Annotated in this window: 371 protein-coding genes and 5 pseudogenes (2 of these 376 only partly in view); 205 read left to right on the top strand and 171 right to left on the bottom strand. The window is 68.5% G+C overall.

The genetic code is table 11. The features are described from left to right. Positions 1 to 172 carry the 3' end of an STAS domain-containing protein gene (locus OID54_RS35800; protein ID WP_329026578.1) on the top strand. The gene continues 185 nt to the left of window position 1, outside the view, so only the last 172 of its 357 coding nucleotides appear in the window; its start codon lies beyond the left edge, outside the window; its stop codon occupies positions 170 to 172. A 150-nt stretch (positions 173 to 322) separates the two neighbouring features. On the opposite strand, the gene OID54_RS35795 is transcribed toward OID54_RS35800, so the two are convergent. Continuing rightward, entirely contained in the window at positions 323 to 919 is a 597-nt protein-coding gene (locus OID54_RS35795) for a hypothetical protein (protein ID WP_329026576.1), read from the bottom strand. 586 nt (positions 920 to 1,505) lie between these two features. Between OID54_RS35795 and OID54_RS35790 the strand changes: the two genes are divergently transcribed. The 3 genes from OID54_RS35790 to OID54_RS35780 all read left to right on the top strand — a co-directional run bounded on the left by OID54_RS35790 (position 1,506) and on the right by OID54_RS35780 (position 2,943). Then, positions 1,506 to 2,132 carry an STAS domain-containing protein gene (locus OID54_RS35790; RefSeq protein ID WP_329026575.1) on the top strand — a complete coding sequence of 209 codons (627 nt, stop codon included), beginning with the start codon at positions 1,506 to 1,508 and terminating at the stop codon, positions 2,130 to 2,132. Between the two features lie 178 nt (positions 2,133 to 2,310). Beyond that, positions 2,311 to 2,730, top strand: coding sequence for a cold-shock protein (locus tag OID54_RS35785; protein WP_329026573.1), 420 nt, complete (start codon positions 2,311 to 2,313; stop codon positions 2,728 to 2,730). 33 nt (positions 2,731 to 2,763) lie between these two features. Then, positions 2,764 to 2,943: a hypothetical protein gene (locus OID54_RS35780; protein WP_329026572.1), complete on the top strand. Its 180-nt coding sequence runs from the start codon at positions 2,764 to 2,766 to the stop codon at positions 2,941 to 2,943. Between the two features lie 41 nt (positions 2,944 to 2,984). Here the strand turns inward: OID54_RS35780 and OID54_RS35775 are convergent, their stop codons facing one another. The 5 genes from OID54_RS35775 to OID54_RS35755 form a co-directional block, all read right to left on the bottom strand. After that, positions 2,985 to 3,854: a 3-hydroxybutyryl-CoA dehydrogenase gene (locus OID54_RS35775; protein ID WP_329026570.1), complete on the bottom strand. Its 870-nt coding sequence runs from the start codon at positions 3,852 to 3,854 to the stop codon at positions 2,985 to 2,987. Beyond that, positions 3,851 to 4,843, bottom strand: a complete 993-nt coding sequence (locus OID54_RS35770; RefSeq protein WP_329026566.1) for a 3-oxoacyl-ACP synthase III family protein — start codon at positions 4,841 to 4,843, stop codon at positions 3,851 to 3,853. Before OID54_RS35770 ends, OID54_RS35775 begins: the two co-directional genes overlap by 4 nt. Beyond that, entirely contained in the window at positions 4,840 to 6,201 is a 1,362-nt protein-coding gene (ccrA, locus tag OID54_RS35765) for a crotonyl-CoA carboxylase/reductase (protein WP_329026563.1), read from the bottom strand. Before ccrA ends, OID54_RS35770 begins: the two co-directional genes overlap by 4 nt. Before the next feature lie 158 nt (positions 6,202 to 6,359). Then, complete coding sequence (locus OID54_RS35760; RefSeq protein WP_329026560.1) at positions 6,360 to 6,587, bottom strand: ferredoxin; 228 nt, start codon at positions 6,585 to 6,587, stop codon at positions 6,360 to 6,362. After that, positions 6,584 to 7,810 (bottom strand): cytochrome P450, encoded by a 1,227-nt coding sequence (locus OID54_RS35755; RefSeq protein ID WP_329026557.1) that lies wholly within the window; start codon positions 7,808 to 7,810, stop codon positions 6,584 to 6,586. The genes OID54_RS35760 and OID54_RS35755 overlap by 4 nt, the downstream gene beginning before the upstream one ends. Before the next feature lie 144 nt (positions 7,811 to 7,954). Here OID54_RS35755 and OID54_RS35750 point away from each other — a divergent pair, with 144 nt between their 5' ends. The 3 genes from OID54_RS35750 to OID54_RS35740 are packed head-to-tail and all read left to right on the top strand — an operon-like array spanning position 7,955 to position 15,821. Further along, entirely contained in the window at positions 7,955 to 8,413 is a 459-nt protein-coding gene (locus OID54_RS35750; protein ID WP_329026555.1) for a group II truncated hemoglobin, read from the top strand. Further along, positions 8,410 to 15,078, top strand: a complete 6,669-nt coding sequence (locus OID54_RS35745) for a non-ribosomal peptide synthetase (RefSeq protein ID WP_329026553.1) — start codon at positions 8,410 to 8,412, stop codon at positions 15,076 to 15,078. Before OID54_RS35750 ends, OID54_RS35745 begins: the two co-directional genes overlap by 4 nt. Next, positions 15,075 to 15,821, top strand: coding sequence for a thioesterase II family protein (locus tag OID54_RS35740; RefSeq protein ID WP_329026550.1), 747 nt, complete (start codon positions 15,075 to 15,077; stop codon positions 15,819 to 15,821). The genes OID54_RS35745 and OID54_RS35740 overlap by 4 nt, the downstream gene beginning before the upstream one ends. On the opposite strand, the gene OID54_RS35735 is transcribed toward OID54_RS35740, so the two are convergent. From OID54_RS35735 to OID54_RS35710, 6 genes are all read right to left on the bottom strand, one after another. Then, positions 15,787 to 17,010 (bottom strand): beta-ketoacyl synthase N-terminal-like domain-containing protein, encoded by a 1,224-nt coding sequence (locus tag OID54_RS35735; RefSeq protein WP_329026547.1) that lies wholly within the window; start codon positions 17,008 to 17,010, stop codon positions 15,787 to 15,789. The genes OID54_RS35740 and OID54_RS35735 overlap by 35 nt on opposite strands. Further along, positions 17,010 to 17,300, bottom strand: a complete 291-nt coding sequence (locus tag OID54_RS35730) for a phosphopantetheine-binding protein (protein ID WP_329026546.1) — start codon at positions 17,298 to 17,300, stop codon at positions 17,010 to 17,012. Before OID54_RS35730 ends, OID54_RS35735 begins: the two co-directional genes overlap by 1 nt. Beyond that, a complete protein-coding gene (locus OID54_RS35725) occupies positions 17,287 to 18,540 on the bottom strand; it encodes a hydroxymethylglutaryl-CoA synthase family protein (protein ID WP_329026544.1) in 1,254 nt (417 codons plus the stop codon). The genes OID54_RS35730 and OID54_RS35725 overlap by 14 nt, the downstream gene beginning before the upstream one ends. Beyond that, entirely contained in the window at positions 18,537 to 40,343 is a 21,807-nt protein-coding gene (locus OID54_RS35720; RefSeq protein WP_329026542.1) for an SDR family NAD(P)-dependent oxidoreductase, read from the bottom strand. The genes OID54_RS35725 and OID54_RS35720 overlap by 4 nt, the downstream gene beginning before the upstream one ends. A gap of 93 nt (positions 40,344 to 40,436) precedes the next feature. Then, positions 40,437 to 42,062: an AMP-binding protein gene (locus tag OID54_RS35715; RefSeq protein WP_329026540.1), complete on the bottom strand. Its 1,626-nt coding sequence runs from the start codon at positions 42,060 to 42,062 to the stop codon at positions 40,437 to 40,439. 4 nt (positions 42,063 to 42,066) lie between these two features. After that, on the bottom strand, positions 42,067 to 42,312 hold the full coding sequence (locus OID54_RS35710) for a phosphopantetheine-binding protein (RefSeq protein WP_329026538.1): 246 nt from the start codon (positions 42,310 to 42,312) through the stop codon (positions 42,067 to 42,069). Between the two features lie 125 nt (positions 42,313 to 42,437). Here OID54_RS35710 and OID54_RS35705 point away from each other — a divergent pair, with 125 nt between their 5' ends. After that, the gene (locus OID54_RS35705; RefSeq protein ID WP_329026537.1) at positions 42,438 to 43,739 is read left to right on the top strand and encodes an alpha/beta fold hydrolase; all 1,302 of its coding nucleotides are present in this window, start codon (positions 42,438 to 42,440) and stop codon (positions 43,737 to 43,739) included. Next, positions 43,736 to 44,485 carry a class I SAM-dependent methyltransferase gene (locus OID54_RS35700; RefSeq protein WP_329026536.1) on the top strand — a complete coding sequence of 250 codons (750 nt, stop codon included), beginning with the start codon at positions 43,736 to 43,738 and terminating at the stop codon, positions 44,483 to 44,485. Before OID54_RS35705 ends, OID54_RS35700 begins: the two co-directional genes overlap by 4 nt. 38 nt (positions 44,486 to 44,523) lie before the next feature. Here OID54_RS35700 and OID54_RS35695 read toward each other — a convergent pair whose 3' ends face one another. After that, positions 44,524 to 45,234 carry a PIG-L deacetylase family protein gene (locus OID54_RS35695; RefSeq protein ID WP_329026535.1) on the bottom strand — a complete coding sequence of 237 codons (711 nt, stop codon included), beginning with the start codon at positions 45,232 to 45,234 and terminating at the stop codon, positions 44,524 to 44,526. Between the two features lie 160 nt (positions 45,235 to 45,394). Between OID54_RS35695 and OID54_RS35690 the strand changes: the two genes are divergently transcribed. After that, positions 45,395 to 45,757, top strand: coding sequence for a VOC family protein (locus tag OID54_RS35690; RefSeq protein WP_329026533.1), 363 nt, complete (start codon positions 45,395 to 45,397; stop codon positions 45,755 to 45,757). Between the two features lie 73 nt (positions 45,758 to 45,830). On the opposite strand, the gene OID54_RS35685 is transcribed toward OID54_RS35690, so the two are convergent. From OID54_RS35685 to OID54_RS35650, 8 genes are all read right to left on the bottom strand, one after another. Next, the gene (locus tag OID54_RS35685; RefSeq protein WP_329026532.1) at positions 45,831 to 46,739 is read right to left on the bottom strand and encodes a DUF6039 family protein; all 909 of its coding nucleotides are present in this window, start codon (positions 46,737 to 46,739) and stop codon (positions 45,831 to 45,833) included. 32 nt (positions 46,740 to 46,771) lie between these two features. Continuing rightward, complete coding sequence (gene fabD, locus OID54_RS35680) at positions 46,772 to 49,075, bottom strand: ACP S-malonyltransferase (RefSeq protein ID WP_329026530.1); 2,304 nt, start codon at positions 49,073 to 49,075, stop codon at positions 46,772 to 46,774. Continuing rightward, a complete protein-coding gene (locus OID54_RS35675; RefSeq protein ID WP_329026528.1) occupies positions 49,035 to 49,895 on the bottom strand; it encodes a DUF6039 family protein in 861 nt (286 codons plus the stop codon). The genes fabD and OID54_RS35675 overlap by 41 nt, the downstream gene beginning before the upstream one ends. Before the next feature lie 89 nt (positions 49,896 to 49,984). Continuing rightward, the gene (locus OID54_RS35670; RefSeq protein ID WP_329026526.1) at positions 49,985 to 51,538 is read right to left on the bottom strand and encodes an MDR family MFS transporter; all 1,554 of its coding nucleotides are present in this window, start codon (positions 51,536 to 51,538) and stop codon (positions 49,985 to 49,987) included. A 294-nt stretch (positions 51,539 to 51,832) separates the two neighbouring features. After that, the gene (locus tag OID54_RS35665) at positions 51,833 to 57,754 is read right to left on the bottom strand and encodes a beta-ketoacyl synthase N-terminal-like domain-containing protein (protein WP_329026524.1); all 5,922 of its coding nucleotides are present in this window, start codon (positions 57,752 to 57,754) and stop codon (positions 51,833 to 51,835) included. Further along, positions 57,751 to 58,680 (bottom strand): ACP S-malonyltransferase, encoded by a 930-nt coding sequence (locus OID54_RS35660; protein WP_329026522.1) that lies wholly within the window; start codon positions 58,678 to 58,680, stop codon positions 57,751 to 57,753. The genes OID54_RS35665 and OID54_RS35660 overlap by 4 nt, the downstream gene beginning before the upstream one ends. A gap of 4 nt (positions 58,681 to 58,684) precedes the next feature. Then, positions 58,685 to 59,452, bottom strand: a complete 768-nt coding sequence (locus OID54_RS35655; RefSeq protein ID WP_329026519.1) for an enoyl-CoA hydratase-related protein — start codon at positions 59,450 to 59,452, stop codon at positions 58,685 to 58,687. Continuing rightward, positions 59,452 to 60,681: a hydroxymethylglutaryl-CoA synthase family protein gene (locus OID54_RS35650; RefSeq protein WP_329026517.1), complete on the bottom strand. Its 1,230-nt coding sequence runs from the start codon at positions 60,679 to 60,681 to the stop codon at positions 59,452 to 59,454. Before OID54_RS35650 ends, OID54_RS35655 begins: the two co-directional genes overlap by 1 nt. Positions 60,682 to 61,395: 714 nt before the next feature. On the opposite strand from OID54_RS35650, the gene OID54_RS35645 reads away from it, so the two are divergent. The 4 genes from OID54_RS35645 (at position 61,396) to OID54_RS35630 (ending at position 64,079) form a co-directional block, all read left to right on the top strand. Then, positions 61,396 to 61,800 (top strand): 4'-phosphopantetheinyl transferase family protein, encoded by a 405-nt coding sequence (locus tag OID54_RS35645; protein WP_329026515.1) that lies wholly within the window; start codon positions 61,396 to 61,398, stop codon positions 61,798 to 61,800. Positions 61,801 to 61,812: 12 nt separating this feature from the next. Continuing rightward, positions 61,813 to 62,382 carry a YdeI/OmpD-associated family protein gene (locus OID54_RS35640; RefSeq protein WP_329026513.1) on the top strand — a complete coding sequence of 190 codons (570 nt, stop codon included), beginning with the start codon at positions 61,813 to 61,815 and terminating at the stop codon, positions 62,380 to 62,382. An 85-nt stretch (positions 62,383 to 62,467) separates the two neighbouring features. Continuing rightward, positions 62,468 to 63,181 carry a Crp/Fnr family transcriptional regulator gene (locus tag OID54_RS35635; protein WP_329026510.1) on the top strand — a complete coding sequence of 238 codons (714 nt, stop codon included), beginning with the start codon at positions 62,468 to 62,470 and terminating at the stop codon, positions 63,179 to 63,181. A 199-nt stretch (positions 63,182 to 63,380) separates the two neighbouring features. Next, a complete protein-coding gene (locus OID54_RS35630; protein WP_329026508.1) occupies positions 63,381 to 64,079 on the top strand; it encodes an adenosylcobinamide amidohydrolase in 699 nt (232 codons plus the stop codon). Between the two features lie 90 nt (positions 64,080 to 64,169). On the opposite strand, the gene OID54_RS35625 is transcribed toward OID54_RS35630, so the two are convergent. From OID54_RS35625 to rpmG, 3 genes are read right to left on the bottom strand one after another with little or no spacing between them, the layout of a single operon-like run. After that, a complete protein-coding gene (locus tag OID54_RS35625; protein WP_329026507.1) occupies positions 64,170 to 65,357 on the bottom strand; it encodes a CobW family GTP-binding protein in 1,188 nt (395 codons plus the stop codon). Continuing rightward, on the bottom strand, positions 65,357 to 65,611 hold the full coding sequence (locus OID54_RS35620; protein WP_329026505.1) for a type B 50S ribosomal protein L31: 255 nt from the start codon (positions 65,609 to 65,611) through the stop codon (positions 65,357 to 65,359). Before OID54_RS35620 ends, OID54_RS35625 begins: the two co-directional genes overlap by 1 nt. 34 nt (positions 65,612 to 65,645) lie before the next feature. After that, the gene (rpmG, locus tag OID54_RS35615; RefSeq protein ID WP_329026503.1) at positions 65,646 to 65,810 is read right to left on the bottom strand and encodes a 50S ribosomal protein L33; all 165 of its coding nucleotides are present in this window, start codon (positions 65,808 to 65,810) and stop codon (positions 65,646 to 65,648) included. Between the two features lie 81 nt (positions 65,811 to 65,891). Here rpmG and rpmB point away from each other — a divergent pair, with 81 nt between their 5' ends. Both rpmB and rpsN read left to right on the top strand, forming a co-directional pair. Next, positions 65,892 to 66,128: a 50S ribosomal protein L28 gene (gene rpmB, locus OID54_RS35610; protein WP_329026501.1), complete on the top strand. Its 237-nt coding sequence runs from the start codon at positions 65,892 to 65,894 to the stop codon at positions 66,126 to 66,128. Beyond that, positions 66,128 to 66,433, top strand: a complete 306-nt coding sequence (gene rpsN / locus OID54_RS35605) for a 30S ribosomal protein S14 (protein WP_329026499.1) — start codon at positions 66,128 to 66,130, stop codon at positions 66,431 to 66,433. Before rpmB ends, rpsN begins: the two co-directional genes overlap by 1 nt. 257 nt (positions 66,434 to 66,690) lie before the next feature. Here the strand turns inward: rpsN and OID54_RS35600 are convergent, their stop codons facing one another. From OID54_RS35600 to OID54_RS35550, 11 genes are all read right to left on the bottom strand, one after another. Beyond that, positions 66,691 to 68,478 carry an ABC transporter ATP-binding protein gene (locus OID54_RS35600; RefSeq protein WP_329026497.1) on the bottom strand — a complete coding sequence of 596 codons (1,788 nt, stop codon included), beginning with the start codon at positions 68,476 to 68,478 and terminating at the stop codon, positions 66,691 to 66,693. Continuing rightward, a complete protein-coding gene (locus OID54_RS35595; protein WP_329026496.1) occupies positions 68,475 to 70,283 on the bottom strand; it encodes an ABC transporter ATP-binding protein/permease in 1,809 nt (602 codons plus the stop codon). The genes OID54_RS35600 and OID54_RS35595 overlap by 4 nt, the downstream gene beginning before the upstream one ends. Then, positions 70,280 to 71,623, bottom strand: coding sequence for a nitroreductase family protein (locus OID54_RS35590; RefSeq protein ID WP_329026494.1), 1,344 nt, complete (start codon positions 71,621 to 71,623; stop codon positions 70,280 to 70,282). The genes OID54_RS35595 and OID54_RS35590 overlap by 4 nt, the downstream gene beginning before the upstream one ends. Beyond that, complete coding sequence (locus tag OID54_RS35585; protein ID WP_329027981.1) at positions 71,620 to 72,996, bottom strand: YcaO-like family protein; 1,377 nt, start codon at positions 72,994 to 72,996, stop codon at positions 71,620 to 71,622. The genes OID54_RS35590 and OID54_RS35585 overlap by 4 nt, the downstream gene beginning before the upstream one ends. Continuing rightward, a complete protein-coding gene (locus tag OID54_RS35580; RefSeq protein WP_329027979.1) occupies positions 72,987 to 74,471 on the bottom strand; it encodes a CocE/NonD family hydrolase in 1,485 nt (494 codons plus the stop codon). Before OID54_RS35580 ends, OID54_RS35585 begins: the two co-directional genes overlap by 10 nt. Before the next feature lie 20 nt (positions 74,472 to 74,491). Then, complete coding sequence (locus OID54_RS35575; protein WP_329026492.1) at positions 74,492 to 75,334, bottom strand: hypothetical protein; 843 nt, start codon at positions 75,332 to 75,334, stop codon at positions 74,492 to 74,494. A gap of 79 nt (positions 75,335 to 75,413) precedes the next feature. Further along, entirely contained in the window at positions 75,414 to 75,560 is a 147-nt protein-coding gene (amiA, locus tag OID54_RS35570; RefSeq protein ID WP_329026490.1) for a streptamidine family RiPP, read from the bottom strand. Positions 75,561 to 75,618: 58 nt separating this feature from the next. After that, a complete protein-coding gene (locus tag OID54_RS35565) occupies positions 75,619 to 76,497 on the bottom strand; it encodes an ABC transporter ATP-binding protein (protein ID WP_329026489.1) in 879 nt (292 codons plus the stop codon). A gap of 83 nt (positions 76,498 to 76,580) precedes the next feature. After that, positions 76,581 to 77,639: a FecCD family ABC transporter permease gene (locus tag OID54_RS35560; RefSeq protein ID WP_329026487.1), complete on the bottom strand. Its 1,059-nt coding sequence runs from the start codon at positions 77,637 to 77,639 to the stop codon at positions 76,581 to 76,583. Further along, positions 77,636 to 78,583, bottom strand: coding sequence for a FecCD family ABC transporter permease (locus OID54_RS35555; protein WP_329027978.1), 948 nt, complete (start codon positions 78,581 to 78,583; stop codon positions 77,636 to 77,638). The genes OID54_RS35560 and OID54_RS35555 overlap by 4 nt, the downstream gene beginning before the upstream one ends. A 59-nt stretch (positions 78,584 to 78,642) precedes the next feature. After that, positions 78,643 to 79,629 (bottom strand): ABC transporter substrate-binding protein, encoded by a 987-nt coding sequence (locus OID54_RS35550; RefSeq protein ID WP_329026485.1) that lies wholly within the window; start codon positions 79,627 to 79,629, stop codon positions 78,643 to 78,645. A gap of 81 nt (positions 79,630 to 79,710) precedes the next feature. Between OID54_RS35550 and OID54_RS35545 the strand changes: the two genes are divergently transcribed. The 3 genes from OID54_RS35545 to OID54_RS35535 all read left to right on the top strand — a co-directional run bounded on the left by OID54_RS35545 (position 79,711) and on the right by OID54_RS35535 (position 83,052). Further along, a complete protein-coding gene (locus OID54_RS35545) occupies positions 79,711 to 80,940 on the top strand; it encodes a hypothetical protein (RefSeq protein ID WP_329026483.1) in 1,230 nt (409 codons plus the stop codon). A gap of 166 nt (positions 80,941 to 81,106) precedes the next feature. Continuing rightward, positions 81,107 to 81,952, top strand: coding sequence for a class I SAM-dependent methyltransferase (locus tag OID54_RS35540; RefSeq protein ID WP_329026481.1), 846 nt, complete (start codon positions 81,107 to 81,109; stop codon positions 81,950 to 81,952). Positions 81,953 to 82,143: 191 nt separating this feature from the next. Next, on the top strand, positions 82,144 to 83,052 hold the full coding sequence (locus OID54_RS35535) for a TIGR04222 domain-containing membrane protein (RefSeq protein ID WP_329026479.1): 909 nt from the start codon (positions 82,144 to 82,146) through the stop codon (positions 83,050 to 83,052). A gap of 176 nt (positions 83,053 to 83,228) precedes the next feature. Here OID54_RS35535 and OID54_RS35530 read toward each other — a convergent pair whose 3' ends face one another. After that, positions 83,229 to 84,233 (bottom strand): MerR family transcriptional regulator, encoded by a 1,005-nt coding sequence (locus tag OID54_RS35530; protein WP_329026478.1) that lies wholly within the window; start codon positions 84,231 to 84,233, stop codon positions 83,229 to 83,231. A gap of 6 nt (positions 84,234 to 84,239) precedes the next feature. Then, a complete protein-coding gene (locus OID54_RS35525) occupies positions 84,240 to 84,887 on the bottom strand; it encodes a HEAT repeat domain-containing protein (RefSeq protein ID WP_329026476.1) in 648 nt (215 codons plus the stop codon). Between the two features lie 300 nt (positions 84,888 to 85,187). On the opposite strand from OID54_RS35525, the gene OID54_RS35520 reads away from it, so the two are divergent. From OID54_RS35520 to OID54_RS35445, 16 genes are all read left to right on the top strand, one after another. Further along, a complete protein-coding gene (locus OID54_RS35520; RefSeq protein WP_329026474.1) occupies positions 85,188 to 88,190 on the top strand; it encodes an aminotransferase in 3,003 nt (1,000 codons plus the stop codon). Positions 88,191 to 88,314: 124 nt separating this feature from the next. Next, positions 88,315 to 89,322, top strand: a complete 1,008-nt coding sequence (locus OID54_RS35515; protein ID WP_329026472.1) for a LacI family DNA-binding transcriptional regulator — start codon at positions 88,315 to 88,317, stop codon at positions 89,320 to 89,322. Positions 89,323 to 89,515: 193 nt separating this feature from the next. Then, positions 89,516 to 91,144, top strand: a complete 1,629-nt coding sequence (locus OID54_RS35510; RefSeq protein ID WP_329026470.1) for an ABC transporter substrate-binding protein — start codon at positions 89,516 to 89,518, stop codon at positions 91,142 to 91,144. A 6-nt stretch (positions 91,145 to 91,150) separates the two neighbouring features. Continuing rightward, positions 91,151 to 92,197 carry an ABC transporter permease gene (locus OID54_RS35505; RefSeq protein ID WP_329026467.1) on the top strand — a complete coding sequence of 349 codons (1,047 nt, stop codon included), beginning with the start codon at positions 91,151 to 91,153 and terminating at the stop codon, positions 92,195 to 92,197. Continuing rightward, positions 92,194 to 93,069: an ABC transporter permease gene (locus OID54_RS35500; RefSeq protein ID WP_329026465.1), complete on the top strand. Its 876-nt coding sequence runs from the start codon at positions 92,194 to 92,196 to the stop codon at positions 93,067 to 93,069. The genes OID54_RS35505 and OID54_RS35500 overlap by 4 nt, the downstream gene beginning before the upstream one ends. 53 nt (positions 93,070 to 93,122) lie before the next feature. After that, positions 93,123 to 94,169: an ABC transporter ATP-binding protein gene (locus OID54_RS35495; RefSeq protein ID WP_329026463.1), complete on the top strand. Its 1,047-nt coding sequence runs from the start codon at positions 93,123 to 93,125 to the stop codon at positions 94,167 to 94,169. Further along, a complete protein-coding gene (locus tag OID54_RS35490; RefSeq protein ID WP_329026462.1) occupies positions 94,166 to 94,939 on the top strand; it encodes an ABC transporter ATP-binding protein in 774 nt (257 codons plus the stop codon). Before OID54_RS35495 ends, OID54_RS35490 begins: the two co-directional genes overlap by 4 nt. Further along, complete coding sequence (locus OID54_RS35485) at positions 94,936 to 96,006, top strand: P1 family peptidase (RefSeq protein ID WP_329026460.1); 1,071 nt, start codon at positions 94,936 to 94,938, stop codon at positions 96,004 to 96,006. The genes OID54_RS35490 and OID54_RS35485 overlap by 4 nt, the downstream gene beginning before the upstream one ends. Next, positions 96,003 to 97,115, top strand: coding sequence for a C45 family peptidase (locus OID54_RS35480; RefSeq protein ID WP_329026457.1), 1,113 nt, complete (start codon positions 96,003 to 96,005; stop codon positions 97,113 to 97,115). The genes OID54_RS35485 and OID54_RS35480 overlap by 4 nt, the downstream gene beginning before the upstream one ends. A 37-nt stretch (positions 97,116 to 97,152) precedes the next feature. Then, complete coding sequence (locus tag OID54_RS35475) at positions 97,153 to 98,979, top strand: MOSC domain-containing protein (RefSeq protein ID WP_329026454.1); 1,827 nt, start codon at positions 97,153 to 97,155, stop codon at positions 98,977 to 98,979. Positions 98,980 to 99,903: 924 nt separating this feature from the next. Further along, entirely contained in the window at positions 99,904 to 100,224 is a 321-nt protein-coding gene (locus OID54_RS35470; RefSeq protein ID WP_329026453.1) for a hypothetical protein, read from the top strand. Next, positions 100,221 to 100,751 (top strand): MauE/DoxX family redox-associated membrane protein, encoded by a 531-nt coding sequence (locus OID54_RS35465; protein ID WP_329026450.1) that lies wholly within the window; start codon positions 100,221 to 100,223, stop codon positions 100,749 to 100,751. The genes OID54_RS35470 and OID54_RS35465 overlap by 4 nt, the downstream gene beginning before the upstream one ends. A gap of 121 nt (positions 100,752 to 100,872) precedes the next feature. Further along, complete coding sequence (locus OID54_RS35460; protein WP_329026448.1) at positions 100,873 to 101,418, top strand: TlpA family protein disulfide reductase; 546 nt, start codon at positions 100,873 to 100,875, stop codon at positions 101,416 to 101,418. Continuing rightward, the gene (locus OID54_RS35455; RefSeq protein ID WP_329026446.1) at positions 101,415 to 103,322 is read left to right on the top strand and encodes an ABC transporter ATP-binding protein; all 1,908 of its coding nucleotides are present in this window, start codon (positions 101,415 to 101,417) and stop codon (positions 103,320 to 103,322) included. The genes OID54_RS35460 and OID54_RS35455 overlap by 4 nt, the downstream gene beginning before the upstream one ends. Next, positions 103,319 to 103,522, top strand: a complete 204-nt coding sequence (locus tag OID54_RS35450; RefSeq protein WP_329026444.1) for a hypothetical protein — start codon at positions 103,319 to 103,321, stop codon at positions 103,520 to 103,522. The genes OID54_RS35455 and OID54_RS35450 overlap by 4 nt, the downstream gene beginning before the upstream one ends. Further along, a complete protein-coding gene (locus tag OID54_RS35445; RefSeq protein WP_329026442.1) occupies positions 103,519 to 104,007 on the top strand; it encodes a S26 family signal peptidase in 489 nt (162 codons plus the stop codon). The genes OID54_RS35450 and OID54_RS35445 overlap by 4 nt, the downstream gene beginning before the upstream one ends. A 320-nt stretch (positions 104,008 to 104,327) precedes the next feature. On the opposite strand, the gene OID54_RS35440 is transcribed toward OID54_RS35445, so the two are convergent. Beyond that, positions 104,328 to 105,254: a MurR/RpiR family transcriptional regulator gene (locus tag OID54_RS35440; RefSeq protein ID WP_329026439.1), complete on the bottom strand. Its 927-nt coding sequence runs from the start codon at positions 105,252 to 105,254 to the stop codon at positions 104,328 to 104,330. A 131-nt stretch (positions 105,255 to 105,385) separates the two neighbouring features. On the opposite strand from OID54_RS35440, the gene OID54_RS35435 reads away from it, so the two are divergent. The 15 genes from OID54_RS35435 (at position 105,386) to dmpG (ending at position 121,706) form a co-directional block, all read left to right on the top strand. Next, the gene (locus OID54_RS35435) at positions 105,386 to 106,702 is read left to right on the top strand and encodes an amidohydrolase family protein (RefSeq protein WP_329026437.1); all 1,317 of its coding nucleotides are present in this window, start codon (positions 105,386 to 105,388) and stop codon (positions 106,700 to 106,702) included. Positions 106,703 to 107,001: 299 nt separating this feature from the next. Further along, positions 107,002 to 108,450: an MFS transporter gene (locus tag OID54_RS35430; RefSeq protein ID WP_329026433.1), complete on the top strand. Its 1,449-nt coding sequence runs from the start codon at positions 107,002 to 107,004 to the stop codon at positions 108,448 to 108,450. A gap of 387 nt (positions 108,451 to 108,837) precedes the next feature. Continuing rightward, positions 108,838 to 110,019 carry an FAD-dependent monooxygenase gene (locus OID54_RS35425; RefSeq protein WP_329026431.1) on the top strand — a complete coding sequence of 394 codons (1,182 nt, stop codon included), beginning with the start codon at positions 108,838 to 108,840 and terminating at the stop codon, positions 110,017 to 110,019. Between the two features lie 35 nt (positions 110,020 to 110,054). Further along, positions 110,055 to 110,888: an alpha/beta fold hydrolase gene (locus OID54_RS35420; RefSeq protein ID WP_329026428.1), complete on the top strand. Its 834-nt coding sequence runs from the start codon at positions 110,055 to 110,057 to the stop codon at positions 110,886 to 110,888. A 7-nt stretch (positions 110,889 to 110,895) separates the two neighbouring features. Beyond that, positions 110,896 to 111,795 carry an alpha/beta hydrolase gene (locus tag OID54_RS35415; RefSeq protein ID WP_329026426.1) on the top strand — a complete coding sequence of 300 codons (900 nt, stop codon included), beginning with the start codon at positions 110,896 to 110,898 and terminating at the stop codon, positions 111,793 to 111,795. 59 nt (positions 111,796 to 111,854) lie between these two features. Next, on the top strand, positions 111,855 to 113,075 hold the full coding sequence (locus OID54_RS35410) for an MFS transporter (protein WP_329026424.1): 1,221 nt from the start codon (positions 111,855 to 111,857) through the stop codon (positions 113,073 to 113,075). Between the two features lie 344 nt (positions 113,076 to 113,419). Next, positions 113,420 to 114,364 carry a LysR substrate-binding domain-containing protein gene (locus OID54_RS35405; protein ID WP_329026421.1) on the top strand — a complete coding sequence of 315 codons (945 nt, stop codon included), beginning with the start codon at positions 113,420 to 113,422 and terminating at the stop codon, positions 114,362 to 114,364. Positions 114,365 to 114,519: 155 nt separating this feature from the next. Then, positions 114,520 to 115,962: a 2-hydroxymuconic semialdehyde dehydrogenase gene (locus tag OID54_RS35400; protein ID WP_329026416.1), complete on the top strand. Its 1,443-nt coding sequence runs from the start codon at positions 114,520 to 114,522 to the stop codon at positions 115,960 to 115,962. A 9-nt stretch (positions 115,963 to 115,971) separates the two neighbouring features. After that, complete coding sequence (locus tag OID54_RS35395) at positions 115,972 to 116,805, top strand: 2-keto-4-pentenoate hydratase (RefSeq protein ID WP_329026414.1); 834 nt, start codon at positions 115,972 to 115,974, stop codon at positions 116,803 to 116,805. 1 nt (position 116,806) lies between these two features. After that, entirely contained in the window at positions 116,807 to 117,571 is a 765-nt protein-coding gene (locus tag OID54_RS35390; protein ID WP_329026411.1) for a 2-keto-4-pentenoate hydratase, read from the top strand. A 98-nt stretch (positions 117,572 to 117,669) separates the two neighbouring features. After that, positions 117,670 to 118,119: a RidA family protein gene (locus OID54_RS35385; protein ID WP_329027975.1), complete on the top strand. Its 450-nt coding sequence runs from the start codon at positions 117,670 to 117,672 to the stop codon at positions 118,117 to 118,119. A gap of 16 nt (positions 118,120 to 118,135) precedes the next feature. Further along, a complete protein-coding gene (locus OID54_RS35380) occupies positions 118,136 to 118,708 on the top strand; it encodes a 3-hydroxyanthranilate 3,4-dioxygenase (RefSeq protein WP_329026409.1) in 573 nt (190 codons plus the stop codon). Positions 118,709 to 118,730: 22 nt separating this feature from the next. Further along, a complete protein-coding gene (locus tag OID54_RS35375) occupies positions 118,731 to 119,750 on the top strand; it encodes an amidohydrolase family protein (protein ID WP_329026406.1) in 1,020 nt (339 codons plus the stop codon). After that, complete coding sequence (locus tag OID54_RS35370) at positions 119,743 to 120,675, top strand: acetaldehyde dehydrogenase (acetylating) (RefSeq protein ID WP_329026403.1); 933 nt, start codon at positions 119,743 to 119,745, stop codon at positions 120,673 to 120,675. Before OID54_RS35375 ends, OID54_RS35370 begins: the two co-directional genes overlap by 8 nt. Continuing rightward, a complete protein-coding gene (dmpG, locus tag OID54_RS35365) occupies positions 120,672 to 121,706 on the top strand; it encodes a 4-hydroxy-2-oxovalerate aldolase (RefSeq protein WP_329026401.1) in 1,035 nt (344 codons plus the stop codon). Before OID54_RS35370 ends, dmpG begins: the two co-directional genes overlap by 4 nt. Before the next feature lie 114 nt (positions 121,707 to 121,820). Here the strand turns inward: dmpG and OID54_RS35360 are convergent, their stop codons facing one another. Then, on the bottom strand, positions 121,821 to 123,818 hold the full coding sequence (locus OID54_RS35360) for a WD40 repeat domain-containing serine/threonine protein kinase (protein WP_329026399.1): 1,998 nt from the start codon (positions 123,816 to 123,818) through the stop codon (positions 121,821 to 121,823). Between the two features lie 359 nt (positions 123,819 to 124,177). On the opposite strand from OID54_RS35360, the gene OID54_RS35355 reads away from it, so the two are divergent. Beyond that, positions 124,178 to 124,549 (top strand): cupin domain-containing protein, encoded by a 372-nt coding sequence (locus tag OID54_RS35355; RefSeq protein ID WP_329026398.1) that lies wholly within the window; start codon positions 124,178 to 124,180, stop codon positions 124,547 to 124,549. Between the two features lie 191 nt (positions 124,550 to 124,740). Here OID54_RS35355 and OID54_RS35350 read toward each other — a convergent pair whose 3' ends face one another. Both OID54_RS35350 and OID54_RS35345 read right to left on the bottom strand, forming a co-directional pair. Further along, positions 124,741 to 125,358 (bottom strand): hypothetical protein, encoded by a 618-nt coding sequence (locus tag OID54_RS35350; RefSeq protein ID WP_329026396.1) that lies wholly within the window; start codon positions 125,356 to 125,358, stop codon positions 124,741 to 124,743. A gap of 75 nt (positions 125,359 to 125,433) precedes the next feature. Then, positions 125,434 to 126,261 (bottom strand): CPBP family intramembrane glutamic endopeptidase, encoded by an 828-nt coding sequence (locus OID54_RS35345; protein WP_329026393.1) that lies wholly within the window; start codon positions 126,259 to 126,261, stop codon positions 125,434 to 125,436. 756 nt (positions 126,262 to 127,017) lie between these two features. Here OID54_RS35345 and OID54_RS35340 point away from each other — a divergent pair. Continuing rightward, positions 127,018 to 128,964 (top strand): SulP family inorganic anion transporter, encoded by a 1,947-nt coding sequence (locus OID54_RS35340; RefSeq protein WP_443055739.1) that lies wholly within the window; start codon positions 127,018 to 127,020, stop codon positions 128,962 to 128,964. 348 nt (positions 128,965 to 129,312) lie between these two features. On the opposite strand, the gene OID54_RS35335 is transcribed toward OID54_RS35340, so the two are convergent. The 4 genes from OID54_RS35335 to OID54_RS35320 all read right to left on the bottom strand — a co-directional run bounded on the left by OID54_RS35335 (position 129,313) and on the right by OID54_RS35320 (position 133,121). Continuing rightward, positions 129,313 to 130,539, bottom strand: coding sequence for a cation:proton antiporter (locus OID54_RS35335; RefSeq protein ID WP_329026390.1), 1,227 nt, complete (start codon positions 130,537 to 130,539; stop codon positions 129,313 to 129,315). Between the two features lie 6 nt (positions 130,540 to 130,545). Further along, complete coding sequence (locus OID54_RS35330; RefSeq protein WP_329026387.1) at positions 130,546 to 130,773, bottom strand: hypothetical protein; 228 nt, start codon at positions 130,771 to 130,773, stop codon at positions 130,546 to 130,548. Positions 130,774 to 131,486: 713 nt separating this feature from the next. After that, positions 131,487 to 132,146 (bottom strand): response regulator transcription factor, encoded by a 660-nt coding sequence (locus OID54_RS35325; protein WP_329027971.1) that lies wholly within the window; start codon positions 132,144 to 132,146, stop codon positions 131,487 to 131,489. A gap of 18 nt (positions 132,147 to 132,164) precedes the next feature. After that, positions 132,165 to 133,121: a sensor histidine kinase gene (locus tag OID54_RS35320; protein ID WP_329027969.1), complete on the bottom strand. Its 957-nt coding sequence runs from the start codon at positions 133,119 to 133,121 to the stop codon at positions 132,165 to 132,167. Positions 133,122 to 133,629: 508 nt separating this feature from the next. On the opposite strand from OID54_RS35320, the gene OID54_RS35315 reads away from it, so the two are divergent. Then, the gene (locus OID54_RS35315; RefSeq protein ID WP_329026385.1) at positions 133,630 to 133,911 is read left to right on the top strand and encodes a DUF3040 domain-containing protein; all 282 of its coding nucleotides are present in this window, start codon (positions 133,630 to 133,632) and stop codon (positions 133,909 to 133,911) included. A gap of 158 nt (positions 133,912 to 134,069) precedes the next feature. On the opposite strand, the gene OID54_RS35310 is transcribed toward OID54_RS35315, so the two are convergent. From OID54_RS35310 to OID54_RS35300, 3 genes are all read right to left on the bottom strand, one after another. Then, positions 134,070 to 134,819, bottom strand: coding sequence for a hypothetical protein (locus OID54_RS35310; RefSeq protein ID WP_329026382.1), 750 nt, complete (start codon positions 134,817 to 134,819; stop codon positions 134,070 to 134,072). A gap of 283 nt (positions 134,820 to 135,102) precedes the next feature. Then, positions 135,103 to 135,768 (bottom strand): maltokinase N-terminal cap-like domain-containing protein, encoded by a 666-nt coding sequence (locus OID54_RS35305; RefSeq protein ID WP_329026379.1) that lies wholly within the window; start codon positions 135,766 to 135,768, stop codon positions 135,103 to 135,105. Between the two features lie 207 nt (positions 135,769 to 135,975). Beyond that, positions 135,976 to 139,293, bottom strand: a complete 3,318-nt coding sequence (locus OID54_RS35300; RefSeq protein ID WP_329026377.1) for a S8 family peptidase — start codon at positions 139,291 to 139,293, stop codon at positions 135,976 to 135,978. 445 nt (positions 139,294 to 139,738) lie between these two features. On the opposite strand from OID54_RS35300, the gene OID54_RS35295 reads away from it, so the two are divergent. Next, complete coding sequence (locus OID54_RS35295) at positions 139,739 to 139,972, top strand: hypothetical protein (RefSeq protein WP_329026375.1); 234 nt, start codon at positions 139,739 to 139,741, stop codon at positions 139,970 to 139,972. A gap of 6 nt (positions 139,973 to 139,978) precedes the next feature. On the opposite strand, the gene OID54_RS35290 is transcribed toward OID54_RS35295, so the two are convergent. From OID54_RS35290 to OID54_RS35280, 3 genes are all read right to left on the bottom strand, one after another. Beyond that, complete coding sequence (locus tag OID54_RS35290) at positions 139,979 to 141,124, bottom strand: MFS transporter (RefSeq protein ID WP_329026373.1); 1,146 nt, start codon at positions 141,122 to 141,124, stop codon at positions 139,979 to 139,981. A 599-nt stretch (positions 141,125 to 141,723) separates the two neighbouring features. Continuing rightward, positions 141,724 to 142,470, bottom strand: a complete 747-nt coding sequence (locus OID54_RS35285; protein WP_329026371.1) for a GntR family transcriptional regulator — start codon at positions 142,468 to 142,470, stop codon at positions 141,724 to 141,726. Positions 142,471 to 142,483: 13 nt separating this feature from the next. Continuing rightward, entirely contained in the window at positions 142,484 to 143,011 is a 528-nt protein-coding gene (locus tag OID54_RS35280; protein ID WP_329026369.1) for a VOC family protein, read from the bottom strand. A 185-nt stretch (positions 143,012 to 143,196) separates the two neighbouring features. Here OID54_RS35280 and OID54_RS35275 point away from each other — a divergent pair, with 185 nt between their 5' ends. From OID54_RS35275 to OID54_RS35265, 3 genes are all read left to right on the top strand, one after another. Beyond that, positions 143,197 to 145,383 (top strand): alpha-ketoacid dehydrogenase subunit alpha/beta, encoded by a 2,187-nt coding sequence (locus OID54_RS35275; RefSeq protein WP_329026367.1) that lies wholly within the window; start codon positions 143,197 to 143,199, stop codon positions 145,381 to 145,383. Beyond that, positions 145,383 to 146,807 carry a dihydrolipoamide acetyltransferase family protein gene (locus OID54_RS35270; RefSeq protein ID WP_329026366.1) on the top strand — a complete coding sequence of 475 codons (1,425 nt, stop codon included), beginning with the start codon at positions 145,383 to 145,385 and terminating at the stop codon, positions 146,805 to 146,807. Before OID54_RS35275 ends, OID54_RS35270 begins: the two co-directional genes overlap by 1 nt. Before the next feature lie 302 nt (positions 146,808 to 147,109). Beyond that, entirely contained in the window at positions 147,110 to 147,586 is a 477-nt protein-coding gene (locus tag OID54_RS35265) for a VOC family protein (RefSeq protein ID WP_329026363.1), read from the top strand. Between the two features lie 61 nt (positions 147,587 to 147,647). Here OID54_RS35265 and OID54_RS35260 read toward each other — a convergent pair whose 3' ends face one another. Continuing rightward, on the bottom strand, positions 147,648 to 148,055 hold the full coding sequence (locus OID54_RS35260; protein WP_329026360.1) for a J-domain-containing protein: 408 nt from the start codon (positions 148,053 to 148,055) through the stop codon (positions 147,648 to 147,650). Between the two features lie 200 nt (positions 148,056 to 148,255). Here OID54_RS35260 and OID54_RS35255 point away from each other — a divergent pair, with 200 nt between their 5' ends. From OID54_RS35255 to OID54_RS35245, 3 genes are all read left to right on the top strand, one after another. Beyond that, complete coding sequence (locus OID54_RS35255) at positions 148,256 to 149,212, top strand: immunity 49 family protein (RefSeq protein ID WP_329026358.1); 957 nt, start codon at positions 148,256 to 148,258, stop codon at positions 149,210 to 149,212. A gap of 326 nt (positions 149,213 to 149,538) precedes the next feature. Continuing rightward, positions 149,539 to 149,928: a hypothetical protein gene (locus tag OID54_RS35250; RefSeq protein ID WP_329026356.1), complete on the top strand. Its 390-nt coding sequence runs from the start codon at positions 149,539 to 149,541 to the stop codon at positions 149,926 to 149,928. 26 nt (positions 149,929 to 149,954) lie between these two features. Next, positions 149,955 to 151,226 carry a hypothetical protein gene (locus tag OID54_RS35245; protein ID WP_329026354.1) on the top strand — a complete coding sequence of 424 codons (1,272 nt, stop codon included), beginning with the start codon at positions 149,955 to 149,957 and terminating at the stop codon, positions 151,224 to 151,226. A gap of 160 nt (positions 151,227 to 151,386) precedes the next feature. On the opposite strand, the gene OID54_RS35240 is transcribed toward OID54_RS35245, so the two are convergent. Beyond that, the gene (locus OID54_RS35240) at positions 151,387 to 152,259 is read right to left on the bottom strand and encodes an alpha/beta hydrolase (protein WP_443055738.1); all 873 of its coding nucleotides are present in this window, start codon (positions 152,257 to 152,259) and stop codon (positions 151,387 to 151,389) included. A gap of 376 nt (positions 152,260 to 152,635) precedes the next feature. On the opposite strand from OID54_RS35240, the gene OID54_RS35235 reads away from it, so the two are divergent. After that, entirely contained in the window at positions 152,636 to 154,567 is a 1,932-nt protein-coding gene (locus OID54_RS35235) for an NAD(P)-binding protein (RefSeq protein ID WP_329026352.1), read from the top strand. 303 nt (positions 154,568 to 154,870) lie between these two features. Here OID54_RS35235 and OID54_RS35230 read toward each other — a convergent pair whose 3' ends face one another. Further along, positions 154,871 to 157,198, bottom strand: a complete 2,328-nt coding sequence (locus tag OID54_RS35230) for a cell envelope integrity protein TolA (RefSeq protein WP_329026350.1) — start codon at positions 157,196 to 157,198, stop codon at positions 154,871 to 154,873. Between the two features lie 686 nt (positions 157,199 to 157,884). Here OID54_RS35230 and OID54_RS35225 point away from each other — a divergent pair. Together OID54_RS35225 and OID54_RS35220 are read left to right on the top strand one after the other, a co-directional pair. Further along, positions 157,885 to 158,985 (top strand): winged helix DNA-binding domain-containing protein, encoded by a 1,101-nt coding sequence (locus OID54_RS35225; RefSeq protein WP_329026347.1) that lies wholly within the window; start codon positions 157,885 to 157,887, stop codon positions 158,983 to 158,985. A 243-nt stretch (positions 158,986 to 159,228) separates the two neighbouring features. Next, complete coding sequence (locus OID54_RS35220) at positions 159,229 to 160,281, top strand: alpha/beta hydrolase (RefSeq protein WP_329026346.1); 1,053 nt, start codon at positions 159,229 to 159,231, stop codon at positions 160,279 to 160,281. A 124-nt stretch (positions 160,282 to 160,405) separates the two neighbouring features. Here OID54_RS35220 and OID54_RS35215 read toward each other — a convergent pair whose 3' ends face one another. The 3 genes from OID54_RS35215 to OID54_RS35205 form a co-directional block, all read right to left on the bottom strand. Next, the gene (locus OID54_RS35215; RefSeq protein ID WP_329026344.1) at positions 160,406 to 161,167 is read right to left on the bottom strand and encodes an SDR family NAD(P)-dependent oxidoreductase; all 762 of its coding nucleotides are present in this window, start codon (positions 161,165 to 161,167) and stop codon (positions 160,406 to 160,408) included. A gap of 223 nt (positions 161,168 to 161,390) precedes the next feature. Next, positions 161,391 to 162,473: an FAD-dependent oxidoreductase gene (locus OID54_RS35210; RefSeq protein WP_329026342.1), complete on the bottom strand. Its 1,083-nt coding sequence runs from the start codon at positions 162,471 to 162,473 to the stop codon at positions 161,391 to 161,393. Positions 162,474 to 163,010: 537 nt separating this feature from the next. Further along, on the bottom strand, positions 163,011 to 163,835 hold the full coding sequence (locus OID54_RS35205) for a LuxR C-terminal-related transcriptional regulator (protein WP_329026340.1): 825 nt from the start codon (positions 163,833 to 163,835) through the stop codon (positions 163,011 to 163,013). A gap of 599 nt (positions 163,836 to 164,434) precedes the next feature. Between OID54_RS35205 and OID54_RS35200 the strand changes: the two genes are divergently transcribed. The 4 genes and pseudogenes from OID54_RS35200 (at position 164,435) to OID54_RS35185 (ending at position 170,080) form a co-directional block, all read left to right on the top strand. Continuing rightward, positions 164,435 to 165,445: a helix-turn-helix domain-containing protein gene (locus tag OID54_RS35200; protein ID WP_443055822.1), complete on the top strand. Its 1,011-nt coding sequence runs from the start codon at positions 164,435 to 164,437 to the stop codon at positions 165,443 to 165,445. 182 nt (positions 165,446 to 165,627) lie between these two features. After that, a complete protein-coding gene (locus OID54_RS35195; RefSeq protein WP_329026338.1) occupies positions 165,628 to 167,361 on the top strand; it encodes an FG-GAP repeat domain-containing protein in 1,734 nt (577 codons plus the stop codon). A gap of 134 nt (positions 167,362 to 167,495) precedes the next feature. Beyond that, positions 167,496 to 169,159, top strand: a pseudogene (locus OID54_RS35190) (IS1182 family transposase). Between the two features lie 423 nt (positions 169,160 to 169,582). Then, positions 169,583 to 170,080, top strand: a complete 498-nt coding sequence (locus OID54_RS35185; protein WP_329026337.1) for a hypothetical protein — start codon at positions 169,583 to 169,585, stop codon at positions 170,078 to 170,080. Positions 170,081 to 170,195: 115 nt separating this feature from the next. Here OID54_RS35185 and OID54_RS35180 read toward each other — a convergent pair whose 3' ends face one another. Next, positions 170,196 to 171,140, bottom strand: coding sequence for a DUF3048 domain-containing protein (locus OID54_RS35180; RefSeq protein ID WP_329026334.1), 945 nt, complete (start codon positions 171,138 to 171,140; stop codon positions 170,196 to 170,198). A gap of 382 nt (positions 171,141 to 171,522) precedes the next feature. On the opposite strand from OID54_RS35180, the gene OID54_RS35175 reads away from it, so the two are divergent. Then, the gene (locus tag OID54_RS35175; RefSeq protein WP_329026331.1) at positions 171,523 to 172,332 is read left to right on the top strand and encodes a phosphotransferase; all 810 of its coding nucleotides are present in this window, start codon (positions 171,523 to 171,525) and stop codon (positions 172,330 to 172,332) included. Between the two features lie 46 nt (positions 172,333 to 172,378). Here OID54_RS35175 and OID54_RS35170 read toward each other — a convergent pair whose 3' ends face one another. Next, positions 172,379 to 173,110 carry a hypothetical protein gene (locus tag OID54_RS35170; protein ID WP_329026328.1) on the bottom strand — a complete coding sequence of 244 codons (732 nt, stop codon included), beginning with the start codon at positions 173,108 to 173,110 and terminating at the stop codon, positions 172,379 to 172,381. 419 nt (positions 173,111 to 173,529) lie between these two features. On the opposite strand from OID54_RS35170, the gene OID54_RS35165 reads away from it, so the two are divergent. Beyond that, complete coding sequence (locus OID54_RS35165) at positions 173,530 to 174,531, top strand: sporulation protein (RefSeq protein WP_329026325.1); 1,002 nt, start codon at positions 173,530 to 173,532, stop codon at positions 174,529 to 174,531. 120 nt (positions 174,532 to 174,651) lie between these two features. Here the strand turns inward: OID54_RS35165 and OID54_RS35160 are convergent, their stop codons facing one another. After that, the gene (locus OID54_RS35160) at positions 174,652 to 175,038 is read right to left on the bottom strand and encodes an ArsR/SmtB family transcription factor (RefSeq protein ID WP_329026322.1); all 387 of its coding nucleotides are present in this window, start codon (positions 175,036 to 175,038) and stop codon (positions 174,652 to 174,654) included. 96 nt (positions 175,039 to 175,134) lie between these two features. On the opposite strand from OID54_RS35160, the gene OID54_RS35155 reads away from it, so the two are divergent. The 3 genes from OID54_RS35155 to OID54_RS35145 all read left to right on the top strand — a co-directional run bounded on the left by OID54_RS35155 (position 175,135) and on the right by OID54_RS35145 (position 179,201). After that, positions 175,135 to 177,117: a heavy metal translocating P-type ATPase gene (locus OID54_RS35155; protein WP_329026319.1), complete on the top strand. Its 1,983-nt coding sequence runs from the start codon at positions 175,135 to 175,137 to the stop codon at positions 177,115 to 177,117. Between the two features lie 249 nt (positions 177,118 to 177,366). Continuing rightward, positions 177,367 to 177,717, top strand: a complete 351-nt coding sequence (locus OID54_RS35150; RefSeq protein ID WP_329026317.1) for an ArsR/SmtB family transcription factor — start codon at positions 177,367 to 177,369, stop codon at positions 177,715 to 177,717. A gap of 107 nt (positions 177,718 to 177,824) precedes the next feature. After that, positions 177,825 to 179,201 carry an MFS transporter gene (locus OID54_RS35145; protein WP_329026315.1) on the top strand — a complete coding sequence of 459 codons (1,377 nt, stop codon included), beginning with the start codon at positions 177,825 to 177,827 and terminating at the stop codon, positions 179,199 to 179,201. Positions 179,202 to 179,245: 44 nt separating this feature from the next. Here OID54_RS35145 and OID54_RS35140 read toward each other — a convergent pair whose 3' ends face one another. The 3 genes from OID54_RS35140 to OID54_RS35130 all read right to left on the bottom strand — a co-directional run bounded on the left by OID54_RS35140 (position 179,246) and on the right by OID54_RS35130 (position 181,783). Then, positions 179,246 to 180,175, bottom strand: a complete 930-nt coding sequence (locus tag OID54_RS35140; protein ID WP_329026313.1) for a M56 family metallopeptidase — start codon at positions 180,173 to 180,175, stop codon at positions 179,246 to 179,248. Positions 180,176 to 180,179: 4 nt separating this feature from the next. Further along, on the bottom strand, positions 180,180 to 180,584 hold the full coding sequence (locus tag OID54_RS35135; RefSeq protein WP_329026310.1) for a BlaI/MecI/CopY family transcriptional regulator: 405 nt from the start codon (positions 180,582 to 180,584) through the stop codon (positions 180,180 to 180,182). A 338-nt stretch (positions 180,585 to 180,922) separates the two neighbouring features. Then, on the bottom strand, positions 180,923 to 181,783 hold the full coding sequence (locus OID54_RS35130) for an enoyl-CoA hydratase/isomerase family protein (RefSeq protein WP_329026309.1): 861 nt from the start codon (positions 181,781 to 181,783) through the stop codon (positions 180,923 to 180,925). 731 nt (positions 181,784 to 182,514) lie between these two features. Between OID54_RS35130 and OID54_RS35125 the strand changes: the two genes are divergently transcribed. Next, positions 182,515 to 182,724 carry a hypothetical protein gene (locus tag OID54_RS35125; RefSeq protein WP_329026307.1) on the top strand — a complete coding sequence of 70 codons (210 nt, stop codon included), beginning with the start codon at positions 182,515 to 182,517 and terminating at the stop codon, positions 182,722 to 182,724. Positions 182,725 to 182,783: 59 nt separating this feature from the next. On the opposite strand, the gene OID54_RS35120 is transcribed toward OID54_RS35125, so the two are convergent. After that, complete coding sequence (locus OID54_RS35120) at positions 182,784 to 183,458, bottom strand: TetR/AcrR family transcriptional regulator (protein ID WP_329026305.1); 675 nt, start codon at positions 183,456 to 183,458, stop codon at positions 182,784 to 182,786. A 95-nt stretch (positions 183,459 to 183,553) separates the two neighbouring features. Here OID54_RS35120 and OID54_RS35115 point away from each other — a divergent pair, with 95 nt between their 5' ends. Both OID54_RS35115 and OID54_RS35110 read left to right on the top strand, forming a co-directional pair. Further along, positions 183,554 to 184,258, top strand: a complete 705-nt coding sequence (locus OID54_RS35115) for an NAD(P)-dependent oxidoreductase (protein WP_329026302.1) — start codon at positions 183,554 to 183,556, stop codon at positions 184,256 to 184,258. A 41-nt stretch (positions 184,259 to 184,299) separates the two neighbouring features. Next, positions 184,300 to 184,887, top strand: a complete 588-nt coding sequence (locus tag OID54_RS35110) for a GNAT family N-acetyltransferase (protein ID WP_329026300.1) — start codon at positions 184,300 to 184,302, stop codon at positions 184,885 to 184,887. Between the two features lie 23 nt (positions 184,888 to 184,910). Here the strand turns inward: OID54_RS35110 and OID54_RS35105 are convergent, their stop codons facing one another. Next, the gene (locus OID54_RS35105; protein ID WP_329026298.1) at positions 184,911 to 185,570 is read right to left on the bottom strand and encodes an HAD family hydrolase; all 660 of its coding nucleotides are present in this window, start codon (positions 185,568 to 185,570) and stop codon (positions 184,911 to 184,913) included. Positions 185,571 to 186,257: 687 nt separating this feature from the next. Here OID54_RS35105 and OID54_RS35100 point away from each other — a divergent pair. The 4 genes from OID54_RS35100 to OID54_RS35085 all read left to right on the top strand — a co-directional run bounded on the left by OID54_RS35100 (position 186,258) and on the right by OID54_RS35085 (position 191,012). Beyond that, positions 186,258 to 188,270 (top strand): ABC transporter ATP-binding protein, encoded by a 2,013-nt coding sequence (locus OID54_RS35100; protein ID WP_329026296.1) that lies wholly within the window; start codon positions 186,258 to 186,260, stop codon positions 188,268 to 188,270. 200 nt (positions 188,271 to 188,470) lie between these two features. After that, positions 188,471 to 188,980, top strand: a complete 510-nt coding sequence (locus tag OID54_RS35095; protein ID WP_329026295.1) for a class I SAM-dependent methyltransferase — start codon at positions 188,471 to 188,473, stop codon at positions 188,978 to 188,980. A 260-nt stretch (positions 188,981 to 189,240) separates the two neighbouring features. Then, positions 189,241 to 189,729 carry a MarR family winged helix-turn-helix transcriptional regulator gene (locus tag OID54_RS35090; protein WP_329026293.1) on the top strand — a complete coding sequence of 163 codons (489 nt, stop codon included), beginning with the start codon at positions 189,241 to 189,243 and terminating at the stop codon, positions 189,727 to 189,729. Beyond that, positions 189,726 to 191,012 carry an MFS transporter gene (locus OID54_RS35085; protein ID WP_329026291.1) on the top strand — a complete coding sequence of 429 codons (1,287 nt, stop codon included), beginning with the start codon at positions 189,726 to 189,728 and terminating at the stop codon, positions 191,010 to 191,012. Before OID54_RS35090 ends, OID54_RS35085 begins: the two co-directional genes overlap by 4 nt. An 85-nt stretch (positions 191,013 to 191,097) precedes the next feature. Here OID54_RS35085 and OID54_RS35080 read toward each other — a convergent pair whose 3' ends face one another. Next, a complete protein-coding gene (locus tag OID54_RS35080) occupies positions 191,098 to 191,565 on the bottom strand; it encodes an SRPBCC family protein (protein ID WP_329026289.1) in 468 nt (155 codons plus the stop codon). A 489-nt stretch (positions 191,566 to 192,054) separates the two neighbouring features. Between OID54_RS35080 and OID54_RS35075 the strand changes: the two genes are divergently transcribed. After that, positions 192,055 to 192,315 (top strand): hypothetical protein, encoded by a 261-nt coding sequence (locus tag OID54_RS35075; protein ID WP_329026288.1) that lies wholly within the window; start codon positions 192,055 to 192,057, stop codon positions 192,313 to 192,315. Between the two features lie 12 nt (positions 192,316 to 192,327). Here the strand turns inward: OID54_RS35075 and prpB are convergent, their stop codons facing one another. From prpB to OID54_RS35060, 3 genes are read right to left on the bottom strand one after another with little or no spacing between them, the layout of a single operon-like run. Continuing rightward, entirely contained in the window at positions 192,328 to 193,230 is a 903-nt protein-coding gene (prpB, locus tag OID54_RS35070; protein WP_329026286.1) for a methylisocitrate lyase, read from the bottom strand. Positions 193,231 to 193,240: 10 nt separating this feature from the next. After that, positions 193,241 to 194,758: an MmgE/PrpD family protein gene (locus OID54_RS35065; protein WP_329026283.1), complete on the bottom strand. Its 1,518-nt coding sequence runs from the start codon at positions 194,756 to 194,758 to the stop codon at positions 193,241 to 193,243. Next, on the bottom strand, positions 194,755 to 195,477 hold the full coding sequence (locus OID54_RS35060) for a GntR family transcriptional regulator (protein WP_329026280.1): 723 nt from the start codon (positions 195,475 to 195,477) through the stop codon (positions 194,755 to 194,757). Before OID54_RS35060 ends, OID54_RS35065 begins: the two co-directional genes overlap by 4 nt. A gap of 137 nt (positions 195,478 to 195,614) precedes the next feature. On the opposite strand from OID54_RS35060, the gene OID54_RS35055 reads away from it, so the two are divergent. From OID54_RS35055 to OID54_RS35040, 4 genes are all read left to right on the top strand, one after another. Beyond that, on the top strand, positions 195,615 to 196,622 hold the full coding sequence (locus OID54_RS35055) for a Bug family tripartite tricarboxylate transporter substrate binding protein (RefSeq protein ID WP_329026278.1): 1,008 nt from the start codon (positions 195,615 to 195,617) through the stop codon (positions 196,620 to 196,622). 68 nt (positions 196,623 to 196,690) lie between these two features. Further along, positions 196,691 to 197,227 (top strand): tripartite tricarboxylate transporter TctB family protein, encoded by a 537-nt coding sequence (locus OID54_RS35050; protein ID WP_329026276.1) that lies wholly within the window; start codon positions 196,691 to 196,693, stop codon positions 197,225 to 197,227. Then, positions 197,227 to 198,777 (top strand): tripartite tricarboxylate transporter permease, encoded by a 1,551-nt coding sequence (locus OID54_RS35045; RefSeq protein ID WP_329026275.1) that lies wholly within the window; start codon positions 197,227 to 197,229, stop codon positions 198,775 to 198,777. The genes OID54_RS35050 and OID54_RS35045 overlap by 1 nt, the downstream gene beginning before the upstream one ends. After that, entirely contained in the window at positions 198,774 to 199,934 is a 1,161-nt protein-coding gene (locus OID54_RS35040; RefSeq protein WP_329026272.1) for an MFS transporter, read from the top strand. The genes OID54_RS35045 and OID54_RS35040 overlap by 4 nt, the downstream gene beginning before the upstream one ends. Positions 199,935 to 200,014: 80 nt before the next feature. Here OID54_RS35040 and OID54_RS35035 read toward each other — a convergent pair whose 3' ends face one another. Next, positions 200,015 to 200,422: a RidA family protein gene (locus tag OID54_RS35035; RefSeq protein WP_329026270.1), complete on the bottom strand. Its 408-nt coding sequence runs from the start codon at positions 200,420 to 200,422 to the stop codon at positions 200,015 to 200,017. A gap of 135 nt (positions 200,423 to 200,557) precedes the next feature. Here OID54_RS35035 and OID54_RS35030 point away from each other — a divergent pair, with 135 nt between their 5' ends. Next, a complete protein-coding gene (locus OID54_RS35030) occupies positions 200,558 to 200,941 on the top strand; it encodes a winged helix-turn-helix transcriptional regulator (RefSeq protein ID WP_329026268.1) in 384 nt (127 codons plus the stop codon). Between the two features lie 73 nt (positions 200,942 to 201,014). Here OID54_RS35030 and OID54_RS35025 read toward each other — a convergent pair whose 3' ends face one another. The 3 genes from OID54_RS35025 to OID54_RS35015 form a co-directional block, all read right to left on the bottom strand. Continuing rightward, positions 201,015 to 201,641, bottom strand: coding sequence for a MarC family protein (locus OID54_RS35025; RefSeq protein ID WP_329026267.1), 627 nt, complete (start codon positions 201,639 to 201,641; stop codon positions 201,015 to 201,017). A gap of 162 nt (positions 201,642 to 201,803) precedes the next feature. Next, on the bottom strand, positions 201,804 to 202,673 hold the full coding sequence (locus OID54_RS35020) for a class I SAM-dependent methyltransferase (protein WP_329026264.1): 870 nt from the start codon (positions 202,671 to 202,673) through the stop codon (positions 201,804 to 201,806). Between the two features lie 204 nt (positions 202,674 to 202,877). Then, positions 202,878 to 203,447 carry an XRE family transcriptional regulator gene (locus OID54_RS35015; RefSeq protein ID WP_329026262.1) on the bottom strand — a complete coding sequence of 190 codons (570 nt, stop codon included), beginning with the start codon at positions 203,445 to 203,447 and terminating at the stop codon, positions 202,878 to 202,880. Positions 203,448 to 203,577: 130 nt separating this feature from the next. Here OID54_RS35015 and OID54_RS35010 point away from each other — a divergent pair, with 130 nt between their 5' ends. Next, positions 203,578 to 204,591, top strand: a complete 1,014-nt coding sequence (locus OID54_RS35010; protein WP_329026261.1) for an NAD(P)/FAD-dependent oxidoreductase — start codon at positions 203,578 to 203,580, stop codon at positions 204,589 to 204,591. 169 nt (positions 204,592 to 204,760) lie between these two features. Here OID54_RS35010 and OID54_RS35005 read toward each other — a convergent pair whose 3' ends face one another. Next, positions 204,761 to 205,414: a TetR/AcrR family transcriptional regulator gene (locus tag OID54_RS35005; RefSeq protein WP_329026259.1), complete on the bottom strand. Its 654-nt coding sequence runs from the start codon at positions 205,412 to 205,414 to the stop codon at positions 204,761 to 204,763. 336 nt (positions 205,415 to 205,750) lie between these two features. Between OID54_RS35005 and OID54_RS35000 the strand changes: the two genes are divergently transcribed. After that, positions 205,751 to 206,383 (top strand): SRPBCC family protein, encoded by a 633-nt coding sequence (locus tag OID54_RS35000; RefSeq protein WP_329026256.1) that lies wholly within the window; start codon positions 205,751 to 205,753, stop codon positions 206,381 to 206,383. 141 nt (positions 206,384 to 206,524) lie between these two features. On the opposite strand, the gene OID54_RS34995 is transcribed toward OID54_RS35000, so the two are convergent. Then, positions 206,525 to 207,073, bottom strand: a complete 549-nt coding sequence (locus OID54_RS34995) for a tellurite resistance TerB family protein (protein ID WP_329026254.1) — start codon at positions 207,071 to 207,073, stop codon at positions 206,525 to 206,527. A gap of 212 nt (positions 207,074 to 207,285) precedes the next feature. Between OID54_RS34995 and OID54_RS34990 the strand changes: the two genes are divergently transcribed. Continuing rightward, entirely contained in the window at positions 207,286 to 208,218 is a 933-nt protein-coding gene (locus OID54_RS34990; RefSeq protein WP_329026253.1) for a hypothetical protein, read from the top strand. Between the two features lie 402 nt (positions 208,219 to 208,620). Continuing rightward, complete coding sequence (locus OID54_RS34985) at positions 208,621 to 211,176, top strand: DUF7507 domain-containing protein (protein WP_329026250.1); 2,556 nt, start codon at positions 208,621 to 208,623, stop codon at positions 211,174 to 211,176. 87 nt (positions 211,177 to 211,263) lie between these two features. Here OID54_RS34985 and OID54_RS34980 read toward each other — a convergent pair whose 3' ends face one another. The 3 genes from OID54_RS34980 to OID54_RS34970 form a co-directional block, all read right to left on the bottom strand. Next, a complete protein-coding gene (locus tag OID54_RS34980; protein WP_329026248.1) occupies positions 211,264 to 212,613 on the bottom strand; it encodes a glycosyltransferase in 1,350 nt (449 codons plus the stop codon). Beyond that, complete coding sequence (locus OID54_RS34975; protein ID WP_329026245.1) at positions 212,610 to 212,768, bottom strand: hypothetical protein; 159 nt, start codon at positions 212,766 to 212,768, stop codon at positions 212,610 to 212,612. The genes OID54_RS34980 and OID54_RS34975 overlap by 4 nt, the downstream gene beginning before the upstream one ends. A gap of 288 nt (positions 212,769 to 213,056) precedes the next feature. Then, on the bottom strand, positions 213,057 to 215,690 hold the full coding sequence (locus OID54_RS34970) for a DUF7507 domain-containing protein (protein ID WP_329026244.1): 2,634 nt from the start codon (positions 215,688 to 215,690) through the stop codon (positions 213,057 to 213,059). Between the two features lie 446 nt (positions 215,691 to 216,136). On the opposite strand from OID54_RS34970, the gene OID54_RS34965 reads away from it, so the two are divergent. Next, positions 216,137 to 216,850, top strand: a complete 714-nt coding sequence (locus OID54_RS34965; RefSeq protein ID WP_329026241.1) for a hypothetical protein — start codon at positions 216,137 to 216,139, stop codon at positions 216,848 to 216,850. Between the two features lie 163 nt (positions 216,851 to 217,013). On the opposite strand, the gene OID54_RS34960 is transcribed toward OID54_RS34965, so the two are convergent. From OID54_RS34960 to OID54_RS34940, 5 genes are all read right to left on the bottom strand, one after another. Then, a complete protein-coding gene (locus OID54_RS34960) occupies positions 217,014 to 217,973 on the bottom strand; it encodes a pyridoxal-phosphate dependent enzyme (RefSeq protein WP_329026239.1) in 960 nt (319 codons plus the stop codon). Positions 217,974 to 218,590: 617 nt separating this feature from the next. Continuing rightward, positions 218,591 to 220,033, bottom strand: coding sequence for an amino acid permease (locus OID54_RS34955; RefSeq protein ID WP_329026237.1), 1,443 nt, complete (start codon positions 220,031 to 220,033; stop codon positions 218,591 to 218,593). A gap of 55 nt (positions 220,034 to 220,088) precedes the next feature. Beyond that, the gene (locus OID54_RS34950) at positions 220,089 to 221,870 is read right to left on the bottom strand and encodes a hypothetical protein (protein ID WP_329026235.1); all 1,782 of its coding nucleotides are present in this window, start codon (positions 221,868 to 221,870) and stop codon (positions 220,089 to 220,091) included. Between the two features lie 71 nt (positions 221,871 to 221,941). Then, complete coding sequence (gene kynU / locus OID54_RS34945; protein WP_329026232.1) at positions 221,942 to 223,177, bottom strand: kynureninase; 1,236 nt, start codon at positions 223,175 to 223,177, stop codon at positions 221,942 to 221,944. After that, positions 223,171 to 223,473 carry a hypothetical protein gene (locus tag OID54_RS34940; protein WP_329026229.1) on the bottom strand — a complete coding sequence of 101 codons (303 nt, stop codon included), beginning with the start codon at positions 223,471 to 223,473 and terminating at the stop codon, positions 223,171 to 223,173. Before OID54_RS34940 ends, kynU begins: the two co-directional genes overlap by 7 nt. A gap of 194 nt (positions 223,474 to 223,667) precedes the next feature. On the opposite strand from OID54_RS34940, the gene OID54_RS34935 reads away from it, so the two are divergent. The 7 genes from OID54_RS34935 to OID54_RS34905 all read left to right on the top strand — a co-directional run bounded on the left by OID54_RS34935 (position 223,668) and on the right by OID54_RS34905 (position 230,673). Next, positions 223,668 to 224,618 (top strand): LysR substrate-binding domain-containing protein, encoded by a 951-nt coding sequence (locus tag OID54_RS34935; protein ID WP_329026227.1) that lies wholly within the window; start codon positions 223,668 to 223,670, stop codon positions 224,616 to 224,618. A gap of 302 nt (positions 224,619 to 224,920) precedes the next feature. Beyond that, on the top strand, positions 224,921 to 225,643 hold the full coding sequence (locus tag OID54_RS34930; RefSeq protein WP_329027963.1) for a helix-turn-helix transcriptional regulator: 723 nt from the start codon (positions 224,921 to 224,923) through the stop codon (positions 225,641 to 225,643). A gap of 243 nt (positions 225,644 to 225,886) precedes the next feature. Beyond that, positions 225,887 to 226,939, top strand: coding sequence for an iron-siderophore ABC transporter substrate-binding protein (locus OID54_RS34925; protein ID WP_329026224.1), 1,053 nt, complete (start codon positions 225,887 to 225,889; stop codon positions 226,937 to 226,939). A gap of 38 nt (positions 226,940 to 226,977) precedes the next feature. Beyond that, entirely contained in the window at positions 226,978 to 227,979 is a 1,002-nt protein-coding gene (locus tag OID54_RS34920) for a FecCD family ABC transporter permease (RefSeq protein ID WP_329027961.1), read from the top strand. A gap of 41 nt (positions 227,980 to 228,020) precedes the next feature. Then, the gene (locus tag OID54_RS34915) at positions 228,021 to 229,031 is read left to right on the top strand and encodes a FecCD family ABC transporter permease (RefSeq protein WP_329027959.1); all 1,011 of its coding nucleotides are present in this window, start codon (positions 228,021 to 228,023) and stop codon (positions 229,029 to 229,031) included. Then, positions 229,028 to 229,876, top strand: coding sequence for an ABC transporter ATP-binding protein (locus OID54_RS34910; protein WP_329026222.1), 849 nt, complete (start codon positions 229,028 to 229,030; stop codon positions 229,874 to 229,876). Before OID54_RS34915 ends, OID54_RS34910 begins: the two co-directional genes overlap by 4 nt. A 293-nt stretch (positions 229,877 to 230,169) precedes the next feature. Beyond that, the gene (locus OID54_RS34905; RefSeq protein WP_329027958.1) at positions 230,170 to 230,673 is read left to right on the top strand and encodes an MSMEG_1061 family FMN-dependent PPOX-type flavoprotein; all 504 of its coding nucleotides are present in this window, start codon (positions 230,170 to 230,172) and stop codon (positions 230,671 to 230,673) included. A 23-nt stretch (positions 230,674 to 230,696) separates the two neighbouring features. On the opposite strand, the gene OID54_RS34900 is transcribed toward OID54_RS34905, so the two are convergent. Continuing rightward, positions 230,697 to 231,392 carry a 2-phosphosulfolactate phosphatase gene (locus OID54_RS34900; RefSeq protein WP_329026220.1) on the bottom strand — a complete coding sequence of 232 codons (696 nt, stop codon included), beginning with the start codon at positions 231,390 to 231,392 and terminating at the stop codon, positions 230,697 to 230,699. Between the two features lie 7 nt (positions 231,393 to 231,399). On the opposite strand from OID54_RS34900, the gene OID54_RS34895 reads away from it, so the two are divergent. Continuing rightward, the gene (locus OID54_RS34895) at positions 231,400 to 231,615 is read left to right on the top strand and encodes a hypothetical protein (protein WP_329026218.1); all 216 of its coding nucleotides are present in this window, start codon (positions 231,400 to 231,402) and stop codon (positions 231,613 to 231,615) included. A gap of 22 nt (positions 231,616 to 231,637) precedes the next feature. On the opposite strand, the gene OID54_RS34890 is transcribed toward OID54_RS34895, so the two are convergent. Together OID54_RS34890 and OID54_RS34885 are read right to left on the bottom strand one after the other, a co-directional pair. Next, positions 231,638 to 231,928, bottom strand: a complete 291-nt coding sequence (locus OID54_RS34890; protein ID WP_329026215.1) for a hypothetical protein — start codon at positions 231,926 to 231,928, stop codon at positions 231,638 to 231,640. 70 nt (positions 231,929 to 231,998) lie between these two features. Next, positions 231,999 to 232,331 (bottom strand): hypothetical protein, encoded by a 333-nt coding sequence (locus tag OID54_RS34885; protein WP_329026212.1) that lies wholly within the window; start codon positions 232,329 to 232,331, stop codon positions 231,999 to 232,001. 334 nt (positions 232,332 to 232,665) lie between these two features. On the opposite strand from OID54_RS34885, the gene OID54_RS34880 reads away from it, so the two are divergent. The 22 genes from OID54_RS34880 (at position 232,666) to OID54_RS34775 (ending at position 263,253) form a co-directional block, all read left to right on the top strand. Next, complete coding sequence (locus OID54_RS34880) at positions 232,666 to 234,291, top strand: helix-turn-helix transcriptional regulator (protein ID WP_329026209.1); 1,626 nt, start codon at positions 232,666 to 232,668, stop codon at positions 234,289 to 234,291. Between the two features lie 1,000 nt (positions 234,292 to 235,291). Next, positions 235,292 to 236,770, top strand: coding sequence for a sugar transferase (locus OID54_RS34875; RefSeq protein WP_329026205.1), 1,479 nt, complete (start codon positions 235,292 to 235,294; stop codon positions 236,768 to 236,770). A 73-nt stretch (positions 236,771 to 236,843) separates the two neighbouring features. Beyond that, the gene (locus OID54_RS34870) at positions 236,844 to 238,169 is read left to right on the top strand and encodes a nucleotide sugar dehydrogenase (protein ID WP_329026203.1); all 1,326 of its coding nucleotides are present in this window, start codon (positions 236,844 to 236,846) and stop codon (positions 238,167 to 238,169) included. Continuing rightward, positions 238,159 to 239,427, top strand: a complete 1,269-nt coding sequence (locus OID54_RS34865) for a glycosyltransferase family 4 protein (protein ID WP_329026201.1) — start codon at positions 238,159 to 238,161, stop codon at positions 239,425 to 239,427. The genes OID54_RS34870 and OID54_RS34865 overlap by 11 nt, the downstream gene beginning before the upstream one ends. Continuing rightward, the gene (locus OID54_RS34860) at positions 239,424 to 240,821 is read left to right on the top strand and encodes a Wzz/FepE/Etk N-terminal domain-containing protein (RefSeq protein ID WP_329026199.1); all 1,398 of its coding nucleotides are present in this window, start codon (positions 239,424 to 239,426) and stop codon (positions 240,819 to 240,821) included. Before OID54_RS34865 ends, OID54_RS34860 begins: the two co-directional genes overlap by 4 nt. Beyond that, entirely contained in the window at positions 240,818 to 242,389 is a 1,572-nt protein-coding gene (locus OID54_RS34855; RefSeq protein WP_329026197.1) for a Wzz/FepE/Etk N-terminal domain-containing protein, read from the top strand. The genes OID54_RS34860 and OID54_RS34855 overlap by 4 nt, the downstream gene beginning before the upstream one ends. A gap of 2 nt (positions 242,390 to 242,391) precedes the next feature. Continuing rightward, complete coding sequence (asnB, locus tag OID54_RS34850) at positions 242,392 to 244,311, top strand: asparagine synthase (glutamine-hydrolyzing) (protein WP_329026196.1); 1,920 nt, start codon at positions 242,392 to 242,394, stop codon at positions 244,309 to 244,311. Between the two features lie 42 nt (positions 244,312 to 244,353). Beyond that, entirely contained in the window at positions 244,354 to 246,579 is a 2,226-nt protein-coding gene (locus OID54_RS34845) for a bi-domain-containing oxidoreductase (protein ID WP_329026195.1), read from the top strand. Next, on the top strand, positions 246,576 to 248,558 hold the full coding sequence (locus OID54_RS34840) for a heparinase II/III family protein (RefSeq protein WP_329026193.1): 1,983 nt from the start codon (positions 246,576 to 246,578) through the stop codon (positions 248,556 to 248,558). The genes OID54_RS34845 and OID54_RS34840 overlap by 4 nt, the downstream gene beginning before the upstream one ends. Before the next feature lie 8 nt (positions 248,559 to 248,566). Next, positions 248,567 to 250,090 (top strand): right-handed parallel beta-helix repeat-containing protein, encoded by a 1,524-nt coding sequence (locus OID54_RS34835; RefSeq protein ID WP_329026191.1) that lies wholly within the window; start codon positions 248,567 to 248,569, stop codon positions 250,088 to 250,090. Position 250,091: 1 nt separating this feature from the next. Beyond that, positions 250,092 to 251,423, top strand: coding sequence for an O-antigen ligase domain-containing protein (locus OID54_RS34830; protein ID WP_443055821.1), 1,332 nt, complete (start codon positions 250,092 to 250,094; stop codon positions 251,421 to 251,423). Between the two features lie 2 nt (positions 251,424 to 251,425). After that, positions 251,426 to 252,700, top strand: coding sequence for a glycosyltransferase (locus OID54_RS34825; protein ID WP_329026187.1), 1,275 nt, complete (start codon positions 251,426 to 251,428; stop codon positions 252,698 to 252,700). Next, complete coding sequence (locus tag OID54_RS34820; protein ID WP_329026185.1) at positions 252,697 to 253,941, top strand: class I SAM-dependent methyltransferase; 1,245 nt, start codon at positions 252,697 to 252,699, stop codon at positions 253,939 to 253,941. Before OID54_RS34825 ends, OID54_RS34820 begins: the two co-directional genes overlap by 4 nt. A 13-nt stretch (positions 253,942 to 253,954) precedes the next feature. After that, on the top strand, positions 253,955 to 254,773 hold the full coding sequence (locus OID54_RS34815; RefSeq protein ID WP_329026183.1) for a glucose-1-phosphate cytidylyltransferase: 819 nt from the start codon (positions 253,955 to 253,957) through the stop codon (positions 254,771 to 254,773). Further along, a complete protein-coding gene (locus OID54_RS34810; RefSeq protein WP_329026181.1) occupies positions 254,770 to 255,417 on the top strand; it encodes a PIG-L deacetylase family protein in 648 nt (215 codons plus the stop codon). The genes OID54_RS34815 and OID54_RS34810 overlap by 4 nt, the downstream gene beginning before the upstream one ends. Before the next feature lie 3 nt (positions 255,418 to 255,420). Continuing rightward, entirely contained in the window at positions 255,421 to 256,455 is a 1,035-nt protein-coding gene (locus tag OID54_RS34805; RefSeq protein ID WP_329026179.1) for an NAD-dependent epimerase/dehydratase family protein, read from the top strand. Next, complete coding sequence (locus OID54_RS34800; RefSeq protein ID WP_329026177.1) at positions 256,443 to 257,792, top strand: DUF4910 domain-containing protein; 1,350 nt, start codon at positions 256,443 to 256,445, stop codon at positions 257,790 to 257,792. The genes OID54_RS34805 and OID54_RS34800 overlap by 13 nt, the downstream gene beginning before the upstream one ends. After that, positions 257,789 to 259,117 carry a hypothetical protein gene (locus tag OID54_RS34795; protein WP_329026175.1) on the top strand — a complete coding sequence of 443 codons (1,329 nt, stop codon included), beginning with the start codon at positions 257,789 to 257,791 and terminating at the stop codon, positions 259,115 to 259,117. Before OID54_RS34800 ends, OID54_RS34795 begins: the two co-directional genes overlap by 4 nt. Next, entirely contained in the window at positions 259,114 to 260,070 is a 957-nt protein-coding gene (locus OID54_RS34790; RefSeq protein WP_329026173.1) for a glycosyltransferase family 2 protein, read from the top strand. The genes OID54_RS34795 and OID54_RS34790 overlap by 4 nt, the downstream gene beginning before the upstream one ends. Further along, positions 260,067 to 261,314: a polysaccharide pyruvyl transferase family protein gene (locus tag OID54_RS34785; protein ID WP_329026171.1), complete on the top strand. Its 1,248-nt coding sequence runs from the start codon at positions 260,067 to 260,069 to the stop codon at positions 261,312 to 261,314. The genes OID54_RS34790 and OID54_RS34785 overlap by 4 nt, the downstream gene beginning before the upstream one ends. Beyond that, a complete protein-coding gene (locus OID54_RS34780) occupies positions 261,311 to 261,862 on the top strand; it encodes a dTDP-4-dehydrorhamnose 3,5-epimerase family protein (protein ID WP_329026169.1) in 552 nt (183 codons plus the stop codon). The genes OID54_RS34785 and OID54_RS34780 overlap by 4 nt, the downstream gene beginning before the upstream one ends. A gap of 8 nt (positions 261,863 to 261,870) precedes the next feature. Further along, positions 261,871 to 263,253, top strand: a complete 1,383-nt coding sequence (locus tag OID54_RS34775) for a glutamate-1-semialdehyde 2,1-aminomutase (RefSeq protein ID WP_329026167.1) — start codon at positions 261,871 to 261,873, stop codon at positions 263,251 to 263,253. Between the two features lie 7 nt (positions 263,254 to 263,260). Here OID54_RS34775 and OID54_RS34770 read toward each other — a convergent pair whose 3' ends face one another. Next, on the bottom strand, positions 263,261 to 263,917 hold the full coding sequence (locus tag OID54_RS34770; protein WP_329026166.1) for a phosphatase PAP2 family protein: 657 nt from the start codon (positions 263,915 to 263,917) through the stop codon (positions 263,261 to 263,263). 543 nt (positions 263,918 to 264,460) lie between these two features. Between OID54_RS34770 and OID54_RS34765 the strand changes: the two genes are divergently transcribed. The 3 genes from OID54_RS34765 to OID54_RS34755 all read left to right on the top strand — a co-directional run bounded on the left by OID54_RS34765 (position 264,461) and on the right by OID54_RS34755 (position 267,621). After that, the gene (locus tag OID54_RS34765) at positions 264,461 to 265,177 is read left to right on the top strand and encodes a methyltransferase domain-containing protein (RefSeq protein ID WP_329027957.1); all 717 of its coding nucleotides are present in this window, start codon (positions 264,461 to 264,463) and stop codon (positions 265,175 to 265,177) included. Between the two features lie 512 nt (positions 265,178 to 265,689). Next, a complete protein-coding gene (locus OID54_RS34760) occupies positions 265,690 to 266,325 on the top strand; it encodes a tetratricopeptide repeat protein (protein WP_329026164.1) in 636 nt (211 codons plus the stop codon). A 21-nt stretch (positions 266,326 to 266,346) separates the two neighbouring features. After that, entirely contained in the window at positions 266,347 to 267,621 is a 1,275-nt protein-coding gene (locus OID54_RS34755; RefSeq protein ID WP_329026162.1) for a glycosyltransferase, read from the top strand. A gap of 27 nt (positions 267,622 to 267,648) precedes the next feature. Here OID54_RS34755 and rfbD read toward each other — a convergent pair whose 3' ends face one another. The 4 genes from rfbD to rfbA are packed head-to-tail and all read right to left on the bottom strand — an operon-like array spanning position 267,649 to position 271,124. Next, positions 267,649 to 268,584, bottom strand: a complete 936-nt coding sequence (gene rfbD, locus OID54_RS34750) for a dTDP-4-dehydrorhamnose reductase (RefSeq protein WP_329026161.1) — start codon at positions 268,582 to 268,584, stop codon at positions 267,649 to 267,651. Next, on the bottom strand, positions 268,581 to 269,555 hold the full coding sequence (gene rfbB / locus OID54_RS34745) for a dTDP-glucose 4,6-dehydratase (RefSeq protein WP_329026159.1): 975 nt from the start codon (positions 269,553 to 269,555) through the stop codon (positions 268,581 to 268,583). Before rfbB ends, rfbD begins: the two co-directional genes overlap by 4 nt. Beyond that, positions 269,540 to 270,160: a dTDP-4-dehydrorhamnose 3,5-epimerase family protein gene (locus OID54_RS34740; RefSeq protein ID WP_329026157.1), complete on the bottom strand. Its 621-nt coding sequence runs from the start codon at positions 270,158 to 270,160 to the stop codon at positions 269,540 to 269,542. The genes rfbB and OID54_RS34740 overlap by 16 nt, the downstream gene beginning before the upstream one ends. Before the next feature lie 34 nt (positions 270,161 to 270,194). Then, entirely contained in the window at positions 270,195 to 271,124 is a 930-nt protein-coding gene (gene rfbA / locus OID54_RS34735; protein WP_329026155.1) for a glucose-1-phosphate thymidylyltransferase RfbA, read from the bottom strand. A gap of 771 nt (positions 271,125 to 271,895) precedes the next feature. Here rfbA and OID54_RS34730 point away from each other — a divergent pair. Beyond that, entirely contained in the window at positions 271,896 to 273,050 is a 1,155-nt protein-coding gene (locus OID54_RS34730; RefSeq protein WP_329026153.1) for a collagen-like protein, read from the top strand. Between the two features lie 304 nt (positions 273,051 to 273,354). Then, positions 273,355 to 274,428 (top strand): PP2C family protein-serine/threonine phosphatase, encoded by a 1,074-nt coding sequence (locus OID54_RS34725; protein ID WP_329026151.1) that lies wholly within the window; start codon positions 273,355 to 273,357, stop codon positions 274,426 to 274,428. A 348-nt stretch (positions 274,429 to 274,776) separates the two neighbouring features. Here OID54_RS34725 and OID54_RS34720 read toward each other — a convergent pair whose 3' ends face one another. Continuing rightward, complete coding sequence (locus OID54_RS34720) at positions 274,777 to 278,148, bottom strand: S8 family peptidase (RefSeq protein ID WP_329026148.1); 3,372 nt, start codon at positions 278,146 to 278,148, stop codon at positions 274,777 to 274,779. 556 nt (positions 278,149 to 278,704) lie between these two features. On the opposite strand from OID54_RS34720, the gene OID54_RS34715 reads away from it, so the two are divergent. Then, positions 278,705 to 282,463, top strand: a complete 3,759-nt coding sequence (locus OID54_RS34715) for an nSTAND1 domain-containing NTPase (RefSeq protein ID WP_329026146.1) — start codon at positions 278,705 to 278,707, stop codon at positions 282,461 to 282,463. A 206-nt stretch (positions 282,464 to 282,669) separates the two neighbouring features. On the opposite strand, the gene OID54_RS34710 is transcribed toward OID54_RS34715, so the two are convergent. Further along, positions 282,670 to 282,966: a hypothetical protein gene (locus OID54_RS34710; protein WP_329026145.1), complete on the bottom strand. Its 297-nt coding sequence runs from the start codon at positions 282,964 to 282,966 to the stop codon at positions 282,670 to 282,672. 65 nt (positions 282,967 to 283,031) lie between these two features. After that, positions 283,032 to 283,451 carry a hypothetical protein gene (locus OID54_RS34705; RefSeq protein WP_329026143.1) on the bottom strand — a complete coding sequence of 140 codons (420 nt, stop codon included), beginning with the start codon at positions 283,449 to 283,451 and terminating at the stop codon, positions 283,032 to 283,034. Positions 283,452 to 284,000: 549 nt separating this feature from the next. Here OID54_RS34705 and OID54_RS34700 point away from each other — a divergent pair. The 3 genes from OID54_RS34700 to OID54_RS34690 all read left to right on the top strand — a co-directional run bounded on the left by OID54_RS34700 (position 284,001) and on the right by OID54_RS34690 (position 287,639). Continuing rightward, positions 284,001 to 285,185: an acyl-CoA dehydrogenase family protein gene (locus OID54_RS34700; protein WP_329026141.1), complete on the top strand. Its 1,185-nt coding sequence runs from the start codon at positions 284,001 to 284,003 to the stop codon at positions 285,183 to 285,185. Between the two features lie 271 nt (positions 285,186 to 285,456). Then, positions 285,457 to 286,779 (top strand): glycoside hydrolase family 18 protein, encoded by a 1,323-nt coding sequence (locus OID54_RS34695; RefSeq protein WP_329026139.1) that lies wholly within the window; start codon positions 285,457 to 285,459, stop codon positions 286,777 to 286,779. 149 nt (positions 286,780 to 286,928) lie between these two features. Beyond that, positions 286,929 to 287,639 (top strand): hypothetical protein, encoded by a 711-nt coding sequence (locus OID54_RS34690; protein WP_329026137.1) that lies wholly within the window; start codon positions 286,929 to 286,931, stop codon positions 287,637 to 287,639. 241 nt (positions 287,640 to 287,880) lie between these two features. Here the strand turns inward: OID54_RS34690 and OID54_RS34685 are convergent, their stop codons facing one another. Beyond that, positions 287,881 to 289,398 (bottom strand): glycosyl hydrolase family 18 protein, encoded by a 1,518-nt coding sequence (locus tag OID54_RS34685; protein ID WP_329026135.1) that lies wholly within the window; start codon positions 289,396 to 289,398, stop codon positions 287,881 to 287,883. Between the two features lie 741 nt (positions 289,399 to 290,139). Between OID54_RS34685 and OID54_RS34680 the strand changes: the two genes are divergently transcribed. After that, positions 290,140 to 292,629, top strand: coding sequence for a SpoIIE family protein phosphatase (locus tag OID54_RS34680; protein ID WP_329026133.1), 2,490 nt, complete (start codon positions 290,140 to 290,142; stop codon positions 292,627 to 292,629). Between the two features lie 93 nt (positions 292,630 to 292,722). On the opposite strand, the gene ssuE is transcribed toward OID54_RS34680, so the two are convergent. Together ssuE and OID54_RS34670 are read right to left on the bottom strand one after the other, a co-directional pair. Then, complete coding sequence (ssuE, locus tag OID54_RS34675) at positions 292,723 to 293,289, bottom strand: NADPH-dependent FMN reductase (protein ID WP_329026131.1); 567 nt, start codon at positions 293,287 to 293,289, stop codon at positions 292,723 to 292,725. Positions 293,290 to 293,956: 667 nt separating this feature from the next. After that, a complete protein-coding gene (locus tag OID54_RS34670; RefSeq protein WP_329027956.1) occupies positions 293,957 to 294,703 on the bottom strand; it encodes an IclR family transcriptional regulator in 747 nt (248 codons plus the stop codon). Between the two features lie 322 nt (positions 294,704 to 295,025). Here OID54_RS34670 and OID54_RS34665 point away from each other — a divergent pair, with 322 nt between their 5' ends. From OID54_RS34665 to OID54_RS34635, 7 genes are all read left to right on the top strand, one after another. Then, positions 295,026 to 295,133, top strand: coding sequence for a putative leader peptide (locus OID54_RS34665; protein ID WP_329026129.1), 108 nt, complete (start codon positions 295,026 to 295,028; stop codon positions 295,131 to 295,133). 227 nt (positions 295,134 to 295,360) lie between these two features. Next, entirely contained in the window at positions 295,361 to 296,377 is a 1,017-nt protein-coding gene (locus OID54_RS34660) for an ABC transporter substrate-binding protein (protein WP_329026128.1), read from the top strand. Positions 296,378 to 296,382: 5 nt separating this feature from the next. Continuing rightward, the gene (locus OID54_RS34655) at positions 296,383 to 297,387 is read left to right on the top strand and encodes an NrtA/SsuA/CpmA family ABC transporter substrate-binding protein (RefSeq protein ID WP_443055820.1); all 1,005 of its coding nucleotides are present in this window, start codon (positions 296,383 to 296,385) and stop codon (positions 297,385 to 297,387) included. Continuing rightward, a complete protein-coding gene (locus OID54_RS34650) occupies positions 297,384 to 298,214 on the top strand; it encodes an ABC transporter permease (protein WP_329026123.1) in 831 nt (276 codons plus the stop codon). The genes OID54_RS34655 and OID54_RS34650 overlap by 4 nt, the downstream gene beginning before the upstream one ends. Next, positions 298,211 to 299,035, top strand: a complete 825-nt coding sequence (locus OID54_RS34645) for an ABC transporter ATP-binding protein (RefSeq protein ID WP_329026121.1) — start codon at positions 298,211 to 298,213, stop codon at positions 299,033 to 299,035. Before OID54_RS34650 ends, OID54_RS34645 begins: the two co-directional genes overlap by 4 nt. Then, entirely contained in the window at positions 299,032 to 299,898 is an 867-nt protein-coding gene (locus OID54_RS34640) for an ABC transporter substrate-binding protein (RefSeq protein ID WP_329026119.1), read from the top strand. Before OID54_RS34645 ends, OID54_RS34640 begins: the two co-directional genes overlap by 4 nt. A 3-nt stretch (positions 299,899 to 299,901) precedes the next feature. Further along, positions 299,902 to 300,984: an LLM class flavin-dependent oxidoreductase gene (locus OID54_RS34635; protein WP_329026117.1), complete on the top strand. Its 1,083-nt coding sequence runs from the start codon at positions 299,902 to 299,904 to the stop codon at positions 300,982 to 300,984. A 210-nt stretch (positions 300,985 to 301,194) separates the two neighbouring features. On the opposite strand, the gene OID54_RS34630 is transcribed toward OID54_RS34635, so the two are convergent. The 12 genes from OID54_RS34630 to OID54_RS34575 all read right to left on the bottom strand — a co-directional run bounded on the left by OID54_RS34630 (position 301,195) and on the right by OID54_RS34575 (position 317,807). Further along, positions 301,195 to 302,595: an aldehyde dehydrogenase family protein gene (locus tag OID54_RS34630; RefSeq protein ID WP_329026115.1), complete on the bottom strand. Its 1,401-nt coding sequence runs from the start codon at positions 302,593 to 302,595 to the stop codon at positions 301,195 to 301,197. Next, positions 302,595 to 303,725 (bottom strand): AMP-binding protein, encoded by a 1,131-nt coding sequence (locus OID54_RS34625; RefSeq protein WP_329026114.1) that lies wholly within the window; start codon positions 303,723 to 303,725, stop codon positions 302,595 to 302,597. The genes OID54_RS34630 and OID54_RS34625 overlap by 1 nt, the downstream gene beginning before the upstream one ends. Positions 303,726 to 303,756: 31 nt before the next feature. Beyond that, positions 303,757 to 304,959: a 3-deoxy-7-phosphoheptulonate synthase gene (locus OID54_RS34620; RefSeq protein ID WP_329026112.1), complete on the bottom strand. Its 1,203-nt coding sequence runs from the start codon at positions 304,957 to 304,959 to the stop codon at positions 303,757 to 303,759. A 5-nt stretch (positions 304,960 to 304,964) separates the two neighbouring features. Beyond that, entirely contained in the window at positions 304,965 to 305,660 is a 696-nt protein-coding gene (locus tag OID54_RS34615; protein WP_329026110.1) for a hypothetical protein, read from the bottom strand. Between the two features lie 142 nt (positions 305,661 to 305,802). Next, positions 305,803 to 307,167 (bottom strand): LLM class flavin-dependent oxidoreductase, encoded by a 1,365-nt coding sequence (locus OID54_RS34610; RefSeq protein WP_329026108.1) that lies wholly within the window; start codon positions 307,165 to 307,167, stop codon positions 305,803 to 305,805. Positions 307,168 to 307,279: 112 nt separating this feature from the next. Further along, complete coding sequence (locus OID54_RS34605; RefSeq protein ID WP_329026106.1) at positions 307,280 to 308,875, bottom strand: ABC transporter substrate-binding protein; 1,596 nt, start codon at positions 308,873 to 308,875, stop codon at positions 307,280 to 307,282. Further along, positions 308,872 to 310,578: an ABC transporter ATP-binding protein gene (locus OID54_RS34600; protein ID WP_329026103.1), complete on the bottom strand. Its 1,707-nt coding sequence runs from the start codon at positions 310,576 to 310,578 to the stop codon at positions 308,872 to 308,874. The genes OID54_RS34605 and OID54_RS34600 overlap by 4 nt, the downstream gene beginning before the upstream one ends. Continuing rightward, entirely contained in the window at positions 310,575 to 311,417 is an 843-nt protein-coding gene (locus tag OID54_RS34595; protein WP_329026102.1) for an ABC transporter permease, read from the bottom strand. The genes OID54_RS34600 and OID54_RS34595 overlap by 4 nt, the downstream gene beginning before the upstream one ends. Then, entirely contained in the window at positions 311,414 to 312,439 is a 1,026-nt protein-coding gene (locus tag OID54_RS34590; protein WP_329026100.1) for an ABC transporter permease, read from the bottom strand. The genes OID54_RS34595 and OID54_RS34590 overlap by 4 nt, the downstream gene beginning before the upstream one ends. A 4-nt stretch (positions 312,440 to 312,443) precedes the next feature. Then, on the bottom strand, positions 312,444 to 313,814 hold the full coding sequence (locus OID54_RS34585) for an aspartate aminotransferase family protein (RefSeq protein ID WP_329026098.1): 1,371 nt from the start codon (positions 313,812 to 313,814) through the stop codon (positions 312,444 to 312,446). A gap of 250 nt (positions 313,815 to 314,064) precedes the next feature. Further along, positions 314,065 to 315,924, bottom strand: coding sequence for an asparagine synthase (glutamine-hydrolyzing) (gene asnB, locus OID54_RS34580; protein ID WP_329026096.1), 1,860 nt, complete (start codon positions 315,922 to 315,924; stop codon positions 314,065 to 314,067). A 959-nt stretch (positions 315,925 to 316,883) separates the two neighbouring features. Further along, on the bottom strand, positions 316,884 to 317,807 hold the full coding sequence (locus OID54_RS34575) for a LysR family transcriptional regulator (RefSeq protein WP_329026094.1): 924 nt from the start codon (positions 317,805 to 317,807) through the stop codon (positions 316,884 to 316,886). A 176-nt stretch (positions 317,808 to 317,983) separates the two neighbouring features. Between OID54_RS34575 and OID54_RS34570 the strand changes: the two genes are divergently transcribed. Beyond that, on the top strand, positions 317,984 to 319,198 hold the full coding sequence (locus OID54_RS34570) for an MFS transporter (protein WP_329027955.1): 1,215 nt from the start codon (positions 317,984 to 317,986) through the stop codon (positions 319,196 to 319,198). 142 nt (positions 319,199 to 319,340) lie between these two features. On the opposite strand, the gene OID54_RS34565 is transcribed toward OID54_RS34570, so the two are convergent. After that, the gene (locus OID54_RS34565) at positions 319,341 to 320,060 is read right to left on the bottom strand and encodes an alpha/beta hydrolase (RefSeq protein ID WP_329026092.1); all 720 of its coding nucleotides are present in this window, start codon (positions 320,058 to 320,060) and stop codon (positions 319,341 to 319,343) included. An 891-nt stretch (positions 320,061 to 320,951) separates the two neighbouring features. Between OID54_RS34565 and OID54_RS34560 the strand changes: the two genes are divergently transcribed. Continuing rightward, positions 320,952 to 321,665 (top strand): peptidase S1, encoded by a 714-nt coding sequence (locus tag OID54_RS34560; RefSeq protein WP_329026090.1) that lies wholly within the window; start codon positions 320,952 to 320,954, stop codon positions 321,663 to 321,665. A 129-nt stretch (positions 321,666 to 321,794) separates the two neighbouring features. Here OID54_RS34560 and OID54_RS34555 read toward each other — a convergent pair whose 3' ends face one another. After that, entirely contained in the window at positions 321,795 to 322,862 is a 1,068-nt protein-coding gene (locus tag OID54_RS34555; RefSeq protein ID WP_329026088.1) for a hypothetical protein, read from the bottom strand. A gap of 518 nt (positions 322,863 to 323,380) precedes the next feature. Next, entirely contained in the window at positions 323,381 to 323,608 is a 228-nt protein-coding gene (locus OID54_RS34550; protein ID WP_329026086.1) for a DUF5988 family protein, read from the bottom strand. A gap of 248 nt (positions 323,609 to 323,856) precedes the next feature. On the opposite strand from OID54_RS34550, the pseudogene OID54_RS34545 reads away from it, so the two are divergent. The 3 genes and pseudogenes from OID54_RS34545 to OID54_RS34535 all read left to right on the top strand — a co-directional run. Continuing rightward, positions 323,857 to 324,000, top strand: a pseudogene (locus OID54_RS34545) (acyltransferase domain-containing protein); the annotation flags it as partial. A gap of 91 nt (positions 324,001 to 324,091) precedes the next feature. Continuing rightward, positions 324,092 to 325,207 (top strand): BBE domain-containing protein, encoded by a 1,116-nt coding sequence (locus OID54_RS34540; protein ID WP_329026085.1) that lies wholly within the window; start codon positions 324,092 to 324,094, stop codon positions 325,205 to 325,207. Beyond that, complete coding sequence (locus tag OID54_RS34535) at positions 325,207 to 325,776, top strand: HXXEE domain-containing protein (protein WP_329026083.1); 570 nt, start codon at positions 325,207 to 325,209, stop codon at positions 325,774 to 325,776. The genes OID54_RS34540 and OID54_RS34535 overlap by 1 nt, the downstream gene beginning before the upstream one ends. Positions 325,777 to 325,991: 215 nt before the next feature. Here OID54_RS34535 and OID54_RS34530 read toward each other — a convergent pair whose 3' ends face one another. After that, positions 325,992 to 328,616 carry a tetratricopeptide repeat protein gene (locus OID54_RS34530; RefSeq protein WP_329026081.1) on the bottom strand — a complete coding sequence of 875 codons (2,625 nt, stop codon included), beginning with the start codon at positions 328,614 to 328,616 and terminating at the stop codon, positions 325,992 to 325,994. Between the two features lie 405 nt (positions 328,617 to 329,021). Between OID54_RS34530 and OID54_RS34525 the strand changes: the two genes are divergently transcribed. Next, complete coding sequence (locus tag OID54_RS34525; RefSeq protein ID WP_329026080.1) at positions 329,022 to 329,618, top strand: hypothetical protein; 597 nt, start codon at positions 329,022 to 329,024, stop codon at positions 329,616 to 329,618. 212 nt (positions 329,619 to 329,830) lie between these two features. Here OID54_RS34525 and OID54_RS34520 read toward each other — a convergent pair whose 3' ends face one another. The 3 genes from OID54_RS34520 to OID54_RS34510 form a co-directional block, all read right to left on the bottom strand. Continuing rightward, positions 329,831 to 330,349, bottom strand: coding sequence for a hypothetical protein (locus OID54_RS34520; protein WP_329026078.1), 519 nt, complete (start codon positions 330,347 to 330,349; stop codon positions 329,831 to 329,833). A gap of 235 nt (positions 330,350 to 330,584) precedes the next feature. Next, positions 330,585 to 330,746 carry a hypothetical protein gene (locus OID54_RS34515; protein WP_329026076.1) on the bottom strand — a complete coding sequence of 54 codons (162 nt, stop codon included), beginning with the start codon at positions 330,744 to 330,746 and terminating at the stop codon, positions 330,585 to 330,587. Between the two features lie 583 nt (positions 330,747 to 331,329). After that, positions 331,330 to 333,657 carry a transketolase-like TK C-terminal-containing protein gene (locus OID54_RS34510; protein ID WP_329026074.1) on the bottom strand — a complete coding sequence of 776 codons (2,328 nt, stop codon included), beginning with the start codon at positions 333,655 to 333,657 and terminating at the stop codon, positions 331,330 to 331,332. A gap of 268 nt (positions 333,658 to 333,925) precedes the next feature. Between OID54_RS34510 and OID54_RS34505 the strand changes: the two genes are divergently transcribed. Then, the gene (locus OID54_RS34505) at positions 333,926 to 334,405 is read left to right on the top strand and encodes an Lrp/AsnC family transcriptional regulator (protein WP_443055737.1); all 480 of its coding nucleotides are present in this window, start codon (positions 333,926 to 333,928) and stop codon (positions 334,403 to 334,405) included. 263 nt (positions 334,406 to 334,668) lie between these two features. On the opposite strand, the gene OID54_RS34500 is transcribed toward OID54_RS34505, so the two are convergent. After that, on the bottom strand, positions 334,669 to 335,451 hold the full coding sequence (locus tag OID54_RS34500) for an IclR family transcriptional regulator (protein ID WP_329026070.1): 783 nt from the start codon (positions 335,449 to 335,451) through the stop codon (positions 334,669 to 334,671). A 279-nt stretch (positions 335,452 to 335,730) separates the two neighbouring features. On the opposite strand from OID54_RS34500, the gene OID54_RS34495 reads away from it, so the two are divergent. From OID54_RS34495 to OID54_RS34435, 13 genes are all read left to right on the top strand, one after another. Continuing rightward, a complete protein-coding gene (locus OID54_RS34495) occupies positions 335,731 to 337,140 on the top strand; it encodes an amidohydrolase family protein (protein ID WP_329026068.1) in 1,410 nt (469 codons plus the stop codon). A 78-nt stretch (positions 337,141 to 337,218) separates the two neighbouring features. Then, the gene (locus tag OID54_RS34490) at positions 337,219 to 338,094 is read left to right on the top strand and encodes a fumarylacetoacetate hydrolase family protein (protein ID WP_329026066.1); all 876 of its coding nucleotides are present in this window, start codon (positions 337,219 to 337,221) and stop codon (positions 338,092 to 338,094) included. Positions 338,095 to 338,140: 46 nt separating this feature from the next. Beyond that, the gene (locus OID54_RS34485) at positions 338,141 to 339,214 is read left to right on the top strand and encodes a cupin domain-containing protein (RefSeq protein ID WP_329026064.1); all 1,074 of its coding nucleotides are present in this window, start codon (positions 338,141 to 338,143) and stop codon (positions 339,212 to 339,214) included. Positions 339,215 to 339,245: 31 nt separating this feature from the next. Next, entirely contained in the window at positions 339,246 to 339,731 is a 486-nt protein-coding gene (locus OID54_RS34480; RefSeq protein ID WP_329026062.1) for a nuclear transport factor 2 family protein, read from the top strand. Continuing rightward, the gene (locus tag OID54_RS34475; RefSeq protein ID WP_329026061.1) at positions 339,728 to 340,099 is read left to right on the top strand and encodes a YciI family protein; all 372 of its coding nucleotides are present in this window, start codon (positions 339,728 to 339,730) and stop codon (positions 340,097 to 340,099) included. The genes OID54_RS34480 and OID54_RS34475 overlap by 4 nt, the downstream gene beginning before the upstream one ends. Before the next feature lie 50 nt (positions 340,100 to 340,149). Next, positions 340,150 to 341,076, top strand: a complete 927-nt coding sequence (locus OID54_RS34470; RefSeq protein ID WP_329026060.1) for an NAD(P)-dependent oxidoreductase — start codon at positions 340,150 to 340,152, stop codon at positions 341,074 to 341,076. A gap of 122 nt (positions 341,077 to 341,198) precedes the next feature. Next, positions 341,199 to 342,152: a VOC family protein gene (locus OID54_RS34465; RefSeq protein WP_329026058.1), complete on the top strand. Its 954-nt coding sequence runs from the start codon at positions 341,199 to 341,201 to the stop codon at positions 342,150 to 342,152. Between the two features lie 123 nt (positions 342,153 to 342,275). After that, positions 342,276 to 343,217: a fumarylacetoacetate hydrolase family protein gene (locus tag OID54_RS34460; protein WP_329026057.1), complete on the top strand. Its 942-nt coding sequence runs from the start codon at positions 342,276 to 342,278 to the stop codon at positions 343,215 to 343,217. A gap of 619 nt (positions 343,218 to 343,836) precedes the next feature. Continuing rightward, positions 343,837 to 344,163: a PadR family transcriptional regulator gene (locus OID54_RS34455; RefSeq protein WP_329026056.1), complete on the top strand. Its 327-nt coding sequence runs from the start codon at positions 343,837 to 343,839 to the stop codon at positions 344,161 to 344,163. Beyond that, the gene (locus tag OID54_RS34450; protein WP_329026054.1) at positions 344,160 to 344,516 is read left to right on the top strand and encodes a DUF1048 domain-containing protein; all 357 of its coding nucleotides are present in this window, start codon (positions 344,160 to 344,162) and stop codon (positions 344,514 to 344,516) included. Before OID54_RS34455 ends, OID54_RS34450 begins: the two co-directional genes overlap by 4 nt. Before the next feature lies 1 nt (position 344,517). After that, positions 344,518 to 344,844 carry a DUF1048 domain-containing protein gene (locus OID54_RS34445; RefSeq protein ID WP_329026052.1) on the top strand — a complete coding sequence of 109 codons (327 nt, stop codon included), beginning with the start codon at positions 344,518 to 344,520 and terminating at the stop codon, positions 344,842 to 344,844. 317 nt (positions 344,845 to 345,161) lie between these two features. Continuing rightward, on the top strand, positions 345,162 to 346,160 hold the full coding sequence (locus tag OID54_RS34440) for an ATP-binding cassette domain-containing protein (protein WP_329027953.1): 999 nt from the start codon (positions 345,162 to 345,164) through the stop codon (positions 346,158 to 346,160). After that, positions 346,157 to 346,948, top strand: a complete 792-nt coding sequence (locus OID54_RS34435) for an ABC transporter permease (RefSeq protein WP_329026050.1) — start codon at positions 346,157 to 346,159, stop codon at positions 346,946 to 346,948. The genes OID54_RS34440 and OID54_RS34435 overlap by 4 nt, the downstream gene beginning before the upstream one ends. A gap of 162 nt (positions 346,949 to 347,110) precedes the next feature. Here the strand turns inward: OID54_RS34435 and OID54_RS34430 are convergent, their stop codons facing one another. From OID54_RS34430 to OID54_RS34415, 4 genes are all read right to left on the bottom strand, one after another. Further along, positions 347,111 to 347,902 carry a MerR family transcriptional regulator gene (locus OID54_RS34430; protein ID WP_329026048.1) on the bottom strand — a complete coding sequence of 264 codons (792 nt, stop codon included), beginning with the start codon at positions 347,900 to 347,902 and terminating at the stop codon, positions 347,111 to 347,113. A 12-nt stretch (positions 347,903 to 347,914) separates the two neighbouring features. Next, positions 347,915 to 348,865, bottom strand: a complete 951-nt coding sequence (locus OID54_RS34425) for an alpha/beta fold hydrolase (RefSeq protein ID WP_329026047.1) — start codon at positions 348,863 to 348,865, stop codon at positions 347,915 to 347,917. Positions 348,866 to 349,063: 198 nt separating this feature from the next. After that, positions 349,064 to 350,104: a vWA domain-containing protein gene (locus tag OID54_RS34420; RefSeq protein ID WP_329026045.1), complete on the bottom strand. Its 1,041-nt coding sequence runs from the start codon at positions 350,102 to 350,104 to the stop codon at positions 349,064 to 349,066. A 192-nt stretch (positions 350,105 to 350,296) separates the two neighbouring features. Then, positions 350,297 to 350,524 carry a hypothetical protein gene (locus tag OID54_RS34415; RefSeq protein ID WP_329026043.1) on the bottom strand — a complete coding sequence of 76 codons (228 nt, stop codon included), beginning with the start codon at positions 350,522 to 350,524 and terminating at the stop codon, positions 350,297 to 350,299. 1,155 nt (positions 350,525 to 351,679) lie between these two features. Here OID54_RS34415 and rph point away from each other — a divergent pair. After that, positions 351,680 to 354,274: a rifamycin-inactivating phosphotransferase gene (gene rph / locus OID54_RS34410; RefSeq protein WP_329026041.1), complete on the top strand. Its 2,595-nt coding sequence runs from the start codon at positions 351,680 to 351,682 to the stop codon at positions 354,272 to 354,274. 539 nt (positions 354,275 to 354,813) lie between these two features. Further along, positions 354,814 to 354,948: a hypothetical protein gene (locus tag OID54_RS34405; protein ID WP_329026039.1), complete on the top strand. Its 135-nt coding sequence runs from the start codon at positions 354,814 to 354,816 to the stop codon at positions 354,946 to 354,948. A 67-nt stretch (positions 354,949 to 355,015) separates the two neighbouring features. On the opposite strand, the gene OID54_RS34400 is transcribed toward OID54_RS34405, so the two are convergent. The 10 genes from OID54_RS34400 to OID54_RS34355 form a co-directional block, all read right to left on the bottom strand. Next, positions 355,016 to 356,467 (bottom strand): amidase, encoded by a 1,452-nt coding sequence (locus tag OID54_RS34400; RefSeq protein ID WP_329026036.1) that lies wholly within the window; start codon positions 356,465 to 356,467, stop codon positions 355,016 to 355,018. Between the two features lie 369 nt (positions 356,468 to 356,836). Next, the gene (locus tag OID54_RS34395; protein WP_329026034.1) at positions 356,837 to 357,043 is read right to left on the bottom strand and encodes a hypothetical protein; all 207 of its coding nucleotides are present in this window, start codon (positions 357,041 to 357,043) and stop codon (positions 356,837 to 356,839) included. Further along, a complete protein-coding gene (locus tag OID54_RS34390; protein WP_329026032.1) occupies positions 357,040 to 357,303 on the bottom strand; it encodes a hypothetical protein in 264 nt (87 codons plus the stop codon). The genes OID54_RS34395 and OID54_RS34390 overlap by 4 nt, the downstream gene beginning before the upstream one ends. 560 nt (positions 357,304 to 357,863) lie before the next feature. Then, entirely contained in the window at positions 357,864 to 360,614 is a 2,751-nt protein-coding gene (locus tag OID54_RS34385; protein ID WP_329026030.1) for a hypothetical protein, read from the bottom strand. 339 nt (positions 360,615 to 360,953) lie between these two features. Next, complete coding sequence (locus OID54_RS34380) at positions 360,954 to 361,169, bottom strand: hypothetical protein (RefSeq protein WP_329026029.1); 216 nt, start codon at positions 361,167 to 361,169, stop codon at positions 360,954 to 360,956. Positions 361,170 to 361,279: 110 nt separating this feature from the next. Beyond that, entirely contained in the window at positions 361,280 to 361,726 is a 447-nt protein-coding gene (locus OID54_RS34375) for a Haze protective factor 1 (RefSeq protein ID WP_329026028.1), read from the bottom strand. A 205-nt stretch (positions 361,727 to 361,931) separates the two neighbouring features. Continuing rightward, on the bottom strand, positions 361,932 to 362,324 hold the full coding sequence (locus tag OID54_RS34370; protein WP_329026026.1) for an STAS domain-containing protein: 393 nt from the start codon (positions 362,322 to 362,324) through the stop codon (positions 361,932 to 361,934). After that, positions 362,287 to 363,270, bottom strand: a complete 984-nt coding sequence (locus OID54_RS34365) for a cobalamin B12-binding domain-containing protein (RefSeq protein ID WP_329026024.1) — start codon at positions 363,268 to 363,270, stop codon at positions 362,287 to 362,289. The genes OID54_RS34370 and OID54_RS34365 overlap by 38 nt, the downstream gene beginning before the upstream one ends. Beyond that, entirely contained in the window at positions 363,267 to 364,949 is a 1,683-nt protein-coding gene (locus OID54_RS34360) for a PP2C family protein-serine/threonine phosphatase (RefSeq protein ID WP_329026023.1), read from the bottom strand. Before OID54_RS34360 ends, OID54_RS34365 begins: the two co-directional genes overlap by 4 nt. A 194-nt stretch (positions 364,950 to 365,143) precedes the next feature. Then, entirely contained in the window at positions 365,144 to 366,334 is a 1,191-nt protein-coding gene (locus OID54_RS34355; RefSeq protein WP_329026022.1) for a PP2C family protein-serine/threonine phosphatase, read from the bottom strand. 95 nt (positions 366,335 to 366,429) lie between these two features. Between OID54_RS34355 and OID54_RS34350 the strand changes: the two genes are divergently transcribed. After that, entirely contained in the window at positions 366,430 to 366,918 is a 489-nt protein-coding gene (locus OID54_RS34350) for a MarR family transcriptional regulator (RefSeq protein WP_329026021.1), read from the top strand. Positions 366,919 to 366,999: 81 nt separating this feature from the next. Here the strand turns inward: OID54_RS34350 and OID54_RS34345 are convergent, their stop codons facing one another. Then, a complete protein-coding gene (locus OID54_RS34345) occupies positions 367,000 to 367,218 on the bottom strand; it encodes a DUF5133 domain-containing protein (protein ID WP_329026019.1) in 219 nt (72 codons plus the stop codon). 140 nt (positions 367,219 to 367,358) lie between these two features. Beyond that, positions 367,359 to 368,600 carry a lanthionine synthetase LanC family protein gene (locus OID54_RS34340; RefSeq protein WP_329026017.1) on the bottom strand — a complete coding sequence of 414 codons (1,242 nt, stop codon included), beginning with the start codon at positions 368,598 to 368,600 and terminating at the stop codon, positions 367,359 to 367,361. A 258-nt stretch (positions 368,601 to 368,858) separates the two neighbouring features. On the opposite strand from OID54_RS34340, the gene OID54_RS34335 reads away from it, so the two are divergent. The 4 genes from OID54_RS34335 to OID54_RS34320 all read left to right on the top strand — a co-directional run bounded on the left by OID54_RS34335 (position 368,859) and on the right by OID54_RS34320 (position 371,894). Continuing rightward, positions 368,859 to 369,236 carry a DUF4259 domain-containing protein gene (locus OID54_RS34335; RefSeq protein ID WP_329026015.1) on the top strand — a complete coding sequence of 126 codons (378 nt, stop codon included), beginning with the start codon at positions 368,859 to 368,861 and terminating at the stop codon, positions 369,234 to 369,236. 642 nt (positions 369,237 to 369,878) lie between these two features. Continuing rightward, entirely contained in the window at positions 369,879 to 370,433 is a 555-nt protein-coding gene (locus OID54_RS34330) for a hypothetical protein (RefSeq protein ID WP_329026013.1), read from the top strand. A gap of 520 nt (positions 370,434 to 370,953) precedes the next feature. Further along, positions 370,954 to 371,394, top strand: a complete 441-nt coding sequence (locus OID54_RS34325; RefSeq protein ID WP_329026011.1) for a hypothetical protein — start codon at positions 370,954 to 370,956, stop codon at positions 371,392 to 371,394. A gap of 110 nt (positions 371,395 to 371,504) precedes the next feature. After that, the gene (locus OID54_RS34320) at positions 371,505 to 371,894 is read left to right on the top strand and encodes a hypothetical protein (protein ID WP_329026009.1); all 390 of its coding nucleotides are present in this window, start codon (positions 371,505 to 371,507) and stop codon (positions 371,892 to 371,894) included. Between the two features lie 253 nt (positions 371,895 to 372,147). On the opposite strand, the gene OID54_RS34315 is transcribed toward OID54_RS34320, so the two are convergent. The 16 genes and pseudogenes from OID54_RS34315 to OID54_RS34240 all read right to left on the bottom strand — a co-directional run bounded on the left by OID54_RS34315 (position 372,148) and on the right by OID54_RS34240 (position 394,224). Beyond that, positions 372,148 to 372,738, bottom strand: coding sequence for an SMI1/KNR4 family protein (locus tag OID54_RS34315; RefSeq protein WP_329026007.1), 591 nt, complete (start codon positions 372,736 to 372,738; stop codon positions 372,148 to 372,150). A 43-nt stretch (positions 372,739 to 372,781) separates the two neighbouring features. Next, positions 372,782 to 373,088: pseudogene (locus tag OID54_RS39325) on the bottom strand (transposase); the annotation flags it as partial. A gap of 105 nt (positions 373,089 to 373,193) precedes the next feature. Further along, the gene (locus OID54_RS34305; RefSeq protein ID WP_329026005.1) at positions 373,194 to 374,798 is read right to left on the bottom strand and encodes a fused response regulator/phosphatase; all 1,605 of its coding nucleotides are present in this window, start codon (positions 374,796 to 374,798) and stop codon (positions 373,194 to 373,196) included. Continuing rightward, positions 374,795 to 376,273, bottom strand: a complete 1,479-nt coding sequence (locus OID54_RS34300) for a sensor histidine kinase (RefSeq protein ID WP_329026002.1) — start codon at positions 376,271 to 376,273, stop codon at positions 374,795 to 374,797. Before OID54_RS34300 ends, OID54_RS34305 begins: the two co-directional genes overlap by 4 nt. Positions 376,274 to 376,275: 2 nt before the next feature. Continuing rightward, entirely contained in the window at positions 376,276 to 377,337 is a 1,062-nt protein-coding gene (locus OID54_RS34295) for an ATP-binding SpoIIE family protein phosphatase (RefSeq protein ID WP_329026000.1), read from the bottom strand. Further along, complete coding sequence (locus tag OID54_RS34290; RefSeq protein ID WP_329025998.1) at positions 377,325 to 377,747, bottom strand: anti-sigma regulatory factor; 423 nt, start codon at positions 377,745 to 377,747, stop codon at positions 377,325 to 377,327. Before OID54_RS34290 ends, OID54_RS34295 begins: the two co-directional genes overlap by 13 nt. Continuing rightward, positions 377,744 to 378,112 carry an STAS domain-containing protein gene (locus OID54_RS34285; RefSeq protein WP_329025996.1) on the bottom strand — a complete coding sequence of 123 codons (369 nt, stop codon included), beginning with the start codon at positions 378,110 to 378,112 and terminating at the stop codon, positions 377,744 to 377,746. Before OID54_RS34285 ends, OID54_RS34290 begins: the two co-directional genes overlap by 4 nt. After that, entirely contained in the window at positions 378,109 to 378,960 is an 852-nt protein-coding gene (locus tag OID54_RS34280; RefSeq protein WP_329025994.1) for an STAS domain-containing protein, read from the bottom strand. The genes OID54_RS34285 and OID54_RS34280 overlap by 4 nt, the downstream gene beginning before the upstream one ends. A gap of 329 nt (positions 378,961 to 379,289) precedes the next feature. Beyond that, positions 379,290 to 379,538: an alpha/beta hydrolase gene (locus tag OID54_RS34275; protein WP_329027951.1), complete on the bottom strand. Its 249-nt coding sequence runs from the start codon at positions 379,536 to 379,538 to the stop codon at positions 379,290 to 379,292. Continuing rightward, the gene (locus OID54_RS34270; protein WP_329025992.1) at positions 379,535 to 380,812 is read right to left on the bottom strand and encodes an alpha/beta fold hydrolase; all 1,278 of its coding nucleotides are present in this window, start codon (positions 380,810 to 380,812) and stop codon (positions 379,535 to 379,537) included. The genes OID54_RS34275 and OID54_RS34270 overlap by 4 nt, the downstream gene beginning before the upstream one ends. A 433-nt stretch (positions 380,813 to 381,245) precedes the next feature. Further along, on the bottom strand, positions 381,246 to 382,427 hold the full coding sequence (locus tag OID54_RS34265; protein ID WP_329025990.1) for a cytochrome P450 family protein: 1,182 nt from the start codon (positions 382,425 to 382,427) through the stop codon (positions 381,246 to 381,248). Then, a complete protein-coding gene (locus tag OID54_RS34260; protein WP_329025987.1) occupies positions 382,424 to 383,404 on the bottom strand; it encodes a methyltransferase in 981 nt (326 codons plus the stop codon). Before OID54_RS34260 ends, OID54_RS34265 begins: the two co-directional genes overlap by 4 nt. Before the next feature lie 2 nt (positions 383,405 to 383,406). Beyond that, the gene (locus OID54_RS34255; RefSeq protein ID WP_329025985.1) at positions 383,407 to 390,735 is read right to left on the bottom strand and encodes a non-ribosomal peptide synthetase; all 7,329 of its coding nucleotides are present in this window, start codon (positions 390,733 to 390,735) and stop codon (positions 383,407 to 383,409) included. Beyond that, positions 390,732 to 391,304, bottom strand: a complete 573-nt coding sequence (locus OID54_RS34250; RefSeq protein ID WP_329025983.1) for a DUF6875 domain-containing protein — start codon at positions 391,302 to 391,304, stop codon at positions 390,732 to 390,734. The genes OID54_RS34255 and OID54_RS34250 overlap by 4 nt, the downstream gene beginning before the upstream one ends. Next, positions 391,298 to 392,566, bottom strand: coding sequence for an FAD-dependent oxidoreductase (locus OID54_RS34245; protein WP_329025981.1), 1,269 nt, complete (start codon positions 392,564 to 392,566; stop codon positions 391,298 to 391,300). The genes OID54_RS34250 and OID54_RS34245 overlap by 7 nt, the downstream gene beginning before the upstream one ends. Continuing rightward, positions 392,563 to 394,224, bottom strand: coding sequence for a non-ribosomal peptide synthetase (locus tag OID54_RS34240; protein WP_329027949.1), 1,662 nt, complete (start codon positions 394,222 to 394,224; stop codon positions 392,563 to 392,565). The genes OID54_RS34245 and OID54_RS34240 overlap by 4 nt, the downstream gene beginning before the upstream one ends. 350 nt (positions 394,225 to 394,574) lie before the next feature. Between OID54_RS34240 and OID54_RS34235 the strand changes: the two genes are divergently transcribed. Continuing rightward, positions 394,575 to 395,591 (top strand): ParB/RepB/Spo0J family partition protein, encoded by a 1,017-nt coding sequence (locus tag OID54_RS34235; protein WP_329025980.1) that lies wholly within the window; start codon positions 394,575 to 394,577, stop codon positions 395,589 to 395,591. Here the strand turns inward: OID54_RS34235 and OID54_RS34230 are convergent. Further along, complete coding sequence (locus OID54_RS34230) at positions 395,499 to 396,854, bottom strand: MFS transporter (RefSeq protein ID WP_329025978.1); 1,356 nt, start codon at positions 396,852 to 396,854, stop codon at positions 395,499 to 395,501. The two genes, OID54_RS34235 and OID54_RS34230, sit on opposite strands and share 93 nt — an antisense overlap. Beyond that, positions 396,851 to 398,119: a sulfatase gene (locus tag OID54_RS34225; RefSeq protein ID WP_329025976.1), complete on the bottom strand. Its 1,269-nt coding sequence runs from the start codon at positions 398,117 to 398,119 to the stop codon at positions 396,851 to 396,853. The genes OID54_RS34230 and OID54_RS34225 overlap by 4 nt, the downstream gene beginning before the upstream one ends. A 60-nt stretch (positions 398,120 to 398,179) precedes the next feature. Here OID54_RS34225 and OID54_RS34220 point away from each other — a divergent pair, with 60 nt between their 5' ends. Genes OID54_RS34220 through OID54_RS34190 form a run of 7 tightly spaced genes read left to right on the top strand, consistent with a single transcriptional unit; the run spans position 398,180 to position 406,164 of the window. Continuing rightward, positions 398,180 to 399,844, top strand: coding sequence for a B12-binding domain-containing radical SAM protein (locus OID54_RS34220; RefSeq protein ID WP_329025973.1), 1,665 nt, complete (start codon positions 398,180 to 398,182; stop codon positions 399,842 to 399,844). 3 nt (positions 399,845 to 399,847) lie between these two features. Next, entirely contained in the window at positions 399,848 to 400,867 is a 1,020-nt protein-coding gene (locus OID54_RS34215) for a sulfotransferase family protein (RefSeq protein ID WP_329025971.1), read from the top strand. Next, the gene (locus OID54_RS34210) at positions 400,864 to 401,607 is read left to right on the top strand and encodes a class I SAM-dependent methyltransferase (RefSeq protein ID WP_329025970.1); all 744 of its coding nucleotides are present in this window, start codon (positions 400,864 to 400,866) and stop codon (positions 401,605 to 401,607) included. Before OID54_RS34215 ends, OID54_RS34210 begins: the two co-directional genes overlap by 4 nt. A gap of 2 nt (positions 401,608 to 401,609) precedes the next feature. Then, positions 401,610 to 402,062 carry a rubrerythrin family protein gene (locus tag OID54_RS34205; RefSeq protein ID WP_329025969.1) on the top strand — a complete coding sequence of 151 codons (453 nt, stop codon included), beginning with the start codon at positions 401,610 to 401,612 and terminating at the stop codon, positions 402,060 to 402,062. Beyond that, entirely contained in the window at positions 402,059 to 403,990 is a 1,932-nt protein-coding gene (locus tag OID54_RS34200) for a methyltransferase domain-containing protein (RefSeq protein ID WP_329025967.1), read from the top strand. Before OID54_RS34205 ends, OID54_RS34200 begins: the two co-directional genes overlap by 4 nt. Continuing rightward, on the top strand, positions 403,983 to 405,236 hold the full coding sequence (locus OID54_RS34195) for a sulfotransferase family protein (RefSeq protein ID WP_329025965.1): 1,254 nt from the start codon (positions 403,983 to 403,985) through the stop codon (positions 405,234 to 405,236). Before OID54_RS34200 ends, OID54_RS34195 begins: the two co-directional genes overlap by 8 nt. Next, the gene (locus tag OID54_RS34190; protein WP_329025963.1) at positions 405,217 to 406,164 is read left to right on the top strand and encodes a dimethylarginine dimethylaminohydrolase family protein; all 948 of its coding nucleotides are present in this window, start codon (positions 405,217 to 405,219) and stop codon (positions 406,162 to 406,164) included. The genes OID54_RS34195 and OID54_RS34190 overlap by 20 nt, the downstream gene beginning before the upstream one ends. 19 nt (positions 406,165 to 406,183) lie before the next feature. Here the strand turns inward: OID54_RS34190 and OID54_RS34185 are convergent, their stop codons facing one another. Further along, positions 406,184 to 406,594, bottom strand: coding sequence for a DUF6027 family protein (locus tag OID54_RS34185; protein WP_329025961.1), 411 nt, complete (start codon positions 406,592 to 406,594; stop codon positions 406,184 to 406,186). A gap of 76 nt (positions 406,595 to 406,670) precedes the next feature. Between OID54_RS34185 and OID54_RS34180 the strand changes: the two genes are divergently transcribed. Beyond that, on the top strand, positions 406,671 to 406,802 hold the full coding sequence (locus OID54_RS34180; protein ID WP_329025959.1) for a hypothetical protein: 132 nt from the start codon (positions 406,671 to 406,673) through the stop codon (positions 406,800 to 406,802). On the opposite strand, the gene OID54_RS39320 is transcribed toward OID54_RS34180, so the two are convergent. Next, positions 406,744 to 407,112, bottom strand: coding sequence for an adenylyl-sulfate kinase (locus OID54_RS39320; protein ID WP_443055819.1), 369 nt, complete (start codon positions 407,110 to 407,112; stop codon positions 406,744 to 406,746). The two genes, OID54_RS34180 and OID54_RS39320, sit on opposite strands and share 59 nt — an antisense overlap. Positions 407,113 to 407,484: 372 nt before the next feature. On the opposite strand from OID54_RS39320, the gene OID54_RS34175 reads away from it, so the two are divergent. Together OID54_RS34175 and OID54_RS34170 are read left to right on the top strand one after the other, a co-directional pair. Next, positions 407,485 to 407,703: an MbtH family protein gene (locus OID54_RS34175; RefSeq protein WP_329027947.1), complete on the top strand. Its 219-nt coding sequence runs from the start codon at positions 407,485 to 407,487 to the stop codon at positions 407,701 to 407,703. Between the two features lie 325 nt (positions 407,704 to 408,028). After that, on the top strand, positions 408,029 to 409,891 hold the full coding sequence (locus OID54_RS34170; RefSeq protein WP_329025957.1) for a KedN5 family methylcobalamin-dependent radical SAM C-methyltransferase: 1,863 nt from the start codon (positions 408,029 to 408,031) through the stop codon (positions 409,889 to 409,891). A 337-nt stretch (positions 409,892 to 410,228) separates the two neighbouring features. Here OID54_RS34170 and OID54_RS34165 read toward each other — a convergent pair whose 3' ends face one another. Further along, positions 410,229 to 411,239: a TY-Chap domain-containing protein gene (locus tag OID54_RS34165; RefSeq protein WP_329025956.1), complete on the bottom strand. Its 1,011-nt coding sequence runs from the start codon at positions 411,237 to 411,239 to the stop codon at positions 410,229 to 410,231. Between the two features lie 50 nt (positions 411,240 to 411,289). Between OID54_RS34165 and OID54_RS34160 the strand changes: the two genes are divergently transcribed. From OID54_RS34160 to OID54_RS34145, 4 genes are all read left to right on the top strand, one after another. After that, positions 411,290 to 411,535 (top strand): transposase, encoded by a 246-nt coding sequence (locus OID54_RS34160; RefSeq protein ID WP_443055731.1) that lies wholly within the window; start codon positions 411,290 to 411,292, stop codon positions 411,533 to 411,535. 377 nt (positions 411,536 to 411,912) lie between these two features. Further along, positions 411,913 to 412,179: a hypothetical protein gene (locus OID54_RS34155; protein WP_329025954.1), complete on the top strand. Its 267-nt coding sequence runs from the start codon at positions 411,913 to 411,915 to the stop codon at positions 412,177 to 412,179. A 316-nt stretch (positions 412,180 to 412,495) separates the two neighbouring features. Beyond that, a complete protein-coding gene (locus OID54_RS34150) occupies positions 412,496 to 414,145 on the top strand; it encodes a histidine decarboxylase (RefSeq protein WP_329025953.1) in 1,650 nt (549 codons plus the stop codon). 694 nt (positions 414,146 to 414,839) lie between these two features. Further along, on the top strand, positions 414,840 to 416,174 hold the full coding sequence (locus OID54_RS34145; RefSeq protein WP_329027945.1) for an NAD-dependent succinate-semialdehyde dehydrogenase: 1,335 nt from the start codon (positions 414,840 to 414,842) through the stop codon (positions 416,172 to 416,174). Between the two features lie 339 nt (positions 416,175 to 416,513). On the opposite strand, the gene OID54_RS34140 is transcribed toward OID54_RS34145, so the two are convergent. The 4 genes from OID54_RS34140 to OID54_RS34125 all read right to left on the bottom strand — a co-directional run bounded on the left by OID54_RS34140 (position 416,514) and on the right by OID54_RS34125 (position 421,533). Beyond that, on the bottom strand, positions 416,514 to 417,425 hold the full coding sequence (locus OID54_RS34140) for a YoaK family protein (RefSeq protein WP_329025951.1): 912 nt from the start codon (positions 417,423 to 417,425) through the stop codon (positions 416,514 to 416,516). Between the two features lie 129 nt (positions 417,426 to 417,554). Beyond that, complete coding sequence (locus OID54_RS34135; RefSeq protein ID WP_329025950.1) at positions 417,555 to 419,033, bottom strand: amidase; 1,479 nt, start codon at positions 419,031 to 419,033, stop codon at positions 417,555 to 417,557. Beyond that, positions 419,030 to 420,835, bottom strand: a complete 1,806-nt coding sequence (locus tag OID54_RS34130; protein ID WP_329025949.1) for an amidohydrolase — start codon at positions 420,833 to 420,835, stop codon at positions 419,030 to 419,032. Before OID54_RS34130 ends, OID54_RS34135 begins: the two co-directional genes overlap by 4 nt. A 275-nt stretch (positions 420,836 to 421,110) precedes the next feature. Then, positions 421,111 to 421,533 carry a RidA family protein gene (locus OID54_RS34125; protein ID WP_329025947.1) on the bottom strand — a complete coding sequence of 141 codons (423 nt, stop codon included), beginning with the start codon at positions 421,531 to 421,533 and terminating at the stop codon, positions 421,111 to 421,113. 182 nt (positions 421,534 to 421,715) lie between these two features. Between OID54_RS34125 and OID54_RS34120 the strand changes: the two genes are divergently transcribed. Continuing rightward, positions 421,716 to 422,513, top strand: coding sequence for a FadR/GntR family transcriptional regulator (locus OID54_RS34120; protein WP_329025946.1), 798 nt, complete (start codon positions 421,716 to 421,718; stop codon positions 422,511 to 422,513). A 46-nt stretch (positions 422,514 to 422,559) separates the two neighbouring features. Here OID54_RS34120 and OID54_RS34115 read toward each other — a convergent pair whose 3' ends face one another. From OID54_RS34115 to OID54_RS34085, 7 genes are all read right to left on the bottom strand, one after another. Beyond that, positions 422,560 to 424,296: a gamma-glutamyltransferase family protein gene (locus OID54_RS34115; protein WP_329027943.1), complete on the bottom strand. Its 1,737-nt coding sequence runs from the start codon at positions 424,294 to 424,296 to the stop codon at positions 422,560 to 422,562. A gap of 50 nt (positions 424,297 to 424,346) precedes the next feature. Then, positions 424,347 to 425,738, bottom strand: a complete 1,392-nt coding sequence (locus OID54_RS34110) for an MFS transporter (protein WP_329025944.1) — start codon at positions 425,736 to 425,738, stop codon at positions 424,347 to 424,349. A gap of 164 nt (positions 425,739 to 425,902) precedes the next feature. Then, a complete protein-coding gene (locus tag OID54_RS34105; protein ID WP_329025942.1) occupies positions 425,903 to 427,666 on the bottom strand; it encodes an amidohydrolase in 1,764 nt (587 codons plus the stop codon). Positions 427,667 to 427,668: 2 nt separating this feature from the next. Next, positions 427,669 to 429,087 (bottom strand): FAD-binding oxidoreductase, encoded by a 1,419-nt coding sequence (locus tag OID54_RS34100; RefSeq protein ID WP_329025941.1) that lies wholly within the window; start codon positions 429,085 to 429,087, stop codon positions 427,669 to 427,671. Further along, the gene (locus OID54_RS34095; RefSeq protein WP_329025939.1) at positions 429,084 to 429,932 is read right to left on the bottom strand and encodes a fumarylacetoacetate hydrolase family protein; all 849 of its coding nucleotides are present in this window, start codon (positions 429,930 to 429,932) and stop codon (positions 429,084 to 429,086) included. The genes OID54_RS34100 and OID54_RS34095 overlap by 4 nt, the downstream gene beginning before the upstream one ends. Further along, the gene (locus OID54_RS34090) at positions 429,929 to 430,495 is read right to left on the bottom strand and encodes a DoxX family protein (protein ID WP_329025937.1); all 567 of its coding nucleotides are present in this window, start codon (positions 430,493 to 430,495) and stop codon (positions 429,929 to 429,931) included. Before OID54_RS34090 ends, OID54_RS34095 begins: the two co-directional genes overlap by 4 nt. Before the next feature lie 18 nt (positions 430,496 to 430,513). Beyond that, positions 430,514 to 431,062 (bottom strand): VOC family protein, encoded by a 549-nt coding sequence (locus OID54_RS34085; protein WP_329025935.1) that lies wholly within the window; start codon positions 431,060 to 431,062, stop codon positions 430,514 to 430,516. A gap of 132 nt (positions 431,063 to 431,194) precedes the next feature. Here OID54_RS34085 and OID54_RS34080 point away from each other — a divergent pair, with 132 nt between their 5' ends. After that, a complete protein-coding gene (locus tag OID54_RS34080; protein ID WP_329025934.1) occupies positions 431,195 to 431,587 on the top strand; it encodes a RidA family protein in 393 nt (130 codons plus the stop codon). 563 nt (positions 431,588 to 432,150) lie between these two features. Here OID54_RS34080 and OID54_RS34075 read toward each other — a convergent pair. Beyond that, positions 432,151 to 433,056 (bottom strand): proline iminopeptidase-family hydrolase, encoded by a 906-nt coding sequence (locus OID54_RS34075; RefSeq protein ID WP_443055818.1) that lies wholly within the window; start codon positions 433,054 to 433,056, stop codon positions 432,151 to 432,153. A 298-nt stretch (positions 433,057 to 433,354) separates the two neighbouring features. Here OID54_RS34075 and OID54_RS34070 point away from each other — a divergent pair, with 298 nt between their 5' ends. Genes OID54_RS34070 through OID54_RS34045 form a run of 6 tightly spaced genes read left to right on the top strand, consistent with a single transcriptional unit; the run spans position 433,355 to position 439,165 of the window. Then, entirely contained in the window at positions 433,355 to 434,014 is a 660-nt protein-coding gene (locus tag OID54_RS34070) for an RraA family protein (protein WP_329025931.1), read from the top strand. After that, a complete protein-coding gene (locus OID54_RS34065; RefSeq protein WP_329025929.1) occupies positions 434,011 to 435,000 on the top strand; it encodes a carbon-nitrogen hydrolase family protein in 990 nt (329 codons plus the stop codon). The genes OID54_RS34070 and OID54_RS34065 overlap by 4 nt, the downstream gene beginning before the upstream one ends. 5 nt (positions 435,001 to 435,005) lie before the next feature. Further along, positions 435,006 to 435,935 carry a transporter substrate-binding domain-containing protein gene (locus OID54_RS34060; protein WP_329025927.1) on the top strand — a complete coding sequence of 310 codons (930 nt, stop codon included), beginning with the start codon at positions 435,006 to 435,008 and terminating at the stop codon, positions 435,933 to 435,935. A gap of 3 nt (positions 435,936 to 435,938) precedes the next feature. Further along, positions 435,939 to 436,916 carry an amino acid ABC transporter permease gene (locus OID54_RS34055; RefSeq protein ID WP_329025925.1) on the top strand — a complete coding sequence of 326 codons (978 nt, stop codon included), beginning with the start codon at positions 435,939 to 435,941 and terminating at the stop codon, positions 436,914 to 436,916. After that, the gene (locus tag OID54_RS34050) at positions 436,913 to 437,713 is read left to right on the top strand and encodes an amino acid ABC transporter ATP-binding protein (protein WP_329025923.1); all 801 of its coding nucleotides are present in this window, start codon (positions 436,913 to 436,915) and stop codon (positions 437,711 to 437,713) included. Before OID54_RS34055 ends, OID54_RS34050 begins: the two co-directional genes overlap by 4 nt. 60 nt (positions 437,714 to 437,773) lie before the next feature. Beyond that, on the top strand, positions 437,774 to 439,165 hold the full coding sequence (locus tag OID54_RS34045) for an aminotransferase class I/II-fold pyridoxal phosphate-dependent enzyme (RefSeq protein WP_329025921.1): 1,392 nt from the start codon (positions 437,774 to 437,776) through the stop codon (positions 439,163 to 439,165). A 454-nt stretch (positions 439,166 to 439,619) separates the two neighbouring features. On the opposite strand, the gene OID54_RS34040 is transcribed toward OID54_RS34045, so the two are convergent. Further along, complete coding sequence (locus OID54_RS34040) at positions 439,620 to 439,952, bottom strand: helix-turn-helix domain-containing protein (RefSeq protein WP_329025920.1); 333 nt, start codon at positions 439,950 to 439,952, stop codon at positions 439,620 to 439,622. An 865-nt stretch (positions 439,953 to 440,817) separates the two neighbouring features. Between OID54_RS34040 and OID54_RS34035 the strand changes: the two genes are divergently transcribed. After that, positions 440,818 to 441,207 carry an ATP-binding protein gene (locus OID54_RS34035; protein WP_329025919.1) on the top strand — a complete coding sequence of 130 codons (390 nt, stop codon included), beginning with the start codon at positions 440,818 to 440,820 and terminating at the stop codon, positions 441,205 to 441,207. A gap of 390 nt (positions 441,208 to 441,597) precedes the next feature. Here OID54_RS34035 and OID54_RS34030 read toward each other — a convergent pair whose 3' ends face one another. Both OID54_RS34030 and OID54_RS34025 read right to left on the bottom strand, forming a co-directional pair. Next, on the bottom strand, positions 441,598 to 441,828 hold the full coding sequence (locus OID54_RS34030; protein ID WP_329025918.1) for a hypothetical protein: 231 nt from the start codon (positions 441,826 to 441,828) through the stop codon (positions 441,598 to 441,600). A 359-nt stretch (positions 441,829 to 442,187) separates the two neighbouring features. Further along, positions 442,188 to 442,751 carry a hypothetical protein gene (locus tag OID54_RS34025; protein WP_329025916.1) on the bottom strand — a complete coding sequence of 188 codons (564 nt, stop codon included), beginning with the start codon at positions 442,749 to 442,751 and terminating at the stop codon, positions 442,188 to 442,190. 687 nt (positions 442,752 to 443,438) lie between these two features. On the opposite strand from OID54_RS34025, the gene OID54_RS34020 reads away from it, so the two are divergent. The 4 genes and pseudogenes from OID54_RS34020 to OID54_RS39315 all read left to right on the top strand — a co-directional run bounded on the left by OID54_RS34020 (position 443,439) and on the right by OID54_RS39315 (position 449,346). Further along, positions 443,439 to 444,215, top strand: coding sequence for a hypothetical protein (locus tag OID54_RS34020; RefSeq protein ID WP_443055817.1), 777 nt, complete (start codon positions 443,439 to 443,441; stop codon positions 444,213 to 444,215). Between the two features lie 9 nt (positions 444,216 to 444,224). Beyond that, positions 444,225 to 446,444 carry a bifunctional serine/threonine-protein kinase/ABC transporter substrate-binding protein gene (locus tag OID54_RS34015; protein ID WP_329025914.1) on the top strand — a complete coding sequence of 740 codons (2,220 nt, stop codon included), beginning with the start codon at positions 444,225 to 444,227 and terminating at the stop codon, positions 446,442 to 446,444. A 1-nt stretch (position 446,445) separates the two neighbouring features. Then, positions 446,446 to 448,647, top strand: a complete 2,202-nt coding sequence (locus tag OID54_RS34010) for a bifunctional serine/threonine-protein kinase/ABC transporter substrate-binding protein (protein WP_329025912.1) — start codon at positions 446,446 to 446,448, stop codon at positions 448,645 to 448,647. A gap of 90 nt (positions 448,648 to 448,737) precedes the next feature. Next, positions 448,738 to 449,346, top strand: a pseudogene (locus OID54_RS39315) (IS5 family transposase). Positions 449,347 to 449,380: 34 nt separating this feature from the next. Here the strand turns inward: OID54_RS39315 and OID54_RS34000 are convergent. Beyond that, complete coding sequence (locus tag OID54_RS34000; RefSeq protein ID WP_329025910.1) at positions 449,381 to 449,620, bottom strand: hypothetical protein; 240 nt, start codon at positions 449,618 to 449,620, stop codon at positions 449,381 to 449,383. A 332-nt stretch (positions 449,621 to 449,952) separates the two neighbouring features. On the opposite strand from OID54_RS34000, the gene OID54_RS33995 reads away from it, so the two are divergent. Continuing rightward, positions 449,953 to 450,126: a hypothetical protein gene (locus OID54_RS33995; RefSeq protein WP_329025908.1), complete on the top strand. Its 174-nt coding sequence runs from the start codon at positions 449,953 to 449,955 to the stop codon at positions 450,124 to 450,126. Between the two features lie 49 nt (positions 450,127 to 450,175). Here OID54_RS33995 and OID54_RS33990 read toward each other — a convergent pair. After that, positions 450,176 to 450,292, bottom strand: a pseudogene (locus tag OID54_RS33990) (capsule biosynthesis protein CapD); the annotation flags it as partial. 334 nt (positions 450,293 to 450,626) lie between these two features. On the opposite strand from OID54_RS33990, the gene OID54_RS33985 reads away from it, so the two are divergent. The 12 genes from OID54_RS33985 to OID54_RS33930 all read left to right on the top strand — a co-directional run. After that, a complete protein-coding gene (locus tag OID54_RS33985; RefSeq protein ID WP_329025906.1) occupies positions 450,627 to 452,648 on the top strand; it encodes an NACHT domain-containing protein in 2,022 nt (673 codons plus the stop codon). 334 nt (positions 452,649 to 452,982) lie between these two features. Continuing rightward, entirely contained in the window at positions 452,983 to 453,180 is a 198-nt protein-coding gene (locus tag OID54_RS33980; protein WP_329025904.1) for a hypothetical protein, read from the top strand. 359 nt (positions 453,181 to 453,539) lie between these two features. Beyond that, positions 453,540 to 454,751, top strand: coding sequence for an alpha/beta hydrolase family protein (locus OID54_RS33975; protein ID WP_329025903.1), 1,212 nt, complete (start codon positions 453,540 to 453,542; stop codon positions 454,749 to 454,751). Between the two features lie 1,361 nt (positions 454,752 to 456,112). Continuing rightward, entirely contained in the window at positions 456,113 to 456,277 is a 165-nt protein-coding gene (locus tag OID54_RS33970; protein ID WP_329025902.1) for a CsbD family protein, read from the top strand. Positions 456,278 to 456,927: 650 nt separating this feature from the next. After that, positions 456,928 to 457,248, top strand: a complete 321-nt coding sequence (locus OID54_RS33965) for a gas vesicle protein GvpO (RefSeq protein ID WP_329025900.1) — start codon at positions 456,928 to 456,930, stop codon at positions 457,246 to 457,248. A 30-nt stretch (positions 457,249 to 457,278) separates the two neighbouring features. Beyond that, positions 457,279 to 457,752 carry a gas vesicle protein GvpJ gene (gene gvpJ, locus OID54_RS33960; RefSeq protein ID WP_329027939.1) on the top strand — a complete coding sequence of 158 codons (474 nt, stop codon included), beginning with the start codon at positions 457,279 to 457,281 and terminating at the stop codon, positions 457,750 to 457,752. Continuing rightward, on the top strand, positions 457,749 to 458,504 hold the full coding sequence (locus OID54_RS33955) for a GvpL/GvpF family gas vesicle protein (RefSeq protein WP_329025898.1): 756 nt from the start codon (positions 457,749 to 457,751) through the stop codon (positions 458,502 to 458,504). Before gvpJ ends, OID54_RS33955 begins: the two co-directional genes overlap by 4 nt. Before the next feature lie 3 nt (positions 458,505 to 458,507). Next, the gene (locus OID54_RS33950) at positions 458,508 to 458,780 is read left to right on the top strand and encodes a gas vesicle protein GvpG (protein ID WP_329025896.1); all 273 of its coding nucleotides are present in this window, start codon (positions 458,508 to 458,510) and stop codon (positions 458,778 to 458,780) included. Further along, positions 458,773 to 459,675, top strand: a complete 903-nt coding sequence (locus OID54_RS33945) for a histone H1-like repetitive region-containing protein (protein ID WP_329025894.1) — start codon at positions 458,773 to 458,775, stop codon at positions 459,673 to 459,675. The genes OID54_RS33950 and OID54_RS33945 overlap by 8 nt, the downstream gene beginning before the upstream one ends. A 6-nt stretch (positions 459,676 to 459,681) precedes the next feature. Then, positions 459,682 to 460,722: an SRPBCC family protein gene (locus OID54_RS33940; protein WP_329025892.1), complete on the top strand. Its 1,041-nt coding sequence runs from the start codon at positions 459,682 to 459,684 to the stop codon at positions 460,720 to 460,722. Further along, entirely contained in the window at positions 460,719 to 461,075 is a 357-nt protein-coding gene (locus OID54_RS33935; RefSeq protein WP_329025890.1) for a gas vesicle protein, read from the top strand. Before OID54_RS33940 ends, OID54_RS33935 begins: the two co-directional genes overlap by 4 nt. Then, positions 461,072 to 461,373, top strand: partial view of a GvpL/GvpF family gas vesicle protein gene (locus OID54_RS33930; protein WP_329025888.1) — the start only. The gene runs 508 nt beyond the window's last position; 302 of the gene's 810 nt are visible here — the first part of the coding sequence; the start codon lies at positions 461,072 to 461,074; its stop codon lies off the right edge, out of view. Before OID54_RS33935 ends, OID54_RS33930 begins: the two co-directional genes overlap by 4 nt.

Here is a 461,373-nt window from a genome sequence, read left to right as displayed (position 1 = left end):
CGGCATCACCCTGCTGGTCAGCGCATACCAGCGGGCGCAGAACACCAACAGTCCACTGTCCCTGGCCGGGTTGAGCCCCGACCTGCTGAGGGTCTTCCGGATCGTCGGGCTCGACCAGGTCTTCACCCTGGAGCCCAGTGTGGAACACGCGATGAGCTCGCTACGCCCCTGATCGACCTGGCCGTTCCCTCCCGTCCGTCGTGTCTCTCGCGTCCTGACTCGACTGACTCGACTGACTCGACTGATCGTCCGGGGGAGCAGATCGGTGGGGGTGCGGTCGCTCGGCGGTTTCGCCTGGGCCGCCCTTCGGTGGCGGGCTGCCTCAGCCGGACGGCTTGCCGATCTGATGGTCGTAGAACACACGTGCCAGGGAGCGGATCAGCTCTCGCTGTTTGTCACAGTCGTTGATGACGTCTCCGCTGGCCATGAAGACGAGTTCCTGAGTGTTGGCTTCCTGACCGCCCTTGCGGGCGAAGCCTGCGCTCAGCCGGCCGGTTCCCGGGTCGCCCGGACAACTGGTGCGGAAGGAGGCTTGCCGCCCCACGTCAGGTAGGGCGCCGTAGCCGTCGGCCGGGCTGCCGGGCGCACCTGCCTGATAGCCGTCACGCTCGGTGTAGACGTCGAGGCGATGGCCGAGGGGATGTCTGGCGGCCGGTTCATAGCCGCAGTGCCATCCACCGTCGTGCCAGTCCCCGTGAGCCGAGAGCGAGAACGCCGGACTGCCCAGGATCGGCTCCAAGAGCTTCGGGTCGGGACAGCCCGATGTGTTCGCTTCGACCGCCGGCTTCCTTTCGCCTCCAGGGGCCTTCACCTGGTCGCCCTCTTGCTCGCCCTCTTCGCCGGAGGAGCCGCAGGCCGCCAGGGCGACGACCAGAGTCACGGCGGTGACCAGGCGGAAGGGCTGTCTGAGATGGCGCACGGAATCGTCTCTTCTCTGACGCGGAGTCGAACGTCCGCGATGATGTCAGACGTGGTGGATGACGTCAGGAGAAGTGATGATTTCGCAGACATGGTGAAGCCGCCGTTCTGGCGGCGGTCCAGGGGGGTGAGTCGGGGAGGGGCCTGGGCCCGGGCCGTGGGGTCGACCGACGGGGATGCAGGGGCCGGCCGGGACGACGCCACTTCGAGCGGGCGGACAACCATCGTGCCTGACAGTGAAATTGACACAACATCACCAACCGACGCTGAAGTCACTGTTGTCATCACCGACCACATGATCCTCATGGGTCTTCAACTGTTCCGACCAGGCCGAATGGGCAATGGAGCCGAATGGTCCACCGAGACGGGGGCACACGAGGTTATAGGCCGCCGCGGGTCATGGACCGTCCGGGTGCGGCCACCCGGCACGGACCCACCTCGGCTATCGACCATCGATCCCACCTTCTACCCTCGGGGCCACGAGCCCGGTGGATTCCGGAGACAAAACACGATGACGGCCTGACGGCCCGCACCACGGCAAACCAGCGGGCTCGCACCCCTCAAGCACTCGGCACGGAGCAGTCGTCATGATCACTCCCCCGTTACCCCCGTTCACCCACCGAACCGTCTTCATCCCCCGCACCGATCGCCAGGGCGAGGGGGATCATGCCGTCATGCACGTGGCGGGCGAGATCGACATGTACACGGGCGAGTGGTTGAAGGCTGCCCTCACTCTCTGCATCGCCTGCCGACCGGCAACGATCCATCTCGACATCACGGATGTGACCCTGCTGGACTCCGGTGGGCTCGACTCACTCACCTCCGCCCAGCAGGACGCCGCGGCGACCGGTGTCACCCTGCTGATCACCGGACAACCCGCACCCATCGTCGAGCGCCTCCTTCACCTCAAGGGGGCCCCTCCCCTGCCCGGCAACACCGAGCCCGGCACCCGGGTGCACTCGCAACCGCGCTGGGCGCGGTGGGACCGCATCCCCCATCCACCACAGCCGAAGTCCGGCCCTGCTCCGCACGCCCCCGCCGGCCAGAGCCACCGAAGACACCTCGGCGCTCCGGAAACGGCGTGTTGGGGCAAGGAGCACGGTCCGTTCGGTTCGCGGCGCCCTGGTCGGAGCACTGCTGCCGCAGCGCTGGTACTCGCCCTCGCCGCGGTCACAGGGCTGATGCTCGCCCTGTTCGCCGCCCACCGGCGTTGACCGTCGCACCGCGCCGTGTGCAGTGTGTAGCGCCGGATCGAGCCAAACCGCGACGACACCCATTGGCCACAAAGGACACTCCTGTAGCCTGCACGTGGCGTTGTAGCAGGACGCCTGAAGCGGTCAGTGCCCAGTGGTTGTGGTTGAGGTTGGGGTGTTTTCAGTGGTGACAGGAAAAGTGCTCAGTTTCGATGACGTGCGCGGCTACGGCTTCATCGCGCCGGACAACGGAACGGACGATGTCTTCATGCATGCGAACGATCTCCTGGACGACAAGTATCTGTTCCGTTCCGGGTCGCAGGTCGAGTTCGAGGTGGAAGACGGAGATCGCGGGCTCAAGGCATCGCATGTTCGTATCATCGCGTCCAGTAGCGGTGCTCCGACGCGCCAAGGGGCCGTGACAGCTCAGCGGCCGTCGGGTCACAGCAGGAGCGAGATCGAGGACGGTGACTGCGATCTGTTGTCAGCCGCCGAGTTCACCCAGGAACTCACCGAGGCGTTGCTCGTGGCTTCGCCGTCCTTGAGCGGGGAGCAGATCCTCCAAGTGCGCAAGCGCATCGTGGAGTTGGCCCGCACCCACAACTGGGTCGAGTCCTGATCCCAGCGCGGCCGGTCGGCTGACAGACAGGGAGTGGTCGAAACCGTGGTGCACGGTTTCGACCACTCCCTGTGTGCGACCACTCCTGTGTGCGACACGGACCCGTCCTATCGTGGTTCGCGGGGGATGCTCGCCCTGGACGTCGTGCACCACCGCATCCAGTACATCGAGGTATTGCACCGCCCCCCGCTGCGCCGAACCTCCACGGCGTAGCCCTCGGGCGGTATCCGTGAGCGTCGCGGAACCACCGCAGTTCACTGGGCGTGGGTGTGGAAACCGCGGCCGGTCTTCTTGCCGAGTGCACCCTCCTCGACCAGACGCAGGAGTATCGATGGAGGCGCGTACTGCGGTTCGCCGAACTCCCGGTGCAGTGCCTCCGCCACCGCCTTGACGACATCGAGCCCGATCAGGTCGGCGAGCCGGAGCGGGCCCACGGGATGGGCGCACCCCAGGGTCATCCCCTGGTCGACCACATCGGCCGTCACCCGGCCTGACTCGATCATGCGCATGGCACCGAGGAGATAGGGCACCAGGAGTCCGTTGACGACGAAACCCGCGCGGTCGGGAGCGTCGATGGGGGTCTTGCCGAGGGTGTCGACCAGAAGGTCGTGGGTCCGGGCACGGGTCCACTCGCTGGTGTGGAGGGCGCTGACCAACTCGACGAGCGGCATGACGGGCACCGGACTGAAGAAGTGGACACCGATGAACCGGTCCGGGTGGCGGGTCGCCCGGGCAAGACGGCCGATCGGAAGGGAGGAGGTGTTGGTGGCGAGGATGGCGTCGTCCTCCTTGAGGACCTCGCCGATCCGGGAGAGCAGTGTCACCTTGCGGTTCTCGTCCTCGGGGATCGCCTCGATCACGAACTCTCGATCGGCGAGCCGTTCGATGTCCGCGGTGACCTCGATGAGGTCGAGTGCGGCGTCCCGGTCCACCTCGCCGAGCCTGCCCTTGCGGACATCCTGCTCCAGGGTACGGCGGATGCGATCGAAGCCGATCGGTACCCCGACGGGGCTGGACACCACCACCCGTACATCAAGGCCGGCCCGGGCGGCGATGTGGGCGATGCCCGCGCCCATCACACCGCAACCAACCACGCCCACGCGGGCTATCGGTGCTCGATTCATGAAGGCTCCTGCCAACGCATCAGTGTCGCTCCGACCGACATGCCACCGCCGAACCCGGCCAGGAGGGTCAGGTCCCCGCCGTGGATCCGACCGGATCGGCAGGCGTCGTCCAAGGCCACCGGCACGGACGCGCTACCGATGTTTCCGTACCGTTCGAGAGTGCGATGGGTGTGGGCGCGGGTCATTGCACACCGCTCGACCAGGCGGCGCAGCAGGACCCCGTTGGGCTGGTGCGGGACGAGGTGGTCGACGTCGTGCGCCTCGATCCCGGCACGCTGCAACAGTCGGTGCAGGATCGGCGGGACGTTGTCCATCACGAAGTCACGGACCCCACGGCCGTCCATGCGGAAGTAGTGGCGGCCCTCCGCGACGGACTGCGCGGTGGTGGGCATGCGGCTGCCTCCGGCCTCGACCCGAATGAGGTGGTGCGCCGCCCCGTCGCTGACCAGTTCGGTGCCGAGGAATCCGTAGCCGTCGGGAACGGGTCCGACGACGGCTGCGCCGGCGCCGTCGCCGAGGAGGACGGCGGTGCGGTGGTCGCCGTAGTCGAGGATGCGGGAGTAGACGTCGGCGCCGATGACCAGCGCATGGCCGCGAGGGTTTGCGGCGAGCAGTCGCCGGGCCACTTCCAGGCCGTACACGAATCCGCTGCACACCACGTTGATATCGAAGCAGGCAGCGGCGTGGGCTCCGATGGCCTCTTGGACCAGGTATGCCGTGGGGGGTTGGGGTGAGTCACCGGTGGAGGTCGAGACGATCACATGGTCGAGCTGGTCTGCCGTGATCCCTGCTGCCCGGAGGGCTCGGCTGGCGGCCGTCGCAGCGAGGTCGGAGGTGGCTTCGTCTGGCGCCGCGTACCGCCGAGTGAGGATCTCGGTGCGCTCCTCGATCCACTCCGCACTCACACCGCACCACTCGGCGACCTCCTTGTTGCTGATCTCCCGCTCGGGCAGATAGGAACCGGTGCCGATGATGCCCCACGCGCTCATCGTCCGGCCCCCGTTGCCGTCGGGGCGGTCGCGTACTGACGCCAGGCGGTCAGTCGGTCCTCGCCGATGCGTGCACGGGCCGCCGGGTCGGTGATGCCCAGACCGTCACACGGTGCCAGACATCGCACCGCGACCTTGCCGATGTGTTGGTTCTCCTGCACCAGTCGAGCGGCGTCCGCGACGCTCTCCAGCGGGAACACCCGGGAGACGACGGGTACGAGTCTCCCCTGTTCAAAGAGGCGCAGGCAGGCGGACTGTTCCTGGAGATTCGCGATGTGACTGCCGATGACCCGCTTCAGATGCATCCATAGATAGCGGTTGTCGTAGGTGTGTTGGTAGCCGGTGCTGGAACCGCAGGTGACCACCGTGCCGCCGCGTCGGACGACGTGCACCGAGGTGCCGAAGGTGGCCCGGCCGACGTAGTCGAAGGCGATGCTGGGGTCCTCGCCGATCTCGGCCCGTATGCGCCGGCCCAGACGCCGTCCCAGTTCCGCGGCGTCGGCACTCGGATCCGCTGTGTCGCCCATGCCGATCTCCCGGCGGTCGATCACCACATCGCACCCCTGCTGGCGCAGGACTTCGGCCTTGGCCGCGGAGCTCACCACACCGACGGCGATGCCGCCCCCGTTGCGGACCATCTGCAACGCGTACGCCCCCAGACCACCGGTGGCACCCCAGATCAGTACGACGTCACCCTGCTTCATCCGGGCACCGTGGTCGCTGACCAGCATGCGGTAGGCCGTCCCCGCACACAGCGTGATCGTTGCCGCCTCCTCCCAGGTCAGATGCGGTGGTTTGGCGACCAGTTGGCTGGCCCGGACCACGGTGTAGTGGGCGAGACCGCCGAAGTTGGTCTCATAGCCCCAGGCCCGCAGGTGCTCGCCCATCACACCGTCGTCATGGGAACCCGGGTCCTGGTCGTCGACGTAGGCGGGGCTCACCACCACATGGTCACCGGGCCGCCAGTGCCGGACCCCGGCCCCGGCCCGCACCACGACACCCGCGGCGTCCGAACCGATCACCTGGTACGGCAGGTCGTGGCGGGTGGTGTACCCGCCCTGCCGGGCGAAGCGGCGCAGTGTGGTGAACGTCGAGATCGGCTCGAACATGGCCGACCACACCGTGTTGTAGTTGATCGAGCTGGCCATGACCGCGACGACGACCTCGTCCGGTGCCAACTCGGGCATGGGCACCGGTCCCACCCGGATGGTCCTTCGCACGTCCTTGTCGACCGCGTCGGCCAACGACTCGGCATCATCGGCCCGCAGATGACCGGCGAGGAACTCGTCGGGCAGGGGCAGACTTTCCAGTTCCTCGGGAGGCGCGCCGTTGAGCGCCGCCTTGCTGAGCAGGTCCATGGTGTTCCTCGCGATCGACGTCGAGATCCTGCCGGCTGGCGCCGACGGGCGATGCTGGAGCGGCATGCCCGCCGCACCCGACCGACGGCTGCGGCCGTCCGCACGGCGGCGGCGCGGCGGACGCCCGCCGTACTCGCCTTCGGCCGGCGACGGCCCCGTCAGCCGGTCGGGGGATCCACTCGGATGGCCGAGACCGGGCAGTAGTCGGCTGCCTCTTCGGCAGCTTCCCGCAGGTGGGCGGGCGGGCGGGGGTTCTTGAGCACCACCTTGCCGTCGTCGCCCTGGTCGAAGAGGTCGGGTGCGACCAAGGAGCAGGCCCCCGATCGACAGCAGGCCGCGTGGTCCACCCGGAGCAGCAGCGGTTCCGAATCGGCCGGAGCGCTCATGCCGGTGTCCCCGTACGCGGCTCGCCCCAGGTGACCGGCAGGTCGATGGTGCCGAAGACCAGGGTCTCGTAGCGGAAGGGCACATCGGAATCGGGCACGGCGAGCCGTAGATCGGGCAGGCGGGTCAGAAGCCGCTCGAAGGCGATCTGTAGCTCGATGCGGGCGAGGCTGTGTCCGACGCACAGGTGCGGGCCGTGGCCGAAGCTCAGATGGGGGCGGCTGCGGCGGCGCACATCGAGGACGTGCGGGTCCTCGTAGACGTCCTCGTCCCGGTTGCCCAACAGCGGTGAGACGACGATGCCTTCGCCCGCGGCCACCAGCTGGTCGCCGACCCTGACGTCCTCGGTGGCGATGCGTGTGATGCCGAACTGGAAGATGCTGAGATAGCGGAGGAGTTCCTCGACGGCGCCGCGCAGGAGCTGCGGTTCGTTGCGCACGGCCGCGAACTGTTCGGGATGCATCAGCAGTGCCGCGGTCCCGGTGGTGATCATGCTGGCGGTGGTCTCGTGCCCCGCCGCGAGCAGCAGATAGCAGGTGAGGAGCAGTTCGGGCCGGTCCACCTTGCCGGGCACCAGATAGTCGGCGACGAGCCGGCTGATCATGTCGTCGCCGGGCTCCTTCTGCTTGCGGGAGAACAGCTCGTCGAGGTAGCCGCTGAGTGCGACCTTGCTGCTCGCGATCCGTTCCGGAGCGCCGGCCCGGTGCGGATCGAACAGGGCCTCCAGATGGGTGGTGAAGAAGTCCGCGTCCTCGTAGGGCACACCGAGCAGTCGGCAGATCGAACTGGACGACACCGGAATGCCGTACGCCTCGTGCAGATTGGTCGGCGGCCCCTGGCGCACCATGTCGTCCAGGAGTTGGTCACACGCCTGCTCGATCTCCGGGCGCATGGCCGCGACCCGTTTGACGGAGAACTCTCCGGCGAGCATGGTCCGGTAGAAGGCGTGTTGGTCACCGTCCATCCTCATGAAGGAGCCCTTGAGCACGGGGCGCATCTTCTGCCGGTACAGCGTCGGGAAGCCCTCCCTGCCCATGTCCGAACTCATCCGCGGATCGTCGAGCAGGGCCCGCGCCGCGTCATAGCTCGTCACCAACCAGGCCGGGCCGGTGGGAAGTTGCACCTGCACCAACGGCGCTTGCCGCTGGAGGGCCAACAGGCCGGCCGGTGGTTCATAGGGACACGTGCGGTCGGTTATCGGGTACGTGGGCAGCTGGTCAACCACTGCGATCCTCATTTCCTGCTCGGACGGCAAGATCCGGAACCCCCGCGGGCACGGACCGAGGTTGGCACAGTGCTTCGCCGCGAGACGCTCAATCGTGAGCGGGCGTCGTGGATCGGCGCGCCTATCGTCGCCATGGACTCCCCTGTGGCGCCAACGACCCTGGAGGTCGCGGTGACGATGTACGACCACGTCGGTGGCGAGGGCCCGTTACGGCGCCTGGCCGAAGCATTCCACCGAACCGCGGTGGCCGACCCGTTGCTCGGGCGCATGTTCCGCTACACCGGTGACGCCCATGTGCACCATCTGACCGCCTACCTCGTCGAGGTCTTCGGGCACGGAAGCGCCTTCACCGATGAGATCGGTGGGTTCGAGCACGTCAAGAGAATGCACGCCGACCTACGGATCACCGACGAGCAGCAGGACCGGTTCGTGGAGCTGTTGTTGGCGGCGGCCGACGAAGCGGAACTGCCCGACGACGAGGCGTTCCGCAGCCGGTTCGAGCAGGAGGTTCGCCGGGCGGCTGCGATCACCACGCGGGCGTCCCGACTGAGCAAGGCAGAGCTGGAAACCCGGCACGGTCGGCTCGGAAGGTGGACCTGGTGACCCGGACGTATCCGACCCCGGTCGACGATGTGGTGGCCGCGATTCGTGAGGCGTGTGACGGGCGACAGCCGGGGGTGGACGATCCGGTGCTGCCGTCCGGTGCCGACTCGATGACGGCCGTACGCCTCGCGCTGGCCCTGGAGGACCGGCTCGGAGTGCCGGTTCCCCTGAGCTGGTTGCGTGCCGGACACAACGCGACCGCGCTGGCCGGCCTGGCCGCCGAGGCACGGGGTGCGACCTCGTCCGGACGGCGGCTGACGGCGCCTTCGGGTGCTACGGGCCACGACGAGCCCTTCGCCCCGACCGCATTGCAGCAGGCGTATCTGGTGGGGAGGGAAGACGACCTGGTTCCGGACGCCGTCGGCTGCCACCACTACCGGGAGTTCGGTGTGTCCGGGCTGGACGTCGATCGGTTGCAACGGGCCTGGGCCGCGGTGCAGGCCCGGCATCCGATGCTGCGCTGCGGGCTCACCACGGGCGGAGAGCTTCAGATCCGCGCCGAGCAGGGCCGTCCGCCGACCGTCCATTCCGCAGGTCAGGACCCGGGCGAGGTTCGCGCCCGACTTTCGCAACGTCGGTATTCCGCCGCTGACTGGCCCCTGCACGAGATGGAGGTCACCCCGCTCCCGCGGGACGAGTGGGTGGTGCACCTCGCCGTCGACGGGTTGATCTGCGACGGCCGGAGCCTACGGATCGTGCTGCGGGACCTGTGGCGCGTGTACGAGGGAACAGCCCTAGCACCGGACCCGGAAGCGGTGTCTTTCCGTGACTTCGCACGCGCGGTGGCCGAGGCGACCACGGGCGACCGCTATGCCGAGGACCTGCGCTACTGGGAGAGCCGGCTGACCGATCTACCGGCGGGACCTGGCACTGTGCACTCCCCCGCCCGGGAGGACTCGGACGTCGGCGGTGGACCGGAGCGAAGGCCGCTGACCGGCTCGCTCGGCCCGTCCGAGTGGGCGCGTCTGCGTGAGGTGGCGGTGGAGCGCGGAGTGACCGCGACCGCGCTGTTGCTGGGTGCGTTCTGCGACACCCTGGCCACAGCGGGGGCGGCCCTGCCGTTCAGCCTCGTCCTCACCACCAGCGATCGGGCCCGGATGCGCGGGACCGACGACACCGTGGGCACCTTCACCTCCACGATGGTGCTGCCGGTGTTCGACACCGACGTCCATGTCATGAACCGGCATCTCGCGGAGGACCTGGAGCACGGGACGGTACCCGGTGTCGCCGCGCTTCGGCGCCGCCGAGGGCGGGTACTGGAGCTGCCGGTGGTGTTCACCAGCATGCTCGACGAGCAGGAGCCCGCCGAGGGCTTCGCCGCGGCCGAGTGTCATGCGGTCGGTCGTACCGCCGGGGTCTCGCTCGACCACCAGGTGTGGGAGGCGGACGGGGCACTGCGTATTCGTTGGGATGTGGTGGAGCGTGCCTTCGCCGCACCGGGAGCGCGGGCCCTGTTCGATGCGTACCTCGGTCGGCTGCGGGCGCTGGCCGGAAGTGCCGAGCCGGCGGTGCATCCGCTCAACGACCTCCAACAGGCGTACGTCGTCGCGCGGGAGTTGGGTGCGGCCGATGCGGGCGGCTGTCGGCTCCAGCTCAGCTACGGGATCGATGATCTGGACCATGCCCGGTTGACCCGGGCTCTGGAGCGCCTGGTGTCCCGGCATCCGGTGTTGTCGGCCGAGATCGACGCGGAGCACGGCCTGCGACTGCCCCGGAGAGCTGCGGCACCACCCGTACCCGAGGTGCCCTTGACACCGCAGGTCGGCCGGGACCTCTTACGCCAACCGTTCCCTTTGGGGAAGGGGCACCTGGATGTTCGGGTGGGCCGCGCTGAACGCGGCGTGGACGTCGTGTTCCTGACCGTCGATCTCGCCCTGGTCGATGCGCGCAGCATCCACTTGGCCGGGCGGGAGTTGATGGCGCTGTACGCGGCCGACAACGACGGTATCGGCGGAGTGTTCCGCGCCGATCCGCGGGAGGTGCTCCCGGCGCAACTGGACCAGTCGGCAGCGCGCGAGCACTGGCGGCAACGGGTGACCGTGCTGCCGACGGGTCCTCGGCTGCCGGCGGTGCCCGACGACGGTACGCGCAGACGGCTCTGCGGCAGTGTCTCGCGGTGGCCCGAGGTGGTGGCCGCCGCCGCGGAGCGCGGTTGCTCTCCCGACGGTCTGCTGTTGGCCGCGTTCGCGCGGGCGATCTCCCCTGGACTCGGTGATGTGTTCGCCCTTCCGGTGGTGCGCTGGTCGGCGGGCAGCGACGCGGACCGACCCGCCGAGGTGACCGCGCTGAGTTGGGTGACGGTCACGGCAGATGGATCTCCCCTGCTCGATCTGGCCCGCCGCTATGACGCGGTACTGGGTGCGGACCGGGAAGCAGACGTGGCGAGTGGTCTGGCCGAGCTCCGTCGTTCGCGCCGCGCTGACTCCGCCATGCCCGTGGTCTACACGAGCATCTTCGACCTGACGGGGCATCCGTTGCCCGACGGCGTCACCGCCGGCGACTGGGCGACGACCACACCGGGGGTGGCACTGGACTGTGTGGCTACCCTGGACGGCGATGTGTTGGAGTTTGCCTGGGACGCGTTGGAGGAACAGCTACCGGGAGGTTGGTTCGACGGGGCGTTCCTGCGCTTCGCCGCCGAAGTGGCCGGTCTTTCGGAGCTCGCCAAGGATCCGCCGGACGACCCCCGGTTGCCGCCGGCGCGGTGGAACGACACCTCTCGACCGTTCCCGGCAGATCTGCCGGTCCAGTGCCTGATCGAGGACCAGGCACGGATCAGACCGGCCCAGGTGGCGGTGCGTTGGGCCGGGGGCGCCCTGACCTACGCGGAGCTGGAGCTGCGGGCCAACCGGCTGGCCTGGACCCTGCGCGAGGCGGGTGTGGGCCGGGGTGACGTGATCGGTGTGTCCGTGCGCCGGGGCCCGGACATGGTAGTGGCGGTCCTCGGCATCCTCAAGGCCGGCGGTGCCTATCTGCCGGTGCTGCCGTCCCTGCCGCGCGACCGTGCGGCGGTGATGCTCGGGGATGCGGCGGCCCGCCTGCTGCTGTGGGACAAGGCGTGTGCCTGGGCGACGGAGCTGCCGGGCGTACGGCCCATCGATCTGGACGAGGTGCTCGCCCGTCCGCACGAGCGGGAGTCCACCGCACCGGAACCGGTCAACGACGTCGACGACCTGGCGTACGTGATCTTCACATCGGGCAGTACCGGTCGCCCCAAGGGCGTCGCGGTCACCCATCGTCCGATGCTGAACCTGTTCGAGTGGTGTCAGCGCACCTTCGGCTTCGGCCCCGGGGACCTCGGGCTGAGCGTCACCTCACTCGGCTTCGACCTCTCCGTCTTCGACATCTTCGGACTGCTCAGCATGGGGGCGGGGCTGTACGTCGCCGACGAGGAGCAGCAGCGCGATCCACAACTGTTGCTCCGGGTGCTGTTGACCGAACCGGTGACCTTCTGGAACTCCGCGCCGACTACTCTCGCGCATCTGGCGCCGGAGTTCGCCGCCGTCTCCGATCGACGCACCGAAGACACGCTGCGGCTGGTGTTCCTCAGTGGGGACTACACCCCGTTGTGGTTGCCGGACCAACTGCGGACGGCGTTCCCCGGTGCGACGCTGGTCAGCCTGGGCGGGGCGACCGAGGCGACCGTGTGGTCGAACTACTTCGTGGTGGACCGGGTGGACCCGCAGTGGCGCAGCATCCCGTACGGGCGGCCCATCGACAACTCCCGCTACCACGTGCTGGACGACTCGCGCAGACCGGTGCCGATCGGGGTCGAGGGGGATCTGTACATCGCCGGGGCGTGCCTGGCCAGCGGTTACTACCGACAACCTGCGCTGACCGAGGAACGTTTCGTCACCGGCGACTTCCCGGGGGTGCCCGAGACGCGGATGTACGCCACCGGTGACCGGGCCCGGTACGGCCCCGACGGTGTGTTGCACTTCCTGGGACGCTGCGACGGGCAGGTCAAGGTGCGTGGATTCCGGGTGGAACTGCCGGAGATCGAACACCGGCTGCGGACACACCCCGGTGTCGAGGACGCGGTGGTCCTGCTGCGGAAGAGCAGGTCGGGCGAGGAGCGCCTGGTGGCGTACGTACTGCCGGACGGGCCGCCGCCGTGCGCGGAGGAGGTGCGGGCCCACGCCGCTGCTGCACTGCCCGACTATATGGTGCCGGGTGTGGTGGCCTTCGTCTCCGCATGGCCGGCCACGAACAACGGCAAGCTGGACAGGGACGCGCTGCCCTGGCCGATCGCCCCGACGACGGCGCCGACCGACGACACCGCCGATGCCACGAAGCTGATCGCGGCGATGTTCGGCGAGCTGCTCGATCTGCCGCCCGTGGACCCTGCCGCAGACCTGTGGGACCTGGGCGCGACCTCGTTCACGATGGTCAGGGCGAGCCGTATGCTGCGCGAGCGGTACGGCCGTGAGGTTCCGGTGGCCGTCCTGCTGGCCGAACCGACGGTCGCGGCCATCGCCCGGCATATGTCCGGCACTCCGCAGGCGCCTGCCGTCGCCCCCCATACATCCGACAGCTCGCCCACTCTCGACCCACCGCCCACCTTCGTCGCCCCACCCACGCCCAACGCCTCACCCACCTTCGACTCCCCGCCCAACGCCTCACCCACCTTCGACTCCCCGGGCCGCGGAGCCGAACCCGCGCAGGTGGACTTCTTCGCGGAGGACGAGCGGCGCCGTTTCAAGGAAGGCGACTTCGGCCAGCGGCCGAGGTCCGGGCGGACACAGCCGCTGGCGTTGACGGGCGATCGGCCGACGGAGGCACAACGACGCTGGCGCTCCAGCCGCCGCCCGGTCGTCGAACGGGCACTGGAGGGCGCCCGGCTCGGGCAGTTACTGAAGGTGTTGGCCAGGACGAGCGAGGACTCGGGCGCCGGCTCGCTCTATCCGTCCGCCGGTGACACCTGCTCCGTGCAGGTGTACGTACTGGTCCGCAAGGGCGCGGTGGACGGGCTGGAGGGCGGCGCCTACTACTACCGGCCGCGCGAACACGCCCTGGAACCCCTTGACACCGGCGTCGAGGTGCCGGTGAACGCGCATGTCTTCTACAACCGTCCCTTCGCGGCCCGGGCTGCCGCCGAGATCTATCTGATCGGCGAGTTGCAGGGCATCGAGCCCCTGTACGGTGCCCAGGCGCCGCGGTACCTCGCGCTGGAAGCCGGACACATGGCCCAGTTGTTGATGCAACAGCAGGTGCCGTCCGGGGTCGCGCTGTGTCCGGTGGGTGATCTGCGTCAGGGTGATCTCACCGAGGCGTTGGGGCTCGGGAGCTCCCACTCCTTCCAGTTGGGCTTCCTGTGCGCTCCCCTGGACGCAACGGGTGAGAACGACCCCGTTGAGCCGCTGTGGACCACGGCGAGCGCCCCGCCCCGGCAGAGCTCCACCGATATCGCGGTCGTCGGCATGGCGGGGCGGTTCCCCGGCGCCGGAAGCCCAAATGCACTGTGGCGGCTGCTCCACGAGGGGCGCTCCGCGATCGGTCCGATGACGCCCGAGCGGGTCGCGGCGCTCGGCTGGAGCGGACCCCCACCGGTCGGCGGATTCCTGGACGCACTGGGCGCGGTGGACCTGCGGCCCCTGCGCATCTCCCCGGCCGAGGCCGATGTGCTCGACCCCCAGTTGCGGATGCTACTGCCCACCGTCTGGGAGTGTCTGGAGCGTGCCGGCCACACACCGCGGTCCCTGGCCGATGGCGGCGCCCGGGTCGGTGTGTTCGTGGCGTCCATGTGGGACGACCACCTCACCACGGCGGGCGACGGCTGGGAGCGCGACGGTACGGTGGAGGTCGTCGCCACCCGGGCGACCGTGCCCAACCGGCTCTCGCACACCTTCGGTTGGCAGGGTCCGAGCATGGCGGTCGACACCTCGTGCTCGTCGTCGTTGACCGCGCTGCATCTGGCGATCAACGCACTGCGCGCCGGTGACTGCGACAGTGCCGTCGTCGCGGGCGTCAATCTGGTGACCCACCGACGCCATGTGGGACTGCTGTCCGCCCTGGGCTTGCTCGCCGATCGGGAGGCCGTGCGTCCCGGCGCCGCCTATGACGGAGCGGCACCAGGTTGGTACGTCGGCGAGGCGGTGGGGGCGCTGCTCCTGCGGCGCGCGGACACCGCGGCCCGGGACGTCGACCAGGTGCTCGGTGTGCTGGAGGAGTCGTGGTGCGGTCACGCGGGCGGCGTCGGCAGGTTCGGAGCACCGGGCCCGGCGCCGCTCATGGACTCGCTGGCCCGGTTGCTGCGGAGCGCCGACCTGGAACCGACGGCCGTGTCCTATGTGGAGAGTGCAGCGGCCGGCGCCAGTCTGGCCGATGCCGCCGAGGTCGCCGCCTTCCACGAACTGTTCGGCGACGGCTCGCGTCCGGTGCCGATGGGCACGGTCAAGCCGAACATCGGCCATGCCGAAGCGGCGGCGGGCATCGCACAGCTGATGAAGGTGATGTTGCAGCTGCGGCACGGGCGCATCGCCCCGACCCTGGTCTCCGAGCAGCCCAATCCGCTGGTCGAATGGGACGGTCGAGCGGTGTACGCGCCACGGCGGGCCATGGAGTGGGCTGCGGGCCGCGGGGTGCGTCGGGCGATCGTCAACGCCGTCGGCTCCGGTGGCTCCTACGCGCACGTCGTGGTGCGCGAGGCGGGAGGATCCCGATGAACACGCGCTGGACCGTCGGAACGCGTGAGCCGAACGCTTCCGTACGCATGATCTGCTTCGCCCACGCCGGCGGCGGCAGTGCCCTGTTCCTTCCCTGGCGCAGGATGTTGGCACCGCACATCGACGTCTGTCCGATCGTGCTGCCGGGGCGGGAGCGACGTATCCATGAACCACCGCACACCCGTATGGACGACCTGGTCGAGGAGCTCGTACCCGCCCTGGAGCCGCTGTTGGACCTGCCGTACGTGTTGTTCGGGCACAGCATGGGCGCGATGGTGGCGTACGAGGTCGCCAGGCGGTTGCGGCCGGCGCCGGCGATGGTGTACGTCTCCGGCCGACGGATCCCGGGAGTGACAGGAGTGCGCCATCTACTCGACGACGAAGAGTTCCTGGAGGTGTTGAAGGGACTCGGCGGCACCCCTTCGACGGTGCTCGACTCACAGGACCTGGCCAGGCTGTTCCTGCCCTGCCTCAGGGCTGACTACCGCTTGGTGGAGACCTACCGGCCGGCGGTCACACCGCCGCTGTCCTGCCCGCTGGTCGCCCTCACCGGCGATGCGGACCCCGAGGTCACCCCGGCGCAGATGGCGCGCTGGGGCGACCTGACCACCGACGGTTTTGGGCTGCACGTCTTTCCCGGGGACCACTTCTACCTCAAGGGCCTGCCGGAGGTGCTGCGGCGAACGCTGCTGGACACGCTGGGCTCGTTCACGAGCAGGCCCGCCATACGAGGGCGGAGTTGAATCCGCCGAAGCCGAACGCGTTGGATACCGCCCAGCGCAACGGCGTGTCGACGGCGGTGGCTCCCACCAGCCGGGGCGCGTTGTCGATGGGGTTGCGCAGCCATGGGTTGGGGTGCACGAAGCTGTCGCGCAACTGGACGGCTACGGCCGCAGCCGTCAGTGTGCCGGCTGCCGTGAGCGCATGTCCGGCCAGCCCCTTGGGTGCGTTGACCCACGGCGAGGCCGCGCCGAACACTCGCGTGATCGCCTCGGCCTCGACCTGGTCCCCGAGCGGCGAGCCCGTGCCATGGGCGCTGATCAGGTCCACATCGCCAGGAGACACACCGGCGTCGGCCAGTGCCCTGGTCATGACCTCGGCTTCCCCGTCAACCGTCGGGTCAGGCTGACTGTTCGCATCCAGTCCGGCTGCGTGACCGGCGAGTTCGACGAGGGGTCGCACTCCTCGGCGTAGGGCCGACGCAGCCGATTCCAGCACCATGGCGACGGCCGCGGGCCCATGGACGAACCCGCGGTGGGAGCCGTCGAAGGGGCCACCGGGGCCGCCGTCTGCGGTGGGCACCATGGCACCCAGATTGAGGAAGCTGCGCAGTTCGGCGGGTGACGGTTCGGCCAGTGCGCCGACGACCAGACAGATGTCCGCGACGCCCCAGACCACCAGCCGGGCGCCCTGGATCAGTGCCAGGTGACCGCTGGCAGACGCACCGCCGACGGTCATCCCCTCCCCGCGGATGCCGAATGTCTCGCTGAGCGCCCCCACCTGGTCGGTGTCCTGGAACTGCAGCGCCAGCCGGGGCGGCACCAGCATCGGATCGCGTTGGAAGCGATCTGCGGCGGCGGCGCTCTGGGTACCGTTGAGGTTGTGCCCGCCGACGACCACACTGAGCCGCCGCGGATCGAGGCCCCCGTGGTGCAGCCGGGCTTCGCGCCATGCCTGGCCAGCGACGGCCAAGGATGCGCGCACCGGCCGCGACGCACGGCGGATCGCCGCGGACGGCAGGTCCAGCGCCGCTGCCCCGTCGGCGACCACGGCATCCGACAGGGCAGCGCGGTAGGGCACGAAGTCCCCGGGCCCGGTGCGGGCGATCGCGGTACGCCCCGCCCGTAGCGCCTCGGTGAACCGGGCCACATCGGGGCCGAGCGGCGATACGACACCGAGCCCGGTGACGACCACTCGGGCGCCGGACGCCATCACCGGTACCGCTCGAAGAGGTCGACCAGGTCCGCCACCGGCATGGCCTGACGGAACTCGGTGATGGGAACGAGTACATCGAGGTCGTCCATCACATTGGTCACGACCTCGCTGCGGTCCACACTGTTGAGGCCGAGTTCGGCGAGGGTGATCCCGGGCACGAAGTCCCCCGGCTTGAGGTCCGGCAGGATCGCGGTCGCATGGTGGCGGATGGCAGCCAGTACGGCCCCGTCGAGGTGAGTCATGGTGTCCTCTCGGTCTTGGATCCGCTCATGCTCAGATCCACTCATAGCGGCGGTGGTAGTTCTCGATGCCTTGGAGCGCGAGCATCGGCGCGACCTCGGTGTGAGGGGTGTTGGGCCGCCATTCGCCGTGGGTCTCGACCTTCAGGTGCTGCCGGGGCACGAGACACGCCTGCCCCAGGGGAAGAAGGTCCCGGTACTCCGCGAAGGTGAGACGGCGACGGGCGGCCAGTCGCGCACCGATCCCTCGGGCCGACACCGCACGCCGGGCGTCCTCGCCCACCGTGCCGCTGAGGAACTCGGAGGAGCAGCCCGACCCGTAGGAGAACAGCCCGACACGAGCCCCGTCCGCCGCTACCGGGAGCCGGTCGACGAGGCTGCTCAACGCCAGGTAGAGCGAGCCGGAGAAGAGGTTGCCGACCTGTGCCGGGTAGTGGAGGCTCGGCTCCACGCGCTGGGTGAAGTCAGCCGCGACGGCCGCCGGGTCCAACCCGGTGAACTCGCGCATGGCCCGCCGATGAGCTGCCCGCACCATGCCCGCGAACGGTGTGTGGAAGGCCAGGTAGTCGAACGTCCCGTCGAAAGACACATCGGCGACCCGCCGACAGTAGTCGGCGAAACTGCGGACCGTGCACTCCAGATAGGCGACGAGCGACAGGTCCGCGTCGGCGAGTTCGATCTCCGGGCCCGGCCGGGCCGTGTCCATCGTCTCGAAGCTGTGCAGCCCGAACGCGCCGAGGTCCAACTCCAGCACCCGGGGGTGCTCGCTGAGGAGCAGGGCGACAGCGCCGCTGCCGGTCGCCAGTTCGGCGTACTCGGCGCGCTCGTCCGCCAACCCCACATCGGTGGCGATCAACAACACTCGGGCATCGGGGGACGCTCCGGACGCCAGGTAGCCGGCGGCCAGTTGTAGGGCGCCCGTCGCCGCGTAGCAGGCTTGTTTGACTTCCAGCAGTCGGCACTCGGGGCCGAGGCCGAGATAGCGGTGGACATAGGAGGAGATCGACTTGCTGTAGTCGACGCCGGACTCGGTCGCCACAAGGACGAGTTCGATGCGCGCACGTACCTCGGGATCAAGATCGTCGATCAGGCCCTTGGCCGCGTTCACCGCATGTGTGACGGGGTCTTCGAAGGGCAGGGCGACGGAACGTCCCTCCAACATCAGATTGGTGACCCTGGCCGGATCCAGATTGCGGCCGTCGGCGAGGTCGGCGGCGCTGATCCAGGCACTGCCGGCGTAGACGTCGAGCGCCTCGACGCCCACCGTCACCCGTGGTGACTCGGTCATGTTCTCTCCTCGGTGGGCCGGGGGGCCGTGGTCGTCGCGATGACCTCGCGCAGCAGCCGGTTGATCTCGTCGGCGTGGGTCACGCAGGGGAAGTGGCCGGCGTCGGGCAGTTCCGTGTAGCGGGCCCCCGGAATCGCTCCGGCGAGGCGCCGTGCCGTTTCCAACGGCACCACGGTGTCCAACCGGCCCTGGATCACCATGGCCGGCAACCGCAGCTCCGGCAGGCGGCGCAGCAGATCAGGTTCACCGACGAACAGGTCCAGATAGGACAGCCCAACGTAGGCGTCCATGCTTTCGCAGCACAGGAGGTCGGCCGCGAGCTCCGGTAGCCGAGCGTCGTCACCGGTTGCCGCCGCCACCGCGGCCAGGTCCTCCGCCACGACGACCTCCAGCCGGTTCACCTCCCCGACGCGGTTGGCGTAGCGGTAGGAGCCGCCGATGGTGGTCAGTGACGCCACGCGCTCCGGGTGGCGCAGGGCGAAGGTCTGGGCCACCAGTGAGCCCCAGGACGCCCCGACCAGATGGAGGGGCCCGTCGATGGCGAGTTCGGCCAGAGCGGCGGTGTGGAGGTCGACGATGTGATCCAGGGACATGGTCCCCCGGGTACGGGTGGCGCCCACCCCCGGGTGGTGGAGAACCACGAGGCGGTGGTCTGTTCCGAGCCCGGCGAACTGGCCGGCGAAGATGCCGGCGCCGATGTTGAAGGGATGCATGAGGAGCAGGGTCGGGCCGGTGTCGCCGTGGACGAACGCCTCGACCGTCGCGGTCTCCGACTCGACCAGTTGGCGCCGGACGGCCGGGGCGTGCCGGGTGAGGACGGCGAGGTTGTCACCCGTCCGCGCATACCCTTCGGCCACCGCCTTCCGTACATCGTCAGGAATCCGGTCCACCGGTTCAAAGCGGGTCCTGGCGAGGGCCATCGGTGAGTCGGCCTGTTGCATCGGCATCAGGTCGACCACGTCGGCGCGGTCGCCGAAGCGGTCGGCCAATCGGTCGGCGAGGGCTTCGGCGGCGGTGTCGGAAAGGCCGATGGGCAGGGCGAGCCGGATCAGACCGGCAGGGTCGTCGCCGAGGTGTGGACCACCACGGACACCGGTGCCGCGGTAGAGCCAGGCGAGCAGCGCTGGCCCGGGTTGCGTCAGCCTGCCGAACGCGGCGTCGCGCCGTGGGTCGAGCAACAGGCAGTGGGTGCCGGGTGCGCCGTGCAGGGGTGCTCCGGCCTTCGCGAGCCGTTGGTGCACCATTCGCATCTGCTGGGCCCGGCGATGGATCAGCTCGCCGACGACCGTCGTGTCTCCGAGTGCGGTGGTGAGGATCGACTGTTGTTGGAGCCCGAGTTGTCTGCCGTACGCGTCCTCGTCATCGGCCAGGCGTTCGGCCAGGTCGGTGCGGCGGGTCGCGACCATTCCCCCCGTGGCGACGGCGAAGTTCTTCGACAGGCTCACGGTCACCGCGTCGGCGCACTCCAGCAGGGAACGGACGGTCCGCCAGACATCGGCGCCGGGTTCGGTGATCGCCCATGCGTTGTCCACCACACGGGTCGCGTCCAGTACGAGCGGCACCCCATGGGTGTGCAGCAGGGCGGCCGTCTCACGGAGGGCAGTCAGGGAGATGGGAAGGCCGCCGGCGGCGTTGGTGCTCAGTTCCAGACAGACGAACGACACATCGGGGCCGTGTTCGTCGAGCAGTTCGGGGAGAGCGGCGAGCCGGGCGTCACCGCTGTGCGCCGCCCCCTCGGCGCGAGGGAGGCGGATCGCCCGCAGCCCGGCTTCGGCCAGCGCGAACTGCCAGGTCGGGAAGAGGTCGTTGTGGAGGACCACACCGCGGCGACCGGGCCATGACCGGCAGAGTCGGATCTCAGCCGAACGCCCGGACGTCGTCCAGGACACCTGTCGTTGTGGCAGCCATACGGGCAGTTCCTGTGGGGCGTTGCCCGTCTCCGCGACCCGGGCGGCCAGCGCGGCCATCCGATCGGTGACGAAGGGGTCGAGCCGTTCGAACCACGAGTCGGTGAGGAGGTCGGTCTCCACGTCCAGGTGATCAAGCAGGATCGGATTGTGTCCGGCGCGGATCAGCAGGGTGTCGCGCCCCGGGGCGTTGGGGTGGGACGGCGCATCGGTCTCACTGCTGGATTCCGCGGCGTTGGCGATCATCATGATGAGGTCGACGGCATCGGTCCGGCCGGTGACGGGCTGGCAGACGTAGAGCGGTACCTCGATCGGCCGGAACTTCTTCTTGAACCGGTAGTTGCCCTCGTCGAAGATGCCGACGGACCGCAGTTCGGCCAGTGCCTGCCGTACGTCGTCGGCCGGGTTGGGCGTGTCGACCACCTCGACACCGAAGCTCCCGCCGAAGCTGAGCACTTCGACACCCTCAGCGGCCAGCCTGCCGATGATCTCGACCAGTGAGTATTCAAGTCCGCCCAGGGGCATGTCCCGCCGATAGAACTCCACGTCCAGGAGATAGCCGTTCTCGGCCGGCAGCGCGGTCAGCACGATCGCGCTCAGCAGCCGGTCGTCCCGATGGGTCAGGAACACCCGGTGCCGGTCGGTCAGCCTGCCGCCCCGGATCTGTTCGCGTACCTCGGCGACGTACGCGTTCACCATCTGTTTGCCGTCGGACCACTGGTCGACCAGATCGGCGATCGCCTCGTCGGTCGCCGGACGGGAGCCGCTGGTGTACTCCTCGACCCGGTTGTTGCCGTCACGGCCGAACTTGCGCACCAGATAGCGCAGCTTGCTCCGCTGACCGCCGGCGAGCGAGAAGGACCCGATGTCGTCGAGCCTCTGTACGACGCCGAACGCCGTCGCCAGCATCGGGGTGCCGGCCAGTTCGGTGAGCGGCTCGGTGGACAGCAGATTGAGCCGCAGTCCCTTGCGGGTGCAGTGGTCCAGTAGCTCACCGGCCGCGGCGGCGAAGCGCTCCGGCGCTCCCGTGTACCTCCACACCAGTACGGAGTCCCCGCGGCGACCGATCGCCAAGTAGCCGTCACGGGTGGACGGGAAGAACAGCAGGGGGGCGATGCTCAGCCCGGCAAGACCGGACTCCAGGCCGTAGCGGCGTTCGACGTCCTGTTCCAGTCGGAGCAGCTCCGGGTACTGGGGCAGATCGACGCGTGATACGAGGACGGCGCCGGGTCCTGACGGATGGGCCTCGACAGTGTCAGTCGGTGCAGCCGGCTGCGCGGCGGTTCTCGGCGCCACCACGGGCGGGTGCGCTTCGTCGGCGAGGCGGGCGACGGCGGGGGCGCCGAAGCGCTCCACCAGATGTGCGGTGAGGGCGGGGCAATCGGGGTGGTCGAACAGCAGGGTCTTGGGCAGTGTGCCGAGCGTGGTTTCCAAGGAACGCACCGCTCGCAGCATGTCCAGCGAGCTGAGACCGCCCTCGGTGAAGCGGCCGTCGGGACCGAGTTCGGCTTGGGCGGCTCGCTCGACGGCCGCGCGCACAACAGCGGCCAAGTCGACGTCCTTCTCCCCTTCCCTTGCCTCTGCCTCCTCCTGCTCCTGCTCCTGCTCCTGCTCCTGCTCCTGCTCCTGCTCCTGCTCCTGCTCCTGCTCCTGCTCCTGCTCCTGCAACGGTCCGTTCGTGGTGGTGGAGACGGCCGCGGTGTCCATATATCCGGCCAGTTCGGCGAGCGTGTCGTGCTCATAGAGTTCGCTCGCCGGCACGGTGAGGCCGTACGAGGTGTGCAGCCAGCGGACCAGTTCGACCCGCATGATCGAATCAAGACCGAGCCCGGTGAGGGAGTCCCGGTCACCGATCACTTCTGCGGGCAGACCGAGCGCGATCCCCACCCGTTCACGGAGCACCGCCGCGCTGACCGCACCCGCCGTCGATCCGACCTCGGGCGTGCCTGGCTCGGCGTTCTCCGCCGCAGGCGTAGGCGACTTCCTGCTCGGGCCCATCGGCAGCACCACGGTCGAGGTTTCCGCCATGCGCAGGGGGATGGGTTCCGCAATAGCCTTGCGGCGTACGGGGGTCAGCCGGACCGGACCACGGGCCGTTGCTCTCAGTGGTGCGGTCTGCACGGGCCCGGGTTGCGGCACCGTGGATTCGGGCGCGGCATCGTCACTGCGGTTCGCGTCACTGCGGTTCGTGAGGCGTGGGAACCAGTGGGCCGTTCCGGTGAACTCCGGCGCGGGCAGCGACACCCGCCCGGGGACCGTTGGCCAGTGGGCAGCCCAGTCGACGGCATGACCGAGGCACCAGGCGGCGGCGATCTCCTGCGGGGTGCCCTGTGGCCTTGGGGCGAGTCCCTCCGTGGCGATGCCGCGCGGCTCCTCACCACCCGTACCGCGCAGCAGGGCGATGAGCCGAGAGCGATCGGTGACCACCAAGGCCAAGCGGTGTGACAACGCCTCCCTGCCCGACTGGAGGGTGTAGGCGACGCGTTCGACATCCAGTCCGGGGTCACGTTCGAGGGCCTGTGCGAGTCGTTCGCGGTAGTCGGCTAGCCCTTGCTCGTCCCGTGCCGACAGCGGCACCACCAGTGTCGCGCCGGGGGCCACCGGCGGGGCCGGAGCCGTGCCCGCACTCTGCAACACCACATGGGCATTGGTCCCGCCGAAGCCGAACGAGCTGACGCCCGCGCGTCGCACCGGCTGCCCTGACTCGTCCTGGACTGGCTGCCACTCACGTGCCCGGTCGGCAAGGAACAGCGGGGTGCCGGCCAGTCGCAGATACCGGTTGGGCTCTCGTAGATGCGGATTGGGCGGGATCAGGCCGTGCCGCATCGCCAGCACGGTGGCCAGTAGGCCGGCGATGCCGGCCGCAGCCTCCAGATGACCGATGTTGGCCTTCACCGAACCGACGGCGACATGCGGCTCGTCTGCGGCGGGAAGGCCCCGGTCCTCGTACAACCGCGCGTACGCCTGCTTGAGCCCTTCGATCTCGACTGGGTCGCCCAGTGCGGTGCCGGTGCCGTGGGCCTGGACGAACCCGATGGTCCGTGGATCCACACCCGCCTTCCGAACTGCATCGACGATCACCTGCGCCTGGGCCTGTGGATTGGGTGCGGTGAGCGACGGCGACCGGCCGCAGTGGTTGACCGCCGTGCCGAGCACCACCGCGTGGACGTGGTCGCCGTCGGCCAACGCACGGTGCAGCGGTTTCAACACCACCACTCCGGTGCCCTCTCCGCGGACATAGCCGTCCGCGGAGTCATCGAAGCTGGCACATCGGCCCCGGGGGCTGAGCATGCCGGCCCGGTCGAAGGTGGCGAACAGGGCCGGGCTCAGGGTCAGATTGACTCCGCCGGCGATGGCCAGGTCACAGTCACCGTGTTGGAGCGCGCGAACGGCGTGGTGCACGGCCACCAGCGAACTGGAGCAGGCGGTGTCCACCGCCTCGCTGGGTCCGTGCAGGTCAAGCAGGTGCGAGACCCGGTTGGCCAGGACCGCATGGGCGACCCCGGTAGCCATATGTGCCTCGGGGGCCCCGGCGTGCGCCGTCATCAGCTCGTTGTAGTCACCCGTGGCCACACCGACGAACACACCGGTCGCGGAGCCCGCGAGCTCGCCCGGGCGGCGGCCCGCGTCGTACAGGGCCTGCCAGGTCACCTCCAGCAGGTGGCGTTGTTGCGGGTCCATGAAGCCGGCCTCGCGCGGGGAGATGCCGAAGGCAGCAGCGTCGAAGTCGGCGACCCGCTCCACGAATCCGGCGCGCACCTGATGCATCTGGGGGTCGGCGAGCAGATCGATCCGGTCCGAGGGGACCGGCCCCACCTGATCGGCGCCGGTCGAGACGATCCGCCAGAGCGCGGCCAGGTCGTCGGCGCCGGGGAACCTGCCGGCCATGCCGACGATGGCCACGGGCATTGTCACCCCGGTACCGGGAGCGAGTGCCGCGTGATCCGGTTCCGGTGCCGGCCCGGCAACGACGCTCTCCCGAGCCGGCACCGAAGCTTCGGCCTCCCGGCCGGGGGTCCCCACCGGCACCGCAATGTCGGCTACAACGGCTGGCGCGGGGTGATGTGCCGGGTTCCCATCAGAAGGCGCCGCTTCGAGGGTGATACTCCGTCCGACCTGCGGATGGTCACGCAGCAAGCGGTCCGCGAGCGCCCGGAGGGTGGGCGTCTCGAACAGCACGGTGGGCAGCAGGTCCAGTCCGTAGCGGGTGTTGACCTGCGTGATGAGCTCGGTCAGTGAGATCGAGTCGAAGCCCAACTCCATCAGATCCGTTTCGGTGTCCACATCGTCGTCGGCCACCATGAGGAACCCGGCCGCGATGGTACGAAGCCCCTGCTCGACGGTGCCGGGGTGAACAGTCAGTGGTTGCTCGGCCCTGACGGTTCCCATGCTCTGCCGCGACGCGGTGTCATAGGCGATCAGCGCGGGGCGAGTCTCCGTACCTGCCATGACCGCATCGAAGGCGCGCAGTGCGTACGGGGTGGGGAGCGGCACCATCCCTCCGTACTGCGCCATCAGCGTACGGCTGGCCTGCTGTACCGGCATTCCGCCGTCCTCCCACAGCGGCCAGCCGATCGAGATCGTGCGCCCGGGGCGCAGCCCTGCCGTGTGCAGGGTTGCCCGTTCCTCGGCGAAGGCGTCGAGGAAGGCATTGGCGAAGGCGTAGTCGGCTTGGCCCAGGTTGCCCGTCGTGGCCGCCACGGACGAGAACAGCGTGAGGAATTCGAGCGGTTCGTCGCGCGTGGCCTCGTCCAGGTGGACGGCGCCCCACACCTTCGGTGCGAGCACCTCCGCGATCTCGTCGGGGCTCTTGTGCACCGCGCGTGAGTCACGGGTGACGCCGGCCGAGTGCACGATCCCGTGCAGTGCGCCGAATCGCCGCCGGACCGCTCGGAGGAGTTCGTCGACCTGCTGGCGATCGCTGACGTCGGCAGGGTGGTACATCACTTCGGCGCCGGTGGCGGCGAGTTCCCGTACGGCTGCCACAGTCGTGGCGTCGGGAGTCCTGCGCCCGGACAGGACGAGGTTGACCGGGCCGTGTTGGGCCAGGTGCGCGGCGATCGTCATTCCGATGCGGCCTGCGCCCCCGGTGATCAGATAGGTACGCCGGGCTCCGGCCACCGCAGCGGGCGCCGCGGACGGTTCGTACTCCTCGTACGTCAACTCCTGCCGTTCGTCGGCGGCTGTCAGCCGGACGTCCCCCTCGGTGGTGCCGAGCAGTTCGTCGACCAGGAGTCGAGCGAGGGGGACGGTGGGTGCGTCGAGGTGGAGATGCACACCGGAGAAGCCGGTGTGTTCCAGTGCGAGCGTACGCATCAGGGCACCGATGGCGACGTACGCGGGCTGTGGCCGCCCGGTCCGTTCGTCGTTGTGGTGGGCCACCAGCATCCGCAGGGAGCTGCCGGTGGCCAGGGTGCCGGTGGCCAGCCGTAGTGCGGTCGAGAACCCTTCCCGCAGTTGGGCTCCGAGTTCCGCTTCGGTCCCGGGGCAGATCTGGAGGACGGCGTCCATCGGTGCGCCGGTGGCGGTGGTGTCCCAGTCGATGCCGCGGCGGGCGAGTTCACCGGCCAACTCGGCACGCAGAGCGGGGTCCGAGCAGTGCACCAGGACGCGCTTCAGCTCACGCCGGGACGGTGGGAGGGCGGCAGGCTGCCAGCGGGGGCGCCGGTGCCGCACCGCGACCTCGACCTGTGCCCCTGACTCCGGCGTGGGCAGGGATAGGGCAGGGGTCGCTGGGGATGCGGTCTTGGTGGGCACGGCGGTCAGCCGCAGCCCCTTGATGGCGAGGACCCGTTCAGCACCGTCGTAGATGTCCACGTCGATGGTGCGGGCAGCGGATTCGGTGGCGGGCGTGACATCGCGGGCGTGGACGCGGCAGCGAGCGGGAAGGGGACGGCTGCTGATCAACTCTTCGATGGACGTGGGCAGATATCCGGTGGTGTCGTCGAGCACGGCGAGCGCCTGGAGCGCTCCGTCGAGCACGGCCGGGTCGATGCGACGTCCGGCTGCGGGCGATGCCGCCAGATCGGCCAGGCACTCCCCCAGTCCGGCCCATAGGGCGCCGAGCACTTGCAGGCCGCTCCCGTGGTGGACGCCGCCCGCGGTGAGACGGGCATAGACCACGGCGGGCGCCACCGGATCGCCGATGTGCTCGGGGGTGGGCACGGCGGTCGTCATCAGATCCGCGTCGGGCAGGGCCTCGACCGTTCCCCCGGCGTGGACGACACCGCTGGCGGAGGTGATGGTGAAGGGGATCGGCTGCCCCGGTCCGTGTTCGCCGGGGACCACTCGAATCTCCCCCGACTCCCCCAGGTCGTCGAGGTCGAGGGGGCGCCGCCAGGTCAGGCCGGTGAAGCGCAGGGGTCCAGACGGGTTGGGGAAAGCGGAGGTCAAGGCGGTGTGCACCAGTTCGGGCACCGCGGCCCCGGGCAGGATGCGGCGGCCTCCGACATGATGCTGTCGTACGACCTCGCCGAGTGTCCGCACGGGCACGGCGATCGCTACGGCCGGATTCGAGTGGTTCGGCGCGGGTGTGGACGCCGCCGGCTGCCACCAGGTCCTACGGCGCTGCTGTGGGTGCCCGGGGAAGGCGGCTACCCGTGGCGGACTGGGCCAGTGCACCGCCCAGTCGACGTTGGCTCCGGCGACCCAGTGGCGCGCCGCATCCGTCCACTGACCGGAGTGTGTGATGGCGGGAGTGGTGCGACCGGGGCTGGCAGTGCCCCGCCACACTCCCGGCACGTCCTCGCCACGGGCAGCCGAGGCCAGCCTGGCGACCAGTTCCGGCACGCTGGCGCAGAGCACGGCAAGGCGTTCGCGGAACTCGGGCCGTCCCCGCTGGCTGGTGTGGGCGAGTTCACGCAGCCCGGTCCCCGTGGGCAGCGGCTCCGCAAGTGCGGTGGCGACCTCGGACGCGTACTGGGCGAGCAGTTGTGGGGAGCGCGCGGAGAGGATGAACAGTTGGTCGTCGTCGGTCGGGGAGGGTTGCGGGGCGAGGGGTGGTCGGTATTCCTCGATCACTACATGGGCGTTGGCGCCGCCCGCACCGAACGAGCTGACACCGGCCCGTCGCGGCCCTGGGCCCGCCTCCCAACTCCGGAGTTCGCGCGGCAGGTCCAGGCGGTCACCGAGGTCGATGCGGGGGTTGACCTCGTTCAGGTTGGCGCATGGGGCGATGGCCCCGTGGCGCAGTTGGAGGAGGACCTTGGTGAGGCCGGCGATGCCCGCCGCGGCTTCCAGATGGCCGACGTTCGCCTTCACGGAACCGACGGCCAGCCGTCCCACGCCCGCGTCGACCTGGTCGAAGACCCGGCGCAGGCCGGCGATTTCGATCGGGTCGCCGAGGGCCGTGCCGGTGCCGTGGGCCTCCACATAGCCGATCGTGGCCGGATCGACGCCGGCCCCGGCGAGAGCCTGGCTGATCACCGCCGCCTGAGCGTTCGGATTGGGGACGGTGTACCCGGAGGTCCGACCGCCGGCGTTGACCGCACTGCCCTTGACCACGGCCCAGATGTCGTCCCCGTCACGGATCGCGCGGCTCAGAGGTTTCAGCAGCACCGCGCCGACTCCCTCGCCGGGGACGAATCCGTCCGCCTCGGCGTCGAACACCCGGCACAGGCCGTGCGGTGACAGCATGGTCAGCGAGCACAGCGCAACGAAGTGTGCGGGGTGGATGATCACATTGACCCCGCCGGCGATGGCGGAGTCGCACTCGCCTCGGCGCAGGCTCTCGCAGGCCAGGTGCAGTGCCGTCAGCGAGGACGAGCACGCGGAGTCCACCGCATAGCTGGGTCCGGACAGGTCCAGCAGGTACGACACCCGGTTGGCGATCGACCAGTACGACGAGTGGGCGCCCGTCAGCTCTCCCTGTGGCCAGGCGGTCGCCCCGAGTTGGCCGTACGTTCCGTACATGGCTCCGGCGAAGACCCCGGTACGGCCGACGGCCCGTTCGCCGAGGTTGCCGGTCTGCTCCAGCAGGTCCCAGCAGGTCTCCAGGAACAACCGTTCCTGCGGGTCGATGGTGACGGCGTCGCGGGCGAGGATGCCGAAGAAGGCGGGGTCGAACTGGTCGACGCCGTCGATGAAGCCGCCTTCGGCGGTGTAGAGCCGGTTCGCCGTGCCCGGCCGCGGATCGTAGTGCTCACGCCAGGGGAAGCGTTCGTTCGGTACCTCGGATATGGCGTCCTTGCCGGACGCGAGGAGTTGCCAGAAGGCGTCGAGGTCCGGCGCGCCCGGGTAGCGACCGCTGACGCCGATGATGGCGATGTCGGATGCATCAGCAACGCCGTCGGAAGCTGCCGGCTGCGGCCGTGCGGAGGTCGAGATGGCCGCGGCCGGTGGCAAGGCGGCGGTTTCGATGTCCACGGGCGCGGAATCTTCGGCGTCCGCGCCAATCATCGCGGCCAGTCGGTGCCCTTGGTGGGTGTGCAGATGGTCCGCGAGGGCGGCGATGGTGAGGTGTTCGAACAGCAGGGTCGACGGCAACGGCCCGAGGTCCACCTCGAACCTGGCGATGATGCTGAGGCTGACGAGCGAGTCGACGCCGAACTCGTCGAAGACGGCGCCGTCACCGAGGTCGTCGGGATCGTGCTTGAGCACCTCGGCGAAGACCGCTCGGACATAGTGGCGGACCGCCTCCGGTGTCACGCTGCCGGCCGTCTCGCGGGCGGGTGCCCGTAGGGCGACGATCGAGCAGGGCCCGGCGTGTCCGCCGACGGAACCGTCCCGTACCTCAATCTGGGTGAGCCCGACCCGCCCGGCCGCCGTGCGCCATGAGTCCGCCGAGAGCAGCGGGGAGTTCGGCAGACGCAGGGCGTGGTCCCGGTGGCGCCACCACCCCTCGGTCAATCCGAAGGTGAGGGTCAGGAAGTCGGAGTGGCCCGTGGTCTCCTGGACCAGGAGCAGACCGCCCGGCCGCAGCAGCCGGGTTGCGTTGCGCAGTGCCTCGGTGACGTCCGATGTGGCGTGCAGTACTCCGGCGACGACCACGGCGTCGTAGTCGGCTCCCAGCCCCTGGGCCGCGGGATCGATTTCGGCGTCGAACCTCTCGTACCGCAGGGTGACCCCGGTCGGCACATGGGGCCGCAGCGATTCCTCTCCCTGTCGTAGGAAGGCCGGTGAGAGGTCGGTGAAGGTGTAGTCGACCGTGGGTGCGCCGGACAGTGCGCCGAGCATGACGCGGGTGGTGGCGCCGGTGCCGGCGCCGATCTCCAGTACACGGGCGCCGGGGCCGCGTGCATCAACCTGGCGGCGCAGTCGGGCGGCGAGGTCGGCGGCGGTGGCGCGTTCGGCCGTGCCGCCGCTGTAGAACTGGGCCAGCAGGGCGGTGGAGCCGCCCGGGAAGAGGACCTCCAGCGGATTGCGGCGCCCCGCCAACACCTCGGGAAGCGCATGGACGCAGCGCCGTAGGAGGCTTTCCTGCTCCGGCGGTACGGGGCGGGCCGTGGCGGCGACCGGGCGGGCGACGCCGATGAGGTGATTTCCTTCGCGGCGGACGGCCCCCGCTCGTTCCAGTATCGGAGGCAGGGCGTCGAACAGTCTCCGGTACGCGGGTGTCACACCGAGTCGGTCCGCGAGGGCGTCGACGGAGCGTCGCTCGCCGGGCGGCGGCAGTGCCCCGACAGCAGCCAACTCGGCCGTCAGCAGGGCGCCGGCCAACGATTCGATGGTGTCATCGACGGAATCCGTCACGGTCACTCCGAGTCTGTGCAGCGCCTCGGGCGCGGCACGGGAGACGAGGGCCTGCGGTACGCGCACCGCCAGGAGTTGCTGAAGTGCGGCGAATCCGTCGGCCGGGCCGATGGAGCCCACCCCGGCGTCCGCCATGGCCCGGGCCCGCTCGGGGTCGGCGACCGCGCCCACGGTGCCCCAGTAGCCCCAGTTGACGACGGTCACCGGGAACGGGCCCGCGGTGTGCAGCGCCTGGCCGAGAGCGTCCTCCGCGGCGCTCGCGGCTGCATAGGTCGCCTGCCCGGGTGAGTCGATGACCGAGGCGGCCGACGAGAAGAGGACGAAGTGATCGAGGGGTTCATTGCGCAGTGCCTCGTGGAGCACGCGAACACCGCGGGTCTTGGGACGCAGCACGGAGGCCAGATCGCCCGCTTCGGCGAATGCCAGCACCCTGTCATGCAACTCGAAGGCTGCGTGGACGGCACAGGTGACCGGGCCGAATTCCGTACGGGCGACGGTGAGGGCGGTCCGGACGTCCTCTGGTTCGGCGACATCGCCCTGGACGTACCGGGCGCGACCACCGGCCGCTTCGACCGCGGCCAGACGCGATCTGACGGTGGCGTCGACCGGGCGGCGGCCGAGCCAGACCACGTCGGCGGCGGTGTCGCGGGCCAGTTGGAGACTGAGCGCGAATCCGATGCCACCGGCGCCGCCCGCGATCAGATGTACGCCGCGTTCCCGCCATGGGCGGTGCGGTTGCTCGGTGTCGGCCGATGGCAGCGGTTGGAAGGCACGGGTGAGCCAACGTCCGTCCCGTCGGGCGAGCACCGGGTGACCCACGGGGGCACTCGACAGCGGCTCCACCCCTGCGTCCCCGAGGTCGAGGCTGCGGACCTGCCAGCGGGGGTGCTCGGCGCCTGCGGCGCGCAGGATGCCGAGGACGGCGGCGCGGGCCGGGCGTACGACATCGCCGTCGACCGCGGGCACCACCGTGTCCAGGACAGCGGTCAGGTTCAATGCGCGACGGGCCATGGGCCCCCGGGCCAATGCGCGGACGCAGTCGAAGATCTGGGCGACCGCGGTGTCCGTGTCCGCATCGTCGACTATGGCACCCATGGCCATCAGGCAGACGCTGTCGAGGTCGGCCGATGCCAGCCGCTCGGGACCGCTCGCCAGGGGAAGGGCCTCGCCTGCGCACCGGGCGGCGAGGTCTCGGGCGGACGCCTCGGCCCCGGTGGCGTACAGCACCAGTGTCCGCCCCTGCCCGACCGGTGCCGTACGGTCGTCGTCGACCGGCATCCAATGGGGGATCAGCACGGAGAGCGCGGGCTCCGGGCGCTCGGGCCGACGGGCCGCACGAGCGACGAGACCCTCGATGCGGGCGCATTCCATCCCGTCCGCGCTGGCCAACCGTACGGTGATGCCGTCGTCACCCCGACTGACGTGCACCCAGATCGGCGCTTCGGAGACCGGGTACACCACGATCCGCTGCGCTGCGAACGGCAGGAGCAACTCGCCCTCACCGGCCAGGACGGAAGCCACCTGGATGGCGCTGTCCAGCGCTGCCACATCGACGAGAGTGCTCCAGGTGCCGGCTGGTCGGGTGGTGTTCAGCCGTCCGAGTGCCTCGCCTTCGCCGACGCGTACCTCGCTGACCAGGCGGAACGCGGGGCCGTACTGGAGTCCCGCCGCCTCGAACCGCGCATAGAGGTCGACGCCCGCGCGTTGTTCCGTGCAACGATCGCTGATCGCGTCGAGGGGCAGCGGTACGGCAGGCTCGGTCAGCGGCCGGACCGTGCTGGTGGCGATCTCTTCTTCGACGCAGTGGAGCGTGAAGCGCTGGCCGTCCCGCTCGACCCGTACTTCCTTGGTGGTGTCTGCGTGCAGCGGCCGGAGCCAGCGCACGCCCGAGAACTCCAACGGCCCCTCGTCCCCCGCGGCGGCAGCGACCAGGGCCAAGGCACCAGTGCCCGGCAGTACCGGGATTCCGGCCACCCGGTGCTCGGCGACCTGCCAGACGTCCGGGCCGATCCACCAGGTGACGCCCGGCACGGACCCCGGTGCGCTGGGAGACACCTGCGCGTTGGCCGGTGCTGATGCACTGGCCGGTGCCGGTGCATCGGCGGATGTGGCCCAGTGGCGGGTGCCACGGAGTGGGTGCGGCGGCAGCGGAGTACGACGGGCTTGGACCCCGTCGAACTGGGCGATGAGGTCAGGGAGACCGCCGGCCGTGAACTCCTCGACGAGCCGACGCTGTGCAGGAGTGGCATCCGCGAGGGAAGGCCCGGCGCCCGCGCGGACGGTCCGCAGCCCGCTGACGAGATCATCGATGGAATGGGCGACGACGGCCGTACGCATCTGATGGTGGCGGCGTCCGGCGCACAACGTGTATGCCACATCGGCGAGTTCACGCCGTCCCGTTCCCAGCGCGTCCGCCAGGGCGTCAAGGGTCGCGTCGAGGTCCTGGGGAGTGCGGGCCGACACGGGGACGACGAAGCGGTTCGGATCGAGGTGCCGCGGTCGTCGCGGCCCATCGGAGACGACCAGATGACAGTTGGTACCACTGACACCGAAGCTGCTCACCGTGGCGATCCGAGATCCGTCCGGCCCCGGAGCCCAGGGCGCTGATTCGGTGACGACGTGGAACGGTCCTGCTTCCAGGTCGAGCCGCGGATTGGGCGCGCTGAAACCCGCGGTCGGCGGCAACTCGCGCTGTCTGAGCGCCAGTAGCACCTTGAGGAGGCTGGCAATTCCCGCGGCCATGGTGGTGTGGCCGATGTTGCCCTTCACCGAGCCGATCGCGCAGGAGGCCGATGCTGCGCCGCCCCGGGCGAACGCCTCGGTGAGCGCCTTGGCTTCGATCGGATCGCCGAGGGGGGTGCCCGTGCCGTGTGCCTCGACCAGCCCGATCTGGCCCGGGGTGATGCCGGCCCGTGCCCAGACCCGGGTGAGGAGATCCGTCTGTGCCCGGCCGTTGGGTGCCGCAATGCCATTGCTGCGCCCGTCACCGTTGGTGCCGCTGGCACGGATGACACCGTGGATGTGATCTCCGTCGGCGAGCGCTTTCGCCAGGGGCTTGAGCACTACGGCGCCGACGCCCTCGCCGAGCACGATGCCGTCGGCCGTGGCGTCGAACGGCGCGCTGCGGCCGGTCGGCGACAGGATGCCCGCGGCGCTGGTCTGGACGTGGATGTCGGGGCCGAGCATCAGCGCGACCCCGCCGGCGACGGCCAGCTCGCAGTCTCCGCCGATGATGCTCTGGCAGGCCAGGTGAACCGCGAGCAGGGACGACGAACAGGCACTGTCCACGGCGGCGGTGGGACCGGTCAGATTGAGGAAGTAGGAGATGCGCGCCGCCAGTACCGAGGGTGCGCCACCGAGGAAACTGTGCGCGGTGTCGTGCCGGCCTGCCTCGTGGCGGATGCGTCGATAGTCACTCTGGGTGCATCCCACGAAAACGCCGCAGGCCAGGGCCTCGTCGGGACCTACCGCATATCCGGCGTCCTCCAGCGCGCGCCAGGACTCGGTGAGGAATAGTCGCTGCTCGGGGTCCATGTCCTCGGCTTCCAGCGGGGACACCCGGAAGAACGGCGCATCGAACCGGTCGATGTCGGAGAGGGTTGACGCCCACTTGCTGACCGTGGTGCCGGGGCGCCCGGACGGGTCGTAGGAGGCTTCGACGTCCCAGCGATCCGGTGGGACCTCCTTGGTGTGTTGGCGCCCTGCGGCGATGTTGAGCCAGAAGTCGTCGAGGGTGGGTGCGCCGGGGAACTGGCCGGACATGCCGATCACGGCGATCGCATGATCGGCCTGCTCGGTGTGATCGGGCGGTTCGGTGTGCGCTGTGTGTTCGGTGTGTGCAGTGTGCTGACGCCGGTCGGTCGGGGCGGTCTGCTCGGTCGGGGCAGGGCGGTCGGGGCGGTGGCGCGGTTCGACGGCGGGAGAAGGGGCGGGGAGCGGGGAGGGGTTGCTGAGGGTCAGTGAGGTGGCGCCGCCCGCCGAGACCCCTTCTCCGGTCCCCCGATCGCGGGTCGTCGCACCGCGCAGCACCAACGGTGGCGCCGCCGAGGGCTCGACCGACGCCCGCGACGCGGGTCGGGCGGATGACTGCTCAAGGCCCGCGGCGGCAATCGGTGGTGCAGTGGTCGGTTCCACCCCCGGCACCGGCGCTGGCAACGGCTCCGGCCCGGCGGACGCCTCGACCGCCTTCGGAGGTGGTTCGGTGGCCGTGGCTGCCTCGGTCACCCGGTGCTTGTGCCGTACGGCTGCGGCCACCGCATCGGCGAGTTCGGACACCGTCGGGCGGTCGTACACCAGCACCGACTCCAGCGGGACTCCCAACCGGGTGCCGAGGATATTGGTGACCTCGACGGCTCCGATCGAATCGAGCCCCATGTCGGAGAAGGTCTGGCGCAGATCGACCTCGTGCGGCTTCAGATATAGCTGTGCGGCCACCACCTCGACGACCACGTCCCGCAGATCGTCGCCCGTCGGACCGGTGGGCAACGGCTCCCCCTGCACGGGTACGGTCGAGGGCTGTGGTGCAGGAGGTATGTGGGGTGCGGCAATTGGCGACGACTCGGTAGGCGGGACCGGGGAGGGGGTCTCGGCGGGGGGTGCCACCTCGCGTACCAAACGGCTCTGCACCCGTTCGACGGCCTCGCCGCCCAGGACACGATCATGCATGCGCAGTTCCCGTTCGATCACATCGGACAGGGCGGTGAGAGTACGGCCGGCCAGTTCCCGTTTGAGCTCGGCCGCAGCGGTCCGGGACTGTCGTGCGATGGATCGGGCGTGGCCCAGTGCGATGTCCAGCACCTTGGCCCGCGGCCGAATGTCGACGGAGGCACCGCGCTCGCGGAGTTCCGTACCCGTGAGCGCGCCTCCGGTGTAGAAGAGTTGCTCGGCCACGGCGGTACCGAGTTTTCGCTCCAGGAAGAACGTGGATCCGGCGCCCGGAGTGAACCCGTAGGTGAGGAAGGGCGCGCCATAGCTGGCTTCCTCGGCCATCACCACGACATCGGCGTACAGCCCGAACACCAGGCCACCGCCGCGGGCATGGCCCTGTATCGCGCTGATGACCGGCTTGTCGCACCCGAGGATCAGTTCATGCAGAAAGGACACCTTGGCGAACGTGCCTTGTTTCGCCGCCAGTTGTGCCATCGCCTCCGGGGTGGCCCCCATGCTGAACACTTCGCCGCTGCCGGTGATCACCACGCAGGACACCGATGCGTCGGTGGTGGCCATCGTCAAGGCGTCGCGGAATCGCGCCAGCAGTTCATCGGTGAATGTGTGCCGGCCGAGGGTGACCAGCAGGATGCCGTCCGGCAGTCGGCGTACCGCACAGGCCGGTCGATCCCTTTCCGGCACCAGGACGGGCGGGCGAACGGGCACGGGCGGCTCGGTGGCCTGTGCCGAAGCGGGTGGGCTTGCAGTGGTGTTGGCGGTGGTCTCGGCAGCGTCAGTGGCGATCTCGGTGGTTTCGGTGGTGGTGTTCTCCGCGTGCCAGAGCCCCGGCCAACAGCGTTCGCCGCGGAAGGGGTACGGCGGAAGCGAAACCCTTCGCCCGCCGTGCGGATGGCACAGCTCCCACGGCACGTCCGCCCCGGCAGCCCAGGCAGCGGCTAGTTCTTCCCAACGCTGCTCACGGGCCGCTTGATCCAGGTCCCCGTATGCGGTCGGTGCCGTCGTCACCCCCCAATGGGCTCCAGCGGGCGGTATCTGACCGTCGAGGTATGAGCGCAGCGCCTTGCGGGCGGCATCGACGTCCGTACAGACGACGGCCAGCCTGTGTTCCCTCGGGGTCCGACCGACCTGCAAGGTGTAGGCGATGTCCCCGATCGGCGCGGGGGCGCCGTCCGGGCCCAGTTCGTCGAGGGTGCGTCGGGCGAGTTCATCGGTACGCAGTCCGGCGGCGGTCGCGAGGAGATCGAGGTCGACCCGCCCCATGCCCAGTTCACTCAGTGGCACGGTGGTCGGCACGTCGTCGGGCTGCACCCCCAGCAGCCGGGCCAACTCACAGCGCACCACCTCTCCACCACGGTCGAGCTGGGCCAGCAGATCTGCCGTGAGACGCGCCAGTTGCTCGTCATCCTCGGCGGAGAGCACCAGTACGGCGGGGCCGTCGGCCGCGGTCGACACCTCACTCGGTGGGGCCTCCTCCAGTATGAGATGGGCGTTGGAACCGCCCGCACCGAAGGAGCTGACACCGGCCCGCAGCACGCCGGCCGCCCCCGGTTCCCATGGTTCGGCACTCCGCTGGAGCCGGAAGGGGCCTTCGTCGATGGCCAGCGCCGGGTTCGGCTCGTCACAGTGCAAGCTGGGAACGAGCGTCCTGTGCCGCAACTGCAACAGCACCTTGGTCATCGCGGCCACGCCGGCCGCGCTCTCCAGATGTCCGATGACCGACTTCACCGAACCGAGCGCACAGCTGGTGGCCACTCCCGCATACGCTTCACGCAGTCCTCGTACCTCGATCGGATCGCCGAGGGACGTTCCCGTACCGTGCGCCTCGATATAGCTGACGGTGTCGGGGGCGACACCTGCCGCAGCCAGGGCGCCGGCCACCACCTCGGTCTGAGCACCCGGGTTGGGGACGGTGAAGCCGCTGGCCCGGCCGCCGTGGTTGAGACAGGAGCCGCGGATGACCCCGTGGATGTGATCGCCGTCGGCCAGTGCGGCGGTGAGCGGCTTGAGCAGCAGTGCGCCCACGCCTTCACCGGGTACATAGCCGCTGCCGCCCGCGCCGAAGCTGCGGCAGCGACCGTCCTTCGACAACCACTGCCCGGCGGCGAGTTGTAGGTACTTCTGCGGGTGCGGCATCAGATTCACACCGCCGGCCAGCGCCCAGGTGCATTCGCCGGCACGGATGGCCTGCACCGCGAGGTGGATCGCGGTCAGCGACGACGAACAGGCGGTGTCCACCGCCATGCTGGGCCCGCGAAGATCCATGCGGTACGACACTCGATTGGCGACGGAGGAGTGCAGGGCCAGGGGCAGGGTCTCGTCGGGCGCACCCTCCACGAGTTGGAAGTGGGAGGACATCACCCCGACGAACACCCCGAGCCGACGGTCGGCGAGTCGGTCGGGGCGGTAGCCCGCGTCCTCGACCGTCTGCCAGGCCGTGGTCAGGAAGAGTCGTTCCTGTGGGTCCATGCGTTCGGCCTCCCGTCGGGAGATGCCGAAGAAGGCCCGGTCGAAGCGGTCGATGCCGTCGAGGAAGCCGCCCCACTTGCCGTAGGTGCGGCCCGGGGTGTTGGGTCGGGCGTCGAAGTAGTCGTCGTGGGGCCATCGCTCGGCGGGGACCTCGGTGATCGCGTCCCGCCCGGCCAGCAGATTGCGCCAGAATGTGTCGAGGTCGTCCGCCTGCGGGTAGCGGCCCGCGATGCCGACGATCGCGATCGCGTCCGCGGGGACGGCCATATCTGCGGCCCGGTCGACGGCGGACAGGGACACAGAAGCAGTGGCGGTGGTGGGGGCGGCACGGGGTGGCGCGGGGTCAGGGTCGGGCGCGGGTCGAAGGGCAGTCCGGAGACGATCCGGTGCGCCGTAGCCGATGAGGAGATGGGACACACCGGAGGATCTGGCGAGGGCGAGCGCGCTGCTCAGTGCCTGGATGCCGACGGAGGTGGGCATGGGCTCCAGGCCGTGTACCTCCCGGTCGTGCCGAATGGCAGCGGGTGGTGCGCTCATACCGCCGTCCGCCCAGAACGGCCATTCCAGTACCAGCCCGATGCCGGGACCGGTGCGTCGGCGCACCAGTTCGGGCAGTGCCGCGTTGGCGTAGGCGTAGTCGCACTGGCCGGGACTGGGCAAGGTGGCGGCGAGAGAGGAGAAGGCCACGAAGAGATCGAGGTCGTCGGTGGCGGTGGCGCGGTCGAGGAGGGTGAGTGCGTCGATCTTGGCGCCCAGAACGGTTGCTGACCGCTCCGGCGGCTTGCGGAAGAACACGGCGTCGTCGACCACTCCCGCGCAGTGGAACACACCGTTCAGACGGCCGTGTTCGCGTCGGGCGGTGGCGGTCAACCGGGTCACGTCGGTGGGCACGGACAGATCGGCGACCACGTAGTGGGCACGGATTCCGAGCCTGCGCCACTCGGCAAGATGCCGGGTCACCTCGGGAGGTTCGGTGCGCCGACCGGTGAGCGTGAGATCGGCCCGGTGGTGGCGCGCCAGCCAGTCGGCGACCTGGAGACCGATCCGACCGGCCCCCGCGATGAGGTACGAACCTCCGGTGCGCACCAGGGCCCCGTCCGCAGCGGGGAGCGGTATGGACAGATGGCGGCGTACCAGGCGTTCGCCGGCCACGAGGCGCACTTCCGGCTCATGGTGAGGGTCCTCGGCTTCGGCGAGTACGGCCTCGGCGTCCGGAGCGCCGACCGGCAGGGTCAGCACCCGGCAGCGCAGCGCGGGCAGTTCTGCGCTGATGGTGCGCAGCAGTGCGCCGAGGGCGTGGTGCTCGGCGTCGGCTTCGGGGCCGTGGACCACGAGGAGGCTGTGCGGTCCGGGTCGGCGACTGTCGACGACGGCACAGGCAAGCGCCCAGACCCGCTGGTAGGGGGCAGGCGCCGGCCACATGGCATCGATGTAGGTGGCCGGGTCGATCCCGTCGGCGGTCATCCGGTGGAGCAGGTCGGTGAGGGCCGCCCGGTCGTGTCGGTCGATGCGGTATCCACCGAGCGGTACGGGGCCGTCCTGGACGACCGGTACGATCCGGCGGCCGGGACGGGCGGTGCGCAGGGCTTCGGCGAGCGTGGCACCGAACACGACGATGTCGCCTTCGTACGCCGCTGATGTGAGTGGTCCGGCTGATGTCCAGACCGGTGCGAAGGCGCTGAGCTCGCCCGTGGGGCGTGTGTTGCCGGGTGCGGTGCCACCGTCGTGGGTGTCGCCGTCGTGGGTGTCGCCGTCGTGGGTGTCGCCGTCGTGGGTGTCGCCTGGCTCGCCGCGGTGGGGCGCGCTAGCGCCGGGGCCGACATCGCTGAGCGCCGTGTCGTCAAGCACCTTGCTATCCGGCTCGGTGGCGACTCGACCGATGTCGTACTGGGCGCCGAGGAAGGCGACCACGGAGTCCACCGTGGTGTGTTCGAAGAGCAGCGTGGGGTAGAGGGTCGACCCGACGAGTTGCTCCAATTGTTCGGTGATCCGCAGTACATCCACCGAGTTGAGACCGAGTTCGTAGAAGCCCACCGTGGTGGGCACCTCGTCGGCCGCTCGCCCCAGGTGTTCGGCGATCAGCGCACGCACACGGTCCGTCAGCGCACCCCCTGCCGGTGCCGTACGGACCCGGGACTGCGGGCGGGCGCGAGGAGCGGGTGCCTGCTCCCCGGCGGGGACGGGAGCCGCGACCCTCGCGCCGGGCCGCAGTCGCTTAGAAGCGAACCCGACGATCTCGGCGATGGGTTCTCCGTCGCGTCCGTAGACGCGGACGTCGTTGGTGAGGAGTTCACCCGAGTCGGTGAGCCGTTCCGCCGCCGGCACATGGACCAGGGCGGGGCCGCGCAGGGCTCGTACCGCGCGGAATCGGCTGACGAACATGGGGACGAACGGGTCCTCCTGCGGTGAGACCTGGCAGAAGCCGAGCAGGGTGGCCGCGTCCAACCTGGCCGGGTGGAGGTGGAAGTCCTCGGCGCCTTCGCTGCCACCGTCGACGGCGGTGAGGTCGATGTCTGCGAGGAGGCCGTGGTGTCCGCGGCGCACGGTGCCGGCACAGGTCATCCGAGGCCCGTGGTGGACGTCCTGGGCCCGGGCCCTCCCGTACACGGCGTCCATGGTCTCGGCGTGTCCAGCATGAACGGTGCTGCCGGTGCTGCCGGGAGTCACCGTGGTATCGAAGGCGCCCTTGATGCCGGCGGCCAGCGAGGGCAGTTCGTCATCGGTCCAACTGAGCTCGGCACGGAGGTTCTCCTCCCACGCCCCTTCCGGGACCTGTGCGCCGACCGGGCGACTGGTGGCACGGACCTGCGCAGTACCGCGCTCGTCGGCCTCGACGACGACGCGGATCTCGCGGCCGATCCCCGGAGCGGTGGTGACGGGCTCGGAGAACAACACGTCCGTGAGCACCGCCCGCGCCGGATCGAGGTCGCGGGCCTCCAGCAGCCGCCAGATCACATCGAAGAAGGCACTGCCCGGCAGCAGGCAGACATCACGCAGCCGGTGTTCGTGGACGACGAAATCGGTCGGCTCCAGTGCTATTTCTGCCTCGACGCGGGAACCCGGACTGAGCATGACTACCTCCCGTGCGCGATCCGGTGTGGCCCGGACCGGCTCAGCATGATCGGCGGCTGCGCTGGTGCCCGCTCAGATCTGAGCGGACCAGTGTCACGAAGACTGCATGGACGCCAGCCGTCGTTCGGCGACTCGGCGCAGGTACGGTCGATCGACCTTGCCGTTGGCGTTGAGGATCGGCTGCGGCACCCACCAGAGCAGGCGGGGCAGCATGTAGGCGGGGAGGCGACGGGCCGCCCTGCGTAGGACATCGGCCTGTGCGACGGGCGGCCCACCCATGAGACAGGCGACCAGTTGCGGTCCGCTGTCACCTGCAACAGCGAGGACTGCCACCTCGGCGCCGGGCGCGGCGGCACGCAGGGCGTTGCCGACCTCCGCCGTCTCGACCCGATAGCCCTGGATCTTGAGCTGGGTGTCGGTGCGGCCGAGGTGGGCGAGCCCCCGCGGCCCCCGGCGCACCAGGTCTCCGGTGCGGTACCAACGGTGTCCGCCGTGGTCGAGGAAGCGGCCCTCGTCCTCGGCCGGATCCAGATATCCGGTGAACACCTGCTCACCGCTCAGACAGAGTTCGCCGGTTTCGGCCGGTGCGCCCGTCTCATCGACGACGAGGATACGGACACCGGGCAGGGGCTCACCGATCGAAACGACGGTGTCGGCGGACGAGTCGACTTGGTCGTTCTCGCTCCCCGTGATGCCCCTGTCTCCCCTATCCACAAGATTCGCCTTGTTCTCACCATCGCCCCGGGCGTCGTGGTCGTCGTGGTCCTCCCAGATGTGTCCGGTGCAGGCCACGCTCGCTTCGGTCGGCCCGTACAGGTTGTCGATGAGCGAGCCGGGGGCGGCTCGGCGCCATGCACGTGCGGTGCCGGTGGTGAGCGGTTCGCCGCAGAAGATCGTCGTTCGGACGTCCGGGAGACAGCCGGGGAGCAGCCGTCCGGCGATGCGCAGCGAGGCGGCGAGGCTCGGGGTGGCGTGCCACACCGTGATCCGCTGGCCCGCCAGCCGCGCTGGGGCAAGCGCCTGGAGCCGGTTGAGTGCGCACAGACAGCCGCCGGATCCCCAGGCCAGGAAGAGTTCGCTCATCGACAGGTCGAAGGTGAGCTCATAGATCTGGCTGAACCGGTCGCCGGGTCCGAGGGTGTGGCGTGCGAGTGCGGCGCCCACGTAGGCGCTGATGTTGCGATGGCGGATCGGTACCCCTTTGGGCACTCCGGTGCTGCCCGAGGTGAACATCAGATAGGCCAGGTCGTGCGAGCAGCGCGGGGGTGTGCTCAGCGGGCCGGGCGATCCCGGCCTGCGGATCGGCACTCCTGGCGGGAGATCGGTCAGATCGGTGGCGATGATCGCTTCGGGATCGAGCAGCGGCAGCAGTGCGGGCAGGCCGGCGGTGCCCGTGGCATCGACCACGAGTGCGTCGATACGGGCGGCTTCGGCCACGGCCCGGAGCCGTTCCGTCGGCGCGTCCGGGGCCAGTGGAACGGCACAGGCGCCGGCCCGCAGGGCGGCGAGGAAGCCGGCGTACGCGGTCACGCTCTTGGCGGCCAGGATGCCGACCCTGCGGCGTCCCGCAGCGGCGAGCGGTCCGGCGAGTGCCGATGTCTCCTCGTCCAGGGCGCGGTACGTCAGGGTGCGCCGACCCACGCTGAGGGCCGGCCCGTCGGGAGCGATCGCAAGCCCCCGGTCGAACCACTGGTCGAGGAGGGTTGCATCGGCGGGCACCGGGTCAGCCACTGGTCAGCCGGTCGAGGACCGCCCACAGCGAGCCCGGGGTGTCGAAGGTGGCGGGAGCGATGTCCTCGTCGGGAAAGGTCACTCCGAGGATGTCCTCCAGGGTGTCCATCAGGACGACCGACCCGACCGAATCCAGTCCCACGGTGGCCAGCTGTAGGTCCTTGGGGACCGGATCTTCGTTTTCCAGCGCGGGGAGTTGGGCGCGCAGGATCTGTTCCAGGCTCTCGTACGTGATCATTACTACGACGCCCTTCCACTCGATGACACGCCCAGCGAAGCGGCGCGCGCCCAACGGCGCCGCTCACTACTGAGCAGCACGGCTTCGGCGGCCGGATCATGCTCGTCCTCGACCGTTGGAGGAGCATGCCCGAGAGCATCGAGTCGTTCCTGTCAGCCGTGCACCGCACGTTCGCGGAGGTGACGCGCAGGGCGCCCGACTACTTCACAACGCGTCCACTGCGGGTGAGTGCACCCCCGGTGGGGGCGGTGGCGGCGGTGGCCGATGCGTTCGGGGCGCGGCTGCTCACCACCGCCGCGCAGGAGTTCACCGCGGTCGACGAGCTGGTGGACCGCAGAAGGTGCGACCCAACGGGATCGGTCCCCGGCAGTGAACTGGCCGGTGGATGGGCGCGGTGGCGGCACGACCAGGACCGGCGCACCGCCCTGCGTGCCGCGCGGGCCGCGCATCTGGCCCGAGCGATGGATCGGCGGACCGCCCGGCACGAGGGACGCAGTGTGCACTACCGGGTCTGCGGGCAGGGTCCTTTGCTGGTGCTGGTGACCGCGTTGGGTCACACCGACGAGGTCTGGTACCCGCTCGCGGAACGGTTGCTGCCTGGTCGGCGGGTGGCGATGTGGGACGCCGGGGAGCGCGATCCGTCGGGGCGACCCTGGACACTGGCCGGTCAGTTGGCCGACGTCGACGCCGTGTTGCACGCCGAAGGGGTGCGCTCATGCGATGTCATCGGCTGGTGTTCGGGTGCTCAGGTGGCATTGGAGTACGCGTACCGACGGCCCGGTGCGGTCCGTGCGGCAGTGCTGCTGAACGGGTCGTACCCGCGGGCAGGAGCGGACGCGGCCTCCCGCTACGAACGTGACCTGGCCGCGGTGTGCGCCTCCGTCGTGGCCCGGCCTGAGCGCGCGTCAAGGGCGTTGAGGATGCTCGCCGGCGCGGGGGCCGTCGTTCCGCTCCCCGTGGACGAACGCCTGGCGGCCGTCGAAGTGCTGGCCCGGACACCGCCCGGGTTGGCGAGCGTCCTGCGCCGCCCCTTCCGGGATGCCAATGCCCTGGTCAACTACAGCCATCAACTGTCCGAGCTGTGGCGGCGCGAGCTACCGGGCCCGGGTGCGAGCGTCCCACCGCTGTTGTCGTTGGCGGCGGGACTCGACCGGGTCGCCGCTCCCGAACCGCCACGGGCGCTGCTGCCACTGCTCTCCGGGCGGCACGGCGAACTCGTCGGCGCGACGCACTACAGCATGCTCGATCGTCCGGAGGTGGTGGCCGCGGTGTGCGCGGCCTTCTTCGACGATCCGACCCACGATCCGGCCCATGAAGCGGCCGGTGGTCCGATCGCCGCACCGAGGGAGATCGTCTGGGGAGCGCCGGTCGCGGACGTGTCCCCAACAGCCGTCCAGAAATCCATCAACGAGGGAGTGACGCCATGACCCAGTCAGTGAAGTTCGACAAGCTCGCCGCGACCTACGACGCGGCCCGCGGAGGGGAGGGGCGCGGACATATGACCGCGGCCACGATCTCACCGCACCTCGCACCGGGCTCGGTGCTCGAAGTGGGGGTCGGTACCGGTGTGGTGGCGGCGGGTCTGGCCGCGCTCGGTCACACCGTGCGGGGCGTGGACGTGTCCCAGCCGATGCTGGAGGTCGCCGCCAAGCGCTTCGACGGCGAGCTCTTGCTCGGCGATGGGATGGCGCTTCCGTTCGAGGACGCCTCGCAGGACAATGTGGTGTACGTGCATGCGTTGCACCTGATGCCTGACATGGCGTCGGCGCTGTCCGAGGCGGCGCGGGTGCTCCGGCCAGGCGGACGCGTGGTGGTGCGGCACGGAGACCCGGTGGCCGACTCCGATGACCTGGTGTTGATTCTGCGTCAGGTACAGGGGATGCAACCGGCGAGGCCGGACGAGCCGGCCGCAGTGCGGACTGCCGCCGAGGTGGCCGGGCTACAGATGTGCCAGCAGGGTCTGGAGCCGGAGTACGAGAGCGGGATGAGCCCCGAGACCTTCATCGCCCTGATCGTCAACCGGCAGGTGCCCTTCCTCCAGCGACTGGCGCCTGAGCGGGCGGCCGAGGTCGTCGAACCGATCCTGAAGCAGTTGTACGCCCTGCCGGAGCCCCAACGGGTGCGCCGACAGGCGTGGTCGTGCTGGTTGACCGTGGCACAGAAGCAGGTGTGAGGGCCACCGTGTCGGCGGTGGCCCCCGGGCGGGTCCGATCAGCAGGGGATCATCTCGAATGCCACCGCCGGCACACCACCGAAGCGGGCACCGACGGCCTGCGCCTGTCCGGTGACCGCGGGACGCACGGCTTCCTGGCTGTAGCCGAGCGCCTGGAGATAGGTCTTGTGCGCCGCCAACGAGGCAACCGCCGCGTCCAGACCGGTGGAGATGTCCACGGCGTGGGTGGGCTCGGGAGCGTTCGCCACGGCGATGTACTGCACCGACCAGGGCTCACCCGCCGACGGAAGGATCCACCGGTTCCCGGCGTCCATCAGCGCGTCCAGTGCGCATTGGCCGAACTCGCGGTGGTCGGGGGCGTTCCAGCGTCCGGTGCCGGTGCGCTGGTGGTGGTTGAAGACGACCACCAGTTGGGGTCGGCGTCGACGGATCGCCGCCACCAGATCGCTCCGCAGCGCTTCGCCCGCGCGCACGGCGCCGTCCGGGTGGTCGAGGAACTCGACGTCGCTGACGCCGACCCGGGCAGCCGCCTCACGTTGCTCGGCCTCGCGGACCTTCGCCGCCTCCGCGGGCGGCAGGGTGTCGATCCCGGCTTCACCGCGGGTGGCCAGCAGATAGGAGACGGTGTGGCCCCCCCGGGTCCACACTGCGACGGCGCCGGCGGAGCCGAACTCGACGTCGTCCGGATGGGCGGCCAGGACGAGCGCGCTTCCCCAGTCATCGGGCATGCGTTCCAAATTCTCACTCATGATCCGACGGTACGGCCGAGAATTGGTGACGACCGCTCAATAGTGCGCTGTCGGCGGGCCTGTGGGAGCAAATCGTGGAGCTGCCCACTCCATATCGTCACATGTGAAAGACTGTGCGTGGGCGTAACCGCCCAGAATTAACTTTCGTGAAAGGTGGATCATGGCAGCGATTGCCGAGCCCGGGGCCGTGACGTTAAATTGCCCCAACCCAGAATCACTGGCGGAGTTCTACGCCCAGGTGACCGGGTGGCAGAAGATCTTCAGCAGCGAGTCTGCGGCCTATCTGGCCGGCCAGAACGGCATGCGCCTCGGATTCGTCAAGTCTGATGGATTTGAGGCTCCGACGTGGCCGAACGCGACGAACCGCGTGCACATCGACTTCAGCGTCGCGGACCTCGACAAGGCCGAGGCCGAACTGGTGGCGCTCGGCGCCAGCAAGCCGGAGGTGCAGCCCGGCGCGGGGAAGTGGACGGTCCTCCTCGACCCATCCGGCTATCCGTTCTGCATCACCACGATGGGCTGATCGTGGCCTGACGGCCGAGTCCCCCGTTCGCCGCACGCGCGAACGGGGGACTCGGCCGTCGTGGGACGGAAGGTCAGCCGAAGATCCGGGGCACCAGCAGGCTGTCGAGCGTGCTGTCCTGAACGACGATCTTGTCCCAGGTCCCGCCGCCGCGCTCGGGCGAAATCCACTCCTGGATGTAGGACGCCCGGGGCGCGCTCGGGTCCGGGCTGGCGTCCAGGGCCATCAACTCCTGGTACGCCTGGATGTCCGCCATGTGGATGAAGAAGTGGATCCGGTCCATCTGACCGAATGCCTCCTCGAACAACAAGACCGTGGTCCTGCCCTTGGCGTTGAGGTTGTACGTCTCGGCGAGGGTGCGTGCGAGCACCCGGGCCTCAGCGCGATAGCCGTAGTTCAATCGGGCGGTGCGGTGCATGAGCAGCCCGGCCGAACCGCTCGTTATCAGGTCCGCGACCGGTAGCGACGTCTGCTGGGCAGCCGGCAGCAACTGAAACCGGGCTCGGCCGTCGACCCTCTCGATCGGGCTCATCTCCGGCTTCGCCATGGCTTCCGTGGCGGTGCCGAAGATGCCCCAGCGGTGCGGCAGCAAAACGGTCTCCTGCACGCTGCCCGGCTCGAACAGCTCCTCCCATCCGTCGTCCTCGCCCGCGGCGCGCCCGAATACACCGCTCCCCCGGTCGCCGGCGCGCTGGGTGAGTGCGGTGTAGTCCTGGAAGGAGCGCAGATGGATCAGCCAGTGCAACCGGCCCCGGGTCCCGAAGCCGTCCTCGTAGCTGAACGCGGTGGCGACGCCTTCGTTCCGCTCGTTGAAGTCGTCCGCAAGTGCTCGGGTCTGTGCTCGGGCGCGGGGGCCGTGGCCGGCCCGGATCTGACCGGTGCGCCACAGGACGACCTCGGCGGAGGCCGTGTCGAGCGTCTTGTCCGAGGGGGTGCGCACCTGGTGCTGGGCTGTCGTGGCGGTGGGCAGGGAGTCGTCCATGGTCTTCTTCCCTTGGTCCGGGGATGTGTCGGTCAGCGGGCGCCGGCCGTGGCGAGGACTTCGGCGGCGCCGGTCATCAACAGGTCCGCGATGGCGTCGACATCGCGCCGCCGCCAGGACTCCAGTGCGGTTCCCTCCACCAGGTGGTTGAAGGCACCCATCGCGGGCCCGCAGTGGATCTGCACATTGGCCGCGTTCTCCTTGACGCCGTCACGGGCCAGCCGGGTCGATTCGGCGAAGTACCACTTGAAGACGAGCGCCATCTTCCGTTTCGGGTCGCGCTCGGCGTCTCGGATGAGCTCCGGCCGGCCGGTGTCGCGGTAGTGCCGAACCACGTGCTCCCAGACCTGGGTCAACGGCTGTCGGAAGCAGGTGCGTTCGAGCGTGGTGAGGGTCTTGCGGTCGATGTGCTCCAGGCCGGGGTGACGGCGGTACAGCTCGTGGAGCTGGTTGGCGCGGGCGGCGAACATCGTGCCCCGTCGTACGACCTGTACGCGCGAGCCGATCTCGAAGAGGTCGCCCGCGGGGGCGTAGGTGACGTCCTGGACATCGAGTCCGGCGAGCAGGTCCTTCACCAGGTCGGAGGTGCCCGCCTGTGGACTGCACTGGTTGATGCTGCCGGTGAGCACGAAGTCGGCACCGAGCAGCACACAGGCCGCGACCGCCTCCGGGGTGCCGATCCCGCCGGCGGCGCCGACCCGCACCGGTTCCCCTCCACGCGGCGAAATGCTCTCCCGCAGCCGGAGCATGGTGGGCAGCAGGGCGAGCGCGACTCCTCCATCCGTGTGGCCGCCCGAGTCGGACTCCACGCAGAGATCGGATGCGACCGGTAGTTCCGCAGCGATCGCCGCCTCCTCTTCGGTCAGCGCGCGTTCGGCGAGCAGCCGGGTGAGGAGCTCCGGTGCCGGCGGGGCGAGGAACTGCCGCGCGACCTCCGGTCGGGACACCTTGGCGAGCACCTGGTGTGCAGCCATCGGGCGGCCGGCGCCGTCGCGATGGGCACCCTTGGCCCGGAAGAGCACCAGGGGCGCGGTGACCCGGGTGAAGGCGGCGGCCTCGACGAACCGCACCCCGCGCTGCAGATAGAGCTCGACGGTGGCCCGTTCCAACGCTCCGTCCGTCATGTCGTGCAGGAGGTTCATTCCGTACGCGGCGCCGACCGGCAGCCGTCGTTCGATGTCGTCCAGCGCCGTGCGCACCTCGGCGAGGGAGAGGCCACCGGTGCCGAAGAAGCCGAACAGTCCGGCCTCGGCCAGTCGGATCACCATGTCGGTGGAGGCGATGCCCTGGTACATCGACCCGGCCACATAGGCGTGGCGGGTGCGGTAGACCTGCCGGAACCGCGCCGAACCAAGTTCCGTACCGGGCCGCCCGGCCGGTTGCACCCGTGGGGCCACGGGCTCCGGAAGGATCGGTTCCGGACGAGTTCCCGCACGTTTCCCATGAGCCGCGACCGCTTCGCGCCAGAAGCCCGTGAGCGTTCGCCCCCGGCCGATCTCCCAGATCTCGTCCACGCCGGACTCCAGGAGATGGGTCATGGACTCGCCCCACCGCACCCGGGAGCGCATCTGTCGGCCGAGGAGCGCCGCCACTGGCTCCCCGGTCGGGTAGGGCCGGGCCGTCACGTTCGCGATCACCGGGAGCCTTGGTGGGCCCAGCGTCACCTCGGCGAGCAGCGCGGCAAAGCGGTCGGCGGCCGGCGCCATGTCCCGGGAGTGGAACGCGGCGCTGACCGGCAGCGGGACACATCTGACCGTGCCGCCACCCGAGGTCAGCAGGCCGGTGATCGTCGACACGCCGTCGGGCGTGCCGGAGATCACCACCTGGGTCGGCGAGTTGTCGTTGGCGATCTCGACGTCGTCCCGACCGGACGCGGCGAGGACTTCTGCCACGTCGCTGACGCCGAGGCCGATGACCGCGGCCATGGCGCCGCCGTCGGCCTCGCCCATGAGCCGTGCCCGTTCGGCGACCAGGCGCAGTCCGGTGGCGAAGTCCAGCACGCCCGCCACCACCAGCGCGTTGAACTCACCCAGGCTGTGCCCGGCGACCACGTCGGGCTCGGGGTGTTCGGCGCGCTGTGCCAGGTGGGTGAGCGCATGGACGGTGAAGAGGGCGGGTTGGGCGTACCGGGTCCGCCGAAGTCGATCGCCTTCGTCATGGAGGCACAGGTCCCTGATCGAGTAGCCGAGGATGTCGTCGGCGAGGGCGCAGTGCTCGGGGAAGGCGTCGAAGACTTCGGCTCCCATGCCCCGGCGCTGACTGCCCTGCCCGGCGAAGAGCAGCGCGCGCACGGCGTCAGAGCTGGCGCGGGACGAGGAGGGTGTCGGTGACTCCACCGGGCACGAATGCCTGCGCTCCGGTGCCGCCACCCTTCTCCGGGCTGATCATCTCGCGCTCCAGCAGCTTGCGGAACTGCGGGTCGCGGTGCGGCAGGTTACGCAGTTCCTCCCACGCCTCGTACGAGGCGAGGTGGATCAGCATGTGCAGCCGGTCCATGGCGCCGAAGGTCTCCTCGTAGAGGTACGCGGTGACCTTGCCCCGCAGATTCTCGTTGACGTAGTTCTGCCAGGCGAAGGCGTAGTAGCGCGCCTCCTTGCGGGTGGGGTACCGGGCGTAGGCGACGCGGTGCACCATCAGGGCTGCGTTGGCGGAGTTGAGCTGCTCCTCCGGGGGCACCGAGGTCTGTCGCCACGCCTCCGGGACCCATGCCTCGTGGGTGTGGTCCTCGCCGTAGTCCAGGCCGTGCTGGGGTACGAGGATGTCCTCGGTGATGCTGCCCTGCACGACGGCGTTGCCCCAGCTGCCGAAGCCACGGTCGTCGGCGACGACGTCGTCCTCCAGCAGGATCTTGGTGGTCTCGTCGTGGTCGACCATCTCCAGGCTGGCCGCGTAGTCGGCCGGGCTCTTCATGTTGATGAACCAGTGGTGCTTGGCCTGGTCGCCGAATGCCTTTTGGAAAAAGAAGAACGTCATTCCGTTGAGGTCGGCCTTGTTCATGTGGTTGAGGACCTCGGAAACGAAATTGAGACCCTCTTGCTCATGCCCGGGCTTGAAATGTGCGTAGCGCGAGATGATGAAACCCGCATTACCCGAGTGCAGCAGTTCCTTTTCGGGCCTGTCGACCTGGTGGCTGGCCGGTTTCATAATGTCGTTCACCGCGACCTCCGCTCCTCATGGGCTTTGATAAGCCGACACTAGGAGGAGCGGGGATCGCGGCGACGCACAGTTTTGCGCAGTCGCTCGAATTACTCTTCTTCGGAAACCTTTTCCTTGCCGTCGGCGGCCTGTTCGGGACTCGCTTCCGTGCTCTCTTCCGTACTCTCTTCCGTGGCCTCGCGCAGCGATGTCTCCGGCATGAGGAGGCCGAGGACGAGCGCGAGGACGGCGAAGACCACGACGGTCAGGAACACCGCGGCGAGGGCCTCTCCGTACGCGCCCACGACGATGTCCCGTTGCGCGCCAGGAAGGTCGCGGATGGCATCGATGCTGCCCAGTGACTTCTCGTCCAGGCCGCTACTCACTGCCCCCTTCTCGCTCAGCAGATCGGCGAACCGACTGTTGAGGATGGCACCCAGCAGGGCCACACCGATCGCCGAGCCGAGCCGTTGGAAGAAGCTGACGGCGGCGGTGGCCGCGCCGATGTCCGTCTGCGGTACGACCCCCTGTACGGCGGTGATGATCGGCTGGAGGCTAAAGCCCGCGCCGATGCCGAAGACGACGCCCAACACGATGACCAGCCAACTCGGCGTGTCCGCACTGATGAAGCCGAGCGGCAGCAGCGTCAACCCCAGCAGGGCGGCGCCGAGGACGGGGAAGACGCGGAAGCGGCCGGTGGCACTCATCCGGTTGCCTGCGTAGATCGAGGCGAAGCCGACACCGATCATGGTCGGCACCATGGCCAAGCCGGCGGTGAAGGCCGACATGCCCTTGACGGCTTGGAAGAACACCGGGAGGAAGATGATGCCGGTGAACAGCGCCATGCCGGCCACGAGGCTGTAGACGGACCCGAGGGCGAACAGTCTCAGCCGGAACAAGGGGATCGGCATGACCGGTTCGGCAGCACGCCGCTCCACCACGACCAGGGCGACGGACAGCACGAGGGAGGCCGCGAGGAGCCCGAGTGACAGGGGGTCCGTCCAACCGTGCTCGCTACCGGCCCAGCTCAAGTACAACAACAGCGGGGTGGTGGCGGCGATGACGAGGGTGGCGCCCAGATAGTCCACCGAGTGGCTGCGGCGTTCGGTGGGGATCTTCAGTGCGGAGACCGTGACGAGCAGCGAGAGCAGTCCCAGCGGAACATTGATCAGGAAGATCCACCGCCAGCCGATCGCGTCCACCAGACCGCCGCCGACCAGGGGGCCGGCCAGGGTGGCGATGCCGAAGACCCCGGCCACCATGCCCTGGTAGCGACCCCGCTCACGGACCGGTACGACATCGGCGATCACGGCCAGGGCCAGGGCGTAGAGCGCACCGGCACCCAGGCCCTGTACCGCGCGGGCGGCGATCAATTGGGCGATCTCCTGGGCGATGCCGCACAGCGCGGAGCCCACGATAAAGACGCTCGTCGCAACGATGAACACGCTGCGGCGCCCGAACTGGTCGGACACCTTGCCCCAGACGGGGGTGCTCGCCATCGACGTCAACAGGTACGCCGTGATCACCCAGGCGAGGTTCTCCAGGCCACCCACGTCGCTGACGATGCTGGGCAGTGCCGTGCTGACCACCGTCTGGTCCAGCGCGGAGAGCAGCAGGCCCGTCATCACACCGATGATGGCGCGGTTGATCTGCCGTTTGCTCAATTCGGGTCGGGCTAAGTCCTGCGGTTGCGACGCTGCCATGGGTAGTTGGGGCCCGGTTCCCGAAGGCCAGGACCCATCCCCCTTTCCATTCCGCGCGTACGGATTCTCCGCATGCGGCTTGCCGATGATCTTCTGGACGTGGTTGCGGACACGGACGCTTCGCCGCACCCGGCGGCCGATTGTTCGTGCGGCCCCTGTGATCCCGCGCCGGCGCGGGATACTACCGGCCCTGACGGGGGTTCGGCAGGATCTCGCCGGCATCCGGCCACGTCCGCGTTCCCAGGTCCGGAGCGATCATCGGAAGACCAGGCGCAGTGCGGGTGTTTCCGCGGGCGCGGACGGTGCCCCGCCCGGGCGCTCCAGCCATAGGCGTCGGCGTTCGAAGGCGATGGGCGGCCGGCTCGCCCGGCTGGGCCGGTCGGCGGGGGGCGCCTGCCCGACCACCACATGGGCATTGGTGCCGCCGAAGCCGAACGAGCTCACCCCGGCGGCTCTGCGCCCTGGCAGTGGCCACTGCTGCGCCTCGGTGGCCAGGGCGAACGGCGAGGCGTCGAGTTGCAGTCGGGGGTTGGGGCTCTCGCAGTTGAGCGTCGGCGGGACGATGCCGTGCTCGACGGCCAACAGGGCCTTGAGGAGGCCGACTGCGCCGGCCGCGTGCAAGAGGTGGCCCACGTTGGTCTTGACCGAGCCGAGCAGGCACCGCCCGGCCCGCTGGGAGTCGTCCTCGTCGAAGACGGTGCTCAGGGCCCGGAACTCCAGCGGGTCGCCGATCGCGGTACCGGTGCCATGTGTCTCGATCATGCCGATCTCGGAGGGTGAGCGCCGGGCCGCACGCAGGGCCCTTCGTACCGCGGCGGCTTGGGCGGTGGGATTCGGTGTGGTCAGGCCCATGGTCCGACCGTCGTTGGTCACCGCTGAGCCCTCGATGACACCGCGGATCGGATCCCCGTCGCGCAGGGCGGCGTCGAGTGGTTTGAGCAGGAGGACGACACTGCCCTCCCCTGGTACGAATCCATCGGCACGCCGGTCGAACGCGGCGCACCGGCCCGTGGGTGACAGGGCGCCTGCGGCCGAGAACTCCAGGAAGGACGTCTCGTCCAGCAGTACGCTGCTGCCGCCGGCGACGGCCAGGTCGATCTCCCCGCTGCGCAGGCTCTGACAGGCCAGGTGAATGGCCACCAGGGAGGACGAGCAGGCGCTGTCCACGACGAGGTGCGGGCCTCGTAGGTCGAAGTGCTGTCCGACGTGGGAGGCGACGAAGTTCGCGTCCGACTCCGGTACTTCGGCCCGTATCTCACCGCGACCGGCGTAGCCGGTGCCTCGGGCTCCGGCGAACACTCCGACGTCCCGGCCGGCGAGTTCGGGGCCTTCCAGACCGGCATCGCGCAAGCAGTCCGCCGTGCCTTCCAGGAAGAGCCGGATGGTCGGGTCCAGATAGCGGGCCTGGTCGTCCGTGAGGCCGAAGTGTCCGGCGTCGAACTCCTCGATCCCGGGGACGAAGCCGCCCCACTTGCCGACCGTACGGCCAGGTTGTGGAGTGGGCCGGTGGAACCGGGAGGCGTCCCAGCGCTCCGGAGGTACCTCACCGATGGCCAGGTGTCCCGCCACCAGGTTGCGCCAGAAGGTCGCCACGTCGGGGGCCCCGGGCAGTCGACAGGCCATCCCGATCACCGCGATGGCATCACTCTTCGGTGTCGATGGCTCGTGTGTTCGTACTCGGTCGGGCTGCGGCTGCGTCGCCGGCGGGGGCTGGGAGTGGCGAACCGTCGTGAGCGGTGGCTGAGTGGCTTCGGTCCATGGCTCGGCGACCGGAGTGGGTTCCTGCGGTCGGTCCGATGGCGGCGTGAGCTCGTTCAACCGGCCCGCGAGGGCCCGCAGGGTGCTGTGCTCCAGCAGCAACACCGGGTCGAGGGACCTGCCGACCTGTTGTTCGATCGCGTCGAGGAGTTCGCCGAGCATCACCGATTCGACACCCAGTTCGGCGAACTCCGCGGTCGGGTCGAAGTCGGCGGCCGGGATGCCGACCACTCGGGCGAAGATGTCGAACAGCCAACTGGGCACCGGACGGTGGCCGTTGAGCCGAGGTGAGGGTTCAGGGGTCGGCGACGGCGCTTGGAGTGCGGGCGGTGGCGCATCGTCCATCACGGCCGGCAGTTTGAGGAGCTCATTGGGTTCTGCGCCCCGCAGCGTGCGCAGTGCCACCACCGGGCCACCGGTGTCCGAGCAGATGACCCGGTCGAGTGCGCGCAGTGCCTCTTCGTCCCCGGCGGAGTCGAGCCCGAACCGGGCTCCCGGGTTGCCCGCACCCTGTCGGGCACCACTGTCGCGCCACATGGGCCAGGCCACCGAGTGCACCCAGGAGTTGGCCGTCGCCAGGTGCTCGGTCAGATCGTCGACGTACGCATTGGCCGCCGCGTACTCCAGCACACCTGAGGCGACGGATGGCACCACGGCGGCAAGCGAGGAGAAGGCCACCAGGAAGTCGGGACGGTCCGCAAGGCACAGCCGGTAGAGGACGTCCAGCGCATCCGCCTTGGGTTCGAGGACGCGTTGGATGTCGCTCGTGGCCCGCCCGGCGAATGGCCCCACCGAAGGGGTCACCGCAGCGCAGTGGACCGCTCCGCGCACCGGGCCGCTGACTTCGCGGACCTGGTCGAGGAAGTCTTCGAGCCCTCCTTGGTCCAGCAGGGCACCACGGTGGACGTGCACCCGCGCGCCTGCGGCTTCCAACGCCCGTACGGTCTCCACCGCGGCGCGCGCCTCGGCGCTCAGGTCCGGAGCGTCGAAACGTGCCGTCTCCGGTAGCGACCGGGCACCCAGGAGGGCGAGATGACGGGCGCCGCGTGCCACTAGGTGGCGGGCGACGCGGGAGCCGATGCCACGGGTGGCCCCGGTGAGCAGATAGACGCCGTAGTGGTCCAGCCGGGGCGCGGGAGTCAGGGCGTCGACGATCGGGGTTAGGGCCGGTACGTACGTCTGTCCGGCTCGGTGGACGCACTCGCCGTATGTGTTTCCCGGCAGGGCGGCCAGCAGTTCCCCGACCTGGTCGTCAAGTGTCCGGCCGGTTTCGTCGAGGTCGACCGTGACCGCGGTGAGATGGCCGGTCTCGGCACCGAGGAAGCGTATGAACCCGGCCATGCGTGCCCCGGTGGGCTGCCCCGGGCCGCTGCCGACCGCGCGTCGGCCACGGGTGGCGTGGAGAACGTGCACCGGCCGGGTGCGGCCCGCTGCCCGGCGGGCGGGGCCGGAGGCGGTCAGCCGTTGCAGCAGGGCGACCCGCGTCTGCCACGATTCCGTCCCACCGGTGGGGCGGTCGGTGTCTGCGGTGTCTGCGGTGTCTGCGGTGTCTGCGGTGTCTGAAGGGTCGGTGAGATCGGTGAGGTCGATGACGGCCGCCAGGTCGGGATGCGCGGCCAGGGCCCGATCCGCGAGGTCCTCCCCGCGGGCACCGGTGAGGGATGCGTGCGCGTCGCGGTCGCCGGGGCCCTCCTGCACCAGGTGGACCCGGTCGGGACCGATCCGTGCCACGACGGCATGGGCCAGGGCACGGCTGCCCGGACCGTAGAGGCAGAGCAGACTGCCGTGCAGGGCCACCGGGGCGCCCACCGGGCCGGCCAGGCGCCAGGTCTTGCGGTACAGCGGCAGTTCATCGGGACCGTCCGTTGCGGGAGGGGCAACGGCGGGAAGGCCGATGGCCGGTTCGGGATCGGGCAGCCAGCAGCGCATCCGGGCGAAGGGATAGGCGGGCAGGGTCAGTACGCTCGGCCGGCACCCGGCCGGCCACTCGATGCCGACCGGCCGTCCCGTGACCCACTGCTGTGCGAGCGCTTCCGGGTCACCGGTACTGACTGCGTCGTCGGGCCTTCGGTTCGACGGTGCCCGGCCCCGGAGCAGCGCGGTCGGATCCCCGTCCAGATGGCGGCGGAGCCGCCCGGCCAGTTCGTCGATGTCGGCCACCACCGCGGCGGCCCGCTCCCTCAGGTGATGGCGACCTTCCGCGAGGGTGAAGGCCAGATCGGTGAGATCGATGGTCGGATGGTCGCGCAGATGGCCCGACAGACGGGTGATCACCTCGCGCAGTCGATCCTCGTCATACGCCGACAGCATGATCAGGGTCGCGTTCGGCGGAGAGGGAGCCGGAGCGGGCGGAGCCGAACGGGTGGGCGGTTCCTCAAGGATGACGTGGGCCAAGGTGCCCCCGGCGCCGAACGAACTCACCCCGGCCCGACGCGGCTTCCCGTCCGGCACGGTCCACGGTTGCCGTGTGCGTTGGACCCGCAGTGGGGAGGAGTCCCAGTCGATGTCCGGGTTGAGTTCCTCGGCGTGCAGGGAAGCCACCAGCGTCCGATGGGTGAGCTGGAGCACGGCCTTGGCGATGCCGGCCAGGCCGGCTGCTGCCTCGGCGTGGCCGATGTTGGACTTCACCGACCCCATCGGCAGGGTGGCACGACCCATCGCGTCCGGCTGGAAGACCCGGTGCAGACCCTCGGCCTCGATCGGGTCACCGAGTGCGGTGCCGGCGCCGTGCGCCTCCAGGTATCCGATGTCCTGGGGCTCCAGACCGGCGTCCGACAGGGCCTGTTGGACCACCTCGGCCTGAGCGGTGGGGCTCGGGACGATCCATCCGTTGGTTCGCCCCGCGTTGACCACGGCGGTGCCGGCCACCACGGCGTGCACCCGGTCGCCGGCGGCCAAGGCCGCCGACAGCGGTTTGACGATCAGGGCGCAGACGGTCTCGGCGGGGACCATCCCGTCGCCACCGCGTCCGAAACTGCGGCAGAGGCCATCGCTGGACGCCCCGCCCAATCGGTCGATCTGGCGGAACTTGTTCGGATGGAGCGACAAATTCGTCGCGGCGACCACGGCGGCCTCGCAGTCGCCGGCGCGCAGGGCACGGGCGGCCAGGTGCAGGGCGACCAGGGAGGCTGAGCACATGGTGTCCACGGTCATGCTGGGGCCGTGCAGGTCGAAGGCGAACGAGATGCGGTTGGCGATGCCCGCCACGGTGGAACCACTGTCGGCGACGGCGCCGCGCAGGCTGTGCTCCACTCCGAAGTACGGATACTCGTTGTACATGGACCCGACGTAGACCCCGACCTTGGAGTCATGGGCGGTACGTAGTCGGTGAGCCGGGTAGCCGGCGTCGTCCAGGGCCTCCCAGACGGCTTCCAGACAGAGTCGCTCCTGTGGATCCATCAGCTCCGCGTGCCGGGGGCTGATACCGAACAGCAGTGGGTCGAACCGGTCCACGTCGCTGAGGTAGCCGCCGTGCATCAAGGAGGCCGGCCAGCCCGGTCGCAGCCGGTCGGCGGGCATCGGGCCGACCGTGCAGGCACCCGTGCGCAGGCTCTCCCAGAACTCGGCGAGCGAGTCGGCGCCGGGGAAGCGACCTGCGATGCCGACGATGGCCAGGGGCTCGGGTGCGGTGGACCCCGGCGCGGACGGGCGCACCCGGGCGCGGGCGGACACGTCCACCGGTGCACTGTGACGCACCGCAAGCACGCTGGCGATGTCGGCGAGGGTGCGGTGCTGGAAGAACAGTGTCTTGCTCCGCTCCCCCAGGTCATGGGCGAGCCGGGTGTTGAGCCGGGTGATCAGGAAGGAGCTGAGGCCCAACTCCTCCAGTGGAGTGTGCGGATGGGCGTCTTCCACGGGCAGGCCGGCCGTCTCCGCGAACAGCCGGCACATGTAGTCGAGCGCCCAGCCGCCATCGGTGGGCGCCGACAGTTCGGGGTCGGGAGCAGGCTCAGGAGGAGGCGACGTGTGCACGGGTGACGGGTCGAAGTCGTCAAAGGGGTACGACGGCAGTGTGATGCGCCGGGCCGGTACCTTCCACAAGGGCCGCCAGTTCACCTCCTGCCCAGCCAGCCATGCCGCCACCGCCTCTTGCCGGTCGGTGACCGCCGTCGGTTCCGCGGTGCGGGAGGGGAGCGTGTGCACCACGGAGCGCCGCACCGCCGCCGACGACCTGTCCGCCACCACATCGTCGAGTGCCGCACACAACTGCGCGACCGTGCGACACCGTACGGCGAGGCGGTGACCGAGCGGCACCCGACCGTTCTGGCTGGTGAACGCGATGTCGGCCAACGCCGGCGGTTCCGCGGTGTCGAGGAAGTCCCGGTAGAGCCGGGCGAGGTGCACCAGCCGCTCCTCGTCGGCCGCTGAGAGGAGGACCCACTGTTCCTGCTCGCTGTACACCACGCTCACCCCTGTCATCCAGCGTTCGGTGTTCCGCCCCGCACGTTAGAGGCGTACGGGCGCTTGCCCCGCTCACTCCTGAGCGTTGTGACCGGACCATCGGATTCGTCCGTCGCGGTGCATGCCGCCCAGAGGCGGGGCAGCAGACTGCCGGTGCCCGCCTGGTGGAGCTCCGTGACCCCGGCGTCTCGGAGGTAGGACATGCTGTCGGACCAGCGCACCGGCCTGTACAGGTGCTGGGCGAGCAGTTCGGGCAGTCGGTCGAGGCGATGGGGCCGGGCGGTCACATTGGAGATCACCGGAATGCGGGGAGAGGCGAACGTGACCGTGGCGAGCACTTCGGCGAACCCCGCGGCGGCGTCGGCCATGTACCGGGAGTGGCCTGGGTTGGGCGCGTCGATCAGGGTTGCCTTGGCGACACCGCCCCCGCGGACCACTGCGGCAAGTGCCCGCAGCGATCCGGTGGGGCCGGCCAGTACGGTCTGGTCCGGTGCATTCAGGTTGGCGATGTCGATGTCGGCGAACCCCTCGGTCGCCATCACCACCGTCAGCTCCCGGACTCCGATGCCCGTGACCGCCAACATCCCACCGGGCACCGGGCATGCGGAGATCAACCGGGCCCGGGTGTGCACCAGACGCAGTGCGGTGGGGAAGTCGATGCAGCCGGCGTGGCACAACGCGGTGAGCTCGCCCATGCTGTGACCGACCAGATAGGACGCTTCGGGCGCATCCAGTGCGGCAAGGCGGGTGATGACGAAGAGCGTCGGCTGGACCCTGGACAGGTGGCGCCAGGCGCTGCCGGACTCGGCTGTGAGCACCGGACGCAGGGGATGGCCGAGAACGGCCTCCGCCTGCGCGGTCAGCTCGGGATACCGGTCGAGCAGTTCGGCGCCGCTCTGCCCGCGTAGGGCGCCTTGTCCGGCGAAGGCGAGGGCTGTCAGCACGGATCTATCCCTCCCACGGCATCCGCTGGTGGTGTACGTAGTTGTCGATCCTGGTGCGCACCGCCGGGGAGGCGAGCAGTTGCGCGAACACCTCGCCGGCGTGGGCCCGCGCGGTATCGGGGATCGGTGCGAGGCTTGCGCAGTACGCCTTCGCGGCGGCGGTGGTCGACCGGTCTATCTTGGTGACGCGGCCCAGCAGTCTGCGCAGTTGCTGCCCGTGTTCGCCTTCTACCTCGTCGACCAGCCCGAAAGCGCGTGCGTCGGATGCGGTGATCGGTGCCGTGGACAGGGTCATGGCATAGGCCCGTTGGAAGCCGATCCTGCGCATCAGGAACGGCAGAATGTTGCAGGGCAACAGGCCCCACAGGGCCTCGGGCAGGGCGAAGGAGCTGCGGTCGGTGGCGACCACCAGATCACAGGCTGCGACCAGGCCGACCCCGCCTCCGGCGGCTTGGCCGTCAACCTTGGCGAGCACGGTGATCGGCACCTCGGTGATCCGGTGGAGCAGGTCGAAGAAGTCACCGCCGCCGCTGTCGCCCTCGTCGGTGGAGATGTCAGCGAGGTCCATGCCTGTGCACAGTGTGCCGCCGCTGCCCTCAAGGACCAGGGCGCGCGTCCGTGGATCCACGGCCGCCGACTCCACCGCGTCGCGCAGCAGGGCGACGTCGTCGGGTGTCAGGCTGTTGCGGCGGTGCGGTCGGTTGATCGTGAGCCGGGTGACGGGGCCGTCCCGATCGACGAGCACGGCCGGCCCGGTGGTGTGGGTGGTCATCAGGTCCACCTGTACGTGCGGTGGTACCCCTCGATCCGATCCAGCACCAGCAGGCCCCGGCCGGTGAACTCCTTGCCGAGGTCGCCGTGTTCATCGAGGTCGAAGTGGGCGTCCCGCACGCCGAACTGCGCACGGTCGCCCGCTGCGGCGACCAGGTCGTACTCGGCGATGGTCAGGGGCCTGCGGGTGGCCAGTGCTTCCTCGACGCCGAGCGCCGCCAGGTCGTCCACCGCACGGGGGTGGACGACACCGCTGAAGAACTCGGAGGCGCAGCCGGATCCGTAGGAGAAGAGTCCGATCCGCCTGGGTTCGGGAAAGCTGCCGTGCCGGATCAGCGAACACAACGCCAGGTAGAGGGAGGCGGAGAAGATGTTGCCGACCTCCGCGCCGTACACCTGGGACTGGCTCACCCGCCGTTCGTAGTCGGCGTCCACTTCCTGCTGGTCGGAGTTGCGCTGTTGGCGCAGGAGTCGTCGGTGGGCGCCGCGCACCATGCCCACGAACGGGGTGTGGAAGCCCAGATAGGCGAAGCTGTCGACGACGTCGGTGCCGTCCACCCGGTCGCGGTAGGCGCCGAAAGCCTGTTGTACGCATTCGAGGTAGGCCAGCATGGAGATGTCCTGGTTGACCACGTCGATGCCGGGGCCGGGCCGGAAGGTGTCCATCACCTCGAAGGTGTGGCAGCCGCTGGCGCCGAGATCGATGTCCAGGGTGGTGGCGTCGCGGCCGATGAGCATGGCGACAGCTCCGGCACCTTCGGCGCCCTCCCACTGTTCGCCGAGTGCCGGCACTCCCGCGGCATCGGCGGCGATGACCAGGGCGAGCGCATCGTCGAAGGGGCTCGCGTGCACCATGCCCACGGCGGAGTGCAGCGCGGCAGTTCCTCCGTAACACGCCTGTTTGACCTCGAAGGAGCGGCAGCGGGGGCCGAGTTCAAGGTAGTGATGCACATAGGTGCTGATCGACTTGCCGAGGTCGACGCCCGACTCGGTCGCCACCACGACGGCCTCGATCCGATCGCGTTCTGCCGGGGTGAGCCCGCGCACCAGCGGAAGGGCTGCGTTGACCGCATTGGTCACCGCGTCCTCGAACGGCAGGTTGACCGACTTCCGGCGCATCATCAGATTGCCGAAGCGGCTCATGTCATGGCCCCGTGTCTCGTACAGGGTCCTGATGTCGACGCAGGTCCGTCCCACGTACGGGTGGAGTGCTCTGATTCCGACGCCCATGCGGCTCTCCCGTCTGCCGGAGCGCGCCGGCGTCCGTCTGACCGGCGCCGAGCATGACGCGGAGAGGAACGCGGTGACTGCACACTATTGCGCAGTCTGGGGATCCTCTTGCGTACCACGCTAACCTCACAAGGCTGTGTCAGGAACATGAAAATTTGCCGCCGTACGAAGGGAGGGGGACGCCCTCACCGGGACCGGTAACGGGGCAGACCCCGCCAGACAGGCGGGATTTGACAGACACGGCCTGGGGCCGCGCTGAAGAGTTCCTTAAGGCGGAACCGCTAGAAGTGCTCCAGTGCAAAATCAGTCCAAAATGCTCCGACCTGGCCACGAGGAGGCGCAGGGCCGATGCAATACTCCGGAACGGTGGCGCACGTGTGGTGCCGAGAAGTCGCCGACGAGGCGGCAACTGGTAACGGCGTAGGTGTCGCTGACGTCGAGTGGGCGCTGTCCGATTCGGAACGGACCAGCCGGGACGCGTTGCGTCGCACACAGGATCGCGCTGTGTACGGTGCGGCCTGGGGTCTTGTCCGGCACGCCCTGAGCACCGTTGAACCCCGGGTACACCCGGATGAGTGGCGCTTTCTCCGTTCCAGCCTCGGTCGCCCCGAGGTGCACTATCCGACCTGGGCTCGTTCCCTTAGGTTCAATCTGTCGCACACGGACGGCATCGTGGCTTGTGTGACAACCCGGGGTGCGCGTTGTGGTGTTGATGTGGAGCGCCCTGTTCGGGTGCTGCCGCTGCACCGGCTCACCAGGTCCGTGCTCTCGGAGCGCGAGCAGCGCGAGTTCGATCTGGCCCCGCCGGGCCGGCGCCAGGAACTGTTCTTTCGCTACTGGACGGTGAAGGAGGCGTACCTCAAGGCGATCGGCTCGGGCATGCGGTTTCCCATGACCGCGTGCGAGTTCGCGGTCGGCACCAGCCGGCCGGCGCTGCTGTCCCTCGCCGCAGGGCCCGAGCACGCCCGATACACGTTCAGGCAGTGGCCGGTACAGCGCGGTGGACTTCTCGCCCTGGCGGTACAGGGCAGGGCCACCATCGAGCAGGGGAGCGATGTCACGGTCAGGGTTCACCTGTCCGGCACCGACGACGAACGCCCGCAGACCGCACGGTTCTGATTGGATCGAAGGATGAGCGAATCGATCATCTTTTTCGAGGAACAACGACGGTGGGAGCAGTGGCTGGAGGAGAACCACAACACTGTTGCCGGTGTGTGGGTGAAGATCGCGAAGAAGGCCAGCGGGCTGCCGAGCATCACCTATGCGGAGGCACTCGACGTCGCCATCTGCTTTGGGTGGATCGACAGCCAGCGCGACAAGGTGGACGACCTGTACTGGCAGCAGCGCTTCACCCCGCGGACCAAGAAGAGCCCCTGGTCGCAGGCGAACCGGGAGCGGGTGGAGCGACTGAGCGCGGCGGGCAGCATCCGCCCGGCGGGCCAGCGCGAGATCGACGCGGCGAAGGCCGACGGGCGTTGGGAGGCGGCCTACGCCTCCCAGAGCAAGATGACCGTGCCGGACGACTGGCAGTCCGCACTCGCCGAGGAACCCGAAGCAGCTGAGTTCTTCGCGACGCTGGACAGCAAGAACCGGTACGCCATTCTGTACCGCCTCCAGAGCGCCAAAAAGGCCGAGACGCGCGCCAAGCGCATCGAGAAGTTCATCGCGATGATGTTGAACAAAGAGAAGCTATATCCGTAGTGATTCGCCTGGTCGGGGTCCGGCCCACCGCGGCCGTGACCCCGAATCCTCCAGGGCAGCATATTAACAATGGGGAGGCATTTCGATGCAGCACGCTCGATTCGGCAAGTCTGCCTTCTATTTACATCTGCTGCAGAACATGGACGAGTCCAAGATCTCGCTGACCCCCATCAACTTGGAGCGTGGTTACAACCTCTACACCTGCGGCGACAGCATCGACAACCTCTTCCTCGTCATCCACGGTGGTATCAAACTCACCACCAGCGCGCACAGCGGAAAGGAGTGTATTCTCGATATCTGTCGACGCGGTGACATTCTTGGCGCTCTTTCACTGAGACCCTCCGTGCATGAAGAGTCCGCCACCGCGATGCTGGACAGCCATGTATTGCGCATCAATCGCCGCGACTTCGTCCGCATGTTGCGCAGCGACCCGGATCTGTTCCAGAAATGGAGCCAGCATCTGGCCCAGCGCATTCGCGAGCGCGAAAGCACCATCAAGCATCTGGTCACCATGAAGTGCGAGTACCGCCTCGCGGCGATCCTGCTGCATCTGTCCCACCGATTCGCCGGCCGGGGTTCGCAGTGGCAGCACATCGACGCCCGCATCACCCACGATGAACTCGCCGCCATGGTGGGAACGACCCGGTCTCGTATCGGATTCTTCCTCAAGAACTTCACCTGCCGCGGTCTGGTGAAACGACTGCCGGACGGCACCCTGCTCGTCAACTGCGACACCGTCTCGGACTTCCTCGCCTCGGACCCGAACGATGAGGTGCCCGAACTCCAACACACGGCGTAGCCGAACGCCATGGGCTCGCCGACAGGGGAGGTCGGCGAGCCGAAGACATCAGCACGTGGGCTCCGTACCCGGGTGGTGTGCCGTCCGATCCGGTGACATCCTTCGGCACCCGGACCGCGGAGGGACCCCCGGCGTGCCCCTGCCGATGAGGGCGTGCCTACGATCAGCCGGTCCGTGCCGCCCGAAGGAGCCTTCGCCCGTGACCGCCGTCGTCCCGCCACTTCGCACCCGTACGCTCCCGTTGTCCGTGGAGTGTCTGACGCGCACCGAGGACGGCGAACAGTTGCACGCCCTGTTGTGGTCCGCCGGCCCCGGCTGGCGGATGATCAGCAGTACGGTCCTCGGCGGTGGGATCGCCGAGCGTGCGTGGGTTCTCAATGCCCAGGTCTCCCATGGCTACCGACGGACCGATCCGGCGCAACACCTCACCGAGCTGGCTCGGGACGCCCGGGCCCGGGGCGAGGGCGTGGGCATGTTGACTGCCGCCGACGTCACCGCGCACGCCCAGGGGTACGACGCGGGCGCGGCGGCCGTTGTGACCGCGGGCATCGGGGTACGCGGCTGGGCCGCATCCCCGTCGGAAGGCACCTCTCGTGCACCAGCCCCCGGCACGATCAACATCATCGCCGCGCTCCCGGTGCCGCTGACCGATGCCGCGCTGGTCAACGCGGTGGCCACTGCCACCGAGGCCAAGGTGCAGGCCCTGCTGGACGCGGGATACGACTGCACCGGCACACCCACCGATGCCGTGTGCATCGCCGCACGACGTCCCCATCCCGAAGCCGAGACCCATGCCTTCGCCGGCCCACGGTCGCTGTGGGGCGCACGTCTGGCCCGTGCCGTGCACCACGCGGTGCACACCGCCCTCCCTTCTCCCGGGGCGAACAGCCTCGATTGAGCAGCTGGCCGGACCCGGACCGCGAAGAAGCCCGGGCGGAGAGAGTTGCGGAGGGGGCACGGTCCGCCCCGCAAGGACTCGATCACCCCGTCAGGTGACGGGGGCGAGGAAGGCGTCGAAGGCGGCCGGCAACTGTCTCCACGCATCGGGCCCTGCGGCGTACTCGTCGTCGGTCAACAGACAGGAGTCCAGAAGACGGGTCAGGGCATCGCGGTCAAGGCCGGGGGAAGTGAAGACGAGATGCTGACAGCAGTCTCCGTGCTGGGGGTGCCAGTCGAGTGCGGCGGCGACCTGGCGCACGGGCGGCACCAGTTCCCAGGCAGCATCCGGTAGGGAGGCGAGCCAGGGGCCCGCGCTCTCCACGCTGAGCGCGCCACCGGCGGCGTCCCAGGCGAGCAGGGCGTTCGGTCGGTCGGCAAGCCAGAAGCGACCCCTGCTACGGGCCGCACCACAACAGAGGTCCTCCAGCGCCTGGTAGAGACGCTCGGAGTGGAACGGGCGTCGACGGTGCCAGACGAGGGTGCTGACGCCCGCCTCGTCAGCTTCGTGCGGCAGGAGGGCACAGGCCGGGTGATGGGCCGCCGCCGCGGCCTCGACGTCGAAGCCGGCGAAGGCCAGCGCGGCGAGCTCCCCCGACCCGGCCGGAACCTGTCGAGCGGTGGGGTGGAGTTGGGTCAGCAGTGCACGGTCGGCGTCGTCCGCAGGCTCGCGGCCGTCGGGGGTGTCGCACTCGACGAGCGCGAGGACCGGGGCGTACTCCAATTGCCGGGCCCAGGTGTCACCGATCGTCCGTCGGTCGGTGGCCGCTGCTGCCAATCCGGCTTCGGCCAGATCGTCCCCGTTGGCGAGGTAGGGCAGCACCAGCGCCGGGTCGACCGCGGTGATGACATTGGTGAGTTCGAGGGCGGATCCGCCGTGCGAGTCCACGACCTCGGCCATGGCCTTGGGTTCCACCGAATCCCAGAGCTCGACGATCGCCAGCCGGGTGGTGAAGTCCTCGGCCAGTCGCTCCAGTTCGGGGATGAGGTCCTGCCGCAGCGCACAGCAGGCGCAGTCGTTGACAAGCGGGGTACTGCCCGATGACCGTTCGCCCGAGGCGTCGCGGACGCCGCGCCGGACGGTGCCTTCGGCGGCCGTGGTCAGGTCGTGGTGCAGGGCGAGGCTGCCCGGCACCGAGCGCAGCAGGCCCTCCACCACCGCGTTGCGGGCGTCCGCGTGCAGTCCGGCGACGATGACGACCGGGAGGGGGTTGCCTCCCGCCGCCCGTTCCTCCCCCATCAGTTCGCGCCCCGCAGTCCGTAGCGGCGCTCGAACCGTTCGACGCGGCCCGCAGTGTCCAGGACGCGAGCGGTCCCGGTGTAGAAGGGGTGGCTCACATGGGAGATCTCGACGTCGACGACGGGGTAGGTGTTGCCGTCCTCCCACTCGACGGTCCTGTCGCTGCTCATGGTGGAGCGGGTGAGGAAGGCGTAGTCGGCTGCCCGGTCGCGGAACACGACGGGCCGGTAGTCGGGGTGGATGCCTGGCTTCATGAGGTGCCTCCTAGGGGAGCGCGGTTGTCGGGGGTCAGCGTTCTTCGCGGAAGTCGACGTGCGCGCGGGCGATCGGGTCGTACTTGCGCAGGACCAGGCGATCGGGGTCGTTGCGGCGGTTCTTCCGGGTGACGTACGTGTAGCCGGTCCCTGCGGTCGAGCGCAGTTTGATGATCGGGCGGAGTTCGTTGCGGGCCATGGAGCTGTACTATATGGGAATGGTTTCCATTTTCAAAAGCAGTCCTTCCGTGACATCTTCCAGGGCGAGGTGACGTCGACCGTGTCCGCACACTGCCAACTGAGCGGAGCCCGACCCGGCTTCGGCAATGCCATCTCCCACTCCCATCGACGCACTTCGCGCCGGTTCGACCCCAATGTCCAGCGCAAGCGGTACTGGTTGCCGAGCGAGGGCCGTTCGGTACGCCTCACCCTCAGTACCAAGGCGATCAAGACCATCGACCGCATCGGCATCGAAGCGGCCGTCGCCCGCATCCGGGCCCGAGGAGGGAAGGTCTGATGGCGAAGAAGAGCAAGATCGCGCAGAACGAGAAGCGGAAGGCGATCGTCGACCGGTATGCGGTCCGACGGGCGGAGTTGAAGGAGGTCATCCGCCGCCTTTCCTCCTCCGACGCCGAACGGCGCGCAGCCGTGGCGGAGTTGCGGCGCCAACCCCGGGACGCGAGCGCGACCCGGGTGCGCAACCGTGACGCCGTGGACGGCCGCCCACGCGGCCACTTGCGCAAGTTCGGACTCTCGCGCGTACGGATGCGCGAACAGGCGCACGCGGGCTTCCTCCCCGGGGTCACCAAGTCCTCCTGGTGACCAGGGCGGCCGGACGGTCGATGCGGTGGGCGTTCCTCCCGCTGCGACCGTCCGGTCGGACGCCTTCGCGCACTGCCGGGAACCGGCAACGAGGTTCGAGCGGCGTACTCCCCCACCTCTGCCTTGGCCGCCGCTCCCCCTCTTTTCAAGGGGGCGACCGCCATGGGAGTCATGGCCGCAACAGCAGGATTCCCAGGAGCCCGACACCGGCGAGTCCGCCACCGGCCCGGGGCGAACCCCGCACGGTTCGCCGGGCCCTAGGGTGTCAGCGCGTTGCGGTGGTGGCCGGTGTCCCTGTGGATGAGCACCCGGCCCAGCGCGCCCTGTGGCCGTGAGACGAGAGTGTCCCACGTCCCGTCCTCCACGACGCGGCCAGCCGCGAGAACCGCGATCCGGTCGGCCCGCCGCAGCGTGGCCGGGCGGTGTGCGATGACGATCGTCGTACGGTCACCAGCCGATGCGAGGAGTGCGTGCGCGATCTGTTCATCGCCCTCTGTATCGAGGTGGGCGGTCGTCTCGTCCAGGACCAGGAGCCGAGGTTCGGCCAACAGCGCCCGGGCCAGGGCGATACGGGCCCGCTGACCACCCGAGAGCGTGGCGCCCCGCTCGCCCACCGCGCTCCGGTATCCGTCCGGGAGCCCCGCGGCGATGTGGTCCACCCCGCACAGGGCCGCCACTTCCCTCATCCGCCCCTCGGATGCGTCCGGTGCGGCCAATCGAAGGTTCTCGGCCAGACTGCCGCGGAACAGCGGGGTGTCCTGGCCGACGACGGCCACCGCACGGCGGAGGTCGGACTCCGCGAGTTCGCGCAGGTCCACCGGGACCCCGTCGCGGGGCAGCAGTTCCACCGCGCCTTCGGACGGGTCCCAGAATCGGGCGAGCAGATGAGCACAGGTCGACTTGCCGGCCCCGGACACTCCGGCCAGGGCGATCGTCTCACCGGCGCGCACGGTCAGGTCGAGGCCGTCGAGGACGCGCGTGCCCCCGTAGTCGAAGCGGACACCCCGTAGCCGTACCCCCAACGGACCGGGCGGCAGCGTCCGCGGTTCGACGGGCTCAGGAGCCCCGGCGGGAGCACGGACCGCGGCGCCGACCCGGGCGGCGGCGGCGCGCAGCCCACCCGCCTGCCCCAGCGCTGCGGCCGAGTCCGCGACCGGTGCCAGCACACCGAGAGCGAGCGCCATCGCCGTCGGTGCCCAAGCGCCCCCCAACCGACCGGCGCCGACCGCTCCCGCGACGACGGCCACCACAGCCACGACCGCCCCCACCACGAGGAGGTCGCGCAGCGCTCCCGCCCCCGCCTCCCAGGTGTGTTCACGACGCTGGGCGTCGCCGAGCCGCCGGCCGCGCAGGCGCAGTCGCTCCCGGCGCTCCTCCAACCCGCCGAAGGCGAGCAGTTCGGGCAGCCCGTCCACGGTCTCCACGGCATCGGCGGAGAGCTCTGCGGCTGCGGTCCTGGTTCTGGTGCCGCGCTCGGTGCGGCCCCGCCCGTCCAGCAGTGGAGTCAGGGCGAGCAGTGCGGCGAGCGGCAGCACCACCACCAGCAGCCATGGTTCGACGGCGGCGAGGACTGCGGCACCACTGCTGAAGACCAGGACGGAGGAGGCCAGTTGGGCGATGGCGTGGGCGTAGAAGAACTCCAGCGCCTCGACATCACCGAGTGCGGCGGCGGCGAGGTCCCCGCTGCGACGGCCGTCGATCCGGGCCGGTGCGCTCCGGGCGAGCCCGTCGAAGACCCGGACCCGCAGTTCGGCCAGCACGCGGTAGGCGAGGTCGTGGGAGAGGTCCATCTCCCGCCAGGTGGCCAGCGCGCGCACCACGACGAGGCCGAGCAGCAGCCCGATGGTGGCGGGGCCCGGCAGGGTGCCCGCCACGACGGCGGTGCCGAGCGTGTGCGCGGCGAGCGCGACCAGGGCGACGAGCGCGATCTGGTCGACCAGGGCGGCGGCGAACGTGCGCAGGGTCATGGCCCGGTGGGCTGCGAGGACGGGCAGCAGCGCTCGCAGGGCGCCCGAGTGCGGGCGGTCAGCGGCGGACGGGGTCATGCGGCGTCTCCCTGGTGAACGGGTTGCGGGACTGTGGTGGACGCGTCGGGAGCGGGGCGCAGCACGCCGCCGCGAGGGCCGTCGGCGGTCACCAACCGCGCGTACAGATCGCTGGTCGCGAGCAGTTCGTCGTGCGTGCCGATCGCCTCGACCCGGCCTTCGTGGAGGACCACGATGCGGTCGGCGTGTCGCACGGTGGAGAGGCGGTGGGCGACGACCAGGCAGGTTCGTCCCCGTACGGCGTTGCGCAGGGCCTGTCCGATGCGCGCCTGTCGGTTCTCGTCGACGGCGCTGGTCGCTTCGTCGAGGACGAGTACGGGTGTGTCGGCGAGCAGTGCCCGGGCCAGTGCGAGGCGTTGGCGCTGGCCCCCGGAGAGGGTGGTGCCCCGCTCTCCGACGAGGGTGTCGTAGCCGTGGGGCATCCGACGTATCTCGTCGTGGATGCCGGCCGTGCGGGCGGCTGTGTGGAGGTCTAGGTCGGGGGCTTGGGGGCGGGCGATGCGGAGGTTCTCCGCGATGGTGCCGTGGAAGAGGTACGTCTCCTGGGAGACGACCGCGATTCCCTGCCGCAGTGAGGCGAGTGTGAGGTCGCGGGTGTCGACGCCGTCGATGAGCACCTGACCGCCGTCGGGATCATGTCGGCGTAGGAGCGTGCCGAGCAGGGTGGACTTGCCCGCACCCGAGGGACCGACGATCGCGGTGGTGCGCCCAGCTTCGGCGGTGAAGGTGACGGCGGTCAGGGCCGGCCGGGCGGCGCCCGGGTGATGGTAGGAGACTTCGTCGAACCGGACGTCGGGTGCCAGCGGCCAGTAGGCGCTGCGGGTGCCGGCGTCGATGGCCCCTCCGGTGGCGGTGCGCAGCCGGGCGATTCCGTCGGCGGCGGACACTCCCAGATAGCCGGCGTGCCATTCGCGCGAGAGGTCGCGTACGGGACGGAAGCACTCGGACGCCAACATCAGCAGGAGGTAGGTACCGGTGGCCGTGGCCCGGCCGGTCGCGGCGGACCAGCAGGCGACGAGGACGGCGGCGATGGTGCCGCCTTGGACGGCGAGGTCGGTGAGCCCGGTGTCGACGAGGGACACACGCAGTTTGGCGACGGTGGCGCGGTGCAGGGTCGCCGAGCGCCGGGCGAGGGTAGCGCGGGTGCGTCCGACGGCACCGGCCGACCGGAGAACGTGCATCGACTGGAGGGCTTCGAGGTAGTCGGCGGCGAGGGCTTCGTACGCTCCCCAGTGCTGTTCGCCGCGCCGCTTCAGCAACCGGTCCCACCAGCGCGGCACCAGGATGGCCAGCAGCAGCGCGGGCGCGAGCGCGAAGACGGCCCGCGGCTCCAGGACGGTGACGCACACCAGCAGCGCGGGCGGGATGCAGCAGGTCACCAGGGCCTGGGGAAGGTAGCGCGAGACATAGGCGTCGACGCCTTCGACGCCGTCGACGAGGGTGGCCCGCAGGGCTCCGGCGCGGGCGGGCTCCCCGGGTGCCACGGTTCCCGCGATCCCCCCGAGCCGCCCGAGACGTTCCAGGAGCGTGTCCCGCAGTTGTACGCGGACCCGTGTGCCCGCCCGTACAGCGAGGTCCCGTTGTACGAGGACGAGGGCTGCGCGCAGGACGACGACGGCCAGGACCCCACCGAGGAGCACGATGAGCCGATGGGTGTCACCGTGGGCGATGTCGGCGAGGGCGAGGGCGAGCAGCACCGCCTGCGCCAACTGGGTGAGGGTCACCGCGATCAGGACGCCGGTCGCGGCGAGGAGTGGCCCGCGTGCGACGCGGGCTGCGCGCAGCAGTTCGGGGTGAAGCATCATGAGGGGTCGTCGTCTCCTTCGTGGCATTCGTCGGGCTGGCGGCCGATGGCGAGGCCGTGCAGCACCCAGTGGCGGCCGGGTGCACGGCCAATGGCTGCCCCGAGGTCCGCGCGCTGCCAGGAGCCGATCGGTCGGGACCGCAGGCCCATGGACACGGCGGCTAGTTGGGCGTGTCCCATGGCGTAGCCCGCGATCTGGTGGAGGGCGCGCACCTGCGCGGGTGGGGCGTCGTCGGGGCAGCCGTGGGCGAGGAGCACGGCACCGGTCGTGGCGATCCACCTCTGCCGGGCGGCCCAGACGGCGAGGGTGGGCCGGGCGTCCCCGGTGGCGAGGGCTTCGAGTCGGCCGTGGTCCCCGAGGTGCACGAGTGCAGGTCGGGGCCCTCCGGTGGCCGCGCACCAGGACGGGCCGTCGGGGTGGGCGGCCGCCGCCACGCGCAGGAGTGTGACCAACTGTCGGTCGTCCGGGGCTCCGAGAAGGGGTGGTGTGGCGCTGCGTCGGGTGAGCAGCACGGATTCGGGGACCTCGACGGATGGTGTCGGCTGCCAGTGGTGCCGGGTGTCGGCGCGCTGGCCGAGTGCCGACAGGATCCGGTGGGTGTCCGCGGGTTCACCGGCGTTGGGGTCGTCGGCGCCCCGATCGTGGCGCGCGGGTCGGATGCGGGCGGGCGGCGGTTGGTCGGTTCGGTCGATTGGGTCGATTGGGTGGGTCGGGTCGGTTGGGTCGTTCGCGTCGCGGACGGCCCAGCGCAGCAGGGCGTCAGTTGGGCAGTCGGCCGTGATGCGTACGGCCGCCAGCGGCGGTGCGTCGGTGGCGTCGAGGCGGGCGGCGGCGGCCAGCAGTGGGCCGGGGGCGTCCAGGCATACGGCCGGGCAGCCTCCGAGGGCGAGTGCCGCTGCCGCGTGCCCGATGTCGAGCAGCAACAGTGGCCAGGCGCGGTGTCCGTAGTGGGCGGCGGTCGGCTCGACGGTGGCGGTGAGGACGGCGAGTGTGCCGGGAGGCGCGGTGGAGGGCGCCGGGCCGCGTCGGTGGAGGCGGTGGGTGAGCGGGTGGTACGCGTAGCGGCCGGCCGGTAGCGCGCTGCCCGGGCCGACGAGGAGATGTGCGTCGACGGGGTGCAGCGCCCCGGCGGACGGTACGGGGCGCAGCCGTCCGCCGGGGCCGGCGGCGAGGGAGTGTCGTAGGACGCGGTCGAGTTCGGGCGGGAGCGTGGTGCTCGGCCCGGTCGGTCGGTGGCGCGGGGCAGGGGTGCCTTCGGTGGGCTGCTCGACGGAGCGCGCTCGGGTGAGGGCGGCGGTGATGGAGTGCGTTGCGTCTGCGTGGGTCACGGCGGCGGTCACATGTGCGGGGGTGGTGCGAGGGTGAAGTCGTCCGGGCCGGTCGGGGCGGCGGTGCGCCAGCCCCGGGTGAGGGCCGCGTCGGTGAAGCGGTCGCAGCCCAGATAGGCGAAGGCTGCGGGAGCGTTGGGAATGAGGCCGGAGACCAGGACCCGCGCCACGCGCAGGGCGGTTTCGGCGACGTCCTCCGTGGTGAGGTCGAAGGTGATGACGCGATGGCCGCCTTCGGCGAGGCGGGCGTCGAGTGCGATGCGGGTGCCCCGGGCGATGTCCCCGATGTCGACGGTGCCCAGGGCGGGGGCGGTGAATCGGCTGGCCAACGCAGTCATCCGGGGGTCGAGCCACACCTGGACATGGGCGCCCAGGTCGCGTATCCGCTCGAACTGGGGCCCGCAGTCGTCGAGGTAGCGGCGGTCGGCGCGGTGGTCGAGGTAGAGGCCGCGGGCGAGCATTCCGGCGTCGATCGCGCGAAACACCCACCCGTCGACATCCATGGCGCCCTGGGTGAAGACCCAGGTGTGCACGGCTTCCAGGACGGCCTTGACGGCGGCTTCGGCGGGGTCGTAGCGGCAGGCGAAGCCCGCGGCGTGGATGCCGCGTCGGGGGTCGTGGACCAGTGCGGCCATGCAGGGCGCGAACTCGGATGGCATCTCCACGATCCATACGTCGAGGGGGCAGCCTTCCAGGGCCTGATCGAGGCCGGGGACACTGGCGGGATCGATGCCGCGCACGGGTCCTTCGAGGTGCCACCACAGTTCGAGTGCGTCTCGCTCGACGACCTCCAGCAGTCCGCGTTCGACTGCGTCGTCGAGTCCTTGACCGGTCGCGATGCCCGCGTAGTTCAGATGGTGGGTGCGCGGCAGGGTCCGCAGTTCGCCCTGCCGCCAGTTGAGGTGGGTGAGGGCGACGGGCGCCCAGCACTCCCGTTCCTCTTCGCTGCCCCGGGCCCAGAGTGTCGGGGTGTGGGTGTCGAAGCGCTGGTAGGGGAAGCCGGGACGGTTGTACTGCCACTCGGCGTAGCGGGGCAGTTCACCGGGGCCGTACAGGCTCAGGCCCTCGGCTGCCAGCTCGGCGGCGGTGGCCCGACGGGGCGCGTCGGGGTGGCCGGGGGGCGGCAGCCGGTTGCCGCAGTACCGTTCGACCGCTTCGGCGACGGCGGCGAGTTCGGCGCCCGCCCGGTCGCCGAAGGTGGTCCCGAGCGACACCCGGTCGGCGGGCCAGGCTCCGAGACGGCGGGCGTCACAGACGTCGGCGGTCATGGCGGTGTAGCGGCGCGGGGCACCTGATGGGTGTTCCACGGGTGCGACGGCTCGCACGATTCCGCACACGGGATCCACGAGCGCGTCCAGCGGCAGTGGTGGGGTGTTCAACGGCAGATCTCCTGTACGGGATTGACGCCTCGGCCGCGGCCCGTGGTGAGCAGGAGGGCGCTGCCGTCGGGTCGTACGGTCCGGTGCGAGGCGAGCAGACGGGTCGCGGTCACCGGGTCCTCGCCGGTGTGCGGCTGGCGGATGTGTGCGGGGAAGTGGTGGCCCGCGATCTCGATGCGCAGCCGGGTGCGGGCGGGGAGCCGACGGGCCAGTTGTCCGAGCGGAACGGTGAAGCTGGCCGCAGTGCCGGGCGGGTCGGTGCGGCGTACGACGGCCGTGGCGAGCGGGGCTGCCGTGCCCGCGGGATCGAGGGTGACGATCCGTACCGCCCAGTCGGCCGGCGTTGCATCGGCGACGGCGTTCAGGCGGAGCGCTGCCGGCCCGAGGAGGTCGAGTGGACGGGCGAGGGGGGCGGTCAGCAGCAGACAGCGGTCGGGGGTTCCCGTGTCGGGCACGTCCAGCCGGTCCGAGCGCACGGGGCGTACGGGGTCGGCGACGAACGCGGCCCCGTGCACGACGCGTGGCCCCTCCGCACTGCCGACGTCCCATACGAGCTCGGTGTGTTGGTCGGTGGCGCGGCACCACAGTCGGCTGCCGCCGAGGGCGAGCGCCCCTCGGTGCCCCTTCCGCAGTACTCCGACAAGGGCGGCGCGTCCCCACTGCACATAGAGCCGGCCGAGGTTGAGTCGGTGGCCCGGGCGGGCCTCCGGGCCGGGGTCGGCGGTGAGGCCGTGTCCCCAGGGGCCGATCAGGAGGCGCGCTGGGCCGCCCCACTCCTGCCACAGGCGGTGGGTGTCCGGGGCGAACGGGTCCCGGGTGCCGCCGATGGCGAGCAGGGGCACCCGGGCACTCCGCAGTCGCTCGGGCGTCAGTGGATCCGGGTGTTCGGCGTTCCACACTCCGCGCCAGGACGGCAGGGCACGTCCGAGGCGCTCGGGAAGGGTGGCGACGGGGAGGTGTGCCAGCAGTTGGGGGTCGGCGGCGAGCGCACGGTCGAGGGCGTCGGGGTCGGAGTCGGGACGGTCGCCGTGGGCGGCCCACCAGCCGGCGCGGGAGAACAGCCGTTCCGGGCCGTGGGGTTCGCGGGCGGTCGCGCTGGCACCGAGCGCGGGTACCGCGGCGATGACGGCATCGGCGCGGACGCTCGGGTCGCTGTCGAGCGCGGCGGTGAGGGCACAGTGGGCCGCATAGGAGCTGCCGACCGTGATGACGGGACCGGCGCTCCACCTGCGGGTGCGGAGCCAGCGCAGGGTCACGGCACCGTCGGCGGCCTCGCGGTGGTACGGACGCCAGTCGCCTTCGGATTCGTGCCGGCCGCGGACGTCCTGGGCGACGGCGGCGAAGCCATGAGCCGCCCAGGCTCGCAACTCGGCGCGGTGGTTGTGTCGACCGTAGGGAGTGCGGAGCAACACGGCAGGGTGGGGACCGGCGTCGGAGTCGGGTAGACAGACATCGGCCGTTAGTGCGGCGCCGTCGTCCATCAGGACGCGCACGCTCGTGATCACGGCCCGGTCCTGGCGGGGAGTGGCGCCACATCGGGAACCGGCAGGACCGGGTGTTGCGTCACGGTGAGGTCGCGCAGATCGAGCCTGCGCAGTCTGCGCCGCAGGGGCAGCGCATCGGACCCGGGATCGCCGGCCGCCCAGGCGATGAGGTCGGCCGTCAGCAGCGAGGCGATCAGGGCCGCGGATGTGGCCGTGCTCAGGGACTCGGTCTCGGGGGTCCGCAGCCCCTGCCAGTAGGCGTCCAACTCACGGTGGGCGGGGGTGGCGGCGAGGCGGCGCCGTCTGACATGTGCTGCGGTGACGTCGCCCGGCCGGTCGGCCAGCGGTTCCAGCCAGACCTGGGCCCCCTCGCGATGGCAGCGCAGCCAGGCGGTCCCCCGTGCGGGCAGGTGGTCGGCCTCGTCCCACAGTCCGGGCGGGACCGGAGTGTCGAGGCACCAGACGACGGCGGTACGGGGTCGTCGGGGGCCGCGGCCCAGTGCGGCGAGTTCGGCGGGGGCCGCTGAGCGCGGCTGCCCGCCTTCGGCCCGGACGAATCGGTCGAGCGGGGCGAGGAGTTGGGGGTCTCCGAGCAGCAGAACGGTGCGGCCGGCGATCCGTCCGACGGGTTCCGTGTTGGAGGGCCGTGCGTACCCGGCTCGCTCGAACGCCGTGATGAGCCGGTCGAGTTCGGGATCGGGGTCGGCCACGCCCGTGGTGAGCGCGGCCGTCAGCGCCTGCGGATCGGTGGCGGCGGTGTCGACGTGGAGGAAGTCACCGTCGGGTGTGCGCAGGGCGAGCCCCCGCCCGGGGACGGTGACGAGGGTGGTGCCGGGGGCGAGTCGTGGGGCAGTGGCCACGGTGTGTCTCCTGAACGGGAGGGGACGGAACGGAACGGGCCCGCCCGGTTGGTGCGCCGGACGGGCCCGCTCGCAGGACCTACTTGTCGCCGTGGGTGTCGGTCGCGCCCGAGTCCGTGTTCAGGTCGTCGAACGGGTTCTCCACGAGGGCGTTGGAGTGGGTGGCCGACTGGTGGGCGAGCTGGCCCGGCTCTGCGATCGGCGTGAACACCTGGTGCTGCTCCATGGTTTGAGCCTCCGATACATCAGTGTTTGCAGCAACGGTCGTTGCCATGTCGAACATCTTAGTGAAAATGATTGTCATTTTTCAAGACTGAATGCTCGGATCGCAGAGGGTGATCCGGGTAACACACCGGCCAGCCGCCCACCGGGTCGATCCCGACCCGACCGGACACGCCCAGCGCATCGGCCAGCAGGCGTGGTGTCACCACCGCCCCAGGAGCGCCGTCCGCCACCACCAGACCATCCCGCAACGCCACGATCCGGTCGGCGTAGCGGGCCGCATGGCCGAGGTCGTGCAGGACCATGACCACGGTCAGACCTCGCTCCTCGCGCAGCCGAACCACCATCTCCATCACCTCCAACTGATGTCGGAGGTCGAGATAGGTCGTCGGCTCGTCGAGCAGCAGGACCCTGGTGTCCTGCGCCAGTGCCATCGCCAACCGCACCCGTTGACGCTCACCGCCCGACAGGGCGTCCACCGGTCGCTCGGCCCAGGAAGTCACCCCCATGTCCGCCATGGCTCGTGCGCACACCGCATCGTCCGCATCGCGCAGCATGCCGAGCGGACCACGGGCCGCGTAGCGCCCCTGCCGCACGAGCTGACGCACTGTCATACCGGGGACCGGTGGTGCCGACTGATGGAGCAGGGCCACCCGTCGGGCCGTGGCCCGTCGGGAGAGCCGACCGACGTCCGCGCCGTCGATCCGCACCGTCCCCGATGCGGGCCGCAACAGCCCGGCGCACAGCCGCAGCAGGGTGCTCTTGCCACAGCCGTTGAGGCCGATCAGGGCGACCAGTTCACCGGCCGCCACATCGAGGTCGACACCGCACAGCACCTCACGGCCCGGGTATCCGAAGCGCAGACCTTCGGCCCGTACCCTGCCGCTGTCGATCACCTCAGCCCTTCCCTCCCGTACCGCATCGGAGTCCTTCGTGGTCATGGCTTCCTCCTCACCCGGCCGCCGGATCGCCGCCTTCGACACGCTCACATCGCCCCGCGCCCCTGCGGGCCCTGGTGGGGGGATCACTCCTGCACCCCTGCGGTACGGCGGGCCACGACCAGCAGCAGGGCGGCACCGACGGCCGTGGTCAATGCGCCCACCGGAATGCTCAGCCGGTCCGAGCCCAACACCTCGGCCAGCACCCGGGAGAGCCATTGGGCTCCCGCGTCCGCACCACCGACCACCAGGGCGCCCAACAGCGCAGCGCCGGGCAGCGCGCTCCGCAGATCGGCTCCGAACAGGGCGAACGCCAGGTGAGGGACGAGAAGACCGACGAATCCAAGCGCGCCCACGGCGGGAACCGCACCGGCGGTCAGGGCCACCGCGCACACCAGGGCGGCAGCGCGGGCCCTACCCGTCGCGAGCCCAGCTGCTGCGGCCTGTTCATCGCCGCAGCGCAGCAATGTGAGCGGAGCGGCGAGCGCAAAGGCGCAGAGACCCCAAAGGAGGGTCCAGGGCCAGAGCAGGTGCCAGTGTTCCCAGACCCGCCCCTCGGTCGATCCGACCAGCCACTGCACGATGCTGCCCAACTCCCCCGGTGCGACCAGGAGGATCATCGCCGTGAGCCCGGAGAGCACCGCCGAGGCGAGAACGCCGTACACCGCGGTGTGGACCGGGTCCCCCTGCTCCCGTCCGGCGAGCAGCCACAGCAGCCCGGCGCCGGCGAAACCACCGATACAGGCCGCGACCACCACCGCGGCGGGATCCTCCCAACCCGCGAGCCCCAGGCCGGTGGCGGCGACGGCACCGAGCACCGCGCCCGGGGTGACCCCGGTGACCTCCGGGCCGGCCAGTGGATTGCGCAGCGCGGACTGGAGGACGGCACCCGCCAGGCCAAGTGCCGCACCCGCGCCCAGGGCCACGAGGGCGCGTGGCAGCCTGAGTTGGAGGACGACGTGTCGGGCGGTGGCATCACCACCGCCCGACAGCACCTCCCGCACCACGGGGAGGTCGACCGCCCGGCCGGAGACCAGCCCTGCCAACCCGGCGACCACAACGAGCAGACCGAGTACGCCCAGCCCGACAGCGGCCGGAAGTGAACGAAGGAGAGAAGGGCGTACCGAAGGCGCTGATGACTTCATCGGCTCTCCTCCACGACCCTGCGGCCCCTGCGCAGCAGCACCACGCCCACCGGCACGCCCAACAGTGCGGTCCAGGCGCCCACCGGGGTTTCCACGGGGGCGAGGGCGAGCCGTGCGGGTAGGTCGGCCAGCACCACGGTGATCGCTCCGAGGAGCGCCGACCACGGCAGCCAACCGACGGACGTGGTGTGCGGGGCCAACTGCCGGGCGAGGTGGGGTGCAAGGAAGCCGACCCAGGCGACGGGTCCACAGACGGCGACCACGGGCGCGATGAGAAGGATGGAGATGGCGAGGGCCGCGAGCCGCGCCCACCGCACCCGCACACCGAGGGCACGCGCCTCGTCATCGCCGAGGCGCAGGACGGACAGGACGGGCGCGCACAACACGAGGGCCGGCACTGCCACGACCAGCCAGGGCCACAGCCCCGTGACATCGTCCCAGGTGCGCGATGCCAGACTGCCCAGCAGATAGCGGTAGATGAGCTGGAGGTCGAGTTGGTCCGCGAGCACCATCAGGACGAGCAGCCCGGCCTGGAGTGCAGCGGTCACGGCGGCGCCGGTCAACAGCACAGCCGATGGGCTGCGCCCGAACCCTCCGGCCACCAGTGTGAGCAGACCGCCCACCACCGCGCCGGCCAGCGCCAGAAGCGGTTCGACGACGACCGGAACCGTCACGGCGAGTACGAGCGGGGCTGCCACACCGAGGGCGGCGCCTGAGGACACTCCCAGCATCTCCGGTACGGCCAGCGGGTTGCGCAGCGCCTCCTGGAGGACCAGCCCGGCCGCCCCGAGGCAGGCACCGGCCACGACGGCGAGCACGAGCCGGGGCATTCTCAGTTCGGTCAGGACGACCCCGGCGAGGTCGTCGCCGCCGAGCGCGGCAGGAAGCTCGGCGGGGGACAGCCTGGGGGTGCCCAGACACAGGGTCCCCAGCGCCGCCACCATGAGCAACCCGACCAGCACCAAGGGGCGAAGGGCCGCCCGGGACGGGGGTTGTGGGGCCGTCACCGCAGTGCGGCCGTGGCCTCGTCGAGGACGATGCCCAACGACCGTGTGCCACGGCCCTTGGCCCATACCTCGGGGTCGACCTCGATGACCTTGCCGTTCTTCACCGCGGGGATGCGTGACCAGAGGGGGTTCTTGGCGAGCTTGTCGGAGAGCCGCTCCCCGGCCTTAGCGGGGCCGCCGAAGGAGAGCGTCTCGACGAACAGGACGTCGACGTCCTTGGCGAGGATCTCCTCCATGCTGTAGGTCCCTTCGATCCCCCGGCTCTCCCACGGATACCGGGTGATCCTCGGGAAGAGACCGGCGGTGACATCGGAACCGGGGGCGGCGACACCGAAGTTCTCGTCGTTGCCGTACATCACGAGGGCGGTCCGTTCGCTGGGGTCGGCCTCCGCGGTGGCGAGCCGTTGCCGGAATGCCCCCTCAGCCTTCTCCCCCTGTGCGGTGCGTCCGGTGAGCGCGGCCAGATCGCGCAGGTATCCCACGCTGTGCTGCCAGGTCTCGGGCTGTACCGGCCAGAAGACGGTCGCGCCCTTGAGCGCAGGTGCGAGTTTGCCGTGGGTGTCCTTCAGACCGATAACCAGGTCGGGCTTGAAGGAGAGGACCGCCTCCACCTCGGGGCTGAGGAACCCGCCGGGCACCACGGGTACTTGGGCGGCCTTGGCCGGCCCGAGGAACTTGTCGTGGGCGAGGAGGCGGGAGTTGCTGGCGGTGGGCGTCATGCCCAACTCGGTCAGCATGTCGTCGCAGAGTGCGACGAGGCAGACGATGCGTTGCGGCGGTTCCGGTGTGGTCACGGTGACACCGCGCGCATCGGTCACACTGCGGGCGGCTTCGATGGGGCGGACCGTGACCTCGGTCTTCGATCCACTGTCCGCTTTGCCGTCTGTCGCTGGTTCGGTGGTGGTGTTGCAGCCGGCGAGTGCCACGGCCGCAACAGCGGCCAGTGCCAGCCTGCGCACGGTGAGTGATGTTCTACGGAGCATGGGTCCCCCCGGGCTTCTTGTCGATGAGTGCGATAGTGCCACATGATAATCATTACCAAAAAGCCGATGTGGAGGTCTTCCGTGTCCCTGTCCCCGCTCCTGGTCGTCGCCGACCAGGTCGCCGGATCGTTGAGGGTCCTCAACCTGCCCGACGGCCAGCAGAGTTCGGTCGTCGACGGACGCCATCTCGCCGAACACGCCGGCTTCCTCGCCCTCCCCCGAAGCCGCACGGCCTTCGTCGACGACCGGGCGGGCGAACTGATCGTCCTGGACCCGTACGGCCCGGCCCACGGACGACCACTGATCGAAACGACGGTGCCGGTCGCCGTGCCAGCCGAGCACCTAGCGGCCGATCCGACCGGCAGTCGCCTCGCCGTCACCACCGGACTCGGCCACCACGCAGAGGCATGGTCGGACCTCGTGACCGCGGTCGACCTCAGGCCGCCCGGTCGACCGGACGCGGTGCGCTTTCGAGCGCGCACGGGCGAGCCCGGCGTCACACTCACCGGCTCCGAGGACCCACTGATCGTGCTGCGCCACCGGGAGCCGGGACTGCTGGCCGCGTACCGTCACACCGATGTACTGGGCGCCACGCCCGGTTGCCCGCGTCCCGAGCCGCGATCGACCCTCTCCCTACCGGACGACGACGGGCACGGCGACGCCCATGACCCGCACACCCGGCGCCTGTTCGCGGCGGCGGGCTCGGGCGTCCACCGGGTGCGCTACCAGGGTGCCGATCTGGTGCCGGAAGCCCCTCTCCCCTGGATCGGACCTGGTCGCGGATACTATCTGCGACTCGATCCAGCCCGACGGCTGCTCTGGTCCGGCATCCGCAGCGGTCCGCCCGAGCCGGACCAGTGGCACCGGTGGGACAACGACGCCTGGTGGCACCACCTCGACTCGGGCCGCACCGGTCGGCTGCCGCTCGGCCCTGGGCTGGTCTTTCGGCTGGCTGTCGCCGCCCGGCACATCGCCTATGCCCGGGTCCATCCCGACGGCGACGAACTGGTGTTGGTCGAGCCAGGACAGTCCCCCCGGATCAGCGCACGAATCGCCCTGCCTGCGATGTCGGGCGCGCCACAGCAGGGCACAACACCCTGGGACGGCGTCCAGCGCAGGGCCATTGCCGCTTCCCCCGCCGGTTCACTCATCGCCGTCACCCGAGGGGGTCATGGCGAGATCGAACTCGTGGACGCGGACCGACCGGATCAGCGCACCACCTTGACGGTTCCGACACCGCTGGACGAAGGCGGTCGACTGACCCTGCTCTACCCCGATGACCCAGCCCACGCGGATACGGTGGGGCGCTGACCTTCGGGCATGCCGTCGCAGTCTCCGGACCACACGCCTCCCCGGATGCTGGGAGCTCGCCACGGTGACGCCCCCGGCTCGCGCACCGGATCGCGGCGCCGCAGGCAACGGCCGTGAAACCATCGGAGCCGTCCACCAGGGATCTCATCGAAGGACGTGCACGGAAGTGACTGACGACTGGGTGTGGGACGAGACACTGTTCTCGGGTGCGGCCCTCCACTACGCCCGCGGTCGACTCCCCTACGCGCCCGGACTGGTGGACTCGCTCACCGAGGTGCTGGGGCTCGACGGACGAGGTCGCCTCCTGGACGTGGGATGCGGACCGGGCACCCTGGCGCTGACGCTGGCGCACTCCTTCGCCGAGGTCGTCGGGATCGACCCGGACCGAGACATGATCGCCGAGGCCGGCCGCGCGGCCAGGGCTGCGGGCGTGGTTCGAAGAGCCATCTGGGTGCCCATCCGTGCCGAGGAACTGCCCGCGGACCTCGGCACGTTCACCGTCGCGACCTTCGGCCAGTCCTTCCACTGGATGGACCGCGAGCTGGTGGCGAGGACGGTCAGGGGAATGCTGCGGCCCGAAGGGGCTCTGGTGCACATCTCGGACCTCAAGACGGAATCCCGATCCGTCGAGGGATTCACCCATCCGCCAGTGCCATACGCCGCCATCGACACGCTGGTCAAGCGGTACTTGGGGCCGGTCCGCCGCGCCGGCCGCGGCGTGCTTCCGAAGGGGACACCCGGCGATGAGGCCGCGGTGTACGCCGGCGCGGGACTCGTGGACCCGCAGCACCATGTCATCCCGGGCGGACAGGCCCTGGAACGCACCTCGGACTCGGTGGTCGCAGGGGTGTTCTCCCTGTCCTCGTCGACCCCACACCTCTTCGGAACCCGGCGGGACGACTTCGAGTCGGACCTGCGCCAGTTGCTGCGGACGTCGTCCCCGTCCGGCTGGTGGTCCGAGCGGCAGCCGAGCACCGAGGTCGTCGTCTGGCGAAACCCCGGCGTCGGCTGATGCCTTCTGTCCGGTCTGCACCGGGACGAGGGAAGGCGAGTCGTGCCCTCAGATCTCCCATCCGACGCGCGTGTTCCGTTCGGTTGGTTCGGCGTGCGGCGGAGGGCCGATCCGGGCTTCCCTCTGTCGCCAGCGGGTACGCCTCGGGAGTTGGTCGTCAAGCTGGTCGTCGAGCTGAGTCGGGGGAACGGATGGGGACCGTGTTAGGCAACGAACTCGGGTGCGCCCTGGTCCTGTTGGCACTTGTGGTGGTGGCCATGACCGAGGCACCGCTGCGCCGCGCAGACCGGGACCTCCGGTCCTCCGCTCCGCCCCCACGTACGCCGGATGTCGGCCTCGATCCCTACGAAGTGGCGTACCTCAAGCTCGGTCCGCGTCGACTCATCGAGACGGCGATGGTACTGATGCATGCCGAGGGACGGTTGGTGGTCAAGAAGAAGAAGAAGAAGAAGCCGGCGCACCGCATCGCCGTCGAGACGCCCGGACCGGCGCCGCAGGACGACATGGAGGCCATGGCGCTGGAAGCCCTCGCGGCGACCGTGGGAGGGGACGGCATGTTCGAGTGGCCGATCCATCCCCCGACCGATGATCCTCGCATCGACGCCCTGCGCGAGCGACTCATGCGGGACGGACTGCTCTGTGACGCCGGCCTTCCGCCGGGTGTCCTCCCAGGCCAGCCCGCCGTTCTGCGCTGGAAACAGGCACACGCCCATCTCGACACGGCATGGTGGTGGGTGGGGTATCTGGCCGTGGCAGGAGCGGTGGTGGCCTATGCGACGGACTCCTACCTCCCGCTACTGCTCTACCCGCTCCTGATGTGGGCCGGGCACACCCGTCGCCAGCACTACCGGTACCACTCCCGTGAGCATGTCTCGGAACACGGGCACAAGATGCTGCAAGCCGTGCTGAACGACGCATGGCTCACGACTACGGATGCTCGGCTCGCCCGGGAGGTGGCGTGGCGCGGTCGTAGCGCACTGGCGAAGAAGCACCCGTTGAACCCTCCGCCCGCACCCTCACCCCCGCCGCAGGAGAGACCTCGGGAGCCCGAAATCGTGATCAGCGACCCACCCTCCCTCGGTGGCCTGGGAGGCTTCTGAGTCATACGGGACGCATGGCGTACGGGTTGCCACAGCGGACAGGTGCCTCCCTGCGCTGCCCCGGTGGCACTGCACTGCGTGGTGGGCAGATCCCCGGGGCCCGGGATGAACAACAACCGGGCCCGGGGATGACCTGCCACCATCGGGCCGCCTGCCCAGCACCTCAGCGAAGACCGCTATCGCGTGTCGCGCAACCTCAGTACATAGGCCGCGGTGAGCGCGACGGCTCGATCCTCGTCCTGCGAGAGCTCTGCGAGGGACCGTGCCGCCACACTTCCCGGGATGTCCGCGAGGGCCTCGGCCAGGCGTCGACGCGCGGACGCATCAGCGGCACCGTGAGCGAGGCGCTCAACGAGCTCGGTGGCGATCCGGTCCGCCAACGCGGGGTGACTCGCCAACGCAGCCAGCGCATCGGCTGCCTCCACATCGCTCTGTTCCTCGACCACCATGTCGATGAGAACCGGGACCGCGTCGGCCACACCACGTGGCCCGAGTGCCAGAGCTGCACATCTACGCACCACGATGTCGGAGTTGGTGAGAGCATTCCGCAGCGCTGCGGTCGCCCCACCGTTCGTCACCTCGGCGATGGACTGGACGGCGCGCTTGCGCACCTCGGCCGTCGGTGAGTCAAGGCCCTCCGCCAGTAGCTCGGCCACACCGTCGCCCGCTTGTGCCAAGGCCCATCGAAGGGCGCCGGCTACATGGGGATCGGACTCGCTCAGCACCGCCTCGACCAGCGCCTCCACGGGCACCACGGTCTCTTCTGCCGAGAACAGGGCCGCGCTCTGGCGTTTTCCGGCACTCTTCGACGCCAACGCCCGAAGGAGTCCAACGATCTGGAGGACGTCCTCCCAACCGGCGGGTTCCACGGCACCGACCTGACGGAGGCGCATGAGCAGCTCCGTCTCCTGTTCGATGCGTTCGCGCGTCTGCCGGATGAGGTCGTCGACGAGTTCCAAAGGGGTGAAGGCGGGATCATCGAGGGCGCGCTTGACCTCCCGCAATGACAGTCCCAATGATCGAAGGCTCTCGATGTGGAAGATGCGTCGGATGTCCTCGCCGGAGTACTCCCGATAGCCGCCTTCGGTACGACCCGTGGGCCGCACCAGGCCGAACGATTCATAGTGCCTGAGCATGCGGGCGCTGACCCCGGACCGCCGTGCCACATCACCGATCAACACGGTCCATCATCCCTCCTGGCCGGTGGTGCTGCCGAGGGCCACCACGCGCTTCGCCTCCCCAATCGCGAACTTGAACCCTGCGTCCGGGTCGCGCAACAGTCGTTCCGTGGCCAGCGCGTGCGCCCGCACGCGAGGGTCGCGATCCTGCTCCGCCGCCGAGCGCAGCATCGGCATGATCACCTCGCCGAGTGCGATCAGCGCCCGACTGAGGCTGAGCTGTGTCTCCCGTGCGCCCCGCCCCAGCTGGGTCGACAACATTACTGCCAACTCCGGTGCTTCGCCCTCCGGTACCAGTACCACCGCCGCCCGCCAAGCACTCCGTGCCACCTCGTCGTCGGCGTCGGACAGAAGCGCACGGGTGATCGCCGGCCACGCCCGGTTGTCCCCGATCTTGGACAGTGTGTGCAGTGCCTGGCTGCGTGCTTGCACCCGGTCCGAATGGACTTCCTGGAGCAGTCTCGGCATGGTGACCGATACTGGGTGGCGGGTGAGTGCCCAGGTGAGCATGTCGCGCACGTAAAACTCGGGCTCGATCGCAGATCGCTCGATGAGCTTGCCGATGAACCGCTCGTCAGGGGTTGTGCCGACCGCCAGTGCCGCCCGCAGCCGCACCGACGAGTCACCGTCCTCCAGCCCCCGAAGAGCTCGAACCATGTTCGTGTCGGTACCTGTGTCGGTGTCTTTTCCTGCTCGTGCTCCTGTGACTGTGCCTGGGTCTGTGTGCTGCGCCGGCCTGTTCAGGGCGACCACCTCCTTGACACAGTGAAGACGTTGTCACCGTGACAAGGTCAAGCCGGGGAGCGCACGCCCGCACCCGATGATCGGCGCCCGGGCCGGCCGCAGAGAACACCGCACATGCCGGACACACAAGGGCGATCCCAGACCATTGACACCGCTGGAGACGGTCACTACCGTCTGCCGGAACGTTCCGGCATGGAAGAGAGGGACCACCCCATGAGCGCATCCGCTGCCGACTGGTGCGTAGGGCCGACGCCCGGTGTCCCCCAGAAGGCCGTGCTGGACGTGTTGTCGAAGCGGTTCGGGGTCAGCGGAACGGTCCGGGATCTGGGCAGCCAGCAGGACCGCAACTTTCGGGTTCAGCCGGAATCCGGCGAGAGCTACGTACTGAAGGTGTCGAACCCCGCCACCGGTCCGGACGCGCTGCGCGCCCAGTGTCAGGCGGTCGAGCATCTGACGACCACTGCCCCGGGCCTACGGCTGCCCCGTGCTCGGCGCGGCACGGACGGGGAGTACCTGCAACCACTGCGGACGGAGAGCGGCGAGCTGCACTGCCGACTGTTCGACTATGTCGACGGCGAGCCGATCATGGACAGTCGCTATCTCGCACCTCACGTCATCGCCCGACTCGGCGAGTTGTCAGGGCGCATCACGGCAGGGCTGGCCGGGTTCACTCCGGTGGGGATCGTTCCATCGACGATGTGGGACCTGCGCAACGCCCTCGAAGTGGTGGAATCACTCGCGCCACACATGAGCGAGGCGAAGGACGCCCAACGGGTGCTCCGCGCCGCCCTCGGCGCCCATCGAGTGGTCGCGGCGGTGGCGGACCGTCTGCCCGTGCAGATGATCCACGGTGATGTCACCGACAACAATGTGGTGTTCGACCGGCAGCGGGACGGCCGACCGCTGCCCGCGGGAGTGATCGACTTCGGTGACCTCTCGTACGGTTGGACCGTGGCTGAGCTCGCCGTCACCTGTACGTCGATCCTGCACCACCACGGCGCGTCCCCCGCCTCCGTACTCCCTGCTGTACGGGCCTTCCACACCGTCCGGCCCCTCGGCCCCGATGAGACGGCGGTGTTGTGGCCCCTGATCGTGCTGCGGGCGAGCGTGCTCGTGGCCAGCGGACGGTACGACGTACAGCACGACCCGGGCAATGCGTACGCGGCTGCCGCGCTGGAGCGCGAGTGGGCAATGTTCGAGATGGCCACGTCCCAACCGGTCGAGGTGATGACGGCACAGCTGTGTCATGAGCTCGAACAATCCGCCACAGAAGCCGGGCGGCTTGCCCGAGCGCATGACCAGCACTCCGTGCTGTGGGCGTCCGACGGCCATGCTCCGGGGTACGAAGAACAATCGGTGCGCCTCGCCGTCGTGGACCTCTCGGTGCACAATGATGCGCTCCACTCGGGTCGGTGGCTCTCGGAGGGCATCGAGTCGGAGCTCGTGGCGCACACCCTGGCCGAACACCCATCGGCCCGGGCCGTTCGGACCGCCCACGGTGAGCACCGACTCACCCGGGCCCGGACCGACGTCACCACGAGCACGGCCACTCTTGCGCTGGGAGTCGAGTTGCACCCCCGGTCGAGCGCGGTCGTCCACGCTCCCTGGGCGGGTACGGTCGTCCCGGGCGCGGGGCGGGCGCTGACACTCACCCGGGACGATGGCCCGGCGTTGTTCCTGGACGGGGTGGACGCCACCGTCGAGCGCGGCCCGGTGGTCGCGGGCCAGCCACTGGGTACCGTCCCCGGTGCGGGGAACGGGGACGGTTTGTGGATCCAACTCTCCCAGCTGGAAAGCGCCGTCGTGCCGCCGCGTTTCGTCAGCGCGGACCTGGCGGCGGGATGGCTGGCCGTCTGCCCCGACCCGACCCGGCTGCTGGTTGCTGACCCGGCCCCGGACTGCGGGGTAAGCGCCGGAGCGGTACCGGGCGAGAGCGCCGCGGAGTTGCTGCTCCGCCGCGACCGCGCGTTCGCCAGGGTCCAGGAGCACTACTATCTCGAACCGCCCCGGATCGAGCGCGGCTGGCGGCACCATCTGGTCGACACCGAGGCCCGCACCTATCTGGACATGCTCAACAACGTCACGGTGCTGGGACACGGCCATCCCGTGCTGAGTGACGCGGTGCACCGACAGTGGCAGCGCCTCAACACCAACTCCCGGTTCCACTACGGTTCCGTCGTCGAACTGTCCGAGCGCCTCGCGGAGTTGCTGCCTCCCGAGCTGGACACGGTGTTCCTGGTGAACAGCGGCTCCGAGGCGGTCGATCTGGCACTGCGGCTCGCCTGGGCGGCCACCGAACGGCAGGACGTCGTCGCGGTCGGCGAGGCGTACCACGGGTGGACCTTCGCCAGTGATGCCGTCTCCACCTCCATCGCGGACAACCCCAACGCCCTGGTGTCACGGCCCTCCTGGGTGCACACGGTGCCGGCTCCCAACTCCTACCGCGGTCGGCACCGGGGGACGCAGGCCCACCGGTACGGACCGGAGGCGGCCGAGGCCATCGCAGAGTTGGCCCGCTCCGGGCGGGCTCCGGCCGCGTTCGTGGCTGAGGCGTACTACGGCAATGCCGGGGGCATGGCGCTCCCGGACGGCTATCTGGAACAGGTGTACGCGGCGACCCGAGCGGCTGGGGGACTGTGCATCGCGGACGAGGTGCAGGTCGGCTACGGGCGGCTCGGCACCTGGTTCTGGGGGTTCGAGCAGCAGGGTGTCGTCCCGGACATCGTGACGATCGCCAAGTCGATGGGCAACGGACATCCGCTCGGTGCGGTGATCACCCGTCGGGGGATCGCGGACGCCTATCGCTCACAGGGCTACTTCTTCGCCTCGGCGGGCGGCAGCCCGGTCAGCTCCACGGTCGGTCTGACCGTGCTGGATGTCCTGCGCGACGAAGGTCTACGGGAGAACGCCAGCACGGTGGGCGCATATCTCAAGGCGGGTCTGGAGGCGCTCGCCGAGCGGCATCCGCTGATCGGTGCCGTGCACGGCAACGGCCTCTATCTCGGCGTGGAGTTCGTGCGCGACCGCGTCACCCTGGAGCCGGCCACCGAGGAGACCGCGGCCATCTGTGAACGGCTGCGCGAGTTGGGAGCGATCGTCCAACCGACCTCGGACCGCCAGTGCGTCCTGAAGATCAAACCTCCGATGTGTCTGACCGACCGGAGCGCTGATGTGTTCCTGTCCGCACTCGACGACGTCCTCTCCCACGGGTGGTGATCATGACGGTTCGACCACGGAATGGCCTCCTTCGGCCGCACGCGCCCGGGGTCCGGGTGAAGGACCGGGCGGGCATTCCCGATCATGTGGGGGGCGATTGCTGATGGCCTCTAGGATTCCGCTCATGCCGAGCGCAGAAGACACTCCAGCAGCCCCGACCATCGCCGATGTGGCACGGGCGGCGTCCGTGTCCAAGACGACCGCGTCCGATGCGCTGCGCGGGCACGGCAGGGTATCGGGCGCGACCAGGGAAGCGGTGTTGGCCGCCGCCCGGCAGCTCGGATACGCACCCAACCGCAATGCGCGATCGTTGCGGACCTCGGTGACCGAGACGATCGCGCTGCACATCCCCGAGTTCCTGACGAGTGCCGAGTACTACATGGGGTTCGTCTTCGGGGTGGCCGAGCAGGCAGCGCGGGCGGGGCTGAACGTCACTTTGATCTCTTCCGGCCATCTTCCCCAGCACAGCGCGATTCCGCAGGTGGACGGGCTGGTGCTGTGCGACCCGGTGGCGGGTGATCCCGTGGTGGACCAACTGATGAACGCGAATCTGCCGGTGGTGACGGCCGAGCGCTATGTGGGCGAGGCCCAACCGACCGGCATCATCTGGTCCGACCACGCGCAGCTCACCACCCAGTTGCTCGATCACCTCAGGGACGCGGGAGCGCGTCGGCCCGCCTTCCTCGCCTCCGACACCACATCCGACTGGGCGACGACCCTGCTCGACACCCATGCTGAGTGGTGCGCGGCACATGACCTGCCCGTTCTTGTCGGCAAGGCTCCCTTCAGCGCGTCTCCCGATGTGCTCCAACGGACCGTGCGCGACATGCTGGCCCGATCTCCCGAGATCGACGCCCTGATCTGTGGTGCTGACGGGGCCGCGGCAGCCGTGCTCCCGGAGATCCGTGCGGCCGGGCGGACGGTGGGCCAGGACATCCTCCTCGCCTCGTGCGTCGACAGTTCCGCCATGCGCATGGCGGAGCCGCCGATTACGTCGATCGACCTTCGACCACGCGTCATGGGCGCGGAATGCGCCCGTCTGCTGTGCGAAATCCTGACCGGGGACGCGGAACCCGGCACCACGCGGACCCTGTCGATCGAAATGAAAATCCGGGACTCTACCCGCTGGTAGGGATTTCCGATCCACCGGACAGGCCACCAGACCTGTCCGGCGCTTTCGCATGCCTTTATTTCACCCCCCGCATTTCCTTCTCATTACCTATCAATTTTCCTTGCACAAGTCGTTGACAGGCCATTTCAAGGGGGCTAATTTTCCCCCATGCCGGAACGATCCGGCCCATCCTTTTCGGAAAGGAGGCGGCCCTGTGCGGAGACTAATCGTCACCATAGGATGCACCGCCGCCCTGTCGGCTCTCATCACCTCCTGCTCTGCGCCCGCCGCGACCGAGGCCACGAAGTCCCCGAAGAAGGCCGGTTTCCTCGCCGTGGCGGACACTTCCGCTACGGGGCGCGGCCCGCTGACCGTGCAACTCGACTACGACTCGGTGGAAGAGGACGGCCTCGACCCCCAGTCCGCCGACACCGCCCGCTCCTGGTCCCTCGGCTCCCTGGTCTACGAACCGCTGGTGACCGTCGGTCCCGACTTCTCCATCAAGCCGCTCCTCGCGAGTTCCTGGACCCAGCCCGACGCGACGACCTACGTCTTCACCCTGCGCAAGGGCGTCACGTTCTCCAACGGGCGCGCACTGACGACGGCCGATGTGGTCGGCAGCCTCCAGCGCCTGCTGAAGTTGCCCGCGCCGTACGCCCGCCAGCTCGGCCCCGTCGCATCGGTGAAGGCCACCGGTCCCGACCAGGTGACGGTGAAGCTCAGCCGTGCCTACACCCCATTCCTCGCCGCGCTGGCGAACACCCCGGCGGCCATCCTTCCCATGAAGGAGGTGAACGACGGTTCGCTGGACCTCAAGAAGGAGATGCTGGGCACAGGCCCGTTCACCGTAAAGGAACACAAGCAGGACCAGCACTGGGTGTTCGCCCCGAGTACCAGCTACCGTGACGCGGCGCGATTGAGAATCTCCGAACTCAACGTGAAAATCGTTCCGCAGGAGACCACACGACTCGCCGCCCTCAGAAACGGCAGCGCCGACTTCGTATTCTTCAACAACGTCGACACGCTTGATCAGTTGGCCGGAACCAGAAATGCCAAGGCGGTCAGTCAGCGCAATAGCGACTTCTACTATCTGATCCAGAACGCCAAGAACAAGAACTCACCCCTGGCAAACCAGAAGGTGCGATTCGCCCTGAACAGCGCGCTGGACCGAGGGCAGATAGCGTCCGTCGCCTTCGGCGGAAAGACCCAGCCGACGGGGGTGACCCCCACCGTGCTGCCGGGCGCCTGTGACCCGACGAAGCTCCCCGGGGCAGAAGCCGGTACATCCTCCGCCAAGCAAGCGCTCCAAGCCGCCCTCAAGGAAGCCGGCTTCAAGGACCTCACGCTCCGGCTCGCGGTGTACAACTCGGAACCGGCCAACGCTCAGATCGCCCAGGTGATCCAGCAGCAGTACGCCAAGGCCGGTGTGACGGTGAAGATACTCAAGTACGACACCAGCACCTACATCTCCAAAATCTACGGTGAGAAGCCCGACTTCGACCTCGCCATCAGCTGGTTCGCCGGCTACGTGGATCCGGCGATGGTCACCCGCTGGTGGAATCCCGAGGTGGCGGGCTTCTCCGCCGCCTTCCTCAACAACGACGTCGAGCTGAACAAGCTGATCGACAAGGCGAGTGGGCAGCCCGCGGGCAGTGCTCGCAACACCAGCCTGACCGAGGTGTGTGAACGCGTCGACACGAATGCGGCCCTGCTGCCGCTGGTCACCCGTCCGGCCGTCATCGGCTACCGCACGGACAAGGTGAGCCCCACCCTCCACAGCAACGAGGGATACGGCAACATCCTGCGCAACATCGTCGACTTCACGCTCCCGTCAGCGAAGTAGCCAGCGATGCCGAACCTCACCCTCACCGCACAGCCAGGCACTTCGCCCGCCTCACCCTGGGCCGGCGTCCGCAGGGCGCTGCGCCCCTTCCAACGCTTCGTCCAACAGGTCGGGGTGGCGGCCCTCACCATGCTCGGCGTCTCCGTCCTGATCTTCGCGGCGGTCCGGGCCATGCCCGGGAGTTATACGGATCTCGTCCTCGGCCCCCTCGCCACCCCGGAGGCGAAGAAGGCAGCCGCCGAGAAGTTCGGGCTCGACGGACCCGTCGTGGAGCAGTACGGGCACTGGCTGCTCAATTCCGTGCAGGGCGACTTCGGAACGTCCCTGGCCAGTGGCACGCCGGTCGGCCAGGAACTTGCCGTTCGGCTCCCGGTGACAGTGCTCCTCACCACCCTGGCACTCGTCTTCATCCTCCTCATCGGCATTCCCCTCGGTGTGCTGACCGGAATCCGCAGCGTCGGGAGCGGCAGGGGTGCCATCGTGGGGCGGCTGGTCAGCAGCCTGGGAATGAGCGTCCCCGAGTTCGTCCTCGGCACTCTGGTGCTCTTCCTCTTCACCCGGTACAGCCTCGGACTCACCGTCGGCGTGTACGTCCCCTGGTCACAGGACCCGGTCGGCTCGGTCACCTCGATGCTGCTGCCCGGCGCCGTCCTCTCGGTGTTCTGCGTCGCCGTGACCGCTCGCACCACACGGGATGCGGTCATGGGCGTCCTGGTGGAACCCCATGTGGCCGCCGCCGTCGCCCGGGGGGAGTCCAAGGGGTTCATCGTGCGCCACCACATCCTTCGCAACGCCTCGATCCCCGTCCTGACCCTCGTCGGCACGCTCACGGCATATCTGCTGGGCGGCACGGTGATCGTGGAGCGCCTCTTCAACCTGCCCGGTCTCGGCTCGTACCTCGTGGACGGCCTCGATCGCCGCGACTACGCGATCGTGCAGGCCGGAGTGCTCCTGGCCGCAGCCGTCTTCATCGTCATGAACCTCCTGGTCGACCTGGTCAGCGCGGTGATCGATCCCCGCATCGACACCGCAGCCGGAAAGGACGGAGCATGAGTACCGAAACCCGATCCACATCACGAGGGCGACTGCGGCGGGTACTGGCCATGGGCGGATTCGACTCACTGTTCCGGGGTGCCGTATGGCTGCTGGCCCTCCTGATCGTCGTCACCCTGGCCGGCCAACTCATCGGAGTGGGAGGCGCACCCGACGCCACCGTGGGACAGCGGCTCTCACCCCCGGGCGGCGGCCTGCCACTGGGCACGGACAACCTCGGCCGGTCCCTGCTCCCCCGGCTGCTCCAGGGGGTGGGCACCACCCTTCTGCTGTCGTCCGTGGCGGTGCTGTGCACCGCGATCATCAGTACGGCACTGGGTATCGTGGCCGGTTACCGGGGCGGACGGACGGCCGGTCTCATCATGAGAGCGGGCGAAGTGCTCTACTCCTTCCCGGCGATCGTGCTGGCCGTCCTGGTCGCCGCGGTGATCGGCCCCGGCAGGATCGCCGCGCTCGCCAGCATCGTGCTGGTGACGGTTCCGCTCATGACCCGGATGGTCGGAACGGCGGCCCGCTCGGTCGCCCAGCGCGACTTCGTCGTCGCGGCCAGGATCAGCGGCGTCTCGACGACCACGATCATGCGACGACACGTCCTGTCCAATGTGTCCGGCACCATCGCCGTCCACGGGACCTACGCACTGTCGGTCGGAATCCTGGTCGAGGGCGGACTGAGCTTCCTCGGCTACGGGGTCCAACTCCCCGATGCCTCCCTGGGCCTGTTGATCCAGGAAGGCAGCCTGTACATGGTCAACGCCCCATGGCTGATCGTGGCGCCCGGTGTGGTGCTGGTCGCGGCGATCGTCTCGATCAACCTCATCGGTGACAGCCTGCGCGACCGATTCGAACCGCGAGAGACGAGGTCGCTGACATGACCGCCGGTACACCTCCTCCCGACACTGCACCCGACACCCTTCGGGGCCGTCCGATGGCGTCACCCCCCGGAACCGAAGCCCCGTTGTTGTCCATTGAGGACCTCGTCGCCGAGTACCACACCCCGCAACGGACCGTACGGGCCCTCGACGGTGTCGACCTGACGGTCAACCGCGGCGAACGCGTCGGCATCGTCGGCGAGAGCGGTTCGGGCAAGTCCACCCTAGGGCTCGTGATCGGACGGCTGTTGCCGGCTGCGACCCGGTATCCGCGCGGTCGGGTCCTCGTGGACGGCGAATCCGTACTGGACCTGCCGGCCGAACGCATCGCACTGCTACGCCGCCAGCGACTGGGCCTGATCGCCCAGGACCCCGTCGGTGCGCTCAACCCCACCCTGCGGATCGGCCGACAGCTACGACTCGCGCTGCGCTCGGGCCGTGGGACCGCCCGCAAGCCCAGCGAGAGCGAATTGGGCGCCATGCTCGACAGGGTCCTGATCCACGACCCGGAACGGGTGTTGCGGCTCTACCCGCACGAGATCTCGGGCGGCATGGCCCAACGCGTGGCCGTCGCCATGGTCATGGCCCGCGAACCCGATCTGCTGATCGCCGACGAGCCGACCGCAGCCCTCGACAGCCAGGTGAGGGCAGAGGTGCTACGACTGATCTTCTCCCTCGCCTCGGAGCACGGGACCACCGTGCTGTGGCTCAGTCACGACCTCGCCGGCGTGACCCGCTGGTGTGAACGGACCGTGGTCATGTACGGCGGTCGCGTCGTCGAGGACGGAGCCGCCGACGAGGTGCTCACCTCACCCCGACACCCGTACACCGCAGCCCTGTCGGACACCGATCCGGCCCGAGCGACCTCGGGCGAGCGGCTTCGCACGATCAGCGGCGGCCCACCGACGCCCGATGTCCGACTCGACGGCTGTGTTTTCGCCCCGCGCTGTGACCGAGCTACCGAACTGTGCAGGACCGACCGTCCGGCGGCCCGTGTCGTCGCCGGTCGTACGGTCGCATGCCACCACCCCGACCCGTTGGCACCCGAGGCGAGCACGCCCCTCGGATCCAGTCCGATCCACCGGGCGGAGGCGACCCGATGAGCACTGCACCGACTCCGCCACGGGCCGTACTCGAACTCGAAGAGGTCCGGGTGGTGTTCTCCTCGGGCCGGGGCCGATCCAGGCGCTCCGTGACCGCGATGGATTCGGTCTCCTTCGACATCCACGCCGGTGAGACCCTCGGCCTCGTCGGCGAGTCGGGTTCGGGCAAGACCACCACCGGGTCCATCGCACTCGGTCTGCGCAAGCCCGACTCCGGGGCGGTCCGCTTCCTCGGCGGCGCGTTCGGTTCGCCCCGATCCCGCGCCGGTGCGATCCAAGCGGTGCTCCAGAACCCCCACTGGTCCCTCAACCCGCGGCTGACGGTCGGGGACTCGGTGGCAGAACCCCTGACCGCCACCGAAGGCGGGCGGCTGCGCTCCCACCGGGCCACGGTCCTGGGGATGCTGGAACAGGTCGGGCTCGGCGGCGGGTTCGCGGATCGGCTGCCGCACGAACTCAGCGGTGGGCAGCGCCAACGCGTCGCCATCGCACGCTCGCTCATCACCCACCCCCGGTTCATCGTCTTCGACGAGGCCGTCAGCGCCCTCGATGTGTCCGTCCAGGCACAGATCCTCAATCTGATCCATGACCTCCAGGTCGAACACGGCTTCGGTGCGCTGTTCATCTCGCACGACCTGGCGGCCGTCCGCTATCTGGCCCACCGCATCGCGGTCATGCAACACGGCCGGGTCGTCGAACTCGCCGACACCGAACGGTTCTACGACACCCCCCAGCACCCCTACTCACAACAACTTCTGGAGACCTTGTGACCACTGAGCCCACCACCCCGACCGCCGCGGAGCTGCACCCCGCCGGCCCCCGGCTGGTGCCCGCCGACACCCGGGACAGTGCCCAACGGGGCAACGCGGACTTCGGAGCGCCCCTGGTCCCCCGGCCCAGCCCGGGTCGCGAGAGCGTGAAGTTCGACTTCCCCGGCGTCGAGGTCGGCACCGCCGAGTACACCGAGGGCCCCACCGGCGCCACGGTCATCCATGTGCCCGCGGGAGCCCGCATGCACATCGACGAGCGTGGTGGCGCCATCGGCCTGCTCTCCAGCGACAAGCAGTTCACCCATGCCGTCTGTCTCGCCGGCGGATCGCTCTACGGGCTCGCCGCCACTGCCGGCGTCAACGAGGAGCTGCTCAGGGGCAACGCGAACCGTGTCGGCTGGAACGACCTCAAGCTCGCCAGCGGCGCCATCGTCTACGACTTCGCTGCCCGTGACAACTCCGTCCATCCCGATGCCGCGCTCGGGGCCGCAGCGCTGCGCAACGCCGTCCACGGCACCTTCCCGGTCGGCCGTTGCGGTGGTGGCGCCACCGCGTCCGTCGGCAAGATCGAGCACGGTCGTTGTGAATTCGCCGGCCAGGGCGCAGCCTTCCGACAGATCGGCGATGTCAAGATCCTCGCCGCCACCGTGGTCAATGCCGTCGGTGCCATCGTGGACCGAAACGGCACGGTCGTCCGCGGCAACTACGACAGCACGACCGGCACCCGCAGGCTGCCCGCCCTCGACTACGAAGCGGCCTTCGCCGAATCCGGAGCCGCTCCGGCCACCCTGGCGGGAAACACCACCATCTCCATCGTCATCACCAACGTCCGGCTCGGTGACAAGGAACTGCGCATGTTCGGCCGTCAGGTGCACAGCTCCATGCACCGCGGCATCCAGCCCTTCCACACCAATCTCGACGGAGACACCCTCTTCACCCTCACCACGGACGAGATCGACCTCCCCAGCACTCCATCACGGCTCGGGGCACACGCCCTCACCTCCGTCGGCCTCGGGGCGGTGGCCTCCGAGGTCATGTGGGACGCGATCTTGAGCAGCGCCCTGTGATCCCTGCTGCAACCGAGTGCCCGGAGCTCCCCCTGTCCATCGCCCGCGTTCGCAGCGACCACACCGACCGTGAGCGCCGCGGGCTCGCCGTCGGGACGGCCGTGCGGGCCCGCATCCACACGGCAGTCGCCGGATACGACGACCTGTTCACCGCGGTGGGAGTGAAACCCGCCGATCTGCGCGAGCACGGCGAAACCGCACTGGCTCAGATCGAGGGATGGGCCCCTGGCCTGCACCGCGAGCTCATCGCGGTGGCTGCCGGCGCCGAGGTCCCGCCCTGGCGCATCGGCATGCTCAACGCCCGTACGGAGATCCTCGCCACGGTGGGTGCCACTGGCGAGGGCGAGTGCTCGACCGCCGTGTACGTGGGCGGCCCGGGGGCGCCGCACACCATACAGACGTGGGACTGGCACCGGGAGTTCACTGCCTCCCGGACGCTCGTCCGCCTCCGGCCCGTCGGCGGTGGACCAACGGTGAGCACCTTCACCGAGGCGGGCATCCTCGCCAAAATTGGTGTCAATTCCGCCGGACTCGGTGTCCACTTCAACATCCTCAGCCACCGCAGCGACGGCACCGGGATCAACGTTCCCGTCCATGTCGTGGCCCGCAGAGTGCTGGAGGAGGCGACCACCGTCGCCGAGGCGAGGGACATCGCGGCGTCTGCCACCGTCTCCGCCTCGACCGTGCTGACCGTGGTCACGTACGACGGCCGGGAGAGCGACGCCGCCTGCATCGAAATGAGCCCGGCGGGGACGGCGGCCGTCAGGCCGGACCGCGATGGAGTGCTGCTGCACACCAACCACTTCCTCGATCCCACACTGGCGAAGGGGGATCAGGCGGCGCGCGAGGCCAGCACCCATCCCCGTCTCGCCCACCTCAGCGCCCATCGCGAACTGCTCATGTCCTGCGACCGGGCACACTGGACCGATCTGCTTCGTTCACACGACGTGGACGGGGCGCCGATCTGCTGTCATCCCCAGCCAGACCTGCCCTCCCACCAGCAGTGGAGCACCTTGCTCACGGTCAGTCTCGACCTGGCCGCGAGTAGCCTGCGCTACCACGACGGTGGCCCTTGCACGGCAGGCACCTCCACCTGGCAGCATTTCTGACCTTGGCCACTTCTCGATCGTGAAAGGACGTCCCCCCATGACCCCGGCCCGGCTCACGGAGATCGCCCGCTACCCGGTGAAGGGATTCCAGGGGCACGCCCTGCCTGCGGTCACCCTGACCCCCGGCCGCGGGCTGCCCATGGACCGTGTCTGCGGTCTGCTCAACGGTGAGGTGGCGGCCACGGTGGAGGACGGCTGGATCTCGAGCCTCGCCTTCCTGCGCCTCGTGCGGAACGCGGAGATCGCCCGCTACCGAGTGGCGCTGGTGGACGACGATCCCGCGGGAGCCGGCGCGCTGAGCATCAGCGCGCCGGATGGCCGGTCGGTGGAGATTCGTACCGGGATGGACGGCGGCCCGGACGCCACCGAGCTCAAGAAGGCCAACTCCGAGTTGGCCGGCTGGTTCCCCGCCGGCCCGCTCGGCCCCGTACAACTCACCCGCCCTCGGGCACCCGTGTGGGACTGGCCGTACGCGGCCATCTCGCTGATCAATCTGGACACCCTGGACGACATGGCGGCCGTGTCCGGCGTCGCGATCGATCCCCGCAGGTTCCGCGCCAATCTCTATGTCTCGGGACTCGGGGCCTGGCGGGAGTTCGACCTCGTGGGGCATCGGGTCCGCATCGGTGATGCAGAGTTGGAGGTCGTCCAGACCACCGACCGGTGTCGGGCCACCACCGTCGACCCCGACACCGGGAGACGGAACCTCAATGTGCCGGTGTTGCTCGCATCCCGCTACGGCCACATGTGCTGTGGTGTGTACGCCCGGGTCGTACGGGGCGGCACGATCGCCCCCGGCGACGCACTGGTCGATCTGGGTCCGCTCGTCGATGCGTCCACACTGCCGGAGCCCGATCCGGCTTGGCCGCGCACAGCCGAGCTGATCGCCCGCACCCCCCAGAGCCCCAGTGTCACCAGTCTGACCTTCGGCGACTCCGCGGGTGCCGACTGTCGCCCCGGCCAACATCTGCGCGTCCACCTCACCGACGGGCAGGGTGCGCCGCTGTGGCGTTGCTACACCATCACCGCCGCCACAGCGACGTCCATCCGCATCAGTGTCAAGCAGGTCGAGGAGGGCCGGGCGTCCCCTCTGCTGCACTCCCTCACGACCGGCTCGCCGGTACTGATCTCCGGACCGTACGGGGACGAGCTCATCGACTCCGACAGCCGGCGCCCCCTGGTGCTGGCCTGTGCGGGAATCGGCATCACTCCGGTGCTGCCGGTGCTGCGGCAGCTGATCGACGAGAACCCGACGCGAGCGGTGACCGTGATCAATGTCGTCCGCTCGCTCGACGAGGTCCCCCTCTGGGACGAGGCGTTGGCGCTGATGGCCCAGTTGCCCCGCGCCTCCCACCGCCTCTTCGTCACCGCGCACGACCCGGGACACACCCTGCCCGAGGGCGCCACCCCCGGTCGCCCGACGGAGGACGACCTCAAGGGACTGGCCGCCGATGGTGATGTCGAGGTCTATCTCTGCGGCCCGGAAGGATTCGTACAGAGCGTACGGAACACCCTGGTGCAAGCCGGGGTGCCCGACGACGCCATCGCGGACGAGTTGTTCTACTCCCCCGGGGAGGTCTCCTTGGCGGAGCGTCCGCCGCCGGCGCCCGGTCCGTTCGACGTCCACTTCGCCGGGTCGGACCTTCATACCCGCTGGTCAGAGGATGACGGCACACTCCTCGATGTGGCTGAGGCCGCCGGGCTGGCCCCTCCATCGGCCTGTCGCTCCGGGGGCTGCGGAACCTGCCGTCAGCGCGTCACCGGCGCCGTCCACCACCTCGTCACACCGTCCGTCCCCCTGGAACCGGGCCAGGCGCTCCTGTGCTGTGCGGTTCCGACGGGCAGTGTGAGCGTTCAGATCTAGTCCCTCGCGGCCCGGCGGGGCGAACCCGGCGCCCGCGGCGGAGTTCTCCGCCCGGCCCGGCCAGTGCTCACCTTCTTCGCATCCGAACCAACAATCCGTTGTCCTCCTCCCCTCGGACGATCGAACAGCCGCTGCCGTCGACCGGTTCCAACGCCGATATCACGGCCGGCTCCTGGGCCTATCTCGTGATAGTCGAAGTTTTTCAGCCGGTGGCCGCGGCATGAACCGGAGTCGGGACTGCCCCGCCCGACACCCTCCGTTCCAGCTCTGACCAGCACAGACGCAGAATGTCATGGCTGGAGGCGCAACAAGGTTTCGAGACAGGACACTTGAACAACCCACCACCGCCGAATGTGGCCTGGGTCACAAATCGATTGCCTCGTTGTGATCACGGGGAGTGAATGCTCTGATCCACATCGCGTTCAGGATGGACGCGTGGTCCCGGGTTCCCTGGAGAACCCATAGGGATCCCGGGCCCTCAGAACCGCCACGGTGCACCGACCGATGAGAGAGGCGAACCTGTGACGTTCCTGACCCGACTCGGCGATAGCCTGCTGAGCAAACTTGCCCCCGAGACCGAGGCGTGGGCCGCCAACAACCCATGTCTCGGCAGCTGTTCACCCGGCGCCTGTAACACCGCCTATGTCCAGGTCGGCGCTTGTGTAGCCAACCGGCTGCACAAGCGCTGTTGCTACGTGGGCGGTAGTGCCTGCCCCACGGTGTCCTGCGGCCCCTGGAAGAACTGTGGCGTCCTGACCTGCTGACCGGTCCTCCCGTCCGCTGACCGGCCCGACGAGGAGGGTAGGTGTTCCGCTCGATGCAGTGCCAACCGGCGTGTCAACCGGTCGAGTTCATGGCTCTCCTCGCCGGGCTCCCAAGAGCGATGCCGTCGTTCGCGATGCTGTCGGTCACACGGAGGCCGGCATGCTGACCGCCGTAGGCGCCATCTCCACGGGCCGTGACGCCTACGACGTCGTGACCCCGACCCAACGAGGTTATGTGACAACCCGGTTGGTGCATCTGGAGATGATGCTCATCGACCTGTTGGGCTCGGCCACCGGGGGGTTGCTCGTTGGGGCCGCCGCGCTGTGGCTGCTGTCCCGCGGGGTGGTGCAAGGCCCACTCGTACTCGGCGCCGGTGTCATCGTCGCGGGCAGGGCGTTGGCTACGGCGTCCGAACCGGTCCCCGTACTGATCCAGCGGCCCAGGGCAATGGCCCGACTGCTGGCAAAGGAGTGGGCATGACCTACGCGGTGCTCATGGCGCGGCTCGCACTCGCCGGGGTCCTCCTGGTGTCCGCGATCGCCAAGGCATGGTCGTTCGGGGAGACGCGGGAGATGTTGGACGGCCTGCTGCGGCGGGCCGGCCCCGGCGCCCGGCGTCTGGCCCGGCCCTCGGCCGCCGCGCTGATCGCGGCAGAGGGCGTCACCGCCGTCGCGCTCCTCGGCCCGGCGCAGACGGTACGACCCGGATTCATCGCCGCGGTCGTGCTCACCGCGGGGTTCACCGCTGTCGCCGTCGTGGCCACCGTGTCCCGCACCGAGGTGTCGTGCGCCTGCTTCGGCCGCCCCACCGCACGGCTAGGTCGGCGGCACATCGTACGCAACGCACCCTTGTTGTGTCTGGCTGCCCTAGGGCTGGTGGGAGCCGGAGCCGCATCCTGGACCGCACCGGCACTGCCCGCCGTGTTCCTCTGTGCCGCCGCGGCGGCGGTAATCACCGCGGTGACCGCCTTCTTCGACGACATCGTCGATCTGCTGGCCGTGCCATGACCTGGCCGTACGAGGAACGCATCCCCGTCGACCCACCCGCTCCCACACGAAATGCGCCCCAACTCACCCAACGCACCGGATTCACAGGACTTGCAGGACTCATCGGACGAAAGGAAGTGGCATGGTCTATCTGTCCATCGGACTGCTGCTCGTGGGAGCCGTCACCGCGCTGAATTTGGTGCTGATCCTCGCCGTCATCAGGCGGCTGCGCCGCCACGAGGACGAGCGCAAGAGGCTGTTCGGGACCGAGAATCTGGAATCCGGCCCTCCGACGGGTGAGCCGCTCCCCGCCTTCACCGCTGTCGCCACCGACGGGACGCTGGTGGACTCAGACGCCCTCCGGGGCCGAGAAGCAGCACTGACCTTCCTGTCCACCGACTGTTCCGTCTGTGTCACAGCGGCGGCCGACCTGCCCGAGGCCGCCAGGCTCGCCGGTATGGCCGCCGAGCAGATGGTGGTGGTGATCGCCGGGGACGAGGCGACGGCCCGGGAGATGGCGGCCCCACTGGACGGGGTCGCCAAGGTGGTGTTCGAGGAGGCCGCGGGCCCGTTGTCCACTCTGTACGCGATCAAGGGCACGCCCACCACGGTGTCGGTCGACCCGGAAGGCACCGTCACCTACGCCCGAGCCGGCACCAATCCGGTGCTGGACCGCCTACCGGCGTGAACGCGGGCCGGGGGGAGCCCGGGGCGCACCAGCTCGGCGGGTTGCGGGGCTTCGTCACCGGCGCGGGCGCCGCACTGGAGCTGACCTGGCGCGCCGGGCCGGTCGCCTGCGTCTGCCACCTTCTACTGACCGTGGTGCAGGGGCTGCTGCCCGCCGCACTCACCCTGCTGACGAAGTGGCTCTTCGACGCACTCCAGTACGGCCGGGACACAGCCGGCCCCTCCCCCCTGGCGCTCGCGACGGGACTCGGCGCGGTCACCGCGCTGATGGCCTTGCTGCCGCTCGCCGCGGACTACACCCGAGCCCGCCTCCAGCGCGGCATTGCACATCTGGCCCAGCAGCGCCTGTACGGAAAGGTGAACCGCTTCGTCGGTCTGTCGCGGTTCGAGGACCCGCAGTTCCTGGACCGGCTCCGGCTGGCCCAGGACTCGGCGATCAGCGCACCCGCCGAGATCACCACCGCCATGTCCGGCCTGGTCCAACAGGCCATCGCAGTCCTGGGGATGGTCGCGGTCCTCTCCTCGATCTCCCCGTGGCTGACGGTCGTGACCGCCGCGGCGGCGGTGCCCGCGCTGCTGGTCCAGGTCTCGCTCACCCGGCGGCAGGCCGCGCTAATGTGGCGGATCAGTCCCCGCAACCGGCGCCAGATCTTCTACCAGGGGCTGATGCTGGACGTCTCCGCGGTCAAGGAGGTGCGGCTGTTCGGTGCCGGGGGCTTTCTGCTCGGCCGGATGAACTCCGAGACGCGGGACATCAACGCCGCGGAGGAGCGGCACGAGCGGCGGGTGTTCGCCTTCCAGTCACCGCCCCTGGTGCTCAGTGCCCTCATCGCCGCGGGTGGACTGGCATGGACGGTCCACGGCGCGCTGTCGGGGCGGTTCGGCGTCGGTGACGTATCGGCCTTCCTCACCGCGTCCGCCGGGGTGCAGGGGGCCCTGTCGGCCATGATCAGCCACATCACCGGCGGCTACCAGGGCCTGCTGACGTTCCGTCACTACGTGGATGTGAACGGCCTCCCCGTCGATCTGCCGGTGCGACCCGACCCGGTGCCCGTGGCACCGCTGGCGGACCGCATCGAGTTCGACGACGTCTGGTTCCGCTATCGGGAGGACGGGCCATGGGTGCTGCGCGGGGTGAGTCTGACGATCGCTCGGGGCGAGTCCGTGGCCCTCGTCGGCCTCAACGGTGCCGGCAAGTCCACGCTGGTCAAGCTGATCTGCCGGTTGTACGACCCGACGCGGGGCACCGTGCGCTGGGACGGTACGGACATCCGGGAGATGGACCCGGCACGGCTGCGGGACCGGATCAGCGCGGTGTTCCAGGACCGTGTGGCCTATGACCTGTCGGCGACGGATAACATCGGCATCGGGGACCTGCGCCATCTCGGCGACCCCGAGCGGATCGCCGACGCGGCGCGTCGCGCCGATGCCCACGACTTCATCGGCAAACTGCCGCGCGGCTATGCCACGCTGCTGTCCCGCACCTTCCCAGAGGCCGACGACGAGGGGACGGGCGAGCCGTCGATGGGTGTGGCACTCTCCGGTGGCCAGTGGCAGCGCCTCGCGCTGGCCCGCGCGATGCTGCGCGAGGACCGGGATCTGATCATCCTGGACGAGCCGACCGCCGGCCTCGACGCCGCCGCGGAGCACGGCCTCCACGAGCGGATGCGGACCCATCGCGCGGGCGCGACCAGTCTGCTGATCTCCCACCGGCTGGGCACCGTACGCGGGGCCGATCGCATCGTGGTCCTGGCGGACGGCAAGATCAGCGAGTGCGGCAACCATGGCGAACTCGTCGCCCTGCGAGGTGAGTACGCGCGGCTCTTCGCACTCCAGGCGTCGGGATACACCGACGACGAGAACGAAGCAGAAGACGAAGCAGAGGACGAGGAGGTGGCGGTGTGAGCGACTCGATGGAAGCGGCGGCATCGACGAGGGACCGGCGTGGTTTCGTGGGCCGGCAGGACTTCCTGGTCGAGGTCGGCGGGCCGTGCAAGGGGTACCGGATGGACGTCGATCGGCGAGTCGGGGCCAGGGCCAGCGCGTCGAGGGTGTCGTTGGGTCTGGACCGGGTGGTCCGGCAACAGGACGGCCGGATCGTATGACGTGGTTCCTCACCCTGCTCGCTGTACTGCTCTGTGCAGTCGCGGCCCTCGCCGCGTGGTGGGTACGGCGCCGCTATGTGGCCGTGACCGTGCGCGGGGAGAGCATGCTGCCGACCCTGGCGGACCACGACCGGGTTCTCATCCGGCGCGGCCGGCGCGGACTGCGGCGCAATGACATCGTGGTGGTCGCCTGCCCTGATTCGATGACCTCGTGGCGAGAGAGGCCACCGGTCTCCGGGGATCTGGCGGCCACCGAGTGGTTCATCAAACGGGCGGTGGCGCTGGCGGGCGACCCGTTCGGCGCCGGACCGGTGCCGGCGGGCCATCTCGCGGTCGTCGGCGACGGCGTGCACAGCGACGACTCGCGAAGCCACGGCCCCTGCCCGGTGGACCAGGTTCTGGGCGTGGTGGTACGCGTCCTGAGCCGAGCGGCCCCGGTGGCGACCGCGGACGAGGACGTGCACCCGCATCCGTACGGTGGGTGATGTCCGTCGTTCCATGGATCGTCGAGGTGGCCGTTCACCGACCCGCCCGTGTCTCCCTGCGGGGCGGAGCCGCGAACCGATAGGTTCACAGGGGGGATTCGGCGTTGCTGACGGTTGCTGCGGCCATCAGCGCCACCGGGTTGCCGATCCGGCAGTCCGACTGCTTGGTGGCGAGCTCGGCTCACGGTGTCGACGACGGTCCGCCGCGCCATACTCCGGTGTTCTCCCTGGTAGCCGTTGGCTCCGGGGATGCGCAGCAGTCGGCCGGCCGGATGAGGAAAGCCCGTTGCCGACTCCTGCGAACCCTTTCGGCTGGCGCGCTAGACACCCTTCTCCGACGCGTCCTCGGCGAACAGGTCGAGCTCGCGCCAGATGCCGGACACCTGCCGGACCGCGGTGCGGCTCCCCGCGGGGTCGGATGCCATCAGCTCGGCGAGGAGACCGTAGGCGACGCTGGTCGCGGCGGTCATCGACTGGATGCTCGCCACTCCCTCGGTGGGGATGACCAGGACGTGTTCGGCCTCCCGCGCCGGTGGGGAACGAAGCGTGTCCGTGATCACGCAGGTCGTGGCGCCCGCCGCCCGGGCGATCCGTAGTGCGGCGACGGTCTGCCGGTAGTGTTGCCAAAAGCTCCAGGCCACCAGGCAGTCGCCCGCCCCCAGCCGGGCGAGCACATTGGCGAGTTGGGGTCCGCCCCGGTCCTCGTAACTGATCGGGAAGCCGCGGCTGGCCGCGACCATCGCCAGGGCGCTCGCCGGGATGGCGTGAGTGCCGGAGGCAACGACGACCGTACGGCGGGCGTCTCGGATGGCGCTCACCACGCGTCGGGCGGTCTCGAAGTCGAAGGACTTCTCCAGCGCCTTCAGGTTTTGCGCGTCCCGGGCGAAGGCGGTCGCCAGCAGGCCCCCGTCGCCCCCGACCGGATGCCCGGTGTCGAACCGCTGGTCGAGGTAGACGGCCCGCAATCCGGCCTGCAGTTGCGGCCATCCGGGAAAGCCGAGGAGCTGCGCGAACCGCACCACCGTCGCCGGGTTGACCTCGGCACGCGCCGCGACCTCCGCGGCGGTGGCGTACGAGCAGTAGGTGGGTTGGGTCGTCAGCACCTCGCGGACGTGGGCCGCCTTGGGGCCGACGGAGACGCCGGTCAGTAACCCGTCGAGCCACTCCGCGACCGTGCCCCCACCGCCCGCGCCTTCTGGGGGGTGTGCCCCCGTGTCGATGTCGTCAGCACCACTGTCATAGGTCACGAAGCCATTCTCTCTTTGCATGAATTGATGCATCAAGTGTTGTACGCATGTTCTTGTGCAGATACTGTCCGTCGCAGTCGCTCACCGGCCCAGCAGCCGCGCAGCCATGGCCAACTCAAGGAGCCTTGCCCATGTGCCTTGACCACTCCACTCCGCCGCCCTCCGCACAAGCCACCCGCAGGGGTGTGATGGCTGCCGCGGCAGCACTCGCGGGGGCAGCAGCCCTGACCGGTACCGCATCGGGAACGGCGGTGGCGGGCGAGAGACCGAAGACCGCCCCGCAGAGCCGTCCGCCACGCGGTGGAACGATGATCATCGACGGTGGCACGCTCTTGGACCCGCTGACGGGTCGAACCACCGAGGACGCGGTGGTCGTCATCGAGGACGGCATCGTGCGCGCCGCCGGGACCCGGAGGGCCACCCGCAACGACGTCGCCGCCGTCAAGGGAATCGCACGGATCGTCAAGGCCCACGGCCGTTGGGTGCTCCCCGGGCTGGTCGACGCCCATATCCACCTCAGCACCCTCACCGAGGCCCACACCGTGCTCCGCCAGGGCGTCACCAGCGTGCGCAGCGGTTCCGCGCTCTTCTACCAGGACATCGCCGTGCGCGAGTTGGCCCGCTGGACGCCTCAGCGCGCACCGCGCGTGCGGGCCGCGGGCGTCCATGTCCAGCCCAAGCTGGGCGACTCGATCCTCGCCGACCCCGATCTCGCACCGCTCGCCCGCCGCAAGGACGGCATCCATGCCGACGACGATCTGCGCCGTATCGTCGGGGTCAATCTCGCCCGGGGCGCCGATGCCATCAAGACCAGTGCCAACGGCCGTGCGGGAGTTCCCGACCAGGACCCGCTCACCCGGGTCTACGACCGTGACCAACTGTCCACCATCGTGGCCGCGGCCCGCCGGGGTGGCGCGTCGGTGCTGTGCCACTGCTACAGCGAGAAGGGGTGCCACGACGCCGTGGTGGCCGGCGTCAAGAGCATCGAGCACGGCGTGTACCTCGGCGAGCGCACCATGGGCGAGATGCGCCGACGCGGCACCTACTTCACACCGACGCTGTCCGCGATGGCCGGGCTGGCCGAGGACCCCAACCCGATCCTTGCCGAGCGTGGCCGCGTCTTCCTCCCCGTCATCAAGCGCGCCGTGCTCAGGGCGCACGAGATGGGCGTTCCACTCGCTGCGGGCAGCGACTCGGCCGGTGGCACCGTCGACCCGATAGGCCGCGAGATCGAGTTGATGCGGGCGTCTGGACTCACCGCACTGGACTCGATCCGCACCGCCACCACGAACGCGGCCCGGTTGATCGGCCTGGAGCGGACCGCCGGCAGGCTGGCGCGCGGATTTCGTGGGGATGCGGTTCTGATCGACGGCGACCCGTTGCGGAACGTGTCCGTGCTCAAGACACCCGATAGCGTGATCAGTTTCGGGTTCCCGGTCGGAGCCTGACGAGCCCCGGGCGGGCCGACCGGGTGGATCCGGCCCGCCCCTCACCCACACCTCGCCCGACGGGCTGACCTCCGGGCGGGCGAAGCACCCGTCGGCCTGCGACTGCCACGGGCTCGGGAAGCCCCCACCTCACACTCGTGGGCCGAACGGCCCGACGACTCAGTGCGAGCGGCTGCGAGCTCCGGGTGCATCCACCACCGTCCACAACAACACCACCTCCGCCATGGCTGCGGAGGTCATGACACGGCCCGGTTCCTTGCCAGCACGGCGATCGGAGTGTCCCTGCACCAGGAGGCTCCATGCGGGTATCGACCGCTGCGCCGGCTCAGGTCGACGGTCAAACCCTGCTCGCCCGGCTGGAACGCCTCCCGGTCTCCAGGCCGCATCACGCCCTGCTGCTCATGGGCGGCTTGGGCATCGCGTTCGACGGCATGGACGGCGCACTCCTCGCGTACGTCCTGCCCGCCGTCACGGAGTTGTGGCACCTCTCGTCCTGGCAGACCGGGCTGCTCGGCAGTTCGCTCCTGATCGGCATCATGATCGGCGCACTGACAGCCGGGCTGGTCGGGGACAAGATCGGGCGGCGGCCCGTGATGATGTACGCCCTCGCCCTCTACTGCGGTGCGACTGCCGTGGCGGCCCTTGCTCCGAACTGGCAGTTCTTCTTCGGAGCGAGGGTAGTGGCCGGCATCGGAGCGGGCGCCGAGGCCGCGATCATCCCGGCGTTCATGGCCGAGTTCGTGCCCGGCCGGGTGCGCGGGCTCTTCGTCGGAGCGATCGCCGGTTTCTTCTCCTTCGGCTATCTCGGCGCCGCGCTGCTCGGCAGATTCCTCATTCCGGGCCATGAAGAGGGCTGGCGGATCGCACAACTCGTCACCTCTGCACCGGTCTTGATGCTCCTGTGGTGGCGCACCAGGCTCCCGGAGTCACCGCGCTGGCTCGTACAGCGCGGCAGGATGCGAGAGGCGGACGAGGTCGTCACGGAGTTGGAGACCAGGGTCGAGCGGGCGACCGGTCGAACCCTTCCTCCGGTGCCACCGACCTACGGCCTCTCGGCTCCACCCGTGTCACAGATGCGTTCGCGGACACGGCTTGCCGCCCTGTGGCGCGGTGGCTTCGCACGGCGCACCGTCGTGCTGTGGCTGCTCTGGATCTGCACCACCTTCGCCTACTACGGCTTCTTCATCTGGATGCCCTCGCTACTGATCGAGCGGGGTATGAGCATGGAGCAGAGCTTCACCAGCACCCTCCTGATCACGCTCGCCCAGATCCCCGGCTACTACTCGGCGGCGTTCCTGAGCGAGCGTCTGGGACGCACTCGGACGATCGCGCTCTATCTGGCCGGCGGTGCACTGTCGGCGGGACTCCTCGCCCAGGGTGGCGCGGAGGCCCGCATCCTGTGGTGCGGAGCGTTCCTCTCGTACTTCATGAACGGCAGCTATGCCGCTCTCTACGCCTACAGCACCGAGGTCTACCCGACCGCGATCCGCGCGACCGGTGCGGGCGCCGCCTCCGCCTTCGGGCGGCTCGGCGGGATCGCGGCGCCGTTGGCCATCGGTGTGCTGTACCCGGTGGTCGGATTCGGCGGGGTGTTCGCGCTGGTCACGGGGGTGTTGGCGGCGGGTGCGGCCATTGCTCTGGCCTGCGGACTGAGGACGACCGGTCAGACGCTTGAGGAGCTCGGCGGTGCGGGCCCGGTCGGCGGGTGCGATGGGATCCGAGCGGAGGGCGTCCACTCCCATCGCTGAGCAGCAGACGACTCCCTCACATCTGAACTGATGCACCGTCACTATCCTGCCATTCGCGGCAGATGAGTCCGCTCGCCGTACGCCGGGGGCGGGTGCACAGGGAGAGGGGTGCCGCTGTGACATCGAGTGGAACCAGCTCCCCGCTGCCGTCGTCTGCCGATCGAGGTTTCGCGTCGAACCGGGGCCGGGTCCCGAACCTCCCCGCACAGTGCGTAAGATGGCGAACCGCAGCCGAGCGGTGCCATCACCCGCCGGCCACGCGATCATCAACAGCCCCCATGGTTGCGCTCCCATGCCCGTTCAGGCATGTCGCGGCCCCAAGTCGGCATTCGACATGCATGTGTGCTGCCTCTCATGATGATCGGCACCACACAAGGAGGCGTCTGCATGTCGACGAAGCCGGCCCAGGGACATGCCGAGATCATCGGCGCAGGAATCAGCGGACTGACCGTTGCCACCGCCCTCGGGCAGCGAGGCTGGTCCGTGCGACTGCACGAACGCGACAGTGAGATCCGGGCCATCGGTGCGGGCATCTACGTGTGGGGAAACGGACTGCGGGCCCTGAAAGCGCTGGGTCTCCACGACGAGGCCGTCGTCGGCGCGCACATCGGTCCGGTGTTGGAGAGCCGTGACCACCGCAACCGAGTGGTAGAGAGCATCCCGATCAACTCCGCCGGTCGGCCCGAGGTCCGCACCATCATGCGCGACCGTCTCATCAGCACCCTGGTCAAGGGCGCCGAAGCGGCGGGCGTGGAGATCGTCACCGGCTCCGAGGTCACCGTCTCCGGTTCGGATGGAGCGTTGGTGAACGTCGACGGTGAATCCGTCGGTGGCGGGGCTGACGTGGTGATCGCGGCGGACGGCGTCCGCTCCCGAGTCCGGGACCGGTTCGGTCTGACTGTCTGCCACGACCATATGAAACAGGGCGCCACCAGGCTCACCGTCCCCCGCTCGGACGACTTCGTACCGGCCGCCGACCGCGACAAGTACATCGAGTACTTCAGTGGTCGTCGCCGGGTCCTCTACACCCCGTCCAGCGCCACGGCGCTCTATGTCGCACTGGTCGCCGACGAGAGTGACACGGCTGCCAGCAAGGTGCCCGTCGACACCGACACCTGGGTGCGGTCCTTCCCACACCTGGAGACCCTGTTGCGTTCGCTGGACGGCGTCCCCGCCCGCTGGGACACCTTTGAGTTCCTCAAGCTCCGCTCCTGGTCCCACGGGCGAGTGGCGCTGATCGGGGACGCGGCGCACGCCCAGCCGCCCTACCTCGGGCAGGGCGGTGGGTGCGCCATGATGAACGCGCTGGGGCTCGCCGACGCACTGTCCGCACCGGGTGCAGGCCCGGTGGAAGGGCGGCTCGCGGCCTGGGAGGCGGCGGAGCGCCCGCTGATCGAGCACACCCAGCAGTGGTCGTACCGGTTGCGGCTGCTCAATCTGATCCCCGATGCACCCCGTTCCTCGCTGCTCGGTCTGACCGGTCGGTGGAAGGGGCTCGGGGCGTCCAGGATGCGGGCGGCCCTCGCCGTCCCGACGGGCGCTGACCGCTTCGACGGCGCTGCCGCATGACCACCGGAACACAACGAATGTGGAAGGGAGTACCGGTGAGCAGTTCTGACGCCCTCCGGAGCACCACCGTGAACGGCCATCCCATCACTCATGATCTGCACGGACCCGAGGGCGCCCCGGTCGTGGTGCTGCTCAGCGGCTGGTGCCAGGACCACCGTCTGTTCAATCCGTTGGTGCCCCAACTCGCAAGCACCCATCAGGTACTTCGCATCAACTGGCGTGGCCACGGCGATGACCGGTCGCCCATCACCGATTTCGGCTATCAGGAACAGGCCGACGATGTACTCGCCCTGCTCGACAAGCTAGAGGTAGAAACGTTTCTTCCCGTCTCCACCTCGCATGGCGGCTGGGCCAACGTCGAAATCGCCGACCGGCTCGGCCCGGCCCGGGTGCCAAGGGCGATCGTGATCGACTGGATCATGACCGCACCTCCGGCGGGCTTCGCCGACGGGCTGGCCGCCATCCAGGACCCGAAGCGGTGGGTGGCCGGGCGCCAAGGGCTCTTCGACACCTGGCTCAACGGCTCGACGCACGCCGGTGTGCGCCACCACCTCGACCACGAGATGGCCGGGTTCGACTTCGAGATGTGGGCGAGGTCCTGCCGGGTCATCGCCGACGCCTACGAACAGTGGGGCTCTCCCCTGGAGCGGATGCTGGCCCTGGGCGAACACCGTCCCGTACGGCATCTGTTCTCGCAACCGACAGTGCCCGCGTATGTGAACGCCCAGCGGGAGTTCGCGGCCCGGCACCCCTGGTTCTCGTACCACGAGGTCGGCGGAGAGACACACTTCCCGACACTGGACTCGCCGGAGGTGGTGGCCGACCAGATCCGAGCGTTCCTCGCTGACGGCGAAGCCGGGGCGAGCTGAGCGCGCCATGAGCTCCGACCCGTGCATCGACGCCGCGTACAACGTCCGACTGACCGTCGAGGAAACCGAGTTCCGGCGTACCGTCACCGCCTACCGCACGGAGTCGGAGCGGGTGACGGGCCCGCTCGCCGGACACCGGGCCATCGCCTACGACGAGCACAGCGATGAGCGTCTTGATGTGTGGGGGGTGAGCGACGAAGGACCACGCCCGGTCTTCCTGGCGGTGCACGGCGGCTACTGGCGGATGCTGTCGCGCCATGACACCGCCTTCATGGCCGGCGCACTGAATGACGCCGGAATCGCCACCGTCTCCATCGACTACACACTGGCGCCCACCGCCTCCTTGGAGGAGATCGTCCGACAGGTCCGGGCTGCCGTGGCCTGGATCCACCGACACGGCGCCGACTTCGGCCTCGACCCCGATCGCATCGTCGTCGGAGGCAGTTCGGCCGGTGGACACCTCACCGCCACCACCATGGTCGGTGGGTGGCAAGAACCACTGGGGCTACCGCCCGACGTGGTGAAGGGCGCCCTGCCCATCAGCGGCCTCTTCGATCTAAGACCGCTGGTCAAGTCCTTCGCCAACGAATGGCTGGGGCTGGACGCACAACGCGCGGCAGCCCTCAGCCCCCTGCTCGCCGACTTCCCCGCGACCACCCATCCGCGGGCAGTCATCGCCGTCGCCGAACACGACGGCACCGGCTTCCTGGAGCAGAGCTCCCGATTCCACGACTCCTACTCCGCGCACGCCCCGGCCAGTCTATTGGTCGTCCCCGGCCGTCACCACTACGACATCTTCCTCGACCTCGCCGACCCGGATTCCGCGCTGTTCGAACGGCTGGTGCACCTGGTGGACCAATCCTCTACAGCCGCCGGAGCAGCCAGAACCGTCCGAAGGCGGGTCTGAGGCGAACCACATCCGGACGCCTACCGCAGGGCGTCCGGCCGCCGAAAGAGGAGCACCGCATGAAGTGGGGAATGCTTACGCTGGTCTCGCTCGGGTTCGTGGCGATGACCGTCAACTGGTTCAACATCGCCACGGGTTTCGGTCCCATCGCGGACGAGTTCGGACTCACCGTCCCGTCGGTGGCAATGCTCATCTCCATCTTCGTCGCAGCATATGGACTGCTGCACATCCCCGGTGGCTTCCTGGCCACGAAATGGGGACTGCGCAAGGTACTCGCCCTCGGTCTCGCCGTGGAGGGCCTCGGCGCCCTGCTCTCGGCGACCGCCCAGAGCTTCACCGAACTGATCATCTGGCGGGCGTTGTGCGGGGTGGGGGCCTCGGTCTTCGCCGCAGTGGGTATCGCGGCCGTCAGTGTGTGGTTCCGCGAGAGACATCACACCCTGGCACTCGGTATCTCCTCCGCCGCGTTCAGCGTGGGCACCGCGCTCGGACTGTACGTATGGGCGGACATCACCGCGGCCACCTCCTGGCGCACCTCACTGGTCATCGGCGGTGTGTTCTGCCTCGCCGTCGCCGCCGCCAGCGCCGTCTTCTTCCGCATCCCACCCGGTGCGGATGCCCTCCAGGGCGTGCACTTGACCCGCGAGGGGCTGCGGCGGACCCTGGGCAACCGGGACATCTGGTTGTACGGCATCGCCTTCTTCGGTGCCTACGGCGCCTATCTGACCGGCTCCCAACTGATCGCCTCCTACGGTGAGCACCGTGGGCTGTCCGGCTCCACGGTCGCCGCCGCCGCCTTCCTCATCGGCATGGCCGGAGTACCGGGGAGCATCGCGGCGGGCTGGATCGCCGACAGGTTCGGCAGCACCCGTAGCCTCTTCATCGCCGGCGCCATACTGGAGAGCCTCTTCCTCCTGGCGCTCCCCCTGTCCGGTCCCGCGACCTTCTGGATACCAGCCGTCGGCATCGGCTTTATGTTCAACTTCACCTTCGCCATCTGGCAGACCGCCCCCGGCGACTCCCCACACATCGCCCCCGAACACCTCAGCACCGCGATCGGTCTGATGCTCACCGTCTCCGCCGTCGGTGGATTCGTCCTCCCCTGGGCCTTCGGGCTGCTCGCCGACGGCCCCGGCTATCCGGCCGCCTGGACATTGATGGGAGTGGTGGGCATCCTCACCGCCCTCATCGCCCTCGCGATCAAACCTTCCCGGCCGGACACGATCCCCGTGCTCCCCGTCACCGCCGTCCGACCCGCAACGGCGACCGAAGCCAGCTGATCCCCACCCACCACAACAGATGTCGTGCCGTGCCGAGGATTTCGGACGGCCGAAGACCCTTCACCCGGTGTCCGTACTCACTGAGCGCCCTGCGCTCGCTGACCGGGGACCGGGGGAAGGGGCATTCCCCCGGTCCACACGATTGGGTCGCGGTGGGCGAAGGCACAGGACGTGCGCATCGCCCGCACCGTGCGATGCCGGTCCGGCCGCGACCCGCCCGGGCACGGAGTGACGCCCGCTGGGCCCGGGGCACCGGGGCCTTCCGGGGCGTCCATAAGGTCCATAGCGTCCATAGAAGGGGAAACCCTTCCCGACGAAGGGATGCGGCTATATGGTCGGCGGCCATGGACATTCCACGCCTTCTGGACGGGCGCCTCAAGCTGCGCCATTTGATCCTGGTCGACACGCTCACCGAACAGGGCAGCGTCGTCGGGGCGGCGGCTGCCCTGCACGTCACCCAGCCGGTGGTGACCCGCGGACTGCACGACCTGGAGGCGATCCTCGGGGTCAGGCTGTACGACCGGGGGCCGCGCGGTATCTCCCCGACGGTCTTCGGTGCCGCCTTCACCGACCATGCCCGGGCGGTGCTGGCCCAGCTCACCCAGGCCGCCCGGCATGTCGCCGAGATCGCCGACGCCGATCGCGGCACCGTCGTCGTGGGTACGCACCTCGCCGGCTCGAACCTGCTGCTGCCGCGGGCGATCGCCGTACTCAAGGCCGGGCATCCACTGCTCACCGTCGTGGTGCGCGAGGGCACGCCAGAAGCCCTGCTGGTCGATCTGGAAGCCGGCCGGATCGACATCATCGTGGGCCGGCTGACGACCCCCGCCAGCGGGCCGATGGTGCGGCACTCCCTCTACGAGGAATCGGTCAGGATCGTCGTCGGTGCCCATCACCCGGCGCTGAAGCTGGCCGGTGTGACCCTGCCGGACCTGCTGGTCCACCCCTGGATCCTGCCAGGTGCAGAAACGGTCCTGCGCCGCGAGCTGGAGGAGTTCTTCGTCCGCTCCGGCCTTGCCCTGCCCGAGAACCGTGTCGAGTGCACCTCCTTCCTCACCGTCCGGCAGCTCCTTCTGGAGACCGAGGTGATCGCCGTACTGCCCGGTCTGATCGGCGGCGACGACCCCCGACTGGCATCCCTACCGATCTCGCTCGACCCGATCGGCCACAGCGTCGGCACCACCCTCCCCGGCAACCGCCCGCTCAGCCCATCCACCCGAGCCCTGCTGACCGCGCTGAGGACCGCGGCAGCCGGACTCACAGCCCAGCAGGACCAGCCACCCGCATAGCCCCGACGCACGCCCGAACCCATGCCCATATTGCTATAGCAGACACCCCAATGGGCATTAGACAGGCATACCTCGCCAGCGCCATGCTCCTGAACAGCCGGTCGTATCCACCACTCGGCTTCACAACAACAGGACGCGAAAGTGAGGGGCGAGCCATGCAAGCGGCGCACTACGTGGGCGGGGCATTCCTGCCGAACGACCCCGCCACCACAACGTTCCCCCTGGTTGATCCGGTCGACGGAAGCACCGTGGGACAGGTCCCGGAGGCAGCCAGGGAGACCGTGGACGCCGCCGTCCGAGCCGCTCGTGAGGCACTCGACGGGGCGTGGGGGGCGACGAGTCCCGAGGAGCGGTCCGCCGCACTGCACCGCATCGCCGACGAGATCCAGGCCCGGTTCGACGCCTTCGTGGACGCCGAGGTGAGCGACACCGGCAAGCCCCGGGAACTGGCCGCCACCGTCGACATCCCGCGCGCCATCGGAAACTTCCGCGCCTACGCGGACCTGCTCTACGGCCGCCCCGAGCAGTCCTACTCCACCAGTGTCCCCGGCTGGAGCGGCTCCGGGCAGGCGCTCAACTACACCGTGCGTCGGCCTCTGGGAGTCGTCGCCGTCATCTCCCCGTGGAACCTCCCGCTCCTGCTGCTCACCTGGAAGGTCGCCCCCGCTCTCGCCGCGGGCAACACGGTGGTCGCCAAGCCGTCGGAGGAGACCCCGTCCACGGCGACGCTGCTCGCCGAGGCGATCGACGCGGCCGGTCTGCCCGCGGGTGCGTTCAACCTCGTCCACGGCCATGGCACGAACGCCGCAGGCGCCTTCCTCACCTCGCACCCCGATGTGGACGCCATCGCCTTCACCGGGGAGTCCGCCACCGGCTCGGCCATCATGCGCGAGGCGGCGAACCACCTCACACCCGTCTCCTTCGAACTCGGCGGCAAGAACGCAGCCGTGATCTTCGCCGACGCCGACCTCGAAGCCGCGGTCGAAGGCACCGTACGATCCGCCTTCACCCACTCCGGGCAGATCTGCCTGTGCACCGAACGCGTCTACGTCGAACGCTCCCGCTACGAGGAGTTCGTGAGCCTGCTCGGCGCCCGCGCCAGGGAGCTCACCGACTACGGACCCATGATCTCCGCGGCCCACCGCGACAAGGTGCTGTCCTACTACCGGCTCGCGGTCGAGGAGGGTGCCACCGTCGTCGCCGGCGGCAAGGCCCCGCACTTCGGGGACCGGCGCGACGAGGGCTTCTACGTCGAACCCACGGTCCTGACCGGACTGCCGCAGCACGCCAGGACCGTCCAGGAGGAGGTCTTCGGGCCGGTCTGCCACATCGCCCCCTTCGACACCGAAGAAGAGGCGGTACGGCTCGCCAACGACAGCCGCTACGGCCTCGCCGCCACCGTCTGGACCCGCGACCTCTCCCGCGCCCACCGGGTCGCCCCGCGCATCGACGCCGGGATCGTCTGGGTCAACTGCTGGAACCTGCGCGATCTGCGCACCCCGTTCGGCGGTGTGAAGGATTCCGGCATCGGCCGCGAGGGCGGCACATACTCCCTGGACTTCTTCTCCGAGCCCGTCAACGTCTGCATCCAGGTCTGAGGAACCGTCATGAATCGCACCGATACCACCACCGAGGCCCGCGCACCGGGGTCCGCCGACATCAGAGCCGCCGCCGATCGCCTGCTGCGCGCCCACGCCGAGGGCCGGCCCTGCGCCCCCGTACGCGATCTGGTCACGAGCGCCGAATCGGCCTACGCCGTGCAGGACCTGCTCACCGAGCACTGGCTCGGGGAAGGTCGTCGTCTCACCGGTCGCAAGATCGGTCTGACCTCGGCCGCCGTCCAGGAGCAGTTGGGTGTCGACGCACCGGACTTCGGCATGTTGTACGCCGACATGGCGGTCCCCGACGGTGCCGAGATCCCCGTCGGAGCGGTCCAGCAGGCACGGGTCGAGGCCGAGGTCGCCCTCGTACTCGATGCCGACCTCGACCGGGAGCGGCACACCGTCGCCGATCTCCTGCGCGCCACCGCCTTCGCACTGCCCGCCATCGAAGTGTGCGGCAGTCGCATCCAGGACTGGGACATCAGCCTCGCCGACACCGTCGCGGACAACGCCTCCAGCGGGCTGTACGTCCTCGGCAACCGGCCCGTCCCGCTGGACCGGCTCGATCTGCGCCTGGCCGGCATGGTCATGGAGCGACGCGGCGAACAGGTGTCGACGGGAACGGGAGCCGCCTGCCTCGGCAACCCACTGCACGCGGCACTCTGGCTCGCCGACACGCTGGTACGGGTGGGTCGCCCCCTGCGGGCGGGTGACACCGTACTGACCGGAGCGCTCGGTCCGATGATCCCCGTCCTTCCGGGAGACGTGGTGGAAGCAAGGATCGACGGACTCGGTGACGTACGGGTCGCATTCGCCGCAGCGACCGGCCAGGAGGCATGACATGACCCTCGCACAGCTGACCGAGATCCTGGACGCTGCGGCCGTCGACGGGCACACCGTCGACCGCCCCACCGACTCCATCGAACTCACCCTGCCCGACGCCTACGCCGTCCAGCGCGCGGTCATCGAACGCCGGCTGGCCCGCGGCGAATCGTCCACCGGTGTGAAGATGGGCTTCACCAGCCGGGCGAAGATGGTGCAGATGGGCGTCGACGACGTCATCTGGGGACTGCTCACCGACGCCATGCAGGTGGAGGACGGAGCCGTGCTCGACCTCGGTGGCCTGATCCACCCGCGGATCGAACCGGAGATCGCCTTTCTGATCGGCAGCCCGATCTCCGGCCGGATCACTCCGGCGGAGGCCGTCCGTTCGCTCGCCGGTGTCGCGGTCGCGTACGAGGTACTGGACTCCCGCTACGAGGGCTTCCGCTTCACCCTCCCCGATGTGATCGCCGACAACGCCTCGGCCGCGCGATACGGCTGTGGCATCTGGCAGCCCGCCGATGTACGCGACCTCAGCAACATCGGTCTGCTCGTGGAGATCGACGGCCGGGTCGTGGCCACCGGTTCGTCCGCGGCGATCCTCGGGCACCCCTTGCGTTCCCTGGTCGCCGCGGCACGGCTGGCCGGCGAGGCCGGGATCGCGCTGGAGCCGGGGCAGATCGTCCTCGCGGGTGCCGCGACCGCGGCCCTTCCGCTCCCCCGCGGAGCACATGTGCGCATTCTCGGCGACGGCCTCGGCGGAGTAGAGGTGACCACCCGATGAACACCCCCGTACCCAACGCCACAACGCCCGACAACACAACGCCCGACGCGGCCGTGCCTGATGCAGACGCTCAGGCGACAGGCGGGGCGCCCCAGGCGCTGCTCGTCGAAGGCAAGGCGCGCCCCCGCGGCCGATTCCCGCACCTGCGGCGGGCCGGGGACCTCGTGTTCGTCTCCGGCACCAGTTCTCGTCGCCCCGACGGCACCTTCGTGGGAGCGAGCGCCGACGAGGCCGGCACCACCAGTCTCGACATCGAGGCCCAGACCCAGGCGGTCATCGAGAACATCCGCGATCTGCTGGCGGCGGTCGGCGGCTCACTGGCCGACGTGGTGAACATCTCCACCTTCCTCGTCAACATGAACGACTTCGGCGGCTACAACGAGGTCTACGCACGGTACTTCGACGAAACGGGCCCCGCGCGCACCACCGTCGCCGTCCACCAGCTCCCGCACCCGCACCTGCTGATCGAAATCTCCTGCGTCGCCCATATCCCGCTCGCCGGCACCACCACCGCCGCGACCGGCTCAGTAACCGTCACAGAATCCTGATCAGGAGCACGGCGCCATGACCCTGCCGAAGCTGTCCCACGGACTTCCCTTCAACTTCGCCCGGTGGATCGACGAGCACCAGGACATGCTCAAGCCCCCGGTCGGGAACATCCAGATCTGGCGCGACGCCGATCTGATGGTCACCGTCGTCGGCGGCCCGAACCAGCGCACCGACTTCCACGACGACCCGACCGAGGAGTTCTTCTACCAACTGCGCGGCAACATGGTGCTGCGGGTCATGGAGGAGGAGGGCCGGCCGCCCACCGACATCCAGATCAACGAGGGCGACGTCTTCCTGCTCCCACCGCACGTACGCCACTCCCCCCAGCGCCCCGAGCCGGGATCCATCGGTCTGGTCGTCGAGCACACCCGCCCGCCGGGCCTGCTGGACGCCGTCGAGTGGTACTGCACCGAATGCCACCGGCTGGTCCACCGGTCCGAGCTCCGGCTCACCTCCATCGTCGACGACCTGCCGCCCGTCTTCCGCACCTTCTACGACAGCGACCGCACCTGTCCCCACTGCAAGGCCGTGCACCCGGGCCGGGAGTGGCCCGAAGAGATGCGTCCGCGCACACAGACCCGTTCTTGAACCACGCCCCCCGGAGTTCGCCTTGTCTGTCTTCGACGTCCATGCGCATGTCTTCCCGCGCATTTCGGAATCCGAGAGCCGCCTCCTCCAAGGTGCCGGTGAGCCCTGGCTGCGTGTCCACCAGGACGGCTCGGGCACCGGCATGATGATGAGCGGCACAGAAGAGTACCGTCCGGTCACCGCATCCCTGTGGGACCCCGAGCGGCGACTCATCGAGATGGACGCACTGGGCATCGATGTGCAGGCCATCTCCTCGACGCCGCTGATGTTCGGGTACGCCGCCCCGCCTGACCGCGCCGCCGAATGGTGCGAGTTGGTCAACGACCGCATCCTCGAATACTGCGCCCAGGATCCACAACGGTTGATCCCGCTCTGCCAAGTGCCGCTCCAGGACACCCAACTGGCCTGCGAGATGGCTTCCAAGGCCGCCGCCGCCGGACACCGGGGGGTCCACATCGGCAATCACATCGGCGAACGCACCCTCGCCGACGCGGACGTCCTCGGCTTCCTCACCCACTGCGCCCGGGAGGGCATCCCGGTTCTGATCCACCCGTGGGACATGCTCGGCGACGGGCGGATGGACCGGAACATGCTGCGCTGGCTGGTCGGCATGCCCGCCGAGACCCAGCTGTCCATCCTCGGTCTCGCCCTCTCGGGGGCCTTCGAGAAGCTCCCCGAGTCCCTGAAGCTCTGTTTCTGCCACGGCGGTGGCAGTTTTGCCTTCCTGTTGGGCCGCGCGGACAACGCCTGGCACAACCGGGACATCGTCCGCGCGGATTCCCCGAAACCGCCGTCCGCGTACGCCCGCCGCTTCTACGTCGACACCGCGGTGTTCGACCCCCGGGCGCTGCGGCTGCTGGTGGATGTGATGGGCCCGGACCGGGTCATGCTCGGTACGGACTTCCCCTTCCCCCTCGGTGAGCAGCAGCCCGGCACGGTGGTGCGCGACTGCCCGGGGCTCACCGAAGCCGAACAGGCGATGATCCTCGGTTCCAACGCGGTCGAGTTCTTCTCCCCGCGGTCAGGAGGCAACGATGTCTGACCAGCTCACGCGCACCCGTGTGGCCGTCATCGGTTCCGGCAACATCGGCACCGATCTGATGATCAAGGTGCTGCGGCTGTCGGACCGACTGGAGATGGCCGCGATGGCGGGCATCGACGAGAAGTCGGACGGGCTCGCACGGGCTCGCAGGCTCGGTGTCCCCACCACCCACGAGGGGGTGGAGGGACTGGTGGCCATGGAGTGCTTCCCCGACATCGAGATCGTCTTCGACGCCACATCGGCGGGAGCCCACCGTCATCACGCCACCGTACTGGCGGCGCACGGCAAGCGGCTGATCGACCTCACACCGGCGGCCCTCGGTCCCTATGTCGTACCGCCGGTCAACCTGGACCAGCACCTGTCCGCGCCCGACGTCAACATGGTCACCTGCGGCGGCCAGGCCACCGTACCGATCGTCGCTGCCGTGTCCCGTGTCACCCCGGTCCGCTACGCGGAGATCATCGCCTCCATCGCCTCGAAGTCGGCGGGGCCGGGCACCCGCGCCAACATCGACGAGTTCACCGAGACCACCTCGCGCGCCCTGGAGGAGGTGGGCGGCGCCGCCCTGGGCAAGGCGATCATCGTGCTGAATCCGGCCGAGCCGCCGCTCGTGATGCGGGACACCGTGTACTGCGTCGTCGGCGACTGCGACCAGGAAGCGGTACGGGCCTCGGTGAAGGCGATGGTGGCCGAGGTCGCCGCCTACGTACCGGGCTACCGGCTGAAGCAGGAAGTGCAGATCCGCGCGATCGAAGCGGATGACCCGCTCGCTCCGCTCACCGGTGCCCCGGCCGGAACCGGGCAACTCGTCTCGGTCTATCTGGAGGTGGAGGGCGCCGCCCACTACCTGCCGTCCTACGCGGGCAACCTCGACATCATGACCTCCGCCGCACTGCGGGTCGCGGAAAGGCTGGCCTCCTCATGACATCTCCTCAGACACCGTCCCGGCTCTATATCCAGGACGTGACGCTGCGCGACGGGATGCACGCCGTCCGGCACCGCTACACCGTCGACCAGGTCCGCACCATCGCCGCCGCCCTGGACGCGGCGGGCGTCGACGCCATCGAGATCGCCCATGGGGACGGCCTCGCCGGCTCCAGTGTGAACTACGGCGCGGGTGCGCACACCGACGACGAGTGGATCGCCGCCGCGGCGGAGGTCGTCACGCGTGCACGGCTCACCACCCTGCTGCTGCCGGGCATCGGCACGGTCGCCGATCTGCGCCGCGCCCATGCACTCGGGATCCGTTCGGTTCGGGTGGCGACCCACTGCACGGAGGCCGACATCGCGGCCCAACACATCGCAGCGGCGCGGGAACTCGACATGGACGTCGCCGGGTTCCTGATGATGTCCCATCTGGCCGAACCCGCCGAACTGGCCCGTCAGGCCCAGCTCATGGAGTCCTACGGCGCCCACTGCGTGTACGTCACCGACTCGGGCGGCCGGCTCACCATGGACGGCGTCCGCGACCGGGTGCGGGCCTATCGTGAGGTGCTCGCCCCCGAGACCGGCATCGGCATCCACGCCCACCACAACCTCGGCCTCGGTGTGGCCAACTCGGTGGTGGCCGTGGAGAACGGCGCACAGCGCGTGGACGCCTCCCTCGCAGGCCAGGGCGCTGGAGCCGGGAACTGTCCCCTGGAGGCGTTCATCGCGGTCGCCGACCTTTCGGGCTGGCTCCACGGCAGCGATGTGTTCGCTCTGATGGACGCCGCGGACGACATCGTCCGACCGCTCCAGGACCGACCGGTCCGGGTGGACCGCGAGACCCTCAGCCTCGGGTACGCCGGTGTCTACTCCAGCTTCCTGCGCCATGCCGAGGACGCCGCTCGCCGGCACGGTCTCGACACCCGGCAGATCCTCCTGGAGGTGGGCCGCCGGGGCATGGTCGGCGGACAGGAGGACATGATCGCGGACATCGCCCTCAACCTCGTGGGGCAGCGGAACGACGCATGATCTGAAGGTTCGAAGGGGTCCGCTCGCGCATCGGGCCCCTTCGTCGCGTTCGCGTGCGCCGTGCCCAGGTCGCTCCGTGCACAGGTCCCTGCACCCGTCGACCATGGGCAACGATCAGGCAAGGTCCCACAGGCGGGCGGACTTGTCATGGCTGCCGCTGGCCAGGATGGTGCCGTCGGGGCTGAAGCAGAGCGCGTACACGGCACCCTTGTGACCGACGATGGTGGCGCTGGGAGCGCGAGTGGTCGTGTCCCACAGTCGGACGGACTTGTCCTCGCTCGCGGTGGCCAGGGTCTTCCCGTCCCGGCTGAACGCCACTGCGTTGACCTCGGACTTGTGGACGACCTCAAGCTCGGTGATCAGTTTGCGCGTGGCCACGTCCCATAGGGAAGCGGTGGCATAGGTGGGCCCCGGGATCGCCATCGTCCTGCCGTCAGGGCTGAACGCCATCGACTTCGTGGTGCCGGGGTTCTCGGCGAGGTCCCTGGGCTTCTTGGAGGCCATGTCCCACAGGCGCACCGCGGGTCCGAAGCCCGCGGCGGCGGCCAGGGTCTTCCCGTCCGGACTGAAGGAGAGCGCGTAGACGGCTTCCCCCGGAACCGAGAGGACCGAGGTACGGCGACGATCCGCCACATTCCACAACCGGACCGTGTTGTCCTGTCCCCCAGTGGCCAGGGTCTTCCCGGAAGGGGTGAACGCGACTGAGCGAATGCGTCCGTCGTGGCCGTTGAGGACGGCGGTGCGTCGTCGTGTGCGCAGGTCCCACAGGAACACCGAGGAGTCGGCGCTCGCCGTCGCCAGGGTCTTGCCGTCCGGACTGAACGTCACCGAGAACACCATGTCGCCGTGGGCGGTGAGCGTATCCAGGAGCGTTCTGTTCGGCACGTCCCAGAGCCGTACGGTGCTGTCGTCGCTCGCGGTCGCCAACACCTTGCCATCGGGGCTGAAGGCGACTGCGTTGACCATGTAGCCATGACCGGTGAGCGTGGCGATGCCGGGCCGGTCGGAGGGCGCCGCGGAGTCCGGCATCCAGTACCACACAGCACCGGCGGTGGCCGCGGCTACGACCGTACCGGCGAGCAGCACCGTACGACGACCGACCTTCCGGGGTGCTGTCGTCGTGGACCGCGGCCCGATCACCGGCCCCGTCACGGATGGGGTCGCCGTCCTCGGCGGTGCGGAGGCGTGCGCCGTGGGCGGATGCGGTGTGCGGGGTTGTGGGCGGGCCGGTGCGGTGACGGTCGGCCGGTGCTGCGGCGGTGGCGGTTGATGGTCGACTTGGGTACGGGGGTGCGCGAGGGTGGCGAGACGGCTGGCCAGGGTCGCGGCGCCGGGGCGCTGACCGGGGTCCTTGGCGAGGAGCTCATGGAGAACGGTGGCGAGTTGTCCCGCGTGCGAGGGCGCCGGCATGGGTTGGGCGAGGATCGCGTGGAACAGGGCCGCCAAGGACGGCGCGTCAAAGGGGACGTCTCCCTCAACGGCCGCGTAGAGGGTGGCCCCGAGGGACCAGAGATCCCCGGCAGCGGTGGCGTCCGCGCCTTCCAACTGCTCCGGGGGCATGTACTGCGGAGTGCCGACCACGGTTCCCGTGCGGGTGAGTCGGGTGCCTGCCGAGCCGTCGAGGACCCGGGCGATGCCGAAGTCGGTGAGAATCGTGCGACGGCCGTGGATGAGGACGTTGTCGGGCTTCAGATCGCGGTGCACCACCCCTGCGGCGTGTGCATGGGCCAGTGCGTCGGCCACCTCAGCTCCGATCACGGCGACCCGGTCCCAGGGGAGCCTGCCGCTCTGTGCGATCAACCCACCGAGGGACTGGCCGGGTATGAACTCCATGACGATCCACGGAGCGTCGTCGTCCTTGACCACGTCATGGACGGTGATGATCCCCGGATGGTTGAGTTTGGCGGCCACTTGGGCCTCGCGCAGGGTCCGTTGCAGCAGCTGCTCGCGGTCGTCGGATGCGAGCCCCGCGGGCAGGACGACCTCCTTGACCGCAACGCGCCGGTCGAGAGTCTCGTCGTGCCCCCGCCACACCCTGCCCATACCGCCCTGGCCCACCAGCTCGACCAGACGGTAGCGCCCGCCTACCAGACGTCCTGCTGCCCCCACCATGGCGGTCACTGTAGGGCAAGCCGTCAACTCCGCGCCAAATCAACCCGTCTCGCCCTGTCGGGGTGTATTCGACTCCGGTCAGAACCTCCGTCGAGTCGAGGTCGGGACGCGGTCGGGACGCGGTCGGGACGTGTTGTGCACCGCCCCCGTGCCTCGCGGTGTCTCACGGCGTCTCTCGGTGTCTCTCGGTGTCTCTCGGTGTTCCCGCCCGCCCGGATGAGCATCGGACCCTCGTCCACAGTTCCTCTTCGCGGACGTGCGGGTCCACTGACCCACTGACCAGGACCGTCGCACAGCTCCCGGCACCGGACTAGGCTGGAAGGGAACTCGGGGACATTCCCGCCGGGAGGCGGTCGATCATGGCTGGACTGCTGATCCGGAGTTTCGACTCCGCCGATGAGACAAGACCCTTCCCCGATGGCACGGGCCGGCTGGACCTGCTCGAAACGCCCGGCGGACCGGTCGGCCGGGCAGTCTTCGAGCCCGGTTGGCGATGGTCCGAGCACATCAAACCGCTGGCCGGCACCGCCAGCTGCCAGGAAGCCCACACCGGATACGTGGTGAGCGGGCGGATCAAGATCGTCATGGACGGCGGCGAGAGCGCCGAAGCAGGTCCGGGCGATTTCCTCCAGATCCCGCCCGGACATGACGCCTGGGTGCTGGGCGAGGAACCTTGCGTAGCCGTGGACTGGACCGGTTACGGCAATTACGCGAAGCCCTCGTCCGCATAGGGCGCCCGCCCCGCATGGATGCACAACGAGGACGAGTGTGGCACTGGCCCCGGTGCCGCTCGTATGACACTGCTCGTACGGCCGGAGTGTGTGAGGCACTGAGCACCGCGGCACCTGCATCGCCGCGGTGCCCCCTGCAGTGGGCGGACATCCGCCCATCATCCGCGTAGGCAATCGTCCGGGTCAGATGCCTAGCCGTGTCGGGTGAAGACTTCGCGGACGCCGAGCAGGTCCGCTTCCCTCTCCTTGTCGTCCTCGTAACGACCCTTCTCGTCCCGGGTCGCCACGACGGTCTCCGGGGTGAAGTCCTGGCCGAAGCGGTAAACCTTCAGGCAGTAGTCGAAGCCGGACTCGCCGAAGAGGTCCACGTCCTCGCGGCGGCAGTACTCCGCCAGGCCGTCGGACACCTGCCAGTGCGTGCCGTCGTACCAGAAGACACCGCCTGCGTAGTGGATCGTCCGGCCGGTCGCGGAGTCCGTGAGGTTCAGTGACTCGTAGTTCTCGGGACGGTCGCGGACCAAGGCGACGAGGGATTCGGGGACGCCCTGGTAGAAGGACTCCTGGAGGGCGAAATCCTCCTCGGCGTACAGATTCAGCGACGACTCATGGTCGAACGTCAGCAGCAGCGCGCGGCCGTCGTCCGTGAAGTACCAGACCGCGGACTGGCCGCCGCGGTCGTTCCAGCCGAGACGGCGCGCGCCGGTCACCGTCACCGGTTCGACCTCGGCGAGGTCGTTCACCACGGCCGCGCGGCGCTGCACTTCCGGGAGGGGTGTCGCGGCCAGGGCAGCCCATATCGCATTGCTCATTCCCGCAGGGTATCCACCGCCTATGACACGGCACCGGCATCCCCGGCCCGGCCCCAACGGCCGGGCCCCGATCAGTCAGCCGGCCACTGCGCCAGGACCGGAGGGAACGGCTGATTGCGGAGGTACGGGCTCGATCGAACGGCGCCTGACGAGAAGCACCACGATCAGGACGACCTGAAGGAGGATGACGAGGACCATCCCGAAGGCTGTCTGGGGTTCTGCACCGACGAGGTTGGAGATCAAACTGATGTCCCACAGACCGTGCACGAGCATCGGCAGCAGGATCACACCTCCGACACGCAGACAGAGATAGAAGAAGTAGCCGGACGTGGAGACGATGGCAGCCTGGATGAGTGCCTCGGCTCCCGCACTGACGGCATTGCTGACGTGGACGAGACCGAAGACGAGTGAGGAGTAGAGGGCCACTTTGCCCTCGGTGAACCCGGCCCGACGGAACACATGCACGCCCAGGCCCCGGAACATGAGTTCCTCACCGACACCGACGAACAGTCCGAGCAGGAGCAGACAGACCACGAGGGAGAAGCTCTGCTCCGACAGGTGCCAGTAGTTCAGACCGAGCACGGCGACGACCAGCATGGAGATCGGCACCCAACGCACCCACCGTCGCACCGGAACCCGATGGTGCAGGACCTCGCCCCACCAGCCGAGCCAGGTGATCAGGCCGACGACGAACACGATGGACGCGCCGATCGGTATGAGAGCGTTGCGCACTATCGACTCGGCGGTCGGGAACTGACTGTCCGAGCCACTGGTGTCCACGCCGGTCAGAAGTCCGATGCCCTGGATGATGCCCGCGTAGACGACAACCGCCACCAGGAACCACGGCCACGAGAGCCTCCGACCCACCGGACCGTCCTGTGCTGCTTCCATCTGGTCGTGCATCGGACCGTCCTTCGTCGGGTGGCGACGGCCCGCGACCCCGTTGGGTACGGTCCTGCGTCGCCGGGGCTGCCGTCAGCGAAGCATTCTCTCACTCCACTCCAGACAAATGACACGGACCCTCACTGATCGGGCGATACGACCGCCTCCTCACTCTCCCCGGCGCAGTGGCGCGCAGTGGAGCCGCCTGGGCTGCCCGAGCACCTGCGCCGGCGAACCCCGCGACCACGACCTCGGCGCCACGAGCGAGTGGCCCGGCCGACTCCTCCCGTCTCTCGTGGCGGATCGAGAAGCGGTTGGACCCCACGCTGCTACTCCCGCGCCCGTCACCTCGGACCGTATGAGAGCTCTCTCATCGTGATCTCACGACTGACTCATGGCATGGGCGCATGCTTCCGGGCGCAGGACATCCCCCGGGTATGTCTCCCGTTCCGGCTTGCCGAGCTGGCTCTTGGAGGAGTGTGACCATGAAGCGGCTGCTGGGCAACGCGCGGGACTTCTGGCATCGCGTGGCCCCCTGAAGCAGTTCGCTCCGCCGGTTCACGCCGGCGATGGCACCGACGCCCCACCACTCACCGTCCTCGGCTCGCGGACGAGCCCCGTCGAGGTCTCCCGCGCCCTGGGCCGTTGGCGGCGTCCCGCCCGCGCGCCAGCCGTCCCAAGTGAGACACCCGGATTCGTCTCTCCCCCCACGTGCCCATCGACCGGATACGAGCTCCTTCTTGCCCGTCGGCCGATGGACGCGGTGAAAGGATCACTGTGTCGTCTGAACGAACACGCCCTGGCACGGGCCGACATGCGAAGAGGAGCGCCGGCGGCCGGGCGAAGAAGTCCCCGCCCTCACCCGCCCTCACCGGCTCGATCGGCACCGATTTCGTGGCCTCCGTCGTCGTCTTCCTGGTGGCCCTGCCCCTGTGCATCGGCGTGGCGGCTGCATCGGGCGTCTCGGTCTCACTGGGAATCATCTCCGGGATCGTCGGCGGACTGATCGTCGGGTTCCTTCCCGGGAGCACCTTCCAGGTCTCCGGGCCCGCCGCAGGGCTCGCCGTCCTCGTCCTGGAGTTCACCACCGAACACGGCGTGGAACTCCTCGGACCGGTCGTCCTGATCTCCGGCCTGCTCCAAATGGTCCTGGGAATGATGAAGATGGGCAGGCTCTTCCAGTCCATCTCCCTCGCCGTCGTGCAGGGCATGCTCGCCGGAATCGGTCTGCCGCTGATCCTGAGCCAGACCTACGCCCTGGTCGATTCCAAACAGCTGGGCGCCGCCCTGAAGAACCTCGCGGGACTGCCGGACCTGGCGACCGACGTCCTCTCGGACGGACAGAAGGGGGGTGCGCTCCTCCTCGGCGGACTGACCGTTGTGCTGTGCTTCCTCTGGAAGAAGGTCCCTGCTCCCCTGGGTCGGGTCCCCGCCCCCCTGGTCGCCGTGGTGCTGGGATCACTCGCCGCGGCACTGCCGATGTTCGATGTGAAGAAGGTCGTCGTCGATGACATGTTGGACGCGATCGACGTCGTCGGCCCGACCGACCTCGGCGGTCTGCTCGACCCCGCCGTGCTCATGATGATCGTCACCTTCACCATCATCGCCTCCGCGGAGAGCCTGTTCAGCGCGGCGGCCGTCGACCGTATGCACACCGGAGCCCGTACCCAGTACAACAAGGAGTTGTTCTCCCAAGGAGTCGGAAACACGGTGTGCGGCCTCTTGGGCGCACTGCCGATGACCGCCGTCATCGTGCGCAGCGCGGTCAATGTCCAGGCAGGCGGCAAGACGAAGATCTCCCGGGTGCTGCACGGCGCCTGGTTGCTCGGCTTCGGCCTTCTGCTTCCCGGGCTGCTCGGCCTCATCCCCGTCACCGTTCTCGCCGGCATCCTGCTGCACGCCGGTTGGAAGCTGTTCAATCCGCCCGCGTTCATCGAGATGTGGAAGGCCGACCGCGGTGAAGGCATCGTCATGTTCATCACCACGCTGGCCATCGTGGTCGCCAACCTCCTCGAAGGCGTACTCGCCGGGCTGGCCGTCGCGATCGTCCTCACCGTGCTGCGCATGTCGACCATGACGATCCGCCGGAGCACCGAAGGCGACTTCGCCCGGCTCGAACTGCGCGGCAATGCCACGTTCCTCCGGTTGACCCGTCTCATCGACGCTCTGGAGTCCGTGTCCGGCGCCTCCCGGGTCGAGATCGACGCCCGCGGAATCGTCCATCTGGACATGGCGTGCCTCAGTGAGATCGAGGGGTGGGCCGAGCAGCGCCGCAAGGCGGGTGCCGAACATGTCTCGGTCCTCCTCCGTGGCGACCAGTCGGCGCAGGAAGCCGCCGAGTCCGCAGTGGCGAGGGCTCAGATCGACCCCGAGCAGTCGGCCACGGCGCATTCCGAGGCGATCGCCGCGCACCCGCATGGGGCGGAATCGGAGCCCGTACCGCAATTCGCGGCCCGCGGGTACGTCAACGGTTCGGTGCATCTGGCCGACCCGCACCAGCCCCAGCACGATCACAACAGGAACGATCAGCACAGGGGGCGGCCATACGTTCACGGTGCGCCCATCGAGGGCGAACTGACCGACGGACTGCGGCCGGTGCAGCCGACGTTCGACGAACCCGCGTACTACCAACCGTGGTACTCAGGGCCGGTGGTCGACTCGCGGCAGTGGGATGGGAGGGGGGACCAGCCCCTCCACCCCTACGACGAGGGGCACTTCCGCTAACCCCTCTCTCCTTTTCGCATGCTCTCAAGTTGCAGAAATATGCAATTGACCAGATGCGATGATGTCGCTAATTGCAGTTGGCGGGGGTTCGAGTCCCGCCAACTGCCATGGGAGAGCAACAAGATCAGAACGGTCTGACGCCGGCCGGAGCACGAACGCAGCGCCGGCCGGTGTCCCACCGTGGACGGCCACCAGCATCACCGAAGCCGGGAGCGGAATGCCGGACCGACCCCTTCTCAGCGATGGTGAGCGAACATCCGGAGCGGGGTAGCCCGGTGGTGACGGTCGGCCCTCCGCAACGGCCGCGGCCGGGCATTGCAGAGCGGGCTTCGACGGACGGACGTCCCCTCATGTGTTCGTCGCCACCGGGTCGACCGCTTCCGTCGCCGGACCGGTAGGCGGCGCCGGAGAGTTGGGAGGTGCGGAGCGGCGGGTGAGTCGGCGTGCGACGGGTTCGGTCCAGCGCGCGGCGAGGGGGCCGACGATGACCAGGATCAGGACGTACGCGGTGGCGAGCGGTCCGATGCGTGAGTCGACGCCGACCGCGAGGCCGGCGATGACGATGGAGAACTCGCCCCGGGCGACGAGGGTGCCTCCTGCACGCCAACGACCGGCCGTCTTGATGCCGGCCCGACGGGCCGCGTACCAGCCGGTGGCGATCTTCGTGAGGGTGGTGATCGCGGCGAGGATCAGCGCGGGAACGAGGACCGGCGGGATGTCCGCGGGGTCGGTGGAGAGCCCGAAGAAGACGAAGAAGACCGCAGCGAACAGGTCGCGCAGGGGCATGAGCAGGCTGCGGGCGCCTTCCGCGACCTCCCCGGACAGGGCGATTCCGACCAGGAACGCGCCGACTGCCGCGGAGACCTGGAGTTCCTGCGCGATGCCGGCGACGAGAAGCGTCAGGCCCAGGACGACCAGCAGCAACATCTCGGCGCTGTCGGACGAGACGGCCTTGCTGATGAGCCGACCGTGGCGCAGGGCGAGGTAGAGCACGGCTCCGACGGTGCCGAGGGAGATGAGCAGTGTGGTGGCGCCGCCCGCCAGACTCACACCGGCGAGCAGGGCGGTGAGGATCGGTAGGTACACGGCCATGGCCAGGTCCTCGATGACCAGGACTCCCAGGATCACGGGTGTCTCCCGGTTCCCGAGCCGACCGAGGTCACCGAGCACCTTGGCGATGACTCCGGAGGAGGAGATCCAGGTGACGCCGGCGAGGACGACGGCGGCCACCGGACCCCAGCCGAGAATCAGTGCCGCTATCGCACCGGGAGCGGCGTTCAGGACGAAGTCGACCACGCCGGACGGGTACTGGGATTTGAGGTTGGTGACGAGTTCGGAGGCGCTGTATTCCAGACCGAGGAGGAGCAGGAGAAGGATGACGCCGATTTCGGCGCCCGTCGCGGTGAATTCTTCGCTGGCCTGGAGCGGGAGAATTCCTCCGTGGCCAAAAGCGAGCCCGGCCAGTAGATAGAGGGGAATGGGCGAGAAGCCCACTCGCCCGGCGAGCCGCCCCAGCAAGCCGAGGGCAAGAATGATCGCACCGAGTTCGATGAGCAATTCCGTGGTGTTGTGCACAGGCGTCTATCCTCCGGTGATCAGTTCGGCCACGGCTTCGACGCCTTCTCCACCATCGGCGACCACCAGGGGGCCGCCGATGGTGAAGCGGAACGTGCGAGAAGGCGAGGGAACGGCCGTGGTGCGGCGCGGTGCTGCGATGAGCGACAGATGGCGGCCGGCCTCGGTTTCGAGGTCGTGGCGGCGGCCGACTCCTGGCAACTCGGTGGTGCGAAGACTGGCGGTTGGCTCCATGGCGTACTCCCGGGGCACGAAAGCGGACGTGCGGGCATCACCCACCGGCACGGGGAGACCAGAGGTCCGCGCGCACTGCCGGTGGTGAAGAGTTCTGCGTCAGCCGCGACGATCGACCGGATTGCCCAGGTGCGGGGCAAACCCCGTTCCACGCAGACGAACGAGGCGATGAACCTCAGACGGAAAGGGCCGGCCGGACGGGTGACGAGAAGTGGCGCTCGAACTCGCCGGTATCCGGCACGCTGTCACGAGCGGGAGTCTCGACCCGCACAGCCCAGGGCGTGGGCGGGAAGGGGAAGCGGCAGCGAGCGAGGCCGGTCACGGACAGGCGCAGGGCACACGTGTATTGAGCCATGTCGTGCCCTCCCCCGATGGTCCGGTATCCCTAGGTCTTGCGCTCCAACGCTTGGAAAGACCCCACCCGTTGTATGGAGCATGTGCTTCGGTCAGGAATTCTAGCGCAGGGCAAAGCACAGCAAACTAACCGAACGTCACCATAGGGTGGGAAAAGCGAGTGAGCTGTGGTGCGCAGAGGGTGAACTCGGGTGGCGCTTCGGAGCGACGACGATCCCAGAGAACACCACTGGCACCAACTGACAAGGTGTCCGACCCGCTGCACCGACGAGGCGTTCGCCCTCTGAGAGCAGGGATCGAACCAAGGCCGTCCGATGATCCGTGGTGGATCAGCCAGGGACTGCGGGACAGCCCAGCCCTCATGGCTCGATGAGTCCGGCGCGGATGGCATAGCGGGCGAGTTCCAGTCGATCCTTGAGGCCGAGCTTGTGCAGCAGATTGGCCCGATGCCGTTCGACCGTCTTCACACTGATGACGAGGATGCGGGCGATCTCCTTGGAGGAGTGCCCTTCAGCAACGAGCTTGAGGATCTCCTCTTCACGGTCGGTGATGGCTTTCGCCGGCAGTGCGCCGCCGTCCCGGGCACGGTCGAGGTAGCTGCGGATCAGTGTGTTGATGGCGCCGGGGTACAGGAACGGCTCGTCACGCATGGCTGCACGGCAGGCTTCGACGAGGTCCCGGTCGGCCACGGACTTCAGCACATAGCCGGCGGCACCCGCCTTGAGGGCTTCGAAGAGGTACTGCTCGTTGTCGTACATGGTCAAGATGAGGATGCGCAGCTCCGGCTGGAGGCGGGAGAGTTCACGCGCGGTCTGGAGGCCGGTCAGACGCGGCATGGCGATGTCGAGGATGGCGAGGTCAGGGCGCTCCTCGCGCGCCATCTCGATGGCTTCGGCACCGTCACTCGCCTCGGCGACGACGGTCAGGTCGGGTTCGTTGTCCAGGATGAGCCGCACCCCGCGGCGTACGAGTGCGTGGTCGTCGGCGAGGAGGATGCGGGTCCTGGCTTTCTCGGGCATGGTGTCGTCGGGCATGGTTCAGTCGCTTCCGTTTGCGGCGTTCGCGAGGGGCACGACGAGACGCACATCCGTACCGCCCCCGGGACCGGGCTCAAGGTGCAACTGCGCCCCGATGAGCAGGGCACGCTCCCGCATGCCGCGAATGCCCGCGCCTTCCGGGGCACCCTGGAGCCCCCGACCGTCGTCGCGGATCCGTAGTTCCACTCCGTCGTGGATCCGACGGAGCGTGAGTTCGACGTGTGAGGCCCGGGCGTGACGTACCGTGTTGGTGAGACTCTCCTGGGCGACCCGGTACAGGACCAGCTCTAGGTCCTTTCCCAGTTCCGGCAGGTCCGTCTGGAGTCGGCGCCCGACCGTGAGCCCGCCGTGGGACGGAACCTCGTTGACCAGCGATCTGAGGGCGCTCGCCAGACCGAGTTCGTCGAGGACGCCGGGGCGCAGCCTGCGGGCGATGCGACGGATCTCGTCCAAGCTGCCCCGTGTCGTCTCCTGCACTTGGAGCAGTTCCATCCGAATGCCTTCCGGAGCCTGGTCCGCGACCCTCTTCAGTTCGAGGAGGACGGCGGTGAGGGTCTGCCCCACCTCGTCGTGCAGTTCCTGAGCGATGCGGCGGCGCTCCCCTTCCTGTGCGGACAGGGCCCGGGCGCTGCTGGTGGCCCGTTCGGCCTCCAACCGGTCGAGCATGCTGTTGAAGGTCGTGATCAGTTCGGCGATCTCGCCGTGTCCGGCGGCGGCAGGCCGGGGTGCGGGGCGCAGCAGGTCGAGCGTGGCCATGGTCCGGGCCAGGCGCTGAAGCGGGGAGAGACCGAGCCGCAGGAGCGCTGCGTTGGCGATGAGCATGATGGCCAGGCCGGCGCTCAGGATCAGTGCTTCGGCGAGGACGACCGGTGTGGAGACGGTGACGGGTCCCAGGAGCAGAAGCGCGGTGGCCAGGGTGAGCACTGCGGCGTTCAACAGGAAGATCCGCCAGAACAACGAAAGCGCCGAAGGTGCTGCCAGTGCCGACAGTGGCAGCAACGACGACAGCGACGACAGCTTCGACGACAAGGAAGCGAACACGGACACGGCGGGTGCCCCCTCCTCTCCATGGAGTGTCTCCACTATCGCTCCTACCTGCGGCAACGGCTCCCCCACCCCCCTGACCTGCCCATCGGGCCATCCGGCCAGCGTGCCGGTCGGCGTGGTCCGTGTCCATCCGTGGCACCACCCATCCCTCCCCCGGAACGGACCTGCTCTACATGGTCCCCGCCGCGGAGATGGGTGGCGCCACGGATGGTTTCGGTCATCGGCCTCAGGGAGCGTGGGAACCAGCGGACGACCGGCACCCCGTGGGGCGGGCCACGGGGCATCGCACGGTGGAGCGCTGCCCGGTGTGAGGCGCTCACCGCCGTACGAAGGGTCGGGCGGACGAAGCGTTGTGCGGCCCTGCCGCAGTCCGGCAGGGGCGGTCCGGGCCCGTCCCTGTCGTTGGGAGGAGATCATCATGGCCAGGAGCGGAAACGACCCCCTAGCTGACCTTGCGCACCGAACGAGGTCCGAGGATCCGCGGTTCGCCCGGGCGATGGACCGCGGAGAGCCCTGCCGCCCTCGGGAGTATCGGCACCGATCTGCCTGGTTGCTTCTGGCCGCCGCCAGCGTGTTGTTCGGTGTCGGGGTGGTCATCAGCGATGGGCTGCTGATTGCTTCCGGGCTGGTGGTGGCGGGGGCCGCCGGCCACCTCTTCGATCCCCAGCGCGATCGCCCCGGTCTACGGCGGCCGAGCTAGTCGGGCGCTCGGGGGCCGGTATCAGGAGCTCAGGCGTGCGCCGAGGGCAGTGTGACGCATGTACGAGCGATGGGGCGCCCGCAACGGGGGCGGGCCGACGGACGTCGGTCGGCCAAGGGCATCTCGTTCGGTGGGTCGAGTGCCTCGACACAGCACCATCAAGCTTGCTGTGCCGTGTGGAGGCGTCGGATCTGCGTTGCCATGAGCTGGCGGGGGAACGCCTTCTGGGAATTGCGGAACACGGCGATGACGGCACCGGTGCGGACCGCCGTGCTGTAGGTCGTGTGGTCCACCGCGCCCGCGGTGCCCGGCCGAACGGGCATGGCCTCGGTGCTCATGGGCATGGACTGGCGAAAGCTCATGGCCTGGTCGCCCAGCTTGAGTGGCTCATCGGTGGTGACGGTCGCCCAGAACCGTCCGGTCCAGCCTTCTCCTTCGAAGGATCGGCACTCGGCTGCGGCCTTCTCCAACCGGGTGAAGGCCCGCTGCGCCTCCTCCGGGGAGCGATAGGCGGAGATCGTCGTCCAACCTCCTACGCCGTCTACCCACTGGAAGCTCTGGCTGACCACAGCGACCGCCTCCTTGCCCTGGGAGACATCGATCAGTGGACGGCACTCGGGTTTCGACACCGGGGGAAACGGCTGTCGCATCTTTCCTGGTGGGAGCTCCTCCACCGGTGGCACTTGATCGCCCATCAGGTCGGGCACCTCGCCCTTCCTCAGTGTCAGCTTGGCCAGGCGATCCACGGTCAGGGGCGCTGCCGCTACGCGCGCAGCTGCCTGCGTCCCCGCATCAGGGGCGTCGGTCCTTCCCTGCTTCGCGTCGCCCGTGGAACACCCCGACACCGCGACTGCCGCCAACAGCACCGCACTCCATCGGGCCCGTAGCGACGACCGGGAACGCATCATGTTCTTCCTCCTCCGGGCACCGCCGTCATACCGACCACCATCGAGCGGTTGTACGGGACACTGCCCCCGGGTGGGGCACCGGTCGCCACCGCACAACGCGCCCTGGGGGAAACCTGGACGAAGGCCCCTTCATACACGCGGAAATGGGATGCTAGCGCAGAGCTTTTCCCCACCGCGCAAGGGAGTCGGCAACCGCACGGGACGGGGGCCGCTCTGCCCGAGCCGTCTGCCGGGTGCCCCGGCCGCGCCGGACCTGGGGCACCCGCTCTCCGTCAGGACCTCGTCACGGCTGCGGGTTGTGGTGCAGTACGGCGAACAGCCCGCGGGCGCGAGTGCCATCCGGCAGTTGCCAAGAACCCACGACGCTGCCGCTCGCTTCCCCGACGGACGACGACGAGCCGTCAGGAACAGGACGTAGGACCCGGAGCAAGCGGAGGAGACTGCCGGACGGTGCGGACAGTTCGGTACCGGCTCGGTCGTCGGAGACCGTGGCGCCGAAGTCTCCGGGAATGGGGCCTTCTCCGGTGTAGGAGCCGAGGACCTCATGGTCGGGGGTGTCGCTGGTGTTCTGGTCCTGGGCCCCGACACGGCCCGCGATCAGGGCGAGTAGTTGAGTGACCGCCACTGGGTCCTGGCAGGCGTCGTAGGCCCAGCGCCGGCCGAGGACGCCGTGCTCCATCGTGCCGACGAGTGCGTGTTCCGCCCCTTCGAGCGGGGCGCCGCGATAGGTCAGTGGGACGAGGTAGTCGGTCGGTCGAGGTCCTCCCGCGTCCGTGACCACGATGAACTCGATCCCGACCTCGCCGTTCGGATCGTCCAGTCGGAATCCGCCTGCCTTGGCCAGCTTCGGTTCACCCGAATCTCCGCGGTACCACGGTCGCGTGGGCAGCCAATGGGTGAGCAGTTCCAGTTTGGTCGGCTCAAGGACGGTGTGGTGAATGACGGCCATGCCGTGGGTTCTCTTCCGTCGATCGGATGGGTGCCCGTACACCTTCCCATCCGGCGCGGTGCAATGCGGGGTTCCCCTCCATCGGCCGCACTCCCCGTACGACCGACAGCGGCTCGCTGGAACCCTCCGATGTGGGTTCCAGCGGGCCGCCGCCGTCGGCCATCAGCCGTCATACCGCTGTGCAGTGGCGCAGTGGCGCAGTGAGATCTACTTGCCGAAGAAGGCGTCGTACACGGTCACCTGGTGGGAGCCGCCCTGCTTGTCGGTCACTCGGGCCCGCAGAGCGATCGACTTCCCCTTGGCCGGGTTCTTCACCGTTGCCTTGCTGTTGGTCACCGTGAGCTTTCGCCAGGTCTTGCCACCGTCGTACGACGCGTGCGCGGTCAGCGACTTGACGTTGCCCTTCGCCGCCGCACCCTGGATCTGGAGCGCAATGGACTGCGTGGCACCCGCCGGGGCGGTGCTGTCCAAGCCGACCCGTGCATCGGCGAAGCGCACGGTCGAGACCGGCAACATCACCTCCTCGTCGGCGGTCGCCGCGCCCGCGCTGAAGGCCCACTCGGCATCGATCCGGCTGCTCACTCGTGCCATCGTGACATCGCGCAGGACCGATGTCGTGAGTTTGAACTGACCGGCCTCCCGACCGATGGGCAGGTACGTCCCGCTGGTCAGTTCGTCGGCACTCTCACCGATCTTCACCCCGTTGCGGTACAGCGTGGTCTTCGCGGACTCGATCGAGGAGGATCCGGTGTGACCCTGGCCGTCCGCGAACTGGGGCATCATGGCGAACAGATGGCCCCCGAGGCGCCAGAAGCCCGACCTCTCGTCGATCTTCGGACCGAAGACGGCGGTGTTGAAGGTCTCCTGATGGGCCTTGCCCACGCGGTAGGTCCTGGGTTGAGAATCCATCATGACGTCGATCACGTAGGAGCCGTCGGGGTCCTCGGTGTTCTGGCCGACGTAGAAGTTCCACTTCGCCTTGTCACCGGTGGAGACGTACATCGTGCGGGTGTCCGGCAGGGGCCGCGGAATGCTGAAACCGACCATCCCCCAGTGGCTGCCCTCGAAGTGCGCGGTCGGCTCGACGGTCCCCTTCTTGCCCTTGGCCGAAGCACCGATGCCGACCTTCACCGCCGCGAACTCCGCAGCCTTGAAGTCGCGCTCGTAGCCGGTGGCGACCTTTTTCACCACACCGCCGGAAGCAGCGTTGTACTCGGTGCGGGCGTTCTTGCGCCAGTTGCCTGCCCACACCTGGTGCAGGGACCCGTCCGTGATCTGCGGGCCGACGTGGGCGATGTGCAAGGCATCGAACGAGACCACGTCGTAGAAGACACCGACGCTCCGACCAGCAGCCCCCGTCCGCGTGTACTCCATCATTCCGGCTCCGAGCACGGCCTTCCGGTCCGGCACGGTGAGCTTCACTGGCTTGGCCCGGCGGGCGTCGAGTGTGACCGACTGCGCCTTGTCGATCAGCAGTTTCGGCTGGAGGAGCACATCGAGCCCGCTGGCGGGCTTGGTGGCGTCGACCGGAGCCTGCGCGTCGAGCACGTACTCGCCCTTGGGCATGCGCACGGTGAGGTCCCCGGACGAGGATTCGACGAAACTCGGCGCTGCGTTGATGGCGAGAGGCAGCAGTGTCGATGTGAAGTGCGTACTCGGCTTGCCGTCCCGTCCGATGTGCTTGAAGGCGACGTCGTACGATTCGACCTCACGCTCGATGGCCGCGGTGGACCGGACGGTCTGGCCTCCCCCGAACGCGACGACAGCGGCTGCGTAGTGGCCGTCATCGCTGCCCCGCCGGGTGTCGGCGGTGAGATCGACCGAGGCCGTGCCTCCGGCCGGGACGGTGATCCGGTTCGTACCGAGGGTGAAGAAGCCGGCGGGAGCGGGTTGATTCCCCGGACCGTAGCCGGTCACCGCAAGGTCCAAGGCGATGTCCGCCGTGCCGCTGTTGCGGTAGGTGATCTTGTTGGAAACCGGAGTGTCGTCGGTGTGGGGCCACTGCTGGGTGCCGAAGTCGAGAGAGCTCTCCTCGGGCACCACGGTCTGGGTGACGGCCCGGTCTACGGCGATCCGGCCGGTGCCCTGTTCATGAGGGTTGTGCCCAACATCCTTGGCGGACGAGGCGAGCGCGTTCTTCAACTCCTTCGCCTTCCACCCCGGATGCTGCTGCTTGAGGAGGGCTGCCGCACCGGCGACGTGCGGCGTCGCCATCGACGTACCGGACATGGTCGTGTATCCCGTATCACCCGGGGATACGGTCCCGGCCGCGGCTGCGGCGGAGATGTCCACTCCCGGTGCTGCCACATCGGGTTTGATCCTGCCACCACCGACCCTGGGGCCGGTGCTGGAGAAGGGGGCGAGCTTGTCCTGAGCGTCCACGGCGCCGACGGTGAAAGCGCCGTCGGCACTGCCCGGTGAGTCGATGGCATTCGGCCCGGCGTTGCCCGCCGCGACGGCGAAGAGCACACCCGTCTCGGCCGACACCTTGTTGATGTGGGCTTCCAACGGGTCGATGTCCGAGGTGTCCCGCCCACCGAGACTGAGGTTGACGATGTCCGCGCCCTGCGCGACCGCCCACTCCATGCCCGCGATGATCCCGGAATCGCTGCCAGCGCCATGGTCGCTCAACACCTTGCCGTTGAGGATCTCGGCCTGGGGTGCGACGCCGCGATGGGTTCCGTTCGACCTGGCCCCGCTGCCCGCAGCGGTGGAGGCCACATGGGTGCCGTGGCCGACGCGGTCCTTGGTGTCCGGGGACTGGCTGAAGTTCTGGGCGGCGATCACCCTGCCCTTGAGGTCGGGATGGTCGGCGTCGATGCCCGTGTCGAGGACGGCTATCTTCACCCCCTTGCCCTGGAAGCCTGACTGCCACGCCTTCGGTGCGCCGATCTGGCCGGTGCTCTTCTCCAGCGTGGCCCTGCGCATGCCGTCCAACCAGATCCTGCTGATCCCGGACGCGGCCGACCGCGCCTGGCCGCCCCCCTTGGTCAGGGTTCCCCACAGTTCGGGCGTGCTGGTCACCACGTCCGCGTTGAGGCTCTTCAGCGAACGGTTGAGCTCCGTGCCATCGGCTGCCCGGACGGCCTTCCGCGCGTTCGGGCCAGCGGAACCGCCGTACGCCACGATCAGTCGCAGCCCGTCCCGGTGTGCCTGCCGGCTCTCCGGCCTGCTCAGCTCGGTGATGTCGAAGAGCCGTCGGTCCAACTTGCCTTCGGCGATCAGTCGACGGGCGTCATGGGGCACCACATAGGTGTGACCGCCCTCGGTGTACCTCTGTACGGATATGCCGACCCGGCCATCCGCGTGGTCAAAGCCGGTGACCTTACCCTTGCCGTCCACCCTGACGCGGTCGCCGGTGATCAGGGTGACCCAGGTGGAACCGCCGGACGCCGGCCTTGCCCCTGCCGTACCAGGTGGCGGGGAAGCAGTGGCAGTGCCGGCCCCGGTCATCCCGGCAACCAGCGCCAGGGAGACCGCGGCGGTGAGCGCCGCCCCCGCGGCGCGTTGCTGTCTCGTGAACACATGCCCTCCAGTCGGGAGTTGAGCGCGTCCATATGGCTGCGCTCATCCTGGGAGAAGTGGCATTCACGTGATGCGGGTTGGTCGGGAGATCACCAATGTCCAAAAGGGGCCGGTCCAGGGATGTATTCAGGCCGAAGTCCCGGACCCGGTGAACGAGCGGATTCGTCCTGCCCTCCTTGCTAAACGGAGGCATCTCGAAGCTATGAGGCAGCGGTGAGCACGCTGGGAGCGCCTCGTTGCCCGCCCGCGCAGGTGTGACCCCGACCGTTGCCGAGCGGTGCAGCGCCACGTCGGGCGCCTCGTCGGTCGACCGCTCTCTCCAGTCGTCCGGGGGTACCCATTCGGGGGCTCCGAGGCGCGGCATCCGCCGTCGAGTGGCATGCCTCGGTCATGCTGGCACGGGCACCAGGCGATGCTGTGCCCATGTGACCGAAGGAGAACCTCGATGCCCCATGACTCCGTTGCGAGATTCCTTGCCGCCTTGAGCCCCGAAGATCGGGAAGCGGTCGGGAAGCAGTCGGGCGCCGAGCAGGAGAAGCTGGCCGCCACCTGGGAGGCAGAGTTGGCCGGGGACGATCTCGACACCTTGGACGAACTGTCGCCCCCTGCGGCCGAAAGTGAGGCTGCGCGACGCGCTGTGGCCGGGACGACGCCGGAAGCGGAAGAGACGACCGATTGAGTGGCTCTAGTCGGTTGGGGATCGACTTTCAGCCATGGCGCTGACGGCCGTGATGACGAGGGTGATAGCGACACCGCCGAGGATCGCAGCGGAAGGGCTTCCCTTTTCGAGGGCGACGGCGGACAGGGACGCCGCGAGACCGTAGCCCAAGCCCCCAACCGCGTACATGACGGAGTACGCGGCGGCGTGCGCGTGTGCGGGGAGGCGTTCGCGGAGGCTGAGGTTGCGGGTGACCATCACACCGGATTGAAAGACGCCGGCCAGGAGGAGACCGAAGGCGATGCCCACCGGGCCGGGTAAGACGGTGATCAGTACGAGGCACCCGGCAGTGAGCACCAGGAGCACCAGGCTCTGGACGCGCAGGGAACCCGGCCAGGTCCGCGAGCCGTAGCAGAGCGCTCCGGCGGCGCTGGCCAGTGCGAAGCCGGCGAGCAGCGGCCCCGACCATCCGACGGAGATCCGCTGCGATTCAAGGAGAGCGGGCAGGACCAGTTCCGCCGTGGCCAGCATCGCCATGGAAGCGGCGCTGGTGAGATAGACGGGCCAGCCGGAGAGCAGGGTCCGCGTGATCGGCGCGGTAGGGCGATCGGCGGGTTCCGGTTCCTCCGTCTCGGGGAGCCGAAACAGCAGGATCGCAGCGGTGGCCGCGAGGATCGCGCCCACCACCAGCGGGGCTCCGGCATGGACCCGAAGCGCCAGGAGGACGACCAGAGCAGGCGCCGAGGCCCAGGTGATCTGGGTCAAGGTGGTCTCGATGCTCAATGCGCGGGTCACCGAATCCTCGGGCACCAGTCGGGTGAGCATGGCTCGGATGCCACCGGGGCAGGCGGCCGGTGCCGCGCCGGCCAGAAAGGCAAGGCCGATCGGTACCGGAGTGGGGGCGGCTATCGCGAACGGTAGGGCGCAGAAGGCCAACGCCCCGACGGTGAGCCCGGCGGACAGCCGTCGTCGCATCGCGCCTCGGCCGAGGCGGGCCCCGAGCAGGGGAGCGCCGACCACTTCACCCACGACGTACGCGGAGGCCAGGCCCGCGCCGAGCGTGTAGCCGGCCGGGCTCTCCCGACTCAGAAACACCAGGGCCAGCGGTGCCATGGCCACGGGGGCCTTGCTCAAGAGTGCGAGGACGCCCCACAGCAGTAGTTCACGAGTCATCAGGTCGCGGTAGGGGGAGTTCGTTGCGAACAACTGGATCCGCCTTTAGCACGGAGGAATGCGAACGGGTCCGCGGCGGCCCTCCCCCGATTTCCGAACGCGCTCCCGTTCCGGACGTGTTCCCTTCCCCGGCGGGCCCGTACGCGCGGCCGGCCATCGGCCGACTGTGCCGTCCACCGTGCTCACTCGACCGATGCCGGGACTCGGGCTCGGGATGTCCTCGGGATGTGCTCGGGATCCCGGGAGCGGCCAGGGAACCGTGCGCCGGGGGTGCGACTGCGTAGGGACCAGGTCTGGGCGTTCTGCGGTGTCATGGAGAGTCCGCAGTTCGTCGTCGAATCCTAACGAGACGCCACGGGCCGCCGTGCTACTTCGGCGGAGGGGCACACTTCCTTCACCCTCCCCCAACGGCACCATCGCAAGGTGGCCTACGCACTCCGCGCGGGTGGCCGCCGCAGTGCGGTCTGCGCACTCGCCCCAGGTGGCCGGTCCGGATCAACGACCGGTTCAATCCGGATCACGACTGCTTCGTGGTGAACGCGGTCGAACCCCCTGGCCGCAGCGATCTTCGAGGCGGGGGGATCGGGTACCGCGGGGCGTCAACTCTGCTTGGGCGTTGTGGTGTCGAAGAGTTCCGGATGCTGGGCGAGCGCCAGACGGGTTCGGCGGATGTGCCCGCGCATGACGAGGCCCGCCTGATCGTCGTCACCTTCCCGCAGCGCACGGACCAGCATCCGGTGCTCGTCGTGGACGATCGCACTGCCCTGCTCGTCAAACAGACGCACAAAAGCGAGCCGGTACTGCTGGGTCATGTTCCACAGCCGATCGACGAAGTCGGAAAGCACGACCGTCTCGGCCCCGGAGTAGGAGAGGTCATGGAACTCCCGGTCGAGATGGAGGAACTCCTCGGGAGTCGCCGCCCGTTCCATCCGTGATGCGAGGTCGTCCATCCGGTCGAGCTTGTCGGCCGTCAGACCGGGCCTGCTCGCCCGGAGCAGGAGCGGTTCGATCTGCTCCCGCAACTGGTACGCCTCTTCGCACTCGGCGAGGTTCAGTTGCGCGACCCAGGCCCCGGCGTTCGCCACGAGGGTCACCAGGCCGTCGGACTGCAGGATGTTCAGGGCACCACGCACCGGGATGCGGCTGGCTCCGTAGTTCGCCGCGACCTCCTCCTGGCGGATCCGGGTTCCGGGAGGCAGCTCCCCGGACAGGATCGCGGCACGGAGGCCGTCGGCGATGCGACGGCTCGCATTGCCGTGCCGTCCTGCGCCTGCCCCGCTCTCCCCGTGGAGAGCGGGGCGGGCGTCCACGGGCGTGCTCGGGGTGGGCGTGGCGTTGTCGCTCACGGTGCAGGGCCTCCTAGTCTGCTGGGCGCGTCGGGTTCCACAATGTCACTGGCGCGCCCGCTTCATATGCCTTGCCCTGGGGAAAGCTGACCAACTCGAACTGCATCCCCCACGGGGAGAGGAAGTAGACCCAGCGCTGGCCCGCGCTGGCGTTGGCGCTCGCGACGGGTTCGCCGAGCACCCGGACGTTCCGCGACTTCAGATAGGCGACCGCGGCGTCGAGATCGTCGACGTAGAACGCCAGGTGATGTCCGCCGACGTCGCTGTTGCGGGGCTGCGGGAGCTGGCCGTCCGCAGCCTCCCACTGGAAGACCTCGAAGTTCGGCCCGATGCCACAGCGGTAGAAGTACAGCTTGCGCATGATCGAGCGCGGGTGGACGTTCAGCTGCTTACTCATCCAGTCCCCGCGCTCGTGCGCGAACGGACCGAGCTCGTAGATGCGCACGCAGCCGATGACGTCCGTGAAGAAGGCGTCCGCCTCTTCCAGGTCGGGAACGGTGAATCCGATGTGCTCGGTGCCTTTCAAGCCGGGCAGGGACATATGCCTTCCTTTCCTCAAGCCTATGAGTCCTCACCGTAGCATTGGATACAATGAGCGACCAGACTCCGACAATTTCTGGCACATGACACAACAAGGTATTGCGATTGGATCCTATTGGGTCTACTTTTGCCGCAGCTTCGACGGCGCGACGACGCGCTGTTGCGCCCGACCGCCACGGAGGAGCCTTGCCGCGCCAACGACGTTTGGAACCGATCCGCCCTTGGGTGGAGTTCACCGCCACACAGGCCGACTGGGGAAAGGCCGATCCCGACCTGCTGCGCGGCATGCTCGCCCAGCTGCACCTCATCCGGGCCTTCGAGGAAACGGTGCTCGACCTCGCCGGTGAGGGACTCGTACACGGTCCCGCCCACTCCAGCATCGGGCAGGAAGGCGGTGCCGTCGGCTCAGCGATCGGATTGCGGACCTCCGACGGCATCAACGGCTCGCACCGCAGCCACCACCAGTTCCTCTCCAAGGCCCTCACCCATGTCACCAAGGGCGAGGTCGACCTGGAGAACCTCGTGGACGACGGCGTCCGCACGGTGCTGCGCCGCACGCTCGCGGAGATCCTCGGACTCGCCCAGGGCTTCACCAAGGGACGCGGCGGTTCGATCCACTTGCAGTGGCTCGAAGCCGGCGCCCTGGGCAGCAACGCGATCGTCGGAGGCGGCGTCCCGCTGGCAGCCGGCAACGCCTGGGCGCAGCGCCACTCCAACACCGACGACCTGACCGTCACCTACTTCGGCGACGGAGCGGTCAACATCGGATCGGTCCTGGAGACACTGAACCTCGCGGCGGCCTGGGACCTGCCGCTGTGCTTCTTCATCGAGAACAACCTCTACGCCGTCTCGACACGGGTCGCGGAGGTCACCCGCGAAGACAGGCTCTCGGGCCGTGGCCTCGGATTCGGCATTCCATCGTGGCGCGTCGACGGGATGGACCCCCTCGCCGTACACCTCGCCATGGCCCAGGCGGAGGAGGTCATGCGCGGCGGCGGAGGGCCGTGCATCATCGAGGCCGACGTCTACCGCTACTTCCACCAGAACGGCGGGTACACCGGCAGCGCCTTCGGGTACCGCACCAAGGAGGAAGAGGCGGCCTGGCGCGAACGCGACCCCATCCTGAAGACCGAGCGGGAGATGTCCCGCCTCGGGCTGCTCGACGAAGCAGCCGCGGCCGGGGTCCGCGAGCAGGCGCGCGAGGCGATGCGACAGCTCACGGAAGAGCTCGTCGAAGCCGATCCGGACAACCAGGGCAAGCGACGGATCATGCCGGCGCACTGGCCCGACCCCGCCACGGCCAACGACGGTCTGCGCGGCGACGCCAGCGAGCTGGCCGGCGCCCGTACCCTCGACCCGGCGACGTACGACGGACCTGCCGAGCAGAAACGATTTGTCACGGCGGCTTCCGATGTCCTCGGACGCCGGATGGCGCAAGACCCGAGGGTCGTCGTCCTCGGCGAGGACGTGCACCGCCTCGGTGGTGGAACCAACGGCGTGACCAAGCGGGCACTACAGGTTGCACCCGATCGCGTACTGGGTACGCCGATCAGCGAGAACGCCTTCGCTGGCCTGGGCGCCGGCCTGGCACTGGACGGTCGGTTCCGGCCCGTCATCGAGTTCATGTACCCCGACTTCCTCTGGGTCGCGGCCGACCAGGTGTTCAACCAGATCGGCAAGGCCCGCCACATGTTCGGCGGCGACAGCGCCGTCCCCCTCGTGCTGCGCACCAAGGTGGCCATGGGTTCCGGTTACGGCTCGCAGCACCTCATGGATCCAGCCGGAATCTTCGCCACCAGCCCCGGCTGGCGCATCGTGGCCCCTTCCACAGCGGCCGACTACATCGGGCTGTTCAACACCGCCATGGCCCTCTCGGATCCGGTCCTCGTGATCGAACACGTCGACCTGTACGGAGTGTCACAGGACGTGCCCGAGGGCGATCTCGACTACCAGCTTCCCCTGGGTGTCGCGGCTGTGCGCCGCACCGGCTCCGACATCACCGTGATCAGCTATCTGTCGATGGTGCACAAGGCACTCGAAGCGATCGAGAACACCGGTGCGGACGCCGATCTGATCGATCTGCGCTGGCTCGACCGGGCGTCGATCGACTGGGACACCATCGGTGCGAGCATCCGCAAGACGAACGCGGTGCTCATCGTCGAGCAGGGCGCACAGGGCACCTCCTACGGTGGCTGGCTCGCCGATGAGATCCAGCGCCGGTACTTCGACTGGCTGGATCAGCCGGTCGAGCGGGTCACCGGTGGTGAGGCGAGCCCCAGCATCTCCCGGGTGCTCGAAGCAGCGTCCATCGCACAGGTCGATGACATCGCCGCCGCGCTCCGACGCAGCCTGGCCGCCATGGGAGGGAACTGATGGCCCTTGTCATCCGCATGCCCGAAGTCCTGACCGGCATGGCCGAAGCCATCGTGCTGGCCTGGCACGTCGCACCGGGCCAGGAGGTGTCGGTCGGACAGGCGATCGCGGAGATCGAGACCGAGAAAGCCGCGGTCGACTACGAGGCCGAGCAGGCCGGCACGGTCGCGGGTTTCCTCGTCGAGCTCGGCACGCCGGTCACGGTCGGTACACCGATGCTCGTACTGGCTGTCGCAGGTGAGACGGCCGAGCAGGCACTGGCCGAGGTCTCCGGTGGACCTGCTTCGTCCAGTACGTCTGGTACGTCTGGTACGTCTGGTACGTCTGGTACGTCTGGTACGTCTGCCGACGGTGAAGGTGACGCCCCGGCCCCGGCCGAGACAGCCACGGCTCCCGCCGAGGCATCGACTGCCCGCCCGGACACACAGCAACAGGAGTACACCGAGAACTCCGTGCCGGTGGCAGAGTTGCCGTCCCGGGAGCGTCTGTTCGCCAGCCCGCTCGTACGGCGGCTCGCCCGCGATCGAAAGGTGGATCTCACCACGGTGGTCGGCACGGGCCCCGGCGGACGCATCGTCCGTCGCGACCTCGACCGGTTCAAGGCAGACGCGGCGCAACAACCCGTCGCACCGACCCTCGCGCAACCGGCTGCACCCGCGGTCCGGCCCGGGGCCGTACCTTCACCGGCAACCAGCGAGGCGAGCCGACCCGTTCCGCGCCACGCGGACGACGGCGAGTTCACCGATGTGCCGCACACCGGTATGCGCCGTGCGATCGCCCGGCGACTCACCGAGAGCAAGAGCACCGTTCCGCACTTCTACATGGACATCGACTGCCGCGTCGACGCACTGTTGGAGCTGCGTCGGACGATGAAGGCCGACCACGGACCGAACACACCGACCCCGTCCGTCAACGACTTCGTCGTAAAGGCGGTCGCCGGAGCTCTCCAGGACGTGCCCGAGGCCAATGCGATCTGGACGCCGGATGCGATCCGCAGGTTCTCGTCGGTCTCGATTGCGGTTGCGGTCGCCATCGACGGCGGCTTGGTCACCCCGGTCGTACGCAACGTCGACACCCGCTCGATCGGCGACATCGGCCGCACCGTCGCCGATCTGGCCGGGCGGGCGAGGGAAGGCCGACTGAGCCAGTCCGACCTCGAAGGAGGCTCGTTCACCGTTTCGAATCTCGGAATGTACGGGATCGAACGGTTCGGCGCGATCATCAATCCGCCCCATGCGGGAATCCTCGCGGTGGGCGCGGCCACGCGTCGCGCGGTCGTGGACGACGACGGTGGCATCACATCGGCCACGATCATGACCGTCACTCTCTCCGGCGATCACCGTGTCCTGGACGGGGCACTCGCCGCGCAATGGCTGGGCGCCTTCAAGGAACGCATCGAACACCCAATGCGCATCCTGCTCTGAGCCCGCTCCGCAGTGGGAGCCGCTGATGGAGTCGACGCGGTGCAGTCCCGCAGGGGAGAACCCTGCGGGACTGCACCGCGTCGGCTCCATCCGTCCAGGGGCTCCCGATCGATGTGACGGCCAGTCGTGTCCAGCGAACGGACCGTGTGCCACCCGTTCGGCGAGACCCGATCATGTCCCGCACGATGGCAGTGTCGGTCCCTTGGAGCATCCGGCCGGTCGAAGGCGATGAGTTCCGAGCGGCCCGACAGTCCATACAGGGAAAGCGGAGAGAGCCACAGCACGACGACAAGGGGAATGCGATGCCCACCGTGACGCCCAATCTCTGGTTCGACACCCAAGGTGAGGACGCAGCGCAGTTCTACGTATCGGTCTTCCCGAACTCGAAGATCACGAACGTCTCGCACTACGGCGAGGCCGGTCCACGCCCGGCAGGCACCGTACTGACGGTCGACTTCGTCCTCGACGGGCAGCCGTACACCGCGATCAACGGCGGCCCGGAGTTCACCTTCAGCGAGGCGATCTCGCTTCTGATCAACTGTGCCGATCAGGAAGAGGTCGACCACTACTGGAGCAAGCTGTCCGAAGGCGGCCAGGAAGGGCCGTGCGGCTGGCTGAAGGACAAGTACGGGCTGTCCTGGCAGGTGGCCCCCGCCGCACTCGGTGAGCTGCTCAGCGACCCAGACCAAAAGCGCGCCCAGCGCGCCATGAAGGCGATGCTCGGCATGAAGAAGATCGACGTCGCCGAGCTCTATCGGGCGGCGGACGCCGAAGCCTAGGAAGTGGGCCCTCGCCCCACCAGCATCAGGGCCATCGGTCCAGTGCGTCCGAGGGCGGGATTCACCGGCCGGAATCCCTCGCCCGGCGCCACTCGCGCAGGATCTCCTTCACATCGAGACGCTTGATTCCCAACGGTGGCCCCGGCGGAGGCATCAGCAGGAGATCAGTGATCTTCTTGTTGAGGTCCGACACCCGCTGCCGCACCTCCGCCTCACTCATCACCTGCGAAAGGGATGCGGGCAGATCCTCGACTTCCTTGCGGCACTCGATGACCGGGGAGAGGTAGGAGGCTCCCTCACGTGCCATCTTCGCCTTGATCCACCACATCTCGTCATACGGAGCACTGTCGTTCGACAAGGGCTTCCCAAAGCCGGGAAGGCTCGCGAACTCGCCGCGCTTCTCCGCCTCATGGATCTGGTGGTCGACCCAGCCCTCGAAGGGGACACCGGGCGGCTTCCGTTGCGTCATACCACCATGATGCCAAACCACAACGATCGTCGGTAAGGCGATGTGACCCATCACCGGCCCTTCGCACCGCCCTTCACGAGTGGTGCGCCCGGTGTGGAGCTCCCGTTGCTCCCGATGTACTGCGCCGAGCCCACGGCCATGTCCGAGCCCGCTGGTAGCGTGCCGGATCCAGCCGAAAAGATCATGATGGGACGGCAGACATGCGGGAAGTGACCCGTCACGAGGTCAGTGGAGAGCAAGCGGCTCGGGCACTCGATGACATCGACCGACGGACCCGGCAGCGGTGGAACGCCTTGTGCGACGAAGACCCTTCACCGCAGAAGCTGCGGGAGATGCACGACGAGCTCATGGACCATGTCGCCGCTCGCAGTCTGGAGAAGGGGGCGACCTTCGACGAACCATCGCGGTCCGCACTGCGGACCGCGGCGGAGTGTTCCCTGGGCATATTGAGCGTTGGTTGCTTCCCCAACGGCGACCAGGAGATCGTCTTCCCGCTCATCGGGGAGACGCTCACCAGCGAGGACACCGACTTTGGCGACGCCGTCGACATCGCCCCCACGGCCAGGACCTGGCTCGACACCTTTGCCGTATCCCTGGTGAGTGGCCTGGTGTGGGAGTGGCAGCGGGTGGTTGGTCTCCTGCTGCGCGAGGACTACGCACCCGAGATCCACAAGGGGGTGCCGTACTCATTTCTGAACTCGACGTCGGATCCGGCCGACCTCGCTGAAATGGACGCGCTGTGCGGCTACCTCAGGCAGGCCGATGGCCATCTCCCCCGGGACTGGCCCACCGTGCCCCTGTGCAAGCCCGCTGCCGATGAGCGCGCCGAAGCGGCCTTGAAACTGGATGCCTTCGACACTCTGACACCGGATCAGCGACTCCTTCGCGTACTCCTCGACGACGACCAGCGAGCCTTCGAGCGGGCGCTCGTGGCCCGACTCATCGAGCACCGCGAGAACACGGGCCCCGATCCCGCCCCCAGAACCCTGTTCCCGTTGGGCGTCCTCGGCCTGGCCTGCCTGGCGGTTCAAGTGCACGGATGGGAGTTGAACGTCAGGTCCGGCTACCTCCCGCACGACGTGCTGGGATCCCCGGACGCGCTGCGACGGGCGGCTGACACGGGTGAGAATCACCTGGGACTGTGGGCGGCCAAGTAGCCAGATCCCTCTATGGGCGGCCCTGTTCGGTCTGCCGAGCAGGAGGATGGTTCACCACCGACCCTTGCGAGCGCGTAGCACGGGGACTTCGGGAGTGCCCCTGGGGTTACGCCTTGCGTCGACCGGGTTCCCCGCAGCCGTTCGCTCCAGGGGCGATCGTCACCTACCCGGCCGATTGTCGTTAGACCCGGTGCGCGTACTTGTCCGCCGCCAGCTCATCGTGCCGGTCGGCTGAGGAGCGACGAGCGCAAAGGGCGGAGCGTCGAGGTCTTCCGACCTCGGACCGTCTGATGGAGCGTGAAGCACCGGGGGAGGAAAGCGTGGTCGTGTCGAAGGGCATGAAGGTTGCGATCATGACGGGCGCGGCGGCGGCGATCGCCTCAACGCCCCTGTATTGGCTGCTCGGCGGCCCCGATAGTGGTCGGTTGGTCGCCGCTTCCGTTCAGGGCGCCACGGGAGTGGTCGCTCTGGTGTGGAGCCTGTTCACCTCCCCCGGTGCTGCCGAGCCCCGCAGGGCGACGGATGCGGTGGACATCGTGACCGGTTCGGGACGGGCAAGCGCGAGCGACGGAGGCACGGCGGTCAGCGGCGGGGTGCGCGGAAGCGGTGCCGACGGCATCCCGATGCGGGTGCAGGACTCCGGGAAAGTCACGGCACAGGGGCCCGGCAGCTTCGCCTGCTCGGGTGTGTACTCCGCCGACAAGCCCACGACCTAGCCAGGAGTTTCGCGAGAAGACCCCGCATGTCCGCACAGGAGGACCCGCCCGAAGAGAGTCGCCCCTTACCGGTGGGGCGCGGCGCAGGCCAACCCGGTGATGTTGATCCGACGGCCGAACCATCACTGATACGACCGCCGAACGAAACCCCCGTACAACAGGCCCGGGATACGGGAGACGCGTATGCGGGGCCCGGCGGCTTCGCCAACAGCGGCATCGTCCAACTCGTGTTGGACGCAAATGATGCCGAGCGCTTCAGTACGACGCTGGTGTGGAAGCTGCTGGAGGCCATCGATTCACTGGAGTCCCAGCTGCGTGGGCTCGATGACGGGCCGGTGCCGAGCACACGGGGCTTGCGGAGCGTCCAGTTGGAGCGGAACCACCTCCGAAAGCGCCGTCGACGGGCCGAGTCACAGCTGAGACGGGCCAGAGCGGACAAGAAGCGGGCCAACCGGCTGCGGCACGCGGCCGAGCAGTGGGCAGAGAAGTGGGCGCTGGAACACGCTCGAACGGGCCGGGTTCCCCGGGCCACCGTCCAGCGGCAGAGGCTCATCGAGCCGACCCTCCCGTCACGTGCCTTCGGGGGTGACCACGACGAAGTGCTACGGGCCATCGCGTTGGAGCTCGATGCCAATGCAAGGGAGTTGGGCCGGCTGCGCAGGCTGCTGCGTGCAGGTCAGCGCAAGCCTCGTACTGCGCTTCTGATCGCGTTGTTGATCACGACCGTCGTCGCCATCGCCCTCGTCGTCAGCATGCCCTTCTCTGCGGAGCCGGGCCGTCGGGGGATTCGCGCACCCGCAACCGGACCAGCCGACGGACTCACCACAACGATGTCCCGCTCCGCGTCCACGACTCCCCCACAAGCACCGCCGCGCCGGCCCTCGCGCGCCCCGGACAACAAGGCCAGCACGGACAGCCCGGCCAGCGAGGCCCTTGACTCCCCCCGTCCTTCGTCATCACCTGCTGCGTCATCGCGGAAGTCCATCCCCCGACGACCGGTGCCGCGAGAAACCCCTTCCACCTCTGCGCAGACCAACAGGCCGTCGAGCAAGATCTTCATCGTTCGGGGGCATCGCAATGAGATGAACGTCAACATGACCGGCTTCGAGCCGGACGAGGACGTCATGATCTACGCATACACGGACACGGACACCACCGACGGTCCGTACGATCAGAGAATCCACACCATCGACGCCGACGGCACTCGCGAGTTCGGCGCCTTCCCCATGGAAGCCCCCGGCCGCTATTGGGTGGTCGCATCGGGTGTGAAGTCGAACGTCATCGCTTGGGCTGGGTGACCAAGGCGTGCCGACAACCGCCCCTGACCCACATGACACAGCGCACGGTGCACCGCATCGGGCCCGGGTGTTGGCCCGGGCCCTTGGGCACGGCGTCCACGCCCCGCGCGCAGGAGCGCCGCCAGAACGGACCACGTGGCGTGGACCGAATCCCGATCCGCTACTGGGCGTTGCCGACGGTGGTGTGTGCGGCGTTGCGGATCTGATCGGCGACGAGATCGGGATGGGACATCATCGCCACGTGTGAGGATTCGACCTCGACCGTGTGGGACTTGGCCCTCGCCGCCTCGAACCGCTCCAAGTCGGGGGCGATGGCCTTGTCGTTCTTCGCGACGATGAACCAGGACGGAATCGTCCGCCACGCGGCGGCGGTCGCGTTCTGGCCGAAGCCCGCCTGGGCGACGGGGCGCTGCTCCACCGCCATGACCCGCGTCTGGGCCTCGGGAAGGTCCGCGGCGAACACGGCGTGGAACTTGTCGTTCTGGATGTACAGGTCGGTGCCGCTCGTAGTGCCGTCGGTGTAGGGAACCGGGCGCAGCGCGGTACCGAGGTCACTGCCGGTGAACTTCGTGGACAGCGTGGCAGGGTTCTCGCCCACGTCCGGCATGAAGGCCGATACGTACACCAGCGCCTTCACGTTTTCGTTTCCGGCCGCCGCCTGGCTGATGACCGCCCCGCCGTAGGAGTGCCCGGCGAGCACGATCGGTCCCTTGATGCTCTTGAGGACGGAGGCGACATAGGCGGAGTCGCTGAGAACGCCGCGGAGGGGGTTCGGAGGAGCGACCACCGGATAGCCGCGGTGCTGGAGCCGCTCGACCACGGCGTTCCATCCTGACGCGTCCGCGAAGGCACCGTGGACCAGGACCACGGTCGGCTTCACTCCCTGCGCGGTGGGTTCCGGGTGGCTGGCTCCGGAAGGGTCACCGCCGGCCATCGCGGGCCCGGTCGCGAACACCGCTGCCGTCAGCGCGGCGGACAGAGCGGTCACGCGCACTATGCGGCGCCGCGCACTGGAGGAGGGTGGTACGGCCATGAGGGGTCTCTCTTCTGCTGGGGGAAGGGCTGGTCCCACCTTCATTCGCGGCGCCGCTGCGCGCTCTCCGCGATGGGCGAGAGAGTGAACCGATCGGCCGTCCGGGTGACACGGGTACGGGCGCTCCCTGGGAGCGGTGGAGCCGCCGGCCAACGGCGAAGGCGAGTGCACGACAGCAGCGATTTCGGCCACTCAGTCCCGCACAAGACATTCGCCACAACTGATTTCGCATCAGATGGGTCATTGAACAACGAATTTAGTTATTACGAAGCCGGTTATGTGCGGTATAGCATGCCCAACTAGCAATCCAGGTCCGGAATTCGCACATCTCTCATAGGGGTCGGGTATGCCCAGATTCAGTGATCGCGAGCTTGGAATGACCCGGAAAATCACCCGCAGGGACTTTCTGGACGGGGTGGCCGTCAGCACCGCCGGTGTTGCGGTGGCGGCAGCACTGCCCGGCGTTGCCCAAGCCGCACCGGGCCCTCGCCATGACAAGGGCCACGGACACGGACATGAGCACGGACATGGACACGGTGGACACACGTCGTACCCGCCCACTGAAACCGGCCTCAGGGGACAGCAGGCCGGTTCGTTCGAAGTCGCCCACTCGGTGCGCGACGGCAAGTTCGCCCCGGGCTCCATCAAGGACACGCGCGAGTCCTACGATCTCGTCGTCGTCGGCGCGGGACTGAGTGGGCTGGCCGCGGCGCACTTCTACCGCAAGGCCGTCGGATCGCGCGCCCGCATCCTCATCCTCGACGCCCTCGACGACTTCGGCGGACACGCGCGGCGCAATGAGTTCCGCGTGGGCCGCCACACGCTGCTCTCCCACGGCGGCACCGTGAACATGGACACCCCCAGCACCTGGTCCCGCGAGGCGTACAGACTGGTGACCAGGGATCTCGGTGTCGACTTCAAGGCACTGGAAGCCACCGTCAAATCCGATGCCTACCAGCAGTACGCGCTGCGCAGTGGGACCCTTTTCAACTCCGAGCGCTGGGGAAAGGATCGGCTGGTGATCCGGGAGTCCGGCGAGTCCTGGGCCTCGTACGTCACCAAGCTCCCGATGAGCGATGCGAGCAGGGCGGCGCTCGTCCGGTTGTACACCACCACCGAAGACTTCTTTCCGGGAATGACGGACGCCCAGAAGAAGGCAGCGCTGGCCCGCACCCCGTACGAGAACTATCTGCGCGAGAAGATCGGAATGGATACCGATGCGCTGGCGATCATGAGGCGTGGGACCAATGGGCTGTGGGGCGTCGATGTCGACCGTGTCGCCGCCGCCGACGCCTGGGCGACCGGACAGCCCGGCTTCAACGGTCTCAATCTGGAGAGCACGCCCTGGCCGGGCGCCGGCTTCACACCTCTGATGCAACTCGCGGCGACAGAAGGGGACGGCAACTACTACTTCCCCGAGGGCAACGCCACTCTGGCACGGCTCCTCGTCAGCAAGTTGGTCCCGGACGCCTTCAAGGACCGCCGCCTCGACTGGAAGGAGGCGCCCACGGCGACCGCCCGCTACGCCAACCTGGACGACTCGGACTCCTCCGTACGCATCCGGCTGTCGAGCACGGTCTTCCAGGTCCGCAACGAGGGTCGACACGGCGCGACCGTCAGCTACTCGAAGAACGGGCGCAGCTACCGGGTGCGGACCAAGGGCGTTGTGATGGCCTGCTGGAACTCGGTGGCCTCCTACATCGTTCCCGAACTGCCCGCCGACCAGGTCCAAGCGATGCGCTACGGGGTGAAGGTACCGCTGGTCTACGCACGGGTGGCGCTGCGTGACTGGCGTGCCTTCGCCGCGGCGCGCGTTTCCCGGGTGAGCACCCCGTCCATGTACTTCAGTAGCTTCGGGCTGCCGACGGTGACCGAGATCGGCGACTTCAAGATGCCGCACCGCCCCGAGCTGCCGACCGTCATCGCCTTGTCCGCGACTCCGAACCAGCCCGGCCTCGGTGCGTGCCGCGACCAGCACAAGGCCGGCCGACGCGCCCTGGCCAGGATGCAGTTCGAGAACTTCGAACGGGAGATCCGCGATTCCATGGCTCGCTCTCTGAGTGACCACGGATTCGATCCAGGCAAGGACATCACCGCCATCACCGTGAACCGGTGGGCGCACGGGTACTCCTACGAGTACAACTCGCTCGACGACCCGGCGCTGTTCGGGCCCGAGAGCCAGCGGCCCTATGTCAAGGCCCGTCGTCCCGTCGGTCGGATAGCCATCGCCAACTCGGACGCCGAAGCCTTCGGCTACACGCACGCTGCCTTCGACGCCGCCTACCGCGCTGTGTCCCACCTGGTGTGACGCATTGCCGGACCGTACGGCATGGCCTTCGTGATGCTGGGCCTGCCCGTATGGGGAGCGCCGTCGATGAGCGAATCCCCCGGAGGGCCTGCAACAACGCGGAGACCTGCTCGCCACCGTGCCCCAGCCCGTCCCGGTGGGCTGGGGCACGGTGGTGGTGCATGCGGCTCGGTCGTGCAAGCCGAGCCTTGCAGCCGGTAGTGCGGAAGGGTGGTTCCCGGCGCGACCCGGACGGATTGCACCGTGCGGCGGGTGGTGGTGAACTCCTCACCAGCGGCCCTCCGACCTGCTTCGATGGCGGAGTCAACGGCCGGAACGACGTCGTGCCCTCCTTCGTAGGACGAAGAGGACGAGCAGCACGGGGAGCAGCGCGGGCAGCCATCGCATGGCGGCGGACGCGACGTCCCCGGCGGATGCCTCCTCGCCGTCCGACGTGCCGGGCTCCGTACCTTCGTCGAGGCTCTGCGCGCCGCCGCCGAGCCACACTTGTCCCTGTTGGGTGTCCGTGACGGGTTGTGCCAACGACCGGCTCACATCCCGGGTGAGTGTGGGCCAGCGCTCCTTCAGCCGGTCGCCCGACATGGAGGTGAAGGGGACGGCGGTGAAGTCGACGCCGCCGTAGAGATATGTCTTGGTGTATTCGGTGTTGCCCTCGCGCGTACGGTGCGTCACCTTGAACTCGCCCTTGGTGTAGGACCGTACGTACTGGTCGAAGGTGTCGCGGGGAGTCCAGCTCTTCGCGGTGGTGTACGCGCTGATGTCACCGTTGTCGATCATCGAACCGTACGTCGTCTTCGTACGGGCGCTCAGTTGGCGGTACCACTCCGCCGCGACCCGACTGAGGTACACACGCCGCAGCTCTGCGTACTCGGGTGCCTTGTTCACGGCTTCGACCACCCTGGGCAGGATCATGCGCCGAAAAACCTTCTCGTTGTGCTCCTGCACGGACGTCGACTGCTCCGCACAGGACATCGTCGCCTTCGCGCCGCGCGACTTCAGATACTGCGTCTCCATCTGCACATCCAGCGGTGCGTCAAGGATGTGCAGTTCGCCTTCCTTCTGGTGCACGGTCGCCGGCGACGGCACGATCCAGGTGCGGAACGACATGCAGTTCCCCGACAGTGCTTCCCAGTAGTCCGCGCCGAGCTTCGTATCCGGGTGGATGAAGGTGCCGGTCGTCTTCTTCAGCAGCAGATCGGCTTGCAGCAACACCCGTCCCGCATCGGTCCGGCCCAACCGGGAGTCGACGATGCGGTCCGGTTCATTGGGATTGAGGTTGACCCAGAACGTCGAGGGTTCCAACTGCAGCCAGACGAAGAAGGCGTCCGACGACTCCTTGGCACCGGCGAGCCCGGTCGATCCGCTCCCCTTGTCCGATGCCGTCAAGGGGGCTTTGAAGGCATAGCGAAGCCCACCGCCATCCGCCCCGGGATCGCTGAGGTAGCGCAGTTCAAGACGGGAGAAGTCGATACCGCCTGGTGCCTCGTGCGGTGTTGTCAGACCCCGTGCCAGACCGCCTCTGACCTGGTCGTCCGCGCCATCACAGCTGGCGATCCGCGGTGTGGAATGGGCTGCGAGGCGAAAGGCGGCTGCTCCGGATTGCGCGAGGCTCTGGGCCTGCGGCCTGGGGCAGTTCGCTGGAGCCGCGGTGAAGAGGGACGTGGCCGCGGTGTCGGTCTTGCGTGCCGTGTTGATGTCCTTGCGGAGGTTGCCGCGAGCCGTGGCCGCTCGGACGCTCTCGATGTCCCGGTAGCGATCGGTGATCTGTTGTCGGGTGGCCTCCGCGGTCTCCCGGCGAACGGCCACCTTCTCCATCTCCTTCTTGATCACCTTCCGCTCGTTGGCACGTTGTGCGGCTGGCAGTTTGGCCGCCTTCTGCGCCCGTTCGACGAGTCGCCTCTGACTGTTCGCAGCCTGGTGAACTTCGGCTTCGGCCTTCTTCAACTCGGTGTTACGTTGCGCCCGCTCCGGTCGGCTCAGGCCGTACTCCTGCGCGTGATAGGTCGGAGTGCCGTCCTCGATGACCTCTTCGTCGCACTCTTCGCATGGACCCCGATCGGTGTACCAGGAGAGCGGCTTCAGAGCGGCTCTGCCGGTCCTGCGCTCCTGCAGCACATTCTTGATCAGCTTCTCGGAGTGCAGGCCCGTCTTCTTGCGGCCTTCCCGCAGGCCGGGAAAGCTCATCGCCCGCACCATCAGCAGGTTCTTCACGCCCTCGGCACGCAGGTTCCGATAGTCGCCGGGCCGCAGATAGCGTTTCCACGTCTCCAGGGGCACCAGCTTGAAGTCGTACGCCGGTGCCTCCTCGGGTCGAGCAGTCCGCAGCAGGGACTGGAGTTCCTCGTCGGTCCGCCCGCGTGGATCGACGAGCGCTGCGGCGACGTTGGCGAACTCGCTGTAGCCGTTGGCGTACTGGCCCGACTCCCGGATGTACGCGCCTCTGTACTCAGTGCCCAGTCGGTCCCGGAAGTCGAATCCCTCCTGGCTGAACTGGTCCTCGTAGTACGGGACGAGCCCACCGGCGCCGTCCGCAACGGATCGGGTCGCAGCCTGTGCACCGGATACGACATCGCCGCCGCCGGGGCCGATCAGGGGAGCTGCCGCGAATGCCGTCAGGCAGCAGGCCGCCATCCACCTGCGCCACCTCGGCGCCCGTGTCCACGAGTGTTCCCCAGTGTTCCCGCGCATGATCGAGTGCACCCCCGGATGTGCGCCTGCAAGTCATCGGCGACCGTAGCCCGGGGGCGGACGATCCGCCGTTCATACGTCGCGCATTACCTCGAAAGAGCGGCGCCACGATCCGGTTCATGGCGACGCCCGCGGGGGCGGTGACCATGCCGGCCGCGGCGTTCGTACTTCGCCGCGCCACTTGTGCGCATGCCTCCTTCAGTTCCGGCTTTGGTGTCCATACGGCCCGCAGTAGAGGTCACATCCTGTCCGCTACTCCTGCAATGGTGGTCGCGTGGCAGACAGAAGAACCCATGACGCCAGATCCGGTCCGGTGCAGGCGATCGGCCCTGACCTGGTGCAGTGGCAGCGGGGCACCGGCACCCGGATCGAGCAGGCCGCACCACCGTGGCCGATGGACGCGCGGCGGCCGGCCCTGACCTGGAATCGTGATTTCGATGGGAACGACAGCACTGTGACAGCAGACGAGCAGGAACAGATCCGGAATCGGGCAAGCGCCCAAGGCAGCGGCGGCAGGACACCCTGCCAGGAGACCAGCGCCATGGGGGGCCTGCACACATCGCCAGGGGTCAGCTGCACGCGCCCACCGGGCAAGGGGCCGGTGGGGCAGATTTCGGAGGCATGACCCGATGAGCTTCCTCGCCACCCGGGCACTCAACCGCGCCACGCTCGCCCGGCAACTGTTGCTCGATCGCGCCGACCTCCCCGTCCTCGGCGCCGTCGCACACCTCGGCGGTCTACAAGCGCAAGAACCCCAGGAACCGTTCGTCGGGCTGTGGTCGCGGCTGGGCCGGTTCGACCCCGCAACGCTCTCGAACCTGCTCACCCAGCGGAACGTGGTACGGATGCACCTCATGCGCCGTACCGTCCATCTGGTCACCGCGGACGATGCCTTGGCCTGGCGCGCACGACATGACGGCATGCTGCGTCAACGGGTGCTCGGCACCTATCGCCGTGAACTCGACGGCGTGGACCTCGACGAACTCACCGTGGCCGGCCTGGAGGTCATGGCCGACGAAGAACCCCGTTCGATGTCCCAGCTCGCCAGGGCGCTCGGCGAGCGTTGGCCAGACCCGGGACCGCGGGCACTGGGCGAATTGCTGATCGCAGCCCTCCTCCCGACGACACAACTGCCGCCGCGCGGGCTGTGGCGTACCAAAGGGGGAGCGCGGTACGCACTGCTCTCCTCATGGCTGGGGCGAAGCATCGACCCAGCGGCCCCGCCGGGCACCGACCCGGTCGGTGAAGCGCTGGTGCGGCGCTATCTGACCGCGTTCGGTCCCGCCGCATCGGCTGATCTGCGTGCCTGGTGCGGTCTGACCGGACTCCCGAAAGCGATCGCCGCGATGCGCGAACACCTGGTCAGCTTCCGCGATGAGCGGGGTCGCGAGCTGCTGGACCTCCCTGACCTCCCGCGCCCCGACCCCGACACCCCCGCGCCGGTACGGTTCCTCCCCGCCTTCGACAACGCGATCCTGGGCTATCACGATCGCAGCCGGATCATCGACGACGCCCATCGCGGCCTGTCCGTCGCCGGCGAGCGCGTCGTCCTGGTCGACGGCCGGGTCTCCGCGACGTGGGGCGTCGACGACGACACCGTGGTTGTCACTCCACTGCGCCCCTTCTCACGGACGGATCGCGCCGGCGTCGCCGAACAGGGCGGTGAACTGGCGTCGTTCCTCTCCGACAACGAGAGCGATCGCGTGCGGATCGCCGCATCTCCGCGATGAGCGAACTGTCGACCGGTCTTCGCTGCATCAAGCCGTCTCGACTGGTGTGGTTTCTGACAGCGCCCCGAAATGCACTCCTGGATACCATGCCCGAGGAAGCCGGGGTGTCCGTACGAGGGGTGCTTGACTACGCCGTATGAACCTCGCGCGAACGTTTCCTCCTGGTACGGAACTACTGACGAGCTGGAGCCGTCGCCGTGCGGGCCGTTGTCCTTTCGTCCGACGGGAGGGATCGTCTTGAGTGTGGCTGACAGGCGCTCAGAGCCGGATCGGCTCCAGCCGACGTGGCAACCGCCCCCTTTTGATCCCGAGCTGAGCGCCGCATTGACGGCTTGGGGCAACGAGGGACGGGAACCGGTCACCCCGGAGAACCTCGCGACCCGACAGCAGCAGGACGCTGCGACCAGGCCCAGGCCCACAGTTCCGGAACTCAGCGCCGACGGCCTGTTCAAGGTGGACGAACTGTTTGTGCCGGGAGAATCGGGCCGGCCCGACGTCGCACTCGTCTGCGCTCGCCCCACCGGGGCCACCGGACGATTGCCGGTGCTGTACTACATGCACGGCGGCGGAATGGTGATGGGCAATGCTTGGTCCGTCCTTCCGCAAGTGCTGCACGAATGGGCCGGTGCGCTGGAGTTGGCCGTCGTCTCCGTCGAATACCGACTGGCACCGCAGGCGCGCTACCCCGAGCCGATCGAGGACTGCTACGCCGGGTTGAGCTGGGTGGCCGCGCACGCGATCGAGTTGCGCGTCGACGCTGACCGCATCATCGTCGGTGGAAAGAGTGCCGGCGGTGGGCTCGCCGCGGCGCTCGCCCTCCTCACCCGTGACCGGGGCGGGCCCGCACCGATCGGGCAGCTGCTTCTGTGCCCGATGCTCGACGACCGCAACAACACCTTCTCCAGCCACCAGATGGCCGGCGTCGACACCTGGGACCGCACCTCCAACGCAACCGCGTGGCAGGCATTGCTCGGCGACCGGTGCGGCGCCCCGGACCTACCGCCGTACGCGGCTCCCGCCCGCGCCACGGATCTGTCCGGGCTTCCCCCGGCCTACATCGACGTCGGATCGGCCGAGACCTTCAGGGACGAGGACGTGGCCTATGCCCAGGCGATCTGGCAGGCCGGCGGCCAAGCCGAACTGCACGTATGGCCGGGCGCGTTCCACGGGTTCGACACCTTCGTACCAGGAGCGGCACTCAGTCGGGACGCCCGCAACGCCCGGTTGCGCTGGCTCCGACGTCTCCTCGCCCAGTCCCACGCCGGGAGTCGTGCGTCGATGGGGGAAGCGCTGTAGGCCGAACTCCCCTCGTGGTGACCTGCGAAGGCGGCACATGGGTTCATGCATGCGCCAGTCCGCCATCAGCGGGCCCTGTCTGATGACGGACTGGCGGTGTTACCGTCCTACGCTCTGTCCGAGGTCACACGGCGAGATAGCCGCCGTCGACGGGAATCGCCGCTCCGGTGACGAATGCCGAGCTGTCCGAAAGGAGCCAGGCCACGGCCTCGCCGACCTCGTTCGGCTGGGCGAATCTGCCGAGCAGGTGTCGCTGGCGGAGGCCGTCGAAGATTCCCGAGAAGCTGGGCTCCTCCGCGATGCGGGCGACCATGGGGGTTTCGACGATGCCCGGCAGTACGGCGTTGACACGGATGCCGTGCTGTCCGTAGTCGGCAGCGGCAGCACGGGTGAGGCCGATGACGCCGTGTTTCGCGGCCACGTACTCGCTCGCATTGGCAACGGCCACCTGCCCCAGAGCGGATGCCGTGTTGACGATGGATCCGCGGGTGCCCGACTCCAGCATGGCCGTGATCTGATACTTCAGAGAGTAGAAGACACCGGTCAGATCGACCCGGATCGCCCGGTCCCACTGCGCAGCGGTGAGCTGGTGGAGCGGCGTCGCGGCCTGCTCCACACCGGCGTTGTTGAATGCGCCGTCGAGTCTGCCGTATCGGTCGAGGGTCCTGGCCACCAGCGCCTCGGCCTCCTCCTCCACGGTGATGTCCGCACGCAGGAACGCGGCGTCTCCCCCCGCTTCCCGGATGGCCTCGGCCACTGCCTCGCCCGACTCACTGATGTCCGTGACCACGACCCGGGCACCCCTGCTGCCCAACAGCTTCGCGGTCTCGGCACCGATCCCGCCGCCGCCACCGGTCACGATGACTACCCGGTCCTTGATGTCCATGGCTCTGTGCTCCTCAAATCCGTTGGGAAATATCTCTGTCGAACCCAATGCAGGAACGTTTCAGCGATGGGGTGTTCTTCAACCCACCACCCGTGTCCGGTGACCGCCCGCCTGCGGTAAGCGCTCGCGTTCGGCCCGAGAACACGTACTCATGACGCCCTCCACTGACAGCCACACGCGTCCGATCCGTGCCGCAGGGCGCGGCCGGTGCGCATGGTCCTGCTCATCCGCTGAGCCCAAAGGTTTCGGAGAAGCGGCCGACCATCAGGTCCGCCCCCTTGTACTGGGCCGTCACTTCGGGCCCCAACAGTTCGCCGCCGGGCAGTTCCGTGGCACCGCCGGTGGGGCCCAACGGCAGCAGGATGGCGGCCGGACCGGGCTCGTACGACGTCAGCTCCTTACCGCCCCCGATCAGGGCGGTGATGTTTCCCGCGATCACTTCGGCGTGTTGCATGGCGGCCCCGGCTCGCTTGGGTTCGGCCACATCGGTGATGTCACCGAGGGCGAACACCGTGGTCTGGCCCTTCACCTGAAGGCTGGGCAGCACTTCGACACGGCCGCTGTCCAACCGGGCCGGGGCGAGCGAGCCCGCGAGGTAGGCGCTGGCGGGTGTGACTCCGTAGGCCCTGAACCAGACCTGCGCGCTCACCTCGGCGCCCGAACGGGTGGTGACGTCGAACGCCCCAGCCGTCCCGACCTCGGTCGGTGGCTCCTGGGCGAGCGAGTCGCCGAGCAGTAGTTCCACCCCGAGTTGGTCCAGTTGGCGCAGGATCTCTTCACGGAACGCATCGGAGTAGCCGCTCAGGATGCTCGGGGCCGGGTCGATGATGACGACCTGCTTCTGCGGCCATCGGGCCTTGATCTCCCCCGCGAACTCAAGGCCGACGGGCCCCGCTCCGAGAAGAAGGACCTTGTCCGCCGCGGTGAGCTGCTTCTGCGTGGCACCGAACTTCTCCAGGGAAGCCGAGGAGTCATCGAGGTCGCTCTTGGCGGGGAAGGGGTAGCTGGAGCCGGTGGCAAGGACGATGTAGTCGGCATCCAGCGCCTTGCCCGAGGCGAGCGAGACCGTCCCGGGCTCGACCCGGACCGCGCGGTCACGGACGACACGGCCCCGGCTGAGCAGATGGTCATAGGGCAGGAAGATCTGGGGGGCGAAGTCCGAGTCAACGGCGGCCCGGAGGGCGCCGACATTGTGCAGGAAGGCGTCCTTAGGCTCGACAAGGGTCACGTCGGCCACAGCATCCAGGGCCTTGGCCGCGGCGCTGCCGCCGTAGCCGCCGCCGACGATCACAACTTTGGGGGACATGGTCTCTCCAGTACGAGCATGAGAAGCGGTGTCGGATCGAAGCGATCCAGAAACCCTGCGGGCCCGGTCGGGGCAAGAAGTCCGGTGGGCCCGGTCGGGGCAGGTACACAGGCCCGGGTCGTCCCGGCGCATCGACCGCGCGCGTGCAGCGGCCGGGGCGGGGCGACGAGGGGGCGGGCGGCAGACCGCTGCCGGGTCCGAGACGCCCGGAGGGACCGGGGCGGCGGTACCGCATCACGTGACACAAGAACTCCAGGGTCAGGGCCTGTCGCTACGACACATGAAAACTGTACAACCGTTTACTTTTATTCCCCGGGCGCAGGGACCAGCCGTTTCTGCGGCTGATCCCGCCTCCGGGAAGTTTCGGATCCCAGGGCGGACAATCCTCCGTGCGCGTGCCGTCACAGGGCGCCGTCGAGCCGACCCGGCGGAGGCCAGCCCAGGCAGTGCGATCCCGCACTCGACAGCGACTGCCCCCGCAGCGGGCCCGGGGAACACCTTCGCGCCTCTGCGACACGTTGGTACGGGGAGGCCGGGTCAGGGACCGTCGGTCGTCTCCTGCGTACTCTGTGTCGTCTCCGGCGCGCTCTGCGGGTCCTGGCCGTCCCATCTCCAACCGGACGTCGCCAACAGGTAGCCCAGCTGGGCCCGACTGCTGCTCCCCAGCTGTTGTGACACCTTGCGTATGTGCTCGGAGACGCTGCGTCTACTCATGCCGAGCCTGCGCGCAATGGAGTCGTCGGTGTCACCGGAGACGACTGCCCGCAAGATCGCCTGTTGGACCTCCTGGGTGACCCGCGGTGGACGCGGCCTGCTCTCGCCGTGCACCGGGAGCGAACGGCTCCACGCGCTCTCGAAGAAGAGACAGATGAAGCGGACCATCCCGGGGTGACGTATCTCCAACGCGGCATCCGCACGCTGGTCGGAGACCGGGATATACGCCACCTCGCGATCCAGGACGATGAGCCGTTCGAAGACCTCCGCGAGAGTGCGCACCTCGGCGCCGGCCCGAGTGGTGGCATCGACGTAGGCCAGGGTCGGCTGATGGAGGCGGATGGTGTGCTGATAGATGGATCGCTGCCGCACGCCCCGCGCCAACATCCGCAGATCGCGGGCGATCGCCTCTTCCAGCACATCGGGCGGGCGGCCTCCGCCCGGCTGCGCGGTCATCACCTCGTGATGGACGTTGTTCACGGTCGCTTCGAGGGTCCTGCTGATCAGTGCCGCTCCGGTGAGGAGGGTAGCGCCCGGCATCTCGGAGCGCTGGGCTTCCGTGTACAACTCCCCAAAGCGGGCGAGTGCCGCCCGGGCGGACCGCAGGTTGCTGCGTTGCTCCGCGAACACATCCTCCAACGGCTGCAACGCGGCCGGCGCCGCGGTATCCGGCGGAACGGGGAGGACGGATCCCGGATCCCGTGGATCGTCTGCGAGCAGATGGAGTTGCCACAGACAGGACGGAGCGTCGATCCCGGGGAGCCGTCCTGCATCGAGTAGGCGCCGGTAGAAGTCCTGGGCGGGCCCACAGGCCCCTTGTGCGGTCGTTTTGCCACATCCACACGGTAATGGTGCAGATTGATTGTGCTTCACAAGTACGCAGATTACATGCGTACGCAGGCTCGACGCGGTGCGCAATGGCACCCCCGTAGCAGGATGCGAACCGTGCCCTTGAGGCGCCCGCACGGGCCATCACAACCCATGGGCGTCATCGCACCACCGTGACCTGGACCGGTGCGCAGGGCCGGGGCGAACGACATCGCAGCCGTTTCGCCACCATGAACTTCGTTGCACTCAGGGGGATTCAAGCGATGTCCGTACGCACACTCGTCCCGCCACAGCGACAGGCCCCGAATGCAGGACCGTTGACGGGCCCCGGGGACCATCCCGGACCGATCGACGGACCCACACCTCATTCCGATCCGTGCGCCGCAGCAGAGTCCGCATCGCATGCGGCCGGCCGACCACTGCCGTCCGTCGTGCTGCGCTCCACGGGCATTCCCGCTGCCGATCGATTCGACTACTGGCGCGACCTGATGAGCTCCACGCATGCCCCCATGGATCTCCGGAGTGACGACGCCTGCGACTTCCGGGCGCGCCAGCGGGTCATCGAACTCGGTGATGTGACGGTGTGGCCCGCCGCCTTCCCGCCGGTGGTCTTCCGACGGACGGCGCAGCACATCCGTCAGGCGGACCCCGAGAACTACCACGTGTCCTTGCTCCTGCGCGGTGAGGGCCACATCTTCTGGGGGCGCCAGGAGGTCAGCCGATACCCGTTCAGCTACCACACCAACGACACCTCGCGCCCCTACGAGATCGTCTCCGGCAAGCAGCGCATCCTCCTCATCGGTGTGGAGGTGCCGAAGGCGGTGCTGCCGTTGCCCCGCCACCGTGCCGAGCGTGCGATTGGACTGCCCATGTCGGGACGAGAGGGCATGGGGGCGCTACTGGCCCAGTTCCTCACCCAGTTCACCCGGAACCTCAACGACTATCGACTCAGTGACGCCCCGCGTCTCGGGGTAGTCCTCACCGACCTGGTGGCGGCGATGTTCGCGCATGCGCTGGAGTCGGAGAACCTCCTGCCGCCGGACACCCGGCAGCGTGCGCTCGTCCTACGGATCAAGGCGTTCATCCAACAGCACCTGGCGGACCCCCACCTCACTCCCACGCACATCGCCGCCGCCCACCACATCTCCGTAGGCCATCTGCATCGGCTGTTCCGAACCGAAGGCACCACCGTGGCCGCACTGATTCGTCGCAGCCGTCTGGAGAACGCCCGCGCGGACCTCGCGGACCCGATCTGCGCCGGGCAGCCGGTCCACACCATCGGAGCTCGTTGGGGAATGCCCCAGGCGTCGGAGTTCAGTCGCGCCTTCCGTGCCGCCTACGGCGTACCCCCTCGGGACTACCGTCACAACACACTCGGTGCGCCGGGTGCGTTCCTCAGCTCAGACGGTGAAGCGCCTACAGGAACGTAGGCGATCACCCAGGTGCGACCGAGCCGGCGCATGGCGGTGACCTGTGCTTCCTTCCGAGGTCGTGGGGCACGCAAGGCAGGACCGACACGATGGCGGCGAGCAGGGGCACATGCCTCCCGGGGCTGGCCCCGATTGAATCGGCTGTCAGTGGGGCGTGTTACCGTCCGCCGATCGTTTGATTGATGGGGGTAGCTTTGCGAAAGCTCGTGGGAACCGGTGTTGCGACGGCGCTGCTCGTCACCGGTGGTGTCGTGGGGGCGGGGACGGCCGTGGCGGCCGGGGATCCGACGTTCTACTTCGACCCGGTCCAGGACATGGCCCTGATGCCCGGTGTGGGCTGGGAGGAGTTGTCACCGCCGGCCACCGGCGGACAGCAGAGCGGGGAGGCGGACGGAACCTTCGTCTACGCCCTGAGCAAGAAGCCGCTCACGGATGCGCGCTGGTCCAGCGGCGGGGTGCCGACCGGGTTGAAGGTGGACCCGACGGCCGACTGCAAGGCGAAGACCGGGGTCACCGGTGTGTACCTGTGCAGTGTGAAGGGCTGGGGCGCCCCGGGGCCCAATGTCTCGGCGGCGAGCAGTGCCGCGAACGGTACGACGCTCTACTACGGCCTTGTCTACGTGCCGCGCGGGAAGAGCGTCGACGCGGGGATCAAGGAGGCGCAGACCGCCGGCTCGAAGGCCATCGGTCCGCGGCGTGCACATGCGACGGTCACGGCGAAGACCAAGGCACACGTCGCGAAGAACACCATGACCCTGTCGACGGCGACACTGCCGGCCGGTGGCTCCGTGCAGCACACGGTGAAGCTGCACGCGGTCGACAAGGGCGAACTCCAGTTGAGCCTGTCCCAGGCTCCGGGCTTCCGGCGCTGGGACGAGGGCGAGCTGAAGGTCAGCGTCGACGGCGTGAACGCGGCGGGCGCCACCGGCGCCGAGTGCGATCACTCGCTCGGGGAGCTGGGCTGGGGCAATGACATCCGTTGTACCGTCAAGAAGCCCGGCGACTACACGGTCACCTACGGGTTGAAGGCCGCTGCAACCGCTCCGGCATGGCGACTGCGGAACACCGCGGTCTACGAGGTGTACGGCTTCGGCACCGGAAACCCGCAGAAGGCGTCGGACTTCGCGGTGAGCAGTTCGATCCCGGTGACCGAGCGCTTCCGGGTCGTGGGCCGAGGCACGGACGGCGAGCTGTACGACTATCGCGGCACGGGCAAAGCCTCGAAGCCGTTCGCCTCGGTCGAGCTGGTCGGCAGCAGTGTGAACTGGAACCAGTACTCGGCGCTGACCCGGCTGGCTCCGGTGACCGTCCAGAGCAGCGGCCCCGGTGCAGTGGCACGGGACAAGAGCGGTGTGTTGTGGTTCTACCGGACGTCCGGTGACGGCGGCATCTTCAAGAGCCGGCTGAGGGTCGGCGGGGGTTGGAACGCCTTCACCTCTCTGACCGGTGCATCGGATCTGACCGGCGACAAGAAGGCCGATCTGCTGGCGCGGGACGCTAAGGGCGTGCTGTGGCTGTACCCGGGCACGGGAACCACCACGGCGCCGTTCGGTGCCAGGACCAAGGTGGGTACCGGCTGGAACATCTACAACTCGCTGGTGGGCGGCACCGACGTGACCGGTGACGGCACGGCAGATCTGCTGGGCCGGGACGCCAAGGGCGTGCTGTGGCTGTACCGGGGAACGGGAGTGGCGTCGAAGCCGCTCAGCGGTCGGGTGCAGGTCAGCACCGGCTGGCAGATTTACAACTCCTTGGTGGCACCGGGCGACCTGAACTCGGACCGCAAGGCGGACCTGGTCGCACGGGACGCCGCGGGTGCCATCTGGTTCTACAAGGGCACGGGTGACGCAGCGAAGCCGTACGCGGCCCGGGTGAAGGTCGCCTCCGGTTGGAAGAAGTACAACCTGCTCTTCTGACAGGCTCCGAACGTGGCTGACGGCCTCCGTCCTCAGTGGGACGCTGTTGGCGAATAGGGCCTGTCGCGTGACGTCGGCCTTCGAGACCCAGTTGTGGTCTCGAAGGCCGACGTTGCTGTTTGGGGTGGGTACGCGTGTCGATGAGGCCGCAGGTATCGGGAGACGTTCCGGTGGAGACCGTGCGGGTGGCACGGGCTGCGTTTCCGAAGGGCAGCCTGGCAATCAGGGTCCGGAACGAAGTGGGGGTGTTGTTCCAGGACCAGGACTTCGCCGATCTGTTCCCGGTGCGGGGCAAGAATGCCTGGTCACCAGGCCGGCTGGCTGTAGTGCTGGTGTTGCAGTTCGTGGAGAACCTGACGGACCGGCAGGCCGCCGAGGCGGTGCGGGCCCGTATCGACTGGAAGTACTCGCTCGGACTGGAACTCACCGACCCGGGCTTCGACTACTCGGTTCTCTCAGAGTTCAGGGACCGGCTGATCGGTGCGGACGGCGGCCGGGAGATCCTGGACGGTATTCTGGCCGCGGCCCGGCATCGGGGACTGATCACCGCCGCCGGCAGAGCGCGGACAGACTCCACGCACGTGCTGTCTGCGGTGCGTGAGCTGAACCAGTTGGAGCTGGTTGCGGAGAGTCTGCGGGCAGCCCTGAACGCGGTGGCCCGCGCCGAGCCGGACTGGCTGAGTGAGTGTGCCCGGCCGGAATGGTTCAGGCACTATGCCACCCGCGCCGAAGAATCCCGTTTCCCCAAGGACCGAACGAAGCGCACGCGCGTCTACGAGCGGATCGGCGCCGACGGCATGCACCTGTTGCGGAAGATCTGGGCGAACGGTGCTCCGCCAGGACTACGGACACTGCCCGAGGCGGAGATCCTGCGGCAGGTGTGGGCCAGCACTTCCACCTGGTCGACGGCGAGGTGGCTCGCCGAGGCCCAAAAGACCGTCCGCCGGGCGCCACGCGCCTGGCCACCCCGTATGACCCCGAGGCCCGCAACGGCGGGAAGAGGGACGTGTTCTGGGACGGCTACAAGGTCCATCTGACCGAGACCTGCGAGCTGGATACCGTCCGCTTGATCACCAACGTCGCCACCACGACCGGTGAGGTCAGCGATGACCGCATGGCCGCTGTCGTCCACCGTGCCCTCGCCGGACGGGACCTGCTGCCCGGCGAGCACTGGGTAGACACCGGCTATGCCAACGGTCCCGCGATGAGCGCAGCCCGCCAGGATCACGGCGTGGACCTGCACGGACCGCTCAAGGCCGTCACTTCCGCCCAGTCCAGAGGTGAAGCGGCCTTCGGACAGGATGCGTTCACCATCGACTGCGACCAGCAGCAGGTGACGTGTCCGGGCACTCACACCAGCACCGTGTGGCGTCAGGCCATGTCACAGCGAGGGACGCCGGTCATCCGCGTCCAGTTCTCCCCACGCGACTGCACCCCCTGCCCGCAGCGGCCTGACTGCATCAAATCGAAGCCCGGCAGCCGCAAGCTCATCCGCCGCGACCTCACCCTGCGGCCCCGCAACGAGTACGACACCATCCACCAGGCCCGGGCTCTCCAGCAGACCGATGACTGGAAGGCCCGTTACAAGATCCGCGCCGGGGTCGAGGGCACCATCTCCCAAGGCGTCCTCGCCCACGGCCTGCGCAGATCCCGCTACCGGGGCCTGGCCAAGACCAGCCTTCAGCACCAGCTCACCGGCGCGGCGATCAACCTCGTCCGCATCGACGCCCATCTCACCGGGACACCCCACGCCCGCACCCGCACCAGCCACCTGGCAGCACTTCGCCCCACCGAATGACATCGGTGGGGCGAAGCAAGGACCATTCGCCAACAGCGTCCCTCAGTGGGCGGGGGCCGTTGTGCTGCCGGAACGCCTACGTTCCCGCACCTCATGATCGGCGACCGGGCATCAGGCACCCAGACGTCCGCCAAGGGGGCGGTCCCGGTCCGAGGGGCGATCCACGCGCTACACCGCCGCTGGATCGGGTCCGCGAGCCCGGGCCGTACGGCTACCCGAGCCAAGGCACATGGTCACCGTGTGGTGGTAACGGCCGGTCCACGCACCCGACCGGTAGGCGCTCCGGCCGTGCGCAGCCCCCTCATTCAGGTGAATCGAATGGCCTGCCGGCATATCCGGCTGCATCCGGAAAAGGATCGTGTGGGCAGGGCGACGTCCTGATCCCCTATCCGTTCGCCGGGCTCTGAGGAGAGGACTGCACCCATGGTCACGAGGAAGATCCGCATGCCCGTCTGGGCGGTCACGGCCGTGGTGCTCCTCGGCGGCGCGGGTGTACCGACCGCGTTGTCTGCGCCTCCCGCCGTGGCACAGACCCGGGCTGTCCTCGCGCTACCACCTCAACAGAACATTCCCGAGCTGGAAGCAGGGGGCCCGGCCAGGAGGGTGGTGCTGCCGCCGGACCGACAGGTACGCCGCGGACCCGGCTACCTCGACGTGGAAGCGCCGCCGTACACCAGGATCGTCTCCCTGAACATCAACTGCGAGTCGCCGGGATGCACTTCGCGCGTCGCCCCGGACGGGCTGAGCGCGAGCGGGTACTTCCCGGCGAACCGGGTGACCTTCGCCCGCCCCATCACGATCGATCTCGCCGCCGACTACGACGCGCCCTACGAAGGGGGCTACTTCAACGGCTCCTTCACCCTGCTGGGCGAGACCCAGACGCTGACCGTCAGAATCCTGCCCGAGCCCGAAGAGTTCTGAGTCGGCGCTCTCCCACTTGCTGGGCTCGGCGGGGTAGTGGAACCCGGCCGAGCTCGCACCTCCACCGACCTCGCCCCGTCAGGGCCGTTGCGCGCCGCCACTCGGCAGCCGTCTCTCAGCTTGCCACCAACATCACCCACACCGGCCCGTTCGCGATATTCAGCGGATCGCCGTCCGGTGTGGTGAAAGTCGTTCCACCTCGCGCCGAGGCGCGCTTCCACTCCCCCGGAAATGCCCGCCCGTCCCGCAGGACCTCGGCGCTACCGGAGCCGACGGTCACGGTCAGCGGGGAGTTGTTGCCCATGAAGTCCTGGAATTGGGACTCCCTGATCTCCACCCGCTGGACGACGACAGTGGCCGCGGTCACCGCCGTACCGTCCGGCTCAACCGCCCGGCGACCGTCCATGGCGATCTGCCAACGGCCCCGATCGGCGGACCAGGTGAAGGTGAACCGAGCGCTGGGGAAACGCACGGTGCGTTCGGTCACCGCCTCACCGCCACCCGGCGGTGGGCCCGTACGGAACCCGGCCCGTTCCAGGGCCTTCGCCCCGGCCGTGTCCTTCTGGACCCGCTGCGGCCGTACGTACAGGTTGTAGGGGGCGGTCCGTTCCTGGTCGCGAACGAAGGCTCCCGCCGGGGCGCTACCGGGGGTCACGGGCCGCAACGGCGCAGCCTCGATCAGCGGCAGCAACTTCGACTGGGCCCCGGAGAACACCAGCGTCGGGTCCGGGAACTGCGCCAGAAGCTCAAGATCGGACTCCCGGGCACTCCGCACGGGTCCCACGGAGTCGGGGAGCCGAGTCGCGTACAGGGCCATGAGCCGGCTCAGCCCGGCCTCGACCTGCTCCGCGTAGACCACGTCCGCCGCGCCCAGCCCCGTCTGGGGACGGGCCTGCGGAGCGTTGTCGATCTTGACGGCGAGCACCGGCCCCGCCGAAGGGGTGGCGGATTCCTCGGGCGAGGTCCCCGAGTCATCGGAGCACGCGCCCAGCAGGGTGGCGAGCACCACCGCGAGCACGGTGCCGAGCGCGGCCTTCCGCTTCCTGACCGACCGTTCCATCTTCTGCACCCCCGGAGACGAGCGTGGGTCTCACCGTACGTGCGCTGGAGTCGTCCGACCTCCCGGGTGGTTCCTTCGGGTCAGCCGATATGCGTGGCGGGTGTCGGCTGTGACGCGGGCGAGCGGGCGTCGCCCATGCCGTGCCGCAGATCCCGTTCAACTGCTCGAACATACGGCCTAGTGGTGACGTACGAGGGCGGAGCTGGTGGTCGGCGGTCATCAGCCCGGCGGTCTGCAACTAAGGGGGCGATGGCGGCGTAGTCGGTGAATACTCAGTGCGCGGCGTCGTTGAGCTCTCGTCGACGAGCATTTCCACGCGAGTGCGCGGGCAGGGCGGACCAAGAGCGCTCGAACCGCGCGTTGCGGTAGCCAAGGAGTCCCCATGACAACGCCAGAACATCTGGGCGAAGAAGTGCTGATAGGCGGCGGTGTCAACCATGTCGTACGGATCGGATCGACTGTCCGACGGCCGGTGGGGCCGTGGACCCGCACCGTCCATGCCCTGCTCGCCCATCTGCGCGTGGTGGGGTTCACCGGTGCCCCGCGCGCCCATGGGTTCGACACGGAGGGCCGGGAGGTCCTGGATTTCCTCCCCGGCCAGGTCGCCGACCATCCCCTGGCGGACCGTGTGCGATCGGACGCGGCCTTGTGCGCAGTGGCCCAGCTGCTGCGCGAGTACCACGATGCCACCGTCGGCTTCGCCCCTGGGGCGGACGCCGACTGGTACTTCCCCGGCCGCGAACCGGCCGAGGTGATCTGCCATGGCGATGTCACACCGTACAACTGTGTCTTCCGCGGCGGCAGGCCGATCGCCTTCATCGACTTCGATACCGCACACCCCGGCCCGCGCATCTGGGACCTCGCCTATGCCGCCTATCGGTTCGTTCCCCTGACCGACCCGGACCACGGTGATGTCACCCTGCCCGTCGAGGAACAGGCACATCGGCTTCGGCTCCTCGCAGACGCCTATCGGCTGGGTGTCGACGATCGCGCGGAACTGACCGCAACGGCCCGGGACCGCTTGGAACACCTGGTCCGCCATATGCATGCACAGGCGAGCGCGGGTTCCACGGCATTCGCCGGGCACATCGCGGCCGGGCATGACTCCCTCTACCGCACCGACGCCGCACACATCACCCGCCATGCGACGACCTTCTCGACAGCGTTGATGCGAGATTTCCCAGCCCGGTAAGGCTTAGCCACCGGACAAGGGTTCTTGGCCCTCCCGGGGTGCTGGTCTAGCGATGTGCGTCCGGCGCTCGGGTCGACCGCTGCTTCCGCTCCGCTTGGGGGTGCAGCTCGGCATACACCGGTGTGCGCTCAAAGGGGAACTCGACATGGGAGTCCCCCGCGAAGCACTGGTTCGCGTGCCGGCGCATCCTGGATCCGTAGACGCCGTGGTCCATCAACTCCGTGTAACCCCGCGATTCACCCTCGGGCAGAAAGCCCGCTGCGTCGGCCAGATAGACGTCGAACCCCGGATACATGAGTCCGAGGAACGGCATGTCGTCGCAGTCGAGAGCCAGCACCGGGTACTCGCCTTCTGCGTCCGGCTCGGTGACGGCGAGGATCCGTCTGGAGTCCGATCCGCCAGGAAGCAGGAAACACTCGGAGAAACGCCCGGCCAGCCAGGTGAACTCCTCGGCCCATATGTCGCCCATCTCCTCCCCCACCATTTCGTCGAGCGGGAGCGGCGCGAAATCGCCGTCGGAGTCGAACCACCCATGGCGCTCCAGGAGGCTGGTGTCGAACGCCAACCAGGCGCGCAGGCTCGGTGACAACGGACGTCCGGACGGGAACACGGCATCCGCGAGGGTTTCTTCGTCCAGCGGGCGGGCGACGGCGCCCTCCACCCAGGGTATGTGCCGGTACGACAGCACGGACGCCGCCGGATCGCGCCGCACCTTCTCAATAACCTGCTCCGTCAATGTCACTCCGTGCGCAGGGCTTTCCGCCCCCTCAAACGTCATGGCCCGGACGGTAGCAACTCCCACTGACAGCGGGTGGATAGGCGCCCCTGATCCTGTCGTGGTCGGCCCCGGAGATCGCCAACGGCCGGAGACACGGTGGCGGGGGCGCTGTGGGCCCGCGAACCCTCAGTGCGACAGGACGACGGTCAACTCATATGGGTGGTCGACCTATCGGTTTCGGACAACCACCGCCAGTCGCCGAGGCATTGCCTCACTCGTACACTCCCCCCTGTGCTTCTACAGTCGTGTAGAAATAGATCGAGGATGACGGTGCTCCAGTCGGCTCGTGGAGTGGCGCGCGCCCAGGCTTGCGCTGGGGCCAAGCAGTCCCAACCGAGGGAGCCCGGCGCGCCCCATCACGCGCACATCGGGCCCAACACTCGAACATGACAACGCACAGATGAGGAGTGAACTCCGCCATGGTGTTCAAACGACTGCTCGGTTCGCTCGGCGTGGGCGGTCCCACGGTTGACACGGTGCTCGACCCCGGCACCCCGCTGCCCGGGGGCAGCTTCACGGGCCAGGTCCATCTCCAGGGCGGGAGCACGGACGCTGCCATCGAGCGGATCGGATGGGAGTTGGTCGCCCGGGTCGAGGCCGAGACGGACGACGTCGCGCACGAAGGATCAGTGGTCTTCGACCGGTTCACCGTGAGCGGGGACTTCCGCCTCGCCGCGGGACAGCAGCTCACCCTCCCCTTTCAGGCGAAGCTGCCGTGGGAGACCCCGATCACCACGCTCCACGGCCAGAACCTGGGCATCACACTCGGAGTGCGCACCGAGTTGGTGGTGGCGGGAGCGAGGGACAAGGGCGATCTGGATCCATTGACGGTGGGTGCTCTACCCGCGCAGCAGGCGGTCCTGGAAGCGCTCGGACTGCTCGGATTCGGATTCGCCTCAACCGATCTGGAGTACGGACGCATCGGCGGCACGGGGCAACGACTGCCCTTCTATCAGGAGATCGAACTGACGCCGGCTCCTCAGTACGCGTACGCCATGCAGGAACTCGAAGTGACCTTTCTGGCCCATCCGGGCGGTATGGAGGTCGTCTTGGAGGCAGACAAACCGGAGGGCCTGTTCTCCTCGGGGCACGCAGCCCTCACTCGGTTCGACGTCAGCCACCGGGAGAACTCCGGGCGGGACTTGACGGCCGAGGTCGACGGCTGGATCCGTCAACTGACCGCATCGCTCGGCACCCGGACAGTCCCGGCTCAGGTTCATTCCGGATCGCCGGACGGGCATGCGTACGAGGTGGGTCACCAGGGAGCCGAAGACCGCCCCAAGGGGCCGGGTACGGCCATTGCCGCCGGGGCCGCGGGCCTAGCGGTCGGAGTCGTCGGCGGCATGGTGGCCGCCGAAGTCGTCGACGAGGTGGGCGACTTCTTCGAAGCGGCCTCCGCGGAAGGGTCCGAGGAAGGCTGAGCGCCAGCCCAAACCCCTCTGCGGTCCGCCGCCCCGTCCGTTGCCAGGCACACCCATCGCCGCGGCGGCGAGCGTGTTCGTCGGTTCGAGTGGCCGGCCGCTCGAACCCGAGAGGGGCTCCTACCTCCGCACCTCGGTCGACATCGGTTCGGCGGGCGCGTCGCGCAGCCCGAGCCGTAGGTGTTCCACGTGGTAGAGGGCCTGGTCGAGGAGTTCAGCGACATGGTGGTCGTAGAGGGCATAGACGATCGAACGGCCACGGCGTTCGCCGGTGACCAGGCCGAGGTTGCGCAGGAGGCGGAGTTGGTGGGAGCAGGCCGAGTGCTCCATCCCGACCGCGTCCGCCAGGTCACCGACCGAGCAAGGCCCTTCCTGGAGGCGGGCGAGGATATAGAGCCGGGAGGGGGTTGCCAGCGCCTGAAGCGTTGCGGCCACATCTGACACCCCGGCCGCGTCGAGGCGCTCGCGGGCGGTGGCAGTGCTCTTGTCGGCGGCTCCATGACCCATGGAGCCATCTTACCGACAACACATGAAGACATATTCATGTGTACATGTATTCTGAGTTGCGTCGCTGCCCTCCTGCCCGTGAAGGGTTCTTCCGCCATGCCCTCTGCCGTGGTCCACCGCTCCGAAAACCCCCTACCGGCCGCCACAGCGAGACCGCCGCTGCGCCGTACGCGGGTGTTCGCCCTCGCAGAGGCCCGCTGGGCCGGAGCCGCTCTCGCCCTCTTCCTCATCGCGCTGCCGTTGCAACTGACCGGAACCCCGGCCTGGGCCTGGGGGCCGCTCTACGGGCTCGCCTATGTCGTCGGCGGCTGGGAACCCGCCTGGGCCGGGATGTGCGCACTCAAACAGAGGACGCTCGATGTCGACCTGCTGATGATCGTGGCCGCCCTGGGGGCCGCGGCGATCGGGCAGGTCATGGACGGCGCCCTGCTCATCGTCATCTTCGCGACCAGCGGCGCCCTGGAGGCACTGGCCACCGCACGCACCCAGGATTCGGTGCTCGGCCTGCTCGACCTCGCCCCCGAGAGCGCTACCCGACTCCTGGACGACGGCGGCGAGGAGAGGGTGGCGACCGGGGACCTGCTGGTCGGGGACCGTGTGTTGGTCCGGCCGGGCGAGCGGGTCGGCGCGGACGGCCGGGTGCTGGACGGTGCCAGCGAGGTGGATCAGGCGACCATCACCGGGGAACCACTCCCCGTGGCCAAGCAAGCGGGTGACGAGGTGTTCGCCGGCACACTGAACGGCACCGGCTCCTTGCGGGTACGGGTCGAACGGAGCGCCGGCGATTTCGTCATCGCCCGGATCGTGGCCATGGTCGCGGAGGCTTCCCGGACGAAGGCACCGACCCAGTTGTTCATCGAGAAGGTGGAGCAGCGGTACTCGGTGGGCATCGTGGTGGCGACACTGGCGGTGTTCGGGATTCCGCTCGCGTTCGGCGAGGAGTCGGCCGACGCGCTGTTGCGGGCCATGACCTTCATGATCGTCGCCTCACCCTGTGCGGTGGTGCTGGCGACGATGCCTCCGCTGCTGTCCGCCATCGCCAACGCCGGGAGGCACGGTGTGTTGGTGAAGTCCGCCGTCGTGATGGAGCGCCTCGGCCAGGTGGACACGGTCGCACTCGACAAGACCGGCACCCTGACCGAAGGCACTCCGCACATCGCCCTGGTCGCCGCCTTGGAGGGCAGCGGCCTCGATGAGGACGGTCTGTTGGCTCTGGCCGCCGCGGCTGAACACCCCAGCGAGCATCCACTTGCGCGGGCCGTCATCGATGCCGCGCACGAACGTCGGCTCGACATCCCTTCCGTGGGGCAGTTCGAGTCGACCCCGGGGGTGGGGGTGCGGGCCATCGTCGGCGGTTTGCGGATCTCGGTCGGAGCCCCTGCCCGATTGCTGTCCAGAGTGCCGACAACAGCTCATGCCGTCGCGCTTGCCGTCGCCCGGGAAGTGGAGGACGGGGGCCGGACCGCGGTGGTCGTGTTGCGGGACGGTGTCCCGGTCGGGGTGTTGGGCATCTCCGACCGGCTGCGTCCGGACGCGGCTGCGACGGTTGCCTCCCTCACGGCACTGACCGGGGCCGCCCCGATCCTGCTGACCGGCGACAATCCACGAGCCGCCGCCCGACTGGCCGAGGAAGCGGGCATCACCGACGTTCGCGCGGGTCTGCTGCCCGAGGACAAGGTCGCCGTCGTCCGTGAACGAGAAGCGGCGGGCGGACGAGTGTTGATCGTGGGCGACGGCGTCAACGACGCCCCCGCACTGGCCGCCGCCCACACCGGCATCGCCATGGGCCGCGCCGGATCGGACCTCGCGCTGGAGACCGCCGATGCGGTCATCGTCCGCGATGAACTCGCCACGATTCCTGCGGTGATCGCACTGTCCCGCGCCGCCCACACCTTGGTCGTGCAGAATCTGGTGATCGCCGGTGTGTTCATCTCCGGCCTGGTCCTCTGGGATCTCGTCGGCCATCTGCCGCTGCCGCTGGGGGTGCTCGGCCACGAAGGGTCGACGGTGGTCGTCGGTCTTAATGGCCTGCGGCTGCTTCGGGATTCGGCCTGGCGCCGGGCTGTTTCGTCCGCGTAGACCGGACGGGGGCCGCCGGGGCGCCGAGGGAGCGTCCCGTACTCGGCACCGTGAGGGAACTCAGCGCGCTCCGAGGCCGACCGGGGGCACGAGCACGACCCGCAGCCGCCTCGAGGCCGTTCGTCCCCGAGCCGCCCTCCCTTCAGTGTTCGTCGGCGGGCGGGCTCCGGGCCCGCCTGGGGGGCTGGGCCGATGATCACCCGTGCGCAGGGACGCACCCATGGCTCCCGGACCGCCTACGATGTGGGCATGAGCGCAGGCATGCACCTGGCAGGTGCGCATCATTCGCAGCAACCGGACGAACGGTTGGACGTCGCCGCATCCGTCCTGGCCCTGCTCGCGGACCGCACCCGGCTGGCTCTGTTGGAACGACTCGGTCGGGGCGAGGCGGACGTCACCACGCTCACCCATGCATGCGGCGCGGCGCGGCCGTCCGTGAGCCAGCACTTGGCGAAACTGCGCCTGGCGGGCCTGGTCACCGCCCGCAAGGACGGGCGCCATGTCGTGTACGCCCTGCGCCATGGGCATCTGCGTCGACTGGTGGACGAGGCCCTGAACGTCGCCGAGCACCAGATCGGTGCCCTACCGCCCCACGACTGACAGCGGGGCGGCCCGGCAGGCCCAAAAGCAATAGGTGCATACGTGCGCACCTATTGGCTACGATGCTGTCGTCGCACCATGCCGCCTCAGGGGACGGAACGGGATCGATGCTCTCCGTGCTGCGCAACCGCACCTATCGACATCTGTTCACCGCCCAGGTCATCGCCCTGGCCGGAACGGGGCTCGCCACCGTCGCGCTGGCCCTGCTGGCATACGACATCGCAGGTGACAGCGTTTCAGCGGTCCTCGGCACCGCGTTGGCGATCAAGATGGTCGCCTATGTGGCCATCGCGCCCGTGGCAGCCGCATTCGTCGACCGGATACCGCGGCGTGCCCTGCTGGTCTCGATGGATCTCGTCCGCGGCGGTGTCTCCTTGGTCCTGCCGTTCGTCACCGAGGTATGGCAGATCTATCTGTTGATCTTTCTCCTACAGTCGGCTTCGGCAGTCTTCACCCCAACCTTTCAGGCCACGATCCCCGAGGTCCTGCCCGACGAAGGCGACTACACCCGGGCCCTGTCGATGTCCCGGCTCGCGTACGACCTGGAGAGCCTGTTCAGTCCTGTGCTGGCCGCAGCGCTGCTGGCCTTCGTCTCGTACAACTGGTTGTTCGCCGGAACCGGTGTCGCCCTGATGGCCTCCGCCGCCCTGGTCGTCTCCGCCGTCCTCCCCGAGCCGAGGCCCATCGAGCGGACGGGCAACAGCTATGCGAAGGCGGCGTTCGGCACCCGGCTGTTCTGGGCGACTCCCCGGCTACGGGCGCTGCTGGCCCTCGACCTCGTGGTCGCCGCCGCCGGAGCCATCGTCTTCATCAACACCGTCGTACTGGTCCGCGACCACTTCCATCGCCCGGTCACCGCGGTCTCCCTCGCGCTGGGCGCCTATGGGGCGGGCTCCATCCTGGCCGCGCTGGTGCTTCCGCCGCTCCTGCGGCACTTCACCGACCGTACGGTGATGATCACCGCGGCCTTCGCCCTCCCCACCACCTTGACGGCCGTGGTCCCGATCGTCGCCACACCGCCGAGCGTTTGGTCCTGGCCGGCGCTGCTCGCCGCCTGGGCGGCGATCGGCGCCGGCTGCTCGGCCGTCCTCACTCCCGCAGGGCGAGTGATCCGCCGCTCGACGGGCGACGCGAACCTGCCTTCGGCCTTCGCCGCGCAGTTCTCCCTCTCCCACGGCTGCTGGCTGCTGACCTATCCCCTCGCCGGTTGGCTCGCCACGGAGAGCGGGCTTCCGATCACGGCCATGGTCCTCGGTGTCATCACACTGATCGCCGCAGTCGCAGCAGCCGCGCTCTGGCCCGTCCGTGATCCCGCGCAGCTCGAACACATCCACCCCGACCTGCCCCGAGACCATCCCCATCTCGCCAACGCCCACCCTTGTCCCGGCGGATGGCGGCATGACCACCGCTATGTCATCGACCAGCACCATCATCACTGGCCGCAAAGGAGCCCGATCGGCATGGTCGGATCCGGGCGCCGCTGACGCTTGGAAGGCAGTGTCAGGGCTGGTCAGCAGGTCCTTTGGTCCTATATCGGGGTCGCTGCCTTCAGGATGAAGAAGAGGGTGAAGGCCGAGTTCGCCGAGGACAGTGCGGAGGCCGTGGTCCCCGCCGCAGCCGCCCAGGCCGCCAGGCCCGCCAGGGTGAAGACGGGCGGCCACAGCCGTGCGACGGGGGCCGGTTGCAGCAGCGCGGCCACCCGACGAGGCACCGGTCCCGCGGTGGCGAACCCCGCGATGGTGGCGAAGGGCGCACCATGGGACACCAGCGCGGCCTTGCCCACTGCCCGCGCCACCGTCCGGCGACTCCCGACGGCTTCGGCAGCACTCTCGTCCGCCCACCGCTCGGCGGTGTAGGCGACGGCCGTGCGCAACGGCCTCAGGAACGGGTTGGCGCCGGCCGCGAGCCATACGGTCAGCAGAAACCGATGATGACGAGCGGCCAGATGGGCTCCCTCGTGTGCCAAGAGCGCACGGCGCTCGGCTGCGGTGAGTTCCGCCAGCATCCCCGTCGTCACCACGATCCGATCCCGTCTCCCGGGCAGGGCGTACGCATAGGGCGTCTCGTCGGGGAGGACCACGACCGGCCCCGGAGGAAGCTCCGCCAGGGCCCGCTGCGCATGGTGGCGTACGCGGTGATGGCGCCAGGCCGTTCTCGTACAGGCGAAGACCAGGGCGAGGAGTGCGGGGATGGCGGCCTTGCCCGCAAGTTCGTCGTACGGCACCGCCGCGCGAACCTCGGGGTCCGACCATCCGTCCGGCAGCGGGTTGCCTGGCAGTTGGGCGGTCCCGACCACGACCAGCAGGGCGAGACACATGGTGCTGCACATCGCGAGCACGCCCGCCACAACGGTCAGCAGCCAGGTCGCGACGCGCGGATGGAGATGTTGTTCGGCCACGCGGGCGATCGGCCACGCGGTGAGCGGCAGTACCAGTGGCAGGAAGACGAAAACCCCCATGGGTTCAGTCTTCCTCTTCCTCGGCGCTCTGAGCCAGCAGGTCGCGCAGGAGTCGCTCGTCCCCCGGCGACAACGCGGTGACGAAGCTCGCCAGAACCGCTTCGCGGTCACCTTCTCCGTCCAGCACTCGGCGCATGCGCAACGCGGCGAGTCCGGCCTCGTCCGTTGCCGGAGTCCACTGGAACGAGCGGCCGGCTCGGGCACGGTTGACCAGGCCCTTGGCATGCAACCGCGTCAGAATCGTGATCACCGTCGTATAGGCGAGGTCTCCGCCGAGGCTGTCTTGGACCCAGGCTCCGTTCACCGGTCCTTCGGCCCGGCGCAGTGCGGTGAGCACTTGCGCTTCCAGCTCGCCCTGGCCCCTTCGGCGGGGCTGCTGACCGGCACCGCCGTTGTTCTGGCCCGTCATGTCCGTCAACCTCCCGCCTTCGAAACCCGCCGTGCGTTGGGGTGGGGCCATCGTACTGAGGCACCGCCGACGCACCGCGTGTCAGCGCTGCCCTCTCAGGCCATAGGAGGAGGAAGTGGACACCGACGGCCTTCGTGGCGACCGTGCGCGGTCCCGGCGGATCAGCCAGCCACATCGGGTACGGGCGGGGCGCATGATGTAGTGCGCAGACGGCTGGCCGACGTCCGGGGCTGTTCCCTGTCCTGCACTGCGGCGGAGCAGTGGGTCGGCGGCTCACCGGCCTCGGGCGAGGAGGCCGGTGGCATGCCGTACCGGTATTCCTATCGGTCCCGGGACCGTCAGTCGAAGGGGGTGCGACGACCCTCTCTCACGTAGTTGCCGGTGCCGGAGATGTGCTCGTTGCTGTGCACCGCTTTGCCCTTGGCGAGGTGGCCGAACATCTGGATGCCGAATCCGCCGTCAAGGTCGTCCAGGATGCGCTTCTTCCACGGCCGCCGGACGATCTGGGTGGTCAGACGGCGAATGGTGCGGGGCTGAGTCATGATGTGGTCGGCGATGGTGTACGCGCGGTCGACGAGTTGGTCGGCCGGGAGGATCTCATTGACCAGGCCGTGGTCAAGGGCGCTCTGGGCGTCGAAGGATTCACCGGTGAGAAGTGCATAGGCGGCGCGCTTGACGCCGAGGAGTTCCTGGAACGCATTGTGGATGCCGTCACCGGGCACCGAGCTGATGCCGTAGTGCAGGTCGTAGATGTGGGCGTCTTCGGCCATCAGCGTCAGGTCACACATCAGCAGCACCTCGGAGTGGTACCCGTCACCGTTGAACAGGCCGATGGTGGGTATCTCAAGGTCGTTGACCATGGCGCTGACGTTGGTGCGGCCGTCCTTGTAGGCGTACTCGTAGGCCCAGTACTCCAGGTCCTCCTCCTCCAGCTCGAAGCCCGTGGGATCGGAACCCATCATCCAGTCACGGCCGGTGCCGGTCAGGATGAGCATTTCGTTCTGAGGGTCGGCTCCCACAGTCTTGAGGAACTGACCGAGGGCGCGATGGTTTTGTACGTTGAGCTGGACCGAGTCCCCTCGGGTGTGGGCACGTGCCAGGAGCACGCCGTCCTCGCGACGATCGAGGGTGAAGAAGTCCTTGAAGAAATCCTTGTACTCGTCGAACTTTGGTGTGGGCAGGAACTCCTGCAACGACATGCTGCTACCTCCGTTGCACATGCGGGTGCTGGTTCGTCAGTGGATCGGTTCGGTACGGGGTTCAGAAAAAATGTGCCCGTGGCGGAGCGGAACGGCACAAGGACGGCGTCGCCGGCCAGGCGACTACCGGTTCCAGGGCGCTAAACCGGATCGGACGGTGATCGCCCAACGCCCACGGCCGCCACGGGTGCCGTGTGACGCCACTGCCGCGGAGCAGGGTGCCATGCCGCCTCGGGCGTTCGTGCCCCAGCAGGGCTCGACAAGGAACGGAGTGTCGAGTTGCGGTGCCGGTACGGTCCGGGCAGCAGTGGTCAGTACGGACTCTGACCTGTGAATCATGAAGTGATCCCCCTCCGCTGCGTCAGCGGCACGTTCAGTGAACGCTAATGGTTGGATCCATTCAGCGCAATACCCACGGGGAATTCAGGAAGAATTGCCATATTAGGGCCCCGATCGGATACAACTCACTGATCTGATGCCCCACCAGGCCAGCCCCCATGTACACAGGAGCGGGCCATCCCACGAGGTGAGATAGAGGCATGGGCCCATGGGTCAGAGGGTGAACGCCGGCTCCCATCACACCGCCGTGGACAACAGTGACCACCACACCGGGCGTGTTCTGTCTGGCCGCCGAATCTGCAATGCCAACGGAGGCCGACCGCGGAGCGGGGCGACATCGCCGATCTCCGCAGTGCCGGAGCCCTCGCCACCGCCAGGGCGGCAGCCATCCGATGGGCTCAGGGCTTGGCCTAGCCGGTCTACGGGAGCGCCCCGAGTGGGCAGGCGGAACGATCGCCGATCCCGCCCGGGCCACGACCTTCGTCGCCGCTCGGGCAGCCGAGGGCGGCGGCTACCGGAAGATCGTCATCGACGAGGGTTCGACGGCCGGGACAGTGGCGCCCACCCTCGGGCGCGGCGCCGCACACGTACGGCACCCTTGACGCCTCCCTGGGGCGTGGGGACTACGAACCCCATCAGTCCCAGGCAGCGATCAGGAGTGCTAGACCTCGTCGGGGTGCAGTGCATCGAGGATGAGGGAGAGGCCGAACTCGAACTCCTCGGCGTAGTCGTACCCGGGCCCCAGGGACTGCGCGGTGATGAGTTCTGCGAGGTGCGGGTGGGTGTCGGTCGGCAATGCGCGCAGGATGCCCCCGGCCACGCCATCGAGTTCGCTGTCGCTGGTGAAGGGCAGGCTCAGCTCCTGAAGGACGAACCCATAGACGTAGCTGTCGATCACCGTGACGGCGCGCGCAGCCATCGTGATGGAGAAGCCTCCCGCCCGCAGGGCCCCGAGGACGGCATCGTGGTGACGCAAGGTCGCCGGACCCGGCCGGCTGCGGGAGTCCATCAGGCCGACGGCCCACGAGTGAGCTCGAAGGACGGCGCGTGCTGATCTGGCGCCGTGACGCATGACCGACCTCCAGTCCGTCGTCGAGGACGGCAGGTCGATCTGGCCGAACACCACGTCGACCATTCCGTCGAGGATGTCGTCCCGGCCGCGCACATGGTTGTAGAGGGACATCGCCTCGACGCCCAGCGTGGCGGCGAGCGCCCGCATCGTGACCCCGGCTTGACCCTTCTCGTCGGCCAGGGCAATCGCGGCGGTGACCACTCGTTCCCGGCTGAGCCCCGCCCTCTTCGCTTTGGTGCGCCGACCGGTGCCGTGCTCGCTCATAAGCCTCCTCCCCTACCACCTTGCTTGACGTACGGCGTAAGCTTACTTTACTTACAACGTAAGTTTTGGTGGTCGAGCAGGGTAGGAGCTGAGGGATGAGCAGGGAGCGGATACGGAAGGTCTGCATCGTCGGCGCTTCGGGGAAGCTGGGCCAGTACCTGGTTCGGCATGCGCTGGACCGCGGCTACGAGGTCGTCGGTGTCTGCCGCGAACGCAGCGTCGGCAAACTGGCCGCACTCGCGGACAGGATCACGATCGTCGCCGGCCCCACGAACGACCGAGAAGTGATCCGACGAGCCGTTTCGGGGTGCGAAGGGGTGCTGACCGTACTCGTCCCCTGGGGCATGCAGCAGTACTCGTCGGGCACCGCACAGGCCGTACTCGATCACGCGGACCCCGATGCCCGCCTGGTCTTCTCCTGCGGCTGGCACGTCCCCCGGGACGCTCAGGACCGGTACTCCCGGAAGTTCACGGCGTCCGCCCGGATCGCCACCTGGCTGGGGCGCACACTGCGGGTCATCGACATCGATGACCAGGTGGAGGCATCGCGCCGGATCTTCGCCAGTGACCGGCGGTGGACCCTGGCCCGCGGAAGCGACCTGGAAGAGGGCGAGAGTCAGGGGCTTCCCGTGTGGAGCCGACACGTCGGTGCCCCGCTCCTGGAGAGCAATATGACACGGCGGGTGGACTTCGCACTCTTCATGGTCGAAGCGCTCACCGACGAAACACTCGTCCACGAGGCCCCGGCGATCGTCGGACGCCTCACGCCCAGCGCGCTCGCTCACGCCAGCGACGGTTGATTCCCCGCAACACCACACAACAACGAAAGGCAGAGCGACAGATGACCCTACCGACCACCACCACACGCCTCGCAACGGCCTCCGAACTCGAAGCAGTGGCGGCGTTGTGTACCGCCGCATTCGCCGACGAGGCGGTGATGGCCTGGGTCCTTCCCGATCCCGACACCCGCATCCAGCAGATGCACAGCATGTTCGGCAGCTCTCTCGGTGGCGCCGCCGACGCAGGGGCGTTGATGCTCGCGGTCGCCGACGGTGAACGCATCGGCGCCTCGATCTGGCTGCCCCGAACGGGCAGGCCGCAACCGATGGAACTGCCCACAGGCAGCGATCCAGCATCCCTGCGTCTACGGGCCGTTCAGAAGGCGACGGACACCCGATGCCCCGAGCGTGCCCACCTCTACCTCCAGTCCATGGCCGTTCTGCCGGAACACCGAGGTCGAGGTGCCGGAAGCATGATGCTCACATACGGACTTGCCCAGGCGAAGGAAAGGGGTCTACCGGTCTATCTGGAGGCATCCACGCGCGACAACCGCACGTTGTACGCACGGCATGGATTCCGCGACCACGGTGAACCGATCCACCTCTTGGATGACGGACCGTCACTCCAGCCGATGTGGCTCGACATCTGATGCGTAACACCCGGCGGGGCAAGTCAATGGACCGCGGTCGCCAGTAGCTCCGGCAGGTCGCGCATGTCGTCGAAGACGACGGTTCCCGATCCCTCCAGTCGCGAGGCCGGTGTGAGGCCGCCGCAGTAGCCGAAGGACCGCATGCCGGCGTCCCGGGCCGCCTGCACTCCATACACACTGTCCTCGATCACCGCGCACCGCCCGGGATCGACGCCCAGGGAATGGGCAGCGTGCAGGAAGAGGTCGGGTGCGGGCTTACCTCGGCGCACGTCTGCCGCACTGAAGATGCGTCCTCGGAAGTGGTCGATCAGATCGACGATCTCCAGGCTTCGTCGGATCCCGGCGTGATCACCGTTCGATGCAACACAGAAGGGGGGCATGAGTCGGTCCAGTACGTCCGCGATGCCTTCGACGGCGGTCAGTTCGGCCTCGAAGGCGGTCTGGTACCAAGGCTCGTACCGCTGCTGCCAGTCCTTCTCCAGGCGCCGTCCGAGTCGCTCCTCGACGGCCGCGGTGTAGACCTCGGTGGACGATCCCACGAACCGCTCGATGATCTCGGCCTCGGTGAATGTGCACCCCAGGTCATTCATGACCATCGCGTCTACGGTGACGCATATCTTCTCGCTGTCCACCAGCACGCCGTCACAGTCAAAGATCACCAGTTCAACAGGGGTCCGCTTCATGGTCCGCAGCCTAGAGGTGTGACCGACCAAGACCCGCACCCATATGTGGACCACCGTCGGTCGTGCCGGGATTCTGTGATGGGTGGTCGACGTCGATGCAGTGACCGCTCCCCCGCTGCGAAGTCGCCATGTACGTAGGGGCGGTGCATCCTCCCCAACCCCTGAAGGTTGCTGATGTCGGGTCGGGCTGAAGGATCGGAGCACTCCAGTCCTCTTGTCGAGATCGCTCTGCCGTCGTTGCAAACACAAGTCCCTGTACACACCGGCGACGCCGACGTGGGTCACACGGAAATCTTTGGTCGCAGGGGTATCGGCGTCGGCGATTCGGCCACCACGTGCCCCGACGGCACCCCGGAGCTGGTGCGGGTCGATGGTCGGTACAGACTCCGGATTTCGCTCTTTCATGCGGTTCCCGCTCCGTCTCAAACACATGTGTTCGATCGGACAGGTCGAATCGTTGTCCCGGATACCACCCCAACCGCCGTGCCGAACGGACCAGTCGTCGGCATCGAGATCGGCCGAGGCCGACCGGGCGGATGGCTGGTCGTCCCGCGCGCTGGGCACGGGACGGGAAAGGAGAACGCCGATGGATTCTGCGACTTGTGCGGGGGCTCACCCGCTGACCCGGGGGCGGGCTGTCCGCCCGTGCCGCACCTCGGAAGCGGTGGCCGTGCCGAGGTGGCACGGATGAGTGCGACGGAGGATCAAGCCGGTGCGGCCGAGACGCGCATCCCGCCAGCACGGGCGGCGCGGGTGCTGGAGCTGCCTCCGGAGTTTGTGCCTGCCGGGCCCGCTGAAGGCGATGACATCACCGACACCCTGGAGGTGGCGTACTGGGCGGTCCACGACGGGGCGTCCGCGAAGGCGAGCGTGCGGGAGATCCTCGCCAGCCTGCCCCGGATCGTGCGGCAGGTCGGGGCGCTGGCCTGGCAGGCCGACAGGCTCAACACGATCGCGGTCGCGGTCCTCCAACTGGCCTCGGCGGCGATGGGCGCGTTCGGCCTGGTCGCCTCGGTGGCGGTCCTGCACGAGCTGTTCGGGTCCGGGCCCACTCCGGACAGGATCCGTGCCGCCCTCCCTCAACTCCTGCTCGTGGTCGGGCTACTGTCGCTGCGCGCAGTCCTCGAAGCCGCGGTGGAATCGGCACAGGCGAGACTCACGCCGAAGATCAGAACCGCTTTGGAGTCCGAGTTCTACCATCTTGCGGCGCACGTACGACTGGAGGCGGTCGACGACGCCGACTGGCATGACGACATCCATCGCGCCAGCGACCGCGGGCTGTTCTACGCCCGTCAGATCGTGGGACAGATCGTCGCCCTCGCCGCGGCGGCCCTGGACATCCTCGGCACCATCGGAGTGCTCGGCCTCCTGCATCCGCTGCTGATCCTCATGCTGCCGCTGTCCGTCCTCCCCGTCGGTACCGCCGCCGTCCGCGCCGCCCGTGACCGCTTCCACTCCTACATGCGGTGGAACGCGCTCCAGCGTCGGGTGCGCGTGTTCTCCTGGCTGCTGCTCGACCAGGACTCCGCTGCCGAGATCCGCTCCAGTACCGCCCAGAACGCGCTGCTCTGCGAACATCGGCGGCTGACAGCGCGCATCGCGCAGGAGGACACCCGGCTGGGGGTGCGCGCGGCCCGGATCGCCCTCGCCGGGCGGGCCGTGGGAGGGATCGGAACCGGCATCACGTACGCGGCGCTGTGCGCCATGCTGATCGGCGGCTGGATCCCACTCGCCGTCGGCGCCGGGGCGGTCCTCGCGATCCAGTCAAGCCACCGCTCCCTGACCGCCTTCGTCAACATGGCACACATGGTGTACGAACACGCCTTGTGGGTGGGCGACCTGCTGTCAGTACAGACCCGGTGCAGAGAACTGCTGCCCCGTAGTGGCGGGCGGGCCGCGCCGGAGGAGGTCGACGAGATCCGCCTCACCGACGTCTCTTACACCTATCCGGGCAAGGACTCCCCCGCCCTCGACGGAATCAGCTTGACCCTGCGGGCCGGGGAGACCGTCGCGTTCGTCGGCGTCAACGGTTCCGGAAAGTCAACCTGCTCCAAGCTGATCGCGGGCCTCTACGATGCGGCGTCCGGCACCGTGTCCTGGAACGGCACCGACGCCCAACAGTTGGACGGGGTCTCGCTTCAGCAGCGGGTGGCCATGGTGCTCCAGGACCCCGTTCGCTATCCGTTCACCGCCCTGGCGAACATCGCCGCCTCCCGTGGCTCGATCACCGAAGCCGAGCCGCAGGCCGCCCACGCCGCGGCGGTCGCCGCCGGCGCCGACCAGGTCATCGGGGCTCTTCCAGGCACCTGGAAAGCCCTCTTGTCGAAGCGTTTCCAAGGCGGGCAGGAACTCTCCGCGGGTCAGTGGGCAAAGATCGCCGTAGCCCGCGGGCTCTACAAGAACGCACCCGTGCTGCTGCTCGACGAACCGACCGCCAGCATGGACCCGAAAGCCGAACACGGCGTCTACCAGGCCGTCCTTCGAGGTCCACGGCGCGCCGGTCAGATCACCGTCCTCATTTCACACCGGCTGGCCTCGGTCACCGAATGCGACCGGATCTATGTCTTCGACGGCGGAAGGATCGTCGCCAGCGGGTCCCACCAGGAGCTGATGGATCAACGGGGCGAGTATGCGGAGATGTTCATGCTCCAGGCCGCCGGCTATCAGAACGCCTTCGCCGCCGGGACGGAAGTCCCATGACTCCGGCACCCCCGACCGTCCGTGCCCCGGTCGCCAACAGGTCACGCTTCGATTCGCCTGGTCACCGGCAGGCGGCCCGTCACCACCTGGCAACCACAGAGCCGGTTGCCGGGGCGGGTGGGCCGGTCTGGGGTCGGGCCGCGGCGAGTTCCCCTCCCCCACGAGCACACCGTCCAGCACATCAGCAGAGGAGCAGCACCATGGGCTACGTCATCCGGGGGGAATGGGACCAGCACTACACCGACGGGAAGGGTTTCAGGCCGCTGGGAGACGTAGAGCGCGCCGTGCTCGCCGAGCACGCCCCCGCGCCGAAGGGCGGTGGCCGGGCGCTCGACGTGGGCTGTGGGGTCGGCGACCTGGCCGTCCACCTCAGGGGCCAGGGCTATGCGGTGGATGCAGTGGACTTCGCCGCGAGTGCGATCGCCCGGGCCGAATCGGAGCACGCGGATGTGAAGGGGGTGCGCTGGCTACGGCTGGGCATCGAGCGGGACGACCCGGAGGAGTTGAGCAGCATGGGCTATGACCTCATCACCCTGCGGCTCGTGCTGCCGTTCATACGGGACCGCGCCCGGGTCATGCACGGACTCGGCGGGCGGCTCAGGCCGGGCGGGGCGCTCGTGATCATCACACCCACCGCGGAACACACTCCTGAAGACCGACGGGACATCGCCCTCGATGACGAAGAAATCGAACTCCTCAGAGCGGATTAGAAAGAGACCGAGCGCTTGACGGTGGATGAGCTCGCCGTCCTGGTCCTGCGCGGACCGTGTCCCAACGGCGCCAGCGCGGTGCGGTAGCGCATGTCCCGAGGGCCGCTGCCCTGGCGGCCCTCGGGACAGCGGATGCAGACGCGCTCGATCGGGGCGCCTCGCCGCCTACAGGTGCCGCCCGGAGCCCTCACCGCCGCGTCCCCGGCACGGGTCCTGCGATCAGGGGAGATCCATTCTCACAGCGCTGTTATATTAGCGCTGTGAGAAATCCCGATCCCACGGTGCTGCCCGATCCCTGGTATGCGCTGCACAAGCTCCTGTCCGACATGGACGCCGAAATCGAACAGGTCTACGTCGAGCGTGGCATCAACGGGGTGCGACCACGGTTCGCCTATCCGTTGATCCGACTCGCCCACACCGGGCCTCTGACCATCCGCGAGCTTGCGGAATCCCTCGACCGCTCGCACTCGGCGATCAGCCAGACCATCGCCGCCATGCGCAAGGAGGGGCTGGTCACCTCCGAACCGGGGCCTGACGCCCGCACCCGACGGATCGAACTGACCGAACGCGGCCGGTCGCTGGTGCCGTTCCTGGAGGCCGAGTGGCGCGCCACCCACGCGACCGTGGCCGAGCTGGACGGGGAGGTCCCGTACGCGATGACCACCGTCGTCGAGGAGTTGCGGCGGGCCCTGGAGCAGCGGCCGATGCGACAGCGGGTCCTCGACCATCTCGTCGAGCCACCTCAGTGAAGGGGCGGATCCGGTTCCTTGACCTCCGTCCGCTGCGGAGCAGTCGGCCCTTCCGTGACCTGTGGATCGGCTCCTCGGCCTCCCAACTCGGCTGGCAGATAGCCACCGTGGCAGTACTGGCCCAGGTCTGGGAGCTGACCGGCAGTCCGGTCGCCACCGGCGCCATCGGGCTCGCCACCGGACTGCCGATGGTGGTCTTCGGCCTGCTCGGAGGCACGTTGGCCGACACCGTCGATCGTCGTGCGGTGGTGTGGATCACCACCGTGGGCCAACTGCTGGCCGCCGCGGGGCTGTGCGCCCAGGCGCTGGCGGACAACCGAAACGTACTGCTGCTGCTCGTGTTGGTCGCCTTCGGGGCCGCCTCCGGCGCGCTCGGTGCCCCCGCGCGGCGTACATTCCCCGTACGACTGCTACCGGCCGATCAGGTCGCCGCGGGGCTCGCGCTGAACAATGTGTCCTTCCAGGCGGCAATGCTGACCGGGCCCGCACTCGCCGGGCTGATCATCGCCCGCTGGGACTTCGCTGCCGCCTACGCCGTGCAGGCCGTGGCCATCGGCGTATCGATGCTGACCGTGCTGCGCCTCCCAGTCATCAAGCCCGAAGGCGCGCTCACCACAGACGGTAGACGCCGTGCGGAGCGCGGCGGCTGGCGGATCGTCCTGCGCCGCCCCGCGCTGTGGGGGGTGATGGCCACGGACCTGTCCGCAACCCTGCTGGCCATGCCGATCGCACTCTTCCCCCTCGTCAATGAAATCCGGTTCGACGGCGATCCGCAGACGCTCGGCCTGTTCCTCTCGGCCGTTGCGGTCGGGGGGATCTCAGCCGGTCTGCTGTCCGGGACGGTGACGCGTTGGCCCCGCGCCGGTGTGGTCCAACTGACCGCGGCCGGGATCTGGGGACTGGCCCTGGCGGGCTTCGGGCTGCCCGGGCCGCTATGGCTGGCGCTCGGCTGTCTGGCCGTCGCCGGCGCTGCAGACACCGTATCGGTGATCACGCGTAGCACTCTGATCCAGTTGGAGACTCCGGACGCCTACCGCGGGCGGGTCTCCTCCGTGGAACACGTCATCGGCGTCGCAGGCCCCGAACTGGGCAACTTCCGTGGCGGTCTGCTGGCGTCGGCCACATCCGCCACCTTCTCACTGGTCGCAGGCGGCCTCTCCGCCACCTTGGCGATCGCTGCCGTTGCGGCGACCAATAGGACCCTCCGCGCCTACCGCACACAACCCGCCATCGTAGAGCCCCCCACCCCGACGGTCACCGACGCGGCGAACGCCGTTGGCTAGCCGTCGTGGCCGTACGTCAGCCACTTCTCCAACACGACCTAGCACGCCACGCGTTAGCGGAGTCCTTATGGGGAGCGCGGTCGGCTCAATCGCCCGCTTCGAGGTACGAGGCCAGGTTGGCCAGTGAGGAGGCGAGGCCGGACTCATGGACCGTCTGGTCGATGCCGGGCGGTACGTCCGTGGCAGTGACGGCCACCTCGGTCCCGTTGGCGGTGGCGGCAAGATCCCAGGTCATCGTCATCGTGCCCGCGAATGACGGGTCGTCGGCCTCGAACACCGCCCGTTGCACCACGCGCTTGAGCGGCACCATGTCGGCGAACTCGATGTCGACGATGTCCGTGGCATCCGACGTCTTGCCGGGGTTGTCGGACGGGTCGAGATAGGTGAGGACCATCTGAAATCCACCGCCGGGCCGTGGATCCCATCGTTCGATCCGCCCACTCATCCCGTCCGGTGGTAGCCATGCCTCAAGGGACGCCCGATCGAGGAGGGCGTCGTACACAGCCGCCGGTGGTGCGGCGATCACTCGGCTGGCGCGGTGGGGCGTACTCATGCCCCGACTCTAGGACAACGGGTCACACGACGCCCGTCTCCGAGCTGGAGAAGACGGGCGAAGAACAGGACGCAGGCCGACAGGGCCACCGTCTCACGGTGGTTCCGAAGCCGGTGGATTCCGAATCCCGCCGTGGCGAGTGCCGCCGACGCCGCCCATCCACGCACCCTCCTGTCCAGGCCACCGAACCCCCTGTGGTCAATCCACCGTCCACATCCTGATCGGCCCAGGCTTCGTACAGCCCAACGCCAGGCCCCTACAGACCAACCCAGGACCAGGGCAGACCAACGCGAGCTCCGTATGGACCAAGCCAGACCTCGGCTCGGCCGGACCGAAACTCGCTCTGGTTCCGGCTCCTCGAATGAGTATTCGTACGGATACCGGAGGCAGCCCGCCCGTGGCCCACTGATGGCCATGGACGAAACCACGTCGCAGTCACCCCCCCGTACCCGCGATCAGCGGTGGCGGCGCACAGCAAGGATCGGGCTGGTGAGCCTGGCCCCGGTGTACGTCCTCGCGATCCTCGTGATGCTCCCGCAGTGCAGTCTGACGGACGACTGCGGCAACCCTCCGCGTGCACTGGAACACCTCGCCTGGGCGGCGTTCGCGGTCAGCGCCACGGCCGGACTCCTCGCCTCTTTCGCGCCACAGCGGTTCCACTGGAGCCAGCGCGTCCGCCCGCCCCTCACCCTGCTGCATCTCACGGGGACGGTGGTTGCTGCGGGGGCGGTGCTGGCGACCGCACCATGAGCGGGGTGCTGGTCAGTCCGCCTCCAGTTGGAAGTTGAAGACGGTGGAGTCGAAGCGGCTGTAGCTCTCGTAGTCCACGAGGTCGTACAGGTCACGCCGGTGTTGCATCGCATCGAGTTCATTCGTCAGTGAACCCTGTTCCAGCAGTGTGGTCAGGCCCCGGTCCGCCGCTCCCATGGCCATGCGCAGCAGTGAGACGGGCCAGATCACAATGTTGACCCCGACGTCCCGCAACTGATCGGTGGTGAACAGCTCACTCTTGCCGAACTCAGTCATGTTCGCGAGGATCGGTACGTCGATCGCGGCGCGCACCTGGGCGAACTCGTCCAAGCTTCGCAACGCCTCCGGGAAGATCGCGTCCGCCCCGGCGTCCACCAGCTGCCGCGCCCGATCGATCGTCGCGTCCAACCCATCGACCGCGCGTACGTCCGTACGGGCCACGATGAGGAAGTTGGCGTCGCGCCGGGCGTCGACGGCCGCCCGAATCCGCCGCCCTGCCGTCCCGGCGTCGACGACCTGCTTGCCGTCGAGGTGGCCGCAGCGCTTCGGGTTCATCTGGTCTTCGATGTGCACGCCCGCGAGGCCGGCATCCTCAAGCTCCTGGATGGTGCGCGCGACGTTCATCGGCTCACCGAATCCGGTGTCGGCGTCGGCGAGCGTGGGGAGGTCGGTGACGCGCGTGATCTGGCGCGTGCGCCCCGCGACCTCGGTCAGTGTCGTCAGCCCGATGTCCGGAAGGCCGAGGTCGGCGCTGAGCACTGCCCCCGACACATAGACGCCGTCGAAGCCGCGGCGCTCGATGAGCCGCGCCGAGAGCGGGTTGAAGGCTCCCGGCAGTCGCAGCAGCTCACCGGAGGCGAGCCGCTCGCGGAAGGATCGGCGCTTTTCCGCATCGGTTCGAGTCGTGTAGAGCATCGCTGGCTCCTCAGAAGATTCCGGGTCGGCCCGCGGAGGGCAGCTGCCCCGCCTGGGCTACGAAGGTCAATTCGCGCACCTCGTCCACCCCGAGCTCCGGAAGCCGCAGCGCCAGGTCGAGGAACCGCTTCACCTCGACCTCTCCCAGCACGGGTGTCGCGAGGGTGCGGAACTTCTCGATGTAGTTCTCCCGGGCGAAGGGGCGGGCTCCGGCGGGGTGTGCGTCCGCAACAGCGATCTCGTCCTCGACCGTGCGGCCGTCGACGAGCTGCACAACGATGCGCCCGCCGTAGGACTGGCTGTCGCCGCCCGCGTGGTAGCGCTGCGTCCACACCGGGTCCTCGACGGTGGTGATCTTCTGCCACAACGCAACGGTGTCGGCACGTGTGGCCCGCTCGGTGGCGTACGAGTCGACGTGGTGCCAGCGCCCGTCCTGCAGTGCGACGGTGAGGATGTAGGGCAGTGAGTGGTCGAGCGTCTCACGCGAGGCGTTCGGGTCGTACTTCTGCGGGTCGTTGGCACCCGAGCCGATGACGTAGTGCGTGTGGTGCGAGGTGTGGACGACGATGCTCTCGACCTTGGCCGGATCCGCCACGTCGGGGTACTCGCGAAGCAGTTTCCGCGCCAAGTCGATCCACGCCTGCGCCTGGTACTCCGCCGAGTGCTCCTTGGTGTAGCTGAGCAGAATGGCTTCCTTGGGCTCGCCCGCACCGGGGAGCGGCACCTCGTAACGGCCGTCCGGACCGTCGAGGAGCCAGGCGATGACCCCGTCCTCACCCTCGTAGATCGGGGCCGGGCTCGTCTCTCCGCGCATCGCCCGGTCCACGGCCTCGACCGCGAGCTTGCCGGCGAACCCGGGCGCGTACGCCTTCCAGGACGAGATCTCACCCTTGCGGGACTGCCGCGTGGTCGTCGTGGTGTGCAGCGCCTGACCGATGGCCTGGTAGATCACCTCGGTGGACAGGTCGAGCAGCGTTCCGATGCCAGCAGCGGCCGACGGGCCGAGGTGCGCGATGTGGTCGATCTTGTGCTTGTGCAGACTGATGGCGCGCACGAGGTCGATCTGGAGCTCGTAGCCCGTTGCGATACCGCGGACGAGCGCACGTCCGTCCTTGCCGACGTGCTGAGCGACGGCGAGGACCGATGGGATGTTGTCACCGGGGTGCGAGTAGTCCGCAGCGAGGAAGGTGTCGTGGTAGTCGAGCTCGCGCACGGCGACCCCGTTGGCGTACGCCGCCCACTCGGGGCCCGTGCGGACGTCCGACCCCAGTCCGAAGAGGGTGGACCCAACGCCACCACGGCTCGGGGTGTGTGACAACGCCTGCGCACGCGCCGAGGAAGGGGCCGAGCGGCCGATGGAGGCGGCTGCGACTGCCGCATTGTCGATGACCCGGTTGACGATCATCTCGACGGCCGAGTCCGTGACCTCGACGGGGTCCGTGGCTATCTGCGCCATCTTCCAGGCCAGCTGCTCCTCCCGGGGGAGGTTCTCCTCGCTGCGGTGGGATCGGACGAGATGGTTCCTCATCGTGGTGTCTCCGTTGTTGTGGTGGGGCTGTTGTGTTCCTCGATCGCGTCCCGGTCGTCGGGACGCCAGGACTGGCGGAAGTGCTCAAAACTGTTGTGAAGGTGAACGTGCGTGGCGTGCAGCGCGAGCGCCGCGTCGCCCCGGGAGATGGCCCGCGCGATGAGCGCGTGCTCCGAGGCGGACGCTTCGAGCCTGGCCTGGGAGTGGCCTGCCATGCGACGTACACGAGTGATGTGGGTCCGAAGGTTCTCGACCGCATCGACGAGGAAGGAGTTCTCCGTCGCCTTGTAGATGGCCTCGTCGAAGCGGCTGATGAGCGCGTAGTAGTCGCTCACCTGCTCGTCGGAGACTGTTGAACCACGGAGGTGACCGTGCCACTGCGTGAACTGGAACTCGAAGGCCGCGAAGAGCGCGGGTTTGCCGCGTACGGCGGCGAGTTGGGCTGCTTGTGCCTCAAGGCAGGCACGCAGTTCGAAGAGGCTTCGCACGTCGTGTTCGGCGACCTGCGTGACGACGAGACCTCGTTTTCCCGACGGCTCGACGAGGCTTTCCGCGGCCAGTCTGCGAAGCGCTTCGCGAACCGGTGTGCGGGAGACCCCAAGGCGCGCGGACTGTTCCACCTCTAAGAGGGGGGCGCCCGGTGGCAAGTCGCCGTCGAGGATCTCCGACCGCAGCTGAGTATATGCACGTCCTGCGGCAGTGGAGGAAGTGGTCAACATAGGGCGGAGTGTATACACGAGTTGATTGTGGGTCACGAGGCGAGCACAAAGTACCGGGAAACTCTTGTGGGTACCCCGCAGTCTGTATACATTCCGTTTCTCCAGACGCTCCCGTCGCAGAGACAAGGATGTCTCCCATGAAGCTCACCCGCATCGCCGCTACCACAGCGGTCGCTGTCCTTGCCCTCACCGCATGCGGCAGCAACGACAGCTCCTCAGGCACGAAGGCCAAGGCCGACAAGAAGCCTCAGGCGCTCAACCGACTTGAGATAATCGCACCCGCAGCACCAGGCAGCGGTTGGGACCAGGCCGCCCGCGCAGTCCAGGACTCGCTGAGAACCGAGAAGCTGGCGAAGTCTCCAGAGGTCAAGAACGTCCCGGGTGCCTCGGGCACCGTCGCCCTCGCGCAGGTCGCGCCGCAGAAGGGCAAGGAGGACCTCTGGATCGCCTCGGGCCTGGCCATGATGAGCGGTGTCATAAGCAACGGCACCAACGTGACCCTCGACGACCTCACGCCTCTCGCCCGCATCATGGGCGAGTACGAGGTCATCGTCACGCCGAAGGACTCGCCCTACAAGTCCATCGATGACCTCTTCGCAGCGATCAAGAAGAACCCGAAGGCGGTCTCCATCGCCGGAGGCTCCGCCGGCAGCGCCGACCACATCTTCATCGGCCTGCTCGCCAAGCACTACGGAGTCAAGCCCGCCGACGTCAACTATGTCCCCTACAGCGGTGGCGGCGAGGCGACCACGGCCATCCTCGGTGGCAAGGTCCAGGCAGGTGTCTCGGGCCTCAGCGAGTTCTCCGCGCAGATCAAGGAGGGCAAGATGAACGGCCTCCTCATCTCGTCGCTGGAGCAGATCGAAGGGGTCAAGTTCGCCCAGACCGCGACCGACGTGGACAAGACCCTTGAGTTCCAGAACTGGCGCTCGGTGATGGCACCGGGCGGTGTGAGCGACGCGCTCAAGACCCAGTACAGCGAGGCACTCAAGAACCTGCACGCCTCGCAGAGCTGGAAGGACACGCTCAAGAAGAACGCCTGGAACGACAACTTCATCGCCGGTGACGAGTTCGCGACGTGGCTGAAGGAGGAGAACACCCGGGTCCAGGGTGTCCTCGACGACCTCGGCCTGTCCAAGAAGTGAACTGAACCTCGTTGTGGGTGCCCGCCGTGCGCGGGCACCCACCACCTCGGCGTGAGAAAGGCACACCCATGAGCACCCACCCGACAACACCCGAGCCCTCCTCGGCCCAGCCCCGCGACCACCGAGGTGTGGCACTGGGCGAGTGGGCCGTGACCGCCGGGCTTCTCGCCATCGGGGTTGTCACACTGCTCGACGGCCTCGGGCAGGCGACCTCAACGTCCGCATCGGGCGTCGGAGCCGGCTTCATGCCCAAGGTCGTCGGCGTACTGCTGATCGCACTCTCCGTGGCTCTCGGCATTCAAGTCGCGCGCGGCAAGCGCGGTGAGGCCGACGCGGCAGAAGGCGACGTCGACGTCCGCAGCACCAGGTGGGTTCCCCTCGCCGTCTGTGTGGGCGCCGTGCTGATCTTCATAGCCGGCGTCGAGACCCTCGGCTACATCATCGTCTCCGCCCTGGCGTTCTGGCTCACGGCATGGGCCCTCGGGGCTCGTAGCCACCTCAAGTCGGCGGGCATAGCCGTCGTGCTGTCCGTCGTCGTGTATCTCGTCTTCACGCGCGCCCTCGGCATCTCGCTGGCCGCCGGCGTCCTGGAAGGGGTCCTCTGATGTCGGGCTGGGAAGGACTTCTGCACGGGCTCTCGCTCGCCGTCACCCCTGAGAACCTGCTGTTCGCACTGATCGGCACCATCGTCGGAACGCTGATCGGCGTCCTGCCGGGCATCGGCCCGGCGCTGACGATCGCCCTCCTCCTGCCGATGACGTACGGACTGGAGCCGGCCAGCGCGTTCATCATGTTCGCCGGCATCTACTACGGCGCCATGTACGGCGGATCGACCACGGCGATCCTTCTGAAGACCCCCGGCGAGTCCGGGTCGGTCATCACCGCCATCGACGGCAACAAGATGGCACGAAAGGGCCGCGGGGCCGCGGCACTGGCCACCGCAGCCATCGGATCGTTCATCGCGGGCACCATCGCCACCCTGCTGTTGGCGTTCTTCGCGCCGTGGATGGTCGAGGTGGCGATCAAGCTGGGCGCCCAGGACTACTTCGCGCTCATGGTCGTCGCCTTCCTCACCGTCAGCGCGCTCGTCGGCAGCTCACCGCTGCGCGGGCTCATCTCGATGGCGCTCGGCCTGACCGTCGGGCTCGTCGGACTCGACTTCCAGAGCGGTCAGCAGCGCCTCACCTTCGAGCAGGTGTCCCTGCTCGACGGCATCGACACGGTCGTCCTCATCGTCGCCCTGTTCGCCCTGGGCGAGGTGCTCTACGTAGCGGCACACCAGGTGTCGAGCCGCTTCGACGTCATGCAGGTGAAGAAGGGCAAGCACTGGATGTCCCGCGAGGACTGGGGGCGCGCCTGGCGACCCTGGCTGCGTGGAACGTCCATCGGGTTCCCGCTCGGTGTGATCCCCGCGGGCGGTTCCGAGATCCCGACCTTCCTCTCGTACACCCTTGAGCGCAAGCTGTCGAAGCGCCCGAAGGAGTTCGGACAGGGCGCGATCGAGGGAGTGGCCGGACCGGAGGCGGCGAACAACGCCAATGCCGCCGGTACCCTCGTCCCGCTGCTGACGCTCGGCATCCCGACGTCCGCCACGGCAGCCGTCATCCTCGTCGCCTTCCAGCAGTACGGCATCCAGCCCGGTCCTCAGCTGTTGGAGACCCAGTCGGCGCTGGTCTGGGGTCTGATCGCCAGCCTGCTCATCGCGAACGTCATCCTGCTCGGATTGAACCTGCCGCTCATCGGGCTCTGGGTGAAGATCCTCAAGATTCCCAAGCCCTATCTGTTCGCCGGCATCATGGTCTTCGCACTGCTCGGCACCTATGCCGTGAACGGCAGCGCGTTCGACGTGGGAGTACTGCTCTTCTTCGGTCTCGCCGGCTATCTCATGCGCCGGTTCGGCTTCCCGGTCTCACCGATGATCGTGGGCGCGATCCTCGGCCCCCTGGCAGAGGTCCAGCTGCGACGGGCACTCGACATCGCCGGGGGTGACATCTCAACCCTCGTGTCGACGCCGTTCACGATCGTCGTGTACTTGACGCTGGCCACCGTCCTGGTCGGAGGCTTCCTCCTCCGCAGGCCGAGGCGCAGCGCCGTTGCCACCGAGACCGCCCTCGAAGATGAGGTTCCCGACGTCCGGGAGTCCTCGGACCGTTGAGAGCCCCTGCGGCCCTCCTGTGCCATGCGTTCCTCATCCAGCTCGCCGCTTACATCGTGCGGCCGACCTCGGCCTACCGTGCGATCGAGCTGGGTGTGGATCCGCAGATGGTGGGTCTCATCGCGGCGAGTTTCGCGCTCATACCACTCGTGGTGGCCGTGTCCATCGGGCGGTGGAACGATCGCGGTCATGTCAGGCTGAGCCTCGTCATCGGCGGTGTGCTGATGACGGGGGCGGGGCTCGGGATCCACTTCTGGTCCGAGAGCCTGGCGAGCCTGCTGATCTGGAATGCCGTCATCGGTCTCGGGCACCTCCTCGCGATCGTGGGTCAGCAGACGCTCGTTGCCGAACTCGGGCGAGAGCGGTTGGACTCCGCCTTCGGTACGTACACCTTCGTGGGGTCCCTGGGGCAGGCGGCGGCCCCGCTGGTGCTGGCGGCCGTCGGTGGAAGCGCGGTGCTCCCGGACACCGGCGTCCTCTTCGGCATCTACACGGCCACGTGTGTGGGCTTGCTGGCCGTGACCGGACTGCTTTCGCCTCCGCGGAACGCCGACCAGCGCCTGGGCAGCCAGCACTCCTTGAAATCCGCCCTCCGCGTCCCGCGGACGACTCGGCGCACCATGACGGGTGCGATGTTGCTGAGCATGCTCGTGCTGGCGGCGGTCGACCTGATCCAGGTCTACCTTCCAGCCCTCGGGGTGGAACGGGAGATCCCGTCGGCCACCATCGGTGTGCTGCTCGCCGTGCGGGCGGCGGCAACGATGCTCTCGCGGCTGGGGCTTGCGCGCCTGGCCACCCGAGTGGGGCGGACCCGGCTCGCGTACGTCTCCACGATCGTCGCGGGCGCAGCAGTGGCGGCCCTGGCCGTTCCCGCACCGGTCGTCGTCGCGGGGATCCTCCTCGCCATCGCGGGATTCGCCCTCGGGATCGGTCAACCACTTTCGATGTCGATCGTGACCGCCGCCGCCCCGGCCGGGACGACGTCGACCTGGCTCGCCCTGCGCCTGAGTGGCAACCGCGTCGGCCAGTCCGTGATCCCTGTCGTCCTCAGCGCATTCACCGGCAGCATCGGGACGGGTGGCATCTTCGTGATCACCGGTGTCGGGCTGCTCGGCACCGCCGCCGCGGCGCGGATCCTGATCGCCGATGACCTCTGACCCGCTTCGACACCCGGCTGTTTCGGACGGGCGGCGTTGCGGTCGGTGGAGTCGCCGATCCGTGGTGCAGGAAGACGGGTTCAGTCGATGATCGCGGTGGCTTCGACTTCGACGAGGAGGTCGGGCCCGGCCAGGGCTGCGACTCCTATGCCGGTGAGCGGCGGGGTCGGGAGGGTGCCCAGCTTGGCCGCTGCCCGGGCGATCCCTTCCCTCAGCAGGGGCATCTTGTCGGGGGTCCAGTCGACGAGATAGACGGTCAGTTTCGCCACGTCGTGGAAGGTCGCACCGGCTGCCGCCAGCGCCGTACCGATGTTGACGTAGCACTGCTCGACCTGAGCGGCGAGATCGTCCTTGCCGATGGTGACGCCGTCGAGGTCGCAAGCGACCTGTCCGGCGATGAAGACCAGTTTCGACCCGGTCGCGACGGACAGTTGTCGGTACAGGTCGACCGTTGTGAGTCCTTCGGGGTTCTTCAGGGTGACGGCCATGTTGACTCCTTGTTGAGATCCCGTGGTTACGCGCCTCAGAACCGGCGCGTTCACGGTCACTTGTGGTTACTGAGGAACCGTAGGAGAGTCTTCTTCGGCAGGGAAGAACGCACTTTTTGGTGACTGGAGAACCAGATGGTGACCAAGCAACTCAATGACGGCTCCCCCGACGAGGCGGACTTGACCCGCGCGGACTCGCTGGCGCGGGAGATCTTCTCGGAGGTCGCCAACAAGTGGGCGCTCCTGATCATCGAGGTCCTCGGTGATGGCACCCTGCGCTTCGGTGAGGTACGGAACAAGGTCGACGGCATCAGCCACAAGATGCTCACCCAGAACCTGCGCATGCTGGAACGCAACGGCCTGGTCGAGCGGAATGTGCATCCCACCGTGCCACCGCGCGTCGAGTACACGCTCACCGAGCCGGGCCAGGCACTCCGGGCGACGGTCGATGGAATGTGTGACTGGACCCACCGGTACTTCGGCCACATCGAGGCGTCCCGCCACCGGTTCGACGCCTGACGAGTGGGGCACCCGGGTGCAGGGCGTACGGCGGAGCTCACGTGGCAGTACGACGAGCAGGTACCCGGGCCGGTCAGCGGTCGTCGAACGGGCCGACGCCGAGTGCCTCCAGTGCATCGAGGACGAGGTCGATGCTGACGGCTGCGAGGAGCAACCCCAGAAGCCGGCCGAGCAGTTCGACGGTGGCATGGTGCGTGGCACGCAGGACGCGCTCCAGGAGGAGGATGCAGACGAGGTCCAACGCGATCACGGCGACGTACGCACCGGCGACGGTGGAGCGCCAGGTCCAGTCGGAGCGTGCTGCTGCTTCGATGAGCAGGGCTGTCATGGCCAGGGGGCTGACGACGAAGGGCACGAGGAGTTCACGCAGGGCACCGGTGGTGTCGGCGCCGTCATCGTGCGGTGTGCCCGTTCCCGTGGGCAGGCCCAGGACGAGGCCGACGGCGTAGAGGAAGAAGATGATGCCGCCGGCGAGCAGGAGTGCGGGGGTGCTGATGTGGAACAGGTCGAGGACCCAGGGGGCTGTGAAGCTGGTCGCCAGACCGATGAGGATCGCCGTGCCGCACGAGAGGAAGGCGATGGTGCGGAGTTCGCGGGTGGGGTGCGTCTGCGCCAGGTGGGCGAAGGAGAGCAGGACCTTCGGCGGACCGACGACGGATACGAAAGTGATCAGGGCGGCGGAGAAGCTGAGCGCGTTCACCCTGGGGAATCTAGGCCGAGGCCGCCGGCGTGGCCGGGCACGGCACGGGGTGTCGGTGGAACTACGGAATCTTCCTCCCCGGGCCGGTCGGGCGTTGTGACCGCGACCGTCTCGGGGAGGACCGACCCGGATTCGATATCAGGCCGTCAGGGCAGTGGCCGATCAGGCACGGCGTGCGGCCCATACGGTGCGTTCGGTACGGACCGCGAGGTCACGGCGGCGCAGGATGCTCTGGGGGCTGTCGGTGTCCAGCAGTCGATCGAGAGCGCTGAGGTCCTCAGCGGCCAGAGTGTCGGCGTCGCCGGCGCGCAGGCGCTTCAGGCTGCTCAGTGCGTACTGGCCGACTGACTGGTCGTCGGAGCCTTCGATGTGCACGGTGATCGAGCGTTCGCCCTCGACGGTGAACCCGGCGGCGGTCAGTCTCGGACCCCAGTCGGCACCACGGTGCGGCACGTGCTCGGCGTGGTGGTGCTCAAGGGCCGCATGGCAGCGGTCTTCGAGGCCGGGCCGCTCCTGCGGAGCGTCGTCGGGCAGGAAGCGTGGGAAGCCGGCCAGTTCGACGACGGCGAACAGACCGCCCGGAGAGAGCAGGTCATAGACCTTGCTGAGGGCTCGGTCGGGGTCGGCCATGTGGTGCACCGACGCCGATCCCCACACCAGATCGGGTCGGCCCAACGCGGGCCAGTCCGCGTCGAGATCGGCCAGCACGGTGCGCACCCTGTCGGCCACACCGAGTTCCTCGGCCTTCGCCCGTAGCCGGTGCAGATGGCTGGCCGATACGTCGACGGCGGTCACCTGTGCTTCGGGGAAGCGCGCGAGCAGGGCGAAGGTACCGGCCCCGGTGCCGCATCCCAGGTCGAGGATGTGGCGCGGCGCGCTCTTGAGGGGCAGCCAGGCGGTGATGGAATCCGTGTGCTCGGCGAGCACCTCGGCATCCAGATCGAGGAGCTCCACCTGATCGTGGGAGTCAGGGGTGTGGGTGTGGTGAGCGCCGGGGTGAGCGTGTGCCGCGTGCGAGGAGGGGTGTGTCATGTGATCCACGCTAAGAGCGTCAGGCCATCGCGGCACCATGGTTCCCGGTGTGCGCAAGACGATGACATCATTCGCTGCCGAACGCGCAAGCCGATGCCCCTGAGCGCCGATGCTCTGCGCACAGAGCGTGGGGATGCCTCGTCACCGTCGTGCGGAGCGCATGCGGAAGTGGTCGGGCCGGTCGATGACGCGGCGGCGGCCGTCTCAGCCGTCGTCACCGCGCTGATGGCCGCGGCGGGCGTCGCGGTCGAAGATGCCCAGGATCTCGCAGGGGCCGCCCTCGGCACCGATGGCATGGGGCAGCATCGTGGGGAACTCCGCCGCCTGGTTCGTCTCCACGCGAATCCGTCGGTTGCCCAGCAGCAGGACCGCGGTGCCGGACAGGACGACGAGCCATTCACGGCCCGGATGGGCCCGCAGCCGTGCGGGGCTGTCGGGCGGAGGGCTCGTCATGCGCTGGCGAACGACGCTCAGACCGGGTTCGGCCTTGATGGGCCAGCGCATGAGTCCATGAGCTGCATCGATCGTCGGGTTGGTGACGATGTCATCGGTGGCGGTTTCGACGAGCTGATCCAGGGAGGTGTCCAGCGCCCGGGCCAGGGTGACCAACTGGTCCAGAGCCAGTCGGCGCTGACCGTTCTCGATGCGGCTGAGTGTGGACTGGCTGACGTTCGCCCGGGTTGCCAGGTCCGCGAGGGACCAGCCCTGCGCCACCCGCAGGGCTCGGATCCGCTTGCGCACGAGGCTCTCCAGCTCGCCATTGTCTTGCGTCATAGGCAACATTCTATGCCCCAAACGCCAAGCCGGCCTATCGTCGCCATCGCAGCCTCCGGAACGACCGAGGCCCATGCGAACCAGGACACGAACAGCCCATGCGGACCAGACACGAAGAGAGGGCGACTCCATGACCGTGACCACGACCCCAGCCGCAAGTGACAAGCTGCCGAGTGAGACCGTCGACGCCGTGGTGATCGGCGGGGGCGCCGCAGGGTTGAACGGCGCGCTGATGCTCGGCCGCTCCCGCCGCTCGGTCGTGGTGATCGACAGCGGCACCCCACGCAACGCACCCGCCGACGGCGTACACGGGCTCCTCGGCCTGGACGGCATCCCACCAGCCGAACTACTGCACAGGGGGCGCGAAGAGGTCCGCGGCTATGGCGGCCTGGTCGTGAACGGCGAAGTGAACTCTGTGGCCCGAGCCGCCTCCACCACGGCGGGAGACCCACGCTTCACCGTTACCCTCACCGACGGCAGGACTGTGACCGCGCGCCGCCTGCTCATCGCCACCGGACTGCGTGACGTCCTGCCCGATGTCCGCGGGCTCGCCGAGCACTGGGGGCACGGCGTGGTGCACTGCCCCTACTGCCACGGCTGGGAGGTGCGCGACGAACCCATCGGCGTCCTGGCCGTGAATGCGGCCTCGGTTCACCATGCCCTGCTGTTCCGGCAGTTGACCGACGACCTCGTCTACTTCACCCATGGCACCGAACTCGACGAGCCCACCCGCGGGCGCTTCGCCGCCCGGAACATCCGCATCGATGACACTCCAGTGGCGGAGGTCATGGCCGACGAGGAGGGCGACATCGCGGGCGTACGCCTGACCGACGGGCGTTTCGTGTCCCGCCGGGTCCTCGCCGTCGCTACCAAGATGCAGGCACGCACCGAGGGCCTGGACGGACTGGGACTTCCGCTGGAGGACGTTCCGGGCGGGATGGGCCGACGTTTCGCCTCCGGCACGGCCGGCACCACGGAGGTACCTGGAGTGTGGGTTGCCGGCAACGTCACCGATCCAACCGCACAGGTCGGCGCATCCGCCGCGGCCGGCGCTCTGGCCGGCGCCCACATCAATGCGGATCTGGCGGTCGCCGACACCGAAGCTGCCTTCGTCGCCGTGTCTCGCGCCGACGCACCCCTGTGACGCCTGCGCACTCAGCCGCTTCTGCGCCCAAGGCAACGGGCCGATGGGAGCATTGGGGTCTCCCACACCGTCGTCGCCCCCTGCCGGTGTGGCCGAGCTCCTTTCTCCCCTGACCGGCGGCGTCACGGACCCTGCAAGCCCGCCCGTCCACCCCGGTCCCACACCGTCGTCAGACCCGGGATGCCAGGAGCTCTTCCAGTTCGGCCGCGTAGAAGAGGGCCGGGTCGAAGCCCATCCCGCCGAAGTGGCCCGCCAGTTCCAGCGACAGCAGACCGTGCAGCCGGGTCCAGAAGACAAGTGCCCGATGGAGTGCTGCGGACGGAGCGGGGTGGCCGGCGGCCCATTGCCGATGGCTCTCCAAGTGAGCGCTGAACGGCGTCTCCTGGGTGTCCGTGGCGAGCGCCGCGCACGCATCGAGCAGCGTGGTCATGATCTCCGAGGAGATGCCGGTGATGTCCTCGGGTGCGTGATATCCGGGAACCGGGGTTCCGTAGATGAGCAGGTAGCGCTGGGGGTCCTCCAGGGCCCAGCGGCGCAGGACGTGTGCCAACTCAGCCAGATCGGCACCCTCGGCGGTGGCTGATCGGAGGGTCTCGGCGAGGCTTCGGTACGCCTCCCTGATGAGTTCGGTGATCAGGTCGTCCCTGCTGGCGAAGTAGCGATAGAGCGCGGGTCCGCTGACGCCCATCCGCTTGGCGATCGCATTGAGGGAGAGCGCGGACGCTCCCGCCGTGGCGATCTGCTCCCAGGCGTGTTCCTTGATCTCCGCACGCACCTGGGCGCGATAGCGCTCCCTCGGTGTTGCAGCACCCGTCTCCTGCATTTCTGCCACCTCCCTGGCCCCTGAGGTTACAGCTTCCAAGTTTCGTGAGAAGCCATCACGTAATCGTTGACCTCACGCAATGCAGAGAGTTATAACTTCTAACGAACACAAGAGCTTCTATTCATCGAGTTCCGTCCAGCCCGTCACCACAACCTGTCCGCACGGTGAACCGGCACCCGCCCACCACCAAGAACACGCACCTTCCGGAACCTGGTGGGAAGGGTCGCCGAACACCGTCGACGACCACCCGGCGCGCCTGCCGAGAGACCAGGCGCCCAACTGACGGCGGACACGCGCTCAGCAGAGGAACCGTCACCAACCGACAAGGGGAACTCCGTGCCCGGCATCCGCAACACCGGCATTCGCGCCGCCCTGTTCACCGTCCCGCTCGTCATCGGCCTTCTTGGTGCCGCCGTCACGCCGGCCGGGGCCACCCCGCCCCACCCCGTGAAGCCCCTCACCTGCCGTGGGGAGGGCGTCGACCCCGACGCACTCGTCCGTCACCGCACCGAAACGGTGATCCATGCACCGCTGCGGACCATTTGGAAGCTTCAGACCGACGTCGAGCGCTGGCCGTCCTGGCAGGCACCGGTAACCCGGGTGGACCGCCTGGACCACGGGCCCCTGCGGGAGGGTTCCGCGTTCCGGTGGACGACCCCGGTACCGCCCAACCCCGTCACACCCGCCACCAGTTTGGACATCACGTCGACCGTCGAGCAGCTCAAGCGCAACTCCTGCATCCGCTGGACCGGCCCCGCGATCGGTGAGGGGCTGCATATCGACGGCATCCATGTATGGACCTTCACGAAGGTCAAGGGAGGTGTCCGGGTGAGCACCGAGGAGACCCACACCGGCCCTCAGGTCGACGCGAACGTCCCCTTCGCGACCGAGGTCCTCGGCCAGGGACTCGAAGCGTGGCTGCGCGATCTGAAGACAACTGCTGAAGCCCAGGCCGCCCGGTCGCATTGAGCCGCGCGCCGCAGCCGGCCGTCGAGTCCCGTCCGACATCCGCTGTTGAACGCAGCAAGCCCGGTCCCCCGGCATCGATATCGATGCCGGGGGACCGGGCCATGCGCGGCTAGCTCTGGGCGACCGTGCCCCAGGGCTTGATCAGAGGCCGAACTCCTGCGGGGACACACCGAGTGCCATACAGGCTTCCCGCAGGATCTGCGCCTCTGCCGGAGCGATGTAGCCATCTGCTCCAGCGACGACGAAGCCGGTCTGCACGACCGCCTTGGCCTCCATCGGCTTCTTGGCCGCCTTGGCGATCTCCTGCATGGCCTCGGCCTTGCCCTGCGGGAAGTTGAACATCAATTGATCGACGTGCTTGTTGAACCGCTGGCGCAGTTGCTCCGGCGGGAAGTTCTGCAAGACGTCGTTCTGCAGGATCAGCGACTCCACGTGCTGCCGCTCGGCCGGGTCCACCGATCCGTCGGCAGCCGCGACCAATGCGCACATGGCCATGCTCGCATCGCGGTAGGAACCGCTCTTGAGCTCGGTCTTGAGGGAGCCGAGCTGGGACTTGAGCAGACCTACGAGCTGGGCCTTCGATCCCCCGCTGGCTCCTGCCGCCGGCCGTCCGTGGCCGCTGGAGCTCCGTGTCCCCTGCGCCTGCTGCAGGCCCTTTGCCTGGTCCTTGATCCGGTCCCACATCGCCATCCGTGCCACCTCGGCTACCTAATTCGCTCGTCCGCGTGACTTCCGCGCGTCCCTGTGAGAACGCCTACCCGCCACTCGAAGTTCCATGGCCGGCACGTCGGCGGAACCCTTCCGCTCTCCCGGTGCAACGCCCCCGAGGGAAGCGCCGGCCCGCGGGAGCCGGATATGTGCGCAGCTCTGCGCGTGTTCCACCTGGCTGTACGGGAGAGCGGGTGGAGGCTAGGGGTGTGGATGTGGAGCAGATCGCCGCCGAGTTGTACGGAATGAAGCCATCGGAGTTCATCGCCGCCCGCGATGCGTACGCTGCGCAAGCCCGTCAGGCGGGCGACAAGCAGACCGCCCGACGGATCACTGAGCTGCGGCGCCCGACGCTCGCGGCATGGGCTGCGAACCTCATCGCCCGCAACGACCCCGACGAGACCGAACGGTTTCTGCGGCTTGGGCAGGCCCTGCGGGAAGCGCACCGCACGCTCGACCCCGCCCGGCTGAGGGAGCTGAGCCACCAACAGCACCAGGTCATCACCACGCTCGCCCGCAACGCGGTCACCCTCGCGGAGGAAGCGGGGCAACCGGTCACGGAGGGAGTGCACCAGGAGGTGGAACGTACGCTCCGTGCCGTGCTCGCCGACCCCGCGACCGCCGAAGGCTGGGCCGCTGGTTGCCTGGTGAAGGCCGGGGACGTATCCATCGGGTTCGCCGGACTGGAACCCGAAGTGGCGCCTCCTCGGTCGGCCACCACCCGACGCTCCGCGCCCGACGGGGCCGACACCGGTTCACCGAGGGCCCCGTCGGCACCTGCCATCGGATCTGCCGAGAAGAAGAAGGGGACGAAGGAGCGGGCGCGTCGGGAGGCCGCTCGGAAAGCCGCACGCACCGCCGCCACGGAGGCCGGCGAGAAGGAGCACGCGCTCCGCGTTGTCGAGCAGGAACACGAGCGGGCCACCACGCGACTCGCAGACGCGGAAGAACGCATCGCGACCCTCAGAACCCAGCTGGATCAGGCCCGCGAAGATCGGACCGCGGCCAGGTCCCAGGCGAACGAGACCGCGAAGCGTGTCCGGACGGCGGAGAAGGAGGCCAAGTCGGCACGTCGCGCCGCGGATGTCGCCACCCGTGCCGTCGACACGACCGGGGACATCGGCTGACGACGGATGTCCTGGCTCCACTCATGTATCCGGCCCTCGGCTATGTGCGGCAGTGAATACCCCCTTTGCGGAGTCGTCTTGGCACCCGATACTCGACATCGGGATGACAAGGGTCGGACATCGACCGAACGGCGGCGTCGGCCGCGGTCGCCGGCGAGCCCATACGGTCGCAGCAGCAGCCCATGGCCGGCCGTCTCGAACGTCGTCGAGGTGGCCGCCGCCCGGGTGCCTCCCGGTCCGGGCCCGTACGAGTGATGCGCCTCGTCGCCACACCGGGCTCTTGCCACACCGAGCCACCGCACTGTGCTATCCCTCCCACGGGGGACGGAATCCAGGAGCGGAGTGCGCAGCGAGATGCGTGGTACTTCCCGTGGGCGGCGGCTCGGTGCCGTCCTGTGCGCAATGGCAGTTGTGACCGTACCGACCGCGACCACTGCCCGGGCGACTCCGTCGTCGGCAGCCGCGGTGGTACGGGCACTACCGGGGACTCCGGGTGTGCCGCAGGACCCCGTCGAGGTCTTCCTGGAGGACTTCGAGAACGGTACGGGCCCCACGCCGATCCTGCTCGACGAGTACGTCGGAGCGCCGCCGGTGAACGCCACGTACACCGCTGACCCGAACTGGCTGGATCCGACGCAGTGCAACGGCATCATCCTGACCGAATCAGGTGAGGACCAGCCGGATTGCGAGAGCGCGAGCTCGGTGGCGATGCTCGATCTGCGGGACATGGCGGGGGTACTGGGCCAGGTCGGGGGCTCGGCCGATCCGACGGTCAACCATGCCGTCTCCGCCTGGACCGCTGGAAGCCCGGGGGCGGACCTGACGGAGTTCGCGACGGTCGATCCGATCCCGCTGGTGACCGACAGTCGGTTCATCACCTTCTCGGTCGATGTCGCCGCGATCAACTGCTTCGCGTCAGGACCGCAGTTGGAGTTCTATCTCACCGGCTCGGGACCGGACGTCCCCACGTTCACCAGCCCCATCGACCCCTGCACCGATCCACGGGCGCAGACGTACGACGCCGGGGACAAGGACGTGGAGGCGGGGTCGTTCGCCAGCGATGGATCGGTCCTGTTCACCGGTACTTCCGTGGGCATCAAGATGGTGAACGCCAATGGGGGCGGAGGCGGCAACGACCACGCGTTCGACAACATCAGCATCCTGGATGTGACTCCCCAGCTCGACAAGGAGTTCAACCCGTCGACGGTCTCCGAGAACGCGGTGTCACAGCTGACGTTCACCGTCACCAACACCAGCGATCTGGCGGCGAAGGACGGTTTCGCCTTCACGGACACGCTGCCCGCCGGTGTGGTGGTGGCCGCCTCGCCGAACGCGTCCACGACCTGCGGGGACGGGACCGTCACCGCAGGCGCCGGAACGTCCACGGTGATGCTGGCCAACGCGAACCTGGAGACCGGTGCGGCGTCGTGCACGATGACCGTCGATGTCACTGCGGCCAACGAGGGCGTCTACACCAACACCCCCGGGGACCTCTCCCTGACCGGGCTCGATGCCCCAGCGGCAGCGACCTTGACGGTCACCGCTCCCGGCCCGTCGTTGGTGAAGGCAGCCGCCGAAGCGTCGTTCAGCTCAGGGCAGCAACTTCACTACGCGTACCGCGTCACCAACCACGCCGACGAACCCTTGACAGATGTGACGGTCACCGACAACGGGCCGGGCAGCCCTACGGTCACCTGCCCGACCGGGCCATTGGCCCCGGGGGCCTCCGTGACCTGCAACGCGCTGTACACCGCGACCGCGGCGGATGCCGCGACGGGCACCATCACCAACACGGCGACAGTCACGGGTACCACCGAAGCAGGCACCCGACTCAGCGGCACCAGCAACACCGTCGTCGTTCCCCTGCGCTCACTGGCGGTCCAGAAGGCCGTCTTCGAACCGGCGTTCACGGCAGCGGGCGAGACGCTGCACTACGTCTATCGGGTCACGAACACGGGACGCACCCAACTGCCCCAGGTCACCGTCACCGATGACGGCCCGGGCACGCCAGATGTGATGTGCCCGACGATCGTGCTGGCTCCGGGCGCCACCCTGCGGTGCACCGCGACACACATCACCACGGCCGCCGACGTACAGGCCGGGCAGGTGGTCAACACGGCCACGGCGAGCGGCGCTGATCGACAGGGGCAGACCGCACGGGCGACCAGTGGCACGGTCACGGTCCCCTACCGACCATTCCTCGTCGATCTAGGCGTCGAGAAGACCGGGCCTGCCACCGCCGGTTCGGGCGAACGCGTCACCTACACCCTGACCGTCACCAATCACGGTCCCGCTGCCTCCACCGGCTGGACACTCAGCGACCCGCTTCCCGACTCATTGAGGGGTGTGACGACCGACAGTCCGGGCTGCGCCATCGGGTCGGCCACTTTGACCTGCACCGGAGCAGCGCTCGCCGACGGCGACAGCGTCACCGTCCAGTTCTCGGGAACCATCGCCGCAGACGTCACCACCGTCACCAACACGGCCACCGTCACGGGGCGGGAACCGGACCCGAACCCGGCGAACAACACCAGCACCGCCACCACGGACGTACCGTCGGTGGAGATCATCAAGAAGCAGAAGGGGCCCTCGGCCGTGAAGGCGGGAGCCACCGTGAACTACACCGTCACGGTACGCAACACGGGAGCCGCGCCGGTGTCCGCGAGCTTCAGCGACGACCTGTCCCGTCTCCTCGACGATGCCCAGTACAACGACGACGCCACCGCGACGATCGGAGCCGTCGACTACAGCGAGCCCATCCTGACCTGGGAAGGGACACTAGCGGCTGGCGAGTCCGCAACCATCACCTTCTCGATCACCACGGATCGACGGACCTTCGGCGATCTGCGTCTCGACAACACCGTCGTTTCCACGACGCTCGGCAACAACTGCCCGGTGAAGAGTGCGGACATCCGCTGCACCACCCACGGGACCGTCATCACCAAGGACAAGGACTGAGGAGAAGGACGCGGGGCGCCCCATGACAACGGCCGCGGAGCAAGAGGCTCCGCGGCCGTTGTCATGGGCAGCAGGCGGTCAATACAGCTAGGGCGTTGCGAGGGTGACCTCGGGGCCGGTGGTACGGGTGCCCCAACGGGTGCGGCCACAGGTCAGGGTTCCGTACCAGCGCACCGCGCGGAGCACGGTCCAGCCCCAGGCGAGGGCCAGCGGAGTCAACAGCCAGGTGACCGCCTGGTGGGCCGGGGTCTCATCGCTGCGGCGCAGGGTGAGGTAGCGCAGGGCCTGTGCGTAGCCGATGGCGAGGGGAACCGTGAGCAGCCACGGGGACGGCGCGGTGCCGTGGCGCAGGTGTACGGCGGCGAGCCACACCAGGGCTCCGGTGCACAGGAGTTGGAGGAACCAGCGTAGGAGTTGGGCGAGGTACGCGGGATGGGTGAGGGGGAGATGACGGGCGCGCCAGAGCGAGCGGATGGTGGATCCGCGCATCCAGCGAAGGTACTGGCGCAGATGGTGACCGGTGCGCTCGGGCATGGCGGTGAAGACGACGGCGGTGGGTTGTTGGACGACGCGTCCCTTGAGGAGGGCGAAGAGGGTGAGGAGGGAGTCGTCGGAGAACTGGACCGGCCGGCCGAGGAACTTCTCGCCGAGGTAGGTCGGGAGATGGTCACGAAGAATGGGTGCGCGGTAGGCGGCGAGGCTGCCCGGTGCCACCATGACTGCGCCGAGCGGGGAGAGCGCGGAGCGGTCCACGAGTTGGTTGGCGACGAAGTAGAGGTCGGTGAGCCGGGTGAGCCAGGTGGCGCGGTGGTTCGCGGCGACGACGAGACCGGCTGCACCTTGGACGCGGGGGTCAGCGAAGGGCTGGAGCACTTCGTCGAGGGCGTTCACGGCGAGCATCGCGTCCGAGTCGACCGTGATGATGATGTCCGCCTGGTCGGCGTGTTCGAGCGCGGTGGCCTGGGCCCGACGTTTGCCCTGGTTGGGAGTGCGCTGCCAACTGGTGTGGACACCGGTCTCGTGCGCGTGGCGGGTCCACCAGTCCTGGATCTCGGTGTAGTCGACGTCGGAGCCGTCGTCCACGAGGTGGACGGCTTCGGGACGACGGGTCTGGGCGGCCAGGGCGGTGAGTGCGGCTCGAAGGTAGGCCGGGTCCTCATTGTAGACGGGCATCAACACGGCTACCCGGAGTCGGTCGAGTGCTTGTTGTCCCAGCGCGTCAGCGCGGTGGGGGCGTTCGCAGGCGTAGAGGACGGTCTGGCCCGCCAGCAGGGCTGCCACCGGTGCCCATAGCCACACCGAGGCGGTCGGGCCGCCGCTGAACAGGCTCGTGGCCTCCAGGCCCCGTACCGCTGCCCAACAGGCGACGACGAGCAGGGGGAGCGCCGCCGCGACGACGAGTGCGCGGGGCCGTCTGGCAACGACGGGGGCACTCACGGCTGGAAGGTTCGTCTCTGGAAGCCGAACCGCACCAGCACGGCTCCGATCACGACCATGAGCGCGGCGAGTGCCACGATCCAGCCGGCTCCCACTGTCAGTCCTCCGATCGCCACGACCGTTGTTCCGGTGTGTGCGAGGTGGCCTCCGTACATCTGGTTCCTGCCCTTCGTGGATGTTGTGCTTGTCGCACCTTCGGTGACGACATGTCACCACGCAGGGGCGGCGTCATACGCCCTTGGACAGGCGTTCATCACATGAATCACTCGAACGCTGCGACGTGTGGGGCGATGTCGGGCTCGCCGGGTTCTGCCGCGGCAATCCGATGGCTCCCTCCCAGGGGTGCGGGAGGGAGCCATGGGGTGGTTCAGGCCCGGTGGCCTTCACCGCTCGGTGCCACATCGCGGTGCGGTTCGGGCCGTCGGATCACCGGGGTGGGGTCGTCAGGCGCGGTCCTTCTTGTCCTTGTCCTCGACCTTGACGGTGCCGTGGGTGGTGCAGTCCGGGTCGTCGCTCGTGACCGGGCAGTTGTTGCCGGGTGTTTCGGAGACGACGGTGTTGTCGAGCTTGAGGTCTCCGAACGGCCGCTCGTTGATGGTGATGGAGAAGGTGATGGTCGCGGTCTGTCCGGGGGCGAGGGTGCCGCTCCAGCTCAGATCGGGTGCGTCATAGGTGACGCTGCCCACCGTGGCGCTCTCGTCGTTGTTGAAGGCGGCGTCGTCGACGAGGTCGCTGAGGTCATCGGTGAAGGAGGCGGCGGTCGGCGCGGCTCCGGTGTTCCGCACGGTGATCGTGTAAAAGACCGTGTCCCCGGGCTCCACGGTGGCCGATCCGTTCTGCTTCTTGATGATCTTCACCGAGGGTACGGAGGTGGTGGTCGTACTGGTGTTGTTGCCGGGGTCGGGGTCATCCTCCTCCCCGGTGACCCTGGCGGTGTTCTCGATCACGGTGGCGCCGGGTGCTGCGGTCCCCCTGACCTGGATGGTGACGCTGGCACCATTGGCGAGTGCGCCTCCCGTGCAGGTCAGGACTTCTGCGCCGATCCCACAGCCGGGGGTGCTGGTGGCTGCGTTGGAGAGGTCCGCGGGAATGGTGTCCGTCAGTGTCCATCCGGTGGAGTTCCCGGGACCGTTGTTGGTGACGACGATCGAGTAGGTGATCTGTCCGCCCGCGCTCACGGTCGCCGGACCGGTCTTGACGACGGCGAGATCGACCTGGGTGGGTGCGACGTACGGAATGGTGACGGTGTTGCTGTCCGCTTCCGCATCGTCGCCCTGTTCGGTCGTGCCGGTGGCGGTCGCCGAGTCGACGATTTCACCCGCCTGCACATCTGCGGCGGTGGTGGTGTGGGTGGCGGTGCAGCCCACGGTCGCGCCGGGCGCCAGCGTTCCGCCCGGGCAGGTGACCGCGGGAGCGCCGGGCCCGAAGTCCGTGACAGTGATGTCCGACAGCGGTACCCGACCATTGTTCGTGACCGTGAAGGTGTAGTGGATCGTCTCACCGACGGCGCTGAACTGTGTCTCCTCGGCCGCCTTGGTGATGGTCAGCGACCGCAGTGGGACGACGACCTGGTTGCTCACCGCGGTGAGTTCCGTTCCCGAGGGCAGCGTGCCGGTGACGTTCGCCGTGTTGGTGACGGTCCCGGTGTCGGCATCGGCCTGCGTGGCCGTGTAGGTGGCCGTGCAGTTGACCGAAGCACCCGCGGCGAGTGAGCCGGGCGGACAGGTCACGGTCGGTGTGCCCGGTCCCGTATCGGTGACGGTGACGTTGCTGAGCGCCTGGTCACTGTTGTTGGTCACCGTGTAGGTGTAGTGGAGCAGCTGGCCGACGGCGAAGGAGGACTCGGCGACCTGCTTGGTGATGGACGGCGAGCCGGGCACGGTCACCGTGATGGGAGCGGGCCCAGGTGGGTTCACCCCGGTCGGCGTCAGATCGGAGGGCTCGTTGACATAGGTCCCGACCGCGCTCGCTGTGACATCCACGGTCACGGTGCAGGACGCCACGCCCGCGGCCAAGACCCCGCCGGTCAGGGCGATCGACGAACCGCCCGCGGTCGCGGCGACCGTACCCGCCCCGCAGGTCGTCGCAGCATTCGGAGTGGCGGCGACGGTGACACCGGCGGGCAGGGAGTCCGTGAATCCGAAGCCGCTCTTCTCCGCCAGATCCGTGGTGTTGGTGACCGTGAACGTCGCCGTCGCCACATCCCCGGTGTCGATCGACGCCGGTACGAACTCCTTGTCCAGCTGGGGTGTGACGTCCAGGATGCGGATGTTGTCGTACGCGTGGTCGTTGCCGATGCCGCTGCCGTTGGCATTGGTCATCTTGACGCCCACGGACGGTCCGCTGAACAGAACGGATCCGTCACTTGCGAAGGAGCCCGCCTCGATGGCCCGGGGACCGATGTTGTACGTCTGGGCACGGGGGTCGGTGCATGGGTTGATCGGCTGGCTGAAGGCGGGGATGTCCGGTCCGGCCCCCGTCAGGTAGAACTGGAGCCGGGGAGCGGAAGCGGAGCAGTTCTGGGCTGCCACATCGACCGAGAAGGTGATGAATCGGTTGGTGGTGGGCAGCGGCAGCGGATTGACCGTCTGGAACTCGACGCGGTTCGCGCCGGGGTTCGCACCATCGGTGTAGGCCGAGACCGCGTGGTTGTTGGAGGGATTCGCTGCGCCGTTCACCACGCCGAGGACATTGGCCATGAACTTCAACGACGACATGGCGACCGGGTTCTGGTTCTGGCAGGCGGGCTGGTTGGCACCCGACTGGTTCAGGATGATCCCGTTGCAGTGCGGTGCGTCGATCCACTGGGACGCCGCCGTGTACTTCGCGTTCGTCGGCGGCGCGCCGGTGTAGTTGTTCAGCAGGATCGGGGTCTGGCCGGTGCCGTTCTCGAAGTCCTCGGCGTAGACGACGGTCGGCGGCTGCGGAATTCCGGGAGAGCCGGGTACCGAAGCCGCTGCCCTTTCCGAGGGGGCGGCGAGTGCCAGGGCGCCGGGGTGGGCCGCGAGCATCACCCCGGTGGTGACAACGGCAGCGAGAACGCCCAGATGGCGACGTCTGCCGGGAGAGCCACGCATGATGACATGTACTCCGATCGGATTGGGAATCCCCCCAGGCACACCTACCAACACAACAGCAGCAGTTGGCACCCGATCGCGTCGGCGGGTCCGGTTTCACCCGAAAGCCCCGCCGGCTGCTCTCGGACGGCCCAAGGCGGTGAACGGCCCCGACGTCTGACCTGACCACCACATCCACCCGGGAAGCCCAAGAGAGTGTTTGCCAGGGGCCGCCGTGTCGCGGACCGGCGAGCCACGCGGGCGCCGGTCCGACCGAGCGGTGGGCGTCACTCGCTTGGGCGAAGGCATGCCCCCGAGGGGGAGCCGCAATGCCACGTCCGGCCCGGTCTCCCCCGGCTTTGCCAACGAGAGCATCGAACGCCCCGACGGATTCCTCCGTTCGGTCGCCCGTACGGTCCACTGGCTGGGAGCATGTTCGTCGTCGTCTGTTTCAGGGGGAGAACCCGATGTCCCTGCACGAGATCGAGGACCTGGTCGCGGACTCGATCCGCATCCTGGACGTCCACAGCAAGTCGGACGATCCACGCGTCCGGGACTGGTTCACCGTGCTGTACCGATTCCAGGGCGAGTACGACTGCTCGTTCACACACTTCCGCGTGATGGAGATCCTGCTGCGTCGTGGGTACACCTATCGGTTCCCGGTCGACCGGCACCCCGACTACGCCCAGCGCTCCGAGTACTTCGACGCACTGGACGAGTTCACCGGCCTGCGCACCTTCGACGAAGAGGCCCCGGACTTCGACGGCTACGACTCCTGGCTCGAAGACGGCTATGTCGAACCACCGTTCCTCTACTGCGACGCAGGCACCGCACTGTGGCAGCGCATGACCACCGCGGGAGAACTCCGGGGCCCCGACACCGCACCTCCGCGCCCCACCCGGCTCATCGATGTGGTCCGTGAGATCGCCACCGCCGCGGAGAAGGAAGGGGATCACGAACTCATCGGTCTGTGGTACGCGTTCGGCTGCGAGACCCTCGTCGGCGGGCCCGCGGGCTGCCCCTTCGACGTCGATGAACTCGCCGAGATGTCCGCCGTGCGCGACGTGCGCGCGGTGGTCCGCCGCACCGGTTCCCTGGCCATTGCACAACGGTCGTCCTACGCGGTCCCGGTTGAGTTCGCCGATCACCATGAGCTCGAAGCCTGGTGGTGGGAGCTCTAGGGACTCGCGTCTCCAGCCCCCTCCCACCTGCCCGACGCACACGTCAACTGATGGGTCGGCGCGCTGCTCGGCCGCACGTCATCGACGGCTGCCCGCAAGGGTCCCGGCCGTGGGAATGTGCCCAGGGGCCACCCCTGTGTACGCCCTCTTGCGATTCGACGTCCTACCCCAGCTCCGTCGACCATCGAACCACGTCCGACACCGCCGCATTGCCCCCGCACACCACCAGTCCCAACCGCACCTCGGTAGCATCGCCGACGCGCTCCAGGACCTGTCGGGCAGCGGGCAGCAGACAACCGGCGGCCGGTTCCGCCCACAGCTTGGCGTGCTGCGCCAGGTCGAGCACCCCCTGCACCGCTTCCGCGTCCGAGACCACGAGAACATCCTCGACCAGCGCCGCAACGTGCTCGTACGTGAGCCGTGAGACAGCGGGCGCGCTGAGGGTGGAGACGATCGACGACAGTTCGACGGGGACCGGGCCCTTCGCCACGAGTGCCCGGGACATGGCCTCCGCGCCCACGGTCTCGACGCCCCAGACCCGGATGCCGGGACGACGGGCCTTCATCGCCACCGCAACGCCCGAGATGAGACCACCGCCGCCGATGCTGACCAGGACGTCGGTCAACTCACCCGCGTCCTCGGCGAACTCCAGACCCACCGTGCCCTGCGCCGCGATGACGAGGGGGTCGTCGAAGGGGTGCACCAGGGTCAGACCCTCCGAACGCAGCCGGTCCATCAAGGCGAAGGCGCCGTCCATCGTGGCCTCCAGCCGTACCGACGCGCCCGCCGCCTCCGCGATCTCGACCGCGCGGGCAGGTGCGGATCGTGGCATGACCACGGTCGCCTTCACATCGAGCAGGCCCGCCACGACTGCCACGGCGATGCCGTGGTTGCCACCACTGACCGCGACCACTCCCGCAGCCCGCTCGGTCGGGCTCAGGGAGAGCAGCTTCGCCATCGCCCCGCGGGCCTTGAACGCACCCGTGTGCTGGAGCAGTTCGAGCTTGGCTGTCACCGGCGCGCCCAGCAGCGCGGTGAGCCCCGGGCTGGGCACCGTCGGCGTACGTACGAGCCGCCCTTCAATCAGGCGGGCCGCTGCTTCCACATCCGAGATATCGATCATTCGTACATCATCCGGCATGAATCCGCCCGCCCCTCAAGGACGGGCTCTCGGCGGGATCGCACCGGATGATCGGCTACGCCCCCCATGCCTCGATCCGGGACGCCGAAATCCATCCCAACCCGCCGCCACACTCCCGGGCCGAAGGGTGCCGCGCCGGCCCTCCCCTGTGACGGAGGTGCCCGCCGCCATCGATACCCCGCCTCAGGGGCCGGATAGAGGATGGGTCGAGGGACGCGCAGAAGAATCGCCCGGTGTCCGACCGTTCCACGGGTGGACAGACAGAAGACCCCGGCCTCAGTAGAGAGACCGGGGTCTTGATCGAGCGCTGGGCAGGCCTTGCACCTGCATCTCCCCACGGGAAGTGGGGCGTCTTTCCTTGGACCACCAACGCCTGTCCCACAACCGGGAATCCCGGCCGCGAGCACAAGATCAATATAGCGCATCTCGGCACCCTGCTGCATCGGGTGGGTCGCCGCAGGCTGCTGTCCGGTCGCCCCGGCGGCCATGAGACGAGTCGCACGGCCCTCGCGACACAACGTGCCGCGGGGCGCTGCTGTGGAACAGCAGCGCCCCGCGGGCTTCAGGTGTCAGAGACAGAGCCGCTCCTGCGGCGGATGTCAGCTCTCCCGTGACCGACGGATGGTGGTCAGGGCGTAGAAGCAGATGCCGAGGACGGCGGTGAAGGCGAGGCCGATGCCCGCCGCCTGGCGCATGTCGGGGACCTCGATCGCGGTGGCGGCGACTGCCAGCACCCCGACCACGGCCACGACCGCCAGCTTTCCACCCGCCGGGACGCTGAACCCGGTGAACTCCTCAGGGTTCGCCTTACGGTGGCGCCGGAAGGCGATGTATGAGGCGAGGATCAGCAGCCACACGAGCAGGACCGCGAAGATGGCGATCGACATCATGATGTTGAAGAGGCCGCTGACGTCGTAGAAAGCGAGCAGCGCCGCGGCGGCGATGCCCATGGACGAGACGGCCAGGGCGATCGCGGGAACGCCGCGCTTGCTCAGCTTGGCCGTCGGCGCCGGGGCCAGGCCGTCGTCGCCGAGCGAGTGCAGCAGCCGGGATGCACCGTACAGGTGGGCGTTGGCGGCCGACATGGCCGCGATGAGCACGACCGCGTTGGTGATGGTCGCCGCGGCCGGCACACCGACCTCCGAGAAGACCCGCACGAAGGGGCTCGTCTCGACGCTTCCGTCACCCTCCGCCAGCTTGCGCCACGGAATCAGCGCGAGGACCAGGGTGATGGCGAGGAGGTAGAAGAAGCTCAGCCGCCAAGCCAGCTGGCGCATCGCGGTGCGGATGGTGCGCTGCGGGTCGACCGCCTCCGCGGAGGCGATGGCGACGACCTCGAAGCCGGCGTAGGCGAACATCACCACGGACATGGCCAGCCAGATGGAGTCCAGGCCGTGCGGCATGAAGCCGCCGTCGTCGGAGAGGTTGGCGAAGCCGGATGCCTCCGTGTCGGGCAGACCGAAGAAGACCAGCAGTGCGGCGCACAGGATGAACGCGCAGAGTGCGACCACCTTGATGCTGGAGAGCCAGAACTCGGTGGTGCCGAAGGACTTCACACTGATGATGTTGACCGCGAGGACGATCGCGGCGATCACCAGGATTGCCACCGACATCGGCACCTCGGGCCACCACCAGCGGATGTAGAGCGCGGAGGCGACGACCTCCGTCCCGATGACGACGACGGCGCTGAACCAGTACAGGTACCGGCTGAGGAACCCGGCCCACGGGCCGAGGTAGCGGTGCGCGATGGTGCCGAACGAGCCCTGGACCGGGTGGGCGGCGGACATCTCACCGAGCAGGACGGCGATGATGGCGACCAGTACCGCACCGATCGCATACGCAACGATCACGGCGGGGCCGGCCACGGATATCGCGGTGCTGGAGCCGAGGAAGAGTCCCGTGCCGAGCGCGGAGCCCAGCCCGATCATGGTGGTCTGGCGGTGGGTGAGGGAACGGACCAGTCCTCCGCCGGTGGGTGCCGGTCTGGTGCCGTCGGCGTCGGGTGCCGGGGCGGGCGGTGCGGAGTCGCTGGGTGCGGCCATGGCGGTGGTGCCCTTCTGGATGGTGACTGAGTGGGAGTGGGAGAGGGGCAGCGACTCAGAACTCGCTGTTGCGGAACGGCTTCGCCGGTGCGTTCAGGTCCGGCTTGCCGAGGACCTTCGACGAGGACAGTGCGTAGATGCCGTGGTTGGTCAGCGTCCAAGCGATGTTGCGGTCCCACTCCACGTAGACGCCGTGGGTCTGGTTACCGTACGCGTAGTCGGCGGTGGAGGCACCGTACGCCTTGGGGACGAAGTAGGCGGAGATCTCCGGGGAGGCAGGCTTGGAGACGTCGAAGAACTGCACGCCCGCGTTGTAGAAGCCGTAGCTCAGAACACCGGAGGTGTGTTGCCCCGGGTTGGTGTAGTAGCCGGTGCGCTTGGGGCCGAAGCTGCCGCGGCGCTGGCAGTAGTCGGTGATGCCGGCGGCCTTCGGCGGGGTGGGGCGGGGGAGGACTCCGACGACGCGGGGCTTCTTCGGGTCCCGTGCGTCGATCTGGTAGATGTCCTTGTACGGCTCGTAGCAGTCCTCGGTGAGCGGGTAACCGGAGTAGTAGATCATTCCGGTCTTCTGGTACTGGGAGACGTCGATGTTGTCACCCTCGGTGCCCGCGACGGAGGCCGGGAGGTCCAGGTGGCTCACGGTCTTCATGTTCGACGGGTTGGAGACGTCCAGCACCGTCAGGCCGTAGCCGCCCATCGCGGCGAAGGCGTAGCGTCCGCCCTGCTCGACGGGCTTGGGGAGGAAGAGCGGCATCCGGGCGCCCATCCAGCTGGTCCGGTTGCCGCAGCGCGGGTTGTTCCGGTACGCGGCCTCCTCACCGGTCCGCTGGCCCGGCAGGTGCCAGGTGTCGAGGAGCTTCGGGCGGGCCGGGTTGGACATGTCCCAGGACTGGTAACCCGCCGAGTGCAGATTCGTGGGGTACTCAGTCCCGGAGTAGGTGTCGTTCGGCGCGGTGGCGATGAACATGTACTTCTCACCGGACCAGTGCGGCACGTCGATCGAGCCGGAGCCCTGTTGTGCCTTGGCCGGGTTGGTGTTCAGCGGGTTGGCCTGGGTGGAGTCGGTGGAAACCGTCGTCAGCAGCTTCCAGTCCTTCTTGCGGGGGCCGTCCAGACGGAACACCTTGAAGCCCTTGAGCCCCGGCTTCGCGCGCACCTTCGCGACGCCCTCCGGGTTGTTGTACTTGTCCTTGGGCGGGTGGTCGGAGAGCTCCGAGATCTGGCGTCGGCTCTCGAAGCTCTGGACCATGACGTACGCGTTCAGCTTCTTGTTCCACTGGATGGTGGAAGCACCCCAGTAGTCGTGCGCCGCCCAGTCGCCGTTCGCCTTGGTTTCGTCACCGCCCACGTCCTTGCGGCTCATCCTCTCGACCACCCGGACCTTCTTGATGTCGGTGATGTCGTAGACGCGGCCGTCGGAGCGGCTGTACTGGAAGAGGTAACGCCGGCCGTCGAAGTCGACGATGTTCTGCCAGGTGTGGAAGTAGTCGGGGGTGAAGGCGTCGCCTTCGTAGGCCGCCTCGACCTTCATGTTCTTGATGTACGAGCGGGTGTCGTACTTCTTGTTGCGGCCCGGGAAGGGGTGCTCGTTCTGCTCGTCGACCGGAGTGAGGGCGGGGTGGCGGAAGCTGCCGTCCAGCTGCATGCCGTACGAGCCCGGGTCGGCCGCCACGGGTCGGCGGTCCTCGCACACATCGAGGATGTTCGGGTCGGTGGGAGTGGCAGCCTTGGCGCTGGCTGCGGTGTCAGCGCCGGACACACCCGGGACGAGGAGTGTGGCCGTGGCGGCGGCAGCGACCACCGTGGCCAGGGCGGCATTTCTGCGGAGGGGACGCATCTAACGGTCCTTTCGGAGCAGGAAGGGAGCGGGACGTGCGGTGTGCCCCTGGGGCGGGCGGGTGGGCCGAATCAGGTGACGGTGGGGCGCTGCCGGAACTCGGGAGTGCGGTGCTCGCCGTCGGTCACCACGGCGTGCAGTTCCCGCACGGCGTGCAAGACGTCGGCGTGCGTGACGTACAGGGCGTTGAAACCGAAGCGGAGCAGGTCGGGGGCGCGCATGTCGCCGATGACACCGCGGGCGGTGAGCGCAGCGATGAGCGGGTACGCCTCCGCGTGGCGCAGGGCGACCTGGCTACCGCGGTGCGCCGGGTCGCGGGGGGTGGCCATGGTGAAGCCGAGGCCGTCGAGGAGCTCGTCGACGCATTCCTGGAAGAACCCGGTCAGGGAGACGTTCTTCTCCCGTACGGCCGTCATCTCCACCCCGTCGAAGGCGGTCAGTGCGGCTTCCAGGGCGAGCATCGACAACAGCGGCGGAGTGCTGATCCGGGCCCTGCTGATGTCCGCCCCCGGGGCGTACGTGCCGGACATCGCGAACGGCTCCGCGTGTCCGTGCCAGCCGGTGAGGGGGTGGTCGAAGTCCGCCTGGTGCCTGCGGGCGACGTAGGCGAACGCCGGGGCCCCCGGGCCGCCGGAGAGGTACTTGTAGCCGCAGCCGACCGCGAAGTCCGCTTCGATGGCGTCGAGCTCGACGGGCAGGGCGCCCGCAGCGTGGCACAGGTCCCAATGCATCAGGGCACCAGCGGCGTGCGCGGCGGTGGTGAGGGCGGCCATGTCGTACAGCTCGCCGGTGCGGTAGTCCACGGGGGCGTAGGCGGCGACGGCGACGTTGCCGGCCTCGGCGGCCAGTACGGCGGCGGCATCCCGCGCCGGCACCCGGCGGACGTCGAGCCCGAGGAGCCGGCCCACCGAGTCGGCGATGTACTGGTCGGTGGGGAAGTGGTCGGGGTCGGTCAGCAGCAACCGGCGTCCGGGGCGCATGCGGGCGGCGGCGAGCAGTGTGTTGAACAGTTGGACGCTGGTGGAGTCGCCGACCACCGTCTGACCGGGGGCCGCGCCGATGAGCCTGCCGAGGGTGTCACCCGTCCTCAGCGGTGCCTCCCACCAGCCGTTGCCGTTCCAGGAACGGATCAGGTCGGTGCCCCACTGGCGGTGCACTGCGTCCTCGACGACAGCCGGGACGGCGGCGGGCAGGGCGCCCAGGGAGTTGCCGTCGAGATAGACGACGCCCTTGGGGAGGATGAAGCGGGAGCGGATGTGGGCGAGGGCGTCGGCGGCGTCCAGCGCGGCGGCGCGTTCGGTCAGCATGGGGTGTCTCCGTCGTCGTACGAGGGGGTGGGTCCGGCATCGCGGTCCCAGGTGGGATCGAGCGCGCGGTGCGTGAGCAGTTCCTGCCGCTCACCGACCGGCCGTCGTCCCGCCTCGACCAGCAGGTCGCGGGTGTCGAAAGTGTGGCGCAGTGCCTTCGGGGCCGTGGGCACCGCCCGGTCGACCACCGTCCGAGGCGCTTCCGGTACCTCGCCGACGGCGCGCCCGGTGACCGCGTCGACGAGCGGGAAGGGCGCGTCGGACGCGTGGAAACCGCCTCCTACGTAATGCCGCACGGGTGAACCCACCTTGCAGACCTCCGTTGCTGGGCCGGGGTTATGTCCGAAAGTCGTCCCCGGGCGTGCCGGTATAGTGCGCCCACCCACCTATGCCGATCCAATGCCGATTGGCGTGGGAGGTATAGCAAAACCGGTATGGCGTTGTGCCGCACCGCCCTCAGCCCCTCGCCTCACCGAAAGGAGCCCATTGGATGGACCTCCTGGACGGCCGACTGAAGTTCCGGCACCTCACCCTTCTGATCGCAGTGTGCGAGCACGGGAGCGTCGTACGGGCGGCCGAATCTCTCCACCTCACCCAGCCCGCTGCGACCCGGACCCTCCATGAGCTGGAGGCCATCGCCGACCTACCGCTCTTCGTGCGCGTACCGCGTGGCATGCGGCCCACTGTCTACGGCAAGGCGTTGGCAGAACACGCCCGCACGGTGGTCGCCGAGGTGCGAAGGGCAGGGGAACACCTCACCGGGCTGCGGCAGGGACAGGAGGGCACGGTGACCGTGGGCACACTGCTGGCCGGCGCCAATGTGCTCCTGCCCCGGGCGGTCGCCCGACTCAAGCGGGAACGGCCCCGGCTCACCGTGGTCGTCAGGGAAGGAACCCTGGACGTCCTCCACCCGGCACTGTTGGCGGGTGAGCTGGACGTCATCGTGGGCCGGGTGGGATCGGCCCCCGCGGAGGGGGACGGGCAGCGTCAGCGAATGCTGTACCGGGAGCCCATCCGGCTCGCCGTCCGCTCCGGCCATCCGCTCCTCGACGCCACGGGCGTCACACTCACGGACACCCTGGGATTCCCCTGGATCCTGCCGGTCGAGCAGACCGCCCTGCGTCAGGAACTCGGTGCCCTCTTTGTGGACCGCGGCCTCACACTGCCCGCCGACCGCGTCGAATGCACCTCCATCCTCACCATGCGCGCACTGCTGCTGGAGACGGACATGGTGGCGCTCCTGCCCGAACTGGTCCTGCGCGAGGACGAGCACCTCGCCGCGCTGCCGGTCGAGCTTCCCTCGGTGGGACGCACGGTGGGCACCACCGAGGCCGCCCACCGCACGCGCACACCCGCCCTGCAGGCGCTGCTCCACCACCTCGACCAGGAGGCGGTCCTGCTGCGGGAGACGCTCGGCGGGGCTCCCGCGGTCGCACACTGACAGGTCGGCTCGCTCCCGGACGCATCGTGACCCGGCGTCGTGCTCCCGGTTCACCGTCGACGGACGTGTCCTGCCGGCCCCGTGGAGCGCCCTAGGGTGAAGGCATGCCGTCCCTGCGTCCTCATGCCACGCCCTGCCCCGCCGACGCCCACCGTGCGTCGGCCGCGACCGAGCCGGAAGCCTTGAAGACCCCCGGCGCACTTGCTGCCGCGGCGGCGCGCGGAGCGTCCGCGACCCCGCGGGCGACGCGGGCGACGCGGGCGACGCGTTCACTGCCGGTGGTCGCGGCGGGCGCGGTGGTCATGCCGTTCGGGATCCAGCCGTACGACGAGATCGTGGCGCACGACACCACCTGGGGTGAGCACTCCCATCCCTTCCACGAGTTGCTCTGGAACGAGCGCGGCGCGTCGACGGCCGTGGTGGGGGCACGGGTCTGGACGATCACACCCGCGCTCGGCATGTGGATGCCCGCGGGCACACTGCACTCGGGGTCGGCGGTCGCCGGCACCTGGTTCCGGGCGAGCTTCTTCGGCTTCCACACCACGCCGTCCATCTCCGACACACCGGTGGCCGTCGAGATCACCCCATTGCTGCGGCTGCTGCTGGAGCGACTCGGCGATTCTCGGCTCTCCCCCGCCTCGCGGACGACGACCGAGGCGATGGTGCTCGATGTACTCGAACCGTCGCCGCGGGAACTGCTCGTACAGGCTCCCGCTTCGGCTCTGCTGCGGCCGATCGCCGAAGCGCTCCGTGAGGATCCGGGTGACCAGCGCACCCTCGCGGACTGGGCGGAGGAGTTGTGCGTGAGCGCCCGGACCATCAGCCGTGCGTTCAACGCGGAGACCGGTACCAGTTTCGCGCGCTGGATCGCCTCGGTCCGGGCTCAGCACGCGGTCGCCCTCCTCACCCGGGGCTGGGAGGTGGAGGCCGTGGCCGAGGAGGTCGGATATCGGTCCGCGAGCGCCTTCGGGGCGGCCTTCCGACGGACCACCGGGCTCACGCCGGGCACATTCCGGGTGCCCTGAGTCGCCCGGCCCGGCCCGCGCTGGGGCCGTTTCCCCTTACCCCAGGGGATATACGTCCCGTTCGCTACATCAGGTGTCTCATAAGCTCGATTGCGACACGGTTCAACGTCCTCTTAGAGTGCCAAGGCAAGCCTTACCTAAGCCGCTTGCACTCAGTGTGGTGCACACACTCCACGACGGCGTCCCGGGACCGGACGTGCGAGGACCGGCACCTGACAACCGGACCAGTGGGGTTGGAAAATCATGCGTTCACATCGCCTGCGGCTGCCCATCGCAGCCGCCGCTCTCCTGAGCCTCACGGCCTGCGGCACCACTTCCTCCAACGGGGACGACGCCAAGGCCAAAGACGCGAAGGGCTCCTCGTCGTCGTCCGACACGTTCCCGCTCACGGTCAAGCACGCCCTGGGCACAACGACCATCCCCGAGAAGCCGAAGCGCGTGGCCACCGTGAACTGGGCCAACCACGAGGTGCCACTGGCGCTTGGTGTCGTCCCCGTCGGCATGGCCGCCGCGAACTTCGGTGACGACGACGGCGACGGGGTACTGCCCTGGGTGGAGAAGAAGCTCACCGAACTGGGCGCGAAGACCCCGACCCTGTTCGACGAGAACGACGGCATCGACTTCGAGGCCGTGGCCGACACCAAGCCGGACGTCATCCTCGCCGCGTACTCCGGTCTGACCAAGCAGGACTACGCCACCCTCAGCGAGATAGCTCCCGTCGTTGCGTACCCCGATGCCCCGTGGGCGACTCCGTGGCGGGAGATCGTCCGGACGAACAGCAAGGCGATTGGGCTCACCGACGAGGGCGAGAAGCTGATCGGGGACCTGGAGGGCGAGATCGGTCGGACCGTCGCCAAGTACCCGCAGCTCAAGGGCAAGTCGGCGATGTTCATGACCCACGTCGACCCCGGCGACATCAGCAAGGTGGGCTTCTACACCGCTCATGACACCCGGACGTTGTTCTTCAAGGACCTCGGTCTGAAGATCCCCGGCAGCATCGCCAAGGCGTCACAGGGCACGGACAAGTTCGCGCTCACCCGTAGCGCCGAGCAGATCGATGAGTTCAACGACGTCGACATCATCACCGGCTACGGCGACGAGAAGGGCGAGTTGGCGACGACGTTGCGCAAGGACCCGCTGTTGTCAAAGGTCCCCGCGATCAACCGCGGCTCGACCTATCTGCTCCCGGGCAGTTCGCCCCTCGCAACAGCGGCCAACCCGACGCCCCTGTCGATCTCGTGGGTGCTGGAGGACTACGTCGCCGCGCTCGCCAAGGCCGCGGACAAGGTCAAGTGACCCCCTCCCCTGCCTGCCGGACACCGGACACCACCGCGATGCGACGCCCGGTGCGGGTCCAACTGTTGTGGCTCCTCGCGGTGGGCCTGGTCCTAGCCGCGCTCATGGTGGCCTCGGTCGCCTTCGGCTCCCGGGCCGTCGGCTGGTCCGATGTCTGGGCCGCGCTCGGGGGCGCGGACGCGTCCCTGGAACAGGCCGCCGCCGGCAAGCGAATCCCCCGAACACTGCTCGCAGCGCTGATCGGCGCGGCGCTCGGGCTCTCCGGTGCCGTCATGCAGGGGGTGACACGCAACCCACTGGCCGACCCGGGCATCCTCGGGGTCAGTATGGGCGCGTCACTCGCAGTCGTCACGGCCGTCGCGTTCTTCGGGCTCTCCTCGCCGACCGGGTACGTGTGGGTGGCCATGGCGGGGGCTGCGCTGTCGGCCGGATTCGTGTACGGCGTCGGTACGCTCGGACGGGGCGGCGCCACCCCTTTGAAACTGGCGCTCTCCGGTGCCGCCACCTCGGCCGCGTTCGCCTCGCTCGTCACCGCCGTGGTACTTCCGCGCAACGACATCGCCGGGAGTTTTCGGCTCTGGCAGATCGGCGGGGTGGGCGGCGCCTCCTTCGAGCGCATCGGGCAGGTGCTCCCCTATCTCGCGGCGGGCTTCATGATCAGTCTGCTGTCGGCCAAGTCACTGAACTCGCTGGCGCTGGGCGAAGAACTCGCGGCGGGACTCGGCGAGCGGGTCGCCCTCGCCCGGGGCGTGGCCGCGCTCGGAGCCGTCGTCCTGTGCGGCGCGGCAACGGCGGTGGCCGGCCCGATCGCCTTCGTCGGTCTCGTCGTCCCCCATGCGTGCAGGCTGCTCATCGGAGTGGACCACCGCTGGCTGCTGCCCTTCGCAGCACTGCTCGGGGCGGCACTGCTCACGGCTGCCGATGTGGTCGGGCGGGTCGTCGCCCGGCCCGCCGAGATCGACGTGGGCATCGTGACGGCGCTGATCGGCGCCCCGTTCTTCATCTGGATCGTCCGTAGGCAGAAAGTACGTGCCTTGTGAGCACCGTCGCCCTTCCCCCTCGACCGCCCTCCGCCGAGACCGTGGCCCGTGACCGCAGAGGCAGGGCGCTTCGCCGCCGCGCGGTCGTCCTGTTGCTGGCAACTCTGGTGACGGCCGTGTTCACCGTGACCCTCATGGCCGGGCAGACGTACTACCCCCTGGACGAGGTGGTCCGTGTGGTCATCGGCGAACAGGTGCCGGGAGCGTCGTTCACGGTGGGACGGCTACGACTGCCTCGGGCCGTCCTGGCCGTGGTAGCGGGTTTCAGCTTCGGGATGGCCGGTGTCACCTTCCAGACCATGCTCCGCAACCCGCTCGCCAGCCCCGACGTCATCGGCATCAGTTCGGGTGCGAGCGCGGCAGCGGCCCTTGCGATCGTCACCCTCTCCTTGGGCGAGACGCAGGTGTCGATCGTCGCGATCACCGCCGCCCTCGCCGTCGCACTGCTCGTGTACACCCTGGCGTTCAAGGACGGGGTGGTCGGCACCCGGCTCATCCTCATCGGCATCGGCATCGCCGCGATGCTCGACAGCGTCGTCGCCTACGTACTGTCCCAGGCAGCCGAGTGGGACCTCCAAGAGGCGATGCGCTGGTTGACCGGCAGTCTCAACGGCACCACATGGCACCAGACCGCCCCCGCCGCTGTGGCATTGGCAGTGTTGTGCCCCGTACTGCTGTCGCAGGCGCGGAACCTGTCCGCGCTGCAACTCGGAGATGACACCGCCTCAGCGCTCGGGGTACGCGTCGAGCGCACCCGTGTCACGGTGATCATCGCCGCTGTCGGCCTGATCGCGTTCGCCACGGCGGCATCCGGGCCGATCGCCTTTGTCGCCTTCCTGTCCGGGCCCATCGCGGCACGGATCACCGGGCCGGGTGGTTCGCTCCTGGTGCCCGCGGGACTGGTCGGGTCCCTGTTGGTCCTGGTCGCAGACTTCACCGGCCAGTTCGCCTTCGACGCCCGCTTCCCGGTCGGCGTCATCACCGGTGTACTCGGCGCGCCCTACCTCGTCTACCTGATCATCCGCACCAACCGGGCAGGAAGTTCCCTGTGACCACGACCCACTCCCTGGCGGCCGAAGGGCTCACCCTCGGCTACGGCGAACGCACCGTCGTCGAGTCGCTTGATCTGGTCGTGCCGCCAGGCGGCATCACGGCGATCGTCGGCGCGAACGCCTGTGGCAAGTCGACGCTCCTGCGCTCCATGTCCCGTCTGCTGGCGCCCCGCGCGGGTCGCGTCGTCCTGGACGGAAAGGAGGTGCACCGCCTGCCCGCCAAGGAACTCGCCCGTACACTCGGGCTACTCCCCCAGTCGCCGGTGGCTCCCGAAGGAATCACCGTCTCCGATCTCGTCGGCCGCGGACGCCATCCTCACCAGCGGGTCTTCTCGCGTTGGAACGCCGAGGACGACGCGGCCGTGGCAGCTGCGCTGGAGGCAACGGACACGCTGCCCCTCGCCAACCGCTGCGTCGACGAGCTCTCCGGTGGACAGCGCCAACGGGTGTGGATCGCCATGGCGCTCGCCCAGCAGACCGACATCCTAATGCTGGACGAACCCACCACCTTCCTCGATGCGAGTCATCAGATCGAAGTCCTTGACCTGTTGACGGACCTGAACCACTCTCGGGGAACGACCGTCGTGATGGTCCTGCACGACCTCAATCTCGCTGCCCGATACGCCAACCACATCGTCGCTCTCGCTTCGGGCCGGCTGCACATCGCCGGCACGCCGCACGAAGTGCTCACGGAGGACAACGTCCGCACGGTCTTCGGTCTCGACAGCCGCATCATCGAGGACCCCGTCTCCGGCCGGCCCCTGATGCTGCCCATCGGACGCCACGGGATCAGGCCGACACAGAGCGCACCCCGTGGAACCGTCCCGGAACGCAAGTCCGACTGATGAACCCGGCCGCACCACCCTTGGTCCCGGCCGCCGCACACCGGCAGATCAGTTGCCGCACACGGCCCACCGGCGGCAGACGACGGCCAGCACCGCACCCCACACCACCAAAGGGAGTTGACTTGTCCAGCTTGTCTAGGAGGAAAGCCACCACGGCCGCGGAGCGCACCGCGGCCCCATCCGCTGGAGCGGCCGACACCCCGCACGAAACCGAGCGCACCGGTGGGCCTGCCGGAACCGAACTCCAGGGCGGGCCCACCAGCCGGCCCGGGTTCACCGACCGGCCCGGGTTCATCGGGCTGGGCTCACACGCGGAGTTGCAGGAGTTGCTGGGCACCCCGCACCCGATCGTCATCGACAAGGTGCACGCCCGACTGGACGAGGACGACCACGCAGTCCTGGCCCGCTCCACGTTCTGTTTGCTCTCCACGTCCGACGCGCACGGCGCCTGCGACGTCTCCCCTCGCGGCGACGGCCCCGGCTTCACCCACGTCGTCGATCCCGGAACCCTGGCGCTACCGGAACGCCCCGGCAACCGCAGGGGGGACAGCCTCCACAACATCCTCGACAATCCCCACGCCGGACTGCTCTACCTCATACCGGGCAGTCGGGACGTCCTACGGATCAACGGCAGGGCACGACTCCTCACCGACGCGCCCTTCTTCGACACGATGGCATCCGCGGACCGGCGTCCCGACCTCGCCATTCTGATCGAGATCGACGAGATCTATCGGCACTGCCCCCGGGCCCTGCACCGTTCCGGGCTGTGGGACACCGCCACCTGGGAGAGTGCCTGACCAGGCTGGCAGACCGCATCACCTCAGGTGGTCGTCGGCTGCGAAGGCACTGGGTACGGGCGGAGGACCATCAGCGAACCCTCCAAGGTCGCCACCATGGCGAAGGGGAACCGGTCGACCTCAAGACAGAGTGCGACGTCATCGGCATGCACTCCTTGACGCACGCCTTCAGCCAACTCGGCGGCGGCGCGCGACCCGGCAGCGCGACGGAGGAACTCGGTGGCATCCGTCGCTGTCCCCGTGGCCCTGCGGGCGATGTACTGAGCACACGCCAGATCCTCGTCGGCCTGCCCGTCCTCACCAGTGACGACGAAGGTGACGTTGTCACCCGTACGCGTACGCAAGAACTGAGCCGTTGCCTCCGCCACCACGAAGCTGGCGCACAGCACCAACGATGCCTCTTTGACCGCGAGGGCGCCGACCGTCCCTGCCGTGGTCTTCTGCACGACGGTCCGACCGCCTAGGTCAACAGCCCGCAGCAGTCCCGGCGAGTTGACCATGTCGAACCCGGGCGCTGGCGGACCGTCTTTGAGTGCCGCCCAATCCGGGTGGCGAGTCTTGAGCGCCAGGGCCTCGTCCAGCGACTCAGCCAGAACGATCTTGTCTGCGCCTTGGGCAAACGCCCAGGCCGCGACAGTGAAGGCGCGCATGACATCGACGACAACCGCCACGGGCGGGGCTTCGACCAGCTCGGTGATACCAAGGAAACGGGCGTCCATTCCGGTCATGATCGCGCATGCCCGACCCGTGGCACTCGAAGAGTGGTCCACATCACGTGGATCGGCGAACACCCCGATGGTCGCCGCTGCGACCCACCTCACCGGTCCATCCGCTGTGATGCCGCCGGCCACCACCCACAACAAGTTTCGGCCGTCCTTCGCCAACAACGAAAACCCGCCCGATCCCAACGATCGGGCGGGTCTCGCCACCGCCCCCGAGTGAACTCGTGGCCGGCCTAAGCAGATCAGCGGGTGCACCTGATGGCAGCATCGCCCGCGAAGTAGCCGGGTGCGAGCCGGGTGGAGTAGGCGTAGAGCAGCACACACTGCTCATGGAGATATCCGCTGATCAGCGCAGACCGACGGGCCATGTTCTCTGCCTCCCGCTTGGCCTTGCTGGGGCTGTTCTCGTACGCCCAGCCCGTGAACGGCTGTGTCTCCTTGACGCTCACATCGGCGTGCGCAACAGCGGGCGCAAACGTGGCGAGGCCCGCGAGAGCCAGGGCAACGCCGCCCCGGACGAGTAGCGAATTCATTGTGTTATCCCCATTCTTGGTGAGTTCCTGCTGAGTTACTGGTGAGCTTCTTGGTGGAATTGGGTGTGATTTAGCGCTGGCAGAACAGGTCGGCGACCGCGGAGTAGACACCGCCACCGACCGACCTGACGTCGGTGGCTCGGACATGGCAGTGGTTCGACTGCCAGCCGGCCGACTGGGCGATCGTGTAGGCCATTCGGACCGCGCCGTTCACCGCCTGGGACGGCGAGGTGCCCATCCCGGTACCGGTGAACGTCCTCACCTCAGGCAGAACCAGCTTCTGCTGGGCGGCTTCGGCGCCAACCGGGGCCGCCTGTGCCGAGGTGACCCCTCCGATGAGAAGCGCCGAGGTGGCAAGGGCCACGGCCGTGGAACGCAGACGTAGCGCGGACGAACGGGTCACAGAGACTCCTCGATGGTTGCTTCGATGGGCACGGAAACGGTCGGCGCCGATTCTGTTGGTGTGATCGTTTGTCGATGGATTCCAAGACACTTGGTTGAGCGACTGATGCCAAGCAGCGGCGTTCGTTCCCTTCACCCCAGGGATGCGGACCGCGTTCAGCAGTTGCATTCCCCTGCTGCGTGGCCGACTTGACGGTCAACAGCTTCGACAGCACGGCGATAGACGGCAAGCACAGGGGGCACTGGTGGAACACTGGAACCATTCCAGCCCCACTGACGTGGCAATACTCGGCAGGGATGGAACGCCGCCACGAAACGCTGGGGGGCTGGAACGGTTGAGCGCGTTAGAGTCGGGGACCGAGGTGTTCGCGCGTCGACTGCGGGTAATCCGGGAGGCGTCGGGGCGCAGCTACGGAGCTCTGGCCCACCGAGTGGGGGTCAGCGCTTCCACCCTCCACCGCTACTGCTCCGGTCACATCGTGCCGTTGGATTTCGCCCCGGTCGCGCGGCTGGCACAGCTGTGCGGCTGTCGGGGCGAGGACCTCGTGGAGCTGCACCGTCTGTGGGTGCTGGCGGACGGGGAGCGCCGCAGACGTCAGGCAGCTGGCGGGGTTCAGGCGCGGAGCGCGGCCGGAATGCCTGAGGCGTTGTCGAGGCTGGCTCAGGATGGGACCGTCCAGGAAGATGGCGACCGGGCACCCGAAGTCAACGCCGCCGTAACCGGATTCACCGGAGCCGCGAAGTGCACCGGGTCCGCGGCACTGGAGGCTTCCCCCGAGGTCACCGTCGCCCTGGAGAAGAAGCAGGCCGGGGGGCCACAGCCGGAGGCGACCGGGTCGACCAGGGCGCCGGAGGTGCCACGGCGGCGGGCCGCCCGGGCCACTCTTGCCACCCATGCCACCCATGCCACCGGACTGGTCGCCGTCGCGGCGGTGTTCACCCTTCTCGTTACCCTTCTAGTCCTGCTGGCGTTCGAGCGCTCGCCTTCCTCCTCGGAGGACCGCAACGATCGACAGCGCGCAAGCGGTCCGCGATACGCGGGCACCGATCTCCCTTCCGTACGCGCCTCGGGCACCACTGCCGCCTCGTCCGCCCTACCCTCCCCACCGTCCTGGTCCATCTCACCCGGGGTGACCGCTTCCCGTCCCCCGGTCGGTCCCACTGCATCCATGGGCCCGGGCCACACAGGCTCCCGCCCAGCGCCCCGGGAGTCCGCAAGGGCGTCGGAGCCTCGCAACCGCGCCCTGCCGTTCAGTTGGGGCGTCAACCAGCACATCTGGGCCAGCGGCTGTAGCCACTCCTACATCGTCGACCGCCCCCCGACAGCGGTCCCCCCGCCGCCGTCGGTGTCCGACGCCGAGCCCTGGGCCCGCTCCCTGGGGGCAGTGCACGGGGGCGACACCCTGGTCAGGTTGACCATCCAGGGCCTCGGTGAGCAGGCGGTGGTGCTTCAGGGGCTCCGGGTACGAGTGGCCGCCCAGCGTCCTCCGCAGCGCCGAAACGTCTACGGCATGAGCCTGGGCTGCGGAGGGACGATGACCCCCCGGATGTTCGATGTCGACCTCGACGCCGCCCGCCCGACGGCCCTTTCCGTGCCCGGCAATGATTCCGGGGTGGAGATCCCCGCCGCCTCCTTTCCGTACCGGGTATCGGCCAGGGACCCGGAGATCCTGCTCATCACCGCCCGCACGGTGACGTGCGACTGTGACTGGTATCTGGAGTTGGAGTGGAGCAGCGCCGACCGTTCAGGGACCGTACGCATCGACGACGCCGGACGACCGTTCCGTACGAGCAGTGTCCTGGGCGGTCCCGCCTATCTGTACGACACCAACGACCGGCGCTGGGTACCGACGACGGGAGCAGACCCGACCCCCCACCCCGGCAACGATCCCACCACGGGTACCCCGGAGGAGCCAGAAGGCCCAACAGATGGCCCGACCCCGGGCGCTCGGGCCGAGTAGGTCCGGACGCCACCGGGCGCAAGGCCGTCTTGCAATCCCCGTCCCCGAATCCCGTCACCGCGACCGCGTTGTGCACCGGCCGGGGCCGGAAGCGGGGATCGGGTCCCATCGCCAGTGATCGCAGGGTGAACACCGAGCCGCCGGGCAAGTCGTGCGTCTCGGCGTACGGGTCGATCGCCCCTCCCCCACCGTGGGCACCAACAGCCACACTGAGCAGCGCACGAACGTCGAGAAGCAAGGGACACACCGGGGGCCGTGGATGGCCCGCTGTGGTCCGCCGACCACTCCTGCGTGGAAGCTGCGCAGGCCGGGCGACCCGCTGGAGTGACACCGTGATCCGCGGGCGCCGACTCCACCCCGGCACCCGGGTCCGGCCGACGTAGAATCGATCCGCCACGATGCTCACGCGGGGGTGCCAACAGGGCCTGGATACGGCCTATTTGCCAGATCTGGAGCACCTCGGGTTTACCGGCGCCGCCACCTCGGAGAAGTCCCATCACCACAGGTCACAACATACGTCTTCGTCGCCAGACACTCGTTGACAGTCGCCCATAGGTGCATCCGATCTCAAAGCCTGAGCACAAATTCCACACATGGCCTCCTCATGCCGGCCCCGATGGTCTAGATTGACCGTGCTTCAGCCGTTCGGGCACGAGGCGAACGACATTGATCTATAGATCCGGCGCCACCAACAGCCAGTAGTCGAGTCCCCGGCCAGACATGGGGATGATCAGTTCAGGGAGCCCGAGAGGGGGACCTTGGGTGCGGGGAGCACCCGAGGTTGCGATGGGCTCCACGCACCTCAAGGGCCCGGCAGAGCAAGCAAGTTCACTGCTGCCAGGGCGAGTTGTCACATAGTGCTGCAATTGCAGCTACAAGGTCGTGCACGGGGGGCGGGGCCTCCCAAGGGGAGGAACAGCGCGGCTCGGGGGACGGGAGCTCCCGAGACAGGAACAGTGTGAGACGAGTACGTCGAACTGCTGGTGACCTGGGGGGTCCTGTGGAGCAGGGGGAGTTAGTCAAGCCGTTTTCGTCAACGCACGGGCGGTTGACGAACGGGGCAATCAGACAGCCCGCGATTGACTGGGAGGAGCGGTACCGCCGTACCGTCATCACCAGCGATACCGTGGCCACCGCCTTGGTGGTGGCGGCAATAGGGAACTTCTTCGGGGCCCGGGACGCGGCCAACTGGCACGAGAAGTGGGGAATACTCGCATTCGGCACCGAACTGTTGGTGCTGGGAGCGCTTGCCGTGAGCAGGGCTTGGGCTCCGGCCGTGCTCGGTCAGGGCGCCGAGGAATTCCGTCGGCTCGGACGCTCCCTCTTCGCGGCGGCCGTCGTACTCGCACTCGGCGGGATCGCCCTCACCTCGCGCAACATCAAGCTCTGGATATTCGTTGCGATCCCCGCGCTCGCACTCGTCACTATGACCGCGCGATATCTGTTACGCCTCTGGCTGCACAAACAGCGCAAGGACGGCCGGTGCCTGCGACCGGTGCTCGCTGCCGGGAGCCTGCCCACCGTACGAGATCTGATCAATCGAGCCCGCAAGTCCCCGCACCTCGGCTGGCGGGTGGACGCGGTGTGCACGACGGACGGTCTCGGACTCGACGGCGACCAACTGGACGGAGTGCCGGTCGTCGGCCAACTGGCCGACGTCGCCAATCACGTCCACCGCAACGGCTACCGAGTCGTGGCGGTCACACCGGACCCGCACTGGACACCGGACCGGCTGCAACGGCTGGCCTGGAACCTCGAAGGCAGCGATGCCGAGATGGTCGTGGCCCCCGTGCTGATGGAGGTGGCCGGCCCGCGGCTGCACGTCGACGCGGTGCTCGGAATACCACTGCTGCGGGTCAGCATGCCGACCTTCACCGGGGGCCGCCGGGCGGTCAAAGAGGTCGTCGATCGACTGGGCGCAACGATTCTGCTGATGGTGTTCGCGCCGCTGATGATGTTCGTGGGGCTGCTCATACTGCTGGACAGTCGGGGTGGGGCGTTCTACCGCCAACGCCGGGTCGGCAAGGAGGGTCGCGAGTTCACCATCCTCAAGTTCCGCACCATGGTCGACGGGGCTGACCGGGCACGTGCCGAACTGGCCGACCGCAACGAGGGTGCCGGTCTGTTGTTCAAGCTCCGCCGGGATCCGCGGGTGACCCGGGTAGGAGCAGTGCTGCGCCGGTATTCACTGGACGAGCTCCCGCAGCTCTTCAACGTACTCACCGGGTCGATGTCGCTCGTCGGCCCACGGCCCCCGCTGCCGGAGGAGTCCGCGGCATACGGCCCGGACATCCGGCGGCGGCTGCTGGTCAAGCCCGGGCTCACCGGCCTCTGGCAGATCAGCGGACGCAGTGACCTGCCGTGGGACGAGGCGGTCCGGCTGGACCTTCGGTACGTGGAGGACTGGTCACTCGCCCTGGACACAGTGATCTTGTGGAAGACGCTGCGTGCGGTGCTCTACGGGCAGGGGGCCTACTGATGCGCCACTGTCGTCGTCCGGCCGACGCGCCGACCGCAGGCCAGGAGTGCCTGCCTATGGGGAGAGACGGGTCATGAGGATCAGCGTTTTCGGCCTCGGCTATGTGGGCTGTGTGTCGGCCGCGTGCCTGGCCAGCATGGGTCACGAGGTCATCGGGGTGGATGTGAACCAGGTGAAGGTCGACCTGGTCAACCATGGCAAGGCCCCGGTGGTCGAGGAACGGATCGGCGAGCTCATCGCCGAGGTCGTGCGGACCGGAGCGTTACGCGCCACGGACGACGTCCACGAGGCGATCATGGGCAGCGAGGTGTCGCTGATCTGTGTGGGCACCCCGTCGGAACCCAACGGCAGCCTGTGCACCACCTATCTGGAGCGGGTCACCGAGCAGATCGGCACCGCGTTGGCGGATGCTGCTGAGCGCGGCCGGCGGCACACCGTTGTGTTCCGCAGCACCATGCTCCCTGGCACCTGTTTGAAACTGCTGGTGCCGATCCTGGAGAAGTACGTCGGGGGCACGGCCGGAGTGGACTTCGGGGTCGCGGTCAACCCGGAGTTCCTGCGCGAGGGCACGAGCGTGCAGGACTTCTTCGACCCGCCCAAGACCGTCATCGGAGAACTCGACCCGGCCAGCGGCGATGCGGTGCTGGCACTGTACGAGGGCTTACCCGGCGAGGTGTTCCGGGTGCCGATCCCCACCGCCGAGGCGATCAAATACGCGGACAACGCGTTCCACGGTCTCAAGGTCGGCTTCGCGAACGAGTTGGGCGCGGTGTGTCAGGCGCTCGGGGTGGACTCGCACCAGGTCATGGACGTGTTCCTGGCCGACCGCAAGCTGAACATCAGCCCCGCCTATCTACGGCCTGGTTTCGCCTTCGGTGGTTCCTGCCTCCCCAAGGACTTACGCAGTCTGGTCCATGCGGCGCAGCGGGCCGATGTGTCGGTTCCCATCCTCGCCAATGTGCTGCCCTCCAACTCCGCGCATCTTCAGCGCGCGGTGGAGCTGGTCGAACGCACCGGCAAGCGCCGGGTGGGACTGTTCGGACTCTCCTTCAAACCCGGCACCGACGACCTCCGCGAGAGCCCGCTGGTCGCACTGGCGGAGACGCTGTTCGGCAAGGGCTACGACCTGCGGATCTATGACGCCAATGTGAGCCTCTCCCGGCTGCTGGGCGCGAACCGCGAGTACATCGAAACCCGGCTGCCACACCTCGCACAACTGCTTGCCGACTCCGTCGACGACGTTCTCGAACACGCCGAGGTGTGCCTGATCGGGACGAGGGATCCGGCCGTGCTGTCGGTACTCCCCCATGGCGACGGCCCGGTGCTCATCGATCTCATCCACCTTCCCGACGCCGAAACGCGCCGGACAGAACCGGGGTACGTGGGCCTTGCTTGGTGATGCAATCAGCGACGAACGACCGGACCGGCGCGCGCTGATCCTGGTGGAGAACCTCTCGGTGCCGTTCGACCGGCGTGTGTGGCAGGAGTGCAAGACGCTGCGCGACGCGGGCTGGGAGGTGCACGTCATCTGTCCCCGAGGGAGCAAGCGGGACACGGAGTTGGAGATCGAGATCGACGGGGTGCGGATCCACCGCTACCCGTTGCGCGCGGCCACCGGAGGACCGGCCGGCTACCTGCGGGAGTACGGCTCGGCGTTGTGGCATACGGCCAGGTTGGCCCGCAAGGTCGGTCCGGTCGACGTGGTGCACGCCTGCAACCCGCCCGACCTGCTGTTCCTACCGGCGTTGTGGTTGAAGCGGCGCGGTGCGCGGTTCGTCTTCGATCAGCACGACCTGGTACCCGAGTTGTACCTCTCCCGGTTCGATCGTGGTGAGGACCTGCTCTACCGAGGCGTGTGCGCTCTGGAGCGGCTGACCTATCGGGCCGCGGATGTCGTGCTCGCCACGAACGAGAGCTACCGGGATGTCGCGATAGGCCGTGGCGGTCAGCGGCCGGAGGATGTCTTCGTGGTGCGCAGCGCGCCCGAGATCGAGCGGTTCCAACCGGTGGCGCCCGAGCCGGAGCTGAAGCGTGGCAAGCCCCATCTGTTGTGCTACCTCGGTGTCATGGGGCCTCAGGACGGTGTCGACTACGCCTTGCGGGCCCTGGCGAAGCTGCGCGACGAGCTCGGGCGGACCGACTGGCATGCGGTGTTCGTGGGCGCCGGCGACGCCTTCGACGCGATGGTGGAGCTGTCCCAGCGGCTCGGGCTCTCGGAGCAGGTGGAGTTCACCGGGCGCATTCCGGACGCCGATCTGGTGCGCTATCTGTCGAGCGCCGATGTGTGCCTCTCCCCCGACCCGCGCAATCCGCTCAATGACGTGTCGACGATGAACAAGGTCCTGGAGTACATGGCGATGGGCCGGCCGATCGTCTCGTTCGACCTCCGTGAGGCCCGGGTCTCCGCCGGTGATGCCGCCGTCTACGCGCCAGCCAACGACGAGGCCGAATTCGCCAGGCTCGTCGCGCTGCTGCTCGACGATCCGGAGAAGCGGGCCCAGATGGGCAAGATCGGTCAGGAGAGGATCAGCGGGGAGCTCTCCTGGCGGAACTCCCAGCGATCATTGCTCGCCGCTTACGCCGTTGCCTGCCGCGACCACACTCCGGTGTCGGCGGGCAACCCGGTCAGCACCGGGAAGAAGAGGCCGCGTCGTTGAGCAATGAGATAATACGCCTGGTCACGATCGGGCGGATCCTCCGTCGGCGCTGGCGGCTGCTCGCCGTCCTCACCGTGCTGGGCGCACTCGTCGGCTACGGCACTTCGCTGCTGTTTCCGCCGCGCTACACGGCGTCGGCATCCGTACTGCTGCCGGGGCAGTGGGAAGAACGCGAACTGCTGACCCAGGTGGACATCGCGACCAGTTCGGCGGTGGTCGACCGGGCGGCTGCCACGCTCGACTGGAGGGGCGTCAGCGGCGGTGAGTTACGGGATCGGGTGAGCGCCGAGACCGCTGACGGGAACATCATCAGGATCTCGGGCACGGCCGAGACTCCGGAGCGCGCGCAGCAGCTCTCCGACCGGGTGGCCCAGCAACTCGTGGCGTTCGCCGCGCGCATCGCAGGCGACGGTGCGGACTCCGAGGCGGCCACGGGCCCCGAGGCGCTGCGACAGAAAGTCGTGCAGACGAACCGTCACATCACCGAGTTGGCCAATGCCGCCGATCCGGGGCAGACCGTGGAGAGCGTGCAGGCCCGCACCGCGCTCGCGAAGCTGCGTACCGCGCTGGAAGAGGCTATGAAGAAGCTGGACCAGGCGGATACGGCGCGCAACAAGGCGGGCATGGTGATCATGGGGCCGGCGCCCCGGCCGACCGGCGAGGCGCCGCCGACGAGGGTGCAACTCATCGCCGCCGGGGCGCTGCTGTTCCCTCTGCTCGCTGTCGTCGGCCACCTCGCCGCCGCACGGCTGAATCGCCGACTGCGCACCGAGCCCGAGATCGTCGCGGCACTGGGCTCGGCGCTGCTGGGTACGGTCGACGTGCCCGGCAAAGGCAGCTCGGAACGGCCGGAAGAGCTCGGCCCGCGGGCCCGGATCCGCCGGCTGCTGGGTGTGGACGGCCGGTGGGACACACCGACCCCACAAGCATCCGGCGACGAGGCCAGCAGACAGATCCGCTATCGACGGGTGTGTGCCCGCCTTCGGGACCAACTGCCCTCCCCTGGGAGACTGCTGGTCGTCGTGCCGGAGGGAGATGGGACCGCCCTTCGAGCAGCGGGGCAACTTGTCGCCGAGGCGGAAAGCGATCCTTCGCCGAGCCCTACGACCACGGCGAACCCCGTGCTGCGGGTGGTGGAGGTCTCGGTGTCCCAGCCGATGGTGCCGGACCGCGACACCGAGTCGGGTGCCCTGGTCGTGCTCAGCGCGGGCAGTTGGACCGCGGGAGAGCTCGCCGGCATCGCCGAGGCGTGTGCGGACGGCGGTCACAACATCATCGGCATCGTCGTCGCCGGCACGGTCCGGACCCGTCCGACGCCGTCCACCGGCCCCCCACCGGAGAAGGCCACTCCGGTACTCGCGGTACGCGGCCACGCGACGGGAGAGTCGGTGTGACGACGAGCACGACTTCGGAGCCGTCGACAGGCGCTCCGTTGCTGGACCTGCAAGCGCTGGTGGTTTCCGTACGCAGGCGCCGCCGCCTCTGGTGTTCCATGGCACTACTGGGACTGCTGCTCGGTGCGGCAGTGGCGGTCATGCTGCCGCCGCCTCCGACCGCGGTGACCAAGGTGCTGGTCACCCACAAGGAGGACCAGCCGAACGACACCGGAACACTGATCCGTACCGACGTCGCACTGCTGGGGACCACCCGGATCGCAGGAAAGGCCCTCAAGACCCTCAACTCCCCGGACAAGCCGGAAGACTTCATCCAGGACTACCGTGGCACCGGGCTGACCAACAACCTGTTGCAGATCGATGTGACGGGTGACAGCGACGCACAAGCGGTGGCCCGGGCCAAGGCATTGGCCGATGCGTTCATCGCCGATCACGTGGGGCGGATGTGGGCAGCCGCGAAGGCCGAGTCCGAGGCCCTGCTCGACCAGCGTGACCGCATGCGGGACGAACTCGCCCGGGTCAACAAGTCGATCGGAGACCGGTCGCCGGAGAGCGACCCGAAATCGTCGGCGAGCATCGAGTCGCTCTTCGCCCGCCGAGCCGAACTCAACTCACGGATCGCCGAGTTCGACCAGCGCGCCGCGGAGGTGCGCACCGGCACGCCCCAGGTCATCACCGGCACACAGATCGTGGATGCACCCCGGGCGGTGCAGCACTCCCTGCCCAAGACCGCCGTCACCAATGCCGCGATCGGGCTCGTGCTCGGACTCGTCCTCGGACTCGCGCTGGCAGCGGTCGGCACGGTGGTCGCGGACCGTCCCGTGCTGCGCCGGGAGATCGCGGCGAACCTGGGCGCCTCCGTCATCGCGGAGCTACGTCGCGTGCCCCGCCGGTCGATCGGGCTGTGGCAGAGCCGACGGACCCGGGCGGCACGCGAACGGCTCACCGTGACCCTGACCCGCATCGTGCGGGGCTCCACCGAACCGGTTTCGCTGCTGGAACTGGGGTGTGCGCACAGCGCGAGTGCGATCGCCCTGAACGTCGCCGAGGCACTGGCCGAGGAGGGGCCGATGGTCGTCGTCAACGGTCTGCCGGGTCCGGAGCTCGCCAACAACCGTCGGAAGTTGGGAGGGCCGACCGTGGTCAGCGGCGACATCGTCGCGTCCGTGCCGCAGCAGGCGCGCCGGATCGGCGTCGGCTCGGTCGCGCCCGGCACGGCGTGGACCGACCTCCAGTACCTCGGTGCCCAGACCGTGCTCGTGGTGCGGGCCGGGCACGGCAGCGCCGCATGGCTGCACACCGTGGCCCGGCAGCTCGCGGACCAGCGAATACCGGTGATCGGTGTGGTGCTGGTCGACCCCGATCCGCGTGACCGTACCGACGGCACGCTGTGGGACGGGCTGCACACCGCGTTGCGCGGCCAGTACGAGCGGTTGGCCCGGCAGAACGGAACGGGGCAACCGCTGACCGAGCGGCTGGCCCGGCAGAACGGAACGGGCCAGCCGCGGACGGAGCGGCCGTCGATGCCGACCGCGCTGGTTCCGGACAGCGACCAGGAGGCGCGGTAGACATGTGTGGAATCGCAGGCACTTACCGATGGCCGGACGGGAAGGTCGTGACCGACCGGCTCACCGATGTCCTCGCCCACCGCGGTCCGGACGGGGCAGGCCGCTACAACCACTCCGTCGGTGACGGCGAAGTGCACCTCGGACACCGTCGGCTGGCAATCATCGACCTGTCCGACACCGGCGCCCAACCGATGGTCTCGGACGGTCTGGCCCTCACGTACAACGGCGAGCTGTACAACGCGCCCGAACTCCGTGCCGAACTGACGGCCGCCGGGGTGCGCTTTCGTGGCACGTCCGACTCCGAGGTGCTGCTGGAGGCATGGCGGCGCTGGGGCACGGACTGTCTGCCCCGGCTGCGCGGCATGTTCGCGTTCGCGGTCTTCGACGAGCGAACCGGTGATCTGGTGCTCGCCCGCGACCAACTCGGCATCAAGCCGCTGTTCCTACTCCGGCGCGGTACGGGCCTGATGTTCGCCTCCGAGCTCAAGGCGCTCGTCGCCGTGACCGGTGGGTCGCTGGAGGTGGACCATGCGGCGCTGGTGGCCTCGCTCCTGTACTACTGGGTGCCCGACTCGCGGTGCGCATTCCGCGAAGCGGAGAAGCTCCCGCCGGGTAGCTGGCTCAGGTGCCGGCCCGACGGTCGGGTGGAGCGCGGCCGGTTCTGGAACCTGAAGGACGTGGCCGCCGAGGGTCGGGAGCGGGCCCGCAGCGGCGAGCAGCCGGACGTGGGCGCCATCGTCGAGGAGTCGACCCGACGGCACCTACTGTCCGACGTCCCCGTGGCGACCTTCCTCTCCGGTGGTCTCGACTCCAGCTATCTGACGGCGCTGGCGGCCCGCGACCGGCCGGGGATCTCCGCCTACACGATCGGATTCCGCCCCGAGGACGCCAAGTTCGAGGCGATGCCGGACGATCTGCGCTATGCGCGGCAGGTGGCCGAGCGGTTCGGCGTCGACCTGCATGAGATCGAGATCGCTCCGAACGTGCTCGACCTACTGCCGCGGATGACGCACCACCTGGACGAGCCGATTGGGGACCCCGCAGCGATCAACACATTCCTGATCTGCGAGGCCGCCCGAGAGGCCGGCGTCAAGGTGATGCTCTCGGGGATGGGTGCCGACGAATTGTTCGCCGGGTACCGCAAGCACCTGGCTAACCTCCTTGCGCTGCGCTACCAGCGCGTCCCGCGTCCCCTGCGGCAGGGGGTTGCCGGGGTCGTGGACCGGCTGCCGGTCGCCACGGCCCGCCGGGGGTACCGGTCGGTGCGCTTCGCCAAGCGGTTCCTCTCCTTCGCCGAGTTGCCGGAGGAGACCGCGTTCCGCCGCAGCTACACCATGTACGACCAGGACGAACTGCTCGCCCTGATCAATCCGGATCTGGCCGGGACGGTCGACGACGTGCTGAGTGAGCACCGGGACATCTACCAGGACAACGACCTCGACGACTTCGTCAACCGGATGTGTCTGGGCGATGCCCGGATGTTCCTGCCGGGTTTGAATCTCGCGTACACGGACCGGTCCAGCATGGCCGCGTCGACCGAGGTGCGGGTGCCGTACGTGGACGTCGAGGTGGTCAAGGCCGCCTTCGCGGTGCCCGGCAACCGCAAGATCGTCGGACGGCAGGGGAAGGCGGTCCTCAAGGAGGCGGCCACCTCGATCCTGCCGCGGGAGATCGTGTACCGGCCCAAGGGCCTGTTCAGCGCCCCGCTGCGGGCCTGGATGAGCAGGGATCTGGCGCCGCTGGTGCGCGAGGTGGTGAACGACGGCGTGCTCGTCCGATCCGGGTTTCTGCGCCGGGATGCGCTGGCGCGACTCGTCGCCGAGGACGCCGCCGGGCAGCGGGACTTCTCCAAGCATCTGTGGCATGTGCTGACCCTTGAGTACTGGTATCGCGGCGCGACCTCTGGCTCCAGCCAGAACTGAACGGCATGACGGCTTGACGGCGTAGAAACAAGAGGAGCTCGGGTGAAACAGGTTGTGCAGAACTACAAGAGCGGCGAGCTGGCGCTGCTCGACGTGCCGGTGCCCCGGTGCAAGCCGGGTGGTGTGCTGGTACGGAGCGCCTATTCGCTGATCTCCACCGGGACCGAGCTCATGAAGGTGTCCGAGGCCGGCATGTCGATGTTGGGCAAGGCCCGTTCCCGGCCGGACCAGGTGGCCAAGGTGGTGCAGAGCGTGGCCACCAACGGGGTGCCCGCCACCTACCGCAAGGTGATGGGCAAGCTGGACTCCTACACACCGCTGGGCTACTCGCTGTGCGGGGTGGTCGAGGAGGTCGGCCCGGGGATCGACGATGTGAAGGTCGGCGACCTGGTGGCGTGTGCCGGCAATGAGCACGCGTTGCACGCGGAGCTCAACTGGGTTCCGAAGAACCTGTACACGCCGGTGCCGGACGGTCTCTCACCGCGGCACGCGGCCTTCGGAACCGTCGGGTCGATCGCGTTGCAGGGTGTCCGCCGCGGCGAGTCGCAGCTCGGCGACGTGGCGCTGGTCATCGGCCTCGGGCTGATCGGGCAGTTGGTGGTGCAGTTGCTGGCCGCCTCGGGAGTGCGCGTCGTCGGTGTCGACCCCGACCCGGTGCGGTGCGAGATCGCCGAGCGGCTGGGCGCGGTGGCCTGTGGCGATCCCGCGTCCGCGGCCGTGGAGAGCTCCGTCGCCGAGCTGACCGACGGTCATGGTGTGGACCAGGTGTATCTGGCCGCGGGCGGGGGCAGCAACCAGCCCGTCGAGTTGGCCGCTCGGCTGAGCCGGGACCGCGGCCGGGTCATCGACATCGGCAAGTGCCGCCTCGACCTGCCGTGGAACGCGTACTACATGAAGGAACTCGACGTCCGGTTCTCCCGCTCGTACGGCCCCGGGCGCTACGACCCGGAGTACGAGCTCGAAGGCCGGGACTACCCGATCGGCTATGTGCGCTGGACCGAGCGTCGCAATCTGGCGTGCTTCCTCGATCTCATGGCGCGCGATCGCATCGACGTGGAGCCCCTGGTCTCCCACATCGCCGACTTCGATGACGCCGTGAAGACGTACCAGAGCCTGAAGGACGGCGATCTGAAGGCCGTGGCGGTGCTGTTCCGCTACCCCGAAGGCTCCGATCACCCGGCAGGCCCTGGCGCATCGGAACGGGCGGCCGAAGCGGTTGCCCCGGTGATCACCGTGCCAGCAGTGCGACGCGGCGGTGGAGCCTCGGCCCCGGCGCGGTCCGCCAAGGCATCGGTACGGGTGGGCTTCATCGGCGCGGGGAACTACGCGACGTCGATGCTGCTGCCCCACCTGGCCCGACGCGACGGCGTGGAGCTATCCACGGTCGTCACCACAACGGCGCTGTCCGCGGTCAATGCGAAGCGGAAGTTCGGCTTCGAGGAGGCGACCACCGATCTCGACGCCGTGCTCGGCGACCCCTCCATCGACGCGGTGTTCGTCGTCACCCGGCACAACTCGCACGCCGAACTGACCCGGAGAGCGCTGCTGGCCGGCAAGGCGGTGTTCGTGGAGAAGCCGTTGGCGCTCGACCAGGACGAGTTGGCCGGCGTGCTCGCGGCGGTGGAGGAGTCCGGCAACGACCGGCTCCAGGTGGGCTTCAACCGCAGGTTCGCACCACTGTTGCAGGAGGCCAGGAAGCGGTTCGGTGCCCGGAGCGGTCCGGCGAGCCTGCGCTACCTGGTCAACGCGGGCCGCCTGGAGCAAGGCAGCTGGTACCTCCGCCAGGACACCGAAGGGTCGCGGTTCGTCGGCGAGGGCGGGCACTTCATCGACACGGCGAGCTGGCTGCTCGCCGCCGACCCGGTGTCCGTGTACGCGGTCGCCACGTCCGGCAGCGAAGGCGGCGGCGACCTCCAGATCGTGCTGGGCTACCCGGGCGGCTCCACCGCCACCATCAGCTACGTCACCACCGGCTCACCCGGCTTCCCCAAGGAGACGCTGGACCTGATCGCGGACGGCAAGGTGTTGCGGCTCGACGACTTCGTCCGTGCCTCGGTATACGGCCGCAAGCGGTGGAGCAGCCCGCGGCTGGCCAAGGCCCGTGACAAGGGCCAGCGCGCCGAAGTGGGTGCTTTCCTTGAGGCCGTGCGGAGCGGCGGGCCGATGCCCATGCCGCTGGAGTCGTTGGTCGCCACCACGGCCGCCACCCTCGCCGTACAGACCAGCTTGGCCGGCGGCGCGCCGGTGACGTTGGCGAGCGGCCGATGACCACGAGCACGTCCTTGGGCTGGTACCTGCGGCGGCTGTCGCGGATGGGGCCGCGGGAGGTCGGCGGCCGGGCGGGCGACGCGGTGCGCAGACGACGCTGGCGCTCCGGGCTGCCGGACGGCCCGAGTGTGACCGGCGCCCGGTTCACCGCGGTACTGCCCGTCGGGACGATCACCGCAGTGCCACCGGACGCCGCGAAGCGTCTGATCGCCGAGGCGGACCGGCTGATGGCGGGGCACGTCGAGTACTTCGGGGTGGTCCGCGACGACCTGGACGAACCGGACTGGTGGTACGACCCGAAGACCGGGCGCCGGGCGCCCTGGGGCTACGCCTTCGACGTGCCGTACCGGAACGAGGACGAAGCCGGGGACATCAAGCAGATCTGGGAGCTGTCCCGGCACCAGTACCTCACCGTGCTCGCCGCCGCCTATGCGATCACCGGGAACGAGCAGTACGCCGAGCGGGTGGCCAAGCATCTGCGGTCGTGGTGGGCGGCCAACGCGCCGCTGCGAAGCGTGCACTGGATCAGTGGCATCGAGCTGGGTATCCGGCTGCTCTCCTGGGTGTGGATCCGTCGGCTGCTGGACGGCTGGTCGGGCGCGACCGCACTGTTCGAGGGCAACCCGGTGGCGCTCCAGCAGATCTGGCACCACCAGCGCTGGCTGGCCGCCTTCCCCAGCCGGGCGTCTTCGGCGAACAACCACATCATCGCGGAGGCTGCCGGGCAGTTCGCTGCGGCCTGCGCGTTCGGGTGGTTCCCTTCATCGGAGCGTTGGCGGGCCGACGCACTGCGGTCACTGGAACGGCACCTGCGCAGCAACACCTTCAGCTCCGGCCTCAATCGCGAGCTGGCCACCGAGTACCACGGACTCGTCCTGGAGCTCGGCCTCGCAGCGGTCGCCGAGGCGGATGCCGCCGGCGTGCCGGTCCCCGACACCATCCGGCTGGTGCTGCTGCGCATGACCGACGCGCTCGCGGCCATCGTGGACAACCGGCTACGGCCGCCGCGCCAGGGGGATGCCGACGACGGGCACGGCCTGGTCCTGGACGGCGCCGGCACCGACCGTTGGGGCTCGCTGCTGACCACCGGGGACGCCGTGTTCGGCGGGCTCAGCTGGTGGCCTGCCGTGACCGGCACCGATGTGCGCACCCCGCTGCTGGCCGCGCTCATCCGGCCGTACGCGCAGGAGGGAAGCGCACCGGCAGCGACCCGCCCGGCAAGCCGACCGGCCCACTTCGCCGATGCGGGGCTCACCATCCTGCGCGGTCCGGCGGGGATCTGGTGCCGCTGTGACGGCGGTCCGCACGGTTTCCTGTCCATCGCCGCACACGCCCATGCGGACGCACTGTCCGTGGAGGTCCGGCATGACGGGGTCGATGTGCTCGCCGACCCGGGAACGTACTGCTACCACGGGCAGCCCGACTGGCGGCAGTACTTCCGGTCGACCCTCGGTCACAACACCTTGCAGTTGGACGGCGATGACCAGTCCGGCTCCGGCGGCCCGTTCCTGTGGACCCGGCATGCCCGCAGCCGTGTCCTGGTCGCGGACACAGCCGGAGCCGCCGAAGGAACGACGGCCCGTTGGTGCGCCGAGCACGACGGCTACCAAGGCTCGGTGCACCGCCGTCGGGTGGAGCTGACCGCGGGGAGCCGGGAGCTGCGCGTGGTCGACGAGGTGAGCGGCCCACGCCGGCCCGCCCGGCTGGCATTCCACCTCGGGCCGGCGATCACAGCGGACCTGGTGGAAAGCCGGGCAGTGCTCACCTGGACCCGGGACGGCAAGGACCGCTCCGCGGTGCTCGACCTGCCCGAACAGCTGCGCTGGCAGGCTCATCGCGGCGAGAGCAACCCACCGCTGGGCTGGTACTCCCCCGGCTTCGGGCGCAAGGAACCCACCACCACGCTGGTGGGCACCGGCTTCGCCGACGGCGCCGCGCCGTTGGGGGAGTTCACCACCGTGCTCACGTTCCACGACTAGGGGGATACGTGGGAATCAAGTGGCGGAACTGGGCGTTACCGGTGGCGGCACCGGCCATGCTGGCGACCGGCTGTGTGGGAACACAGGGCGCCCCGGCGGAGCCGACCGTCGCCCCTTCCACATCGGTGGCCCGGACCGTGGCACGAGTGTGCGCGGGGCCTGTGGCCGGGCCGGCGCAGGCACCCGCGGGCGCGGTGACGATCGATCCCACGGTGGTCGGCGATCTGGCCACGAAGACCCGGAACAACCCCCCGAACAGCACGTTCTGGCTTCGACCGGGCCAACACAGGCTCGAACCGGACCGCTACGCCCAGGTCATCCCCAAGAAGGGGAACCGCTACCTCGGTGCATCGGGCGCGGTGCTCGACGGCCGGCGGACCAATCAGTACGCGTTCGGCGGTGGCGCCCCCGATGTCACCATCCGCCATCTGACCGTGCAGGGGTTCGTCGCACCACACAACGAGGGCGTGGTCAACCATGACTCGGCGGACGGCTGGGTGATCGAGCACTCGACGATCCAACACAACTCCGGCGCCGGGTTGATGGCCGGCGCGCGCCAGCGGGTCCGCGCCAACTGTCTGCGGGGCAATGGACAGTACGGATTGAACGCGTACAAGACCAGCGGCCGGGTCAGTGACCTGGTGGTCGAGGGCAATGAGATCGTGGGCAACAACACCCAGGACTGGGAGCGGCGGCGGCCCGGCTGTGGCTGTACCGGAGGGGTCAAGTTCTGGGCCGTCAACGGAGCTGACATACGCGGGAACTGGGTGCACGACAACCGCGGAGCCGGATTGTGGGCGGACACCAACAACAATGACTTCCGCATCGAGGACAATGTGCTCGAAGCCAACGACGGTGCCGCGCTGATCTACGAGATCAGCTACAACGCGGTCATCCGGAGGAACACGATCCGGCGGAACAACTGGGTCGAGGGCCGCCGATACGCCGAACGCGGCGACAGCTTCCCGCTCGGAACCATCTATCTGTCCGAGTCCGGCGGCGAACCACGAATACCCGCCCGCACCAACAGAATCGAGATCTACCGGAACGTGCTGGAGAACAACTGGTCCGGAATCACCCTCTGGGAGAACGCCGACCGGTTCTGCAACAGCCCGGCCAACACGTCGTCCGGTGACTGCACACTGTTGGTGCGGGACGTCCGCCGCTGTGCACAGCCCGCGATCGCCACCACACCGCTCCTCGCCGACTGTCGGTGGAAGACCCAGCGGGTGGACATCCACGGCAACCGCTTCGTGCTGGACAAGTCCGTCGTCGGGTGCACGGTGAAGTGCGACCGCATGGCGGTGCTGGCCAACTACGGCACCTACCCGGACTGGTCCCCGTACCAGGGCGAGCGGGTGGCGGAGGCGATCACCCACGAGCAGCGCAACCGCTGGCACGACAACGTCTACCTCGGGCCGTGGAAGTTCGTCGCCCACGACCCGAGCCGGGTCCTCGACTTCGGGCAGTGGCAGAACGCGCCCTACCAGCAGGACGCGGGCAGCACCCTTGACCTACGGGCCGGTGATTGAGATGGGCGGGGAGCTGCGGCGCGGTGGGTCATCGAGCGGACAGGCCACCACAGCCACGACAGCCATCACAGACACTGCGGACGCACAGCCCGGCGTGGAGCCGCGCCCTGTCGGCACACCGAAGGCCGTCGGGCTGGTCTGGGGGTTGCTGATCCTCAACACGCTCGGCTCCGCCGGGGCGAAAACCATCATCCCGCTGCCACGCTCCCTCATCCAGATGGTCACCATGGGCGCGCTGCTCGCCGCGTTCACACTGGCACTCGCGCTGAACCTTCGGCTGCGCATCCGAGCCAGCGCCTTCTTGCTCCTGCTCACCCTGCTGTTGGTGCCGAGCGTGATCTCCAGCGTGCACCTGGAGTCCGGGTTGGGCGCGCTGTTCCGTTGTACCCGGCTGGCTCTCTTCGTCGGGACGCTATGGCTGCTGAGCCGCTGGTGGGACGGTGGCGTGCTGTTCGTCCGGCACCACATCCGGATGTACTTCGCGGTGCTCGGGTCGGTGGCGGCCGGCGCGGTGATCTCACCGGGCGCTGCCGTCCCCGAGCTCTACGGCGGTCGGCTGGTCGGCGCGTTGTGGCCGCTCACCCCACCACAGATCGGGCAGTACGCGGCGGTGATCATCGGGCTCACCGTGCTGCTCGTCCTGGGCCGTCGGGCCGACAGGAACAGCGCGGTGGTGATCATCGTGCCGTCACTCGTCCTGCTCGCGTTGACCCACACCCGAACGGCCACGCTCGGCCTGCTCATCGGGTTAGTGTTGGCGATCGGCTCGCTCGTCCTGACCAGCGCCGCCGCCCGTCGGTTCTTCGCCTGGGCGGTGCTGTGCGCCGTGGTGGCCGCGGTGGCGCTCAGTTCCGCGCTCCAGGCGTGGTTCCTGCGCGGACAGAGCCAGGAGAACTTCTCCAACCTCACCGGTAGGGCCAAGGTCTGGGACGCCTTGCTGGCGGCCCCTCGGACCACCTCGGAGTACCTGTTCGGCGTGGGGCTGGGCGACAAGTCGTTCGGCGGGCTGCCGATCGACAACAGTTGGCTGGCCGTCTACCACGAGCAGGGCCTGACCGGTGCGGTCATCGTGGCGGCGGTCTTCCTCGTGCTGGGCGGCGTCGCACTGCTCCGGCCGCCTTCGCTCCAGCGGGCCTGTGCGATCTTCCTGATCAGCTACTGCGCCATCGCGTCGTACACCGAGGCGGGGCTGGGCGACGCCTCACCGTATCTCCTGCATCTGGCCGTGGCCGCCTCGCTGCTGACGTCGACCGCCGCCACCACACCACTCTCGACGCCCGCAGTTCCGCGACGACGTCTCCCGCGCTTTGCCCGGGGATCGGAGGTGACCTGACCATGCACGTTCTCGTAGTGCACAACCGCTACTCCTCGGCGCAGCCGAGCGGGGAGAACAACGTCGTCGATCGGGAGGTGGCACTGCTGCGCGCCGCGGGCCACCGGGTCGAGTTGTTCGAGCGACGCAGCGACGACATCGCCACCCGGTCCCTGCTGGGCAAGGCCGCGTTGCCCCTCCTTGTGCCGTGGCACCCGGGGGTACGCTCGGAGCTCGCCACCCGGCTTCGTACCGACCGGCCGGACGTCGTACACGTCCACAACGTCTTCCCGCTCCTGTCGCCCGCAGTGCTGGCCGCCTGCGCCGACGCCGGGGTGCCCGCCGTCGCCACGCTGCACAACTACACCCAGATCTGCCCGCCCGGCACCTTGCAGCGGGACGGCCGGCCGTGCACCGAGTGCGTCGGTTCGACGCCGTTGCCCGCAGTCCGGCACGGCTGCTACCGAAACTCCCGGCTGGCGACGGTGCCGCTCGCGATCAGCCTTCTCGTCAACCGGCAGCGGTGGTGGTCCGGCGTCGAGCGGTTCTTCTGCATCTCCGCGGCGCAGCGCGAAGTCCTGGTGCAGGCCGGCATGCCGGCCGAGCGACTGGCGGTGAAGCACAACTTCGTGCCCGAGCCGGGCACCCAACGCACCGGTGGCGGCGACCACCTGCTCTATCTCGGCCGACTCGCGGAGGCCAAGGGCGTGCGGCTGCTGATGACGGCGTGGGACGAGATCGCCGCGGACGGCGGTGTCGGCGTACCGCTCGTGATCGCCGGTACGGGGCCGTTGGAGCAGGAGGTGACGGCCTGGGCCGCGGGCCGGGACGACGTGCGGTACGTCGGTCTGTACGACCCGGCACAGTGCCGGCAGGTCATCGCGCGGTCGGTCGCGGTCGTGGCTCCCTCGACCTGGCTGGAGGCGTTCGGCCTGGTGGTGGCGGAGGCGATGGCGGCCGGGGTGCCGACCGTCGCGGCCGGTCACGGCGCCTTCGTCGAACTCGTCGACGACGGCGTGAGCGGGCTGCTGCACCAGCCGGGCGATGCCGCCTCGCTCGCGTCCTGTCTGCGCCGGATCACACGAGAGCCGGACCGTAACCGGGAGATGGGGCGGGCCGCCCGGCGCCGTTACGAACTGGACTTCAGCCCGACGGTCGGGCTGGAGCGCCTGGTGCATGGATACCGCACCGCGATCGCGGGGCGGTCCGGCGACGGGGACAACCCGCCGCCGGTTGGGGACAAAAGCACTGGCTCGCGGCGGGGAACCCGCGCGAGCAGGGATGGGGACAGTAGATGACACCGTGCCGACTCTGTGGCTCGGCGGCGATGGCAAGCGTCGTCGATCTTGGAGCGACCCCGCCGTGCGAGAGCTTTCTCGCCGCGGACCAACTGGAGCGACCGGAGCCGGCGTATCCGCTGCACTTGCAGGTCTGCACCGACTGCTGGCTCGCGCAGATCCCCCCGCTGATCAGCCCGGAGGAGACGTTCACGCAGTACGCGTACTTCTCGTCCTACTCGACCTCCTGGGTGGAGCACGCGCGCACGTTCGTCGCCGACGCCGTGGAGCGGCTGGGACTCGGCTCCAAGGGCGAGGAAGCCTTCGTGGTCGAGGTCGCGAGCAACGACGGGTATCTGCTGAGGCACCTGGTGGACCGAGGTATCCGCTGCCTCGGCGTCGAACCGTCGGTGAACGTCGGCGCCGCAGCGCGGGACGCGGGCGTGCCCACGCTCACGGCCTTCCTTGACCCGACCACCGGTGCCACCGTCCGCGCCGAGCACGGTCCGGCGGACCTGGTCGTAGCCAACAACGTGTACGCGCACATCCCCGATGTGGTCGGGTTCACCAAGGGGCTGCGCGCCCTGGTCGCCGACGACGGCTGGGTCTCCATCGAGGTGCAGCACCTGCTGACCCTGATCGAGCAGAACCAGTACGACACGATCTACCACGAGCACTTCCAGTACTACACGGTCGCGTCCGCGGCCCGGGCGTTGGAGAGCGGCGGGCTCTCGCTCGTGGACGTCGAGTTGCTGCCCACCCATGGCGGCTCGATCCGGTTGTGGGCCCGGCCGACGGAGGTGGCCGGCGAGCAGACCCGGCAGGTGGCCGAAGTGTTAAATCAGGAGAAGGCCGCCGGTCTCCAGGAACTCTCCGGGTACACCGAGTTCGCCGCTCGGGTGGCCAAGGTGCGCCGAGACCTCCTGCGGTTCCTCATCGAGGCGGCCGAGCGCGGCGAGAGGGTCGTCGGATACGGCGCCCCCGGCAAGGGCAACACCCTGCTCAACCACTGCGGCATCCGGCCTGACCTGCTCGCGTACACGGTCGACCGCAACCCGTACAAGCACGGCAGGTTCACCCCGGGCACCCGCATCCCGATCCTGCCGCCCGAGCAGATTGCCACCGACCGCCCGGACTACGTGCTCGTCCTCCCCTGGAACCTGCGGACCGAGTTGGTCGAGCAACTGTCCTTCGTACACGAATGGGGCGGCCGGTTGGTCTTCCCCATCCCGGAACTGAGCATTGTCGAGGTCGCGTCGTGAAGGAGATCGCAGCATGAAGGTCGTACTGTTCTGCGGCGGTTACGGGCTGCGCATGCGCAACGGAGCCTCCGACGACGACATGCCCAAGCCGATGGCCATGGTCGGGCCTCGGCCGCTGATCTGGCACGTCATGCGCTACTACGCGCACTTCGGGCACACCGAGTTCATCCTGTGCCTCGGCTACGGCGCCCAGCACATCAAGAACTTCTTCCTCAACTACGAGGAGACGATGTCCAACGATTTCGTGCTGCGCAACGGGCGCGCCGAACTGCTGTCCAACGACATCGCCGATTGGACGATCACCTTCGTGCAGACCGGCATCGAGTCACCGATCGGGGAGCGGCTGCGCCGGGTGCGGCACCACCTGGACGGCGATGAGATGTTTCTCGCCAACTACGCCGACGTACTCACCGACGCCCCCCTGCCGGAGATGATCGAACGGTTCACCCAGCGCGACGTCGGTGCGTCGATGATGGTGGTCCCCCCGCAGTCCTCCTTCCACTGCGTCGACTTGGGCGAGGACGGCCTGGTGGGAGGCATCACCGCGGTGAGCGAACTGCCGCTGTGGGAGAACGGCGGCTACTTCGTGCTACGGCAGGAGGTCTTCGACCACATCCCGGAGAACGGGGACTTGGTCGCCGACGGCTGCGCCCAACTGGCCAAGCGCGGCCGACTGGTCGCACACCAGCACCGCGGCTTCTGGAAGCCGACCGACACCGTGAAGGAGCGGGCGGCTCTCGACGCCGCTTACGCCCGGGGCGACCGTCCATGGGCCGTGTGGGAGCGGAGCGGTACGCAGGCGAAGGTGACCGAAGCGGCGAGGACACCATGATCCGACTCGGAACGGGACCTCTGAACCAGGTCGCCGTGGTCGGCGCGCACTGCGACGACATCGCCATCGGGGCCGGCGGCACACTGCTGGCCATGTGCCTGGCACGGCCGGGCATCCGCGTCGACGCGCTGGTCCTCTCGGGCGGTAGCAGCGAGCGGGAGCAGGAGGAGCAGGCCGCGCTCGCCGCCTTCTGCCCGGGCGCCGACCTCCGGCTGACCGTGCTCAAGCTGACGGACGGCCGACTGCCTGCGCAGTGGGACGAGGCCAAGGCCGCGGTCGAGGAGTTACGGGGGCGGACCGAGCCGGATCTCGTACTGGCGCCGCGCACCGATGACGCACATCAGGATCACCGCGGTCTGGCGAAGTTGATGTCCACTGCGTTCCGCGACCACCTCGTGCTCGGCTACGAGATCGTCAAGTGGGACGGCGATCTGGGCCGTCCGGTGGCGTACCAGCCGCTGTCGCCGGAGCTCGCCGAGCGGAAGGTGCAACTCCTACAGGAGCACTATCCGTCCCAACGGCACCGGCCCTGGTACGACCGGGAGGCATTCCTCGGTCTGGCACGCATCCGCGGCATCGAATGCCACGCGCGCTACGCCGAGGCGTTCGCCGTCACCAAACTCACTCTCGACCTGGGGGAATGAACCATGCGCGTGCTACTGACCGGACACCAGGGCTATTTGGGCACCGTGATGGCCCCGGTGCTCACCGCCGCCGGGCACGAGGTCGTCGGCCTTGACTCCGGACTGTTCGCCCACTGCGTGTTGGGCCCGACGCCAGCGGACCCGCCGGGGCATCGGGTGGACCTGCGCGACATCACGGCCGAGCACGTGGCCGGGGTGGACGCCGTGATCCATCTGGCCGCACTCTCCAACGACCCGCTGGGAGCGCTGGCACCGGACCTCACCTACGACATCAACCACCATGCGTCCGTGCACCTGGCCCGGCTGGCACGCGACGCCGGGGTGCAACGCTTCCTGTACGCGTCAACCTGCTCGGTCTACGGGGCTTCGGGCGGTGACGGCCTGGTGGCCGAGGACGCCCCGCTGCGCCCGGTGACGCCGTACGCGGAGTCCAAGGTGCGGGTGGAGGACGATCTGCACGCGCTGTCCGACGGCGACTTCACCCCGGTCTACATGCGCAACGCCACCGCGTTCGGCTACTCACCCCGGCTGCGCGCTGACATCGTGCTGAACAATCTGGTGGGCCATGCGCTCCTGTCCGGCGAGGTGCTGGTGCTCTCCGACGGCACCCCCTGGCGCCCACTGGTGCATGCCGCCGATATCGCACAAGCCTTCGCGGCGGCACTGATCGCGCCTCGGGAGGCGGTGCACGACCGGGCGTTCAACATCGGCAGCGAGATCAACAACGTCACGGTCGCCGAGATCGCCGAGCAGGTCGCCGAGGCGGTTTCCGGCTCACGGGTGGTGATCACCGGGGAGGCGGGTGCCGATCCCCGGTCCTACCGGGTGGACTTCTCCCGGTTCCGCGCCGCGGTCCCGGACTTCGAGTGCGAGTGGTCGGTAAAGCGCGGTGCGCTCGAACTCGCCGACGCCTACCGGGAACACGGGCTGACCCAGGAGGACTTCGAACAGCGCTTCACCCGGCTGGCCGTGCTGCGCGCGGCGCTCCAGCAGCAGGGTGCCGGCGCCGTCGACGAGACCCTGCGGTGGCGCCGATGACCGCGGCCGGCGAGCAGATGCACGAACTGGTGGAGCGGCTGTACCCACTGTGCCGGAGCATCACGGGCGACGGTGTGCGCGCCACCTTGGAGATCGTCGGCGAGTACATTCCGCTCCAGGTCCACGAAGTGCCGACCGGGACGCAGGTACTCGACTGGACGGTGCCGCAGGAGTGGAACATCCGGGACGCGTACATCGCCGACACCGCCGGCAACCGGGTCGTCGACTTCGCGGCGTCCAGCCTGCACGTGCTCGGCTACAGCGTGCCCGTGTCGGCGACCATACGGCTGGCCGAGCTGCGCGAGCATCTGCACACCCTGCCGGACCATCCGAGCTGGGTGCCGTACCGCACCAGCTACTACAAGCCGGACTGGGGTTTCTGTCTGGCCCAGGAGACCTTGGACGCACTGCCGGACGGCGACTACGAGGTGCACATCGACTCCACGCTCGCCGATGGCCATCTCACCTACGCGGAGCACGTGGTCCCCGGGCAGATCTCCGATGAGGTGATCGTCTCCTGCCATGTGTGTCACCCATCGCTGGCCAACGACAATCTGGCCGGCATCGCGGTGGCGACGTTCCTGGCCCGGGCGCTGGCGGAGACGACGCCGTACTACACCTACCGGTTCATCTTCGCGCCCGGCACCATCGGGGCGATCACCTGGCTGGCCCGCAATGCGGAGCGGGTGGGTGGGGTGTCCGCCGCTCCGGGAGCTCCTCCCGGTGGAGGGTCGAGGGAGGAGCCGAGAGCCGGCGGAAGGGTCGAGCACGGTCTGGTGCTGGCCTGTGCGGGCGACCCGGGTCAACTGACGTACAAACAGAGCAGACGTGGCGACGCGGAGATCGACCGGGTGGTGCGGCATGTGCTCCGTGCCTCCGAACGCCCGCACCGGGTCACCGAGTTCACTCCGTACGGCTATGACGAGCGGCAGTTCTGCTCGCCCGGGTTCGATCTCGGGGTGGGCTCGCTCAGCCGTACCCCGTACGCCGGCTACCCCGAGTACCACACCTCGGCGGACAATCCGGACTTCGTCTCCCCGGACGCGATGGCGGACACTCTCGCCGTCTGTCGTGAGGCATTCGCGGTGCTGGAGCGCAACCGGCGGTACGTCAACCTCAGCCCCTACGGCGAACCGCAGCTGGGGCGGCGCGGGTTGTACGAATCGCTCGGCGGCCGAAGCGATGCGAAGCAGGCCCAGATGGCCATGCTCTGGGTGCTCAACCTCTCGGACGGCGAGCACAGTCTGCTGGACGTCGCCGAACGGGCCGGGCTTCCGTTCGACACCGTCGCCGTCGCGGCCGACGCCCTCCACGGCGCCGGGCTGATCAAGGCATGACGCCGATGACCACCGGGAGTCAGAACCCGAGAACGGCGGAGCCGTCGGCGGCCCCGGCCGAAGGCACCCGGCCCAACGCCAAGCGGGCCGTCCTCGGCCGGTTGTCCTGGGGACTGGCCGACCAGGCGGTCTGTAGCCTGACCAACTTCGCGGTGGGAATCTATGTGGCACGCTCGCTGGGGCTGGCCGCGTTCGGTGTGTTCAGCCTGGCCTGGTTGACCTACGGCGTGGTGCTCAGCGTCTCCCGCGGGCTGGCCACCGACCCGCTGATGGTGCGCTTCAGCGGTGTGGAGGTCGCGTCCTGGCGCGGGGCGGTGGGCAGATCGTCGGGTACGGCCCTGGGCATCGGTTCAACCGTCGGCACCCTGTTCCTGGTGGTTGGACTCGCTCTGGGCGGCCAGCTGGGGATCGCGTTCGCCGCACTCGGCCTCGTCCTGCCCGCACTGCTCCTGCAGGACGCCTGGCGGTTCTCGTTCTTCGCCGCCGGCACCGGGCGGAAGGCGCTCGTCAACGACCTCCTGGGGGGCATCGCACTCGTCCCCGCCATGGTGGTTGCGGCCCGTGTGGACACCGTGGCCGCCTTCGTGCTCGCCTGGGGCACGTCCGCCGCGGTGGCCGCCGTGTACGGCTGCGTCCAGTCCGGTATCCGCCCCCGGTTGACCGGAGCGCGCGAGTGGCTCCGCCAGCACCGCGACCTCGGATACCGGTACCTGGTCGAGAACGTCGGTGTCAGTGGCGCGGCCCAACTGCGGGCCTACGGCCTCGGTCTGATCGTCGGGGTCAGTGCGGTGGGTGTGATCCGGGGCGCCGAACTCCTGCTCGCCCCGTTCCTCGCCGCGCTGATGGGGCTGTCGCTGGTCACCGTCGCGGAGGCCGCACGGGTACTGCGGCAGGCACCGCACCGGCTGCGCATGTTCTGCCTCCTGCTCGGCGGCGGGCAGGCCGTCGCCGCCCTGCTCTGGGGCGCGGCGCTGCTGCTGGTGCCTGACCGGTTCGGAGAGTTCGTGCTCGGCGGTGTCTGGCACTCCGCATCGACGCTCATCGTGCCGGCCACACTCGGTGTCGCGGGCGCCGGTCTCGGCGTCGGCGCAGCGGCCGGGCTGCGCGCGCTCGGCGCGGCCCGACGCAGTCTGCGCTGCCAACTGTTCGCCTCCGCCTGCTATGTCAGCGGTGGGCTCGGTGGAGCCGCCGTGGCCGGCACGGTCGGCTCGGCCTGGGGCGTGGCCGCCGCGACGTTGAGCAGCTCGGCCGTGTGGTGGCTGCAGTTGCGGTCCGCCCTGCGTGAGCACCACCAGAACTCCCTTCGTGAAGTGAGGACACCATGACCGCATCTCGCCGCATTCCACGGTTGAGCATCGGCCTGCCCGTGTACAACGGCGAGGAGTACCTCGCCGAGGCGTTCGACGCCCTGCTCGGCCAGACCTACGAGGACTTCGAACTGGTCGTGTCCGACAACGCGTCGACCGACGGGACCCAGGACATCTGCCGTCGGTACGCCGCGCAGGACACGCGCATCCGGTACGTACGGCTACCGAAGAACATCGGCGCCGCACCGAACCACAACCATGTGTTCACCGAATGCCGCAGCGAGCTGTTCAAGTGGGCTTCACACGACGACCTGTACGCCCGGGACCTGCTGCAACGCTGCGTGGAGGCGTTGGACGAGCGGCCGGAGGTGATTCTCGCCCACACCGGCCAGGCGGTCATCGACGGCGACGGCCAGGTGAAAGTCCCGTACGACTACGGGCTCGCCACCGACTCGCCGCACGCTCCGGAGCGCTTTCGCAGTCTGCTGTTCGAGCCCGGTGGCGACGACTTCTACGGGGTGATGCGGGCCGATGTGCTGCGCCGGGTGAAGCCGCACGACAGCTACCACCACGCGGACCGCACGTTCGTCGCTGAGATCACCCTGCACGGGCCCTTCCACCAGGTGCCGGAGTTGATGTACTTCCGCCGCGACCACCCCACCCGCGCCGAGCGGGCGAACCCGGGCAAGCGCGCCCGGTGCGTCAATCTGGACCCGCGGCGGGCAGGGGCGTTGCATCCGACGCCCCGGCTGCTCGCCGAGTACGTCTGGGGCTTCGTCGCGGCGATCCGGCGGGCGCCGTTGTCCCCGGCCGACCGCCGGGCGTGCTACGGCCACCTGGCCGCATGGATGACCAGCCGGGTCCGGCCGGGCGCCGGTGAGCGGGTCGAGGACCGTGCCCCGGTGGACCCGAGCAGGCTCACCGTCTCCGTCGACGCCCTCGTCGCCGGCCGTGAAGGCAGGCAGGCATGAAGTCCCCGCACGGAACTCCGGTGCGTGTCGGGGTGTTCGGTCTGCTCGGCTCCGGCAACCTCGGCAACGACGGGTCGCTCGAAGCCATGCTCGGGTACCTCCGCGCCAAGCACCCGGAGGCGGTCGTGGACGCGCTGTGCGGTGGGCCCGAGGTCGTCGAGGCCCGGTACGGGATCCCCGCGACGCGACTGCACTGGTACCGCGGGGAGTACCGGACCGCGTCACGTGCGGGCGCGATCGCGGGGAAGGGCCTGGGCAAACTCGTCGATGCCTTCCGCACCGCTGCCTGGGTGCGCCGGCACGATGTGGTGATCATCCCCGGCATGGGCGTCCTGGAGGCGACGCTGCCACTGCGGCCGTGGGGCTTTCCCTACTCGCTGTTCCTGCTCTGCGCGAGCGGCCGGCTGTTCGGTACCCGGGTCGCGCTCGTCAGCGTCGGCGCCGCCGCGATCGGCAGTCGACCCACACGCGCCCTGGTGCGCTGGTCGGCGCGGCTGGCCACGTACCGGTCGTACCGGGATGCCCCGTCCCGCGACGCGATGCGGGCGATGGGCGTGGACACCGCGCGTGACGAGGTCTATCCGGACCTGGCGTTCGCGCTGCCGACACTGCCCCGGACCGGGACCGGCACGCCCCCGGGGGCGCCGGGCCCGGTCTGCGTCGGCGTCATGGCCTTCCACGGCAGTAATGACGACCGCGCCCGGGCGGAGGAGATCTATCGGCGCTACCTCGACGGGACCACCCGCTTCGTCCGCGCGCTGGTCGAGGACGGCAGGCCGGTCCGACTGCTCACCGGCGACGGGGTGGATACGGCGGTGGTCGCCTCGATCCTCGACACGGTGGACTCGCCGCTGGTCACCGCTGCCGAGGCGTCTTCGGTGACCGATCTGATGAAGGAGATGGCGGCTGCCGACACCGTGGTGGCGACCCGGTACCACAACCTGATCTGCGCACTGAAGGTCGGTACGCCGACGCTCTCGCTCAGCTATGCGGCAAAGAGCGACGCACTCATGGCTCAGATGGGACTGGAGGCGTACTGCCACCCGGCCCGCGAGGTCGACGCCGACCGGCTGCTCAAGCAGTTCCGGGAACTTGAGCAGAGCTCGGCTGAGGTCCGACGGACCCTCATCGAGCGAAACGCGGTCGCCGTCCAGCGCCTTGAGCACCAGTTCACCGCCTTGACCGCGGTCCTCTTCCCGACGACCGACCACACCCACGCCACCACCCTGCGGAAGGCTCCATGAAAGCGATCGAAGTCCCGGCCATCACCGGCGCATACCAGTTCGAGCCGACCCCGTACGCCGACGAGCGCGGCTTCTTCTGCCGCACCTTCGACGCCGACGTGGTCCGCTCGGTGGGCCTCGACCCGGACGCCTTCGTCCAGTCCAGCGTCTCCCGCTCGGTCCAGGGGGTGCTGCGCGGCCTGCATCTGCGCTCCGGAGCCGGCGAGGCCAAGCTGGTCCGGTGCTCGTACGGGAGGATCTTCGACGTCGTCGTGGACCTGCGGAGAGACTCGCCGACCTACCTCAATCGGGCCTTCTTCGAGCTGTCCGGCGAGACACAGGTGACCCTGTACATCCCGGCGGGGTGCGCGCACGGCTTCCAGGCACTGACCGGGACCGCGGACGTCTCGTACCGGATCGACCGCCCGCACAACCCGACCGAGGACGTGACGATCGCCTTCGACGACCCGGAGCTCGCCATTCCCTGGCCGCTGCCGGTCACATCGATGTCCGCACGGGACCGGGAGGCGCCGAGCCTCGCCGAGGTCCTCCAGCACCAGAAGAGTTGAGGGTCGGCGTGTACACCCAAGGCATCGCAGGCACCGAAGAGTTCCTCCTGCCCCGGTCTCGGCTCGCGAACGAGCGGCTGCACGCCCTGGTCCCCGGGGGCGCGCACACCTACGCCAAGGGCGACGACCAGTACCCCGAGAACCTGGCCCCGATCATCAGTCACGGCCACGGCGCCCATGTGTGGGACGTCGACGGCAACCGCTACATCGAGTACGGCTCCGGACTGCGTTCGGTCAGTCTCGGCCACGCCCATCCACGCGTGATCGAGGCGGTGCGGCGGGAACTCGACCGTGGCAGCAACTTCGTCCGGCCGTCCATCGTGGAGGTCGAGGCAGCGGAACGCTTCCTGGCCACCGTGCCGACCGCAGAGATGGTGAAGTTCACGAAGAACGGCTCCGACGCCACCACGGCCGCGGTGCGCCTCGCCCGCGCCGTCACCGGGCGCCAACGGGTGGCCATCTGCGGCGATCATCCGTTCTACTCCGTCGACGACTGGTTCATCGGCACCACGCCGATGTCCGCGGGGATTCCGGCGGCGACCACCGAGCTCACCGTGGCATTCCCCTACGGGGACCTGGCCGCCACGGAGGAGTTGCTCACCCGGTATCAGGGCGAGGTCGCCTGTCTGATCCTCGAACCCGCCGACCACACCGGGTCCTCGCCCGGTTCTTCCCTTCGCTCCGGCGAGGAGGACCCCACTGCCGGATATCTGGCCGGGCTAAGAGAGTTGGCCCACCGGCACGGCTGCGTACTGATCTTCGACGAGATGATCACCGGCCTCCGCTGGTCCGAGGCGGGTGCGCAGGGCCTGTACGGCGTCGTCCCCGATCTCTCCACGTTCGGCAAGGCACTGGGCAACGGGTTCGCCGTCTCCGCGCTGGCCGGACGCCGTGAGCTCATGGAGCGGGGCGGGCTGCGTCACTCCGGCGACCGAGTGTTCCTGTTGTCCACCACGCACGGTGCGGAAACACACTCGCTGGCCGCCGCGATGGCCGTGCTGACCACCTATGTCGAGGAAGGTGTCACCGCGCAATTGCACGCCCTCGGGGAGCGGTTGGCGGCCGGAGTGCGCGAAGCGGCGGCCAGCATGGGCGTCGGTGACCACATCGTCGTCCGGGGCCGGGCCAGCAACCTGGTCTTCGCCACCCTCGACGAGAACCGGAAGCCTTCGCAGGAGTACCGGACCCTGTTCCTGCGCCAACTCCTCATGGGCGGGGTGCTCGCCCCGTCGTTCGTGGTGAGCAGCGCGCTCGACGACGCCGACATCGACCACACCATCGACACGGTGGCCCAGGCATGTGCGGTGTACCGGAAGGCACTGGACGCCGGTGACCCCACTCCCTGGCTGGCCGGGCAACCGGTGAAGCCCGTGTTCCGACGCCTCGCATGAGGTGACGTCAGCGGCGCCCCTGCCGGCCGGCGTCAGCCATCCGATCGACCAGCCACGCGGTCGCCGGTACCACTGCCAGCGCGGTGCACCAGCCCCCGAGGACATCGGTCGGGTAGTGCGCCCCCAGAGCGATCTGGGCCCACCCCATGGCTGCGCCGGCAACCAGCGCCGCGGCGAGTACGAAGAGGGTGCTGCCCGTCCTGCCGAGGTCGAGCCGGCCGATCGCGAGCAGCGCCACCATGAGGGCGAGCGCGGTGAAGAAGGCGGTGTGCCCGCTCGGGTAGGCCAGGTGGTCGCCGTGGATGGTGCGTCCCACCAGGGGCTTGAGCAGCTTCGTCGCCCCCACGGTGAGGCCGGCGCCGACAACGATGAGTACCGCCGCGCGGGGTCGCCGAAGCAACAGACAGCAGGTCACTGCGCCGAGGACCAGCACCGCCGCTCCCGCGGGCTCACCCAGGAAGTCCGTGGCCAGAGCGACATTCCGCCAGGGCTGCTGCACACCGTCCACCGCCGGTTGGATCCATGCGTCCATCGTGCCGGGCTGGTCGTGGCCTGCATACAGGACAGCGACCGCAACGGCCGTCAGGGTGGCGAGGGCCGCGATCAGCCCGAGCCATGCACGCAGTGCCGGGGGGAGTACCGCGGACGGCGGGCGGCCGGTCACCTGTCCACCGCTTCCGGTCGGCTGAGGGTGGCTTGTTGTGATGGGTGGTCGGCATGGGTGCGGCCACCGGCGTCCGGTCCAACGAGCGCATGCTCCACCAGCCGGCTCCCACCGTGCATCAACGGTCTGTCGATCCGGTGACCCGCCGCAACGACCAACGGGCCGCTCGGTCGCCCACCATCCGGTATAGGCCCCAAAGCAACCGAGATCCCCATCACCTCAGAATCGATCCCTACATGCCGACCCGGTTCTCAAACTGGTCATGGTGCAGGGTACGTTGGCGCGGTCGGGAGGGGCGCTGGTTACGTCAGCCGGGTTCCGCGCCGCCGACGATGAAGCCTCCATGGGGACGCATTTCGGTGATACGACCCTGTCATCGTGAACCGGCCTTCGCACTGCTGTGTAGCGAATTGGCCGTCCCACTGCGCGTCCGCGTCCGCGATCCTATGCTGACACCGAGAGGTGCAGACGGCCTGGGGAGCATGCCTGGTGAAGGCAGCAGACAGGAGAACGTCAGTGTTGAAGTCGGGGATCAAGCGGCTCTTGGGGCGCGCTGGATTCGACATCGTGCGCAGCACCAACAACTTGGGAGGGGTCGACGACTTCATCCCGTTCGAAGCAACGATGCGGGCGGCGCGGGCGGCCGGTCTGTCGGTCGGTGACCACATCGACCAGGTCATGAACGGGACGCCCGGCGCCACCCAGTCCACCATCGATGAACTAGGCGCTCTCGGCGTCTTCGCCGCCAAGCCGAACACGGTGCTGGAGATCGGCCCCGGGTCCGGACGGTACCTGGAGAAGACGCTCAAGGAGTGTTCACCAGACCGCTACGAGATCTATGAGACGGCAGCGCCCTGGGCGAACTACCTGGTGGAGACTTTCAGCGTGGTCGCCCAACCGACTGCCGGATCCAGTCTCGCCCCGACACCCGACGAAAGCGTCGACCTGGTTCAGGCCCACAAGGTCTTCAACACAGTGACCTTCCTCTGTGCCTCCCGCTACTTCTTCGAAATGGCACGCGTGACGCGGCCCGGTGGTCGGATCGTCTTCGACGTCATGACGGAGACCTGCCTGGACCCGGCCGGGGTACGCGCCTGGGCTACGCAGGGCGGCGCGGGTCACGGCTCCTACCCGGCAGCCATGCCTCGTCGGACCTGCGTGGACCTCTTCGCCACCCTCGGCTGCCGACTGAAGGCCAGCTTCCTGGCACCCATGGGCATCGCCTCGACGGAGGTGCTCGTCTTCGAGAAGGGGGCTTGACCCTCAAAAGGCTTCTGCTTGGCGATCGAAACGGGCGGTGGGAGGAGCGGCGGAGTGATCCGCCGCTCCTCCCGGCCATGTGTGCCACTCCCCCGCCAGGATCGATGCCTGAGCAAGCGCTGCTGGCCAGAGGGCGGCATCGAAGGCTTTGAGCAGGCCATCCGCCAGGGCAGGACCTAGACGCCGCTGCACTGCGGTGATCAGGATTCCGAGCACACCACCGGTTCGGCCGCGCCTTCAACGCCGTCGGCTCGGCGGGTGATCTGCAACGTGGGTGACCCCGGTCGAGAAGGACACCCTCGCATGCCGGAAAACCGGCCATCCTCGCGAGCGGCTTCAAGTGTGCCGGTCTCGTCGACCCACTGCGGCACGCCGGGGTGTGGGGGCGGGGGCGGCCGGGTGCTGCGTACGTTCGGGTGGTCTGCGGTGGGCAGAGCCCGTGTGAGACGACGGTGAGGCAGGCGCGTCGCTACTTTGACCGCCGTATACCACATCGAAATGAATGGTGATAAATGAGAAGAATGTGGACGGGAGTCGGGGTGGCGCTCACGCTCGCCACCGGCGCGGTCGTCTGGGCCGTCACGACGCATGCGGACCCGACATCGAACGATGCCGTGCTCGACCATGCGAACGGCAAGATGCTGGCGGCCGACGCCTTGTTGGAATCCGGTCTGTTGCAGATCCGTCACCAGGACATTCCCAACGCGAAAGTGACCTTCAAACGGGTCCTGGCCCTGGACCCGAAGAACAAGTTCGCCTGGTACAACCTCGGCGTCCTCGCCCAGAACGAGGGCCGCCAGGCGGACGCCCACCACGCCTACGACACGGCGCTGAAGACCGACTCGTCATACACCTCTGCCCTCTTCAACAAGGCCCTGTTGCTGGAGACGGGTGATCCCGACGCGGCACTCAACCTCCTGCGGCGGGCCGTCGCCGCCGACCCGAAGGCGTCCACCGCCCATTTCCACATCGGCGAGACGCTGGCCCGGAAGGGTCTGGACAAGCAGGCGCGGGCCGCCTACCACCAAGCAGTCGAGCTCGACCCGTCCCTGCACTCCCACGTACCGGAGGCATTCGGAGGGTCGGCCGCACCCTACCGCGCGCCCGACGAGAGCACCGAAACCACCGAAACCACCGAGAGCTCCTAGACCCCAGGCAGGTATCTTCCCATGGCATCGACCGCGACACCCAAGTTCTCCGTCTTCACCCCCAGCCACCGCCCACGATTCCTGGACGAGTGCCTGACGACGCTTCAGGCACAGTCCTGTCAGGACTGGGAGTGGGTCGTCCTCCTCAACAACGGCGCCCGGTGGCGGCCAGAGCAACCCGACGAGCGGATCCGCGTGGAGATCGCCGACGACATCCGGGGCGTCGGCGCGACGAAGCGCAGGGCCTGCGAACTGGCCCGCGGCGAGATCCTGGTGGAGCTCGACCATGACGACCTGCTGGCCCGCGACTGTCTGGCCGAGCTGGGGAAGGCGTTCGACGAGAACCCGGACGCCGTCTTCGTCTACAGCAACACCGCCCAGATCACCGAGGACGGCGGGCGGGACGACACCCGGTTCAACGAGACGTACGGCTGGCAGTACGAGGAGGTGCTCGTCGACGGACGGCAACTGCTGGCCGCGAAGACCATGGCGCCGACGCCGCACAACGTCTCGTACATCTGGTACGCGCCCAACCACGTGCGCGCGTTCCGCAAGGACGCCTATACGAAGGTCGGTGGCTACGACGCCACCCGTTCGGTCCTGGACGACCAGGACCTGATGTGTCGACTGTTCCAGGTGGGCGACTTCCATCACATCAAGAGCTGCCTCTACCTCCAGCGTATGCACGCGGGAAACACCCAACGCGACGCAGAGGTCAACGCACACATCCAGCAGGAGACGGTCGCCCTCTACGACAAGTACGTCGAAGCCAATGCCCTGGCCTGGAGCCGGCGCCATGGGCTGCTCGCGCTGGACCTGGGCGCGGCCCACCGAAAGCCTCCGGGCTATCTCGGTGTGGACCAGCACCCGGGGGAGGGCGTGGACATCGTGGCGACGCTGCCCGACCCACTGGACCTGCCGGATAACTCGGTCGGGCTGATCCGCGCGGTGGACTTCCTGGAGCACGTGCCTGCGAAGGTGCCGCTGATCAACGAGCTGTACCGGCTGCTGGCACCCGGTGGAATGCTGCTGACCACGACACCTAGCTCGGACGGGCGCGGGGCCTACCAGGACCCCACCCACGTCGCGTTCTACAACGAGAACTCCTTCTGGTACTACACGGACAACCAGTACCGGACCTTCGTCCCCGAGATCGAGGCGCGCTTCCAGAGTTCCCGACTGGTGACGTACTTCCCGACCGAGTGGCACTCCTCGAACAACATCTCCTACGTGGTGGCGAACCTCATCGCCATGAAGGAGGGTGCGACACGCTGCGGCGGGCCGTTGTTGGTCTGAGTCGACTCCACGACTGGTGTGCGGCCTTCACCCTGCCGCGAGGGTGAGGGCCGCGGCACGAGCGGTGGCGGCCGGTTCCGCGAACCGGGGGGTTTCCAGGGCCGCTGCCAGTTGGTCCCGCCAATTCGGCTGACAGGCGACCCCGGCGCGCGCCCATCCGTCATGTGCCAACACTCCGTACGCCGGTCGAACCGCGGGCCTGGGGAACGCCACCGAGCCGACGGGGCGAAGCCGTTCAGGGTCGAGCCCGCTCAGCCGGTACACCTCCCGGGCAAGCCCGTACCAGGTCGTACGCCCCTCAGCCGTGCCGTGGTAAACACCCGCCGGAGCCCGCCCGGCCAGCGCGACCCGCCCGAGTACGGCCACTTGTCGGGCGAGCGCCGCCGACCAGGTGGGCTGCCCGTACTGGTCCGCGACCACGTCCACGGTCGACCTCCTACACGCGAGATCGAGCATCGTCGCCACGAAGTTGTGACCGTGCTCGCCGTAGAGCCAGGCGGTGCGCACGGTGTAGCCGGTGCGCGGGAGCAACTCGGCCACCATCCGCTCGCCCAGTAGTTTGCTCCTGCCGTAGGCGTTGACCGGCCCGGTCGGGGCGTCCTCCGCATATGGCAGCCCGGCGTCGCCGGGGAGGACGTAGTCGGTGGAGACGTGCAGCAGGATCGCCCCCATTTCGGCGCAGGCACGGGCCAGATGCCGTACGCCCATGCCGTTGACGGCGGTCGCCGCGGCCTCGTTGTCCTCCGCACCGTCCACATCGGTCCAGGCGGCACAGTTGACGACCACATGGTGTGCAGCGACTGCTGCGCGCACGGCCTCAGGGTCGGTGATGTCGAGCTCGCCGCGGGTCAGTCCGGTCACCCTGGTGCTCGGGGCGGCCAGGAGTTCCGTCACCACGTCCCGGCCGAGTATCCCGCCCGCGCCTGTCACCAGCCACGCCGTGTTCGCCACTGATCCGGTCATCCCTGCTCCGATCGGGACTTGAGCGGCTCCCACCAGGAACGGTTGTCCCGGTACCAGTCGACCGTGGCCGCGAGACCCTCCGCGAACGGGACCTGGGGCTCGTAGCCGAGCTGTTCGCGGATCTTGCGGTCGTCCAACGAGTAGCGCAGGTCATGGCCCTTGCGGTCGGCCACCCGGGTGACCCGGTCCCAACCGGCGCCGACGGCGTCGAGCAGCAGTCCGGTGAGCTTGTGGTTGCTGACCTCGGTCCCACCGCCGATGTGGTAAATCTCCCCCGGCTTTCCGCCGCGCAGGACGAGCTCGATGCCGCGGCAGTGGTCGGAGACGTGCAGCCAGTCGCGGATGTGGCGACCGTCGCCGTAGAGGGGGACAGACCTCCCATCGAGCAGCTGGGTGATGAACAGGGGGATGACCTTCTCGGGGAACTGGTGTGGCCCGTAGTTGTTGGTGCAACGGGTGACCACGACGTCCAGGCCGTGGGTGCGGTGGTAGGCGAGGGCGAGGAGATCGGCCGCGCCCTTGGAAGCGGAGTACGGGGAGTTCGGCGAAAGCGGCCACTCCTCGGTCCACGAGCCCTCGCTGATCGAGCCGTACACCTCGTCCGTCGACACCTGAAGGAACCGACCCACACCGTGCCGCAGGGCTGCGTCCAGCAGTACCTGGGTCCCGACGACATTGGTGTGGACGAACGGCCCAGCTCCCTGGATCGACCGGTCCACATGTGACTCGGCCGCGAAGTGCACGACGGCGTCCTGACCAGTCATCACCTGGTCGACCACAGCGGGATCACACACATCGCCGCGAACGAAACGATAGCCGGGACGGTGTGCGACCGACGTCAGGTTCTCCTCCACCCCGGAGTAGGTGAGTGCATCGAGGACCGTGACATGTGCCTTCGGATCGGACCGTAGCCAGCCCCGGATGAACTCCGAACCGATGAACCCGGCCCCGCCGGTCACAAGGAGACGCATGCTTCTCCCCGAGTTCCGCGCAGCCGTCGCCGATAGGCGATGCACTCCTCATGGGTGGGCAACAGACCCAGCAGCCCGGCTTCCTCCAGTGTGGGGGCCGCGGCGTCCTTGTCCGAGAGTTCCGGGGTGAGGTCGTCGGGCCATGCGATCGCCAACTGTGGATCGAGTGGGTGAATCCCGAACTCGCGTTGCGGTGCGTACCCTTCGGAGCAGAGGTAGACCACGAGTGAGTCCTCCTCCAACGCCATGAAGGCGTGACCGAGGCCCTCCGACAGATACACGGCCCGGTGCTCTCGATCATCGAGGCGAACGGCCTCCCACGTGCCGAAGGTCGGGGAGCCGGTGCGAAGGTCCACCACCACATCGAGCACGGCTCCACTGACGCAGGTCACGTACTTGGCCTGCCCCGGCGGGACTGCGGCATAGTGGATTCCCCTCAGGGTGCCACGACCGGACCTGGAGCAGTTCGCCTGCTCCAGGCGCAGCGCGTGACCGGTCAGTTCACGGAACCGGTCGGCCCTGAACCATTCGTGGAAGCGGCCCCTTTGATCCGTGAACACCTGTGGTGTGTCCACCCAGGCGCCTTCGATACCCAACGGTCTCACCTGTAGTGTTCCTTCCGTCTCCGCCGGTTTGCCATCAGGCGGTCGCCACGGGCCGGGCCTGCGAGCCGCCGCCCCGAGGCGACACCACGGCACACTGGCCGTCCTGGTCCAACAGATCCAACAGGTACTGGCCGTAGCCGCTCGCCAGCAGCGGTCGGGCCAGAGTGCGGAGCTGGTCATCATCGATCAGGCCGACCCGCCAGGCCGCTTCCTCCACACAGCCGATCTTGAGGCCCTGGCGCTCCTCGACGACCCGGACGAACTCCGAGGCTTGGACCATGGATGCGAAGGTCCCCGTGTCCAGCCAGGCGGTGCCCCGGTCGAGTCGGGTGACGCAGAGTTCGCCGGCCTCCAGATAGACACGGTTGACATCAGAGATCTCCAACTCACCACGTGCGCTGGGCCGCAGTCCGCGAGCGATCTCCACGACGCGGTTGTCATAGAAATACAGCCCGGGCACGGCGTACCGGGACCTCGGGCGTGCGGGCTTCTCCTCGATGGACAGCGCCCTGCCGTGTTCGTCGAAGTCGACCACGCCATAGGCGGAAGGGTTGGCCACCTGATAGGCGAAGACATGGCCGCCATCTGTGCGGCCCACCTGCTCCAACCGGGCGCTCAGCCCCGAACCATGGAAGATGTTGTCACCGAGGATCAGCACGACCGATCCGTCACCGATGAAATCGGAACCCAGCAAGAATGCCTGGGCGATTCCCTCCGGACGCTCCTGCGTCGCGTAGTCGATGCGCAGACCGAACTGACCGCCGTCGCCGAGCAGTGAGCGGAACTGCTCCTGGTGTTCCGGGGTCGTGATGACGAGGACTTCACTCACCTTCGCCAGGACCAGCGTGGAGAGCGGGTAGTAGATCATCGGCTTGTCGAACACCGGAAGAAGCTGTTTGGAAACGGAACGGGTCAGCGGCCAAAGCCGTGAACCGGTACCACCGGCCAGCAGAATTCCACGCATGGGTAGTCAGGGAAGCCATGTCCGTACGGGAACGCTTCCCCATCCCCTTTCACTCCGTGCCTTCGATTCTCCGCATATGGCTTACCGATGGTCTTCCTGACATCGTTGTACTGCCTTCGGACAGCGGTTTTCGCCACGCAGAGAGTACAGACCGCACTCTTCCTGCGAGCCCTTCCCTCCCGGCGCGGCATGTCGCATGCCGATCAGCGGTACCACGCCCTGCTCTGACGCCCACCGCCCACCGCCCACCAGGTGGTTCAACCATCCAAAGGGGTGTCCGGGCTCCTCTCGCCTGACACCAGGTGCCTCCTTTGAATCTGCCCAGCCGGGACTTGCCAGCCGCATGCTCGGACGAGCTTCCCGGCATCACCAAAAAACTCATCTCAACCGTGCACCCAGAGCTCTCGCCTGGGACATGCAACCGATTTCACCGCCGCGCGATCCCCCAAAAGCACCAACCTCCGCCCTCACCGCTTTGCGTCACCATTCGTGTGATGTTTTGCATCTGCCGCGAGCCACGGGCGCACCTGACCTCCGCGCCTGTCAAAAATGACCTGCTTCATCATTCTCTACGAATTTCGCACAAATGCGTCATTCGGCTGACGGCTGCCCTCCTCGGTAGCCGTTCGGGGTCCACTGGCGGCCTCTCAACTGGTTGCCACGACCCGTCTCCATCGCTTCTTCGTGAAAGGAATTCTGGTGAACCGTAGAACCATCGGTCGAAACCGGGTGAGAGTCATCACCTTGGTTTCGGTAGGTACCTTGGCCGCCGTGCTCAACGTCGCGCCGAGCGCAGCGGCCATCGCCGATGCCGTCGAGCGCTCCGGCAGTCAGCACAGCCTGGGCCTGCCAGGACCGAACGGTGCCGTGACGGCCAGCGGCCCCGAGCGGCCGGGCGGCCCCGGCGGAAAGGGCAACGGGAACGCGCAGGGACCGCGAGGTCCGCAGGGCCCTCAGGGTGCTACTGGCCCACAGGGACCGCAGGGTGCAGACGGCGAGGACGGCGAGGACGGCGCGCAAGGTGCCACCGGACCTCAGGGCCCGCGGGGCACCCAGGGAGCCCAAGGCTCACAGGGTGCCGATGGCACGGACGGCACGGACGGCGCGCAGGGAGCCCCTGGTACACAGGGACCCCAGGGCACCCAAGGCACCACCGGCGCCAACGGCACACAAGGCCCGCAGGGAACCCAAGGCACCAACGGTGTACAAGGCAGCACCGGCGCACAAGGTGCCGATGGCGCGGACGGCACCCAGGGAGCCACCGGAGCTCAGGGCCCGCAGGGCACCCAGGGCACCCAGGGCACCAACGGCACGCAGGGAGCCCAGGGCGCACAAGGCACCAACGGCACAGACGGCACGGACGGCACGGACGGCGCACAGGGACCCCAGGGCACCCAAGGCAGCACCGGCGCACAGGGCACCAACGGGGCAGACGGTACGCAGGGAGCCCCTGGTACACAGGGACCCCAGGGCACGCAGGGAACCACCGGCGCCAACGGCACACAGGGCCCTCAGGGCACCCAAGGCACCACCGGTGCCAACGGCACGCAAGGCACCCAAGGTGCACAGGGTGCCAACGGCACCAACGGGACGCAAGGCCCGCAGGGCACCCAGGGCACTACCGGTGCACAGGGGCCGCAGGGCCCGGCGACGCTGAGCACCTATGTCATCCGGGGCCCCCAGGCTATCCCGGTGCTCATCGGTTTGGGCGTGACGTCAACGGCCAACTGCCTGGCCGGCGACGTGGCCACCGGCGGTGGCTACGACACCTTCGGGCTTCTCAGCACCGTCAACGTCATCGAGAACGCGCCGATTCCGAAGGGCGCAGGCACGCAGTCCGGACCGGCCACCGGCTGGCAGACCCAGGCATCCGTCACGATTCTCGGCGGCGGATTCCAAGCCTACGCGGTCTGCGTTGACCAGTAGTTCCACCTGGCGCACGTGCGTCTGAAGTAGCAAGTCGTTGTCGGCGAGCAGGCATGTGATACCTGCCAGCCGGTGCGGTGGAGCCCGACTTCGTCGGCTCCACCGTTGCCTTTCGGTAAGGACGGGGGCCGGGGCCCAACCGTTGGCAGGATGCTGTCAGCACTGTGTGTCAGGTCGTCAGGACGGGGCGGGCGCCGGGGAGCGGCCCATTCGGGCGGCACTGTGGTTTGGCCGTGAGCGGGTGCGGTTAGGGCTGGGAGTGCGTGGTGGCATCCGATCGTCACACTGTTCCGGGGGTCGAGGGATGGATCGCCTGACCGCTCGGTGGCCGTATGTGCGCTGGCTTCCGCTGACGGTGATCGTTGTCGTGGCTGTCGCCGATGCGGCGACGCCGACCGCCTATACGGGCGTCCCTTTGATCGCGTCAGCATGTGTGCTGGCGGGGGCGACACTGTCTCTGCGGGGTACGGCGTGGACCGGGGCATTCGCCTTGGGCATCACACTGCTGCTGAACTGGTGGCTCGGGCTCCTGGAGGACGCCACCGGTTGGGTGGAGGTGTTCAACGTCGGGCTCGCGATGCTCATCGGCCTGGACGTGAACCGCATGCTCGACCGTCATACGAGGCAGTTGGCGAGGGTCCGGTCGGTGGCGGGGGCCATGCAACGCGCGGTGCTGCCCTCCCCTCCCGCACGGATCGGCCTGCTGGAGGTGGCCGCCCGCTACGAGGGTGCGGACACCGAGGCCCGGATCGGCGGAGACCTCTACACGATCCAGGACACGCCCTACGGTGTCCGCATCCTCGTGGGCGACGTCCGTGGAAAAGGGCTCGGGGCGGTGTCCACCACTTCCACACTGATCGGCGCATTTCGTGAAGCCGCTCACTACGTACCTGACCTCGCTGACCTCGCCGTCCGGTTGGAACAGTCCCTGGAACGCGACAGCGCGGAGAACCCCAACGGCGGCCATGACGAGGAGTTCACCACCGCCCTCATCGCCGAGATCGACCACCGGAACCACACCCTGCACATGCTCAACCGGGGCCACCCCGCCCCCTATCTCATTCGAGCCGGCCACATCACCGAACTGACCCCAGCCGCCCCTGATCTCCCCCTGGGCATGGGAGAACTGGGCGGTCAGCGCACGACCCCCGACGCTTTCCCCCTCTCCGCAGGCGACATCCTGCTCTTCGTCACCGACGGGGTCACCGAGGCGCGCAATCGAAGGGGAGACTTCTACGATCCCACCCACCTCGCCACTCCCGGCAATGACCCTGCCGGGCCCGCAGCCGTACTCGACGCACTCGCCGACGCCATCCACCAATGGACCGGCGGCCCTCGCGACGACGACATGGCCACCCTTGCCGTCGGCATCGCCTGACGACGACTCGCCGAACCCCCGGAGCCGATCGGGCCGGCTCCGATGCTGTGGACACATCGCCACCGGATGGTCGAACTGTGCGTCCAGCTCCCGGGCTCGCAAACGGCGTGAGCCGGTACCGCGTGCAATGCCAACTACCGGTGTCGTTGATGGGGCCCATGACGCCATCCTGGTGACCACAGCAGTCGACATCTTCCGCTGACCTCCCCTCCGCCCGGTGACTACAGGGCGGCGAAGATCGCAACCGTGCCTTCCCTCGCGCATTCGCCAAGAGACCTCCACCAGGCCCCACCGCACGAGGTCTCGTGCGGTGGGGCCTTCTCATCTGCGCCCGAAAGCGACCGGTGGCTACTTGCCGATGTACGCGTCGTACACAGTCACACTCGCCTTGCCACCCTGTGCGTCGGCGACCTCGCCCCGCAGGGCAACGGTCTTCCCCTTCGCGGGGTTCTTTACGGTGACCTTCCCCTTGGTGACGGATGTCCGCTGCCAGGTCGCGCCAGAGTCGTAGGAGACGGAGACGTCGAGGGACTTCAGCCCCTTGCCCGCCGCGGGCCCCTGCACCGTCACCGGAAACGTCACCGTACGGTCTGCCGGAACAGTGCCGTCCAGGTCCACATGGGCACCGAACCGCACGGTGGAAAGCGCGGTGCGCGTCTCACCTTCCGTCGCGGGCTTGGCACTGCGGAAGGTCCAGGAACCATCGACACGGGTTCCGACGGCAGAAACGGCCGGGCTCCGCGTCACCGATGTGTTCATGGTGTACTCGGCGTCGTCCGCACCGATGGCGTAGAACTCCCAGCCCATCAGCGGATCCGCCTTCTCCGCGATCTTGGTGGTGCCCTGGTACAGCGTGGTCGTGGCCGAGGAGTACGTGGACCGACCGATGTTGCCCCGGCCGTCCGAGAACAGCGGCACAACGAACTCAAGCCTGTTCCCCTGGCGGAAGACACCGTTGCGCCCCTGCATCAACGGGGAGTGCACTGCGGGCCCAAGCTTCACCCGGTGACTCGTACCCGGGCGGAACTCCTGCTCCGGAGCCGTGTACCCGATCTCCTCCCACCCCTGGGCATCGAGTTGCACCCCGGAAAGGGACCAGAGGTTGGCCTTCCCGTCGGTGGCCAGATAGTGGGTCCGGGAGCCCGGCAGGGCGGTGGGGTGCTCCGAGCCGAAGTCGAATCGATCCTTCCCGCCCAACGCCGTCGTACGTCCCGTCTTGCCCTGGACCGAGGCGCCGAGGGATGCGGTGACCTTCGCGAAGTCTGCGGCCCCGAACTTCTTGCTGTATCCGGTGAAGAGCCGCTTCACCTCGCCTCCCGCGGCGAGGCCGTACTGGGTCGAGGCACCACGCTCCCACTGGGCGTAGAGGGATTCCCTGAGCTCGACACCGGTGGGCTGCTCCGGGCCCAGTTGCGCGGTACGGAAGCCGTCGAAGGTGGTGGAGGCGTGGTCCTTGAACTCCATGGACCGTTCACCGATGCCGACGAAGACGGCCGCCGCGGCACCGGTCATCTTGGCGCCGCGGTCCGTGACGGTCATTTCAACGGGCTTGGTGGTGCGGGCATCGATGGCGAGAGCGGAGTTCTTCGTCAGCGCCAGCCTGGGGTGGATCAGCCGGTCCGAGCCACCGGACTCGTTCGACGCGCTGGAGAAGATCGCGTAGTCGCCCTTCGGTAGCCGGAGCTTCTCGGTGCCGGTGACACTGCCGTACAGGGTGGTGGAGGCATCACCCTCGCCGGACATCTGCCTCAGATAGGTGTAGAAGTCCTTGCCGGGCAGGCCGTCCCGACCCACGAAGTCGAGGGCCAGGTCGTACGACTCGACCTCGCGGTCCACGGAAGCCGTGGACCGGACTGTCTGGCCGCCGCCGGTCGCGGTGACGACGGCGGTGTGGACGCCGTTGTTGTCACCGCCGATCCGGGTGTCCGCGGTGAAGGGGACGGTGGCGGTGGAACCCGCGGGAACGGTGACCTTGTTCGTACCGAGGACGAAGAGGCCGGCGGGGGCGGGGCCACCTCGGGCGTCGAGCCCCTTGACCGCCAGGTCGAGGGCGATGTCCTGGGTGCCCAGGTTGCGGTAGGTGATCTGCTTGGCGACGGGCTGATCGTCGGTGTGCGGCCACTGCTGACGTCCGAAGGAGACGGTTGTCTCGTCGGCAACCACGGTCTGCTCGATGGCACGGTCGACGGCGATCCGCCCGGTGCCCTGCTGGAACACCGAGTACCCGCCGTCCTGGGCGGAGGCGGTCAGCGCGGCCTTGAGCCGCTCGCCCGACCAGCCGGGGTGCCGCTGCTTCAGCAGCGCCGCGGCGCCCGCCACATGCGGGGTGGACATGGACGTGCCGCCTATGGAGAAGTAGCCGGCCGGGTTCTCCCCGACCTGCTCGGCGATGGCACTGCCGGGGGCCGACGCAGCGGTGATGCTGACACCGGGAGCGGTGACATCCGGCTTGATCGCCCCGTCATGCAGCGGGCCGACGCTGGAGAAGGGTGCGATCTTGTCGGCGTCGTCCACGGCGCCGACGGTGAGAGCGGCTTCTGCACTGCCCGGGGAGCCGACGGAACCGGCGTTCGGCCCCTCATTGCCGGCGGAGACCGTGAAGAGGACGCCCTTCTCCTTCGACATCCGATTGATGTGGGCCTCAAGCGGATTGATCTCGGGTCCGTCACCGCTGCCGAAGCTCATCGTGACGACGTCGGCGCCCCTGCCGACGGCCCAGTCGACTGCGGCGATGGCCCCGGACTCCATGGTCCCGTGGTCGCCCATGACCTTGGCGTTGAGAATCTTGGCTCCGGGCGCGACGCCCTTGTACTTGCCACCCGACTTGGCACCGGTTCCGGCCGCGATCGAGGCGATGTGCGTGCCGTGCCCGTTCCGGTCCTTGGTGTCTGGGGACGAGGTGAAGTTCGCCGCCCCGACCACCTGGGTCGCCAGGTCCGGATGGGTGTCGTCGACCCCGCTGTCCAGGACCGCGATGGTGACGCCCTTGCCGTCGTACCCGGACTGCCAAGCCTTCGGGGCGCCGATCCGGCCCACGCTCGTGTCCAGGTTCGCGGTGTACACCGCGTCCAACCAGATCCGCTGGATCCCCGGGACGGTCATAGCGGCCCGGGCGGCTCCGGCTCCGGCTCCGGCTCCGGCTCCGGCTCCGGCTCCGGCTCCGGCTCCGGTGAGGGTGGCCCACAGCCCACCCGCATCCCCCTTCGGTACGGTCACGGCGTCCGCGTTGATCGACGGCAATGTCCGCGCCACCTTCGCATCGGCGCGGACCCCCTGCCGGGCCTTGGCCTCCGACGCACCCTCGTATGCGACGACGACCTTCAGACCGTCGCGGTAGGCCCGCATGCTTTCGGGGGCGCTGAGCCCGGTGACGTCGAAGAGTCTCCGGTCGAGCTTTCCGGCCGCGATGAGCCGCTCGGCGTCGACCGGAACGGCGTAGGTGCGCCCCCGTTCGGTCCAACTCCGAACGGCCAACTTCTCTCGGCCCGCGCCTCGTTGGACGGAGACCACCCGATCACGGGAGTCCACGCCGACCCGGTCGCCAGTGATCAGGGTGACCCATCGGAGTCCGGTCCCGGCACTGCCGACGGCAGTACCGTCATCGGCGGCGCCGGTATCCGCGAAGGCATTCGTACTGGTCATTCCGGCGACGAGTGCCGCCGCCACAAGGGCCGTGGTGACTGTGGTCGCACCGCGCCCTTGATGTCTGTTGGAGAACAAGATGGCTCCTTGCTGCACGGGGTCGGGGGGTGAAAGACATGGAGCGGCCCCGTACTCCCGCTCACGGCCGGGAAGAGAAGGAAGATCCAACTCCCGTTGCTCCCAGCCCCACTGATGGCCGAAAATCGCCTCTCGGTCTCCCTCTCAGCGACGGCTGGGGCCTTTGGTCGACTTGGGGCCTTTGGCGTACGCGGAACCCGTTTCCGTAGCCGTCGAGGAGCCCGATGACGTTGTTGGCGTGCAACGGGCGGCTCTGATCACGCAGATGGTGAGGTACCGAGCCCCCGCTTCGCGGCGGAGGAGCGAACCCGTCTGAGTGATGTGGTGCCATCCCACTGAGGAGATGACTGCGGCACCGATATGCCTGTGAACGTGAAGACGAAGAGACTGCTGCGCACGCACTCCGTCACAGCACTCGGCACCGCCACCAACCGACCCGCACCTGGGCCGTGTCGCCACCCCTCTCGCGGGCTGTGCGCAGGAAGAGGGGTCGCCCGTTCCTGGAGACCGGGGGGACGACGCCCCCCACAGATGGCGGGGAAGGGGGAAGTGACGGATGGGACGTCGTGAAGCGCCTCTCGACCCCGGCGCGGGCCCCGTGCAGCGGTTCGCTCATGAACTGAGGCAATTGCGTCACGAAGCCGACGGGATCACCTATCGGGAGATGTCACGCAAGGCCAACTACTCGGTGACCGCGCTCTCCCGTGCCGCAGGTGGTGAGCAGTTGGCATCGCTGGCGGTGGTCCTGGCCTATGTGGGGGCATGTGGCGGTGACGTGGGCGAATGGGAGCGCCGGTGGCATGCGGCGGCCGAAGAGACCGTCGAGCAGGGGCGGGCCGATGACAGCGAGTCGCCGTATCAGGGGCTGGCCCGTTTCGAGCCGAGTGATCACGAGCGCTTCTTCGGGCGGAGCACGCTCATCGCCGCCGTCAGTGAGCTTACGGAGAAGCGTCGCTTCACGGCAGTGTTCGGGCCGTCCGGCAGTGGAAAGTCGTCGTTGCTGCGGGCGGGTCTGGTGCCCGCTCTGCGTGCTGGCGGGACGGGTTTGGCGGCGATCCGCATCCTCACTCCTGGAGAGCACCCGCTGAGGACCCACGCGAATGCCCTGATCCCGAAGGCTGGCACCGGGGACACCCTGCTGGTGGTCGATCAGTTCGAGGAGGTCTTCACTCTCTGCCGTGACACCGCGGAGCGTTTCGGGTTCATCGACCGGCTCCTCTCGGCAGCCGAGCCGGGCAGCCGTCTGCGGGTGGTGGTCGCGGTGCGGGCGGACTTCTACAGCCGCTGCGCCGAACATCGCTCTCTGGCAGACGCCTTGACCGATGCGGCGATGTTGGTGGGGCCGATGACGAGCGCCGAGCTGCGGGAGACGATCGTGGGACCCGCCCAGGCGGCCGGGCTGATCGTGGAACGGGAGCTGACCGCACGCCTGGTCGCGGAGGTGGAAGGAGCGCCCGGGGGGCTGCCACTCCTGTCGCACGCACTACGGGAGACGTGGCGCCGGCGCCGCGGCCGAGCGCTGACCATGGCTGCCTATGAAGCCTCGGGTGGTGTCCACGGCGCTATCGCCCGAACCGCGGAGGAGACATTCGCGGAGCTCTCCGAGGAGCGGCGGGAGCTGGCCCGGCTCATCCTGCTGCGGCTCATCACCCCGGGCGAAGACTCACCGGATACCCGCCGGCCGATCGACCGCACCGAGCTTGACTTCGGCGCCCCCACAGAAGTCGCGTTCGTGGTCGAGCGCCTCGCCCGAGCGCGGCTGCTCACACTGAACGACGACACGGTGGACTTGGCCCATGAGGCGCTGATCAGCGGGTGGCCGAGGCTGAGCGGCTGGGTCGAGGAGGGTCGTGAACGATTGCGGGCCCACCGCAGACTCACCGAGGCCGCCCACGCCTGGCACGACCTCGGACAGGACCAGGGTGGGCTGTATCGAGGCACCCGACTGGCCACGGCTGAGGAACACTTCGCCGGGTCTGACGAGTTGGTCGCGCTCACTGTGCGGGAGCGGGAATTCCTCGCCGCGAGCCGCACCGCTCGTGCAGGAGAGCACCGCCGCAGACGGGTCGGGGTCTCGGTCTTCGCCGTCGTGATGGTCCTCGCCCTGATCGCCGGAGTCATCGCCTGGCAGCAGACCCGGGTAAGCGATCGCAGACAGGTGGAGGCGGAGGCGCGGCGTATCGCATCGGTCGCCGAAGGGATGCGTTCCAGCGATCCGAAGCTGGCGATGCGGCTGAGCGTTGCCGCGTGGCGGCTCGCTGAGATGCCCGAAACCCGCGCGGCGGTGCTCGGTGCTGTGACACAGCGGGAGCAGGACGTGCTGCGCATCCCGGTAGTGGATAGGGATGTGGGTGAACGGCATCTGACACCGTACGGACGGGCGTTTGTGTCCGTGGAGCGGGATCGGAATCGGATCGAGAGCTGGGATCTGCGTGACCCCAGCCGGCGTAGCTCTCATCCGGGGCCAGGAAGGCTCATGAACGGGGACGCGTATCAACTGAGTCCGGATGGACGGACACTGGTACTCGCCCAACCCAACGGTCTGGTGTTGTGGGACGTACGTGCCGGGCGAGTGAGCGGACGGCTCGCGATCGACGGCCTCCACGACGCGGTGTTCAGCTCTGACGGGCGCACACTGGCAGTGGAACGGTCTGAACGCACCGTCGAGATCTGGGACATGACCCGTCGCCGACGAGTAGCGCAGATCGTCGCTCCACAGGGCGAGAAGGACTGGGAGGCGATGATCCTCAGCCCGGAGGGTCGCCGACTCGCATTGTGTTCAAGCGAAAACCCCCTGCGGATCTGGGACCTCGCGAGCCGAAAGAGAGTGGCTCTGCCGTGGGGTGGGAAGCCTGCCTCCCAAGTATTCTGTGGTGAGCGGGATTTTGAGTTCCTTCCGGGCGGCCGAACGGTTGCGTTCATCAACGGCCGGGATATCCATCGCTGGGATCTCGAATCCGGACGAGAGCTTCCCTTGATCACCGCGCAGCAGGCCCTGATGTCCCTGCGGTTGAGCGAAGACGGGAAGTTCATCGCCGCATCCACGGTCGATAGCGGTGAGCTCCTGTTGTGGCGACTGGACTCACCCCATTCGCCCGTCCTCCGACATGCTCTGGTCAACCAGGACGTGGCGGATTTTGCGGTCGACATCGAGGCTGGCGCCTTGCGTTTCCGCAGCAGCTCGGAAGCGGCCATCAGGTCGCTCAGCCTGGGGCCAGTGGCAACGAGCCAGTGGAGAACGGAGCGTGACACTACCCAGAAGTTGACCCTGGACGGTCAGACGCTGACTTCGTTGACGACGAAGGGAACGCTCGGAAACCAGATCGGGCTACTGGAAACCGGCAGCAGAAAGAGCATGGTCGCGACGGGTGAGATGTGCCCGCAGAACCTTGGCGAAGACCAGCCCGCAGAAACAGCCGAACCAGCACAGCAGTCAGCTGGAATCTGCTACGACGCCGCTGTGTTCAGTGCCGATGGCCGGCGCATCGCTTACGGCAACATGGACAGCGGCAGATTCTCCATCTGGGATGTGGAAGCGCGCCGAAGGATTTCATATGTACAGACGACGCACACCAATCCGCACGGAACAGGTGGGCCCCTGGTCCAGGATCTCGCTCTGAGCGCCAACGGACATCATCTGTACACGATCCGCTCGGATGACAAAGCCACCCTGGAGATCTGGGACCTGCGCAAGCCGGGGCATGCCCGCAAGACCGCAGCAATCGCCGGCGTCAGAGGGGATCTGTTGGCTCCGCGGCACGACACCGCCGAACTCGTCACTTCCGCGGGGGACATCATCGACACCGAGTCTGGCCGGGTGGAACCTCGGACACTGGACGACAGCGACGCGCAAGCGCTCCTCTTCAGCCCTACCGGAACGTATCTGGCCGTGGGCGACGTACAGGGCCGGGTCACCGTATGGGACGGTGCACTGCGCAGGAAGCTCGCCGAGCTCTCCAGCACCCCCAGTACAACCGCGCACTACGCCGGCTACGGCATCACCGCCTTGGCCTTCTCCCCCGACGAGGAGATCCTCGCGGTCGCCGACGGGGCCGGCAGCGTCCAACTGTGGCACGTGGCGACCCAGAGCCACTTGGGATCATCCCTCCCGACCCCCGGCGACCCGGCCTTCTCCGTCGCGTTCAGCGCCGACGGCCACACCCTCTACACGGCGGGCCTCCACACAGGGCTGCACACCTACGACATCCACCCCCAGCGGCTCGCCGACACCGTCTGTCAACGCGCCGGCTCGGGGCTGACCCGCGCCGAGTGGAAGACCCGACTCCCGAATCTTCCGTACCGCACCACCTGCTGAAGAACCCCGGGGCCTCGTAGGGACTCTTCCCAAGCCAAACCGAGCCGTAGAGCCCTGTTCCGGGCGCGCTGCGTATATCGCGCCCGGAACAGGATGGAGCCGATGCCCCGCCGACGGAGCCACACCCCCGTGACCACATGGTCACCACCGACAGGACACCGGCCGTATGTGGGGCCACTCTCAGTCCTCGACCACCGACTCGGCGGTCAGCTACGGATGGCGAGAGTGACCAACTGCCAGACGAACAAGGCATGCACCAACCCGCACACCGTCCAGTTCCCCCCATCACGTGCACCGCAGCGCAGCAGGGACACCCATGCCCCCACCATCACTACGGCCGCCACGATGAACAGTCCCCAAGCCGCGGCCAGCCACACGGGTGAGGACGAGAAGCCTGCGAGTACCTTGACCAACTGCGACACCGTCAGCACGGCAACCGCAGCAATCCAACCGCTTCGGGGAATCTCACCCTGCACACCGCTATCCGCGGAAACCTCTGCCATCTCAAAGCCCTCCCGCACGCTGGCTGGACCCGTCCCAGCGGATCCAGCCAGCAGCACATCAGCTACTAGAGACGGTCATTGAGCAGGAAGAAGATGTCCGCCACGGTGAGCCAGGGCGCGATCCGCTTCACAAGGAACTTGGTTCCTCGGGGCAGCTTGCTGTACCACTCCATGAACCGATACACGTGCGTCAGTGCCTGGTAGAGGCCCGGATACCTCGAAATGATCTTCAGGATCTGCCGCTTCAGCTTCTTCTTCAGCTCTTTCGAGATTCCCTGAGCGCCGATACTGCCGCCCGCGCCCTGGAGCTGAGCCCGCTCGGTAGCCGTGAGACGAGCGACGATCGCCCGGGTCTGCGCGTCGGTGCTCTGCAGGACGCCGTTTGCCGCGCGCTGCGCATCGGCATGAGCCACTCCGGTGACCGCGGGACCGGGTGATCCCTGTGTCGTCGCGGTGGCAACCGGTGCGGCGACGCCGAACGCCACCGCGGCGGCGACGGAGACGGCGATCGCACGGAACTTGTTCTGCGTTCCCCTGCTTTCTTCTCGGTGGATCCGTGGACGAGGCCGTAGAGAATCCGCGTCCACACGGTTGAACGGAGGGCGAGACACCAGCTGCCAAGAGCAAGCCGTCGCCCTGTTCCACTCCGAGTCTTCGACCGCCAGGGTTTGTTGAGCACCCCCCTCCCACCAGGGGAAACAATCCTCTCCATGACAGCTGGCAAGAACGGACCACGCGTGCGGAGACCGTTGGCCGAGCAGACTTACGGCCCCCACCAGGCCGCTCCCCGGAACGCCAGTCATGAAGGCCGTCGGGTACGGGACGGTCACGACACCATTCATTTACGCGGGGTTGCTGCGGCCACGAACGGTGGCTCCACAGTCCGAGCTGCTCCTTGCTCTGTGCTCGACGCCGCACACAGTCCACATCGGAGCGAGTGATCCCGCCCCCGTTGGCCTGACGCGGTATTGACAGCAATAGGGGTCGGCGCGAGGGTGAAAGCTCTTTGCGAGCCCGAGACCGGAGGTCACCCCTTGGCCGGTTCGTCAGCACCTCGTTCGGACACCGACCTCGTCGAACGCGTACGTGACCTCAAGCCGCTCATCCGCTCGCACGCCGCTCGGGCGGAACAGCAGCGGCGGGTGACGGGCGAGGTCGTCGAGGCTCTCACGGATGCCGGGATCCTTCGGATGAACGTCCCCCACCACTACGGGGGCTACCAGACCTCGCTGCGGACCCAGGTCGACGCGTTGAGCGAGGTGTCCGCCGCCTGCGGGTCGGCCGGCTATATGGCGTTGATCCAAGGGGGTACCGCATTCATCGCGGCCCTGTTCCCCGACGAGGCCCAGGACGAGATCTTCACCAGTCCCGATGCACGGGTCGGTGGCACTCTCATCCCCAGCTCGAAAGCCGTTCCGGTGGACGGCGGCTATGTCGTGAACGGAAACTCTCCCTTCGCGACCGGTTGTCAGGACGCCGACTGGCATCTGCTGACCGCGCTGGACGGCACGGGCGAAGGCCCGCCGAAGATGCTGTGGCTGGCCATCCCCATGACCGATCTTGAGGTGCTGGACGACTGGAACGTCACCGGTCTGGCCGGTAGCGGCAGCAACACCGTCGTGGCCCGGGATGTTCATGTGCCCGCCCGTCGTGTCCTGCCGGTGGGGCCGTTACTCGAAGGTACGTTTCCGTCGCAACGGAACAGCGCCGACCCTTTCTACGGGATGCCGGTGATGCTGCTGTTCTGCGCCTGGACGGCTGCGAACGCCCTCGGTCTGGCACGGGCGGCGCTGACGGAGTTCAGCGAGCGCATCCAGCAACGGGGCATCACGTACACCTTCTACGAGCACCAGCACGAAGCCCCGGTGACACATCTCCAGTTCGCTGAGGCCGCGATGAAGGTCTCATCCGCGGAACTACTCACCGCCGACCTGGTGAAACTGATCGAATCCAAGGTGGCCAATGCGGAGCCGTACACAACGGCGGAGCGGGCCCGGATCAGGGGGCAGTGCGGGTATCTGGCGCGATTGTGCAAGGAGGCCGGCGACCTCATCGGGTCCGCTTCCGGTGCCTCGTCGCTGCACCGAGAGGTGCCGATCCAGCGGATCGTGCGGGACCTGAACGCACTGAACCTGCATTCGTTCGTCAACCCCTCAGCCAATCTGGAGTTGTACGGCAGGGTGCTGTCGGGGCTCGACGCCGGGACCCCCTTCCTCTAGGCAGTGTCTTCAGGCGATGCCGCATCTGGCTCCGCCGCCGCGGCATCGCCCACACGATCCCCGAGCGGGCCGCGGCAACCACGAGGGACGATCCGCGGGACCACTGCCAACATCCGCCTGCGCAACCTGAATCACTGACACTTCATCAGTTCTCAAGAGGGCCGGGCTACTTCATGTGGTCCGGCCTCTTGTGTGCACCCCCCGGCATGGACTAGATCTCTTCTCGCGATTGGTACAGATCATCTGACCCCACTCAGACAAGGCCACCAGCATGTTAAGACGCACCTCCGCGTTCCTGGCGACGGCTCTGCTCGCCTCGCTCGTCGCGGGCCCCGCGAACGCTCACGCCGATGACGACGACAGCCCCCGGCTGCCCGGCCACCGGGTGGGCTACTTCACCGCGTGGAGCGCCTACAGCGGCTTCACCGCCAAGAAGGTCCAGGACTCGGGCCAGGCATCGAAGCTGACCGTGATCAACTACGCCTTCGGCAACATCTCCCCCGAGGGCACCTGCTTCGCGGGCAACGTGGCCGACCAGGCCGACGCCTGGGTCGACTACCAGCGCCCGATCGACGCGGCCGACTCGGTGGACGGCGTCGCCGACAACTGGGACCAGCCGCTGAAGGGCAACTTCAACCAGCTGCGGAAGCTGAAGGCGAAGAACCCCCATCTGAAGGTCGTCATCTCGCTCGGCGGCTGGGGCTGGTCCAAGTACTTCTCGGACGTGGCCGCCACCGACGCCGCGCGCAAGAAGTTCGTGTCCTCCTGCGTCGACCTCTACATCAAGGGCAACCTGCCGCAGCTGCTGGACACACCGGGGGGCGGCGCGGGCAGCGGCGCGGGCGTCTTCGACGGCATCGACATCGACTGGGAGCACCCGGGCGGCGACGGTCTGCCGGACAACCATGTGCGCCCCGAGGACGGCCGCAACTTCACCCTGCTGCTGGCCGAGTTCCGGCGGCAGCTGGACGCGGCGGGCGACCGCGGGCGGGGACGCCACCTGCTGACGGCGGCCGTCGCCAACAACACCGACGTCGCGGACCGGCTGGAGCTGAAGAAGGTCGCCCGCCAGGTGGACTTCCTGAACCTGATGACCTACACCATGCACGGCTCCTGGGAGCCGCAGGGCCCGACCAACCACCAGGCGGGCCTCTACCGCGACCCGGCCGACCCCTCCGGCATCTACGGCTACAACGCGGACAAGGTGGTGCGGCACTACCTGGCCGGTGGCCTGCCGGCCCACAAGGCGGTGCTCGGGGTGCCATTCTGGGGCTACGGCTGGACGGGAGTCCCCGCCGGGGCGAAGAACGGCCTCTACCAGCCCGCCACGGGCCCGTCCCCGCGCGGCGGCGGCCAGCTACCCTACAAGGCCATCAAGGACCTGCCGGGCACCGTGCACACCGACCGCGAGTACGGCGCGGCCTGGAAGTACGACGGCACCGAGTTCTGGACGTACGACAACCCGGCCACCGCCGCCCAGAAGGCCCGCTACGCCCAGCGGAACGGTCTTGGCGGCGTGATGGTCTGGTCGCTGGACGGCGATGACGCCCAGGGCTCGCTGATCGCTGCGCTGGACCGCGGGCTGCGGCGCTGACCTGCGGTTGCGACCCGGTGGCGGGCGGGGCGACCCGGCCGCCACCGGATGCGGCGGCCGAATGTGCAGGGGCTGGCTCAGCCAGCGGCTCGTACGGGAGTCGTCGCCCACCAGATCTGTACCTGCACACCACCCGTTACCTTCCTCGTATGGAACGGGCCACCATCCTGAGCAGCATCGCCGCGAGCGGAACCGACACGGCGCCGCAGCGACTCATCGAGCTTGCCGCCGAACTCGACATACCGGCCGCCGACCTTCTCGTGGTCGCAGGCCACCCGGTGCCGGCGGAACTCCTGCCCCCGGAACGCGACACCACGGCCATGAGGCAGTTCGCATATCGCGTCAGTCACTGCGACCACTCGCAGCTCGCCGTGCTGGAGGCTTTCGTCCGCTCGCTACCACGCGGTGCCGCTCCAGATCCCTTCGTGCAGTTGGCGTGGCCGGGCCGCCGTCCCGCCGAGACCAGGTTCGCCGCCGTGCTCGGTACATTGATCCGCAATCGCGGCTTCGGCATCCACGAGCTGCCGTTCATGGGACTGTCCCGCAGCACACTGCAGGGGATGGTGTGTCGCTCGGACCCGAGTCCCCACCGCCGGCTGCAACTCTCTGCTGTGGCAGGTCCGCTGGGCTGGACCCTGCCCGATCTCTTCACGATCGCCGACGAGCCCTACTCCGAGGAACTCCGCCCGATGTTGCACTGCCACCATCTCGGTCGGGTCTTCGCAGCGGCGGTCCCCTTGACCACCGCTCAGCTGATCGAAACCGCGGAGGAGGCGGATCGCCTGAGCGCACGTGAGGACCACGGCGTATGGCAGACCGTCTCGCAGGGCTTCGCCAAGGAGTGTCCGGACCTGCCCTGACAGATAGGGGGCTGCTTGGGTGCCTTCTGGCAGGGCCGGGCGCCTTCACACATGGTCCATGCGGGGCAGCGGTACCCCGCCGTCCGACATCCGACGGCCCGACGCTGACTGCTCAGCGCCAGCCCATGCGAACGTCCCTGCCTCCCGGGACAGGGATCGACCCGCCCCATGAACACGGATACGGCTGTGGCCCCGGACCCGTTTGTTCGGGGTCCGGGGCCACAGCCGTATCTGGGCCGTCCTACGGGGTGAGTGCGGAGGTCACCGCCGTGAGCAGTTCGCCTCCCGCGGTGTCACCGCGGAGATTGGACAGGAAGGCCCCGCCCATTCCGTTCTGCTTCATGTAGGCGGCCTTGTGCGTGATCGTCGCCGGTGTGTCGTAGGTCCAGAACTCGGTGCCGCAGACCGCGATGGCGCCCTTCCCCAGCTCTCCGGTGGGTGCGCACCGGGGCTTGATGGCCCGATAGTCGTCCAGTCCCGGCCCGGAGGCGCCGTTGGCCGGGCCCGTCGCGTTGTACTCGTTCGGCCAGGGCCTACTGGTGATGCCCTTCCAACCCCATGCGTGCGTGGGGATGCCGAGCACCACCTTGTTCGGATGGATGCCCCGCTCCGTCAGATTCCATATGTCGTGGGAGACGTGCCGACCCTCGTCATACACCTCCCAGTTGACCAGGGGGGCTTGGGGAGCCGTCGCATGGGACCAGAGCGTGTCGTGGGGGTGGTAGTAGTCGAACGCCTTCACGTTGTACCAGTCGATGTGCGCCGCTGCTCCGGGAAGGTCCGCCCGCCCGTATGTGCTCTTCCCTGCCTTGCGGCCGAGAGTTACCGTCAGAAGCTTGCTGCTACCCAGCGCGCTCCGCAGCTCCCTGGTCAAGGGGGTCACGGCTGCCGCGGCACCCAGATCGCAGGTGCCCTTGCTGGGGCAGATGGGGAACTCCATGGCCAGGTCGAGGCCGTCGAAGAGGCCGGCCCAGCGCGGGTCGTTGAGGAGCTGTGCGCAGGAGGCCGCGAACGCGGCCGGGTTCTGCCGCGCCCCGGTCCAGCTACCAGTCTGCTCGGGTCCTCCGAAGGACCACAGGAGCTTGAGGTTCGGGTACCGGGCCTTGAGCTCGCGCAGCTGGTTCAGATAGCCGCGCAGGGGCTGGTTCGCGGTGTCGGCCTGTCCGGAGACGCTGTTCCCCGCGGTGAAGGACCTGTTCAGGGCGGCGTTGTGATCCCCGATGCCGCACTGGCCGTTGGTGACCGTGCCATAGGCGTAAGTGAGGTGGGTGAGCTTGGCCGCGGAGCCGCCCGTAACGAGTTCCTTGGCGTGGAAGCCGCGTTCGTGACTGCCCTTCTCGGTGAAGACACCCATCACGACCGGCTTCGCCGGCATCGACGGTGTGGTGCCCGTCGTGGTGACCGTGATGGCGTTGCTGGCCCAGCGGCCCCCGTTGCTGGCCACTGCGACCGCTGAGAGCGCATATCGCCTGCTGGGGACGAGACCGGTGTACGTGAAGGTGGTACCGGTCGTGGTCCCGACGACCGACTCGTTCTTCAGAGCCTGGTAGTGGACGACGTCTATGGGCCCGGTGGGCGCGGTCCAGCTCACGGTGACCGTGGTGTCCGTGACCGCGATGACGGTGGGGGCTCCCGGATGGTTGCTGTCGTCGGCCTGTGCCGGGCTCGTCAGCGCCGTCAGCAAGCCCAGTAGGACCGCAAGTCCCGTCAATATCGCGGCGGTCCGAGATCTCGGACCGTGTGCGAGGCGAGTTCCCATCGCTCCTCCTCTGATTTGGAAGTGACAGTGATCGCACCGCATCCAGGGCCAGTAGCTGCGTCCGCCGCGGTCTGGGACAGACGCTAGGGGTGGGCGAGTGGTTGGGCAACGATCATGAGACGACTCCCACGCAGGTGAGAACGTTTCTCACCGATGGCGCGATGGACACCCATCTCTTCCAGCCATAACGTCCTGGAACACTCCGCAGCGCAGAGGCGAGCGCGATACCTCCCCGCGGTACCGCAACCCTCGCCCGACCGGCTTGGCGGTGGTAGCCGGGAAGCCTTCACCCGGGGGCGGACATCACATGTACGGCCTACGGATATACGCGACGCGACGGGACATGGCATCCCCTGCACTCTCGCCACCAGGTGTCACCAGATGTCACCAGGCGTTACCCAAGGTTCGACCGAGTCGAGTACGGCGGGGCCGTAGCACTTACCCACCGCCGATCCCTCGGGGCCGGCCGAGCCAGCCAGCCCCGAGCACACTCCCCCGAGACGGACGGCCGGGCCCGGACAGGGTTCGGGCGACTCGACCGGCCGATACCACCGACCGAATCACAAAACCTGCGATAGAGGAGCAAACTGATCAATATAGCGCGAGCGACCACACCCGAAGGGGCAGTGAGGTCACGGAGCCCATGGCCGTGCCGACCGAGAGGGCTACCGGACGTCGAACAGGGGTTTCAGGGCCTAGGTGCGAGCCTGAGTGCCGCAAGCAGGAGTGAGGAGGTGAGCCGTGGCAGTGCAGGGCAGTCCCGGGAGCGAGGATCGGCCGCCACCGAACGCGCCGCGGCACCGGTCCCCCGATGCGAGCGGGCCCACTGACCCCGCGGCACCGTCGGACCCGGAAGCCGTCCAGGAGCCCGACCCGGCAAGCCGGACACCTCCCCGAGCCAAGCCCGGTCCACCACCCGAACAGCCCACGTCGGGCCGACCCACCGCACCCCCTGCCGCCACCTCGGATGCCGTCCATCCCACCGATCCCGATCCCACCGATCCCGATGAGGCCGGTCCCGATACGGTGGATCCCGATACGGCCGAGTCGGGCCCTGCGGAATCCCGTGCCATCGCCCGGCCGCCCACCCTCCGCGAAAGCGTCATCCGACTGCTGAGCTGCCCAGACGCTGACACTCTGCTCGCCACGGCTCTCGATGTGGCGCTCGCGGGCATCGCCCCGGATGCCGGGGCCGTCTTCATCGCCGATGCGGACGGCTGGCTCCGCCTCGCCGGGCACCGGGGAATGGACACGGACCTCATCGAACGGTTCTCGGTGGTCGCCCCCGACTCCACACTGCCGCTCGCCACCGCCGTACGGGAACAGCGGCCCGTCTTCGGCATGGCCGAAGAGCTCATGGTGCGGTATCCCGACCTGGGCGAGCTCCTGGACGTCGCCATGGACTACGTCGTCCTGCCGCTGATGGTCGATGACCGGTCCCTCGGGGGCCTGGTCGTACGGTTCTCCCGGGCCAGCAGTCTGGCCGCGGAGGACGAGCAACTGCTGACCATGGTCGCCGATGTGTTCGCGCACCGGCTGGAGCACCTGCTCGTACTGGAGGTGTCCGGCCCACTCGCCGCCGTGCCCGCGGCCGATTCCGCCACGGGCCGACTCAGCCGGCGAACCCGTCTGGAACTCGCCATGTCCAGCGGAAACATCGGGGCCTTCGAGTGGGACATCGGCACGGGCACTCTCATCTGGGACGAGCGCACGGTCAAATTGTTCGGCATCGAGTCGGACGATTTCGACTCGCGTCTTGCGTCCTTCGAGAACGCCATCCACCCGGACGACCGAGCAGCCGTGCAGCAGGCGATCGCGGAGAGCATGGAGACCGGGGAATACCACGTCATCTGCCGTGCGGTCTGGCCCGACGGCTCCCACCACTGGTTGGAGGCCAAGGGCAAGGTCGAGCGTACGGAGAACGATGAGCCCGGGAACATGGTCGGTGTGGTGTGGGACATCTCCGAGCAGCGGGAGCGCGAGGCCCGGAGGGAGGCCCGCAGGGAGTTCGTCCTCCGGGTGACCAGCGCCTTCGCCGCCGCACTGACCACCCAGGAGGTCCTGGCCGCCATGACGGGCACCGTCCTGCCCGAGCTGGGCGCCCATGCCATCGCCATCCACCTTGAGCACGACGGACGGCTCCTCCTCGCGGGCGCCGCCGGCTATCCCGAAGAGACCATGGAGCGGCTGCGCCTGCTCGGAGCGGAAGGCGACGGTCCGATGGCCGCGGCGCTGCGCGCGCAACACCCACTCTTCTTCCGGACGCGCAAGGAGTACGTCCAACGCTTCCCCGCCCACCGGTTCCGGCCTTCCCCCGGCCACCAGGCGCTTGTCTTCATGCCACTGGCCTCGGCGGACGGCACGGTCGGAACGTGTCTCATCTCCTACTCCGAACCGCGCGCCTTCGGTTCCGACGACCAGATCATCATTGCGGCCGTCGGCAGCATTCTCGCCCAGTCCCTGGCCCGCGCCCGGCTCTCCGACCTCTTCCGCCATCGGATGACCGAACTCCAGGAACTGATGATGCCGCGGACCCTGGACCAGCTGACGGGGTTCGAGATCGCCGCTCGCTACCTCCCCGCCGCGGAAGGCATGCAGGTCGGGGGCGACTGGTTCGACATGATGCCGCGCGATGACGGCGGCGCCTCGTTCGTCATCGGGGACGTACAGGGCCACAGTGCACAGGCCGCCGGAGTCATGGGACAGCTGCGCACCGCGCTGCGGGCACACGCCTCGGACGGATACCGAGCAGAGCATCTGATGGCACGCGGCAATCAGACCCTCTGGGGTTTGGACACAGAACGCTTCGCCACCTGCTGCATCGTCGATGTCGCCCCGCCCGGAAGCCTCCAGATCGTCCGGGCCGGCCATCCCAGCCCACTCCAGTGCGAGCCGGACGGAACCGTGCGGGAGCTGGACGTGCCCGGCGCGCTTCCCCTGGGCTACGCACCGGATGACCGGTATCCCGTCTTCCACGGCCAACTTCAACCGGGCGCCACCCTGCTGCTCTACACGGACGGTCTGGTGGACCGGCCGGATCGCCCGTACGACCAGGCGGTGGCAGCCGTGTCCACCGCCCTTGGCCAGTGGATGAGGGAGGCCAGGGACGGCAGAGCCGACACACGATCCGATCTGGAGGAACTCGCCCACCTCCTGGTGTCCGACGCGTTCACCGCCCCCGGATACGACGACGTGGCGGTACTGCTGATCCGGCGACTTCCCCTCACCTGAACCCACCCGGGGCACCGGGACTCCCGCGCCCGGCCCGGAGGCCGCGGAAAAACACACCGTAACCCGGGTGGGATTCCCACCAACCTCCGACGGTCACGGCCGGCCACCTACGCCCGCCAGGAGTGCCGTTCGCCCGCCCAGAGCCTCGGAGAACTGGTCCACGACCCGCGTGAGGGACTCGGCCGTGCCCGGTGCGACGGTCACGATTCCGTCGTCGCCCACCACGATGTCCTTGTCGAGTGTGAACCAGCCCTGCACGATGTGTCCGGCCCCCATGGAGCTGAGCACCGGGCGCAGGGCGTAGTCGATCGCGAGGACGTGTGTCGTGGTGCCACCGGTCGCCAGCGGCAGGACGGTCTTTCCGGCCAGGGCGTACTGCGGCAGGAGGTCCAGCAGGGCCTTCAGCACCCCGGAGTAGGCGGCCTTGTACACGGGCGTGCCGATGACAACTCCCTCCGCGCGGTCGAAGAGCGCGGTCGCCGCAACGATCGCCGGGTCGCTGAAGTCGGCCTTGAGCAGTGCCTCGGCGGGGAGGGTACGGACGTCCAACGGGATCACCTCGTGTCCCTGGTCCTTGAGCCGCCGGTCCAGGTGACGTAGCAGATGTGCGGTGCGCGAGGCGGCGGAGGGACTTCCGGAGACGGACAGGACGGTGGCCATGGTGGGCCCTTCGGGAGTGTGGGGTTGATGGGGGATCGCCGCCGCGGCAGAGCGGCGCAGGCGCTGTCACAGGGCCGATTCGGAGCCCTCTTCGGAAACGATTTCGGTGCCGACGGCTGCCAAGGGATCCCACCGAAGTGGCGGTCCTCGGGGCCGTTTCGCGGACAGTACGCGGGTACGGCGGAGCAGCCCTCGGCATGGGCGGGCGTGACAGTGCCCCAGAGTTGGGAACAGGTGGCTGAACGGGTGGGACGACACCGAGGGGGTCCTCGGGCGCGGTGCGGCAGAGTGGGCGCTCCCGCAGGACCATCCGTACGCGGACTCAGTGTTGGGGATTGCTCAGCGCATGCGTACGAGGGTGTCGCAACGGTGGGAACCGGCCCGCAACGGGGTTACCGAGGGGGAAAGCCGGGCGGCCGGCTCGCTGCTGTGTCAGGCACAACACGCCGCGGACCACACCCGGCCGAAGTCGATGTGATCACGGGTGACCAGACGCTGATCGGCAGTCATACGACTAATTGAGCAGTACATCGCCCTTCTCGTCAACCACGGTCCGCATGGTGCAACGGCGTTGGACCATGCCCGTGCATGGTGGGGAGGCGACCCGCTGATCATGCTTCCCCCAGTGCGCAACGTATGGCGAGCGGAGTTCTGCGGCGTACCCGGTTTATGGCCGGGTGGCGGCGCGGCGTTCGGTCGGTGGCAGGAGCAGGACCTCCAGCGCGGCGGCGCAGGCCCGTGCCTGGTCGGCGAACCAGGACAGGCGATCGTCCGTGAGCACAGCCGGTGTCGCGCGTAGGGCGAGGGCGAATCGGGCCCGTTCGGTGTGGTCGAACACGGGCACCGCCACCGTACGGACACCGAGCGCCGATTCGCCGTCGTTGACGGCGTGGCCCCGCTCGCGCACCCTGTCGAGTTCGGTGCGCAGCGCTTCCGGGTCGACGATGGTGCGGTCGGTGAAGGCGACCAGTCCCGGGAGTGCATCGACCGGGTCAGGACCGTCGCCCGGCCAGGCGAGGAGAACCTTGCCGAGGGCGGTGGAGTGCAGCGGCCGGCGCAGGCCGATGCCGGTGTTGTGATGTACCGAACCGCCGACCAGGATCAGCGCATGGACACCGTCCCGCAGGGCGAGGTCGGCGGTGGCCCCGGTGCGGGCCGCGAGGTCGGCGAGTTCCGGGACGGTGAGGTGCAGTCCGCGTTGGTGGTAGGAGAGTTGGCCGAGTTCGGTGACGGCGGGGCCCAGTCGGTAGCGGGCGGTGTGGGCGTCCTGTTCGAGGAATCCGGCCGCCACCAGGGTCCGCGCCAGCCGGTGGGCCGTTGAGACCGACAGTGCGGTGCGGCGCGCGATGTCCGAGGCGCTCAGGGGAGTGCCGTTGTCGCGGAAACAGTGCAGGACGCCGAGCGCCCGGCTCACGGCCTGCGATCCGGTCGGGGCGGTGGCAGCCGGCTGTCCGTGCCCGGGGTCGGGGTGCGCCGTAGGCGCGGCGGTCCGTGAACGCCGGGCGGGACGTGGTCGGGCCGTGGCTTCATCAGATGAGCTTCCCATGATGTGGCAGCCTTCCCCGACTCGGCGTTCGGGTCAACTCGCCCTGCCCTGGCGGGAGAAGTGTGAATGCGTTTCCAGAGGATGAACAGAAGGCCGAATGTCCCACGATGTGGGAAGCAACTTGTCCCTGCGGCAACGGCCGTGCAAGAGTCGCGGCACCGATCCAGCCACTGTCGAGAGGAGCACCGCCGTGACCGTCCACCGGACCCTCACCGCCCTGGTGCCCTCGGTGACGCCTGCTCTCAGCAGCCGTCGCCACATCGACCTGGTCCGGGTCGCCAGCTCCGGCTGTCGCTGACCCGCACCCAGGCCCCGCGCCGCCACCATTTCACTCGTCCCGCAGTGTGACGTTCCCCAAGCGGGCGCACACACCTGACCGGGCGGCGGCGTCCCGCTGCTGATGCGTACTGCTCCGGCACCGTTCCGGCAGACACCCACGCACCCTCCCTACGCCCCCGTGTTCCCGGACGTCCGTCCGTCGATCCGTGCGGCGGTCATCACCGTCTCTCCGGCCGAGAAGGGCCCATGACACATTCCGCGACACCCACCGCCCTGTGGTTCACCCGTTGCCCCGTGCCCACCGCCACCGGAATCGCCGCCGATCTCGGCTGGCTGGCCGACGAGTTCGCGCCCGACGGGATCGCCGTTCGCTCCCTCCAGGACGCGCCCGCCGCCACCGCCCGCGACCATCACTACACCCACGCCCTGGACGGACTCTTCCGCGAGGGCGGCAACGTCCCCGCGCTGTGGGCCCGTTCACGCGGCGAACCCACCCGACTGATCGGACTCACCTGGATCGAGGAACGCCAAGTCATCCTCGTTGCCGCCGACTCCGCCGTCCATGAGCCGGCCGGACTGCGCGGCAAAAGGCTCGCCATCCCCCGACATCCGCTACCGATCGACTTCTGGCGGGCGATGGCCCTGCGCGGCTTCGACGGCGCGCTGTCCACCGCCGGCCTCTCCCTCGCGGACACCGTCCTCGTCGACGTACCCGCCGACGCCCACGCCGACCAGTGGTCCGCCGAACTCGCCGCCCTGCGCGAAGGCACCGTCGACGCTGTGTACGCCAAGGGGGCAACGGCCCTCGCGGCAGCCGCCCGGTACGGCGCACGGATCGCCGTCGAACTCGACGACCACCCCGACCGTCGCACCCGGATCAACAACGGCACCCCCCGCCCGATCACCGTCCGCGAAAGCCTGCTGGAAGAGCGGCCTGACCTGGTCTCCCGCTATCTCACCGTCCTCGTCCGAGCCGCCGACTGGGCGGCCGACCACACCGACGAGCTCGCCGGGGTACTGAGCCGGGAAACCGGTGCGGACGCCGTGAGCGTGGCCGGCGCCTACCGAGCACACAGCCATCGCGATCTGCACATCGACCTCTCCGACGAGCGCCTCGACCTGCTCACCCAACAGGAACACGCCCTGCGCGCCCACGGCTTCCTCGCCGCCCCCGTCGACGTTCGGGACTGGGCCGCACCCGAACCCCTCCGCCGGGCAGCCGCCCACGGCCACCACCTCGCCACCGCCAAGGACCCCCAGTGAATCCCCTGAACCGCCGGACCGCGCGCACCACCGCCGCCGCTCTCGCCACCACCGCCGTCCTCCTTCCGCTCGCCGCCTGCGGTACCGCCGAAGGGAACACGACGGGCGACAAGAAGTCCGTCGTCATCCGCATCCCCGACCCCAAGAACTCGGGTGTCCTCGCACTCGGCAAGAAGGACGGCAGCCTCGACAAGGCGCTCGCCCGGGTCGGCGCGCGGGTCGAATGGACGGGCAGCAGCGGGCCGTTCGCCCCCGCCGCCCAGGCCCTCAACGCCGACCAGTTGGACATCGCCACCGGATCCATCACCTCCGGAGTCACTGCCCTCACCCAGAAACCCGGATTCAAGCTCTTCAGCGCCATCACCCCGGACGGCGCGGGCGAGGGCATCCTCGTCCGGAAGGACTCCGGCATCAACACGGTCAAGGACCTCGCCGGACGCAAGGTCGCCGTCAATGAGGGCGGCACCGGCGAGTACCTCCTCCTCAAGGCGCTCGCCCGGCACGGCGTTCCGGCCGACAAGGTCGAACGCGTCTATCTACGCCCCGACCAGACCGCCTCCGTCTACAAGACGGGCCAGGTGGACGCCTGGGCGTCCTGGGCCGCCTACTCCGTCGCGGAGCTCGGCAGCGGCGACTCCCGCTTCGTCGCCGACGGCGCCGCCGTCGGCTCGGACAACTACAGCTTCCACGCGGTGCGCACCGGCTTCGCCGAGCAGCATCCCAAGGTGGTCAAGGCCCTGTACGACTATCTCCGCACCGGCAGCGTGACCCAGAAGGCCGCCCCGGAGAAGTACGTCAACGTCTTCACCGACCGCGGGCCGACGGCCGTCACCGGTGCGGCCAAGGAGCTCCAGCTCCGCATTCTGCGCGAGGGCGGGACCGTCGAACAGATCGGGGCCGACGACATCAAGCGCTTCGAGTCCGTGGCCCGCTTCTACCTCGAACAGAAGGTGCTCAGAAAGCCGGTCGACGTCAAGCCCCACATCCTCGACGTCGAGGCCCTGGGATGAGCACCGCGACCCGGCCCGCCGACAAGCTCGTCGCCCCACGGCCCGACCTGCCCCGCGATCGACCGAGAGCCGTCTCCCTCACCGTACGGGCCCTGGGCCCACTGCTGCTGATCGGCGCCTGGTGGACCTCGTCCGCCACCGGACTGCTCACCCCCGACATCCTCGCCGGACCCCCCGATGTCCTCCGTGCGGTGGGTGAACTGTGGGGCAACGGCGAACTGCCCGACGCCCTGGCCGCCTCCCTCACCCGCTCCGGGATCGGACTGCTGCTGGGACTGGTCGCCGGCGTCGTCCTCGGAGTCGTCACCGGCTTCAGTAGATCCGGGGACGAACTCCTCGACTCCTCCCTCCAGGCGATGCGCACGATCCCCTTCCTCGCCCTGGTTCCACTGTTCATGGTCTGGTTCGGGATCACCGAGACGGCGAAGATCCTGCTGATCGCCTTTGCGACGACGTTCCCCATGTACGTCAGCACCGCGGGCGGAGTGCGCGGCACCGACCGCAAGCTCCTGGAGGCGATGCGCTCCTTCGGGATGGGCCGGCTGGCGCTCGTCCGTGAGGTCGTCCTGCCCGCAGCGCTGCCGTCGTTGCTGTCCGGACTGCGGCTGTCCATGACCCTGAGCGTGATCGCACTGGTCGCCGCCGAGGAGATCAACGCCACCGCGGGCATCGGCTATCTGATGGCCCAGGCCCAGGCGTACGCGCGAACGGACGTCCTTGCCGTGTGCATCCTCGTGTACGCCCTGCTCGGGCTCACCGCCGACGGCATCGTCCGACTGCTGGAGCGGTTCCTGATGCCCTGGCGCACGCTGGGGGCGGTCCGATGAGCGACTTCGCCGATGCCGCTGACACTGGCACCGCCGTTCAGGTCCGCGGACTGCGTCGGGTGTTCGGGGAGCGGGCCGTTCTCGACGGACTGCATCTCACCATCGCCCGGGGCGAGTTCGTCGCCCTGCTCGGTGCCAGTGGCAGCGGCAAGACCACTCTGCTCCGCATCCTCGGCGCACTCGACCGCTCCGACGGTGGCCAGGTCCTGGTGCCCGAGGCCCGCACGATCGTGTTCCAGGAACCCCGTCTCGTCCCCTCGAAGAGAGTCCTCGCCAATACCGTCGTCGCCATGCCGCGCGGCGCCGCCACCCGGGAGACCGGGCTGCGGGCACTGCGTGAGGTGGGCCTCGCCTCACACGCCGATGCCTGGCCAGGCACCCTGTCCGGTGGCGAGGCACAGCGCGTCGCCCTCGCCCGCGCCCTGGTGCGGCGCCCCGAACTCCTCCTGCTGGACGAGCCGTTCGCCGCGCTCGACGCACTCACCCGGCTACGGATGCAGGACCTCGTGGGGGACCTGTGCCGCCGCTACCGCCCCGCCGTCCTCCTGGTCACCCATGACGTGGACGAAGCCGTCCGACTCGCGGACCGGGTCGCGGTGCTGCGCGACGGACGCCTCGTCACCGACGAGACGGTCGGCCTCGACCATCCCCGCGACCCCGCGCACCCTGCCTTCGCGGCCCTGCGCCGCCGTCTGCTCGGCGACCTCGGTGTGCACCAGCCCATTCACCACGGCCCGCCGTCCCCGACACCCGCGACACCCGCAAACTCCGCAACCACACCCGCACCCGCACCCGCACCGACTGGAGCGACCCTGTCATGACCATCACCATCGGCGTCCACGCCAACAACCCGACCCTGACCTATCTCTCGCGACTCGACCACGCGCAGCGGGCGCTCGCACCCTTCGGTGAGACGGTCGCCTTCCACCACTACACCAACGGGATCACCACCGGCGCCCTGCTGAGCGAGGGGACGTTCGACTTCGGCGGCACCGGCTCCACCCCGCCCATCACCGCACAGGCCGACGGCCACGACATCGTGTACACCGCCGTCTCCGCACCCCGCCCCGACCACGGCGCCCTGCTCGTCGCCGCGGACGGACCGGTCCATGACATCACCGGGCTCAAGGGCGGCACCGTCCATCTCTCCATCGGGTCGTGGCAGACCCATCTGCTCGCCAAGGCACTCCACTCCGCGGGACTCTCCTACGGTACGGACGTCACACCCACCGCGGCCGGACAGGACAGCGCACGACTCCTCGCAGAGGGCACGATCACCGGCTGGATCACCCAGGGCGCCGACCTCGCCGCCGCGGTGCGCAGTGGTTCCGCCCGAGTCCTCCTGCGCTCCGGCGACGTCATCGCCGACCGCTCCGTGTTCTTCGCCCGCCGCGACTTCGCCGAGCGGCGCCCCGAGATCGTCGCCGCCCTGGTCACCTCGCTCCAACAGGCCGACGACTGGGCCGCCGCACACCCCCAGGAGGCCGCCCGGATAGCCGCCGACGAACTCGGAGGCACCACCGACGACTGGGAGACGGCCCTCGCCGCCCTGCCCTGGCACATCGAACCGGTCACGGAGACGTTCCTCGCGGAACAGCAGGAGGCCGCGGACATCCTGCACCGCGCGAAATTCCTGCCCCGCGCGGTCACCACCGCACACGCCGTCGCGCATGCGGCGGGCTGAGCGATGGCCTCCGAATTCCTCTGGTACATCATCCCCCGCGAAGGCTCCTACCCCTGGGAACCCGAGGGCCGTCGCCCCGTGGACCTGGGCTACCTCCAACAACTCGCGGGTACCGTGGAGCGCCTCGGGTACAGCGGTGCGCTGCTCGCCACCGACCTGCACGACGTCTGGACGCTGGGCAGCGCCCTCGCCGCGTCGACAGGGCCCGGATTCAAGCCACTGTTGGCCGTCCATCCCGGACTGATCGCACCGACCCTGCTCGCCAAGATGGCGCTGACGTTCGACACCCTGTTCGGCGGGCGGCTACGGTTCAACGTCGTCAACGGCTCCACCACTTCCCTACGGGAGTACGGCCTGCACGTCGAGCACGATGAACGGTACGCGCTCAGCGCCGAGTACTGGTCGATCGTGAAACGACTGACCGCGGGTGAGGTGTTCGACCACCAGGGCCGCTACTACGATCTGCGGGACGCGGGCGCGGGGCTGCGCGAACTCACCCCCGTCCAGGAACCACACATCCCCTTGTGGTTCGGCGGGTCCTCCCCCGCCGGAATCGAGATGGCCGCCGAACACGTGGACGTCTACCTCACCTGGGCCGAGCCGCCGCACCTGTTGAAAGAAAAGCTCGACCGGGTACGCGCACGGGCCGCCGCGTACGGGCGGGAACTGCGCATCGGACTGCGGGTCCATCTGATCGTCCGGGACACCGAGGACGCGGCGTGGGCTGCGGCCGACCGTCTGCTGGACGTCACCAGCGAGGCCACCTACGCCCGCCAACTCGGGGTGAAGGCGACGGAGGACGGCGTCGGCTGGCAGCGGCAGTTCCGGCACGGCGGCCGGATCCCCGCCAGAGCCCGCGATCTGGAGGAGCACCGCAACATCTGGCCGGGCATGAGTCTGTTCCGACCGGGGCCCGGTACGGCGGTCGTGGGCTCCACCGCTCAGGTGGTGGAGCGACTCGCGGAGTACGAGTCCCTCGGCGTCGACACCTTCATCCTGTCGGGCAACCCGCTGCTGGAGGAGGCGTACCGGGTAGCGGAAACGGTTCTTCCGGCACTGGGCGCCCAGCGGAAGCAGCGGGCGTAGGGAGCCGACCCGGCCGGAACCGGGTGCGGGCACCACCGACGAGTCGACCCGGGACCATGTCGCGGCACTGCTCCGCCCCACGCCACCTGACGCTGTGCTCCGGGCTCCGCCGGCAGACACCCGTTGGCCGTTCTCGCCCCACCGCGCGTTGCGGTGGGGCGAGGACGCGTCCGGTGCCGCAGCCACCCGACGGAGGCCGAGCCCTCACCGTCAGACGGACACGACCGCCTTGTTCCGCATCAGGAAGTCGCCGATGTAGTCCTCGTGCGGAAGGTTCCCGTCGCTGTGCACGGTGGGCACGTTGACGTGGACGTTCCCCACACTCGGCGCCCGCAGCAGCGCGCCGACCAGTTCCGCGTCCCCGGTGATCGCATTGACCACCAGGGAGTTGCGCAGCGGACCGACCCCGTCCGCCGCCGTCCAGGGCGCGACGAAGACACAGGGGAAGGGCAGTTCGGTGCCGAGGAGCCGGTCCCGGGGGTCATCGACCGCGAAGACCGCAGGGCCGAGCACCACACCGCCATCCGGATGTGGAGTCGCCACCTCCTTGAGCGGTATCTCGGCGAGGGCGTGGGACGCGCTCCGCTCCAGCTGGCCGAGCAGTTCGTCCGCCGACTCCCTGGTCACCCGGGGTCCGAGGTGCTGCCCGGTGGTCTGCCGCTCGCCGGCCCGACCGCGGAGCACATCGGCGAGTTCGCGGGCGAACCTTCGATGGTCGCCCTCGACGAGTACGGCCGTCGTGTTCACGCACGCCGCGCCGGACAGCGCAGCGACCGAGTCCGCGACGGCGTCGAGGACGGCGGGCGTGAGGTGCTCCCGGGTCACCAGGGTCTTGGACCGGCCCGGGCCACCGACCTTGATCGTCGAAGTGGAGCCGTACCGGGCCGCGACATCGGCCCCGCCGTAGACGAACCCGAGATCGGCGCGGCGCAGCAGGGTCGGCACTCCCCCGTGCGTCGTGGGCAGATATACGGCACTGCTGTCGGGGAAGCCTGCCGCTCGCAGCGCCAGGATCACCCGGCGGGCGGTGAACGGTTCGCGGCGGGAGGGCCGCACAGCGACGCGGTACCCGAGGGCGAGGGCCTGGAGCCAGCCGTTCTGGATGGTGGGCGCGTTGCCCGAGAGCACGGCCGCGACGGTCTCGCCGCGCCGTGTCCAGACTCCGCTTCCGGCTCCGTCGGCGGCCTCCTGCCAGGAGCGGACCGAGCCGTTCGGCCGGGCCCGGTCGGCCCGTGCCGGTGCCTGGGCGATGGCCGCCGCGACGGCCCGGCTGAGCTCCTCGGTGAGCCGCGCATTGTGCCCGGAAGCCCGGTTGACGTACCCGAGGTGTTCTTCGAAGGAGAGCCCGCCCAGCTCGTCGTCCAGGAAGCGCCGCGATGCCTCCGCCAGCCGCTCCGCCCGCTCCTCGGTGGGCAGCGGTTCGGCCCGTGCCTGGGCTTGAAGGGTCTGTGAGATGAGCAGGTCGGGTGCGAGCGAGAGGGAGGCGAGCGGGCGCCCGTCGACTCCGTACAGGATCTCGCGTGCCCGGGTGGTGTGTTCGCCGCGGTGGGTCAGCAGCGGCAGCGACAGGAGTTCGTCGTCTTCGGCGATGCCAAGAGGGGTCTGTGTCATCAGTACACCCCCTCGATGACCGGCTCCCCGTCGAACGCGGCGAGCGGCCGGGGCGAGCCCAAGGAGTCGCCGACGGCCCCTTCGGGAGCGGGCAGGCGGATGACCGAGTCCCGCTCGACATTGTTGGGGATGAACACCCCGCTGCTGATGTGGGTCATGCGTACCTGTCCCCGTTCGCCGTACGCAACGGGCCTGCGGGTCTCGGGGTCGACGACGGTGAAGACGACGAAGGGCGAGTAGCCGTCGTAGACGGTGGCCGAGGCATCGGTGCCGGGGCGCACCCGGGCCGTGGTCAGGACCATGGTGCTGCCGTAGAGGTTCTGGATGACGGTGTCGGGGAAGATCTCGGCGATGACGTCGCGCGTGTCGTCGTCGAGGTGTGCGCCGGCGAAGGCCAGGTAGGTGAGACGGTGCCGGAGCCGTTCGGTCAGCTCGTCGTCCAGCAGCAGTTCGGAGAAGATCGGCGGGGTGATGGTGATGGCCGCGATGTTCTGGGTGCGGATGATGTGACCGAGTTGGTCGGTCAGATGGGTGAGGTAAGCGTCGGGGCTGCCGCCCGACAGGATCTGCCTCTTCACCCAGCGCGGGTCGATGTCGACGGTGTGGAGGACGGAGCCCAGGGCCTTGGCCTGGAGACGGGTGGTGTGCCCGAAGGCGTGCGGTCCCGAGGGCATCGCCACCAGCCACGGTGCACCGGCGGGGAACCCGGCCGCCCGTAGCTCGGCCGTCTTCCAGCGGAGGGCCCGTTTGATCCAGCGATCGGTGTAGAGGAGGCGTTTGGGCGCGCCGGTCGTCCCACCGGTCTCGAATACCGACGGGGGCGGTTCATGGGCCAGTCCCCTCGGTATGAGGTCCTCGACCGGTCTGTCCCTCAGGTGCTCGGCGATATCGGGGAACCGGGCGAGGTCGTCGTAGGAACGGATGTCGGAGAGGGGATCGAAGTCCAGCTTGCCCGCGAGCTCCAGCCACAGCCGGGACCCGGTGTCTTCCGAGAAGTGCCAGCGCAGGGCGGCCTGCAGATACTCGTCCGGGTCGATGGGCGCGGTGACTGCGGGTTCGTCGAGGTCTGCCAGTGCGTCGAGGTCTGCGCGTTCTTCAAGTTCTTCGAGTTCGAGGAGTGAACGTGTCATCAGTGCTCCACATCGAGGGGCTTGCGTCGGATCACACGGACCAGTGGCTCAGGACGCGCGCTGTCTGCTCGGGGTTCAGACGGGGGTCCAGCAGCGTCCGGTAGCGGGCCGGGTCCTGAGGCTCGTGGGAGTTCTCGGTGCACTCGTGCACGTCCTCGGGCGTCGCCTCCAGATGCAGCCCGGCGGGACGCCGACCATGGGCAACGACGATCTCCTGAAACTGTGTCAGCTCGGTGATGATGTGCTCGACGTGCCGGGTCTTGAAGCCGTGGACGCCCTGGACGGTGTTGCCGTGCATCGGGTCGCTGATCCAGTGCACGTGCTCGACCCGTCGGTGCACACTCCGCACGATGGGCCCCAGCCGGTCCGTGTTGCGGTGGCCCAGCCGGGCGATGAAGGTGAGCTTGCCGGGTTCGTCGCGCGGGTTGAGGACGGCTGCCAACTCCGCCGCCTCCTCCGGGGCGGTGTCCGGCCCGATCTTCACGCTGACCGGGTTCGAGAGGGTGGCCGCGACGGCGATGTGCGCCCCGTCGAGTTGCCGGGTGCGCGCTCCGATCCACGGCCAGTGGGCGGTCGCGAGATGGTGACCGTCGCCCTCGCTCCGGCGCAGATACCGGAGTTCGTAGTCGAGGAGGAGCATCTCGTGGCTCGTCCAGATCGGGTCGAGGTTCGCGGTGGCGCGGTGGTAGTCGGCTATCGCGGCGTAGGACGTCTGCGCGGCGGCGTGGGCCAGCGCGACACGGTCCGGTGACGGCCGGCGCGCCTGCGGAGTCGGCTGGTGCGAGTTGACGATGGGACCGCGGAAGCTGGGCAGGCTCACCCCGTTGACGATCTCGTGGTCCGCCGAGCGCGGCTTGGCGTACTGGCCCGCGAGCCGCCCGACGCCGACGACGTGCCGGCCGGTACGGGTGCGCAGGTGTGACCGGAAGTGTGTCAGGAACGCGATCATGTTGCGGGTGCTCGCGTTCACATCGGTCTCGATGTTCTCGACGCAGTCGCCGAGTTGCAGGATCAGTCCACCACCGGCGTCGAGGTTCGCCAGTTCGCGCCTCAGTTCGGCCACCGACGCCCGGCTCACGAGATCCTGCGGTGGAAGCGCGTCCAGGGTTTTGCGCAGCACTTCACGGTCGGGCCAGTCGGGCTGCTGGCGGGCGGGAAGTCCGCTGAAGCGGTCCCGGTCCTCCTCCGCCAGCGCGTTCGAGTCGACTCCGGTCGGTGCGGTGTGTCCGGTCATGGTGGCTATCCTTCGGAAACGGCGCGGTGGCCATCGGCGGGCCGGGAGACATTGCGCGAGGTGGTCCAGACGCATCCCTTGCCGTTCTGGTCCTCGGTCAACTCGTGCGTGGCGCTGAGACCCTTGTTGGTGATCATTCCGGTGGTGGCGGGGACGCAGTACTCGCAAGGGGATCGGAGGGTGATGGTGACTCCGCGGTCGCGGGCGAGTTCCCGGTAGTCCCAGATGGCGCAGTGCCGTATGCGCAGGACCGAGCGATCGGCGCCGTGCTCGACCCACTCGGTGTCGGAGTCGTAGAGGTCGGCCTGGGCGTTGAGCCGCTCCAGGGGGACGGCGGCGTCGTGCTTGGGACCCGGATCGACGGCCGCGTAGATCGTGCTGTTGGACTCGGCCCAGGCGGCGAGGTCATCGAGGCCGAAGTGCGCCACGACGAACTTCTCCATCAGTGCCTGCCCGCGGAAGAACGCCGCCTTCCAGTCGTTCTCCTCCTCTCCGTCCGGCAGCGACTCGAAGATGGCCTGCTTGACCAGGAGGAGTTCCTGCATGTGCACACCGGCTCGCGCCTCGACCAGGAACCGGGTCAGGCCAGCCTCGGCTTCGAAGAGACGGCGCCTCCACAGTGCGGTGCGGCGCGTGGTGTCGGAGGGGATGACGGTGGGGGTGGGAGTGCCGGAGGCCGGCGCCCGCTGTTGTTCGGTCATGCGTGGTTGCCTCTCCTGCTCCGTGAGACCTGCTCTGCTGAGGGGTGTTCCGTACGGGGTGGGTCAGCGCGCGGCGACGGATGCGGCCCGCACCCCGAAGGGGAGATGCAGCTGTCTGGTGGAAACGTGGGGGGGGATCGCCTCAGGCGGTCCGGTGGGACGGGCGATTCACCGGGCGGGGGTGTGCTCCCCCGTGTGCGCCGCGTGCGTCGTCGCCGCGGAAGCGGGGGATGACGCGTTCACAGAGCGCCTCGAAGTCGTTGCCGAGGATCGTCTGGAATCCGTCGACCCCGTCGTCGTCGTACCACCGGCGCAGTTCATCCCCGATCTGCTCGGGGGTGCCGATGAAGCTGGCGTGCTCGCTGAGGACGAGCACCTCCGCAGCGAACTGCGCCACGGTCCGTCCGGGGGTCCGGGCCAGGTCCCACAGCGGCAGATAGCGCGAGCCGAAAGCCGCGAACACCGCGTCCGGATCCTCCGGGAGCACATCGGCCGGGAGCCTGTCAGCAGGGCTCACACCGTCCAGGCGCAACCCTGGGTAGCGGGTGCGCAGTTCGCCCACGGCCCGTTGTCCGCCGAGGGCGTGGATGCCCCGGTAGCGCGAGCGGGACAGCCGTTCGGCCTCGTCGCGGGTGCCGACGACATGGATGTAACTGCCCGGGAGCAGGGCCACACTGTCGGCGGACCGACCGGCCCGCTGCACCTCCTTGCGCAGGATGCGGCGCAACTCCCGCGCCGCGCCCAAGGTGGCCGTGCCGGCGAAGACCCCGTCGGCGGTCCGGGCCGCCAGGCGCAGCCCGGCCAGCGATGACGTGGCCTGCAGGGTGAAGGGGAACCCCGCCGAGTAGGGGGCCATGTCGATGGGTCCGGACTGCTCGTAGAACTCGCCGTGGTGATCGACGTCCGTGATCAGGTCCTCGCGTACGTAACGATCCGTCGCCGGGTCCGGGGTGTTCGCCGCAGGCGGCCAGCTCGCCCAGAGTGCCCTGGCGACCTGAATGAACTCCTCGGTCTGGGCGTGCCGTCGGTCGCGCGGCACCTCGCGCCGGATGCCGATCGCCGTACCCGGCCGGAAGGAGGACACCACATTGACCCAGGCCCGCCCGGCCGATATCCGGTCCAGGCTGGCCAGCGAACGGGCGAACGACGACGGATGGGTGTGGAGCGTCGACACGGTCGGCATGACCGCGATCCGCGAGGTGGCGCCGGCGATGATGGCGGCGGCCTGGAACGGTTCGAAGACGGTCAGCGGCGGTCCGGCGCGCAGCCCGGCGCGGTTCACACCGGAGAAGTCGGCCTGGAACAGCGCGTCAAAACCGGCGGCCTCGGCCTGCTGGGCCGCCCGGACGAAGGTGTCCACCTCGAACGGGGTGTCGGTGCGGCCAGCCGCCGTCCGCCAGTCCCGGCTGGTGGGCAGGTACTGCGCGTTGAGCAGCGAGACCGGCGTGCCGCCGGCCCGCCGTCCGGCGCCGGCCACCAGGGTGTCGGTGGGGGACGAGGTGGTCATCGTTTCCTCTCGGTGGTCTGGCCACGCCGCTCGCGGCGGGGGTGGGCGCCGGCGGCGTGCGGCGCTTCGGGATGGCGCACCCGCTGTCGCCGGGGCTTGGCGGGTGCGGGCGTCACTTCTTCTCGACGCGGTGGAGGATCGGCTCCCATGAGTTGACCGGGAAGGTCAACTCACGCACCGAGGTGCGCGTCAGCAGCACCTGTGCGGAGTCGAACAGTGGTATTCCGTGGCCCTGTTGGAGGATCGTGGTCACAGCGGTCTGTACGAGGGAGTTCCGCTTCACCGGATCGACGGTCGCCGCCTGCTGGGCGAGGAGCCGGTCGACCTCGGGTCGGGGGGCCTGGCCGTCCCACGGTGCGAGCTCGGTGTGGTAGAACGCGGCGATCCCATCGGCGTCGCCACGGCTCGCCCCCTGGTAGACCGCGAGCTGCCACTTCCCGGATTTGCGCAGGTCGGCCTGGGCCGCGTCGGACACCGGCTTCAGGTCGAGGGCGACACCGATTTCGGCGAGGCCGTTCTTCACGTACTCCCAGCCTGAGGCCGCGGCGCCGATGTCCGAGTTCGAGTAGGTCAGCGCCAGCCGTAGCTTCTTGCCGCCCTTGGCCCGGATGCCGTCGGCGCCCTTCGCCCAGCCGGCCCGATCCAGGATGGCGCGGCTGCGCTCCGGGTCGTGGGCGAGCAGGGCGGTGCGGTCCCGGTAGTTGGGGTGACCGCGGGAGACCACATCGGTGGCGGGTTCGACCCCCTTGCCGTAGAAGGTGTCGACGAACTCCTTGCGGTCGATGCCGTGTTGGATCGCCTGCCGTACGGCGGGGTCGGTGAGGACGGGGTCGGCGGTGTTGACGACGAAGGTGTTCACCACGCTGCGGTCGGCGGCGAGGACGGTCTCGACACCGTCCTGCTTCCCGGCCTGGGAGAGTCCCTTCTCGGTCATCGAGTAGGCGATGTCGTACTCGCCCGACACGACACCGGCCGCGCGGACGCTCTCCTCGGGCACGATCTGGATCGTCACCCGGTCGAGCGCGGCGGCGCCCTTGCGCCCGAAGGCGGCGGGGGCCCAGTCGTACCCCTCCCGCTTGGTGTACTCGACCCGCTCGTCCTGGACGGCCTCCTTGAGGACGAACGGTCCCGAGCCGATCGTTCCCTCGGCGCAGCGCTCCTTCGGGGATTTCGTGAGGGACGCGGGGGCGATGATGCCGAACTGGCCCTCGGTGTTGGCCTGGAGGAAGCCGGCGTTGGGTTGGGTGAACTCGACCCGTACCGTCCGCCCGTCGATGGCCTTGGCGTTGTCGTAGCCGCGGAGGTAGGCGCCGGGGGTCGGCGAGACTCCCTGCCCGGCGTGCTTCCACAGGGTCTGGAAGTTGTCGGCGACGACCTGCGCGGTCAGTTTCTCGCCGTTGCTGAACGTCACTCCGTCGCGGAGGGTGAACTCGTAGGCCCGCCCGCCGTCCAGGTTCTTCCAGGACTGGGCCAGATACGGTTCCAGCTTGCCGGTGTCCGGGTTGTGGCTGAGCAGGGTGTCCAGAACCTGTCTGCCGAAGAGCGCGAACGGATTGGACTGGGCGTAGTCGAAGCAGGTCGGATACCAGCCGTAGGCGACACGCAGATGGGTGGTGTCCGAGGTTTCGACTCCGCTCGTGCAGCCGGTCAGCAGGAGCGCGGCAGCTCCGGAGGCGGCGAACAAGCGCGTCAGTGGCGCGCGGGTCATGATTGGTTCTTCCCGTCTGACGTTGAGAGAGGGGTGAAATGGGCGGGGGGTACAAGGGGGCCGAGGGGGGCTTGCAGGTGGAGGGCGGGGACCGCATCCAGCAGGGCACGGGTGTGGGGGCTGGTGGGGGCTTCGAAGACGGATCTGGTGGGGGCGTGCTCCTCGACCCGGCCGCGATGCATGACGATCACTTCGTCGGCCATGGCCCGCACCACACCGAGGTCGTGGGAGACGAGCAGATACGCGACTCCGAGTCGTTCCTGTAGGGCGCCGAGGAGCTTCAGCAGGGCGAACTGGACGGCCTGATCGAGCGCAGAGACCGGCTCGTCCAGCACGATCACATCCGGGTCGAGGGCGAGCGCGCGAGCGATCGCCACCCGCTGCAACTGTCCGCCGGAGAGCTGGGACGAGCGGCGTTCGGCCAGCTCGGCCGGGAGTTCGACCTGTTCCAGCAGGTCCCGGACGCGCTCGGCACGGGACCTGGCCCCGCCGATGCGGTGCGCCTCCAACGGCTCCGCGATGGCCCGCCCGACGGGGTACGAAGGGTTCAGGCTGCGCGCCGGGTTCTGGTACACGAGTTGTACGCGCCGGGCGAAGGCTGCTCGGGCCCGGCGGCCGGGGCGCAGCTCCTCGCCGTCCAGGAGTACGGTCCCCGCGTCCGGGCGCTCCAGTCCGGTGAGCAGGCGCAGCAGGGTGGACTTCCCGGCCCCTGATTCCCCGACGACGGCGACCGTCTGCCCCCGGTGCAAGGTGAGGCTGACATCCCGTACGGCGTCGATCCGCTCCTGGCCCCTGCCGCCCCCGAAGGACTTGACCAGACCGTGCGATGCGAGCACCACCCGCGGCGGGGACGCGGCCCGGAACAGCGGGCGGGCGGGCAGCCGGCTCGGCAGGGAGGTGAGAAGTTGCCGTGTGTAGGGATCCTGCGGAGCGTCGAGGACCTCCCGGGTCGGCCCGGACTCGACCACCCGGCCCGCGCGCATCACCATGAGATGGTCGGCGCGCTCGCCGGCCACGGCGATGTCGTGGGTGACGAGCAGGACGGACAGGCCGCGGGCGGCTCGTACCTCGTCGAACAGGTCCAGTACCCGCCGCTGGACGGTGGTGTCCAGGTTGGAGGTCGGTTCGTCGGCGAGCAGCAGACGCGGCTCGCCGACGAGTGCGAGGGCGATGAGGATCCGCTGCCGTTGGCCGCCGGACAGTTCGTGCGGGTATTGCCGCAACCGCAGTTCGGGTCGGTCGACACCGACGGATTCGAGGGCGTCGACCGTACGGTCCCTGCTCTCCTTCGCATCGGTGAGGCCCAGGAAGTGCCGGTGCAACTCGGCGAACTGTGCCCCGATCCGCATCAGGGGGTCCAGCGACCGGACCGGGTCCTGGGGTACCAGACCGACCGAACGGCCGCGCAGCGCGCGGGGATCATCGATGCGACGGAGACCGTCGGTCCCGTCCCCGAACTCCAGCCGCTCGAAGCTGACGTCCGCGGAGTGCGGGGTGAGGCCCAGCAGTGCGTGCAGGGTGGTGGACTTGCCGGAGCCGGACTCCCCGACGATGGCGACCGCCCGGCCCGCGGGCACGGTGACGGACAGACCGTCGACGGCGACCGTTCCTTCGCGCCCGCGGTGCCCGGGGTAGGCCACCCGGAGTCCTTCGAGCCGGAGCAGGGCGCCCGGGTCGATCGCCGTGTCGATGGTGGCGGTCATACCAGCCCCGCTTCCGAGGCGCCGAGCGCGCGTCCGACCCGGTGCAGTGCGAGCACGACACCTGCGAGTACGGCCCCGGGCAGCGTGGTCAGCCACCAGGAGGTCGCGAAGTAGTCCCGTCCGGCAGCGATGAGGTTGCCCCACTCAGGGTCGGGGGGCTGGGTGCCGTATCCCAGGAAGCTGAGGGCGGAGACCGACAGGACCATGGTGGCCAACTCCAGTGCGGCCAGTGCGGTGATCGGGCCCCGGGCGTGGGGCAGGACATGGCGTCTGAGGATGCGGTGGCGGGCGAGTCCGTATCCGTTCGCCGCTTCGACGAACGTCTGGGCGCTGACTCGCAGCACTTCGGCGCGGGTGACCCTGGCCAGGGTGGGCACCGAGGCGACGCCCACCGCGACGGCGAGGTTGACCGGGCCGGTGCCGAGGCCGGAGACGATCAGCAGCGAGATCAACAGCGAGGGCAGGGCGAGGAGTACATCGATGCCTGCCATCAGCACGCGGTCGGTGGTGCCGCCGAAGTAGCCGGCCGTCAGACCGATGAGGACGCTGAGGCCGAACGCGAACGCCAGCGCGAGCAGGGCGATCGACAGGCTCGCCTGGGTTCCGTGGATGACTCGGCTGAACAGGTCACGGCCTAGTTCATCGGTGCCGAAGAAATGCTCGGCTGACGGCGGGCGCAGCCGCTCTGAGACGTCCTGGGCGTACGGGTCCCGGGGAGCTACGACCGCCGGTAACAGCGCGGCGGCTCCGACGAGCCCGAGTACGGTCAGTGAGAGCAGGGGGATGGAGGCCCGGGTCCGGGATCGGGATCGGGTGGGTGGGACGGTCGTCGTGGTCATGCGCGCGCTCCCCCGCCCCGGTGCCGCATCCTCGGGTCGAGGACGGGATACAGCAGGTCGACGATGAGGTTCACCGCGGCGAAGAGCACGGCCGCGAGTACGGCGATGGCCAGGATCACGGGCGCGTCCTGGGTCTCGACGGACGAGGCGAGGAGTCGTCCGAGCCCGGCCCGTGCGAAGACCGTCTCGGTGATCACCGTGCCGACCAGCACTCCCCCGACGGTCAGTCCGGCCAGCGTCATGAAGGGCAGCAGCGCGTTGCGTGCCACGTGCGCGAGGTAGACGCGTGACCAGGGGAGCCCTCGGGCCCTGAGGAGTCCGACGAAGGCGGCCTGCTGGACGTCGTCCAGGCTCCGGACGAGTACGGCCGTCAGCGATGCCGACACCGGCAGGGCGAGCGCGACGGCGGGCAGCACCAGTCCGGACAGACCGGTCCCGCCCGCCGACGGCACCCAGCCCAGGGTGAACGAGAACAGTTGGAGCAGCAGCAGCCCGAGCCAGAAGGCGGGGACCGCGGCGATCAGTGCGGGCACGTTCACCAGGACCCGGTGGAGGACGCTGTCGCGCCGCCAGGAGGTCGCCAGCGCCAGGGCTACGGAGAGCGGAACTGCGATGACGAGCGCACCGCCGGCCAGGGCGAGCGTGTTCGGGGCGACCGCGGCCAGGATCTCCGGTACCGGCCGGCCCGATTGGAAGGAGGTGCCCGGATCCCCGGCGAGGAGTTGCCCGAGTGTTTCCACGTACCGGACCAGCAGCGACTGATCGAGTCCGTACTGTGCACGCAAAGCCTCGGTCTGTTCGGCCGTGGCTCCCCCCGCACCCCCGGACCGGCGCTCCAGCATCAGGGCGACCGGGTCACTCGGCAGGGCGTAGAGAAGGAAGAACGACAGCGTGTACACCGAGAAGACCACGACGGCGAAGTAGCCGCAGCGGCGCAGGGCGTACACGGCGGTCGATCGGCTCGCGGCCGGCCGTTTCGGTGGGAGGACCCGGTCTCGGACCGGGTGCGGGGTTCGCGTCATGCTGTCAGAACCTCGCCCACGCGTCGGTGAGAACGGTGCGCAGTACCTGCTCGATGAACGCGAACTCCGGTGCGCCGATGATGGCCGGCGGTGCCAGGAGGATCGCCGGGTCCCCCCGCTCGTCCAGGCGGGCGTGCAATCCGGCCTCGCTGAGCGCCGGACCCAACAGCTCGTCCAGGAGGCGGCGGCGCTCCTTGGGGGTGAACGGCTCCCTGGTGTGCTGGTCCTTCACGAGCACGACGCCCCAGAAGTACCCGGCGCCGCGGACGTCGCCGACGATCGGCAGATCGCGGAGCTTCTCCAGGGTGGAGCGGAAAAGGTCCTCGTTGGCGCGGACGTTCTCGTTGAGCTTCTCGCGCTCGAAGATCGCGATGTTCTCCAGGCCGACCGCGGCCGCGACCGGGTGACCGCCGAAGGTGAGGCCGTGCACGAAGGTGTTCTCCGTCTTCGTGAACGGCTCGAACAGGCGGTCGCTGACGATCGTCGCCCCGGCCGGAATGTATCCGGAGGTGATGCCCTTGGCCCCGGTGATGATGTCGGGGGTGATCCCGTAGCGATTGATCGCGAAGAAGTCGCCGATGCGTCCGAAGGCGGTGATGACTTCATCGGCGACGAGGATGACCCCGTACCTGTCGGCTATCTCCCGGACCCGCTCGAAGTATCCCGGGGGCGGCGGGATCGCCGCTCCCGAGTTCTGCACCGGTTCGAGGAATATCGCGGCCACGGTCTCCGGGCCCTCGAACTCGATCGCCTCGGCGATCCGGTCCGCCGCCCAGCGGCCGAACGCCTCTTCGTCGTCACGCAGATGCTCGGGGCCCCGGTAGATGTCGGTGGTCGGCACCTTGTGGCCACTGGGTACCAGTGGCTCGAACGGTGCGCGCAGACCCGGCAGCGCGGTGATGGAGAGGGCGCCGTGCGTGGTTCCGTGGTAGGCGATGGTCCGGCTGATCACCTTGTGACGACCGGGCTGGCCGATGGCCTTGAAGTACTGCTTGACCAGCTTCCAGGCGGTCTCGACGCTTTCGCTGCCGCTGTTGGTGAAGAAGACCCGGTTCAGATCGCCGGGGGCGCGTTCCGCGAGGGCCTCGGCGAGTTCCGCGGCACGCGGGTGGACGGCGTTCCAGATGGGGAAGTAGTCGAGTTCACGAATCTGTTTGGCGGCTGCTTCCGCCAACTCCGGTCGGCCGTGCCCGACGTTCACGGCGAACAGTCCGGATAGGCCGTCCAGGATGCGGCGTCCCTTGTCGTCCCAGAGGTAGGCGCCCTCCGCACGGGTGATGACGGGGACTTCACCGCCGGCGGACAACTTCGCATGGTTGGTGAAGTGCAACCAGAGGTGGTCACGGGTCTGCTGTTGGACATCAGAGGTGGACAAGTCGCACTCCCAGGGGGGTAGTTCGATGGCGGGACGGACAGCGGTGGGTACGGGATGCTCCCGAGTCCGCGGGGGCACAGGTGCGGGCGGAGACGGCGCGGGCGCGGGGCGCCGCAGCCGGAATGTCGGAATGTCGGGGATGGCCGCGATCAGGGGCTCTTGGGGCGCCGCCGGTTGGGGCGGTGGACGTGTGTGAGCCGGGCGGGGCCTGGCCGGCGCCCACAGAAGCAGCCGGGGCGGTGGGCGGCTGCTAGATCGCCAGCTTCGGGGAGTACTGCCGCAGCCAGGAGGCGAAGTTCAGCACGACCTCGCCTTCGAAATTGCTGACGAGCCCATGCGATCTGGCCGAGTCGGCGAGTCCCCCCGGTGCCAGCACCTCTGGCGCGAAGATGTCCGCGAGTCCGTCGGGCGGGTCGTCCAGAACGCTCGCGAGCTGACGTTCCAGCGTGCGTGCGTATTCCGGGTCCGGTGTGGTCGGGTACGGCGACTTCCTCCGCTCCAACACACCCACCGGCAGCAGATCGCTCACCGCGTCCCGCAGCACACCCTTCTCCCGGCCGCCGGCGTTGTGAACCTGCTGACTCATCGTCACCAGATGCTCGACGATACGGTGATCGGTGAACGGAACCCGTACCTCCAGGCCGCTGGCCATGCTCAGCCGGTCGTTCCGATCCAGCAGCATCGGCAGGAAGTAGGAGACGGCGAGGTGGATGATCTCCCGATGGCGCCGCTCCTCCCGGCTCAGCGCAGGGTCGAAGGTGAGCCCGCCGAGGGCGGTGGCGTACTCGTCGCGGAGATACTCGTCGAGTCGAAGCGTCCGGGCGAGGCCGGGGTCGATCGTGCCCAGGACCCGCTGGTGGAGATGGCCGTGGGCGGGGCTGTCCGCGATCCACGGAAAGGTGTCGGCCCAGACCGCACGCGGCTCGTGGAACCACAGGTAGCCGCCGAGGAGTTCATCGGCCGCTTCTCCGGACAGCGCAACGGTGGCGTGCTTGCGGACCTCACGGCAGAGCAGGAGCAGGCTCGTGTCCAGATCGCCGAATCCATTGGGCAGGTCACGAGCGCGCACAGTGGCATCGCGTACGTCCTCGCGGGCCAGCAGTGCGCTGTCCAGCACGATGTTGGAGTGCCGCGAACCGATGTGATCCGCTGCCTCCCGCGCGAACCGGCGGTCCAGGGCGGACCGTGAGTCGGCACTGTCGGAGGCGTCTGCGAAGTCCACGGAGAACGAACTCACTCCACCGCGTCCCGGCAGGCCGTTGGCGAGGGCGGTGATGGCCGAGGAGTCCAGTCCGCCGGAGAGGAAGGTGCACAGGGGAACATCGGCGATGGTCTGCCGGGTGACCGTGTCATCCAGCAGTGCGCGCAACTGGCCGACGGCCTCGCCGAGATCCTTCGACTCGGACGGCCGGCCGACGAGATCCTTGACGTCCCAGTACCGAATGGTGCGGATGCCCTGTCGGGAGAATTCCAATATCTGGCCCGGCAACACCTCGGAGATTCCGCGGTACGGATTGGTCCCGGGGAACTTCAGCAGCGGCAGCACCAATTGCCGTAGGCCGTCCTCGTCGATCGCCGTGACGACGTCCGGATGCGCGAGGATCGATTTCGCCTCGGACCCGAAGATCAGTCGGTCGCCGTCATGGTAGTAGTGCAGCGGCTTCACCCCGAGGTGATCGCGTACGAGCCACAGAGTTTCTTCTCGATCGTCCCAGACCGATAGGGCGAATATCCCGTTGAAATGCTCGACGGCACGGACACCCCATTCCACCCAGGCGGCGAGGACCACTTCCGTGTCGCTCGACGTCCGGAACCGGTGACCACGGGAGGAGAGCTCGCTGCGCAGTTCCCGATAATTGTAGAGTTCACCGTTGTAGGTGAGCGCCCAACGAGCTTCGGAGCCCGGTGCGGCCGGGAAGAGCATCGGCTGTTCGCCGTTCTCGATATCGATCACGGAAAGCCGTCGGTGGGCGAGCACCGCATAGCGGGAGAGCCATGTCCCGGACCCGTCAGGGCCCCGGCGAACGTGCTCGTCATTCATCCTCTCCGCAATGGCCTGCGCGTCCGGACCGAGACCAGACAGATCAACCCATCCGGCTATTCCGCACATGAAAAAGTCCCCTTGATTCCGGTGTCGCTGAAATGAACTCGTGCTGGGGTGGTCGTGACGTCGACTCGGAAAACCCGGTCACCGAGAATGCGGTCGCACCGTCACGCGCGCTGCCTCAGCGGCGACAGAGGCCCTCACCGAACGGAAACATCCGGCCTTCGTGTCCCGACAGGCACGGCAGGGAAAGCACGCGACTGCGCGAGAGCCCACGCGAGGGTACGGAAGGCATCGCGGTACGCCGGTGTGCTCCAGCGGTTGGGAGCACTGCGGGCGTCTCTTCGACGAACGATCGCTCGGGGGCGAAGCCGCCGAACGCAACAGGGGGACGGGGGTGACGGAAGGGGAGCACGAGGGCCGACGCAGCAACTGTCCGCGTGGCGGGCCCGAGGTTCGTGCGAGATGGATCGGTACCGTTCACCATGGCTACTCCGGGGGGGGCGTCGGTGCCGTTGCCAACGCGGTGACGCGGCGGACGGCAGGGGTCGAACCGTGAGAAGAGGTTCAGACCTGACAACAGACGCGGGTGACCGCAGCCCGATACACGCCCGGTGGCGTGTTGGGGATGCAGGTCGGAGTGGTCATGAAACGATGATCGCCACAAGTCTCGGGCGGATGCAAGGAATTCCCGTTCGCGTCTCACGATCCGAGACGATGAGGGGTCCTGTATCCCCGACCGATGAGCCCAAATACCTTTCGCTGCACGTCAGTTGGGCTGCGTCGGGTCACCCGCCGTCCATCGAGAATTCACATTTGACCATCGCGCCCGTTGCACAACCATGCTGCGACTTGGGGCCGTTGAACCACCGGGGCGACGGAAGGGAACGTATCCGGCCTCCAACAGCCCCTGGGTACGGTCCTGTTGAAGACGGCGGGCGACCAGGTGGCACTGGCCGGTTCCACACAGCCGAAGGAGGAAGGGCGGGCACCGTCGAGAACACCCGGCCGCGACACCACACGCATCACACCGGAAGGCCCTCAGGCATCTTCACCCGACGGAACTCCTCGTCCAGCAGCCCGGCGAGCGTTGTCAGTTGCCGGCTGGTGCGGTCGGTGCGCCAGATCAGCCCCATCTGCGACGGCTCGTCCAGGCCGTCGACCGGCAGATAGCGCACATCGCTCCGGGTGGCCCGCTCGGCCAGCGGGCGGCAGACCAGCATGCCGTGCTCACCGGATGCGACGAGCGCGAGGCCCTCCTGGACGGTGGCGATCCCGGCGGAGGAACGGATGGCCGCACCCGCGGGTGTGGAACGGGGCACCCGGGCGGCCATCCAGTACTCGGGGGCGTCACCGATCGGGTGGACGAAGTCCAGCCCGGCCAGTTCCTCGATGTGTGCGCGCCCGGCGCCGGCCAGCGGGTGGGAGGCCGCGACGGCAAGCAACCGGTCCTGCGGCGGGAAACGGAAACCGGTGGTCAATGCCGCCTCACGGACGGGCAGTTCGACCACAGCGGCGTCGAGGCGGCCGGCGAGCACCGCCGAGAAGGGTGAACCCAGGGGAATCTCGCTCAGCACCATCATGACGTCGTGGTGGGCCCGCAGTTGCCGGAACGCCTCGGTGACCTCTTCGTAGACGCTGCCATGGAAGCCGACGCGCAGCTGGCACAGGGCGCCGCTGCCGGCGCGCTCACGAGCCCGGGTGAGCACGGTGGCCAGCTCCTCGTAGGCCGGGCGCACCTCGGTGACGAACTGCGCGCCGAATCGGCTGAGTCCCACACTTCGGCTGGTGCGGTCCACCAACCGGACACCGACCCGGCGTTCGAGGCCGGCGACGAGCTGGCTGACCCGGCTCTGGGAACAGCCCAGTCGGGCGGCGGTCCTACCGAAGTGCAGCTCTTCGGCCAGGACGAGCAGGCACTCGATCTCCTGAACGTGAACCTGATTCATCGAGTCCCCTTCCGGCACGCCTCATCGATTACTCTAGCTGATCGAACGGTGAGGAGATCGCTGTTGTTCCGGCCGTGCGGCGCTGCTTGGTTGGTCCCATGGTTTCGCATGCACCAGTCCAGAACACCGGCCCCGATTCGGATCACACCACGCCATGGCAATGGTTGGCGGTCGTGGTGTTGTCCTTGAGCACCTTCGTGGTGGTGACGTCCGAGATGTTGCCGGTCGGGGTGCTGACCCCGATGGCAGACGGCTTGGACATCAGTTCGGGGACTGCCGGGTTCAGCCTGACCGTCACCGGCCTGGTCACGGCCGTCACCGCCCCGGCGGTCCCACGTCTGCTGGGCGGGCTCGACCGGCGCGTGGTGTTGGCGGTGGCGATGGTGGTGCTCGCGGCAGGCAACGCACTGAGCGCCGTAGCAGAGGGCTTCGGCCTGCTGGTGGTGTCCCGGATCGTCCTGGGCATCGGGATGGGAGCGGTGTGGGGTTTGGCGGCTGCGGTGGCGACCCGGCTCGTGGCACCCCGCAACGCAGCGCTGGCGGTGTCCGCCGCTGTCAGCGGGGTCGCCGCCGCCTCGGTCGTCGGTGTGCCCCTGGGCACACTGATCAGCAACTCCTTCGGCTGGCGGGCCGCGTTCGCCAGTCTGTCCGTCGGCGCGGTGGTCCTCGCCGTCGGCCTGCTGGTGACGCTACCCCGGCTGCCCCGCCCATCCGCACCTGCCGGCACGGACGACCAGACCGGTCGCGAACCGTTGTGGCGTATCCCCTCGGTGACCGTCGGTCTGGCCCTGATCCTGTTCCTCGTCACCGCTCATTTTGGCGCCTACACCTATGTACGGCCGGTCCTTGAGGAGCGCACCGAGCTCTCGCCGGGTTCCGTCGCCCTCGTCCTGCTGGTCTACGGCCTCTTCGGGCTGATCGGCAACTTCGCCGCCGGCGCCCTCGCGGCTCGCCGTGCCCGGGTCACCGTGCTGGGCCTGACGGCCGGCATCGCCGCGTCGGTCGCCCTGCTCGCGCTCTTCAGCACCGTCCCCATTCTCACCGGCGTCAGTGTCGCCCTCTGGGGCCTGGCGTACGGCGGACTGTCGGTGGCCGGCCAGATCTGGATGACCCAGGCAGCACCGCATCGCGTAGAGCATGTGACCGGCCTCTACGTCGGTGTCTTCACCGCCGCCATCGCCCTGGGCGCCTTCCTCGGCGGCACCATCGTGGAATCGGCCGGCATCATCTCACTTCTGTGGGGTGCCGCCGGGCTCGCGGTCGTGGCCCTCGCCGTCGGCCTGTTCGGACCCCGACCGACCGGTAGTCCCGACCTGCCCGGCGACCCCAGCACATCGGAACGGCCATTGGAGAAGGCCGCCACCACGGGGGCCACCAAGCCGAATTCATGATCCGACGGACTCCGGGTCGTCCGGGTCGCCATGGAGATGCACCACGACGACCCGGGGGCTCAAGGAGGCCAGGGCCCGTCCTCGATGAGCGGCGTCCTGGAGGTCACCGCCTACTGTGTGGTGTCGGCCTGGCGGGCCGGCCTCACTTCAGGTGCCGGTCGTAGAACCGGTTCCCGTCCTCCACCTCGAACCACGGGGTGCCGACGTGCCCGCCCATGTTGGCGTGCAGTGTCTTCTCTCTGCTACCGAAGGCGTCGAACAGTTCCAGGGCTCGTTGCCGTGGGTTCCCTTCGTCGTCCCACTGCAGCAGCAACAACAGCGGAATGGTGACCCGCCGGGCCTCCTCGCGCTGGGCGCGGGGCACGAAACCCCCGGCGAAGAACCCGGCAGCCGCAATGCGCGGGTCGACCACAGCCAGCCGGATGCCGAGGGCCGTCCACCCCGAGTACCCGACCGGACCTCCGATCTCGGGCAGCGACAGGAGGGCATCCAAGGTCGCCTGCCAATCCGGAACGGCGTTGTCGACCAGCGGGCCGATGAAGGACTCGAAGATGTCGTCGACGGGATCGCCGGACTGAAACGCCCGACGCAGGTCGGCCCGGGCCTGCTCGTCGGCGGCCGACCGGGGACGGTCACCGCACCCTGCGGCGTCGATGGTGGCCACCGCGTATCCGTACGCCGTGGACCTCCGGGCCCGGGCCACCAGCCGGGATGCCGCCTTGGGCAGGCCGTTGTTGTGGGCCATCAGGATCAGTGGAGCGGGTTCGGCGCCAGGCGTCCACAGGGTTCCGGGGATCTCGCCGAGGGTGAATTCGCGCTCAAGGACGCCGTCGTCGAGACGCCGTTCAGAAGTGAAGTGCATGGTCGTGCCCTTTCGGGAGTGCTCTTGAACGGCGCTCCCGGACGACCTATCGCCCGACCGTGACCCCGGAGGGGAGCACCCATGTCGATACTGCGTTCACGGGTACCACCTCCTCGTTCTTTCGCACGGCCTCCGGGAAGGTAGCAGTGGTCGCTTCGGTCCGCCAACGGGTTTTCGCGAAGGCTCCGCGGGACCGACGGGCGGATGGCACTCGCGCTCCGTTGTGTCGTTCCGTGTGTCGATCCGTCGGCGGACAGGGCGGCTCAGTTGTGGTCGGTTGTGACTGCAAGGGGGATGGGTCAAACCCTCGGGTGGAGGGGTTGCTTCCGGCAGGTCCGCCATCGCTGTGGAGGTGCCGGGATGCGTCCGCTGCCGGAGTCCGGAAGAGTACTGGTCGGAGAATGGCGGGAATTCAGCGGTGGTAATCGGGCCCGTTGGGTGAGACTTACCCGGGGCCGGAAGCCCGGAGCACAAGCACCGGACAGCCCGGCGGCGACGCCCTCGCGCACTCTGCACGAGCTGCACCACGAGAACGGCAACACCGATAGCACCGGTCCGTACCACTGGTCCGAAGACGCGGCAGGTTCGCTTCGTTCCCGCCCTTCCCTCCGACAACCGCTCACGCGTGTCGGCAAGCCATGAGAGGAGTACGCCTCAGTGCCTCTTGGCAACCGATGTCCTGCTCCCTCTGCTGCTCCCGCAGTGTCCGTCGCATGGACCCGCCCTGGAGCACACTGCGTCGAGCAGTGAGCCGGTCGTTGTGATCGTTCTTCCCGGAGCCGCCGCCTGGCTGCTCCGGCTCTTGTGATCTTTCAGGAAGGTCTTTCTGTGTTCATCAGGAAACTGTCTCTCTTCAGTGCTGTCGTGGCCGCCCTCGCCTCCTTAGGCGTCGTGGCAGCCACCGGATCCGCGGTCGCCACGGTCTCCGGCGACGGGGACAACCGGATCGGGGTCCTCACCAACGGCGGTGACGCCTATGTGAAGGAAGGCGGCCTCAGGGCAGGCTGGATCCATGAGCTGGGAGACGTGAGACAAGTGGCCCTGTCGGGCAACCGGATCGGGGTTCTCACCAACGGCGGTGACGCCTATGTGAAGGAGGGCGGCCTCAGCGCAGGCTGGGTCCACGAACTCGCGGGCGTCAAGCAGATCGCTCTGTCGGGCGACCGGATCGGGGTGCTCACACACTCCGGCGATGCGCTGGTCAAGGAGGGCGGCCTCAGCGCCGGTTGGGTGCTGGAGGAAAATGGAGTCAAGGAGCTGGAGCTGTCAGGCAACCGGATCGGGATCGTGAAGCAGTCCGGCGAAGCCCTGGTCAAGGAGGGTGGGCTGAGCGCCGGTTGGGTCAGCGAACTCAACAACGTCGTCGGGATCGATCTCGCAGGCAATCGGATCGGGGTCCTCACGGGCAGTGGTGACGCCTATGTGAAGGAGGGCGGCCTCAGCGCAGGCTGGGTCCACGAGCTCGGCGGTGTGAAGCAGCTGGAGCTGTCGGGTAACCGGATCGGAGTGCTCACCGGTGGTGGTGACGCCTACGTCAAGGAAGGCGGCCTCAGCGCAGGCTGGGTCCACGAGCTCGGCGGTGTGAAGGAGCTTGCCCTCTCCTGACCTGGGGCAGCAGTACCCGGAACTGAAGGGTCGTGGTCCCGGGGCTTCGACAGCCTGATCCATTTGTGAGTGTCCCACCGCTCCCGTGCGGGAGCGGTGGGACATTGGTGGGCGTGGCGGCAGGGACGGTCAGAAGAAGTGGCGGACGAAGATGTCCGACTTGGCGTTGGTGTCGCCGGGCACGATGTCGTCGGCCGTGGATTGGAAGACCACATCGCGCCCACCTGCGCTGACCGCGTCAGTCCCGGCCGAGGCGGGCTGGTTCACAACGATCTCGTCGGTGCCCGTCGGCAGGTCCCGCAGTGTGAGTGAGGCGCCGCTCGTGCCATGCGGGGCGTACAGCAGATAGCGGCCGGTGGGATCGATGGCCACGCCCCTGACGTTCGACACCAGTTGGGCCGTGCCCGTGGCCACATCGTGGACGTAGGTGTCGGTGCCCGAGAGATAGACGGCTTTGGTGCCGTCGTCACTGAGTTGAACGAGTGTCGCTGCTACGGACGGGCCCTCGATCGGACCAGAGGTGGTACCGGTGGTCCGGTCCCATATGAAGACGTCCTCGGCCAAGCCGTCCTGGTAGGCGACGTAGCGGCCGTTGCCACTGATGGACGGCGTGGAGGGGCGGGTGTGGTTGAGGTCGGCGACGGTCTTCTTGGTGCCGTCCCAGTCCTGAACCTCGATGCGTTGGCCGGTCGCCGGCGGCCTGAAGAGGATGACCAGGGCGATGGAGCGGCCGTCCGCGGTCAGCGACGGCTGGTTGCAGCTGTGGGCCGAGCAGTTGGCGGAGGCCGTGGCTCCCGTGCTCACCTGATACTGGCGAATCCGAATGCCGTTCATCCACTGCAACGGATAGGCGACGTATCCACCGTTGCCGCTGATCACCGGGGGCTGGAGCGGGGCGTAGGACCCCATCCGATTGATCTGACTCGTCCGCTGGTCGCGGACATACACCCGGTCATCTCCTGTCGTACCGTCGGGAGTGAGGTTGCTCGCCGACGACGAGAAGACGATGTGGCGGCCGTCGGGGGTGATCGAGGCGCCGGCAGAGTTTTGGTCGGCCTGGGCGCCGCCAGCAGCAACGCTGATCCTCTCAACACCGGCTCCACCGTCACCCGCCGCTGTGGGCTGGGCGGAGGCGGCTCCGGGTAACACCGCCGTCACTGCACAGACCGCAACCGCCGTGCTCAGAACGGCCCTCATACGTCTGTTGGTGCTTCGGTTCGTGTTTCCCCTCATTCTTTCCCCCCAAGTAGGACACGGCCCCTCCTTCGTTTCCCTACCGAAGGAGCACATGCATGCAACCGCGACGGTGCTGTCCGGTCAATGCGCCACATGACCGGAAGGCGCGGTTCTGGCCATATGAGAACGGTCCCGGGAGCCGGCTGCGGGGAACCTCGCGGTGGGCGGCACTGCCTTTCCTGACGCTTCAGCAGCAGCCGTCCGGGGGGCCGAGGTGCGGGTCCGCCTCAGCTCGCCGGGGAGGGCAGAGGTCCGCAGTCTGCACACCGTGACACTGAAGGAGTCAAGGCGTCGCGGCCAGTTCCGCCCTGGTGCCCGGTGAGGCACCTGCCGGCGGGCCGCCCCCTGCCGGCGCAATCGGAGGCGGCCGACGGGGTGCGCCTTCGGAGGTGTCCGACGGGCCGCGGCACGACAGCGACGACGCCCCGGGGCGGCGACCCCGCGCGGGCTGCCGATCCGGCCGCTCCCCGACGTACCGGCTACTCGGCGACGTAGGTGAAACGCACCCAGCGGAACACCCTCAGTTCGCCACCCGTGTGAGGGACCGTCTGCGGCGACGGCTCCCAGTGCTCGTACCGATTGCCTTTGAGCACCTTGACCGTGGCCGTCTGGTCGACGACGAAGCGGATGCGCTCCCCTTCGGGCAGCAGCTCTGCCGGGCCACCGGTGAGTATGGCGTTGGGCCGGTTCTCGTACGTGTCTTCCACTTTTCCTCCAGCTCGGCTTGTCGGCACTGTCATCGGCGTGAGTGTCCGTGCGGCGGGAACGCTCCCGCCGCCGGTCAGAACGGTTGGGGGAGCGCCGCGCTCCGTACGGTCAGCCACTGCCACTGCGTGTACTCCTCCTGACTCTGGCGTGCACCGTGTCTGCTGCCGTTGCCGGAGGCACCACGGCCCCCGAAGGGCACATCAAACACCTCTGGATCTTCCCCGGCCAAGGCTCCCAATGGACCGGCATGGGACTCCACCTCGCCACCGAATCCCCCACCTTCGCCCAACGCCTCGACGAATGCGCACAAGCCCTCGAACCCCACACCAACTGGAAACTCCACGACGCCCTCAACAACCACCAACTCCTCCAACGCGTCGACGTCATCCAACCCGCCCTCTGGGCCATCATGGTCTCCCTCGCCCACCTCTGGACCACCCACGGCTCACATCAGTGGTGGCGGCTGGGGGCCCCTGTCGCGGTTGTTCGGCTCGGTCGTCGACCATCTGCACGCCGTGGAGACGGTGGTGGTGGACGACTCGGGCACCGCCCGCGCGGTGGTGGCCACCCGGGACCCGCAGGATCCGGCGCACGACCTCTGGTGGGCGCACACAGGAGCGGGGGGCGGCAACTTCGGTGTGGCAACCCGCTACTGGTTCCGCAGCCCGGACACCGAAGGCGACGAACCGGCCGAGTTGCTCCCGACGCCGCCAGCGCGGCTGCTGGTGGCACAGTTGCTGTGGCCGTGGGCCATGTTGGACGAGGTGAGTTTCTCCCGTCTGCTGCGCAACCACGGCGAGTGGCACGAGCGGAACAGCGGCCCCGACTCACCGTACGCCGGTATGTACAGCGTGATCGGTGCCACGCCCCGGGCGAACGGCGGCGTGGTCATCATGAGTCTGCAGATGGACGCGTCCCTCCCGGACGCGGAGGGTCTGCTGAGCGCCTACTTGGCGGCGGTCCGCGAAGGGACGGACGCGGAACCGGTCGTCCTGGAGCGGCGGGAACTCCCCTGGCTCCACACGACCACCTGGCCCGGAGTCTCGGACCGGGCGGACCACACCAAGCACGCGAAGTTCAAGTCGGCCTATCTGCGGGCGAGACTGTCGGACGATCAGATAGGCGCGGTCTACCGGAGTCTGACCACTCCGGACTACGCCAACATGACGGCCGGGATCATGCTGGCCTCCTACGGGGGTGCGGTGAACACCGTCGATCCGTCCGCGACCGCGATGCCGCAGCGTGACTCCATCATGCGACTGATCTTCGCGACCGAGTGGGACTCCCCCGAGGAGGACGACAAGCATCTGACCTGGGTGCGCGAGTTCTACCGGGATGTCTTCGCCGCCACCGGCGGGGTCCCCGCGCCCGGGGGTACAGGGGACGGCTGTCACATCAACTACGCCGACGCCGACGTCGCCAACCCGGAGTGGAACACCTCCGGTGTGCCGTGGCACAGCCTGTACTTCAAGGACAACTACCCACGGTTGCAGGCAGCCAAGGCGTGTTGGGATCCTCGGGACGTGTTCCGTCACTCCCTCTCCGTACGGTTGCCCGACCAGGAGGCCGGGGAGCGGACGGAGGAGGGGGCCGGCTGATGGCCGTGCGCACGGCGGCGACCTGGGGGCTTTTCGCGGCCTGGACGCTCCACGAGGCGGAGGAAGCGGCCGTCATGGCGCGGTGGCTGCGGCAGAACCTGCCCCGACTCCAGGAGCGGTTTCCCAGGGTGCGGCAGGAGACCTGGGACCGGCTGCGCGACGATATGACGCCCGGCCGGGTCCGTACCGCGATCGGCCTGATGGGGTTGGTCATGGCCGCCGCCGCGGCCGACGGCCACCGCACCGGGGGGCGATCCCGGCTCTACCAGGCGGCGCTGGCCGGATACGGGTGGCACGGTCTCATCCACCTCGGGCAGAGCCTTGCCCTCCGGGGCTACACGCCGGGGGTGGCCACCGCGCCTGTGGTGGTGCTGCCGTTCTCCCTGTGGGCCTGGCGGGAACTCCTGCGGTCGGACGTCCCGCACGACCTGGGACGGGCCAGCGCGGCGGCTGCCGTGCTCTTCCCGGTCGGTCTGGCAACGGCGCACGTTGTCGCCAAGGCCGTCCTGAGCAAGGAGAGATCCGGGTCGCAGCATGGGCGGATCGCTCGCGGGAGCCGTCCACGCTGACCGGATCGCTGCCGGTACGCGGACCGGCAGCACCGCCGTCATGGCGGCCGCGCCTTCCTGGCACGGCCGCCATCGCCACCACCGGGGTCCCGCCCCGTACTGGCGGTTGTGGACACGAACGGGTATGGGCACGGGTACCGGCGAGAGCAAGGTCCGCGGAGTTGAGCGTCACGCAGGTGGTCGAGCACGACGACCATGTCGCCAGGCCCACCCGGTCACGCCGTGGGTCCCGGGGCACCCTGCTGGGTCAGTCCGTCCGTCGAGGGCTCGGGCACTCTGCCGAGCGCGTCCCGGAAGTGCTGCTCCGAGCGATCCATGCCGAGCCATTCCGCAAGCGTCTGCCAGACCGCGGAGTAACCCACGCACAGGTTGTGGACCGGCTTCGGCTTCAACCAGGCCACGCCATTGGCCGTCGCCCTGCTGAAGCTCTCCTGCCCCTCCTCCATCTTCAACCTGTGGGTTTCGTTTCCTTGCAAGTCCTTCTGAAGGTCCCGCAGAGTCACCTGAACATGCCTGCTGTCGTCCTTCGCCATCCCCCGCGAAAGCATCGACGGAGGGAAGCCGGGCGTGACCGGCAGTACCGGGTGGCTGTTGCGGACGGCAGCGATGAGCTCCACGCGGTCCTCCCAGTGGCCCAGTCGGTTGGGGTCGGTCACCTTCTTCACGGAATCCCAGATGAGGCATTCGCCCTGGAGCCATTCCGCCGCGACCCGGATGTCGAAGCTGGACTCCATCCCGCGCAGGGCCCACACCCTTTCCATCACATGGGCCGCCTCCTGGAGGAGCCGGTGGTCGTAGGCCCTCATCTGTGCCTCGGTCCAGTTGTCCGGAGGCGTTTCGGCCGGGATCTCCACCCCTGGATATGCGGTGAGTTCAAAGCGCTGGAACAGCGGGTCCTTCCGGAGATATGCCAGATCCGGGTCCTCATGGGCCATCCAGGTCCGCTCGATCGTCGCGAAGTCGCCCCGGGGAAGCAGAACCGCTTGCTCAAGTTCCTCGACGGCGAACTTCACATGCAGCTCCCTCCTTCCTTCCCTTCGCTGTCTCTCTTGCTCTGTCTCCTCGTCCCCTTCGCGGTTGGCGGTGACGTTGGCGGTGGCGCTGCCCGCCTTCAGGGCAACGGCGTGCACGCAGGCGCTGTTGTAGCGGGTCAGCCAGTCGCTGCGGCGGCACAGCGGTAGCACGCGACGCAGTAGTACCAGTCGACTCCGCGCCCTGTTGATCAGGTCTGCGAGTTCCCGCGGAGCGATGTCCGTACTCACCGAGGGACCGGTGCGCCAGCGGTAGCCCTGGGACGGGTCGAGGTTGACCGAATGATGCGAGCGGGCGTGTTCGAGGGACCAGGCGAGTCGGAGGGGTGCCCACACGATCTGGTTGATCCGGAAGGCCCCTCTGGTCACGCTCTGCCGCGGTCCGAGGTAACTCTGCACACTGGAGAACGGTGACAGGAGCCGGAAGACGCTCTCCACTCGTGCGGGCCAGTAGAGGCCGGCGAGCCGTGCCCACCGGTCGTCGGCTGCCAGCCGGTTCGTCTCCTGCATCGAGGCCCGCTGGAAGACCAGGCGCACCAGTTCCTCATCGAGGGAGGACGCAACGGTCGTACGGTCGGGATGCGGCTTCAGCGCACAGGTGAGCCACTTCTCCTCGGTGCCGCTCGGTACGAGTCCGATCGCCGCTCTCCAGTAACGGTTCGCGATGAGGCCCGCCAAGCGCCCGCGCGTGCCGTCGTCCCGGACCTCGCCCGTGTCGAACCACTGTTTCGTCGTTTCCTCGGACGTTCCCAGGATGACGGCGTTCCTGTACCGCAGACCGAGCACCTCGCGGTAGCGGTGAGGGTGGAACAGATAGCGCAGCCGGCGCCAACTAGGAGCCCACGGCCGCAGCCACAGTCGTTTGGCGTACTGCCCGGTGGTCTGTCCATCAAGAGTGAGGGCCCGCTGACAGGTCTCCAGCGCGTCGATGTGCAGCCCCATCTTCTCCTGGACCTCCGCCAACTCGCTGCGCAGATGGGGGTTCTCCGGGTCGAGCGCGATGGCGTCGTAGTAGCGGGACAGCGCCTCGTGGTAGCGGCCCGCCCGGCTCAGCTCGTTGGCGTTCTGGTACGACGCGTACAGCTCGGGGCTGAGCTCGCGCCCCCACCACCTCCGCCACGGAGGTTGCCTCCCGGCACGGGTGACCGGAAGGAGTGTGCTGATCACCCAACAACCCACCTTGCGGATGACCTCGTCCCAGTCGTTTCCCCACAGCGTGGTCGAACGGGACCCGCCGAACACGTACGCGGTGACGGTCACGGTCATACCCAACCGGTCCGGCTCCTGCTCCCGGATCCGGAGCACACCGCCGACCCGGTACGCGAGCTTGGGCCGGAGCCGGCTGAGCAGGCGCGGTATGGCGCTGCCGAGCGACTTGGCACCGAGCTCCACATCGCCGACCAGCTCAAGAAAGCTCATGGGCGGTGATTCAGCCGGCAGCGTCGTCGGTGCGTACATGCTGCAGTCGGACAACTGCTGGCGCAGTTCGGCGGTGAGATCAGTGGCGGAGTGGGTGAGAGACCTCGGCGGTGTGGCGTCGATGAGCTCCTGGACATCCACCGGGCCCGGCTTGTAGGCGAGGAACGCCCGCGTTGCCCGCCAGTAGAGGTACAGGACCAGGAGGGCCACCGCGAGGAACCCGAGTCGCTGACCGAGGATGAGGCCGCCGTCGGGGTCGAACACCTGGCCGAGGCCACCGCACACCCGGGCCAACCAGCCGCTGATGCCCCAAACCCAGTCACCACCGCTCCACGCCTCGTGGCCCTTTCCCGCCAGGGTCAGGAGAGCGAGCAGCGCAGCGGTCCCCACTCCGCTCCACACCCACCACGCGATCCGTCTCGGGGCGGGGAGCGCGGATGTCAGCGCGGTGTCGTTTTCCCTTCGCCGATTGACCATCGAGAACTCCGGATGGGAAGAAATCCCCCGAAATCCCTCCTCCAGCGTAGCGGTGATTGGCCCGGCGGGCAGGACGAGGGTCTACGGAACGATCGGAAGAGGGCCAGCCGAGACCCTTTTCGTACGGTGAGAATGGCGCCCTGCTGCGGAGGCGGCGCAACGAGCACCGTACGAGACACTCCCAACCACGCTATCGACGCCCTCGGCGTTGGGAACGAGGGCCCAGCAGTCCGCAAGAACACAACGCGTTCTGTGCGTGTCGGTGGGCTCGTGCTCATTGGCCCTCGGTTGTACGGCAAGGGTCGGTAGCCTGGGCACATGGTCAGCACTTTTGGGGTGAAGCTCGGCGCCAAGGCCGCACGCCTGCTGGCTCGGCTCGGGCACACCGAGATCCGCCCGGGCCTGACGGAGCAGGAGTTGACCGACGTCGAAGCGCGGTTCGGGTTCGAATTCGCCGACGACCACCGCGCCTTCCTCGGGGTGGGGCTGCCCACGGGGGGAGGCTGGCCCGATTGGCGCTCTGTCAAAGCCGCCCAGCTTCACACCTGGCTCGACCGGCCTGTTGAGGGTGTGATCTTCGCGGTCATGGAGGCGGGCTACTGGCATCCGAGTTGGGGCACACGTCCTGCCGGACGGGCAGACTCCGTGGCCAATGCAAGGACGCGCTTGGCGTCAGTACCGCGGCTGGTTCCGATCTATTCGCATCGCTACCTGCCCGCAGGCCGGGCAACATTCGCCCACCCGGTGTTGTCGATCCGCGGCGGCGACATCATCCCCTACGGATACGACCTCATTGACTATGTGCATCAGGAGTTCGGCCGCCCGCAGGACAGAACGGATGGGGAGCGACGGGTCGTTGCCACCACAGCAACGTTCTGGGCGGACTTCCTGTCCTGGTCGAACCAAGAAGGGTGAAGAGGACCCTGCAGTGCGCTTCGGCACGGATGGGCCATGAGCACCGCATCACCGGGCCCCTGCGGACGGGTCAGTGCGCGAGGTGCCCCCGCTGGTCGGTGCCGGGGCAGCGGGGGCTCGGGGCCGGCTGACGCCCCGAGCCACCCGTCGGGCCCTGGTCCGACGATTTTCTGACGAGCAGTCAGGGCCCGTCCCAGCCAAAGAGCACGGCGTCAGATCTTGATCGTCGGGCTGTAGTAGGTGTCGGCGGTGATCTGCCATCCGAAGGCATAGTCCCTCAACCCGCCGGGGCAGGTGATCGTGCCGGAGAGGTAGCCGCCGCGCGCCGAGAGGTTCTTCTTCAACTCATAGACGCGCTGGCCCGAACTCCCCTGGCACGTCACACCGAACCGCCCCTTGACGGCCTTGTTCGTCTTGTTGACGAAGTTGACCCGAACCTTGTTCGCGGCGACCTTCTCGATGCACCGCGAAATCTTGGCGCCTGAGCAGTGCCAAACACCGGTGGCGGCAGCGGCACGAGGTGCAGCCTGGGCTTCAGCGACGGTGACGGACGCCCCCATCAGCGCTATGGCGCTGACAGTCGTGGCCATCATGCGAGTTGCAGTCTTCACGTTTCCCCGTAACTTTCTGAGGGTGAACAGAACGGCTTCGACAGAAGACTCCGCGCCAAGGCTGGAATCAACCGTCGACCCGAACGAGTTAATCATGGCGGCTGACCTCATCGCGATCATGTTTCCATGCTGCGGCTGGGCCTCCTCCCGACGGGCCTGAAGGTCCGCAGGGCTCCATGACACCGGTCATGGAGCCCTGCGGTGGTGAGGGAATCGTGGGCGCTGGCCGCCTCGTTCACGTCGATGGCCAGACTCTGGGCCACCTCGGCCGCGAGAAGGCAGACGCATTCCTGTACCGCGGAGTCGGAGGTGATGCGTTCGTCGAGGTTCTCTATCAGTGCTTCTGGGGGGATAGCTATCGATCGATGTCGACGTGAACTCCGCGCAGTTGCAGCCGGGCTTTGAGGAATTCCATCTCCGACAAGGTCCCCACCAGGCCATCGCGGCCCAGCTCCCCCACCAGCTCACGAGCGCGCGACAACGAGACCGCTGAGACCTCCCGAATGACCTTCAACACCGGGACAAGGCCGGGAACCGGAGCGACCAACCGGAGTCGGACGGGTCCGTGCGCCGCAAGGAGAGCCTCCCGGACGTCATCAGGCGCTGGTCCCCGACCCGCGTGTTCGCACAGGTGGGCGCCGCAGGATCCGCAAGAAAGCTCCGAGTCCCACCACAGCTCATCGTGAAGGACGAACTGGTTCACCTGGCGCACCGCCATGCTGCCGCACTCGCACCGCGATGAGGTCTTCGCCGTCTGACCAGTCACCCAGGCCCCCTAACCTCCCACTCCCACAGCAGATCCCCGCCGCAGAAGACACAGAGACCACAGGCGAAGTCCACCTCCCACACGATATCGACACGCTCCACGTGGGATCTCGGTGCCGCTGTCGACCCGTGCGAGCGCTGGCCCGCCCCGCGCTGCCCACCATTCTGCTGAATCCGAGAGCGGACACAGCCCACCCCATCCCTTCTGGCAGCTCTTGACCGGGATCTGCGACCTGCCTGTCCCCGATGTCTGGGGTGCCGAAGAGGCGTCCGTGCCCGGGGGCGGGACTCCGAGGTGGGCCGCGGGGGTGGTTGTGTCCGTGCTCCGGGGTGCGCTAGCGGGTGAGGTCGAGGGCGGCTCGGATGATGCTGTCGGTGTCGATCCGGTGGTAGCGGTAGACCTCCTCCAGCGAGCCGGACTGCCCGAAGCCGGTGACCCCCAGGGTGCGCAGCGGCACGTGGTGGATGGTGGAGAGGAACGCCAGTGTGTGGGGGTGTCCGTCCAGGACGGTGACGAGCGGGGTTGCCCGGTCGGCGGGGAAGACCTGGTCGAGGATCCAGTCGGGGGCGTCGTCCTGTCCGAGGCGGGAGTTCAGTGCCCTGAAGATCAGTCCCGGACTGGTCACGCAGACCACGTCCGTGGCGATTCCCATCAGGCGCAGTCGCTCGGCTGCGGCGAGGGCTTCGGTCACCATCGCACCCATGGCGGCGATGGTGACCTCGGCGCCCTCGCAGCGCAGAAGGGGATAGGCACCCGCGACGACCTGCTGCCTACGGCGTTCGCGGGCGGCCGGGTCCGTGGGCACGACGGCCAGGTTCTGATCGACCGGACGGGTGGAGAGCCGCAGATAGGCGGAGGTGCCATCAGGCCGTCCCAGCCTGGCGAGGGAGGCCAGCAGCGTCCACTCCGTGTCGATGGCGAAGGCCGGTTCGTAGGTGACGCAGCCGGGTTGTTCCACACCGAGGGACGGAGTGGTGATGGACTGGTGCGCCCCGCCCTCGGGTGCGAGGGTGACACCGGATGGAGTGCCGACCAGGATCGACTGGCCGCCTGCGTAGATGCCGAAGGACCATGGTTCCAGGGCCCGTTGGACGAAGGGGTCGTACATCACCCCGATCGGCAGCAGGGGCTCGCCCCAACGGCTCCAGGTCGCGCCGAGCTCTCCGAGCAGCCCGACCAGGTTGGTTTCGGCGATGCCCAGTTCGATGTGTTGCCCGGTCGGCTTCTCGCGCCAGTGCAGGATGGTTTCTGGATCGTCGGCGAACCAGTCCGTACGCTCCCCTGCGGACCAGACTCCGACCTTGTTCACCCAGCCGCCCAGATTGGTCGACGAGCTGACGTCCGGGCTCACGGTCACCACCCTGCGGGCGGCTTCCGGTGCGGACCTGGTCAGATCGAGCAGCACACGGCCCAACGCCGCTTGGGTGGTCGCCGTGCCCGCCGGAGTGCGGCCGATGTCGAGAGGGAGGGCGGGCGGGGTCACCGGAGCCGGGTCGTCACGGTGCAGACGCGTCGCGGCGTCCGAGCAGAGCCGTCCCGCCGCGGAATCAGGCGCGAAACCGGTCCAGGGCTGGTCGAGGTCCGTCCCGACCCGGTCAGCGAGTTCCCGCATCTGCCGCTCCGTCAGCAGTGAGGAGTGGTTCTGCGGATGGCCCTGGGACGGCAGGCCATAGCCCTTGACGGTGTAGGCGAGAAGAACGGTGGGTCGGCTGTCGTCGATCTCGGACAGGGCCGTGTCCAGCGCGGACATGTCGTGCCCGCCCAGGTTGCGCATCGCGTCGGTCAGCAGTGCGTCGTCGAGTTGGGCCAGCAGGTCGGCGATCCGGTCGGCGTCCGGCCCGGTTCCCGGCAGCCGCTCGCGCAGCTCGTCCGCAGGGCAGCGCAGCAGTCGCTGGTACTCGGGATTGGACATGCTGTCGATCCGGGAGCGCAGGGCGTCCCCTCCGGGGCGGGTGAACAGCTCTTCGAGCAGCGTGCCGTACTTGAGTGTGAGGACCTGCCAACCCGCTGCCGCGAACATGCTCCGGAGCCGGTCCGCGGCGATGTTCGGAACGACGCGGTCCAGGGACTGTCGGTTGAGGTCCACGATCCACACCAACTCGCCCAGTTCAGCGACCTGTGGGTCGAGCACCGCCTCCCAGACCGCTCCCTCGTCGAGCTCGGCATCTCCCACCAGGGCGAACTGCCGGCCCTTGAAGCCACCGTCGCCGGACTGGTCTGCGTACCGGCGGGCCAGGGCCCCCCAGATCGTGGCCGTGGCGCCGATGCCGACCGAGCCGGTGGAGTAGTCAACCGGATCAGGATCCTTCGAGCGGCTCGGATAGCTCTGCAGTCCGCCCCAGGCGCGCAGCGTCGGGAGGTACGAGGCGTCCAGTTCGCCGAGGAGGAAGTTGATGGCGTGAAGCACCGGGGAGGCGTGCGGTTTGACCGACACCCGGTCCTCAGGACGCAGGTGGCGAAACCACAGTGCGGTCATGATGGACACCATCGATGCGGACGACGCCTGGTGGCCGCCCACCTTCAGACCCGATGAGTTGGGCCGTACCCGGTTCGCGTGGTCGACGATCGCGCTGGCAAGCCACAACACACGATCTTCGACCTCACCGAGGGTGGCGAAGGGATCGGTGGCGGAACGCCGACGGGTCTCAGCTGCAGTGGACATGGGAAACGGGCCTCCTCACGCCCGGCGCCCCCGTGAAAAGGGAGGCACCGTGCTGGAAAAGAGAGAAAGGGGGGCGTGTGGCAGACACACGGAGCAGAACTGCCCCGGGGCGGGTCGGACCGACCGGGTCACAGTCGGTGCAGCGCTCCCAGGATGGTGCAGTTGTTGCATTGAGGACATCACCACATCAGAATGTGCACAAGGTCCTGCCAGGAAATTGAGCAGAATGCCCAATCGCCGGCCTTCATCCTTCTCGAAAGGCAGCATCGTGCCCAAGCCCGAACGGATCGATCCCACCGACGCCCGTCTGCTGTTGGCGCTCACCGAGCACCCCCGTGCCACGACCGTCGCACTCGCGGAACAGAGCGGGTTGAGTCGCAACACCGTTCAGGCCCGTCTGGCCTCGCTCGACCGGAACGCCACGCTGCGCTCCTTCGCACGTCGGGTCGATCCTGCGGCCTTGGGCTATCCCCTGACCGCCTTCGTGACCACCCAGGTCACCCAGCGCCGGTTGGACGAGGTCGCACGGGCTCTCGCGGCCGTCCCCGAAGTGCTCCAGGTGTACGGCCTCTCGGGCGAGACCGATCTGCTCGTGCACGTCGTCGCCACCGACGCAGACGACCTCTACCGTGTCGCGGGTCAGATCCTGGGCATTCCCGGCGTGGAACGCACCAACACCGCCCTCGTGATGCGCCAACTCGTCGACTACCGGTTGACACCGCTGCTGCGGCGGGCGGCGGAGCGTTAGCCTCGCGCGGCCATGCAGGTCAGGACGGGCCATCAGACGGGCTGATGGTGAGGGACAAGGGCGCCCGGCCCATCGAACTCGCCGGTGGGGAGAACCACATTGGACCGAGAAGACGGCTGAGCCCGGCAAAGTCGCCCCGGCCGGGTGTGTCGAGCGGTGACGCCGACCGGTCACCACACGCCCGCGCACTCGGCCGGCGCACACTCTGTCGAACCGGATCGCCGACGCCGGTGACCGGGGCAAGGCCGGATCGGACGGTCGGTTCAGGCCACCGCTGCACAACGCTGTGCCGCTTTCATCGTCGCATGGCCCAGCCGGGTGAGATCGTCCTCGGTGAACCGGTAGCGGGGCATCGACACGGTGATCGCCGCCGGAGTGATGCGATCACCGTTCGGGATGACCGCAGCTACGGTGGCCACATCGGGCTCCACCTCCCCGATGCACACGGCGAATCCGCGCTCACGCACCTCTGCCAGTTCCTCGATGAGCGCGGCACGACTCGTCAGGGTGTCCGGTGTGATCACGTCCAGTTCCTCGCACGGGAACATGGCCTTCACCCGATCTTCGGACAACTGCGCCAGCACGGCCCGTCCACCGGCGGCGGCGTAGCCCGGCACACGGACCCCGACGCGGGAGCCGACGCGCAGCGCCCGTGAGCTCTCGACCGCGTCGATGATCAGCATGTCCGGGCCGGACAGGATCACGAGGTGCGCCGACTCCTGGACCTCGACCACCAACTCCTCCATCACGGGCCTGGCGATCGCCCGGATGTCGAGGTTGTTCAGCGCGGCTGCCCCGATGTCCAGCAGCCGCGGGCCGGGGACGTACGCGCGTGTAACCGGATCCTGTTGGGCGAATCCATGTAGCTGGAGCATCTCCAGCAGTCGATGGGCCGTCGACCGGGCGGTCCCGATCCTTCGGCCGGCATCAGCGACCCGGATCGCCCGCTCCTCGGCGAGGACGCACAGCAGGCGCAGGGCCTTGTCGACGGAACCGATCGGGTAGTTCGGGGTCAACGTATCCGTCTCCTTGGCTGGCGCGATCATTCGATGCTCCTCCAGGCGTCCGATGTCACAAGCTACGGCGCCGAGTGTAGAGGCGGCCTCGCCATCAGGGGCGAGCGAGTTGCATGTCCGGCAATTCGGTCCACAACACTCCGGCAAATCCAGGCACAGCACTCTTGACAGCGTCGTAACGACGCGAACATATTGTTCTGTGTCACAGTCTCATGTTCTGTATTGCAGAACATTAGCAGACTGACCCACCGCCCACAGGAGGGGTCCTGGGATGAAATCTGCTCTGCACCGGTGCACGGCGGTCACGGCATGACGGCAGCGCGCACGCTGTTGCGAGGCGGCCGGATCGTGTCCATGGATCCGACCGTCGGTGACCTGATCGGCGACGTACTCATCGAGAACGGAACGATCGCCGCGATCGGCCCCGATCTGGCGATCGCCGAAGGCAGCGCCGACATCGTCGATGCCTCACGGCACATCGTGCTCCCCGGCTTCATCGACTCACATCGCCATCTGTTCCAGGCGCTCATGCGCGGATTGGCGGCCGACTGGTCCCTGTTCCAGTACTTCACAACGATGTTCGGGATGCTCGGCCCGCATATGACGCCGGAGCACATGTCCCTGGGCACCGCCCTCGGTGCCTACGACTCCCTCGACTCGGGAGTCACCACCGTCTTCGACTACTCCCACAACCAGTCTTCGCCCGAGCACACCGACGAGGCCGTGCGCGCGCTGCAAGCCAGCGGCATCCGCGCGGTGTTCGGCTACGGCGGAGCGATGTCCGAACAACTGGAAATCCTCTCGCCCCCGTTCACCAGCACCACTCCCAGCAACGAGGCCGAGATCCGCCGGGTGCGCAGTCGATACTTCTCCTCCGACTCGGGGCTCGTCACCATGGGTCTGGCGGTACGCGGACCGGACTCCTCGCCCCTGGACGTCGTACGGGCCGATTTCGCACTCGGCCGCGAACTGGGGCTGCGGATCAACACCCACATCGGTATGGCGGTGCTCGATCCGCAGGGCCGACCCAATGTGACCCGGCTGCACAGGGCGGGGCTCCTCGGCGACGACCTGATCTTCGGTCACTGCAACCTGCTCACCGATGAGGAGTTCCGGCTGATGGCCGACGCCGGCGTATCGGTGTCGGTGACCCCCGAGGACGAGTCCGCCATGGGACACGGCTGGCCGCCGATCACCCAGCTACTGAAGGCAGGCATCAGGCCGAACATCGGCATCGACACCTGTATGGCCGTCGGCGGCGATCCGTTCACAGCGATGCGCTTCGCACTGGCAGTGCCGCGCGGCCTGGCCAACCAGCAGTCGCTGGAGAACGGGGCCAACCCGTGGCAGCTCGAACTATCCGCGCGGGACGTGCTCGAATTCGCGACCATCGAGGGCGCCCGCGCATTGGGAATGGAGGATGTCACCGGCAGCCTCACCCCGGGTAAGCAGGCCGACATCGTCATGATCCGCACGGATCACATCTCGATGACTCCGGTCCTCGACCCGGTCGCCTCGATCGTTCACCACGCCAGCCGTCAGACCGTAGACACCGTCTTCGTCGCAGGCCGGGCCGTCAAACGCGGCGGCGCACTCATCGCGGCCGACGCGGCAGGGATCAGCCGGCGGGCCGTCGACACCGTCGGTGAGCTGCTGGAGGCGGCCGGCGTCACACCCGGGTGGGCTCCACCGCCACCTCCGCACCCGGGGGACCACTGACGATCCGGTACGCCCCCTCGACCGCACCCGGCTGGAGCCGGTGACCCACCTCGGAACCGCGAAGGATCGACCCACTCCATGCGCATCGCACTCTTCGACCAGTACCGCATCGGCATCGTCGACGGCGCCTCAGTGCGTGACGTCACCGACGTCGTCGACAGCCGATGGCACGGTACTCCCTATGTGATCAACCAGCTGATCGAGCACTTCGACGAGCTCAAAGAACCGCTGCGCACAGCGCTGGCCTCGGCGCCGGAGCGCTCGCTCGCCGAAGTGACCCTGCTGCCGCCGATCCCGCGTCCGGGACAGGTGCTCGCAGCACCGGCCAACTACCATGCGCACGTCGCCGAGATGACCGACTCGCAGTATCGACCGACCAACCAACAGGCCCTGCGGTCGCCCAGTGACGTGGGTTTCTTCGTCAAGAGCTCCGCATCGATCTCAGGGCCGGCCGACGCGATCGAACTGCCCCCCATGCCCGGCCGTGCCTTCCACCACGAGGTGGAACTGGGGATCGTCATCGGCAAGCCCGCCCGGGGCGTACCCGCCGAGCAGGTGACCGACCACATCTTCGGCTACCTCATCCTGCTGGACCTGACCCTGCGCACCGAGGGCGAGCGGCAGGAAGAACGGACGATGCGCAAGTCGTTCGAGACCTTCACACCGATCGGCCCGTTCATCGTCACCGCCGACGAGGTGACCGACCCCAGCAACCTCGGCCTGAGGTTGTGGGTCAACGACGAACTGCGCCAGCAGGCCAACACCCGCGACCTGATCGTCGGTATCGACGACCTGATCGAGCAGGCGAGCAGCGTTGTGACGCTGCGGCCGGGCGACATCTACGCGACCGGGACGCCGGAGGGAGTCGGCCCGATCGAGGCGGGCGATGTCGTACGTGCCGAGATCGACGGGCTGGGCGAACTGAGCCTTCCCGTCGTGACGCGCAAGTGGTGAACCCCCTCAGCGCAGGTGCCGGACGGAGAAGTCAGAAGGAGACAAGATGATGCAGACCAGCACGGACAGTACGACGCCCGACATCGACGTGGAGCAGTACTACGCGGGCCTCGACTCGTTCAGCGTCGAGCCGCTGTGGCGCAACACCGACCCACGACTGCTGCCGACCGAGCCGAAGAGCCGTGCACTGCCGCACGTCTGGCGGTACGACGATGTCCGCGCCCAACTGATGACCGCGGGCCAACTGATCAGCGCAGAGGAGGCGGAGCGACGTGTCCTGATGCTGATCAACCCCGGGTTGGCCAAGAAGGTGGAGACCGCGAACAACCTCTACGCGGGGATCCAGTTGGTGCTGCCGGGCGAGATCGCACCGATGCACAAGCATGCCGCTGCTGCCTTCCGGTTCGTCATCGAAGGCTCGGGCGCCTACACCGCAGTGGATGGCGAGCGCGCGCATATGCACCCCGGCGACATCGTGCTCACCCCCTCCTGGGCCTGGCACGACCACGGCAACTTCACCGACGAGCCGGTGGTGTGGATGGACGGGCTCGACCTTCCACTGATCAACAAGCTCGAAGCGAACTTCTTCGTCGACGGCCCGGACCGCGTCCAGGAGGAGTTGCGTTCCGCGGACTCGACCGAACGTCTCTATGCCAACAGCAGGCTCAACCCGGCCTGGCAGACGTGGGACAAGCCGTACTCGCCCGTCATCAACTACCCCTGGAGTCAGACAGAGCAGTTGCTCAAGGCCGCCCTCGACGACTGGAGCGGCTCGCCCACCGACGGCGTCATCTTCGAGTTCACCAACCCCCACAGCGGCGGTTCCATCATGCCGACCATGGGCGCCTACATCCAGGCGCTGCCGGCCAGGATGCACACCGAGGCGCATCAGCACACCAGTAGTGTGATCTACCACGTGGTACGCGGCCGGGGGCGGACGATCGTGGACGGCGAGGTGCTGGACTGGTCCGAACACGACACCTTCACGGTGCCGGGATGGTCGGTGCACGAGCACATCAACACCGAGAACGAGCCGGCGATCCTCTTCTCGCACACCGACATCCCGGTGCTCAAGGCCCTCGGCTTCTACCAGGAGCGGACATGCCAGCGGCAGGGGTGACCGTCACCCAAGACCACCCGGGGAGACCCCTATGACAAGCTCCACAGCACGAAATGACTATGCGCGGGACCGCGCGGCGATCGAGGACACCGTCGCGGCCTTCGTCCTCGCGCTGGACGCCCGGGACATCAAACGCGCAGTGGGATGCCTGGCCGAACGGGTCACCTGGAACTACGAGTCCGTCACCGGTCGCCCCGCCACCGTACTCGGCCCCGAAGAGCTAGAAGCCCGATGGAACGCCACCATCGTGCACACCGATGCCTCACAGCACTTCCTGTCACTGCCCCACATCAGCACCGAAGGCGACCACGCGACCTGCATCGTGCACGCCCGGGTCGAGATGCGACTGGCGAACCCCGGTGGCAGCCCCTACACGGCGACCAACGGAACGTACACCTTCGGCCTGGTCCGCGCCGGGTCCGGGTGGCTGCTCGACTCGGTGACGATGGGGCTCCTGTGGACCGACGGCAACCCGCGCATCATGGAGTTGGCAGCCGAAAAGGGCCAGCAGCGATGACCGCGGCGATGCCGAACCCCACTGCGGGCTCGCTGAACAAGCAGTTCTTCGTGATCTTCTCCGACCCCGGACCCCGACCGGAAGAACTCGTCGCTCACATCCCTGCACACCTGGCCTACCTCACCGGGCTGGAAAAGCAGGGCGCGCTCCTGATGTCGGGGCCGTTCCTCGATGCGACGGGCAACCCCGGGCCCAACGGCATGCTGATCGTACGGGCCACGAGCACCGACGCCGCCGCCGCCCTCGCCGCGGCCGATCCCTTCCACAGCAGCGGCGCCCGGTCGTTCCGGATCGAGGAGTGGCAGGTGCACCAAGGGCGTATTGAAATCGCCGTCGACTTCTCGGACCGCAGCTACCACCTGCGCTGATCGCAACCCCAACCCTCGCGCGAACGGCGCACCTAGCAAGGAGACACCTGGTGACGACCCAAGGCTCCGACCTCACTGTCGGTCTTATCGCCCCCGGCAAGATCGGCCTGCCGTTCGCGGCGAACCTCATCGCCGACGGCTACTCCGTGTGGGGCTATCGACGCAGTTCGATGGCGGACTTCGAGGCCATCGGCGGCAAGGCGGCCACTTCCGCGAAGGAGGTCGCGGAACGCGCCGACATCATCTTCACGTGCGTGACCTCGGCAGACGCACTCGACGATGTGATCAGCGGTGAACACGGGCTGCTCGCCGCCGGTCGGTCCGACCTGCTCGTGGTCGACATCGGAGCGATGGCGCTGAGCCGCAAGGAAGCCGCTCGCGACGTCCTGGCGGCTGCGGGCATCACCATGCTCGACGCTCCGGTCAGCGGCACCCCGCCGATGGTGGCAGAGCGCAAGGGAACAGTGTTCGCCAGCGGCGAGGCGAGCGCACTCGAACGGGTCCGTCCGGCGCTCGAAGCCCTGGGCAGGGTCATCGCCACCGGCGAGTTCGGCTCGGGCTCCAAGATGAAGTTCGTCGCCAACACACTGACGTTCGTCCACATCACGGCCGCCGCGGAGGCGATCGCCCTGGCAAAGGCCGTGGGCCTGGACACGCAGTTGGTCATCGACACGATCAAGCCGTCCGCCGCGGCGTCGACGATGTTCAACGTACGCGCGCCGATGATGGCCGAGGGTCAGACCCGTCCCGTGAAGGGAACGGTCTCCGGTGCGGTCGAGGTGGCCGAGGCCATCATGGCCACCGCGGCCGAAGTCGGTGCGGCGATGCCGCTCCTGGGCACCGTGCACCGGATCTGTGAAGCCGCCTGCGCACAGGGCTACGGCGAGGAGGACATCGCCGTCCTCGTCGCGGTGCTGGAATCCGAGTCGGCCGATGCCATCGCCGGGGGCCTCGCGCCCGTGGGCAGTACCCGCTGAGCCGACCGTATCGCCCCCCAAAAGACCACTACGAGCAGCCCCAGCACTCCCCAGCATCCTCAGACAGCTCAGACAGCTCAGACAGCTCAGAGACTGAACCCAACACCGATTGGAGCCGCACGATGTCTGTCGACACCGAAGCCGAACCGATGCAGATCCCGCGACCGGTCGAACCCGTCACCAAGCCGAAGGGTCTGGGCATCTACCGTACCGGCCATGTCGCGCTGTTCAGCCCCGACCCGGCGGCCTCGGCCGAGTACGCGGTCAGTCACCTGGGCTTCCAGCACGCCGGGCACGACGACGCAGGCCGCTATTACCTGGCGGGCCACGGGCCGGACGCCTACTCGCTCGTCTACACGCCGGGTGTGAGCGGCCTGGAGACCATCTCCTACATCGTCACCGACGACGCGGCGTTCGAGGAGGCCGCCTCCATGCTCGCGAAGGCCGGCGTCGACTTCACACGCAATGACGAGATCTCGCAGTTCCGCCCAGGATCCACCTTGAGCTTCCGGACCCCTGCCGGCCACCCAATCGAGCTCAGGACCGGCTTCGTACCAGACGTACCGGTGGCCGCTTCGACCCGGCGGCCGTCCGTGGCACCGGCGCCGATCGCCTCCGACCACGTGGTGCTGCGCACGGTCGACATGGACGGCGAAATCGAGTACGTGAAGACGAACCTGGGTCTGATGGAGAGCTCTCAGATCCAACTGCCCGACACTTCACCACTGATGGCCTTCTTCCGCGGCAGCAAGCTCTACCACTGCATGGCGCTGGCACGCGCCGAGGTGAACGGGCTGCACCACGTGCAGTTCACGGTCAAGGACGCCGCCGCAGTGTTGGAGGCATCGGAGGTGATGACGAAGAACGACGTCGAGATCCTGTGGGGTCCGGTGCGCCACGGTCCCGGTCACAACGTGGCGATCTACTTCCGCGACCACGTCGGGCACATTCTGGAGTTCTCGTCGGAGGAGATGACGATCCTCGACGATGAGAACTACTCACCGACGCACTGGTCGGTGACCGATCCCCGCTCCGCTGACGAATGGGGCACCTTCCCACCGGAGAGCTTCAAGTAGCCTCCGGTACCCGTTTCGGTCCGCCAGCCCCGCCAGCCCAGCGGCGGGGCTGCCACCGCGTACGACATGCAGAGCTGCCCCTTCCCACGGTGCGTTTCCCCGATACCAGCTTGGAGAGACTTGATGCGTCTCGTTACCTATTCGGATCCGTCCGGACGTTCTGCCCCTGGTGCCGATGTTCCGGGCCTGGGTGTGGTCGACCTGTCACGCGTGCTGGACGCACACGGTGTGGAGGTTCCCACCACCGTCGCCGATCTCTTCCGACGTGGACCGGAGTACCTGGACGCCGTACGAGGGGTACTGGCGAAGGTCACCGCAGATGTCCAGCGGATCGAGGACCCGGGATGGTTGGTTCCGCAGCCCGCCACCCTGCTTGCGCCATTGGGTGAGCGCGTCCAGATCGTGGCCGCCGGCGTCAACTACCGTTCCCACGTGCTGGAGATGGGCGGAGATGCGCCGAGGAAGGCCGCATGGTTCGTCAAGTCGCCGCACTCGGTGATCGGCCCCGATGCATCGATCCGAATCCCCGCCGGAGCCCCGGACATGGTCGATTTCGAGGGCGAGTTCTGTGTGGTCTTCGGCCGCAGCTGTCACGCGGTCACAGCAGCCGACGCAATGGACTACATCGGCGGCTACACCATCATCAACGATGTGTCCGCCCGGGATGAGGTCCCCCGAATCGCCAGTGCCACCACCCCGGAGGACGGGCGTTGGGCATGGACGGACATGCTCCTCGGCAAGCAGTATCCAACCTTCTGTCCGATGGGGCCTGCCGTGGTCACCGCGGATGAGATCACCGACCCCGAGAACCTGACGATCAAGACCACGCTGAACGGCCGGCTCATGCAGGACGGACACACCTCGGACCTGCTGACGGGTATCGCCGAACTCATCGAGCAGTTGTCCCAGTACTTTGCCTTCGAACCCGGCGATGTACTGAGCACGGGCACACCGGCCGGAGTCGGCATGGGCCGCAAGCCCCCGGTGTTCATGCACGCCGGTGACGAGATCCGCGTCAGCGTCGAGGGAATCGGCGAACTGGTGAACCACGTGGTCGGTCCCTGAACGAGCGGGCTCAAGTCCATCCCGTGTTCGAGGAACGAAGACACTCGATACCGATCGCGGCAACGTTGCCACACGGCCCGCCCCCCAATGGCTGTCCCGTCCTCCACGGGGCTTAGCTGACCGGGGCCGTGTGGCAACGGTGTGTCCGGAGACCAGTTGTGGCCTCATAGCCAGGGCTTTTGTACGGTTCCGCCGAGCCACCGTCCCGGTGCCCGGTTGCGGGTCAGCACATAGACCCGAGTACGAAACCCATCACCTTCAGAACGACTGTGCCCGGCAGCCACAGCACCGCGGTTGAGGTCATCGCTCCTCCCCGGTCCGAGTGCTGCCGCTGACGGGGCCGTACGACAGTTCTCCTTCGACAAGGAGGGCCGGCGCCTTCGGCCACCACTGGGCATGACCTTCGCCCAGTGGGTGTGCCGCTCGCTGACCACCAGCTGGCGTCGCTCACACCGCCTTGGGTCGAAGGAGACTGCTCCGTCCAGTTCAGCGTGTCGCGGTGGGAAATCCCCAACCCCCAGAAGGCAAGGCTGCCCTGCTGACATCCGCCACTACTGAGTGGTACCGTATAGTGGTACTCAGTGCTACACAGTACCGCTAGGGCCGAGGAGGACTCGCGATGGATGACCTGACGGAGATGCTGAAAGGCACGCTCGAAGGGTGCGTGCTCGAAATCATCGGCGGCGAGGAAACCTACGGATACGCCATCACTCGTCGACTGAACGAGCTCGGCTTCGCCGACGTCGTCGAGGGAACGGTGTACACCATCTTGTTGCGACTGGAGCGGCACAAACTCGTCCAGGTGACGAAACGACCGTCCGGCGTCGGCCCGCCGCGCAAGTTCTACGCGCTCAACGACGCCGGACGCGAGGAGCTCGCGAAGTTCTGGACGAAATGGCAGTACGTCTCATCACGCATCGACAGGCTCAAGGAGGGCGAGCGATGAACTTCTGGGAGACCATCACCGGCAGCGATCTCACCAGGGATTGGAAGGCGTTCGAAGCCCGGGCCCAGGCCCTGCCGGACGACTATCGGGCGGCGTGGGACCAGATCAAGGTCCACCTCCTTCCTCACGGGGACTTCACCGGCCGCAACTTGATACCGATCCTGGACGCCGCGCTGGGGTTGCTCGAAGAAACAGCGGCGGAGGGACAGAGCGTCGACGACGTCCTCGGCGACGACATCCCGGGCTTTTGCGCGGCGCTGGCGGGTGGGGAAGAGGCTCGAACTTATCGCGACCGATGGCGCGAGCAGTTGAACAGGAACGTCGCGAGGAAACTGAACCGGCTGGGAGGCTGACGTGGGCATCCAGGACATCATCGAGGGCAAGAAGCAGTGGCGAGCGCACATGGCTCGGGTCAAGGCGCTCCCGCCGGACTACCGGATCGTCTACAAGGAGATGCAGAAGTACCTGTTCAAGGTCGGACCGGTCGACCTGTCTGACGGACCTCTGCTCCCCGGGATCGTCGAGTTCTTCGAGGAGGGCGCCGCCGCTGGCAAGGGGGTCCTGGAACTCATCGGCAGCGACGTCGCCGCGTTCTGCGATGAGCTGGTCAAGGACTCACGTACCTATGCGGACGTCTACCAGGAGTCCATCAGCGGCAACCCCGGCACGGCCGACACGTAGCACCCGCCGCCTCATACCGCGGGCGCAGCGGCCCGTACACCCGCTTCGATCGTCTCGGCGCAGCGCGAACAGGCGCGAGCCGACCGGCCACCGGTAGCCGCCGCAGGCCCTGTCCACCGAGGCGGTCGAGCAGGCTGGCGATACCTGCCCCAGTCATGCCCACGCCCCCGATGATCCGGGCGCCGGCGGCGGGCCGCTCGACACCACTCTCCAGGGCAAGGCGTCTGACGCGTCGTCCGGACCGTCTCTCCACCGGGTTCCAAAATCTCCCCGGTGTCTCCAGTCTCCAAAAGGAAGTCCACATGCCTTCATCTGTCATGCCCACGCGCAGGCAAGGCAACGGTCATTCGCCGCTGACCGCCATCCCCGCCGTCTCCGCCGTCGGGCTACGCAAGTCATACGACGGAAATCTCGTGCTCGACGGTATCGATCTGCACATCCCGGCCGGGTCTGTGTTCGCGCTGCTCGGCCCGAACGGCGCCGGCAAGACCACCGCCGTCAAAATCCTGTCCACGCTCGTCACCGCCGACGCCGGTGACCTGCACGTCGACGGGCACAACCTGGCCGCCGACCCACAGGCGGTCCGGGCCTCAATCGGTGTCACAGGACAGTTCTCCGCCGTTGACAACTTGATCACCGGCGAAGAGAACATGCTCCTCATGGCGGACCTGCACCACCTGTCCAAGAGCGAGGGGCGGCGGATCGCTGCCGAGCTCCTGGAGCGCTTCGAACTGGTGGAGGCTGCGAAGAAGCCCGCTTTGACCTACTCCGGCGGTATGAAGCGCCGCCTGGACCTCGCGATGACACTGGTCGGCAGCCCGCGGATCATCTTCCTCGACGAGCCGACCACAGGGCTCGACCCACGATCCCGCCACAACATGTGGGGCATCATCCGTGGCCTCGTCTCCGACGGCGTCACCGTCTTCCTCACCACTCAGTACCTGGACGAGGCCGACGAACTCGCCGATCACATAGCCGTGTTGAACGATGGCAAGATCGCCGCTGAGGGCTCAGCCGAGGAACTCAAGCGGCTCGTTCCCGGCGGGCACATCCGGCTCCGCTTCACCGATCCGGTCGCATACCAGTCAGCCGCTGGCGCCCTGCGCGAGGTCAGCCGGGACGAAGAAGCACTGTCGCTGTCCATCCCCAGCGACGGCAGTCAGCGCGAACTGCGCTCCATTCTCGACCGGCTGGACTCGGCCGGCATCGAGGCGGACGAACTGACCGTCCACACCCCCGACCTCGACGATGTGTTCTTCGCTCTGACCGGCCCGGCCAATGTCGTCCCCAACCAGTCCAAGGAGACCGTTCGATGAGCTCACTCTCTCTCGCCATCCGCGACTCGAACACGATGCTGCGCCGCAACCTCCTGCACGCATGGCGCTACCCGTCCGGGACCCTGAACCTACTGCTCACGCCGATCATGATGCTGCTGCTCTTCGTCTACATCTTCGGCGACGTGATGAGCGCCGGCATCGGTGGCGCCGCCGCGAACCGATCCGACTACATCGCCTACATCGTTCCTGGCTTGCTGCTGATGACCGTCGGCAGCACCGTGATCGGGGCCGCGGTGTCCGTCTGCGTTGACATGACCCAGGGCCTCACCGCCCGCTTCCGCACGATGGCGATCTACCGGGGCTCTCTGCTCGTCGGGCATGTCGTCGGCGGCGTGCTGCAGTGCCTGATGAGCGTGGTACTCGTCGGCGCCGTCGGTGTGGCGATGGGCTTTCGGTCCACGGACGCCACGGCACTGGAGTGGGTCGCAGCACTTGGGCTGATCACACTGTTCGCTCTGGCACTCACCTGGATCGCAGTGGGGATGGGGGCGGCCAGTCCGAACCCCGAGGCGGCGGGCAACATGGCCATGCCGCTGATCCTCCTGCCGCTCATCTCCAGCGCCTTCATCCCGGCCGGTACGATGCCGGGCTGGTTCCAGCCGATCGCCGAGTACCAGCCCTTCACCCCTGCGATCGAGACCCTCCGTGGCCTCCTCCTGGGCACCGAAATCGGCAACAACGGCTGGATCGCGATCGCCTGGTGCGTCGGCCTGACCGCGCTCGGCTACCGCTGGTCGACGGCGCAGTTCAACCGCGACCCGAAGTAGCGGAGCCGACCGCCCTCAACACCGCTGTGGCGGCCGATCGGATACTCAGTACCGAAATGCCCGTCGACCAGTGCCCTTCCGCAGCCGGTCCAGCTCGACAACAGCCGTGTCCTACCCTCTGCGGAAGATCCGGTCCCGGCTGCGCGAACACTTGCGCGTTCATCAGTGGCGGGTCCACGCGGGTGGCGGATCCACGCGTTCAAGCCTGGTCCAACCCGTCCAGCCTCGCTCCGTCAGCAGCGCGATCAGTTGCCGGGCTGGCGGTACGGTGTCGAACGCCAGCCTGTCCATCAGCTTGGCGAGTGGCGGTTCGATGCCGGTGTCGTCGACATAGTGCTCGCCCTCCTCGTTGGCCATCTGTGTGATGTAGGCGGCCAGTTCGTCGGCCAGTTCGACCAGCTGTTGAACTTCGCGGGGGCGGTCGAGAGCCTGGCTCAGCGTCCGGTAGAAGCCGACGAACTGCCGATCGGTGATCAGCTTTCGCTTGCGTGCCATCCACTCCGCAATTCGCTCGGGCGAGCGCGCGGCCAGCGGAATCCAGCCATCGCGTTCGACCTGGACTATTCGCTCGTCGACCCCGAGCTCCCGCAGGTGGTCGAGGTACTCAACCACCTCCAGGGGCAGCGCCAGATGTTCCCCGGAGGCGAGGTGCGCGATCCGCTCCCGGTGCTGCTGTCGGTCCAGAATCTCAGCCCGCAGCCGCCTGTCGATGTCGGTGATCGCCGCGGCGAACCCCGCCTCATCGGCCCGTAGCAGTTCCTGCACGCGCCCCAGCGGGACTCCCGCCTCGGCGAGAGTCCGGATCTGGATCAGCTCGACCACGGCATCGGCGTCGTACCTCCGGTAGCCCGAGTGGTCTCGCTCCGGCTCCGGCAGCAACCCCTTGGCGTGATAGTGCCGCACCGCGCGCACCGTCACTCCGGCATACGACGCCAATTCACCGATGGTCAGCATCGGACCAGTGTCCTAGAAGCCGGTCTGTCGGCTGAGCGGTCCGCTCCGGATGATGTTCGCGATCTCCGAGGCATGGGTGAAGACCAACCGATGGTCAGCATCCAGCCAGCACGTGGAAGCGTACGGCCGTTCCCGGATGAGCCGTGCGATGCCGGCGCGCCAGATCTGATTGTGCCGTGGTGCACGTCCTTCAACGCTGTTGCCGGCGATGTACTTCGACATGATCATGCGGATGGGGTGATCGATCTTCCGGTACCGGTCGAGGATTGCGGACCGAACCGCATCAACCTCTAGATTCAGATCGTGGATGTTCTGTGCGGTGAGCAACACTTGATGCGCCGCTCCTTTGGCCCGTTGGGTCTCTTGTCGGCTCACCAGGTCGTCCGCCATCGCGCGGAAGTCCGCCATGTCGACGACGGTGATGAAGGGTTCGGGCAATGGGTTCGCTCCGTCGATGAGGACAAGCCCAGCGACGGTGTCAGGGCACTCTGCGGCGTAGTGCACGGCCAGATCCGCGCCCAGTGAGTAGCCCACAAGCACGGGTTCGGTGGGCAGATCGAGCTCGCCGAGCACCGCAACGAGATCACCGAGAAACGCGTCGAAGGAGTACCGTACGGCGGCAGAAGCGAGGCCGTGCCCCCTGAGATCGAAGGTCACCACATCGTGGTCGCGTCGAAGGAGCTCGATCAGCTCGTGCAGGTCCGCCTGCGTAGAGTTCAGTCCAGGGCAGAGGACCACGGGGCGTCCCTGCCCGCCGCGGGACACCGGAATCGTGACGCCGTCGTGGTGGACCGTGAAGTGCTGTAGCGGCCAATCGCCCCTCCCGGTCTGATCCTCGTCGCCGGTCGGCCTGCCGGCGTGCGTTTCTTCGTGAGATCCCTGGCCGGCTCCGGGAAAGAGCTCGTGATCGCCGTATGTCTTGCGCAGTCCGGCGCCCTCGATCGCATTGGTTCTCGAAGTCATGCCCACCATGCTGAAAGGTTCCCCCTGCGTCAGGGTCAACCCCTGCATCGATACAACTTCCGCCCGCCCGCAACCTCCGGCATCTACCCACAGCGGTCGCGGCCGGCTGGTCAATGCACCCGCCGGGACCTGTTTGGAGGGGTCACCACCAGCACGACCGCTGCGAGTGCGCACGAAGGAGACTGCGGGAAGAAGTGGTCAGAGCATGAGCAGCAGTTGTGTGTTGGGGACGAGTTTCCGGTTCACACTGGTGCTCTGGACGAAAACGGTGAAGTCGTCGTTGTGGTCCGGCTTGACGCGAACTTCCACGTCCGGCAGTCCTAGCAGAGCTCGGGCTGCGGGCCCCGTGTACACACGGTCCGTCTTCTTCTCCATCACTGCGATCTGCTTCCGTGCCTGAATCTTCTCCGGCTTGCTCAGCTGATAGAAGGCGCGGCCGGTGCCGTAGGTGTGTCCGGACTCCGTGACCCAGTCCCGGATGGCAGCGGCACGGGACACCGGAATCAGCTCATACTTCGCCGGATTCGCCGGGGTGAGACCAGCCGCCTTGATCGTGTCCTGGTTGACGGTCTGGGCACCCGTGGAGAACACCGCCCGCGACCCGCGGATGCCCTTGGTGCGACCCACCATGAATTTTTCGGTGGCCTCTTGGATGACCTGTCCAGCCTCTTCGAGGCCCTGGGTGCTCGTGGCATCCCAGATGGCGATGTTCTCCTTGGGGAATCCACAGTTCATGGCCTCGCGCCGGCCCATCTGGTCCGGCACAAGGACGGCCAGCGTCCAGTTGTCGTCCTGCGTCGCGATCATCTTGGCAACGGCGTCGGTCAGTTCAAGCGGATTACTGAAAGGGGCATCCGGACAGCGATGGCTCACGTTCTCCTGGCCATCGGTCAGCACGAACGTCAGGAAGCTGTGGTCACCGTACAGTTGAGCAGTCTGCGCCAGTTCCCTCTGTGACTTCAGTGCAGCCGCGAGTAGAGCTGTCATCCCCCCGGCCCGGTAGAGCTGCTTCAGCGACGGCATCCGCAGCACGTCCTTGTCGTAGATGACGCACTCCACGTTGTCCGCGAAGACATACACCGTGACGCGGGTTTCCTGGTCCAACTCCCGCGACCGGCGGGCAAGGTACTCGATCTGCTGGTCGGCGACCTCGACGACCTTGCCGCTCAGGTGCGACATGGACGAACTGGCATCCAACACCAGAGCAACGTGATTGATGTAGTTCTGGATTCCGGACAAGGTAACTCCCCCTCTTTCCGACTGATGCTCCTACCGTCTCACCCACCACTGACAATCGATCCTGGCCCGGATGAACCCGGCCAGGGCAGCGGCTAGGAACGGCACGGGACCCCCGAGGACGCGGGCCCACCCGGCCACTTGGCGGAGCTCATCTTGCGGAGGCAGGGCTCCACACGCCGGCGATCATCCGCCTCAACGCCGGAGCCACTCAAGCAGTTCGTCGTGACGGAGCTGATAGACGGTGCCGGCCGATCTCAGCAGGCCGCGTTCATGGCACCAGCGGAGAAGGGCTGCCAGGCGCCATGGCAGCTTGCCTCGGCTGACCGAGAGCAGGCCGAGGTACTGGCGACTGGTGACCGCGACAAAACCGGGCCCGGCGGCCACACCGCAGGCCAGGGCGGTGAGGACGGCCAGCGGCAAGCGAACCCGCAGCCTCGACGCACAGTGTCCCGTAGAGCGTGAGGGCTACGACGACCACACCGGAAACCACGCCCGCCATCGCGTCGTTGCGCAGTGAGGACAACGGGGTACACACCCCCGCGCGGATCCGGGTCCGGGTCTCCGCCGTCATTGCGCCGAGCGGCACGCAACCCTGCGGGTACCCCCATCGCCAATCCGATCGCTCCGGCACCGCATCCCGCCGTGAGCCCGATGAAGGAACGGAGACTCCCGGCTCCGGCTTCCGTCTGCGAAGCCAATGACGCCAGTGTGAGCATCCATGGTGAGGACAGCACCGTTTGTGTGACGGTCCCGGGCGCGAAGAGATCGTCCTTCAACTCGGCAAGCCGCGCCCTGTTCCTGGCCCGCTCGTCCAGAAACCGACGCCCGCCGACGGCCTCGACCTCCTCGATCCGCACCGTCGCACCGTCGCACCGTCCAGCAGACTCCGATCGGCCCGACTGAGCTCGACGCACTCTTCCGATCGGCAGGTCTCTGAACTGCGACGACTCATAGGCTACGTGTCTGTGACGAACTCTCACCAGCAACCGATGTCGCCGTCGGAGTAGTTCTCGATGCACTGTCCGAGCGATCAACACGGGGAGATGCGGCGCGGAAGGCGTTGGGGCCTTACCGACAGGGGAAAGAACTTCTGGTTCCGCAGCTGCAACCGCAAGGCCAACGGTGCTTCCCCGTACTCGGCGCACCACCGCTTCGCGAGCGAGGAGTTGTCAATGCCAACGGACGGCAAAAGGCAAGGAGATCTCTCCTTGCCCTTCTCAAGGTATAGCGCACTGGGGGGCTTGCGGCAAGGCCCCCGTTATGGCTCAGAATCATCAGCCGAGGCCACGACCTGCGGAAATGGGGGAACAACGCGCGGGTACTGCTGTCGACCTACGAGGGGGATGCGGTGACGTCAAACCAGCGGTGGGACCCGACAGGGCGGTCGTGAGTCCTCGTGGCGGTGGTGCAGGGGGCACGCCGCCCGGCCGGGCGGAGCGGGCCGGCCGAGCCGTCGGACGGAAGGCGACCAGAGATGCGAATGTGCCCGACAAGAGGTTCGACTGAGCTGGAGGTGCCGGTGAACCGATCGGCAAATGCAGTGCAACGGGACACGACTGATTCGGAGGTATCGCAATGATCGAGCAGTACGTGTTGGACCTCCAAGAGGTCGACGAGACACAGGTCGCGGTCGTTGGCGGCAAGGGCGCGCACCTGGGCGGGCTGTCTCGGATCGAAGGCATCCGCGTACCGGGTGGCTTTTGCGTGACGACAGATGCGTTCCGGCGGATCATGGCGGAAGTGCCGTGGATCGACGACCGACTCGATCGGCTGTCGCGCCTGAACCCGGATGACCGGGAGGCGATCCGGACGCTCAGCGCGCAGATTCGGCGGGCCATCGAAGGGATCGTCATCCCGGGCGATCTCGCGGAGGCGATCACCCGTGCGCTCACCCAGCTCGGCGAGCAGTCCGGCTACGCCGTCCGATCCAGCGCGACGGCAGAGGACCTGCCGACGGCCTCCTTCGCCGGCCAGCAGGACACGTACCTGAACATCGTGGGGCCGACGGCGGTCCTCCAGCACATCAGCCGATGCTGGGCCTCACTGTTCACCGAGCGGGCCGTGACCTATCGCCAGCAGAACGGCATCGACCACCGTACGGTCCGTATGGCTGTGGTCGTGCAGCGGATGGTCTTCCCTCATGCGGCCGGAATCCTGTTCACGTCGGACCCCCTCACGGGCAACCGGAAGGTCGCCACGGTGGACGCCGGCTTCGGCCTCGGCGAGGCCCTCGTCTCCGGCCTGGTGAACCCGGACGTGTTCAAGGTGCGCGACGGCCAGGTCGTCGCCAAGACGCTCGCCGCCAAACGACGTGCCGTTCAGGCCCGGCCGGCCGGTGGTACGCAGGAAGTGGCGATCGACCCACAGCGACAGGAACAGCCGGCGCTGACAGATGCGCAGGTCGTGCGACTCGTGCAGTTCGGGCGGCGGATCGAAGCGCACTTCGGCAGCCCGCAGGACATCGAATGGTGCCTGCTCGACGATGGCTTCCAGATGGTTCAGAGTCGGCCGATCACAACACTGTTCCCCATCCCCGAGACCGACGACCAGGAGAATCACGTCTACGTCTCCGTTGGTCACGGGCAGATGATGACCGGCCCCATGAAGCCCCTGGGGCTCTCCATGTGGCCGCTGACGGCCATGGTGCCGATGCACCCGGCCGGTGGGAGGCTGTTCGTCGACGTCACCCGGCGCCTGGCATCGCCCGCGAGCCGCGCCGGACTCCTGGACGCCTTGGGGAAAGACGATCTGCTGATCAGGGACGCGCTGGAGACCGTCTTGGATCGCGACGATTTCGTCCCGTCGCTCCCGGACTCGGGGCCGGGCAGGCCGCCTGGCGGCGCGCCCGTCACGATCGAGACCGATCCAGCCATCGTCACCGAGCTGATCGAGCGCAGCCAGGCGTCCATCGCCGCCCTGAAGCGCAACATTCGGACCAAGAGCGGACCGGCAGTGTTCGACTTCCTGTGGGACGCCTTCGAGGAGCACAAGCGGGTCCTCAGTGATCCGCTGAACTTTCAGGCGATCATGGCAGGGATGGAGGCGACGTGGTGGCTCAACGACAGACTCCAGGAGTGGCTTGGCGAGAAGAACGCGGCTGACACTCTGACGCTTTCCGCCCCCGACAACGTCACGTCGGAGATGGGGCTGGCGCTGCTCGACATCGCAGACGTGATCCGCCCTCATCCCGAGGTGGTGGCGTTGTTGCAGGACGTCGAGGACGAGGGTTTCCTAGACGAGCTGGCGAAGCTCCCGGGCGGGCCCGCGGCGCGCGACGCCATGGAGGACTACCTCGATAGGTACGGCATGCGCTGCGTCGGCGAGATCGACATCACGAGGCCGCGTTGGCGCGAGCGCCCTTCCACGCTCGTGCCCGTCATCCTGGACCATGTCAGGGACTTCGAGCCGGGTGCCGCTGAGCGGCGCTTCGAGCACGGGCGGCAGGAGGCGCGGAAGAAGGAACAGGACGTGCTGTCACGCTTGCGGGCCCTCCCGGACGGGGACCGGAAGGCGGACGAGGCCAAGCGAATGATCGACCAGGTCCGAACCTTCATCGGGTACCGGGAGTACCCGAAGTACGGCATCGTCAGCCGCTACTTCATCTACAAGAAGGCATTGCTGAAGGAGGCCGAACGCCTTGTGCAGGCTGGCGTGCTCTCTGAGCAGGAGGACGTCTTCTACCTCACGTTCCAGGAGTTCCACGACGTCGTGCGCTCGCACCAGGTGGATGACCGGCTCATCCAACAACGCAAGGACGCGTTCCGCTCGTACCACGCGCTCACACCGCCTCGCGTGCTCACATCGGAAGGCGAGGCCGTCGCCGGGGTGTACCGGCGCGACAATGTGCCGGCCGGTGCCCTCATCGGCGTACCGGTCTCCGTCGGGACCGTCGAGGGGAGGGCCCGGGTCATTCTCGACCTGGCGGAGGCCAATCTTGAGGCGGGCGACATCCTGGTCACGGCCTGCACGGACCCCGGCTGGACTCCCCTGTTCATCGGAATCGCGGGCCTGGTGACGGAAGTGGGCGGCTTGATGACCCACGGCGCAGTGATCGCCCGGGAGTACGGCCTGCCGGCCGTCGTGGGCGTGGAGCAAGCCACCCGGCTGATCCGTGATGGGCAGCGGATCCGTGTGCACGGAACCGACGGGTACGTCGAGATCCTGCCTTGACCGATCACACCGAGAAGGCCCATCCGTAGCGTCCGACTAAGACAACGCATAGCAGTTCAGCGAACTGACCGAACAGATCGAGATCCATGCCCATGTCGTCCACGCTCTGACGACCGCACTCGCCGAGCTCCGACGAGACAGACCCTCCCAGCGAACGTCCGTCGACTCCCGACCGAAGCCACCACCACCGTGGCCCTGACTCTTCTGGCTCCGCCTGGCCGGAGGACAGCCGAGCGGGCCGGGTAGCTGCTGGTGGTGACCTCAGTGCTGGATCAGACCGCCGACTGGGACAGCAGCGACGTGTCCCGTTGCCGGAAGGCCCTGCGCCAAGGAGAGGCCGACTCCTCGACTGGACGGGAAGCCGAACAACGCACAGCCCGCGCAGGTCAGCGTCCTCATCAACCCTTGAGGGTTCACAACAGTTGGGTGTTCATGAGTCGCGGTCACCTGGTGCGGAACCGGGCACCTGGTGACCGCTTCCCAGATTCGGGAAGATCGTTTCCCGTCCTGCGGCAGATCCTGGCAGACAGGGTGAGGCGGTGGCATACCAGGTCGACCACGACGATCCGTACGGTGAGCTCGTCGCCCTCGCTCACGATCTGGCCGAGGTGGTCGACTGGTTCGTCACAGACTCGGAAGGGCAGAAGCAGGTTCTCCTGGAGGGCATTCAGTGACAGTTGGACCCGTCCACGCTGGGTGTCCACGTCGATGATCTCGCCCTCAAACCGCTGGCCCGCTGGCCTACTTTGGTGGCTGGAAGCCGCCGATCTTCTGTTCCAGGAGTTCGGCGAGCCGTAGCGGGGTTCGGTCCTCGAACATCGGACCGATGAGTTGCACTCCCACCGGCAGGCCCTCGGGAGACCGGCCAGCAGGTACGGCGGTGGCGGGCAGGCCGGGCATGGTGGCCAGACCAGCCCAGACGAGCTGGTCGAAGTACGGGTACTCGACGCCGTCGATGTCGATCCGGCGTTCCAACACGTTGGGGTTGTGGTCGTGCGGGAACGCCGGGGTTGGTGTGATCGGACACACCACGGCATCGAACTCGGCGAACAACTGCCGCCAGCCGTGGCGATGGCGTTCGCGATGGTTGTTCGCCTCGATCCAATCCCGGTGGCTGAGCACCATGCCACGCAACCGCGTCGCGTCGAGACTCTGGTCGTCTGCGTTCAATGCGGCGGCGCGTGAACGCAGTTCCTCGTGCGCCTCGACGGGAAAACGGGCGACGGAACCCGAGAACAACAACTGCGTGTAGAGCGTGGCGGCTTCGGTGAGATCGGGCAGCAACGGGCTGTGCCGTTCGACGCAGGCGCCGCCGTCGATCAGCGCGTCAGCCACCCGGTTCACACCCGCCCGCACAGCGGACCCGGTCGGAATGAGCGGATGCTCGTCGAGGACCAAGACCCGGAAGTCGCGGAGCTGCTCGTGGCGCGCGGGCGGCAGCGTCACGTGGTGCGCCTTGCCGAGCGTCAGGGGATCTGGTCCGGCCATGACGTCGAGCAGGAGCGTGAGGTCGCGGGCAGTGCGCGCCATCGGACCGACGACGGCGAGGTCGAGGTCGACCGGCAAGGCCGGCTCGGACGGTGGGACCATGCCGCGGTTCGCGGCCAGTCCGAGTGTCGGCTTGTGCGCGTAGATTCCGCAGAAGTGCGCGGGGGTGCGCAGCGAACCGGCGAGGTCGGAGCCGATGGACAGCACGCCGAACCCGGACGCCAGGGCTGCCGCCGATCCACCGGAGGACCCGCCCGAGGTGCGATCGTGATCCCACGGGTTGTTGGTGGTGCCATAGATCTCGTTGAAGCTCTGGATGTCTTGCAGACCCATGGGCACATTGGTCTTACCGAGTACCACCGCGCCAGCGGCCTTGAGCCGCGACGTCTGTACGGCGTCCTCGGCAGGCACATAGTCCCGGTGTTGCGGCAGACCCCAGCTCGTGGGCAGCCCGGCGATGTTGTACGACTCCTTGACCGTCACCGGAATTCCGAGCAACGGCCGGACCTCGCCGCGGGCGCGCGCCTGGTCGGCACCGCGCGCGGCGGCTCGTGCACGGTCGAAGTCCGGTACACATATCGCGTTGATCACGTTGTCGTTGCGCTCGATACGGGCAATCGCCTCGTCGGTCAGTTCCGCCGAGGTCACTTCACCGGCACCTAGGGCAACCGCGAGTTCTTCTGCACTCCGAAAGTTCCACTCCATAAATCCGACCGTACTGACCTCTGGCAGAGGTCATAAAATACTGATTCACACAACGGAGTAGTTGGCTCAACTCATCATGTTGTTCTCCGGCCACAGAACTCTGCCCGAGCGATGGGCGAGGACCATCCCCGCAGTTGCGGGGCCACACTTCCACCTGCAAGTTCATCCGCGTTGGACCCGGTCTTTGGGGCCGAGCTCCGCCCGCCATGGCATGCGAGTGCCGGATTGATTGTCACGGCCTGTGCGAAGACATTGCAGGCCGTACGCAGTGGTTGCCAGTGAGACCACACGCTGCTTGCCGGGTGCTTGGATGGGCACCCGGCAAGCTTGCCGCCGGTCTCTCGTCTGCGGCTGGTCGAACTCAGGTGACTAGGCCGCCAGATGGGCGGCCACGGTCCGCAGCAACTCCCCGGCGTTGAGGGACTCGGTCAGATCGGGGATGTCCACCTCATGGAGCGTCTGTCCGTCCCCAGCCGCGATGACCGCGTAGTCGGGGGCCTTCCGGGCCTCCGACGCATGGCCTTCCTGCACGGCGACAACATCGCCGTTCCCCTCGGTGATGACGGTGAGTTTCATACGAGGCCGCCCCCTTGAAGGTTGTGAGTACCCGCTTCACTGCCGATGTTGCGGATCGTCACCCCGTACTCGGTGTATCCGGCCCCGGTCCTCCGCTTGCTGTGGTTGAACGCGATGTGAGTGGGGCCGTTGCCCGAAAGCTTGACATCGGGCCAGGCCGGTTGCGCGCCCCGATCCTCACCATTCGCAAAGTTGTACCACCAGGTGATCTGAGCACCGGCAGCCAGTGTGGTGACAGACCCGAGGTTGTTGAATGCCATGACTTCTTCCTCTCGATATCGGAAGTCGAAGTGCTGAGCAACTCGAATTGGGCACTCAATTTGAATCCGGCCCAAAACTCCTGCCGGGAAGTGCAATTCAAGTGGCGTAAGCCCATCATGGCGGTTAGGCATGAGACCGACCATCACCTGAAAGGGGGACACCTCCCGCGGAAGGCCCCGTCGCCGAAGGGCGCTAGTCAATCCCCCAGGGCAACTCCCACAGAATGGAACGCTCCTGGGCCCTGGAGAGCCGATGCGCCGTATAGGCACCCTGCTTCATCCAAGCGCACGCTTGCCATGAGCTGTGGATCACGCGCCCAAGGTGTAGCGGTCCTGATTCAGCATGAGCCCCGGGATACCTCAAGGCCACCCATCGCTATCAGACACATTCGGACGAGGAGTCACGGTGCCGGTCGGGAGGGCTGGCGGACAAGCACCCCGCCGACCAACGCCAGCGCGGCGTGGCCGGCAGGGCGAACGTGGCTTGACGAGGCGCTAGTTACCACGCAGGTGGGTGACCCCACCTCGGCAAGATCTCATGAGATGGGACATCCCAGGTGTCAACTCTGCCCCGGATCCCTGACCTTCCCTGTGACAGTCGGCCCCTCCGACCAACTGCCGTCCAGCTGGAATATGCTCAACTGCATCCGCAGAGCCTCCTCCGGCTCGGCCAGCGCGTCGGCAACCGTGGGCACGGACACTTCGATGCTCGTCTCGCCCGGGAGAATGGGGAACCAGTACTCGGCTCCCGACAGTGGACGCTCCGGATCGGGAGTCACACCGAGTTGGGCCAGCCACTGCGGATCGACGTCCTTCGTGGAGAGCTCCGGACCCCCGCCCGTCGACCGGAAGGCGAACCGGGCCAGGAAGACGCTGTCGGCCGGAGCGGAGAGCCTCACCCGCCAGGTGAGCCTCTCACCCTCAGCGACCGAGTCGGCGACCGGATCCACACTGATCACAGGCATGGGGTCGTCGTTCTCGGCGAGGACGCCCCCGGCGGCGGCGCCCACCGTCGTGCCACGCACGGCCTTGGCCACGACCGGGTGGTGAACATCGTTGTCGAAGGTGCGATTACCCCGGACCGTGATCGGCACACTCACGGAACCACCGGCCTGCAATTTCACCGTGCGGACCGTGGACCGGCCGCTTTTCGGGTCGATGACGCCGAGTTTGATCACGCCGGTGCCCTTGCCGGTGGCTCGGACTTTCACCCGGTGGGTGCGGGTACCCGAGTCCCCTTCCTTGACCGTCTCCAGATCGACGTCGACCCGCGGGAGCGGTACGGGATGCACTGCCGGAGTGCCGGGGCGCCAGCCCCAGGCGTCCAGCAGCCAAAGCTTGCCGGACGCGCCACGCGGCGTGAGCTCCAACGACCGAATCCGCTTCAGGTCGAGGCCGGCAGCGGTGGCGGCCTTCAGCGGGACGCGGAGCTCACGCGCCCAGTCAGAGGCCGTCCCGCTGGGGCCGGGGAGTCCGTCGACCTCCACCCGGCCGAGCGTCACACGCTTGCCGGAGGCGTCGGTCACGGCGATGTCGAGCCGGGTGCCTGAGATGTCCGGCGGGACGATCACCCGCAGGGCGAGCGCGTCGGAGCCGGCCAGCGAGAATGCGCGCTGCGGCGTCAGCTTCACCGGTGTGCCGGGCTTGTCCCAGTCGGCCCTGACCGCGTTGCGGCCCGGTTCGTCTTCGGTGTACTCCCAGGGTGCGAAGTGTGGCGACCGATTGGGCTCGGAGCGCTGGATGCATGCCTGGGCATCCCTCGGTGAGACCTGTTGACACACGCGCCCGTTGGTCACGGAGAGCGGGGCGTCGGGCAGGATCGCCGCGGTGCGGTTGCCGCCGACGGCATGGGTGAGCACCCGGGCGGGGCCGGCGGAGGGCGCACGGCGGCCAGATCCATCGAGGAGTGGGCGGACCCGGTCGTCGCCCGTGAGGAACAGCCGTGCTGCGGCGGCGATGTAGGTGGTACCCGCCGTCTGCTGCTGCTTGACGCTCAGCCTGGTCCCGGCCCCCGCCGAGCACACCGGATCCTCGTCGTCCCAGACGTCGTCGTGGGCGGGCGCTTCCGCCTGTCCCGGCGTCCACTCGGTGTTGAAGTAGTTGTGGTTGGCGCCGACCATGTACACCGCGCTGTGCAGTGCCGTGCCCCGGCCGATGCCCCGGGAGGCGTCGAGGTACATCTGCCCCTGCAGGTCGTTCATATCGCCGTCGCAGCCGGGCAGGATGGTCATGGAGGGCACATCCGGCGCGGGGTTCTGGCCGAAGATGGTGGGGCCGATGAGGACGGTGCCGCGGATCCGCCAGCGCACCGGACCCCGGGCGCCGTCCTCGGCGCGCGGGGGCGGAAACACGCTGTCGAGGGCCGCCCGGTTCACACCCTCGCCGCCCCGGGAATGGCCGACGAGGAGCACCTTCGAGAGATCCACGGCATCCATCGCTTGTACGGCTCCAGGGGCCTTCGCGGGCTTCGCCCCCCACTCCGCCCAGCGCGCCAAGTGCTGGCGCACCAGCGAGGACCGGGCCTGTGCCCCGGCATCGACCTTCCAGCCGTCCTGTCCGTTGACGCCGTTCGCGGAGATGGAAACCGTCACATAGCCCTGGGACGCGAGGTGCTTCTGGTCATGCCGATAGCCGCGGTAGCTCGGGATCGCCTTCTGTCCCGTCGGGCACGGCCACCGGATGTTCGACTCGTCCGTACCTGGCTCGTAGCAGGTGGTGTGGCGGCCGTGGAGGAAGAGTGCCAGGGGCCGCTTCCCTGGTGCATCCGTCGGACCGACGACCGTGGCCCGCATCTCCACAGGGTGCTTGTACCCCGGCAGTTTGACCGACTTCAGGGCGTACTCGCCGCTGGTGGTGCGGTACTTGCCGGCGACACCGGGGTCGACGGGGTTGGTGGGCAACGGGACCGGGGGCGTCGCCGGGGCCGGCGCACGCCGCTGGTCGGGCGCCCGGTGAGCGCCCGCGGCGTCCAACCGCCGCCAACCGGCGACCACTTGGAGCTCGCTCACCGGTCCCACTCTTGCCCGGTCGATACGGAGCCGGAAGGTGCGGTGATCGGAAGTGGCCTCAGGAACACCGAGCGTCCGTTCCCCGGAGCGGAACTCGATCAGGGCACTGCCCATGCCCACGGGCTCGGGCGAACTCCAGACCAGTTCCCCGTCCGCGATGTGCCACCCGCTCGGCAGCCGTTCCTCCGAGGCGCCCGGGGGCGCCCCGGGTATGGACTCGGCCGTCGGCTGCGCATGCGCAGCCCCGGCGGCCAGCGCCACAGCCGTCAGGGCGGCCGTCAGCGCGCGTGAGACCAGTCTCACGATGGTTCTCCTCGTCGTCGGTCAAGCCTCAGCTCACCGGGGATCCCGTGTGAGCCCTCGCACGGCCAGAGGGTGACGTACCGTCATCGGTTGCCTCGCGTGGAGAAGATGGCCGGAGTCCGTACGAAGCCCCAGCAGTCGACTCCCGCGGAACCCTCTTGGGTGACAGCCGCTCCCTGACCGGTGCGGAGGTGCGCCCAAGTCGTAGCGCGTCAGAAGAGGGAGCAGAAGCCTTCCGAATTGCCACAACTCCAGCTCAGATCAGGCGACTTCACCATCGCGACCCATTGTTGCGAAGCGTCATGGAAGGTTCATGGAGGGAGGTTCATAGCTCGCCGTTCAACCTCGGCGTGAGATGAGCCGGGCGAGTGATTCTGTCGGCCAGCAGAGCCAATCGAGGAGAGGGCTGGTGACCACGAACCAGTGGACACTGATACGGCCCTGCTCCTTCTCCAGGATCAGTGGTGCCTCATCCCGGTACACGTAGCGAAGGTACCGGTGGCGGAACGGCGTTCCGGCTATCAGCAGCACCGGTGAGGCGACAACGATGGCCATCGAAAAGAGGTATCCAACCGTCCCGTCGCATTGTGGGAGCTCGCACCGCCGGCCTGGGCGAGTTCTCCGACCGTCATCCCCTGCGCCGGGGCCACGCCCCCTCTCCCCATCTAGTCATTCGCGGGAGTGAAGCCAAAGTGGTACTTCTCCAGGCCCTCGATCGGAAAGACGACCCCCATCAACTCCCGAAACCGGGCATCAGCCGTATCTCCCCCAGCGCACCACACCCTCAGGGTGTACCGACTGTCCGCCCGGAGCCGGAACTCAAGCGCCGGTCCGTCGATATTGCACAGGATCTGCTGACCGGTTCCCGTCACCCATGGCCACTCACCGAGCAGCTCAAAATCGGAACCCGGGTCGGATACGGTCGGGGAAACCTCAATCACCACCGACGCGTCGTGAGCCTGCGCGTTGCTGACGATCAACGCAACGCCCTGGCCCACCCGCACTCGCGTCCCGTCCACCGGTAGTTCAGCCCAGAATGGGCGCTGTTCGCCTGGCCGTCGCATCTCATCCAGTCCAAAGATTGACCGGTCGATGGCCACCGCGCCCGTCATCCGGACAGTTTCGTCAACGGTCATACGAATTCCTCATGCCTCGACGCGTCCACTGGGCGGCGCCTTCGTGCACGGAATCGATCTCGCGCCCCACCGGTTCGACCGCCTCGATCGCCTGCTGCATTGCGGTGGTCAACCACGATACCGGCGGCCCTGCCTGCCGTACGGGCTGCCCGGTGCTAGGTGTGTGTGTGTGGGGGGCGGATCAGACGGAGGGGTCGGGTGACGTGCGGTTCCCGACGGGGGCCTGTTCCGCCTGCTGGGCGATGTGCGCCTGCGAGAAGAGAACCGCTACTCCGGTGATGCTCAGGATGCGCTCCAGGGACGCCGGCGGATGGTCCAGGTGGAGCCGTACATCTCGCGCGGTGGTTTTGCGATGGATCATCAAAAGGGCCGAGATGCCCATGGAGTCGCAGAACTGGAGCCCGGTGCAGTCGAGTCGCAGGTCGTGCAGTCCACGGTGAGTGGTGAGGCAGTGGTCGGCGTACCGGACCAGTTCATCGCTGGTGGCGTAGTCGAGGTCGCTGGTGAGTTGGAGGGTTGCAGTGCCCGCGGCGGCGTCAACGGTAAGGGTGAAGGGAGAGTGTGGCGGGCACATGGCGTGCGGTGAGGATGTCGGCGGTCCAGGTGATGAAGGTGGTGAACAGGTCGTCGTCATCGATGTAGAGGGCCGCGCCCAGGAAGTCGACGATGTGTCCGATGTCTTCGGCAGTGCGCTCGCGCTGTACAGCCGTGTACGCGGCCATCGCGGGGAAAACATCCTCAAGCCGGGTGAGGACTTCCTTGACGAGCTGCCCCTGGGAGCGGACGACGAGTGTGTATTCCTGGTCGGCGAGGTGGGGCAGGTCGTCGATCTGCTGCCGCCCGGCGGCGAGGCTGGGCGTGGGGATACCGTCGGAGAGCTGCTGGGCTGCGGCTCGTGCGTCGGGGGCCCAGGCGTTGACTCCGAGCAGACGGGCATAGCGGCCGTCGGGCCCGAAAGCCGCTCCGCCGGCGAGGACAGGCACGCCGATGGCCTGGCAGGCTGTGATCGCGGCGTGGGCGTCGGGCAGCCGGGTGGGGATGGACGAGGAGAGCGCGACGGCGTCCGCGCCGTTGTGGTGGAGGTGGGCGATGAGGTGCGGGGTGGGTACCTGTGCGCCCAGGAAGTCGACCTGCCAGCCGCGCAGTGTGAGGACTTCGGCGAGGAGACGGGCTGGCAGGACGTGCCACTCCTGATTCACACATGCCACGGTGACGCGGCCCAGCGCGGGTGGGGTACGGACCGCGGGGTGGTGGGCGAGGGTGGCGATGACGCGCTCAGTGATCGCGCTGGCGGCATGTTCCTGGGCGACGCTCAGCCGGTTGGCAGCCCACTCTTCGCCGACCTTCATCTGCACCGGGGCGATGAGATCCAGCAGAACCGTCTCCGGACTCACGCCGCCTTCCAGAGCGGCGCAGACGATATCTGCGGCACGGTACTCGTCACGGCAGGTCACCGCGGTCCACAGCCGGTCCCGCAGAGACCGAATGCCGCCGGCGCAGCCAGTGTTGTTCGCCTTCACGCTGTGTATCTGCCCCGAGTATGGCCGTTCACCGCGCTCAGGTGGGTCGTGAGGGGGGCACTGATCGCGATGGCCGCCATGTCGTCGTGGCTGGCACCGCGCACCCACTGCGAGGCGAGCATCTGAATCCGCTCGACGACGGCTTCTCCGGGCATCGCGGCGCACTCCGACAGCGCTCGTTTCAGACGGTCGTCGCCGAACAGTTCGTCGCCTACCGGTCCGCCGCGGGCCTCAGTGAATCCGTCCGTGTAGAGCACGCAGATCTCGCCCGGTTGAAGAACCGTCTCGACCGAGCGGACCTCAATGGTCGGGAGGGCTCCGATCAGAGTGCCGCGAGTGGGCACCTCCTCGACGCTGCCGTCCATGCGAACCACCAAGGGGGCGGGATGGCCTGCCGAGGTGAGGCGCAGCTGTACCTGGTTCTCCGTGCGCTTCACCGATGCCATCACCAGCGTGGCGAAGCGGGTGTGGTGGGAGGTCAGGAGGGCTCCGTTGAGAAGCTGCAGCATTCGTTCGTGGTCATCAGCCATCGGCATCAGCGCCTGCAGGGTGTTGCGGATCTTTCCGGTCAGAACGGCCGCGTCCAGGCCCTTGCCGCACACATCGCCGAGGATGACCAGTGACGCGTCGTCCGGGGTGCTGCCGGGGTGGGCATCGTAGAAGTCGCCGCCCACCCGTTCGCTGGCGTCGGCAGCTCGGTAGCCGCCGGCGATCTCCACCCCGTTGAGCCGGTGCAGCCGAGGCGGGAGCAGGTCACGCATGAGGGTCTGGGTTATGGCGCTCTGCTCGCTGTAGAGACGGGAGGCGGACAGGGCGGCGCCGGCCCGGGCGGCGAACAACCGGGCGAAGATCTCTTCGTTCTCGCTGAACTGCGCGTGGTCGGTGGTACGCAGCAGGATCAGGGCTCCGGCGGGCACGCCGTGGCCGGGTAGGGGGGTCACGACGACCGACCGGATCGTTTCGCTGTAGTCCGGCGGGACGGTCCAGTCGGGCAGGTTGGCGGGGTCGATCCACCGTGAGGGCACGGGCGGGAATCCCTGCAGCGCCTCACTGAGGCCGGGGAGTTGGGACGGATCGGCGGCGACCAGGGCATGGGTGACGTCCTGGCCTGCGATACCGAGTGCGAGGGGCAGCTTGCCGCCGGACGCCGGGGCGACGACGACCGCGACATCCGCCAGGTATTCGGCGGCCAGCCGCGCGGTGGCGGTCATGCACCTGTCGGTGTTCAACGAGGCCAGCAGGACGTTGGATGCCTCCGCGAGGAACCTGGTGCGTTCCCGCTCGGTGGCGAGCGCCTCTTCGGCGAGGCGCCGGTCGGTGTCGTCGACCAGCCACCACACCACACTTCCGTCCTCGCGCCGGGTGGGGTGCGCCTCGTAGCTGTGCGCGGCGATCCGCCCGGATACCGAGGGGAGATCCCCCGCGTGGCAACCGTTCCGGGCAGGACGCCATCCGTGCGCCACCGTTTCCCTGTGGGCGCGGGCCAGCCAGTTGGGGACCGCGTCCAGCATGCTTGCCCCCGGCGCCGCGCCTTTCAGGAGAAGGGCGGCGGCGGGGTTCACTTCCACGACGGTTCCGGCCGCATCGGCCACGATCGCGGGGTAGGGGGACAGGGCCCAGAGGCCGGAAGCGACGTACTGCTCGGATCTCGTGACGGAGACTCCCTCGGTAGAGGCCATGGAGAGGGCCCGCCCGGGGCGAACCGCACCACCCTTCCCAACTGGAGGAAAATACTTAACCGGCGGCAAGCATCACTCAGGCGCGTCATCGATAGCAACCCGCCCCCGGTGCCGCCTTCCGGTGAAAGGCCGCACCCGAGGGCGCCTCTCACCGTGAAGGTTCAGAACCTTCACGGAAAGGTCACATGCTGGTATCACCCGGCCCCCGCCGGGTCCGGACGGCCATGCCAGTCCAAACACACCACCAGAGAGTCGTCCACGGCCGGGCCGGAACCGCGATACCCGAGCAGTTCCTGGAGTATCGCTCTGGGCACCTGCGAAGCGGGCAGCAGACGTGTACTGGTGATCGAAGCGGCCAAGGCGCGGAAGCTGTACTTCTCGCCGCCCGGTGACAGCGCGTCATAGACGCCGTCGCTGACGAAGAGCAGCCGGTCTCCAGGCTCGACCCTGAAGTGCTGGGAAATGTAGGCAGTGTCCTGGAACATTCCCAGGGGCATCTGCGCCTCAAGCTCGACCGCTTCGACCGCGCCGTTACGCAACCGCCAGATGCGCGGTGAGCCGGCATCGATGATCTCCACGTCCCCGGTCGGGAGGTGGAACCGGAGCAGCAGCGTCGACAGATAGCGACTTCCCTGGTGTTGCCCGTAAATGGCCTGGTCGGCCAGGTACGCCTGGTCACTCAGATTCAGGCCGGCACGCCGGGCGTTGCGCAGGGCGTTGACCATGAGGCTGGTCAACATCGCGGCCTCGATCCCCTCCCCCATGCCGTTGCTGACTGTCAAGTAAAGGTCGTCAGCGGAGGCCGCCCAGTCGAAGCTGTCGCCGAAGATGGCGTACGCGGGTTCAAGTTGGGCGCCGAGGCTGTACTCGGGCCGGGCGCAGGAACGGCCGGGCAGCAGCTGCCACTGCATCTCGGCGGCGAGCGTCAGCCGTTCCGCGCGGCGCGCCTGTAGGAACAGGTCGGTGTCCCGCTCCGCGACGACCACTTCGTGCGCCAGCGCGTCCGCGTACTCCTGGAGCTGCTCGACAGCATCCGCAGCCAGTCCGTCCTCGCCGCCTTCCACCCTGACGCTCAGGACGCCCAGCCTGTCCCCCCTGACGCTGACCGGCAGGTGCGCCGTTACAGTGGAAGTCGAGGCGTCGTACACGCAGTGCGGTTTCTGGGCGCCGAACGCCCGGCCCGGAGCACTGTCGTGGACCGACAGCGGGGGCAGGGTGTGCGGCAGCACCCCGATGGGCTGCAGTCTCGTCATGGCATAGTCGGCCATCAGTAGTTCCACCGAACGGGCATGATGACGGCGCTCGATCAGGGATCGGATCACGTCGAAGATCTCATGGGGCGCGGCCTTGCGCAGAGAACGCTCGACCGCGCTGGGTCTGTCCACTGGTACCGGTCCTTCTTTCTTTCGCATATCTTCATCTACGCGACTGTCCATATCGACCAGCCGGAACGGGCACAGAAGGCCCTCGGGAGCGTCACATGCGCGAGACCTCCGCCCCCCTGCACCAGCACGGCTCCCATGCCGTGCGCGAGATCGGCCAGGTCCTGGAGCTCCTCGAAATTGCCTGGGAGCGTGGCCGCAGCACGCTCAGTACCGCACCGATCTCCCCCGCCCAGACGCGCGTGATGTACATCATCGAACGCGAACCCGGGATCAACGCGAGCACGCTGGGCCGTCGTCTCTCCGTAGCAGCACCCTCCGTCACCCGCCTCTGCGACCGCCTCCAAGCCGCCGGATTCATCCGCAGGACCCCGCGCACCGAGGACCGCCGTGAAATGCTGCTGGAACTCACCGGCACGGGCATCGCGCACCTGCGCGTCATCAGAGATCGCCGGGAGCAGACCCTCCGTCAGGCCATGAGCCGCATGCCTCCCGACGCCCAACACGCCCTCGCTACCGGACTCAGCGCATTGTGCGACGCCGTCAGCGAGCCCGCCCAGCCCCTCGACCATCGAGAATCGGCCTGAGCAGCCCACGCGGGGACCGCACTGTCGCTCATGGAAGAGGCGACTGCGTCGGTCAGTCCGGCCAGTGTCGTCGGACGTGGTTCAGGCGGGGAGGAGAGTGGCGTCCTCGGAGTTGGCCTGGGCGAGGCGATGGCGGGCCGCAGCGAGGGCCGTGTCGATGTCACGCGTTCCGGTGGACACACACAGGGTGTAGGCGAGATCGTCCCTCCGCCGTCGCACAACCGGATCGCCGTCCTGCCGGTTCAGGGCTTCGTAGTCGCTGACCAGCCGCGACAGAACGGACAGATGAACCATCAGCATGATCAGCCTCCCGTGCCCAAAGGCAGTGCCTTCTCCTTCATGCTGGCCCGGATACCCCCCGGCCGACTCCCCACACCCCCACCACCTGCCTTGGCACGGTTGGGCCCTCAGCCACATCTAACCGGGGTGCACTTCACCGTTCAGACAGTGGGTAGGTGGTCGGGGAGGGGTAGAGCGTACTGGGGCTCGCGGTTCGCGGTGATGCGGGCGTGGCGCAAGAGCTCCCGGATGATGCCTGCGTTGCCCATGGCCCAGCCGGTGGCGGGGGCAAGGTCCCCAGTTGTCTCGCGGTGTTCAACATTGGACCAGCGGATGCCGTCGACGTCGGTCGTCGCGCGGGCCGCGAGGTCGGCGACGAGGATGTCGGCGAAGTCGCGACCGTCACCACGTTCGACCAGGCGGTCACAGGCGAGGGCTAGGACGCCGGCGGTGCCACAGCAGCGGCCGTTGTTGTCCCAGAAACCGGGGCGGATCCGTCGTGGGATACCGGAGTTGACGACTGTGTGCCAGCAGCGGTCGGCGAGAGCTGGCCAGGCGGGATCGTCGGGCAGGACGTGGCCCAGTAGCCGGAACGCCTGGGCGTCGCCGACCGGACCGTGGCACCAGCCGTAGTTGTGGCGTTCGATCTTCTCGTGCTGCTGTTGCGGATCGGAGTGTCCGACGAGGAAGCCCTCCGGGCCTGCTTCGTTGCGGGAGACGACGTCGGCGGCTCCGGCCACTGCGAGGTCGACGAGGTCGGGGCGGCAGGCGGCCCGGCCGACGGCAGCGAGCGCGTAGACGATGCCGAGGGTGCCGTGCGACATATGGTGAAGGCGGGGAACCGCACCGGCCCGGATCTCCCACTGAACGCCAGCCGTGGTGGGCTCGGCAGCGTGCAGGTAGCGGTCGACGGCCAGTTGGGCGAGGTCGAGGTCGCCGCACTCCAGCGCGGCGAGCGCTATGCCTGCGTTGCCTGCGATCAGTTCGAAGTAGTCGTTCCAACCCGCGCCGTCGTAGCGGGAGCGCAGGACATCCAGAGCACGGTCGGCGGATGCCCCCGCCGCGGTGTCACCGAGCACACGGTGCACGCCCCGCAGGGCGACAGCCATGCCAGCCACTCCCGTGTACAGGCCGCTGTCCTCCCAGTCTTCGACCGCGGCAGCGACACTGCGGGCACCGCGCAACGCCATGTCCGCGTACCGATCGTCGGCGAAGTACCGCCAGGCATCGAGCAGAGCCGGCAGCACTCCCGAAGTTCCGCTGTACAGCCCGGGCGTGACCTGGTCGTCGGCGAGAGTGTTCGGCCAGGCCACACCACCGTCGCTGTCCCGCGCAGCCTTCGTCAGCCACTCAAGGGCCCCGAAGGCAAGCGACTCTGCGTCATCCGGTGCACCAGTGATCATCGGTCTAGCGTTCCACAGACTCGGGCTGCCCCACGTCTCACATCAAGCCGTCTCCGGTTCAGAAACAAGCCCTGAGCTTGTTCCTGAACCGGGCATGCCAGGCGGGGACGATGGCCGACGGGGCGACTACCGGCTCCGCTACTTGAGACCTGTCCGCGTCGTTCCGGGCATCCCGGCCCGCTGCGCCTCCGGGCGGCCCGGTTGTCAGTGCGCGCTGGTACAACTCCTGGGTACCGACCCGACCAGCAGAGGAGACCCGTGGGCACCTGGGGACCCGGCAACTTCGAGAACGACACGGCCGCGGACCACTTGTCGATCCTCACGGACCGGCTCATCACCGAGGTGGCGGACGCGATGGCCGGCGACCCGGTCGAGATCGAGCCTGGCGAGTACTGGGGAGTCACGGTGCCGGCCAACCTGGAGTTGCTGAGCGTTCTGGCGCGGCAGGGCTACGTGGGGGCGTCGCTGCCCGAGGCCGAGGTGGTCGAGGAGTGGAAGAAGACATACATGGCGGTGTGGGAGGGCTCCATCGACGGCCTGATGCCCTCACCGGGTCACAAGGACGAGCGACGCACCGTCCTGATCCGTACCTTCGACGAACTGGCCGCGCTCAGGAGGAAGGAGGACTCAGACTGAGGACTGTCTCCGGCTGAACACCCACACGGCGTGCAGGACGAGCGGCCTCCACCAGCAGGCACACCTTCGCCTGGTCCCGTCGGAGCAGGCGTCGGACGTCCTGATGCTGCTGTTGATGCGGCCGGCTTTCCGCGATCTCGATGAGAAGGTCCATTCCTTCGGCCGCAGTACGCGTCCAAGATCCGGTGGTAGCTGTCGGGCCGCGGCTGTGCGGTCCGTGTTCTGTGCGGCGGTGCGGGTTTCCCGGCTCCGCACAGTCCGGCTGCCGGCGGACCGGTTCATGCCATTGTCCGGGACGGCCTGGGCTGGTGATGGCCGTCGGTGCCGCATCGGTCGCCAGGTTCGGAGGTGGCGCCTCTACGTGGTCCACGGGTCCCGGGAGATTGTTTCCACTGGTGGGAGGGGGGTGCTCAACAATCCGGAGCGGGCGAAGACTCGGTGAGGAAGAGGCACGGCAGGACCGCCGCTTCTCACCGGCTCGCATGCAGGCTTGCTCAGCTTCGGGGCATCGCTCTGAGAGTGCGTGGGGTGGCGGCAACCACAGAGAGGATGACCATGCACCCTTCTCGCTGGACACGAATGCGGGTGTCCACCAGGAACTCGGTTTGCGGCGTAGTGAGTGCGGCAGCCTGTGCGCTGTTGATGAGCGCTCTGCCGGCCAAGGCGGTCGAGCCTGATCCGATTGCCGTCCGGGAGGCGGTGGTACGTGTTGCCACCACCGGTGTGATGACCGACGCCGACCGTGCGACGATCAAGAGCGATCCCGAAGTCGCCCGGAGTGTTGTCGACCCGGGACTGACAGAGGTCAGGGATGTCCCAAGGAGCTCCTCGGGCTCACTTGCCCAGGCCCGCAAGACGTCGTGCACCCATGCCGACCGGTACATCGTCTACCGCAGCACCCTGGGGTTCAAGACCGCAGAATGGCACATGCGTGTCAACTGGTGCTACGACGGAAAGAAGGTCTCCCGTGTCACCAGGGACGCCTACATCGCGAACTACGACAAGGCGACCATCAAGTACCACGGCGAGATCAAGAACACCCTGGAGTACCGGCCGGGGGCGGTGAACGCTCGCGTGGTCATGCAGGGGCACCTTGAGCAGTGCGTGATCAAGTATGGCTGCTACGCCAACTACTACCCCTACCAGGACTTCACCGTCGGCAACAACGGAAGCTATCAGCTCATTCAGCGCAAGTGACCCGGGGAGTGGGTGCGGTGGCCCGGCTGCCGTACCCCCTCCGTTCATGTGTCTGCCGGCCCCATTGGGGCCGGCAGACACATGAACAGGGCTCCCTTGGTGCAGGGGCAGGTGAGGTCAGCGGAGGTGTTGCAGTCCCGTCCATCAGTGTGCCGCAGTTTCAGCAGGTGGCCCGGTACGGCAGATCGGGGAGGTGGGTCTTCCACTCGGTGGCGGTCAGCCCTGAACCGCAGCTATCTGCTGCGCGAGCGTCGACTCGGCGAGCATACGGTTCGCGGGCGAGTCGACGTCGCCCGGAGTTTCCTGACCGCGCAGATCATCGATGGCTCGTGGCCGCGACCGGGATCCGCACGGCAAAGGCGATGGGGCTGGACCAGGCCGCCTTGGAAGTGGACCGGCGGTGTCGTGCGGGGAGATCCTTCGTGTCATGGAGCACAGAGCGAGCGGCGGTGGAAGGGACCGGAACTTCTTTGAGGAGGTCCGGGAGCGGGCAGATCGTGCAGGTGTCGATGGGCAGGAGATGGAGTACCTCCGCGAGGTCGCGCTGTCCCGTGCCGAGAATGCGCGCCTCCCTGCCGAGTCGCGAAAACAGTGGGCCAAGCTGTCACTAGAGGTCAACGCCCGTATGCATGGTGAAGGCTCGTGGGATCAGGCACGAATGACTCGGCAAAGCTGCGGTCTGCGGACGATGATCATCGAGGAGCTTGGTCCAGATCCCAACGACTCCGACTGGAACCCTGCTGCCGTCGCCTCGGACATCATGAGTGCGCTGGCTCTGACGCCGCTGCAAGCCCGTGAACTGAGTGTCCGGTGGCAGGACCGACCGATCGAGCAGATCGGTCTCCTGCGCCGGATCAAGAACGTCACCGCGCCACTTGAGCGGCTCCAGCACCATCTGCCGCCTGGCTCACTCCACGACCTGGCCCTGGAGTGGCTGACTGTCCGGAATCATCTGCCCTGAACCCATGAGCCGCTGGCTTCTTCGTCCGACTGCCTTTGCAGTGCTGGTCGTGCCTTTGCAGCGCTGGTCGACGGTCACTCTGTGTCGGTGCTCTGCGGCATGATGCCACTGTGAAAACCGAGATACTGATAGACGTCTGGCAGCGGCTTCTCGCCGACCCTCGCAAGTCGTGGGTGCTGTTCGAACAGGGCACTTGTGTCGTGCTGACTGCTCCGGACGGAGAGCTCGCCGAACAGGCCACCGAGATCCTGAAGAAGTTCGGCCCGTCACATGCCGGCTCTTCGGCAGGAGATTTCGGGGTGATCGACCTCAAGGACGTCGAGGGATGGGTCGTCACCGGACACCACAACGACGTCCTTACCTATGTCGGCCCTGATGAGCCGCAAGGTCGGTCGGAGATCTCTGTCGGGCTGTTCGGACGTTCCAAGCGCCATCAGGATGGCACCGAACTCCACGTCGTCCACGTTGAGGACAAGCGAGGCTCGGCGGACCCGGCGTGAGGTGGCTGCGCTTCACCGTCGATGGCCGCCTGGGCGTACCGACTCCAGGTTGCGCTGGCTTCCGTGGCCAGGCGGGTGGCGGTCTAGTCGTGGTAGCCGAGTGCCCTTTGCGGGGCCCGGGCTTGGAGCGGCTTCGTTCACGTTCGGCAGCAGCGCTTGTTCGTGAGCTCGGTAGTCACTTGGCGATCTTGGCGCGTCGAGATGTTCATGAGATTGGGTTCTGGCTCACATTCCGTGTAGTCGTTGCGGAGAGTCAGATCTTCGGGGCCATGCGATGGCGGTCGGGATGGGCGCGCAGCCGGGGTGAGGTGAGTTCCAGGGCCCGGTTGTCGCGTCCGGCGCTCATGTGGTTGAGCCAGCGTTCGTACCAGTCGAGGAAGTCGGTGGCGGAGGAGACGTTGGGGCCCCAGAACCCATCGCTGTTGCCGATGAGGACGCGGCCAGTGAGGGGACCGGTCACCGCGATGACGCATACGTCGGTGCAGCCCATCTCGATGATGTGGAGGAAGAGGTCGCGTTCGTGTGCCCCGGGTTCTGCGCCGTCGAAGCCGCGGGGCGACCCTGATGATTCTCCGCGCGGATTCATGACCAGCAGGGAGCACCGCTCCAGCGGCATGAGGCCGTAGAACGGCGCCGCGCCTGAGCCGCCGATGTGGGTGAGGAACTGCCGGTAGGCGTCTGGCAGGGCGATGTCGTGCTCGGCCTCAAACGCGGTGACGTGTGTTTCCGCAAGCTTCGGACCTAGGCAGAACTCGTGTTGCTCTTCCCCGAAGGAGTGGCTGCGCAGGGGTTGGAACGGGATCGCGGCCAGCTTGCGACGCAGGCGGGGTATGCGGGGATCCATGGTGCATCTTCTCTCGTCCCCGCCACCCTATGGGCGGCGGTGGTCAGCTGGCCAGGAGGACCCGCTTCCGCAGGAGAGCGAAGCCAGCGCGGCCGAACATCTGGCGCTTGAGCATCTTGATCCGGGTTGACGTCTCCTTCGACGACGCCGGAACTCCGGGTCAGGGTGAGCCCGGCGATGACGGCATCGCGGTCGCGTTCGATGCCTGCGGCGAGGGTACGAAGGCTGGCGAGGTCGTCGCGCCGGACGGCATCGAGCCACTGCGGCAGCCGTTCACCCTGGTGCTCAGTAGGCATCTCCGCGAAGGAGCGGACGTGGGTGGTGAGGGCGTCGAGTTCGGGGCAGGCGGCTGGACGGCTTGTCGGGCGAGCCGGGCCCGGCGCGTGTGGCAGCACGGGCGTCGCCTGGGCGGGGGGCGATTCACATCGCTTGGACGTGTTCGGAGCGGGTGGAGGTCAGCTCAGTCGCAGGGCGAGGAGGGCGATGTCGTCATCCTTGTCCCTGCCGAGGGCGTGGAGCAGCAGATCGCACAGCTTCTCCAGGTCGTCTGGTCCGGAGACCACCATGGCGCGGAAGCCCTCAAGGCTCTCGTCGATGTTCCGATTGCGTTCCTCGACCAGGCCGTCGGTCATCAGCACCAATCGGGTGTTGGGCGCGGTGTTGTGAACGGTCGCCGGCGAGTGGGCAAGCCCGAGACCCAGCAGAGGGCCGTGCTCGACGAGGAATCCGGCACTTCCGTCCGGATGGACCAGCAGCGGGGGAATGTGGCCCGCGTTGGAGACATGGATCCGGCGTCCACCGGGCTCGATCAGCACGATGCAGAGGGTGACCGTGACCCCTGGTCGCGAATGGGCCAGGAGTGTCTCGATGCGGTCCTGGATGTGGTGCGGCGGATGGCCTTCGAGGGCGTAGGCGCGCAGTGCGTGGCGCACCTCGCCCATGACCACTGCGGCGGCGAGCGAATGCCCCGCAACATCGCCGATGGCGACGAGGAGCCCGTCCGCGGTCTCCAGCGCCTCGTAGAAGTCGCCACCGATTTCGGTCTGTGCGCTGGCGGGAACATAGCGGAAGGCCATCTCGACGCCCGATACCGTCGGCAGCCCTTCGGGCAGGAACGTCTTCTGGAGGGTGAGCGCCAGCGAGTGTTCCTCCGCGTAGGAGCGCAGCGATTCGAGGGAGAGTGCGCAGGCGTTGGCGAGTTGCTGGATCAACTCCAGGTCATCCGTACCGCGCACCGACTCGGTGGGGACGGCGAGGCAGAGGGGCGGGCGGCCTCTCTTTGTGCGGGCGACGACCAGGGTGACGTCTTCGCGCAACTGGTCGGCGGGCAGCAGTGTCCGCCAGAGCGCCTGGGGGATCCGGGCGCTCTCGGCCCCCGTACCCGTGCCCAATGCCTGGGTGGTGAGCAGGTAGAGCGCTTGGGGGTGGGAGGGGAGCAACCGGCAAGTCGCCTCAGGTCCCTCGGTCATGCTGTGCACAACCTGGTTCTGCGGTGTCAGGAACACCAGGGTGGCCGGGCAGGAGAGCAGTTCGGCGGCGCCGGTGGTGGCCGCGGCGGCGAAGGAGTGGAAACCCACCGCCTTGTAGACGTCGAGCGTGGTGTGGTTCAGCGTCCGGAGCCGGTTGGCCAGCCGCTCGGCGCGCTGCCACGCCCGGGTGTAGCGCAGGGTTGCGGTGAGGGTGGCCAGCAGTTCATCGCGGTCGATGGGTTGGTTGAGGTAGGCGTCCGCACCGCCCTGGAGACCCCTGGCGTGGTCCTCGGGGCTCATGATCGAGGCCGACACGTGGATCACCGGCACACCGGCGGTACGGGGGTCGGCCTTGATCCTCTCGCAGACCTCGAAACCACTGATGTCCGGCAGGTTGACATCGATGATGGAGGCTTCCGGGAGCGGTGCACCGGGCGTGGCCAGCAGTTCCAGCCCGCTGGTGCCGTCCGGCGCCTCGATGACGGTGTGACCCGCGCGTCGGAGCCAGCTGGTCAGGACGTAGCGGGTGGCTTCGTTGTCATCGACCACCAACACCGTGGCGGGCGCACCATCGAGACCCATGTCGTTCATGCGCCGGGCCCCTTCCGCTCAGAGCCTCGGGATGCAACGCGGTGCAGTCCGTCCTGGGGCAGGTGATCGGTGCTGCGGTCGGTGTGGGACTCCGGCCGGGTCGGACCGACAGGGATCTCGCTCGGGTCAAGATCGGGTAGACGGACCTCGACCCGGGTGCCACGGCCGGGCGTACTGGTCAACTCCATGGAGCCACCGAGCAGTTGGGCGAGCGTACGAGCATAGGGCAGACCCAGTCCGGTCCCGGGTCTGCCCCGCTGGTGGGGACCCGGTACCTGGTAGAACTCTTCGAACACCCGCTGCTGCTCTTCCAGGGGGATACCAACGCCGGTGTCAGTGACGGTGAACGACAGCCAGGGTCCCGTCTGCTCCTTCACTGTGCGGACTTCGAGGTCGACCTCGCCCTCTGTGGTGAACTTCAATGCGTTGGAGAGCAGATTGCGCAGGATTCGGGTGAGCAGCACTTCATCGGTCACCAGGGCCGGTAGTTCGGCCAGCGGCGGCAGCCGCAGGGCCACCGGCTCCGAGCGCACCGTGGAGGCAAGGGCGCCGCCGAGTTGTCCGATGACCATGTGCAGATCAACGGGTGCAAGCTGGGGCTCCAGCTGCCCCGACTCCGCCTTCGCCACATCCAGCAGATCGTTCACCAGGGAGAGCAGCGTCTGGCCGGAGGATGCGATCAGCGAGAGCTGCCGGTGTTGATCCTCGTCGAGGCGGGCGGACTGAGGGTCGAGGAGCAGCCGGGACAGGGCGACCACCGCGTTGACGGGGGTGCGCAGCTCATGGCTGACATTGGCCCAGAAGCGGGTCTTCGCCTCGCTGGCCGCACGGAGCTGGCGGGATTTGTCCTCCAGTTCCGTGTGGAGCGCGACCACACCACTGTTGGTGGTCTCCAGCTCCTGGGACAGCTCGGTGTAGAGGGCCAGCACCCCTCGGTTGGTTTCCTCCAGCTCCTCGTTGAGTCGGCGCAGTTCTTCGCGCTGGGCGCGGGTCTCCTCCAGTGTGGCGATCAGGTCCTGCGTCTGGGCCCGCAGTTCCTCGGCCATGGTGGCCGGAGCGGTGGGCCGCAAGGCGTCCCGCAGCTTTTCCTTATGTACAGCGAGTCCGTCGCCGGCGGGAACAGGTTGCTCCAGGACGATCCGGTGGGGATCGCCTGGCAGATGGCGGACCCGGTGCAGCAGCCGGGACGCGAGCTGCATCGCCTGTTCGGTCGGTGCCAGGCCGTGGGCCCACTGGAGCGTCACGGTGAGGAAGGTCTGCCCGTCTTCGTGCAGTCCGAAGGAGGCGGTCAGCTCGGTACTGCCGAGTCTGTCCCTGCCCAGTTCGCTGAGTGCCGTAGCCAGGCGGACTTGGTCCTGCCGTTCCATCCGGAGCGTCTCGGCAGCCAATTGGCCGCTGCGCCGGAGGGAGAAGACATCCTGCGCTGAGTTGATGCCGAGCGTCACCAGGGCCGCAGGACTGTTGACAGGCTTCACCGCTACCACGCTCCCTTGGCGACCACGATTCCCGCGTCGTCCCGTCGCACGGCTGCTTCGCGCAGCAGCTGACCGGCAACCACGGAAGGAGTGTGTTGGAGAAGCCCGGGGAGGGCATCCATGGTCCACCGTTCGGTCAGCCCGTCCGAGTGGAGGACCAGTGCGCCTCCCGGTATCAACGGCAGGTCGAAGGTGCGCAGCGTACGCATCTGGTGGCCCACGATGCCGGGCGCGGACAGCAGGCTCTTGCGTGTTCCCGGTGCGATGAGGAAGCCGCTGACGTTGCCCACGCCGCAGAACAGCACGCGCTGCCGGTCGGGTTCGATCCGTGCGACGGCGACCGCGCCACCGCGGGTTCCGCGCAGTGCTCCGTGGATTTCGCGCAGGATCGATTCGGGGTCGCGGGCCGTCGTGCGACGGAACGCGCCCACGGCTGCTTCGCTGGAGCGGGCCGCCAGAGGGCCGTGTCCCAGCCCGTCGCAGAGCATCATGAGCAGCGCAGGTCCGGTCTCCGATGCTGTGGTGTCCACGCGCGCCGACCAGGCGTCGCCGCAGACGGTCTCCCCGCTGATCGGCCGGGTGAGTCCGGTCACGACCGGTCTGGCGGGCACCGGATGTCCGGCAGCGGGCCGACTGCGCGGCCAGAACTGCGCCGCCATCACCGTGCCCCGACCCGGCAGTGAGTGGATGTCGAAGCCGTCGGCGAGTCTGGCGACCGCGCCCAGCCCGATGCCGAGCGTGCCCGCCGTGGAGACCCCGTCGGCCATCGCTGCGGACACGTCGGCCATTCCCGGTCCCGTGTCCACGGTGACGAATTCGACGGCCGCACTGTCCCGGGTACGAAGGACGCGCAACAGCAACGCCCCGTCTGCGGCATGGCGTTGGAGGTTCGTCGACGCCTCACTGACGGCGAGCGCCACTTCGGAGGCCCGATGGGCGTCGAAGCCGATCCGCCGGGCGAGTGCGGCAGCGGCTCCGCGTGCGGCTGCGGGGAATGCGGGATCGCTCCGGAACCAGGCGATGTCTTCGCACTCCAGCACGGTCAGCGTTGTCACCGGACCCACTTGACCAGTGACACGGTGGTGCCACGCCCCACTTCGGTGTCGAGTGAGAACTCATCCACGAGGCGGCGGGCACCGCTCAGCCCGAGACCGAGGCCGCCGCCGGAGGTCCACCCATCGGTCAGGGCGAGGTCCACATCGGGGATTCCGGGCCCCGAGTCCTCGAATGCCGCGAAGGCTCCGGCCCGGCCGTTACGGCGGACCAGTCCGATGCGCGCCTGTCCGCCGCCCCCGTACACCAGGGTGTTCCGAGCCAGCTCACTGGCTGCGGTGATGAACTTCGTCTGGTCCACCAGTGAGAGTTTGCAGCGCTGAGCCAACTCACGGGCGAGCCGTCGCACCCGTACCACGTCCTCGTTGGCCACGATGGGCAGCGACTGCAACTCTCCGTCGTGCGTCCAGGGCTCGGTCATGGCCGGCCCGCGTCGCCCCGGCCCAACATGGCAAGCCCCTTCTCCAGATCGAGGGCGGTGCGCACGCCCCCCAGGGACAGACCGAGTTCCACCAGGGTGATGGCGACCGCAGGGCGCATTCCCACCACAACGGTCTCGGCGTCCAACATGCGGGAGATGGCCGCGATCGTCGCGAGCATGCGCCCCACGAAGGAGTCCACGATCTCGACGGCGGTGATGTCGATGACCACACCGCGCGCGGACCGGGCGACGATCTGCTCGGCCAGGTCCTCCTGGAGATTCATCACCGTGTCGTCCTCCAGATCCACCTGGATCGACACCAGCAGGACATCCCCGATCCGAAGGACAGGTACGCGATCGGTCACGGCTGCCCACCCTTGCGGGCCACCATCTCGACACCGGACCGGCGAAGAGCGAGCTGAAGCGCATCCGCGAGGCTCGCCTTGGTCACGATGTCGCCGAACTCGATGCCCAGCGCGACGATGGTCTGGGCTATTTGCGGACGAATACCGGAAACCGTGCACTCGGCACCCATGAGGCGGGCCGCCACGATGGTCTTGAGGAGGTGCTGAGCGACCTGGGTGTCGACGGCCGGAACGCCGGTGATGTCGATGATGGCCTGCTCGGATCCGGTGTCCACCAGGGCTTGGAGCAGCTTCTCCATGACGACCTGCGTCCGCACGGAATCGAGGGTGCCCACCAGGGGGACGGCGATCACTCCGTCCCACAGTTTGACCACAGGGGTGGAGAGTTCCAACAGCTGGTCGGCCTGGGCCGAGATGATCTCCTCCCGGGCCCGGGTGTAGGTCTCGATGGTGAAGAGCCCCAGGTCATCCAGGAGCCGACTCAGCCTGATGTACGCACGTACGTCCTCCGCGGTGCCGCTTTCGAGCACGGGCTCCAGGACCTGCTTGAGGGCGAAGACGCTCAGCGCGGTCTCGCTCGGGGTGAACCCCTGGCGGGCGCGGTTCCGCGACAATTCGGTCAGAAGGGCGCGCAATTCCGACAGGGCCTCGCCGTGGGCGTCCTCGGCTCCTGCCCGGAGGGCCTCGACGAGCGCCGCGTACAACTCGTGCATTTCCCGGTCCAACTCGGCCCGGCTCACCCGGCCGGCGAGCCCCTCGGAGACCCGGGTGACCCACTGCGCCGCGAAATCTTGACCATCCGCCGACAACAAACTCACCAGCCTGGCCGAACCACTCTGTTTCGCCACCACGGCCACTCCTTGAAAATCAGCTGATGAGATCAGTTAACGCTTGTGCAGCGTACGGCATGGAGAATGCCTGTTCGGTTCCCGAATCACGATCCCGGGGCCCCTAGCTGTCTGCTGCGCGCCCGAGGCAGTCACAGGTCTGATGACCGGTGGCGCGAAGGCCATCTCACGCATTCCCCGGTATGCGCAGCGCACCGTGTGACGGTACTCACGGCTGCGCCTCTTCCTCTGCACCCGGCCACGCGGGCACGGGCCATCCCGTGCCCCCGCCGCCGCTGCAGAGGATCATTGGACGCCCGACGACCCCTTGCCGAGCAACCGTGGCTGCGTCATGGCTGTTGATTGCCGCCGCACGTGCCCTTGGCCGTGCGTCCGGTGCGGAAGAAGGTGATGGCCTTCTCGGCGCAGGGTGTGAAGGGCAGATCGGCGTGTCCGCTGTTCAGGATGGTGAGCAGGGTGCCTCCGGTGGCGTGCCTGGCCTGTTCGGCCCATAGGTAGGGGGTGACCCTCTCGTAGAGGTGGCCGGAGATCTGGAGCGCGCTGTTGCCGTGGGTGGGCTTGGCGGCCGGCGCTTTCAGTGGCCACTTTGCGCACGAGGTGCTGAATTCCGATCCTCCGGTAAGGGGATTGGCCGCACGGCGGACCTCACGGGTCGCCCACAGGTCTCCGAAACCGCGGCTCGCGAGGTCGGTGTTGCAGAACATGGCGTACCACTGGAGTGTGTTGGAGAGGTAGTGCGGGTTGCCCGCTCCGAGCGGGCGTGCTGGTGTCCGTTCGGCGACGGCCGCCGGGGTGTAGGAAGTGTGCCGTTGTTGCGCACGGTGACCAGGTTCTTCGCCGCGTCGTCCCACTCCTCTCGGGGGCGGTGGACCTGGCTGACCACCCAGTGCCCGTCCAGACGTGTCCCGTGAGTGGTGCGTGGCTTCTTCTCCAGTTGGCCGCGCAGATCGCCAAGCCGTCCGCGAACGGTGGCCTCGTCGGTGCCCCAGTGGTGTTCGGCGTCGCGCTGGGCCAGCCAGTTAACGAACGGCGCGGTGTCCTTGGTGCCGTTCGACTCCATGCCGGCGTCCATGGTGGGCAGGTGGCGTGTCGGGGGCACCGGTGAGTCCAGCCACATGCGTTCCGTGCGGCGGTCGAAGAGGGCACGGTAGGCCATTCCGATGGCGGTGCCGAAGGAGGATCCATAGAAGTTGATCTTCTTGGTGCCCAGCGCCTTGCGGAACCGATCGATGTCGCGGGCGGCGTTCTCCGGCGTGATCTGCCGTACGAACTCCGGATCGATGGCCGAGCAGCGGCTGTTGTACTCGGCCTGGTGGTTGAAGAAGACCTTCTGGAGGTTCTTCTCCGGCGTCGTCGGTGCCGGTTCGGGCCATGGCTTCTGGTCGCAGGGGATGCCGTCGCTATATCCGGTGCCCCGGAGATCCAGCCCGATGAGATCGTGGTCGGCGTTGAGTGAGGCGAGTCCGCGTTGCGTCATGGACGCCGGGTCGCTGATGTTGGAGTACCCCGGTCCGCCCAGAACGGACACGATGGGTGCCGTCGGTGTCTTCGGGTGTGTGGCCCTGACACGGCTCACCGATATCTGGATCTTCCGGCCTTTGGGTTTGGCGTAGTCCATCGGCACGGTCAGTTCGGCGCACTCGGTGCGGGTGTCGTTCTTGATCGGCCAGCCCGCTTTCACCGTCGAGCAGAGCTGCCAGTGGAGTCCCGCCCTGGCGGTACGCTCACCGCCCTGTGCGGCGACGGCGCCAGTGCTCGCCTGTAGCCCGGCCAGTACCACTGCGGAGACGGCCAGGGCGCGACGGCGCACCATACCGGTCGGGCCGGACTGCTCACCGAGGTGATCGGTCATCGACGACAAGAGAAGAAACCTCCGTGCGAGAGGAAGGTGAGGAATCCACGACGTCCGCGGACCTTCCCACTGTGGACAGCGTGTGTAGCCGCCACGCACGGATACGACTTCGGCCTCCCATCAGTTCTGTATCACCGACGCAACCACGGCACAGTTCTGTTGATGGCTCGTCAGCTGCTGTCCTACGGTCAGGGGCCCGGTGCTCGACATGGTGCGGTTCGCACCGGAGGAAAGAGAACCGGTTGGCGGACCAGCTCGATGCTGTGTCGGTGCTCATGTACGGCGTGGCCGCCGTCGCAGGTGAAGTCGTCGACGACGCAGGTCACTCGCGGTTCGGTCCACTGAGACCGCTCCACCCGCGCCGAGGTGTCGATCCAGTCGCGGATGCTCGTCCATCAGCCCGCCCGCCCACTCCGGATAGACCTGGAGAGACCTACTGCCTAGTCAAGTTCCGCTGGTCCGTCGCGTTCCCCAGCGAAGACGAGGTTGTCGGCTCCTGGGGGGTGAAGGTGACCGGGAGGGCCCGGGGGCCGCGGAACGTCGGGGCGTAGCCCCAGTCGACCTCGCTGTTCGGGATGTCCAGGGTCAGATCCGGCAGGCGGCCGAACAAGGTGGTGATCGCGATCTCCGTCTCCAGCTTCACCAGATGGCTGCCGACGCAGGCGTGCGGGCCGTGGCCGAACGCCAGGTGCGGGCGGGCATCACGGGTGAGGTTCAGGGCGCCGGGGTCGGGGAAGCGGTTCGGGTCGTGGTTCGCCGCCGCCAGCGACAGCAGCACCACATCGCCCTTTCCCACGCGCGCGTCCCCGATCGTCATGTCCTCGCCCGCGTACCGGTACTCCGCCACGTGATCCGGCGAGTCCAGGCGCAGCAGTTCGTTGATCGCCTGGGACCAGTCGATGTCGCCGCCGAGCAGGGCAGCTCGCTGACCGGGATCGTCAAGCAGGCGCAGGATGGTGGTACCGAGCAACTGGATCGTGGTGATGTGACCTGCGCCGATCAACGTCATGACCATCACCTCCAGCTCGTCCCCGGTCAGCGCGCCCGACTCGATCAACCTCGTCGGCAGGTCGTCCCCCGGGTGCGATCGTTTGTAGGCCGCCAGCCGCCGGACGTAGTCCCACACCTCGGCCAACTTCACCTCGTCACGCGGCTGCTGGAACTTCCCGCGGTACCACATGTCCAGCACGTCGGCGGCGGGCGCACGCTCGGATTTCGGGATGCCGAGCAGGTCGTGCACGACGGCGACCGGGAGCTCCCGGGTGTACTCGGCGACGAGGTCCGCGTGCCCCCGCCCGGCGAACGAATCGACGGCGTGCGCGCAGGTCCGGGCGATGCGACCGCGCAGGCGTGACACTGCGGCGGGGGTGAACGCCGCGGCGATGAGCCGGCGCAGCCTGGCGTGTTCGGGATCGTCCAGATTGGACAGACCGGGTGGGTGCGGGTCGGGGTTGACCGGGGCGCAGTTGCCCAGACGGCGGTCCGCCAGGCAGGCGCGGACGTCGTCGTACCGGGTCACCAGCCACATCCGGCCCGGGAGGTGCGGGTCGTCGACGGGGCAGACCGGGTCGTTCTCGCGCAACCAGGCGTAGCCCGGGTACGGGTCGGCGGTCACGACGGCCGACCGGCGATCAGCAGCTTCTCCAGCGGGGACCCGGCGAGCGGCGCGACCCGGGTCTCGGTGAGCCCGGCCTCCCCCAGCCATGCCGCGAGGTCGGTGTAGCGGTGCACGCCGCCGCCGTGGCCCTGCCACAGGGTCAGGTCGAACATGCCGAGGTACCCTGCCGCGGCCGGGCCAAGACCGGCCGGTGGTTCCCGGTCGTGGTCGAGGATGGCGATGCTTCCCGTGGGGGACAGCGATTTCGCCGCGCGCTGGAACAGCTCGCGGCATTCCTCGGGCCGGTGGCCGTGCAGGACGTTGAACAGCAGCACCAGGTCGTACCCGGAACCCAGGTCGTCGGTGAGGTAGTCACCTGCCTGCGCCGTCACCCGGTCCGACGGGGCGTCTTCGCGGAGGGCCGTGATCGTCTCGGGCAGGTCGAAGACGGTGACCCGCACGTCCGGGCGGCGGCGACACAGTTCGACGGCGTGGTCGCCGTGGCCACCCCCGATGTCCAGGACGGTCGCCGCAGGAGGCAGCGCGCCGGCGATGTCATCGGCCAGGTCCACGGCGGCGCCGGCGAGCATCCGGCGCAGGCGGGCCCCGGAAGCGGGGCGCTCGCTCAGCCAGGTGTAGAAGCCGCGGCGGGGCGTGCCGGTACGGATGGTGTCCTCGATGTCGGCCCAGTGCTCGAACAGGACCTCGTGCCAGAACAGTTCGGAGTCCACCGGGCCGGGCGCCGCGGCGATCGTGACCCCGTCGTTGTCGTCGCGCCGCAGGTAGCCGAAGGTCACCAGGACGTTCACCAGGCTGCGCACCCCGGCCGGGTCACCGTCGATCGTGGTGGCCAGCTCCTCGACGGACAGCGGGCCGGCTTCCAGCGCGGTGAACACCCCGAGCCGGACACCGGCGATCATGGCGCGGTACCCGGCCGCGCCGAGCCGATCCAGTACCGGAGCAGGGACACCAGAGGATTCTTCGGGCAATGGCATGATCATCCACTTCCGGAAAGCGTGCCGACACCGGTGAGGAAGTCCAGGTGCCTGCGCAGCATTCGCTCGTTGGCCGGGGGGAACCCCACCCCCGCCTCGGCCGCAGCGGCCCAGGTGCGGGAGCAGTCGAACCGCGGGTGCGGGCGGGGGCGTTCGGGCAGGGAGAAGGCGAGCGGGGCGAAAGGCCCGGCCGGGTCGGCGAGCATCCGCTCCCGCCATCGGTCGTACGGCACCACCTCGGTCGGGTGACCGGCCGAGGTGAGGGCAGCGGCGAGGGCGGCACGGGTGAGGCCGCCGTCGCCGTGGTAGTGGTGGTCCCGGTAGAGGTGGTCCGGGGCCTGTGAGAGCGCGACGATCGCCGCGGCCACCGTGTCCACGGGCACCATGTCCAGCACCTCGGCAGTGTCCGGGACGGCGCCGGCGGCGATGCATCCGGTGAGCCAGCGGCTGAACGCGGAGCGCGGGTCGGCGGCGCCGGTGGCGGTGTCGCCGACGATGGCCGCGATGCGGTGGATCGAGACGGTCAGGCCGTGGCCGCGGGCGGCGGCGACCATGGCGTCGGCCACCCATTTGCTGAGGTCGTAGCCGCTGGTGAGGCCGCTCGGGTCGGTGGGAGCGTCCGCCTCGGTGACGATACGGCCGTCGTAGGCGTCACCGAGGAAAACGCCGAGGGTGGAGATCAGGTGCAGCGGGGCGCTGCTGTCGCCGGCCAGGCGCAGGATCGCGGCGGTGGCGTCGACGTGAGCGGTTTTGAGGGCACTGTAGGGCGCGGCGAAGTGCGGCACGGCGGCGTTGTGGTAGATCGCGTCCACGGTGGTGAGGGTGTCGTGGTCCTCTGTGGACAGACCGAGGCCGGGTGCGGACAGGTCGCCGGGGACCGGAATCACGCGGTCGGTGACCGGCAGCCGATCGATCGAGCTCTGGCGGACGAGGCAGTGGATCCGGGCGTCGGTCCGGGCCAGGAGCTGGCCAAGGAGGTGGCGGCCGAGGAAGCCGGTGGCGCCGGTGAGCAGGATCCGGCGCGGCGTGCTGGCCGAGGGGACGCGGGGTGAGCGGGGTGAGTGGACGGTGCGGAGACGGATTTCGGGTGGGGGGACGGCGTCGGCGCGCAACCGGTCGACCGTGGGCAGGTCCGCCGAGGCACCGTCATCGATGGCTGCCGCGAACGCCGCCACGGTGGAGGCGGTGAACAGGGTGCTCATCGGCACCGTGACACCGAGGCGGTCGCGGACGGCGGCGAGGACGTGGGCCGCGATGAGCGAGTGCCCGCCGATGGCGAAGAAGTCCGCGGTGCGGTCCACGTCGGACTGGTCGAGAACGGTGCCCCAGATGGCGGCGACGGCTCGCTCAGTGGCGGTCCGAGGCGGATCCGCCGGGACTGTGAGGTGGGTGGGCTTGGTGGGAGGTTCGGGGAGGGCCGTGTTGTCGACCTTGCCGTTGCTTGTGGTGGGAAGGGCGTCGAGGATGACCACGGTGTCCGGCACGAGATGCGCGGGCAGTCGGTCGGCGCAGAAGGCGCGCAGGCCGGGAACGTCCGGGACGGCAACCAGCGCGTCGGGGGCGGTCGGATCGGGTGCGTTCGGGGTAGGTGAGGTCGAGGTCGGGGCGCCGACGTAGCCGATGAGGCGGTCGCCCCTGGCCACCACCACGGCCTCCGCGACGGCCGGGTGCGCGGCAAGTACGGCCGCCACCTCCCCCGGCTCCACCCGGTTGCCGCGGATCTTGACCTGGTCGTCGGCCCGGCCGACGAAGTCGAACGTGCCGTGCGGGTACAGCCTCGCGAGGTCGCCGGTCCGGTACATGCGGGCGCCGGGGTGGGCGCCGTACGGGTCGGCGAAGAACGCCGAGGCGGTCGCGGCCGGGTTTCCCCGATACCCCCGGGCGGGCGCCATTCCTCCGATGTAGACCTCGCCGACCACACCGACGGGCACCCGGCGCAGCGTCCGGTCGAGGAGGTGGACACGGACGTTCGGCAGCGGGCGGCCGATCGGCAGTCGGGTGGGGTGCTCGCGGCCGTCGACGGTGCGATGGCTGGTCGCGCAGACGGTGGCTTCCGTCGGGCCGTAGTGGTTGTGGAGGGGAATTCCGTGCTTCGCCCACGCGCGGACAGTCGCCGCCGGGACGATGTCGCCGCCGACCATCATGATCTCCAACGGGAGGCGTTCTCCGGCGAGATCGGCCACCCAGCGCTGCCAGAGGGGAGCCGCCGTGTCCACCGCGGTCAGTCGGTGCTCGATGCAGAGCTTGAGGAGGTCCCCTCCGGTGAGGCCGCCCGGGTCGGGGTGGATGACCAGGGTGGCCCCGGCTGCGAGGACCGGGAAGATGTCGCCGAACGCGGCGTCAAAGTGCGGGGGCGGGACCATGAGGAGGCGGTGCGCGGCGGTGAGGCCGTGTTCGGCGATGAAAGCGGTGGTGAGGTTGAGGAGCGTGTCGTGCTGTACTTCGACGCCCTTGGGTTCGCCGGTGGAGCCGGAGGTGTGGACGACGTAGGCGAGTTGGGACGGGTGGATGGGCGTGGGTTCGTGGTGGCCGGTGGCGGGGAGTGTGTCGCGGGTCAGGACGGTCCGCGCGCCGCTGGCGGTGATCAGGGCCTGTTGGCGAGAGGGCGGCTGGGCGGGGTCGATAGGGACGAAGCATCCGCCGGCCTTGAGCACGCCGAGGATCGCGATGATCGCGTCGGCGCTGGACGGGATGGTGATCGCGACCGGGTCTTCGCTCCGGATGCCGGCCTCGCGCAGGTGGCGGGCGACGGCTGAGGATCTGCGGTCCAGGTCGCGGTAGGTGAGGGGAGTGGCGGCGAGGTCGAGGACGGCGGTGGCGTCAGGGGTCCGGGCGGTGCGGGCCGCGATCAGGTCCACCACGGTCGTGGCGGCCGGTCGAGTGTGGACGGCCACGCCGGTGGGCGGCATGTCCGCATCCCCGAGGGAAGCTGGATCGGACCGGGTGTCGAGGGCGGTGTGGACGGCGCTGTCTGCCGAGGACAGCAGGTCCAGTTGAGACAGGGGAAGACCGGGGTGGCGGGCCACGGCCTCCATGACCGCCAGCACCTGGTCGGCGATCCTGGCGATCGTGTCCGCCTCGTACCGGTCGGTGCGGTAGTCGATGAGGGCGGGCCAGTCGCCTTCGCGTTCCCTGATGTGGAGGGTGAGGTCGAAACGGCTGGTGGCGCGGTCGATCGGCAGCGGCGTTGTGGTCAGGCCGGTGAAGGTGACGGGGGCCGTCTCGCGGTTGAGGACCAGCATCGTCCGGAACAGGGGGTGGCCCTGCCGTGGGATGGGGACCGTGGTGAGGATGTCGGCCAGGGAGATATCGGCGTGGTCCATCGCGTCGACCACCACCCCGGTGGCGTCGGCGAGCAGGTCGCGGGGGGTGGCTCGACGGTTCGTGCGGAGCCGGAGCGGGAGGGTCGTGACGAACATGCCGATCACGTCGTCCCACCCTGCCGGGCGGGTGCTGACCGGGGCGCCGACGACCAGGTCGTCACCACCGTCCCGGGTGGAGGAGACGATGGCGAAGACGGCGAGAAGACCGGCGAAGGTGGTGGCCCGCTCGCCCCGGCACCAGGTGGCGAAGCGGCGGGCGAGCCCGGCCGGGACGGTGAACCGGTGGGTGGCACCGGCGACAGCGCCCGTGCGGCGGGGGTGAGCCGGGCCGGATTCGGGGTGCGGCGATCCGTCCGACGTGGGGGCCCAGGCCGTGTCGTACGGGTGGTCCGGCGAGGGTCCGGAGGCAGGCGGGGCGTCGCGCAGTGTTTCAGCCCAGAATTCGGTGGTTCGTTGCCGTGGACCCACGGCTGGCGGCGCGGGGATGGGTAGTCCCGGTGCGCTGGTCTTCGTACGGAGTGCGGCCCTCGGCCCCTGGACATCCATGACACCGGACCGGAGCGACGAGACCGGATCCGCGGTGGTCAGGTTCGTCAGCAGGATCGATATCGATGTGTCGTCGCAGATGATGTGGTGAGCGGTGATCGCCAGGAGATGGGTCGTGGGGGCGGTTCTGATCAGGTGCGCTCGCACCAACGGGCGCTGGGTCAGGTCGAAGGGGTGGTCGGCGTCCCGGGCGGCCAGGCGTTCGGCCTCTGGCCACGGGTCCGCGTGAGCGCTCAGGTCGGTGGCGCGCCAGGCCCTCGCCAGCAACTCGTCCCGGTAGGGCGCCGCGCTCAGCTGCGGGATGTCGTCATGGACGACGATCGCCGATCGCAGGACGGGATGACTGGCCAGGGTGTGGGCGAACCTGGCGCGCAGGTCGGCCTCATTGAGCGCACCTTCCAACCGGAACGCAGCGTGCACGACGTAGGCGCCGTTGTCCTGGCCCGCCTGGTGGATGATCCACAGTCCGTGCTGCGGGCCGGACAGCCGTCCTGGTGGAGCGGGCACCGGCCCCGATACATCTGAGTTGTCTAGGATCTCCGGAGTATCGGGATTGCTCTGGCCCGCATCGATCGCGGCGGCCAGGGCGGCGACGGTGGGGTTGCCGAACAGGGTTCTGATCGGCACCTCCACGCCAACCGACGCCTGGATCTTGGCAACGGCCTTCACTGCCGCCAGGGAATGGCCGCCGGACAGGAAGAAATCGTCGTCGCGGTTCACCGGGCGAGCCAGCAGCTGCGCGAAGATCTCCGCGATCGTGGTCTCCAGACCCGGGTGGGGATCGGGAGCGGCGGCATCCTCCGCCGGTGGGGGCAGAGCGCGTACGTTCAGCTTTCCGGAGCTGGTCAAGGGGAACGCGTCCACGGACACCATCGCCGATGGCACCAGGTAGGCGGGAAGGACACGGCTCAGCCGCTCCCGCACCCTCGGCCAGCGGGGCTGCCCTTCGATCGGGATCACATAGGCCACCAGGCGGTCACCGTCAGCGGCCACGCGGGCGTCAGCGACCTCCGGGTCCGCTCGCAGCGCTGCCTCCACCTCGGCCGGTTCCACCCGGTGACCACGCACCTTGAGCTGCGCGTCCACCCGCCCGACGAACTCCAGGACACCGCCCGGACGGCGCCGCGCCAGGTCGCCGGTCGCGTACATGCGCGCGCCGGGGACCGGCGAGAACGGGTCGGCGACGAACCTCGTCGCCGACTGGCCGGGCGCGCCGAGATAGCCGCGCGCCAGCGGGAAACCACCCAGGTACAGCTCGCCGACCACATCGTCGTCAACCGGTCGCAGGCCCGCGTTCAGCAGATACGCGGCCACGCCGTCGAGCGGGTCGCCGATGCCGAACCGGCTGCCTTGGTGCACCTGCTCGGCGGTCGACCAGATCGTCGTCTCGGTCGGGCCGTAGGTGTTCCACAGCTCGGCCCCGCCCAGTGACCCGGCCAGCTCCGGCGTCAGCACCTCCCCGATCGACACCCGGACCCGCACGCACTCCGGCACGCCCCCGGCCGCCGCCAGCACCGCCCACACCGACGGGGTGACCTGGACGACCGTGACCGCCTCGGCCATCAGACGCCGCGCCAGCGCGGGACCGTCCACCACGATCTCCGACGGTATCGCCGCCACCCGGGCGCCCACCGTCAGCGGCCCCACGAGTTCCCACACTGAGATGTCGAACGCCGGGGAGACCATGGCCGCCACCACGTCCCCGGCGCCCAGTCCCACCAACGCCGTCGACCGGGCCAGCATCCCGGCCACCGCGCGGTGCGGCACACCCACCGCCTTCGGGCGGCCGGTCGACCCGGACGTGTGGAACACGTACGCCAGTGACTCGGGGGCGATGTGGGGATCGGCGCGCTCGAACTCCTCCGGCAGGGCCGGGATCTCGGTCAGCACAACGCGGGCGGCATCGGTGACGGCCCGGCGCCTCGGCTCGGGCCACAACGGTTCCACCGGCACGTACACCGCGCCCGCCCGCCAGATCCCGAGGATGGCCACCACCAGGTCCGTGCCGCGCGGCAGGTCCACCGCGACCCACGCCTCCGGCCCGGCGCCCTTCGCCCGCAACACCGAGGCCAGCGCCGCCGAACGGCGCTCCAACTCGGCGTAGGACAACTCACCCACCGCGAGGCCGTCCGCGTCGAACCGGATCATCTCCAGCACGGTCGACGGCGCCGGAGCACCGGCCGGCCCGGCCACCGAAGCAGCCGGTACCGAAGACCCTGCCGTCAACGCCGACAACCGGCGATCGGGGTCAACACACGCACGGTCCAGCAAGGCCAACAGCCGCCCGGCGAAACCGTCGACCGTCGCACCGTCGAACAGATCCGTGTCGTGCTCGGTGACCACGGCCATCTCCGCGCCGCCGGACTCCACCATCACACTGAGGTCGACGTCGGCCGTGCCCGTGTCCGGCAGCATCCGGTCGACCCGCACGCCGGGGAACACCACCTCGGGTGGGTCCTGCATCACGAGGTGCGCCTGGCACAGCGGCGCATGGCTCGGGTCGCGGGAGGCGCCGACCGCCTCGACGATCCGGTCGAACGGGACTGCCGCGCTGCCCAGTCCCGCCGCGACCGAGCGGCGGACCCTGGCCACCAGCTCGCGGAACGTCGGATCACCGCCGATCCCCACCCGCAACGGCACCGGGTTCACGAACATTCCGACGACGCCGGCGAACTCCGGCCCCGGCCGTCCGGACCACAAGGTGGCGACCACTAGGTCGTCCTGACCCGCCGTCGTGCCCAACGTGGCGGCGTACGCGGCCTGCAGCACGACGAACCGGGTGGCGCGCGTGGTGCGGGCGAGCGCGTCGACCCTCGCGGTGAGGCCCTCGGGGACTGCGTGGCGGCGCAACTCTCCCCGGAAGGCGCGCATCCGCGGGCGGGGCCGGTCGGTGGGCAGGGTGAGCAGGTCCGGCGCACCGTCCAGATCGGACACCCGGCGCGACGGGTCGTGGTCGATGGTGTCCGGTGGCGCTCCAGGATTCGGCAGTGACCGGGCCGGGTCGGCGTACAGGGCGCTGATCTCCCCGCACAGCACCGACAGTGACGTGCCGTCGACGACCGCGTGATGCGTGTTGATCGCCAGTACGTGGTCGGTCGGTGTGATCCGACCCAGACGGATCCGGAACAACGGCCCGGTGCGTAGATCGAACGGCTCCCGTATGGCTTGCGCCGCGAACGCCTCTGCGGCTGCGGATGCGGATGCGGATGGCACCGTCTGCACCGCGACATCTGCGGCGCCCACCGGTCCCACCCGTCCGACCGGCTCGCCGTCGACCTCGTCGAATGTGGTTCGCAGCACCGGGTGCCGGGCCACCACCAGATCCGCCGCGCGCTGGAGCGCGTCCACCGACACGGGGCCGGCCAACCGGAACACCGCCGGGTTGTTGTGCAGGGGTGCGCCATCGGCGAACGCCTCAAGGAACCACAGTCGCCGAGCCCCGGCCGGGAGCGGGAACGTCATCGGTGCGCTCCCCGATCTCCGAACCGGCGTCGGTACTCCGCCAGATGCTCCGGGTCCGCCCTCAGGAACGGTGCGTCGGCGGCCACCATGTGCCGTACCGCCAGCAACGGCAGCGGACTGCGCAGCGGCCGGAAATCCGCGTTCCATAGACCGGGCGCGGACGGCGGTCCCGGGTGGAACTCACCTATCATCAGGCCGCGTTCCACGAACCCGGGCTTCAGCTCCTGCTGTGTGCGGTCTATCTCTCCTGGTGTGACGTCCGGCAGCACCACCAGGACCGTGCGGTATCTGGCCTGCGGCCCCTCACGCGGCGGCAGGTCGGGGAACCAGTCGCGGTAGGCGGTCATCACCGCCCGCAGGTCCGGCCGTCCGGGGTGTACGGCGAGGAAGAGCCCGCCCCGTTGCAGCGAGACGGCCGTGTACGGGCAAACATCGCCGCCCCGCCCCAGATCGGGGTGCGGTTGGCACAGGTAGGACCGCGCCCATTCCAGCACCACCTCTGCGGCGGCAGGCAGGTCCGGGTTCTCCGGCTCGAACAGCGCGACGTCACCCGCCGGGTGGCTCAACATCTCCCGCTCCGCTTCCGCCGTGCCGCAGCGAGCAACGTGACTGCGCCGAGCCCGAGGAGTCCACCGAGGAGGCGGTCCTGGCGACGGGCCCGGGCGAGCGCGTCGCCGTACGGGAGGCTGCTGTGGCTGATCATCGCGTACAGCGTCCGCCACCCCGGTAACAGGCGGCCGAGCGCGAAGTCGATCCGCTTGCGGGCCAGGAACACCGGTGACCGCACCTGGTCGCGCAGTTCCACGAAGTTGCGCGCGGACAACTCGGCGAGCACGTCGGTGTGCGGGCGGCGGCGGGCCTCGAACGCGGCGAGTGCGTCACCTAGGGTGTGCTCGGCGAGACACGCGTCGAGCACCGCGCAGTCCTCGAACGCGGCGTTCATCCCCTGGCCGTAGAAGGGGAACACGGCGTGCGCGGCGTCGCCGACGAGGACGACACGGTCGTGCTGCCACGGCGCGGTGCGCACCGACACCAGGCTGCCCGGCTCGTGCGCGAGGAACTGCGTGACCAGGTCCGGCACCAGATCGGTCAGGTCGCCGAACTCCTCGGCCAGGAACGCCCCGGCCCGCGCCGGGTCGCTCAGCCCCGAGAACCCGGTGTCGCCGTCGAACGGCAGGAACACGGTGCCGGTCAGCGATCCGTCCGGGTTGGGGTGTGCCACCACCAGGCCCCGACTGCCCGGCCACACGTGCAACGCCTCCGGTCGGTCGACGGCCGGGATGGTGAACTCCCGGTAGCCCCAGTCCAGGTGCGTCTGGTGGAACTCGGCGCGCACCTGACGGTGCAGGTGGCTGCGCACGGTCGAGTACGCGCCGTCCGCGCCCACGACGAGATCCGCCGAGAACGTCCGGGCCGGGGTCTGCACCTCGGTACCGGCCAGGCCGGTGACGCGGTGCCCGAACCACAACCGCACCCGGGGAACCGATTCGGCGGCGTCGAGCAGGGCGATGTTGAGGTCGTGGCGGCGGACCGAGTGCAGCACCTCGGTGTCGTCCGCGCCGTAGGGCTGGTAGGTGATCCGGCCGCCGTGGTGGACGATCCGCCCGCTCATGGGTACCGCTTTGGCCAGGGCGTCCTCAAGGAGGCCAATGTCGTGCAACGCCGCGCGCCCGCGTTCGGACAGCCCGACGCTGATCGACGCGGCTTCCGGGCCGTTCGTGCCGCGCGGGTCACCGCGCCGCTCCACCACGTCCACCCAGTGGCCACGGCGGGCCAGCCGGATCGCCAGCATGGTTCCGGCCATACCCGCCCCGACGATGACAATGTTCATGTCCGGCCCCTGGCCGAGTTCACCGAGGCCACCGGGTCCATCGTGGACAGGGCCTTGGCGAGATCAGCGAGTGTGGAGGCGTCGAAGATGGTGGCCACGGACGCGTCCACGGCCAGTTCGACCCGAATCCGGCTGACCAACGCGGTGGCCATGAGCGAGGTGCCACCGAGGGCGAAGAAGTCGTCGTCCGGCGCGACCGAATCCACCGACAGCACCTCGGCGAACAACCGGGCGAGGTCGTCGGCGAGCGCGCCCGTCGCCCGCGGCGCGGGCTCGGCGAACGCGGCCCGGTCCAGTTTCCCGTTGGGGGTCAACGGGAAGTGCCCGACCACCTCGATCATGTCCGGGACGAGGTAGGCCGGCAGCCGCTCGGCGAGGTACGCACGCAGGTCCGGCACGCTCGCCCCGCGCGGCAACACATAGCCCACCAGGTAGGCGCCGAGCGGTCCGGAGCGGGCGACGACCGCCGCCCGCGCCACCGCCGGGTGAGCGCCGAGCGCGGCCTCCACCTCGGCCGGTTCGACCCGGTGGCCGCGGATCTTCACCTGATCGTCGGCCCGGCCGAGGAACAGCAGGTCACCGTTCGGCAGCACGCGGACCAGGTCGCCGGTGCGGAACATGCGCGACCCGGGCGGGCCCCACGGGTCGGCGACGAACCGCTGCGCGGTCAGCCCGGGGCAGCCCAGATAGCCGCGGGCGACCCCGGCGCCGCCTATGTACAGTTCGCCCTCGGCGGCCGGGGCGCACATCTCGTCCAGCACCCGTAGTTCGGTGCCGGGGATCGCCGCCCCGATCGGCACCACCGGGCCGCCGGTGAGCGGCGCGCTCATGGTGGCGCACGCGGTCGTCTCCGTCGGACCGTAGGCATTGATCATCCGGCGGCCGACAGACCATCGGGCGACGAGGTCGGGGTTAAGCGCCTCCCCCGCGACGATCAGACAGGCAACCGAAGGCAGCGCCATGTCCGGCTGGGTGGCGAGCGCGCTCGGTGGCATGCACACATGGGTGACGCCGTGCTCGGCGATGAACCGGGCGAACGGTCCGCCGGGCGGAAGGCCCTCGGGCGGCGCGAGAACGAGCGTGGCCCCGGTGAGCAGCGCCATGCACAGATCGGCGACGGCCACATCGAAGCCGACCGACGCGTACTGCAACACCCGGGCACCCGGTCGGGCACCGAAGCGTTCCCGTTGCGCCGCGACGAGATGGGTGATCCCCGCATGGGGAACGACCACGCCCTTGGGCTCTCCGGTCGAGCCGGAGGTATAGATGACATAGGCGGCGCACGCCGGATCGGGCTCCGCCACCGGGGCGGCGGACACCGCCGCGGCCTCCAGCGCCCGCAGCTCCCCCGGCGTCAGCACCAGGGCGGGACGGGCGTCGGCGAGCACGGCGGCTACCCGGTCCGGCGGTTGGGCGGAGTCGACCGGCAGATACGCGGCTCCCGCGGCGAGCACGGCGACGACGGCCACCACCATGTCCGCGCCACGCGGGATCGCGACGGCGACGATGTCATCCGGCCCGACTCCACGGTCTCGCAGCGCGCCGGCCACCGCGGAAGCGCGAGCGTCGAGCTCGGCGTAGGAGAGCGTGCCGTCAGCGGCGACAACCGCGATCGACTCCGGATCCCGGGCGACCTCGCGCCGGAACATGCCCACCATCGTCTCGGCTGGTAGGGGATTCACCGTATTTAATCGCGCGTCCACTTTGGTTTCACACTCCGTGACCCACGGAAATCTATTAGGGGAACGAGGGGAACTCTGTCCCATGACACTGATCGGTGTCAACGCGAATCGGTGTCTCCGCGATGCTTACCTCGGCGCTCATCCGATGCGCCGACCACAATGGCAATTATGAGAATTTGCTCATGAAAATTCTGTGACGCAGGTCTGTTCGGCGCTACAACCTGGCCAGTATCTTGTAGCCGCTTCCCGAGACCTGATCACTTACGCGCTGTCAAGCGTGACCAAGTCATGCTCGGAAATAGGTTGGCCCATCTGGAGGAGTTCGGATGAGCGGGACATCGCTGGATACGCAATTGAGGGACACGCCGCCGACGTTCGTGCCGGTCGACCAGGTGACCGAAACGCTTCTCGTACGGGTCGCCGGCTCCAGTCCCGACCATGTCAGCGCGCTCGCACAGTGCCCGGACGACCTTCCCCCGATCCTCGTGCACCGGCCGACCATGCAGGTGATCGACGGCGTGCACCGCCTGCGCGCGGCCAAGCTGCGCGGGGACGCCACCATCGGTGTGCGGTTCGTCGACGGCACCGAGGAGGACGCGTTCGTGCTGGCCGTGAGCACCAACGTGACCCAGGGGTTGCCGCTGGCGCTGGCTGACCGCACCGCCGCCGCCTCCCGGATCCTCACCTCGCATCCCCATTTATCGGACCGTCTGATCGCGTCGACAGCCGGGTTGTCCACCAAGACGGTGGCCGCGATCCGACAGTGTTCAACCGGGGAAATGACTCAGTTGAACACCCGCCTCGGCCGCGACGGGAAAGTGCGCCCACTCGACGCCTCCCACGGACGCACGATTGCGAGTCGGGCGATTTCGAACAATCCAGATCTCTCTTTGCGAGCGATCGCCCGAATCGCCGGAATATCGGTCGGCACCGCCCGGGATGTCCGGGAAAGAATGCGCCGCGGCGAGGATCCTATTCCGCCGCGGCATCGCCTTTCCACCGGACACCGCACGGAAAGCAACACACCGGAAAACAAGGCACCGGACAACAACAACGGCGGTGACAACGGTGGTGACAACGGCACCAACGGCACGCCTCGCGCCGAACGAGATCGGTTCCTGCTCTCGCTGCGCACCGATCCGTCGTTGCGGTTCTCCGAGATCGGCCGCGCACTCCTGCGGCTGCTCGACGCCAACACCCTCGACGCCGCGCAGTGGGACCGACTCGCCGCCGCCGTCCCCCAGCGCTGGTCACCGGTCGTTGCCGACCTCGCCATGGACTGCGCGGCTGACTGGTCGGCGCTCGCCTACCGAGTCCGCGGCCAGGTCAGCGTCAGCGCGTGAGTCCGGCGCGCACGCCACGGCGATCGCCGCCGCCGCCTGGACCACCGCGAACAGCGCAACCACCGGAAGCAGGGCCGACGAATCTCCGGTGATCGCGACCGCGATCAGCGGCAAGAAGCTGGAGATCGTGACGCCCACCTGGTAGGTCACGGCGATCGCGGAGAACCGCACCATGGTCGGGAACAGATCCACCAGGAACGCCGCCAGGCCACCGTAGATCGCACCGTGCGCGATGGTCAGCGCGGGGATGAACACCAGGGCGATCAGCGTCGAATCACCCGAGGACAGCCAGGCGCCCGCCGGGATCATCGCCACCACCGCGACCACGTAGCCGAAGATCATGACGGGTCGGCGACCGAACCGATCGGACAGCGCGCCGAACACAGGCAGTGTCACGCACTCTCCCAAGGCCGCGATCATCAGCCCGGTCAGCACGGTCGACCGCACCTCCGGCCCGGCCTTCGCCGCGTGCGCGACCAGGAACACGGTGAACATCGCGATCACCGACCCGGTGCCGAGCGAAGCGAGAATGCCGATCACCACGCGGCGCGGCCACCGCCGCAGCACCATGATCACCGGCACCCGGGCGGCACGGTTCTCCGCCCGGCCACGCAGGAACTCCGGTGTCTCCTCGACCCCCAGCCGGACCCAGATACCGATGCCGACCAGGACGCTCGATGCCAGGAACGGCAGCCGCCACCCCCAGGTCAGGAAGTCCTCCTCGGGCAGCTTGGAGATCAGCACGAAGGTCAGGTTGCTGCCGAACAACGCCAGCGCGAAGCCCATCGCGGGCCAGCTGCTCAAAAAGCCCCGACGCCCGGGCGGGCCGTGTTCGGTGCTGAGCAGCACCGCGCTTCCCCATTCGCCGCCGATGCCGATGCCCTGCGCGACGCGCAACGTCACCAACAGGATCGGCGCGAGGACACCGGCCGTGTCATAGGTGGGCAGCAGGCCGATGCCGAACGTGGCGATGCCCATGACGACCAACGTCCACACCATCATCGACTTGCGGCCCACCCGGTCGCCGAAGTGCCCGAACAGCAGGCCGCCCAGCGGGCGCGCGACGAACCCGGCCGCGTAGGTGGCGAACGACGCGAGGATGCCGCCGGCCGTCGACGTCCCTGGGAAGAACAGCGGGCCGAACACCAACGCTGACGCCGTCGCGTACAGGTAGAAGTCGTACCACTCGATGGCGGTGCCGATCGTGCTCGCGACCAGGACCCGGCGGACCGAATGAGGCGCCGAGGTCACCCCTGGTGTCACGCGTCCTCATCGGACACGAGGACCCGCCCACCGAGCTCGTTGGGATCGGCGGCAAGGTCGTAGGCCCACACCTGTTGCCCATCCGCCTCCCAGATCACCTTCCGCCCGTCCGCCCGCACCGAGTGCAGCGCCTTCAGGTCCGGATAGTCGTCCGAGGCGGCGGCCCGCTCCTGCGGGAAGTAGGTCTCCGAGTACGCCTCGCGTGACGCACCGGTGCCGTTCGCGAAGAACTCGGTCAGCGAGGCACCGTCCGACGACCGCGGGTCCAGCCCGAGATGGTCGAGCACCGTCGGCATGATGTCGACCAGCCGCACCTGGCTGTCCACGCTCATCCCCACCGGCACCCCGGGGCCGCTGATGATCAGCGGCACGTGTTGGGTGGCGTCGAACAGCAGGCAGCCGTGGCCCTCCTCGTACGGGTGGCCGAGGTCGCCGGCATGATCGTTGGGGTACCACCCGGCCAGGTCCTCGCCGTGATCGGAGAAGCACACCACCAGCATCGATTCGATGTCGTGGCCCATCTCGGCGATGCGGCGCAGCAGGAGCTGGACGTAGTGGTCGGTGTAGGCGACCTCGCCTTCGTACGGGTTCGCCACGTCGACGCCGACATCCTCCGGCGGCTCGTACGGCCAGTGGGCGTCGAAGAAGTGCGCGAACAGGAAGAACGGGGCGGTGCCGTCCAGCGACTCAAGCCAGCGGGTGGCGCGGTCGACCACGACCGGCGCGCGCTTGAGCGCCAGTCCGCGCAGCTTCACATCGCCGACCGACAGCGGGTCCCGGCCGTCCGGCAGCAGCGGGATCTCGTCGTCGTAGAAGTCGAACCCGCGGTCAATCCCGTACCACTTGTTGAGGCCGGGGCAGGACACCACCGCGCCGTTCGTGTACCCGGCCGCCGACAGGCATTCCGCCAGCGTCGGCACTTCCTTGTTGAGCGATTCGCGGAACAGGTGCCTGACCCCGTGGCGGGGCGGCTGGAGCCCGGTGAACACCGTGGCGTGGCTGACCGGTGTCAGGGGGCACGACGAGATCGCCTGCGTGAAGCTGACCCCGTTCGCGCGCAGCCGCTCCACGCCGGGGTACTTCCCCGAATAGGCCACGTCGGCGCGCACGGTGTCCAGGGAGATGAACAGGATGTTCGGCTGTGTGGTCAACGGGATTCCCTCTGTATTTCTCTGTCGACGCCAGCGGCACCGAAGGCTAACAACGGGCTCCCCGCGTACGACAACGACGAACAGTGGGGCTTGAACACCCGTGCCGAACAGCACATCCCGCCCCTACAGTTACCTGGCGGAGCGTCCACGACCATGACGCGAGGGAGAATTCACATGGCGCGCAAGTTATCCCTGGCCCTGGAGCTGTATGCCGACGCCAACGGCTCCGTCGACCAGGTCTACATCGAGCAGATGCGCAATCAGGACACAGAACCGGTGCCGGTCGATCCCACCCTGCCGAGGTTCACCCTCATCGTCGGGCCCTCGCCGTTCACCATGCCGCGCGGTTGGGAGTTCTTCCTCACCTCACCTTACGAGGGTGCGACGTACATCTCGACCGTGCTGCACAACGCCGGGTACCCGGTGCGCATCGTCGACGTCCGCTACACCCCGAACCCACTGCAGGCGGCGTACAAGCAGATCATGGAAGGCACCGACGTGCTCGGTGTGTGCACGTTCGAGGACAACTTCCCGTTCTGCCGCGAGCTGATGGCGATGGTCCGCGAGTCGCACCCGGACATACCGATCATCTGCGGTGGCTCGCTGGTCACTTCCGTTCCGGCGATATTCATGTCGGACACCGACTGCGACATCGCGGTGATCAGCGAGGGCGAGATCACCATCCTGGAGCTGATGGAGAGTTACGCCCGCGGCTCGTGGCAGCAGGATCTCCCGACCATCAAGGGCATCTGCTACCGGGACGAGAACGGAAAGGCGCGCCGCACGCCGCCGCGCGGCCAGATGATGGATCTGGACGCGCTGCCCAGGATGCGGCTCGACCTGTGGCCTCAGTCGCGGTCGCCGCTCGGCATGCAGCCGCAGGTGATCTCGTCCTACAGCCGCGGCTGCAAGATGGACTGCTCGTTCTGCTACCGCACCACCCCGCAGGTGCGGGCGAAGTCGCCGGAGAAGATGGACCGCGACCTCGACTGGCTGAAAACCCAGTACGGCGTGGACTTCTGCTTCTTCGTCGACCTCACGTTCAGCTCGCACCGCGGCCAGACCATCGAGATGTGCGACGTGATCTCCCAGCACGATCTGCGGTGGACCTGTCTGACCCGGTGCGCCGACATGGACGTACCGCGCATCGACGCGATGCGGGACGCGGGTGCGGACATCATCTTGTACGGCGTCGAGTCGCTGGGCCGCGAGGTGTTGCGCGAGGCCCGCAAGGGCAGCAGCGAGAACCTGACCGTCCGCGCGATGCGCACCACGTTCGAGGGCGGCGTGCGGTTCGGCTCGCTGCTCATCGTCGGTCTGCCGAACGAGACCGAGGAGTCCCTGTCGGACATGGTGCAGTTCGCCGAGCAGTACAACCATGTGACCCGGGTGAAATACCTGTCGGCCATGCCCGGTACGACGGTGTACCAGGACGCGAGGCAGAACAAGATGATTCGCTCCGAGATCGACCACCTGAACTGGCTGTCGGTCGAACAGGCGCTGCACGAGGACGAGTTCCTGAACGTGAGCGGGCTGCCCGAGCAGGTCTGCCGGGACGCGTACAAGCGGGTGTACGACGCCTATCAGCCGGGCCCGGTGATGGACTTCCAGCACTGGCCGGAGCACTTCGAGTACTTCCACCCGCAGCCGGCCGACGGCACCGAGCGGTCAACGTCGTACGCCGGGTCCGGCTGGCGCACGGAGTGGAGTTCCGCCGCTGCGCCACTGGTTCCCGGTTCCGAACAGTACACACTGGACAAGGTCGCCGACCCGGAGGTGGCCGCGGTCGGGAGCACTCTGATGGACTGCGGCGCGAAGAAGCTTTCGGCCGGGGTCTGACCGGTGTCCACTCAGGACGGCCCGATCCTGATCATCGGGACCGAACGCTCCGGGTCGAACCTGCTGCGGCTGGTGCTCGACGCGCACTCGCGGATCGCGGTCCCGCACCCGCCGCACTTCATGCGGTACCTGTCCGGCATCCCGTACAACGGTGATGTCGACGCGATGGTGGGTGACGCGATGCGGTTGTTGCGCTACCACATCCATCCGTGGCCGCATGTGATCGACCGGGCCGCGGTGACCGAGGCGGCCGGGCCGTCGCTGTTCGGAGTGGTGTCGGCGATCTACGACCAGTACCGCATCGCGGAGGGCGCGGCCCGGTGGGGGTGCAAGAGCACCTTCATGGTCGAGCACGTCGACGACGTGCTCGACCAACTCCCGGACGCGCGGTTCCTGTGGCTGGTGCGCGATCCCCGCGATGTGGTCGCGTCGGCGAAGCGGGCCGTGTTCGGCTACTGCCACCCGTACCGCATGGCGCTGCGGTGGAAGGCCGAACAAGAGCTCGCCCGCGCGGCGCTGGAGCGGTGGGGTCCGGGAGTGGTGCACCTGGTGCGGTACGAGGACCTGGTGTCCGCGCCCGACCGGGAGATCCAGGCGATCTGCGACTTCATCGGTGAGGAGGTCGAGCCCGCGATGCTGGCACACCACCTCAGTGGCAACGCCCGGGTGACCGCATCGCTTTCGGCGTCCTGGCGCACTGCGGGCGACCCGATCACCACGACCCGGATCGGCGCCCACCAGCGGGGGCTGTCCGACCGGGAGCGGCGACAGGTGGAGAGTGTGACCGCACAGGCGATGGAGACGCTTCGCTACCCGTTCGACCGGGCGTCGCTGGACGAACCGGCTCCCGGTCCGCTTGGAGTCGCGCTGCGCGGGTTCGCGGTGCGGCTGGCGGTGGAGGCGCGATCGCTGTGCACCGACCGCAACCACTTCCGGCGCTGGCGGCGCGACGCCGTCGTCCGCTGGCTGCGCCGCCGTGCGACGCCGGGCCGCGCCCTGGTTCTGTCAGGAGAGAGCAGATGAACGAAATGGGAAGCGTCCGCACGCACTTCGCCGACCGCGCGAGAACCTACGACCGGTCCAGTTCGTGGTGCACCGACGATGCGCTCGGCGAGCTGATTCTGTCCACGGCCGCGCCCCAGCCGGGCGATGCGGTCCTGGACGTGGCATGCGGCACCGGACTGGTGTCAAGGCTGTTCGCCGGGCGGGTGCGGCGGCTGGTCGGCGTGGACATCACGCCGGAAATGGCCGAGCAGGCGCGCGACATGCTCGACGAACTGGTGATCGCCCCGGCGGAGAAGCTGCCGTTCGATGACGGCACGTTCGACCTCGTGGTGTGCCGTCAGGGGATCCAGTTCATGACGCTGCCGGACGCGGTACGGGAGATGGTGCGGGTGACCCGGCCGGGTGGGCGGGTCGTGCTGACCCACCTGTGCGCCTACGGAGACGACGACCGCGACGACTACTTCGAGATCCTGCGGCTGCGCAACCCGGCCCGGCGGCACTTCTTCCGGCCCGGCGATGTCGAGGCCCTGCTCGCCGGCGCGGGGTGCGACCCGGTGCGGTCGCAGCAGTACGTGTCGGTGGAGGACGTGGACGTGTGGTCGGACAACGGCGCGATCGACGAAGACGCGCGGAAGGCGATCCGGGACCGCTACGGAAGTGCGTCCCCCGCGTTCCGCGCACGGCACGCGGTGGCCGAGGCGGACGGGCGGATCACCGACCACATGCTGTTCGTCATCGCCTCGGGAACGAGGGTCTGAGCATGGAACCTGAGCAGTCCCTTGCCGACGGCGTGCAGACCGCGTTCCTCGCCGAGGCGGCCACCGCGGCGCGGTACACCTACTTCGCACAGGTCGCCGAGATCGAGGGTCACACCGAGGCGGCCCGGGTGTTCGGCGAGCTTGCCGAGAGTGTGGCCTGCGCCGCCCACGGGCACCTGGATGTGCTGCGGGACCTGCTGGGCGGCGAGGATCCGGGCACCGGCCACACGCTCGGCGACACCCGCCGCAACCTCGCCGCGGCGATCAGCGGCGACCTCGGGGAGGCCACCGAACGCTACCCCGGCCTGGCGGCGCGGGCGCACACGGAAGGCGTGGCCGATCTGGCGAGCTGGCTGGAGACCCTGTGCACGCTGAAGAAGACGCACGTGGACCGGCTGGAGCAGGCCCTCACCGGGCTGACCGAGCCGCGGTTCGCCGGAAACGGAGCGCCATGACCACCGACTACACCGCCGAGGCGATCACCGTCTACTCCGGGCTGGAGGCGGTGCGCCGCAACCCGTCGATGTACGTCGGGTCGACCGGCTCGGACGGCGCCCACCATCTGGTGCTCGAACTGATCGACAACGCTGTGGACGAGGCCGCCGCCGGGCACTGCGGCGCGATCTCGGTGGAGTTGCACGAGGACGGCTCCTGCTCGGTCACCGACGACGGCCGGGGCATCCCCACCGACCCGCACCCGGAGGCCGGGATCCCGGCGTGTGAGCTCGTGCTCACCACACTGCACTCGGGGGGCAAGTTCGACCACTCCTCGTACGCGACCTCGGCCGGACTGCACGGCGTCGGCCTGGCCTGCGTGAACGCGTTGTCGGAGTGGTTGCGGCTGGACGTGTGGCGCGACGGCGAGCACCACAGCGAGTCGTTCGCCCGAGGCTCGATCGAAACCCCGCTCAAGCGGGTCGGCGACAGCGTCCGCCGCGGCACCCGGGTGTGGTTCCACCCGGACCCGGAGATCTTCTCCTCCTGCGTGCTCGACGCGGACCTGGTGCACGCCCGGCTGCTCGACATCGCGTACCTGCACCCGGGCCTGCGGGTCGATCTCACCGACCACCGCACCGGACGGCACGAGTCGCTGTGCGAGACGACCGGGGTGCAGGGGCTGCTCGCGTACCGCGCCCGCGACGCCGAGAAGGTGCACGCCGAGCCGGCCACCATCACCTGGGCCGGGGACGGGTGCGTGATCGACGCCGCCGTCCAGTGGACCGAGGGGTACGCGGAGCAGATCTTCAGCTACGTCAACACCATCCGCACCGACCTGGGCGGGTCGCATGTGGACGCCCTGCGCGGCGCGCTGGCTGGGGTGGTGGCCGACCACCTCGGCCCGTCCGCGGACAAGATGACCGTGGTCGACATTCTGGAGGGGCTGACCGCGGTGATCGCGATCCGGATCCCGGACGCGCGGTTCGACGGCCAGACCAAACGCACCCTGCGCAACGACGACGCGGGCGCCCGCGTGTTCGACGTCGTCACCGAGCAGGCGCGGCGGGCGCTGGCGGCCGACCCGGAGCTGGCCCGCCGCATCGCCGAACGGGCCATCGACGCGAGTCGGGCCAGGCTCGCCGCACGGCTGGCCGGGCGGACGGCCCGCTCACGGACCCGGGCCGTCGAGGTCGACTACGCGGTCTACCAGAGACAGTTCGGGATCCGCTCGAAGGACTGGCACGACTCGTGCTCCTGGCTCACCGACGAGGACCTGCTCGGCAAGCACGCGGAGATGTGCGCGGTGCCGCCGGACGCGCGGATGCTGGACGTGTGCTGCGGCAGCGGTGTCGTCGGCGGCGCGTTCCGCGGCCGGGTCGGCGAGATGGTCGGGCTGGACCTCACCCCGGAGATGGCCGCGCTCGCCTCCACCCGGCTGGATGTCGTGCACCAGGGCACCGTCTACGACCTGCCGTTCCCCGACGCCAGTTTCGACCTCGTGGTCACCCGGGAGGTGCTGCATCTGCTGCCCCAGCCGGAGCGGCCGGTGTCGGAGATCTTCCGTGTGCTGCGGCCGGGCGGGCAGTTCATCGTCGGGCAGATCGTGCCGTACTCGGACGTGGACGCGTTCTGGATGTTCCGCGTGTTCAAGAAGAAGCAGCCACTGCTGTACCAGATGTTCCGCGAGGAGGACTTCCGGGCGTTGCTCACCGGCGGCGGGTTCACGGACGTGCAGATGGAGGAGTACTTCCTCTGGGAGTCGATCGACCGGTGGATCGATACCCACGAGACGACACCGGCGAGCCGGCAGGAGATCTACCGCCTCTACTACGACGCGCCGCGTGAGGTACGCGCCGTACACCCCTTCGAGGTACTGCCGGACGGCTCGGTGCGCGACCGGTGGCGGTGGTGCGTGTACTCGGTGCGGAAACCCGACCATGCCTAGCCGCACCGTGGATCGCCCGGTCGCCGAGGTCGTGCGCGGGCTGGAGGTGCTACGACCGCTGCGGGGCACGCCGGTGCCGCACTTCCGTGCGAAGGTGCGCGATCTCGTCGTCATCGCGTCGAGTTCGCGGGGCGGGTCGAGCATGCTCACCGAGTTGCTGCGGTCCTCGCCGCACCTGCTGCACCTGCGCGCCGAGCTGAATCCGTTGCTGCGGCTGGTCGGCCTCGACCACCCGCACAGCGGCACGGGATCCGACGTGCTGGACGCGGCGCACTGGCACGGGCTTCCGCCCCGGTCGCAGGCGTTGTTCGAGGCGGAACTGGCATTGGACGCGGGCTCTCCCGGCACCGGCGTGGAGAACCTGGCGGTGGACGCGGCGTGGCGGCTGGTCATGCAGTGGCCGGGGCTGGGCCTCGACCCCGTCGACCTGGTGCGGACCGCCGAGGCGGTACTGGACCGTGATCTGCCCCGGTTCGCGCGGGCGCTGATCGGTATGGCCGGCGTGAACCCGTGGTACTACGACCTTCCCGGGCAGTCACCGGGACCACGACCGGTCGGGCCGCCCGGTGACGTGCTGCTCGAAGAGCCGCCCTTCGTACTCCCCCGTCCGTGGCGGCCCGCGAACGAACACGATGTCGCCACGAAGCCACTGGTGATCAAGACGCCGGGCAACGCCTACCGGCTCGACTTCCTGCGGGCTGCGTTCCCCAACGCGCGCCTGTGGGTGCTGCACCTGACCAGGAACCCGGCCGCGTCAATCAACGGCCTGGTCGACGGGTGGCTGCACCACGGGTTCCACGCGTACCGGGTGGACGAACCACTGCGCATCGCCGGATACGCCGACGTACGGCCGGCCGACCGGCACTGGTGGAAGTTCGACCTACCACCCTGCTGGTCCACGTACACCGCCGCCGCCCTGCCCCGGGTCTGCGCCCACCAGTGGTTGTCGAGTCACCGTGCGGTGCTCGCGCACGGGGCGGATCACACGGTGCGATTCGAGGACCTGATCAGCGGTCCGCACGCCCGCGCGGGCGCCGTCGAGCGGATCGCGGACTGGCTGGGGATCCCGTTCGAAGGGCCGCTGAAGCAGGCCGCGACCGACGGCATCGCCGCCACTGTGGCCACCGCCGCACCCCGCCCCGGCCGGTGGCGGGCGCGCGAGGAGGAGATTCGGTCCGCACTGAGCGCCGACGTGCTCACGATGGCGGAGAGGCTTGGTTATGCCGATGACGACCACTGGATCTGAGCTGAGCACCCACGGCGGCCCGGGGTGGGTCCCCCGGGTGGCATCGCATGTGGACGAAGTCGCGGCCGGGGGTGTGTGGACGCCGTGCGGGTACCGGTCGGAGACGGCCGCGCTGCGGTCCGTGCTGCTGGTCCGCCCGCCGGACAGCATCGCCGCGGTGCGACAGCCGGGGGCCTCGCTCATGCTCGGGCCGGTGGATCTTCCCGCGATGCGGGCGCAGTGCGACGCGTTGGCGGACCGCCTGCGGGACCACGGGGTCGAGGTACATCTGACGTCCCCCGCGGCGACGCCCAACGTGGTGTTCGCGCGGGACCTGTTCTGGATGACCCCGGCCGGGGCGGTGCTGGCGCGGATGGCGTCGACGCAGCGTGCCGGCGAGGAACGGCATGCCGCGCTCGCGCTGGCCGAGGCCGGGTTCCCGATCCTGCGCACGGTGTCCGGCACCGCCGTGTTCGAGGGCGCCGACGCGCTGTGGATCGACCCGTCGACGGTGATCGTCGGTACCGGGTTCCGCACGAACGCGGCCGGCGCGGCCGAGGTCGCCTCGGCGGTCGCGGAACTGGGGGCGCGGGTGGTGACGGTGCCGCTGGCGCCGGGCGTACAGCATCTGCTGGGGACGGTGGTGTTCCTCGACTCGTCCACCGCCGTCGTCCACCGGGCGGCGAGCCCACCGGAGTTGGCGGCGCTGCTCGCCGAGTACGGCTATCGGGTGATCGCGCTGCCGCCGGACGAGGAACTGACGGTGCGACGCGGGATGAACCTCCTGGTGCTCGCGCCGGGGCGGGTGCTGATGCCCGCGGGCTGCCCGGGAATCCGGCGGACGCTGGAGCGGGCAGGTGTGGCCGTCGACGAGATCGACATCAGCGAGTACCTGCGGGCAGCCGGCGGGATCGGCTGCGTGACCGGGGTGGTGCGCCGTGAGCACTGAGAGCCGGTCACGTGGCCGATTACTGAGGCGGGTACACCGTGGGGTCGTCCAGCGGCAGCTTCAGCCAGGAGATCATCTGCCGGAGCTGGTGGTACGCCGCGAGCCGCTGCTCGTCGGAATCGGCCTCCTCGGCAGCCGCGATCGGCTCCCACAGTCGCGGCACCATCACGGGCCCGAGTTCGAGCAGGCCGCCACTGCCGCCGGTGGCCCACTTCGCCAGTACATACCGGACGATCGCGCCGACCGGAATGTCCAGGTTCCGGGACATGCCGCGCACGGTCTCCAGCGGATCGAGGAGCCCGTAGTCGACCACCTCGGCCTTGAAGTTGGCATGCGGGTCCTCCGGTGGCCAGCACCGTTCCCATTGGCGCAGCCGAACCGCCGGCGTACCGGTCGCGTCGTAGGCCAGGTCATCCATGTCGCCATCCATACCGCCAGCCTAAGGGCGGCACCGAGCTTGTCCGACCGGGCAGGGATGAACACCAAAGTGAGGAAAGGAAAATCCAATGAACGAAAACCTTCGTGAGGAGCAGGTCGCGCTCGTTCCGACCGACTCGGCCGCCGCGACCTGCGGCACCGTTACGGCCGACGACGAGGCGATCCGTCACCAGTTGCGCAGCCTCGGCTACCGCATCTGACCCAACCGCCCCGGCCCTCCCACACGGGGGGCCGGGGCGTCCCCGTAAAGGAGGCCGAGCAGGCCCCCAACGCGCTCGCCGAGCCCATGGCGGTCGATACGCAGCGGCAGCTGGGGTGCCTCGGACGGCTCGTACGAGTCGTCCACCCCAGCCGTCCCGGCCATCCCGCCATCCCGGATATCCCGCTGGGCTGACCGGTGTTCGCCTTGGCGTGCAGTCCCTTCACGTCGCGCCGCACGCACCCCTCCAGCGGCGGTCCCACCCACACTTCCAGGTAGCCGATCCCGGCCGCCGCGTGGGCGGCACCCACCTCGTCGCGAGCTGCCCGGTATGGCGCGATCACCGGTACCAGCACAATGACGCCGTGCGGGCCGACCTCATCGCCCGCGCCCGGCCCGCCGGACGTTCTCGCTCCGGTCGCGTGCGCCAGAACCCGCGTCCCGGGAACAGGTCGCGTCGCGGAACATCCCCGTCCAGCATCTGCGCCGCCGTGCCGGGCAGCCGCGACTGCCGCGGACTTGCCCGAGCTGGGCAGACCCGTGAACCAGACGGTCCTCCCGCCATGTGAATGGCCCGGCACCCGGACCCCCCTTCTATGGGGGTCACCGTGCTGAAGGGCGGGAGTGTTGACCACCCTGCGGCGCGTTGTAGGGTGCGGCAACTGGGAGGCGGCATGGCTGAGATGACCAACCCGTTCGACGATGAGAACGGAGTGTTCTGGGTGCTGCGCAACGACGAGGACCAGCACTCGCTGTGGCCGGAGTTCGCTCCGGTGCCCGCCGGGTGGCAAGTGGTGCACGGCCCGGACGGCCGGGCGGCGTGCCTGGCCCATGTCGAGGAGAACTGGACCGACCTGCGTCCGGCCTCCCTGCGCCGCGCCATGGATAACTCGACTGGTTGAGCTACCGGATGGATGCACCTTCTTCACACTGACGAATGCACATTCTTCACAGTGACGACGGTGGTGGACCGCTTCGTCACCTGCATTGCACTCCACGTCCGCCCGCCGTCGAAGAACGCCTCGACGGTGGGCGTGCGCCGCGCCGATTTCCGCGGTTGAACGTCGGAGCCAGTTGAACAACCACATTTCACACGGTGTACGGCGTGCAATCGCCCGCGGGAACCTGGCGGCCTGGCGGCATAGGGGCAGAACAGTGAGTCAGTCCACACTTCCGTTACCACGACCACGACCACGTTCACGGGAAAAGCGCGGGCGCGCGCTGATCGTGCAACAGGGCGCCTGGGACATGCCCAAAGAATCGATGCCGCTCGCCGCCGGATATCTCACGGCCGCAGCACAGGCCGATCCTGTGGTGGGACCCGAGTTCGACGTACGCATACAGAACTTCCGCGGTGGAGAATCGCTCGGCTCGATGGCGCGCACGATCTTCTCCGGAGTTGTGCCGGACGTGCTGGCGTTCTCGGTCTTCGGCTGGAACTTCAACCAGTTCGGCGCGCTCGCCGAGACCTACAAGTCGGTGCGCCCGGACGGCTGGGTCGTCTTCGGCGGAACGCACGTCGCGCACCAAGCGGAACGCGTCTTCCGACGCTTCCCCGAGGTCGACGTCGTCGCCAACGGCGAGGGAGAGTTCACTTTCCGCGACCTACTGCTCGCCTTCCTGGAGGAGAAGTCGCCGCACGACCTCGCACAGGTGCCGGGAATCTCCTACCGTGACGAGGAAGGCACGATCCACACCACTGCCGAGGCACCGCGCATCGACGACCTGGACAGCATTCCGTCGCCGTTTCTCACCGGGGCCATCCCACTGCTCGACCACAACGGCCGGTTCCCCTACGACGTGGCACTGATGGAGACCAACCGCGGCTGTCCGTACAAGTGCTCGTTCTGTTACTGGGGTGGCGCGGTCGGCCAGCGGATGCGCGACTTCTCCCGCGAACGGCTGCGCGCGGAACTCGACCTCTTCGGCTATCACCAGATTCCGACGGTGGTGTTGTGCGACTCGAACTTCGGCATGCGACAGCCGGACGCGGAGTTCGTCGAGGACCTCGTCAGGACGCGCGAGAAGTACGGGTTCCCGCAGTCGTTGGAGACATCGTGGGCGAAGAACAAGTCCAAGACGTTCCACAACATAATCCGCCGGATGAAGGCCGAGGGGTTCCAGAGCTCGTTCACCGTGGCGCTGCAGACACTGGACGACACCGCGTTGCGTGACATGGGCAGAAGCAACATGCGGCTCAACGAGTGGAAGGACCTGGCGGCATGGCTCGCAGCAGAGGGACTCGACGCCTACGCCGAGCTGATCTGGGGCGCGCCGGGTGAGACGGTCGACTCCTTCCTGACGGGCTACGACCGGCTGTCCGAACATGTGTCCCGCATCGCCGTCTACCCGCTGTTGCTGCTGCCCAACACGAGCTACACGGAGAACCGCGAGGTGCACGGCTTCGTCACCGTGCGCGGCGACAACGACGACTTCGAGTACGTTCTCGCCAACCGCACCGTCACGGTCGCGGAAAACACGATGATGCAGCGATTCATGTTCTGGGCCCGGATGATGAGCGAGAACATGTACTTCCGGCACATCTGGGTGCCGCTGCGGGAGCTCGCCGGGCTCACCCAGAGCGCCGTACTGCTGATCCTGTCGGACTGGTTCCAGGACTCGACCGATTCCGCCGTCGCCGAGCTGCTCGGCCACGGCCGCGAGTTCACCGACTCCGGCCTGATCGTCGAGTCGCTGCACAAGCTCTACGCCGACCCACGTTTCGCGCCGATCTTCCAGCAGTGGTGGGATGAGGCGATCCTGCCGAAGGTACCCGGGCAACACAGGCCGCTACTGAACGAGATCTTCCGCTACGACAATGTGACCCGCCCGATCTACTCCGGTGCGGGTGCCGAGGACGCCGAGGTGCGCAGCATCGACGGCCTGCCGCACTACGTCCGCAACGGCCTGCGGTTCCAGTACGCGATGCCGCACATTCTCGACGCCATCCGCGCGAGCCGGCCGTTCGACGATGAGCCCTCGCCGGTCGATCTGACGCTCGCATATCGCGTCGGTTTCGACGACTATCTCGACAACCACGAACTCGCGACCTACTACGCCGGTCGTTGCCTTGAGATCCGGGAGAGCTGACAGCACAACGGACGAACACTACGTACGGCAACGCGTCCACACGCTGATCCTGTCTTCCCGAATTCCAGCTGGTGCCAACCGGTGAGGTAACAACGGCGTCGCCATGACCAGCTCGGCCTTCGACCGTGGTCCGCGGCCACCTGCCCACCCCGAACACCATGGGCACGGCCGCGCGACCGATCCACCACCGGCGCCATCCGCTGCTATCCGTGCTCGAACCGACACGACGGCAGCCTTACCGCCGGACGGGTACGGACCAGTCGGATCAACCAAGAACCACTAGGCGGTGTGGCGTTCGCCTGGCACATGCCCCACGTCGGGTGCGGCTTGCGGTGGGTCAGGGCCGACCGCGTCGTACGCCTGTTTCGGGCAGGTCCAGATGAAAGGCACGTCCGCGTCCGGTGACGGTTCCGCTGTGCACGAGGTGGGCCGGATCGCTGCCGAGGTTCTTCAATTCTTCGACTAGCATGCGGGCGGCCGTTCGGGAACTGACCCAGTCCTTGGCGGCTTGGGGAAAACGGCGCTGCCAGACCGGCCGGGTGAGGTTCCAACCGCTGTCGGCCAGGCGGGCGGGGGCGGCGAGTTCCGGATGGTGCAGGTAGCCGGTGGCCTCAATGACGAGCTCCGGGCCGTCGTTCCAGCACTGGACGAACCGGAGGGGGTCATGGGCGGATGCCAGGTGGAGGATGAACCGTGCGGGGAGGAAGGGAGTGTCATGGGTGAGAGCACGCAACGCCTGAAAGAGTCGCTCCTGTATCCGGTCCCAGCCGGTGGTGGGCTGGTGCGGTCCGGCAGGGGCAGCGGGCAGATGGGCCGGGTCAGCAGCGCGCCAGGAGCCGCGGAAGCCGCCTTGTGTCGCCGCGTCGGAGTTGGGACCGGTGTGCACGAGTTCGAGGTTCACTCGGCCGGAGTGGTGCGAGTGCACAACGAGGCTGCCGCCGGGGCGCGGCCACACCATCCACGGCCCGACGCGGCCTCCCCACAGTGTCGGTGGGCCGAGTTCCTCCTCCATGACCCACCAGGCAGCACGGACCAGGTCGCTGGCGGTCCACGCGTCCTCGGGGGGCAGGTCGACGACGGGAACACGCAGCGTATGTATCCGCCCGGGTTCCGAAAGTCCTGCGATCACCGTGCCGTTGCCACCCCAGGGCCCCCTGCGAGGTAGGAAGCGGCGCCAGATCTGCCCGGCGACCTCACTGGGTTCGCCCAGTTCCCACCCCAGCACTGCGCCGGCGCGCTCGAACTCCTCCAGGCTCCACCCGCCCGGTCGCAGCAGAATGATCTCCCGCACCAGCTCGCGGAACACATCGTCGTCGAGCCAGTTGCCTCGCGGAATCGTGTTCTCCATCCGGCAAACGGTAGCGATCTTCCCCGGCGAAGGCACACCACGAGAAGCACATGCCCCTCAACCACTTCCGGGAACGGACAGGGGCGCCGTGGTGTGATCTGCCTGCACGCTTCGGAAAGTGGAAGACCCTCCATGACCGTCTTCGGCGCTGGTGGGCGGATGACACGTGGGACCGCATCCCTTCAGCGATCCAAGCCGATGTGAACACCGAGGGACGGCTGGACTCGACTCAGACCGGCGTGGATTCCACTTTCGTTGTACGCAACGGTGGCGCGCCCACCTGGCCACCATGCTGAAGTGTTCAGCGGCGAGCAGGCCGGATCGACTGACGAGGTGGCCGAGCCGACACAGTTGACGGACTGAACACCTCGCACGCGCTGTTGCGCCCCTTGGAAGGCACATCGAACGTCCCTGGAAGTGCAGTTCGGACAGCGACCGCGCCACCGACAGATTCCCCCACCTCCCCCTGTCGTCCGGGCGCCCTGCTGCGCCTGGCACAGGGCCCGTGGCTGGGGGCATCCTCAACGCGGAACTCCGCGTCAGAGTGCCTGGCAGAAGGCCCCCGACCAGGAGTGGGACATCCGTTCGGTTGCCGGTCTTGTACCGCCTGGGCTGTGGGTCTGCTATCCAAGTAGTGCTTGCCCCGTTCCTTGCGGACAGAGGAGGCTGTGGGTTGTCCACGATCGATGAATGTGTGCGGAACGTCGTCGTCCGGCAGTTGGGTGTCCGATCGGAGGCGGAGCTGAACGACGCCTCGTTCTCGGACTGCCTCGGAGCTGATTCCCCGGACCCGGCGGAGCTGGTCATCAGCGCCGGGCAATCCATCCTCCTGCGCCGGGAGATACCACAGCAGCTGGGCACCGAGCTGCCCGAGGGCAAGACCAGGGACCTCACCGCGGTGGGCGAGCTGCTGGCCTGCGTCGAGGAGCGCATCCTCTGACCTGCCGCGCCGTTGGCACATCCGGTTCGCCGCCCGGCGCGGGGAACTCGCCTGAACACCCCACCCACCACGGGCCGCTTTCCCCGGCGTCCGCCGTGACTGCCGGTGCGGTCATGTGATGCCGGCCCCGCGGGCGGTCGGACAACGAACGTCAGCGGACCTGACACGGGACAGGCTCGTGGGTGAACTCCCACGTGCTTCCCGAGCCGTCCCCAACCTCCTGAAGCCGAGCGGTTCCCGAGGCAACGAAGGGTCCCGGATCCGAAACCGGGTCCGGGCCGCCCTCGGCGGGCCCGATCAGAAACGGACCGAAAGAATGATCACAGAGCACCCCGATACTCCCCCGACGGCATTGTCCACGCCCACCGACGACGACTACCGGCTGGGTGCGGACGCGTACACCGATGAGCGGCGGACAGCGGTCCTCGCCAGACTGGAGGGGTACCTCGGCGAGCAGCGCGGGCGTTTTCTGGGGTACCAGGTCAACTTGTCGCTCGGCGGCCATGCGGCCCTCGGACGCTTCCTGGGGTACCACATCAACAACATCGGGGACCCGTTCGTCGACAGCAACTACAGCCTGCATTCGCGGTGGCTGGAGCGGGCGGTGCTGGAGCACTACGCCGGCCTGTGGCACGCCCCGCTCCCTCAGGACCCTGCCCACCCGCGGGACGAGGACGGGTGGGGCTATGTGCTGTCCATGGGCAGTACCGAGGGCAACTTGTACGCCATGTGGAACGCCCGCGACTACCTCGACGGCAACGCTCTGGTCCGCGATGAGGTCTCCGGCGAGACAAGCTGTCGTACGTCGTACATCCGGGCTGAGCACCCCGACGACAACCCCAACGCGTACGCGCCGGTGGCGTTCTTCTCCCAGGAGACCCACTACTCCCACATCAAGGCCATGCGGGTACTGGACATTCCGACCTTCTACGACCTGGGCGGCAGCCTCTACCCGGGCGAGTGTCCCATCGACCTGGCCGGCACCGGGACGCAGACCTACAACGGCTGGCCGCTCGGCGGAGTCCCGACCACCGGCGGGGACGAGGGACCGGGCACCGTCGACGTCGACGCCCTGGTCGCCCTCGTGGACTTCTTCGCCGCCAAGGGCCACCCCGTTCTGGTCAATTTCAACATCGGCAGCGTCTTCAAGGGCGCTTACGACGACGTCCAGGGCGCCTGCGAGCGTCTGCGTCCCGTCTTTGAGCGGCATGGCCTCATCGACCGCAGGGTGCGATTCGACCCCGACGACCCCGAGCGGGTCAGCGTCCGCAACGGCTACTGGATCCACGTCGACGGAGCACTCGGCGGCGCCTACGCCCCCTACCTGGAGAAGGCCCGGAACGCCGGCCTCATCAAGACCGCGCCCCCGGTCTTCGACTTTCGGATCCCCGAGGTCTCCTCGATTGTCACCAGCGGGCACAAGTACCCCGGCGCGCCCGTCCCCACGGGGATCTACATGTCCCGTGCCGGATCCAAACTGCGCCCGCCGTCCGACCCGGCGGTCGTCTCCTCCCCGGACAGCACCTTCGCCGGTTCCCGCAGCGGATTCGCGAGCCTGGCCATGTGGAACCATCTCGCGCAGTTCAGCGAGGAACAGCAGGTGCGCCAGGCCGCCGAGGTTCTGCGGATCGCCGAGTACACGGCCGGCCGTCTCCGAACCCTCAGCGACCAGCTGAAGGAACGCGGTGAGCCCTGGGCCGAGGACGGTATCGAGGTCGGACACGGCGACCACGCGCTCAGCGTCTGGTTCCAGCAGCCCCGGGCCGCGATCACGCAGAAGTACTCCCTGGCGTGCGTCCCTCTCAACCTCGGCGGCCACCGCCACGACTACAGCCACATCTACGTCATGCCACATGTCACCCAGGAACTCATCGACGAACTTCTCGACGACCTCGCCCGCCCGGGCGCCTTCGACCGCTCAGCCGAAGGAGACGCGGACCGACCCCGGCTCCCCGGACAACGCTGACCGATGGGACGCGCGCGGCGCAGCCCGCTCCGACCGCGACACGAAGGTCCTCGAAGGCATCCCAATCAGCCCCTGAGCTGCACTGATGTTCCTTCGAGCGCGAATCGACCCCTTCCCGAGGACTAGGTCGGCAATCACCGGACGCAAGCCGGACTCCGAGATCACTCCGGGGGCTGCCGCTCAAACGCGCAGCCCGCCGGGCCCTCGCCAACTGCACCGCCACCAAGTCCCGCAAGACCATGACTTGGACTGCCCTGAATCCGCTTCCTGGTCACCGTGAAGACAGGGCATGGGCGTTGGATCGGGTGGCGCGGCCCCGGCACGGTGTGTGTTCGCAGTGGTTGTGCTGCATTCGGCGCAATGACCCCGTTCACCCCCTGTCGATCCCTCCGACCTGGGGAAACATAGGGTGGGATGCGACCATGGCAGCGGCACCGGAGGGATGGACAGCTCGAAGCCGGCGCACGTCCATCGGGCGGCCAAGTGTCGCTGGACGAACTGGTCGGGACGCCGACCATTGGCTCTGCGTGAGGTGGCAACCACCTCCGTGGGCACAGCGTTTCCCGGTCGAGCGCCGGTGTCACAACGGCACTCGACGCGAAAGGCTGCCCTCCCTCCAGCGGGCCACACAACACGCATTCGCACGTATGGGGACCACGGCCGCCGAGGCCCCCGACCAGCTTCAGGAGGCATGATGTACGCCGTCACCGACCCGACCACTGGCGAGGTCAACGTCACCTACCCCACCGCCACGGACGCTGAAGTGGCGGCAGCCGTGGATTCCGCCCACACGGCGACCGCCTGGGGACGCACCAGTTCCGTGGCCGAGCGTGCGGCCCTGCTGCGGCGTCTTGGTGACCTGCACACGGAGCACCGGGCCGAGCTGGCGGCGAGCATCGTCCGCGAGATGGGCAAGCCGCTCCCGGAGGCCGAGGGCGAGGTCGACTTCTGCGTCGACATCTATCACTACTACGCCGACCACGCCGAGGAGTTCCTCGCCGACGAGCCAATCGACGTCGTTTCCGGTCCCGGCACCGCCGTCATCCGGCGCAGTCCGGTGGGCGTACTCCTCGGGATCATGCCGTGGAACTTCCCGGCGTACCAGGTCGCCCGCTTCGCCGCCCCGAACCTGGCGACCGGCAACACGATCGTGCTCAAGCACGCGCCGCAATGCCCGGCTACTGCGGCCCTGCTGGAGAAGCTGGTTGCCGAGGCGGGCTTCCCGGCCGGGGCCTATGTCAATGTGTACGCCACCAACGAGCAGATCGCCGAGGTCATCGCCGACCCCCGGGTCCAGGGAGTCTCACTCACCGGGTCCGAACGAGCTGGTGCGGCCGTCGCGGAGATCGCCGGACGGCACCTCAAGAAGGTCGTTCTCGAACTGGGCGGCTCCGATCCCTTCATCGTCCTGTCCACCGACGACCTCGACGCGGTCGTCGAATCCGCCGTCGCCGCCCGCCTCGACAACACCGGCCAGGCATGCAACGCCGCCAAGCGCTTCGTGGTCGTCGACCACCTCCATGACGCGTTCGTCGAACGGTTCACCGCCAAGCTGCTCGCCAGCGAGACCGGCGCCCCGTTGTCATCAACCGCCGCGGCCGAGAACCTCGGCCGTCAGGTCGACGCGGCCGTGGCTCAAGGAGCCACTCTGCGCAGCACCGGCGAGCGGCGCGGTGCCTACTTCCCCGCCGGAGTCCTGACCGACCTCACCACCGAGCACCCTGCGGCCCGGGAGGAACTGTTCGGACCGGTGGCCATGGTCTTCAACGCCTCTGACGAGGAGGACGCCGTACGGATCGCCAACGACACCCCCTACGGTCTCGGCTCGTACCTCTTCACCACCGACCCCACGCAAGCCGAGCGTGTCGCCGCTCGGATCGAGGCCGGCATGGTCTTCGTCAACGGGGTCGGTGCCGAGGGCGCCGAACTGCCCTTCGGCGGTGTGAAGCGCTCCGGGTTCGGGCGCGAACTCGGCCGGCCCGGGATCGAGGAGTTCGTCAACAAGAAGCTCATCCGGACCGTCGCTTGAGATCCTCCCCGACGTGATCAGCCCCCGAACCGACAGCTCGACCTGAACCGGCTCTCGGCGGAAGGGTCGCGGTCCATCTCCTCGGCGAGGGAGGAATGGTCGCAGCGGTGACAGCGCACCCGTGGTTCCTGGATGTCGTCGACCTCGTCCCGGGGGTCGTGTCGCCGGTGGAGCACCGGGGCATCGTGCGAGATCGACGCGGGGCGGCTTGGTTGGCCTTGAGGCTCTCGGGCCTGGGCGGCCTCGTGCGGCCAAGCTCAGTGCCGTCGAGCCCTATCTATCAATCGTCTCGGGGGAATTCTCCGCAGATTCGAGGGAATCATCGCTGACTCAACCTTCCTACTGCGGATTTCGTTGCACCCGATGAAGTCGGGCCGCCAGTAGCAGTGTGATCGCGACGAGCACCGGGGCGATCGCCGCCGCGGCGGTCGGCTGCCGGCTCAGCACAAAGGCGCCGCCGAGGGCACCAACGACCAGCGCGAGCAGGACGCAGAGGCGGCGTACGAGGTGACGGGCGGAGCCGCCCGCGGCCGATTCGGCCATAGCGGTCAGTGTGCCGGTGACGAATGTCGTGGTGATCCCGGCGACGGCGACCCGCCGCGCGCACGCGGTCTGGATGCCCATCGCCAGTGCCGAGACCGCGACGAGCGCCACGTCCCACACCTTGCCCGGACGGGCGCCGACGGCGATCCAACCGGCGAGGAATACCACCTGGCAGATCAGGCTGACGGCGAGCGTGCCCGTGATGCGGCGCGGCCACAGGCGGCGGGGGGGCAGGTCTCGGGTGAGCCGGAAGGTCAGAACCAGGCCGGCCGTGAACGCGAGTGTGGCGGCCGAGGCGCGGGCGACGGATAGATCGATGCCGTGCGCCCCGGCGATGCCGAGGAGTACGAGGTTGCCGGTCATGTTGGCGGTGAAGACGCCCCCGAGGCCGAGGTAGGCCAGGGCGTCCGTGGCGCCCGCGGCGACGGTCAGCAGGAGCGGCAGGAGATCGGCGAGCAGCCTGTCCCCCCGGCTTGCGGGCCGTGCGGCAACGGGCGCGGCGGGCGTCGGGGGTCCGGCCGCCTGCCGCTTCTGGGCAGCTACGCCGGGGACGGCCGGGCCGGACGGGAGATCGCCGGGGTGAGCGAGCACGCTGGGTGGCCCTTCATGTCGGTGGCCGCCGCCGCAGCTCGGTACCTGCCACACCTTCGGGGCGGGGCCGCTTCGTGGTGGGCCTGCTGCCAGGTCGATGTCGTCATCGAGGTGCATGCGCCCGCCGTGCTCCGTGCGGGCAGCGACCCGCACGGAGCATGGTGAGGGCGGCGAGGGGGCGTGGTCCCAGTGGCCGCTGTGGACATCAGACGTACGGTGTATCTCGGCTTCCGAAAGCCAGGAGGCTCATCCCCGGGTGTTTGATGGGTAAGTGTGTTGCCACGGCTGAAGGTCTTCGAAGGCTGCACTTGCGGTGAGGACATCGCCGTCCTGGTGGCGCCGCCCGATGATCTGCAGGCCCACCGGTAGTCCTTGGTCGGTCAGACCGGCGGGGATGGACGCGGCCGGGTGTCCGGTCATGTTGATGAGGTAGGTCAGACACCAGCCAAGCAACCGGTCCACCGACTGCCCGTTGATCACGGCGGGGCCCTTTGACTCACCATCAGTCGCATTGACAGTTGCCGTGGCGCCGACGGTGGGTGTGAGGAGGATCTGGTGACTGGACAGAACCGTCTGCAGAGTATCGAACACTTGGGACCGGAGTACCTGGTCGCGGGAGACATCGGACGGCTTCAACCGGTTCCCTTGCGCAGCGGACTCCTTGAGCTCATCTGGAATGCCTTCGGAGTGCTCTCCGAGTAGGTCGATGCCCTGAGTCCGTAGATGGGCAATGGTCTCGCTGTTCTGTATCGCGATCTGACGGTAGAACAGGTCGGTCAGTTTGGTGTGGCCCAGGCCAAAGTCGATGTCGACCTTCTCCACGGTCGCGCCCGCCTGTTCAAAGACGTGGGCGGCTCGCTCGACGATCTGGGCAACCTTGGGGTCAACGGGGTATCCGCCGAAGTCAGGGCTGTAGGCGATCCGCCAGTTCCGTACATCACCCTGGAGGTCGCCGAAGAAGTCCACGGGCGCCCCGAAGCTGAAGGGGTCCAGTGGGTGCGCTCCGGACAGGACGCTCAGGCCGAGCGCTGCATCCCCGACGGAACGCGTGATCATGCCCTCGTGCACAAACGGGTTGGTCCCGCCGAAGGCATTGGGGCGCATGATCGCCGGGACGCGCCCGGCCGAGGGCTTGAAGCCGTAGACACCGCACCAGGAGGAGGGGATTCGGATCGATCCGCCCGCGTCGGTGCCCTCCGCAAAGGGCACCATGCCGTCCGCAACGGCCGCCGCGCTACCTCCAGAGGAACCACCGGAGTTACGGGTGGTGTCGAAGGGATTGCAGGTCGGGCCGAAGAGCGGGTTGTCCGACAGTCCGCGGAAGCCAAGCACCGGGCTGTTGGTCTTCCCGACGATGATGGCGCCCGCGTCTTCCATCCGCTCGACCCAGGTGCAGGAAGAGGTGGCCACGTTTCCAGCGAGGGCCGGCACTCCTCCCAGGGTGGAGATCCATCCGGGTTTGAAGTCGAAGAGGTCCTTCATCGCTGTGGGTACCCCGTGCAGCCGACCTAGGTTCTCACCTGCCAGCACCGCCTGTTCCGCGGCGTGCGCCCGCTCGCGCGCTTCCTCGTATGCCGTGAAGACAAAGGCGTTGATCTTGGGATTGCGGTCCTCGATGCGGGAGATGACACTCTCCATCAACTCCACCGGGGAGAGTTCGCGCGTGCGGATGCGGCGAGCCATCTCGGTGGCGGACATGAAGTGGATGTTGTGGTGGTTGATCATTGTGCCTCCCTCAACTGGGCGAGGACCTCGTGTCCGTGCACGGCCTTGCCGTCGATCATGGTGACGAGGACTTCGATGTCTTTGATGGCGTCTTCGGGGCAGGTCATGGGGGATTCGGAGAGCACCACGAGATCGGCAAACTTGCCCACCTCGATGGAGCCGAGTACGTCTTCCTTGAAGAGGGCATGGGCGCCGTTGTTGGTGAAGAGACGGATGGCCTCTTCACGGCTGATGCGCTGGTGCGCCCCGATGACCTCGCCAGTGAGGCCAGACTGTCGAGCGAGTGACTGCCAGATGGAGAACATGACACTGCGTGGGCCCCAGTCGGTTTCCTGGGCTACGGGGATTCCGGCATCGAGCCACCAGCGCAACGGGATGGCGTTTTCGGAGTAGTCACCGCCGCCGAGGCGGTCGATGAACACCTCGGATACCTTGCCCCAGAGAAAGTTGGTCGTTGTGGTGGGTACCACGCCGAGGCGCCCGCATTCGGCGATCTGTGCGGGGGTGGGGAACTCGCAGTGTTCCAGGACGAATCGACGGTCGGAGATCGAAGACTCGTCGTCGGCCGCGGCGAAGGCGTCCAGCGCGATCTGTATCGCACGCCGGCCACCCGCGCAGGTGTGCACCCGCAGTCCCAGCCTGGCGGCGAGGCCGACGATGGCTCGGTAGATGGGCTCCGGTACCAGGGGATCAGGATTGATCATGGTTCCGTCCGGGCCGATGTAGTGCTCGTCGGCGACCCCCGCCCCGTGCCAGTGCGGACCGTCCACACCGATACTGACGCCCACCAGGGCTAGGTGATCGTCACCGAAACCCTCGCGCCCGCTGAAGGAGACGGTGCGGAGCATCCGCTCAATCTCCTCCACCGACTGCCGGGCGTCGATCTCATGGGCGAAGAAGATCCGTAGCGGGAGATCGAGTTCGCGGTAGGACCGCAGTTCCTCCGCTCGGGTGAGGTGGTTCTCCAGCAGTGTGGTGACGCCTTCGGCGAGGAAGTCAGGTGCCATCAGCCGAATGCCGTCGCGGATGGACTCGTAGGTCGGTTGCGGCAGGAAGGGGGTGATCTTGTCGTAGTAGCTGGAGGGGTTGTAGATGGGCTGCATATTGCGTATTTCGCCGGTGGGGCGGCCGGTCTGCTGGTCCCGGACAACCTCAATGCCGTCCAGCCAGTAGGCCGTGTCCGTGACCTCCATGCCGTCCTTCGACTTGCCCTTGAGCGCCTTGGTGAAGGTCTTCGCGGACATCAGCCCGGCAGCGCGCAGGGCACGGGTGTTGAAGAGGGCACTGTTGGGAACGCGGTTGGTCGGTGCGGTGATGTAGACCGGGTGGTCCGGGGCGGCGGCGTCCAGTTCCTGCCGGGTGGGGAAGCGGCCTTCGACGAGACACTCAGGCACGCGGAAGAAGTACGGATGATCACCGACCGGAGTGGCGACGATCGCCTCGCCGATGGGCGTCGTCGCAGCCGCCCGCGCGATCCGCTCGCAAATCTCGGTGACCGAGCCCGCCCCATCGAGATTGACCCAGTGCTTCTCCTGGCCGAACAGGCCGAGGTGACCATGGGTGTCGATGAACCCGGGCAGCACCGTACGGCCACCGAGATCGGTGATCTGTGTGTCGGGCCCTATGAGGTGCTGTATGTCCTCATGCGTGCCCACCCCGACGATTCGGCCGCCGGCCATGGCGACCGCGTCCGCAGTGCTGAAGTCAGCGTCCACGGTGAGGATGTTGGCGTTGGTCAGTACGCTGTCGGCGCTGGTGGCGCGATGAGCCCCGCCGGTGGCGGCGGACCGCGATCTGGGCATGGAGGTGCCCTGCTTTCTCGTAGGTGATCCGTTCATGGTGGGTACGTCACGTCCCCTACCAGGGCGAGACTCGACTGACCTGGTGCCGTGGAGATCGGGACGGATGGTGAGGGCCACCGGCCACGTGTCCGATCCAACTCGGCAGCGTGAGCACGAGGATCGGCCTCGTGGCGAACTCGTTTCCCTGGGCTACCTGCGGCCCGGATCGATCAGATGTCCCCGCACTCGGCACCCTCCGGCAGTGTGCGATGCACCGAGGAGCCGTCGGGTTGGGCTCAGGTCTGCGGGCCCATGGCGACGGCGTCGAGCTCGAAGCGGGCCCCGGGTGCGCTGAGGTTGTTGACCGCGACCATCGTGGCCGCCGGTGTCCACCCCTGGTAGTACTCGTCCATCGTCGCGTGCATCAGGTCCGCGTCGCGAATATCGGTGATGTACTCGGTCGTCTTCACGACGTTGCGCCAGGTCAGGCCCAAGTGGTCCAGGACCTGCTGGATGTTGCGCATGACCCGGTGCGTCTGCTCGACGATGTCGTCGGGCAGTACACACTCTTCCGGAACGTGCGGGTGGTTGTGATAGAGCGGAAGGGCGGTCGCCCCGCCGAGGAAGTACATCGTCGCGGGAGCATCGATCTTCACCACAGGCGCATACGGCAGCTCGCCTGCACGGGAAGGATCGGTGTCGATTCGTTCAATGGCCATCGCTGTTGTCTCCTGGCTCTAGGGGGTGCGCCCTGCACTGGCTCTCCGGCCGCCACTACGGTCAACCGATCTTCAAGAATCCGGGCCGGGATTCCGAGGCTATTGATTATGCTCTTTCCGACTCTGCTCGCCTTGCCCTCCACTGTCAATCCCCTTCAAGGCTTTTTGGTTATACTCGTTCCATGGCGCTGTCTGGAAACGCTCCCAAGGCCGACACCCTGGCCAAATATGTTGAAGACCTCATCGCACAACGGCGACTCACACCCGGCGAACGCATCGCGACCAAGGAGGAGCTACGCCTTGAAAGCGGTGTCGCACGCGCGACGGTGAACGAGGCGGTCAGACTCCTCCAGGCCCGAGGACGCATCGTTGTGCGCCCCGGACCCGGTGGAGGGCTGTTCGTCGCCCCCACCGATCCCGTGGTCCGACTCGGCCAGACCCTGCTCACCGTGCACAGCGAACCGGTGAGCGTCATCGATGCCATCGCCGTACGCAACGGCCTCGAACCCATCATCGCGAGCGATGCCGCACGCTTCCGCAGCACCCGGGACATCGCCGATCTGCGCGTCCTCATCGACGCGATGGCCGATGCCGTGGACGACCCCGAGCGGTTCCTGCGGGCCAACTGGCGCCTGCACGAGCGGATCGCCCACATCGTGCGCAACCACATCCTTCAGACCGTGTATCTAGGACTGGTGCAGTTCATCCAGGACCAGGCAACGGAAGTGGTGCCGCACCACACCCTGGAAGAACACACGAAGTACAAGAAGCACCGCCTCAACATCCATATCGACCTCGTACAGGCCATCGCAGCAGGGGACCCCGAAGCGGCCACAGCGGCGGCCGAGCGCCATGCGCTCAACCCGATGACCACGCCCATCGAGCAGGAGGAACCCGCCGCGGCAAATCCTCTGATGGAATCGGCGAGCGCATGGGACACGACACCGAGAGGGACCGCAACGGGCAGATCGCACGGCTGAGGGGAGACCGCCCCCGCAGGCACCCATGGTCCACCGCGGGCCTACATCACCGCCCCGTCGCGTAGCTCAACCCACCGCGTGGATCGGCGGCAGCCGTGAGGAGTCCCTCCGGTGCCCGACCGACTGCGCACATACGGCCGAGCGACCAGTCAGGCGCGGACACCACTTCGTGTCCGCGCGTGGCGAGTTGGGCCAGCACTCGGCTCCCGAGTCGCTCCTCCGCCACCAACTGCCCTGGTCGCGCCAGCCGCGGATAGAACGAACCCGGGAAGTGCGCACTGTGGAACACCGGGGCTTCCATGGCGCCCTGGAGGCTACGGTTCCCCGTCAACCGCCGGAGCAGGAAGAGCAGTTGCCACTGGTCCTGCTGATCGCCCCCGGGTGATCCGCAGGCGAGCACCGGACGTCCGCCCTGGAGCACCAAGGTGGGGGAAAGAGTGGTCCGGGGGCGGCGACCTGGCATGAGAGAGCTGGCGAGCCCTTCTTGGAGCCAGGTCATCTGAAGCCGATTGCCCAGCGCGAACCCCAACTCGGGGATCACGGGCGAAGACTGCAACCAACCGCCGCTCGGCATCGCGGCGACCATCGTGCCCCACCGGTCGACCACATCGACATGGACCGTGTCGCCCCCCGTCGCGCCGGTGCCGCGACGACCGACCGAGGCGGTTCCCAAGGTCGGTTCGGCGGTGGTGACATCCGAGGTGCGATGCGCCGCTGTCGCCGTCAGCCCGGGCAGTCGAGGCGTTCGCCCACCGGGCGAACCCGGCCGCAACTCCAACGACGCGCTCTCCCCCAACAGTACGCGGCGCTGAGCGGCGTACGTTTCCGAAAGGAGCTCGGGCAACGGGACGTCGGGCACATCGCCGTACCACGCCTCTCGATCGGCGAAGGCGAGCTTCGCTGCCTCCACCACCAGATGAACGTACTCCTCGGTGCCTGGGACCAGCTCAAACGGCTCCAACAGTTTCAACTGCTGGAGGAGAACCGGCCCTTGACTCCAAGCGGCGGGTTTGCACACCGTATGGCCACGGAAGTCGACGCTGACCGCCGCCTCATACGCGGGCGCCCAATCGGCGATGTCCTGGCCCGAGAGGAACCCGCTGTGTCGTGTCCCGGTGGCATCGGGCACCGGTCGCCGCGCAAACCCATCGATGGCTTCGGCGACAAAGCCCTGGCTCCAGACGGAGAGTGCCGCATCGAGCTGTGTCGCACGGCAGGTCCCGACGCCTTCGGCCTCCCGCACCAACCGCTCATACATCCGAGCCAGTGGCTCGTTGGTGAAGCGGCTGCCCTCGTGCGGTCGCGCCGGATAGATGGCCGCCGACGTGGGCCAGTGGGTGGTGAACACTTCCGACATCGCTGCCATGGTCTGCGCCGCCGCGCTCCCCAGCGGATAGCCGGCCCGGGCGTACCCGATGGCCGGTTCCAGGACCTCGCCGAGTCGCAGGGTGCCGTGATCCCTCAGGAGGGTCAGCAGGGCGGGGGTGGCTCCCGGAACGGTCGCGGGCAGCAGCCCGGACCCCGGTACCAGCTCCAGCCCGAGCGCGTGGAACGCACCGATCGTCGCGGTTGCGGGCGCTGGGCCCTGTCCGCAGAGTACGTGCGCCGAGGATTCTTCGGCGCCCGCGAAGATGAGCACCATGTCCCCACCGGGCCCGCTCTGGTGCGGTTCCACGACCTGGAGCGTGAACACCGCGGCAGCGACCGCGTCGAAGGCATTGCCACCGCGTTCGAGCATCGCCATCGCGGCCCCACTGGCCAGCCAGTGCGAGGAAGAGACCATGCCGAACGTGCCGGAGAGCTGCGGCCGGGTCGTCGCGCCGGAAGGCTGGCTCACCGCGCCACACCGTCGCGGCCCGCTTCGGGTAGCTCGATCGTCACAAGCCCTGGCTTCACCGCCGGGTCTTGGTCATCGTCGCCGAGATCCCGCGTGCTGGTCTCGCTGAAGGCCCACACACAGACCAGGCTGATCAGTGACACGGCCAGCAGATAGACGGTGATCGGCCATGAGCTTCCCGTCCACTCGTAGAGCGAGGTTGCCGCGAGCGGCGCGACGGCTCCACCGAGCAGTGCGCCGAGTTGGTAGCTGAGCGACGCCCCGCTGTAGCGCACCCGGGTGCTGAACATCTCGGCGAACAGCGCGGGCTGCGGTCCCAACACCATTCCGGAGAGTGCGTTCATCACCGTCACGGCGAGCGCGATCAGCACGGTGGAGCCCGTGTCGATCAGTGGGAAGAACGCCGCGGACCAGATCAGCAGCCCGATGGAACCTGCGAGGTAGACACGTCGTCGGCCCAGCCGGTCGGAGTAGCGGGCGGACAGGGTGATGGTGATCGCCAGCACGCTCATGCTGAGGAGGACGATCCACAGAATCCGCTGTCTGGGCAGATTGAGGACGGTGGTGGTGTACGACAACAGATAGACGATGACGATGTAGCCGATCGCGCTGTTGCCGATGAAGGAGCCGGCCGCGAGGAGGAGCTGTCTGGGGTAGGTCGTGAAGAGTTCCAGTACGGGTAGCCGTTGCTCTTCCTCACGTTCCTGTGCCTTCTTGAAGTACGGGCTCTCAGCGACGTTCAGCCGTACCCAGAGGCCGACCAGGACCAAGACGATGCTGAAGAGGAACGGCACTCGCCATCCCCAGTCGGCGAAGGCGCTGTCCGGTGCGAGTCGAGCCATGATCAGGAACGCCATGTTCGCCAGCACCAGACCGGCGGGAATCCCCAACGAGATCGCACTCCCGTAGAGTCCGCGCTTTCCCTTCGGGGCGTGCTCGACGGCCATCAGTGCGGCCCCACCCCACTCCCCACCAAGGCCAACGCCCTGGAGGAAGCGGCAGACGACCAGCAGGATGGGAGCCCAGATACCGATGGTGGCGTACGTCGGCAGCAAGCCGATGGCAAAGGTGGAGAGCCCCATCAACAACAGGGACACCACCAGGACGGTCTTGCGACCGACGCGGTCACCGAAGTGTCCGAGGATCACACCACCGAGGGGGCGGGCGCCGAATCCCACCGCGAAGGTGGCGAAGGAGGCGAGCGCACCGGCGAACGGGGAGAGGCTGGGGAAGAACTGCGGCCCGAAGACGAGGGCCGCGGCCATGCCGTAGATGTAGAAGTCGTACCACTCGATCATGGTGCCGACCATGCAGGCCAGCGCAACACGACGCGGGTCGCTCTGCTGCGCGGGCGAGGTCGATGAGGTCGGGGTAATGGAGTCTCGCATCTCGAACCTCCCGGACGTACCGGAGTCAGATGAAGAAAGAGGAAGAGTGAGGGTGTGGAGACATGCCCGACCGGCGCGCGGTGGCGCGGTCATACCGATGCGGCAGTTGGTGGGGCAGGGGGCGGGGCCCGGACGGGTGAGAACGGCGCCCCGCGCTGGGTGGATCAGTCGCCGAGGGCGCCGGGATCGTGCACAACGGTTCCGGCCAGCATGGTCAGCTCGACCTCGGTGTTGGGTAGTTCGTCGATGCCGCAGGTCAGCGGTGAGCGGTCGAGCACAATGAGGTCGGCTGCCGCCCCGGGCGCGAGGGTACCGATGCCTGCCCAGTTCAGTACCTGTCCACCGCTGGTGGTCCACATGTCGACCGCTTCACGCCGGGTCACCACATGGTCGGGCGTTGCGTTGCTGCGGCCGGTGACGGCGAAGGTGTGTGTCTGGGCCAGTTGCATCTGCTCGAAGGGGTTCTTCGGTCCCCAGTCGGTACCGCAGGCGACCGTCAGTCCCGCCCGCAGCAGCCGTTTGAGCGGCCCGGCGTCCCGCCAGATGTGGGGCCCGATGCGCTGCCCGTACATCTCCCCCTTCGCCCAGGCGAATCCCGGGCAGGTGGTGACGTCGAAGCCGAGGCGTTGGTAACGGCGGGCCTGGGGTTCGGTGATGACGGGGACGTGCTGCACGATCCAGGAACGGCCCGGGCCGCGGGGCATGCGGGCGGCGATGTCAGGGGTGTCCAGCACATCGAGGATGGTGTCGTGGTCGGTGAAGCCAGCGGCCAGGAAATTGGCGCGGACGTCATGGTCCAGGCAGAAGCGGGCGAACGCTTCGATCTTCTCGGACGAGATGAAGGGCGTCCCCTTGGTCGGCCTGCCGTAGGGGTCGTCGTAGGGCTCCGGCATCTGCATATGGCCTGGCCAGCACGGCCCGCCCGATGCGGCGAGGGTCAGCCCGCACACACGGAGCAGATCGTCGCCTTCGTCGAGCGTCTGACGGCCTCGTTCCAACGACTGGGCGAACTCGCTCATGCTGAGCGGTTGGAAGGGCGGTCGGGCGCAGTTCTCCACCTCCATGGAGATGGCGACCCGAGTGGTGAGCGAGCCTGCGGCGTTGAGGGCACGGTATCCGTCGAGGAAGGCCGGGGTCATGTTGTGCGGCTCGTAGACGGTGGTGACGCCCATGGCGTTGTACCTGGCCATGGCTTGGCGGGTGACCGTGGCCGGGTCGGCGGTCATCAGCGGAATCTTGCTGAGGATCTGTGTCCAGAACGGATCGAAGTTGTAGATCTGGTTGACCGATCCCCGGAGGATTCCGGTCACCGAGCCGTTGCCCCCCGGGCCCACTTCCTTGTCGATCCAGACGTCGCACACCCGATCGGGGATGAAGTCGGTGATGCCCACCCGGCGTAGCCCGGCCGTGTTGAAGGCGCAGATGTTCGGTGTGACGGGCGCCCATGCCTGGATGAGTACGGGATGTTCGCTGGTTGCCCCATCGAGCACCCGCCGATCGGGCAACATCCGTTCGGGGAGGTCCCGGTAGGAACGCCGTTGGAAGTAGAAGGGTTCGCCGACCGGTGTGGTGATGATCCATTCGCCGGGCGGTGTGATCCGGGCGCGCTCGGCGATCCGCGCAACGATATCGGCGTGGTCCACCGCGTCCGTGAGATCCACCAGGGGGGCCATCTGGGCTGCCTGCTGCATCATGTGCGGATGGATGTCGATCAGACCCGGCATGACGGTCTTGCCGCGGAGGTCGATCTCGCGTACCTGGGGTGGGGCAGCGCGGCGTAGGTCCGCACGGTCCCCGGAGGCGAGCACCCGGCCGTCGTGCAGCAGGATGGCGTTGTGGGCCGCGGAATCATCGCCCAGCGGATGGACCACTCCACTGTGCAGGAGCCAGGTGCGGCCGTCGTCCGACCGTCTTTGCGGATTCGCCATGGTCACTCCTGGATGCCTGCGGGAATCACATGCCCGAACCCGAACACATGGCCTGGATCGTAGATCTGCTTCAATCGACGCAGACGAGTGTACGAATCCGGGTCAAAAGCGCACCTCACCTGCTCGGGTGCGGTGGCCGTGCCCTGGAAGTTCAGCAGTGTGCCACCGGTGTCGCAGCCCGCCAGAGCACCGATCACCCGCTCCCCCGCCGCGGTCAACTCATCGGTACGGAATCCGGCACCGGTGTTCTGGTCTGTGAGGTACCCCAGCGCCAGCAGGACGAATTCGGCGTCCCGGTTGCCCACGGCGTTGGGAATCGTGGGGGGACGGCGTACCGCGCCACCAAGGTGGCGCAGTTCAACCATGGCTAGGGGCAGCTCCGCCTCGGGTCCCGCAATGCGGAGCAGTGCGTCGATGTCACCCTCGGACGGTGCGCTGAGCATGGCGCTCCGCTCCCAGAAGGCCGAGGGGTCCGGTGGATCGTTGTGGATGGAGGCGATCTCCGTGTACGGCATGTCCCGGACGTCGTCAACGAGGATGCCTCCGACCTTGCGCAGGGGAGCGAGCAGTGAATCGGCGCCATGCCGGTCCCCGAGGTACGCCACCCGTAGGTGGACGACGAAACGGCCACGCAAGGGTTCGGGGATGTCAGGAGTGGGGGGCATCCGCAGCAGGGCGATGGAGGTGGTGATCTCCTCCGGCAGATCAAGGGTCCATGTCCGGTAAGTGTGCAGGGCCTCCACGGCTGACTCGGCCCGGTAGTAGATGCCACCGCCGTGCAGTGCCGCAACGGGGACCAAGGAGAACTCCATCTCCGTGGCGACACCGAAGTTGCCCTTCCCGCCGCGCAGCCCCCAGAACAGCTCGGGTTCTCTCTTCTCGTTGACCCTGCGCAAGCGCCCATCGGCCGTCACCAACTCGACCTCTCGCACATGGTCCGCCGCAAACCCGTACGCACGCGCCATCGGCCCCAGACCTCCCCCGAGGGTGAACCCCATCACGCCGACACCGGGGAAGGAGCCGTTGAGCGGAGCGAGCCCGTGGGGCGCGGCGGCCTCGATGACCTCCGACCAGACCACGCCCGCCGCCACCCTTGCTGTACGGCGATGAGGATCGACGGTCAGGGCCTTCATCCGGTGGGTGTCGATGAGTACGGAGCCGAGCACCTCATCGACCAACCCGTGACCGGTGCACTGCACGGCGACACTTTGGCGCCGCTCGGCCGCGTACCGTACGGCTGCGGCGACCTCGGTGGCGTTGGCCGCTGCGACGACGAGGGCGGGGCGCGGGGTATGGGCGCGGTTGTAGCCCAACAGTGGTGTCGTGCCCGTGGCCTCGGGAACCGCCGAGGCCACGGGCGGGGGTCTGTCAGGACGCCAGGTGCGGACGTTCGCCCGGTCGGCCGGGTCGTCGGTCGTCATGGTCGGCCCGCCGCGCCCACGACGGGGTTGCGCAGGGTCCCGATCCCGTCGATCTCCACCTCGACGACGTCTCCGGGCGTCAGGAACCTCGGTGGGGTACGGACGAATCCGACCCCTGCCGGGGTGCCGGTGGCAATGACATCCCCCGGGCGCAGGGTGGTGGTCTGCGAGATGTAGGAGAGGATGCGGCCCACTGAGAAGATCATTTCCGAGGTATTGCCCGATTGGACCACCTCGCCGTTGACCCGGGTGATGACCTTGCGATCGGTCCATCCGTCAGGGCCGCCCCACTCGTCCGCGGTCACCACAGCGGGACCGATCGGTCCGCTGCGGTCGGGGTTCTTACCCAGGGTCCACTGCGTGGTGTCGAACTGCCGCCTACGGGCACTGACGTCGTTGAAGCAGGTGAAGCCGAGTACTCCGCTCAGAGCTTCCTCCTCGGACACGTCGACGAGTGTCTCGCCGATGATCACCGCGAGTTCGCCCTCCCAGTCCAGACCGGGCTCGGACGCCGGGACCGGCATGGTGACGCCGTCGCAGATCAGGGTGGACTCCCAACGGCCGAACACGGTCGGATAGTCGGGGACCTTTTCGTTCGCCTCCTCGGCGTGACCCCGATAGTTCAGTCCGACGCAGAGCACCTTCGCGGACTGGGGCACCGGAGGTACGAGATACGTCTGATCCGGCAGTGTGATGGGGGCGGCCGGTGTGCGGCGGGCCTGCTCCAGCAGGGTGGCGGGATTGCGGTAGAACTCCGCTGTGGTGGCGATGGGCGTCACGCGCCCCGCCTCGTCGACCGCGCCTATCCACCGATCGTGGCCTTCGCGGTATCCCATGAGCCTCATTCGTCGGCTCCCCTCTCAGTGATTGAAGTGGTGGTCGCGCCAGATGCGAGCCGGTTCTCCACCAGGGCATCGGCTTTGAGGACCCGGTGTGCCCGTGCCACGGGAACGGTCGCCGCTAGGACGGCGAGCAGGACGGCGGACGGCCCGATCCACCCCGGCCAGGGGCCGAGGAGGAGCGCATCGAGCGACCACCGACCGGGGCCGGCGAATCCGATCGCGGCCACTGTGAGAGCGAGCAGCAAGGGGTACTCACCGCCGCCCTGCGTGTTCCAGAAGACCCGAGCCTTGACGATCATGGACAGCGCGGCGACCAGCATGGTGCCGGTCGCGATGGCGACCGCCAGGGGGGTGGCGAGTCCCAGCAGGAGCAGAGCCCCCGAGACCGTTTCGCACCCGACCGCGAGCACCACCATCTGCCGGCCGGGCCGATGCCCGAGCGTCTCGAAGAACGCGGCGCTCCCCACCGGGCCCGGGCCACGCAGCCAACCGAACGCCTTCTGCGATCCGTGACAGACGAGGATCGCTCCGGTCAGCACACGCAGTATCAGCAGTGCGGTGTCCATGGCATGTCTCCTCGCGGCTCAAGGTGCAGCGGGTTGTTCGTCGAGCCCGACGTCGATGCCGCTGAGCAACCGCGTGTCGACGTATCCGTCGGCGCCGTGTTCGGCGACCGAGCGTCGCACCTGCTCAATGAGTTCTTCCGCTGACCGGGAGAAGTCGAGCGCCTCCAGGTACCCCTGTTTGGCGGTCAGACCGGTCGGCCAGTACACCTCACACCGGTTCCCATCCGGGTCGAAGAAGTACACACCGATCGCGTTGCCATGGGTGACGGTGTACTCGATGCGAACGTTGTGCTCGCGGAACCGCTGGTAGTACGCGAGGACATCCTCAAGTGAAGGGCAGCGGAAGGAGATCTGCTGGAGCCAGAGCTCCTGCTCCCCTGCTGTACGGCCACCGCACAGGAGCACCTCATGGTGCTCGACCTCCGGCCGCGAGCTCAGGAACACCATCCCGTGCGCACTGTCGTCGTCGGTGACCTCCAGCCCGAGAACGTCCCGGTAGAAGGCCAGGGAGCGGTCCATGTCTCGAACATGGACGCCCACGTGCGCCAGTCTCTCGATCTTTGCCATGACACCCACCTAAAGCTCTATTGATTAGGCTGGATTAGCTTCATGGTGACCGATAAAGGTTGTCAAGGGGTCCTTATGAGTATACTTTTTTCACGTTCCAGAGAGCCGGCAAGATCACGAGAGGTGGCGGACATGGCACGCAGACTGATCAACCCCCCGGAGATGCACCCCGCACCGAGCTACAGCCATATAGCGATAGCCGAGGGCCATACGGTGGTGTACTTCGCCGGCCAAGTCGCACTCGATGCGGAGTTGGCGGTGATCGGCCCTGACGATCTGCACCAGCAGATCGTGGCGTCCATGCGGAACCTGGAGAGGGCGATGAAGGCAGCCGGTGTCAGCTGGGACGACATCGTGCGCCGGACCATCTACACCACCCGCCCGCATGAGTTGGCGACCATCGGCACGGCCGTCCGCGAAGTGACCGGCGATGCGGCGGACCCGCCCCAGACCATCGTCGGCGTCACCGGATTGGCCCTGCCGGAGCTCTTGGTGGAAGTGGAGTGCACGGCCGTACTCGGCTAAGAGTCCGTGAAACGGGGGCAAGCCTGGTGCCGGTCGGTGCGTGCGAGCACCGAGACCGGTACGAAAACGGCGGCCGAGCTGGTGGCAACTTCCCAGCTCGGCCGCGCGACCAGAGCAAGCACCGGATGAGTTCACCGGACATCGCAGCCCGCGGTGCCAGATGACCCGACAGCTCCGCTCCACAGGCGAACCGGCCCGGCACCGTACTCACTCGCAGGGAAGCACGGCCGGAGCATGCTCCTCCGAATGCACCTTGCTCAGACCACGGCAACACCACTCTCCAGGCGGTGAGGCGGTGTCTACACTGCGCGCACGCCACCGGACTCACATGACCGAGCGCCTTGGACGGCCCGGACCCGGCACTGTCCTCCTGGACCTCTCATGTCGAGCCGCCCCCACCGCCCTGGCTCCACGGCAGCGGAGTGGCAGAGGCAGCCACACTGACGCTCGTCCCTGAGCATGTTGCACCGGACGATCGATGGGCCGTTCACACTGATTCAGGCGTCGAGAGGATCTCGGGCGCACTCTCATGTTTCCTGCGGCGCTCCGGACGTCTTGGCCGCCTACGGGCGTCCGTTCAGGAAGTCTGCGACTGCGGCCATGTACGCCTCGCGTTCCTCGATGTGTGGCATATGGCTGGACGCGTCGAAGCGGATCCAGCGGGCGTCCGGGATGCGTTCGACGAAGGGGCGCACGGTGTCGTCGCCCGCTTCGTCGAACGCACCGTTGATCACCAGTGTGGGGACGGCGACGGCGGACAGCCGATCGACGATCGACCAGCCGCGCAGGGTGCCGACCACATGGAATTCCGTCGGGCCGTTCATGGTGTGGTAGACGGTCGGGTCGGTGGCGATCCACTCAAAGGTACGGGCGACCTCAGGGGGTGTCGGGTCAACGCGGCAGACATGGCGGCGGTAGTACTCCGCGGATGCCTCCCCGTACGCCGGCGAGTTCGTCGTCCCCGCCTCTTCGTGCGCGGCCAAGATTCCCTGTACCTCCCGTGGCAGTGCCGCTCGCAGCCGGGCGGCCTCTAGGCTCCACAGGTCCATCGACGCTGGTGAGTTGGCGATCACCAGCCTGCGCAGTCCGGCGGGCCGCCGTACCGCGTGCTCGGCCGCCAGCATGCCGCCCCAGGACTGGCCCAACAGGTCGTAGTCGGTGACTCCGAGCGTCTCCAGCAGTCGATCGAGTTCCCGGAGGAACAACTCAACGGTCCAGAACTCGCCCCGCTGGTTGGGCAGATGGGTCGAGCGCCCGTTCCCGAGTTGGTCGTAGTGGATGACCGACCGCTCGGGCGACACCAGGTCGGTGAGGCTCAGCAGGTAGTCATGGGTACAGCCCGGCCCGCCGTGGACGACCACCAGGGGTCGCTCCGAACGTCCATTGGATCGGGCGTCGGTGGTGACGCGGTAGTACGTCCGATGGCCGTCGAATTCGACAGCCCCTTCTTCGACGTGGTGCACACGAATTCCCTCACGGTCGAAATTCTCAACGGTCGTAATCTGATTCTCCCGAGGCCCGCACCCGGAATCCATGGGCTGATGTTCCTGAACAAAAGCGGGGCGCTCACGACTGCTCCAGCCGGCTCTGCTCACGTGCACCTGACCCCTGTGAACAGGTGTTACCTGCCTCCATGGGGTGCCGGCCCCTCCCGCAGTGGCCACCCATGGTTTTCGTTCAGTAACAGAACCTATTGCACCTGAACGAACGCCTGCCCATACTCCTTCTCATCCCACTCCCGAGTATGAGCGGCGGCGAGAACGCACCATGTCATTCCTGATCGGCTCCGATTTCAAGCGACCGGATTCCGAGGTCGTCGAGGCTTTCACCCGCGTCGGCACCGCCGCCCTGGGACACCTCACGGACTTCGGATTCCCGCGGGGGCTGCGCCCTGTGGCGCAGTGCGGGCCGTTCGCCGGGCCGGCGCTCACCATCAAGATCCCCCATGTCGACTCCACCGCGGTGCACCGTGCGATGAGCCTGCTCCGGCCAGGCGATGTGGTGGTCATCGACCAGTCCGGCGACGACCGCCGCTCCAGCTTCGGCGGGACCCTCGCCGCTATCGCGGCGGACCTGGGCGCGGTGGCCGCCGTGTGCGACGGTTCGACCAACGACGTGGAGGAGATACGGGAACTGGGCTTCCCGGTCTACTCCCGCGGGGTCACGTCGCTCACCACCCGGGTGCTGTCGTTGGAAGGCCGGATCAATGTGCCGGTGAGTATCGGCGGTGTGGTCGTCATGCCGGGCGACATCATCTTCGGCGACGGGGACGGCATCGCGGTCGTCCCGGCCGACGAGGCGGCGGAGATCGCCGGCCGGCTGCTGCGGTTCGAGGACGAGACCGCCCGGCTGGATCTGCGCGGCGGAGTCCGGGCAGGCACCGCCCTGGCCGCCCTGACCGGCGCCGACCGCGGGGGCCTGGGATGAGCGCGGGGGAAGGAATGCTCGTCCGCTGCGTCCAACTCCACTCCGGGATCGATCCCGCCGGCAATCTGGAGTCGGTCCTGACGGGAATCGCCGAGGCCCGGGCCGATGGGGTAGACCTGCTGGTCTTTCCCGAGACAACCGCCAGTCGCTCCGACGAGCCGGGCACCAGGCTCGTCGCGGAACGGTTGGACGAGGGGTTCGTAGCGGCGGTCGTCGCAGCGACGGCAACCGATCGGTCCGACGGTCCAAGCGGAGCCCCCGACCCTGTCGGGGCCGACCGCGGCGGCCCTGCGACCGGGCCCACCGTGGTCGTCGGCACTGTCGAGAGCAATCCGGACGGCCCTCCGTTCAATACCCTCGTCGCCGCCCAGGACGGCCAGGTGGTGGCGGTCTACCGGAAGGTCCACCTCTACGACGCCTTCTCGTTCATCGAGTCGGCGACCATCTCACCCGGTGACGGAATCCTGGAGACATTCCAGGTGAAAGGTTTCTGCATCGGGATGGTGAACTGCTACGACCTTCGCTTCCCGGAGATCTCCCGGCTGCTCGCCGACCGGGGCGTCGATGTGCTGCTGGCTCCTGCGTCCTGGGTCGCGGGCCCGCTCAAGGAAGAGCACTGGACGACCCTGTGCCGGGCCAGGGCCCTGGAGAACACCTGCTATCTCGCGGCTGCGGGGCAAGCCGGCGGCAATCGCATCGGCCGCAGTCTCGTCGTCGCCCCGGACGGTGTCGTCCACGCGATGGCGGGCCCCGAGGTCACCACCTTGACCCACCGCCTCTCCCGCGCGGCCCTGGATCGGGCCCGCCAGGAGATGCCCGTCCTGGCCCAACGCCGGTTCCGCGTCGACCCGGAGCTGATCACACGGACCGCACCGGCCCAGGGCACCCCCGGCCCGGCCCCTGTCCCCCTTCCCCGTACCGCCCACACCCCGAACCCCGTGGCCCGCCCCGCCGAAGTGGTGGACCACACGAGCAGAAGAGGTTGAGGAGCATGCGCACACCACGCCGGAGAACCATCACCGCGGCCGTTCTGAGCCTGACCGTGGCCGCGGGCCTCACGGCCTGCACGAATGAATCCGGGGCAGACGCGGGCGACCGCACCCCCCGGAAGGCCGCCGCGGTCGACCAGGCACTGCACGACGCCCTGCCGCAGAAGGTCAAGGACGCGAAGAAGCTCGTCGTCGTCATGCCCGGGGTCAATCCGCCCTGGTGGAAGAAGAACGGCGCCAACTACACGGGTGCAGCCGCCGAGCTGACCGGCAGGCTCGGCGAGGTCCTGGGCGTCAAGCTCGAATACGTCCCGGTGAACGACCTCGCGGGCGCGTTCGCCGCAGTGGCTTCGGGCCGGTACGACGCCGGGTTCAACCCTTACGGCGACACCGGCAAGGCCACCAATGTCGAACTCGTGGACGTGGTCCGCGAGATCGTCCCCTTCCTCGTCCCCCAGGGCAACCCGAAGAAGATCAACACCCTGGGCGAGATGTGCGGCCGTTCCGTCGCGGCGCTCGGCCCCGCCGGAATGGGCTCGGCGTACGCGGTCCTGACCGACCAGTCGAAGAAGTGCGAGAGCGCCGGGAAGCAGGCGGTGAACATCGTCGCCCTGAAGTCGGTCCCCGAGGGCGTGCTCGCCGTCAAGTCCCGGCGAGCGGACGCCTTCTTCGCCTCCGGCGCCCCCCTGTCGTTCTACGCGACCACGTCGGACGGAGCGCTGGAGCTGGCCGGGAAGGAGACCGCGAACGGCTTCGACAACCTCTTCCAGGGAATGATCCTCCCGGTGAAGTCGCCACTGACGCCCACCGTCCTGGCCGCGTTCCAGAAGCTCTTCGACAACGGCGACTACGAGCGGATCATGAAGAAGTACGGGCTGACCGAGCAGATGATCGACGCCCCGGGTGTCAACCTCGCGAAGACCGGGAGCTGACCGGTGAAGACGGCCGGCGCGGACACCGTGCCCACCACCGACCGGAGCGCACCCGACCCCCGAGCCGACATCGAGGACGCCCGCCGGGCGCCCCAGCCCTGGACCTGGGTGACCGCACTGCTGGCCGGCGTCCTGCTCGCCCAGCTCGGCACCATGATGGTGCGCAACCCGAACTTCGAGTGGGACGTCGTCGCACGCCACCTCTTCGACACCCGGATCCTCCACGGCCTGCTCGTCACCTGCTACCTGACGGTTCTGGCGATGGCCATCGGCGTGGTCTTCGGCGGCGTGCTCGCCGCCTTCCGCATCACCACCAACCCGGTGCTGCGGGCGTTCGCGGCCGGCTACATCTGGGTCTTCCGGGGCACGCCCCAGCTCGTCCAGCTGATCTTCTGGTTCAACATCGCGCTGCTGATGCCGAAGATCGGCATCGGGATACCGTTCGGGCCCGTCTTCTGGGAGGCGGACGCCAACGCGGTGATCACCCCCTTCTTCGCAGCCGTCGTCGGGCTGGGGCTGCACGAGGCGGCCTACCAGGCGGAGATCTACCGCGCGGGCCTCCTCGCCGTCGACGAGGGCCAGACGGACGCGGCGCGTTCGGTCGGTATGAAGCCGATGACGATCTTCCTGAAGATCAGGCTGCCGCAGGCGATGCGGTTTATCGTGCCACCGACGTTCAGCCAGATCATCGGGATGACCAAGGCGACCTCCCTGGTCAGTGTGATCGGCGGCGCCGAACTGCTGTTCTCGGCGCAGGAGATCTTCAGCGACACCTTCCAGACGGTCCCGCTGCTGATCGTCGCCTGTATCTGGTACCTGGTGCTGACCACGGTGCTGAACTTCTTCCAGTACTTCATCGAGGCGTACTACGCAAAGGGCGCCACCCGCGCCGTGCCGACGAACGCCGGGACCTGGATCGCGCGGCGGGTCTCACGACTGCGCCCTCGCGGCCGGGGACGAACGGAGGCGAACCCCAAGTGAGCGATCTTCCCCTGCTGTCGATCCGCGATCTACGCAAGCGCTACGGAGCGACCGAGGTACTCCGCGGCATCAGCCTCGACGTGGCCCGCGGCGAGACCGTCGCCGTCCTCGGCGCCTCAGGGTCCGGCAAGTCCACCATGCTCCGGTGCGTCAACCACCTGGAGCGGCCCGACAGCGGGTCGATCTCGCTCGGCGGCGAACTGGTCGGCTTCACCACCACCCGCCGCGGACCGCGCATGCTCACCGAGACCGAGATCGCCCGCCAACGCAGTCGTACCGGAATGGTGTTCCAGAACTTCAACCTCTTCCCGCACTGGACCGTGCTGCGCAATGTGACCGAAGGCCCGGTCCGCGTTCGCGGCCTGGACCGCAACGAGGCACGGGAACTGGGCCTACGCCTGCTGGCGACGGTCGGCCTCGAAGATCGGGCGTCGTCATACCCGAAGCACCTATCGGGCGGGCAGCAACAGCGGGTCTCCATCGCACGAGCCCTGGCGATGGACCCCGAGCTGCTGCTGTTCGACGAGCCGACATCCGCCCTGGACCCCGCCAATGTCGGAGAGGTGACCTCGGTGATGAAACGACTCGCCGACGGCGGCTCGACGATGGTCGTGGTCACACACGAGATCGGCTTCGCACGGGCCGCAGCCTCCCGTGTGGTCGTCATCGCGGACGGGTTGGTCGTGGAGGACGGCCCCACCCAACAGGTGCTCGACGCGCCGCGCAACCCGGTGACCCAGGCGTTCCTGGAAAACACGCTGTACGGGACGCGGGCCGCAGGCGCACCCGACCGGTGAGCCGGTGAAGAGGGCACACAAAGGCGACCACGGTAGCGAGCAGCGAATGAGCGGGCGACGATGACGGCGACAGCACACGGCACCAACGACGGAACACCGGACCGCGACGGCCTGCCCAGGCCCGGGAAACCGCCCGGACTGACCCGGCTGACCACAGGCATCCGCGACCCCTCCGCCCGCGGCATCGCCTCGCACGTCGCTGAGCTGATCCGCTCCGGGGAACTGACGCCCGGCGACCGGCTCCCGCAAGTACGAGCCCTCGCAGAAGTCCTACGGGTGAGTCCCGCGACGGTGTCGTCGGCGTGGGCGCTCCTGAAGAAGCGGGGGCTCATCGTGGGCACCGGCAAGTCCGGCACCCGGGTGACCGGCCCCGTCGGTCTGGTCACCCACATCGAACCCGCGTCGATCGTCCACGCCCGTTCCGACCTCCGATTGCTCTACCCCGATCTCGGGCTGCTCCCGCTCCTGGCACCCGCCCTGGCGAGCGCCGCAGACCTGCCCGGCCTGGACGAGTACTACGACTCGCCGATCCTGCCCGCGCTGCGCGCAGTGGTCGAGCCAGGCTGGCCGTACCGGGCGGAGGCGTACGCCGTCGCCAACGGCGCTTCGGACGCCGTCTGGACAGTGCTCCAGTCGCTGTCCGTCCCCGGCGATCGCATCGTCGTGGAGAGCCCGAGCCAGCCCCAGATGCTGCACCTGATGCACGATCTGGGGCTGACCGTCATCGAGGTGCCCTATCTCGACGATGGCCTGTCGTCGGCGCGGCTCGCGGACGCACTCAAGACCCGTCCGGTGGCGGTGTTCTTCCAGCCGCGGGCCCAAATCCCCACGGGATTTGCCACCGTCGAACGCCGAGCCCGGCGGATCGCCGCCCTCGTGGGACTGCAGCCCTCGACGGTGGTCGTCGAGTACGACGATCTCAACTCCCTGTCCTCGAAGGAGTTGTACAGCGTCGGACAGCATCTGCCGGAGCAGACCATCCACATCAAATCCTACGAGAAGTCCTACGGCCCCGACCTACGGCTGGCGGTCGTCGGTGCGCCCAGCGCCCGAATGAACCTGATCCACGCGCAGATCCGGCTGACCCGGCAGTGGACCTCCCGCATCCTCCAGAATGCGCTCGCCTGGCTCCTGGAAGACGAGCAGACCAGCGACGGCATCGCCCATGCCCGCGACGTGTACGCCGAACGGCTCTCGGTGCTGACAGGACTACTGCGGGACCGTGGCGTGGAAATCACCGGCTCCGACGGGTTCTGCGCTTGGATACCGGTACGCAGCGAGGCACGCACGGTGGAGTATCTGGCCGCCCACGGTGTGCTGGTACTGGCCGGCGCCACTTCCTACCCCTCGCGCGGCCCCGCCCACATTCGAGTGGCGACCTCACGCATGGAGCCGGCAATGAGCCACCGGCTCGCCGATCTCCTGGCGGAGTCCACCACGATCCCCGACTGACGCGCCCCTCCTGGGGGCCTGGGGAAAGCACCGGCTGTACGGCGGCATCGCGGACGGACCGGACGCGTGCCGATCTTCACGTCCGCAAGGTGTCAACCGACCGCGTACCGCCAATGCTGTTCTTCACCGGCGTATCCGGGCCCAAGTGGTGCATCAGCGAGTCCCATCGCACTGAACCAGTGTGATCGGGCACTACCTGCTGCATGGACCAGTAAGAAGGCGACCGGAGCGCCGCCCGCCGGACAGTATCCTGCGGACCGAGGGCCGACCGGGACAGCCCTCGGCCGTCGAATCGGCGGCTCGTTTCCCCAGGAGCAGCACCGTCGGCAGGGCCGGATCATCGCCTGGCATCGCTGTTCCATCCGCCTTGGCCGCGCCGCTGTGGTGCTGGGAAGGCAGATTGTCCGTGCCGCGCCGCAGAGCTTTCCGGTGAAGCCGATGGGTCCCGTGCGTCTCAGCTCACAGCCGTAGTTGATTCAACGGCGCGTCGGTGTTCGGCGTTGTTGCGTTGAGCTTCTTCGAGTTGGTCTTCGAGGATGACGATGCGGCAGGCGGCTTCGACGGGCGTGCCCTGGTCGACGAGCTCGCGGGCGCGGGCCGCGATGCGCAGTTGGTAGCGGGAGTAGCGGCGGTGTCCGCCCTCGGAGCGCAGGGGTGTGATGAGGCGGGCTTCACCGATGGCGCGGAGGAAGCCTTGGGTGGTGCCGAGTATTTCGGCTGCTCGGCCCATGGTGTAGGCGGGGTAGTCATCGTCGTCGAGCCGGTGGAACGAGTCGTCTGCTGTCAATGTGCACCTCTCTGTGGAACATGTCGGAGGGGCCCTGGTGCTGTTTGGCACCAGGGCCCCGAAGGAGCTGCTACACCATCTGCCGACTTCGGTACTGCGTCGGCCTTCTTGTTCCGCACCAGCCCGCGGGGGGTGGGGGCGTGTGCGGGGATCGCAGTTGCTTGACCGGAGACCACCTCACTATCGATGTCCTGCGGTACCCGGGCCCAACGTCTTCCGCCCGGGCGATCCTGACGGTGTTTGGTTCCTCCGTTCTTTCCCTCAATGAACAACTACCTGTCATGCGGGCCCTGCGAATTACTCTGTCCCGCTCTCCTGCGTACTGCTGGTGACCTGATCAAGCGTCACGCTCCGGCAGCCAGCCCCGCTTGCCCGTTCTGCGTCTGCTCTGGCTTGGAACCCCACTGCCGAACCTCCCGGTGCGCGCGTCCGCAGTCGACGCCTTCACCGAGGTGCTGCTCTGACTTCACTGCTGGATACCGCGTACTTCATGCCACTGAACTGCGGTTCTGCTCCGTGGCGGCCCCTGATCACTGCGGGCCACCCGGTCCGGCCGTCAGTCCCGTCGCCGTCCTGAACTGCTCTGGCTTCGGAACTCCACCACCGCACCGTCCTGCGTACTGCACCTGCGGGTCCTACCTGTACTGCTGACCGGCAGTTCGTCTCTGCCAGGCCCTGCTGTCCTTCTGGCTACGAGAGAAACCATAACCACACCACCACCCAATGTCTACTCTGGCCAACATAGATTTTTGTGAGTCCGAGAGTGAGGCAATCGGACCCTGCCGGGTTGAGGGATGCGCTCCGGGGAACAAGGAGACGGGTAGGCAGACCGGGCAGCAACGAGCCGAAGGCCAGGGTGAACCTGATGGAAACCATGTGCGCCGACGCCACGACCATCCGCTCCGCGACCGCCGTCGCCACCGCCCGCCGGAACACCCGCGCCTTCCTCAACGGACTGGTGCACCCGGTCGCGGCTGCCACGGCCGACACCGTGGTCCTCGTCGTCTCGGAACTCGTCACCAACGCCGTGCGCCACGGCGGCGGCACCTGCACCCTGGACCTGACCGCGTACCCGGACAGCATCGAGGTGGCTGTCCACGACCCCAGCCCGCAACTGCCCCGCATGCGCACCCCCGACCTGAACGGCGGCACCGGAGGCTTCGGCCGGCACATGGTCAACCACCTCGCCCGCACCACCGCAGTCACCCGCCGGCCCACCGGCGGCAAGACCATCAGCGCCCTCCTTCCCCGGTAGCACCAAAGCACCGGCACGACCGGGGCGCACCGAGATCAGCCCCTGAGCCATTCCTCTGCGGGCTACTGGGCCCAAGGACGCCGAAAGGTCCAGCCAACGCGGCTAGGAGAAATAGCCGGTTCTTCTCCCGGCTGCTCTCGGGTCATCTGCTGATCTCCACGCAAGGTCATCAGTGCGTGATTTCCGGGCAGGCACCCGTGGCCGCTGACCCTGTCGGCGCCTCCGGTCAAGAACCATCAGGGCGGCTGTCCTCCGAGTCTGTCCGGTGGCAGCAGGTCTACTGCGGCACGTCCAGAACGGGTCAGCGGGCCCCGCCGGACGCGCAACATGCTCCCCACGCCCTGTCTCCCAGCACCATGCCGACAAAGCGCTCCCCGCTACCGGGTCACGTCAGGTCTCTGACCACGGCCCAACTCCTCGCACCGACATGGGCATCTTCGCGACACCCCAGTCGGAGCCGGGACGGCGGGCGGTGGCCCAGCGGGCCTCGTCGTCCATCGGCTGGGAGGGGCCGTTCCATCGCTCGGCCGGGAAGGTGAGATCGCGGGCGATCTTCTGGGCCAGGGCCCAGCGCACGAAGTGGCCTGCCTCCTGGCGAAGACGGGCGTCGTCGCTGGTCACAGGCCCCGCACCCGGGTTGGCCTGTCAGGCGGGAGTGGGTGCTGGGTGCTGACGGCGTTGCGTCCGACTCGATTGGCCGTGCCGGGATCAGCGGGAGGAGATCCTGTGACCGGGCTCTTCTGCTCCTTGCTGATCAGCGGGCGACGAGTTGGACGACGGTGACCAGGAGTGCGGTTCGGGTGATCTGGTAGGCGATGATGGCGACGCCGCCGGTCTGCTGCAGCACAGACACCCTCGACGGCTTCCTCACCGGAACCGGCCTCTCCCTAGACCTCCCACCATCCTCATTTTGAAAGCTGAGTCAGGAGCGGCGGGAATCGGTGTGCTGGGGGTGCACCGAACCGTAGAGGGAGGAGGTTTCAGCTGGATGTGGGGGTGGGGGCGACGCCGAGGGCTTTGCCCAGCCGGGCCACGACAGCCGAGTAGTCGGTTTCACCCTTCACGAGGGCGGTCTTGGCTTTGGTGACCTGGGCGGCATCGTTGGCGGTGGAACCGGTGAGGCACTGGGTCGCGCCCTGTCGCAGGTTCATGAGCGCCGAGGACCACAGTGCCTGGGTGGGCGGGTCGGGAATGGGCTCAAAGTCCTTGATGATGTTGAGGTCATGGTCAAGGTCTCTGCAGGCCGAATGGACGTTCCTGAAGTCGGCAGGCGTGCTGGGGTCAATGGCCACGCTGCGCTTGAATCTGCCGAGATCGCGGTCGAGGACGCCCATCCCCTGCTTGTGACGACCCTTTTCGAACCACGCGACGAGCTTGACCTGGTCATCCGCGGAAAGCGTTGGGGCATTGGCAGAGCGCGGTGTGCTGGCGACCGGAGGCGTACTCGCGGATGACACCGCACCGCCGGCGGGCGAGCCGTCGCTGCACGCGGCAAGGGGGACTACGGAAAGAACGATGGCCAGACGGAGTAACAGCGGACGCATGACGACTCCCTTGAATGAAGATCTGAACACAGTACCGCCGCGCCAAGTTCCCTGAGTCGGATCTTCTGCCCGCTCCGGACACCAGCGGGAATGCGGACCGAAAAGGTGCGTCGCTTAGTGGCGACCCGACAGCGTCCGGAACACCTTTGCCAGCGGGGCGATCGCCGAAGGCTTGGGGGCGATGACGGTGTGCACCTGCACGTCGTCCTTGCCGATGTGCAGGTGCAGCTCACCAGGACACCCGGATTCTCGGCCAACGGCTCCCCGAACTTGACTCGTGTGCCGCCCTCGGCCGTGGCCACGGGTTCGCCGTCGTCCTGTGCAGGTCCGGCTCCGGCCGCCTCGTTCAGGCCCGCGGTCTTCGCCGCCTCGGCCACGTCATAGGGCAACGGGCAGGCAGCCGCCCCGTCGTCAGACATCCCATCGGCGGCTTTGGTCAGTCCGATGAGACTCAGCGGCGTCGCACCACCTCCGGTACCGCCGGCGGCGCTCTGACAGCCGGTCACCAACGCCGCCGCCAGGCCGGCCGCAATCAGCCCAGTCATGGTCACAACTCGCGGAACGGGGCCGTCCCTTGGTACCCGCAGCCTAGGATCGATGTGACGTCGATGAGGAATGGGAAGCGCTGTGGACTGTCACGTGCTCTTACCGGGGAACCGTTCAATACTGCCTTTGGCTTTGATCGCCATGGTGCTGACAGGCTGCTCCAGTACGGCGGACGGCTCCGGAGAGGCTGAGGAGCGGAGTGCTCCGGCGAACGGAGGCGCGAGGGCGGGTTCAGGCGGTAGCACCGGGGCCGGGCAGTCGGCCGACGCCACGGAGGGTTTCCGGCCCGACACCGCCCGGCTCCCGAGAACCCCTGCGGCGGCGCGCTCTCTCATCGACCGTGTCATGGCCGACACCGACAGTTTCGGGGCCGAGGTGGTGAAGCGGAGCCCGTACGAGAGCGACCCGACGACCTGGCCCGTGCTCGACGAAGACTGCGTCTGGCAGCGGCGGAAGCCTGCGGACAGCGTCCTGGCCACCCTCACCCGGTCGTTCGAGGTGCCCGCCGTGGCAGGCAGGGGCCCGCTGCGTCTCGCTGCCGTGGTCACCGTCCATCGCACCCGTGAGGACGCGACCTGGGAGATGGCGGAGTCGATCGAGGAGTCGATGCGCTGCCCCACCCAGAAGCTGCGCGAGGGTGAGCTGATCGGCCCTCTGCTCGCCGCCGCGCTCCTGGGCGGCGAGGCCACCCAGACGAACTCCGAGGACTCCTTCAGCGAGACGGGTCAGTATCAGAGCTCCGAGCTGGGCGGGCCCCATCACTACTCCTGGCACCAGGATCAGACCCTGCAGTTCACCGTCGCCGTGACCGGCAAGGGCGCGAAGGGCCGCACCGAGCGGGAGGTGGACCAACTGGTCGTGCAGGCGCAGTCCGCCATGCTGGCCCGGCTGGAATCCGCCGTCGAGAAGCAGAGCTGAGGCCGGACGATGGACGATCTGCGACCCGGCGACCCCGCCCGGATCGGCGGGCACCGGCTCCTCGGCCGCCTCGGCGCGGGCGGCATGGGAGTCGTCTACCTCGGACGCACCGACGCCGGAGCGCTCGCCGCGATCAAGGTGATCCTGCCCGAACATGCCGGGGACGAGGACTTCCGTGCCCGATTCCGCCGTGAGGCCGAGGCCGCCCGCCGGGTCGACAGCCCCTGGGCCGTTTCGGTCACCGACGCCGACACCGAGGCCGAACGTCCCTGGATCGCCACGGAGTTCGTCCCCGGGCCAACGCTCTCCGACGTCGTCGCCCGCCGGGGGCCGCTGCCCGTGCGCAGCGTCATGGCCCTGGGCCGGCTGCTGTCTCGCGCCCTGGCCGCCGTGCACGGCGCCGGGCTCGTCCACCGCGACGTCAAGCCGGGCAATGTCCTGCTGACGGCCGACGGCCCTCGGCTGATCGACTTCGGGATCGCCCGCGCCGCCGACACCACCGCCCTGACCGCCACCGGTCTCCTCGTCGGCACCCCTGGCTTCCTCGCACCCGAGCAGGTGTCCGGGAGCACGGCCGGGCCGGAGGGGGACGTCTTCTCGCTCGGCTGCCTCCTGGTGTACGCGGCCACCGGCCGGACGCCGTTCGGGGGTGGGGCGGTCGACGCCGTCCTCTACCGTACGGTGCACGCCGCACCCGACCTCGACGGCGTCGACGACGCATCCTTGCGCGCGCTGTTGGAGCACTGCCTTACCAAGGAGCCCGGCGAGCGTCCATCCGCCGCCGGCCTCGACACCCTGATACCCCAGGACATGCCCGCCGGGGCCGCCGCCGGCTGGCTGCCCGAGGACGTCGTCCGCCTCATCGCCGACCTCTCCATCGCTCTCCTCGCCCTGCCCGACATCGACGCCACCGTCACCGACGAGCGGCCCGGGCCGCCGCGCCCCGGCTCCACCCGACGACAGACCCTGCTGTTCGCGGCCGGCGGCGCGGTGCTCCTCGGCACGGGCGTCTTCGGTGCCGTGCGCCTCACCCGTGAGGAGGCCGCACCTCGGGGAAAGAGCGGAAAGAGCTGGGTCATCGGCGTGCACGCCGACCTGACCGGGCCGGGGGCCGCCGCCGGCCGGGCCCAGGAACGCGGTGTCCGGCTCGCCGTCGACCGCTTCAACTCCCGTGCCGGACACCCCTTCCGGCTCGCCGTGAAAGTCCTCGACGACCGGGGCGGCGCCGGTCGCTCCGCCCGGGTCGCCGAGGAGTTCACCCGCGACCCGGAAGTCCTGGCGGTCATCGGGCCCACGGGCGACGCGGCGGCCGAGGCCGCCTTGCCCGCCTACGACGAAGCCGCGCTGCCGGTCCTGACCGTCTCGGCCCTCCAGATCGCCTTCCCGGCTCGGACCAACGGCTCCTTCTTCCAGGCTGCCTCCTCCTACGCGGCACTGTCCGTCCCCGTCGTCAGCCGTATCCTGCCGCGCACCGCGGTGAAACGGCTGGGCATTCTGATCAACCGGTCCGGCGGACAGGCGGCCTATCAGGCGGGCTACACAGCCAACCTGATAGCGCGCGATCTCACCGACGCCACGACCCACCCCCGGGTGGTGCCCCCCGGAACCACCGACTTCGGCCCGGTCGTCGCCGACCTGCTCGCCCACCGCGGCGACGCCGTCTTCTACGCCGGTGACGCCGCCGGCGCCGCCAGGGTCGCCCACGCGCTGGCCGCCGTCTCCTTCACCGGACCGCGCATGGCCCAGCACACGGTCATGGGAGCGGAGTTCCTGGAGCGGGCGGGCGCGGCGGCGGAAGGTTGGGAGTTCGTCGCGCCGTTCACCCACGCGACGGCACCCGCCGCGGCGACATTCGCCGCCGCTCACCGGGGGCGCTTCGGCGCCGAACCGGCGGCGTGGTCGGCCGAGGCGTACGACGCGGCGGGGCTCGTCGCCCGCGCTCTGGCCGACCTGGTCGGCGGCGGCGCCGACGGGACCGGGGCGAGGGCCACTCCGTCTGGCCGCGGCGGATCCGCCCGACCTACCCGGCCTCCCCGGAAGGCAGAGACCGTCCCGCCCACCCGGTCCGCGCTCACCGCCGCGGTCGCCGCGACCCGGTACGAGGGGATCTCCCGTTCCTACACCTTCGACGAGGACAATCAGAGCCTCGTCGGCCGGCACGCCCACCTGTACCGGGTCGAGAACCGCCGCTACCGCTACCTGGGCCCGGCCCCGGAGTGGAAGGGCTGACGTGCGGCCCCTCACCTCTGAGGACCCACGCACCGTAGGTCCGTACCGCACGCTCGTCCGGCTCGGCGCGGGCGGCATGGGCGTCGTCTATCTGGCCCGCTCGGCAGGCGGGGCGCTCGCCGCCGTCAAGGTCATCCGGGCCGAGCACGCCGCCGACCCCGGCTTCCGGGCGCGCTTCCGGCGCGAGGCCGAGGCGGCAGCCCGGGTGAGCGGCCCCTGGCTGGTGCCGGTGCTCGGTACGGACACCGAGGCCCGCGAGCCATGGCTGGCGACCGAGTTCGTCCCCGGACCCTCGCTCGGCGAGGTGGTGGGCACCGGCGGCGCACTGCCCACGGCCACCGTCCGGGCGCTCGGGCGCCGACTCGCCCAAGCCCTCGTAGCGGTCCACCACACCGGGCTGGTCCACCGCGACGTCAAGCCCGGCAATGTGCTCCTCGCCCTCGACGGCCCCCGCCTCATCGACTTCGGGATCGCCCGCCACGAGAACGCCACCACGCTGACCGCCACCGGCGCGGTGATCGGGACACCCGGCTTCCTCGCCCCCGAACAAGCGTCGGACAAAACGCCCGGGCCGCCATCCGACGTGTTCTCGCTCGGCTGCGTCCTCGCGTACGCGGCGACAGGGAGGGGGCCGTTCGGCGGTGGCGGCGGCGCGGGCGCGCTGTTCCGGACAATCCACGAGGAGCCGGATCTGACGGGCATCCCGCCGAGTCTGGTTCCCCTCATCACCGCCTGCCTCGCCAAGGCCCCGGCCGACCGGCCGACCGCGAGCGAGGTCCGCGAGACGCTGACGGCGGGCGACGAGGAGGGGCCCGGAGACCCACGCGAGTACCCGGGTCGACCGGGGGCACCGGACCCGCGCGAGTCTCCCCATACCGCTCCGGCTCCCTGGCGGATGCCGGCCGGGCTTCCCGCGCTGATCGCCGACCGGTCGGCGGCGGCCCTCGCGCTCCCGGACCCCGGGCCGCCGCCCGCCGCACCCGCCCCGGCGGCCGGCCCTTCCCATCGCTCCCGCCGGGGACTGCTGACGGCCGGGGCGGCCCTCGTGGTCGGCGGCCCCACCACGGCCTGGCTCGCCCTGCGGGAGCACAACACCACCCCGGGCGGCCCGCCCACCGGGTCCCTGAGAACACCCGCCCACACGATCGGGCTCCACGCCGACCTCAGCGGACCCGGCCGCGCCACAGGGCTGGCCCACCAGCGCGGCATGCAGCTCGCAGTCGCCGACCACAACGCCCGCGAGGACAAGGCGTTCCAGCTCGCCCTGCGCACCGAGGACGACGCGGGGAACCCGGCAACAGCGCTCCGGGCAGTCGACCGGCTGGCGGCGGACCCCACCGTCGTCGCCGTCGTCGGGCCGACCGGGCACGAACTGCGCGAGGAGCTGGTCGCGCAGTACGACGCAGCACGACTCGCCCTGGTCGTCGTCGCAGCGGGCACCAGCACCGTCGAGACCGGCACCAGCCTCCACCACTGTGTGACCCGCCCCCTGGACCCCGAGCTCGTCGCCGGCATGATCAGCTACCTGGCCCACACCCGCCCCGCCGCGCGCATCCTGCTGGTCGAGGACACGGCCGACTCAGGGCTCGGCGGCCACCTCGGACGGGCGTTCCGCCATGCCTCCCCGGCCAACACCGCGCTCATGCAACAGCGGCTCGCCCGGGGAGGTGGGGACTTCGCCGTGGCGGCCCAAAAGGCCGTGACCGGCCGGGCGGACGCCGTGGTGTTCGCGGGCGGTACCGCCTCCCGGGCCGCTCTCCTGGCCACCGCCCTGGCAGACGAAGCTTTCACCGGCACCCGCGTCGGCTCCGGCCCCGCTCTCGGGCCCGTCTTCCTCCGCGAAGCGGGCGAAGCCGCCGAGGGCTGGGTCTTCGCCGAAGCGTACGCCGACCCCACTGCCCTCACCTCAGCCCGCGCCTTCACCGCCGCCCATCGCAGGCGCTTCGGCGTACCACCGGCCACCTGGGCTGCCGAGGCGTACGACGCCGTCAGCCTGATCACCCGCGCCACCAGTAGCACCAGCGCATCGGGAGAGGCCCGCAAAGGCATCGCCCAACGGCTCGTACGGACCGAACACCGAGGCATCGTGCGCACCCTCGCCTTCCACTCCACGACCCGCGCGGTACGGCACGAGAACGGGATCTTCCTTTACCGGATCGAGAACAGCCGCCCCCGCTTCCTTGGTCCGTACGGAGCAGTGTGAGACGAGACGTGTCGACGCACGCCTTCTGGCACACCCTGCGCGGTCCAGAGCTGTGGCCGCCACCCTGCAGTAGCCGTATCGGGCGATGCGATCGCGTGGACGTTCCAGACCGGATCGCAATGGGTTCATCTTCCCGAGGAGTACGGCAACTGGCGAGGGGTCTACAACCGGCTGCGGATGTGTGCGGTCGACGGTGCCTCGGAGCGGGTCTTCACTACGCTCATTACACAGGCCGACGCCGAGGAGGACCTGTGGGTCGTGTCAGTGGGCTCCACTGTCGTGCGCGGTCACCAGCACGCGGCCGGAGCCCGCAAAAAAGGGGCTCCGGCCCGCGAACCGGCGGACCACGCCATCGGCCGGTCTCGTGGCGGGCTGACCACGAAGATCCATCTTGCGTCCGATGCCTACTGCCGGCCTCTGGCCTTCCATCTCACCGCCGGACAAGCAGGCGACGCGCCCCGCCGCCTTCGCGTTCCCCGGCGGTGAGGGCGGCCCCGCAGCAGGCTGGACATGGTCCTGGCCGACAAGGCGTACTCCACCCGCGCGATCCGTGAGCACCTGCGCAAGCGCGGTATCCGGGCGGCTATCCCCGTCCCAGCTGACCAACGGCGAGGCATCGCCGCTCGCTACGAGAAGACCGCAACCATCTACCTGGCCGGATTCCACATCGCGGGCATCTTCCTCTGGTCCGCTCGGTGATTCAATCAAGTCGGCAACCAGCGTGAACACGTCGTCACCTGCTACACCAATATCTCGCAGTTGGGCTGGGGGAAGGTATGACCGCGCGGCGTGGGTCGTACTGCGGGGGGCGGACCCCCTCCAAGGGGCTCTCGTCGTAAATGCCCAGGCGGTGCGCGTCCAGCAGGATGGCCTTGAGTTTGTCGAAGGCGTTGGCTTGGGTCGCCAAACCGGCGCCGTTGCGCTCCATCGTTCGGATGAACCCGTCCACGACCTTGTGGTCGAACGTGCCCATCCGTCAGCTCTCGAGCGCTGGCAGGAGATGGTGTTTCAGCAACGAGTCGAGGTGGCGTAGAGAGAATGCGGCCAGGCCGCGTTGGCCCTCTTTCCACTCAGCGGCTGGCGTAGTCTTCGAAACGCATCGCCCCGTACTTCGCGATGCGGTCCGCTCGCGATTGGTTTCGGGACGCAGCCTTCCGCGCGTCGAACAGCTCAGTCAGTCGACGGATGGCCTTGTCCTGGGTGCTGAACCCTGATTCCTCAAGCTGCCGTCCGGCTGAGGTGCGGTACCGGATCCTGTACAGGTGAGGGCACCTTGACCACCCAGATCTCGGATGGTCACAATCCTTGAAAAATGTGCCCATTCCCCGGGCCAGGGACTTGCTCGCCAATGTACTGAACTACTCCTCACCGCAAAGAGATCGACAGGCTCACGTCCGACGCGGCCTCTTCGAGACCGGCACGGACTCCTACCGCCTCGCCCAGACCAAGGCCCAAGCCGAACAAGCAGCCACACTCTGACCGCACAACCGACAACCACCAGACGGCCGGCTCCGACGGGCCAGGTGTCTTAACGGAAGAGGCCGGCGTTCTCCGCGACCCACTGTTGGAAGGGTCTGGCCGGGGAGCCGCTGACCCGCGGCACTGTGTCGCGCACCGTCAGCAGTTCGTCGTTGACGTCTCCGCCCCTGGCGCTTCGCGCCGGGGTCTGCTCTCCAAACGGTCTGCCACTGTCTCCTTGCCGCTCACCCGAGTGGCATCGAAACTCACCGACATTCAGAAGCGCGCAGCCCCCCTACTGGCATCCGAACTCATGGACAATCGATACTCGTTGAGAGTTGCGCAGCCACCCCCCGCTGTGCCCAGCGGAGATCGTCCCCACCAAGGTCGAGCCGCAGGGCGTCCCGCTGGTCCTGCGGTGCCTGGTAGAAGTGGTTTGGCGGGGTGGTTGTTCGTCGGTGTGGTCACAAGTTGGGGGAAGCGGGGTGTGGGTTGGTGGGTGGGTGGTGGAGGGTTGGGGGATGACGGGACTCGGCGGGCGTCGTCAGCGGCGTGTGTGGCTGCTGGTGGGTGTGGTGTGCGGTGTGGTGGCGGTGGTGAGTGCCGGGTATGTGGTGCGGCAGTTGAGCCATGGCGGGCTGAAGGCGTCGGACACCGCGGGGTTGTTTGCGGTGGCGTTGGCGGTGGTCGCCGGGCTGGTCGCGGTGGTCGCTTTATGGAAGCAGTCCCAGGCGAACACCGCGGCGTTCGCCGACGCCACGCTCGCCCGGGGCTGGGCCGGGACGCTGGCCGGTCAGGTTCAGGCCGGGGAAGGCGCCGTGTGGCGGCAGCTGCTGGGCGACGACACCGAGCGCATCAACCTCGCCTACACCCTGGTGCCCGGCGGGGTAAGGCCCGCTGCGGCGCCGACTGCGGTGCGGCTGCTCACGGACGGTCCGGGTGGGTCGGCGGTGCCGGACATCGTGGCCTACTACCAAGCGACGAAGCCGCTACGGCTGGTGATCACCGGTGTGGGAGGGGCCGGGAAGACCGTATCCGCCCTGGAACTCCTGCTGGGTCTGATCGAGGCCCGTGGCGAGGACGAACCCGTGCCGGTGCGGATACCGCTGTCGCGGTGGGACACCGAACAACAGACCTTGCCCCAACTGCTGGAACAGCGGCTGGTGGAGGCCTACGACTGGCCGCGGCACATGGCGGCGAGCCTGGTGCGGCACGGGATGGTGCTGCCGGTCCTGGACGGCCTCGACGAAATGGACCCGCAAGGCCCCGGCGGGCTGCCCGATCCGGCAGCGCCCCGCGCCACCGCCGTGGTGGAAGCGCTCAACTCGTACCAGCAGGGCAGGGAGGCAGGTGCGCTGGTACTAACCTGCCGCACCGCACACTACGACGCCCTGATGCCACAGGTCGTGATCGATGCGGCCAGAATCGCGGTCCAGCCCGTCGGCGCCGCAGACGCACGGGGGTATTTGGCCGGGCGGGCACGGGACACGGCCCGCTGGCAGTCCCTCACCGACCACCTGGCCACCGAACCCGGCGGGATGCTGGCCGGGGTACTGTCCACGCCGTGGCGCCTGGGACTGGTAGCGACCGTCTACCACCACGACGGCAACCCCGCCGAACTCCTCACCCTCCCCACCCCGGACGCGATAGACGAACATCTCCTCGCCCGCTACATCCCTGCCACACTGCGTACCGCACCCAACCCCGACGGGTACACGGCGGAGGAGGTCCACCGCTGGCTCCACCACCTGTCGGTACACCTCGACCCCACCGGCACAACAGCCGGCACCGGGACGGGAGATCCGGAGGGCACTGATCTACTCCTCCACGAACTGTGGCCACTCGCCGGGCGCCGGCGTGTTCAGGCGACCGAGGCCGCCCTCACCGCCCTGGCCTCCCTGATCGTTCTCGAAGCAGCACTCGCCGCCGATGTTCTCCCGATGTCGCCGGTCGTGGCGCTGTCCACTCTGCCGGTAGCAGCGCTCACTGTCTCGGCAGGCCGGCCCCGGCGTTGGACAAACCCGCTCCGGGCGCTTCGAACCCGCACGCGCCGTGCAACCGTGGCCGCGATCACGATCGGGCTCACGACCACGATCACGATCGGGCTCATCCTCGGGCTCATGGCAGGCATCACGGCCGTGATCACGTTCGGGATCGCGTTCGGGATCGCGTTCGGGGTCACGTTCGGGGTCACGGAGGAGCCGGTGACGAGCCGCGGGACACGGGCCGCCATCAGAACCGACGTCCTCTTCGGGCTCACGACCGGCCTCACGACCGGGGCCATAGCGGCCGGGGCCGGGGCCGGGATCGTGTCAGGGCTCACGTTCGGACTCATAGCCGGGCTCATGGTCGGCAAGGCTTCACGCAGGTATCTGGTGTTCCTCATCTGGTCGCGCACGCGCCTGCCGTTCCGCCTCGGCGGGTTCCTCGACTGGGCAGCGAGGACGGGCCTGATGCGAAACAGCGGAGCGGCGTACCAATACCGACACCGCGAACTCCAACACTGGCTCCGCCAGCACCCACACCCACCACAGACGCCCTAACCGCACACCCCGCCAGCACGGACAACAGCGGCACGGCCCGCAGAACGAACGAGGCGCAGCAGACGCCAGGGCACACCAGGCCCGGCAGAACGTACAGGCGCAGCGGGGCGGGGTGGCGTAGCGGGGTGAGAGGTGTCTGGAGCCGGGGCCGGCAGGGCGGTGCGGCGGGCGCGTGGGGCGCAGCCAGCGGTCACGGGGGGCCGGCGGGGCGTAGTCGTCCCCCAGAGGGCGCGGTGTTCGGTGGTGTTCGTCTTCGTCCGGCTGGACCCGGCGAACGTCCCACCTGCGACGTTCGGATCACACCCGACGTCCCACTCTCTGAGGGAGATTCGCCATGAACCATTTCGCTGTCGTCCTGCTCGGTGTTGGCTTGGTGCTGGTATTCACCTCTCTGACCACCGCGGGAGCAGGCAAGCTCGCCCGGCTCGGTGGCGCTTACTACCCTGCCGCTCTCACCCGCGCCGGGGCCGTGTTCGCCGGCACGCTCGCCCTCGCCGCCGTCATCACCGCCACTCTCAACGCCGTCCTGTAGTGAACAAGCCGCTGAGGGTGGGGAGATGCGCCCTCCCCGGGGCGTCTGCATGGGGGTAGCAGGGGTCGTTGTGGCTTCGTGTGCCGGGGGGTGGTGCAGGCGGTTGGTGTCCGGGGGCGGGGAGGCTCCGGGAAGGTGACAGTCCAGGAGTGGGGGGAATTCGATGCTGGGCATGGGGGAGGAAACGCAAGCGCGTTCACGCGGTTCGGGAAGAGATTGCCCGCTCGGGAGGGGTTCTGGCTCCGGGGCGGGGTCAGACCGGAGGCGTACGGCTCGGCTCCCAGGTCCATTCTTCAGGCGTACAGAACGTCAGCCCATGCTCCGATGAGCCCGGCGAGCACCTCAACTACCTTTCGATCATGACCAGTTTCCGCCGCGGTACCGTCTCCGCGCTGCTCGCACTGACCCTCCCGCTGCCCCTCATCGGGGCCGCCTCCGCAGCGCCCGCCACCCCCTCCTTCCCGGCGAACACGCAGCCCGTTCCCGAGCCCGCGCCCCGGCTCGAACTGCCCGTGCCGGAAGGCCGGTACGGCGTCGGCACCAGCAGCCTGCATCTGACCGACACCAGCCGGACCGACCACTGGGTGCCCTCCTCCGGGGCGCGGGAGGTGCTCGTGTCGATGTACTACCCGGCCCGGAAGGGGACGGGGAAGCCCACCGCCCGGCCGTACCTCACCCCTGAGGAGTCCCAGGCGCTGCTCACCAAGTCGTCGGTGGGGCAGATGATGCCCGCCGGGAGCGCGGAGCGGGTGAGCGCCACGCGTACCCATGCGCGGGACCGTGCCGTGCCCGTACCGGGACAGCGTCCGCTCGTCGTGCTCTCCCCTGGGTTCGAGCTGCCCCGGGCCACGATGACCGCCCTCGCGGAGGAGCTGGCGAGCCGGGGATACGTCGTCGCCTCGCTCGACCACGCCTATGAGTCGGTTGCCGCCGCCTTCCCGGGCAAGGGCGTGCTGCCCTGTGTGGCATGCGTCAAAATGGATGGGGCGGAGCGCGCGGAGGAGTGGGCTGTTGTGCCCGAGGGGCGGTCGAAGGATGTCTCCTTCGTTCTGGACCGGCTGACCGGGCACCAGCCGGTCTGGAAGCACTCCGGCATGATCGACCGGAAGCGGATCGCGATGGCCGGTTTCTCCATCGGTGGGAACAGCGCCGCGCAGACCATGGTGGACGACCGGCGCGTGCGGGCCGGCTTCAACCTGGACGGCGCCTTCCTCGCCCCCGTACCCGAGTCCGGGCTCGGTGGACGACCCTTCATGCTCCTCGGCGAGGACCAAGACCAGGCCAAAGACCAGTTCTGGAGCTGGCACCGGAACTGGCCCCGGCTGGACGGCTGGAAACGCTGGATCACCGTGACCGGCAGCCACCACATGACCTTCACCGACGCTCCCACACTGGCCGACCAGATCGACGGCTCGCCCAAGCTGCCAGGGGCACCGAGCGGGAAGAGATCCACCGAGATCGTCCGCACCTACGTGACAGCCTTCTTCGACAAACATCTACGGGCGAAGGACCGGCCCGTCCTCGACGGACCCACCCCCCAGAACCCGGAAGCCATCTTCCACCAGAACTAAGTAACCAGGGCTTGGCGCTCACGCTCCAGCGGCGCACCCGGCCTCGCCGAACCACCGTCCGGCCAGCGGTGCACGCGGCTGGCCGTCACAGGAGCCCACGACATCTTCCTCCCACTCCAACGAGTACACCGCGCAGTCCGCGACACCCTCGGAACCGAACTACAAGTCGTCGCCGGAGCCGGACACCTCCTCATCGGGAAACACCCCGAACTCCTCACCAACCTGGCCAGCAGCAAACCAAGTTCCGCCGAGGCAGGCACCAGCGACGGAGGTGCCGGACCGGCACGGTAGACCGCTCCCGGCTTGTCGCGTACCGCCCCGCTGTAGTCCATACACACCCCCCACCAGCTTCAGTTCCAACGGTCGTCGCGACACCCAACCTTCGGGAACGCGATGAACTTCGAGATCCGCAATCGCCGCTTGGCGCCGGGACGGATAGCGGCCAGACGAGTTAGACGGCGCCAGGGATACCTGTCAGCGATCATCTCCTCTTCACCGCTCAGGAGGGTTTGGCGTCACGGCGCGACCGCGCTACCTCACAAGCGCCCGCCTGTTCCCATCCGGCGGGTCGACCGTGCTCCATGTACACACCTTGCCGCCGTCGTCGCCGGTCGGGAACGTCTGGGAAGCGTTCCGGCACTGCACGTTCACGAAGGGTCGCGGGGATTCATCGCCGTGGACGTGTGCCTCGGAGCGCTCCGTGCCGTTTCCGGCGAAGGCCCCACGCGCCCGGCCATCCCACAACGCGTCGCGAGGGATGGCGGGATGGGTGATCACCGGTCTCGCGCCGTCATCCTGCCTCGGCGACGGTTGTGGAACGGGCAGTTCAGCCCCTCGAGTACCGGCCCCCGCCAGGACGCGAGCCGCGGCTGGCCGAAAGGGCCCCTTCTGATCATCTTGGTCGTCGCGGGCTTCTTTGCTGCCTTCTACCTCGCCCACGCCACCGTCGTCATGATCAGAGCCGACACCAAAGCATCGGGTGCAGTGCCGTCGGGGCGAGAGCGCGAATGCCCGGATTCCGGCCTTCGGTGCCTACGGGCCTGTTGGGGCGTCCGTGAATGTGATGCTCGGTGCAACTCGCGGGCGCTTTCTTTACACCCCATAGCCGAGCCTGGCTTTGGGCTCGGCTAGGTCGCAGGGCGGGATCGACGGTGGAGCCGCTCCTTCCCAAGCGGTGGGGCCTCATCCGGCCTGAATGAGGATCCGGACAGGGGAGCTGGACGGTGAGCGCGGCTGGTTTCATTCCATCCGTGCCCTCCACGATTCCGTCCTCATTGCGCCAGCGCGCCTGGTCTTTTGTGGTGGTTTGCATGATTCAGGCCGGAGCGAGAGGCTTGAGTTGCGCTGAAAGGAGAGAGGCCATGGCAACCGGCAAGGGCAAGGCCAAGCAGGTGAAGGGAAAAGTCCAGGAGACGGTAGGAAAGGTCACTGGCGACAAGGGCCAGCAGGCTAAGGGCCGGGGCGAGCAGATCACGGGCAAGGCGGAGGAGTTGACCGAGGAGGCACGTCGACACGGAAAGAACTGAGTGCCACGTCGGTGATGTGAGCCTGGCATGGCGAAGAATTCGGACCGCAGCGCTTCGTTCGCGGCGGCCCCAATAAGAGGTCGTCCCACCTGGGTCTACATGGGATTCTGGGGATCGGTGGAGGATTTCGCCTGCGGAACCGCGTGGGATCCACCTGTCGGGTGTTTTTGTGTCCTGCAGCGCTCACCCTGCGCTGGGTCCGGTGCGGGCGGACGACGAATTGAAGCACAATCATTTCGATAGCCCACAGTCACACAGTAAATCGTTGAAATAGATGCGCCCAGGACCTCGAATCCCGTCCAGCGGACGGATTTCCTGCTTCACCGAGGCCGCTGCGTTGTGGCCTTCCGAAGGGGCACATCCGCCCGAGTGGATGCGCGGGGGTGGTCGTGTGGTCAATCGCTTCCCGCAGCGTGGGCGGGCAGAGCCGGACGTGCATGCCTGTAACGGGCGGATGAATGCATCACCGCAGCGAAGGTGGGTGCCTTTCGGTACGAGACAAACGGGCCCCGTGGCGCGCCCCGCGACGTATCCCCCAGCGGGCGGCTGCCACCCGCGACTCAAGCGTGGGTGGCAGCGACGAAGCCCTGTTGGCCACGGTCAGCCCCGCAAAAGATGCGGCTCGTGCCAGAGTGACAAGACTGGTCGTCATGGCGGATCAACGTGGAGTGCGCACCGGCCGTCCTTCAGCGGGAGCGAGGAGAAGGGCTCCGGCGGCGAAGGGTCCTGAGCATGCTGCTCGGGCTGCCTGCGAAAGCCTGGAGCGACTGATCGACCACCCCACCGAAGGCGTGTCCGCGGTGCGGCGCTCCGAGGACGGTTGGTGTGTTGTCGTGGATGTCCTCGAACTGGCCCGTATCCCGGACACCACGAGCCTTCTCGCCTCCTACGAGGTCCAACTGGATCCGGGAGGCGATCTCGTGGAGTACCGCCGAGTCCGCCGATACAGGCGTGGCGCAGCGGACGAGTAGCAGCCCGAGTTCCCCGAACGGGAAGGACCCATCGTGACCACGACGTACTCCGACGAGGTGGCTCCCTGCCCACCACGCGCCGGCACCTTGTATGACGTGCTGGAGCTCATCCTCGACCGCGGGATGGTGATCGATGTCTTCGTCCGTGTCTCGCTGGTCGGCATCGAGATCCTCAAGATCGACGCGCGGATCGTCGTGGCGAGTGTGGACACCTACCTTCGCTTCGCTGAGGCGTGCAATCGCCTGGACCTCGAACGCGACTCGGGCAGTACGACCGTCCCTGAACTGCTGCACGGGGGCGCGGCAAAGTCGATCGGGAAGCGCAAGGTGCGCAGGGCCGCGGAGACTGTCGGTGACACGGTGCGCAAGGCGGTGGGTGGCGGCGACGATTCCGTTGATGAAGCCGACGACGACGCAGACGAAGCCGAGGAGCAGGAGCGGCCGAAGAAGCGGCGTGCTCCTGCCCGCACCAGCGCCGGTCGACGGCGTCGCGTGGACGCGTGATCACGGTGGCCCCCGGTGTTTCTGTCTATGCGATCATCCGGGCCGGTGCTGTGCCTCCGGGGCGGCTGACCGGTGTGGGTGGCCCGGCGGTGGCGGTGCGGGCGGTGAGTGTCGGGAAGGTCGCTGCCGTTGTGAGCGATGCTCCGGCGCAGCTCCGGGCGCGGCGTCGGGACCTGTTGGCACACCAGGAACTCCTGATGGCCTTGGCGGAAGTCGGCCCGGTTTTGCCCATGCGGTTCGGTGTCGTCGCACCAGATGAGGAAGTCCTCCGCGAGCAGCTGGCGGCCGAGGAGATGAACCATCTGGCCACCTTGGACAGGTTGGTGGGTCATCTGGAGATGAACGTCAAGGTACTGCCGGCTCAAGACGCGTTGGGCGCTCTGGTTGCCGCAGACACGAAAGTACGGCGCCTGCGAGAGGAAGCCCGCCGCCGCCCCGGCTACGACGCGAGTGTGCGGCTGGGAGAAGCAGTGGTGGCTGCGCTGTCCCGCCGGGCGATTGAGGCCGGTCGGCGCATGATGCGAGACCTGGCGCCGATGGCCCGCGCGACGGTTCAGGGGCCCGAGGTCAGCGGGTGCGCCCTGAATGTCTCCTTCCTTGTCGAACGAGTCGCCAGCGAAAGGTTCGGCTCGACTGTCGAGCACTTCGCGAAGAACCATCGGGAGCATCTTGAGGTCCGGCTCGCGGGCCCACTGCCCTGCTACAGCTTCGTCGGCGCACACACGCCGGCACCACTGATCGGAAAGGGCTGAGGAATGGGGTTGATCTCCGGGATCCTTCTTCTTCCCCTCGCACCGGTCCGGGGCGTGGTGTGGGTCGCCGAACGGTTTCAGGACGCTGCCGAGCGTGAGTTGAATGACCCCGCTGTGCTCCGTGCACAACTGTGCGAACTCAACCGAGAACTCGATGACGGGTGCATCAGTTGGGAGGAATTCGAAGCGGAAGAGGACAGGTTGCTGGACCGGCTCCACGGTTGCGCCGAGCAGGCCGGCCCACGTCGATTGACAGAAGGTGACAATTATGGATGACCAGGCCAAGGTGACGCTCGCAGCTGCGTTGGTGGGTGGCTATGTTCTGGGCCGCACCAAGAAGGGGCGTTTGGCACTGAGCGTCGCTACCTACCTGGCAGGCCGCCGCTTTGGGCTCGAACCACGCGAGCTGGCCGCTGAGGGGATGCGGAGGCTGAGCGAGGTTCCTCAGTTCGCCGAGTTGCAGGAGCAGTTGAGGGGCGAAGTCCTCGATGCCGGCAGGCAGGCCGTGACCGCGGCTGCCAATCGCGGAATGCTCTCGCTGGCAGACGCCATCAGCGACCGGACTGCCCGCTTGGGCGAGCAGCCCGAGGACGAGTACGACGAGGACGAAGAAGGGGACGCGGAGTACGAGGACGAGCCCGCAGAGGAGTACGACGAGGGCGCGCCCGAGGATGAAGAAGACGAAGGCGAGGAGGACGAAGAGTACGAGGACGAGGCGGACGAAGAGCCTCAGGACGAAGAGCAGGACGAAGAATGGGACGAGGACGAGGACGAGGAGCAGGAGGAGCCGGAGCCTGAACCCCGACGCCGTCGTGGACGCGCGGCACCGGCAAAGCAGCGGCCCGCCAAGCCGTCCGCCAAGAAGGCGACGCCGGAGAAGAAGTCGACAGCTAAGAGATCACCTTCGGCTAGGAAGCCAGCCGCGAAGAAGTCCGCGGCCAGGAAACCAGCCGCCAAGAAGACCACCGCCAAGAAGTCCGCGCCGGCGAAGAAGGCCACCGCGAAGAAGTCCGCGCCGGCCAGGAAGTCGGCGGCCAGGAAACCGGCCGCCAAGAAGACCACCGCCAAGAAGTCGGCGCCGGCGAAGAAGTCGGCGGCCAGGAAACCGGCCGCCAAGAAGACCACGTCGTCGAAGCGGACAGCTTCCAAGCGCACCGATCGCCGGAGGTAGCGGGTCATGGCCAGAACGGATGAAGAGCCCGATGCTCCGGAGGAGTCGGCCTCTGAGCGGCTCCGAGACGAACTGTCGAGGTTTGCCAGCGCCCAGGTACAGAAGCTCGTGGAGAAGGCGGGCGACAAACTGAGCGACGTGACGGAGCAATTGAGCGGAGTAGCGCAGAACGGTGGGGCGCTACCTGCGGTGGGCTCACGTGTACTTCAGGGCGAGTCACCCATGAAGGCTCTCGTCTCCGAGAAGGCGAAAGGCGTCAAAGACTCGGTCGTGGACAAGGCGAAGAACGCTTTCGGGGGAGGTGGCAAGAGCAAGGGCAAGTCCGGTGGGGGTAAGTCCATGAACATCGTCGAGGTTCTTGACGTGGGAGTGCCGCTGCGCACCGCATACGACGCCTGGACCCAGTACGACGAGTTCAGCAGCTTCGCCAAGGGCGTGCAGGATGTCTCGAAGAGCGAAGAGACGCTGAGCGACTGGAAGGTCAAGATCGGCCCCTCCGCACGCAGCTTCAAGGCAACCGTGCAGGAACAGGTTCCCGACGACCGCATCATCTGGACGTCCGAAGGCGCCAAGGGCACCACGCGTGGCGCTGTCAGCTTCCACGAACTAGCCCCGAACCTGACGCGCATCGTGCTCGTCGTGGAGTACTACCCGTCAGGGTTCTTCGAGAAGACGGGCAACCTGTGGCGCGTCCAGGGCAGGCGTATCCGGCTGGACTTCAAGCTGTTCCAGCGCTACGTCACGCTCACCGAGGACGAGCCGGAGGGCTGGCGCGGAGAGATCCGTGATGGCGAGGTGGTCGTCTCCCACGAAGACGCTGTCGCCGAAGAGGAATCCGAGGACGAGCAGGACCCGGGCGACGAAGACGAGGAGTCTGAAGACGAGGAGGACGGAGGGGAAGACTACGAAGACGAGGAGCCGGAGGACGAAGAGGACGAAGAGGACGACTACGAAGATGAAGTTGAGGACGAAGAGGATGAACCCGAGGATGAACCCGATGACGAGCCTGCGGTCAGCAGCCGCCGAGGGCGGCGGGGTTCGCGGTGAGCAGTGTTGACTTCCGGCAGGCCGGACAGCCAACGTCCGGCCCGCAGACCACGAACCTCGCCGACATCCTCGAACGCGTCCTTGACAAGGGAATCGTCATCGCCGGAGACATCAAGATCGACCTCTTGGACATCGAGCTGCTCACTATCCGGCTGCGACTCTTCGTGGCATCCGTCGACACCGCGAAGAAGGCCGGTATCGACTGGTGGGAGAGCGACCCGGCGTTGAGCTCCGGTGCGCGCCGCCATGCGTTGGAGGATGAGAACCGTGAGCTGCGCAATCGTCTGAAGGCACTCGAATCTCCCTCGGATGCCTCGGTGGATCGAGAGACCACCAAGGAAGACAACACATGACGCACCTCGGCGCGGCAGCTTCCGGCCCCAGTGTCACGTATGTGTTCGCGGTCTGTCAGGACGCCAACTCCGGCGGTGCAAGCGTTGGCCATCTGCCAGGCATGCCCGGTGGCGGACCCGTTCGGGTACTGCGTGGCGGGGCGTTGTCGGCGGTCGTCCAATCGGTACGGGCTGACGATTTCACAGATGCCGTATGGCAGGCACGTCTGACCGACCAGCAGGAGTTGGCAACGTACGCACGGGCACATCACACGGTGGTGTCCGCACTCGCGGCGTGCGGCGCCACCGTTCCCCTCCC

It is taken from the genome of Streptomyces sp. NBC_00690 (assembly GCF_036226685.1).
Taxonomy (GTDB): Bacteria; Actinomycetota; Actinomycetes; order Streptomycetales; family Streptomycetaceae; genus Streptomyces.
The sequence above is the reverse complement of the archived record's forward strand: the minus strand, read 5'-3'. Positions and strand labels throughout refer to the sequence as shown.

Coding starts and splice junctions, on each gene's coding strand:
- OID54_RS35730 (WP_329026546.1), bottom strand. CDS start 17,300: ATGAGTGGATCTGAGCATGAGCGGATCCAAGACCGAGAGGACACCATG.
- OID54_RS34820 (WP_329026185.1), top strand. CDS start 252,697: ATGACACCGTGCCGACTCTGTGGCTCGGCGGCGATGGCAAGCGTCGTC.
- OID54_RS34975 (WP_329026245.1), bottom strand. CDS start 212,768: ATGTACGGAGGCCACCTCGCACACACCGGAACAACGGTCGTGGCGATC.
- OID54_RS35310 (WP_329026382.1), bottom strand. CDS start 134,819: ATGATGCGTTCCCGGTCGTCGCTACGGGCCCGATGGAGTGCGGTGCTG.
- OID54_RS34165 (WP_329025956.1), bottom strand. CDS start 411,239: ATGGAGAACACGATTCCGCGAGGCAACTGGCTCGACGACGATGTGTTC.
- OID54_RS35145 (WP_329026315.1), top strand. CDS start 177,825: ATGCTCTCCGTGCTGCGCAACCGCACCTATCGACATCTGTTCACCGCC.
- OID54_RS35655 (WP_329026519.1), bottom strand. CDS start 59,452: ATGACCACCCACACCACCGGGCCGGCCGTGCTCGTCGATCGGGACGGC.
- OID54_RS34325 (WP_329026011.1), top strand. CDS start 370,954: ATGGAGTACCTCCGCGAGGTCGCGCTGTCCCGTGCCGAGAATGCGCGC.
- OID54_RS35685 (WP_329026532.1), bottom strand. CDS start 46,739: ATGGACGACTCCCTGCCCACCGCCACGACAGCCCAGCACCAGGTGCGC.
- OID54_RS35395 (WP_329026414.1), top strand. CDS start 115,972: ATGAATCGCACCGATACCACCACCGAGGCCCGCGCACCGGGGTCCGCC.
- OID54_RS34460 (WP_329026057.1), top strand. CDS start 342,276: ATGCGTCTCGTTACCTATTCGGATCCGTCCGGACGTTCTGCCCCTGGT.
- OID54_RS33985 (WP_329025906.1), top strand. CDS start 450,627: ATGACGGGACTCGGCGGGCGTCGTCAGCGGCGTGTGTGGCTGCTGGTG.
- OID54_RS34255 (WP_329025985.1), bottom strand. CDS start 390,735: ATGACGTTCCCGCTCCCGGCCGGGGCTCGGCGACTGTGGTTCCTTGAG.
- OID54_RS34525 (WP_329026080.1), top strand. CDS start 329,022: ATGGTCAGCACTTTTGGGGTGAAGCTCGGCGCCAAGGCCGCACGCCTG.
- OID54_RS35170 (WP_329026328.1), bottom strand. CDS start 173,110: ATGACGTTTGAGGGGGCGGAAAGCCCTGCGCACGGAGTGACATTGACG.
- OID54_RS35325 (WP_329027971.1), bottom strand. CDS start 132,146: ATGCCCGAGAAAGCCAGGACCCGCATCCTCCTCGCCGACGACCACGCA.
- OID54_RS34495 (WP_329026068.1), top strand. CDS start 335,731: ATGACGGCAGCGCGCACGCTGTTGCGAGGCGGCCGGATCGTGTCCATG.
- OID54_RS34105 (WP_329025942.1), bottom strand. CDS start 427,666: ATGGCGAATCCGCAAAGACGGTCGGACGACGGCCGCACCTGGCTCCTG.
- OID54_RS35235 (WP_329026352.1), top strand. CDS start 152,636: ATGACCCGGAAAATCACCCGCAGGGACTTTCTGGACGGGGTGGCCGTC.
- OID54_RS35160 (WP_329026322.1), bottom strand. CDS start 175,038: ATGGGTCATGGAGCCGCCGACAAGAGCACTGCCACCGCCCGCGAGCGC.
- OID54_RS35330 (WP_329026387.1), bottom strand. CDS start 130,773: ATGGAGCCAACCGCCAGTCTTCGCACCACCGAGTTGCCAGGAGTCGGC.
- OID54_RS35080 (WP_329026289.1), bottom strand. CDS start 191,565: ATGAGTACGCCCCACCGCGCCAGCCGAGTGATCGCCGCACCACCGGCG.
- OID54_RS34625 (WP_329026114.1), bottom strand. CDS start 303,725: ATGACACGTTCACTCCTCGAACTCGAAGAACTTGAAGAACGCGCAGAC.
- OID54_RS34190 (WP_329025963.1), top strand. CDS start 405,217: ATGACGACCACTGGATCTGAGCTGAGCACCCACGGCGGCCCGGGGTGG.
- OID54_RS35435 (WP_329026437.1), top strand. CDS start 105,386: ATGTGCCTTGACCACTCCACTCCGCCGCCCTCCGCACAAGCCACCCGC.
- OID54_RS34380 (WP_329026029.1), bottom strand. CDS start 361,169: ATGGCCATCGTTGTCGCCTCACCGGTGCTGCTGATAGCCGGAACGCCG.
- OID54_RS34780 (WP_329026169.1), top strand. CDS start 261,311: ATGAAAGCGATCGAAGTCCCGGCCATCACCGGCGCATACCAGTTCGAG.
- OID54_RS35150 (WP_329026317.1), top strand. CDS start 177,367: ATGAGCGCAGGCATGCACCTGGCAGGTGCGCATCATTCGCAGCAACCG.
- OID54_RS35595 (WP_329026496.1), bottom strand. CDS start 70,283: ATGATGCTTCACCCCGAACTGCTGCGCGCAGCCCGCGTCGCACGCGGG.
- OID54_RS35410 (WP_329026424.1), top strand. CDS start 111,855: ATGAAGTGGGGAATGCTTACGCTGGTCTCGCTCGGGTTCGTGGCGATG.
- OID54_RS33940 (WP_329025892.1), top strand. CDS start 459,682: ATGGCCAGAACGGATGAAGAGCCCGATGCTCCGGAGGAGTCGGCCTCT.
- OID54_RS35525 (WP_329026476.1), bottom strand. CDS start 84,887: ATGGTTCGAGCTCTTCGGGGGCTGGAGGACGGTGACTCGTCGGTGCGG.
- OID54_RS34645 (WP_329026121.1), top strand. CDS start 298,211: ATGAGCGACTTCGCCGATGCCGCTGACACTGGCACCGCCGTTCAGGTC.
- OID54_RS34535 (WP_329026083.1), top strand. CDS start 325,207: ATGGCCGTGCGCACGGCGGCGACCTGGGGGCTTTTCGCGGCCTGGACG.
- OID54_RS34690 (WP_329026137.1), top strand. CDS start 286,929: ATGGAACGGGCCACCATCCTGAGCAGCATCGCCGCGAGCGGAACCGAC.
- OID54_RS34315 (WP_329026007.1), bottom strand. CDS start 372,738: ATGGATCCCCGCATACCCCGCCTGCGTCGCAAGCTGGCCGCGATCCCG.
- OID54_RS35045 (WP_329026275.1), top strand. CDS start 197,227: ATGTCGGGCTGGGAAGGACTTCTGCACGGGCTCTCGCTCGCCGTCACC.
- OID54_RS35405 (WP_329026421.1), top strand. CDS start 113,420: ATGGACATTCCACGCCTTCTGGACGGGCGCCTCAAGCTGCGCCATTTG.
- OID54_RS34925 (WP_329026224.1), top strand. CDS start 225,887: ATGCGTTCACATCGCCTGCGGCTGCCCATCGCAGCCGCCGCTCTCCTG.
- OID54_RS35650 (WP_329026517.1), bottom strand. CDS start 60,681: ATGGGCGTCGGAATCAGAGCACTCCACCCGTACGTGGGACGGACCTGC.
- OID54_RS35460 (WP_329026448.1), top strand. CDS start 100,873: ATGGTCTATCTGTCCATCGGACTGCTGCTCGTGGGAGCCGTCACCGCG.
- OID54_RS35115 (WP_329026302.1), top strand. CDS start 183,554: ATGAGCAGGGAGCGGATACGGAAGGTCTGCATCGTCGGCGCTTCGGGG.
- OID54_RS34260 (WP_329025987.1), bottom strand. CDS start 383,404: ATGCCATTGCCCGAAGAATCCTCTGGTGTCCCTGCTCCGGTACTGGAT.
- OID54_RS34195 (WP_329025965.1), top strand. CDS start 403,983: ATGCCTAGCCGCACCGTGGATCGCCCGGTCGCCGAGGTCGTGCGCGGG.
- OID54_RS34510 (WP_329026074.1), bottom strand. CDS start 333,657: ATGTCCACTGCAGCTGAGACCCGTCGGCGTTCCGCCACCGATCCCTTC.
- OID54_RS35490 (WP_329026462.1), top strand. CDS start 94,166: ATGAGCACTGCACCGACTCCGCCACGGGCCGTACTCGAACTCGAAGAG.
- OID54_RS34180 (WP_329025959.1), top strand. CDS start 406,671: ATGAACGAAAACCTTCGTGAGGAGCAGGTCGCGCTCGTTCCGACCGAC.
- OID54_RS34305 (WP_329026005.1), bottom strand. CDS start 374,798: ATGAACGACATGGGTCTCGATGGTGCGCCCGCCACGGTGTTGGTGGTC.
- OID54_RS34825 (WP_329026187.1), top strand. CDS start 251,426: ATGCACGTTCTCGTAGTGCACAACCGCTACTCCTCGGCGCAGCCGAGC.
- OID54_RS34345 (WP_329026019.1), bottom strand. CDS start 367,218: ATGCTGATGGTTCATCTGTCCGTTCTGTCGCGGCTGGTCAGCGACTAC.
- OID54_RS34175 (WP_329027947.1), top strand. CDS start 407,485: ATGACCAACCCGTTCGACGATGAGAACGGAGTGTTCTGGGTGCTGCGC.
- rpmG (WP_329026503.1), bottom strand. CDS start 65,810: ATGGCCCGCAACGAACTCCGCCCGATCATCAAACTGCGCTCGACCGCA.
- amiA (WP_329026490.1), bottom strand. CDS start 75,560: ATGGAGCAGCACCAGGTGTTCACGCCGATCGCAGAGCCGGGCCAGCTC.
- OID54_RS35295 (WP_329026375.1), top strand. CDS start 139,739: ATGCCCCATGACTCCGTTGCGAGATTCCTTGCCGCCTTGAGCCCCGAA.
- OID54_RS34635 (WP_329026117.1), top strand. CDS start 299,902: ATGGCCTCCGAATTCCTCTGGTACATCATCCCCCGCGAAGGCTCCTAC.
- OID54_RS34095 (WP_329025939.1), bottom strand. CDS start 429,932: ATGAGGCTCATGGGATACCGCGAAGGCCACGATCGGTGGATAGGCGCG.
- OID54_RS35185 (WP_329026337.1), top strand. CDS start 169,583: ATGGTCACGAGGAAGATCCGCATGCCCGTCTGGGCGGTCACGGCCGTG.
- ssuE (WP_329026131.1), bottom strand. CDS start 293,289: ATGGCCACCGTCCTGTCCGTCTCCGGAAGTCCCTCCGCCGCCTCGCGC.
- rfbB (WP_329026159.1), bottom strand. CDS start 269,555: ATGCGTCTCCTTGTGACCGGCGGGGCCGGGTTCATCGGTTCGGAGTTC.
- OID54_RS34840 (WP_329026193.1), top strand. CDS start 246,576: ATGACCACGAGCACGTCCTTGGGCTGGTACCTGCGGCGGCTGTCGCGG.
- OID54_RS34015 (WP_329025914.1), top strand. CDS start 444,225: ATGGACGATCTGCGACCCGGCGACCCCGCCCGGATCGGCGGGCACCGG.
- OID54_RS34205 (WP_329025969.1), top strand. CDS start 401,610: ATGGAACCTGAGCAGTCCCTTGCCGACGGCGTGCAGACCGCGTTCCTC.
- OID54_RS35705 (WP_329026537.1), top strand. CDS start 42,438: ATGCCCGAGAGCATCGAGTCGTTCCTGTCAGCCGTGCACCGCACGTTC.
- OID54_RS34200 (WP_329025967.1), top strand. CDS start 402,059: ATGACCACCGACTACACCGCCGAGGCGATCACCGTCTACTCCGGGCTG.
- OID54_RS35760 (WP_329026560.1), bottom strand. CDS start 6,587: ATGAGCGCTCCGGCCGATTCGGAACCGCTGCTGCTCCGGGTGGACCAC.
- OID54_RS35560 (WP_329026487.1), bottom strand. CDS start 77,639: ATGAAGTCATCAGCGCCTTCGGTACGCCCTTCTCTCCTTCGTTCACTT.
- OID54_RS34350 (WP_329026021.1), top strand. CDS start 366,430: ATGCGCGAGACCTCCGCCCCCCTGCACCAGCACGGCTCCCATGCCGTG.
- OID54_RS34025 (WP_329025916.1), bottom strand. CDS start 442,751: ATGCGTCCGCTGTTACTCCGTCTGGCCATCGTTCTTTCCGTAGTCCCC.
- OID54_RS34520 (WP_329026078.1), bottom strand. CDS start 330,349: ATGATCGCGATGAGGTCAGCCGCCATGATTAACTCGTTCGGGTCGACG.
- OID54_RS34115 (WP_329027943.1), bottom strand. CDS start 424,296: ATGGTCTCTTCCTCGCACTGGCTGGCCAGTGGGGCCGCGATGGCGATG.
- OID54_RS34100 (WP_329025941.1), bottom strand. CDS start 429,087: ATGACGACCGACGACCCGGCCGACCGGGCGAACGTCCGCACCTGGCGT.
- OID54_RS35100 (WP_329026296.1), top strand. CDS start 186,258: ATGAGTGCGACGGAGGATCAAGCCGGTGCGGCCGAGACGCGCATCCCG.
- OID54_RS35495 (WP_329026463.1), top strand. CDS start 93,123: ATGGCGTCACCCCCCGGAACCGAAGCCCCGTTGTTGTCCATTGAGGAC.
- OID54_RS35110 (WP_329026300.1), top strand. CDS start 184,300: ATGACCCTACCGACCACCACCACACGCCTCGCAACGGCCTCCGAACTC.
- OID54_RS34070 (WP_329025931.1), top strand. CDS start 433,355: ATGTCATTCCTGATCGGCTCCGATTTCAAGCGACCGGATTCCGAGGTC.
- OID54_RS35260 (WP_329026360.1), bottom strand. CDS start 148,055: ATGACGCAACGGAAGCCGCCCGGTGTCCCCTTCGAGGGCTGGGTCGAC.
- OID54_RS35135 (WP_329026310.1), bottom strand. CDS start 180,584: ATGACGGGCCAGAACAACGGCGGTGCCGGTCAGCAGCCCCGCCGAAGG.
- OID54_RS35195 (WP_329026338.1), top strand. CDS start 165,628: ATGGGGGTAGCTTTGCGAAAGCTCGTGGGAACCGGTGTTGCGACGGCG.
- OID54_RS34060 (WP_329025927.1), top strand. CDS start 435,006: ATGCGCACACCACGCCGGAGAACCATCACCGCGGCCGTTCTGAGCCTG.
- OID54_RS34065 (WP_329025929.1), top strand. CDS start 434,011: ATGAGCGCGGGGGAAGGAATGCTCGTCCGCTGCGTCCAACTCCACTCC.
- OID54_RS35315 (WP_329026385.1), top strand. CDS start 133,630: ATGGCCAGGAGCGGAAACGACCCCCTAGCTGACCTTGCGCACCGAACG.
- OID54_RS35140 (WP_329026313.1), bottom strand. CDS start 180,175: ATGGGGGTTTTCGTCTTCCTGCCACTGGTACTGCCGCTCACCGCGTGG.
- OID54_RS35380 (WP_329026409.1), top strand. CDS start 118,136: ATGACCCTGCCGAAGCTGTCCCACGGACTTCCCTTCAACTTCGCCCGG.
- OID54_RS34960 (WP_329026239.1), bottom strand. CDS start 217,973: ATGATCGATATCTCGGATGTGGAAGCAGCGGCCCGCCTGATTGAAGGG.
- rfbA (WP_329026155.1), bottom strand. CDS start 271,124: ATGCGTGGAATTCTGCTGGCCGGTGGTACCGGTTCACGGCTTTGGCCG.
- OID54_RS34715 (WP_329026146.1), top strand. CDS start 278,705: ATGGGACGTCGTGAAGCGCCTCTCGACCCCGGCGCGGGCCCCGTGCAG.
- OID54_RS34605 (WP_329026106.1), bottom strand. CDS start 308,875: ATGACCCGCGCGCCACTGACGCGCTTGTTCGCCGCCTCCGGAGCTGCC.
- OID54_RS35155 (WP_329026319.1), top strand. CDS start 175,135: ATGCCCTCTGCCGTGGTCCACCGCTCCGAAAACCCCCTACCGGCCGCC.
- OID54_RS34595 (WP_329026102.1), bottom strand. CDS start 311,417: ATGACCACGACGACCGTCCCACCCACCCGATCCCGATCCCGGACCCGG.
- OID54_RS34950 (WP_329026235.1), bottom strand. CDS start 221,870: ATGCGTCCCCTCCGCAGAAATGCCGCCCTGGCCACGGTGGTCGCTGCC.
- OID54_RS35505 (WP_329026467.1), top strand. CDS start 91,151: ATGCCGAACCTCACCCTCACCGCACAGCCAGGCACTTCGCCCGCCTCA.
- OID54_RS35015 (WP_329026262.1), bottom strand. CDS start 203,447: ATGACGCAAGACAATGGCGAGCTGGAGAGCCTCGTGCGCAAGCGGATC.
- OID54_RS35010 (WP_329026261.1), top strand. CDS start 203,578: ATGACCGTGACCACGACCCCAGCCGCAAGTGACAAGCTGCCGAGTGAG.
- OID54_RS35735 (WP_329026547.1), bottom strand. CDS start 17,010: ATGGCGTCCGGCGCCCGAGTGGTCGTCACCGGGCTCGGTGTCGTATCG.
- OID54_RS35775 (WP_329026570.1), bottom strand. CDS start 3,854: ATGAATCGAGCACCGATAGCCCGCGTGGGCGTGGTTGGTTGCGGTGTG.
- OID54_RS34375 (WP_329026028.1), bottom strand. CDS start 361,726: ATGACGGGCGCGGTGGCCATCGACCGGTCAATCTTTGGACTGGATGAG.
- OID54_RS34430 (WP_329026048.1), bottom strand. CDS start 347,902: ATGCTGACCATCGGTGAATTGGCGTCGTATGCCGGAGTGACGGTGCGC.
- OID54_RS34270 (WP_329025992.1), bottom strand. CDS start 380,812: ATGACCGATCACCTCGGTGAGCAGTCCGGCCCGACCGGTATGGTGCGC.
- OID54_RS34120 (WP_329025946.1), top strand. CDS start 421,716: ATGGCGCTGTCTGGAAACGCTCCCAAGGCCGACACCCTGGCCAAATAT.
- OID54_RS34660 (WP_329026128.1), top strand. CDS start 295,361: ATGACACATTCCGCGACACCCACCGCCCTGTGGTTCACCCGTTGCCCC.
- OID54_RS35255 (WP_329026358.1), top strand. CDS start 148,256: ATGCGGGAAGTGACCCGTCACGAGGTCAGTGGAGAGCAAGCGGCTCGG.
- OID54_RS34590 (WP_329026100.1), bottom strand. CDS start 312,439: ATGACGCGAACCCCGCACCCGGTCCGAGACCGGGTCCTCCCACCGAAA.
- OID54_RS34145 (WP_329027945.1), top strand. CDS start 414,840: ATGTACGCCGTCACCGACCCGACCACTGGCGAGGTCAACGTCACCTAC.
- OID54_RS34900 (WP_329026220.1), bottom strand. CDS start 231,392: ATGGACGCCCGTTTCCTTGGTATCACCGAGCTGGTCGAAGCCCCGCCC.
- OID54_RS34970 (WP_329026244.1), bottom strand. CDS start 215,690: ATGCGTGGCTCTCCCGGCAGACGTCGCCATCTGGGCGTTCTCGCTGCC.
- OID54_RS34240 (WP_329027949.1), bottom strand. CDS start 394,224: ATGGTGGGCATGTTCCGGCGCGAGGTCGCCCGGGATCCGGAGTCGATC.
- OID54_RS34250 (WP_329025983.1), bottom strand. CDS start 391,304: ATGTTGAGCCACCCGGCGGGTGACGTCGCGCTGTTCGAGCCGGAGAAC.
- OID54_RS34085 (WP_329025935.1), bottom strand. CDS start 431,062: ATGGCAAAGATCGAGAGACTGGCGCACGTGGGCGTCCATGTTCGAGAC.
- OID54_RS34090 (WP_329025937.1), bottom strand. CDS start 430,495: ATGGACACCGCACTGCTGATACTGCGTGTGCTGACCGGAGCGATCCTC.
- OID54_RS34485 (WP_329026064.1), top strand. CDS start 338,141: ATGATGCAGACCAGCACGGACAGTACGACGCCCGACATCGACGTGGAG.
- OID54_RS35355 (WP_329026398.1), top strand. CDS start 124,178: ATGGCTGGACTGCTGATCCGGAGTTTCGACTCCGCCGATGAGACAAGA.
- OID54_RS34465 (WP_329026058.1), top strand. CDS start 341,199: ATGTCTGTCGACACCGAAGCCGAACCGATGCAGATCCCGCGACCGGTC.
- OID54_RS34400 (WP_329026036.1), bottom strand. CDS start 356,467: ATGGAGTGGAACTTTCGGAGTGCAGAAGAACTCGCGGTTGCCCTAGGT.
- OID54_RS35430 (WP_329026433.1), top strand. CDS start 107,002: ATGCGGGTATCGACCGCTGCGCCGGCTCAGGTCGACGGTCAAACCCTG.
- OID54_RS35305 (WP_329026379.1), bottom strand. CDS start 135,768: ATGGCCGTCATTCACCACACCGTCCTTGAGCCGACCAAACTGGAACTG.
- OID54_RS35425 (WP_329026431.1), top strand. CDS start 108,838: ATGTCGACGAAGCCGGCCCAGGGACATGCCGAGATCATCGGCGCAGGA.
- OID54_RS33965 (WP_329025900.1), top strand. CDS start 456,928: ATGGCGGATCAACGTGGAGTGCGCACCGGCCGTCCTTCAGCGGGAGCG.
- OID54_RS35565 (WP_329026489.1), bottom strand. CDS start 76,497: ATGACCACGAAGGACTCCGATGCGGTACGGGAGGGAAGGGCTGAGGTG.
- prpB (WP_329026286.1), bottom strand. CDS start 193,230: ATGCTCTACACGACTCGAACCGATGCGGAAAAGCGCCGATCCTTCCGC.
- OID54_RS34210 (WP_329025970.1), top strand. CDS start 400,864: ATGAACGAAATGGGAAGCGTCCGCACGCACTTCGCCGACCGCGCGAGA.
- OID54_RS34710 (WP_329026145.1), bottom strand. CDS start 282,966: ATGGCAGAGGTTTCCGCGGATAGCGGTGTGCAGGGTGAGATTCCCCGA.
- asnB (WP_329026196.1), top strand. CDS start 242,392: ATGTGTGGAATCGCAGGCACTTACCGATGGCCGGACGGGAAGGTCGTG.
- OID54_RS35055 (WP_329026278.1), top strand. CDS start 195,615: ATGAAGCTCACCCGCATCGCCGCTACCACAGCGGTCGCTGTCCTTGCC.
- OID54_RS35500 (WP_329026465.1), top strand. CDS start 92,194: ATGAGTACCGAAACCCGATCCACATCACGAGGGCGACTGCGGCGGGTA.
- OID54_RS35720 (WP_329026542.1), bottom strand. CDS start 40,343: ATGCTCAGTCCGGGTTCCCGCGTCGAGGCAGAAATAGCACTGGAGCCG.
- OID54_RS34160 (WP_443055731.1), top strand. CDS start 411,290: ATGCCCCTCAACCACTTCCGGGAACGGACAGGGGCGCCGTGGTGTGAT.
- OID54_RS35175 (WP_329026331.1), top strand. CDS start 171,523: ATGACAACGCCAGAACATCTGGGCGAAGAAGTGCTGATAGGCGGCGGT.
- OID54_RS34330 (WP_329026013.1), top strand. CDS start 369,879: ATGAGCGCTCTGCCGGCCAAGGCGGTCGAGCCTGATCCGATTGCCGTC.
- rfbD (WP_329026161.1), bottom strand. CDS start 268,584: ATGACCGGATCAGTGGCGAACACGGCGTGGCTGGTGACAGGCGCGGGC.
- OID54_RS35400 (WP_329026416.1), top strand. CDS start 114,520: ATGCAAGCGGCGCACTACGTGGGCGGGGCATTCCTGCCGAACGACCCC.
- OID54_RS35120 (WP_329026305.1), bottom strand. CDS start 183,458: ATGAGCGAGCACGGCACCGGTCGGCGCACCAAAGCGAAGAGGGCGGGG.
- OID54_RS34450 (WP_329026054.1), top strand. CDS start 344,160: ATGAACTTCTGGGAGACCATCACCGGCAGCGATCTCACCAGGGATTGG.
- OID54_RS35465 (WP_329026450.1), top strand. CDS start 100,221: ATGACCTACGCGGTGCTCATGGCGCGGCTCGCACTCGCCGGGGTCCTC.
- OID54_RS34640 (WP_329026119.1), top strand. CDS start 299,032: ATGACCATCACCATCGGCGTCCACGCCAACAACCCGACCCTGACCTAT.
- OID54_RS34965 (WP_329026241.1), top strand. CDS start 216,137: ATGTCCCTGCACGAGATCGAGGACCTGGTCGCGGACTCGATCCGCATC.
- OID54_RS34235 (WP_329025980.1), top strand. CDS start 394,575: ATGAGCGGGACATCGCTGGATACGCAATTGAGGGACACGCCGCCGACG.
- OID54_RS35230 (WP_329026350.1), bottom strand. CDS start 157,198: ATGGCGGCCTGCTGCCTGACGGCATTCGCGGCAGCTCCCCTGATCGGC.
- OID54_RS35020 (WP_329026264.1), bottom strand. CDS start 202,673: ATGACACACCCCTCCTCGCACGCGGCACACGCTCACCCCGGCGCTCAC.
- OID54_RS33945 (WP_329025894.1), top strand. CDS start 458,773: ATGGATGACCAGGCCAAGGTGACGCTCGCAGCTGCGTTGGTGGGTGGC.
- OID54_RS35580 (WP_329027979.1), bottom strand. CDS start 74,471: ATGGACGACGGCGCCGCACTAACGGCCGATGTCTGTCTACCCGACTCC.
- OID54_RS34725 (WP_329026151.1), top strand. CDS start 273,355: ATGGATCGCCTGACCGCTCGGTGGCCGTATGTGCGCTGGCTTCCGCTG.
- OID54_RS34920 (WP_329027961.1), top strand. CDS start 226,978: ATGCGACGCCCGGTGCGGGTCCAACTGTTGTGGCTCCTCGCGGTGGGC.
- OID54_RS35625 (WP_329026507.1), bottom strand. CDS start 65,357: ATGGGGGAGGAACGGGCGGCGGGAGGCAACCCCCTCCCGGTCGTCATC.
- OID54_RS34870 (WP_329026203.1), top strand. CDS start 236,844: ATGAGGATCAGCGTTTTCGGCCTCGGCTATGTGGGCTGTGTGTCGGCC.
- OID54_RS35225 (WP_329026347.1), top strand. CDS start 157,885: ATGAGCTTCCTCGCCACCCGGGCACTCAACCGCGCCACGCTCGCCCGG.
- OID54_RS34455 (WP_329026056.1), top strand. CDS start 343,837: ATGGATGACCTGACGGAGATGCTGAAAGGCACGCTCGAAGGGTGCGTG.
- OID54_RS34620 (WP_329026112.1), bottom strand. CDS start 304,959: ATGACCGGACACACCGCACCGACCGGAGTCGACTCGAACGCGCTGGCG.
- OID54_RS35290 (WP_329026373.1), bottom strand. CDS start 141,124: ATGACTCGTGAACTACTGCTGTGGGGCGTCCTCGCACTCTTGAGCAAG.
- OID54_RS35030 (WP_329026268.1), top strand. CDS start 200,558: ATGGTGACCAAGCAACTCAATGACGGCTCCCCCGACGAGGCGGACTTG.
- OID54_RS35165 (WP_329026325.1), top strand. CDS start 173,530: ATGGTGTTCAAACGACTGCTCGGTTCGCTCGGCGTGGGCGGTCCCACG.
- OID54_RS35065 (WP_329026283.1), bottom strand. CDS start 194,758: ATGAGGAACCATCTCGTCCGATCCCACCGCAGCGAGGAGAACCTCCCC.
- OID54_RS34185 (WP_329025961.1), bottom strand. CDS start 406,594: ATGGATGGCGACATGGATGACCTGGCCTACGACGCGACCGGTACGCCG.
- OID54_RS35620 (WP_329026505.1), bottom strand. CDS start 65,611: ATGAAGCCAGGCATCCACCCCGACTACCGGCCCGTCGTGTTCCGCGAC.
- OID54_RS35555 (WP_329027978.1), bottom strand. CDS start 78,583: ATGGTGGCGGCGCTGGGGACCCTGTGTCTGGGCACCCCCAGGCTGTCC.
- OID54_RS34425 (WP_329026047.1), bottom strand. CDS start 348,865: ATGACTTCGAGAACCAATGCGATCGAGGGCGCCGGACTGCGCAAGACA.
- OID54_RS34135 (WP_329025950.1), bottom strand. CDS start 419,033: ATGATCAACCACCACAACATCCACTTCATGTCCGCCACCGAGATGGCT.
- OID54_RS34805 (WP_329026179.1), top strand. CDS start 255,421: ATGCGCGTGCTACTGACCGGACACCAGGGCTATTTGGGCACCGTGATG.
- OID54_RS34080 (WP_329025934.1), top strand. CDS start 431,195: ATGGCACGCAGACTGATCAACCCCCCGGAGATGCACCCCGCACCGAGC.
- OID54_RS34360 (WP_329026023.1), bottom strand. CDS start 364,949: ATGGCCTCTACCGAGGGAGTCTCCGTCACGAGATCCGAGCAGTACGTC.
- OID54_RS34955 (WP_329026237.1), bottom strand. CDS start 220,033: ATGGCCGCACCCAGCGACTCCGCACCGCCCGCCCCGGCACCCGACGCC.
- OID54_RS35520 (WP_329026474.1), top strand. CDS start 85,188: ATGAGCGCATCCGCTGCCGACTGGTGCGTAGGGCCGACGCCCGGTGTC.
- OID54_RS34480 (WP_329026062.1), top strand. CDS start 339,246: ATGACAAGCTCCACAGCACGAAATGACTATGCGCGGGACCGCGCGGCG.
- OID54_RS35105 (WP_329026298.1), bottom strand. CDS start 185,570: ATGAAGCGGACCCCTGTTGAACTGGTGATCTTTGACTGTGACGGCGTG.
- OID54_RS34695 (WP_329026139.1), top strand. CDS start 285,457: ATGTTAAGACGCACCTCCGCGTTCCTGGCGACGGCTCTGCTCGCCTCG.
- OID54_RS34810 (WP_329026181.1), top strand. CDS start 254,770: ATGATCCGACTCGGAACGGGACCTCTGAACCAGGTCGCCGTGGTCGGC.
- kynU (WP_329026232.1), bottom strand. CDS start 223,177: ATGCTGACCGAACGCGCCGCCGCGCTGGACGCCGCCGACGCCCTCGCC.
- OID54_RS35475 (WP_329026454.1), top strand. CDS start 97,153: ATGACCCCGGCCCGGCTCACGGAGATCGCCCGCTACCCGGTGAAGGGA.
- OID54_RS34110 (WP_329025944.1), bottom strand. CDS start 425,738: ATGCGAGACTCCATTACCCCGACCTCATCGACCTCGCCCGCGCAGCAG.
- rph (WP_329026041.1), top strand. CDS start 351,680: ATGATCGAGCAGTACGTGTTGGACCTCCAAGAGGTCGACGAGACACAG.
- OID54_RS34140 (WP_329025951.1), bottom strand. CDS start 417,425: ATGCACCTCGATGACGACATCGACCTGGCAGCAGGCCCACCACGAAGC.
- OID54_RS34995 (WP_329026254.1), bottom strand. CDS start 207,073: ATGGCGATGTGGGACCGGATCAAGGACCAGGCAAAGGGCCTGCAGCAG.
- OID54_RS34755 (WP_329026162.1), top strand. CDS start 266,347: ATGGCATCGACCGCGACACCCAAGTTCTCCGTCTTCACCCCCAGCCAC.
- OID54_RS35125 (WP_329026307.1), top strand. CDS start 182,515: ATGGGCTCAGGGCTTGGCCTAGCCGGTCTACGGGAGCGCCCCGAGTGG.
- OID54_RS35280 (WP_329026369.1), bottom strand. CDS start 143,011: ATGTCCCTGCCCGGCTTGAAAGGCACCGAGCACATCGGATTCACCGTT.
- OID54_RS34475 (WP_329026061.1), top strand. CDS start 339,728: ATGACCGCGGCGATGCCGAACCCCACTGCGGGCTCGCTGAACAAGCAG.
- OID54_RS34685 (WP_329026135.1), bottom strand. CDS start 289,398: ATGGGAACTCGCCTCGCACACGGTCCGAGATCTCGGACCGCCGCGATA.
- OID54_RS35740 (WP_329026550.1), top strand. CDS start 15,075: ATGAACACGCGCTGGACCGTCGGAACGCGTGAGCCGAACGCTTCCGTA.
- OID54_RS34830 (WP_443055821.1), top strand. CDS start 250,092: ATGGGCGGGGAGCTGCGGCGCGGTGGGTCATCGAGCGGACAGGCCACC.
- OID54_RS35390 (WP_329026411.1), top strand. CDS start 116,807: ATGACCCTCGCACAGCTGACCGAGATCCTGGACGCTGCGGCCGTCGAC.
- OID54_RS34985 (WP_329026250.1), top strand. CDS start 208,621: ATGGCAGTTGTGACCGTACCGACCGCGACCACTGCCCGGGCGACTCCG.
- OID54_RS34630 (WP_329026115.1), bottom strand. CDS start 302,595: ATGACACAGACCCCTCTTGGCATCGCCGAAGACGACGAACTCCTGTCG.
- rpsN (WP_329026499.1), top strand. CDS start 66,128: ATGGCGAAGAAGAGCAAGATCGCGCAGAACGAGAAGCGGAAGGCGATC.
- OID54_RS35360 (WP_329026399.1), bottom strand. CDS start 123,818: ATGGTGGGGGCAGCAGGACGTCTGGTAGGCGGGCGCTACCGTCTGGTC.
- OID54_RS33975 (WP_329025903.1), top strand. CDS start 453,540: ATGACCAGTTTCCGCCGCGGTACCGTCTCCGCGCTGCTCGCACTGACC.
- OID54_RS34815 (WP_329026183.1), top strand. CDS start 253,955: ATGAAGGTCGTACTGTTCTGCGGCGGTTACGGGCTGCGCATGCGCAAC.
- OID54_RS34490 (WP_329026066.1), top strand. CDS start 337,219: ATGCGCATCGCACTCTTCGACCAGTACCGCATCGGCATCGTCGACGGC.
- OID54_RS33950 (WP_329025896.1), top strand. CDS start 458,508: ATGGGGTTGATCTCCGGGATCCTTCTTCTTCCCCTCGCACCGGTCCGG.
- OID54_RS34795 (WP_329026175.1), top strand. CDS start 257,789: ATGACGCCGATGACCACCGGGAGTCAGAACCCGAGAACGGCGGAGCCG.
- OID54_RS34610 (WP_329026108.1), bottom strand. CDS start 307,167: ATGACCACCTCGTCCCCCACCGACACCCTGGTGGCCGGCGCCGGACGG.
- OID54_RS35245 (WP_329026354.1), top strand. CDS start 149,955: ATGTCCGCACAGGAGGACCCGCCCGAAGAGAGTCGCCCCTTACCGGTG.
- OID54_RS35445 (WP_329026442.1), top strand. CDS start 103,519: ATGACGTGGTTCCTCACCCTGCTCGCTGTACTGCTCTGTGCAGTCGCG.
- OID54_RS35725 (WP_329026544.1), bottom strand. CDS start 18,540: ATGACCGAGTCACCACGGGTGACGGTGGGCGTCGAGGCGCTCGACGTC.
- OID54_RS35635 (WP_329026510.1), top strand. CDS start 62,468: ATGCAGCACGCTCGATTCGGCAAGTCTGCCTTCTATTTACATCTGCTG.
- OID54_RS34435 (WP_329026050.1), top strand. CDS start 346,157: ATGAGCTCACTCTCTCTCGCCATCCGCGACTCGAACACGATGCTGCGC.
- OID54_RS35265 (WP_329026363.1), top strand. CDS start 147,110: ATGCCCACCGTGACGCCCAATCTCTGGTTCGACACCCAAGGTGAGGAC.
- OID54_RS34650 (WP_329026123.1), top strand. CDS start 297,384: ATGAGCACCGCGACCCGGCCCGCCGACAAGCTCGTCGCCCCACGGCCC.
- OID54_RS34930 (WP_329027963.1), top strand. CDS start 224,921: ATGCCGTTCGGGATCCAGCCGTACGACGAGATCGTGGCGCACGACACC.
- OID54_RS34600 (WP_329026103.1), bottom strand. CDS start 310,578: ATGACCGCCACCATCGACACGGCGATCGACCCGGGCGCCCTGCTCCGG.
- OID54_RS35690 (WP_329026533.1), top strand. CDS start 45,395: ATGGCAGCGATTGCCGAGCCCGGGGCCGTGACGTTAAATTGCCCCAAC.
- OID54_RS35215 (WP_329026344.1), bottom strand. CDS start 161,167: ATGGACATCAAGGACCGGGTAGTCATCGTGACCGGTGGCGGCGGCGGG.
- OID54_RS34045 (WP_329025921.1), top strand. CDS start 437,774: ATGACGGCGACAGCACACGGCACCAACGACGGAACACCGGACCGCGAC.
- asnB (WP_329026096.1), bottom strand. CDS start 315,924: ATGTGCGGAATAGCCGGATGGGTTGATCTGTCTGGTCTCGGTCCGGAC.
- OID54_RS35535 (WP_329026479.1), top strand. CDS start 82,144: ATGGGGACCGTGTTAGGCAACGAACTCGGGTGCGCCCTGGTCCTGTTG.
- OID54_RS34150 (WP_329025953.1), top strand. CDS start 412,496: ATGATCACAGAGCACCCCGATACTCCCCCGACGGCATTGTCCACGCCC.
- OID54_RS35130 (WP_329026309.1), bottom strand. CDS start 181,783: ATGTCGTTGCAGGAGTTCCTGCCCACACCAAAGTTCGACGAGTACAAG.
- OID54_RS35370 (WP_329026403.1), top strand. CDS start 119,743: ATGTCTGACCAGCTCACGCGCACCCGTGTGGCCGTCATCGGTTCCGGC.
- OID54_RS35005 (WP_329026259.1), bottom strand. CDS start 205,414: ATGCAGGAGACGGGTGCTGCAACACCGAGGGAGCGCTATCGCGCCCAG.
- OID54_RS34760 (WP_329026164.1), top strand. CDS start 265,690: ATGAGAAGAATGTGGACGGGAGTCGGGGTGGCGCTCACGCTCGCCACC.
- OID54_RS35350 (WP_329026396.1), bottom strand. CDS start 125,358: ATGAGCAATGCGATATGGGCTGCCCTGGCCGCGACACCCCTCCCGGAA.
- OID54_RS34245 (WP_329025981.1), bottom strand. CDS start 392,566: ATGAACATTGTCATCGTCGGGGCGGGTATGGCCGGAACCATGCTGGCG.
- OID54_RS35415 (WP_329026426.1), top strand. CDS start 110,896: ATGAGCTCCGACCCGTGCATCGACGCCGCGTACAACGTCCGACTGACC.
- OID54_RS34615 (WP_329026110.1), bottom strand. CDS start 305,660: ATGACCGAACAACAGCGGGCGCCGGCCTCCGGCACTCCCACCCCCACC.
- OID54_RS33980 (WP_329025904.1), top strand. CDS start 452,983: ATGAACCATTTCGCTGTCGTCCTGCTCGGTGTTGGCTTGGTGCTGGTA.
- OID54_RS34220 (WP_329025973.1), top strand. CDS start 398,180: ATGGCGCGCAAGTTATCCCTGGCCCTGGAGCTGTATGCCGACGCCAAC.
- OID54_RS34125 (WP_329025947.1), bottom strand. CDS start 421,533: ATGGCCATTGAACGAATCGACACCGATCCTTCCCGTGCAGGCGAGCTG.
- OID54_RS34340 (WP_329026017.1), bottom strand. CDS start 368,600: ATGATCACTGGTGCACCGGATGACGCAGAGTCGCTTGCCTTCGGGGCC.
- OID54_RS34575 (WP_329026094.1), bottom strand. CDS start 317,807: ATGAATCAGGTTCACGTTCAGGAGATCGAGTGCCTGCTCGTCCTGGCC.
- OID54_RS34035 (WP_329025919.1), top strand. CDS start 440,818: ATGGAAACCATGTGCGCCGACGCCACGACCATCCGCTCCGCGACCGCC.
- OID54_RS34020 (WP_443055817.1), top strand. CDS start 443,439: ATGGTGCTGACAGGCTGCTCCAGTACGGCGGACGGCTCCGGAGAGGCT.
- OID54_RS35470 (WP_329026453.1), top strand. CDS start 99,904: ATGCTGACCGCCGTAGGCGCCATCTCCACGGGCCGTGACGCCTACGAC.
- OID54_RS35550 (WP_329026485.1), bottom strand. CDS start 79,629: ATGCTCCGTAGAACATCACTCACCGTGCGCAGGCTGGCACTGGCCGCT.
- ccrA (WP_329026563.1), bottom strand. CDS start 6,201: ATGGACCTGCTCAGCAAGGCGGCGCTCAACGGCGCGCCTCCCGAGGAA.
- OID54_RS35095 (WP_329026295.1), top strand. CDS start 188,471: ATGGGCTACGTCATCCGGGGGGAATGGGACCAGCACTACACCGACGGG.
- OID54_RS35035 (WP_329026270.1), bottom strand. CDS start 200,422: ATGGCCGTCACCCTGAAGAACCCCGAAGGACTCACAACGGTCGACCTG.
- OID54_RS35210 (WP_329026342.1), bottom strand. CDS start 162,473: ATGTCCCCCAAAGTTGTGATCGTCGGCGGCGGCTACGGCGGCAGCGCC.
- OID54_RS34790 (WP_329026173.1), top strand. CDS start 259,114: ATGACCGCATCTCGCCGCATTCCACGGTTGAGCATCGGCCTGCCCGTG.
- OID54_RS34565 (WP_329026092.1), bottom strand. CDS start 320,060: ATGCACTTCACTTCTGAACGGCGTCTCGACGACGGCGTCCTTGAGCGC.
- dmpG (WP_329026401.1), top strand. CDS start 120,672: ATGACATCTCCTCAGACACCGTCCCGGCTCTATATCCAGGACGTGACG.
- OID54_RS34290 (WP_329025998.1), bottom strand. CDS start 377,747: ATGACCGAGCCCTGGACGCACGACGGAGAGTTGCAGTCGCTGCCCATC.
- OID54_RS35270 (WP_329026366.1), top strand. CDS start 145,383: ATGGCCCTTGTCATCCGCATGCCCGAAGTCCTGACCGGCATGGCCGAA.
- OID54_RS34370 (WP_329026026.1), bottom strand. CDS start 362,324: ATGTGCCCGCCACACTCTCCCTTCACCCTTACCGTTGACGCCGCCGCG.
- OID54_RS35050 (WP_329026276.1), top strand. CDS start 196,691: ATGAGCACCCACCCGACAACACCCGAGCCCTCCTCGGCCCAGCCCCGC.
- OID54_RS33970 (WP_329025902.1), top strand. CDS start 456,113: ATGGCAACCGGCAAGGGCAAGGCCAAGCAGGTGAAGGGAAAAGTCCAG.
- OID54_RS34395 (WP_329026034.1), bottom strand. CDS start 357,043: ATGAAACTCACCGTCATCACCGAGGGGAACGGCGATGTTGTCGCCGTG.
- OID54_RS35790 (WP_329026575.1), top strand. CDS start 1,506: ATGATCACTCCCCCGTTACCCCCGTTCACCCACCGAACCGTCTTCATC.
- OID54_RS34440 (WP_329027953.1), top strand. CDS start 345,162: ATGCCCACGCGCAGGCAAGGCAACGGTCATTCGCCGCTGACCGCCATC.
- OID54_RS35770 (WP_329026566.1), bottom strand. CDS start 4,843: ATGAGCGCGTGGGGCATCATCGGCACCGGTTCCTATCTGCCCGAGCGG.
- OID54_RS35665 (WP_329026524.1), bottom strand. CDS start 57,754: ATGACAGGGGTGAGCGTGGTGTACAGCGAGCAGGAACAGTGGGTCCTC.
- OID54_RS34890 (WP_329026215.1), bottom strand. CDS start 231,928: ATGAATTCGCTACTCGTCCGGGGCGGCGTTGCCCTGGCTCTCGCGGGC.
- OID54_RS34555 (WP_329026088.1), bottom strand. CDS start 322,862: ATGAGGGCCGTTCTGAGCACGGCGGTTGCGGTCTGTGCAGTGACGGCG.
- OID54_RS34500 (WP_329026070.1), bottom strand. CDS start 335,451: ATGATCGCGCCAGCCAAGGAGACGGATACGTTGACCCCGAACTACCCG.
- OID54_RS34130 (WP_329025949.1), bottom strand. CDS start 420,835: ATGCCCAGATCGCGGTCCGCCGCCACCGGCGGGGCTCATCGCGCCACC.
- OID54_RS35180 (WP_329026334.1), bottom strand. CDS start 171,140: ATGGAACGGTCGGTCAGGAAGCGGAAGGCCGCGCTCGGCACCGTGCTC.
- OID54_RS35240 (WP_443055738.1), bottom strand. CDS start 152,259: ATGGCCGTACCACCCTCCTCCAGTGCGCGGCGCCGCATAGTGCGCGTG.
- OID54_RS35060 (WP_329026280.1), bottom strand. CDS start 195,477: ATGTTGACCACTTCCTCCACTGCCGCAGGACGTGCATATACTCAGCTG.
- OID54_RS34000 (WP_329025910.1), bottom strand. CDS start 449,620: ATGGGCACGTTCGACCACAAGGTCGTGGACGGGTTCATCCGAACGATG.
- OID54_RS34895 (WP_329026218.1), top strand. CDS start 231,400: ATGATCGCGCATGCCCGACCCGTGGCACTCGAAGAGTGGTCCACATCA.
- OID54_RS35710 (WP_329026538.1), bottom strand. CDS start 42,312: ATGATCACGTACGAGAGCCTGGAACAGATCCTGCGCGCCCAACTCCCC.
- OID54_RS35640 (WP_329026513.1), top strand. CDS start 61,813: ATGAGCGAATCGATCATCTTTTTCGAGGAACAACGACGGTGGGAGCAG.
- OID54_RS34785 (WP_329026171.1), top strand. CDS start 260,067: ATGAAGTCCCCGCACGGAACTCCGGTGCGTGTCGGGGTGTTCGGTCTG.
- OID54_RS34935 (WP_329026227.1), top strand. CDS start 223,668: ATGGACCTCCTGGACGGCCGACTGAAGTTCCGGCACCTCACCCTTCTG.
- OID54_RS35345 (WP_329026393.1), bottom strand. CDS start 126,261: ATGCACGACCAGATGGAAGCAGCACAGGACGGTCCGGTGGGTCGGAGG.
- OID54_RS35515 (WP_329026472.1), top strand. CDS start 88,315: ATGCCGAGCGCAGAAGACACTCCAGCAGCCCCGACCATCGCCGATGTG.
- OID54_RS35600 (WP_329026497.1), bottom strand. CDS start 68,478: ATGACCCCGTCCGCCGCTGACCGCCCGCACTCGGGCGCCCTGCGAGCG.
- OID54_RS34390 (WP_329026032.1), bottom strand. CDS start 357,303: ATGGCATTCAACAACCTCGGGTCTGTCACCACACTGGCTGCCGGTGCT.
- OID54_RS35700 (WP_329026536.1), top strand. CDS start 43,736: ATGACCCAGTCAGTGAAGTTCGACAAGCTCGCCGCGACCTACGACGCG.
- OID54_RS35695 (WP_329026535.1), bottom strand. CDS start 45,234: ATGAGTGAGAATTTGGAACGCATGCCCGATGACTGGGGAAGCGCGCTC.